This is a genomic window from Devosia sp. 63-57 (assembly GCF_001899045.1).
In the GTDB taxonomy this organism is placed as follows: Bacteria; Pseudomonadota; Alphaproteobacteria; order Rhizobiales; family Devosiaceae; genus Devosia; species Devosia equisanguinis.
The window spans coordinates 675051-1129335 of the sequence record NZ_MKUY01000005.1; the positions used below are offsets into that span (position 1 = coordinate 675051).

Here is a 454285-nt window from a genome sequence, read left to right on the forward strand (position 1 = left end):
CGGTCAGGGTGTTGTCGGCATTGGGGTGGATCATGTCGTAGAGACGGGCCACTTCGCCCTTGGTGTCGGCCAGGAGCGGGAAGTTCAGCGCCGTGCCCTGGGTCTCTTCGATGTCCTTGGCCCAGCCGCCATGATCCTCGAGCTTGTCGACCGACAGGCCCAGCACCTTGACGCCGCGCTTGTCGAATTCCGGCTTCAGCTTGGCGGTAAAGCCGAGTTCGGTGGTGCAGACGGGGGTGAAGTTCTTGGGATGGCTGAACAGAACTGCCCATGAGCCGTCGATATAGTCATGGAAATGAATCGGACCCTCGGTGGACTCGAGGGTGAAATCGGGGGCGGTGTCGCCGATCAGGATCGCCATTGTCGTCTTTCCTTGCCCGCCTGAGCGGGTCCGTTTTCGTCAATATGGAGCATATCGTGCTGCTGCACCCCACTTAAAGCAGCAGGGTACGAAATGCTTTTGCCTTGTTTGGCGCCGCTGCGGCAAGCCTTTGCGGCCTGCCTGCGACAATGAGAATGGGGGCAAGCCTACTCGCCCTGCACCATGACGGAGCCCTGCATCGGCTTGGCGGCCGGCGCGCCATTGGTCCAGGTGACGTCGCTACCGTTGAGCGGTACGACCGAGAGGCTCATCTTGCCCGATCCCTGCTGCAGCTGGCGCGAATGGGCCAGGTAGATCAGGGAATTGTTGGCGGCATCATAGATGCGCGTCACCCGCAGCGACTTCCAGATCAGCGAACGACCCTCCTTGAAGATCTCCTCGCCGCCGGCGCTGGTGCGGATATTGCCCACGGTGATCGGGCCGGTCGCCGAGCAATCGAGCGCCGAATAGGATGGGTCTTCGAACCAGTTGCCCTGGCTCAGTCGGTCGATGAAGGAGCGGTTGAAGAAGGCCAGGTGGCAGACCACGCCCTGCACTTGCGGATCGGCGACCGCCTCGATGGAGATGTCGTTGCCGGTCCAGTCGACCCCCACACTGCCCACCTGTCTATTGTCGCCACATGCCGCCAGGGCAAGCGCGGCTGTTGCGACGACGGCGATACGGGCAAATGGGTGCATGGCGACCTCCAAAATGATGCACCGAACATGGTGCGCCACCATGCGATAAGCAAGAGAGTGGCGATGGCTCGAGCGCTGCTATTGGCGCACGCGGCGGTTGAGTGCCCGCTCAAGCCAGCGGACCAGCAGGGACAGGGAGATGGTCATGGTGAGATAGAGGAAGGCGACCACATTATAGGTTTCGAAAAACAGGAAGCTCGACGAGGCCGAAAGCTTGCCCAATTGGGTGATGTCCTGCACCCCCAGGGCCGAAACCAGGGCGCTGTCCTTGACCATGGAGACGAAGTCATTGCCCAGCGGCGGCAAGATGGTGCGCAGCGCCTGGGGAAAGACGATGAAGCGAAAGCAGTGCCAGCGCGACAGGCCCAGCGAGCGCGCCGCCTCGATCTGGCCGCGCCCCACGGCCTCGATGCCGGCGCGGAAGATTTCAGCGATGAAGGCCGAGTAGCAGATGGTGAGGGCGAAGATCGCCCGCCAGACGAAGTCGAAACCACGCACGCTGGCCGGCGCTAGCCAGCCCCAGTCGATGAACGGCGCCATGGTCCAGTTGAACGCCCAAACCATGGCCGGCGCCGCCACGAAGGCGATATAGAACAGGAAGACCAGGATCGGAATGCCGCGGATGATCTCGATATAGAAGGTCGCAATCTCGCGCAGCACGCGGATATTCGAGGTCCGCGCCAAAGCGATCAGCAGGCCCAGCACGGTCGCGGCAATGAAGGCGACGAACGTCACCCATAGCGTTGTCAGCACCCCACCGGAAAGCGTGGCGAAGATGCCCGAATAGGTCTGGTCCGAGGTGATGGCCCACAGACCCAGCACGAACAGCAACAGGATCGCCAATAGCCAATAGGGCAGGCGGGAAAACAGCGAGGTTCGGCGGGTGCGATGGCTCATAGGCGAGGGGTATGGCGAAAAACCACCGGCTTGAACAGACCGGCAGGCCCCGCGCCTCCCATTCCCTTTGCGGAACGGAAATGGGGGAGGAGGTTCATCGGTGGATCACTGAACCCTCCCCACCCGGCCCTCCCTGAATGGGGAGGGGGCGAAGCGCCTGACCTGCGGATGCGCGGCCTATTTGGCGGCGTAGTCGAAGAACCAGTAGTTGATGCGTTCGTCGAGCCAGCCATCTTCACGCATCTGGTCGAGCGCGGCATCGAAAGGCGCCACGAGATCGGAACCCGGCGTCAGGATGAAGCCCAGGGGATCGGACTTGATGCTCTCGCCCACCTGCTTGAACGCCCCCGGATCGGCGCCAATATAGCCTGTCGCCGCTGCCTGGTCGGCGATGATCGCATCGACATCCCCGGCTTTGACCGCCTGCACGGCAGCGCCGAAACTATCGAAGGTCTTGACCCGCGGATTGGCCTCGTCACCATCGAGCACATCATAGATGGCGGTATAGAAGGACGAGGTACCTGCCTGCGCGCCGAACAACAGATAGGCATGCTCGGCAAAGCTTTCGGGGCCGGTGATCCGTTCTTCATCAGCACGCACCAGGAAATACTGTTCGACCGTGATGAAGGGCTCGGTGAAATCGATCTGCTGGGCGCGTTCCTCGGTGATGGTGATGCCATCGGCGCCAACATCGAACTGGCCAGTCCGCACGCTTTCGATCATCACGTCCCAGGCGGTGAGGTTCCACTTCACCTTGGCATTGAGTCGCTTGGCGATCTCGTTGATGACGTCATATTCGAGCCCGATACCATTCCCATCCGGACCCGCGAAATTGAGCGGATAATAGGCGTTTTCGGTGACGGCATGGATAACGCGACCGTCCAGATCGGGCAGTTCCTGGGCCATTACCGGCATCGCGGCGACCGACAGGGCCACACCGGCCAAAAGCGCAAGCATCTTGTTCATGAGGTCATTGTCTCCCGGCTGTGACATCTGCGGGAGACTAGAGTGTTTCCCGCAAAACTGGCAACGGTTTTGCGGTTCTGAAGCGCAGCGACACACATTCCAGATCAATTGGTCGCATCGGCAAGGCGGCGCGGTGCTGAAAACGCGCGCCGCCATCGCAAGCGCATAGCAGCGCTCAGGCTTCGTCGTGCACGTCGGCGGCCGCACCGCGGGTCTTGAGAGACTCGATGGCGTTCTTGGCGGAAGCCTTGGAGGTATAAGTCTCGGTGCGCACCATGGTTTCGCCATTGCTGGCGACGAAGCGCACGAAATGCTGGCCGTCCTTTGAGGCAACGATCTCGAAACGGTAGCCGCTGCCGGTCTCGTCCTTGGACAGATCGACAGTGATGGCCTCGGGCGCATTCTTTTTCAGCGATTCAATGGCGCTCTTGGCGCTGGCCTTCTGCTTGTAATTCTCCGACCAGAAGATCTTCTCCGAATTGTAGGAAAAGTCGAACTTGAACTGATCGTTCGCTGCAGCGGTGATGTTGAATTTGTGTGCCATGACGCTGGCCTCCCTGAATCCTCTGCGAACACTAGCGCAATGGCGGGAATTGAAAAGCCACTAGTTTTCGAGCGCCACCCGGTCGACATGGCCCAGGTCGCGATCGGGATCGATGCGGTCGCGCACCATCTGCTTGAGCACCCGGCTGTCGGGGAAGCCGCCATCGCGCTTGCGCTCCCAGATAAGCTCGTCATCGAGCCTGATCTCAAAAATCCCACCCGTACCCGGCACCAGCGTTACCGAACCGAGTTCCAGCGAGAAGGTGGACAAGAGTTCCTGCGCCATCCAGGCGGCGCGCAGCATCCAGTTGCATTGGGTGCAATAGGTAATGCTGATCAGAGGCCGACCCGCACTGGGGCTCATTTGCGCTTGTGCCCGGCTTCCTTGGGGTCGACAAGATTGGCCAGGATCTGATCAACCAGGTCGAGGTCCTGTCGCTTGCCGGCCGCTTGCTGCTGTAGGTCGACGAGATAAGAGGTGGTGTAATAGAGTCGCCGCGCCAGCATGATGGCGATGTGCAGCGAAAACTCTGGATGCCCGTCGAGAAAGGTCAGCGCATCGGGGATTTCATAGGCGGTGACGTCGGAGAGTGCCCGCACCGTGGCCGAATGCGGCATGTCGAGCAGTACCGCCATCTCCCCGAAGATCGAGCCAGGCTCGTCGATATGAGTGACCTGAGTACGCTCACGGATCACTTCCACCTGACCCTCGATCAGGATCAGCAGCTTCCCTAGCCGTTCTCCTTCCGGCAACATGGCCTGGCCGGATTTAAAGCGGACCTGCTTGAGATCCTTGCAATAGTCGAGAATGTCGGGCATTGGCCCCCGCCTTTGTCTGCCGCTTGCCCGACAATTTCTAAACCATCGTCCCGAAGCTGCAAAGCGCCGAGATTAAAGCAGCTTTTCGATATCGGCCGTCATGTCCTTGGGCTCGGTGGTCGGCGCATAGCGCTCGGCCACCTTGCCGTCGCGACCGATGAGGAATTTGGTGAAATTCCACTTGATCGCTTCACTGCCCAGAAGACCCGGCGCCTCGGCCTTGAGCCATTTGTAGAGCGGATGAGCCTCCTCGCCATTGACGTCGATACGCTCGAAGACCGGGAATGTGACGTCATAGGTCAGCGAGCAGAACTCGGCGATCTCGGCACTGCTGCCCGGCTCCTGACCGGCGAACTGGTTGCAGGGGAAGCCGAGGATGACGAGGCCGCGGTCCTTGTATTGGCGATAGACCGCTTCCAGCCCCTCATATTGCGGGGTCAGCCCGCATTTGCTGGCCACATTGACCATCACCACGACCTTGCCCTCATAGGCAGAAAGCGGTTGCGGCGTGCCGTCGAGCAGGTTGAGGGTGAAATCGGAAAGGCTGGTCATGAGCGATCCTCGCTTGGGTCTGACCAGGAGGTACGCGTCTGCTACAGCCGATGCAATGCGACGCTTTCGATTTGTCGGGCGGTGGCGAGCAGACGCTCAATACCGCTCCGGCCCCAGATCGGTCATGTCGATGCCGGGATCGGTGCCTGATACGAGGCCAGCAATGGCGCGGCCCGAGCCGCAGGCCATGGTCCAGCCCAGCGTGCCGTGGCCGCTATTGATATAGAGGTTGTCGATTTTCGACCGCCCGATAATGGGGGTGCCATCGGGCGTCATCGGCCGCAATCCGGTCCAGAAATTGGCGCGTGCCGTGTCAGCCGCGCCGGGAAACAGCGAATTGAGGCAATAGGCCAGCGTTTCGCGCCGCCGCTCCGGCAGGTCGTAGCTATAGCCGGAAATTTCGGCCATGCCGCCCACCCGAATGCGATCGCCCAGCCGCGTCACCGCGATCTTGTAGCTTTCGTCGAGCAGAGTGGATTCGGGCGCCCGCTCGACGGCTTCGATCGGTACGGTGATTGAGTAGCCCTTGACCGGATAGATCGGCAGCTTGATGCCGACCTGCCGCGCCAGCCTCGGCGAATAGCTGCCCAGCGCCAGCACAAAGGCATCGGCGTTCACCTTGTCCTGCGCCGTCCTGACACCCACCACCCTGTCGCCCTCGACATCGATGCCTTGAATATCGACGCCATAACGGAAATTGACCCCCAATCCGGTTGCAATTTCAGCAAGGCGCGTGGTGAACATGTGGCAGTCGCCGGTCTCGTCTTCCGGGGTGCGCAGACCCCCCAGGATGTCGGCATCGGAATTGCGCAAGCCGGGCTCCACTGCTTCGCAGCCCGCGCGGTCGAGCATTTCGAACGGCACGCCATAGTCGGCCAGCACCGCCATGTCCTTGGCGGCGCCGTCGATCTGGGCCTGTTTGCGGAACAGTTGCAGCGTACCCTGCTTGCGCCCGTCATAGGTGATGCCGGTTTCCGCCCGCAATTCCGCCAGCGTCTCGCGGCTGAAATCGGAGACACGCACCATGCGCGCCTTGTTGATGGCATAGCGCCCGGCGGTGCAGTTGCGCAGCATCTGCAACAGCCAGGCGATCATATAGGGGTCAGGCTTCGGGCGTAGGATGAGCGGTGCGTGCTGCATCAATAGCCACCGCACCGCCTTGGCTGGAATGCCCGGTCCGGCCCAGGGCGAGGTGTAGCCAAACGAGAGCTCGCCAGCATTGGCGAAGCTGGTTTCAAGCCCCGCACCGCCCTGGCGCTCGATCACCTCGACCTCGTGCCCAGCTTTGGCCAGATAATAGGCCGTCGTGACCCCGATCACGCCGGCGCCGAGAACCACGATCCGCATGCCTGTCCCTCTATGTTTCCGGATGCCTGTTGGAGATCCCTCAACCTCCAGCCATCCTCATTGGCTCAGGATAATGGCGGATCGTTCGAATTTCTCGCCATTCCATGCAATGACGTGCGGCCTTGTGCGGGCTATTGAAATTTTCTGCGCACAGATTGATAGTTTCGCCATGCAGCGCGACGGTATCGACAATCACATCCTGCAATTGCTCCGCCAGGACGGACGCATGAGCAATGCCAACCTCGCCCAGGCGGTGGGGCTGTCGCCATCGGCTTGCCTGCGGCGGTTGCATCTGCTTGAGGCCAATGGTGTCATTCGTGGCTATACTGCGCTCATCGATGATGGCGATGACGACGACCGTGCCACCATCGTGGTGCAGATCACGCTGGAAAAGCAGACCGAAGACTGCATGCGCAAATTCGAGGCGGCGGTGCGCAAATGTCCAGAGGTGCGGGAATGCTTCCTTATGGGCGGGGAAGTCGACTATTGGCTGGTGGTGGAGACGGACGGCATGGGCGGCTATGAGCGCGTCCACGCCGAAACCCTGTCACGCCTGCCGCATGTAGCGCGCATCCGCTCCAATTTTGCCATCCGCCGGGTCATCCGCTGAACGTCTGATCGGTCAGTTCAACTTTGCTTGCTGGCCAGCTGGTTGACATAGCCGCAGGCGCTCGCTGGCACCTCTTCGGCCAGCCAGGCGCGGAACAGCGCCAGCTTTGGGCTGTCGCGCCGACCCCTGGCGGTCGCCAGATAATAGCCGAGCTCGCCTTTGAAAGGATGTGCGAAGGGCCGCAGCAACCGTCCGTCGCTGACAGGGTCGGCGCTCATCATGTCGGCAGCAAGGAACAGGCCCTGGCCGGAAATAGCCGCATCGAACGCCAGCGAAGCATCCGAATAGACCGGGCCGGTGAGCTTTGTCGCCGGATCGCGGCCCATGTCGCTGAGCCAGGCCGGCCAGTCAAGCATGCTGGTGCGATCTTCGATCACCGGCACGCGGCTCAAGTCAGCAAGACTTTTCCAGCGCTGCAGAAATTCCGGTGCGCATACCGGCTGGTAGTCCTGTCCGCCGATCAGGCTGGCATTGATTCCCGACCAATCGCCATCGCCATAGCGAATGGCGCAGTCGATATCGGGCTGGGTGAGGTCGAGCATTTCGGCGGTGACGCGTAACCGCACTTCCAGCCCCGGGTGCCGATCGGAGAATTTGTGCACCCGCCAGATCAGCCAGCGCGAGGCAAAGACGCTGCCAACCGTGACATTGATCACGCCATCCTGGGCGCCGGTCAGCGTGCTCAGTCCACCCTGCAAGGCGGCAAAGCCGGCCGACAGCTGCGGCAGCACCTCTGCCAGGGCCGGCAATGGCCGAAGACCCTGCGGTGTGCGGGCGAATAGCTCCATGCCCAGCCGCTCTTCGGCCCGCCGCAAATGCTGGCTCACGGCACCGACGGTGACACCGAGTTCCTCTGCAGCTGGCGCCAGGGCGCCGCGCCGTGCCACGATTTCGATGGCGCGCAGTGCATTGAGGGGAATGGGGAAGGCCGTACTCATATAGTTTTTCTAAACCCGCGCCAAAACCTTGTCCATTGTCCCCTTGAGTGGATCGGCGCACAACAGCCTCAACATCAACCACTTCCCCGCCTCTGGAGAAAATCATGTCCCCCTTGGCCGCGCTGTGGCGCCGGCTGGGCCTCAACTTTGTTGCCCGGCCTCAGCCCAAAATCCGTGTTACCCATCCCGATTGCATGACGCTGCGCGATTGGGCGGACTTGCCGGTTCACCACCCTGTGACCGACTGTATGCCGCGCTGAAGCCACAAAGGCGGGCTAGAGCGGGGCCAGTCGATTTCCACGGACCCCGCAATTCATGTCCCGCATTACCCTTGCTCTTCTTGTCGGCCTTATGGCTGTAGCCCCCGCCCTAGCCCAGGACGCGCCCCAGCCTGCCTCGCAGGGTGAAGTCACCATCGACCCGCGTGCCAGCCTTACGGTGCAGCCGAAATCGGCGTCGCTATTGATGGGTCTTTATGCCACCCAGGCTACGCTTGATATCTGTGCGGTGCCGCCGGTCGAGCCGGCGAGCACCAATATGTCCGCTCATCGCCGTCAGCTCGAAGCCGGCCTCGGTCTCAACGAGTCTGCGGGTGAAGAGGCCTACCAGGACGTGCGGGCAGATGTCGAAATGGCTGGCGTCGATTGCGCCGATGCCAGCACCGACCGCCAGCAGGCCGATGCCGTGCTGGCGCTCTATTCCGGCCAGCGCTGACGTCGACTTATTCGCAGATTTGCGCCGTACAGGTGCGGCCGTGGCAGCCAAGGTCAAGATGCAGGTGATCCCTGTGCTCGGCATTGGCTTCCGGGCCTAGCACGGTGGTGAACAGTCCGCATGCTGCCCCGTGCGCCTGACGCAGTAGCTTGCCCTCGGCGCCACTGGCCGGAAGCCAGTTGCCGGGGAGGGCAATGTTGCGGCCATCCGCCAGGGTAAAGCCGGTTATATCCACCGCATTGGCAAAGCCGTGTTCGGAGATAAAACGCTCGTCGCCGCCATTGCGGTTGCGGCACACGAAGCTGGTTCCGGTATTGATGCTGTCCAGCCCGCTATCGAGCGCCGCGGTGGCATAGGCATCGACTTGGCTCGCCCAGTCCACCAGTGCGCCGGCCATGGCGCAATTGGTGACGATTGCACTGCTCAGCGCGACCTGCCTGCCATTGAGCACCAGAGCCGTTACCGAAAGTGGCGACCGCTCCCCGCATATGCCGTCGGCAATCGGCTCCATCATCTCTCCGATCACCTTCCCGCTCAAAAGAGCGGGGCAGGCGGTCTGGTAGATGCGCTCGGGCTCGGTCGGCCGCTCCGGCTGAGGCTTTGTCGTGACCGGCTCGATATCGGAGGTCTCGGGAGCCGCTTTCGGCGTAGGCTCGGCCTCCTCGTCTTTAGGGGCTGCCGTTTCCAGCAACGCTTCCCCCTCATTGGTCTCGGAAAAATCTGGCCGGGGGCGCGGCAGCGGTGGTGGCCCCTGTGGTTTGGTCGCGGCCTGAGGCGCCGGCTTGGTCACAGGCGCGGGCTTGGGGGCAGCGCCCTGCGTGAGGCCCTCCACGAAATTCTCGAGCGGCTTCAGAAAATCCTGCGCCTGCCCAGCGGTGATAGGCAAAGAGAGCAGGACGAGACTGGCGGCGATGAGCTGGGTCGTGCGCATGATGTCCACAACGCCACACTTGCATGCTGCGTTGCGTTTAACGCGGTGGAAACCATCTTTCTCGCCTCTTCCGCTTCTGCTATCAGCGCCCCATGACCACGCCGCTCAAGAATATCCGCAATTTTTCCATAGTCGCCCATATCGACCATGGCAAATCCACGCTCGCCGACCGCCTGATCCAGCTGACAGGCGGGCTCGACCTGCGTGAGATGAAGGAACAGGTCCTCGACTCGATGGATATCGAGCGCGAGCGCGGCATTACCATCAAGGCCCAGACCGTTCGGCTCAATTATAAAGCGCAGGACGGCGAGAACTACGTGCTCAACCTCATCGACACGCCCGGTCACGTCGACTTCGCCTATGAAGTCTCCCGCTCCATGGCCGCCGTGGAAGGCTCGCTCCTGGTCGTAGATGCGTCCCAGGGCGTCGAGGCGCAGACCCTCGCCAACGTCTATCACGCGCTGGATGCCAATCACGAGATCGTGCCGGTGCTCAACAAGGTCGACCTGCCGGCTGCCGACATTCCGCGCGTCAAGGCGCAGATCGAGGATGTCATTGGCATCGATGCCTCCGACGCCGTGGAGATCTCCGCCAAGACTGGCTTGGGCATCGACAAGGTGCTTGAGGCAATCGTGACGCGCCTCCCAGCGCCCAAGGGTGATATCGATGCGCCGCTCAAGGCGCTTCTCGTCGACAGCTGGTACGATACCTATCTTGGCGTCGTGGTTCTGGTCCGCATCATCGATGGGGTGATGAAGAAGGGCCAGCGTATCCGCATGATGGCCTCGGGCGCTGTCTATGAGCTCGACCGTGTCGCCGTGCAGACCCCCAAGCTGGTGGAAGTGGGTGAACTCACGCCCGGCGAGCTTGGCGTCTTCACCGCCTCGATCAAGGAAGTCGCCGATACCAATGTCGGCGACACCATCACCGACGATCGAAAGCCTACGGCCCAGCCGCTGCCCGACTTCCGCCCGGCCCAGCCGGTGGTGTTCTGTGGTCTCTTCCCGGTCGATGCCTCGGACTTCGACGAACTGCGCGCGGCCATGGGCAAGCTGCGTCTCAACGATGCCAGCTTCTCGTTCGAAATGGAAACCTCGGCAGCGCTGGGCTTTGGCTTCCGCTGCGGGTTCCTGGGGCTTTTGCACCTCGAGATCATCCAGGAGCGTCTCTCCAGAGAATTCGATCTCGATCTCATCGCCACCGCGCCATCGGTGGTCTACGAGGTCGAATTGACCAATGGCGAAACCCTGATGCTGCACAATCCGGCCGATCTGCCGGACGTAATGAAGATCGAGGAAATCCGCGAGCCCTGGATCAAGGCCACGATCCTGACGCCCGACGAATATCTCGGCGCTATCCTGAAACTCTGTCAGGACCGGCGCGGCATCCAGAACAACCTCTCCTATGTCGGCTCCCGCGCTCTAGTGGAATACGACTTGCCGCTCAATGAAGTCGTGTTCGACTTCTACGACCGCCTGAAGTCGATCTCCAAGGGCTATGCCAGCTTCGACTATAAACTCGACACCCACCGCACTGGCGACCTGGTGAAGCTGACGGTTCTGGTCAATGCCGAGCCCGTCGATGCGCTGGCCATGCTGGTTCACCGTTCGGTGGCTGAATCGCGCGGGCGGCAGATGTGCGAAAAGCTCAAGGAGCTGATCCCGCCGCATCTGTTCGTCATTCCGATTCAGGCCGCCATCGGTGGCAAGATCATTGCCCGCGAAACCGTCCGCGCCATGCGCAAGGACGTGACGGCCAAGTGCTATGGTGGCGACGCCACCCGCAAGCGCAAGCTCTTGGACAAGCAGAAAAAGGGCAAGGCCAAGATGCGCCAGTACGGCAATGTCAACATTCCGCAAGAAGCCTTCATCAAGGCCCTCAAGATGGGCGACGACTGATCCCTGGTCGCTCGTGTTGAGCCGCAGGATAGCCCTCGGGGAGGACCCGAGGGCTTTTGATTTCTGTTCTAGGCGCTGCCGATTAGAATGCCGGCCGCGAAGACCAGTGAGCCGCCCAGCACCACCTGCAGTACCGCCCGCCAGAACGGGGTCTGCATGAAGCGCTGCTGGATGAAGGCGATGGCCCAGAGCTCAATCAGCACGACAATTACCGCCACCGTGGTGGCAATGGTGAAATCGTGGATGAGATAGGGCAGGGCGTGGCCCAGCCCGCCCACGGCCGTCATGATCCCGGCGGCGAAACCCCGCTTGATCGGCGAGCCGCGCCCGGTCAGCTTGCCATCGTCGGAAGCCGCCTCGGTAAAGCCCATGGAAATGCCCGCGCCGATGGCAGCCGCAAGGCCCACAAGAAAAGTCTGGTGCGTGTCGCCGGTCGCAAAGGCGGCGGCAAAGACCGGCGCCAGCGTCGACACCGAGCCGTCCATCAATCCGGCAAGGCCCGGCTGCACATAGGTCAAAACGAACTGGCGGTGCGCCTCGCCCTTTTCGGTCTCCCGCCCGGCCTCACCCAACACCGCCTCATCGATCTGGTCCGCACGCGCCGCATGGCCCTTCTCGGCCATCGCCAGATCGCCCAGGAGCTTGCGAATGCCGGCATCGGTGACCTGCTTGGCTGCCTCGAGATAGAAGCGCCAGGCGCCTTCCTCCATCTCCCACACCTGCTGGCGCGCCTGTTCGAGCGTCAGGGTCTTTTGCAGCCATAATGGCTTGCGGGCGAGAAAACCGCGCACGTGTTCGCGCCGGATTGGCACCAGCCTTGTGCCGAAACGCGCCACATAGAGATCGAGCAGGCGCCGGCGATGCTCGTCCTCTTCGGCGGCCATGCCCTCGAACAAGGCGGCCGAACCGGGATAAGTCTCGCCCAGCCGGGCGGCATATTCCGAATAAATGCGCCCATCCTCTTCTTCAGCCGCAATGGCCAGCGACAGGATCTCGCGTTCGGACAGGGTGGCGAAGTCACGACGGTTGTCGGGCCAGAAGGAAAGCATAGGCGGCTCACAAGATTAGAATGGTTCTAAAAAATGATTAGAACCATTCTAATCTAAGTGCAAGCCCCAGCTGAAACTGATCAGGTCGCCTCCAGCCGCAGGGCGGCAAGCAGTTCCTGCTCCAGCGCGATGCGCCGCCGGCGGCTGTCAAAAAATCCGCGCAGCATATAGCCCAGTGCCTCGGCGGAAACCGGCTGCCGCCGCTGCGCCGCTGCACTCAGCAGCTCCTGCAATTCCTCCGCATGATCAATGTCGAGCTGGCTTTCACGCCGCAGGCGCGCCAGCATGGCATTGAGGTCGAGCAGATGCAGGCCGCCATTGGCTTCCATGGCGGGTTCCAGTTGCTCGCGATAGCTCTTGGCGCTGGCCGCCATCACCGTTTCGAGGCCCTTGGCGGCGTCGATGCACAGCGCCGCATCGACCTCGTCCGGCAGGGCGTCGGCAATCTCTTCGAGCACACGGCAGAGTTCGAGCTCAGCCGCATGGTTCTGGTCAACGGCGCCGAGGCGCGTCCTGGCCAATTTGTCCAGCATAGGAAGTCTCCACCCGCGGCCAGAGGCCGGCATGGTGCAGATTTAGACGCGTTTGGCGAAGCTGGCCTTGACCTAAGTCAAGACCGAGCGGCTGTGCCTACCAGTGAAACTCCGGGCCGTTTGCTCGGGCGCCCATCAGGAACACATCGCTCATCAGCCGCAGCGGGGCGGCATCGACATCACTTTGATGCGCATTGAGCAGGCTGGCGAACCGCTCGTAAATACCGGCATATTCGCGGTCACCATGCTCTAGCACCAGTTCGCCATTGATGCTCAGCTTGCGCCCACCATGCTCGAGCTTGATCTCGTTGCCCTTGTTGGTCTCGAAGCGAATGGTCCAGATTTCTCCGCTTTCTTCCAGCCAGTTGAAGCCGCAGCTCAAATCGGGCTTGTGCGCCTCGGCAGACTTGAAGCGGATATCGACATCCACGGGGGTCTGCTTGTTGGCCGGGAAGGTGAGCGCAGCGCTCTCGACGAAGACCGGGAACGGCATCACCTTGGTGAAGATGGAAAAGGCATTGATCCCCGGATCGCAGACACCGAACCCACCCGGCTCCCACACCCAGTCCTGGCCCGGATGCCATTTGCGCACGCTCTCGCGCCAGTCGATACGGGCCGACTTGACCCCTTCCTCGGCAAGGATCGACTTGGTCCGGTCAACGGCCGCGTTGTACTGACTGTGCCAGGTCTGGAACAGCACCCGACCACGCTTCGCTGCCTCGGCGATCAGATCGTCCAGTTCCGAAATTGTCGTGGTGGGCGGCTTTTCCATCATCACATCCTTGCCTGCGGCTAGCGCTTCGCGGACATAGGCATGGCGCACGCCAGGCGGTGTGCAGATGGAGACGAGTCCGATCTCGGGCATGGCGGCATAGAGCTCGCCCGGCGTCTTGAACACCGGCACGCCGCCATGGCCGACGCCGCGCGTCGACACGGTCGCAGCCAGCTCGAAATCATCAGACGCATCGATCACCGGCAAATGCTGATCCTGGGCAATCTTGCCCACGCCGATTACCGCGATTTTGCGCTTGGCCATGCCGGAACTCCCACGTTTGAGGCGGTGCTATAGAGCAGGTCTTGCCCCACTCTGCCAAGGCCTCAAACGGGGATAAGTATGATTTTTATGCGGCTGCGCCGTTGGCTGCTGGCTGCCACAGCTCGATCTGGTTGCCCTCGGGGTCATGGATGCGTGCGAAGCGGCCTGTTTCGGCGCTGTCCCATTCCTCAGGCCGGGTCTCGACAGCGATGCCGGCAGAACGCAGCTGCGCCATCATGGCGTCGAGATCATCGACACGGAAATTGATCATCCATTGCTTTTCAGCGGGAAAATAGTCGGTGTCTTGCTTGAACGGCGCGAAGACCGTCAGTCCCGCCTCCTGGGTAAAAAGCTCGCTCACGCCCAGATGCGTCTCGTACCAGTCAGCCAGTGCCGCCTTGTCCCGCGCCCGAAAGAAAAAGCCGCCAATCCCCGTCACCGTCGCCATGCCGGCCTCCCGTTGAGGACCGCACTATGACACGATCCGGGCGGGAGCATCGGACAATTCAGCGGATGAGGATCGCCCGGAAGTCGTTGACATTGGTGCCGGTCGGGCCGGTCATCAACAGATCGCCAATCGCCTCGAACGCGCCATAGGCATCGTTGTCGGCCAGCGCGGCCAGCGGGTCGATTCCTGCCTCACGCAGCCGCTGCGCCGAGGTGCCATCGACATAGGCACCAGCATTGTCCTCGGACCCGTCGATGCCATCTGTGTCCCCGGCCAGTGCCGTGACCCCTTCGACGCCGTCCAGAGCGATGGCCAGCGCCAGCAGGAACTCGCCGTTGCGCCCTCCGCGCCCGCTTCCGCGCAACGTCACCGTCGTCTCCCCGCCCGATAGCAGCACCACCGGCCTGGGGAAGGGGCGATTGCGCTGGACGATTTCGCGGGCGATGGCGGCATGCACCTGCGCCACGTCGCGCGCTTCGCCCTCGATTGCGTCGGACAAAATAGCCGCCTCGACCCCATGGGCGCGCGCCATCGCCGCCGCTGCTTCCAGCGACAGCGCCGCCGAGGCAATGGTGGCGACACTGTTGCGGGCGAATACCGGGTCGCTGGCCTCGGGGGGCAAATTCTCTTCGCTGGCCAGGAGCCGCGCAGCAGCCTCGGGCAGCTCAAGCCCGTAGAGCGCGGCAAGGCGGCGAGCCTCAGCGCGCCCACCGCGGAGTGGCAGGGTCGGGCCGGACGCGACCAATGCCGGATCGTCGCCGGGCACATCGGACACCACCAGCGTTACCACCCGCGCCGGCGCCGCCAATGCCGCCAGTCGCCCGCCCTTGATGGTCGAAAACTGGTTGCGAATAAGGTTCATCACCCCGATCGGGGCGCCGGACGCGAGCAGTGCCCGATTGACCGCCTGCTCGTCCTCCAGCGTCAGGCCACGGGCGGGTGCCGGCAGCAGTGACGACCCTCCGCCCGAGATCAGCGCCACCACCAGATCGTCTTCAGTGAGCCCGCTCACCAGCGCCTTGAGCCGTTCAGCCGCTGCACACCCGGCGGCATCAGGCACGGGATGAGCGGCTTCGACCACCTCGATCCGCTGGCAAGCCTCGCCATAGCCATAGCGGGTGACGATCAGGCCTTCGATCGCGCCCGGCCAGGCCTGTTCGAAGGCGCGCGCCATCTGTGCCGAGGCCTTGCCGGCGCCGATGACGATGGTACGGCCCATCGGGGGCTCGGGCAGGTGCCGCTCGACCGCCAGCGCCGGCTGCGCCTTGGCGACGGCCTCAACAAACAGCTTGTGCAGCGGCGCGCGATCCATCATCCGTCTTGCCCTCGGGGAGATTGCGGCGACCCTTTTGGCCACCCCACCTGCATTTGTCCAGCCATTGCGGCTTGTCAAACCCTCGTCACATAAGTCCACTAGCGGCAAGCCAAGGAGTGCCCATGACGCAGAGATTCGCCATCTACTATGCCCCTGATACGACCAGCGGGCTCTGGGACCGGGCGAGCGCCTGGCTGGGCCGCGATTCGGCCAGTGGCGAATTCTTCGAGGGTGCCGTCGCCGGCATCGAGCGCACGCGGTTGCTCAATCTCACCCAGTCGGCCAGCCGTTATGGCTTTCACGCCACCATCAAGCCGCCCATGGCTTTGGCCGATGGCGAAACCGCCGAAGGCCTGCGCACAGCGCTCGCCGATTTCGCCGCTCGACAGTCTGCGTTCTCCATTGGCCGCCTGCGTCTCGCCTCACTACATGGTTTTCTGGCGCTGGTGCCCGAAACCGAAAACGAGACCCTGCAGGATTTTGCCGCCGACGTCGTGGAAACATTCGACCCTTTCCGCGCGCCGCTTTCAGACCGGGACAAGGCTGCCCGTCGCGCCGCTGGCCTCAGCCCACACCAGGAGGAGTTGCTCGAAGCCTATGGCTACCCCTATGTCTTCGACCAATTCCGCTTCCACATGACCCTCACCGACCGGCTCGCCGAGGATGATCACCACGATCTGTCTGCCGCAGCCAATACCTGGTTTGGCCCGCTTCTCGGCGATGCCGTCACCATTGACCGTCTGGTCGTCTACCATGAGCCCGATAGTGGGCGCCCCTTCCGCCGTCTCGACGATTTCCGCCTCGGAGCCTGATTACAAGTGTCGCAAACCATCCTCACCAACGCCCGCATCGTGCTCGCCGACGAGATCGTTGAGGGGAACCTCGTGATCGACAAGGGGCAGATCAGCGCCATCGACTCCGGCGTGTCCCGCACCGGCGAGGATATGGGTGGGGACTATGTCATTCCCGGACTCGTGGAACTGCACACCGACCATCTCGAGAACCACTACCGCCCGCGCCCGGGTGTGTTCTGGGACCCGCTGGCGGCCCTGCATGCTCATGATGCACAAGTGGCCGGCTCCGGCATCACCACGGTCTTCGACGCGGTGCGTATCGGTTCGGACAATGATCTGCCCGACATGCTCGACCATGCCAAAAAGCTCGTTGACGCCATCCGCGCCGGCGTCGCGGGCGGCTGGACCCGTGCGGAGCATTTCATCCATCTCCGCTGCGAATTGCCCAGCCACGACGTCGTCGCCCATTTCGACGCGCTGGCCAACCATCCCTCGACCCGCCTGGCCTCGGTCATGGACCACACGCCCGGACAGCGCCAGTTCCGCTCGCTCGAAGACTACAAGCGCTTCTATGCCAAGCAGATGGGTCGCACCGACGCGGAATTGCAGGCCTATCTCAACGCCCGCCAGGCCGAGCACGATCAGTATTCGAACGCCAATCGCAAGGCCATTGTTGCCCGCGCCCACGAGCTTGGTCTGGCCCTCGCCAGCCATGACGACGCCACCCTCGCTCATGTCGAGGAAGCGGCTGAGGACGGCGTTGCCATTGCCGAATTTCCCACTACGCTCGAAGCGGCCTCGGCCGCCCACGATGCGGGACTCGCCATTCTCATGGGCGCCCCCAATGTGGTGCGTGGGCGGTCGCACTCGGGCAATATCTCGGCCACCGACCTCGTCGCTGCCGGCCTTCTCGATATTCTGAGCTCCGACTACGTCCCCTTTGCGCTACTGCAAGCCGTCTTCCTCATGCCAAAGCGTGTCGAGGGCCTTGACCTGCCGCAGGCCTTGGCTACCGTGACGTCTAATCCGGCGCGCGCCGCCGGCCTGACCGACCGTGGCGAGATCGCCCTGGGCAAGCGGGCCGATCTGGTGCGGGTCTTGGAGCAGGGGCCGCTGCCGGTGGTGCGCGGCGTGTGGCGGGAAGGGCAGCGGGTCAGTTGAGCGAAAGACCGCCGGGGGTTCTGGTTCTGATTGTCGGCCCTTCTGGGGTCGGTAAGGATACGCTGATCACGGGTGCCCGCCACGCGCTCGATGGCGACAAGCGCTTCAGTTTCGTCCGGCGCCTGGTTACCCGGCCGACCGATGTCGACCTTGAGGATCATATCAGCATCGACCCCGTGGAATTTGCCCTCGGCAAGGCCTCGGGTCGTTTCGCGCTGTGCTGGGATGCCCATGGTCTCAATTATGCCCTGCCCATGTCAGTCGATACCGACCTGACCCTGGGCCGGGTGGTAATCGCCAATATTTCCCGCCACGTCATTCCGGCCGCCATCGCGCGCTATCCAATGTGCCGTGTGGTGCAGATTTCGGCCGAGATATCGCTGCGCGCCGAACGCCTGGCGCGGCGTGGGCGCGAAAACCGGGACCAGATTGCCGCCCGCCTCGCCCGCGAAGGCGCCGCAATGCCCGCCGATGTCAGTCCAATCGTCATCGACAATTCCAGCTCCGTCGCTATCGGGGTCACCGCTCTGGTTATGGCCCTGCGCGCCATCGCCCAGGATTGAACCCTTTCGCCGGCCGCGCGTTGGTCATCTCGACCAGCGTCAAACCAGCGTCAGGAGTTTTTATGTCCCGTAACGGTCTTTATGCAGTGATCGCGATCCTGTTGATCGCCATCGTCGGCTTCGGCATTTACAGCTACCAGCAGCAGCAGGCCCGCCCGGGCGTTGAGATCCGTGTCGATGAGCAGGGGGTCTCGATCGATGGAAACGGTTAATCCCAATGACCCCGCCCGCCTCGACATCATTCGCCAGGCACTGAGCGAGGAAATCGATCGCCAGGCGCAGGCGGGTGCGTCCCGGATCGACGTCATGGCCTTGGCAGAAGCCGTCGAAACCACCCTTAGTGCGCCGGTGACGGTCTCGGAGGGCAAGCGGCCGTCTGAACTCAACGCCACCAATGACGACTGATGTGGGTTTGGCCGCGTGGGCATAGCGCCAGACATGGGCCCAAATGGAAACGGGCGGGGTTTCCTCCCCGCCCGCTGGTGTTTTAGGTCCCCTGTCGGGGTTTTTGGCAGCGCTTACTTCAGGCCGTCGGTGACAACAGTGGTATAGGCGCCTTCAGGGTTGGCCTTGATGATGCTCTGGTCCAGCAGGGCCTTCACAGTGCGGTCATAGGTGGCCATGTCGAGTGCAGCATCGTCGGCATCGACGAGCTTGGAGACCTCGCCCACCATATAGCGCTGGTGCGCCAGTTCGGCGGCGCCGGTATCGTCGGCCTCGACCACGATTTCTGCGGCTTCATCGGGGTTTTCGAGCGCATAGGCCCAGCCCTTCATCGAGGCGCGTACGAAACGGGTATAGGCATCGACCTTGGCCGGGTCCTTGAGGCTGTCTTCCATCACATAGAGACCGTCTTCGAGCAGGTCATTGCCCATTTCGGTATAGTTGAAGATGGTGAGATTGTCCGGACCATAGCCCGCGTCGAGTGCCTGGCCATATTCGTTATAGGTCATCACCGAGATACAGTCCGCCTGGCCCTGGATCATCGGCTGGATGTCAAAGCTCTGCTGCAGCACGGTGACGCCGCCTTCCGAGCCATCGGTCTTGAGGCCCAGCTTGTTCATCCAGGCAAAGAACGGATATTCATTGCCGAAGAACCAGACGCCCAGCGTGTGGCCCGGGAAATCGGCTTCCGACTTGATGCCTGTTTCGGTCGGGCAGATCATCATCAGACCCGAGCGCTTGAAGGGCTGGGCGATGTTGACCAGCGGCACGCCGCTTTCGCGGGCTGCCATGCCGGCCGCCATCCAGGTGACGATGATGTCGGCGCCACCGCCGGCGATCACCTGTTCGGGGGCGATATTGGGGCCGCCCGGCAGGATGGTGATGTCGAGGTCTTCCTCATCGTAAAAGCCCTTGGCTTCGGCGACGAGATAGCCGGCGAACTGCGCCTGGGTCACCCATTTGAGCTGCAGCGTCAGCGCATCGGCAGCCAGTGCGCTGGCAGCGCCGCTGAGGAGCAACGTGCCGGCCATCAACCCTGTGATCAGTTTCTTCATTGTCGTTCCCTTTTCCCTTTACGCCCGTCCACCACGGACAGACGGATGCCAGAAGGTGACGCCCCTTTCGATGAGGGCGATCACCCCGTAGAAGGCGGACCCCGCGACCGCCGCAACAGCGATCTCCGCCCAAACCAGGTCGATGGCGAGACGCCCCACCCCGGTCGATATCCGGAAGCCCATTCCCACAACGGGCGTCCCGAAGAATTCCGCTACGATTGCGCCGATCAAGGCCAGAGTCGAGTTGATCTTGAGGGCGTTGAAGATAAACGGCGCGGCAGCGGGCAGACGCAGCTTGAACAACGTCTGCCAATAGGAAGCGGCATAGGTGCGCATCAGGTCGCGCTCCATCACCGAGGCGGCATTGAGCCCGGCCACGGTGTTCACCAGCATGGGGAAAAAGGTCATGGCCACGACGACGGCCGCTTTGGACTGCCAGTCGAAGCCAAACCACATCACCATGATGGGGGCGATGCCGATGATCGGCAGTGCCGACATGAAATTGCCGATCGGCATGATCCCGGCCTTGAGGAAGGGCGAGCGGTCAACGAGAATCGCCGCAACGAGGCCCGCCAGACACCCAATGGCATAGCCAGGCAGCACCGACTTGATGAAAGTCTGGACGAAATCGGCCCACAAAATGCCGGTTTCCGCGGCCAGCCGCGCCCCGATGGCTGATGGCGGCGGCAACAGCACGGCCGGCACATTGGCGCCGCGCGTCACCACTTCCCACATCACCAGCAAGGCAAGTCCGAAGGTGATGGGGATGATGAGACCTATACCAGTCTCGGGCAACTTGCCCTCGCGAATTTGAGCTGAAAGCCGCTCGACGAACAGCCAGGCAAAGCCCCAGGCCGCAATCAGCGCCAGCCAATAATGGACCGGCATGGTGCCAGCGGGCAGCGAGGCGATGAGCGCCCAGGCGCCCAGCGCCGCCATGAAACCATCGAGCCAGAACCGCCAGGGCAGCACGAAGCGCAGAAGCGACAGGGCCGCGAAGGTGAAAAACACTTGCAGCAGCGGTGCACTGCCCAGCGTCGGCAGGGTGGCAAGGACGCCGAAAACGCCGCAGCCACCAGCGACCAATGCCAGATAGAGTTGTAGGGAAGTGAGTTTGTGCCTCATGCCCGCACCCCCATCCGCGCATTCACATAGCGCTCGGCACCGCCGACAATGGCCACCAGCACCGCCGCCAGCCCGGCCGCAATGAACAGTGCCGCCCAGATCTGGATGGTCTGGCCATTATAGGAGCCGGTGAGAAGGCGCACGCCGAGCCCGCCGCCAGAGGCATTGGAAAGCTCGGCCACCACCGCCCCGATCAGCGAAATGGCGATGCCCACCTTCATCGAGGCGAAGAGAAACGGCATGGCTGCCGGCCAGCGCAGCTTCCAGAAGGTTTGCCAGCCATTGGCATCATAGGTGCGCATCAGATCGAGCTGGATGCTTTCGGGCGAGCGCAGGCCCTTGACCATGCCGACAACGACCGGGAAAAAGCTGAGATACATCGAGATCAGCGATTTCGGCACTAGCCCGGTCAGCCCCACCGCGCCCAGTCCCACCACCACCATAGGCGCCACGGCAAGAATGGGAATGGTCTGGCTGGCAATGATCCAGGGCATAAGCGAGCGGTCCGAGGCATCGTTGTGGATGATGGCTACCGCCAACAATACGCCCAGCGCCGTGCCCAGCGCGAAGCCGAGCAGCGTCGCCGACAGCGTGATCCAGCCATGATAGGCCAGTGAGCGCTTGGAATTGATGTCGAGCGCCACCGTGGCATTCCAGATTTCGGAAATCACCTGGTGTGGCGCCGGAAGCACCGGCTTGTCCTGCGACCAGGTCTGCTGCGCAAAGTCAGAGAAGGGGACGTTTTCGAGGCCAGCTCGGGCGTTGAGCGTATTCTGCCAGGGCGCATTCATGTGGATCGCCATGGCATACCAGAAGAGGATAATGGCAGCGAGAACGGTGAGAACGGGGATGATGCGGGTCATGGGTTGAACACCCCCACCCAACCTCCCCCTAGAGAAGGGGGAGGGGTGCATCGAGTATGCCTCGATACCTTCCCGAAAACCGGCAAGCTCCTCCCCCGCCTTCCGGGGGAGGCTGGGTGGGGGCCTTCATGACGAAGTCTCGCCCCCATCACACATGCTCCTCATCATAGCTGTGCCCAGCCCTGAGGCCGTCGCGCACCCGTGCGGCAATTTCGAGAAATTCCGGCGTCTCGCGAATGTCCAGCGGGCGCTCGCGCGGCAAGCTGCTCTCGATGACATCGGTCACCCGGCCAGGGCGCGGCGACATCACCACGATCTTTGTCGAAAGATAGACTGCCTCGGGAATGGAATGTGTCACAAAGCAGATGGTTTTTTGTGTGCGTCCCCAGAGTTTCAGCAATTCGGAATTGAGATGGTCGCGCACGATCTCGTCCAGCGCCCCGAACGGCTCGTCCATCAGCAGCAGGTCGGCGTCGAAGGAGAGGGCGCGGGCAATCGAGGCACGCTGTTGCATGCCGCCCGACAATTGCCAGGGATATTTCTTCTCGAAACCGGCGAGGTTCACCAGGTCCATGGTGCGCTTGACGCGCTCGGCCTGCTGGGCCGCCGAATAGCCCATGATCTCAAGCGGCAGCGCCACGTTCTTCTCAATCGTCCGCCATGGATAGAGCGCGGCGGCCTGGAACACATAGCCATAGGCGCGCGCCTTGCGCGCCTCCTCGGCAGTCATGCCGTTGATGCTGAGCGTGCCAGAGGTCGGCTTTTCCAGATCCGCGATGGTGCGCAGGAAGGTGGTCTTGCCGCAGCCCGAAGGGCCGATGAAGGAAACGAAATCGCCTTTGTTGATGGTGAGATTGACGTCGCTCAGCGCCACCACATCGCCGTCGCCGGCCGGAAAGGTGAGGCCAAGATGTTCGGCGCGGACGACGGGGACGGCCGTCCCTGCCGAGCCTCCCGCTGCAAAATTGGACGACGTTTCGGACAAAAGTTCGACCCCTCTAACTCTTCTGCGGCCAGAAGAGACCGCTGCAAATGCGATCTTTCCCGGTGGACGCGCCGGCGGCGCCCTTTGCATCTTTCAGTGCAAGACCCATGCCGTTCTCCGGAAATGCGGGGGAGATTTCCCTTTTTCTCCCGCGCCCTTCGGCCTGTGCCTTGTTTTTCATCAGCCTGCCGACAACTAGACCCCAGTTGCCGGAATGCCGCTGCGTTCCACCTTGCGCGGCGCCACGATCTCTTTCCACTGGCTGAGGGCCCTGTTCACAGGGTTCTTCGCTTCGCGCGCCACGAACTTGCCATGGCCCGGCTCGGCCTTGATCTCGTCTTCGACGATAGACACCTTGCCGCGGCTCAGCACGTAACGGGGCAGGCCCGTCACCTCGAAGCCTTCGAATACATTGTAGTCGATCACCGATTGCTGGCTCTTGGCGCTGATGGTCTTCTTGCGCTTGGGGTCCCAGACGATGAGGTCGGCATCGGCGCCCACCAGCACCGCACCCTTCTTAGGATACATGTTGAGGATCTTGGCGATATTGGTCGAAGTCACGGCCACGAACTCGTTGGGCGTGAGACGGCCGGTATTGACGCCCGCGGTCCAGAGCACCGGCAATCGGTCTTCGAGCCCGCCCGTGCCGTTCGGAATCTTGGCAAAATTGCCGATACCGTTACGCTTCTGCTCGCTGGTAAAGGCGCAATGGTCGGTGGCGACGCAGGACAGCGAGCCGGACTGTAACCCGGCCCAGAGCGAGTCCTGATGCTGCTTGTTGCGGAAGGGTGGCGACATCACCCGGCGCGCCGCATGGTCCCAGTCGGGATTGAAATATTCGCTCTCGTCCAGCGTCAGATGCTGGATCAGCGGCTCGCCATAAACCCGCATGCCCTTGGCCCGAGCGCGGCGGATGGCTTCATGCGCCTGCTCGCAGGAGGTGTGCACGACATAGAGCGGTACGCCCGCCATATCGGCGATCATGATGGCGCGATTGGTGGCCTCGCCCTCGACCTCGGGCGGGCGCGAATAGGCGTGGCCTTCCGGCCCATTATTGCCTTCGGCGAGGAGCTTGGCGGTCATGGCCGCGACCACATCGCCATTCTCGGCATGGACGAGCGGCAAGGCGCCAAGCGCGGCGCAGCGCTGGAATGACGCGAACATCTCGTCGTCATTGACCATCAGGCTGCCCTTATAGGCCATGAAATGCTTGAAGCTGGTGATCCCCCGATCCACCACTTCGGCCATTTCGTTGAAGACCTGTTCGCCCCACCAGGTGATGGCCATGTGGAAGGAGTAATCGGCGCTGGCCTTGCCGGTCTTGTTGTCCCACATTTTCAGCGCTTCGAGCAGGCTCTGGTCCGGATTGGGCAGGCAGAAATCCACCACCATGGTGGTGCCGCCCGCCAGTCCGGCCCGCGTGCCGCTCTCGAAGTCGTCGGCCGAATAAGTGCCCATGAACGGCATTTCGAGATGGGTATGTGGATCGATCCCACCCGGCATGATGTAGCAGCCCGTGGCGTCCAGCACCTCGTCGCCGGACAGATCCTGCCCGATCTCGACGATCACATCGCCCTCAATTTTGACATCAGCCTTATAGGACAGATCGGCGGTGACGACGGTACCGTTCTTGATGACCTTGCTCATTGTACGTTCCCTGTATTAGAGGCCCCCTCATCCGTCTCGCCCTGCGGGCGAGCCACCTTCTCCCCGAGAGGGAGAAGACCGGATCGTGCCTGATGGAGAAATTTGGCGCCGTCAGCTGCACGGGCGCCTCTTATTCCTCTCCCACTTGGGGAGAGGTCGGGTGAGGGGGAGCCCTCGATCACTTCCATGATCAGCTCGCAGACCGTTTCGCGATGGCTGAGAACCTCATGATTCCAGAAGCGCAACACGGAATAGCCGTCAGCATTGAGGAGCGCAGTTCGCTTCTCGTCCGCGACATTCTCAGCATGCTGATTGCCGTCGAGTTCGACAATCAAGGCGGCCTCCCTGCAGGCGAAGTCCACTATGTAGGGGCCGATTGGCATCTGCCGCACGAATTTCAACCCTTTCAGCCCGCGATTGCGGAGCACATACCAAAGCCGATTTTCGGCGATGGAGGCATTGCGACGCAATTGACGGGGGCGTGTCGTCACGGAGACGCTCCCTCGCCGCAACACCGGTTCCGTTCTTCTCCCTTTCGTGGAAAAGGTGGCGCGCAGCCCCGTGAGAAAGGCATGCATCTCACTCCACGATCTCCGCTGTCTCCAGCACCGCGTGGAACAGCACATCCGCGCCCGCCGCGGCCCAGTCCTTGGAGATTTCCTCGGCTTCGTTGTGGCTGAGGCCGCCGACGCAGGGACACATGATCATCACCGAGGGGGCAATTTTGTTGGTCCAGCAGGCGTCATGGCCGGCCCCAGAGATGATGTCCATATGGCTGTAGCCGAGCTTTTCGGCAGCAGAGCGGACCCGGGCAACGAGGGTGGGGTCGAAGGTGACCGGGTCGAAATGGCCCACTGCCTCGACAGCGCAGCCCACGCCCATCTCGGCGCAGATCTCGGCCGCCCGCTTTTCGATTTCGGCACGCATGCGGTCGAGCTTGTTCTGATCGGGCGTGCGCAGATCGACGGTAAATACAACCGTCCCTGGCAACACGTTGCGTGAATTGGGCGAGAACCTCACCTGTCCGGTGCCCGCCACCGCGCCGGGCTGTTCGGACATGGCGATGGTCTGCACCGCCTCGAAAATGCGCGCCATGGCCAGCCCGGCATTGACGCGCATGGCCATCGGCGTCGAGCCGGTATGGGCCTCCTTGCCGGTCAGCGTGAATTCGAGCCACCACAGGCCCTGACCGTGGGTGACCACGCCGATCTGCTTGTTCTCGGCTTCGAGAATGGGGCCCTGTTCGATGTGATATTCGAGATAGGCATGCATCTTTCGCGCGCCCACTTCTTCATCGCCCAGCCAGCCGATACGCTTGAGTTCCTCGCCATAGCTCAGACCCTCCTGGTCTTTGCGGCCATAGGCGTAGTCGAGGCTATGCACCCCGGCGAAGACGCCGGAGGCCAGCATGGCCGGGGCAAAGCGCGCCCCTTCTTCATTGGCCCAATTGGTGACGACGATGGGGTGCTTGGTCTTGATGTTGAGATCGTTGAGCGAGCGCACCACTTCAAGCCCCGCCAAGACGCCTAGAACGCCGTCATATTTGCCGCCAGTCGGTTGGGTATCGAGATGGCTGCCGACATAAACAGGCAGCGCGTCGGGATCAGTGCCGGGGCGGGTCATGAACATGGTGCCCATCTTGTCGACGCCCATGGTCAGTCCCGCCGCTTCGCACCAGGCCTGGAACAGCTCGCGCCCCTGCTTGTCTGCATCGGTCAGCGTCTGGCGATTATTGCCCCCGGCAATGCCGGGCCCAACCTGGGCCATCTCCATCAGGCTCTCCCAGAGCCGATCGCCATTGATCCGAAGGTTCTCGCCGGGAGAGGTCATGTTGTGTGCTCGTGAGATAGGTCGAAACAAAAAGCCCCGCCATCGCGGTGATGCGCATGGCAGGGCCGGGAGGATGAAAGAGAGAGCGGGCAGAGCCCGCTCCCAAAGGAGTGAGGCAATGGTGTCAGCGATGCATGTTCGACGCTGACCATATTGCCTACTTCACGCTCGGGAAGCTGAATTCGGCGCCGCCCTTGATCCCGGCGGGCCAGCGCGTGGTGACAGTCTTGAGCCGCGTATAAAAGTGGATACCTTCGGGCCCATAAATCGAGTGATCGCCGAACAGCGAGCGCTTCCAGCCGCCGAAGCTATGATAGGCCACCGGCACAGGGATCGGCACGTTGATGCCAACCATGCCCACTTCGATCTTGTCGGCAAATTCGCGGGCGGCGTCGCCGTCGCGGGTGAAAATGGCGGTGCCATTGGCATATTCATGCCCATGGATCAAATCGACCGCGTCCTGGAAGCTGTCGCGGCGCACCACTGACAGCACCGGTCCGAAAATCTCTTCCTTGTAGATTTTCATCTCCGGCTCGACATTGTCGAACAGCGTGCCGCCGACATAATAGCCGTTCTCATAGCCCTGAAGCTTGAAACCACGGCCATCGACGACGAGCTTTGCACCCTGCCCGACCCCGGAATCGATATATCCAACAATCTTGTCGCGATGCATCTTGGTCACGACCGGACCCATTTCGGCATCCTTGTCGGTGGCCGGGCCGATCTTGAGGCTTTCGACGCGTGGCTTGAGTTTTGCGACAAGCGCGTCGGCGGTGTCCTTGCCCACCGGCACGGCCACCGAGATCGCCATGCAGCGCTCGCCGGCCGAACCATAACCCGCGCCCATCAGCGCGTCGGCTGCCTGGTCGAGATCGGCATCGGGCATGATGATCATGTGGTTCTTGGCGCCGCCAAGCGCCTGAACCCGCTTACCGGCCTTGGTGCCGCGCTGGTAGACATATTCGGCAATCGGGGTCGAACCGACAAAGCTGACGGCCTTGATGTCGGGGTGGTCGAGAATGCCGTCGACCATCTCTTTGTCGCCATGGACGACATTGAGAATGCCCTCGGGCAGGCCGGCTTCCATGAACAGGTTCCAGGCCAGCATCGGTGCCGACGGATCGCGCTCGGAGGGCTTCAAAATGAAGGCATTGCCGCAGGCAATAGCGGCCGGATACATCCACATCGGCACCATGGCCGGGAAGTTGAACGGGGTGATGCCAGCAACGACGCCCAGCGGCTGGCGATCGGAATAGGAATCGATGCTCGGCCCGACATTGCGGGAGAACTCGCCCTTGAGCAGATGCGGGATGCCGCAGGCAAAATCGACGCAGTCGATGCCACGGGCCACTTCGCCCAGCGCGTCGTCATGCACCTTGCCATGTTCCTTGGAAATCTCGCGGGCGAGATCGTCGGCATATTGATCGAGCAATGCCTTGAACTTGAACATGACGCGAGCGCGCTTCATCGGCGGGGTATTGCCCCAGGCGATTTGCGCCTTCTTGGCGTTTTCGACGGCCGCGTTCAGCTCATCCAGGGTCGAGAGCGGCAATTCCGCGCTCTGCTCGCCAGTGGCCGGGTTGAACACCGGCACCCGGCGGGTCGAGGACGACACATAGCGCTTGCCGGCAACGGCGTTTTCGATGATCTGCATCAGTCAATGCTCCTCAGGGCCTTGCGCACCGCGTCGATCAGTTCGCCGATCTGGCTCTCCGAAATGATCAAGGGCGGGGAGAGGGCGATGATGTCGCCGGTGGTGCGGATCAGATAGCCCTGCTCGAAGGCGTTGAGGAAAGCCGAAAAGGCGCGCTTGGTCGGCTGTCCGGCAATGGGTTCGAGCTCGATGGCGCCGACAAGGCCGATATTGCGGATGTCGATGACATGCGGCTCGCCCTTGAGCGAATGCAGCGCATCTTCCCACACTTTGGCAAGCTCGGCTCCGCGCGTCAGCAGACCCTCTTCCTTATAGGTTTCAAGCGTGGCGAGGCCTGCCGCCGAGGCAATCGGGTTCCCCGAATAGGTATAGCCGTGGAAAAACTCGATGAGATGCTCCGGCCCGGTCATGAACGCGTCGTGGATCTCGGCCGAGACCAGCACCGCGCCCATGGGAATGACGCCATTGGTCAGACCCTTGGCCGTGACCATGATATCGGGAACGACATCGAAATAGTCGGCGCCGAACGGCGTTCCGAGGCGGCCATATCCGGTGATCACCTCGTCAAAGATCAGCAGGATACCGTGCTTCTTGGTGATTTCACGCAGGCGCTTGAGGTATCCCGGCGGCGGGATCAAGACGCCGGTGGAGCCTGCTACCGGCTCGACGATGACCGCGGCGATGGTAGAGGCGTCATGCAGGGTGACAATGCGCTCGAGTTCGTCCGCCAGTTCCACGCCATTGGCCGGCTCGCCGCGCGAGAAGGCGTTCTTGGAGAGGTTATGGGTATGCGGCAGGTGGTCGACGCCGGTCAGCAGGGTACCGAACATCTTGCGGTTGGAGACGATGCCACCCACCGAGATGCCGCCGAAATTGACGCCGTGATAGCCGCGCTCGCGCCCGATCAGGCGGAAGCGGCTGCCATCGCCCTTGGCGCGGTGATAGGCCAGCGCCACCTTGAGGGCGGTTTCCACGGATTCAGAGCCGGAATTGGTGAACAGCACATGGTCGAGCCCGTCGGGGGCAATATCAACGATGCGATTGGCGAGCTCGAACGCCTTGGGGTGGCCCATCTGGAAAGCGGGTGCGTAGTCGAGCTCTGCGGCCTGCTTGCCGATGGCTTCCACGATCTTGGGCCGCGCGTGACCGGCATTGACGCACCAGAGGCCCGCCGTGCCATCGAGCACCTGGCGGCCGTCGGAGGTGGTGTAATGCATGTCCTTGGCGGCCACGAACATGCGCGGGGATTTTTTGAACTGCCGGTTCGCCGTAAACGGCATCCAGAACGCGCTCAGATCGTTTGGCGCAACGGCGGATGAAGTGGACACGAAACTCTCGCTCCCAATGAAGTGGACCGGTTTTTCTTTTTGGGTCTTGACGGAAGGACCTGAACCCAAGAAATTTTGACCAGTTGGAAAAATGTTAGCATCCCTACACATTCCCGCAAGGCGAAAATGACCTCTAAAAAGCTGAAAGCTGCGGAGCATCCAACACCGGTGTCGAGGCGTCAGCACAAGGCCGATGCGAAAGCCGCCGCACATTCGCCGACCAAGCCGCGGCCGCTGACGCGCATCCAGAAGGAAAAGCAGGACATCATTCTCGAGGCGGCGCTGGAGGTCTTCTCTGTGCACGGCTTTCGCGGCGCGACCATCGACCAGATCGCCGAAGTGGCGGGGATGAGCAAACCCAACCTGCTCTACTATTTTCCCAAAAAGGAAGAGATCCATCGCCGCCTGATCGCCGCCTTGCTCGACACCTGGCTGGCGCCGTTGCGCGAGATGGACGAAAACGGCGATCCCTTCTCCGAAATTCGCTCCTACATTCGCCGCAAGCTAGAAATGGCGCGCGACTTCCCGCGGGAAAGCCGGCTCTTCGCCAATGAGATGCTGCAGGGCGCCCCGCGCATCAGCGAAATGATCGAGGTCGATCTCAAGGGCCTGGTCGATGAAAAGGCAAGGCTTCTTATGGGGTGGATGGACGAAGGCAAGATCGCCCGTACCGATCCCTACCACCTGATCTTTTCCATCTGGGCCACTACCCAGCATTACGCCGATTTCGACGTGCAGGTGCGTGCCGTGCTTGGTCCGGGTCGCAATGGCGAAGGGCGCTTCGAAGATGCCGCTCGCACCCTCGAACAGCTCTATCTCCATGGGCTGACACCGCGCAACCGCTAGGCTGAACGTCTCAGGCGGCGCGTGGCGTATCGAGCGGGCTGCTGGGTGGTGGCCTATTGCTGCCGCTGAAGCGATAGCCACCGCCATCGCCGCGCTTGGCCTCGTAAAGTGCCCTGTCGGCTTGCTTCAGCAGGGTGACCGGCGGCTGGGCCAGGCCATTCTCCACGATACCGATGCTGACACCGACCGAGACATTACGGCCGACCGATTGCAGCGGCATGCCCACATTGGCAATCCAGGCCTCTGCCAGGGCACTGAGATTGTCGCGACGCTGACCGCGCCGCACCACCGCAACGAACTCGTCACCGCCCACACGGGCCAGCATTTCGCCCTCTCGCATGCCGGCCATCAGGCGTTGGCTGACCTCGATCAGCGCCTGATCGCCCATGTGGTGGCCGAACATGTCGTTGATCGGTTTGAAGCGGTCGAGATCCAGTGCGAACAGCGAGAACGGCTCATTGGCCTCCGCCAGGCGCGAGAGTTCGGCATCAAGCGCCACGCGGTTGGGCAGCCGGGTCAGGTGGTCGCTCTTTGCCTGTTCCTCGGCATGAAGGCGCTGTTTCTCGAGCAGCCGCACATGCCGCAACATGGCGAGCAGACATCCCAGGACACCGCCGATGAACAGCAGGATGAGCGGTACGCGGGTGGGCGCATGCGCAGTCAGCAACTGGGTGCCCGGGCTTGCTGCATGCCAGGCGAGGAACATGCCACCTCTTGGGCCACCCAGCAGCGGGATCGACTGCATACGTACGCCATCTGGGGGCGTGGCGACAATGCGCAGGGTATCGAGGCCGGCGACCAGGCCCAACTCAGCCACGGCCTGGTCCATTTCGTCGTCCGGGATATGCGGGAGAATATCGGCTACATGCACCGCGCGATTGCGCTCTTCTTCCATCGATATCGCGTCGGTGGTCGACATGACATGCAATACCGAGGCAAAGAGCACGATGACGGCGAGGATGGCGCTCAGAAAGGCGCCCAGCACCAGAAAGCGTATGGGCGCAAGCGCTCGACCGTCATCGGCATGTATCGCGCTGAAGCGGGGTGTGGGTGTCATTTTCGAGTGGTGGTCCGCGTCCGCCACCACTCTGGCCCGACAATGGTTCGTAACCGGTTAGCGGCCGTCCAGCTTCTCGGTATCGGTCATTCGGCGTGCCGACATCAGCGCCAGGGGTCGACCATCGGGATCGGCGAAAAAGGCCATCCATTCTTCCGTACCGTCCTCGTGCCGGTGCACACGGTGCGGCTCGCGCAGGAAGTCTATGCCATTTTGCACCAGAGCCGCGTGGCTGGCCACGATATCCTCGACCCTGAAATAGAGAATGGATTCTGCCCCGGCCTCGGTGCCCTGCTGCAGATAAAGCCTGATGCCGCCGGCATCGAAAAAGGCCATGCCGTCAAACTTGTACAATAGGGCCAAGCCGAGCCTGTCTCTGTACCATGCAAGCGAGGCCTCGATGTCGCGCACCGTGCGCGCAATCTGTCCGATGGGACCAATTTGAGTGGAAGATGCCATGTTTTGCTCCTCTGCCGGCCAGCCGTGCAGTTGAGCTTACTCTGGTTTCGCGTTCGCCGCCCGCCTTTCGCTACCTGGTCTTAACCCTGCACTGGCCATGGTCGATCCAATCATCGCCAAGGAAAGATCACCGTGCCCGATCAGCATGCTCCCGCCCTCAGGCGCCAGGACTGGCTCTGGCTGCTCGCCATCTGGGCGGTCTCGGTGGCAACCTTGATGCTGCGTGTCTACTCTCGCGGCGAGGGGCCGCTCTTTGCTGACACCGATGATGCCATGCGCATGGTGGTGGTCCGCGATCTGCTCGCGGGCCAGGGCTGGTACGACCTGGTGCAGCACCGCCTCAACATCCCCTATGGCGCCGAAATCCACTGGTCACGGCTGATCGATGTACCGTTGGCGGCCATGGTGGCGTTGTTCTCGCTGATAACCACCCAGGCCAATGCCATGCTGCTGGCGGGCACGATCTGGCCTCTGGCGCTCCTGGCCGTAGTGCTCTGGCTCTCGGCCCGCATCGCGCTTGAAATCGTCGGACGCGACGGCCTGCTGCCGGCCCTGGTGCTGCCGGTGCTGAGCCCGGCCATCCTGGCCGAGTTCAATCCCGGCCGCGTCGACCACCACAATGTCATCATCCTGCTTACACTCGCGGCGCTCTGGACGGTGCTCGTATCCCTGCGCCGGCCGCGATTTGCCATCGGCGCCGGCCTGGTCATCGCCACCGGCATGGGGGTTGCGGTGGAGTCATTGCCGGTGGTGATTGCCGCCGTGTTGGCGATCGGGTTGTTCTACGTCTTCGACCCCGTCCACAAACGCACTTTGGGTCTCTTCGGTGCCGCCTTCGCCGTTGGCATGTGGGCCAATCTCGCCATTGTTCGTCCGCCCAGCCGCTGGCTGGAAGCGGCCTGTGACATGATCTCGCCGGTCTATCTGCTGGCCGGTTTCGCCATCGGCGCCGCCTATATCGTGGTCGCTGCCCTACCTACGCCGCGAGCCGCCTGGCAAAGGCTCGGTCTCCTGGCCGTCCTGGGTCTGGCTGCCGCTTCCATCGTCGCCCTGGTCTATCCGCAATGCCTTGCCGGGCCCTATGGCCAGCTCGACCCCTGGCTACAGACGCATTGGCTCGGTGCCATCAGCGAGGCCAAGACCTGGCACGTGGCGTTGCGCGAAATGCCCGGCTATGCCTTGTCAGTGGGCATTCCTGCCCTGTTGGCGCTGGTTATCGCTGCAATCGCCTTCTGGCGAGAGCCAGGAAAGCGCCAGCAATGGCTGACCCTGCTGGTCTTCCTCCTGCTGCTCAACATTGTCATGCTGGCCCAGATCCGGGGCGCGCGCCTCGCCGTCATCCCGGCCATGCCGGCTGCCGCCTGGCTCATCGTATCGGTGCGCCGCGCCTATCTGGCGCGCCCATCGGTTCTGCCGGCGCTCGGCCTCCTGGGCAGCTGGCTGGCCTTTTCCGGGGTCATCATCGCCATTCTGGTGGTGGTCACGAGCAATGCCTTTCCCGGCGTCGTCGCGGGCATTCCGCAAAACGATGGCAATAAGCGCGCCTGCCTCGCCGCATCGGCTTTCGTCGATCTCGCGCCTTTGCCGCCCGAGCGGATCATGACCCCAATCGATCTGGGCGCCCATATGCTGCTCGAAACCGATCATGCCGTGGTGTCGGCGCCCTATCACCGCAACCAGCAGGGTGTGCTCGACACCTTCGCCTTCTTCAATGGCCCGGTGGATGGCGCCAAGGCGATTGCCGCCGAGCGCGGCCTCGGCTTGCTCGTCACCTGCCCGACCATGCCGGAGATGGCGGGACAGGCAGACCGCGCAAAGCCGGCCCTGGTCGACCTGCTGCGGGACGGCGACCTGCCCGAATGGCTGGTGGATGTGTCGCTCGAGGGCCCGCTCAGGGTTTATGCGATCCTGCCATAAGCGCCTGGTCCAGTCCCAGGGCAGTGCGCAGCTTGCGCGGCAGCTTGGCCGCGATAAGCCCGTGGGCAGCGACAATATAGGCGCGGATTTCGTCCTCGCTCAGCGCACTGTCCGGCCCGATCGCCACCCAGCCGGCGCGGGCGAAATAGGGTGCCGGGCGAATGCCGTCCATCTCGGTCATCAATGCGTAGCTCATCGGCGAGACTTTCAGCCAGATTTCGCCGGGATCGCCATCAAGCAGGCAGAAAATCTTGCCGCCCACCTTGGCCACCGAGTCGTCGCGCCATTGCCGCACCAATGTCGCCGCCGGCAGGCTCAGCACATAGGCTTCGAATGCTGGCCGATGCATGATCGCTGTAAAGTCTGTTGTCACGACGGCCCCCAAATAAAGAACGCCCCGGCCCGAGGCCGGAGCGTTGCGATGATAAACCGTTTCCCTCAGCTACTCGGCGGCGACGCCGAGCCCAATCGGGCAGGACACCCCGGTCCCGGCCAGCCCGCAATAGCCATTGGGGTTCTTATAGAGATATTGCTGGTGATAGGTCTCGGCATAGAAGAACGGACCTGCCGGCGCGATCTCGGTGGTGATATTGGCCAGCCCCCGGGCGCGCAATGCCTCCTGATACGTGGCGCGGCTGCGCGCCACCACCTCGGCCTGCTCCGGCGTCGTGGTATAGATGGCCGAGCGATATTGCGTGCCCACATCATTGCCCTGGCGCATGCCCTGGGTCGGGTCATGCTCTTCCCAGAAGGTCTTGAGCAGCTTGTCGAGCGAGATCACCTTGGGGTCGTAGACCACCTTGACGATTTCCGTATGTCCGGTCTGGCCGGAACACACTTCCTCATAGCTGGGATTGGGCGTCGAGCCGCCCTGATAGCCCACGGCAGTCACGACAACGCCAGGCAATTGCCAGAACAGCCGTTCTGCGCCCCAGAAACAGCCCAGTCCGAAATAAATGGTCTCGGTACCCTCGGGATAGGGGCCTTTGAGCGGGACGCCATTGACCACATGGTTGGCGGCGATCTCGAGCGGCTGCGACCGGCCCGGCAGGGCTTCGGCAGCGGTGGGGATGGTCGAGGATTTGGTGCGGAAGAACATCTGTGTCTCCTTTTCGCAGCATAATATGGGCACGCACCAGCGCCGCCGCAACATGGCTCCTGCGCTTGTGTTCACTGCGATGGCGAGCGGCGGTGCCTGCACCGCGGGCTAGATCTGCTCCTGGCGCAAAAAACGCTCGCTGCGCTTACGGCGCCCGAGCAGCGCCAGCAGGATCCCCGGCACACCGATGACGGCGAAGGCGGGATAGGTCAGAACGCTGTTGAGCGCGGTGTCGAGCAGGTCCGCGAAGAAGCGGCTGTCGAAAAAGGCGCGCACCGCCCCGAGGCTATCGGCATGCACCTGCATCCAGGCCTGGCTCAGCGAGGTGAAGACGATGTGGTTGGCGGCCAGCGACTTGGTGCCGTCCACCACAAGCAGGATAAGCGCCAGGCCAATCAGCCAGGTGCCCAGAATTCTCAAAACCAGCCGCATGCGCCATTCCCGTGCCCACTGAACAAACCGGTCCGCCGCTGGCCGGCTTTTTCTGGAACGCCATCGCCCTTGTTGCACGCTGGCGCCACAGATCACAAGATGGCAGCGACGGGTTAAAACAATCGTGCGCTAGGCGAACTCATCGCTTGCACATGCATCGCCGATGAGTATATTGCGCCTCGCTCGCACCGGCCGAACAGGCCATCCTCTGTCCAGAGTGGAATACGAGCACAGCGGAGAGATGGCCGAGTGGTCGAAGGCGCACGCCTGGAAAGTGTGTAGGCGGGGAACCGTCTCAAGGGTTCGAATCCCTTTCTCTCCGCCAGTCCTCTTAAAGCGCGTATTTTCAACGACTTAGACTCCCGGAGAATCTTCGGGAATTGTACATATGCATCATGCACGTGTCGTTCCGTCTCCGGCCCCTTGGCTCTGGAGTCGGAGACGGTCATGGCGGCTAAGTGCGCGAGGCTGTGTGAGAACTCGGCGCACATGATGGCTCAGCTTGATTGCGATGGCGCAGGTTGGGCTCCGTTCACCCTGTTATTGCCTTGAGGGTTGAGGCCACGCCGGCGACCGCTACGGCGCGCTTGATGTTATAGGCCAGGATCACCAGGCTGGCTTCGGTGGCAACGTTCTTGAGGCCCCTCGTTCGGAAGTGGGTGGCACCCATCCAGCCTTTTATGGTCCCGAAGACATGCTCGACGGTGCAGCGGCGGACCGCCATCGCGTCTGGCATGGCCTCGAACCTGCGCTCCATCTCATCGAGCACCGCCTCATGCTCCCATCGTCGGATGCGCTTTTCCTTGCCGGACGTGCAGAGCGGGCGCGATGGGCAGGCACTGCAGGCCTTCTGGTTGTAATAGACGTTGATGAGCTTGCCAGCCTCAACCGTAGTATGGCGCTTCTGAAGCTGTTCGCCGACAGGGCAACGATAGGCGTCGGCCTCAGGCTGATAAACGAAGGTGGTCTTGCCCCAGAAGCCGTGCGCCTGAGCCGGTGATGTATTGGGCTTGGGCACCATGGGAACGATGCCGGCTTGCGCGCAGGAGCGGATCTGCTCGCCCTCATAGTAGCCGCGATCAGCAAGGGCGATCATTTGGGCAGCGCCGATCTCGGCCTGGGCCGTCTTGGCCATCTCCAGCAGGTGAGAGCGGTCATGACCCCGGTTGGTCACAGCATTGGCCACCACAATATGGTGTTCGGTATCGACGGCCGCCTGCACATTATAGCCGACGACGCCGCGATGGTCGCGGCCGGTTGCCATGGCGCGGGCATCTGGATCGGTGAGCGAGAGCTGTCCGTCTGGAGAGGCTTCCAGCTGCCGGCCAATCGCCTCGAGTTCGCCAAGGCGACCGCGCAGTGATGCCAGTCGCTCGGTCAGGTGCTCGATCCGCGGTGTGGCCGGTCCGGTTTCTGCACTGTCGGCTTGCTCGAGCTCGGCCAGATAGCGCGCGATGCTCTCCTCAACATGAGCCCTGCGCCGCGCCAGCTTGCCCTTGGTGTAGTTTTTCTCGTGCGTGTTCACCGCGCGCAGGCGTGAGCCATCAATCGCAACCATGCCGCCACCGACCAGGCCAAGGGCACGACAGATGGCAACAAAGCGCTGACACGCGATCTGGATCGCACCAGCATTGTCACGGCGGAAGTCGGCAATGGTCTTGAAGTCGGGTACGTCAGCCACGTCAGCTCGATATTGCGACCGGCCTCACGCTTCAGCTTCCGGCTCGAAGTTAGCTGGTGAAGATATCCATAGACATAGAGCTTGAGCATGGTGCCTGGCGCGTAGCCGGGTCGGTCCGTGGCTGCCGGCTGCACACGCGCGAAGCCAAGTTCGGCCAGATCGAGCTCGTCGACAAAGGCATCGATAATGCGGACCGGTTTGTCCGCATCCACATAATCCTCAAGGCGCGCCGGCAAAAAGCTCACCTGATCACGTTCAGCAACTTCAACGAAACGTCCCATCTGGCACCTCCGAAGCAGTGTCAGATCATACCATAATCAGGAGTTTTCACACAGCTTCCACCCCATTGCGGTCATCCGGAGTTGACTCAAGAAGCGTCCAAAGCGGCCGTTCTCAGGTGCTCGAGAAACAGCATCGATGCACATCATACCAGCCGTTTATCCAACCTCAACAAGGTCCAGAGACGGGCACTAGACTTTTTGTCAGTGAAGTTGGCATGGAGGTGACAGGCGACAAGGCCAATATCCAGTAGATGCCTACCTGCGCCATTAGGGTACGTTGCGATCAAGGCACGTCTGCGCCGAGACTCAACTGAAAGTGGCGTGTATCTGCTCGAAAGCAATTAGGCCATCGCCAGCTAAGGCAGCTTCAGCGCGCGAGAGAGATAGTCAAACAGGGGCGGTCCGGCAACGATCGCCTGCCCGCCGTAGTTCTTGAGGTTAAGACGAACGGCTGTGAACTGGACGAAATGACATCCATACTCGGTAGCGGGTTGTCGATATCCAACCCAGGCACTACAGGTGGCACTAAGAGACGTAATTTTTAAAACGCCGTCAGGACAATTTCAGAATATCCATGCGCTTTGGGCGTTGGCGATGAAACTCGATCCATTATTACGCCGACTGTTCGCGCAGTTTGCATGCGCGATTAAAACCTATCACGCCAGTTTATGAATGTTGATGCAGATGCAGTTCCTGCTCCGCGAATGCCCAGTCTAGCCAAGGCATAAGTGCTTTCAGATTATTGGTTTCTACGGTTGGGCCGCACCATATTCTGAGGCTTGGCGGCGCGGTGCGAAAGCCCGAAATGTCAAAGGCGGCCCCCATATTGTCCAGTCGCTGGGCAATTTCGGACGTAAACCTATGCTGTCCGGCTACATCGAGGCCGGCGATTTTTGGGTCGGAAATGCGCAGGCACACCGACGTGCGGGAACGGCAGGGCTCGACCGCTTCAAGGAAGTCCGCCCACGGGCTCGCCGCGACCCAATCGGCGACGACCTGGTAATTGTCGCGCACTCTTTGGTGAAGCGCGCTCAGGCCGCCAATGGAAATAGCCCATTCCATGCTGTCGATGGCGTCTTCAACGCAAAGGAGTGAGACCGTGTTGATGGTATTGCCGGAGAACAGGCCGGGCAGCAGCCCAGCGCTGTCTTTCATGCGGAAAAGTTTTGGCATTGGCCAGGGCGGAGTGTAGCTGAGCAGGCGCTCCACCGCTTTTGGACTTAAGACAAGCACGCCGTGCGCCGCCTCGCCGCCAAGGCATTTTTGCCACGAGAATGCGATGACATCGAGCTTGCTGACGGGAATTGGCTCGCCGAAGATTGCTGAGGTCGCATCGCAGATCGCAAGGCCCTGCCGGTCATACTCGATCCAGTCGGCCCCTGGTACGCAGGTTCCGGTTGCCGTGCCGTTCCAGGTGAACACCACGTCTCGCTGCCAGTCGACCATGGTGAGCCTGTGTCGAATGTCGCCGGCCCCCACGAGCACACGCACATCCTCAAGTCGGAGCTGGTCGACAATATCCTTTATCCAGAGGCCGCCAAAATGCTCCCAGGCCAGGACATCAACACCCCGGGGTCCGAGGAGCGACCACATGGCCATCTCGACAGCGCCAGTATCCGAACCCGGGACAATGGCAATGCGATAATCTGCGGGGATCTCGAGCAAGGTGCGCGTCAATTCGATCGCATGGGCAATTCGACCGCGGGCGAGAGGCGCTCTGTGAGAGCGGCCCAGCGATGGCAGCTCAAGCGATTTTGCCGACCATCCGGGGCGCTTTGCGGCAGGGCCTGAGGAGAACCTGGGGTCGGACGGACGGGTCTTGGGCTCTGCTCTGGACATTACTCAGCTCATCGATGCAATTCGCCTAAGCTTTGCAGATTTGTTTTTAATGATCAACAAATACAAAATTATGTAGACTAAAGCATGATGCGCGTCGAGAATTTGACCTCCCGCATGACCACGGAGGTCGAAAACTGCCGCACGTTGGGATTGTTGAAGAAATGCTCCTGGGTGAACTCATCATAGCCGGCCATATCGCGCACATTGACGATAAGCACGAAGTCGTGGGCGCCGGTGACATAGTAGCATTGGACCACTTCGGGCTGAGCAATCATTGTTTTTTTGAACTGCTCAAGAAGGCTTGCCTGTTCGCGTTCCAGCGACACCTGAACGATCAGTGTTACGCGCGCCCCACCAACTGCAGGGTCCACGATCGCCACATCGGCCTTGATGATGCCTGTCTGGCGCAGGCGGGATAGCCGGCGGAGGCAGGCGGTTGACGACAGCCCGACTCTATCCCCGATTTCAGAAGATGTGAGTTGGTTATTCTCCTGCACCACGTTGAGAATGGCGCGATCGAAGGAGTCCAGATTTGCCCCTTCCGCGCCCGCCGAAACTCGGCTTTTACTGTTGAGATTGCGCATCATTTCCTCGGTCAGCGTGGGCGCTTCGCCCCAAATCATCTCTCGCACTCGGCTAGATTGCCGCCGTAGTGTCAATGGAAATGGAAGGCCGCCATGCCCCGCTATCTGATTGCCGATTCAATGCCGGATCCGATCCCGGTTCAACTCCTGCAAAAGCTGAGAGAGGTCGAAACCGCGACCGCGGGACATCTGCGCGATACGGGCTTCATGGATGGAGGCCTTCGCCCTGTGTGGCCCGGCGGCCCTGTCGTTGGCTGTGCCGTGACAGTGTCGATCAGTGGCACGGATTCTACGCTGTTGCATCACATAACCGGGCTCCTGCGGCCGGGCGATATCGTGGTTGTCGATCGGCTGGGCGACAACCGGTATGCCTGCTGGGGCGGTGGGGTTACCAATGCCGCCAAATGCGCCGGAGCGGTGGGGGCAATCGTTGATGGCCCAGCAACCGATCCGGAAGAGATCGAGAGCTTCGGCCTGCCGGTTTGGTCGCGGGGCATTTCTGCCATCACAACGCGCCTTGCCAATCTGGGGGGCAGTTTCAACAACCCGGTCAGTTGTGGCGGCGTACCCGTACATGCAGGCGATATCATCATTGCCGACCAGTCCGGAATTCTGGTTCTGCCCAGAGACGGAGCTGAAGCCTTCGCCGATCAATGCCTGCGCGCGCAGGAAAAAGGGCTTGACCGCATCCACCGGGTTCGTGACGGGGAAAAACTCGGAGACGTCTCCGGCGCAAGCCGGATGGTTCTGGAAGCCCTTGCGGCTCAATGACAAGGGAGGGGATTTCCCCCTCCCACCATTATTATGCGCCCCTGGGAAGCCGGTCCGCGACAAGAGCCGTATAATAAGCAACGCCGAGCGGGATGATCTCGTCATTGAAATCATAACCGGGATTGTGCAGTGGCGTGGCCCCCGGCGTACCTGGCGCCCCGTTGCCCAGATTAACAAACGTGCCCGGCACCCGCGCCAGCATATGGGCGAAATCCTCTGACCCCATCCGCAGGGGGCAGTCCGCATCAACCGCATCCTCCCCGAGGACCCGACGCGCCACTCTGACTGAGGCCTCGGTCGTTTCGGCTGCGTTGATCGTAGGCACGAATTCGCGGCTATAGGCAACAGTGGCACTAGCGGCATATCCGGCGGCGATTGAATCGGCCAGGCGGCGCATTTCCGTTTCGATGGCGGCACTGACTTCGGGCAGAAAACTGCGGCAATCGCCCTTTATCCGAACCTCGGAGGGAATAACGTTGCGAGTCCCATTGATTATGAATTCGGTGACCGACACGACGCAAGGGCGGGTAGGATCAATGCGGCGTGACACGATTGTCTGGAGACCCATGACAATGGCCGATGCCGCCACGATCGGATCGACGCCCGAGTGAGGCCGGGCGGCATGCACGCCCTTGCCGGTCACGACGATTTCAAAATTATCTTCTGCACCCATGAATGGGCCGGGGCGCGTTGCAAACTGGCCGACGGGAATGCCCGGCATGTTGTGGATGCCGTAAATCTCTTCCATCGGGAAGCGCTCAAAAAGGCCGTCTTCGATCATGCTCAGAGCGCCACGCCCATGCTCTTCGGCAGGCTGAAAGATGAAATGCACCGTACCGCTGAACTCGGGATGTGCGACCAGGTGCTGCGCAGCGCCAAGGAGCATTGTGGTGTGCCCGTCATGCCCACATGCATGCATCTTTCCCGGGTTTTGCGAGCCATGATCACGACCCGGAATTTCCTGAATGGCCAGGGCGTCCATGTCCGCCCTCAACCCAATTGATCTATTGCCAGTGCCAGCGCTAAGCGTGCCGACAAGGCCGGTGCCACCGATGTTGCGCGTCACCGCAATGCCCATTTCTGTCAGCCGCTCGGCAACGAAATCGGAGGTCGTCCGCTCTTCGAAGCCAAGTTCTGGATGGGCGTGCAGGTGACGCCGCCACTGGGTGAGTTGTTCGTGTGTGGATGCGGATAGTTTCATCGGACAGCTCGCAATAGGGGTTGTGAATTAGGGTGTCGGACGCGCTTCGGTGATCAGGACGAGAACGCGGCTATCTTCGGTCAGCGCCAGTTCCTTACGCCGCACAGGGTCGGCCGCTGCTACGGAAAGGGCCGCGAGGCCCGCCGCACCGGAACTGGTCGTGATGATCCCCTGCCTTGTCTCAAGGATCGTTACAGAGTGTGAAAGCTCTGCCTCGGATACGGTCATGCACAGGGCACCGTATTCACGCAGGGTCTTAAGCGCGGGAGCGCTAGCTTCCCCGCAAGAGAGCATGTCTGCCGATGTTTCAAGATCGCCAGCAGCGCGCACCGGACGTCCGGCGGCCATTGCAAGGGCAACGCAGGGTGCTTGATCGGGCTCGACGATCACCACCCGCGCGGGCGCCGCGAGCCATCCCTGCAAGCCGCCTATGATTGCTGCGGCGAGCCCCCCCACGCCGGCCTGCACGAAGACATGGGTTGGCAATTCGTGTTGGGCCTGCGTGAACTGTTGCTTCAATTCGTCAGTGATGACGGCATAACCTGCCATGACGTCGGCAACGACCGGGTCTTCCGGATCAAGGCTGGTATCAGGGATGAGAAGATAGCCGCTTGCAGCGGCCAGCATGCGCGCCATGTCGACCGCGTCGTCATAGGTGCCGCCGGCAATTTTCACCGAAGCGCCCGCGTCTTGAATGCGTTTGACCCTTACCTCCGGCACGCCGCCATGGAGCACGACAGTGCAAGGCACGCCCGCATGCCGCGCTCCGGCGGCCACGGCAAGGCCATGATTGCCATCGCTGGCACAAATCAGGTGAGGTGGCGGATCCGGCATCGCACCTGCATCGCCAATCCATTCTCTCGGTCTGCCGATGGCCCGCGCCACAGCCGAGATAGCCGCGAAGGTGCCGCCTAGTGATTTGAAGCTGCCAAGCGGCCGGGTTGTTTCCACCTTGGCAAACACGGCCCCGATACCGACAGCGCGCGCCATAGGCGTAAGCTGCATGAGGGGGGTTGGCTCTAGGTCGCCAAAGACGTCGGCAAGAACGGTGTGTGCCCTTGGGGCAGGTGCATGATCTGTTTTCATGCGCTGCAGTATCCGGGTCGTCCTGCCCGGATCGCTGCAAAATACTGCGCCACAACGACTGAAATCGCCGAATTACGTGCAGTTTTCGCCGACTTTCGGCGATCTGATCCAGCCGCTGCTAAGAAGGAAATACGAAAAGCAAGCTTTATCAATGACTTGCACCTGCCTCTAAGCGCGCTTCTGTCCGTCAAGCAAGCAGCTTTACATTGTATGGAGTCGACCGTTAATACAAAAATTAAGCGTCAATGAGGTGCCGAAGATGAGCATGGAACGATATTTCCCCTATTATCAGGGCACGCCATTCTTCTCGCTGCAGCAAGACAGCCGGTTTTCCTACTGTCTCTATGTGCCGCCCAGCTATTACCGTGATGAGGTCAAGCAGGTCCGGCTCATCGTTGCCGTCCACGGCACTAAGCGCACGGCCGAAGGCTATCGCGACGCTTTCGCCAGCCTGGCGGAAGAAACCGGATGTGTGGTGATGGCGCCGCTGTTTCCCATGGGGGTCAGCGCGCCCTATGCCGCAGCGCCGGAAGAGCAGCACAATTACAAATATCTTGAATTCAAGGGCATACGCTTCGATCAGTCACTGATTGCCATGGTCGGGCAGGTGCGCGAAGCCCTCGGCAAGATCGCGCCGGAATTCCTGTTGTTCGGCTTTTCGGGCGGCGGACAATTTGTCCATCGCTTCTACTACCTCCACCCCGAACGTCTTTTAGGCGTCTCTGTCGGTGCTCCCGGCTCCGTCACCCGCATCGATCCGGATGTCGAATGGTGGCCGGGCACGGCTGGCGTCGCGGAGCGATTCGGTAAGGCGATCGACATCGCAGCTCTCCGCCGCGTGCCGGTTCATCTGGTCGTTGGCGCACTGGACACAGAGACCTGGAACGTTCGTATCAAACCAGACAGCTGGACATGGAGAGAAGGGGCAAATGACGCGGGCGCCAACCGCGTCGAGCGGCTTGAGGCTTTGCGTCAGAACCTGGAAAGCCATGGGATCGATGTGACACTGGATAGTGTGGCTGGCGTCGCCCATAGCGGCACTCAGGTTCTCAATCCGGTCTTCGACTTTTTCCGTAAATGCCTTGCTCAGAAGGACCGCAAATGACCGCCTTTCCCCTTATCCATATCGAGGGCGGCCCCCGTGATCGCGGCCTGCAATACGGCCGGTCCGCGGGTGAGTATATTCACCGTGCCCTGGCGCTCTACCGTGGAGAGTTCGAGCGCCGCAGTATTTTCTGGCCCGAGGTCGAAAAGGTTTGCGATCAGGTTTCGCAGCACATCGCTCTTTATGATCCTGACACCATGATCGAGATTGCCGCCATAGCGGAAGGCGCCGAGCTGCCGGTGACCGCCATTGTGGCGATCAATGCCCGCACAGAGGTGATCAACGCCCGGAACTACCGTAACCAGCCAGCGCCTGCCGAATGCTCGGGCATTGTGGCTTTGCCGGACGTTACCCGCGACGGCACCGTCCTGCATGGGCAGAACTGGGACTGGTTGGACGCCGCGGCTGAATCAACAATTGTCCTTCACTTCAGGGACGAGCGGGACCACGAAATTCTGGGCCTGGCCGAAGCCGGACAAGTAGCGCGGTGCGGCATGAACAATGCCGGTCTTGCACTAACGGCAAATGGTTTGCACACCGACCGTGAAGGCGAAACCCAGGGCGTCTGTAGCCCGGTCATACGGCGAAACGTGCTGCTCCAGAAAACGCTGGGCGAAGCCATCGGCGTGATCATGAAGTCACCGAGAAACTATTCGCACAATTTCATGTTGAGCCATCGAGATGGCATGGCCATTGATCTCGAAACCACGCCCAGCGATGTGTTCTGGCTCAAGCCACGCGATGGCCTGCTGGTGCATGCCAATCATTTTACCAGTCCGGCGGCCCTGGTGTCCGCAGTCGATGAAGGCGTGCGTCGCTCGCCAGACTCTCTGGTGCGCGAAATGCTGATCGAAGGCACGCTCAATCGTCGCAGCGGACCGGTCGATCGCCAGACCATCATTGACGCATTCATGGATAGCACGGATGCGCCCTATGGCGTGTTGCAGCCGCCCAGGTCTGAAAAGGCCGGCGTGATGGAAGCGACTGTCGCCACGATCATCATGGAACCGGCGAGGGGCCGGATGTGGGTCAGCCGACAGCCTTATCTGGCACAGGACTTTACGGAATACGCGTTTTCATAGCGCGCGGCGCGCCTACGCCGCAAAAATCCGAGCAGGAGGAAACAATGCATATGAGGACTTCAAAGGCACCACTGGCGAAATGGATGGGCACGCTCGGAATGCTGACAGCAACCCTGCTGGCCAGCAGTGCATGGGCCGAGGACGCAATGCCAGTGGCCGGCGGCAGTCTGGCTATTGCGTTGACCACCGATATTCAGGGCATCAATCCCGGCGTCACGCGTGACGGCAACACAGACGCGGTGATCAATCACGTGGCTGAAGGGCTCGTCGCCTATAAGGAAGATGGCAGCGTCGGTCTGCTCGGGGCCAAGTCGCTCTCCGTCTCCGAGGATGGTCTGAGCTACACCTTTACCTTGCGCGACGGCATGACCTTCCATAACGGCGCTCCTGTCACCTCGGCCGAGGTCAAGTGGAGCTGGGACCGCCTGCTCAACGAGCAAACAGGCTGGCGCTGCCGCAGCTGGTTTGTGCCCGGTGGCGATGTGGTCATTCAATCCATAGATACGCCGGATGCGCAGACCATTGTGTTCAATCTGGTCGAGCCCACTGCGATCTTCCTGCCCAAGATGGCGAACCACCAGTGTATCGGCCCGATCCTGCACCCCGACTCGATCGGCGCTGACGGAAAGTTCCTGACGCCCATCGCCACCGGCCCCTACAAGCTGGCTGAATGGAAGCAGGGCGAATATGTAATCCTTGAACGTTTCGAGGGTTATGTCGCCAATACCGATCCCAAGAGTGGCTTTGCCGGCGACCGGACACCCTATATCGACAGCCTCAAATTCATGGTGGTTCCCGATGCCGCCGTCGCCAAGGCGGCACTGCTGGCCGGCGACGTACAATTGTCCCGTGAGTTTACCCCCAACGATCTCACTGAACTCGAAACCAAGGATGGGCTTAAGGTCTATTCCTCGGACTCCTTCAATTGGAAGCTTCTGCTGTTCAATCGCAAGGACGGGCTTTTCACCGACGTGAATCTGCGCCAGGCAATCACGGAGGCCATCGATATCGACGAAGTGGCCCAGATCATGTCCAACGGGCTTGCCAAGGGCAATCCATCGGCTGTCCCGCTGCTCAGCAACTTCCACACCAGTGTGCAGGATCAGCGTCCCGCCTTTGATCCGGCCAACGCCAAGGCTCATGCGGAAGACGCCGACTATACTGGTGAAACGCTAAAGATAATGACCAACCGCCGCTTTCAGGACGACTACGATACGTCCCTTATCGTGCAGGAACAGCTCAAGCGCGCCGGATTCAACGTCGAGCTTGAAGTGGTTGAATGGGCGACGCAGGACGACGCCTACTATGCTGGCGGCTACCAGATGATGGTCTATAGCTATTCCCCGCGCACCGAACCCTATCTCAGTTTCGAGCTGGTCAGTGACACCAAGCCCGACACCGCCAAGGCCCATGAAATCGTCTCGGACGAGTTCACCGCCCTCCTGCGCCAGGCTGCGACCACGCTCGACACCGCGGGGCGCCAGGCAGCCTTCGACGCAATGCACCGCGTGCTGATCGAAGACCTGCCGGGGGCCAGCCTCTATAATCCCGCCGTTGTGTCCGCCAGTACCGACAGGCTCATGGGATATAGCGAGTTCGGCGTGGGGCATCCACGCCTCTGGGGCACCTGGCTCGCCGAATAGGCCAATCACACCGGGACGGGGATCAATATGCTTTACGCATTCAGACGAATTCTCATGGCTATTCCGACATTGCTCGTGGTTGCCGTAATTGTCTTCACTCTCATGCGGCTTATCCCCGGCGATCCTGCACAATTGCTGGTCGGCGACATGGACGATCTGGAAACGATCGCCCGTGTGCGCAAGGAGCTCGGACTGGACCAGCCTTTGCTGGTCCAGTTCGGGATATGGATACTCAATCTGCTGCAGGGCGACTTCGGCAATTCCATGCGCAATGGCGAGCCGATCCTGCCCACGATACTTTATCGTTTTTCTGTGACCGCCGCCTTTGCCGGCACGGCGCTGTTGCTGGCCGCGCTGATCGCTGTGCCAATGGGCGTGGTCGCGGCCTGGCGGGCTCGCACCAGCCTTGACTATGCCCTGCGGCTCACGGCCATGCTGCTCGTGTCTATGCCCACTTTCTGGGTGGGACTCATTCTGATCCTGATTTTCGGAATCTCGCTGCGCTGGCTGCCGGTCGTTGGCTATGTCTCGCTCGGCGACGATTTTGTGCGTGGCGTGCTCTACATGCTTATGCCTGTCGCCGCCCTGGTGGTAGGCGAGCTGGCCTCGATCATGCGCATGGCCCGCTCCAGCGCCATCGAAGTGCTGCAACTCGATTACATCGCCCATGCCCGGGCAAAGGGGCTGAGCGAAAGACGCGTCCTGCTCCGCCATGTGCTGCCCAACTCGCTTGCGCCAACCCTCACCTTGATCGGCATTACGCTAGGCAACAGCCTTGGCGGCGCAGCGGTGACAGAGACGGTGTTTTCCATACCCGGCCTCGGACGCTATCTCGTCGATGCCATCTATGCCCGCGACTATCTGGTGGTTCAGGGCTGTCTGATGTTCGTGTCCTTCATTTTCATCGTGGTGAATTTGCTGGTGGACCTGTGCTACCCGCTGCTCGATCCGAGGGTTAAGCTATGATCCGCCTGTTCCGTTCTCTTGGCTGGATCGGCTTTGGCCCCAGCCTGCTTGTCAGCGTCGTGATATTGGCAATCGTCGGCTTGGTCTGGACGCCCTTCGATCCCAACGCACTTGATTTCGCGCATCGTTACCTGCCGCCGGCTTTGCCTTATGTGACCGGCACCGATCATCTGGGGCGCGACCTGTTCAGCCGCCTGCTGCTGGGCGCTTCAACCAGCGCCGCCGTCAGCGGTTCAGCGGTCATCGGCGCCCTGCTGATCGGCAGCCTGCTTGGAGCCATTTCCGGCTATTTCATGGGATGGCCGGACCGAATTGCCATGTTGGTGATGGATGCCATCCTGGCCATGCCGGGCATTCTGCTGGCCCTGGCCATCATGACGGTTACCGGCCCCAGCGTGGCCGGGCTGATCGGAGCCATGGCGGTTACATTTACGCCCGTTGTCTTCCGGGTGGTGCGTTCGACGGTGCTGTCCTTGCGCGAAAAAGAGTTTATCGAGGCCTCGCGTGCGCTGGGGAACCGGGATTTCTTCACGATCGCCTACCATATCCTGCCCAATTGTGTGGCCCCGTTGACGGTGGTTGGCACCAGCCTTTTCGGCTCTGCGGTGCTCACCGAAAGCGCCTTGAGTTTTCTGGGTCTGGGGGTGCCGCCGCACGTGCCGACATGGGGTGCCATGCTCTCGGATGGACGCAATATTTTCTCGCAGGCGCCGTGGGCCGTCATCTATCCCGGACTTGCCATCTCCTATCTCCTGCTGGGGGTCAACCTGACGGGCGATAGGCTGCGCGACCTGCTCGATCCTCGGGTAAAAGGACACATCTGATGGACCGTTCAAATCAGGATCTGCTGCCCTTGTTCTCGGTGAACAACCTAACAATTGCCTTTCCCGGCATCGGGGAAGTGGTGCGCGATATCAGCTTCGCCATCGGTCGCGGCGAGACTGTCGGCGTTGTTGGCGAGTCCGGCAGTGGCAAAAGCATGCTCGCGCGCGCAGCCATGCGTCTCTTGCCGTCCCAGGCCACTGTCGTTCGTGGTCGCATAATGTTCGAGGGACAATCATTGTTTGATCTGGGCGCACGCCAGATGCGATCGGTGCGTGGCGCCGGGATCGGGATGGTCTTTCAAGAGCCGATGACATCTCTCAATCCCGCTCTCACCATCGGCGCGCAAATCGAAGAAGGTTTGCGAGCCCATGGGCGTATGGACGACCAAGCCGGCGGCCAGCGTATTCTCGACATGCTGGAGCGGGTCCGCATCGCTGATCCCAGGCGCTGCCTTCGCCAATATCCGCATGAGTTCTCGGGCGGCATGCGCCAGCGCATCATGCTGGCGTCGGTACTGCTGATGGAACCGAAACTGTTGATCGCCGATGAGCCGACAACAGCACTTGATGCAGTGATCCAGCGTGAAGTGCTCGAGATAATGGGGGAGATCACACGCGATCTCGGCGTTGCGGTCATGTTGATATCGCACGATCTCGGCGTTGTTGGCGCCTATACTGAGCGTCTTGTGGTTATGCAGAAGGGTGAATTGGTCGAGAAGGGCAACACGCGGGATATTCTGCTCAGACCTCGACACCCCTACACTCAGACCCTGATCGGCTCGCTTCCGAGCCGCCAGAAATCCTCGTCCGGCGCCCAGGCCGGCGCGTTCGCGCCGGGAGCCCCGCTGCTCGAAGTTGAAAATCTGCGCGTGGTTTTCACACGCAAGGGCAGCCTGCCATTTACGCCTGCGACCACCACGGATGCATTAAAGGGTGTGTCCCTTACTATCCGCGCGGGAGAAACCGTGGCGGTGGTGGGGGAATCCGGCTCCGGCAAGACGACGCTGGGGCGCTCAATTTTGCGCCTTGTTGACAGATCCGGCGGCGTAATCCGCATTGCTGGCCAGGATATCCAGTCGCTGTCCGAAAATGCGCTGCGCCATTTGCGCCGTGAGACGCAGATCGTTTTTCAGGACCCTTATTCCTCGCTCGACCCGCGTCGGCGCATTCATGAGATCGTGGCAGAGGGCTTGCGAGGCGATCCAGAAGTGCATCGGCGCGACTACCGGTCCCGCGCTGCAGCGGTTCTTGAAGAGGTCGACCTGCCGGCCTCGTTTCTGGACCGGTTTCCACACCAGCTTTCTGGCGGCCAAAGGCAACGCGTCTGCATCGCCCGCGCCCTTATCATGCGCCCCACATTGGTCATTGCTGATGAGCCGGTTTCGGCGCTCGACATAACCGTTCAGGCAAAAATTCTGGAACTGATGAAGCGGCTGCAACGCCAGCACGGCTTTGCCTATCTCTTTATTTCGCACGATCTCGGCGTGGTGGAGCAGGTCGCCGACCGGGTCTTGGTCATGCAGGCGGGGCGCGTGGTGGAGGAAGGTGTCAGGGATGCGATCTTTGATCACCCCCATCATCCCTACACACGCCTTCTGCTTCAGGCCGTTCCTGACTTGCATGAGGTCGAGCCGGGCGCTTATGAGATTCGGCGTCGGCACTATAACGACGAACCCGCAGCGCCCCCGGGCATGCGATTTGACTGGCAGAACGCTGCCGGGCCGGCCACGTTGATCGACGTCGGCGACCAACATCGGGTATCATGTGTGCCTCTGATGTCCGTCGTCAGCGGGTGAACGACGCGGCAGCGCAAGGCGAAAAGGCAGGAAGATGACCCTAGGAGGGCACGATGGGCATGAGCCTCCGAGAGCTGAGCGGCGTTTTTATGACGCATTGGCCGATCAGATCGTCAGGCTTGCCATAAAGGAAAACTATGCGAGCGGCGCTCATCTGACCGAATTGGGGTTGAGCGAAAAGCTGCGGGTTTCGCGGTCACCGATCCGCCATGCCCTTAAGCGACTGGCTGATCGCGGGATTGTGGAGGCCCGACCCAATCGGGGCTTTTTTCTCACCGAATCCGCAGCCGGCCTTATGGCCTTGCATGTTGCGGGGCGGTCGCGCACCGTCCCGGAGCTTCACGACATAATCCTGCGCGACTATGCCAATGGCGATTTGCCGGACACGGTGGCGGAGAACTCGCTTACGCAGCGCTATGGCGTATCCGCCGGCCAGCTGCGCTCGGCCCTGCAGGCGCTTTCCCAGTTCGGCATCCTCAATCGCAGCCAGGGCAAGGGTTGGCATTTCGAGCCGGGCCTGACCACGCCTGAGGCCTTGGAGCAGAGCTACCGCTTTCGCATTCTCATTGAATGTGGCGGGCTGACGGACGAGAACTTTATGCTCGACCGGGTTGCAGCAAGGCGTGTCCGATCCGAACACGATAATTTTCTGGCTGACCTTGAGGACGGCACCGCTGACGCGTTCTATGCCATCAATGCAGGATTCCACCTGCTTCTGGCCGAGTGCTCAGGCAATATCTTCATCAAGCGGTCCGTCGAAATCCAGAACCGGCTTCGCCGCGTGCACGAATTCGCATCTTTTCCCACCTTGCCGATTGCGCGTATGCAGCAATCCTGCGCTGAGCATTTAGCGATACTCGATGCCGTAGAGGAAGGGGACCGGGATTTCGCCGCCGTTCTCATGCGGCGGCATCTGGAAAGAGCGCCACGCGTGCGAGGCTAGCCCGTCTCGCTGTAGCTTGTCCTAAAGCATCGTCGCAATGCCAGGACCTACTCGTGCGCAAAATGCCTCGGCACATTCCGCAGCGATTGCAGCAACTTTAGGCGCAAAGCGGGATGTGGGGGGTTGCAGACACACCGCGAAATAGTCCGTTGGTGGGAAATTCTGCTCTACTTCAAGCGCCTTGAGCGTCCCAGCGCGCACTTCTGCGCCTATGGTTGCCGCAGGCAGCACCGATAGACCTATGCCGGCACTGACCATACCGATTGTCGTCGCAAGAGAGTTGGAGTAGTGCACGATGGCCTCCTCGAAGCTTGCCTTCAACATATAGTCGCTCAGCCGGCGGTGGTTCTGAGTGCCCACCTGATAGGAGATGATTGGCGAGGCTCGTAGCCTTTCCACGCGCACGAGCGGATCGTCGTCAGACGGATAGTCCTTGCTCGAAACCCATATCATCTGAAAGCGACAAAGAGGCGTAATGCGGTAAAGGGCGTGGTCTGTTCCGGGAAAGCCCAGGATGATGTCGAGTTCGCGATGCTCCAGGTGGTGCAGAATGGTCGGGGATGACTCTGTGCTGATGGATACGCGGATGCGGGGAAATCGCTCGCGCAGCGTGCTTATGATCGAGGGAAGCAGCGTGGAGGCCATGCTGGGAAGCACACCTATTCGGATGTCGCCATCGGGTTCGAGCGCCTGGCTGGTGTCGTCGAGCAGCTGGTCGTAACGCTGCACGATATCTCTCGCGCCCTCGATAAACCGCGCGCCGATGAGCGTCGGCCGGACATCGCGGGAATCCCGCTCAAAAAGACGAAATCCGAGTTCCTGTTCCAGTGCGGCTACGCGGCTGGAAATGGCGGCCGGCGTAATATTCATACGCTCGGCCGTTACCCTGAAACTGCGCAGTTCGGCGAGCCACACCACGGTTTGCAGGAAGCGTATGTTCACAGGTCAGGTTCGCTGAAAATGATGCCTGACCCTATCGCAAAATGCGCCGTTTGCGCAATCAGGGCCCGCTGTCCAAAGCGGATCAAGCCAGGATTTTTTCTTGTCGGAGGGCACCGAGCGTGGCGCTGAGCCCAGCGCGTATAGTCATGGATTGGCTCGCCACGACAAGTAATTCAGCACCCTCTTTTGCCCCGAAAGCCCTTTCTTCGGGTGTCCAGGCCGGCATGACCCATGGCTTCCCGCAGGTTTGAGCAGCACGGGCGCATCGCGTGAGATCAAAAAGGTCTGCCGCGCTGAAGCTGTAGGCGCCCCGGCCGCGCGAGAGCGAAAGATCTGAGGGCCCGGGGAAGATACCGTCCACATTCGGAAGCGCCGCGATCTTTTCGACGTCTTCAAGGCTTTCTGAGGTTTCGATCATGGCGTAGCACTTCGTGCGACGGTTTTCCCGGTCAAAAGCGTCCGCCGCCGGGCGACCATACCCATAGACGCGCCCACCGGTATAAGAGCGAATGCCATGGGGCGGGTATTTTGCAGCCTGCGTGATCTCGCGGACATGATCGACGCCGAGCAGGTGGGGAATCACTACGGCATCGGCGCCAAAATCGAGTGCCTGCTGGATCGCTTCTGTCGTGGGGGCGATCACTTTGGCGAGTGTGCGGACACCCAGGGCTCGCGTCATCGCCAGGAATTGGTCGAGCGTGGCAAGGTCAAAGGTGCCGTGCTCAAGCTCAACGACAATACTGCCGATTCCCATCAGTTTGGCGATCTCCAGAAACCCGAAATGGGGCTGGGATACCCAGAGGCAAATCTTTTCCATGTTTGGTCTCGCGTTTATAAACCGCCGACCATCTATGCCCTGCCTTCGGCCCGATCCAGCAAGAAAAACTAAAGGGATGGATAGAAAAAGCACGTCAGCTACGAGGGCGATACGGGACAAAAACTCCCATTAACACAGGGAACAAAGTCGGCAGGACGCGTGTGAATAGCAGGTTGTTGCTGTGGGATACTCTCGCGACGAGATATCAATGATGTCAATCCGGCATCACATACTGGCGCGACATAGGCTGCAATAGGCGTACACGCGCCAATACCTCAGCTTATTGTTGGCGGTCCCACAGGGTAAATGCGGATCGGCAGTGCTATTAAGGGCGTTCCGCGCTGCAGCTGCATCGGCGTAGCGCATCATGAGGTCGACATAGCCTGCGGCCTTGACGTGGCGTGGTGGCACCGAGCGAATGGTAACAACACCGGTGCCCGCATTGAGGATGATCCTTCCACACCCACCAAAGCCGACCCGCTTTGGAATGGCCGCTGAGCGTTCGAGGAGGAAGGTGGCTACCATGGTGCCAGCCTGGTTGACTACGGTGAGGTCTCGCAAATCTGCCGAATGGATTGGCTGGTCGAGGTATTGGTGCTCAAGCCGGTCGGGGAAGAGGCACAGATAGGGCCTGTTGCTGCGCTGGATCGCTTGCACCCCCAAAAGCAGATGAAGCTGCCGCAAAGTCCGAAGGCGAAGACGACAATGATGGCTTCGCTACCAAAACCAGGCAGCCCGAACAGCGCTGCCCATGCCGCTGCCGCCATCATAGGCAGCGCAATGGCGAACATCAGAGTGGCGATCGGCATGGGGTTTTCAAACAGGTCGAGCGCGCCATCTCCAACGGCAGATGCTGTCGCCTGCAAGGTATCGCGATAGGTGTGGCTTGATTGTCTTGAGGCCACGACTTGCAGCAAGTTCGGCAGTGAAACGACGGCCGGGCGGGGTGCTCTCAGGCTGGATCAGGACGCCAAGCGTACTGTGCGCTTGAAAAGCGACGCAGCCCAGAGGCTGATGAGGATCCCCAGGCTCATCGCCGCCAGAAACACCCAGCCCGATAACGAGCCGGCATGGATGCCCGAGAGCAGCACGCCCACCGTGCAACCCAGCGCCGTCATGGCGCCCCAGCCGAGCAATAGGCCGCCAACAAGGCCCCGCGCCACATCCGTGCCGGTGAGCCGCCGCGGCTTGAACTGGCCCGCAAGCAGCGAGGTGATCCAGCTGGCTGCGATCAGGCCGATGACGAAAAGGCCATTGTTCGAAAGCAGGGCCTCCTTCACGACCGTGGCGCAGCCCCGAAGCCCGTCCAGGCCGAACAGCGAAGAAGGCAGAATGGCCCAGTTGGTGCCGGCCGTGCGGGCAATGCTGCCCAGTTCGGCGGTGACGCCGAGGGGTGCGACGCGAAAATAGGCCAATGTGGCGATGATGCCGACCAGAGTACCGGCCACCACCGGCGGCCAGCGACGGAGGAACAAAAGGCCCATGGCTTCGCGCAAGGTTAGCGGGGCAGGGGCTTCGCCTGCCCTCGGGCGGGACCACCAGATGGCCAGAGCCGCCAGCGCAGCGACCGCGAGCAACGTGGCAGACAGCCCACCGGCATAGCCAAGGTGATGGGGAAGCCAGAAAATGAAAGCGTTTGACGTCATGGCGAGAAAAAGGGGATTCCAGGTAAGAAACCCAATGCCGAACCCGACCAATGCGCCGATGATGGCGAAGGGGGAAATAACCGAGCCTTCTGCCAGCCGATAGAAATGCGCGGACAGGCACGAGCCGGAAATGGCCATGCCAATGCCGAAGGCAAAGGCGGCGATGACCAGCGTAATGCTGACCGGGCCGATATGCGCGGTGGGCGGCAGCCGATCCAGCGCCGGGCTTGGCAGCCAGGCTCCAAAGATCGTCGTGTAGCCGATGGCGCCCACGGCTAATGCGACAAAAATGGCGATCACGCCGCCGGCCTCGCGCTTCTCAATCAGGTCGCGGAAATTGCAGTAAAAGCAGAAGCGGCTGCGCTGCAGAACAGCGCCGAATGCCGCGCCCAGCAGCAGGGATAGAGCTAGTGAGCGTCCTTGTGGCCCCTGCGCGTCCAGAGTGAGAAATCCCCAGCCCAGCGCCAGGGCGATGAGGGTAGGCAGGCCATAGCGAATGGCAGGATTGGTCATTTTTGTCCCCGGGCGAGGCGGGCGCCGTGAAGCGCCCGCCTGATACGAGCCGACTTCGGCTTTGCGTCAGATCTTGCCCCAGACGGTGCCGGACGGGTTGTCGATCGGAACGCCGACTGCGTTGCCATATTCGGTCCAGGAGCCATCGTAGTTGCGCACCTCGTAGCCGAGGATGCGGGAGAGCACGAACCAGGTGTGGCTGGAGCGCTCGCCAATGCGGCAATAGGTGATGATCGGCTTGGTGCCATCAATGCCGATGGCGGCGAAGGCGGCCTTGAGTTCATCGGCGGACTTAAAGGTGCCGTCCTCGTTGACCGCACCGCCCCAGGGGAAGTTTACCGCGCCAGGAATGTGTCCGGCGCGGACCGATAGTTCCTGCACGCCTTCGGGTGCGAAGATTTCGCCGCTATATTCCTTGGGGCCACGGATGTCGACCAGCGAAACGTCCGCCCCACCTTCGACCACTTCAAGCACGTCGACAAGGCGCGCACGCAGTGGCGCGGCATCGTCGGTCAGGTCGATGGAAGACGCGGCATAGTCCGGCGTTGCCGTGTCGAGCGGCAGCCCCTCGGCTTCCCAGAGCTTGCGGCCACCATCGAGCAGCTTCACGTCGTGTATGCCGTGAATATCGAACACCCAGGCGCCCCAGGCGGCAAACCAGTTGTTGTTGTCGCCATAAAGCACGACCGTCGTGTCCTCGGTGACGCCGGCAGCCTGCAGGATGGCTTCGAGCCCCTGGCTCGAAACAATGTCGCGGCGAACGGTATCGACGAGGTCGGTGTGCCAGGCGAGGTTTACCGCCCCTGGAATGTGGCCACGTTCATAAACGCCGGTATCGACGCTGACTTCGAACACGCGGACATCGGGGTTGGTCAGGTTTTCGGCCAGCCAATCGGCAGTCACCAGCGGGCCATCCTCGCCAAGTGCTACGGCTGGCACGGCGGCGATGGCTATGGCGGTGGCCACAGCGGTTATGCGCTTGGTCAGAGCATTCATTCTAAGCCTCGTTCGCTTCCAGTCGCGGCCCTCTGCCGCGCCCCCTAATCATGGCGAAAAGGCGGCGGGGGGATCAAAGCATCAGGGACCAAATACCTGCCGAAGCGAACAAAAAAGCTGCTCCCGGAGCCGGGATGGCGCAGAAATTTTGTCTATCAACTTAGTAGACTATTTCGTCAAGGTCGCCCTTGATCTGATCTGTTGGTCTATTGGATTCGTGGTGTGTCGAGCCGTCTCAGCCAAGGGCAGACTGGGATTTGCGTCCGACAATCACGTAGCGGCTCACGCCTCCGGGACATACCGCTGCGCGTGCTTGATTGAGTTCATGGAAGGCTTCGGCCCGCGCAATGTCAAAACCGGCCGCGGCCAATGCCTCTGCGGCCAAGGTCGCATCCTTGATACCGGCCAGAGGGAAGACCTGTTTTTGGTCGGCGGAGAACCCTGTCCAGAAGCCGTCGACAAGCAGTACCCAGCCGTTCGGGCGAAGCCATTGGTGGAGTTGCTTGAAAACGAGGTCAGGGCGGTTGAGGTGGCACAGCACCTGGCGCGAAACGATCAGATCGAAACCACCGCCGCCTTGCGGGTCCGGGCTCATATCCGTTCCCACAATGAAGTCATTGACGCCGAGCTCAGGATGAAGCCGCAGGCCCTCCGCTACCATGTGATTGGACGGCTCAAGGCCCAGAACGGGGTAGCCGGCGCCTTTAAGGGCTGCCATCAGCGTGCCGGTGCCTGCACCGTAATCCACTATCCGCGCTCCGGTCGGCAGACCCATAGCGTGGATTATTGCAATCCAGGCCTCCGCCTCTTCGCCAGGCAGTGTGTGTTCGGTGTCTTCTTCGTATGTCAGGGCCTGTTCGGCTGTGTAGGCTTGGTCGACCATCAACTACGCCGTCTGCCGTGTCGGGAAGTCGTGCCGGCAGGTCGAGGCGCGCATCCCAGGATGTCCGCCGTAACCCAGCGCCGGGATGAAGGTCGTCACTGCCGCAGGTTTCAAAAGACGATCCAGAATAGGGTTGCAAATGTTCGTAACGTTATTACGTTACTCCCTGTTGATGCAAGACTGGAATCGGCATGGATTGCGAACTAACCCTGACGCTAAACCTGCAAAAGGTATGGAGCTTGTTGCTTCCAGCTACAGAGCGGTCAGCTGGCTCTGAGCGCGGAGTCTCGCAGTTTGGCTTCGGTGTCTCAAAATGAGCGCTGCCATCGGACATTTCGACAATCCGATACCGGTCTACCTGCTGACGGGATTTCTTGGTTCGGGCAAAACGACGCTACTTAACCGCATGCTGCAGGCCGACGGGCCACGTACCGCCGTCATCGTCAACGAGTTCGGGGACGTTGCGATCGACAATGATCTCTTCAAGGTCGACGGAACCGCTTCCGACCTGATCGAGACGTCAAACGGCTGCATCTGCTGTGAGCCAGGCAATGACATCGTCAGTACCCTGGCGCGACTTTCGGCAGCGATCGACAATGGCGATGTCAGCGCCGTCGACCGTGTCTTGATCGAAACGACCGGACTGGCCGATCCGGCCCCGATCATCAACCAAATGCTGATCGCAAGCTCGTATTCAATCGCCGGACGTTTCTTTGCGCTGGCCTCCGTCATCACCACGCTGGACGCGGTGAAAGGCAAAGAAACAGTCGAAGAGAGGATTCTGGCACACAAGCAGCTTGCCTTCGCCGATCGCGTCGCGCTGACCAAGGCAGATATGCTGACACAGGCTCAAGCAGATCGCCGCGAAGCCTTGATGGCCCTTGTGGCCCGGATTAACCCCGCGGCACGGGTCTTCGACATTCAGGATCCCCTGGCACAGCCCGAAAGTCTTCTGGAGCATGGCATCTACGCCCCTGATGGCAGGAGCATGGACGTGATCGGCTGGCTCAAGGCAGAGAGCCCACTGTCAAAGGCCTTTGGGGCAAAGGACGTCTCGCAGTGGCTCCCCGGCAACCGCCACTCAGATGTCTACACCAAAAGCATGGTCCTGGACGGCTCCGTCACCTCAAGGCAGGTGACCAGCTTCCTCGATATCCTCATGCGCGCGGCCGGAAATCGGCTGCTGCGGCTCAAAGGCCTGCTCTCGCTTGCTGATGATCCTGACCGGCCCTACCTCATCCACATCGTGCAAGGTACCTTTCATCCGCCGCAACGACTGGAGCGTTGGCCCAGCGAAGATCGCCGAACCCGCCTTGTCATCATTGCCGACGGGATCGATGAGATGGCGCTCGAAAGCTTCCTGCAGGTGCTCAAGCCGAAGCGCGTGCGTAAGGCCGAAACTGCTGCACCAGACACGAAGAGCGAACACTGAAACAGCATGAGTTCGCGGGTTGAACGCGCGCGTCACGCGAGATCGCACCGCTGACGGATCCCGAGCGAACAAGGTTAAGTACTACTCGCTCAGGATCTCGGCCAGCGAGCTGGTGATCCCTCTGGCATGGGTGGCTATTGGGCGACGCGACGCGTCGGGAACAACTGCCAGCCGGTGCGGGACTGGATGAGCCCCCAGATACCTCCGGGCATGACCAGCGGCACGAGAAAGGCCGTCAGCCCCTGGAAGATCAGGAACAGATCCCCGGCATCGCGGAACAGTTCGCGCAGCCCGAAATAGATGACGACGCCAATAATCGGCCCCTCGATGGTGCCCAATCCGCCCACGATGACGATGAACAGCACGCGAATCTTCCAGTCGATATCAAAGGCACCGCTCGGGTCCACATAGAGCACCGACAGATAATAGATGGCGCCGGCCGCGGCGCAGATCGAGGCCGATATGGGAAAGGCCGCGAGCTGGTTTCGGGCCACCGCAATGCCAACACTGGCGGCGCCCGCTTCATTGTCGCGGATGGCCATGAGGGCCAGTCGGGTCCGGCTGCGCAGCAGCGCAAAGACGCCGAAAATCGTGAGAGTCGCGAGAGCCAGGGCAAGATAGAAAACCATGTCGGCAAAGCTGGTTGGATCAATACTGGCCGGATTGAGCACGATGCCGCGCGAGGAGCCGAGCCATTCCCACTGGCCAAACAGCAGGCGCAGGCTGTCGGCCAGCACCCAGGTGCCAATGGAGAAATAGGGCCCCCTGAGCTTGCGCAGCAAAGCCCACATGGCAAGGCCAACCACCAGCGCCACGAGCGCCGCCGCCAGGATCGCCCAGGCAGGCGAGAGGCCGGTCGTGTTCACCGTCATGAACAGAACATATGCGCCCAGGCCGACAAAGGCGTGGTGGCCAAAGGACAATAGACCCGTATAGCCGCAGAGCAGGTTCCAACCCTGTGCCATGGCCAGCAACAGGAGCACCTCCATGGCCAGGCGCAGGTCAATCGGCAGCAGGATCAAGGCATCGGCTATGGCGGCGAGGCCGAGCGCTGGAAAAGTGAGGCTGGATCGCAGGAAGGAACTCATTTGCGCCCCCAGGCGAGCAAGGAACCGAGGTTGTGCTGGCATCCACCTATAGAGGCCGGCTGGACGAGCGCTTCAGCAAGCCCCAGACTATCCATGACCGCATCGAGGACCTGTTGGCCTTCATCTGGGGCGAGATTGAACGCGCGCCAGGTGAGCAACTGGTGCTTCAGGAAATGACGCTCTACGTGCTGCGGGTGCCGCAGGCTGCCCATCTGGCGGCCGAGAAGGAGCGCGAGATCAGGCAGCTCTACGCCGAATGCCTCTCACGTTCCAGCGATGTATCGGAGGCAGATGCCTCGCGCATCACAGAACTGTCAAACTTCATCTATGCCTGCTTCGTCGGCATCCTCAACCAGTGGCTGGCCACTCGCGACACGCCACTCTTGCTGACGACGACGCGGCAACTCGTTGACGCTGCCCGGGGCATGTGGACCGAGGGTTGAACCCTCAAGACGCCTAATCTTCTGCAAGTCGGTAGCCGACACCGGCTTCATTGGTGATCAAGCCAGCGCCTTCTGTGCCGAGCTTGGCTCGCAGCTGGCCGACCAACACGCGTAGATATTGAGCATCGTCCCTGTGCGCTGGACCCCAGAGCCGCTGCAGAGCGGTCGCATGGGTGACGACGCGGCCGACATTGTCAGCCAGCAGGCAAAGGAGGTCGTATTCCTTTGGTGTAAGGTGAACGAGCTTGTCGTTGCTGGTGACAAGGCGACGGTCCCTGTCCAGCGCAATTGGTCCGAAGTGCTGCAGGGGAGCGATCACTGGCGCGGCCTCCGTCTGCCTCAGTGCCACCCGGATGCGGGCCAGGAGTTCGCCAATGCCGAACGGCTTTTCCATATAGTCATTGGCGCCTGCATCGAGGGCGGCAATTTTCTCGACTTCCTGTTCTCGGGCCGACAGCACGATGATCGGTACGGTGGAAAAGGCACGCACGGTTTCGATGACCTCCTTGCCGTCGCCGTCGGGCAGACCGAGGTCGAGGACGATCAGGGCGGGCGCTCGGGTGGCCGCAAGCCGCTTGGCCATGGCGGCGGTGTCGGCGGTTTCGACTTCGAACTCGGAGGCTTCGAGGGCCGGGCGCAAGAAGCGCTGGATCTGCGGCTCGTCATCGACCACCAGAATGCGCGGCTTCACGGGCGGCCCTCCAACTGCGGCAGGCGGACAATGAAGCGCGTACCGCGGCGGCGCATGGCCGGGCTTTCCGCCCTGATGGTGCCGCCCATGGCGAGGATCAATCCACGCGCGATTGCAAGGCCGAGGCCGGTGCCCGCGGGACGACCGTCGCTCTTGCCTCGCCGGTAGAACTTCTCAAAGATCCGATCAAGGTCCTGTTCAGGAATGCCCTTGCCCTGATCGGTCACGGTAATCCTCACGGCGTTGTCCTCTCTACGCGCAAAGATGCTCACCGGCGCGTCGGCGGCATATTTTGCAGCATTGTCGAGAAGATTGAACAGCACCTGTTCGAGCAGTGCCGGGTCTGCCTCTGCGTGCGGTGTCGGTTCTGCGACGCTGATATCGACGTTGAGCCTTGGATGGAGTCGCATTGCGCGGCCGACGGCAGCCTTGATCGTCACGCCCAGGTCTGTTGGCACGCATTTTGCGCGCAACATGCCGGATTCGATGCGGGTAATCTCGAAAAGATTGGTGACGAAGCGGTTGAGGCGGCCAGCTTCTTCTTCGATTGAAGCGAGAAGATCGTCGCGGGTTTCCGCAGACATGCGATCGCCCAACTGGCGCAGGCTGCTTGCTGCACCGGTAATGCTGGCCAGCGGCGTGCGCAGATCATGCGAAAGCGAAGAGAGGAGTGCAGCCTGTACCTTTTGCCCCTCGCGGGCGACAGAGGCCTGGTTGCTCTCGCGTGTCAGGCGCGCCCGATCCAGGGCAATGGCCGATTGCTCGAGCAAGGCCGCAATTGTCCTTTGATCCTGGTCTGTAGGCAGACCATCCCCGTGATTGAGACGGACCCCGACAACCCCAAGCACGCGCTGGCCAGATCGAACTGGGGAGAAGAGATAAGGCACTAGCGGGAGTGTGGCAGTCTGGAAACCGGCCTGTTCCCTTTTGTCGGCCGCCCAGCGCGCCGCAGTCAGAGCGGTTGTGTCCAGATCCTGATCGGGCGGCCAGAGAGCTCCCAGTTCCAGCTCTCCGGCATCATCAGGAACCAGCACTGCGATTGGGCGAGCAAGCGCCCCGCTGAACTGGCTGGCCATGGTGTCGATCACCTGGTCGCGCCCAAAGGCGCCCGAAAGCTTGCGGGCAAAGTCGAGCAAGGCTTGGGCCTGGTGCGCCTGTTGACGGGAGCGGTCCATGCTCAGTCGCAGGCGCGCCGCCAATTGTCCGGCGGCCAGGGCCACGGCTACGAAAATAGCCAGAGAGAGCAGCTCTTCGGGCCGGGCAACGGTCAGTCGCCCGGTCGGCTCGATGAAGACGATATTATAGGCGACAAAGGAAAACATCGCCGCCAAGAGGGCCGAAAATCTGCCCGCCAGCACAGCCGAGAGCAGAACCGCGGCGAGAAACAGCATGGAGAGATTTTGTAGCGCCACCAAGGCTGACAACCCCAGGCCCAGTGCCGTAGTGGCGCCGACCGAGGCAATGGGCACCCCAATGGTCAGCGCCCATTGCGGCAAGGTTCGGCGTAAAAGCGGACGGCGTCGCGGGCGCTCCGTTGTTCCCGATACGACATGCACTCCGATGTCGCCGACCTGGTGCAACAGGGCATCGGCGAGCGATCTGCGCCACAGCGTCGTGCGGTCGCTGCGACCGACGACGATCTGCGTGATATTCTCGCGCCGCGCCAGGCGCAGGATTGCGGCGACGAAGTCGGACGCAGTTTCGCGACGGATTTCGGCGCCGAAGCGCTCGGCCTGGCGCAAAGTCTGTTCAAGCCGCTCATGGGTTTCTGCAGAGGGCGTCAGACCATGGGGACGGGCCAGGGAAAGGACGATCCAGCGGGCATTGAGCCCGGACGCCAGGCGGCTGGCCTCGCGGATAACCTTTTCCGACATTCCATCAGGTCCGGCACAGACCAGGAGCCGCTCGCCCGTGGCCCACGGCCCCTCAATGGCGCTTTGCTTGAGGAAATCGACCATCTGGTCGTCGACGCGGTCCGCGGCGCGACGCAGGCTGAGTTCGCGGAGCGCCGTCAGGGTTGCGGGCCTGAAGAAGCCTTCAAGGGCGCGGCCGACATTGTCGGGGAGATAGATCTTGCCCGCCCTGAGCCGCTCAATGAGCTCGGCAGGCGGCAGATCTACCAGCACCACTTCATCGGCCTTCTTGAGCACAATGTCGGGTACCGTTTCGCGCACCGGCGTCCCGGCTATGCGGCTCACCAGATCGGAGAGGCTCTCGAGATGCTGGATGTTGAGTGCCGTCCAGACGTCGATGCCCGTATCGATCAGCTCGGCAATGTCCTGATATCGCTTGGGATGGCGCGCCGAAGGTGGATTGCTGTGTGCAAGCTCGTCAACGAGCAACAGTTGCGGGTGGCGCTGGAGCGCAGCGTCGAGATCGAATTCGCCATAGGGTGCGGCGCCCTCGATCCGGGCCAGGGTGTCGAGGCCTTCCGCCAGGGCCGAGGTTTCGCTGCGGCCATGGGTCTCGACGAGGCCGATGACGACATCTGTGCCCCCCGCTGCCAGGGCTTTGGCACGCTCGAGCATGGCATAGGTCTTGCCCACGCCTGGCGCCATGCCCAGAAAAATCGTGAGCTTGCCGCGCTTTTCGCGCGCAGCAAGCTGTAAAAGGGCGGCTGGATCAGGCCTTCGGTGATCGTCCTGGCGGTTCATCCTACCTCGCCGGTTGCGCCAATGCGTCGAGCGCCAAATTGAGCGCGAGAACATTGACGCGAGGTTCGCCGAATATACCAAGTGTCGGCATTTGCGTCATGTCGGTGACGAGCCGGGTGATCGTGGCTTTATCGACCCCGCGCGCCCCGGCAACACGCTCGATCTGAGAGCGGGCATTTTCGGGCGAGATATCGGGATCAAGCCCGGAAGCCGAAGTGGTAACGGCATCTGCCGGTACCGCGCGCCTGCCATCTGCCGCCTCGGCAATGCGCTCCACCAAGCGGGTATCGGTTGCGCCATAGTTCGAGCCGCCCGAAGCTGAGGCATTGTAAGGCGCGCCGCCGGCTGCCGAGGGGCGCGGCCAGAAATAGCCGGCGCTGGTGAAATTTTGGCCAATCAGGGCCGAACCGACGATGACGCCACCCCGCTCGATCCGACTGCCATTGGCCTGGGCCGGAAACATCGCTTGGCCAACCCCGGTCATGGCCAGTGGGTAGGCGATGCCGGTGAGAAGAGAGAAGGCCAGGGTCAGCACGATGGTCGGACGGATTTGGCTGAGCATTTCTGCCTCCTAGATGATGCCGATGGCAGTGATGGCCATGTCGACCAGCTTTATGCCGATAAAGGGTGTGACAAGGCCGCCGAGGCCGTAGATCAGGAGATTGCGCGACAACAGTGCCGCAGCGCCCACCGGTCGGTATTTGACGCCGCGCAGGGCAAGCGGGATCAGGGCAACGATGATCAAGGCGTTGAAAATCACGGCGGAGAGGATCGCCGACTGGGGCGAGGCCAGGCCCATAATGTTGAGCGCGCCAAGACCGGGATAGGTTGCGACGAACAGGGCCGGGATGATGGCAAAGTATTTTGCCACGTCATTGGCCATCGAAAACGTGGTGAGCGCTCCGCGGGTCATGAGGATCTGCTTGCCGATCTCAACGATTTCGATGAGCTTGGTGGGACTGCTGTCGAGGTCGACCATGTTGCCGGCTTCGCGCGCCGCCTGGGTGCCGGACTGCATGGCAACGCCGACATCGGCCTGGGCGAGCGCGGGGGCATCGTTGGTGCCGTCGCCGCACATGGCGACAAGCCGGCCGCCGGTCTGCTCCTTGCGGATATAGTCCAGTTTTTGTTCCGGCGTGGCTTCGGCGATGAAGTCGTCGACGCCGGCTTCGGAGGCAATGGCGGCGGCGGTGACAGGATTGTCGCCGGTGATCATGACCGTGCGGATGCCCATGGCGCGCAGGTCCGCAAAACGCTCCTTGATGCCGGGTTTCACCACGTCCTTGAGATGGATAACGCCCAGCAGCCTGTCAGCGTCGGCCACGGCCAGAGGCGTGCCGCCGGTGCGGGCGATAGCATCCACGGCCTTGTTGAATGCGGCGCCGGCCCCCGATCGATCGAGACCGACGAAGCGCAGCACGGCATCCACGGCGCCTTTGCGGATGCGCCGGCTGCCGACATCGACGCCCGAGAGACGCGTCTGCGCGGAGAAAGCAATGAAGGTGGTCGCGATGGCCGCATGCGCCGGTGCTATGGCGTGATAGTCGTCGCGGGCAAGTGCCACGATGGAGCGGCCTTCGGCGGTTTCGTCGGCAAGGCTGGCGAGCAGCACGGCCTCGACCAGCTCGCGCTCGGTCACGCCGTCCACCGGCACGAATGCGGAAGCCATGCGATTGCCGAATGTGATGGTGCCGGTCTTGTCGAGCAGCAGGGTGTCAACATCGCCAGCGGCTTCTACGGCCCGCCCGGAGGTAGCGATGACGTTGAAGCGGATCAGCCGATCCCTGCCGGCAATGCCGATGGCCGAGAGCAAGCCGCCTATGGTGGTGGGGATCAGCGTCACCAGCAGCGCCGCCAGCACAGCCACCGAAAGCTCGGTGCCCGAATAGAGCGCCAGCCCGTAGAGGGTGACGACAGCAATGAGGAAGATCAGCGTCAGGCCCGAAAGCAGGATCGAAAGAGCGATCTCGTTGGGTGTCTTCTGCCGCTGGGCGCCTTCGATCAGGCCGATCATCCGATCGACAAAGCTTTCCCCGGGGCGAGTGGTGATGCGCACCTTGAGCCAGTCGGAAATAACCTGCGTGCCGCCGGTCACGGCGGAGCGGTCGCCACCGGCTTCCCGGACCACAGGCGCGGACTCGCCGGTAACGGCGCTCTCATTGACCGAGGCCACGCCTTCCACGATCTCCCCGTCGCCGGGGATGATGTCATTGGCTTCGACAATGACGATATCGCCGATCTTGAGGGCCGCAGCCGGAATGACCTCGCTGGCGTGGTCACCGCGCCTGTCGGGGAAGAGCAGCTTCTTGGCGATGAGATCGGTCTTGGAGCGGCGAAGGCTCTCCGCCTGGGCTTTGCCGCGCCCTTCAGCAACGGCTTCGGCGAAGGTCGCGAACAGCACGGTGAACCAGAGCCAGAGCGCGATCTGCAGCGAGAAAGCAATGCCGGTGCCGGTCAGAGCATCCTGGATCGCGATGGCAGTGACCACCACAGCGACGATTTCGGTGACGAAAATCACCGGATTGCGGATCAATTGGCGCGGATCAAGTTTGATGATCGCGTCCTTGAGCGCCGGGACCAGAATAGCCGGGTTGAAGATGGATATGGCAGCGTTGGACATGTGGAAGGTCCTTAAAAGCTCTGGCCGGCGAGCATGGAGAAATGCTCCGCGATGGGCCCGAGAGCCAGGGCTGGGAAGAACTGCAACCCGCCCATTATGAGGATGATGCCGATCAGCAGACCGACAAATAGCGGCCTGTCGGTCGGAAAGCTGCCGGAGGAGGCTTCGGCACGTGGCTTGGAGGCGAGCGAACCCGCAATGGCGAGGACCGGCACGATGTAAGCGAAGCGCCCGAGCAGCATGGCGATCCCCAGGGTCGTATTGTACCAGGGTGTATTGCCGCTGAGCCCGCCAAAGGCCGAGCCATTGTTGCCGGCGGCCGAGGTGAAGGCATAGAGAATTTCGCTCAATCCATGCGGCCCCGGCGTGGTGATGGAACTGATGCCGAATTCGGCGACGGCGGACACCGCAGTGAAGCCCAGGATCGTCAGCGGCAGGATGAGAACAGCCAGCATGGCCAGCTTCATCTCGCGCGCTTCGATCTTCTTGCCGAGGAATTCGGGCGTACGGCCAACCATGAGGCCGGCGACGAACACTGCAAGAATGGCAAAGACGATCATGCCATACAGCCCCGAACCGATACCGCCGGGCAAGACCTCGCCCAACTGAATCAGGAACATCGGCACGAGACCACCGAGAGGGGTCAGCGAGGAATGCATCGCATTGACGCCGCCATTGGAAAGGCCGGTGGTGACCGCGGTGTAGAGCGCGGACATGGCCTGACCGAAGCGAACCTCCTTCCCCTCCATATTGCCCGGGAGCGCATCGACACCTATGGCGTGCAGCATTGGATTGCCGGCGGTTTCGGCCCAGTAGACCACGCCCGCACCAGCTGTCAGCAGCACCAGAGTGACCGCAATCAGCGCCCAACCTTGACGTCGGCTGCCGACGAGTTGGCCGAAGGTGTAGACCAGGGCCAGGGACACCGAGAGCATGGCGATGATGTTGAGATAGTTCGAGAAGGCGCTGGGATTTTCAAATGGGTGTGCCGCGTTGACGTTGAAGAAACCGCCGCCATTGGTGCCCAGCTGCTTGATGGCTTCCTGGCTCGCGACCGGCCCGGTGGCGATGGTCTGCTGCGCGCCTTCGAGCGTGGTGGCGACGACGTTGGCGTCCAGGCTCTGCGGCAAGCCCAGGGCGATAAAGGCCAAGGTGACGAGGATCGCGAGCGGCAGCAGGACGTAAAGCGTGGCCCGGGTCATATCGACCCAGAAATTGCCAAGCTCGGAAACCTTGGAGCGCATAAAGGCGCGGGTGACGGCGATAGCCACCGCCATGCCCGTCGCGGCCGACAGGAAATTTTGAACCGTCAGACCCGCCATCTGGCTGAATTGGCTGAGGGTGGTTTCACCACCATAGTTCTGCCAATTGGTATTGGTGACGAAACTGACCGCCGTGTTGAAAGCGAGGTCGGGCGCCATGGGCCCAAAACCCAGGGGATTGAACGGCAAAACATGCTGCATGCGCAGCATGGCATAGAGTGCAATGAAGCCGGCGAGGCTGAACAGCAGCACCGACACGGCATAGGCAAGCCAGCCCTGTTCTTTGTCTGCGCGAACGCCGGCAAGGGCATAAAAACCGGCCTCGACCGGGCAGAGCACCGGCGAGAGCCAGACAGGTTCGCCAGCGAATACGCGCGCCATGTACAGGCCGAGCGGCTTGGCGAGCAGCAGGACTGCTATCAGCACGAGGGCGATCTGCAGCCATCCGGAAATGGTCATGATTGCCGCTCGCTAAAACAGCTCGGGACGCAGCAGCGTCACCAGCAGGAAGACGGCGAGGCCAAGGGCAACAAGGAATGCCACCAGCAGCATGGTGACCTCACAGCCGATCGAGCGCGAAAGCATAGGCGGCCAGCGCCGCCAGCGTCCCTGCGCCAACAAAAATGAACAACAGATCGAGCATGGCAGATGCCTCCAGTTTGGAGCCCTGCGATGCACCCTCACGCCATCAAGTTTCCATTCGAAATGGGCGTATTCGGCATAAGGATTTCATAAAGCTGGCGCGTCCAGCTGGTGTTGAATGCACGCTGGAAGACTATTCGAACCAGCCTTGACCGACCAGTCTCAGGCGAGGCGTGTGCAGTGGCGCAACGATTGTCTCGACATGATCGGGCAGCGCTGTTTTCCAGGCCTCGCCCTGCAGCATCGCGCAACCGATGACCACCGGCTTTATGCCCGCGCGTTCGAGCAGGTTTAGCGCCGAGGTGATGGATTGGCCCGAACTGATGACATCGTCGATGAGCGCGACACGTCGGTGTTCGAGTAGTGGCAGCATGCGCGGATCGAGAAACAACGTCTTGCCGCCCCCTGGCGTGGTGATGGACTTGAGCGGCACGGAGAGGTCGTCGCGATACCAGAACTTGCGCGATGTCCCGAGCGGCACGATACGCGAATGGCCAAGGCGCCGGGCCACATTGGCCGCCAGCGGCAGCCCAAGTGTCGGTACGCCGACGATGATGTCAGGGACAAAGGGCGCGACCAACTCTGTCAGCGCCGAGGCCAGAGCGTCTTCGACCGCAAAGCTCGCCTGGGTGATGATAAGCGAGGCGACTGCGCTTTGGCCGTCACCGGGCAGCACCCTGATCGGCAGGACGAGCTGGCTGCCGTCCGGCAGCACCGCCGGATAGAAACCGGAATGGCCCGTCGCAGGGCCCCTGTCATGGGTGCCCGGCGCAAGCAAGATCTGCCAGAATTCGTGAGGCTGGTATGTCACGCTGGTCCTTGATCGAAGGGCGCATCGCTGCAAAAGACTGTACGTCTATGACAAGGGGCGCGCGCCGATGCAATGGGGTGACAACGATCCGTTCGAACTGGAAGCCATGGTGGCGCTGCGGCGTGATTTGCATGCCCATCCAGAACTGGGTTTTGAAGAGGTGCGAACCAGCGCTATCGTCGCCGACAAACTGGCGGAGGCCGGCATTGATGTGCATCGTGGCCTGGGCGGCACCGGTATTGTCGGTACGCTGAAAATCGGGGAGGGCACCCGTCGCATCGCCCTGCGCGCAGACATGGACGCGCTGGCCATGCCCGAGCTCGCCGAACGTCCCTATCGCTCGGAAACAGCCAATACCATGCATGCCTGCGGCCATGACGGCCACACCGTGATGCTGCTGGCTGCGGCGCGGCATCTGGCACGTAGCCGCAACTTTTCCGGCACCGTCCACTTCATTTTCCAGCCCGCCGAAGAGGGGCGCGGGGGTGCCAAGGCGATGATCGAGGACGGATTTTTCGATCTCTTTCCGGTCGACGCCGTTTACGGCCTCCACAACATGCCGGGCCTCGCGGTCGATGAAATGGCGGTAGTCGCCGGGCCGCAATTGGCATCGTCCGATAGCTGGACCGTTACCTTTTCCGGTACCGGCACCCATGGAGCCAAGCCGCATCTGGGACGCGATGCCGTCACCGCCGCGGGGCATTTCCTTGCAGCATTGCACACTATCGTGGCGCGGGTCGTCGATCCGCTGCAACCGGCCGTGGTCAGCGCCTGCGCCCTGCAAGCTGGGGACTTCAAGGCACTCAACGTCATTCCCGACCAGGTGCGTATCGGCGGCACGGCGCGCGCCTATTCTCCCATCGTCCGAGACCAGCTCGAAGCCGAAATCGGCGTAATTGCGCAGGGCGTCGCGGCAACCTTCGGCATAGCGGCGCACTACGTATTCGAGCGTCGCATCCCTCCTGTCGTCAATGCGGCCGATGCCACTATGCACGCGCTCCGCGCCGCCAAGGCCGTTTCCGGGAGGCCGGTGGTCGAGAATTTTCCGCCTTCGACCGCTGGCGATGATTTCGCCGAATTCTCTGCGCGTGTGCCGGGAGCCTATGTCTGGCTGGGTAACGGTCCGGCCGTCGACGGCGCGCTCCATCACAATTCGCGCTATGATTTCAACGACGACGCCATCCTGACGGGCGCCCGGTTCTGGACAGCGCTGGTGGAGCAGGAACTGCGCCAATAGCGCTACGGGCGCGAGACAAAGCCGGTTTGCAGCAGCGCCAGCGCCCGTTCCGTATCGACGGTCATGGCAACTTTTGCCGGCCGTCCATGCGCGTCGATGCGAACGGCGCCGGGGTCGACGACGAGATCGACAGCCAGCCGCATCGGTTCCGTCCCGAAAATCTCAGGCGCCAGAGCGTAAAGCATGACGCATGGATCGTGCAGCGGTCGGCTTTCGCGGCCATCATGGAAGTAGGCGCGCAGCAAATGCTCGGCGACAGCACCATGCGGACTGCGGCCCAGGCTTTCGATGTAAGAGGCGTCCACCCGCACCTTGCGCGTGACGTCGAGCGGAATGACCGTCAGGTCGAAGCCCGCGTCGAGGACTACTTGCAGGGCTTCCGGGTCCGAGGCGAAGTTGAATTCCGAATGCGGGCCGACATTGCCCTTTTCGTGGATGGCACCGCCCATGGCGATGATCCGCCCGATCCGGGCGGCAACATCAGGATGCTTCTCGATCAGCGCGGCAAGGTTGGTCAAAGGTCCAAGCGCCAGAATGGCAATGCTGCCCAAGGGGTAATCCTTCAACGTTGCCGCCATCCAGGCAACGGCGTCGGGCAGTGGTGCCTCTTCGGCCTGTGGCAGAACTACGCCGCCCAGGCCGTCACTGCCGTGAATTGCTTCCTCGTTGATCCCTGGACGCCGGAGCGGCTGCGCTGCGCCCCGCGCCACCGGTAGTTTGGCGTTCATCAAGCGAACAAGGCTGGCCGCATTGGCTGTCGTCCGCTCGATCCCGATATTGCCGGCAACGCTGGTCAGCCCCAGCACGTCGAATTGACCGCATCCGAGCGCGAAAAGGATGGCGATGGCGTCATCCAGCCCCGGGTCGGTGTCAATAATGACGCGTCTAATCATAGAACGGTTCCAGGATCATTTCGGGCACTTGAACAAGCCCTTGTCGGTAATAGGCAGTTCCGCAATCACGGCAAGCGGCATCAGGTTGAAGCCAGCCACTCCAGGCTCTGGTCGACTTGGGCATCTGCAAAAGCCAGAGCGGCGTCGAGATCGGTCATGGTACAAGACTATCCAGCCGCGCCATTTCCCCTTTGAACTGGCGGGCAATCTGGTTGGCATCGGACATGATCCGGGCTGGCTCGAGGGTCTGAACCTGACGGTTGCGCATCAGCCAGCGACCGGCCACCATCGTGTGGGTGACGTCCGTGGGCATGGCGGCAAAAACGAGGGCGGAATACGGATCGTACATGGGCTGCATGCGCGAGGACTTGGTGCTGACGCGGATAAGGTCGGCCTGCTTGCCTGGTTCGAGCGAGCCCGTTTTGAGATTGAGGCTCAGCGCTCTTGCGCCCTCGATGGTGGCCATTTGGATCACCTCCACAGCCGGTAGCGGCCTACGCGAACCGGCTAGCAGCTTGGCAAACATCGAGACGGGAGCAAACTGGCTGAACAGGTCGAGCGTATTGCCGCTCATCGCCCCGTCACTGCCAATGCCGCGGGGGAGGCCCGCATTGCGCAGCTTTTCGACCGGAGAAATGCCGCGTCCCGCCTTGCCATTGGAACGCGGATTGGTGACGACGCAGACCTGTTCGACCGACATCATCAGGATGTCATCATCATCCAACTGCAGGCAATGGGCGCAGATGAGATTGGGTTTCAAGAGCCCGGATTCCTGCGTGACGGCCACGCTGGACTTGCCATGGGTTTCCTGCGCCCATTTTACTTCCAGGGTCGACTCCGCCAGGTGAATCTGGACCGGCACGTTGGGGTGTGCATCGGACCATTCGGCGATCCGCGCCATGGTCTTGAGCCCGGTGGAATAGGGCGCATGCGGGGCGATGGATGGCGTGACCAGCGGATGACCGGCAAAGCGATCCACGAGGTCCTCGACCCGGGCAAAGCCTTCGTCGAAATCCCGATGATCGGGCGGACTGAAATCGGCCAGCGTCTGCCCGACAATGGCGCGCAATCCGGCCTCGGCGCAGACATCGCCCACTTCGGTTTCGAAATAGTACATGTCGGCGACGGTGGTGACGCCGCCCTGGATCATTTCGAGCGCCGACAGTGCTGAGCCGGCCCGGACCATTTCGGGCGACACGAAGGTGCGCTCGAGCGGGAGGATATAGCGATAGAGCCGGTCGTCGACATCTTCGCCCAGCCCCCGAAATAGCGACATGGCCATGTGGCAATGGGCATTGACCATGCCCGGCATGACGATATCGTCATCGCAATCGAGAATTTCGGCCCCGGCAATATCAGGGGCAGGCCCGCCGCCCAATGCGGTGATGACCGAGCCATCCACCTGCACCCATCCGCGCTCATGAACGGTGAGATCATCGTCCATGGTGACGACGAGGGCGTTGGTAAAAAGGATTGTCATTCCACCGCCAGAACGGTGCATTGCTCTGGCACCGGCACCAATTTGGCTGCACTGCCGGGCTCAAGCATACGGGTGAGCGGGCCATTGGCGATCAGCGCGCCAGCGGTCGTGTCACACTGATACTGATACGCGCGGCCAAGATAGGTGCGCAGGCCCAATATCGCGGGGATACCTTCCACGGCCATATTGTCTGTCACCGCCAGACCATCGGCGCGGCAGGCCAGAATGAAATTATCCGGGATGGTGCCGAAATGCTCGAGGCCCAGCGTCAGACGGACGCCGCCTGCAGCTTCCGCCGTCACCTTGGCGCCGTCGCGCTCGACGACCTTCATAGTGATGAGGTTTTCAAATCCCACGAAGCGGGCGACGAAGGCATTGGCTGGGCGCTGATACAGGATTTCTGGCGTATCGAGCTGCATGATGCGCCCCGCATGCATGATGGCGACGCGATCCGAGATGGAGAACGCTTCTTCCTGGTCATGCGTGACATAGACCGATGTCGTGCCATTGGCGCGCTGCAGCTGGCGGATTTCCACCCGCATATCGATGCGCAGCTTGGCGTCGAGATTGGATAGCGGCTCATCGAACATCAGGAGTGGCGGCTCGATGACCAGCGCACGGGCCAAAGCGACACGCTGTTTCTGTCCGCCCGACAGGGCAGCCGGCAATCTGTCGGCCAGATGAGCGAGCCCGACGCGCTCGAGCATGGCAGTGATGCGCTTGGTCTTGGCTTCGCCCGAAATTCCGCGCTGCTTGAGCCCGAAGCCAACATTGTCGGCCACCGACAAATGGGGAAAGAGCGCATAGTTTTGAAACACCAGGCCGATGTCGCGCTGGTGTGCAGGCAGTCGTGTCAGGTCCTTGCCGCCCAGGGTGATGCTGCCAGAGCTGGGTTGCAGGAAGCCCGCGACGAGGCGGAGCGTCGTGGTCTTGCCGCAGCCCGAGGCGCCGAGCAGGGACACGAGTTCACCCTCGCCGATATCGAGTGAAAGGTCTTCGAGCACCTTGGTCTGCCCGTAATGGGCGGTGATATTGCGGATGGAAAGCGGCTTGGTCACGGGCGAACTCTATTTGGCAAGGAAGGTGAGGCCCAGGGTGCGCTCGACAATGGCCATGACCGCGACGGTCAGGACCATGAGCAGCACCGAAACCGAGGCCACGGTGGGATCGAAGAATTGCTCCATATGCGCCAGGAGTTGGATTGGCAGGGTGGACAGGCCCGGCCCGGTCAGGAAGATCGAGATCGAGACGTCGTTGATCACGGTGATGAAGGCCAGGATGAAGGCCGCGATCACGCCTGAGCGCACATTGGGCAACAGCACGGTGAAAAAGGTCTTGAGCGGCGGCGAGCCAAGGCTGATGGCGGCTTCTTCGATGGAGAAATCGAAGGAGGCCAGCGAGGCGGAGATCACCCGGATGACATAGGGCAGGATAAGGATCGTATGCCCGATGACCAGCGACAGATAGATCGGCGCGTTGAATTGGAAGGCAAGGTTTTTCAGCAGCGAAAAGCCCAGCACCAGTTCGGGCACCAGTACCGGCAATACGAACAGGGTCGAGAGCCAGGCCGGCAATTGTACCCGGTGGCGGTTGAGGGCATAGGCAGCCGGAATGCCGATCAACAGGGCCAGGAAAGTGGCGATGAACGCCACCTGCAGGCTGGTGAGGATGGTGCGCCGGAAGGCATCGATGGCAAAGATGTTTTCAAACCAGCGGAAGCTGATGCCCTGCGGCGGAAAGGTCAGATAGGTGGTGTCGCTGATGGCTGCGCCGAAGACGATGACCAGCGGCCCTACCAGAAACAGGAATACGAGGACGGTGAAGCCGATCAGGGCGGGATGGATCTTTGTCGGCATCAGACGGCCATTGGGTTGAGACGGCGGGCAATGCGGGTCATGACCAGCACGATGGCGATGGTGATGACAACCATGATGGCGGCGATGGTCGAGGCGCTCACCCAGTCGAAGGTCACCATGGCCTGCTGATACATCAGCGTACCCATCATCATGACCTGTTCACCGCCGAGCAATTGCGGGGTCGCGTAGGAAGTGAAGCTGCCGGTAAAGACCAGAACGGCGCCCACGATCAGTCCGGGGACTGCCAGCGGCAGGATGACCTGGGTGAAGGTCGCGGACGGTTTGGCGCCGAGCGAGGCCGAGGCCTGGATGAGGTCGTCGGGAATGGCTTCGAGCACGCCGACCAGCGTCAGGATCATCAGTGGCACGAACAGATAGACCATGGCCACGATCACCGCGCCCTGGGTGTAGAGCATGGCGAAGGGCTCGCTGATCAGCCCCAGATTGATCAGCGTAGAATTGAGGATGCCATTCTTGCCGAGGATGATCAGCCAGGCAAAGGAACGGACCACAACGCCGGTCAGCAGGGGGAAGACGGCGGCGATGATGAGGATGGACTTGAGCCAGCCGGGGGAGCGCGACACCACATAGGCAGTGATGAAACCGATCACCAGCGCAATCGCTGTGACGATCAGCGACACATTGATGGTGCGCAGCAGGACGGTGCGGCGGAAGCCGCTGGCAAAGAAGGCCTGATAGGGGGCCAGCGGCCCGCCTGGCGTCCCGAAAGTGGTGTAGATGGTGGCTGCCACCGGGGCGATGAGGCCCAAAAGGATCAGCAGCGTGGCTGGCGAGGCCAGCGTCCATCCGGAAAAACGTTTCATTCTGCCAGGCTTTTATTCGAGTGCAGATGGAATGCCGCGCGGATACGAACCCGCGCGGCAAAGGCGATTACATGCCGAAGATCTCGTTCCAGCGATCCACCCAACCGCCCTTGGCGGCATTGAGCTTGGCGTAGTCGAGACGCTGCAGGCCAGCAATCACGTCGGCGCCATAGGTCCAGAGCGCAGCCTGTTCCGGGGTCAGCTCGACAGCGGTGGATACCGGCGCATCAACGCCGTCTTCGGCCAGCTTTTGCTGAATTTCAGGCGATAGGATGAAGTTGATGAACTCATAGGCCAGCTCGGGTTCCGCTGCGCCCACCGGGATGTTCACCGTGTTGAGCGTGGCGATGGAGCCTTCCTTGAGATCGGCCCAGACGACGCTGGGAACCGCAGCCTTGATCTGGCCGAGCGTGAAGTCCTGCGCCACTGCGGCGGTGATTTCGCCGGTCGAGAACAGGTTAATCATCTCCGAGCCGGTATTGTAGTTCTTGACCACGTTGGACTTCAGCGCCTCGATGCCCGTAAAGGCAGCATCGGCGTCCTCGAAGGCATCGACGCCTTCATGGGTGCCGGCCTTGAGCACGACCATGGGGCCAGCCGTGGTGGTGATCCCCGGCAGCGACAGGGAGGCGGCGAGGTCTTCGCGCCACAGATCGTCCCAGGAGGTGATGGGTGCGCTGATCTTGTCCGCGTCATAGACGACGCCGACGCGACCGATGGAATAGGCCGGCCCATAGCCGCCCTGCGGGTCCTTGGCCAGATCGTAGAGGCCCTCCACATTCGGCAGCTTGGAGCGGTCGAGCTTCTGGAACAGGCCCAGATCGATCCCCTGCTGGGAGAAGCTGTCGGAGAAATAGGCGACGTCGACGCCGGCGCCGTTGCGGATCTGGATCTTGTTCAGGCGTTCGCCGTTATTGCCGGTCTCGAACACGATCTCGCAGCCACACTTCTCGCGGAAGGGGGCGAGAATGATCGATTCGAGCTTTTCTCCGTTGAAGCCCCACCAGGAGATGGTCAGCGTCTTGCCCTGCGCGAAGGCGGGGGTAGCGAAAGCCGTGGCAGCGGCCAGGCCGAGTGCCAGTGCGGTCTTAGCAAATGGTGTCATTTCGGGCATTCCCTTGAACCGCTGCTGGGTGCGCAACGGAATTGTTGTTGATGGTCTCCCTGACAGGGGAGCCTATTTTTCGGGCGATATGGGTGCAAGCTCATAATGCGGGCAATAGAAGGCTTTACCGCCTGAATCTGAAGGACAAGGTCGCTGCTGGCTCGACTCCGTTCGTTCAGGTTGCAGGTAAGGGCTCAACTGTAGCCGCGGCGGTCGGCCGGACGCGAACCGGAACGCCATCGATCCACACATTGGCTATATTGGCGCGCGTGGCGCCATAGATGATTTTTTGGAAGATATCCCCCGGGCTTTCACCGCCAAAGAGGCGGATGGCGCCGTCCTCGGCGCTGGTGTCCACTGCCATGGCATCGAAGTGGTAGCCGGGCGCCAGAACCCCGATCGGCAGGTCGAGCGCCACGCCGCCGCCTGCTGTTGCCAGGTGAAAGGCGGTGACCAGATCGATGGCCGAATTGGCCCGGCCACGCTCCGGCGCCGGACGGGCCGGGTCCACCCCATCTTCGAGCAGGCGCGAGGATTGCACGCTGGTAAGACATGCGCTGAACATCGAGGCCGAAGGTCCGCCGGAAATGTCGGTGCCCAGACCGACATGCACGCCTTTTTCCAACGCGTGCCGCAGCGGGAACACCGAATTGGCAAAGTAGATATTGGACAATGCGCAATGGGCCACGCCCGACCCTTGCGCCACCAGACGATCCATATCGGCGTCGGTCAGAAAATTCGAATGGGCTAGGATCGTCTTGCGCGTCAGGAGCCCGAAACCGTCGAGCGCCGCCGCATCGGTGATGCCGAACCGGTCCAGAACGTGATGATGCGCCCAGTCGCTTTCCGAGCAATGGGTCTGGACGTGGCAAACGCATTCCGCTGCCAGTGCACCAAGTCCTGCGAGCGCCGCGTCGGTGCAAGAGGGGATGAAGCGCGGCGTGATCACGGGCAGCACGCGTCCCGAGCGATTGCGTGGGTGATTGCGGATATGCGCGATGACGTCGCGCGTATCGGCGACGGCTTCTTCGGCTGACATGTCGCGATAATCGTCCGGGCAAGCGGCCGGGTCGTCCATCACCACCTTGCCGACCAAAGCGCGCTGGCCCTTATCGATGCAGATATCGGCGAGGAGTTTGCTGGCCTCGCGGTCCTGCGTCGCAAAATAGAGCGCTGTTGTCGTGCCATTGGCGATGAGGTCGTCGACCAAAACCTCGTAACGGCGGCGCGCAAAGTCGAGGTCGGCATATTTGGCTTCCAGCGGGAAGGTGTATTTGCCGAGCCAGACTTCGAGGGGTTCGTCGAGCGCCAATCCGAGCTGGGGATATTGCGGAGCGTGGACATGCAGGTCCACCAGCCCCGGCAAGCCGAATTGGTATGGCGGCAGGCGGTGCAGCCGGTCGGAAAGGCGGATCTCTTCGCGCATGCGATCCGGATGATCCGGGCTGAGCACGGCAGCGATGATGCCATCGTCCCCAACCACGATCAGCACATCGTCCAATACCTCCAACTGCCCCTGCTGCGGGGCATGAAAGAAGGAGCCGACAATGCCTTGGGAACCTTGGCGCATTACCAGACGACCTTATGGGTCTCGCCGGTCTGTACATTGACGAACCCATCGGGCGCCAACGGGGAAGGTGCCACCAGCACCCAGCGCCAGGGGGCGCAGGTCAGCGTGGCAAAAGCCAGCCGTTCGGGAAAACCAGGCCACCAGCGCGGCGAAAAAGTGGGCTCATACATCCACTCGATGGTTTCGCCCTGGCGGTAGAGCTCCGTCATTTCTGCGTCCAGTTCGGGCGCGGGGCGACAGGTCATCAGCCCGCCGACCTCGTAGCGCACGGTGGCCAGCACCTTGCCGTCGCGGACCAGCGCCCAGCCGCCCTGGATGTCGTTAAGCGTGTTGACGGCCAGCGCCATGGCCTCGTCCGACGAACCCACGACCCAGATATTGTGTTTGTCATGCCCCATGGAGCAGGCGAGGGCTGTGTCCGGCGTTTTCGGGCCCGTCCCCAGCCAGAACATTTTTGCGGTTTTGCCCTCGCCGGAAAAGCGGTCGACAATGGCGAATTTCGTGATGTTGCGGCTGGCATCGCGCTGAACCTCGCCATCCACCACAGCCAGGCTCGTCGTTATGAAGGTGTCGTCCCAGTGGAAAGGACGCAGTAGGGCGGCATTGGCCTCCTCTGCCGCACTCTGGGGCGCTGCAATGGCAAAGTCAGCGCCGGTGAGGCGACGGGCAATATTGACGGTTTTGGTTGCCCAGTCGGGCCAGGCGATCTGCGGCACCGGCGCGATGTATTCCCGACCGCCCGACGCCTGGCGCCCATCGGCCCAGACCTCGGCAATGCCAAGCCGCGCCTCGTCGTCCAGCAGCACCAGATCGGCATAACGGCCCGGCGCGATGGCCCCGACCCAAGGCGTCAACCGCATATGGCGCGCCGGATTGATGGTCACCATCTGCACCGCAATTTCGAGCGGCAAGCCTGCATCCATGGCCAGGCGTACATTATGGTCGGTGGCGCCGAGCTTGAGCGTGTCGGAGGCACTGCGATCATCGGTGCAGAGCGCAAAATTGGACCAGTCACCATGCCCGGCGGCAAGAAGCCCGGTGACGATGTCCTTGAGGGAATGCGGCCGCAATTCCATGAACAGCCCGCGCCGCAATTTGTCGGCCACCTCCTGACTGGTCCATGCCTCATGGTCCGAGGCCATGCCGGCGCCGGCAAAGGCGTTGATATCGTCTGTCGCGCGCATGCCCGCGGCATGCCCTTCCACCACGCCGCGGTTGGCAAAGGTCGCCTCGATCATGCCCCAGAGCCGCTCATGCGAGGGATTGTCGGGATTCCACACCGCCGGCCAGTCCATCACCTCGTCGAGACCGGCCACGGCGAGATGATCGCGCAGGAACCCGTCCTGTTCAGCAAACCCATAATGCCCGCCGCCCCATTCATAGGCGGTGGGCGGCACCGCGGAGCCGGGCAGGGGGAATATCTTGGCCAGCGAGCCTGCCCGCCGTGCCGTCATCCAGAATTCGAGATTGCGCGGCCCCTCGACATTGGAAAATTCGTGGCTGGCCTCGCAGGTCCAGGTGCAGCCGTGAGGGATCACCAGCGCCGCTTCCCATTCGGACGTCAGGTGGCTCGATTCGATATGCTTGTGCACTTCACCGAAGCCTGGCACGGCCGAAAGGTGTGAACGGTCGATCCGCTCACCCACTGTGCCGGGATAGGCGCCCGCCGGCCCCACCCAGGCGATGCGGCGGCCGGAAATGACGATCTCCTGATCCTCGTGCCAATTGCGCCCATAGGTGTCGAGCAGGCGACCGACGCGGATGGCGCGATCGGCCGGTTTCTTGCCGAGGGCCACAAGGGCCAGATGCTTTCGGATGGCGACTTCGTCGCTGGCGGAGATGATGAGATCGTCGGGTACCATGGTGGTGGTCCTATCCGATTCGGCCGCCGGCCCAGTCGGCCATTTGCGTCCAGAGTGGACCATATCCAGACCAATCCACAAAAGGCGGCGGTGCCCAATGGGGACCGCAATCGGAAGCAAACGCCACCGCGCGGCCCTGGCCGAACCGACCCGCCACCAGCAGCGGGTCGTCGCCCGCCATGGCAATGACATCGGCGCCAGGCTTGGCGCTCAGCCGATTGTAACCGAGCAGGGCCGGCCATTCGGAATCCAGCCCGGCGACGATGGGGTGGTCCTTGCTGATTTTTGGCACCACGCCCTGTGGGGCTTCCACCCGGTCATCGGCGCGCATCAGCGTCACCGGCAGCGCCTCCTCGGCGGGCGAGCCGGCATATTGCCCCTTGGCGTCGATGCCCTGGAAGGTGAGATAGCCACCCACCATGATGAAGCCTCCGCCCTTGGCCACATAGTCACGAATGGCGGCAAGCCGGTTGGGTAGCATCTTGGAACGGCTGAACGTGTCTGGATGCAACAGCAGCGTGTTGGCGCCGATATCCGAAAGGATCACGCAATCATAGGCGGCCAGCTCCTCGGGCGTGAACGGAAAGTCGCGCGCCGCGACATGGGCGGGCTGATAGGTCACGTCCCAGCCGCCGTCTTCAAGGGCCGCCCGCAGCCAGCGCACCCCTTCGGCATATTCTGTGGTCGTAAAGCTGTCGAAACCCTTCTGGTGAATGGAATGTACCGTCCAGGATTCGCCGGCGATGAGAATGCGTTTGGTCATGGATTATCCTTGGGGGAGCAAAACGCCGAGGAGCGGCGTGAGATGAGATGGGCCAGACGGTCCTGACTGCCATGCATTACCAGACCACCTTGTGTGTCTCTCCGGTCTGCACGTTGACGAAGCCGTTCGGCGCCCGTTCGGAGGGGGCCACCAGCACCCAGCGCCAGGGCGAACAGGTGAGGGTGGCAAAGATCAGGAATTCGGGGAAGCCGGGCTTCCAGCGGTTCATCGCAGCGGGCTGGTACATCCAGGTGACCTCGGCGGCTCTGGCCAGGAATGCCTGGGCCTCAGCGTCAAGCGCTTCAGCCCTTCGCGCCGTCATCAGGCCCGCGACCTCGAGATGGATATGGGCGACGACCTCGCCATGATGTACGAGCACCCAGCCGCCGTTCATCTCCTGGAGCCGGTTGACCGCCTTGGCCATGGCCGCGTCGGACGAGCCAATACACCAGACATTGTGACTGTCATGGGCAACCGAGCAGGCGAGCGCGGTGTCCGGATCTGCTGGTCCGCAGCCGGTCCAGAACATGGCCGAAACCGCGCCATCGCCGCGATAGCGGTCCACCAGCGACCATTTGGTGATCATCTGCGCCGGATCGCGCTGAACGAGGCCATCGACCACCGGCAATTGCAGGGTGAGAAAATCCTCGTTCCAGTGGAAGGGGCGCAGCACGGCGGCGTTCATCGTTTCCCGCCCGGGCTCGGCCCTGATGGCGAAGTCGTCGGCGCTGAGTACGCGGCCTATATTCATGGTGCGAGTGGCCCAGTCGGGCCAGTCTATTGCTGGGATTGGCGCGGTGAAGGCCTTGCCTTTGGAGACTAGCCGGCCATCGGCATAGACATGGGCAATGGAGATGCTCGCGACATCGTCCAATAGCACGATATCGGCATAGCGGCCCGGGGTGATCGAGCCGACCCATTGGTCGATCCGCATATGGCGCGCTGGATTGATGGTGGCGCATTGGATGGCGATCTCGGGCGATAGGCCATGATGGATGGCATGGCGCACATTATGGTCGGTGGCGCCGTCGCGCAGCGTATCGCTGGCGCTGCGGTCGTCGGTCGTAAAGGCGATATTGGACCAGTCCTTGAGACCGCGGGCGATGAGCCCGGGAATGATCGCATCGTAGGAAAAGGGGCGCAGTTCGGTGAACAGGCCACGCATCAGCCGGTCCCAGGCTTCGTCCAGCGCCCACACTTCATGGTCCGAGCTCAGACCTGCCGCCGCAAAGGCGGAGATATCGTGCGGGTCGACCAGCCCCGAGCCATGCCCTTCGACCACGCCGCGCATTTCAAAAGTGGCCCGGATCATGCCCCACATTCTGGCGTAACCGGGATTGTCCGGATCCCAGACCGATGGCCAGTCCATGACTTCGTCGAGCCCGGTCACCGACAAATCGTCGCGCAGAAATTGCTTCTGCTCGTCATAGCCGTAATAGCCGCCGCTCTCCTCCCAGGCGCTTGGCGGCACCGCCGATCCGGGCTGAATGAAGATCTTGAGAGGTGAACCGGCCAAGCGCGCCTTTTGCCAGAATTCGGTGTTTCGGGTGCCGTCCACATTGGCGAATTCGTGGCTGGCCTCGCAGGTCCAGGTATTGCCGCGCGGCAGAACCAGCGCCGCCTCATACTCCGGGGTCAAATGGGTGGATTCGATATGCTTGTGCACTTCGCCGAAGCCCGGCACTGCCGAAAGTTGCGGATAGCTGACCCGTTTTGCCACCGTGCCGCGATAGGAGCCCAGCGGCCCCACATAGGCGATGCGGCGGCCGGAAATGACGATCTCCTGGTTTTCCATCCAGTGATTGGCATGAACCGCGAGCAAGCGTCCCACTTCGATCGCGAGATCGGCCGGCTCGCGGCCCATGGCCACCAGCAGCAAGCGCTGACGGATGGCGACTTCGTCATGGGCGGAGATGATGAGGTCGTCCTCTATCATGGTCACAGAATGTCCTTTGTGGCTGGGTGTGCCACCGATTGGCGGGAGATGAGCTGGACGGGCAGGCGCGTTTCAGCGGGAGCCTCGCCACCCTCGAGCAAAGCCAGCAGGTGCCGAACGGCCAGCCGGCCCATGTCGCCCAAGGGCTGACGTACGGTTGTCAGGGGCGGATCGACCAGTTCGGCAAAGGCCATGTCGTCGAAGCCGACCAGGCTGAGATCGCGCGGAATGATGAGATCGCGCGCTCTTACCGCCTTCATCACCCCAACGGCGATATAGTCGGAGCAGGCAAGAATGGCGCTGGGCCGTGCCGGGCCATCGAGCAGCACAGAAGCTGCGGCCTGGCCATAGGCGCTGGTATAGTCGCCCAGCATGACCCAGCCAGGCGGCACGGGCAGCCCCGCTTCCGCCATTGCGCGTGAAAAGCCCTCGAGCCGCTCACCCACGCTCATCAACCGGTTGGGACCGCCGATCAGGGCGATGTCGCGATGTCCATTTTCGATCAGGTGCCGCGTGGCGCGATAGGCTCCCTCGGCGTTTTCGACGAAAACACGCGGCAGGTTTGCCCCGGCAATGTCCTCGTCGAGCAGGACCACATTGTCGCGGTTCTCCAAGAGGGATGCCAAGGTGCCGTCATCGACGCGGTTGGTCATCATGATCAAGCCGTCGACATGGCCGTCGGCCATGCGGCGGATCGCGTCGGCCTCATTGCCCGCCCCGCTGCTGGTGGAGGAAATATAGACGGCGTAGCCCCGCTCATGCGCCTCCCGCTCCACGGCGGCGGCAAGTTCGGCAAAGAACGGATTCGCGATATCGGGTGTAACGAGGCTGATGGCTTCCGCCTTGCCGGTGGAGAGCCGCCGCGCCATCAGATTGGGGCGGTAGTCGAGCTTGGCGATGGCCGCGTCGATCCGGTCCTTAGTGGCCTGCGGCAGCTCAATCCTGTTGTTGAGATAGCGCGATACCGCGGCTGGCGAGACACCCGCCTCGGCGGCGACGTCACTGAGATTGGCCACGGGCGCCTCCCGTTATGGAGTGTCGCTTGCACCATGCCGCGATGATTATGAGGCTTTCCGCGACAATGCCTCTGAGCAGCGCCTCACCCTTTGCGGCGGTGGCGGGGCGCGGGTCGCCGAAGACGCCGGAGGGGTTGAAGTCGCGCAATTGCATCGGCTCGGTGCCGAACCCCACCGGAAATTGCGGGTAGGAGGGCTCTGCCCGTGCCATGTCGACCCCTTCGGGTGAGACGGCAAGCATGATCGCCGTTTCCACCTCGTCGGCATGATAGAAATGCGGTGCTGCCGGTTCACTGTCGCAGATATCGCCGGCAAGCCGTTCGAGCCCGGGATAATCGAGGTGGCACACCGGCAGTCCTGAGACTGCAAGCGTGCGGGCCGCCAGCACCATTGGCTCCCGATTACCGAAATGTCCATTGACCAGCACCAGGCCCAGTATGCCGGTGCGTTTGAGGTCGTGCCCGATATCTTCGATCAATGCCTGCAAGGTCCGCGGTGAGATCGAGATGGTCCCGGGATAGGAACTGGCGGTGAACGCGTCGCCATAAGCGATGGGCGGCAGCAGTAGCGCCCCGAGTGCCTCGGCCAACCGCCGCGCCGTGCCGTGGGCCATGTCGGTGTCGGTCGTCACAGGCAGATGGGCGCCATGCTGTTCACAGGCGCCCAGCGCCAGAACGGCCAGCGTCCCGCGTTTCACCTGTGCGGCAATATCTGGCCAAGAGGTGCGGGACAGGTCCATGGCGCTCATGGCGTCCATCCCAATGTCGTCAGCTCTGCCTGTGGCGCGATGGCCGCAAGCAATTCGGCGCTCGAACGGCCGTAATCGACCGGGCCCTTGCGGACCGTGCCCAGCATCGCGCCCTTGATCTGGGCATAGGCATAACCGTGGGCGATGAGGTCCACCAAGGCGGCCTGAAGCGGCGAGATCGTGGGGTTGAAGGCCACGCTTTCGATGGCTGCGCCCGTCACTGCTGCGCCATCCTCAAGCATCAGCACCATGGCGCCGGGGCATTTGCTATAGGGGCTGTGGCTCCGGCGCCCCGCTTCCAGCAAAAGATCGGCCGCGGGATGGTCTGTGCTGGTGTCGAAGGCCAGGTCGGGCCACAAAACCCGCCCCGGCACCGCACCGCGCTCACCCAGATAGGCCGGGTCGAACGGCCAGGGATAAAGCTGCGCCAGGGTCAGCGTATGGCCCAGCGGATCGATCAGTTCCAGCGCGTCACTCTGGGCATATTCTGCCAGACATTGCCGGCAATGGGCGCAGGGATGCGCCTCACCGATGGCGATCACCGTAATATTCTGGCCCCTGTTCATGGCCCGGGTAAAAACGAATCCCTCCCCATGCAGCGTGTTGCCGAGATGGGTCCCGGGAAATTCCACATTGCCGCCCAGAATGAGATTGCCCGTCTCGCTCTCGAGACCGACCGCCCCCACATGAAAATCGGAAATCAGCGGCCGGGCGAAAGCCTGTGCCGTATCGAGCAAGAGCAGCATAAGATCGCGGGTCGAAGCCAGATCGAAGCGATCAATCAACGCCCTTGCGTCTGCCGCCTGCAGCACGCCGCCATGCTTGTCCACGAGGCGCGAGCGACCCTCGGTCAACATCTCCTCGGCAGCCTGGCGCACAGCAGACGCGCGCTCCATGCCAAGGCTGGCCAGCCGTTGCGGAACAGCGGAATCGGCGATGAAAGGATTGGAGCTCATCGGCTTTCTGCTGTCTTTGTGGGCAGAAATTCATGGAGGCCACTATATGTGCAGTCACCAGCTGATTGCATTTGACAAGCTCCGCAAAAGTGGCGTTAGATCGCCATGTAAAGCGCTTTACTAGCGATAGGTCAAATGAGTTCTGCACTTCTTCGCGATGCCATCGTCCTGACGGTGGATGCCGAAAACACCATGTTCGCGCCGGGTTGGGTCGCCATGTCTGAAGGGCGGATTGCGGGCGTCGGCCCGATGGATACCTGCCCGGATCGCAGCGACTATGACGAAGTCTTTTCGCTTCCTGGCCATGTCGTCATGCCGGGTCTGGTCAATGCCCATACCCATTCGGCCATGGTGCTTTTTCGCGGTCGCTCGGAAGGCCAGAGCCTTCTGACTATGGAAGGCTGGTACAACTCGATCCGCGAGCCGGAGCTGTCGCTTATTGCCTCCGATATCGGCCCGGCCGTGGCGCTTTCCTGCGCCGAAATGGCGCTGTCGGGCACAACGACCTTCTGCGACCAATATTTCTTCGCCGAGGAAGTTGCAGAGGCGGTGAAGGCGGCCGGCATTCGTGCCGTCATTGCCTATGGCATCGTCCAACTCCGCGACAAGGCGCGCGGCGAGGAAGAACTGGCTCTCGCCACCAACTTCCTTCGTCAGCAGCGTTCAGCCGATGGCCGAGTGGTCCCCTGGTTCGGCCCGCACGCGCCCTATGTTGACAATTCTGAGGACCTGCTTCTGGCCGAGGTTGCTGTCGCCAATGAATTCGGCGTCGGCCTTCACCTGCACATGGCCTGCGGCCCGGAAGACAATGAGGAAACCCAGCGCCGCTACGGCACGACCGCTGCCGTTGCGCTCGAAAAGCTGGGCTTCTTCAATGGCCGCATTCACGCCGCGCACTGCCTCGACCTCAGTCCCGAAGATATCGCTGTTTTCGCCCGCGCCCCGCACGCCTCCATTTCCCACAACGCGACTGCCGGCCTCCGCTCGGGCCGCGAAGGCATCTGCCCTGTCGTCGATCTGAAGGCAGCCGGTGTCACCGTTGCGCTAGGCACCGACAATGTCGCCGCCAATAATGGCTATGACATGATCAATGAAATGCGCGTCGCCGGTCTCGTCGCGTCGCACCGCGAGGGCAGGGCGCAGCCCATTTCCAGCGCCGAACTGGTCCGCATGGCCACCATCGAAGGCGCCAGGGCGCTGGGCCTTGAGAACGAAATCGGCTCGCTCGAAAAGGGCAAGGCGGCCGACATCATTGCCATCGACATTTCCGGTCCCGGCTATTCGGAAACACCAGATGTGGAAACGCTGCTTGTCTATTCAGGCAGCGGCCGCGATGTGCGACATGTCTGGGTGGCGGGCGAACATCTTGTGGCTGACCGCAGTCTCACCCGTCGCGCCTTCAGCGACATCAGGCGGGAATATTCGGCCACCTACACCGATTTCTGGGCGCGGGTTGAAGCCGCGCGAAAGGCAGCATGACTATGACACGTAAGCTTATTCTCGACAGTGACGGCGGCGTCGATGATGCCCAGGCACTTCTCATGCTGATCGCCGCCGGCCGCACGCCTGATGCCATTACTACGGTCTTCGGCAATGTCGGTCTTGATGCGGCCACCCGCAATCTGCTGACCGTTCTCGCCGTCGGCGGCCGGCCCGATGTGCCGGTGCACAAGGGTGCTGCACGTCCGCTCAATCAGCCTGTCATCGACGCCAAATATATTCACGGCGAGGATGGCCTGGGCGGCGCGCCGCGTCCCGAAACTATTCCGCAGACGGCGAGCGATAATGCGGTCGCCTTTCTCATCGACACCTTTCTTGCCGCCGCCTCGGCCGGCGAAAAGGTCGATATCCTGATGATCGGCCCCTTCACCAATCTGGCGCTGGCTTTGCGTCTCGAACCGGCCATCGTCGCGGGCATCGGCCAGCTCACTATCATGGGCGGCACGATCTATGGGCGCGGCAATACCACGCCTGCCGCCGAGTTCAACGTTTATGCCGATCCGGAGGCGGCGCAGATCGTCTTCACCGCCCCGCTCGACATCGTCATTGCCCCGTGGGAGCCCTGCGTTACCCACAATATGACCGGAGCCGAGGTCGATACCCTGTTCGCCGATGTGTCCGACGGGCTGGAGAAGGATTTCTCGCTGGCGCTCGCCGCCCATGCGCGCCAGACCATTGCCGGTTATGGCGGGGGCGACAATTTCCGCTTCGTCGATCCGCTCGCCGCTGCAGCGGTCATTGCCCCCGACATCGTCACCAAATCCACCCGAGCCTCGGTCGATGTGGCCCTGGCGCCCGGCATCACCCGCGGCATGACGGTGGTTGATCCTTCAGGCCGCCTCGGAACACCGATGGTGACCTTGATCGAGGAAGCCCGGCTCGACCAGCTCGTCGCGCTCTACCGGGCATCCATCGCCTTCCGCCCCGCCGCCACACAATGACAAAGCCAACAGGAGCTCCGTCAATGACCTCGTTTAAACTTACGCGCCGTGCCTTTACGGGCCTCGCCGTCGCCGGGCTCATGGCCTCGGTCTCGGCCGGCGCTGTCTTCGCGCAGGAATATACCAAGGAAAATCCGCTCAAGGTGGCGCTCGTCGTTCACGGCAATCTGGGCGACAAGAGCTTTTTCGACAGCGCCGCGGCCGGTCTTGCCAAGGCCGAAGCCGAGCTGCCGGTCGATGTCACCATTATCGAGGCAGGCCTGGATCGTGGCCGCTGGGAGCCGGCTTTGGCCGACGCCACCGATCAGGGTTATGACGTCGTCATCGGCGGCACTTGGGAAATGAACGGCTTCATGCAGGCCCTGGCGCCGGAATATCCCGAGACCAAGTTCATCATTTTCGATGACGCTCCCGATTTCACCGGCGGCGCATTCCCCAATATTCTGGCCATCAACTACCGCGTCTCCACCGCAGGCTATCTCGCCGGTTACGCGGCGGCCAAGATCAGCAAGACCGGCAAGCTCGGTGAAATCCTCGGTGTCGAAGGCACCACCGTGGTGGAATTCGCTCTCGGCTTCGAACAGGGCGCCAAGGCGGCCAATCCCGATGTTCAGGTGACCCGTGCGGTGGCCGGCAGCTTCACCGATCCCGCAAAGGGCAAGGAGCTGGCGCTGGCCCAGTTCGCCCAGGGTGTCGACATCGTCTTCCCCATTGCTGGCGGCACCGGCATCGGCGCGCTGCAGGCAGCACGCGACGAGGGCAAGCTTGCCGTGGGCGTCGACAGCGACCAGGCCGAAATCTTTGCCCCCACCGATCCGGCCCAGGCCGACGTGATCTTCACCTCGGTGGAAAAGAAGGTCGGTGAATCGCTTTATACCGCGTTGGTCCAGACCCTCGATGGCACCGCGCCCTATGGCACCAATCTCATCCTCGGCCTCGCCGACGGTGCAGTGGGCATTGCCAAGAACAGCTATTACGAAAAGCTGGTCCCCGCCGATGTTCGCGCCGAAGTGGACGAACAGGAAGCCAAGATCATTTCCGGCGAGATCGTTGTCGATACCGGCATGAAGTAATGCCTTTGCGGCTCCCGCCTTTTCGGCGGGGGCCGCTTTGTTTCCACGAGGACGACCATGGCAGCGCTGCTCGAAGCCATTTCCATCGGCAAGACCTATCCAGGCGGCACGGTCGCCAATGACGGGGTCAATCTCACCATCAATGCCGGCGAGGTGCATGCCTTGGTGGGTGAAAATGGCGCGGGCAAGTCCACGCTCATGAAGATTCTTTTCGGCATCGAGCAGCCCGACAAGGGCGAGTTGCGGCTCGACGGCAAGCCGGTCTCATTCGCCAATCCGCGCGAGGCCATCGACAACGGCATTGGCATGGTGTTCCAGCATTTCTCGCTTGTGCCCTCCTTCACCGTCTATGAAAACGTCGTGCTTGGTTCCGAGCCGCGCGATGGCATAAGGTTCGACCGCGAACAGGCGATCGAAAAGGTGCGCGCGCTCTCGGAAAAGTTCCGCCTCTTCGTCGATCCCCTTCCGCCTGTCGGCCAACTCCCTGTCGGCCAGCAGCAACGGGTGGAAATCCTCAAGGCGCTCTACCGGGACGCGCGCATCCTTATCCTCGATGAACCCACCGCCGTTCTGGCGCCGCAGGAGGTGGAGGAACTGTTCGTCGCCGTCCGTGCCTTGGTGGCGCAGGGCCGCACCGTCATTTTCATCGCCCACAAGCTGCCCGAAGTGCTCGAGATTTCGGACCGCATCACCGTCATGCGGGGCGGCAAGAGCGTGGGGCAGGTGGAAACCCGCTCGGTCACCGAAGAAAGCCTTGCCACCATGATGGTGGGGCGCGAAGTCACGCTACGCGTCGACCGCGCCAAGGGCAGGGCGGATCTCAGCTGCGAGATCAAGGCGCTCAAGATCGTCAACGACGCCGGCGCAACGATTGCCCATGACCTCAACCTTAAGGTCTATGCCGGAGAAATTCTCGGCCTGGTCGGCGTCGAGGGCAATGGGCAGGCCGAATTGCTCGAAGCCGTCGCCGGATTGCGCGAGATCTCCGATGGCGTGGTCTATCTCAATGGCACGAGCTTGACATCACTGGGCGTGCTGGAACGGCGCGCCCTTGGGCTGGCCAGCATCCCCGAGGACCGGTTGGTGCGCGGGCTGGCAAGTGGCTCGTCCATTGCCGAAAATCTCGTCGCCACGCGGCTGGGCGACAAGCGCTTCGTGCGCCGTGGACTGCTCGATCTCAAGGCCATCAAGGCCAATGCCCTGGCACTCATCGAGCGCTTTTCCATTCGCGCCGGCGGTCCCGGCTCTGCCGTGGGCACGCTCTCGGGCGGCAATATGCAGAAGGTGGTGGTGGCGCGCGAACTGGCCGAGCAACCAAAGCTGCTCTTGGTCAACCAGCCGACGCGAGGCGTCGATCTGGGGGCCACTCAATTCATCTGGAAATCGCTTACCCAGGCCCGTGATGGCGGCGCGGCGGTTCTGCTGAGCTCGGCGGACCTGTCTGAACTGCTCGCCTTGTCGGACAGGCTGGTGGTGTTCTATCGGGGCAAGATCGTCGCCGCCTTTCACAACAGCGATACGCTTACTCCCGAAACGCTGGGCACTTACATGCTCGGCCTCGATCGCCAGGAACCTGAAACCATGTGGGCGGCGCTGCAATGAGCATGATGTCATCACGACGCTGGCAGGCCATCGGGCGCGAAACCGGCCGCGCGCTCACCGCTCTGGTCATTGCCCTTGGCGTAGCGCTTGTTGTCATTCTGGCCACCTCGAGCGATCCAGCCGCCGCCTTCAACACGCTGCTCACTGCGCCGCTTTCGTCCAACCGCACCATCGGCAACTGGATTGACGATGTCGCCAAGCTGACGCTGACCGGCCTGGCCTTCAGCCTCGTCTTCCAGGCGCGGCAGTTTTCCATGGGCGTGCAGGGCCAGGTCTATATGGGTGGGCTGTTTGCCGCGCTCGTTGCCATGTCCCCCATCGGCACGACGGGGTTAGCCATTCCACTTGCAATGCTCGCCGCCATGGCCGCAGGCGCCGTCTATGGTTTCATTCCGGGCTATGCCAAGGCCCGGTTCGGCGCCAGCGAGATCGTCTCCTCGCTCATGCTCAATTACATCGCTATCCTGGTGGTCAATTACCTCATCCGCGCTCACCTCGCGCCGGCTGGCACCGGGCAATTGATGACCGCCAAATTCCCCGACACCGCGATCTTCCCCGCCATCCTGCCCGGTACCCGCTTCGATCTGGGTATCGTCATCGCGCTTGTGGCGACCTTCGTGGTCTGGTTCCTGCTCTACCGCACCAATTGGGGCCTGAAGCTGCGCCTCGTCGGCGACAATCCAAAATTCGCCGAATATGCCGGCATTCGGTCCAGCTTCATCATGGTCTCTGCCATGAGCGTGGCCGGCGCCTTCGGAGGTCTGCTCGGCGCTGTCTTCGTGCAAGGGCGCGCCTTTGGTAATCTGGCGCAGAATTTCGACGGCAATCTTGCCTTCGAGGGTATCCTCATCGCCATTGTCGCCCGCAGCCGGCCGCTCGCCGTGCCCTTCGTGGCGCTGGGCTATGGCTATCTGCGCCAGGGCGCGCAACTCATGGGTCTGCGCACCGATGTGCCCAGCGAAATGATCTCGGTGGTTCAGGCCATCATAATTCTTCTCGTTGCTTCCTCCTTCAGCCTGCCCGGAAGGAAAGTGCTGGCTCGCCTCTTTGGACGACCCTCACCTGCAGCCGCTACAGCGGAGATTGCCAAATGATCGACCTGCTGATCACGATCTTTTCGGCCACCTTCTTCGTCACGGTGGTCCGCACCACGACGCCCCTGTTGTTCGCCACTTTGGGCGGGCTCATCGCCGATCTCTCCGGCGCACTCAACGTGGCGCTCGAAGGCATGATGCTGATCGCCGCACTCACCGCCGTGATCGTCTCGGTCTATGCGCCTTGGTATGTCGCGGTCCTCTCCGGGATCGCTGCCGGCGGCATGCTCGGCGCGCTGATGGCGCTGTTCCACCTGCGATTGAAGGCCGACATCATCCTGGTCGGCTTTGCCGTCAACATTCTCGCCACCGGGGGCACTGTCTTCGCCCTGTCCCGGGCGACGGGCGGCGACAAGGGCACCTCGATCAATTTGCAGTCCAAGGCCGTGCCGGCGGTCAATCTCGGTTTCCTCGATGCAATTCCGGTCGTTGGTCCTACGCTTAGGAGCCTGTTGTCGGGCCATTCCATCCTGTCCTGGCTGGGCGTCCTAATGGTTTTTGCGGTGTGGTATTTCCTCTACCGGACCCCGTGGGGGCTGTGGCTCCGGGGCGTTGGCGAATATCCGGCAGCGCCGGCTGCAGCTGGCATTCCTGTAGGCAAGGTCCGGGCCTGGAGTCTGGTCGCCTCGGGCGCGCTTGCCGGCATTGGCGGCGCCCAACTCGCCATGTTCAACTATATCGGCTTTACCCGCGACATGACGGCGGGCCGTGGTTTCATCGCGCTGGGCGCAGTGCTGCTCGGCGCACGCCATCCGGTCGGGGCCATGCTCGCTGCGCTCTTGTTCGGCGTCTTCGAGGCCCTGGCGGTGGTCATGCCCAATCTTTTCAACTGGATTCCGGGGGAGATGATCCAGACCATTCCCTTCGTCGTCACGGTCCTGGCATTGATCCTGTTCAGCTACCGCGCCCAGCGCGCTCGCCAGCTGCGTGCCGCCATCAAGGCCTGAAGAAAAGTCCTCTCCCGGGTCCATCGCCCCCTTGGCGCCGCCGCCAAGGGCGATGGAGGCCAGGCGCTCAGGTGAGAAAGGCCGATAGCGCAAACGCCAAGGTGACCAGCAGGATCAGCGAGCCAAGGCCGGCGGCCAGGACCCGTCCACTGCCAGCAAGCAGTTCGCCTATATCCACCGACAGTCCGAGTGCTGCCATGGCGATCAGGGTCAGGAGGCGGGAGAGTTGCCAGCTGGGCTCAAGCAGGAAAACCGGAAAAAGGCCAAAAAGGCGCAGCATGATCAGGAGAAGAAAGCCCGCGACGAACCAGGGCACGACCTGCCGGATCGGGGGCCTCACCCTGCCGGCACCGCCACTCAGTACCGCGATGATCAGCAATACCGGGGCTAGCATCAGCACGCGCGTCAGCTTGACCAGGGTGCCGAGCTGAGCGCTAAGGACACTGATGGGGGCCGTTGCAGCCAGCACCTGCGGCACAGCATAGACACTCATGCCGGCGATGATGCCGTAGCGCCTGTCATCCAGGTCCAGTTGGATGGCGGCCATGGGTAGGAGCAGCACCAGCAGCGCCCCCAGGGCCGAGGTAAAGGCAATGGCGCTGGCCATCTGCCGTTCGGTGGCGCCCACCACCGGGGCGCAGGCGAGAATTGCTGATGATCCGCAGATCGCATTGCCGCAGGCGATGAGCGCGGACAATTGTCGGTCGAGGCCGAGACAGCGCGAAAGGGCGTAGCTGAGGCCAAGTGAGGCAACAACCAGCGCCAGAATGGCCACGATGGTCCAGCCACCCAGCGTGACGATTTCCGCCGCGCCGATGGAGGCTCCGAGCAGCACAATTGCTGCCTCCAGAACCGTTTTGCTGGCGAAGCGTATTCCAGGCTGCATCGCTCTGGGCAGTTCGCAGATGGCGCGCGCCCCCATGCCCAGAAGCATGGCCAGGATCAGCGCGTCGAGGCCGGTCGTGCCGAAAACGTGGCTCTGTGCGAACCCGAGCGCTCCGGCCAGCAGGGCGACGACGCCCGCCAGCCCCAGCCCGGGCAGAAGCGGAGCGATGACGTTGATGCGGAACAATCGTGGCTCCGAGGTCACTTCGGGTGGTTCCTTGGCGACCCTACGCCCGTAGTCTGCCGCCTAGCGAAGTCTGGCCCCGTTTAGCGCAAAGACGCGCATATTGGTGACCTCAATCATGCAGTGTACATGCGAGGTTGCGTCAGCGTGATCACGCTTCTCCACCACCACGGTTTCCCCTGCCGGCCCTGTTGCGTAAACGAAACTTGTGGTCCCCAGGTGCTCGATGACGTCCACGGGCAGCGTCAGGCGTGCATCGGCCCTGGCGCTGTCCATGTGCTCGGGGCGAACGCCGAGCAATAGCTCTTCGCGGGGCTGCGGCGGGTTGGCCAGAGCCGGCAGTGGCACCTTTTGCCCATCGGGCAGCGTAGCAACATTTTCGCCATCCGCCGCCATCCGCGCCTTGAAGAAATTCATGCGGGGCGAGCCGAGAAATCCGGCGACGAAGGCATTGTCGGGATTGGTGTAGAGTTCAAGCGGGGCACCGGCCTGTTCGATGACGCCAGCGCGCATGACCACGATCTTGTCGGCCATGGTCATGGCTTCCGTCTGGTCGTGGGTCACATAGATCATGGTCGTGCCCAGGCTCTTGTGCAGCTTGGAGATTTCCACGCGCATCTGAACCCGCAATTCGGCATCAAGATTGGAGAGCGGCTCGTCGAACAGGAATACCTTGGGGTCGCGAACGATGGCGCGGCCGATGGCAACGCGCTGGCGCTGTCCGCCTGAAAGTTGCGCCGGCCTGCGGTCAAGCAATTGGGTGATCTGCAGAATCTCCGCTGCCCGAGTGACGCGGGCGGCAATCTCGGCCTTGGGCGTGCCGCCCATGCGCAGCCCGAAGCCCATATTTTCACGCACATTCATATGCGGATAGAGCGCATAGGACTGGAAAACCATGGCAATGCCGCGGTCGGACGGATCGACATCGTTGACCGCTTTGCGGTCGATCCGCACTTCTCCCGCACTTGCCGTCTCCAGCCCCGCTATGATGCGCAGCAGCGTGGACTTGCCACAGCCCGAGGGTCCCACAAAGACGCAGAAGCTGCCATCCTCGATCTCGAGCTCGGTCTTTCTGATCACCTCGGTCTTGTCGAAGCTCTTGGAGATGCCGGCCAGTTGAATTTGCGCCATTGCGATGTTCCTTTCGCTCAGCGTCCGCCGAAGCTGCCGGCGGTCAAGCCGGAGATGAAGGCCCTGTTGCCGAAGATGAAGATGATGAGCACGGGCGCCACCGCCAGCACACTGCCGGTCATCAGGAGTGGCCAATCGGTGTTGTATTGACCCTGCAAGGTCGACAGGGCCACGGTAACGGTCTGCATTTCAGGACGCGTGGTGGTGATGAGCGGCCAGAGGAAATTGTTCCACTGCGATACAAAGGCGAAAATGGCCAGTGCGCCCAGCGCTGGACGGGCCAGTGGCAGCACGATGAACAGGTAGATTTTCCAATGGCCGCAATTGTCCAGCCGTGCCGCTTCGAGCAATTCGCGCGGGATGGTCTTGAAATATTGCCGCAGCAGGAAGGTGCCGAAGCTGGAAAAGGCAAAGGGCAGGATCAGGCCCTGATAGGTGTCGATCCAGCCCAGCGTCCGCACCAGCATGAAATTGGGGATGATGGTGACCTGTGGCGGGACCATGAGCGCGGCGAGGTAGACCAGGAACACAGCTTCACGCCCTCGGAAACTCATGCAGGCAAAAGCATAGGCAGCCATGGAGCAGATGATCAGTTGCAGCGCGGTGATGGACAGCGTCACGATCACCGAGTTCAGGAAGGCCCGTCCGAACGGAATGGCCGAGAAAATCTCGAAATAGTTTTGCCATTGCGGGTCTGCGGTGAGGACGGTGGGTGGATAGCGGAACACTTCGGGATCGGGCTTGATCGACGTAGAAAGCATCCATGCAAACGGACCCACGGTGATCAGGGCGCCGCCCAGAAGGATGATGAAGATCAGCCAATCCACCGGCTTGTTGCGCGCAGCCTCAGCCATAATGCACCCACCTGCTTTGCAAGGCGTATTGGACAAGGGTCATGATCAGCACGATGACGAACAGGATCATGGCTGCGGCGCTGGCATAGCCCATCTGATAGAACTGAAAGCCGTTCTGGTAGATGTAGTAGACCAGCGTATTGGTGGCATTGGCTGGCCCGGCCTGGGTCATGACGAAGACCAGCTCGAAGATCTGGAAACTGCCGATGATCGAGATGATCAAGACGAAAAAGGTCGTGGGGGACAGGAGGGGCAAGGTGATGAACCACAGGCGCCGCCACCCCCTGGCACCGTCAATGGCGGCTGCATCGTAAAGATCGGCACGGATATTCTGCAGCCCTGCCAGGAACAGCACCATGGCATAGCCCAGATTTTGCCAGATCGAGACGATGATCACTGCGGGCATGGCCCATTGGGTCGAAGCCAGCCAGCGCGGCACATCGGTGATGCCCACAAGGCTCAGCAGCGCATTGATCAGGCCGAAATTGGCATTGAACAGCCAGGCCCATACCAGGGCTGCGGCGATGGTCGAGGTCACCACGGGCAGGAAATAGGCAATGCGGAAAAAGGTCTGGCCGCGAATGCCGCGATTGAGCGCCAGCGCACAGCCCAGCCCGATAAGCATCTGCACCGGTACCGAGAGCAATACGAAATAGGCGGTATTGCCCATCACGCGGGCAAAGATCGGATCGCCGAAAAGCTTGGTATAGTTGTCCAGCCCGATGAACCGGGCCGGATTGAAAAGGTCCCACTGGGTGAAGGAAATCCCCAGCGCGGCTATGACCGGTATGCCTGTAAAGGTCGCGAAGAGCACGAGACTGGGCAGCAGAAAGGCCCAGGCAGTGCGTTCGTCCTTGCGGGCAAAGGCCGGCGTGCTCATGTGTCGTCTTCCACGCCGAACATGCGGGCAGCATTGCGGTAGAAGATCTGATCCTGCTCGTCGGCGGTCAGCCCCATTGTGTCGAAGGCGGCTTTCCAGCGCAGAATATCCGACTTCATGCGGCGATGATCGCTGTCCGAACCGTAGATGAGTTTGCGTGGACTGATTTCTTTGCCGATATAGCCGCCCTCCACGATGTGGTTATGAACAACATCGCCGCCGGAAATGTCGAAATAGACGCGCGGGCGCCAGCGTGCGACGGCCGAGGAGGTGCGATAGTCAGGCCAGCCCATATGCGCGCCGATCACGAAGAGCTCCGGGAAGTAGAAGCCGATTGTATCGAGATAGATCGGCTGCATGCGGGCACTGGAATAGCCGAAGGATTCGCGCTTCATCTGGCGGCTGAGCCGGGTGACGAGCTTTTCTTCATCCTCGGTATTGGCGGCGGGAGGCGCTTTCCACGCGTCTTCCTTGCTGCCTTCCAGATAGTCGACCGGACCACCCAAAATGCCCGTGTGGAAAAGGATGCGCAGCCCGCGGGCAGCGGCCGCCTCGTAGTAGGGAAAATAGGCCGGGTCGTCGTAATTGCGCGACACGCCGGAAATCTTGATGCCATGAAATCCGCGCTGGTAGAATTCCTCGACCAATGACACCGGGTCATGATCGAGTTCTAGCCGGCCCATGGCGACAACCAGATCGGGCCGCGCCTCGAGCGCCTTGGACAATTTGGCATTGCCCAGGCCCGGATTGGCGAGGAGCGCCACCTTGACGATGCCGGCATCTGCGCAGACTTCCGAGAGGGTCTCAAGAAACCCGGTTTCGGCGTCGCGGGTGAACAGCTTCTCCCAGAAGCCATAGTGTACGTGGGCGTCGAAAACGCGCATTGATGATGCTCCCTACCAGTCCAGTTTGAAGGGCGGGCAGCGCAAGGCCACCCGCCCAGACCTGCCTTATTGAGCCAGCCGCGCCTGTACGTCCGAGACGATGGCCGAAATGGCATCCTGAGCCTTGGCCTCACCTGTCCAGACCAGGTCAAGCGCCGGCTGGATGTAAAGATTGGTGATGTCGACATAGCCCGAGAACTGCGGGAACAGCTTGCCGTACTCGCTTTCGGCCAGGAAGATATCGGCGAACGGCGCCTGGAACGCTGCGCGCACTGCGGCATTGCCGACCATGGCCGGCACAGCCGACGCATTGGCCGAGGCGAAGGTGACCTGACCCGGCTCACCGGCGAGATAGGACAGGAAATCCCAGGCCGCTTCCTTGTGCTGGCTGAACGCATTCATGGCAAAGCCGGCACCGCCGAGGCGATTGGCATGGATGCCGGTGCGACCGGTGGGCAGGGGCGCCACCGCCCATTCGAAGCTGGCATCGGCGAAGGTGCCGAGGCGCGCCGCATTGGTCACCACCATGGCAACTTGTCCGCCCAGGAAGAGCTGGCTGGTTCCCCCGCTCTGCTGCAGCTCCTGGAAGCTGGGCATGACGTGATCGGTATTGATCATGTCGCCCAGGAACTGGATGGCCTCTGTAGCCTCCGGCTTATCCATGGTGAAGGTGGTGGGCTTTAGTGGGTTGTCGAAGACATCACCGCCATTCTGGATGATCCAGCGCGGCCAGTCATTCGCCTCGGTGGCAAAGCCGTACATCGACACACGGTTGCCGTCGCGCTGTGTCAAAGCGAGGGCGGCTTCGCGCAGATCGTCCCAATCCCAGTCGGCCTGTGGGTAGTCAATGCCGGCAGCATCGAATGCCGCCTTGTTGAAATATAGCGCATTGGTGTCGTTGTCGCGCGGGATGGAATAGAGTTTGTCGTTCAGCGAGTGGATCGCGAGCGCTTCCTGGTTGTATTCCGCGATTGGGAAGCCGCTGTCCGCGATCCACTGGTTCAGCGGCTCAAGCTGGTTTCGCGCAGCATAGGCCGGCACATTGGTGATGAAGAACACGTCCGGTCCGGCGCCGGCGGCAAGTTGGGCATCGAGACGGGTGAAATAGCCCGACCACGGCGCATGCTGCACCTCGATATCGATATTGGGATTGGCCGCTTCGTAATCGGCCACGATCTTCTGGAAGGGCGGTAGCTCGGCCGGATCGCCCCAATAAGCGAAGACCAGCTTGGTGGTATCCTGAGCCTGAACACCGACACTCAGTGCGAGCACGCTCGCGGCAGTCGCAAAAAGCAATCTCGTCATCTTCGTTCCCTCAATGATTGACGTTTTGATCCGGCTGGCCAGCAGCCAGGGTTTGAGTAAAGGCCTCCAGGGCCTCCGCCGTTGGACATGCCCTCCCTCCGGTCGCTGTCGTGGACAGCGAACCACAGAGAACGCCCAGAGTTACGGCCCTTTCCAGGTCCGTCCCGCGCACAAGCCCGGCAAGCAGGCCCGCGTTGAAACTGTCCCCTGCCCCCACGGTGTCGACCACTTGGACGCAAGGCGAGGGCACCTGGTACATGCCCGTCCCATCGTGCCACTGCGCGCCATCCGCACCGCATTTGACCACCACAACCGGCGCGAGCTCGGACAGCCGCCTCCCCGCCGCCTCCACAGTGCTGGCCCCGGTCAGGCGAAGGGCTTCTTCGGCATTGGGCGAGAAGATATCGGCCAATGCGATCAGCTCGGAGACGCCACGCGTCGTGAGGTCAAAATCGCCACCCCGGCAGTCAAGCAGCACCTTGGCGCCGCGCTGCTTCTGGGTGGCGACGAAGCGGAGCCAATCGGGTTCGAACCGAAAGGTCTGCAACAGCCATTGCGCATCTATGGCCGCGATGCTCGGCTGGGGCGGTGGCTCGACTTCGGGCTGACTGAAGCTGATGAAACCGCGCTCGCCCAAAGCCGAATAGGCCACCGAAACGCGCTGCACCGGCTGATCAAGATGAGTGAAGGCAGAGGCGTCGATGCCATCGGCCGCGGCTGTGTCGCGAACAAAGCGGCTGAAGAGATCGTTGCCGAACGTGTTGGCCCACCGCGTATCGAGACCGAGGCGGGTGAGGGCCAACGCCATGGTATAGGTGCCGCCGGGCATGATAACGAGATCATCAGCCATGTGCTCGGTGCCGAGGCGCGGCGCGCCATCGAGCCCGGCAAAGACCAGATCGCAGAAATACTCGCCTGCCACCAGCACGTCGCACCGGCTCATTGCCGCCTCCAATTGCCCACGAATGCGGCGTGGGCTTCAAGGTAGCGCTCGACCAGCGGCTGGGCTCGGGAGTAGGACTGGACCAGTGGGTGCACCACCAGGGCATCGACGGCCAGCGCTCGGTTCCGCTCGCGGATGGCGGATACGGTCATGCGCTCATAAGTCTTGATCGTCTGCACCAGAGCGCCCTGCATTTGGGGCATCACGCCAACCGGCTGCGGGTGGACGCCGGCAGCATCGATGCGACATGTCACCTCGACCACATCCGCGTCGCGCAGCCCCGAAATGGCGCCATTATTGCGCGTATTAAGGCCCGAGCGGATGGGGGCGCCGCCAGCCAGGGCTGCAATGATCCCCAGAGCCACGCCGGCATAGCCTTCGCCATCATCGGCGGCGGGGTGCGCACTGGCGGCTGCCTGGCTGCCTGATTGGTTGGCCTTTGCCATATAGCCGGCGCTGCGACGATGCTCGTAGTCGAAATAGACGTCGAGTGCCCGCGCCGGATCACGCCCGATCCCTGCCGCATCAAGGTCGGGCAGCAAGCGGTCGTTGAGCGCCTTGATCTCTTCGCCGCGCGTCTGCCCCGATTGCAGCGCCTGCAGGGCTTTTTCGGCATAGTAGAAATAATAGAGGTACTCGTTGAGCCACATGCCTTGGCGCCTCACGACGTCATGAGCGAATACGCGCTGGGCGCTGGTATCGAGAAAGTCATTGTCCGCCAGGGCTTCCGGCAACACGTCGCGACCATTGAGCAGCGCCCGGCGCGTGAACGAGAGGTGGTTTAGCCCAAACAGGTCGGCGTCAATCGCCTGGTCGGCGACGTTGAACCATTTCGCCAATGCCCGCTGGGCACCATTGGCGCTGTCGCAAATGCCGATGACCTTGTCAAAACCCTCGTCATGGAGCGCCTGGGTGACCAATCCGGCAGGGTTGGTGAAATTCATCAGCCAGGCATTGGGGCAGTATTCCGCCATCTGGCGCGCGTAGTCGAGAATAACCGGGATGGATCGCAGGGCCATCGCGAAGCCGCCGGCTCCTGTCGTTTCCTGCCCCAGAACGCCGATGTCGAGTGCAATACGCTCATCGGCTATGCGTCCGTCCACCCCGCCCGGCCGGATCGTGGTGATGACGAAGTCGGCACCGACCAGCGCTTCGCGGCTGTCATTGGTCATGGTGATGCGCGTGCGGCTGTTTTGTTGACGCGCCAACTCGGCAGCCAGGGCGCCGAAGGTGCGCAAGCCGCTTTCGGGAAGATCCATGAGGCAAAGTTCGTCCAGGCCGAGCGCATCCGCGCGCCTCAGCGCAGACTGGACAAACAACGGCGCCCTGACCCCGCCACCTCCAATCAACGCCAGCTTCACCGGTCCACCTCCACCAAATATAACTGGATATAACCAGATATGCGGAGGCTGGTAAAGCGGATAAATTCGCGTATAGGAGGAAGACCTGCAGCCGCGTCGCTGCCTCTCGAGCGAGCCGTCCACTGATGTACAATGCGATCAGCCGCGATAGTCCCTTGCCGCTCTACAAACAGGTCAAGACACGTATCCTCGAGATGTTGTACGGCGGCAAGATCCCGGCCAATGGCAAGGTGCCCTCAGAACGGGAACTGGTGGATGTGCTCGGCGTCAGCCGGATTACCGCTCGCCAGGCGCTCCGCGAATTGGTGGCCGAGGGCCACCTGGTCGCGCAGCCGGGCAAAGGTTTTTACGCCACCGGCGGATCGCAACGCGGCCATGAGCTCGAACTGCTGCGCAGTTTTACCGAGACGGCCCTGGCGCATGATCAAGTGCCGGGCTCCCGCATTCTCGAAGCCAGGAGCAGTGCGGCAGAGGCCGATATCGCGCTTGCGCTCAAACTCGATCCGGGTCAGCACGTGACCTCGCTTCGGCGCCTGCGCCTCTTGGATGGCGAGCCCGTGGCCATCGGCCATGACTGGATACCGCTGGCACTGGCTCCTGATCTTGCCGATCAAGACTGGACCGTCCCCAATAGGTCGCTCTATGCAGAATTGCGAAACCGCTATGGCCTGGTGCCTCATGGCGGTGAGACAGTGCTCAGCGCTACAATCGCCACGCCAGAAGATGCCGCGCTGCTGCAATTGAGCTCTCCGGCGGCCGTACTCAAGGTCGTTCAGGTGGCCTATGACACGATCGGGCGTCCAATCAACCTGACGCGCACCCTGCACCACCCGGAAAAGTACCCGCTTCGGCTTGCACAGGGCACGTGACGCAGCGCAGCGGGGAGTTTTGCGATGCGCAAGCGGCGCACCGATCCCCGCACCGCGGCAATTCGCTATCGCAATGCGCTCACCCTCAGGCGGTGCCATTTTCGACCCTGTCGGGCCGAGCATGATCACCCCCGTGCACGACACGAGGGTGATGGATCGCGATCAGGCCAGTTCAGTCACGAAGTCTTCGGTCGACCGGCGGACCTTCTTGAGCCCGACCAGCCAGTCGCCACTTTCGTCGCGATAGCCCAGCGGCAGGATACAGACCGAGCGCAGGCCCAGGGCGCCGAGGCCCAGGATTTCATCGAACTTGGCCGGCTCGAAGCCTTCCATCGGCGTGGCGTCCACGCCTTCAAAGGCGGCCTGCGCGATAGACATGCCAAAGCCGATATAGGCCTGGCGCGCAGCATGCTCGAAATTGGTCTTGGCATCACGAGGCACATAGGTGGCCTTGAGGCCGTCATAGTAAGCGTCGAGGGCGTCGCTGCTACCACCACGCTCGGCGGCGGTCAGCGCCAGCATGTGGTCGATGCGCTCGGTGGTATAATTGTCCCATGCGGCAAATACCAGGACGGCCGAGCCGTCGGTCAGTTGGGCCTGGTCATATGCGGCAGCGCGCAATTGCGCCCGCACTTTAGGGTTGGTCACGACGATGACCTGGAACGGCTGCAGGCCACTGGATGTCGGGGCCAGGCGCGCGGCTTCCACGATACGCTGTACCTTGTCGGCGGCGACGGTCTTGGAGCTATCCATTTTCTTGGTGGCGTAGCGCCAGTTCAGTTTTTCAAGCAACACGTATGAAACCTTCCTACAATATGCGGCGCCGAAAAAGACCTCGGAGCAAGGCGCCAAGGGGCAACCGCATGCCGCTACTTAGGCAGTGCCGCCGCCACGACAAGAAGGCACCAAAAGCATACCGTTATTGAGCGGGCTCATTTGAGGCTGACCAGGGTTTAGGCGTAAAAGATCAGGGCGGCCGAATGGCCGCCCATAAATCCGTGTCGTGTGCTGACGCGGGTGTAGTTCTGGTCCGCAATTGAGCCGGCCCTTTCAGGCCTTGCTCAGCGCCCGGCGCAGGAAATCGCGCACGGTCTGCTGGAACATCGGCGCTTCCTCGACCTGCGGTGCATGGCCGGAATTCTCGAAGATTACCAGTTCCGAACCTGGAATCAGCCGATGGATGGTTTCCGAGGCCGCCACCGGGGTGATCCAGTCATGGCGGCCCACGGTGATCAGGGTCGGCACCTTGATCTTGGGCAGGTGCGGCTTGAGGTCGTAGTTTTCCTGGTTCACCGCGAAGGCATAGTTATGCGTCGCGTAGTGATAGGGTGTGTTCTCGATCCGCGAACGCACCTTTTCCATATCGAGATCGTGGTCGTAGAGCGGCAGGATATGCGCCCAGGCGGCCTTGAGGTCTTCATTGTCGCGGGTCGTGCCTGCCATGATGCGGTTGAAGAGCTCGAGATCGACCTCGATCCGTGGCGACGCCAGGGCATTGGCGCGAGAGAGCTCGCGATGCGCATTGTCGGCCGAAGTGTCACGCAGCACCATTGCCAGAACGCGGTCGGGATAGCGAATGGCATATTCCATCGATATGAAACCGCCATAGGAGCCGCCGGCCATGATGATCTTGTTGGCGCCGATCCATTCGCGGATGGCATCGACGTCGGCGGCCCATTGCTCGTGGGTAAACGGAGCCTTGTCTTCGGAGGCACCGCTGCCGCGCGCATCGAAGACGACGACGCGATAGTCGTCGGAGAAGGGGCCGAAGGAGCCCTTGGGTTCGGCATGGCTGCCAAGACCCGGCGCGCCATGGTGAACGATCATCACCGGCTTGCTCTTGTCCTCCCCACCCAGCACTTCAATGTTGAGGCGTGCGCCGTTGATGGTGACGTCCATTCCAATCTCCTCTTCAGTCCTAATGTCTAGCGGTCAGGCAATGATGCATTCATCGATAGTGCGCGGATGGCTGGTCAGCCGCTCCGGCCCCGTCTCGGTGATCAGAACGGTGTCCGAAATGCGATAGCCGCCATGGCCGGGGATATAGAGGCCGGGCTCGGACGAAACGATCATGCCGGGCTGCAGCAGGCTGTCGTCGCCATCGGCGATCCAGGGCGGCTCGTGCAGCCAGATGCCGATACCGTGGCCCTGACGGTGGCGCAGATAATGCGCCATGCCCGCCTCGCGAATGACATCGAGACAGATGCGGTTGGCTTCGGAGCAGGGGCGGCCTGATATCAGCGCATCGGTGCCGATGGCTTGGGCCCGGGTGGCGACCTCGAAATAGCGGCGCTGCTCGTCCGTGGGCGTGCCCATGACGAAAGTGCGCTCGCTTTCCGCGAATCGTCCGCCAACCGCGCAGCCCAGCGAGAGAATGAAGGTCTCGCCTGGCTTGACGCGGTCGGCAGACGGCAGCCCATGGGGCAGGGCCGCATTCTTGCCGGTATAGACGAGGCCGCCGGCCAGCATCTGCCCGACCACAACATCCTCGTGCTCGGCATACATGGTTTTGGTCCCGAAGCCGGTGACATGCCGGGCCAGTTCGGCTTCGGTGGGCAGCGGAGCGCCATCGGCCATGGCATCGCGAATGAGCTTGAGGCCCGCTTCGACCATGGCGTCGGAAATGCGCGCCGCCTCGCGGTGCAGCACGATTTCCTCCGGGAACTTGATCAGCCGCGCATCCTCGACGATCTCGGACATGACCCAGCTGGCATTGGGCGCGAACTGTTCGAACTTTTTGACCCGGCCGACCGGCGTGGTCGGCGAATAGGCAATGCGGCCACTGGGATTGAGCTTGGAAAGCAGGATCGAGAAGGCGTCCTCGATGCCGGGATATTCGGGGTAGACGACGAATTCGGCTGCGGTGTTCTGCTTTTCAGCGTGGTCGGCTTCAAGGGCCGGCACCAAAAGGATGCAGTCCTTGGCCGTCAGCCAGATGGCAGCGGGCCGCTCATTGGGGAAGTGGAAAAAGCCGCTGAGATAAGCGACATGATGGTGGTCGTCGACCAGGAGGCCGTCGAAACCTTGGGCGGCCATGCGGGCACGCAACCCATCCTGGATGCGCGCATAGGTGTCGCGCGAAAGACGCTGCTTCACGGCTCAGTTCTCCCGGGTTTTCGGATTGCGGGCGTCGTTATAGGCGATGGATACCAGGGTGGAGGACACCACCAGCAACAGGATGGCCAGCGAGGGGAACAGCGTGCACCACCAGGCGACGGTGAGCGCACCCGAGCGCTGGGCGTTGAACAAGATCTTGCCCCAGGACCAGCTTTCCGGGTCGCCCAGGCCCAGGAAGGAAAGGCCTGCTTCCGACATCACGGCGCGCGAGGCGGTGAGCACCACCGAAACCACAATGATCGGCGCGACGGCCGGCAGCAGATGCCGCGTCATGATCCAGAAATGGCTGCCGCCAATGGTGCGCGCGGCGTCGACATAGGGCAGTCGCGTCACTGACAAGGCCTGCGAGCGAACAATTCGCGTCACTTCCGGCCAGGAAAACAGCGCGATGACCATCACCAGCGTCGTTACCGACGGTCCGACCAGCGCCGCGACCAGGATCATCAGCGGCAGCACCGGCAGAGCCAGCGACACATCGACCAGCATGGAGATCGGCGCGTCGAGCCGTTTGGCATAGGCCGCTAGAATCCCCAGCGCCACGCCGATCAGAATGGCGAGAAAAGACGAGGCAAAGCCGATGATCATGCTGATGCGCGTGCCCCAGATCACCTGCGCCAACACATCGCGGCCGAGATCGTCGGTGCCGAAGGGATGGGCGGGAGACGGCGGCACCAGAATTTCGGTGCCATAGCCGCTGGGAAACGCTGCAAGAAGGGGCGCGAGTATGGCGATCACCACCATGATCAGGATCACCGCGGCCGACCCCATGCCGAGGGGATTGCGTCGGAAGGCGCGCCAGGTGCGCTGGGCGGGCTTGAGATCGGCGGGAGCCAGGCTGGGCGCTGTCGTGGACGTATTGGTCATGGTCATCAGGTGCGCACCCGCGGGTCCAGAAGCCCATAGGCGATGTCGGTGAGGAGATTGGCGATCACCACGGTGGCCGCCAGCAGCACGAAGGCGCCTTGCAGCACGGGGAAATCGAGCTGGCCGACGGCTTCATAGATGGCGCGGCCAACGCCGGGATAGGCGTAGATGGTTTCGGTGAGCACCGCACCACCGACGAGAAAGCCGATCTGCAGGCCGATCAACGTGGTGGTGGGCAGCAGCGCATTGCGCAGTGCATGCTTCCAGATCACCTTGTTTTCGCGCGTGCCCTTGGCACGAGCCAGGTCGCAATATTCTTCCCCCAGCGCCTCGATCAGCGTCGCGCGCAGGGTCAGCACATAGGAGGCGAGCTGCGCGAGAACCAGGGTGAAGCAGGGCAGGACGAGGTGATGCAGTACCGAGAGGTAATATGAAAAGCCCGTCAGCCCGGATTTGACGGCCCCGCCGATGGGGAACCAGCCAAGCATGAGGCCAAGGGTATAAAGCAGCAAAATACCGAGCGAGGGCACGAACAGCGATTGCCCGACCACACCGGTCACCTGGACGACGCGGTCGACCCAGCCGCGAGCCTGGGTTGCCGCCAGCACGCCGAGCGGTACGCCGAGCAGGACCGTGACCAGGAGAGCGGACCCAGTCAGAAGCAGCGTCCAGGGTAGACGCTCCATCAGGATTTGACTCACCGGCTGGCTGCGCAGAAACGAGATGCCCAGATTGCCATGGATCAGCTCGCGCAGATAGGCGAAGTACTGGACCGCCAAGGGGCGGTCCAGTCCGTACAGCTCCAGCTGCGTCTGGCGGATTTCCTCGGTCATGCCGGGGCCGGCTACAGCCAGCACCGGGTCACCCGGCAAGAGCCGGACGAGGAAGAAGGTGACCGTAACGGCGAACCAGAAGGTCACCAATCCACGCGCCAGTCGTTGCAGAAAGTAGCCGGTGAGATGCACGTTATCAGGTCTCTACAAGGTCAGTTCTTGGGCTTGACCGAGGCCAGCGACAGCGGATTGACCAGCGAGAGCAGATCGGACGGCTGCACCACGAAACCGTCCCACTTGTCGCTGTTATAGGCGAACTGGAAAGTCTGGTAGTACAGCACGTTGTCGTAGACCTTTTCCGAGATCAGGCGGGCGGCAGCCTGCACCGGGCCCTTGACGGCTTCCGGCGTGGTGGCAGCCTGAGCTTCATCGATCAGCTTTTCGAGGTCCGGATCGGAGATCGAGGCGTAGTTGATGAAGCCGCCGGTGCGGTAGGCGAGGCCCAGATAGGCCGCCGGCTCTTCCATCACTGCCCAGTTGCCGGCATAGATGTCGAAGTCCTTCTCGCGACCGCGGGCCAGGTAGGTGTTGCGCTCAAGGCCAGTGAGGTTGATCTTGATACCGGCCTTGGCAGCGCCGTCTTTCATGATCTGTGCCCAGTTGGCGATATCGGCAGCGCTCTGTTCGTAGAGCAGGGAGAACTCGATGCCGTCGAAGAAGCCATCACCATTGCCATCAGTATAGCCAGCATCGGTCAGGATCTTCTTGGAAAGCTCCGGATCGAACGCATATTCCTTGGCTTCCGGGTCGGCCCAGTAGCTCAGGACCGGCGAGATGGGCGAGGAATTGGTGGTGTTGGCCAGGCCTTGCATGGCGATGGCGCGGATGGCTTCGTAGTCCACGGCATGCGCCAGGGCCTGACGCACTTCCAGCTTGGCAAGCACTTCGTCGTTCATGTTGTAGAGCACATGCGACCAGCCCAGCGAGGGGGCCTGGGCGATCGTGATGCCCGGCTGATCCTTGAGCGTGCGGGCGATGGGTGCGGGCAGCGCATTGGCGATGAGATCGAGATCGCCGGCGCGCAGCGCCAGGGCCTGGGCGTTCACATCCGGGAAGACGCGGAATTCGACTTCACCGACGCTGGCCTTGCCGGCTTCGACGAGCGGATAATTGTCGACAGCGCTCAGGACATAGTTCTGGCCGGCATTGACTTCCTTGAGGATGAACGGACCGGCGCTGACCCAATCCTTGTCATTGGCGAAGGCTGCGACCTGGCCGACTTCGGGGAAGGCGTGCTTGGGCACGATCGGCATCCAGAAGCCGATATTGGTGAGGAAGGTGGAGTCCGGGCGGCTCAGCGTGAATTCGACGCGGGTCGGCGAAACCGCCTTGGCGCTGACGAAGGAGGGGATGAGGCCCGCGGTGACGCCGATCTTCTCGGTGGTGACGGCGGTGATGGTGAAGACGATGTCATCGGCTGTGAACGGGGTGCCGTCGTTCCAGGTCATGTCGCCGCGGATCTCCATCCAGGCGGTCAGACCATCCTCGGAATAGCCCCATTCGGTGGCGACGTAGGGGTCCTTGGAGCCCTTGTCGGTCATCTGCATCAGGCGCGGATACATGAGGTTGGTGACCCAGGTATCCGAGCGGCTATTGCCGACCAGGGGGTTGAAGTTGACGACATCGGCGGTGGTGCCGATGACGATACGGCTTGCCGCGTCCTGCGCCGAGGCAGAGCCCAGGCTGGCCACCCCCATGGCCATAACGATCCCGCCCATTAGGACGGAACGACGGGTCAAAGCATTCCTAACATTGCGGATCATCGTGGTCTCGCTGTTGAATTGGCACCCAAGTGTTGCGATGCGCTCAAAGCCGTGTCAAGGATTGTCGTACAATTTCTGAACGAGGTAGAGTCACTGATGACGAAACAGGCAGACGAACGCCCGGTGCTTTCGGTGTCAGGGCTCGATGTCAGCTTCCATACGATGCGCGGCGAGGTGAAGGCCGTCAGCGACGTGTCGTTCGACCTCAAGCGCGGCGAAGTGCTTGCCCTTGTTGGCGAATCCGGGTCCGGGAAGTCGGTGTCCACCCGAGCAGTGATGGGCATTGTGCGCGGCAATGCCACCATTAATGCCAAGCGCATGGAGCTTGCGGGGCATGATCTGCTCACCATTGATGACGAGCAGAAGCGCAAGCTGCGCGGCCGGGTCATCAGCCTGGTGTTCCAGGATGCGCTGTCGGCACTCAACCCGGTTCTCTCGATCGGCGACCAGTTGGGCGAGCTCTATCGCACCCATCTCGGCATCTCGAAAAAGGAGGCGCGGGAGCGCTCGATCGAGCTGCTGCGCTCGGTGCATCTGGCCTCGGCCGACAAGCGGATCGATGATTTTCCGCACCAGTTTTCCGGCGGCATGCGCCAGCGCATCCTCATCGCCTCGGCCATTGCCCTGAAACCTGAAGTGCTGATCGCCGACGAGCCGACAACGGCACTGGATGTGACCGTCCAGGCCCAGATTCTCGATCTGCTCGACGAACTTCGGGACGAGCTGGGCATGGCCATCCTGCTCATCACCCATGACCTGGGTGTGGTGGCGCGCATGGCTGAACGCGTGGCCGTCATGTATGCGGGCCGGCTGGTGGAAACCGGCAATGTCGACGATATTTTCCGGGCGCCGGCCCACCCTTACACTGCGGCGCTGATGGCCTCGGCGCCCCGGCTGGAGACCGTGGAAAAACTCGAGCCGATCAAGGGGTCGCCGCCCAATCTCATCGCGCCGCCGCCCGGTTGCGCCTTCAACCCGCGTTGCACCCATCTGGGCGCGCTCTGCACACAGCTGCGCCCAGAACTCGTGCCTGCGGCGCATGGTCGCAGCCATGCCTGTCACTATCCGCTCGTGGAGACTGCCCATGTCGGCTGAGCCCATCCTTGAGGCCCGCGGCCTGTCCAAGACCTTCAGGGCCGGCGGCGCGGTGTTCGGCAAGCCCTTCCAGGCCGTCAAGGATGTGAGCCTGGCCGTTAGGCCGGGCGAAACCCTCGCCGTGGTGGGCGAATCCGGTTGCGGCAAGTCCACGCTGGCCCGCATGCTGGTTGGCCTCGAAACGCCCGATGAGGGAGAAATCCTCTTCAAGGGTGCGCCGATCAGGCGTGATCGGGCTCTGCGTCGGCAGGTGCAGATGGTGTTTCAGGACCCCTATCTCTCGCTCAATCCGCGCCGCACCGTGCTTGATATCGTCGCCGAGCCGCTGGATGTGCATGGCCTCGCCAAAGGCGCGGCACGCACCGCCCGGGTCGAAGGATTGCTGACGGCAGTGGGTCTCGATCCCGCAGCCTCCAGCCGCTTTCCCCATGAATTTTCCGGCGGCCAGCGCCAGCGCATCGGCATTGCCCGGGCTCTGGCTGCCGAACCCTCCATTCTCGTCTGCGACGAGCCGGTATCGGCGCTCGACGTTTCGGTTCAGGCGCAGGTGGTCAACCTGCTGATCGACCTGCAGCAGCGGCTGGGCATTGCCATCATCTTCATTGCCCACGACCTGGCTGTAGTGCGGGCCATTTCGCAGCGTGTCATGGTTATGTATCTTGGCCGCGCGGTCGAAGAGGGCAGTGCCGAACAGGTGCTGGTCACCCCGAGCCATCCCTACACCGTCGCATTGCGTGGTTCGGCGCTGGAGCCCGATCCGGCGCGGGCACGCCTGGCCCGGGGCAAGGCCACACGGGGAGAGCCGCCCAATCCGGTTAACCCCCCGCCAGGGTGCCGCTTCAATCCCCGCTGCCCGCGTGTCACCGAACAGTGCCGCCAGCAAGAGCCTGTCATGCACAAGCACGCCACAGCGAGCGGCATCACCGGCGTCGCCTGCTATCATCCGATGGGCGAGTCCGACAAGATTAGCGCCTGAAATGGCAGCGGCGGCCGGATCCCTCCAGCCGCCGCTCAAAAGTCATGCCTTTGGTTCAGTCAGACGCGGCCGAGCCGGTCGAGCAGCGCCGCGCCGGTGCGGATGCCCTTGAGGAACAGCGCTATTTCCATGTTCTCGTTGGGCGCGTGATTGGCCTCATCGGCATTGGCATAGGGCATGACGAAGGCCGGCACACCCAGCACCTTGGTGAACACATAGTCCGGCAGGCTGCCCCCGGCCGATGGATAGACCAGCGGCTTCTCCTCGCGGGCTTCCACGATCGCCTCCTGGATCAGCTTGCCCCAGGGATCATCCAGCGGCGTGCGCGAGGGCAACATCGAGCCATAGGTGATCACCTCGACCTCGGGCGCGTGCTTGGCCACATGCGCCTTGACGCAGGCATAGACATGTTCCGGCGTCATCGCCTCGACCAGGCGGATATCGCATTTGGCCACCGCCTCGCAGGGTAGCACCGACTTGGTGCCCGGCCCACCATAGCCGCCATGCAGGCCATTGATCGTCAGCGTCGGATGGAACATCAACCGGTCCCAGAAGGGCCGGTCCGCAGGTTCATCGAGGCGCGTTAGCCCCATATCGGCCATGTATGCCGGAAGATCGAGCGGCAGGGCCTTGGTGGCGGCGATATCGGCTTCGGTGGGCGGAATGATCTGGTCGTGCAGACCCTCGATGGTGATGCGCCCATCCGGCGTCTTCATCGTCGCGAGCAGATGCACCAGCGTCCAGATCGCATTGGGCATAACCCCACCATAATTGCCCGAATGGGCATCACGGCTAGCCGTGCGGACGCGCAGCTCGAACGAGGTCATGCCGCGCACGCCATAGGTCAGCGTCGAATTGCCCGATTCGTGCAGCGGCCCATCGGCCGTCACCACGAAATCGGCCTTCAGCTGCTCCTTGTGGTCTCGCACGAAATTGGCGATCTGCGGCGAGCCGATCTCTTCTTCGCCTTCGAGCAGGAAGATCACGTTGCAGGGCAGGGTGCCATGCACCTTCAGATGCGCCTCGATGGCCATGATCTGGGCGAAATGCTGGCCCTTGTTGTCGCCCACGCCGCGCGCATAGATGCGTCCGTTGCGAATGGTCGGCTCGAAAGGCGGGCTTTCCCACAAGTCCAGCGGATCGGGCGGCTGCACGTCATAATGGCCATAGAGCAGCACTGTCGGCTTGGTGGCATCGACGGTGTAGCGCGCCAGGACGAAGGGATGGCCCTTGGTGGGAATCGCCTCCACCTCCATGCCAATTTCGCCCAGCATGTTCACCAGCAGCTCTGAGACTTCCTTTATGCCGATATTGTGGGCGCTGATCGACGGATTGCGCACATAGTCGATGAGGCGAGCGACATAATCGTCGTGCCTGCCGCCGATATAGTCGAAGACCGGGCTGAGTGTCGGGGAGGTCATGCGGCCTCCCTAGTGAGGATAATACCGCCCGAGGGATGTACGGTCCCCTGCCAGCCTGGCGCCACAAAGGTCGTGGAGTCGAGCTGGGTGAGGATGACCGGGCCACTGAAGCTGGCGCCAGCGCCGAGCTTGGCGCGGTCGAGCACCGGCACGTCGACCTGCCTTCCACCAATGCTGACTGACGTATGTTCCTCCGGCGCCGGGGTGGTCCCGGGGGCAAGCTCCACCGCCGGCGGCACCACGGCAATGCCGGTGGCATGGACGCGCAGCGTTACCAGTTCGATCGGTGCGCCGAGATTAAAACCATAAAGCGCCTTGTGGGCGGTCTGGAAATTAGCTTCCACCTGCGCCCTGTCGGCAGCATAGGGAACGGCGATCTCGCCGCCCTGTCCGGCATAGCGCATCAGCGCGACGCGTTCGATGACGCGCGCCTCGGGGGCCACGTCCTCCTCATCGAGCCAGCCCTTGGCCTGAACCTCAAGCTCGGCGACAATGGGCTCGGCCACTTCTGCCTCCATGGCGCCGGGAATGGCCATGGCGCGCGAAAACTCGGATTTGAGATCGGCCGCCAGCAGGCCGTCGGCGCAGAGCACGCCGGGCGCGGGCGTAATCAAGACGCGCTTGATGCCGAGCAGTTCGGCGAGGGCGCAGCCATGCAGCGGCCCGGCACCACCAAAGGGCACGAGCGTGAAATCGCGTGGATCGTGACCGCGTTCGACCGAAACCACGCGCATGGCGCCGACCATGTGATTGTCGGCAATGGCGAGAATGCCGCGTGCCGCAGTTTCGAGGTCGAGCCCCAGCGGTTCGGCAATGGTCATCACCGCCCGCTTGGCCGCCTCGACATCGAGCACCATCTTTCCGCCCAGAAGCCGCGCCGGCAATTGGCCGAGCGCCACATGCGCGTCGGTAACGGTGGGCGCGGTACCGCCATGGCCGTAGCAGGCCGGGCCGGGCCGGGCGCCGGCGCTTTCCGGGCCAACGGTCAGCGCGCCATCCTTGATGCGGGCCAACGACCCCCCGCCCGCTCCGATGGTGATCATGTCCACCATGGGCAGCGCCAAGGGCCACTCGCCGACCGAACCATGCTGGGTGAGGCCGATCTGGCCACCTTTGATCAGGCAGATATCGGCCGAGGTGCCGCCGATATCGTTGGTGATGATATCCTCGATGCCGCAGGCTGCAGCAGCGGCACGGGCGCCGACAACGCCGGCAGCCGGGCCGGAAAGGGCCGTCAGCGCCGGTGCCACGCGGATTTTCGGTGCCCCGGCAACGCCGCCATTGGACTGCATCAGCATCAGCGGTGGAGTCGCCCCCTCGTCTTCCAGCCGCTTTTCGAGATTGCGCACATAGGTGGTGACCCCCGGCATCACCGTGGCATTGAGCACAGTGGTGAGGCTGCGCTCATATTCGCGCACCACCGGCAGCACGTCGCTGGAAACGGTGATCGCCAGCTCCGGCAATTCCTCGCGCAGAATGTCGGCAACGCGCCGCTCATGCTCGGGATTGGCATAGGCGTGGATGAGGCAGACCGCGACGGCGGCGACGTCCATGCCACGGATTTGCGCGGCAGCCGAGCGGACCGAGGCCTCGTCAAGCGTTTCGAGCACCGCGCCACCTGCGGCGATGCGCTCGTTCACTTCTACGATGCGGCTCGAGGGCACCGGCGGCACCGGCTTGATCCAGGTATAGAGATTGGCCTTGCGCGGAATGTCCTGCCTGCCGATGGCCAGCACATGGCGGAAGCCGCGTGTGGTCACCAGCGCCGTGCGGGCGCCCTTGCCCTCGAGGATCATATTGGTGGCAACGGTGGTGCCGTGCAGCACCTGGTCGAGATCGGCGGCGGAAGCCCCGGCCTGTTGCAGCGCCAGGCGAATGCCGTTGAGGAAGGCCTCAGACGGATCGGACGGGATCGAGGGTGTCTTGGCGCGCCAGGAGCGACCGGAGCCATCGACCAGCGCCACGTCGGTGAAAGTGCCGCCGATATCGACGGCGACGGCGAGATTGGTTGGGTTTTCCATGGCGATATCAGGCGAGCTCATCGATATAGGTCTTGCGGTGGAACGGCTTGGTGGCCGGGCGATCGGCGCGCAGTCTAGCCGTGGCCGCTGCGTCGAGCTGATCGTCTGCGATAACAACGCCATAGAAGGCTTTCGCGGCCTCGGCGGTGACGAAGCCGCCACGCACGTCTTCGAGTACGCGTTCGGCCGGGCGATCATAGGGATGCCCCATGCCGCCGCCGCCGCCGGTGCGGATGCGCAGGATGTCACCCTTTTTGAGCGCGGTGCCGTCCGAAAGTGGCGGGATCTGCCGCTCTTCGGGCGTGTCGGGATTGACCACGATGGAGCCACCGCCGCCGGACATGCCGCCGCCATAGCCCCAGGGCGGATTCTTGACGCCATCGATGCGGATGGCGAGCAGCGCCTCGTCGGCGAGGATCTCATATTCGCGAATGATGCCCGTGCCGCCGCGGAACCGGCCAGGACCGCCGCTGTCGGGCACGACGCCATATTGGCGCAGCCGGATGGGATAGCCGCCTTCGAGGAACTCGACGGGGTAGTTTTCCTGGGCCACGAAGTAGACCGCGTCGATGCCATCGGCAAAGTCGCGGGCGCCATAGCCGACGCCGATACCGTCGGCGAGCAGGAACGGCTTTGGCATGCCAGTTTCCTTGCCGAACGTGCCGCGCATGATGGTGACGACATAGGCCGAGTGGGCCGCCGGGGCGCCGCCCTTGCCGCGGTTGACCAGGCCATTGAGCACGGCAAGCATGCGCATCATGGTGAGGCCGCGCATGCCCAGCGGCGCGGGGAAACGAGGCTGCACGATCGAGCCTTCGCGCAGGCGCACCTCGTCAATGGCCAGCGGGCCGCCGGCATTGACCACCTGGCTGGGATCGCCGCCGAGGAAATAGAGCCCCAGCGCCATGCCGGGCACGCCCTTGTTCATGATGAGATTAACCGGGCCCGGCGCCTGGTCGTCGCTCTCCGTGGCGTCGAAAATGAACCGATCTTCGCCATTGGCGCCCTTTTCGCGGGTGATGGCGAAGCGCAGGCTGAACGGACCATTGCCATGGCCGTCGCTGTCGATCTGGTCGGAGAATTTATAGGTGCCGTAGTCGAAGGTTTCGGCGAGACGGCGGCGCACCAGCGTGCGGGTGCGGTCCAGCAGCTGCGCCAGGGCGTCGGACACCACATCGGCCCCATGCCGTGCCACCACTTCGGCGACGCGGGTGACGCCGAGTTTTACCGACGCCATCAGCGCCGACATGTCGCCTTCGCTCTGCGCGGGGAAACGCGAATTGCGGTGGAAGATGGCGAGGGCGGTGTCGTTGACCACGCCTTCATCGACCAGCTTGGTCGGCGGAATGATGATGCCTTCCTGGTAGATCGAGGTGGCGTCAGGGCTGATCGAGCCCGGATGCAGGCCGCCAATATCGGCAAAGTGGGCCCAGCTCATCACAAAGGCGCAGAGTCGGTCACCATGGAATACCGGCGCCAGCAGCACCTGGTCGTTCGAATGCGTCACCGCGCCCTTCGAGCCATAGCAGTCATTATACCAATAGAGATCGCCCGGCTTCATCGTCTCGCGCGGAAAATGCTCGAACACCGGCGAGGTGAGATCGCCGAAAATCGGCACCATCGAGCCCACTGCCATCACGCCGCGTTCGTCGAAGAGGGCGGTGTAGAAATCCTTCTTCTCGCGAATGAAGGCCGATATGGCGGTGCGCTCGATCAGCGCTTCCATCTCGCGCTGAGTGGCCATGATCGCCCCGCGGATGATTTCCAGCGTCACCGGATCACAAAGGGGAGCTGTGTCCGGCGCCAGTGCCGGCATGGCGGATGAGAGCGGTGTCATCAAAAGCCTTCCAGAGAGAAACGAAGAAATAGTGTTTGCCAGGGCGCTGTGGATCAGCCGTCCCGGTCCATATGACGAAGGACCGCCTCGGCCGATCGGCGGACATAGATGCGTGTCGCCCGCTCCGCCGCAGCGATATCGCGCGCAGTAATGCCGGCAATGATGGCGCGCACGCCCTCCATACCCGTTTCGAGCTGTCCCGGCTCGGCCATGGCGTAGATGCGCAGCATGTTTACCCGTGAACGCAGCTGGTCGAGCATTTCCGCCGCGATCTGGTTATCCGCCACATCGGTCATGAAGCGCAGGAACTTCGACATGGTCTCGGCCATGCCGACCTTGTCGCCCTTGGCGCCGGCTTCGAGCATCTTGCGTGCGAATTCCTGGGCCTCGGCGATGTGTTCGTCCGTCGCGCAGGCGAGGAAGCTGCGTACGGTGATGGCTTCGAGCTCGGTACGGATCTCGTAGATCTCGTGGACATGCTTACGGGTCAGCCGCGCGACGCGCAGGCCGCTATGCGGCACAACGCTGACCAGTTTTTCCGCCTCCAGGCGCCGCACCACCTCGCGCACCACGGTGCGGCTGATGTCAAATGCTTCGCAGAGTTCGCGCTCGGTGAGGCGCGTGTCCGGCGCGATGAGCCCTTCCATGATCGCTGTGCGCACCGCGTCGAAGACTTTGTCGCGCACAAGTTGTCGCTGCATCGTCTCATCAGTCGATGCATTTTCCATTTGAGATAGATAGCCCTGAAAGATCTGGCGCAAGTCGCTCATCAGTATCCGTCGTCCCCAAGCGAGATGGGTCGGTCATCCAGCATTTGGCCGCCGCGGTCAAATCGGTGTCACGGCGCTTCGCCGGCGACTGTAGCGAGGCGCTTCCGCAAAGCCTAGCAGAAAATTGTCGTACAATCTGGATTGTCGTACAATTTATTCTGAGGCATCGTGGAGCTCGACATTATGGAGTGAGGGATCAGCATGCTCGACGTCGCCATTAAAAACGCCATCGCCCAGGTCAACGTCGACGCCGCCTGGCCATTGGTGGAAGCCTTCTCCACCATGCCCCGTTGGAAGCCGGAAGATGTCGAAGCCTCAGCCCATGACATCGCGGGGCGCCTTGAGGCGCTTGGCGTGCCGGTCGAGCTTTTGGAGGCTCAGCTTTACCTCTCAATCCCCTATGAGGCCTCCATAGAGGCCAATGGCAAGCTCTATGCGTCCAAGCCGCCGGCCTATTCGCTGAGTTGCCCCGAGGGCATGTCGGGTGTCCTGCATCACGTGCCTGGTGCCCTGGCGGCCAGCGTCGGCAGCTTCTACGAGAAGAACCGCGACGAGGCTGCCGCGGCAGAAGACCGCATTCGCGGCAAGATCGTTTTGACCGACGGCTTTGCCTCGCCCAACAAGGTGCTGGAGTTCCAGGAAAAGGGCGCCATCGGCGTCATCGCCGTCAATCCTGGTATCGACCGCCATTGGGGCATCTGCTCGTCCATTTGGGGCAATCCCGATCTCGATGGTCTGCCGCGCAAGCCGGTGATCCCCGTCGCCGTGGTCAATCATCCGGATGGGCAGGAGTTGATCGCGCTGGCAAAAACCGGCGGCAGCGTCACCATCAGCACCCGGCTTGAGGAGGGCTGGTTCAAGTCGCTCGTGCCGGTGGTCAATATCCCCGGTGCCTTCGAACCGGAAAAATTCGTGCTGCTCGCCGGACACTATGACAGCTGGGATGTTGGGGTCGGCGATAATGCAACAGGCGATGCCGCCATGCTCGAAATCGCCCGTGTGCTCTGGCACAATCGGGCCGACCTCCGACGCTCCGTGCGCATCGCCTGGTGGCCGGGCCATTCCACCGGCCGCTATGCCGGCTCCGCCTGGTACGCCGACGCCTTCGCCCTCGATCTCGACGAAAATTGCGTGGCCCAGGTCAATTGCGACAGCCCCGGCTGCCGCTGGGCCGATGTCTATGAAAATGTCGCGGTGATGAGCGAGGCCAATGTGCTGTGTACCGACATCATCCGCGATGTCGCCGACCTGCCGTTCCATGGCGAGCGTCCGCTGCGCGCCGGCGACTATTCGTTCAACAATATCGGCATTTCCAGCTTCTTCATGTTGTCCTCGACCATGACGGTCGAGAAGCGCAAGGAAATGAACTACTACACCGTCGGTGGCTGCGGCGGGAACATCGCCTGGCACACCGAAAACGACCTGATGGAGATTGCCGACCGCGACATTCTCCTTCGCGACATCAAGGTCTATCTCGCCGGCATCATGGCAGTGGCCAATGCGCCGATCCTGCCCTTCGACTGGCGCGCGACGGCTGCCGAGTTCGCCGCCACCCTGGCCAAGTATCAAAAGGCCGCCGGTGACGATGCGCATCTGCTCGATTCTGTCGAAGCCGAACTCACGCGCCTCACTGCAGCTCTCGATGCCTTCTACGCCGCCATCGCTGCTGGCGCCGTCACTGAAGTCGGCGCCAATACAGTCATCCAGCAACTCGCCCGCATTCTCGTGCCGCTCAACTACACCCGCGGTCCGCGCTTCACCCATGATCCCGCATTGCCTGTGCCGGGTCTTCCCGCATTGTCCGTTGCCGGCGACCTCGGGAGCCACGGCCCCGAAACCCTCGGTTTCGCCCGCATCCAACTCCAACGCGGTGCCAACCGCACGGCATCAGCATTGCGCCAGGCCGCAGGCCTGGTCGCGGCGCATTGAACCAATCTGCCGATGGCCCCGACTGACAAACGGCATGAGCATTGGTCGGCTATTCCGCGCGCCATCGGCGTCGGAAGGGCCGGCTTGCGCGGGCTGAGAAATTCGCTGCCGTGCTAGGCGGGCACGCTGGCGCTCCTGGTTGTGTTCACCCCTGCAAGCGGCGCGCGTTCGGTCTCGATCCGGGCTCCGGACATGCGGTCGAAGAGATGCAGGGACGGAACCGGCAGGGTTAGCCAAACGGTGCGTCCGTCCAGCGGCTCGTCGCCCGCAGGCAGGACGATCGACACTTCGTGGCCGAGAAGGCTGCAATAGGCCACGCGCGAACCGCCCAATTCTTCCACCAGTTCCACGGTTGCCGGCAGGCCCAGGCCTGGCGTGCTGTTGAGCACGAGGTTTTCGGGGCGTATGCCGACGGTCACCAATGTGCCTTCTGCCAGCGCCGTGCGGCAGAGCGCTACTCTATCGGCGGCGATATCGAGCAGGATCTCTCCACCTGTCCCCACCGTCGCCGGCAGGAGGTTCATTGCCGGCGCACCCATGAACCCTGCCACAAAGGCCGAGGCGGGGCGGCCATAGATCTCGCTGGGCGAGCCGATCTGTTCGACCCTGCCGCCATTCATTACGATCAGCGTGTCGGCCAGTGTCATGGCTTCCACCTGGTCATGGGTGACGAAGATCGAGGTCGCCTTGAGACGCTTGTGCAGCCGCTTGATCTCGATGCGCATCTGCACCCGCAGCAGGGCGTCGAGATTGGAGAGCGGTTCGTCGAACAGGAACACCTCCGGCTCTCGCACAATGGCCCTGCCCATGGCGACGCGCTGGCGCTGGCCACCCGAAAGCTGCGCCGGGCGGCGGTCCAGATAATCGGTGAGATTGAGGATCTTGGCTGCGTGCTCGACCCGCGCATTGCGCTCGGCAACCGGCAGGCCTGCCAGCCGCAGCGGATAGGCGATGTTCTGGCGCACGCTCATATGCGGGTAGAGCGCATAGTTCTGGAACACCATGGCACAACCGCGATCGGCCGGCTCGATATCGTTCATGACCGTGCCGCCGATGGCGATGCTGCCCGCGGTGATGTCCTCAAGCCCGGCGATCATGCGCAGAAGAGTCGACTTGCCGCAGCCCGATGGCCCGACGATGACAACGAAATGCCCGTCGGGAATGGCGAGATCGACGCCGTGTAGCACCGCCTTGCCATCATAGGATTTCCTGACATTGGAAAGGACGAGATCGGCCATCAAAAATCTCCCAGGAGGCGATGGCGCAGCTGGGTGATGGTATCCTCGCCCAACCCGATCTGTTCGAGATAAGCGGGCACAGAGCCAAATTCGGTCTCGATGAAGGCCAGGGTCGCGACCATCGTCTCGGGGTCTGAGGCGAGGAGGCGCTTGAACCGCTCGGGATCGGCGCCGCGGGCCACTGCGCCGGCGGTGATATCGGCGACGATGGGGGCGATCAGGGCAGCAGTTTGGGCATAATCGGCGACGATATCCTGGGCTTCGACCCCGACCAGGCTCAACAGCAGTGCCGCGATGATCCCGGTGCGGTCCTTGCCGGCCGTGCAGTGGAACAAGACGGCGCCGCCGGGCGCATCGGCGATGTGGGTCAGGACCGCAGCGATGCTGTCCTGCCGCGATTGCAGCGCCAGGATATACAGCTCGAGCAGCACATCGCCATCGGCCATCAGATCGGGAGCCAGGCCGTCGAACAGCGAGACATTGTGATAGCCGACATGCTCATGACCAGCGAAGGGATTAGGCTGGTGCGCCAACTCATCGTCATGGCGCAGGTCAATGACGGTCGTCACTCCGGAGGCGAGGAGGCTCTCGATGCCGCTCGCGTCGAGCCGGTGCAGTGCGTCGGCGCGCAACAGGCGGCGAAAGCGCGTTGTGCCGACAGCGGTGGCATAGCCGCCGAGATCGCGGATATTGTGGGTGCCGGGAACGGGCAGGTGGCGTGTAGTGTGCATTAGCGGATACCGGATTTCATGAAGGATTGGACGACCTGGCGCTGCAGGACGATGTAGATGAGCAGGACTGGCAGGCTGGCCAGGGTCGAGGCCGCCATCAGCGGACCCCATTGATTGCCTTCGGCGGTCATGAACATCTGGATGCCGATCTGGATCACCGAGTTTTCCGCCGTGCGACTGAGCAGCAGCGGCCAGAAATATTCGTTCCAGGTCGAGATGAAGATGAGGATGGCGAGCGAGGCGATGGTCCCGCGCAGATTGGGCGCCATCACCTCCCAGAGAATGCGCCAATTGCGCGCCCCATCCATGCGGGCGGCCTCGACCACCTCCTTGGGAAAGCCGCGCATGGCCTGCGCCAGCAGCAGGATGGCGAGCGCCGAGGTCAGATTGGGCAGGATCAGCGCCATGACGCTGTCCAGCAGCCCCATCTGGGCGACCAGCAGGTAATTGGGGATCATCACCACCTGAAAGGGCACCAGCCAGGTCAGCGCCACCGCCGTATAGACCAGCCGGGAAAAGCGGAAGGACCAGCGCGCAAAGGCGAAGGCGGCGAGAATGCCGGTGAGCAGCTGGAAAATCGTCGATAGCGCCGAGAAGACCAGCGTGTTGATCAGCATGCGGGCAATCGGGATAGCGTCGATTGCGTGTGTATAGTTGTCCAGCGACATGGTCGTCGGCCACAGGCTGGTCTCGAACATGGCGTTGGCCGGCCGCAACGAGCTGGCCAGCATCCAGTACACCGGAAACAGGCAGAAGATGGACAGCAGCACCATCAACAGATGCCCCGCCGCCGTGTCGAGGCCGGATTTCTCCGAGATACGACGCAGCGGGCGCGCCGGCGCCATGCTGCTTCCCGGGCGAAGCACTTCAGTTGTCATGGAAGGAATACCTGTCGATCAGGCGGAAGAGCACGAAGGCCACTGCGCCGAAGCCGATGAAGAGGATGATCGCCGACGCCGAGCTCCAGCCCACCGACATGGTGGAAAAGCCGAAATCCCAGAGCAGATAATAGATATTGGTGGTCGATCCCAGCGGACCGCCGCCGGTCAGGACATTGATATAGGTAAAGCTCCACTGCGCCCCGAGCAGGATGGTCATCACCACCAGGAACAGCACGGTCGAGCTCAAAAGCGGCAGGCGAATGTCGCGGATGATTGCCCACTTGCTGGCGCCATCCATGCGGGCGGCCTCGATCAGCGAGGGATTGATATTGGCATTGGCGGCCGACAGGATCAGCGTCGAGAAGCCCATCAGTTTCCACCCGGTGATCAGGATCACCGTCCAGATCGCGATATTGGGGTCGGAGAGGAATTTGACCGGGTTGAGGCCCAGTCCCTTGAGCATCTGGTTGAGCAGGCCATAGCCGGGGTCGAGCAGCCAGCGCCACACCGCGGCGGCGACAACCGGCGCGATGATCATCGGCACGAAGATGATAGCACGATAGATATTGCGCGACCGCTGCGGCAGGTCATGGGTATAGATGGCGATGGCCAGGGGGGCGAGGACGGCCAGCGGCAATAGGCCCAGGATATAGATGCCGGTATTGCGCAGCGCCTGCCAGAATTTCGGCAATGCGAAAATACGCACATAGTTCTCCCAGCCGACAAAGGTCTGCGGCGAGGTGGGCAGCATGTTCCACTGATAAAAGCTGAGGCGCAGGGCATCCACCAGCGGCCAATAGATCCAGACCACGAGTGTCAGGAGAGCTGGGGCGAGATAGAGCCAGGGCGCCCAGTGCGACTGGGTCATCCGTCTGAGGCGGGTCGGGGATTGTGAGGCCAGGGCCATGGCACGCTCCGCTTGGGAAACCGAAAGGGGCCCGCCATCGCAGTGATGGCGGGCCGGAAAATTTAGGGCATCAACGCCTGGGCATTGGCCTGCGCATCGGCGAGCGTCGCCTGCACATCGGCCCCGCCGAACACTGCCATGTCGACGGCGTCCATCATGGTTTTGACGATCTGGCGGTAATTCGGGCCCGGCATCGGGTCCCAGGGCTCGAGCCGGTCAAGCTGCTCGAGATTGGGAGCCACCAGCGGGTGCTCGGCGATCCAGCCGGCGAGATAGGCGGGATCGGTGACGATGGCAGGGCGCAGCGGCAGGTAGCCGATTTCCGAGGTGATGACGGTATAGCCATGCTCGGAGGTCAGGAACTTCATCAACTCCCAGGCGGCGCGCTGCTTGAGCGGGTCGGTGGTGTGGATGGTCAGGGCCGAGCCCGAATTGTTGGGGCGGGTCGGCTTGTCGCCGAAGCGCGGCATGGCGGCCGAGCGCAGTTCGAAATTGCCTTCCGCCCCTTTCACCAGACCAGCCTGCAAGGCGCTGGTCTGCAGATACATCGCCAGTTTGCCCGACGCCATGGCGTCGACGGCGCCAAGCCCCTCGTAGATTTCGTAGACGCCGGCATCGTTGAGGTCGCGCAGCATCTGCACGGCCTCGACCGCTTCCGGCTCGGCGAATTTGAGCGTCTTGCGATCGCGCGAGATCACTTCGCCATTGTTGGAGCGCACCACGCCCTGGAACAGCCAGTCGGCTGCGCTCGGGCCGGTGATCCCGGCAGAGAAGCCTTCGGCGTCGGTCTTGTCTTCGATGGCGAGGGCGTCGGCCTTGAGTTCTTCCCAGGTGGCCGGCGGTGCATCGGGGTCGAGCCCGGCATCACGGAACAGGTCGGCATTGTAAAACAGCACCGGGGTCGAGAAGGTATAGGCCAGTCCATAGGTCTTGCCGTCCAGCACGCCCAGCTTGGTGCCATTGGGATGCATGCCGGCCAGATGCGCGCTGATTTCGTCGGCCGGGGCAATGTCCTCCAGCGCCTTGGCGCCGAAATTGTGCACCGAGAAGTCGAGGTCCGAAAACACCGTCTGCACCAGGTCCACCGGCTGGCCGGCGGCGAGGTCGGCCTGAATGCGACTGGAATCGGCGCTGGAATAGCCTATGCCGGTGACCGTGACATTGGGATTGGCCGCCATGAACTCGTTGATGAGCTTCTGTGTGGCGTCCGCGCCGATGCCGGCCGAGGCCAGGTTGTAATTGTAGAAGGTGATGGTTACCGGCTGGTCGATGCTGGGCGCCATGGTCTGAGCCGGCACCGGCAGGGCGGTGGAAAGGGCCAGCAGGCTGGCCAGGAGCGTGGTGCGAAACATGATGGGACTTTCTCTTTCGCCGGGGTTATTCGGCGGCTGCGACGGTGGTGTCGGCTTCGTATTTCTTCAGGATCTCGGCCATGTCGGCGAAGCGGAAGCCGCCGATCTCGCGGCGCGTGGCCGGCTGCGGTGCGAAGGTGATGGAGAGGCCGGAGGGGCGTACCTTGCCGATGGCGAAGGCGGCGCCCTCGAGCATGCGCAGCCCTTCATGCAGCCACAAGACGTCCGTTGCAGCGTGCTGGCCGATGCCCACCACGGTCGGGATGCCATACCAATTGGCGACGCGGTCATAGTGGATATGGCCTGAAAGAATGCCGATGACGCTCTTGCCGGTAACGGCCTGGCGCAGCGCCTCGGTGTCGGCATAGGAGAGCGATTCCCACTCCATCGAGGGGTCATGCGTGTCAAGCGCCGGGGCGTGGTGCATGACCAGCAGCTTGGGCAGGTCGGCATGGCTTCCGAGCTCAGACAGCAGCCAGTCGAGCTGCCCCGGTTCAAAGGCGCCACCGATCTTGTTGGGCACGCTGGTATCCAGCACGATCACATGCAGCCCGCCGATGACGGCCGAATGATCGTAGGGCTGATCGAGCTCCGAGGTGCGTCCCAGCATGGCCGGATAGAAGCCATCGCGGCGGTCGTGATTGCCGAGGGCAAACAGGATGGGCATGTCGAGGCCGGCTTCGGCGATCAGGTCCTTGAGGTGTTCGTAGGAACCGGCATCACCGCGATTGGTCAGATCGCCAGAGGCCACAATGAAATCGGGCTGCGGCGAGAGTTTTTTCACATCGGCCAGGATGGCCCGCAGCGTTGCCGTGGTGTCGGAATGCAGATGGTCGTCCTGCACTGCAGGATTGCCCACATGCAGGTCGGTGAGGTGAACGAAAGTGGTCGGTGCGGACAAGGGCTTTCTCCTGTCGATGGCGTCAAAAGCAGCGTGGATGCGCCGTAACTATTTGTTTTGCCGTTATTTTCGTTGGGGGCTTGCGGAGCGGCGGTGACAGAGTTACCGTCGCCTCATGACAAGTGAATGAAGGTTCATTCAGAAAATGGATGTAATGCCTGACAAGGCGCAGCGCATTCTCGACGCTGCCGCCAGACTGATCGTCCGCAATGGCCTGCAATGCTCGATGGCGGCGATCGCCGAGGAAGCCGGTGTCGCCACTGGCTCGCTTTATAACTACTTCCGCAGCAAGGAAGACCTGGTGCTGGGCGTCTACAACAAGGTCAGCGCTGAAATGGCCGCGGCCCTCAGTTTGACGGACATGCCGGGGCTAGCGGAAGATGCCAGGGTCCGCCTTTATATCGAGCGCTACATGCAGTTCATCTGGGAAGACACCGAGCGGGCGCGGCTGTTCGACTATCTCGACAACAACCCTCTGATCTCAATGGAAGACGCCAAGTCGGTCTTCGGTCCCCTGGTGCAGGACGGCATCGACATGCTTGTCGCTGCCCAGGCGGTGGGCGTCGTTCGGTCGGGTACGCCCACCCTGATCATGAGTTTTGTGCGCGGTTCCATCCGCAACGCCCTCAAGCGCCTGCGCCAAACCGGCAAGGCGCTCTCGGCAGCCGACCGGCAGCTGGTGGCCCACATGTGCTGGGACGCTATCCAAGCCTAGGCTGGTCGGCCTGCTTGCGCCGCCTCAATGGCCCAACATGCGTTCCATGGCGCCGGGCCGATCATGCTCGGCCAGCTTGTCCATGATAGTGGCGCTGGCCTCATTGAGCCCGATGACCTCCACTGCCGCTCCGGCCCGACGGAATTTCAGCACCGCCATGTCGATGGCCTGCACTCCGGTAAGGTCCCACAGATGGGCTTCGGTCAGGTCGATGCGCACTGTCCCCACCGGTTCGGTAAAGTCGAGAGCGGCAAGGAAATCCTCGGCGCTGGCGAAGAACAGCTGGCCCTCGACGCGATAGCTCCGCACGCCGTCGCTGAGCGTTGTGGTGACGCGAAAGATCTGCGCCACCTTCCAGGCAAAGAAGATGCCGGACAGCAACACGCCAACTCCGACGCCCAGCGCCAGGTTGTGTGTACCGACCACCGTGATCACCGTTGCCAGCATGACGATGCTCGAACGGCGCGGGTGATGCGCCAGATCGCGCAGTGAGGACCAACTGAAGGTTCCCACCGACACCATGATCATGATGGCGACCAGCGCCGGCATGGGGATCATCCCCACCCAGTCTCCAAGCACCAGCAGCAGGAACAGCAGAATCGCGCCTGCGGCAAAGGTAGAAAGGCGGGTGCGCCCACCCGATTTCACATTGATCACCGACTGGCCGATCATGGCGCAACCGGCCATGCCGCCAAACAGGCCCGAGGCGATATTGGCGATGCCCTGACCGACGCTTTCCCGGTTCTTGTTGCTGCTGGAATCGGTCATCTGATCAACAATGGAGGCCGTGAGCAGGCTCTCGAGCAGACCAACCGCCGCAACGGCTACCGAAGTGGGCAGGATGATCATCAGGGTCTCCAAATTGAGCGGCACATTGGGCAGCAGCAGCGTCGGCAGCGCATTGGGCAGGGCGCCCAGGTCGGCGACATTGCGCGTGTCGATATTGAACATCAATGCCAGTGCCGTCAGCACCAGGATGCAGACGAGCGGCGACGGGACCACCCGGGTAAGGCGGGGGAACAGATAGATGATGGCCAGGCCCCCTGCGATCATCGCATAGGTCTGCCAGGACACCCCGATCAGCTCGGGCAGTTGCGCCATGAAGATGAGGATGGCCAGCGCATTGACGAAGCCGGTCATCACCGAGCGCGACACGAAGCGCATGACTGCGCCAACGCGCAGCCAGCCAGCCACGATCTGGATCAGCCCGGCCAATATGCTGGCCGCAAGGAGGTAGTCGAGGCCATGCTCGCGCACCAGCGTACCGAACAGTACGGCCGTGGCGGCAGTGGCGGCTGAGATCATGGCCGGACGCCCGCCGGCAAAAGATATGGTGATGGCTATGATCACCGAGGCATAGAGCCCTACCTTGGGATCGACGCCGGCAATGATGGAAAAACCGATGGCTTCGGGGATGAGCGCGAGGGCGACCACCAGTCCCGAGAGGATATCGCCCCGAATATTGGAAAGCCAATCGCGGCGGAAGGATTGTGCAAAGGTCATGAAAGGTCCAGACGGCTGAAGTCGCAGAAAGCGAGAGCGCGTTGTGTGCTAGGAAATAGCATGCTGGATTGTCTGGCGGATCGGCGGCCAGAAGAGCCACCCGGAATTGCACCGGGTCCGAGGACTGTCTTCTCTCTCGCCCAAATGACCCGGAAAAGCAAGCGCGGCTCCACTGCCGCTTCCCATCCGCTTGCATCGTTGGCGCGCTCATGCGATGGATTGCCCGCTTTGGTTCCGCCATGACGCGCGGATTAAAAGGGAACACGGTGCGGACTACCCATCAGGGGCCAACGCCGTGGCTGCCCTCGCAACTGTAAGCGGCGAGCGCTTCGTCACCATGTCACTGGATCGATCGGGTCCGGGAAGACGACGCAGCGCATGATCAGCCGTGAGCCAGGAGACCTGCCCAGGCAACAGACCATGAAGTCGGACGAGGTGTTCCGGCAAGGGGCAGGGCATGAACACGCCACATTCTGGTGCGCGCCGTAAAGCGCTCGCGCTTGTCTTGCCGCCTTTGCGGCTGTTTCGCAATTTCCGCGTGCCAACCGCGCCGGAGGCCGGCTGCGTCGCGCCTTGCTCGCCCGTATTTCGCCCCTGTCAAAAATACTGCAGTTTTGTGCAGGTTTTGCTGCTGCGCCTGTGGAACCATCGCCACAATGAACCCGCCATCACAAAAGCGCGGGGGAGGAGAATTGCGTTCATGACCGGTCTGCGGACCGTGCCGGCTTGCCGGCCGGTTGCTGCTGGCTGCCGTCATGCGCCCAGGGAGGGGACGGCGCGATGAGGGTCGATATTGCCGGATTTACCCGCGGCTCCAAGCGGCTCGACCATCGCCAGGTGCTCGACTTCTGCGCCCGTATGGATGGCCTCGGTTTTGACGGCCTTTGGTTCAACGAATTCCATTTCCAGCAGCCGCCCGATCCCTATCCGTCGACGCTGCTGCTTGCCGCCTCCATCCTGGGAGCGACAAGACGCATTCGCGTCGGCACCTCCATCATGGTGCTGCCGCTCTATCATCCGCTATTGCTTGCCGAGCAGGTGGCGCAATTGCACGGCCAGAGCGGTGGCCGTTTCGATTTCGGCATCGGCCGTGGCACCTTTCCCACCACGCTCGCGGCCCTGGGCATCGACCCGGCAGAAACCGGCAGCCGCTTCTTCGAGGCCTTCGATCTCATCCGCTCCGCCTGGCATCAGCCCACCCTGGTCCCCGCCGACAGCGTCTGGCCGACCTCCAGCTTTGCGGTCGGCCCGCTGCTGCCCGAGGGCGATGACATCCCCGTCTATGTGGCGGGCTCCAGCCCCGATACGGTCGGCTTCGCCCACCGCCATGGCTTGCCGCTGCTGCTCAGTCTCGAACCCTCCGAGCTCCGGCAATTGCAGGTGCACGACACCGTTTCGGGCAGTGCCACCGGCCTCTACCCGGCGGATTTCTCCATTTCCCGCTATCTCACCATTGCCCCCACCCCAGCCGCGGCTTTGGCCTTGGTCGACGCCTTGCTGCCCCGGCTTTACGAGCGCCGCCTGCGCTATGCGCGGCTCAACAATCGCCCCCTCGACGCTGTCAGGCCGGTGGATCGCGACCTCTTCCTCGCCGAGCAGATGATAGCAGGCGATGCCGATGAGTGTGCCGCGCAGCTGCTGGCCCTGCGTGACCGCACCGGCATCGACAGCATCCGCCTCATCTTCAACGGCAATGGCGAAGTGCCCGAGCCCGAGGCCGACGCCATGGCAACCCTGTTCGGACGCGCGGCGCTGCCCGCGCTCCACGCTCTTCCTGCCCTTTCACCCAAGACGGAGATTTCCCGGTGACCTTCCATTTCTCGTCCCGCTTCAACCTGCGCACAGCGCTGGCGCTTGGCGTCTTTGCCCTCGCCGTGCCCGCCATGGCGGCCGATGCCTTCCCCTATGCCGACGACAATTGCGGCGTCGTCACCACCTATGAAGCGGCGCCGGAACGGGCGGTAACGCTCTCCAACAACGCCACCGAGCTGATGCTGGCGCTAGGCCTCGAAGATCACATGGCCGGCACGTCCTATATGGCCAACCTCAAGATCAGCCCGGCCTATGAGGCGGTCTATAAGCAAATCCCGATCATTTCCCCGCTCGTGGCCACCACCGAAGAGCTGCTCGCGGCCGAAGCCGACTTCGTCTATGCCGGCTATCCCGATGGCTTCAGCGAATCCCGCCACACCCGCGACCAGCTGCACGATCTGGGCATGAATACCCGCCTCAATGTCGAAGGCTGCAATCTCGGGCCCTTCGGTTTTGCCCAGCTGTTCGATGAGATCCGTTCCGTCGCCCACATTTTCGGTGTCGCCGAACGTGGCGAAGAGTTGGTCGCGACCCTCCAGGCCCGGCTCGATGCGGTTGCCGCCAAGCTCGATGGTGCCGAGCCGATCAAGGTCTTCATCTATAATGGCGGCGATGCCCCTCCCAATGGCGTTCTCGGCCACACCCTGCTGTCGCAGGCGGTTGCCGCGGCGGGCGGCGAGAACATTTTCGCCGACATTCCCAATCGTTATGGGCAGGTGAGCTGGGAGCAGGTCGCCGAGAGCGCGCCTGACTATATCGTGGTATTCTATTCGGGCACGGCCAGCGGTCAGGTCGTCGCCGATCCCGACACCGAACTGGGTCAGGCCCGCATCGACATGCTGAAATCCATCCCGACCATTGCCGAGGTCCCGGCCATCGTCAACGAGCGCTTCATCCTGGTCAATTCCGTCCAGGGCCAGCCCGGTCCCAGCACGCTCGATGCGGTGGAACGCATGGCCAAGGCCTTCCATCCCGAAGCCTTCGCGGAATAGTCCGGCATGAATCAGCACCGGCCCGATATCGCCAGGGGTGCCGAGCAGGCACGGCTTCTCGCCGTGCTGCGATCCAAATCTCCTGCCGAGCTGCAGGGAGCGACCGCGTCTGCAACCCAGACACGCGCGCCGCTCCTGCCCTATCCGCTGGCCATGGCGGTGGCGGGCCTGGTGCTGGTGACGCTGGCCATTCTCGGGCTGGTCTTCGGCTCGGTATCGGTGCCGGTCACCGACACGCTAGGCATTCTCCTCAATGCTCTGGTCGGCCACGAAATCGTGCCGGTCACCTGGCGCGGCGTCTATGAAACCATCATCATTGATACGAGGCTCCCGCGCGTTATCCTGGCCGGCGCTGTCGGGGCGACGCTGGCGGCCACCGGCATGACCATCCAGGCCATCGTCCGCAATCCTTTGGCCGGCCCCAGCATTCTCGGCGTGTCCAATGGCGCCGCGACCGGGGCGGTGGTGGTCATGCGCTGGGGCCTTATCGGCCTCGGCGCCTATACGCTCTACCTCTCCGCCTTTGCCGGCGCTTTGGTGACGCTGATGGTTGTATTCTGGGTAGCGCGGGCCGGCGGCCAGATCACGCCCACCCGCCTCGTCCTTGCCGGCATCGCCATGAGCGCGGTGCTCAGCGCCCTGACCAGCCTTCTGGTCCTGACCTCACCGGATCCGCAGTTGGCAGCGCGGGTGCTGTTCTGGACACTGGGCGGCTTTGCCTCGGCACAGTGGAAACTCCTGCCGCTTCCGGTCATCACCATGATCATCGGCCTCGGTGTCATGCTGGTGCAGGCGCGTCGGCTCAACCTCCTCATGGCCGGCGACGAAAGCGCCACCGCGCTTGGGCTGGACGTCAACCGTTTCCGCCAGTCCATGTTCATCCTCACCGCCGCGCTGACAGGCGTCATGGTTGCCGTCTCCGGCGTCATCGGCTTTGTCGGGCTCATCGTGCCCCATATCGTGCGCTTCCTGGTCGGCGCCGACCATCGCCGTGCACTGCCCGCCGTGGCGCTGATCGGCGCCAGCTTCACCATCGCCGCTGATCTGGTGGCGCGGGCAGTAATTTCGCCGCTGGAATTGCCGGTGGGCATCATCACCGCTTTGGTCGGCGGTCCGTTCTTCATCTGGCTGTTGCGCCGCGATGCAAAGGGGCAGGGCCGTTCCTCATGAGCCATATCCAGCCCGGCGCCCTGACGCTCGAGCGCGTCAGCTATGCCATCGACGGCAAGCCCCTGATCGAAGACATCTCGCTCAATGTCGCCCCCGGCGAGATGATCGGCCTTCTCGGCCCCAATGGTGCCGGCAAGTCGAGCCTGTTGCGCACCATCTACCGCACCAACCGCCCCAGCAGCGGCCGGGTGCTGGTCAATGGCGAGGATGTCTGGGCCCGCAATGCCCGCTGGACCGCCCGCCATGTCGGCGCGGTCTTGCAGGACATGCCTGCCGATTTTCCGCTGACGGTGGAGGATGTCATCGCCATGGGCCGCGCCTCGCACAAGCGGCTGCTGGAATCCGATAACAGCGACGACCGCGCCCTGATCGATGCGGCCATCGCCCTGCTGGATCTTGATGCCATGCGCGAGCGCCTGTTCCGCTCACTCTCGGGCGGGGAACGCCAGCGTACTCTGGTGGCCCGCGCCCTGGTGCAGCAACCCGCTGTCCTTGTGCTCGACGAGCCGACCAATCACCTCGATATCCACCACCAGATCAACCTGCTGCGTTTCGTGAGAAGTCTGGGCATCACCGTCATCGCCGCCCTGCACGATCTCAACCTCGCCGCCATGTTCTGCGATCGCCTCTGCCTGCTCGATCATGGCCGGCTGGTAACCACCGGCCTGCCGGACGATGTGTTGACCGAAGACAATCTCGCCCGGGTCTATCGCATCGAAGCCAGCCTCACCCGCAATCCACGCACCGGCACGCTCTGGATCATGCCGGCCTAAGGCGACCAGTATGAGGGCCTTTCAACGGACGGTCCGAGGAAGCGAAAATCAAATGTGAGGGCCTATCTGCGCCTCAGCCAACGCCATTGCCGCTTGGCCGAGGTAGCCTACTGGGATCCGGTCTGGCAGCGTTCCGGAATTTGGCCCGATACTGGCGTGGGGTCATGCCGCGCAGAGCCTTGAACTGGCGGTTGAAATTGGCCAGCGATCGGTAACCCACCGCCTCGGCGATAAAGCCGATCGGCGCCGTGCCTGATGAAAGCCGGGCGCTGGCATCCCCGATCCGCAACCCCGTCACATAGTCGATGACGCTGCCTCCAGTATGGCGCACGAACATCCGATGCAGTCCCGAGACGCTGAGCGCGGCGACCTCTGCCAAAGCTTCTAGACCGATATCCTCGACATAGTGCTGGTGCAGAAAGATGAGCGTGCGGTCGAGGCGCGAGCGATTGCCGCTATCCTGCGGCGGCACCGTGCGCGACAGCGGCTTGGCGTCCGTCGCTTCGGCCAGGCGCGCCAGGATCGAAAAGAGGCCGAGGAGCTTTTCGACCGGCGGCAATCCGAATATGGCCTCGAAATCCTGGCGCAAGCCAAGTCCTGTCTCGGGTCTGAACGCCAGTCCCCCAGCCGCGCGGTCGATAAGCGCCTTGACCGGTTGCAATTCCACCGAGCCCGCAATGGCGGCTTCGATCCACTCCCGCCGAAACCAGAACACCAGCGCCACATGCGGGCCATCTTGCGCGATCTTGGCCTGCGAGGCCCAGCTATGGGGCAGGTTTGGTCCCACCAGGACCAGATCGCCATGGGCATAATTGCCCACTGAATCGCCCACAAAACGCTGCCCCACCGAATTGAGCGTCAGCGTCAGCTCGAATTCGGGGTGGTGATGCCATTGGAACGGAATGGCGTCATCGAGCCGCCGGTTCAAGAGGCTCCATGAGGCGTCGTCCGAGACCGGCACATGTTCAAGATAGGGACGCATCGGGCGCCTTCTTCTACATAGACGCCAGAATAGTATCGAAAATTGCCATGCCAGCACAACACCGTGGGCGCCTTGGTTCTAATCTTGCTGCAACGGGTCGCTGAGAGCGGCCGAAAACGGGAGAAGGACATGCAGCAGGCCACCATGAAACGCGACAGCCACCCAACGACGGCTGCCACCGTTCCGCTCAAGGACATAAAGAAAACCCTGCCCTTGCGGGTGCTCTCCGAGGCTGATTGGCAGCACTGGATCACCAAGGGATATGTCATCGTCCGCCAGGCGGTGCCGGCGGACAATGTCGAGCGGCTGGTCGATCTGCTCTGGGCCTTCGATGAAAAGAACCCGGATGATCCCTCCACCTGGTATGCGCCGCAACGACGCGAGCACAAGATGAAGGAGCTCAACAACACCGGGATGCTGGAGATCTACAATCATCAATATCTCTGGGATAACCGCATGCAGCAGCGCATCTACGATGTCTTTGTCGACATCTGGGACCGCCAGGACCTGTGGGTCACCATTGATCGCGCCAATCTCAATCCGCCCAAAAAGGTCAAGGGCAACCCCAATGGCTTCGTGCATTGGGATGTCGATACCTCGCTCCATCCGCTTCCCATCGGCGTGCAGGGCGTGCTCAGCCTCAAGAAGCAGGATGGCGATGTCGGCGGCTTCCAATGCGTGCCTTATCTGTTCGAGCACTTCGACAAATGGGTCAAAACCCAACCGGCGGATCGTGATCCGATGCATCCGGACATGACCGGATTGAGCCTGGTCAATATCGACATGGAGCCCGGCGATCTGATGATCTTCAATTCGCTCCTGGCCCATGGGGTGCGCCCGAACCATTCCGACAATCGCGTCCGCATGGCCCAGTACATCTCCATGCACCCGGCCGAATATGACAACGAAGCCGAGCGCGCCGAGCGTATCCGCCTCTGGCGCGAACTTGACCATCCCAAGCGCGACGCCTTCCCCGGCGATCCGCGCGAATGGGAAAAGCACAATGCCGAGACCGCAAAGCTGACGCCGCTGGGCGAAAAACTCCTCGGTCTCACCCGCTGGTAGTGCCTTCTAAGCCCTCGGAGTGGTCCGGGGGCACCTTCACCTGACGTAGCGGTAGACCAGGTCCACCGGATCGGGTGCAACAGCGTGTTTGTCTTCGACCGCACTCAAGCGCCGGACCACGGCCAGCGACTTCTCGTTGTCCGGCGCAAAGTAACTCACCAGCGTTGGCAGGCCGCGCACATCGAGCGCCCAATCGCGCAGCGCCGCTGCCGCTTCGGTTGCATAGCCGTGCCCCTCAAAGCCATCGAACAGGAACCAGCCTAGCTCCGGCTCCGTAAAAAGTGGTCCGCCATTGATGCTGACCATGCCCATATCCATGCCGGTCGCCTTGCCGACGATCATCAGCGCCCCATAGCCGAACAGCATCCACGACCCCGCGCAGTGGCAGAACATGCCCCACGCCTCCCGGTCGGTCAGCGGACCGCCCATGGGAATGGCGCGGGACGATTGCATGATGGCGGCATAGGCCGGGTAATCGGCCTGGGTGAGCATGCGCAGCCGCAGCCTCGATGTCTCAAGGCAAAAATCGGGGTCGAATTGCAAAGTCGTCATCGTCGTAAACCCGCCTTTGGGCAATCATTTAAAATAGAGCGTGCTGATCTTTCCCGAGGGGGAAAAGCCGATGCCGATTTCGAGCCGCCCCTGCGCGAAATTGGCAATAAAGATGTCCAGGCCCGTATCGGAAACCCGTGTGAAGTCAAGGCTTTGCAGTGAACCTAAACTCGCCAACACTGCCGCCATGTGGTCTCTTTGCTCCTCTGCCAGGCGTTTGAGGGCTGGGGCAAGATTGTCGAAATCCGGATCGGCGGCGCCATGGGTGGCGATCACCCCGCGGATCGCTGCTGCGCTGGCGGCCAGCGGCTGCTGTTCGGCAATGCGTTGCACCAAGGTTGCCTCGGCCAGTTCGGCGCTGGCGCTGTCAATCGGCGCTGCCGTTTCGACACCACCATCCTGGTGATGGTTGAGCCCGACCACCGCCCCTTCCTTGCGGGTAAAGCTCACCTGCACCGGCAGGCCCTTGATGAAGAACCGATCCGGCGCCTCCGCCCAGAGCCTGTAGGCGGGCTGACCCGGCGGGCAGAAGTGCAGCTTTCCTTCCACCAGTTTCGTGCGCACGACGAGCCCGTCGGCAAATTGCCACGCACCCTCGAGATCCGCCATCTGGTTGTGCGAGAGGCTTGTCGCCACCCGCGGCCGCGCTTGTTCATAGCGAGCCCATCCGGTGGCGGCTTCGGTTTCCGGCGCCCCTTCCATGGTGTGGATCAGTCCCAGAAGGTCTTCGGTGCTGATGCTTTCCCCTTTGTCGAACCGCTGGCGCAACACGTCGATGGCGCGCAGCCCCGTCTCGGCCTGTCGCAACCGCGCCTCAAGGGCGTGCCTCTGTGTGTCCAGCGCCCGGCCGAGATCGGTGACCTGCCCCGATAACAGCGCGCCGATATCCTTGAGGCTGAGCCCAAATGCCTTGAGCGCGACGATCTCGTGCAGCCGCTCGATCTCGCTCCGGCCATAGAGCCGCCAATCCTTGGTGGTGCGGCGGGGGCTGATCAGTCCCCGCTGCTCATAAAGCCTAAGGGCACGGATGGAGAGCCCGGTGCGTGTGGCGCATTGCTGCGCGGTCAGCCATTCCTCCGTGTCCTTGCCCATGCCTATTCCCGCTCGGCCCGCTGCGTCACGCCATTCTGGTAAAGCTCCAGCCCCACAACCGCCCCGGCCTCGTCGCGCAGGAACCGCACCAATGCGTCCACTTCGGGCGAACCGAATTCGGTTTCGGACAACGCCCGCACGCGCAGCCGCCCCTGTCCGGTCCCCTGCACATAGAGCCGTCCGTCCATGTGCGTGACGTCGAGAGCAAAATCAGGTGTCAGCCGATAGAGCCCCACATAGTCGGCCAATACGTCCTCTGGCACGGCGAATTCGGGCGGCATGGCCGTGCGTTCCGCATAAGGCTTGTTCGGATCGAGCAGATGCACGCCGAGCGCATCGATGTCACCGGAGGTCACCTGGTTGGAGAGGAGCACGAGCCCCATGCCGGTCTCGGGCCGATAAGCCATCAGGGCGCTGAACCCACCGGTCATGCCATTGTGCCAGACGATCCCGTCGGTATCCAACCAACCCAACCCGATCCTGGCGCCGCCCATGCCGGTGGGGCGGAAGGTTTCGAGCATCAGCGCAAAGGCCGGGTCGAGCGCGCTGGGGGTGGCGCCGCTGGCCGCGGCAATGAACTTGCCCATGTCCCGCGCGGTCGAACGCCAGCCTCCGGCCGGGGTAAACAGACCCAGGTTCCAGTCGCTGGTGGCATCGCCATTGATGTCGTGCCCCTGGGCAAAGTCGCGATCCGCCGGCACGGCGACGAAGGTGCTGTCCATGCCGAGCGGCGTCAAGATGCGCTCCTTGACGAGGCTCTCATAGCTTTGCCCACTTGCCGTCTCCAGCGCCAGACCCAACAGTGTCGTGCCGGTATTGGAATATTCAAAGCTCTGGCCCGGCGCCCGAGGCGGGGTGAAGCCGGCAAGAAAATCCGCCAAGTCTACGCTGGAAAAGCCCGCATAGGGGTCGTCAGCGCTGGCCGCCAGCACAGCCGGGGGCACCGAGGGCAGGCCCGAATGATGGGTGGCGAGATCGAAAATGGTGATCTGCCGCCCATCCTTTTCCGGCAGCATCAGGCCTTCGGGCATATGGTCTTGTGCGGCATCTTCCAGCGCCAGCCGCCCCTCGAGCACCAGGTCCGCCAGCAGCAGATTGGTGAAAATCTTCGAGATCGAGCCGATTTCAAACACTGTGTCGGCGGTCACGGCAGCGGCGTTTGCTGCGCCCGACGTGCCGTAGCCAGCCAGTAGCGTGTCGTGCCCGGGCGCGCTCAGCGCCAGGGCCACGCCCGTCGCCTGTCCCGCCGCGATATGGCGGGGGATCAGCTCTTCCGCGCGTTCAAGCGTCGCGTCGATCTCCTCTGCCCCAGCCTGTGCCACGCCGCAAAGCGGCAGCACTGTTCCCATCACGATCGCCAGCGCCAATCCGATTCTGCTCAATGCCATGGGGTCTTCCTTTCCATTCGACGCCCGGGCGGGCGCCTGCGAAAAGGGGCATTACCCTATGACCTAAGGTCCGGTTCAACCCATAAATGGCGCTGGCGTCACAAAATCATCCCGCCCCTCAGGCGGCACGTGCCCCCGCAAAGGCCGGCAATACGGCGCGTTGCCCGGTTCCCTCGAGCGCAACGAAGCACATCGGCACCCCGTAAAGCCGCTGCAGATGCTCAGGGGTTACCACCTCATCCACCTTGCCCTTCAGCGCCGGGCCGTTCGGAAGCATCAACAGTGCCGTGTCGGCAATGGCCAGCGCGTGGTTGGGGTCATGCGTGGTAAAGACGATGGCCTTGTCGCGGCTTTGCCGCAATCCGTCGAGCAGCGTCAGCAGCCTTTGCTGGTTGGCAAGATCGAGCGCGGCGCCAGGTTCATCGAGCACCAGCACGTCCGAGCCGGTGGCCATTGCCCGCGCCAGGAGAACCAATTGCCGTTCGCCGCCCGAGAGATGGTCGAAGCGCTCGGCTTCGAACCGGGCCGCGCCTACCCGCTCCAGCGCCTGCCGCACCACCGCAAAGTCTTCAGCCTTGGGTTGCCCGAACAGGCCCAGGCCCGCCGCGCGGCCCATCACCACCACGTCGATGACGCGGTAGCTCGCCTGCGACGTCGCCGTTTGCGGCACATAGCCGACGATGTCGGGTGCCCGGCGCTGCCCGGTATCGATCCGCTGAAAGCCCAGCATGGCACGCAGCGCCGTGGTCTTGCCCCGTCCATTGGGGCCCAGAATGGCCATGCATTCGCCCTTGGGCACCGAAAAGCTCAGATTTTCGAATATGGTGCGATCGCCGAACCGTACGCTGGCAGTGTTGAGACCGATCATCAGCGGGCACTCCTTTCACGATAGTGCTGGCGCAGCAGCAGCGCAAAGACCGGCGCGCCCACAATGGCAGTAAGCACGCCCAGCGGAATTTCGGCCGCCGTGAGCGTCCGCGCCAGTGTGTCGACCCCGATGAGATAGGCCGCACCCAGAATGGCCGCGGCCGGCAGCAGCTTGCGGTGGTCATGCCCGACGATCAGCCGGCAGGCATGCGGGATGACCAGCCCGATCCAGCCGACAATCCCCGAGACCGCCACCTGTGCGCCCACCACCAGTGCCACCATGGCAAAGATCAGCCAGCGCTCGAGATCGGGCCGGGCGCCGAGGCTACGCGCCTCCGCTTCTTCCAGCGATAGAACATTGAGTCGGAAGCGCAGCGCCCAGAGCACGACGACACCGACGATTATGCCCGGCGCGGCGATGCCCACCCGCTCCCAGGTCGCCGTGGCAAAGCTCCCCAGCAGCCAATAGACGATGGCCGGCAGCGACGAATTGGGGTCGGCGAAATATTGCAGCAGCGATACGAAAGCCGAGAACAGCGCGCCCACCACCATGCCCGAGAGAATGACGGTGACGATCTGCGTCCGACCATCGATACGGGCAATGGCGCCCACCAGGGCCAAGGCCGACAGCCCGAAGACGAAGACCAGCGCCAAGAGCGGCAAGCCCCAGATCCCCAGTGAAATCGCCAGCGCACCGCCAAAGGCGGCGCCCTGCGAAATTCCCAGCACCTGCGGCGACACCAGCGGATTGCGGAACACGCCCTGCAGTGCCGCGCCGGAAATGGCGAGCCCCGCGCCACACAGCCCCGCCAGGATGACGCGCGGCACCCGCACCAGCCAGACGATACGCTCGTCAATGCCTGCGGGCAGGGCGGTGGGGTCGAACAGGCTCGTCCATATGATCGAAAGTGCCCGGTCCACCGGCACCGCATAGCGGCCCACCGTCACACTGACCAGCAGGCTTACAGCCAGAAGCGCCGCAAAGACGGCGAATTGCATCGCCGTCTTCATCTCGCGCTGGGCGGGCCGGCCGACGGCCAGCCCTTCATGTGCTGAGCTCATGGCTTCAGCGGGCCGCGAACTGGTCGTAGCCGGCGGCATCGCCCTGGAACCCGGTCCAAAGAATACCGTCGATATCGGCGTCGCTCAGTTCGTAGTTGTAAAGCACCTTATAGGCGTCCCGCATTTCGGCCCGCAGGTCGTAGTCGAACAGCTCCGGGTGCAGCAACTCGGCCAGCCATATCCAGGTCAATGGCGATTCCTGGTTGGGCGGATCCCAGCGATAGCCGCCCAGTGGCATTTTGTAGACGCGCTTGTTCTGTGCCGCCTGGGTCAGCGACAGGATCGGGTCGTCATAGACCCAGGACACATCCAGTTCCGGTTCGAAACTGTTGAGCAGGATGACGTCGGGATTCCACTGCGCGATCTGTTCGCGATTGATCGACTGGCTGCCGGTCAGTTCGGCAGCGGCATTCTTGCCGCCGGCAAGGTCGATATACCAGTTATTGTAGCTGTTGGGTGCGCCCGAGGCGGTAATGTCGGAGAGAGAGCGGCCCAGATAGAGCACATTGGGCCGCTCTTCGGCGCTCAGCCCTTCTGTCTTGGCAGCGATCGCCGCCATGACCGTGTCGCGCCAGTCCACCAACTGCTCGATGCGCTCAGGCTTGCCGATGGCAGTGGCCAGATTGCGCATATAAGTCTGGGCATTGTCCTCGTTGCCATAGACGATCAGCATCGCGTTGAGACCGGCATTGAGGATTGGATCGACGATCTCCGGGCCACGACCGCCCCATTGGATGACGAGGTCCGGATTGACCGCTGCAAGCGCCTCCACATTAGGGACGAAATCGGTGCCGGTGACGCCGTCGGTGATGTTGAGCGCGTCGGGGAAGATCCGGCCCAGAATACCCTCCCGCAAGGCGGTCAGGGAGAGCGGGTTCATGCCCACCAGCTTCTCGGCGCCGCCATCAATGGCGATGACTCCAGAGGCCATCGGCATCGGAATGGTGACGATGCGTTCGGCGGGCTTGTCGAGCGTGACGGCGCGACCCTCCTGGTCGGTGATGGAAATGGCTTGCGCAAAGGTCGCCGCCGGTAGCAGGGCGAGCAAAATTGTTGCGGCGCCGGTGAGACGGCGCGCGGTGCAGACGGTCATCTTTTTCTCCTTCGCCGGCGCGAGGCATCGCCGACATGGCAAGGGGTATTAAAAGATGATAGTAAGAGTCAAGATATTTGCGGTGCGACGTTCTGCCTGCCAGCACCCATCAGCTCGCGCCTTGCCCTGCGACGAGAAGAACGCTTGAGCCCGCCCCGATTTGCACTTATTGGCAGATGCAGGGGGACTTCATGACCATCTCGGCCGGCAAAATCGTCAGGGAGATCGGGACCGCGCTTGCGGTTCTGGCGATCTATGTCCTGACCATGCTGGCGCCGCTGCATCAGGCGGCGGGGCTGCAGCGTGACCTTGCAGCGCTGGGTTTTGACGCAATTGGCGTCTGGTCGGTCTGTGCCCCGCTGACCGAAACCGATGGCATCGACGGCAAGGGAACTCTGCAGATCAAGTGCCCGGCTGCGGGCATCGGCAAGAATGATCTCGCCGCTATCCTGCCGACTCCGATCGTGTTCGGCCTCTTGCCGGCATCAGGGCCGGTCGTGTTCGCACTCGATTTTAAAACTGCGCTGATCCGACCGGTCGAGCATCCGCGCCAACCGAGAGCCCCTCCAGCCCAAGCCTGATTGACCATTTCTGGCGGCAACCGCCGCTGCAATCAGACCCTTTTTGACTGGAGATCACAGATGATCCGCACTTTCGCTCGCGCCGCCCTGGCTGCCACCACTCTCGTTGCCCTCGCCGTCCCGGCCTTTGCTCATGTGACCCTGGAGACCCAGGAAGCCACCATCGGCAAGTCGTACAAGGCCGTGGTGCGTGTGCCCCATGGCTGTGGTACCGAAGCCACCCACACCGTTCGCGTTCAGATCCCCGAGGGCTTCTTTGCCGTCAAGCCGATGCCAAAGGCCGGCTGGGAGCTGGAAACCGTCACCGGCCCCTATGAAAACGCCTATGACAATCACGGCACCAAGGTGACCGAAGGCGTCAAGGAAATCGTCTGGTCGGGTGGCAATCTCAAGAACGAGTGGTACGACGAGTTCGTCTTCCGCGGCACCTTTGCCGGTTCGCTTGAAGCGGGCACCTTCTACTTCCCGACCATCCAGGAATGCGCCACCGGCGAGGAAGCCTGGCTCGACACTACCGGTGCCGAGAACGCCGAAATGCCGGCCCCCAGCCTCAAGCTGGTCCCGGCCGAAGGCGGCCACAGCCACTAACGGCATTCCCGGGACGGGGCCAGCGGCCCCGTCCCACCCGCTCCGGCAATCCGAAGGGATTTCACCATGACCAGACTGGCGACCCATTTGGGCGCGCTGATGCTGTGCGCGCTTCTGGCGCTGTGCGGCAGCCTGCCTGCCATGGCGCATGCGCAACTGCTTGCCACCAGCCCCGCCGCCAACACTGTGCTCGATAGCGTTCCGACAACTGCAACGCTTACCTTCAACGAACCAGTGACGGCGCTGGCTATCACCCTTATCGGCGCCGATGGCGATCCGCGCGACCTGCTTGCGGCAACCGAGAGCGGCGAGACGCTTGTCGTCACCCTGCCTGCGGAGATGAGCCAGGGCACCCATGCCCTTAGCTGGCGCGTGGTCTCGGTAGATGCCCATCCCATTGCCGGCACGCTGATTTTCTCCGTCGGTACCGCCAGCGCTGCCCCGCTGGCCGAAACTGCCGCCTCCTCCCGCGCGACCACAATCTCCCTCTGGCTCGGCAAGACCGGGCTGTTTATCGCCCTCGTCATTGGTGTCGGCGGTGCCGTCTTCGCGCTGGCTGCACCGCTGCCGGTTCCGGCTCGCCGCGCCGCGATCGCTGCCAGCGCCGTGGGGCTGGTGCTCGCACCGCTGACCCTTGGCCTGCATGGCGCCGATGCCATGGGGCTTGCACCCGATGCCCTGATTGGCACCACCTCCTGGGCTACCGGTTTCCTGACCAGCTACGGCACCAGCGTGCTCCTGCTCCTGGGCGCCTTCGCTCTGGCGCTTGCGGCACTGTTGCTACCCTCTCTTGGCGTCCTTGCCTGGCTGGCCTGGGCGTTTTCGGCTATTGCCTTGGCAGTAAGTGGGCATGCCGGCGCTGCCCAGCCGCAAATGCTGACCCGTGCCGCCGTCATTTTCCACATCGGCGGCATCCTGTTCTGGACGGGTGCGCTCCTGCCTCTGTGGTTTGCGCTGAGCAGTCGCGGCGAGACTGCAGATCGCGCCCTGATCCGTTTTTCCCGCTTCATTCCCTTCGCCGTTCTGCCGCTGCTGGTCTCGGGCATTGTGCTCGCCGTCATCCAGCTCGGAGCGCCCGGACCGGCCTGGCTGAGGCCCTATGGCTATATTCTGGCCGCCAAGCTGGCGCTGCTTGTCCTGCTCCTGGCGCTGGCCCTGTGGAACCGACTCTCCCTCACTGCCCCGGCGCTGAAGGGAGAGCTCAAGGCACGTCATCGCTTGCGATTCTCCATCCGCCTCGAACTCGTTCTGGTGCTGCTTATTCTGGCCCTGGTCGCCGGCTGGCGGTTCACGCCGCCACCGCGTGCCCTGGCCGAAGTCGAGGCAGCCCAGGCCGCACGGGCGGCGCTGCTCGAGCCTATCCATGCCCATGCCATGGATGACAAGATCATGGCCGGCCTTACCATCACCCCCGGCACGGCCGGTCCGGTGCGCATCGAGATCGAGGTCACCGACATCGACTACGAGCCAATCGAGCCCGTCGCCGTGAATATCACCTTCAGTGCCCCCGAACGCGGCATCGAGCCGTTCAAGGCCAGTGCCATGCTCCTCGATGGTCTCTGGATCATCGAGGGCCAGACCATACCCCTGTCCGGACTCTGGGAGCTCATTCTCGACATCCGTGTCGATCGCTTCACCCTCGCGCGTATGGCGACCGAAATCGACATCCCCTGATCAATGCAAGGAACCACGCTATGAATTCCCTTCCCCGCCTTGCCGCTTTGGCACTTCTTGCCATCCTCGCCCCAGCCCTGCCGAGCCTCGCGCATGACACCACGCCCAAGCCGGCTGGCCACGATGCGCATGCCCATGGCGCAGGCGATGCGCACGCTTCCGGCGATGCCCATGCCGGACACGGCAATGGCCACCATGGCAGCGGCACCGCCGTCGATCAGTCGGGCCTGTCCGATGTCGAGGCAATCACCGCAATCAAGCTCGCCATGTTCGACACGCCCGAAAATCCGTTGCATATCGGCCCCATCATCGTCGTCGGCGACTATGCGGTCAGCGGTTGGGACCAGGGCGGCATGGGCGGCCGTGCTTTGATGCGCAAGACCGCAAAGGGCTGGGCCATCCACCTGTGTGCCGGTGCCGGCCTCAAGGACGCTGCGGCGCTTGCAGAGATTGGCGTGCCCGAACATGAGGCCCTGCAGATGGCAACCGAACTGGCCGCCGCCGAGGCCCAGTTGCCGCCCGAAACGGTTGCCCTCTACGACTCTTTCGACGGCACGGTGATGGTTGACGAGACCCTGTTCTGAGCCACTGGCTCTACCCGGCCCATAACTGTGCCGCCCCGGCAGACAATGCGGGGGCGGTACGACTCTGGAGCCGTTCGGGAACTAGGGCGTGTGCCGCCGGGTAGAGTCCCAAGCCTCCCGCCCCAGCACCAGCTTGGCCCCGGCCTCAAGTCGGGTCTCCTTGACCGCGCCGTTCCAGCGCAACGCGAGGGTCCTTGCGGTCCCCGAGAGCAATGCAACCTCCAACGGTCGCCCAGCCTCCCAGGCGAGATCGAGGGTAACGTTGCCCCGCGCCCGTAGCCCGCTGACGCGCCCTTTCGGCCAGGCCGACGGCAGCGCTGGCAGCAGCGTGATCAGCCCCTCCCGCGATTGCACCAACATTTCCAATATTCCCGCCGCGCCACCGAAATTGCCATCGATCTGGAACGGCGGATGCGCGTCGAACAGATTGCAATAGCTGCGCTCGGGGCTGAGCAGCAGCTTGAGCACGTCATGGGCGCGTTCGGCCTCGCCTAGCCGAGCCCATAGATTGAGCCGCCAGGCAATGGCCCAGCCGGTGGCCTCGTCGCCACGCAGCTCCAGCGACGTCTTTGCCGCTGCCGCCAGCGCCGGCGTCTGATCGGGTGCAATCTGCTGGCTAGGATAGAGTCCATAGAGATGAGAGACATGCCGGTGATCCCGCTCGGGCGCATCGAGGTCCCAGTCCTCCAGCCATTCCTGCAATTGCCCGCCCCGGCCGATGCGGTCAGCCGGCAGACGGGCCCGTGCCGCACGCGCGGAGTCTTGCAGACCACCCGTCGCACCAAGCTGCTGGCTGGCGGCCAGATAGGCGTCGAACAGATCGCGCAATAGCTGGCTATCCATCGCTGGTCCGGCACAGACCGAGCTGCCATGGGGGTGCTGGTTTTCTGGCGATAACGTGGGCACGGTGACGAGAAAGTCTGTGCCGGGCAGGGGCTGCAAGATATCGAGAAAAAACTGCACCGCCCCTTCGAGCAGCGGCAGCAGCTGCCGCGCCAGCGCCTCGGGGCGGCCGGCATAGACCGCATGGTCCCAGGCCTGCACGCAGAGCCAGGCCCCGCCCATCGGCCATAGCCCCCATTGCGACCCATCGACCGGCCCGGTGGCCCGCCAGAGATCGGTATTGTGATGCAGCACCCAGCCGCGCGCGCCATAATGGGCCCGCGCCATCTCTGCCCCGGTTGCCGCCACGCCCTCGATCAGCCCGATGAAGGGCTCGAAACATTCGGCCAGATTGGCCGGGTCGGGCAGCCAGTAATTCATCTCGACATTGATATTGGCGGTATATTTGCTGCCCCAGGGGGGGCGGGTCGAGCGGTTCCATATCCCCTGCAGATTGGCCGGCTGCCCGCCTGGCCGGCTCGATGCCAGCATCAGATAGCGCCCATATTGAACGTAGAGCGCCGCCAGCCCGGCATCGCCCCCTTGGGCGAAACCGGCAATGCGCTCGTCAGTCGGCAATGCATCCTGCCCCGGCCCCAGATCGATCTCCAGGCGGCCGAACCGCGACTGGTGCGATGCAATATGGTCGGCGCGCAGCGCCTCATATGGTTTGCCTGCTATCGCTTCACGCCGCGCCGTCAGGGCCGCCTCCACATCGCCATTGACCTGGTCGAAACGGCGGAATGAGGTGGCGATATCGAGCGTGATCAGGGCGGCATCGGCGCCCCGCACCACCAGCCGCCGCCCGCGCCGTTCTGCCCGGCCGCCCTCGACCCGCAAATCGAGCCCGATGCCCAGGCTCAACGCTCCATCCAAGCCGTGCTCGCCGAAATTGCGCCCGCGATAGTCGAGCCTTGTGTCCTCCCCATCCAGCCAGTCGCCCGGTTGAGGACTGTCAAGCCAGATCTCGAAGCTCAACGCCCCAGGTTTACTGCTGGCGAGCCGCAGCACCAGCAAGTCGTCTGCTGCCGAAACGAAGCATTCTCGCGAAAACACCGCGGCATCGTCGCTGATGCCGGTGCTCAATAGGGCATAGCGTGTGGTGGCGATGGCGGTCTCGAGGTCGAGCGCGCGCCGATAGCTCCCCGGCACCGCCTCATGCTGGAATTCGATGAAGAGATTGCCGGCTGACTGATAGCTCATCTGCGCATGCGGCCGAGCCAACAGCGTCCTATCGGCCAGCGCTTCGGCCTCTTTGTAGCGGCCCTCGAACACCAGCTGTCGCACCGTATCCAGTGCCGGTAGTGCCGCGTCATGGATGGGTTGATAGGGCCCGCCCGACCACAGCGTCGCCTCGTTGAGCTGGATATCCTCGCGCCCCACCCCGCCATGCATCATGGCGCCCAGCCGCCCATTGCCCAGCGGCAGCGTGTCGGTCCATTCCACAGCCGGCCCGCGATACCAGAGGCTGTTTCGGGTCATGACGGGTCTCCTCGCTGCCGGTTCGTTGCGACCGGTTCGGCGCAGTGCACTCTTGTTGATTCCGCACGCCGCGACCAGCCCCGCCGCATGGCGTCGCTGCGCGGCTTTCAATGGTGATATTGACAGTCATGTTAAAGCGGTGCATGTCCCGCCCAGATTTTTTGATAGTTTCAGTCGACTTATTTTCCGGGGGGATGCATCGGTGCACGCTTTCGATCATGGGCAACCAGTCGCCGTCATCGCTCCCTTCGGGCAGCCATTCCTGGCCGGCCTGGAGCGTGAAGCATGAGTCGGCTCGAAACCCTCGGTCTCAGCGCCGGCTATGGCGACGTCACCATTCTCGATGGTGTCGATCTCGTCATTCCCGACGGGCAGGTGACCGTGCTGATCGGCCCCAATGGCTGCGGCAAGTCCACCCTGCTCAAGACCATGGCGCGCATCCTCAAGCCGCAGCGCGGCTATGCCCTGCTCGATGGCAAGTCCATCCACGCGCTCAATACCCGCGCCGTCGCCGCGGCGCTCGGGCTCCTGCCACAGGGCCCGGTGGCACCCGAAGGGCTCACCGTGCGCGAACTGGTGGCGCAGGGGCGCTTTCCGCATCAGTCCTTGCTGCGCCAATGGACCCGCGCCGATGAGGATGCGGTCGATAGGGCGATGGCCATTGCCCGGGTCGCCGATTTCGCCGACCGCGCCGTCGATACTCTCTCCGGAGGCCAGCGCCAGCGCTGCTGGGTGGCCATGGTCCTGGCCCAGGATACCGATCTGATCCTCCTCGACGAGCCCACCACTTTTCTCGACCTCAAGGTGCAGGTCGATCTCATGGACCTCTTTGCCGGCCTCGCCCATGACCATGGCCGCACCCTGGTCATTGTCCTGCACGAGCTCAGCCTCGCCGCCGCCTATGCCGACTATCTGGTGATGATGAAATCCGGCCAGGTCGTCGCCGCTGGCGATCCGCAAGCCATTTTCACCGCCGCGCGGCTCAAGGAAGTCTTCGATCTCGATGCCAGCGTGCTGCGCGATCCGGCCAGTGGCCGCCCGGTCTGCGTGCCCTTCGGCGCCCGCCGCCGCATCGCTGAGGCCGCGCAGTGACCGCCGCCGATGCCGTCACCGTCGAGCGGCATCCGCTGCGCGCCATTTCCGGCGTGCCGCTGCTGCTCCTGGCCCTGGTTGCGGTGTTTCTCCTCCACATCGCTGTCGGCGCCAAGCCGCTGGCCGTGACCACCGTCATCGACGCGCTGATCCATTTCGATCCCACCAATTTCGACCACACTATCGTCCGCAATCTGCGCCTGCCGCGCGCCGTCATCGGCCTCGTCGTCGGTGCCAGCCTGGCTTTGGCCGGCGCTTTGATGCAGGGGGTGACGCGCAATCCGCTGGCCGATCCGGCCTTGCTCGGCCTCACCTCCGGCGCCGCCTTTGCCGTAGTGGTGTTCACCTTCCTCTTCGGCGCCGCAAGCCTCGCGGTCGTTCCCTGGGTGGCCATGGGCGGCGCGCTCGGTGCCGCTACACTGGTCTATGCCATTGCGCGCCTCGTGCCCGGCGGTGCCACCCCGCTCAGCCTCACCCTTTCAGGCGCCGCCATCAGCGCCTTTCTCGGCGCCATCATCTCAATCGTGCACCTGCTCAGCGAAGACACGTTCGACAATCTGCGCGTCTGGCTCACCGGCGGCCTCGCCGGGCGCGACATCAATGTGCTCTTTCAGGTCGGGCCCTTCATGGCGCTGGCCCTGATCGCCGGCGTGGTCCTGGCCTCGCGCGTCACCATTCTCGCCATGGGTGATGAGGTGGCGCAGGCCCTTGGCGTCAAGACCGGCCTGCTCAAGGCCCAATTGCTGGCCGTCATTGTTGTGCTCACCGCCTGCTCGGTGGCGCTGGCCGGTCCGCTCGGCTTTATCGGTCTGGTTATCCCCCATATGGTGCGGCTTTATGTGGGGTCCGATTATCGCTGGATCGTCCCCTATGCCGCCCTGGTGGGCGCCATCTATCTCATCTCCGTCGATATCGCCGCCCGCCTCGTCATCGCCCCGCGCGAAATCTCCACCGGCATCATCACCGCCATGATCGGCGCGCCGCTCTTCGTCCATCTCGTGCGCCAGAGGACCCGCTGATGCCTGCCGTCAGCCCACCCCGCCATCTCATCCTGCGCAGTTCGGGCGAGCGCCTGGCCCTGCGCCTCCCACTGCGCGCCCTTCTGGCGCTCTGCGGCCTCATCATCGTCATCCTCCTGGTCGCCGGCACCAGCCTTGCCACCGGCACCTATGGCGTGGCGCTGGGCGAGGTCTGGGAAACGCTGCGCGGCCTTTCGATTTCGCGCGCGATCGACAATGTTGTCTGGGAGTTCCGCTTCCCTCGTACCCTCGCCGCCATCCTTGCCGGCGCGATGATGGCCCTGTCCGGCGCCACGCTGCAAAACGCTACCCGCAACAGCCTGGCCGATCCTTCCCTGGTCGGGGTCAGCCAGGGCGCGGCGCTTGCCGTGGTGTCCATGACCGTGCTTCTGCCCGGCGAGGCCGTCGCGCTGCGCCCCTGGGCCGCGTTTGCCGGCGCTGTACTCGTGGCGCTGGCCATCCGCTCCCTCTCCCATACTCGCCAGGGCGGCAGCGCCATTCGCTTCATCCTCATGGGCATTGGCTTGTCCGCCTTCATCTCCTCGATCACCTCGGCGCTGATCACCTATGGCAAGATCGACAATGCCATGGCGGCTTTGGCCTGGCTCTCCGGCTCCATCAATGCCGCCACCTGGTCCGATGTATGGACATTGGCGGGCTGGTCTGCGGTTCTCTTTCCCGTGCTGCTGGGCCTTAGCCGCACCATGAGCGCGCTGCGCTTCGGCGATGCCAGCGCCGTCGGCCTCGGCGCCCCGGTGGCGGTGACGCGCAATCTCCAACTCGCCCTCGCCGTCGGCTTTGCCGCCATCGCCACTTCCGTGATCGGCCCGCTGGGTTTTGTCGGCCTCATCGCCCCCCATGCCGCTCGGCGCCTCGCGCCATCCGGCGTTGGGCTGCATCTGCTGCTGACGGCGGGGATTGGCGCCTTGCTGGTGCTCACCGCCGACCTCATCGGCCGCGTCGCCTTCGCGCCCATCCAGATCCCGGCAGGCCTGCTCACTGCCCTCATCGGCGTCCCCGTCTTCGTCGTGCTGCTGATCCGCGGCCGCCCTGCAACCTCCACCTGATCCCACCAGGAGACCATCGTCATGCTGCTCCGCTCCCTTATTGCCCCGACGCTCCTCCTTGCCGCGCTTGCCGGCTCCGCCTTCGCGAAGGAGACCCGCTCCTATACCGCCGCCAACGGCACCTTCGACATTCCCGTCGCCCCGCAGCGCATCGTCGCCCTCAATGACCAGATCGTTGCCCTGCCGCTTTACGAGCTTGGCGCCCATGTGGTCGGCAGCGCCGGTCGCATCGATCCCGAGGGCAAGCCCTTCCTGCGCGGCGGCATGGATACGCTGGGCATTGACTATGCCAATACCGACATCGCCTTTGTCGGCACCTTCGACACTCTCGATGTCGAAGCCATCGCCGCCCTGCAGCCCGATCTCATTATCGGCGGCCCCTATACCGATCCGGCCTTGGCCGAGCAGCTGCAGAAGGTGGCGCCCACCCTCATCGTCAACAACAACGAACTGGGTATTATCGAAACCCTGCGCGCATTCGCCGATATCACCGGCCAGGCCGGCAATTTCGAAGCCCGCCTCAAGCGCTACCAGGATAATGTGGCCCGCACCCGGGCCTATCTCGAACATTCCGAGGACATTTCGGTCACCATGACCTTCGTGTTTCCAGAAGGCGCGCAGATGTGGGTCTATCGCCACAATGGCAATCTGGGCGCGGTGGCGCAGGTAGTGCGCGATCTTGGCTTTAAGGAGACCGCCGCCATGCAGGCGCTGCCCGCCAATGAGGGCACGATCAGCCCCGAACTGATCCAGAGCCTCGATGCCGATTTCATCTTCGGCTTCTATCGTCAGCAGCCCGACGCAACCCCGGCCACCATCCGCGCTGCTTATGAGAAATTCGCGCCCGGCTTCTGCGCGGCGCTGACCGCCTGTCGCAACGGACAGTTCGTGCTGCTGCCGGGCCCCACTTTCGGCCCGACCATGACCGGGTTGGAGCTGACGCTGGAGCTCATCGAAAGCCAGCTTGCCGCGCGGCCGTTCACCCCCTTTGTCGAAGCCGAGTGATGGGCAAGCACGTCTTCTGCACCGATCTCTGCCTGGCACGGGGCGAGCCCCTCGCCGGCACCGGCGATACGCCGGAGCGCGCCCTGCTGCTGGCCTGGCCGCGGGGCAAGTGGCGGGTGCCACGCTGGCAGTCCGCCGACATGTCGCCCGAGCTCAGCGCCGCCATCCATGACGCGGCCATGTCCGGGCTCTATATCGGCCTCATCGACAAGGTAGAGGCGCCCGAAAGCCTGCCGACCCTGCATGCCCAGCCCGAAAACGTCTATGCCAGTTTCGATGATGAAGCCGCGCTGATCGCCGCCATCCGCAATTATGTCGACGGCATCCTGTTCGCCGGCACCAGGGATACGCGCCGCACGATCATCTGCTGCACCGACAGCCGACGCGATGCCTGCTGCGCGCGCTATGGCTTTTCCACCTACAAGGCGCTGGTCGCCGCCGCCGATCCAGCTCTTTTCAACATCGTGCAATGCACCCATATCGGCGGCTGCCGCTTTGCCGCCTCGCTGGTGGTCATGCCGCAGCGCCAGCGTTATGGCCGCATGACCGCCGAGCAGGCCCCCGCCTTCCTGTCCGCCCTGGCGCGCGACGAGCTTTACCTGCCCGCCTACAAGGGCCGCACCGACCGTCACGAGGCCGAACAGGTCGCCGAACTCGCCGCCCTTGCCTGGGCGTCCGAGCGCGGGCAGGTGCTCAAATCCGTAGCGATTACCGGCGCGATTCCAGAGGCCCCAATCGAGGGCGCGGCACTCAACCTGACGGCCCATCTGCCCCAAGCGGCACTCGCCATCAGCCTCACCGCCCGCAGCTTCTACATGCAGGGCAATTGCCAGATCGTCGCTGATAACGAGGGCGAGGACAAGCTGCGCTGGTGCCTCGCCAGCGTCACGCCCCTGCCGTTTTCCCCCCTTTCAGGCCCCACCTGATCCAACTCAAACAAGGGTCGTTTGCGGCCCGCACTGGAGCCTTTCATGCAGTTCATCCTCAAATTAGCCGCGGTGGCGGTTGTGACGGCGCTATCGCTGTCGCCGGTGCTCGCCCAGGAAACGCGCAGCTTTACCGATGATACCGGTCGCGTCGTTGATATTCCCGTCGCTCCCCAGCGCATTGTCAGCCTGCACGACAGCGTGCTCACGGTGCCGCTGCTCGAACTTGGTGTGATCCCTGTCGGCAGCCATGGCCGCACCACCGAGGACGGCAAGCCCTTCATCCGCTCAAGCAATGTGCTGACCGGTATCGACTTCGACAATTCCACCATTCAGTTCGTCGGCAATCTGCCCGCCGATGTCGAGGCGGTGGCCGCGCTCGAACCCGACCTCATCCTCACTACCCCCTGGCAGACCGCCGGCCTCGAGCAGCTCGAGGCCATCGCCCCCACACTGGTGCTGGACTCGGGCAAGCGCGACGCTTTCGGCATGCATTCCGTTCTTGCCGACGTCACCGGTACCCAAGATCGCCTGGCCACTCTCGATGCGCGCTACCAGAGCCAGATCGCGCAGATCAAGCGCCTGATCGACACCAGCTCGATCTCCGTCAGCATCATGCAGGGCGTCAACGGTCAGTTCGCTGTCTGGCACACCTATGGCACGCTGGGCATCGTGCTGCGTGACGCCGGCTTCGTCTTTCCCGACCGGGTCAACGCCATTCCCGAAGGCACCAACGAGCTCTTGAGCGCCGAAGCTCTGCCCGAGCTCGACGCCGATTTTGTCTTCGTCACATATCGCACCGATGCCCTCGAAACTCCGGCCGATGCCATGAAATATCTCGACGAGGTCGTGCCCGGCTTCTGCGATTTCCTCTTTGCCTGCCGCGCCAACCAGATGATCGTCATGCCGCGCGAGGAGGCGTCCTCCGCCTCCTATTACGGCCTCGGCGTCATGGCCTACACGGTCATCTCCCAGATTTCCGGTCGCCGCTTCGAGCATAAGCCGGACTAGGTTCTGCGGTCCGCTCGGATGATTGAACGGGGCGCTGTCCGGCCGGTCAGCGCCGCCTTCTGACCCTCAGGGCCAGATGGGGGCGGCCCGGCAGGCGGACACCGAACGCGGCGTCCGCCTTGCCGCCGCGCACCACGGCGCCATGTCGGGTCGGATGGGGAATTGCGGGCGCGATACGCTGGGCGGGCTCTATGGTCATGGCCCAGGTGTCGATAAGGTCGACATCGTAGTCGCGGTCGTCGAGCGGCAGGCCGGTCGTCCATTGCGCCGGCTGGTGCTCGCCGAAATAGATATAGCGCACGTCGCCATCCTCGGCCGCCGACATGCGGCTCCACGGCCAGGACGTAGTGCCACCGAGCGGCGTCAGGCCGGCCTTGACGTCTTGTTCGAGCAATTCGCGCAGGAACTTGATGCGCTTCCAGGCGTCGCCATGGAGCTCGCCACCCTTGGCCCACCAGATGATGTCTTCGGGGTGTTCGAACGTTTCCCCATGCCCGGCATAGCCGCCGCGCAGAGCCGTGATCCAGAATCGATGCGTCAATTCCTGGGCCGAAATATTGCCCCAGGCGGGGAAAATATTGCCCTCATATTCGGGCTCGTCATTGACCACCGGCTTGCCATAGGCATCGCGCCATTCCGGGGTCTTTTTGACGTCCCAGTTCTGGATGCAGACATGGGTGACCCAGGGCTTGGTGTGATCATAGTTCATCCGCACATCGCCATTATGGATCGAGCGCAGATGGCCATAGGGGTCGTTTTCTCCGAGAATGTGAAAGAAGCGGTCCCATCGCTCCATCGGTTTGGTGTCGAGCAGGAAATCGTATTCGTTGGCCAGCGACCACCACACATTACGATAGGCCGCTAGGCGCGCCGCCAGATACGCGACATAGCGATTGTCCTGCTCCGCGGACATGTCGCAATAGCCCCAACGGTCATAGGGATGGAAGATGATGATATCCGCCTCGATACCAAGATCGCGCAGCTTGCCGATCTGGCTTTCGAAATGGCGGAATGCCACTGGATTGGGTCGGTCGAAATCCCGCTTGCCATCTGCGCCGACGTCGAAAACGTCATGGAGCGGCTCATTGGTGTTGAACGGATAGTCCTTTGGAAAGACGCCCATGCGGATCTTGTTGAAACCCGCCGTGGTCAGCGTATCGAGGGTCTGCGCCTGCAACTCGAGCGGCTGGTGGGTCCAGGCATAGCAGGTGGTGCCGAAGCAGAGGAACGGCTTGCCGTCGGCATGGGCGAAGTGGAACTGGTTGGCGACCCGGACAGGGCCATGCGCCCCCTTGAGCGGCGTGGTCGCGGTGAAACTGCCAACCTTTCCTTCTAGCGCGGCCAGGGAAGACCGGGTTTCGTAGTGCCACTCGCCCTGCGTATCGGGCATGAAGCGCAGCACATATTGACCCTCGCCATCGTAGAAACCCGGAACGCGAATGGAACGGCCGCGCTGCGTGAAATAGGCTTCAAGTGTCACATCGATATAGGGGTTGCCGGTAGCCGGACCCGACAGGCGCAGCTCGAAAATGTCCCAAACGGGCGTGGTGGTCATGGTCATATCCTTGTCGGCCAAGCGTCGATGCGTCCAAGCCATACAGTCTTATGGTGCCTGGGCGCAAAGTGCAGCATGTCGCCATGGATCGCCGTTTGGGCGGCACGGCCCGCTGAAACCTTTCGACATCAGCGAGCCTCGGAGCATGGGTCAATTCCTGGGACGAACGCCGTCATCAACGGTGTCGAGGATCCTAGGCTCCCTGCCCCAAATGCGTTCGCCAAAGGTGGCCGCTTCAATTCAGGCCTGGCACTTGTGGGTGAGGAAGGACCGGAGTTGGTGGAGTTCGGTGGGCCGGGACAGGTTCACACCGCGTCGGAAACGGGAGGTATGCTGTCCGGTGGGTCTTCGGGAAGCGTTTCTTTCCTCATCAACATGGGAGGAATTCACATCCAGGGGGTCAACGATCCGGAGCATATTGCGGATCAAGTTGCGCCGATTTTGGGTAGAAGGCTCAAAAGAGAAATTGATGGCATTCAGGCCGACATTGGTTGGAGTATCGCCTGATGGCAGATCAATTGAAGTTTGAATCTGTGGACGAAGCGCTGCAGTTCATGCTGGACCAAAACGCCGAGCTGCGAGCGCGATTGGATGCGCAAATGGTCGCTTCACTGGCTTTGATCAAAACGCTTTCCCAGCTGTCCTTAAAAGTTAGCCAAGCTGATCTTTTTGAGATGGCCTTGGAGGTCGCTGCTTCGACGGTGAAGAAACTGCAACTCCATCCCTCTGCCATTGCAGAACTGGAACGATACTGCAGCGAGGTCAAAGGTATCCGTAAGGTTAAGTTCGGGATTATCGACAGGGGAAGAGTTGAGTAGCTACTTATCAACACTCTGTGGATCAGTGGCCATTACCGCAATGAACCGGATAGGCGCGTCAGGGTTCCTCAGGTCAGGGGAAAGCTCTCTAAACCCAATGGCCGTTGTCATTGGACGTGCATTGATGGCGTGGATAAGCATCTCCTCCGCGAACGACAAAAGATTATCCAAAGCTACGTCTAGGTCGCGGTACAGGTCTGTCTTGGGCAGAGTGTCGTCGTTCCGAACGCGATACCAAGCAGGCGGGATATATAAGCCTCGGCTTGGGCCTTGAGCGAAGTCCTCGATTTTCAGCGCTCCGGAGTTACCGCCCGGATGCTCGACTGCGTTACGCTTTTTTACTAGCTCGGAGATCCAGTTTGCATCCCCGGAGAGGGATGTGGTGAGGTGATGGTTTAATCCAAATGTCTTCTCCGCCCATTTTTGGGCAGCACTTTTCTCCCCTCTAGAGTTCCAAAAAACGGCCGCCTCTTCGCTTAAGCGTGCGTTCTCAAACAGTACGTTCATTGTTATCGCGACGTCCCGAAGGAAAAGCTTGATCGCGAAGAGCAGGCCTTCGACCTCGGCCTGAAGGTTCATAATCGCGGGAACTGTATACTCCCCGCGCGCCAGGACTTCGTTCGTTTCTTTGAGAGCTTCGGCGCGGGAAGCTATCAGCCGTGCATGGTATTCATGGCATTGCAGAAGCCGGCGCTGAAGCTCCAAGTAGCGACCGAATATCTCCTCTTTTGTCGCTTTATCAACGTCTAGCCACTGCGCCAACTCAATAGTCTGAAGCGCAAGACGCGCCACGATCGGATTGTCCACTCCGTGATTGGAGACCTTTTGCACAATTAAAGGTGGAATGCCTCTTTCTGCCACTTCGTCCCCCTACCCTACTGCCCGTCGGCACCTGACTTGGGTCGTGAATTGCGATAGTCGAGCAAGGTGCCCGGATCTTCACGAAATCCTTGAAACGCGGCTAGACGGCTTCCGACGTGCAAGATCTCGCCCGTCCAATTCCTGAATGCCAGGAGAAAACCTTCTTAGCGGTATAAACTAAACCAGGCATAAGCTTTGCCGCGGGCGGCGGCGGCGTGGCCGCAGGGGCGTATACTTGGACAACATTAGCTGCGACGGATGGACCAAGCAGACCTAACCTATCGATGTTCGCTTGATAGATAGGAACTGCGAAACGAGGTGGGGTGAAGGGGGCGTCCGCATTCTTGTAATCTCGATCCAGTGAAAGGCGTTTCCAGACGACATTTTGCGCTCGGAGTATAGTTTGTTGTTGGTGGACTGCGCTCAAGAGAGCGATGAGCTCTCCATGCAAAGAGGCCGCTAATACCCTATGCTGATAGGTGCGTTCTGCGGCTACTTTCTGCTGATCTAATCTATAGCTGTGCTCCCGGGCCTGTAGTTCGATCTCTGCGCGGTGTGTTTGTCCCTCAACCAGGTTTTTGAAACCTAGGTTTGCCTGCCACGCGACGACGCCAAACCCAGGAATTCCAACCACTATCGTGGCTAGAGGCGCAGAGATCGAGCTGGCTAATGCAGAGATGGACCCTGCCGTTCAAGGCCAGAAGCGCCGCATTTAACGTTAGCATCGCCAAGTGAAAGAGCAGCCGCACCCACTCACTGAAACGCGGTGAGGTGCTGCTAGGGGCTCTACCGGTGACAAGCCGCCAAAGGTGCGATCGCATAGCGGCAAGCTCTCAGAATGGCCCACGGGAGTCGAGTGCCATTTCCCTCGAACTTAACAGATTGAGGCGATCGCCAGACGACGTTCGTGAGCTTTTGGTGAGTTGATCTACAAAGCAAATCATCAACGAAGTGCTAACTTATTGTTTTTATTGGCGCACCCGGCGAGATTCGAACTCACGACCTCTGCCTTCGGAGGGCAGCGCTCTATCCAGCTGAGCTACGGGTGCAGGCCGGAATCGGGGGTTGGCCCGATGGAGTGGGCGCAAACTAGTGCAAGGGCGGGGTTTCTGCAACCGGCGAAATCGCGCGGGTTTGCCACATTTCGGACACAAGCCTGACCGCGATGTGAACGAAATATGAGCGCCGGCGCCCCCGCATGGCAGAGAACTGCTGTCGTCGGAGCGCGATTGCTGCCACGGACTGGCAGGAGGTTGCGGCAAGAGGCGCCGAACGGATATGGCTTGGGGGCAGTGATGACGACGATAGACGGACCGGATGGACGACCGCGCTGCCGCTGGTGTGCCGGCGCGCCCGAATTTGTCCCCTATCACGACAGTGAATGGGGATTTCCCGTCGACGACGACAGGCGCCTGTTCGAAAAGCTGAGCCTTGAGGCGTTCCAGTCCGGATTGAGCTGGCGCACCATCCTCAATAAGCGCGAAGCCTTCCGCGCCGGCTTCGCCAATTTCGACATTGACACCGTGGCCGGTTTCACCCCGCTCGACATCGACCGCCTCCTGGCCGATGCCGGCATCGTGCGGCACCGCGGCAAGATCGAGGCAGTGATCAATAATGCATGCCGGGCGCAGGAATTGATCGCCGAAACCGGCTCGCTGGCGGCCTATGTCTGGCGCTTCGAGAGCAAAGAGGCGGCGACGCCGAAGACGCGATCCACCTCTCCCGAATCCGAGGCCTTGTCGAAGGCACTGAAGAAGCGCGGCTGGCGGTTCGTGGGACCGACCACGGTCTATGCCTTCATGCAGGCCATGGGGCTGATCAACGACCATGCCCAAGGCTGCGTGACGCGGGCCGAGGCGGCGCTGGCGCGGCAGCACTTCGTGGTACCGCGATAGGGTTTTGAGTTTGGAGCGCGCCGGGGATAGGCGGTGCTTCTGACAGTGCGACGAGACTGGCCGCGGGCACGGGGAAACGAAGGGGTTGTGGTGCGGCTAGAACGTTCACGTTCTGGTTGATGCGGCCTCATCGCCCCTGCCCCTTGAGTGGAGGGCAGTGTTTACTTTGGGCTCATCGGGAGGCACTGTAACCGCGGCTCCTGCTCTCCCTCCCCCTTGAGGGGAGGGCCGGGGTGGGGGTGGTTCAGTGATTCACCGATGGACCCCCACCCTCATTCCCTCCCCTCAAGGGGGAGGGAGGCGAAAGCGCACAGAGTCCGCCTCAAGTGGAAATGATCTGGCCGCCCTCGGGTCAAGCCCGAGGGCGGCATGGTGATGGTGGCGGGCGCCGGGCACCCCGGTGGCAGGGCGGCGCTGGCGTTTAGCGCTGCGCACCGAAGGCTGGGCGGTGATTGTGGGGCGCGGCGCGTATGCCTGGGGGAAAGGCGGGGTGCGGGGAGGATGGTCCCCTGCCCCTCAAAACTTCAGTCCTGGCGGGAGATGCGGATGCGCTTGCGGACGTTTTTTTCCTCGACATCGAGCCATTGCACGGCGCGGTCGGGATTGGTCTCATTGAGCAGGGCATCGATGTCGAGGCCCTGACGCTGAAGCTCCTGGAAGGCAGAGCCGGGCAGGAGGCCGGCGACGAATTGCAGCGGGCCGACGGGAATGCGCAGCTCTTCGACGCAAGCGCCTTCGACATATTTTTCGATCAGAATGGTGGTCATGATAGGGCCTTTCGGGGTTGAGCGGTACGGGCCGGGAGGTGGCCGAAGAAGAAGCTGGGGTCGCGGACCACGATCACCACGGTGAGCACCAGCAAGAGGCCGGTCTGGATGATCTTGCTGTCCGGATGGGTCTGGAACAGTTCGTTGAAGACATTGGCCGCGAGGTGGAAGGCGACCGCCACCCAGATATTGCGACCCGAGCGGTAGTAGAGCCAGTTCATCAGCAGCACGAAGGGAATGAGGCTGACGACGAAGTTGAGGGTGTGCAGCGGGCCGCTATCGGCCAGATTGGCTTGGTAATAGCCCTCGATGAAGCCGAGCGGCAGGTGCCAGAGCGCCCAATAGACGCCGAAGACAATCGAGGTCCAGAACAGGTTCATGCTGCGCCGCAGCGCATCGGTGCCATAGCCGTGCCAGCTGATTTCCTCGGCAATGGGCGCGAATAGCAGCGGCACCCAGCCCACCAGAATGCCGGCACTGAACGAGGCATGATTGGCGAGAAGGAACTGTTCGGGACTGTAGCCGAAGGCCAGCGAAATCAGCTGGGCGAGCAGAATGCTGCCGACCATGATGGCAGCACCCAACAGCATGTTACGCCAGGCAAGGCCCTTGACGCTGAGGCGACGCCAGAGATCCTCGCGCAGCACCGGGTCGCGGCGGATCAGCAACCAGGAGACCAGCATGGGCAGGACCAGGCCCAGTCCGGCAAAAAGGCTGACCATGCTGAGGCTGAGCGTGCCGGGTTCGGGCTGGCGGCTGAACCAGGCGGCGATCAGCCAGGCGGTCCAGGGAAAGATGGTGGCGAGGGCAAAGAAGGTCCAGGGCCGGTTGAAGCGGTGGATGATGGCCTGTTCATTGGGCGGCATGGGTAAGATTATCCGAGAGTGGCAAGGCGGGTGAGCAGCGCGCCCTTGGGCGTGCCGAGCGCGCGCTCGATGATGATGAGGGTGGCGCGCAGGCGCGCTGCGTGTTCCTCGGCGGTCCAGCCGAAGCGGCCGCCGCCAAGCAGGGCCGCCTGGCCGGCCAGGAGAAATTCGATGGTGGAGAGGCTGTCCTCGACCTCGAAGGCGCCTTCGGCCCGGCCTGTCTCGACGATTGCGGCCAGCACCGGGGCCAGCCGGCGCACCAGCGCCATATTGACCAGATCGTGCAGGGCAGTGTTTTCGGGATGGTTGAGGGCTTCGACCAGATAGGTTTCGCCGCGATCCACCTGCTGCATGGCCAGCACGGCGGCGGCAAAGCGATCAAGGCTGTCGCCCTGCTGCTGGCCAGCCGCGGCTGCGGCGACCGCCATGTGCTCCACCACGGTTTCGGCGAGACGCGCCAGCAGGTCGTCCTTGGTCTTGAAATAGAGATAGAACGTGCCCTTGGCGATGCCGGCGCCCTGGACGATTTCGTCCACCGAAACGGCCCTCACGCCTTTCTCGCGGAACAGACGCGCGGCGCTGGCAAGGATTTCGCCGGCCCGCTCGGGGGGATTGGCGCGACGGGGTGACATAAGCGTTTCCGTAAATGACTGACGGTCAGTCAGTTATTATGGGGCTATGGTGACGCTGTCAATGGGGGTGTGTTTTGGCGGAGAGGGCGCGAGGGGTAGTGGTGGTGCGAGGGGTGCGGATTGCTGGTGCTACACGGATTGCTGGTGCCAGGACGCGGACCGCTGGCGCGAGGCTGCATTGCCGGTGCGTGGCGAGTGGATTGGCGCTGGATCATTTCAAGCTGACGGACACTCGGGGCGCTTGCGCCTCCCTTCCCCTTGAGGGGAGGGAATGAGGGAGGGGGGCTGAACGGTCCGGGAATCCGTTGGTTTCATGGGAGTTTGCTAAACCTGTAGCACCCCCACCTAACCTCCCCCTGTTGAAGGGGGAGGGAGAGCGGGAGCCGAAGCCGAAGCCGAAGTCTAAGCGCCTTCCAACGCGCTCAAAGCGAACACTTCCCACTTGAGGGGAGGGGCGCTAGCGCCGCTTCAACCAGAACATGGAACGCTCTAGATCATTTCAAGCTGAGGTGGCCTTTGGCCCATTTCGCCTCGCTCAGCCTTGAGGGCAGGGCTATCGCATATGGGTTTGAGCGTGCTCCACACCCCCTCCCAGCCTCCCCCGTCAAGGGGGAGGAGCCGCATCGAGTGCCAGGTGAGATATTGCCAAACACGCAGCCCGAACTCCCTCCCCCTTGCGGGGAGGGCTATCGCATAGGACCGTCATGCCCTCGGAAGGCAGTAGTCGGGTTCTGGCGCGACAGATGAAACGCGTACCACGTCGCCCTCGGGCCTGACCCGAGGGCCTGTCGGCGGGCCGCCAGACAGTACTGGTGCAGGCGGAGATTGGCCCTCGGATCGAGCCCAAGGGCGGAACGGTGGAGGGGAAACGCCGGGACAATACGAGGCGCCAAGTCGAGCTTTCGCTCGTGGAGGACCAGAGCTCAGGACAATATGCGATGGCACTGCTCGCAACGGGGAGGAGACGACAGAACTGAGGGTCCGGCTCAGTTTGAAATGCCCTAATAGGTCGCGCGGCCGCCCGAGAGGTCGAAGACGGAGGCGGTGGTGAAGCTGTTTTCGGGGCTGACCAGCCAGGCGACCATGCTGGCGGCTTCATCGACCTCGAGGAAGCGGCCGCGGGGGATGCGGCTGAGCATATAGTCGATGAATTCGGGCTTGAGCTCGTCGAGAATGCGGGTCTTGGCCGTGGCCGGCGTGATGGCGTTGACGGCGATGTCGTATTTGGCCAGTTCCTTGCCCAGCGCCTTGGTCATGGCGATGACGCCACCCTTGGCCGCGGCATAGGCGGCGGCATTGGGATTGCCCTCCTTGCCGGCAATAGAGGCGATGTTGACGATGCGCCCGTAATTGGCCGCTTTCATGAAGGGCACGACGGCGCGGTTGACATAGAAGGTGCCGTTGAGATCGATGTCGATCACCCGTCGCCACTCGGCGGGGTCATATTCGTCGAGCGGCGCGTTTTTGCCGGCAATGCCGGCCGAATGCACGAGGATGTCGATGCCTCCATGGCTTTGCGCGACTTCGGCGGCGGCCCTGGCCACCGCATCGCCATCGACGATATCGACCACGAGGGTGGAGGCCGCCTCACCCAGGCGGGCGCTCGCCGCAGCCAGCGCTGCCGGATCGATATCCCAGAGGCTGACCCGCGCGCCCGAGGCCACGAGGCGCGCCGCGATGGCGAGGCCGATGCCCTGCGCGCCGCCGGTAATGATGGCCGTCTGATTGTGCAGGTCGTAGGAATTCATCGCTTTGGTCCGCCTCTTGCTCGGCGGATCGTAGAAGCGGGCGGCAGTGTCCGCAAGCCGCCTATGGACCGGTCATTGGCCGGGTCATGCCTGCGCCCGACGGACAAAGCCGGGCAGGGCGCAGGCGGGGAGGATCAATCCTCTTCGACGAACACTTCCTTGCGCTTCCTGCGGATGGAGGGCAGGACCGCGATGATGACGGCAAGCAGGGCCAGGCCCAGCAGCGTGGCCGAGATCGGGCGCTCGAGGAACACCATCGGGTCGCCGCGCGAGATGATCATGGCGCGGCGCAGATGCTCTTCCAGCAGCGGCCCCAGCACGAAGCCGAGCAGCAGCGGTGCCGGTTCGCAGCCGAAGCGGATCAGCACATAGCCCAGGATGCCGAAAAAGCCGATGGCGTAGATATCGAAGATGTTCTGGTTGATCGAGTAGCAGCCGATGCAGGCGAACAGCACGATGGCCGGGAACAGCGCGCGATAGGGGATGGAAAGCAGTTTCACCCACAGCCCGATCAGCGGCAGGTTGAGCAGGACCAGCAGCATATTGCCGATCCACATCGAGGCGATGATGCCCCAGAACAGCGCCGGCTGGTCGTTGATGACATTGGGGCCGGGGGTAATGCCCTGGAGAATGAACGCGCCCACCATCAGCGCCATCACCGGATGGGCGGGAATGCCCAGGGTCATCAGCGGGATGAAGCTGGTTTGCGCGGCGGCATTATTGGCCGATTCCGGTCCCGCCACCCCTTCGATGGCGCCATGGCCGAATTCCTCGGGATGCTTGGACAGGCGCTTTTCAGCCGAGTAGGAGGCAAAGGACGCCAGGATATGCCCGCCACCCGGCAGGATGCCGAGAATGGAGCCGAGCGCAGTGCCGCGCACCACCGGGCCGGCGGAGCGGCGGAAATCCTCCTTGGTCAGCCACAGATTCTTGACCGCCTTGACCATGACCTCGCGCCCCTTTTCGAGCTCGAGATTGCGCAGGATTTCGGCGACGCCGAAAATGCCGACGGCCACCGAGACGAAGTTGAGGCCCGAATAGAGCTCGCGCTGGCCGAAGGTGAAGCGTGGCTGGCCGGTATAGATGTCCTGCCCCACCATGCCGAGCAGGAGGCCCAGAACGATCATGGCCAGGGCCTTGAGGATCGAGCCATGGGCCAGGGCGATGGAGACGAGCAGGCCCAGAACGATCAAAGCGAAATATTCCGGGGCGCCGAAATTGAGCGCGGCGCGGGCCAGGGGCGGAGCGAAGAAGGCCAGGAGCAGCGTGCCGACGGTGCCGGCGAAGAAGGAGCCGAGTGCGGCGGTGGCCAAAGCCGGTCCGGCCCGGCCCTTCTTGGCCATCTGATAGCCGTCGATGGCGGTCACCGCCGAAGAGCTTTCGCCCGGCAGGTTGATGAGGATTGCCGTGGTCGAGCCGCCATATTGGGCGCCGTAATAGATGCCGGCGAGCATGATCAGCGCCGTGGCGGGCGACAGCGAGAAGGTGATCGGCAGGAGCATGGCAATGGTGGCGGTGGGCCCGATCCCGGGCAGCACGCCGACCAGAGTGCCCAGAAGCACGCCGACAAAGCAGTAGAAGATGTTGATGGGGTCCAGGGCGACGGAAAAGCCCAGGCCCAGTGAAGCAATGATATCCATGGGCCGCTCCTATTGACCGAGCCAGGGGCCGAACAAAGCCACCGGAAAACCGAGGCCGACCACGAAGATGAGGGTGCACATGACGGTGAGGCCCACCGCCAGGATGGCGGCGAACAGAGGCGAATTCTGCCGGCTGGCCATGGCGGCGCCGAAGGCCGAGACGAAGACCACGGGGATGAAGCCAAGCCCGCGAATGGTAAGGGCGAAGAAGATGATGGTGCCCAGGATCAACGCGATGGCGCGCCAGGAGGGCGGATCGCGCTCCTCGGTATCGGGCTTGCCCAGGCCGCTGATGGCAACGGCCACCCCGAGGGCACACAGGACGCCGCCAAGCAGCAATGGCATGAAGCCGGGGCCCATGCGGAACGCGGTGCCGATCTCGTAGCTCAGCGATTCCAGCGTGAAATAGGCACCAAAGGCCACGAACAATCCGCCCGAGACCAATTCCTTGGTCGAAGCATTAACGGCCATGCGCCGTCCTCCCCATGATGTTTGGCATGTGCCGGACCATGCGGCCGCCCGCCAATGGGGGCAGGCGGCCGCTGTCAGGACTTAGTCGGCATAGACGCCGGCGGCTTCGATCACCGCGCGCCAGAGTTCGATCTGGCTGGTGAGGGTCTGCGTCAGGGCCTCGGGCGTGGCTTCGGCAGCGGTGACCGGATAGGTGCCCAACTCGGCAAAGCGGGTGGTCACCGATTCATTGGTGAGCGCCTTTTGCAGCGATGCCTCCAGCCGCGCGATGATGGCCGGGTCTGTGCCCGCGGGGGCGTAAAGGCCATGCCAGACACCGATTTCGAGGCTCAGCCCGCCTTCCCTGGTGGTGGGCAGCTCCGGCAGGGTCGGCAGGCGGGTCGAAGAGGTGACGCCATAGGCCTTGACCTCGCCGGCCAGGATCTGGCTGGTCGTATTGGTGGTCTGGTCGCAGATCAGGTCGACCTGCCCGCCGATGATATCGGTCATGGCCGGGCCAGAGCCCTGATAGGGCACGGTGGTCATCGGGGTGTCGACCGCTTCCATGAACAGCATGCCGCATAGCTGGCTGGCCGAGCCGATACCGGCATGGGCATAGGTGATGTTCTCGCCATTGGCTTTCACATAGTCGAGCAGCTCGGCCATGGTATTGGGCTCGAAATCCTTGCGCGCCACCAGCGTCATCGGCACCGAGGTGATCAGCCCGATGGTGGAGAAATCGGTCAGCGGATCATAGGGCAGGCTGCGATAGAGCGTCGGCGCGGTCGACATGCCGATGTGATGCAGCAAAAGCGTGTAGCCGTCATTGGGCGCGGTGGCGACCTGGCCGGCACCGAGCGTGCCGCCGGCACCACCGACATTCTGCACCACCACCTGCTGGCCCAGATCCTGGCTCATCGCCTCGGCGACGAGACGCGCCACCGTGTCGGTGGGGCCGCCGGCCGAGAAGGGCACGACCACGGTGATCGGCTTGGTGGGATAATCCTGCGCCAGGGCGGTGCCCGACAGGGCCATGGTCACCAGCATGCCGGCGGCAAAAATCGACTTCATTGCTTTCCTCCCGAAAACATTCGCTCCGGCTCCTCCGCCGGCTCGCTGTCCATCTTGCAAAGCCCGTGCCAAGTGCGAGTTGCAAGGCTGGCCTGCGTTTTTTGCAAATCACTCTGGCAAGTTTGGCGGAAAATTGCCAGGATATGCGCGATGGATTGGCAATATCTTGCCGGAGGCGCCTTGGGCATTCGCGAAAGGCTGAAGCAGCGCAGCGTGATCCTGTTCGCCCTGGCGCTGGTGGCGGTGCTCGGTACCGGCTGGGCCGTGTTCGAGTTGACGCTGTCGGCGGGCCTGCGCACCGCGGGGCAGCAGGCCGACCGGCGCCTGGCGCTGTTCGACCGCACCCTCGAAGCCATCATCGAGCGCTTTCACTATCTGCCCTCCAGCATTGCGCTGGCCAGCGACACCCGCGCCGTGCTGCTCGATCCGGGCAATGCAGAGACCCGGGAGGCCGCCAATGCCTTTCTCTCCCGCCTCAACGACACGGCCGGGGCAGGGGAAATCTTCGTCATGGCCACCGACGGCCAGGTGGTCGCGGCCTCGAACTGGTGGGCCTATGACAGTTTTGTCGGCGAGAACCTGGCCTATCGGCCCTATTTCGAAGAGGCCATGTATGACGGGGATGCCAAATTCTATGCCGTGGGCACGGTCACCGGCGTGGCGGGCTATTTTCTGGCCCGGCGCATCGATGGCGAGAATGGGCCGCTCGGCGTCGCCGTGGCCAAGATCAATCTCGGCGAGATCGAAGCCAATTGGTGGCGCTCGGGCGAATTGATCGGCATTGTCGATCTCAACAATATCACCATTCTCTCCACCCGCCCCGACTGGCGCTATCGGCCGATCGCCCCGCTGCCGGCGGGCACTTTCGCGATGATCGCACCGCAATTGCGCTATGGGCCCAAGGGCGCACGCGAAACCCCGGTGGCCGTCGACATCTGGCCCTCGCGCGGCGTCGATTTCGCCTATATCGCCGACGAAAGCACCGATACGAGCGGCATATTCGTCGTCGATGAATTGCGCCTGCCCATGCACCAATGGCGCATCATCTCCTTCACCCCGGCCTGGCCGCTGTTTCGCGACGCCTGGATTGCCGCGCTCGCAGCCGCTCTGGCCATATCCGCCCTGTTCCTCATCGCCGCGCTCCTGCTGCAACGGCGCCGTATGCTGGCCCAGCGCCTCGCCGACCATGAACAACTCGAGCAGCGCGTGGCCGAGCGCACCGAGGATCTGCATGTGACCAATGAGGCCCTGCGCAGCGAAATCGCCGAGCGCATCCGCGCCGAAGCGGCAGAGCGGGCGGTGCAGGGGCATCTGGTGCAGGCGGCCAAGCTGGCCAGTCTCGGCCAGGCATTGGCGGGGGTGGCCCATGAAGTCAGCCAGCCGGTCGCCGCGCTCACCACTCATCTGGCCAGCGCCAAATTGCTGGCCGCCCGCCGGCAGGATGCCGATATCACCCAGGTCCTGGGCCATATCGACCGCATCGTCGACCGGCTGGCCGGGCTCACCGGACATCTCAAGACTTTTGCGCGCAAGCAGACCGCGGCGCCCATGCAGGCCGATGCCGGCGCGGTTATCGCCAATGCGCTCGATCTGGTGGATCACAAGCTGCGGGCGCTGGGGATCGAGGTGGAGTATCGCCGGCCCGTCCATCCGATCGGGGTTGCCGGCAATCCCGTCCATATCGAACAGGTGCTCATCAACCTCTTCACCAATGCCGCCGACGCCATGGTCGGCGAAAGCGTACGGGTGCTGTCCATTGCCGTGACCGATGCTGAGGGTGCGGCGCGCTTTTCGGTCAGCGACACCGGAACCGGCATTGCCCCCGACGCCCTGACCAGCATTTTCGACCCCTTCTATTCCACCAAGTCCGCCGGGGAGGGGCTGGGGCTGGGCCTTTCCATTTCTTATGGGCTGGTGCGGGACATGGGCGGGACCATCACCGTCACCAGCCCACCCGGCCATGGCGCCAGCTTCACCCTGACGCTTCCCCTCGCCCACGCCGCCGAAAGAGAACAGATTGACTGAACCCAGCGTGCTCATCGTCGACGACGAGGAAATGATCCGCACCGCGCTCGAGCAATGGCTGCGGCTGTCCGGTTATGCGACCCATGTCGCGCCCGACGCCGCCGCGGCGCTGGCGCGGCTCGACGCCATCAGGCCCCATGTCATCCTGAGCGATGTGCGCATGCCCGGCCTCTCCGGGCTCGACCTCCTGCGCCGGGTGCGCGAGCTCATGGTCCCCGCCGAAGTCATTCTCATCACCGGCCATGGCGACGTGCCCATGGCGGTGGAAGCCATGCGCCAGGGGGCCTTCGACTTCCTGCAAAAGCCCTATGTGCCCGACGAGTTGGTGGCCAGCATCAAGCGGGCAGCCGAACAGGCCAGCCTCAAGCGCGAAATCGCCGATCTGCGCCGGCAACTCGATGGCGGCGATGCCGAACTCGCCCTGCGCCTCGTCGGTAGTTCCGAGGCCGTGGAGCGGCTGCGCCACATGGTGCGCGAACTCGCCCAGATCCCCGCCGATGTCATCATTCTGGGGGAAACCGGCACCGGCAAGGAAGTGGTGGCGCGGTGCCTCCACGATTTCTCCCCGCGCGCCAAGGCGCCCTTCGTCGCCGTCAATTGCGCCGCCATTCCCGCCGAGCTCATCGAAAGCGAACTGTTCGGCCACGAGGCCGGCGCTTTTACCGGCGCGGGCGCGCAGCGGGTGGGCAAATTCGAATATGCCAATGGCGGCACATTGCTGCTCGACGAAATCGAGTCCATGCCGCTTCTAGCCCAGGCCAAGGTCTTGCGCGTCATTCAGGAGCGGGTGGTGGAGCGCGTCGGCTCCAACAAGCAGATCCCGCTCGATGTGCGTATCATTGCGGCCTCGAAGGTCGATCTGGCGGCCGAAAGCATGGCCGGCCGCTTCCGCGCCGATCTCTATTATCGGCTGAACCTGGCCACCCTGACCCTGCCGCCGCTGCGAGCCCGGGGCGATGATTGCGTGTTGTTGTTCCACCATTTCCTCGGCGCGGCGGCCAAGCGCTTCAATCGTCCGGCGCCGAGCCTGCACCCGGCCGACCTCGAGGCCATCAGGCGCCATGGCTGGCCCGGCAATGTGCGCGAACTCAAGGCCGCCGCCGAACGCTTCGCCATCGGGCTCGACGCTTCGGGCCGTTCCCTCGCCGCCATGATCGGCCCGGCCGACGCCTCAATGCCTGAAGCGACGGGGGGCCTCGCCGAACGCGTCGCCGCCTATGAACGACACCTGATCGAAACCGAACTGGCCCGCCACGGCGATTCCATCGCCGCCACCGCCGAGGCCCTGCAGGTGCCAAGACGCACGCTTAGCGAGAAAATGACCCGGCTGGGCGTGAGGCGCTGAGGGGGCGGTCTGGTTGGTGCTCTGCCCGATGCAACCTTCTGCCGGAACGGCGATTTTTCCCGGCGCCAGCCGATTGACGTGCGCCGCGCCGCGCGATCTGCTTGCGCGACAGAGCCAGCCTCCAAGCCGGCCATTCCGGAGATGTTCATGCCGCTTCACCTGATCGCCGTCGCCCTTTGGGCCGTGCTGCATGGCATCGCGGTCATCCGGGTGCTGCTCAATGGCGATATCACGCCCAGCGGCCGCATCGCCTGGCTGATGCTGATCATCATCGCGCCCTTTGTCGGGGTGGCGGCCTATTTCATGTTCGGCGAGCCGTGGATGGCGCGGCGCTTCCGCCGGGCCGCCGATCTCATCGAGCGCCAGCTGGCCAAGGCGGCTCTCACCGAGGACGAAACGGCGGGTCGCAAATCGGTGCCCGAACGGTTTCGCCCCGCCTTCGCCGCCTGCGAGCATCTGAGCGGCTGCGCCACGGCCAGCGGCAACAGCGCCCGGCTGACCATGGATTCCAATGCGGCGATCGACGATATGGTGGCCGATTTCGATGCCGCCCGGGACACCATCCATATCAGCTTCTATATCTGGCTGACCGACACCAATGGGCTCAAGGTGGTGGAAGCGCTCAAGCGCGCGGCGGCGCGCGGCGTCATCTGCCGGGTCGGGGTCGATGCGCTGGGATCGCGCGCTCTGATCGCATCGGACTACTGGCGGGCCATGAAGGATGCAGGCATTCGCCTCTGCATCTCGCTCAAGCCGTCGCTGCCCCTGCTGGTCGGTTCGGCCAATCGGCCCGACCTGCGCAATCACCGCAAGATCGTGGTGGTCGACAATGCCATCACCTATTGCGGCAGCCAGAATTGCGCCGATCCCGAATTCCGCATCAAGCCCAAATTCGCGCCCTGGGTCGATATCCTCATTCGCTATGAGGGGCCGGTGGTGCGCCAGAACCAGCGCGTCTTCGCCAGCACCTGGCTGATCGAATATGGCGAGGATCTTTCCGAACTGCTCGACGACGCGCCGGAAGCGGCTGACGCCCAGGGCTTTCCCGCCATCGCCTTCGGCACCGGGCCGCTGTCGCCGCGCGGGGCCATGTCGGATGTGTTCGTCGCCGTGCTGGGCAGCGCGTTGCACGAGGCGGTGATCTCCACCCCCTATTTCGTGCCCGATCCCTCGCTGCTGGCCTCCATCCTGTCCTGCGCCAGGCGGGGCGTCAAAACCACGCTGATCCTGCCGGCGCGCAACGATTCACGCGCCATCGCCTCGATCAGCAGCGCCTATTTCGAGCAATTGCTGGCCGCAGGGGTGGAACTCCACCTGTTCCAGGGCGGCCTGCTGCATGCCAAGACCCTCGTGGTCGACAAGAGCCTGGCGCTGGTCGGCTCGGCCAATATGGATTTCCGCAGCCTCTATCTCAATTTCGAGAACAATATCCTGCTCTATGCGCCCGACATGGCAGCCCAAGTGCGGGCGCGGCAGGATAGCTATCTGGCGCGCTCCATCCGGGTGTCGCGCGCGGAAGTGGAGGCGCGGCCGGCCATCCGCGTCGCCTATGACAATCTGCTCACCACCATCGGGCCGGTGTTCTGAGCTCTTTGGATCAGCCACGCGCGGCCAGAGCGTTTCCGGCCTGGTCGAACAGCAGGGCGCGGGTGGGATCGACATCGAGCGCCAGACTTTCCCCGCGCGTCAGCGCCTGGTCGCCATCGAGAACCGCCAGCCAGGTCGCGCCCGAGGGCAGTTCCAGGTTGACAATGGTTTCATTGCCCAGCCGCTCGACCATGATGACGCGCCCGACAATGGCGCCGGACGGCGCGACCACCAGATCATGCGGGCGCACGCCCAGGGTCAGGGCCTCGCCCGGCCGCGCATTGGCCGCCCCGATCTTGACCGGTACGCTCACCACGTCCTTGCCGCTGACCGTGATCGTCTCGCCTTCGATCTTGTCGACTGCGACCGGCACGAAATTCATCCGCGGCGAACCGATGAACCCGGCCACGAACAGATTGGCGGGGCGCTGGTAGAGTTCGATGGGCGCCCCCACCTGCTGCACCACGCCGCCATCGAGCACCACGATCTTGTCTGCCAGCGTCATGGCCTCGACCTGGTCGTGCGTCACATAGATCATGGTGGCGCCGAGCTCGGCATGCAGCTTGGCGATCTCCATGCGCATGTCGACGCGCAGCGCCGCATCCAGATTGCTCAGCGGTTCGTCGAAAAGGAAGACTTCGGGCTGGCGCACGATGGCGCGGCCGATGGCGACCCGCTGGCGCTGACCACCGGAGAGCTGGCTCGGCTTGCGATCGAGCAGATGTTCCATCTGCAGGATGCGGGCCGCCTCGCGAATCTTGGCGTCGCGCACATCCTTGGGTGTCTTGGCCAGCATCAGCCCGAAGCCGACATTGTCGTAGACGCTCATATGCGGATAGAGCGCGTAGGACTGGAACACCATGGCGATGCCGCGATCGCGCGGCTCCATGGCATTGACCACCCGCCCGCCAATGGAGAGTTCGCCCCCGGTAATGTCCTCCAGCCCCGCAATCATGCGCAGCAGGGTGGATTTCCCGCAGCCCGAGGGGCCGACGAAAACGACGAATTCGCCATGTTCGATCTCGAGGTCGATGCCCTTGATCACATCGACCGCGCCATAGGATTTCTGAAGGTTCTTGAGTTCGAGCCCGGCCATGGGAGCCTCCTTGGATAGCGCGTGCGATCAGCCTTTGACGGCGCCTGCAGTCATGCCGGCCACGATCTGCCGGTTGAAGAACAGGAAGACGAGCAGCGGCGGAATGGTGATCAGCAGGATGTTGGTGAACAGCAGATTATAGGCGGTGTTGTACTGGCTCTGGAAATTGTAGAGCGTCAGCTGCACCGTGGCATTGGCATTGCCCGGCAGATAATAGAGCGGGTTGGTGAAGTCGTTGAAGATGGCGACCGACTGCACCACGATATTGGTGACGGTCACCGGCCAGAGCAAAGGCAGGATGACGCGGAAGAACACGTCGAGCGGGCGCGCACCATCGATGATCGCCGCCTCGTCCAGTTCGCGCGGAATGGTGGAGATGAAGGCGCGGTAGAGAATGATCGAAAAGGACAGGCCATAGGCCACTTCGATCAGGATCAGCCCGTGCAGCTTGCCGAAAAGGCCAATGCCCTGCAGCAGCCAGATGGTGGGGACCACCGCCGGCGGCATCATCAGGCCAGCCAGGATCAGGAAGTTGATCAGCCCGTTCCACTTGGTCTTGCGGCGTTGCAGCACGAAGCCGACCATGGCCGCAAAGATCACCAGCAGCGTTACGCTCACCACTGTGAGGATGGTGGAATTGACGAAGGCCGTCACCAGCATCCAGTTTCGCGTGGTGATCACCTCGACGATATTGTCCCAGAGGTGAAAGCCCGTCGGCCAGGCGAAGTCCAGCAGCGCCGCCTCCTGCTTGTCCTTGACGGCGGTGAGGATGATGAAGACGAAGGGCACGAGAAAGACCACTGCCGACACCACGACAGCGACGGCGTTGAGCCAGTATTTGCGCAGGAAACTCACTGGTGGCCCTCCCGGCGGTTGAGGAACATGGTCAGCGGAATGACCAATAGGGCGATGAGGATGAACAGCACCACATTGCCGGCAGTCGACAGGCCGTAGAAGCCGGCCTGGTACTGCTTGTAGATGACCGAGGCGATGGTATCGGAAGCAAAGCCGGGCCCGCCGCGCGTCATGGCCCAGATCAGATCGAAGGTGCGCAGCCCGCCGATGAAGGACAGCGTGACCACCGTCGCCGTGGCCGGGCGGCAGAGCGGCAGGGTGACGTAGCGGAAGCTCTGCCAGGGGGTCGAGCCATCGATACGCGCCGCCTCGTAATAGTCCTTGGGGATGGAGACGATGCCGGCGATGTAGATGACGGTCGCCAGGCCCACGCCCTTCCACACATCCACCAATGCCACCGACAAGAGTGCCAGGTTCGGATCGGTGAGCCAGCCCGGCCCCTTGATGCCGATAAGCGCAAGGCCCTCGTTGATCATGCCCTGGGTCGGATGCATGAGCACGGTGAAGGTGATGCCGACCCCGACCGTCGAGACCAGTACGGGAAAGAACACCACCGAGCGCAGCCAGTCGCGCCAGACGCGCGGCGAGGTCAGCAGGATGGCCAGCGCCAGCCCCAGCACCACCTTGAGGCCCGACGTGGTCACCGCAAAGATGACGGTGTTCACGAGGCCCTTGATCAGGAACGGTTCGCGGAAGAACTGGGCAAAATTGTCGAGCCCGATAAAGGTCGAGCTGAAGAGGTTCCAGCGGGTGAGGCTGAACCAGGCGGAACTGAATGTGGGAAAGAGGAACAGGACCGAATAGATCACCGCCGCCGGGGTGATGAACCACATCGGATAGGTCGAGCGGCGCTTGGGCAGGGGTGGGCCGCTGGCCTGGGACAATGTCGTCATCGGTGTGCTTCCTCTAACCATATCCACTGTCGGGATTTCAGGTCGATCGCCACGCTTCCCCTTGCGGGGAGGAATTGGGGGAGAGTGGAGGGGGCAGTGCGATACCACCCCCTCCATACCTTGCCTCAGGACCCTTGGGGGTCAAGCTCCGATACCCTCCCCGCAAGGGGAGGGTGGGAGGGAGCCAAATGGCCGGCTAACGGCTTACCAGCCGGGAAGGCCGAGCTGCTGAGCCTGCTTGCGCACATCTTCGTCATAGAGCGCAGCGCCGTCAGCGGCCGGGCGGATGCCCGAGCCCACTTCGACGGTGATCTGCTCGAGCGCCGGACCCTTGATCGGCGACAGGAATTCCAGCGCCGGGCCGTTCTGTCCACCTTCGGCGAAGTAGGGCAGCATGTCGGAGACGGCAGGCGGAATGTCAGCCGGCAGGGTGCAGCCATTGACGAGATAGGGACCGCTGGCGCCACCGGCGCGCGTCTGGGCCTCGCAGCCCTCGACGCTGGCCACGAAGGCGACGAACTTCTTGGCCGCATCCAGGTTGGCGGTTGTCTGGGGAATATAAATGCCATCGGGCATCCACACGGTCAGACCATTCAGGCTGGCGTCGTCACCAGGCTGGGCGAAGAAGCCGACATCGGCCAGCTTGTCGGGAACGGTCTGCGCGATCGCCGTGGTGGCGAAAGTCAGCATCGGGTAGTGAGCGCCGTCGCCATTGGCGACCATGCGGATGCCGTCGTCATATTTGGCGGCGCCGAAATCTTCGTTGAAGAAGCCCGCATCATGGGCGGCCTGCAGCTTTTCAAAGCCGCGCAGCGCATTGGGATCGGTGGCGAACTTGGCCTCACCCGCCGTATAGCGATTGGCGAAGGACTGGTCTTTGGCCGCGACGTTGTAATAGTCGGCGAGCACGAAGAGCTGGCTGGTCCAGGTATCGCCATAGGTCTGGATGACCGGCACCTTGCCGGCAGCCTTGATCTTTTCGTTATTGGCCATGAACTCGTCCCAGGTCTTGGGCACGGAAAGGCCGAGCTCTTCATAGATCTTCTTGTTGTAGTAGATGCCGCCGCCCATGGCCGCGCCCATCGGTGCGCCGCGGATCGTGCCATCGGGCGCCGTCACCACCTGCTTGAAGGACGGCTGGATATCGGCTTCCCACGGCTCGTTGCTGAGATCGACGAGGAACTGGGCCGGGTTGATGGCCTGGAACAGCGAGCCCGAATTGTAGCGGAAGATGTCGGCCATGGAGCCGGTGGCCAGGCGCGTCTTGACCAGGTTGTCGCCTTCCGAGCCGCCGGGGCGGGTTTCGATCTCGATCTTGATATCGGGGTTCTTGGCTTCGAATGCCTTGACCAGTTCTTCGGCCACGGCCACGCCATCGGCGCCGCTGGGAATGAGATAGCTCAGGGTCACGCTCTGCGCATAGGCGGCGCCCGACAGCGCGGTCAGCGCCATGAGGCCCGCGGCAAGCCCACCCAGCAGGGCTCTGCGATTGGTCTTGGTCATAGATAGTCCTCCCTTATTGGTCCGCCATCCGGACCGTGGTTGTCGCGTCGCCGTTTGATCAGGGCGTGCGCGCGTTGATGTTCGGCCCCGTGGACTTGGTGCGTCGCTGGGGCGAATAACTGAATTCGAGACTATGCCGGCCGGGCGCCAGTCCGGTGACGGTGCCGCTGGCGGCCTGGCCGTCGAGACTGGCATTGCGATAGGCCTCGGCAATGACGAGGCGGCCGGTGCTGCCCTGAGGCACGGTGAACTGGTAGTGGACGGCGTCTCCGTCGACGCTCCATTGCGCTTCGATCCGGCCCTTGGGGCTGTCATGATGCGCCGTCACCGGCGACAGTTCGGGCACGATGACCGGCTCGAACACCACCGTGGCAAATCCCGGGTCATTGGCATCGGGACGGAACCCGGCAATCGCTTCCAGCAGCCACTGGCACACCGCGCCATAGGCATAGTGGTTGTAGGAATTCATCTGCGGATTGTAGATCGTGCCATCGGGCTGGATGGCATCCCAGCGCTCCCAGATGGTGGTGGCGCCCATCTTGACCTGGTAGAGCCAGCCCGGCACCTCTTCCTGAAGAAACACGTCAGCGGCTAGGCTCGGATCGCCGATCTTGACCAGCGCCGGCAACAGGGCCGGCGTGCCGATGAAGCCGGTGCCGATCCGCCCGTCGGTGCGGGCGATGGCGTTGCGGAAATAGTCCTTGGCGGCGTCGCGCTTGTCCTCGGGAATGAGGTCGTTGACGAAAGCCAGGGCGTAGGAGGTCTGGTCGTCATAGGCGAGGCGGCCGGAGGCGGTGATGAATTCCCGCGCAAAGGCGGCCTTGACCTCGGCAGCCATGGCGGCAAGCCGTGTTTGCGTGGCCGTGTCGCCGATAATGCCGGCAATCTCGGCGACCCGACTGGCCGCCATATAGAGATAGATCGTGGCCGAAGCGTCGTCGCCGATCGTGGGCAGGGGCTTGGCGCTCGGCCCTCCCGGCTGCAGCCAATCGCCAAAGGAGAACCCGCGGGCCCCCCAGCTGCGCGGCGGTTTCACGACCGGGCCATTGCTGATCGACCAGACGAAATCGACCCATTTGGTCATCGCCGGCAGCGTTTCCTGCAACAGGGCGGTGTCGCCATAATGCAGATAGACCTGCCAGGGCACCACCCAGATGGCATCACCCCAGCCGGTGGAGCCATAAAAGCCAGGATAGTCCTGCGGCTTGAGACGGGTCGGATCGGGACAGACATGGGGCACGGCCCCGTCTTCGCGCTGGTCCACCATCAGGTCGCGCAGCCATTTGCGGAAAAAGTCCTGCACATCGGCCAGATAGCAGGCGGTGCCGGCAAAGACCTGCGCATCGCCCGTCCAGCCCAGCCGCTCATCGCGCTGCGGGCAGTCCGTCGGCACGTCGATGAAGTTCGAGCGCTGGCTCCACAGCGTGTTGAGGAACAGCCGGTTCACCAGCGGATTGGCTGAGGTAAAGCCTGCCTTGACCTCCGACACCGAAGAAATCGGCACCGAAACGATATCGAGCAGCTGCGCCTCACCCTCGATGGTGACGCGGACATAGCGATAGCCCTGGAAGGTGAAATAGGGGCGATAATGTTCCTGCCCGCCACCGGCCAGGATATAGTCCAGCCGAGCGGCCGCGGTGCGGTAATTGCCGTTGTAGAACTGGCCATCCTGGTCGAGCACTTCGCCATGCTCGACGCTGATCTTGGCGCCGGCCTGGCCTTGCACCGTGATGGCGACATTGCCACCGGCATTCTGGCCGAAATCATAGACGGTGCGACCCTCGGCATCGGTCCAGCTGCGCACCACCGGCAGCGGCTCGAGCTCGCGCGGCGGGGTGGTCTCGTGCGGCACCAGCCTCGCGCTGTCGAAGGCCAGCGCTTCGGTGCCGGCGCTCACCTGCGGGGTAATGCGGGCGTCAAAGACCTCGCCGAAATAGATGCCGGACTTGCGCACCGGCAACTCGCCGCTCTCCCAGCTGTCATCGGTGACCAGCACGGCATCGTCCATGCCCACGGCGCCACGCAGCTCGGCAATGGCCGCGATCTGGTCGCCCCAGGTGTTGAAGATCGGCTGCTGCCCCCACATCATCTGCGAGCGCAGCCAGCCATCGGCGAGCCAGATTTCGATGCGGTTTTCACCCGCCTTGAGCAGCTGCCCGACCGGATAGGACTGGTAGCTGAGCCGGGCATCGTAGGCGGTCCAGCCGGGCGTCAGCAGATCGTTGCCGACGCGCTGGCCGTTGATGAAGGCCCGGTAGAGACCCAGAGCGCTGATATGAAGGATTTCCGTGCCACGGACGCTGTTCAGGGTGAACGACTTGGCCACGAAACTGGCCGGCGTCCCCACGCCCTGATCCGCCTGCGGGCGGATCATCTGCGCGCTCCAGGCAATGGCGGCGGGGCCGCTGTTCTGGATGTGCGAAATCGTTGCGTCGTTCACGCCGTTCCTCCCGGATATCGCCGCCAGCGCGGTCTTGTAGAATGTTCTACGTGTATCGTTCTACGTTTTCTGCCTTTTGGCAATAGCGATTCTTGCGATAGGGTGTCGGCCGGCGCAATTGACCTGGTCCGGACAGCAAACCCGGCTTTGCAATCAGGGTCTTGCGGGGGGGAGAATTTTGGTGACGAGCACGGAAAAGGATAAGGGCAACCGGCGGGTGACCATCCGCGAAGTGGCTGAAGATGCAGGCGTTTCCGTCGCGGCGGTGTCCAAGGTGCTGCGCGATGCCTATGGCGTGTCCGACACGCTGCGCGCCAAAGTCCGCCAGTCCATGGATGCGCTTGGTTATCGGCCGCTGGCCGCCGCCCGGGGCATGCGCGGCCAGACCTACACCATTGGTCTCGTGTTGCCGGACATCCGCAATCCGTTTTTCTCCGACATTATGACCGGGGTGAACAATGCGCTGGAGCGTACGCAATATCGCGCTTTGATCGGCATCAGCCAGTCGTCGGCTACCGGCGAAATGGCCATTGTCGAGGCCATGATCGACCGACAGATGGATGGGATCATCCTGATCGGCGCCACCGAGGATCGCGCCAATCTCGACGCCATCGCCGCGCGCAAGCCCTTGGTGGCGGTGGGTCACCACGAGCCCGATATCACCACTTTCGACACGGTGAACAACAACGACCAGCAGGGCGGGCAGCTGGTGGTCCGGCAGATGGTGGCGGCAGGCTATAAGCGCATCGCCATGATCGGCCTCAAGAGCACGACCTCTACCATTCTGGCTGAGCGCGAGATCGGCTATCGCCGCGGCATGATCGAGGCGGGGCTGGGCAGCGCCATCAATATCGTCCAGGAATCCCAGACATTGCGGGACGTGCAGATCACCGCCCGCCGGATGCTGCAGGCACCCAACCGGCCCGATGCGATTTTCTGCTGGACCGATTTCATTGCTCTCGAAGTGATCAGCGTCGCCACCGAACTGGGATTGCGCATTCCCGAGGATGTGGGCATCGCCGGCTATGACAATACCGTTTACTGCGACTTCGCCCAGAACGGGCTTTCCAGCATCGACCAGTCCGGCGAACTGCTGGGGCTGCAGGCGACGCGGCTGCTGATCGAGCGGATACAGGGGCGCAGCCAGGCCGAGCATTTCGTGGTGCCGCCGCGCCTGGTCATCCGGCGCAGCACCAGTCCGGGCTGACGATTTCGCCACTGGTCGCGATATCGCCGCGAAACGCGGGCACAAACCATCCGACACATTCGGACATTAGGCACACCAAACAATTTCAGGGAGGTTGATATGAACGACATTCATTTGCTGATCGACAACGAGGATCGCCCCGCCAAGACTGGCGCCACCTATGACCGCATCGACCCGGTGACCGACGCGGTGGCGACCCGCGCCCCCGCTGCCAGCACCGAGGATGCCGTTGCCGCGGTCGAAGCCGCCGCCGCCGCCTTTCCGAAATGGAGCGCCACCGGTCCCAATGAACGGCGCAAGCTGCTGCTCAAGGCCGCCGATATCATGGATTCCAAGGCCGGCGAGTTCATGGCCCTGGTGACGGCGGAAACCGGCGCTACCGGCCCCTGGGGCGGGTTCAACACCATGTTCGCCGCCAATATCCTTCGCGAAGCCGCGGCCATGACCACCCAGATTGCGGGTGAAGTCATTCCCTCCGACAAGCCGGGCAATCTCTCCATGGGCATCCGCCAGCCCGCTGGCGTCTGTCTGGGCATCGCCCCCTGGAATGCCCCCATCATTCTGGGCACCCGCGCCATCGCCATGCCGCTGGCCTGCGGCAATACCGTGGTGCTCAAGGCCTCCGAACTGTGTCCGGCCACCCATCGCCTGATCGGTCAGGTGATGCGCGAAGCCGGCTTCCCCAAGGGCGTCGTCAATGTGATTTCCAACGCGCCAGAGGATGCCGCCAAGGTGGTCGAGACCCTGATCGCCCATCCTGCGGTCAAGCGCGTCAACTTCACCGGTTCCACCAAGGTCGGCAAGATCATCGCCAAGCTGGCGGCCGAACATCTCAAGCCGGTGCTGCTCGAACTGGGGGGCAAGGCGCCGCTGCTGGTGCTCGACGATGCCGATCTTGATGCAGCGGTCAACGCCGCCGCCTTCGGCTCCTATATGAATCAGGGTCAGATCTGCATGTCGACCGAGCGCATCATCGTCGATGAAAAGGTGGCCGACGCCTTTGTCGAAAAGCTCGCCGCCAAGGCCAAGGCGCTGCCAGCGGGCGATCCGCGCGGCCAGGTGGTGCTCGGCGCTCTCGTCACCCGCCAGGCCGCCGAGCGCGTCGAGGAAATGATATCGGATGCCGTGGCCAAGGGCGCGGTACTCGCCGCCGGCGGCAAGCGCGACGGCGCCATCATGGAAGCGACGCTGCTCGATCGGGTAACGCCGGAAATGCGCATCTATGCCGAAGAGTCCTTCGGGCCGGCCAAGAGCGTCATCCGCGTCAAGGGCGACGACGAGGCGGTCCGCGTTGCCAATGACACCGAATACGGCCTCTCCTCGGCGGTCTTTTCCAGCGATATTCGCCGCGCCATGGCCGTCGCCCGCCGCATCGAAAGTGGCATCTGCCATATCAATGGCCCGACCGTGCATGACGAGGCGCAAATGCCTTTTGGTGGCGTCAAAGCCTCAGGCTACGGCCGTTTCGGCGGTCGCGCCGCCGTGGCCGAATTCACCGATCTGCGCTGGATCACCGTCGAAGACCCCGACCAGCACTATCCGTTTTAATCACTCAGGCCGCGAAGACCCCGCCGGTCTTTGCGGCCTCGCTTCACCCCGCCAGGAACAGCTTGACCACGAGGCCTATGGCGGTGACGCAGAGCACGCCGGCGATCCACAGCCCGAAAAACCAGAGGTAGCGGTGCCGGGGGACGTCCGGCATCAGTGATAGCCCTCGTCGGGGTCGAGCTTGCCGCGGAAGACCCAATAGGCGTAGCCGGTATAGGCCAGGATCGTCGGCACCAGGATCACCGCGCCCACCAGCAGGAACATCAGCGACGAGTCCGGCGCCGCCGCTTCGGCGATGGTGAGGCTGCCCGGCACGATATAGGGGTAGAAGCTGATCCCCAGACCCACAAAGCTCAAGACGAACAGCCCCAGCGCCGCGAGGAACGGCTGCAGGTGCTTGTCATTGGTCAGGCCATGCCAGAGGAGGAACGCGCAGGCCGCAAGCAGGAGCGGGACAAAGGCGGAAAAGAATGCCGTCGGCCAGCCAAACCAGCGCTCGAAATAGACCGGGTTGATGAAGGGGCTCCAGAGCGAGACGGCGGCGATCAGCACCAGCATGGCAATGCCCAGGCCCTTGGCGAGCTTGCGCGCCTTGTCCTGCACCGCGCCCAGCGTCTTGAGATTGAGCCAGCAGGCGCCCAGAAGCGCATAGCCGACGACCACGGCAAAGCCGGTGAGGATCGAGAACGGCGACAGCCAATCCCACCAGCCCCCGGCATAGGCCCGATCCACTACGGTAATGCCCTGCACCAGTGCGCCCAGCGCAATACCCTGGGTGAAGCCGGCCAGAGTCGAGCCGATCCAGAAGCCATAGTCCCAATAATGCGAGGCGCGCTGCGTGCGCCAGCGGAACTCGAAGGCCACGCCCCGGAAGATCAGCCCCAACAGCATGATGATAATGGGCATGTAGAGCGCCGGCAGCACGGTGGCATAGGCCACCGGAAACACAGCCATGAGGCCGCCGCCGCCCAGCACCAGCCAGGTTTCGTTGCCGTCCCAGACCGGGGCGATCGAATTGGTCATCAGATCGCGCTCGTCCCGCGCCGGAAAGAACGGGAAGAGGATGCCGATGCCCAGATCGAAGCCGTCGAGCACGACATAGGCCAGGACGGCAAAGGCGATGATGCCGGCCCAGACGGTGGGAAGATCAATCGGCATGGCGCAATCCTTCCTTGATCGGGTCTTCCTGGGCCGGGCCGGGGGTGATGCCGGCGGCGCGATGCGGCGCCTTGTCCAGTTCGTGGTCCTCATCGAGGATGGGTGGACGGCGGAACAGGCGGAAGAGGTAGAAGACCCCGGCGCCGAAGACGAGGAAATAGACAACGACGAAGGCGACCAGCGATGCGCCCACTGCCGGCGCGTCCACCGGCGAAAGGCTGTCGGCGGTCCGCATCAGGCCATAGACCGTATAGGGCTGGCGTCCGACTTCGGTCGTGTACCAGCCTGCCAGCACCGCGACGAAGCCCGAGCCGCCCATCACCACCGCCGAGCGGTGCAGCCAGCGATTGGTGTAGAGCGTCTTGCGCCAGCGCGACCAGAGCGACCACATGCCGAGCCCGAGCATCAGAAAGCCAATGCCGACCATGATGCGGAAGGTGAAGAAGGGGATCAGCGCCGGGGGCCGGTCGGCGCGGTCCCATTCCTTGAGGCCCTTGACCTCGCCATCCAGCGAATGGGTGAGAATGAGCGAGCCGAGCTTGGGGATTTCCACTGCGTAATGGGTGGTTTCGGCCTCATCGTCCGGAATGCCGAACAGGATCAGCGGCGCGCCATCCGTGTGGGTTTCGTAATGGCCCTCCATCGCCGCGATCTTGGCGGGCTGGTATTCGAGCGTATTGAGCCCGTGCATGTCGCCCACGAAAATCTGGATCGGCGTGACGATCGCGGCCATCCACATGGCCATGGAGAACATGATGCGCGCCTGCCGGTTTTCGCGATCCTTCAACAGATGCCAGGCGCCGACCGCGCCGACGGCGAAGGCGGTGGTGAGGAAGGCGGCCAGAACGGTATGGGTCAACCGATAGGGGAAGGACGGGTTGAAGATGATCGCCCACCAGTCTTCGGGAATGAAGGCGCCATTCGCGTCTAGGCTGAAGCCGGCGGGTGTGTGCATCCAGGAATTGGCCGAGGTGATCCAGGTGGCCGAAATCAGCGTGCCAATGGCGACCATGGCGACAGCGACCATGTGCAGTCCGTCGCCGACGCGCTTGCGGCCGAACAGGGCAATGCCGAGGAATCCGGCCTCGAGGAAGAAGGCGGTGAGCACTTCATAGCCCATCAGCGGCCCGATGACGGCGCCGGCCTTTTCGGAAAACACCGACCAGTTGGTGCCGAACTGGTAGCTCATCACGATTCCGGACACCACGCCCATGCCGAAGGTCACCGCGAAGATGGTCTTCCAATATTCGAAGAGCTTGAGATAGGCCGGGTCCCGCTTCCACAGCCAAAGCGCATTGAGCACGGCCAGGAAACTGGCTGTGCCGATGGAAAAGGCCGGGAAGATGAAGTGGAAGGAGACCGTGAAGGCGAACTGGATGCGCGCCAGGATCTCTGCAGTCAGTCCGAAGGTCATCGATGCGGCCCTTGCGTTCTGGTTGGCCCCTATGGGCGAGTATGCCGGTTCTGCGTGTCTGCCCTTACGATCCTGCGCCACCCGAGGCGGTGCGCCGATAGGATTTGACCGCAAAGCCCGGCACTGCTCAAGTTCCCAAGCATAGCCACCCAATCACAAAGCGGCCATTCCACTGGCATGCGTGTAAAGGACGCGGTGGCCGCGTCCGACGCCGCACCGGGCCGCTGCACCCCGCTTGCTCTGCACGGAACGGGCAGGTGCCAGCCACTGCATCGGCCTCAAAATCGCTCAAAAACGCCGGAAAACCGGGGTTTTGCGGTCGGCGTCAAAAATTCTGCAGTTTTGTGCAGGTTTTTTGGTTCAAGCTGGTGAACCATTCCTATAATGGACCCGCGTCTTCAGAACAGCGGGCGGAGGAATGCCTCAATGCAGGGTAGCACGACGACCGTGCCGGTTCGCGACCGGGACATGATCTTTGTCGCCTTTTTCGTGGCTTTGCCGGGGGGCCGCGTCCATGCAACCTGATGCCTGCCTCTTCGTCATCTCGGCCTATAATCTCAGCCAGCGCCGCCTCACCGAGCTGCGCCAGGCGACCGAGGCCGAGGCGCCATGCCCCTCTTTACTCATCCGGCTCGAGGGCACCGGCGCCTCGCTGCCGGATGCGCTCGATACGCTCTATGGCGATGGCCACCGCAGCATTCTCATCCAGCCGCTGGGCATGCCCTTCACCGAGAGCCTCTTGGCCTGGCTGCCGGGCGCCACCGCCAGCTGGGTGCAGCAGCGCGGCCTCGACGATGTGTCGCTGCTGATCGGCCAGGACAGCAGCCTTGCGCCCTTGGTGATGACCGAGGCGGTGCAGCAGGCCTTCGCCAATATCGACAAGGCCAGGCCGGTGGCGGGGGTGAAACCCTCGCTCGGCAAGCCGGGCTGGCAGGACCCGCCCGATTTCACCCATCATCTGCTCGTCTGCACTGGTCCGCGCTGCCACTATCGCGACGCGGCCTCGCTGCTGCATGCGCTCAAGGAAGAGACCGCCCGGCAGGGCATTGCCAATGAGTGCCTGACCGCGCGCACCGGCTGCCTCTATCCCTGCAATCAGGGGCCCATGGTGGCGCTCTATCCGCGCGGCGAATGGTATCGCCTGCCCGATGCCGACAGCGTCCGCCGTTTCGTCGGCGATGTGCTGGCCGAGGGCCGCACGCTTCCCGACCTGCTCATCCACACGGCCAAGGCCGCGCGTCATCCTTCCCCGTCCCATGAGGATCAATCCGCATGATCAAATCGTCTCTCGCCGCCCTGTTGGCGCTCGCCCTCACCTCGACCGCCGTCCTGGCCCAGGATGGCCCGGCGCCGTTGCGCATCGTCACCTCCTTCGACATCGAGTCGATGAACCCGTCGGAAGACGGCTTCTGGATGCAGGAATTCGGCGTCGCCGAACTGCTGATGAAGTTCGAGCGCGATGGCACCAACCAGCCCTGGTTGCTCGAAAGCCTCGATGCCGTGGACGACACCACCTGGGTGGCTCGTATCCGTCCCGAAGTGACGTTCCAGAACGGCAAGCCGGTCAATGCCGATACGGTGCTGGCGGCCATCAATCGCGCGCTCGCCACCTCGGATTCGGCCAAGGGCAGTGTTCCGGAAGGGGCGGTGTTCGAAAAAACCGGCGATCACGAGATCACCATCCGCACCGCCGCGCCCTGGCCGGAACTGCCTGGCATTCTGTCCAATGAAAGCGTGTTCCTGATCTATGACGCCGAGGCCGTCGATGCGGTGGGCGAGGATTGGGCGGCACTGGTCGGCGCCGGCATCTATACCGGCCCCTATCAGGTCACCGCGCTCAATGGCGATCAGTTGCAGACCACCCGTTACGACGACTATTGGCGCGGCGAGCCTGCCTTGCCGGGTGTCACTGTCAGCTTTGTCAGCGATCCCAATGCCCGCATTCTGGCGGTGCAGAACAACGAGGCCGATATCGCCCTTTATCCGCCCATCGCCGCGCGCGCCGTGGTCGATGCCACGCCCGGCATCCACTTCAATTCCGGCACGCCCTCCACCGGCGGGTTTCTGGGCTTCATGAACATCAAGGAAGCCCCGTTCGACGATGTGCGCGTGCGTCAGGCGCTGCTCAAGGCGGTGGACTATGACGAGCTGGCCAATACCGTCTTTGGCGGGGCGCTCGAGCAGGCGCGCAGCCTCTACAATGCCAGCTTCCCCTGGGCCGTAGAGAATTACGAGACCGACCCGGCGGCAGCCGCAGCGCTGCTCGATGATGCCGGCTGGGTGCTGGATGGCGATCTGCGCAAGAAGGATGGCGAGCCGCTCACCATCAATCTCATCATCTATCCCCAGCAACCCGATCTGGTGCCGCTGAGCGGGGCGCTGCAGGCGCAATTGCGCAAGCTGGGCATCGTGGTCAATATCCAGTCGGTCGATGACGTCTATGCCGCCCTGGTCGGCGGCGCGCCGGGCTGGGATCTGGGTATTTCCAGCGAAGGCACGGTGAGCTGGGGTGTCACCTCGCCTTTCCTCAACCGCTACCTGACCACTGCCAGCAGCCGCAATTTTGTCGGCTACGACAATCCCGAAGTCCAGGAACTGGTCGCCGAGCTCAAGGTCACGGTGGATACCGCGCGCCGCGATGCCATCCTTGAGCGCATCCAGGCCATTCTCGTGGACGAGGACCCCTATGTCTTCGCCATGACCATCCATAAGGGCCGTATCGTCGTCAACGATCTCTATGCCGGCCAGCAGCCAAGCTTCGCGCTCTACCACGTCTCCTGGGAGACCAAGCCGAGCCCGGCGCAGTAACCATGACGCTGGCGGCAGCAATTCTTCGCCGATTGCTCCAGGCAGTGCTGACGGCCCTGGTCGCCAGCACGCTGGTCTGGGCCCTGCTGCCGCTGGCCCCCGGTGACCCGGTGATGCGCATCCTCGAGGCCAGGCACATCACCGAACCAAACGATCTGCAGATCGCCAATCTGCGGGCGGAAATGGGGCTCGATCAGCCTCTGCCGCTGCAATATCTGCAATGGTTGGGCAAGGTGGCGGGGGGCGACCTCTCCACCTCCTACCGCACCGGCCGTCCGGTGCTGGCCGAAATCGCCGAGCGCCTTCCCGCGACCTTGCTTTTGCTGGGCACGGCGCTCGCCGCCTCGGTGCTGCTCTCGATCATGCTCGCCATCATCGCCGCCGCCTGGCGTGACCGCTGGCCCGATCGGATCATTCTCTTCTACACCCAGATCGGCGCGGCGCTTCCCACCTTCGTCTTCGCGCTGCTGGTGCTGCAATATCTGGTGGTCGGCGCCGGCATCGGCAAAGTCCTGCCGCAGGGCACGCTGGCTCTCGTGCTTATTCCCGCCCTCACCATCGGCATCGACCGTGCCGCGGGCTGGACGCAATTGCTGCGCGCCAGCCTGATCGAGGCCGGCAATGCCAATCATGCCCTCGTCGCCCGCGCCCGCGGTGCCACCCGCTGGCGCGTGCTGCTGCGCCATGCTCTGCCCAATGGCATGCTGCCCTTCCTCACCTCCATCGGCATCAGCATCGGCGCGCTGATTGGCGGCGCCCCGATCATCGAGGAAATCTTCACCTGGCCCGGTGTCGGTCGCTATGTGCTGCAGGCGCTCTCCGCTCGCGACTATCCGGTCATCCAGGGTTTTGTGCTCTTGAGCGGCTTGAGCTATGTCGCCGCCAGCCTGCTCGTCGATATCGTCGCCATGCTGCTCGATCCCCGCCTGCGGAGTCCGGCATGACCCTGCTCGATCGCTTTGCCGCCGTCGCCCGTCCCGCCCCCATCGCCATGACGCCGGGAACATCGCGCCGGCTCTGGCCGCGCCTGCTTGCCCATGGCGGTTTCCGCACCGGGCTGGTGCTGGCGCTGGCGCTGCTGATCCTGGCAGCGCTTGGTCCCTTCATTGCGCCCTATGAGCCAAACTGGCCCGATTATGCCGCGACCCTCAAGCCACCCGGCGCCGCGCACTGGCTGGGCACCGACGCCACCGGCCGCGACGTGCTCTCGCGCCTGCTCGACGGCGCCCATCGTTCCATCGGCGCAGCGGCGCTGGTGCTGGGCACCATCTTTGCGATCGGCCTCGTTGTCGGCACCATAGCGGGTCTGGCCGGCGGGATCGTCGATACCGTGCTCATGCGCCTGGTCGATGTGATGATGACCTTGCCCGGCCTGGTGCTGGCCTTCGCCATTATCGGCATTCTGGGCCCCGGTTTTCTCAACCTGCTGCTGGCTTTGGTCATTGCCGACTGGGCCTATTATGCCCGGCTCTCCCGTGCGCTCACCCTGTCGGCGCGGCAGCGGCCCGATGTGGTGGCGGCGCGCATGGCCGGCATCGGCTGGCCGCGCATTCTTTTCGGCCATATCCTGCCCGGCGTCGCCCTGCAATTGGCAGTCGTCGCCACCCTGGGCATGGGCGGCATGATCGCGGCCATTTCCGGCTTTTCCTTTCTCGGCCTCGGCGTGCAGCCGCCTTATGCCGAATGGGGCGCCATGCTGGCCGAATCCCGGTTCTATTTCCCCATCGCTCCCTGGCTGCTGCTGGCCCCGGCTGTCACCATCTTCGCCTCGGTCATGGCCTCCAACCTCATCGGCAATGGCCTGCGCGACGTGCTCGAACCCAAGGGCCGCTCATGACCCTTTTGTCCCTCACCGATCTCTGTGTCGACTATGGCGATGCACGCCTCGCCCTCAATCGCGTCAACCTCTCCGTCGGGGCAGGGGAGTGCGTGGCTCTGGTCGGCCCCTCCGGCTCCGGCAAATCCACCATGGCTCGCGCCATTCTCGGCCTCCTGCCCAAGGGCGTCGCGGCGCGCGGCGCTGTCGCGTTCGAAGGTCGGGACCTCTTGCAGCTGGATGAGGCGGCCCTCCGCCCCCTGCGCGGTCGACGCATCGGCTATGTCGCGCAGGACCCCTATCAGGCCTGCGATCCGCTGCGCCCGGTGCATGATCATGTCGCCGATGCCTGGCATGCCCATGGTCTCGGTCTGCCCGATGGCGCGGTGGCGAACGGCCTCGAGACCGCGGGGATCACCGAAACCGCCCAGCGCATGTGGCAATATCCGCATCAATGGAGCGGCGGCATGTTGCAGCGCGCCTCCATCGCTGCGGCCACCGCGCACAATCCGTCCCTATTGATCGCCGATGAGCCCACCAGTGCCCTCGACGCCGACCGTGCCGACGCCATTCTCGACATGCTCAAGCAGTCGGGCAGCGGCATCCTGCTGATCAGCCACGATCTCGAGCTGGTGCTGCGCCATGCCGATCGCATTGCCCTGCTCGATGCCGGGCGGATCGTGGAGACCGGTCCCGCCACGGCATTCGACCTTGAAAAGCTGACCGGCCCGCGCGCTCAATCCCGTCCGTCTGCCGCCCGGCGCGCCGCCAATGCCACGCCGCCGCTGCTGACGCTCGCCGGCGTTTCCCGCCGGTTCGGTGCCGGCCGCCACAATCGCACCGTGCTCGACAATCTCGACCTCGCCATTGCTCCGGGTGAGATCATCGGCATTACCGGCCCGTCCGGCTGCGGCAAGTCCACCTTGCTGCGCCTCGCTTCGGGGCTCGATCGACCCGATAGCGGCGCCATTACCCGGCATGCGGCGATCCGCGCGCCCGGCACGGTTATGCCGATCTTTCAGGACCCGGTGGCCGGGCTCAATGCCCGCTGGCCGATCTGGAAGAGCCTGACCGAGCCGCTGACGGCGCCGCATCTGCCGCGCCTCTCGGGCCGTGAGCGCCGTGCCCGAGCCCTATCCGCTCTCGCCCAAGTGGGCCTCGCCACGCTGGACCCTGAAAGCCGGCCGGGCGAACTCTCCTCCGGCCAGTGCCAGCGCATCGCCGTGTCGCGGGCCCTGATTGCTGCCCCGGCATTACTCCTGGCCGACGAGCCCACCAGCGCGCTCGACACCGTTTCGAAATACCAGGTGCTCGATCTGCTGACCGCCGCTTCCGCCTCCGGCACCGCCATTGTCGTGGTCAGCCACGACCGGGCCATGCTCGAAGACATTGCCGACCGCGTACTGTGCTACGCCGATGGCGCATTCCGTCCCCTCGACGCGCGACCCCTGCAATCGCCTAGTGCGTTTCACATTCTGGTTGATGCGGTTCCATCGCCCCCTCCCCCTTGAGGGGAGGGGGCGAACGGCCCTGAGTCCACTTCAGTTTGAAATGATCTAGCCCGCGCGCTGCGCCCGGCGATAGGCAGCGGGGGTGGTCTGGAAGTGACGGCGGAACATGCGCGTCAGGTGCTCCTGATGGGTAAAGCCGCAGTCCAGCGCGATCTCGGCAATCGGCTTGCTCGTTCGAGCCAGCAATTGCTGGGCACGCTTGATGCGGACGCTGATCAGATAGCGATGCGGCGGCATGCCGACTTCGGATGCAAAGACCCGCGCCAGGTGGCTCGGGCTGCGATAGGCGGCGTCGGCAATATCCTGCAGCCCGATCGAGCGGTCGGCATTGGCTTCGATATAGTCGATGGCGCGCACCACTTCCGGCGAAATCACCCGCCCGCTATCCGATGTGCGCCAGACCGGCCTGACGCCCTGATGCACTGCCATGATATGCGAGGCCATGCACCGTGCCAGATGATCGGTGAAGGACGGGTCGGGGTCGGCAGCGTTCATCGCCGTAACGCCGGCCATGCACAGCATTGCCAGCATGGGTTCGGCCTCGAGTAGGCGCGAGTCGAAGGGGACCCTGGAGGGTTCCTTGCCGGTCATGTCCATCGCCACTTCGTTCCAGATTTCCTGGCGGATATAGAGATGGACGGTATCGGCCGGTTCGCATAATTCCGCCTCGAACGGCTCGTCGGGCGCGACGAAGCGGATCGAGCCGGCAGGGGCGTGCACCTGCTTGTCCCGCTTGAGGTCCATATAGCCGATGATCTGCTTCTGGTGGAACACCACCAGCGGGTCACGGGCAGAGAACGAGCCGCGAAAGGGGTTCTCCGTCTGCGACGACATGTAAAGTGAGCGCCAGTTGAGACCATCACTGCTTTTTTGATTTTGCACGCCGGGCAAGGCCAGCATGCCATGCGTCTCCGCCACCCCAAAGGGGCGCTTCGACATCCTCCACTCGGTGACCATTTTTCCGTTGTGTTGTTTGGGGCCAACCCATCAAGAGTAGCTGAGAACGCGGATTGTGCAAGGCAGATGAAAGTATCAGGCGGGCCGTTTCGGCGCGGTCGCGCTGCCTGCCCGCAAGAGCTCGCCTTTACTCGCCTGTGCAAGAAACCAATCGCTTTGGGCAGGCTCGCCTTTGCGCCGACGCCTATCGTCATGGGCAGGAGGATTGCCCATGCATTCTGATATTTCTTCGTCTTCCCAATCGTCCGCGCCCGCTCTCGAGCCAACCGAGTGCAGCCGCCGCGCCTGCCTTACCGCCATTCTGCGGATGGCCGGCATGCGCCCGACCCGGCAGCGGCTCGATCTGGCCGACCGGTTGATCGGGCGGGACCGCCATGTTACCGCCGAGGAGCTCTATGTCGAAACCGCCGCGGCCGGGCACGAATTGTCCCTTGCCACGGTCTATAATACGCTGCGCCAGTTCCAGAGTTCGGGCCTCGTGCGCGAGCTGGCCTTCGAGGGCATGCGCAGCGTCTTTGATACCGATACCTCCCGGCATCACCATTTCTATCTCACCGAAGAGTCGCGCATTATCGATATTCCCGCCCACACTCTGGCGGTGACCGATCTGCCCGGTATTCCTGAAGGCTACGAGGTCAACCGCGTCGAGGTCGTGGTGCGCCTGCGCCGCAAGGAGCATTGAGGCGCCCGCATCTCGGCACCTGCTGGAAAATGAAAACCGCCCGGTTCGCAAGAACCGGGCGTTGCAGTTGACGGCGTCAGGGAGAACGGGTCGCTTCCGGCAAGACAGTGGTGCCGGAAGCGGGGAACAGGGCCTAGAGGGCGGCGAAGGGATCGGCGCCGGCGGCCGGCGTAAAGCCGATCATGCGGCCGAAGACCACGATGGCAGCCCAGAGCAGGATCGAGAGCAGCCCGGCAATGCGCGCCGAATTCGGCGGTGGCTGGGTGGTGTCCCAGCTCTTGACGTCGCGGGCGGTGACGAATTCGAAGACGAACATGTTGAGCCCGGCCAACACCAGGAGCGCCATCTTCACCTGGAAGCTGACATTGATGGCAATACTGGTGGCATTGGGCAGGAACAGCAGGATGCCCGAAGTGACCGCCAGGGCGAAGCCGATCCAGGTCAGATGCAAGAGGTCGTGGGCGACGCGGGTGAAGGGACGGTTGGTGGAGGCGACGCCGAGCAGGCGCAGATCGACGATGAGAATGGTGCCGAACACCATGGCCACCGCCAGCACATGCAGGCTCTCCACCACCGGATAGGTGGCGCCGCCGGTGTTCACCCATTGGGCGAGGTCGGAATATTGCAGGCTTTCGAGCAGTGCAGTGAAGTCCATGTCAAGCACTCCTACGAGCCGGCGTAGATGGAGGCGATCGGGGATGCAGGGCCCCAGATCAGCGGGTCATAGGCGATGAAGCGTCCCATGAAGATGATGATCACCACCATGGCCACCGTCACGATGGCAGTGACGCGCATCTGCGGGGTGCCCCTGGCCTCGGTGTCGGCAAGGCCGGCATTGACACGCACCGTGCGCATGAAGCGGGCCGAGATGACGATGAGGGCCACCAGCAGCGCCATCTTCACCCAGAAGGAGATGGCCATCAGCTCGCGAATGGGCTCGGCCATGATCAGGATGACGCCGGTCAGCGCCAGCAGCGCCAGCGCCGTCCAGGCCCAGGGGGCGAAACGATCCACTGTCTGGCGGATGGAAACGCCGCCCCAGCTGACCCCCACCACGCGCAGCGCGGTGATCAGCACCGAAACGAAGACCACGGCAATGGCCATGATGTGAATGGATTGCATCGTGGGCACGACCCATGGGGACGTGGCCATAGCCAGGCTGAGAGGGGATTGGCTCAGCTCTATAAGAAGTTCAACCATTTAGAGGGCATCCTCCTCTGCCCGGACAGAAAAAACGGGGTCGGAGACATCGGTCTCCGACCCCTGATTGAAAGACGATTACTGGATGCCTTCGCCCTTCTTGGCTTCTTCGAGGGACATGTAGCCCTTCTCGATCCAGGTCGGCCATTCGGCGGCGCGCTGGTTGGCGCGGCAGCCGGCATCGGCCGGATTGTAGACGGTGCCATCGGCAGTGATGAACAGGCCCGAGGCACCGCCATTGCGGCCGTCGCGCAGCGGGCACATCACCACGGTGATCTCATCGCCTTCCTTGAAGGTGTCGCCCTTCATGGAGGGATTGCGGGTGAGAAGGCCCGGAGGGGCGGAGCCCTCGAAGGCCCAGACCTTGCCGTCTTCGGTCTGCAGCATCATGAAGGTGTGCGGGCTGGTGAAGGCCCAGCGGGCGACCTTGCCCTTGAGCACGATTTCGACGTCAGGGTTGAACATCGAGAAGCTGTGGTGGGCGAAGGCGGCCGTGGCGGACGCCGCGCCAATCGCGGCGGCCAGGGCCAGGGCGAGATATTGCTTTTTCATCTGCAGGGGTCCTTTTACTGTGCGGTTCCTTCGGCAGCGCCGAAGAAGTCGTCGAAGTCGGTTTCGCCAGGGGTCTTGGTCTGACCCGACAGGTCGGCCGGCAGATCCGGGTTGCGCATTTCGTGCCAGGTCTTGCCGCTCTCGCCCGGCAGGCGGATGGTGGTTTCGTTGTCATCGGTCTTCTGCTGGACGTTGCCGTCGCAATCCCAGTGGCGCATGCGATAGCCGGCGTCCTCGATGGCTCCGGCCTTGGTCCAGGTATAGACCCCGCTCAGTGGCTTTAGCAGACTGACCGGATCGTAGAAGGTGACCTGGGCGATGAGGCGCTGCATGCCATTGGCTTCGGTGACAAGCTTGTAGACCTCGATGATCTCCATTTCGTTGGAGAACGGCGGGTAGCCGCGGAAGTAGTCTGCCGGCCACATGTCGTTGCTCCAGACCACGAGCGTGTCGTCGATCCAGAAGCCGATGCTATCGCCCGTGGGCGAATGGGCGCCGTCGATGTTCTTGTGCTCCTGGTCGATGTAGACGCGGCGGGTTTCATTGGCCAGATCGTTCAGCCACCAGGACTGGGACGGGGTATTGACCCACTCGCGGACATAGGGCTCGAGCAGCCAGCGCGGAATGCCGGTGGCTTCGCAGGTGGTCAGCCGGTCATAGGGCTGTTCGTTATAGGGGATCATGTGCTCGCGGCGCGCCTTGAAGGCGGCTTCGTATTCGGGCGTCAGGATACCCTCGGCAACCTCACCACCGGCCGAAAGGCCAGGAGGAATTGGCCCGACGAAGAACGGTGACACGCCGCCGCGCAGGGCGATGCTGTTCCAGCTGGCTTCCCAAAGACCTTCCCACTTGGGAACGGATTCATAGGTGTGCTTGGTGCCGCCATTGGCCATGCGCTTCAGGTAATTGAAGTGCTCTTCCGCGGTCTTGAAGGCGCGCGGCGGCGGAACCACGGCGACGGCAAGCGGATTGGGGGCGGGTGCCGCTGCGGGCGCTGCCGGCTGGGTGGTCGTCTGGGCAAAGCTCAGGATCGGCGCGCTGGCCGTCAGCAATAGTCCCAGCGCAAAAGCGCCCAAGACGTGTTTCGTCTTCATGGTATTTCCTCTCCTCGGCCGACTGACTGCTCAGAGGATGGCCAGCCGTTTCCATCCCCCTTTTGCGGCGCCGTATGGGGCGGCGCCTGATTGCGATCTCCCACCCGCAATCCTCGCAGCGCGTCACAGCATCAGAATTATATAACCAAAACTCATATTTTTATTGGTTCGGCTATATAGTGCGTCTGAGTGTCATTCGTGCTGGGGCAGCCCTCGCTTTGCTGCAATCCCATAATTTCAGGGGTTACCGGCATATCCCTGCACGGAGCTTGCTGATCATTTGCATGAAACGATCATGTTTGCGTCAGGACCGGGATATCGCCTTTGGTAATGTCTTGCGCCGAACCAGCGCTGCAATCGTTACAGTCGCCGCCATCCAGGCCAGCAGCATGGCCACCGGGGGAACGCCGAGATAGATCCAGAGATCGAGATTGAGATTGTCCGCCAGCGCCGCCCAGACATCCTGCCCCGTGCGACCGGCCTGAACGCTCACCAGCCAGAGCGGCTGCAGCAATAGCGCAAACAGCGCCGATGCAAGGCCAAGGCCCGCCAGCGCCTTGGGGTCATTGCCCAGGCGCCGCTGCTCCAGCAGCCGCCAGCCCATCAGCCAGACATAGGCGCCGGCCATCAGGAACGGTACGCCCTGCAGCGAGCCGGGCGAGAGGAGGAAATGCAGCACCGCGAGAAACGCCGCTGCATAGACAAGAGTGTGCAGTTTTTTCCAGCGCTGGCCCATGCTCCGGATCACCCCGTCAAAGGAGGTGAGGGCCAGCGCCAGCAGCACGATCATGGAAAGGGTGGCGATCCACAGGCTCAGCCGCCCGGCCAGTTCGCTGCCTAAGGCCGCCCAGTCCCAGAAGCGCAGGCCGAACCAGGCGATGACATGCAGGACGCAGTAACAGAAGCTGGCCACGCCCAGGAGCCGCCGCAACTGCGCCAGCCTGCCGATCCCGGTGATCCGGCGCAGGGGCGTGACGGCAAGGCAGGCGAGCAGCAGATAGGTGGCCCACAGCCCCGAATGGTAGATGAGGTTCACATAGGGTGAGGGAAAATCCCAATTGCCCGAGGCGAACTCGCGCCCCATCCACAAGCCCGGCAGGCAGCAGCCGACAAAGACCACCAGCTTCGGAAACGAAAAGCGTCCCGCCGCATCGCACCAGGGCATGGACTGCCACAGCCGCAGCGCATGATCCGCCATGGTTTCCTCCTCACCATTTGGAGCAAGGTTAGGCTTTTCGCCGCGACGCGGACTGTATGTTCCAATCCCAGCCCTGCACGTTTCGGTGGCGCCATGGTGCGTCTGGTGCAGGCTTTTCCGCCGATTGTGCAGGACGCAACCAGCGTGTGCTTGGTCTTCTTGAGCAAAACCGAGGAGGGTATGCGATGCGTCGCGAAATGCTTTTTGCCGGCCTGGCCGGGGTAATGATGCTGGGCGGAATGGCCCTGCCGCCGGCCCTGGCGCAGAACGCCCCGGGCCCCGCCGAGACCGCGCTGACCAGCCAGCAGGATACCACGCTGGCCCGGCGCCTCCTGATGCACAGCATCGGCGCCAACAATGACATCGTGCACGATATTCTCGACGGCACCCTGCCCATGGATGATCTGGAACTGCGCGGCCGGCTGCAGTCGATCGGCGCCGCGCTCTATGCCATGCCCAATCTGTACCGGGCCGAGGCCAATCCCTATTCGGAGGAAGCCGAAAAGGCCGATGCGCTGCATGTGTCGCTGGCCAATGACAAAGTCTGGGAAGATTTCACCACCTTCCGCGACCTGTCTTACGCCGCCTTCTTCAAAGCCCAGGAGGCCGCGGACGCCACGCCCGACCAGATGCTGGCACGCGTCGAGGAGCTCGAGGTCATGTGCGACAGCTGCCACGAGACCTATCGCACGCCCTTCGAATATTTCGACTTCGACCGCATCGAGGACTTCCTCACGGAATGATCGCAAAGGCTCAGCCGTGCGCGCCCTCTGGGCGGCTGGGCCACCCGGCGCCGACCGCCCCCGCATTGGCTCTCATCGTTCTGGTGCTTTCGGCAATCCCTGCCATTGCCCATGGCGTCGCCGGGGGCGATGCCGCGTTCCTGGAAACCGCGCACGGTGTGCAGTTCTGGCCCTATCTCTATCTGGGCGCCAAGCACATGTTCACCGGCTACGACCACCTGCTGTTCCTGCTCGGGGTCATCTTCTTCCTCTATCGCCTGCGCGACGTGGCCATCTATGTGACCATGTTCTCGATCGGCCACTCCATCACCCTGCTGTTCGGCGTGCTTTCGGGGCTGCGGCTCGACGCCCATATCATCGATGCCATCATCGGCTTTTCGGTGATCTACAAGGCCTTCGACAATCTCGGCGGCTTCCGGAAGCTACTGGGCTATTCGCCCAATCAGAAACTGGTGGTGCTGGTCTTCGGATTGATCCACGGCTTCGGCCTTGCCACCAAGCTGCAGGATCTCAGTCTCTCTGCCGATGGCCTCGTGCCCAATATGATCGCCTTCAATATCGGGGTCGAACTCGGGCAATTGGTGGCGCTGGCCTTCATTCTCACCGTCTTGCAGCTTTGGCGCAGCACGCCCGGCTTCACCCGCCAGGCCGCGGCCATCAATGTGTTGATCATGGCGGCCGGTTTCGCCCTGGTGCAAATGCAATTGGTTGGATTTTGGAGCACGCCATGAGCGCCGACAGCCCCGCCCCCATGCCACATCCGACGACCCGCCAGCTGGCGCTGCAAGTGGCGGGCGCCGCCCTTCTCGGTACGGTCCTCACCCTCACCGTCATCCTGCCCACCGAATATGGCATGGACCCCACCGGCTTTGGCGCACTGACTGGGCTCAATACCCTCTCCGCGCCGCCTGAAGTCGTGGTGGAAACCCGCTTCTCAGCCCCGCCCGAGATTGCACGGCCCGAGCCCCTGCCGTTCCGGCAGGATGTCATCACCGTGCCAATCGGCGCCTTCGGCCGCACCCTGGGCGCCACCGAATACAAGGTGACGCTCGCCGAGGGCCAGACCATGCTCTATTCCTGGAAGGCCTCGGCCCCCATTCTCTTCGAGTTCCACGGCCATACCACGCCCACCGATGGCAGCCCCGCCGAGGTGATGGACTATGGCAAGGGCACGGCACAGGAGGGCAATGGCGCCCTGACTGCCCCGCTCACCGGCATCCATGGCTGGTACTTCGCCAATCCTACCTTCGAGGACGTCACAGTCGAATTGACCCTGGCCGGCTTCTACACCCTAGAACCCGGCCTCATCGGCATTCACTGACGCATCAAGAGGGCGTCGAGCGCCCCGATCAGGGCCGGGCCCAATTCCTCGATGGCGTCGATGCGGCGGGCCGAGCGGTAATATGTGTCGACATCGTGCCGCACGCCGATGGCGGTGAGCTCGATCTGCCCGCTGCGTTCGATCTCCCCGATCACCTCGCGCAGGTGCCGGTCGAGAATGTCCTTGTCGTCATTGGCCTCGATGGTCGCCTGGTCCACCGGCGCGCCGTCCGAAATCACCAGAAGTATGCGGCGCTGTTCCGAGCGCCCCATCAGCCGCCGCGCCGCCCAGGCCAGCGCTTCGCCGTCGATATTTTCCTTGAGCAGGTCGGCCGACATCATGGCGCAAAGATTGAGCCGGGCGCGCCGATAGGGTTCGTCGGCGCCCTTGTAGACGATGTGGAGGAGATCGTTGAGCCGCCCCGGATTGGCCGGCCGGCCGGCGCGCAGCCATTCCTGCGCCGATTGCCCGCCCTTCCAGCCCATGGTGGTAAATCCCAGCACTTCGGTGGTCACCGAGCAGTTCTCCAGCGCCGCGCAGATGAGGTCGGAAGCAATGCAGGCGAGCTCGATGGTCTTGCCGCGCATCGAGCCGGAATTGTCGATCAACAGCGTCACACAGGTGTCGCGAAACCGCGATTCCTCTTCCTGCTTATAGGCGTCGGCAAAGCCGGGATTGACCACCACGCGGTCGAGGCGGGAGGCATCCACCAGCCCTTCCTCGAGATCGAAACTCCAGGAGCGCGTCTGCTTGGCCATCAGCCGCCGCTGCAATTGCGTCACCAGCCGCGCCATGCTGCGCCGATTGGCGCTGCGCCGCTTGTCCAGTGTTTCCTGCGCCTGCCGCATGGTCTGCTGCGGCACCAGGTCTTCGGCGCGCGCCACCTGATCGTGTCGCGTCGTATAGGCCCGATAGGGCAGGGGACGCGCCTGCCGCAGCACCTCCAGCGGCGGCCAGATCGAGGGCGCGTCCTCGTCTGCCGTGAGTGCATCCGGCCCCGGCTCGAAGCTCTCGTCCTCGGTCTGGTTCGAGCCATGTTCGAGATCGCCCTCGTCCGGTCCGCCGCCGGCGCGATTGCTGATTTCGCGCCGCACCGGTCCCTCGCCGCGTCCGTGCAATGCCGTGTAGAGCGCCTCGATAAAGGCGCTGGCCGCTGCGCCATAGGCGCGCTGGTCATCGATATTGGCCTTGAGCGCATCGAGCTGCCGCTGCAGCCGCTCATGCATCCAGCGGTTCCACATCCAGAAGCCGGAGGTGGGAATGGATGGCTCGCTGCGGCCGACCAGCGTATCGCCCACCACCATGCGAATGGCTTCTTCGAGCGGCACCAGCGAGGCCAGATGCGCGCCCAGAAGATCGGATTTGGCAAGCCGCGCCAGATGCGCGGCGGCGAGGTTGTCGCCAATGCCCTTGAGCCGCGCGGCGCCGGCCGCCTCGCAGCGCAAGAGCTCGAGCAGGTTGAACAGCCTCGCATCTCCCGGACGCTCCGGGGTGACTGCAGCATGGATATCGGCGTCGTGATAGCGCAGGAACAGCGCGGCGGAGTCGATGCGGCCGCGCAGCGCCGGCATATTGTCCGGCCGCAATTCGTCGAGCCCAGCCCGCAATCCACCCGCGGGATCCGCCTCTCCGATCTGCACGTCGATATCGTCCCGACCGGCCAGCGAGCGCGCCGCCGCCGAGAGTTGGCCGGCCAGTTCGAGCTGGTGGCGTTCCGTGCTCTGCTTCTCGCGCATCTCGGCGCGCGAGCGCATGGAATCGGGGTCCGACCACAGCGCCAGCCATTCGGCACCATTGCGCACCTGGCCCTTTTCGTCCCGCTTGAGGATGGTCGACCGGATATCTTCGTCTGCCATTTTCTCGTTCCCTGCTGCAGTCCGAAAATAACGCAAAAGAGACTGCAGCGGGCAGTTTACGGGCGCGGAATGCGCAGAAGGATGCCCGCTTTGTGCAGGCCCCCAAGCGCCTCGATTGCCTAGTCTTTCCGGCGAAGGTCCAGCACCGACACAGTTCCAGAGGAGGTTCGCCGTGGGTCAGTACACCACAGATTTCGGCTCCATTCATGCCTATAAGAAGGGTGGCGTCACCGCCATCGACGATGATCCGAAGCGCTATGTCTTCTCCAACATGTTCGAAGTCGCCGCCAAGTCCGCGCCCTATGAGCGCGTCGCCGTCGCCAAGAACTTCGAATATGTGATCGAGAGCGCCAAGGCCGAGGGCGATTCCCCTTGGTACACCGCCGCCCATGACGAGTTTGTCATCTCCATGGATGGCAAGGTGCGCGTCGACTTCATCAAGCTCCCCGATCCCGATGCCCTGGTCGACCCCGAGAGCGAAGGCGCTGTCCAGATCGACGGCAAGCCCGACGGCGCCAATATGGGCTATGTCGTCCTCGGTCGCGGCCATATGGCCATGCTGCCGGTCGGGTCCGCCTACAAGTTCAGCGCGGCCGAGACCTGCACCATCCTCATCCAGTCCATCGACGGCGCCGTGACCCAGCATAAATGGGCGCAGTTCTGCCAGAAGTAATTCCGAGCAAGGAGACACCGCCATGGCTATGAAAGAATCCGCTTTCGCCGGCACCGAAGAAGAGATCAGCAATCCCCGCGGCCTGCCGATCAACAGCAGCTATGCCGTCAACCCGGCCGACAATATCACCGGCTACAAGTCCTTCCAGGCCGGCTCGTTCAAGTTCCACCGCGACGAGTATTTCTGCTACGTCACCACGCCTACCGCCGTGCATACCATGCCGGCCGACGCGTTCTTGCGCGCCCTGATGCGCGACGTCGCCTGGGGCTTTTTCTACGGCACCGTGAACTTCGACCAGGTCTTCGGCACCACCAATTACTATGGTGAAGTCGACATGTTCATGGGCGCCACCAACGAGGCCTATACCTCTGCCGGCCGTGACTTCGTCGAGCGCTTCAAGGCCGACAAGCTCATGGACGTGTTCAAGCAGATGGTCTCGGACTGGACCAATGAGGGCTACGACCCCTTCGCCGCGCCGATGGAAACCGGCGTGCCGTGGGGCATCAAGAATGGTGACAATGACGAGGCCGTGAGCCGCGAACGCGTCACCGCCCGCCGCATGGTCGGCCTGCCCGGCGATACTCCGGTGCGCACCGACACCAATGGCTATCCGGTCAACCGCATGTTCGACGACGTGCCGCAGGACCAGCCGGAAGTGCATGCCGAGCCGGGTTTCGAGCATGAAGTCTCCGCCTATAATCTCTTCGGCTACCTGTCGCGTTCCGACGTGACCTGGAACCCGTCGGTGTGTTCGGTGGTCAAGGACAGCCTCTTCTGCCCCACTTCGGAGGAATACATTCTCCCCGTCGAGCACGGCAATGATCGCTGCGAATGGTTCATCCAGCTGACCGACGAAATCACCTGGAACGTCAAGGATGGCGCCACCGGCCGCCCGCGTGCCGTGATCAACATGAAGGCCGGCGATTGCTGCTGCATGCCCGCCGACATCCGGCACCAGGGTTTCTCGGCCAAGCGCTCCATGCTCCTGGTCTGGGAAAACGGCTCGCCGAAAATCCCCGAACTGATCCGCCAGGGCCTCGCGCCCGACGTCGCGGTCGAGTTCTAGGAACGGGCGGTCGCTCCCACTTCCGCCCTGCGGCCGGTCTCCACCTCGCGTGGAGGCCGGCTGCTTAGGCACTTCAATCCCTTACAAAAGCATCGGTATCAGCTGTGCAGACCAAGCTCTTTATTGGCGGTGAGTTCGTCGATGGCCTCGCCGGGGGCACCATCCCCGTGTTCAATCCCTATTCCGGTGAGATCATCTGCGAGATCGCCGAGGCGCGGGCCGAGGATGTCGATCGCGCCGTCACCGCTGCCAAAGCCGCGCAGTTCGCCTGGGGTCGCGCCGATGCCGCTGACCGGGGCAATCTGCTGCTCAAGCTCGCCGATGCCATCGATGCCCATGCCGACGAGCTGATCGAACTCGAAGCGCTCGATACCGGCCATCCGGTGCGCGATGCGCGCAAGCTCGACGTGCCGCGCACCTCGCGCTGCTTCCGCTATTTCGGCGGCATGGCCGACAAGTTCGAGGGCTTTGTGCCCCCGGTCTATCCTGGCTTCCTCAATTATGTGCAGCGCGAGCCGGTCGGCGTGGTCGGCCAGATCGTGCCGTGGAATTTCCCGCTGATGTTCACCAGCTGGAAAATGGCCCCGGCTCTGGCCGCCGGCAATGCCATCGTCATTAAGCCGAGCGAACTGACCCCGCTCTCGACCCTGCGCATCGCCGAATTGATGCGCGATGTCGGCTTCCCCGCCGGTGTCGTCAATGTGGTGCCCGGCTATGGTCACACTGCCGGCGCCCGCATTGCCGAACACCCCGAAATCTCCAAGGTCGCCTTTACCGGCTCGACCGCCACCGGTCGCCGGATCGTCCAGGCTTCGGCCGGCAATCTCAAGAAGGTGCAGCTCGAGCTGGGCGGCAAGGGCCCCAATATCGTCTTCGGCGATGCCAATGTGCGCGCCGCCATCGGCGGCTCGGCCTTCGCCATCTTCCACAATCAGGGCCAGGCCTGCATTGCCGGCTCGCGCCTCATCCTGCACAAATCCATCGCCGACGAATTCCTCGACGGCTTCACCAAATTCGCCCGCTCCATCAAGCTGGGCGATCCGCTCGATCCGGCCACCGAAATGGGTCCGCTGACCTCCAAGCAGCACCAGGAGCGCGTTTTGCACTTCTCCCAGGTCGCCAAGGACCAGGGCGGGGAAATCCTCACCGGCGGCAAGCAGCCCGACCGCGACGATCTCGCCAAGGGCTATTTCGTCGAGCCCACCATCGTGCGCGCCAAGCCCACCGACCGCGTCAGCCAGGAAGAAGTGTTCGGCCCCTTCGTCACCGTCACCACCTTCGAGGATGACGAGGAAGCCCTCGCCATCGCCAATGGCGTGCAATACGGTCTGGGTTCGGGCCTGTGGACCGCCAATCTCACCCGCGCCCACAAATTTGCCCGCGATATCCGCGCCGGCATGGTCTGGGTCAACTGCTACAAGGTGGTCCATCCGGGCTCGCCCTTCGGCGGCGTCGGCGAGAGCGGCTATGGCCGGGAAATGGGCTTCGAGGTCATGCGCGAATATACCCAGCCCAAATCTGTCTGGATCAACTTTGACTCCAAGATGCCGCCGCACTACGACCGCTAATCACCAGATAGAACCAGTGGTGGACCATGGACTTCGTCTATAATGCCAATCCTTCCCGCGTGATCTTCGGTGCGGGCAGCCGCGCTAAGGTTGCCGAGGAACTCGATCGTCTCGGCATCGAGCGGGCCATCGTCATCTCGACCCCGGATCAGTCGGGGCTCGCCGCCGAAATCGCCAAGGCCATCGGCGGCCGCGCCGGCATCATGTATCCCGGCGCGGTACAACACACCCCGGTCGAGGTCACCGAATCCGCACTGATGGCGGTCAGTTCCGTGCGTGCCGACGGGTGCCTCGCCATTGGCGGCGGCTCCACCACCGGCCTCTCCAAGGCTATCGCCTATCGCACCGACCTGCCGCAGCTGGTGATCCCCACCACCTTTGCTGGCTCGGAAATGACCCCAATCCTCGGCCAGACCGAGGCCGGTCGCAAGACCACCGTCTCCGACCCCAAAATCCTGCCCGAGACCGTCATCTACGATCCGGAGCTGACGGTCACCATGCCCAGCTTCATCTCCGGGCCCTCGGGCATGAATGCCATCGCCCATTCGGTCGAGGCGCTCTATGCCAAGGATCGCAATCCCATCATCTCGATGATGGCCGAAGCCTCGATCCGCGCCCTGGGCGGCGCCCTGCCGACGCTGATGGACGATCCGAGCAATCTGCACGCCCATTCCGAAGCGCTTTATGGCGCCTGGCTGGCCGGGGTCTGCCTCGGCGCCGTCGGCATGGCCATCCACCACAAGATCTGTCACACGCTGGGCGGCACGTTCAACCTGAACCATGCCGACATCCACGCGCTGATGATCCCCTACACCTCGGCCTATAACCGCGACGCCGCGCCCGAGGCCATGGCCAGCATTGCCCGCGCCCTTGGCACGGTTGATGGACCGACCGGCATCTATCAGTTGACCCAGCGTGCCGCCAGCAAGCGCTCGCTGGCCGAGATGGGTCTCACGGAAGCCGATCTCGACACGGCCGCCGATATCGCCCTGCAGAACCCCTATTACAATCCGCGCCCGGTCACCCGCGAGGGCGTGCGCGACATGCTGCAGGCCGCCTTCGAGGGCAGGGCGCCCTGAGGTCGGGATGGCATATTTCTGTGTCCATGCCCTGGATCGACCCGGTCGGCTCGCCGACCGCCAGCGCCTGCGCGAAGGCCATCGGGCCCGCCTCCGGCAGCATGATCATCCGGTCAGCGTCCGCATAGGCGGCCCGCTGCTCGACGGTGCCGGCGCCATGATCGGCACCATGCTGGTGATCGAGGCCGAGAACCGCGCCGCGGTCGAGACCTATCTGGCGGGAGACCCCTATATGCTCGAAAACCTTTTTGAGACCGTCACCATCACCGGCTTTAACTGGGGCCTGGGCCAGCCGGAGCCCGCCGATGGCTGACGCACTTTCCAAGCCCGATCCCACCCTCTGGCGCACCCGCCCGCGCGCGCCCATGCCCGGCACGGTGCTGGCCCCGCTCGAAGAGCTGGCCGATGGCGCCGCCAAGGAGTTCGTCTTCGGTCGCGGCACCACGGTGTTTTCCATGTTCGTGGTACGCCGCGGCCAGGCGGTGTTCGGCTATCTCAATATCTGCCCGCATTATTCCTCGCCCCTCAACCACCGCGCCGGCCATTTCCTCAACGAGGATGGCAGCCGCATCCGCTGCACCATGCATTTCGCCGAATTCCGCATCGAAGACGGTTTTGGCGTGGCCGGCGCGGCGCAGAACTGCTGGCTCGACCCCGTCCCGGTGCATGTCGAGGACGGCAATATCGTGATTTCCCGCCCCGGAGGCCAAGCGTGATCCAGGAACTGTCGCCCGGCGCCCGTCCGGATATTGAGCTCTCCATTCGCGACACCTTCGGCCTCGATGTCGAGGGCACGGTCCCGGCCTTTTCCACCCGCGACGAGCATGTGCCGGCGCTCGATCCCAGCTATCGCTTCGATCCGGCCACCACCATGGCCATCCTTGCCGGCTTCAACGGCAATCTGCGCGTGCTGCTGCAGGGCCGCCACGGCACCGGCAAGTCCAGCCATATCGAGCAGGTGGCCGCCCGCCTCAACTGGCCCTGTCTGCGCCTCAACCTCGACAGCCATGTCAGCCGCATCGATCTCATCGGCAAGGACGCCATCGTGTTGCGCGACGGCAAGCAGGTCACCGAATATCGCGAGGGCCTCTTGCCCTGGTGCTATCAGCGCCCGGTGGCGCTGGTGCTCGACGAATATGATGCGGGCCGGCCCGATGTGATGTTCGTCATCCAGCGTGTGCTCGAGGCCGAGGGCAAGCTGACCATTCTCGATCAGAACAAGGTCATTCCGCCCAATCCGTTCTTCCGCCTGTTCGCCACTGCCAATACGGTGGGCCTGGGCGACGTCACCGGGCTCTATCACGGCACGCAGCAGCTCAATCAGGCTCAGCTCGACCGCTGGAACATCATCGCCCGGCTCGATTATCTCGATGAGGGCGCCGAGGTCGAGGTGGTACTGAGCAAGGTGTCGTTCATGGGCGAGGCTGAACGCGGCGAGATGCTGTTGCAGATGGTGCGCATGGCCAATCTGACCCGCGCCGGCTTCGCCGCTGGCGATGTCTCGGTGGTGATGTCGCCGCGCACCGTCATTTCCTGGGCACAGAATTATCGCGTCTTCGGCGATCTCGACTTCGCCTTCAACACCGCCTTCCTCAACCGCTGCGACGAGGCCGAGCGCCCGCTCTACGGCGAATATTACCAACGCGTCTTCGGCCGCGAACCCGCCAACACCACCCCAGAGAACTGGAAACGCGTCTAGCTCTCTTCCCTCTTTCCTCTCCCTCTCGGGGAGAGATGGCCGCAGCGCAGCGAAGGCCGGGGGGGCTCTTCCGTGCCCCTGCACGTCAGCCCCGCGCTGCCACCTCCGCCGCCGCTTCGCGCACGGCGTCGAGCAAAGCGCTGGTGACCACGCTCAACTGTTCATTGCTGCGCATGGTGATGCCCACCGGCCCATGACTGGCGCTGGTGTCGAGCGCCAGCGCCACCAATTGCCCGATCTCCAGGTCATGGGCGACGACGCTGCGCGAAATGGTCCAGATGGCGTCGTTCTCAAGCGCATAGGCGCGGGCAAAGCCGTTTGACACCGTCTCGATCTCATAGCGGAACCGGCCGGCGCCTCCAGCGATGAACAGCGAATCCACGATCGGCCGGATGATGGCATTGGCCGGTGGCAACAGCATCGGATAAGGCTCAAGCTCGCGATAGCTCAGCGTCGGCTTGCTTGCCAAAGGATGGCTCGGGCGCACCGCAAAGGTCAGCTGTTCGGAATAAAGGTGTTCGAAGATCAATCCGTTCATCACCTCGGGGCTCGCCAGGCGCCCGACGATGAAGTCCAGATTGCCATCGCGCAGCATGGCCAGCATGTGGCCGCTGGGGCCGCTTTCCACATGCACCCGGCAGGCAAACGGGGTGTGCATGAAGCGCTCCACGGCGCGCGGCACCACTTCCACCTCGACGGTCGGCAACGCGCCCAGACGCACCACGGTGTGGCTGGACCGGTTGAGGTCCATGCTCTCGATCCCCTCGCGGATCGCCGCAGCCGCCGCCATGGCATGGCGGGCGAAAATCTCGCCCTGCCGGGTCAGCACCAGCTTGCGACCGGTGCGGTCGAACAGGGCGGTCTGCAGCAGGTCCTCGAGCTCGGCGATGGATTTGGACACCGCCGGCTGGCTGAGCCCCAGCGCCTGACTGGCCGGCACCACGCCGCGCTGCCGGTTGACTTCCAAAAAGCAGCTGATGTGCCGCAACTTGATACGCGGGTCGAGGAGGCTGGCCGCCATCATATCATCCAGAGTTATATATCAGGGCAAAATTATCATTTTACCGCCCAGTTTCAATGGGCAATATACAGCTATTAGTTATGGCAAAAGAAACAAGACGATGAGCAAATTTGTGCCGCTCAGCCAGGCGGTGGGAGAAAATCTGAACAATGGCGATGCGGTGGCCTTTGAAGGCTTCACCCATCTCATCCCCCATGCGGCGGCCCATGAGGCGATCCGCCAAGGCTTCAAGGATCTCACCCTGATCCGCATGACCCCCGACATCATCTATGACCAGATGATCGGCATGGGCATGGCGAAGAAGGTGATCTTCTCCTATGCCGGCAATCCCGGTGTGGGGCTGTTGCGTCGCATGCGCGATGCCATCGAGAACGCCTTTCCGCGCGGCATCGAGACGGTGGAGCATTCCCATTCGGCCATGGCCCAGGCCTATGAGGCCGGTGCCTCCGGCCTGCCGCTGGCCCTGTTCCGTGGATACAAGGGTGCCGATCTGCCCAAGGTCAATCCCAACATCAAGATGATGACCTGCCCCTTTACCGGCGAGCAGCTGGCAGCGGTGCCGGCCCATCATCCCGATGTCACCTTCATCCATGCCCAGAAGGCCAGCGAGAAGGGCGATATCCTGATCGAAGGCATTATTGGCGTACAGAAGGAAGCCGCCCTCGCCGCCAAGCGCGTCGTGGTCACGGTCGAGGAAGTGGTGCCCAGCTTCAAGGGTCTGCATCCCAATCTCTGCATCCTGCCGCATTGGACGGTCGATGCCATCGCCGTGGTGCCGGGTGGGGCGCATCCCTCCTATACCCATGGCTATTACCAGCGCGACAATGCCACCTATCTCGAATGGGACAAGATTTCCTCCGATCGTGAGCTGTTCGCCGGCTGGATCAAGCAGAACGTGCTCGAGGCCACCCCCGAGGCATTTGCCGACCGAGTAAGGGATTTGCGCGTATGACCGACTTCACGCCCAACGAGATGATGACCATCGCGGCAGCGCGCCAGCTGAGCAATGACGATGTCTGCTTTGTCGGCATCGGTGCGCCCTCTGCTGCCTGCAATGTCGCCCGTCTCACCCACGCGCCCGACATCACCCTCATCTATGAAAGCGGCACTATCGGCACCGCGCCCGATGTCCTGCCGCTCTCCATCGGCGATGGCGAATTGTGCGAGACCGCGCTCTGCACCGTTGCCGTGCCGGAAATGTTCCGCTACTGGCTGATGGGCGGCCGCATTTCCATCGGCTTCCTCGGCGCGGCGCAGCTCGACCGTTTCGGCAATATCAACACCACCGTCATCGGCGACTACAACCAGCCCAAGGTGCGTCTGCCCGGCGGCGGCGGTGCGCCCGAGATCGCCACCTCCTGCGGCGAGATCTACATCACCCTCAAGCAGGCCACCCGCTCGATGGTCGACAAGATCGATTTCTATACCTCTTTCGGCCATGGCGAAGGCGGCGACCACCGCCAGCGCCTGGGTCTCAAGACCAAGGGGCCGACGCTGCTGATCACCGATCTGGCCATCTGGCGCCCCGACCACGAGACCAAGGAATTCGTCGTGCGGTCCCTGCATCGCGGCGTCACCCGCGACATGGTGCAGGAAACCTGCGGCTGGAAAGTGCGCTTCGCCGACGATCTCGAAGAAACCCCCGTGCCGACCGCCGAAGAGCTTGGTACGCTGCGCGATCTGCAGGCGCGCACCACTGCCGCCCACAATGGCATCAAGAGGGCCGCATAAATGGCTGAAGCCTTTATCTGCGCCTATAAGCGGACACCCATCGGCCGGTTCGGCGGCAGCCTTTCGGCTGTCCGCCCCGACGATCTCGGCGCCATTCCGCTCAAGGCCCTGATGGCCGAAGCCGCCGGTGTGGACTGGGATGCCGTCGACGACGTCATCTTCGGCAATGCCAATCAGGCCGGCGAGGACAATCGCAATGTCGCCCGCATGAGCCTGTTGCTGGCCGGCCTGCCGGTGGGCGTCACCGGCACCACCATCAATCGTCTCTGCGGCTCCGGCATGGATGCGGTCATCGCTGCCGCGCGCGCCATCAAGGCCGGCGAAGCCGAGCTGGTCATTGCCGGCGGCACCGAATCCATGTCGCGGGCGCCCTTCGTCCTGCCCAAGGCCGACAGCGCCTTTTCGCGCAATGCCGAGATTTACGACACCACCATTGGCTGGCGCTTCGTCAATCCGCAGATGAAGGCGCAATACGGCGTCGATTCCATGCCCGAGACCGGCGAGAACGTCGCCCAGGAGTTTGGCGTTTCGCGCCAGGCCCAGGACGAATTCGCCGTGCGTAGCCAGGACAAGGCCGTCGCCGCCCAGGCCAGCGGGCGTCTGGCCCGCGAAATCGTGCCGGTCACCATCCCCCAGAAAAAGGGCGATGCCGTTATCGTCGACAAGGACGAGCATCCGCGCGCCGGCACCACGGTTGAAACCCTTGCCAAGCTGCGCCCGCTCTTCCCCAATGGAACGGTCACAGCCGGCAATGCCTCCGGCGTCAATGACGGCGCCGCCGCGCTGATCATCGCGTCGGAAGCCGCTGCCAGAAAATACGGGCTGACCCCAATCGCCCGCATTCTCGGCGGCGCCACCGCCGGTGTCCCGCCTCGCATCATGGGTATGGGGCCGGCCCCCGCCACCAAGAAACTCTGCGCCCGTCTCGGTCTCACCCCCAGTGCGTTCGGTGTCATCGAACTCAACGAGGCCTTTGCGAGCCAGGGCATTGCGGTATTGCGCGATCTCGGCCTGGCCGAGGATGCGCCGCAGGTCAACCGCAATGGCGGCGCCATTGCCCTCGGCCATCCGCTTGGCATGAGCGGCGCGCGCATTACCGGGACAGCGGCGCTGGAACTGTCGATCACGGGCGAGCGCTATGGCTTGGCCACCATGTGCATCGGTGTCGGCCAGGGCATCGCTGTCGGTCTGGAGCGAGTTTAGGAGAGTTAATCGGCGGGGATAACCGCCACAACAAAGTCCTCGATCACCGAGGCACGCGCTTTCAAGCGGCCGATAAAGAGCCGGAAAGCGCAAGTGGGAGAGAAGAAATGTATGCTCGACGCCCCTTCGGCATAGACGAAACGCATGGCATGCTGGCGCAACCAAGCGCCAGGATCAAAGCCAATAGTGACGGACGCGACTGGACATCCCTGTTCGCGTCCGTGCAACGGGAGACCCCCTTCCAGGGTGTGTTCCAATCCTCGCGGGACCATCTTCTGGTCCTGCATCGCGATGGCCCCGTGCAGGTGGAAAGCCTGTGCGACCGCCGCATCGGCAAGCGTGTGGTGCCCGCCGGTGGCATCCACATCATCTCGCCGGGTGTCGATTTCGGCATCAACCTCACCGGCTCCATCGAAACGGTGCATGTCTATGTGCGCCGCGCCATCATCGAGGAAGTCGCCCTCGAAATGGTCGATGGCGACCCCGCCAAGCTCGAAATCCCCAGCAGCATCGTAGAGACCGACAAGGCCCTGCATGCCCTGATCGATGCTTCCGCCTATGCGGTGGAAGATGAGAGCATCGGCTCCTCCATGTTCACCGATTATCTCTCGCGCACCATCGCTGCCCAGTTGATCCGCGGCTATTCCAAGGCCAAGCTCAAAGGTGGTGGCCGGGTGTCGGGAGCCGCCAGCCTGTCGCCGACGCTCTCGGACGCGGTGGACTACATGACCGCCAATATCGACGAGGCGATCAACCTTGCCGATATCGCCCAGGCGACCAATCGCAGCCCCAGCCATATCGCGCGCATCTTCCGCACCGAACTGGGCATGCCGCCGCATCGCTATCTCATCAATCTGCGCGTCGACAAGGCCCGCCGCCTGCTGGAAAAGACCAGCATGTCGATTGCCGAGATCGCCTATGAATGCGGCTTTGCCCATCAGGAGCATCTGACCCGCCTGTTCCGTCGTCACTGCGGAACCACGCCTGCAGCCTACCGGCGCTCGAAGCGGAACTGATCGTTTCGTGCAAGATCGGCGCTGCCGCTTGCAGGAATAAGTGCTTCGTCATCCCTAGTCTGACCTTTGCGAAGAAAAACAAAGTGGCCTGTCCCTCCATCGGGGCAGGCCTATCGCAAGGTTCATCGGAGGGAGAAGTAATGTCCAAATCCACCAAGTTTATGCCGGTCAGCCGGCGCATCTTCTTGGGGGCGACCTCGGCGCTGGCCGTACTCGCCATGTCTCCGGCCGTCATGGCGCAGGGCGAAACCATCAAGATCGGTTATGTGACGCCCCAGACCGGCCCGCTCGCCGCCTTTGCCGAAGCCGACGATTTCGTCATCAAGCAGGTCTATGACATTCTTGGTGGCAGCATCGAGACCGCCAATGGCCCGGTCAATGTCGAGATCATCGTTCGCGACAGTCAGTCCAATCCCAACCGCGCCGCCGAAGTGGCCCGCCAGCTGATCGTCGACGACGAAGTGCAGCTGATCGTGGTGGCCTCCACGCCCGAAACGACCAATCCGGTTTCGGCCCAGTGCGAAATCGAAGGCATCCCCTGCATTTCCACCGCCGCGCCGTGGCAGCCCTGGTTCATCGAGCGCCAGGCCAATCCGGGCGATCCGTCCACCTGGGAATCCTTCGACTACACCTACCACTTCTTCTGGGGCCTCGAAGACGTCATTGCCACCTATCAGGGCATGTGGAACCAGCTCGAGACCAACAAGCAGGTCGGTGGCCTGTTCCCGAACGATGCCGACGGCAATGCCTGGGGCAATCCCGATGTCGGCGTTCCCCCGGCTTTGGCCGCCGGTGGTTACACCGTCACCGATCCGGGTCGCTTCCAGAACCTGTCGGACGACTTCACCGCCCAGATCAACGCGTTCAAGGCTGCCAATGCCGAGATCGTCACCGGCGTGGTCATCCCGCCCGATCTGACCACCTTCTGGACCCAGGCCAATCAGCAGGGTTTCAAGCCCAAGGTGGTCACGGTCGCCAAGGCCATCCTGTTTCCGATTGCCGTGGAAGCCCTCGGCCCCATCGGCAACAACCTGTCGAGCGAAGTGTGGTGGTCGGCCTCGCACCCCTACAAGTCCTCGCTCACCGGCCAGAGTGCGGGCGAATTGGCTGAAGGCTTCACCGCCGCCACCGGTCGTCCCTGGACCCAGCCGATCGGCTTCGCCCATGGCCTGTTCGAGGTCGCCATCGACTCCATCAAGCGCGCCGACGATCCCTTCGATCCGGATTCGCTGGCTGAATCCATTGCGGCGATCAACCTCGACACCATCGTCGGCCATGTCCAGTTCGGTCAGGAAGGCCTGCCGCCCGTGGTTGCCGCCAACGTCTCCAAGACCCCGCTGGTCGGTGGCCAGTGGCGCCTGCAGGACGATGGCAGCTTCGAGCTGGTGATCGTCGAAAACGCTGCCCATCCGGAAATTCCGCTGGGCGGCAAGATGGAAGCTATCGAGTAGTCAAATGATCCTGAGACTTGCCGGCGTATCCAAGCGCTTTGGCGCTGTTGTCGTGGCCGATAATATCGACCTCGAAGTGGCCCATGGAGAAGCCCTCGGCATAATCGGCGCCAATGGCGCCGGCAAGTCGAGCCTGTTCAACCTCATTACCGGCGTCATCACCCCCGATGCCGGTACGGTGACCCTGGCTGGAAAGGACGTCACCAATGTGTCGCTGCGCAATCGCTGCGTGGCGGGCATTGGGCGGTCTTTCCAGATCCCGCGACCTTTTGAGAGCCTGACCGTCTTCGAGAACCTTCTGGTCGCCGCCGAATATGGCCGCGAGCATGGCCACCGCGGCGCCAACGAACTCTGCGGCTCCATTCTCGAACGCACGGGCCTTGCGCCGCACGCCAATACCCTGGCTGGCAAGCTCACGCTACTCAACCGCAAGCGTCTGGAAATGGCGCGCGCTTTGGCCACCGAGCCCAATATCGTGCTGCTCGACGAAATCGCCGGCGGCCTCACCGAGGCCGAGTGCCACGAACTCGTCGAGTTCATCAAGCAGGTCAACCAGCAGGGCGTCACCATCGTCTGGATCGAGCACGTCGTGCACGCGCTCATGTCGGTGGTCTCCCGTCTCATGGTCCTGGAATTCGGCCGCAAGATCGCCGACGGCGAGCCCCACGCCGTCATGGCCGATCCCCAGGTCCGCCGGTCCTATCTCGGCATCGATGACGAGGTCGCAGCATGACGGCCTTGCTCGAGACCAAGAACCTGGAAGTCTTTTATGGCGACTTCCAGGCCGTGTTCGGCGTCGATTTTCACGTCAATGAAGGCGAGACCGTCGCCATTATCGGTGCCAATGGCGCCGGCAAGTCGTCTTTCCTCAAGGCGCTTTCCGGCCTGGTCAAAAGCCGGCCCGACGGCATTCTGCTCGATGGCAAGCCGGTTGGCGGCAAGCCCGCCTTCGACATGGTCAAATCCGGCATTGCCCTCGTGCCCGAAGGGCGCCGGCTTTTCCCGTCCATGTCGGTTGGCGACAATCTGCGCATGGGTGAAAACGGCAAGAGCGGCGATCGCGGCTGGAACTATGAGACCATCTGCGATCTCTTCCCGATCCTGCGAGAGCGCGCCGATCAGCTGGCCCCGACCCTTTCGGGCGGGCAGCAGCAGATGGTGGCCATCGGACGGGCGCTGATTTCCAATCCGCGCGTTCTCTTGTGCGACGAGATCAGCCTTGGCCTCTCGCCCGCCGCCGTCAAGGACGTCTATGCCGCCATCGCCGAGATCAAGAAGCGCGGCACCACCATCGTCATCGTCGAGCAGGACCTCAACGCTGCCTTGAGCGCTGCCGACCGCATCTATTGTTTCCTCGAGGGCAAGGTCAGCCTGGCTGGTCGTGCGGATGAATTCGATCGTTCGCAGATCCTCGCGGCCTATTTCGGAAGTTAGGGATGGAATACCTCAACACCATTGTACAAGGCGTCCTGCTGGGCGGGCTCTATGCCCTCTATGCCGCGGGCCTGTCCCTGATCTTCGGCGTCATGCGCCTCATCAACCTGGCCCATGGCGATCTCATCGTCCTGGCCGCCTTCGTGCTTCTGGCCATGGTCACCGCCTTGGGCCTGCCGCTGCCGATCGCGCTGCTCATTCTTTTGCCCTTCGCCTTCGCGCTGGGCTCTGCAGCGTTATCTGCTCAACCGCACCCTGGGCGACGATATCCTCCTGCCGCTCCTGGTCACTTTTGGCCTGCAAATTCTCATTCAGAACGGGCTTCTGGTCGCCTTCAGCGCCGATAGCCGCAAGCTGTCGCTGGGCCCCATAGAAACCCAGTCGGTCAATATTCTGGGTCTTTCGCTTGGCGTGGTTCCGCTGATCACCTTCGCCGTCGCCGTGGTGGTGCTCGGCGTCCTCAGCTACATCTTCTATGGCACCGGACTCGGCCGCCGCCTGCGCGCCACCTCGGACTCGACCGAAGTCGTGCAGCTCATGGGCGTCAATCCGCGCATCGTCTTCGCCATTGCCATGGGCATTTCCTTCGTGGTGCTGACCATTGCCGCCTTCTTCATGGGCATCCGCTCCAATTTCGACCCCAGCGTCGGCCCGGCGCGCCTGCTCTACGCCTTCGAGGCGGTGGTGATCGGTGGCCTCGGCAGCCTCTGGGGCACATTGGCCGGCGGCGTCATCCTCGGCGTGGCCCAGGCCATCGGCGCCCGTATCAATCCTGAATGGCAGATCCTGGCCGGACACCTGGTCTTCCTGGTGTTCATCATCTTCCGCCCGCGTGGCCTGTTCCCGAAGCAGTAGAGACATGTCCCAACCCATCCCTACCGCCGCCCCCGAGCCCGTCGCAGGCCGCTACACCGTCCGCGTCGCCACCCGCACCTCGCGTATCTTTACCGTCATCGCCCTGGCGCTGGTCGCCGTGCTGGTCTTTGCCCCGGCCTTCGCCTCCCGCCCGATGCTGCAGGACCTGATCCTGGTTTTTCTCCTGGCCTCGCTGGCGCTGTGCTGGAACCTCATGGCCGGCTATGCCGGCCTGATCTCGGTCGGCCAGCAGGCCTTTGTGGGTCTGGGTGGTTATGCGCTCTTCGCACTGATTATTGTCGGCGGTTTTGATCCGCTCCTCTCCATCCCCGTCGCGGCCATCATCGTGGCGCTGCTCTCCATTCCGGTGGGCTCACTGGTCTTCCGCATGCAGGGCGCCTATTTCGCCGTGGTCACCTGGGTGGTGGCCGAAGTCTTCCGCCTGTTGCTCGCCCAGTGGCGCGAGCTGGGTGGCGGCACCGGCACCTCGTTGCCGCGCTCGGCCACCGGAGACATGTTCGGCCTCGAATTCGTCAGCGAGCTGTTTGGCGTGCGCAGCGCCGCCGCCCGCGAGATCATCATCTATTGGGCTGCGCTCTTCACCATCGTGCTGGTTGTTGGCGGTTGCTACTACCTGCTGCGCTCGCGTGTCGGCCTGGCTTTGCGCGCCATCAAGGATGGCGAAGTGGCGGCCCAGAGCGTTGGCGTCAGCACCACGCGCATCAAATTCGCCATCTATGTCTTTGCTGCCTTCTGTGCCGGCCTGGTCGGCGCCATCTACTTCCTCCAGACCTCGCGCATCTCGCCCGACGCCGCCTTCTCGCTGCTCGACTGGACCGCTTACATAATTTTCATCGTTGTCATCGGCGGCCTCGCCACCATCGAAGGGCCGATCATCGGCGCCATCCTCTTCGTGCTGCTGCGCAATGCCCTGTCCGGCTACGGCCCCTGGTATCTCATCGTGCTCGGCGCGCTGGGCATCGCGGTGATGCTGCTCGCGCCCAAGGGCATCTGGGGCAATTTCTCCCAATTTACCGGCATCCACCTGTTCCCCACGCGGCGACGCCTGGATATCGGCTCTGCCAAGGAGCAGAACAAATGACCGCCCAAACCCTCAAGAGCGATGCCAATGCGCTGACCGAAGAGGTCGTGGCCAGCTTCGCCAATGCCGAAAATCCGCGCCTGCGCGAAGTGCTGCAATCGTTGGTCCGCCATCTGCATGCCTTCGCCCTCGATGTGAACCTCTCCATGTCCGAATGGGAAACCGCCATCGGCTTCCTCACCCAGACCGGGCATATGTGCGATGACAAGCGGCAGGAATTCATCCTGCTCTCCGACACGCTGGGCTTTTCCATGCTGGTCGATGCCATCAACCACCGCAGCATGGAGGGCACCACCGAGACCACCGTGCTCGGGCCCTTCTATGTCCCGCCGCTCAAGGAACGGCCGCATGGCAGCGATATTGCCGGCGCCAGCCAAGGCACGCCGCTGCACGTGAGTGCCCAGGTGCTGACCCCCGACGGCAAGCCGATTGCCGATGCCTGGGTCGATGTCTGGCAGTCCGATGACGACGGCTATTACGATGTGCAAAAGCCCGGGCAGGAGGAAAACCTGCGCGCCCGCTTCCGCACCGATGCCGAAGGCCGGCTGTCCTTCTGGTCGATCGTCCCCACCTTCTACCCCATCCCCCATGACGGTCCGGTCGGCAAGATGCTCGAGGCGGTGGGTCGCCATCCCTATCGCCCCGCCCATATCCATTTCATGATCGGCAAGGATGGCTACGACACGCTTGTCACTCATCTCTTCATTGCCGGCGACGACTATCTGCACAGCGATGCCGTCTTCGGCGTCAAGGATCAGCTGATCGTCAACCTCACCGACGAAGAAGCTGGATGGAATGCGTCCGGCGAGCGTATCGGCGCCCATAAGTCGCTCGATCATACCTTCGGCCTGCGTCCCGCCGCAGCCGCGTCCTGAGCCTCAAACACCGGCGGATCGCTTTTGGCATGGCTGGCTGTCGTCACGACCGCCAGCCATGCGGCGTTTTGTTCATACTTCGTTCATAATGCGGTCACCTAGAGACATTTTGTGGACCGATAAAACCTGCAACGATTAGCAGGTTTATGTTAAAACCTGCTCGATTGGTGCAGGTTTTGATAAGGGGGCGGGCCCATAGTAATCCTCAGGAAAGCACAGCTTTCCGCTCCCATTCTCTCTCCTCGGGAGTTCTACCGGTGGCAGGGGCCACAAGAATAAGCCGGCGATGTTGGGGCATCGCCGGCTCTTTTCATGTGCTAGAGGATGCAGCCCTCAGGCCGGCATCAATGCGGTCCGTGCTCGGCTGCAGGCCGTTTCGACGCCAGTCCGGCGCCGCTGCCAGAGCCCCAGCCCTGCATCGATTTTCCGAAGGATTTGAAGCCGTTAGCCATGGTCTGGCCCGGCACCAGTCGCGCCGAATTGAGAATGAAGGCCAGTTCCGATCCGGTATGGATCATCGCCGCTTCCACCGGGCCGATCCAGCCGGCCATCGCCGCGGCAATGCCCAGAATGTCGACGATCACGGTGCCGGCGAAGTTGAACCAGATGATCTTGCGGGTCCGGCGTGCCAGATGCACCGTGTCGGCAAAGCGCATGAGATCATTGCCCAAAAGCACGATATCGGCCTTTTCGCGGGCGACTTCGGTGCCAGAACCCATGGCGATGCCGACCGAGGCGGTCGCCAGCGCCGGTGCATCGTTGACCCCATCGCCCACCATGGCCACAGTGCGGCCGCTCGCCTTTATAGCCTTGATTCGCTGAAGTTTTTCGGTAGGCAACAGTCCCGCTTCGACTGCGGTGATGCCGAGATCTTTAGCGACCCGCCGGGCCACCTGTGCGGTGTCACCGGTCAGCAGCTGCACATCGATATTCATGGCGCGCAGCTTTTCCACCGCCTGGCGGGCCTCGGGCCGGACCGTGTCTTCGACGACGACATGGCCAAGCAGGCGCCCCTCGCGGGCGATAAACACTCGCGTGCCGACAAAGGCGCCTTCCTCTGGCACGGCGCCCACGCCATTGGCCAGCATCCAGCCAGCATTGCCGACATAGATAGCGCCCTCTGCATCGCTCGCCTTGATGCCGCGCCCGGGTTCATAGCTGAAGCCGCTGACCGGCAGGGGCGTGACGCCATGGCTGGCGGCCTCGGCGATGATGGCCTTGCCCAGCGGGTGCTCGGACAATGCCTCGGCGGTGGCGGCGGCCCGCAGCAACTCATCGGCGGTAATGCCCTCGGCCGGAAGGACATGGCTGACTTCAGGGCGCCCGAAGGTCAGCGTGCCGGTCTTGTCGAGCACCACCGTATCGACCTTGCCCAGGGTTTCGAGATGCACCCCGCCCTTGATGATCGCACCCATCTGCGCGGCCCTGCCAATGCCACCCAGAATGGCCAGCGGCGTACCGGCGGCGACGCCACAGGCACCGGCGACGACGATGACGGCGATGGTCGAGTTCACGTCGCCGCCGGTGATCCAGTATTCGAAGGCGGCAAAGCCCAAGGCCACATAGACGATATAGCCCGCCAGCCGATCCGCCAGACGCTGCACCGGCGCGCGCGATCGCTCTGCTTCTTCCACCGTTTCGAGAATTTGTCCGTAGCTGGTGGCGCGGCCGACGCGTTCGGCGCGGATTTCGATGGCGCCGGACTGGTTGACGGTGCCGGCATAGGCGTAGCTGCCGGCGATCTTCTCGACCGGCATGGATTCCCCGGTAATGCGGGATTCATCGACGAACGAATTGCCCGAAACCACGGGCCCGTCCACTGGCACGCGTGCCCCCGGCGCTACGACGACAAGCGTGCCCGGTGTGACCTCGCCAATGCCTGCGGTAACCACCTGGCCATCGCGGCGCAACTGCACCTCGCTGGGCAAGAGGGCCATCAGGTCGCGAATGGCGCGGCGCCCGCGTTCCAGCGTCATGCCCTCGAGCACTTCGGCGATCAGGACGAAGAAGGTGATGATCAAGGCGACGAAGAAGTAACCCGTATAGGCGGCCGCCAGCACCGCAATGCCCATTGATAATTCCATGGTCATGCGGCGCTTGCGGATGCTTTCCCAGGCCTCTTCGAACAGGGGCCAGCCGCCGATGACCAAGCCGATCAGCGCGTACCAGGAGAAGTTGAGATAGAATTGGTCGGCAAAGCTTATGTAGGAATGATCGGGAAATCCCAGCCACACGGCCAGGGCGCAAAGGCCGGTCAGGGCAATGCGAAACACCTCGGTCGGGCCGAAAGCGTGGCTGTGGTGGTGCCCATGATCGTCGTCGTCATGAGCGTGGTCATGACCATGCTCGTGGTGATGGTGATGATCGTGATCATGTCCGTGGTGGTCATGATCGTCATGGTGGTGGCCATGGGCATGGCCAGCATGCGTGTGGGTACTCATTGATCTCCTCCCCGGACACAGGCTTGGGCATGCCTGATCTCTTATCAGGGAGGATGGGCGGCAAAAGCACCCAAATCCTGCACGTTCCTTGCAGGATTACCGCAGATTTGCGCAGGTGCGCCAGCCGCAAGCGATCAGTTGAAGGCGGCGAACGGATCGAAGACCACATAACTCTCGTGGCAGGACGAGCACGATTGCGCCACCTTGTCCCATTCGGCCTGGAAGCCCGCGAGATCAGCGGCTTCCGAGGCAGCGCGGGCATGCGCAGCGGTATCGCGCAGCAGCTGCCGGAAAGCCGGAAGGTCGTCCCAGATCGCGGCCGCGGCCGTGGTATCGACGCCCTCGATGGCAGGCGCGCCACCCAAAAGATTGCTCTGCGGCGGCAGGAGGACGGCGAAGGCATCGAACGAGGCCGCAGCGGCCTGGCCGAGATCGTAGAGTTCGGGGGAATAGTTGCCACTGCCCACCCGCGCATCGACCAGCGTCTGCAGCGTGGCCAGCTGGTTCATCAAGCCGCGGCGCGCGGCGATGGTGTCGCCCATCGCATTGTCTGGTGCCTCCGCCAGCACAAGGCCAGTGCCAAGGCAAATAACCACGAGAGCTGACACTATTGCGGGCCTCAACATCCCTGCCTCCGATGTCCCGATGCGTTGCGCTCAGCAGATACCGTCGGCCTGGATAAATCCTGCACAAATGCAGCCAGTTTTTGCCACTGCGATTCGGGATGGCCGGTCTCAGCTCTCCGAGCGGGGGATGGCGGGCTTGGGCGTCCAGCCGGGATTGGAGGCGCGGGGGGCGACCTTGTGCAGGCCGAGCGCCGTCGCCACGCCTTCGGTATCGGCCACCAGATCGGCAATGGTATAGCCTTCGAGCACCTTGGCGAAGGCGCGCATGGCTTCGCCCAGCGCCGTTTCGTAGATGCAGGTGCTGCCGAGCGGGCAGTGGGCGCATTTTTCGCGGCCGCATTCGGTGAGATCGAAATCTTCTTCGGTGACGCGCAAGACGTCCATGATGCTGATCTGATCGGCCGGCGCACCCAGCCGCACACCGCCATTGCGTCCGCGAATGGTTTCGAGCAGGCCGCTGCGGCCGACGGGGACGAGGATCTTGAACAGGAACATTTCGGACACGCCAAAGGCGTCGCCGATATCGCGTATGCGGCTAAGGCCAGTGCGGTTGGCCGCACAATACATCAGCGCCCGCACTGCATAATTGCTTTGCTTGGTCAGGCGCATACGACACAGCCCCTCCTGACATCCACACCTATACGATAGGCAGGAGGCTCGCAACGCCGGCCTGGTAGAGTGCCGTCAGTCCCACCCCGGCCAGGACACCCCCAAACACCCGCGCATTGGCATAGAGCCGATCGCCGCGCCAGAACCAATAGGCGGCCAGCATCGCCGTCCAGGCGACCATGGTCTGTATGATGGCAAAGCCCAGCAGATAACCCTGCAAGGAATTGTTCTCGCTGCCGATAATCGCCTGAGAATAGGCAAGGCCATGCAGGGCGCCCGCGACGAGGAACAGCCATTTGTGCCAGCGGCCATCGGCATCGTCTCTGCCCCAGGCCAGATAGCCGCCAATCAGCAGGGCGCTGAGTGGCACCATCCATTCGGCGGGTTGCAATTGCAGACTGCCTGCATTGAGCAGGCAACCGAATACGGTACCACCCACGAACCACACCGGCAGCCAGAAGCCGCCCTGGGCGACGGCGGTGAGGACACCCACGGCCAGGACGAAGGCCAGATGGTCGACTTCGATGACCGGATGCGCCAGGCCCGAAAGCAGGCCCTCGCCGAAGCCGATCGGCAACTTGCCACCCAAGGCATGATGCGCATGGGCCTGCGTGGTGAGCAGCAGAAAGGCCATGGGCAGGCCAAGTCCCAGCGATATCTTGCGCATGTTCCGCTCCCTTGCACGCAGTCGGCCTTTGGGCCCGGCCTTGTTTGCCATTGTGCCGCATGTGTCGTCTAGCCTGCCCAAGCGGGGCAAGGCGCGCCTGCACTTCCGTGCCAGGAGACTGCATGTTTCTGTCTATTAGCGCCGGTTTGGTCGCCAAAGACGGAAAAGCCCGACTGCCGGGCCGGGCTTTTCTGCGGTCTGGGGTTCAGCGCGTGGCGTTGAACCGCGGTTTATGCCCATTGCCGAGATCGGTCAGCATGGTTTCCAGCATGGCGATTTCAGGCGGCGACACCTCGTGCCCACGGCCGGGGAAGAGGTCGGTCCGCAGCTGCAGCTTCTGGCGCCCGAGCTCCAGCATCGCCTCGGCAGACGCGGTGACCGGAATCCATGGGTCGGCGTCGCTGCCGCTCAAATAGACCGGTAGGTCGGCCGGCGCTGCCAGCGGGCGATCGCAGCTGGTGGTCCCCACCCGGCAGCCCGTCAGAGCAGCCAGTGCGTCAGGCGCGTCTTGGCCGCGACAGACATATTCGAGCGAAAGACAGGCGCCTTGAGAAAAGCCCGCCAACAGGAGCGGCAGCCCCGGATAATCTGCCCGCAAGGCGGCGATTTCGTCGCCGATCAGGCCCAGCGCCTCCTCGAGCTGAGCCCGTGTCGTGCTGCTGATGGGATCCACCGCCTTGGCATCGTACCAGGCGCCACGTGGTGCCCGGGGCAGGGCGAAGGCCACATTCGTCGCCCAGAGGCGCTTGAGAACGTGGCTTTCCATTTCCTCGGGCGACTGGCCGCGACCATGGACGAAGACGCACAGCGCCTTGACCGCGGAACCACTGGCTCCGCGCCGGAGGCCGGTCGCTGCTGCCATTAGACGAAGTCCGCCTGTTCGAGGCCCTCGCGCAGCTCGTCTTCGCGGTCTTTGAACCAGGGCGGGAACACCAGCGTCTTGCCGATCGAGCCGGCCGGCTCGTCCTTGGTCCAGCCTTCCGGCGTGGTCCAGGCCAGTTCGAACAGCGCGCCGCCGGGCGAGCGGACATAGCAGGACTTGAAGTAGTTGCGGTCCTTCTGTTCGGAAATATCGGTGAAGCCGAGGCCCTCGATATGGGCGCGCAGTTTCAGCTGGCTTTCCTCGTCGCCGGTATTGAGCGCCAGGTGGTGAATGGTGCCGCCGGACAGCGTCCAGGTGCCCTGCGGGCTCTGGCGGTCGGTGATCACCTCGACGCGCTGGATCACGCCCGAGGAATCGGGAACGCGATAGACATCGCCGTCATCGGTGCTGGCTTCCAGCTCCAGCGGCAGGGCGATGGTGAGGAAGTCGTTCATGGCGGTCTTGTCGGTCACCGCGACGACGCTGCCGTAGATGCCCTTGATGCCGTGATCCTTGCCGATGCCCTGGCTGGCATTGGTGATCGGCTCGCGCTTGTCGCTGTCGCTTTCCACGAGCTCGTGCGGAATGCCGCAGGGATGGGCGAAGATCACGCGCTCGGTGCCGAAGCGGGTCACCTTCTTGGCTTCGATGCCGCGGCCGTTGAGGCGATCCACCCAGAAATCGGCGGCGCCCATGGGAATGGCCTGCAGGATGGCGCGCGACTGGTTGGTGCCGCGCCGGCCATAAACGCCGGGCTTGCGGAAGGGGAAGGTGGTGATGATGGTGGAGGCATCGCCATTGGGCGAGCCATAATAGAGGTGATAGACCGGGATCACGCCGTCGAACAGCACGGTGCGCTTGACCGAATGCAGGCCCAGCGTCTTGGTGTAGAAGTCGAAATCCTCCTGTGCGCCGTCGGTGGACAGCGTCAGGTGGTGATAACCACTGATCTTGCTCATTGTTGAATGCTCCTTCCTTGATGTGGTGGCGTGCTGCCCTCCTCCGGGCAGAGCACGAGCGTGAAGTCGAGCGCATGGCCCGCGCGCCCATTCTCGGGGGCGACGGCGCGGAACTCGGCCAATAGTTCGGGTTTGACCCCGAAGATTGCATCCCGACCGATGGCAGGGTCAGCCCGGTCGAAGATGTGGGTGGTCAGCGTCCTGTAGCCCCTGGCCGTGACGCGGAAACTTATATGGGCCGGGCGATCGAGCGAGAGGCCCAGGCGGGTGAGAAGCGCGGCCACCGGCCCGCCCTTGGGAATGCGGTAGCCGCCCGGCTTGATGGTGGCAAATCGGAACCGCCCCTGGCCATCGGCCAGCATGCGGCCGCGCAGGTTGAACTCGGGCTGCCGGTCCGGCTCCTGGTTTTCGTAGAGCCCATCGTGATTGGCATGCCAGATTTCGATAGCGGCGCCGCCAACCGCGCGGCCATCGAGGCCCAGGACTTGCCCGGAGACGGCGAGGGGAGCCCCCTTGCCATCGCGCGACAGCGTACCATCCATCGCGATCAGCGGCGCGTCGGGCCGATAGAACGGGCCGGTCCGGGCATTGGGCGTGGCCCCAGGCGGAAGGGCGAGGTGGATATCGTCCACCGCACTCGATAGTCCCAGCACATCGGCCAGCAACAGGAATTCATGGCGGCGGCTATCGGTGTAGTGGCCGACCTCGGCGAGGAAATCGAGTACTAGCCGCAATTCGGACTGGGTCGGGCGGATTGTGGCAACCAGCTCATGCAGGCGCGCGCCGATGACCGCGATCATGTCGGCCAGCCGGGACGGATCGGCCTGAGCCAGCCGCGCCAGCAAGGCGTCGGCAGGCGCCGTATCGCGCGCAGCCAGCATGTCGCCCTGGCCAGAATCCATCGACGGGACCTCCCTTTCCCGAGGCATAATCTGGCATGTCCCGACCGCCGGATTGATGAGTTATGGTATTCATAATATAGCACTTTGCTATGAAGCTGAACGAACGCCATCTCATGCAGCTGGCCGCTGTCATTGATGCCGGAGGTGTCTCGGAAGGGGCGGCGCTGCTGGGCATGACCCAATCCGCCGTCAGCCGCTCGCTGTCCATGCTCGAGGCACGGGTGGGCGAGGCGCTGTTCGTGTCCGGGCGCCGGCCTCTTCAGCCGACGGCGTTGGGCAATCAGCTGGCCATTCATGGCCGCGCCATTCTCACCGCTTCCCGCCGCGCCACCGATGCGGTGCAGGGCCATCTCAAGGGCACGAGCGGCGTGGTGCGGGTGGGCGGGGTGCCCTTTTTCATGGATGCGCTGGTCAGCCAGATGATCGCCGAGTTCCATCGCGAAGAGCCCGAGGTCACCGTGCACCAGAGCTATGGCAACCTGCCCGAACTGGTATCGGCGCTCGATGCGCACCTGATCGATCTCGGTATTGTGCCCATCGGCTCCACCCATCCCGGCTCGCACTATGACTTCACCGAACTGCTGCCGGGCCGCAATGTGGTGGCCTGCCGGGTGGGGCATCCGCTCCTGCGGCGGCGCGTGCCAAAGGCCAATGATCTGGCCGCCTATCCCTGGATCGCGCCGCTGCCGGGATCGCCGCTGATGTCGGATCTGCAGATGATCCTGATGAGCATCGGCGTTTCCGATCTCAATATCCGCTATGCCGGCGGCTCGCTGATGAGCGTGGTCAATTTCCTCGCCGAGTCGGACGCTCTGGCCGTGCTGCCCTTTTCAGTGCTGTTCGCGTTGCGCAAGGAGAACCGGGTGACGCTGGTGCCCTATGCCATCCCGCAGCCGGATCGATCGCTGGGCATATTGCGCCGCGTCGATACCCAGCGCGTCCCGGCTGCCGACCGGTTCGCCTTGCATCTCATCACCGTGTTCGAGAATTTGCGCCACGTCATCAAGCGCCATGAAAGCGCGGTGGTCTGGGGTGGGTGAGGGCTAGATCTGCACCAGCGTGACGCCGGCAAGCGCATCGGCCTGGTCGAAATGCTCGTGCGGCGTGCCATTGGTGATCAGCACGTCGACTTTTGACATTTCCGTCACCAGGTGTGGCGCCTTCTTTTCGAACTTGCCTTCATGGGCCAGCAGGATGACCTGACGGCTCTGCGTCAGGATCTCGCGTGTCAGCTCGACTTCGAGCGGGTCGAATTCGAGCACGGCGCCGTCCCGGTCAATGGCGCTGGCGCCGATTAGAGCAATGTCAAACTTGAACTGCTGACGGGCCGCACCGCTGATGGTGAGGATGGAGGTGTCCTTGTTCCGCACATAGCCGCCATAGGCATAGACCGTCGCATCGGTATGCAGGGCGCAATTGTAGATGACTTCGAGATTGGGGCTGGCCACCAATACGCCCGGAAATTCGGCCAGGACCGTGTGCAGCGTATGGAAAGTGGTGCCCAGACCCACGAAAATGGTGGCGCCGTTGAAGAGGAAAGGACGCAGGGCTTCGATCAGCTGCCGCTTGATTTCGACTTCGGTGTTGTGGCGTTCGCTATAGGTGTAGCGGGCGACACCCGGCGCGGCGAAGGCGCCACCAAAACCCTTGACCAACAGGCCCCGGTCACCCAGCACCTTGAGATCGCGGCGAATGGTCTGGGTGGTGACCGAGAACTGAGCGGCCAGTTCGGAAACGGCAGCGGCGCCATTGGCGCGCACTGCTTCCAGGATCTGGGCCTGGCGCTGGTTCAAGTCAGCAGGACTGGAACCAGCCAGATCAGGCGCGGAACGGGGTAGGTCCATCCGCGCATGGCCGCTCATTTCAGGCGCACGCCCATATAGGTGCGGTCGTCGGTCAAGGCGATATCGGTGGTGCCCTTGGTGCTCATATAGCGGCCGATCTTGTGCAAATCCTCGGCTTCGACATCGCGGAACCCCTGTTCCCAGGCCGCGACGCCAAAGCCTTCCCCCAGCTTGAAATAGCCATCGGAGAATAGCTCGATTGTATCGATATCGGCCAGAGCGTAGGAGCGGGTCTCCACATATCGTTCCGGCACGGCAAATCCGTCGAGACCGCCATAACCGAGCACCTTGTCAGTGACGTTCTGGAAGTCGCCTTGTCCGTAGCAGATGCCGCCATGCACCAGCGTCTCGATCTCGGCGACGGGCACATTCGGTAGATGCGCCTTGCAGGCGGCGAGCGAGCGGCTTTCGATTTCGGCAATAACACCGGCGTCAGCTGTTTCCGCGCCTGACGGTTGGTGGCGCGTGCCCTGCCAGGTGATGAGGGCGGAGAGGCGGTCGCAATCGGCGGTGCTGCGGCCAAGGGCTTCGAAATAGCGCCAGGTTTCCCGCCGCATGATGGCGGTCACGTCGTCCAGCGGCTTGAGCACCTGCAGCACGTCGTTACCATTGATGCGCAACCCGCTATCGCCCACAGCGACCACTTCCAGCCGGTCGCCGATGATCAGGGTGGCCATGACGGTGCAGCCGCCACGCAATTTCCAGTCGGCTGTAACGGCGTCGAGCACGCCATTGGCCACATAGCGGGCGCGGATGGCGCGGCCGAGATAGTCGACGAAATGCTGGCCGCCGGCGAATTGCAATTCGGGCTGGCTGGCATCGCCCTGCGCCAGGATGAATTTTTCGATGGCGCCCTGCACGACGCGGGAGGCGAACTGCCCCGACAGCATGCCGTCATAACTGGTGCCATTGCGGTCGGTTACGCCATCGATGACGGCGTAACCACGATTGGGCATGATGACGAGACTGTCCTCATTGGCTCCTGGAGCGCTGAACTTCTTGCCCAGCGAGAAGGCTTCCATGTGCTGCATTCAGAATAGTCCCGTCATCACGTGCTTAATTTTGTTCTTATTCGCCGATGGCGGTGCGCCACTCGGCCAGGACGGCCTCGGCTCCGCCAAGCTCGCTCAGCGGCTTGATCTTGAGCACATTGGCGTCGGCCAGGTTCGGCGTGCCCGGAGGCGGTGCGACGTCGAGGCGAACCGAGCGGCGGCCGATATCATTGGCCAGCAATTCCTGGGTCGACTTGGAGAGAGCCCAATCGATGAAGGCCTTGCCGCCATCGGGATTGGGTCCGCCCTTGACCAGGCCAATACCGTCCGGCGTGGCCACGGTGCCGTCGCTGAGCAGGATCACCCCGATCGGGGCGCCGCCCTGCACATATTCGAGCGCATTGTCTTCGAGGGTGAGGCCCATGGAGGTCTCGCCGTCGGCGACGAAGCGCGGCACGGCGCCGGAGCTGTCGGTGAACACGAAGTTCTTGGCGATCTCCGCATACTCTTCCCAGCCCTTGTCACCGAACAGGGTGAGCACGGCCTGCAGTTGCTGCATGGCCGAACCGGAACCATCGGCGCGGGCCGAAGCGATCTGGCCCTGCCACTTGGGATCGGCCAGGTCGGACCAGCTCTTGGGGGCGTCTTCGAGCGAGAGCAGGTCGGTGTTGACCGCCAGCACATAGACGACGGCGGTATAGGGGGTCCAGGCGTCATTGGCGACGAACTGGGGATCGATCTGGTCGAATTCGGGCGGGCTATAGGGCTCGAGAATGTCGGCCAGTTCGGTCAGCTGGCTACCGGAGATCGACCAGATCACGTCGGCGGCCGGGGCGTTGGCTTCGGCGCGGGCGCGGCGGGCGACATCGCCCGAACCAAGCTGCACGACTTCGGCCTTGAGTCCGGTTTCCTGTTCGAAGACCGGCAGCAGGCGATCGACGATCGAGGACTTGTGGGCGGTGTAGATGACCACGGACGCGTCCTGGGCCAGGATCGCCGGGCTCAGGGCCGTCGTGGCGGCAAGTGCGAGAGCCATGCCGATGAATGTTCGTTTTGCAACACGCATAATTTCCTCCTGTACTCCCATGATCAGTTTTTGATCGGTTGCGATCATGAAACGACATTTCACTTGTTGCAAGACGAAAATCGTGTTTACGTTTCAGAAAATCGACCTAAGGGCTAGGGAGGGCTCGTATGGCCTATCTGACTGTTAATGACGGTGTGAAGCAGTTCGCGACGTTCCGGGCGCTGAACGGGGTGTCCATTGCGGTGGAACGCGGCGAGTTCTTTACGCTTCTGGGGCCGTCGGGCTGCGGCAAGACCACGCTTTTACGCGCCATTGCCGGCTTCAACGACCTCAGCTCCGGCAGCATCATGCTGGACGGCAAGGATTTGCGCGCCATCCCGCCGCACAAGCGCGATATCGGCATGGTCTTCCAGGACTATGCCGTGTTTCCCCATCTCAGCGTCTTCGACAACGTCGCTTTCGGCCTCAAGCCACGCAAGGTGCCGGCCGAACAGATCAAGACCCGCGTCGCCGAGGCGCTGTCGGCCGTGCATCTGCAAGCCCTGGCCGAGCGTCTCCCCGCCGCCATGTCCGGCGGACAACAACAGCGTATCGGTTTGGCGCGCGCCATGGTCATCAATCCGCAATTGCTGTTGATGGACGAGCCGCTCTCCAATCTCGACGCCAAGCTGCGCATCGAATTGCGCGAGGAAATTCGCGACATCCAGAAGCGGGTCGATATTGCCACCATCTATGTGACGCATGATCAGGAAGAGGCGCTGGCCATTTCCGACCGCATCTGCGTGATGAGCGCCGGCCATATCGAGCAGATCGGCACCCCGCAGCAGATCTATGGCGATCCCCAGACCCTGTTCGTCGCCAATTTCGTGGGCACGCTCAATACGCTGGTTGCAGGGGAGGGTCTCTCCCGCCTGCTCGCCGATCTTGGCCTTGGCCGTACCGCCGCGCACTGGACGGTGCGCCCCGAGCGCCTGTCGCTGGTCGAAAGCGGCGCAACGGCTCCTGCCGGTGCCGTGGTGGTGCCGGGCACGGTCAGCAAGTTCACCTATCTGGGTCGCGAGGCCCATGTCCTCATCGATACTGCCGCCGGCCCGGTGGTGGTTCAGGTTGCCAATCCTGCCCTTGGCGCGGTGCGCAATCCTGGCGACACGGTCTCGGTTCTCTTCGAGCGCAACGCCTTGATGGCATTCGATGCCGACGGCAAGCGCCTCTCCCTGGAGGGCTAGTCGATGTTGCGCAAATTCGATTTCTGGACGCTGGTGATGCTGGGAACCTGGGGCATTCTGCTCCTGCTCCTCTTCATCCCCGTCGGCTCGGTTCTGCTCTCGAGCTTTTTCGACACGGCCGGCAATGCGACCGTCGAAAACTATCTGCGGTTCTTCGGCGAGCCGCGATTCCAGCGCGCCTTTTTCAATACGCTTGTCGTCGGCTTTGGCGGCCTGTTCGGCGCATTGCTGCTCGGCTCGATCATGGCCTTCTGCATTTCGCGCTTCCAGATCAAGGGCAGCCGCTTCGTCTCGCTCCTCGCCATCCTGGCCCTGGTGTCGCCGCCCTTTATCGGCGCCTATTCCTGGATCGTGCTGTTCGGCGCCGGCGGCGTCGTTCGTGCCTGGCTGCGCGATTTCGGCATCACCATGCCCCCGATCTATGGCGTTGGCGGCATCCTCATCGTCTTCGCGCTCAAATTCTATCCCTTCGTCTATCTGATGGTTTCGGGCGCACTGTCCAACGTCAACCGCTCGCTCGAGGAAGCGGCCGAAGGGCTTGGGCTGACGCCGCTGCAGCGTACCTTCAAGATCTCGTTCCCGATGGTGTTTCCCGCCCTGACGGCCGGGGGTCTCCTGGCACTGATCCAGTCCATCGCCGATTTCGGCACGCCCCGTCTGCTCGGACGCGGCTATAATGTGCTGGCGACCGAAGCCTATACCCTCTACTCGGCCGAAGTGGGCTCCAACATGTCGATGGCGACCACGATCAGCGTGGTGCTCATCGTCGTATCCATGGTCTTCGTGATGATGCAGCGCTTCATGTCGCGCCGGAACGTCTACCACGGCAACATGATCAACAAGCCCACCAAGATCCAGCTCAAGGGCTGGCGCAATGTGCTGGCGCATTTCGCCGTCTATTTCATCGGGTTATGCGGCGCCATGCCGGTGATCATCTCCGTCATCTACTCGCTGCGTCGCACCAATGGGCCGGTATTCCAGGATGGTTTCGCCCTGCAGAGCTATGAGCGCATCCTGTTCAACTTGGGCGATGTGGTGCGCAATTCGCTGACCTTCTCGGCCAGCGCCGTGGTGATGATCGTCATCGTCGGCACCATTGTCGGCGTGCTGGTCGCCCGGCGTACCACGCTCAACACCTCGCTGCTCGATGGCGCATTCATGATCCCCTATGTCATGCCGGGCATCGTCATCGGTATCGCCTATATCGCGGCCTTCAATACCGGCCCGCTGGTGCTGACCGGCACGGCCTCGATCATCGTGTTGTCGATCTTTATCCGCCGCCTGCCCTATACGGTGCGCACCACCTCATCGGCCTTGCGGCAGATATCCCCCAGTCTGGAGGAGGCTGCGGTTTCCCTTGGCTACAGCCCCTTCCAGGCCTTCCTGCGGATCACCGTGCCGCTCATCGTTCCGGGCATTATCGCCGGCGGCATGCTGAGCTTCGTCACGGCGATCAACGAGCTGTCCTCCTCGCTGGTGCTCTATGTCGGCTCGACCATCACCATGCCGGTCCGCATCTACCTGCTGATCCTCGACGGTGATTTCGGCACGGCCGCGGCCATGTCCACCATCCTTCTGGTGCTGAGCGGCATCGCCGTCTACATCGCCTTCCGGCTGATGGGACGCAACGAGCAGGCTTTGCTCTAGGCCAAACGAAAGAGGGCGGGAACCCAAGGGTCCCGCCCTTTCTGTTTTTGGGATCAGGCGACACCCTTGCCACCGGTCACCCCGAACACTTCCCCGGTAATATAGCTGCTCTCCTGGGAGGCGAGCAGCACGTAGATTGGCGCCAGTTCCACCGGCTGCCCCGGCCGCCCGAAGGCACTATTCCCTCCGAACGTCTCGACCTTTTCCGGAAATTGTCCGCCGCTGGGCTGCAGCACCGTCCAGAACGGGCCGGGCGCCACGGCGTTGACGCGAATGCCGCGCTCGATCATCTGCTCCGCCAGGGCCTTGGTATAGGCGACGATCCCCGCCTTGGTGGTGGCATAGTCGAGCAGATGCGCCGAGGGTTCATAGGCCTGGATCGAGGCGGTGGTGATGATCGACGCGCCGGGCGGCAAATGCGGCACGGCGGCCTGCGTCATCCAATGCAGCGCGTAGAGATTGGTTTTCATGGTGCGGTCGAAGTCCTCGCTCGAGACCTCTTCGACCGATTCCCGCGCCTGCTGCCGCGCAGCATTGATCACGAGAATGTCGAGCCCACCCAGCTGCTTGATGGCTTGCTCGACAATAGAGCGGCAAGTCTTTTCCTCGGATATATCACCGGACAAGGCATAGCCCCTGGTTCCGGCCTTTTCGATATAGCCGATCACCTCATTGGCGTCGTCGATCTCGTCAGGCAGGAAGTTGATGGCGACATCAGCGCCTTCGCGCGCAAAGGCAATGGCGGCAGCGCGGCCAATGCCGGAATCGCCGCCGGTGATCAACGCCTTGCGGCCGAGAAGGCGGCCGAAACCGGCATAGCTTTCTTCGCCGTGGTCCGGCGGCGGCGTCATCTTGCCGACAATGCCCGGCGGGGATTGCGGCTGGCGGGGAAAGGGCGGCGCCGGATATTGATGGCGCGGGTCCTGCATGGTGAAGCGGTCGGTCAATTGGTCCTCCGTGGTTGGGAGGCCAATGTCCGGCAGGGCGGTGAGTTCCCCTCGGCGCGGTCACGCTTTGCCCGCGGCGCGAAATGCCTGGCTATGCCGAGGCCCGCAGGTCCTGTGCTTGAGGCAGGCGCAGGGCCGTCACCAGCGAGCGATATTCGTGGCGGGCGTTGACATGCGACATGGTCGGTGCGCCGCCGAGCAGGTCGGCCTCCAGCGGGTCGAACACGGTCATGCCGGTGAGGAAAAGCGAGCGGAAGATCACGCGGTCGGCAATGCCGTCGGCAACCCGGCAGCCCAATCCTTCGGCGAGGCGCTCTACCGTCTCCTGCACGCGGCTGGCATTGTGCGAGCCGAGATTGGAAATGCGATTGCGCACCAGCACCCAGTCGATGGCGCCCCCGTTCTCGGCCTGACGCTCGGCGCGCGCCTTCTGCACATTGCGCGAATAGGGGCTGGCCTCGAGCGGCGCACCGGTCTTGGGATCGATGCGGGCCAGCACGTCGAGATCGATCATGCTGTCATTGATGGGGGTGACCAGTGTATCGGCCGCGCCATGGGCAAGCCTGGCGAGGTTGCCGTCAAAGCCGGGCGTGTCGATGACGACGAAATCCACCTGGCCGCGCAGGCCATCCATGGCGCGCGTGAAGATTCCCAACTCGACCTGCTGGTTTTCGCGGATGGAGTCGCCCCAGGCGGTCGGCAGGTGCACATGCTTGGGCATCAACACATCGCGACCGCTGGCCTCGGCCGAGGCGCGGCGATTGCGGACGTAGCGGGTCAGGGTCTGCTGACGGCTATCGACGTCAATGGTGGCGACCCTGTGCCCCAGATGCAGCAGATAGACCGCCAGATGCAGCGCGGTGGTGGATTTGCCCGAGCCACCTTTTTCGTTGCCGACCACAATGACATGCGTGCCGCCCTGGGCCATTTCGAACTCCAAATCAGCAGAGATCCCGTGCTGCCCATCAGCTGCCGTCATGGTTAACAATACGCTAACAAGACGGAGCGGCGGGGCGAAATGCACCGATTGACGAACCCCGCCTGCCCATAGCGCGCGGGGTTGATGGAGGCCGGACAGGTCTTGCCTCTGCCGCTAGTGCGCAGCGGGCAGGGAGCCGCGGATGAGCGTGGGCATGGGCACCAGCTGTGGCTTGGCCTTCTGACCGGCAAAGAGCAGGTTCACCGCGCGGCGCCCCATTTCCTGGTGGGGCAGGCCGATCGTGGTCAGGCCCGGCCGGAGATAGGAGGCGAGCTCGTCATTGTCGAACGAGACCAGCGCCACGTCGTCGGGAATGGCGAGCCCGGCTTCCGTCAGGGCCTGATAGGCACCAAAGGCGAGCCGGTCATTGAGGCAGAGCAGGCCGCGCGGTGTGCCTTTCTGCAACTGCGCCTTGGTGAGAGCGTAGCCCTGGTCCGGCTCCCAGTTCCAGCAACTGAGTTCGGCGTCGAACCGCAGGCCACGCGCCCCCATTTCGTCGCGAATGCCGGCAAAGCGCCGGGAAATGCTTTCCGAGCGAAACAGCCCTGCCTCTTCTTCCGCATTGTGGCCCAGAAGCACAACGCTCTCGCTCACCCCTGCCTCGACCAGAAGTCTAACCGCTGTGCGGCCGCCTTCATATTCGTCCGGCAGCACCGACAGGGGAAAACGCGCGCTGGTGCTGTTGAGCATCACCGTCGGCACGTTGATGGCGATATCGGGCACAAACACTTCGCGCGCTCGCATGGCGGCGAAGATCAGCCCGTCGACCTGCCGATCGAGCGCCGCTTCCACCGCCTGAATCTCGCGCGCCGGCTCGCCGCCAGTTTCGAGCACCAGCATGACATGCTTGGCGTCCTCGGCACCGGCCAGCGCGCCGCGAATAAGGCCGCTGGCGAAACGCGTTGTCGCCACATAGTCGGAAATGAAAGCGATGGAGCGCGATTTATCGGTGCGCAGCGCGCGGGCGGCAACATTGGGACGATAGCCGAGCGTGGTCGCGGCTTGGTGTACCTTGGCATGGGCGTCGGCCGATAGGCGCGTATCCGGCCTGCCCGTCAGGATCATCGATGCCGCTGTGGTCGAAAGCCCGGCAAGCCGGGCCACATCGGCCAATGTCACACGCTTTTTCGGCAAGCCCTATGCCCCTGTTGATGCCGGCGAAATCAGCGCCATGCATTTTCGACTGGATAGCCATGCAGCGGACGCTTGACAACTCTCCCGCCGCGTAGCATTTGCTAAATGGTTTTAGCAGGGGCCTTGCATGTCTTTCAACCTCCCGGATCACTGGGTTTGGGATTTCTGGTTCGCCGACGATGGCGCCCAGTTTCACCTATTCTACCTGCATGCCCCGCGCGCGCTCGGCAATCCCGACCTGCGCCATCGCAATGCCCGTATCGGCCATGCGACCTCGAGCGATCTTATATCCTGGACCGATCATGGCCGGGTCTTCGACGCCGGCCCCGAAGGCAGCTTCGATGGCAGCGCCACCTGGACCGGCTCGATCGTGCGGGACGATGTCGGCCTCTGGCGCATGTTCTATACCGGCTCGCGCTTCCTCTCGCCCGACAGCTTTGCCAATGTCGAAACCGTTGGCCTGGCGACTTCGCCTGATCTGTTCGCCTGGACCAAGCAGCCCGGCCCGGTCGTCGTCGCTGACCCCTCGCTCTACGAAACGCTGGGGACATCGAGCTGGCCGGAAGAGGCCTGGCGCGACCCATGGGTGTTCCGCGATGCGGCAGGGCTCTGGCACATGCTGGTGACCGCCCGCGGCAAGGATGGTCTCGAGCCCGATCGCGGCGTCATGGCTCATGTGACCTCATCCGATCTCGACAATTGGACAGTGCAGCCGGCGCTCAGCGCAGCCGGTTCCGGCTTTGCTCATCTCGAAGTGTTCCAACTGATCGCCATCGCCGGGCAGAACCACATCGTCTTTTGCTGCGACACGGCAAAACTCTGTGGCCCGCGCGCCGGGCAGACCGGCGGTGTCTGGACCCTGCCGGTGGGCGAGATGCCCGGTCAGGTCGATTTCTCCAAGGCGCGGCTTCTGGTCGACGAGCGGCTCTATGCCGGTCGTGTCGCCCTGGATCGTGCGGGCAAGCCGCATCTGCTGGCGTTCAACAATGTCACTGAGAACGGCGACTTCCGCGGCGGCATTTCCGATCCGCTGCCCCTGGTCGTCAGAGCTGACAATTATCTGGTCGTGGAGGCTTAGGGCATGAGCGTGGATATCAACGGTTCGGTCGAACCCGGTTTCGAACCCCTGGCCGACGCCTTCGCGCTTGGCTTTGCCGATCGTCCGCAAATGGGCGCAGGGCTGCATATCCGCGTGGACGGCAAGACCGTCGTCGACCTCTGGGGTGGGGTTGCCGATGCGCGCAGCGGGCGTGTCTGGACCAAGGACACGCCCACCACGGTCTTTTCCTGCACCAAGGGTCTGGTTTCGGTTCTGGCGGCGCGCCTGGTTCAGGATGGTCGGCTTGACTACGACGCCCCGGTCAGCCAGTACTGGCCCGAATTCGCCGTGGCTGGCAAGGACAAGGTCACCGTGGGCCAGGCCTTGGCGCATCAGGCGGGGCTGTCCGCGCCGCGCGCCGATCTCAGCGAAGACGATATCGTCGATTGGGATCGCATCACCGCCATTCTGGCTGCGCAGGAACCGCTCTGGCCGCTGGGCACGGGCTATCAATATCATGCCCTGACCCATGGCTGGCTCGCCGGCGAAATCATCCGCCGCGTCACCGGCATGTCCGTGGGCCAGTATTTCAGTGAACTGATCACTGCCCCTCTGGGCGCCGACGCCTGGATCGGCCTTCCCGATGCGCTGGCCGATCGGCCCGCCCATATCCGCGTCAGCCAGCCGCTGATCGATCTTTGGGCCGAGGAAAGCAAGAAGCCGCAGCCGAACTGGCCATACAAGGCCATGACGCTGGGGCACGCCTTGCCCGTCGACCTCGTCAGCGAGACCGGCGGCTTCAACAAGCACCGTATTCGTGCCGCCGAAATCCCGGGCGCCGGCGGCATTGCCTCGGCCGAGGCTCTCGCCACCATCTGGTCGGCTGTCGTAACGCCCACAGAAGGTGTCCGGCTGCTCGACGATGCGGTCATCGCCGAGGCGACGCGTCCGCAAAGCCAGGGCGAGCCGGTGTTCGGCGGGGAGCCTCCATTTTCTCGCTGGGGCTACGGCTTCCAGCTCGATTCCGAAGCGCGGCGCTATCTCGGCGACGGCTGCTTCGGGCATGACGGCGCAGGTGGACAGGTCGGCTTTGCCGATCCCCGGCGCCGGATCGGTTTCGGCTTCGTCACCAACTGGATGATGGGGCCGGAAGACCGGCGCGCAACGGCCGTCATCGAGGCGTTGCGCAAGCTGGTATAGTCGCCGCATACGGGCCGGAGGGACGTATTGACTCTCCTCCGGCTCCATGCGCTAAATCCATTTAGCAGATGGAAATATCCACTGCCTTTACCCTGGAGGAGGTCGTCTTGAGAAATCAGTCCCGCCACGCACTTCGTATCGCAGCCCTGACCCTGTCGGTGGCCGCAACGGCCGGCACCGCAATGGCCGCGCCCACCTGCGGCACCGACCCGGTCGTGCTCAATTCCTATTTCGAAACCGGCTTCCCGCTGCCCACGCGCCTGGCCGAAGAGTTCACCAAGCAGTTCCCCAATGTCACCTTCGACATCAAGGAAGACCAGTTCGCCAATATGATGGAGAACTCCCCGCGCATTCTGTCGGAAGACAATGCGCCGGACCTGATCCGCGTGCCCTCGATCACCGATCTCGTCGCCAACAACCTGCTGCGCAATCTCGACGACGATTTCACCGCGCTGGGCTGGGACCAGTTCCCCGCCGGCCAGCTGGTGCAGCTGCGCGTTGAAGAGGGCGGCCGGCCGCGTGGTACCGGCTCGCTCTACGGCATGGGCCTCAACTACTCGATGACCGGCGTGTTCTATAACAAGGAACTGGCCGCCAAGATCGGCATGACCGAGCCGCCGAAGTCGCTGGCCGAACTTGACGCCGCCATGGCCAAGGCCAAGGAAGCCGGTATTCTGCCCGTCATGCAGTGGAACAAGGGCACGGCAGGCCTCGCCTTCCCGCTGCAGAACCTGATGGGTGCCTACGGCGCGCCCGAGCCGATCAACGACTGGATCTTCCAGAAGGACGGCGCCACCATCAATACGGCCGACAATCTCAAGGCCGCCGAGCATCTGGAAGGCTGGATCAAGGCGGGCTATTTCCCCTCCGACGCCAATGCCATCGAATATTTCCAGATGATGAGCCGCTATATCGGCGGCGAAGGTCTGTTCATGTTCAACGGCGATTGGGAGTCGGGCAATCTCGACACCAATGCCAAGGACAAGTTCGGCTTCTTCATCATGCCGAGCTTGGAAGATGGCGGTCGCCACGCCTCCATGTCCTCGCCCCTGACCTATGGCATCGGGGCCAAGGCCGCCAATCCCGAATGCGCCGCCTTCTTCCTTGATTGGGTGGCTCGCAACGAACAGGCTCGCGCCATCAATGTGGAGGTCGGCGGTTCCAACCCCGGCGGCCCGGCCGATCTGCCGCTGCCCGCCGTTGAGCCGGGTTCGGTGACCGAGCAGTCGCTCGCTGCCGGCGCGACCCTGGCCAAGGACAATGGCGCCATGGACTTTATCGCCAACGCCACCGGCGCCATTTTTGCCGCTGGCTGGACCCCCGAACTGCAGAAGATGGTTGGCGGTCAGCAGAACGCCACCGGCCTGCTCGAAGCCGTGCAGCGCGAATACGAAACCCAGTTGTCCCGCTGAGGATTTCGAGCCGCTGCCGACCCGGATCAGGTCACTCTCCCAGGGAGTGGCCTGATCCAGTTCTTGCTATGACAGAGGCCCTAGGGGCACTCGAGCCACAGCGATGGTGAAAGACATATGACATCGACACCGGCCGCGCAGCGGCAAGACACAAAGCGGCGGGCGCCCTCCAAGGGCAATCGCAAGGCCGTCATGACGGCCTGGCTGTTCATCGCGCCCGCCGCCATCGCCTATGCTGCCTTCGTGCTCGTGCCTCTGGCCATGAGCTTCTACTATTCGTTCCTGCGCTGGGACGGCATCGGGGAAGCGCGCTTCCACGGGCTGACCAATTACATCACCGTCCTGACCGACCCCAAGCTGTTGCAGATCATCGGCAACGCCTTCCAGCTGGTGGGCTATTTCACCATCATACCGGTTGTATTGGGTCTTGCCGTCGCCTCGGTCATTCGTGGCCACATGGCAGGCGCCTTCGGCACTGCCACACGCACCATTCTGTTCCTGCCCCAGGTCATTCCGCTGGTTGCCGCCGGCATCGCCTGGAGCTGGATGTTTGCCTCGACCGGCGTCGTCAATCAGGGCCTGCGCGCGATTGGCCTGTCCGACTGGGCGCGCGGCTGGCTGGGCGATTTCGTCTGGGCACTGCCCGCTGTCGGCATGATCGGCGCCTGGGTGCTGCTCGGGCTTTGCACCATGCTGCTGGTCACCGGCATTACCAAGATCGACCCGAGCCTTTACGAGGCCGCCCGTCTCGACGGCGCGCGGCCATGGCATGAATTCCGTTACATCACCCTGCCGGGCCTGCGCCAGGAAATCGCCGTCTGCGTGACGCTGACCGTCATCTCGGCGCTGGCGAGCTTCGACATCGTCTATATCTCCACCCTGGGCGGGCCGGGCATCACCACCACCGTGCCGGGGCTCGAAATCTACAGACTTGCCTTCGCCCACCGCCAGGTCGGCCTCGCTTCGGCTTTGGCCATCGTGCTCATGGTGCTGGTGCTGATCTCGATTACGCCGATCCAGTGGTTTGCCCGGGAAAAGAAATGAAGACCACGCTTTCCAATACGCTGGTGGCGCGCGGGCTGATCGTCCTGTTGATGGTCATCACCCTGCTGCCCTTCCTCGCCATGCTCTCTGCCGCTTTGGCGCCGCAGGGGACTTATCCCAATGGCTTGCAATGGCCCGCCGATCCGCAATGGGGCAATTTCGTTCGCGCCTTCGAAGTCTCCAAGATGGACCAGCTGCTGCTCTCCAGCGTGCTGATCGTGCTGGGCGTGGTGCCGATCTCGGTGCTGATCGCCACCATGGCGGGCTATGGCCTGGCCAAGCTCACCACCAATAAATACAAGTGGCTCTACCTGCTCTTTGTCTTCGGGCTGACGTTGCCCTTCGAGGCTGTGATCACACCCCTCTATTACGAAGTGCGGGCGCTGGGCCTGCTCAATACGCGCTTCGCGATCATCCTGCCGCTGATCGGGCTCTATATGCCCTTCGGTGTCTACTGGATGCGCGCCCACTTCCTCAACGTGCCGCATGACCTGACCGAGGCCGCGCAGCTCGACGGCGCCACCCGCTGGAAGGAATTCTGGATGGTGCAGGTGCCACTGGCGCGTCCCGCCATCATGTCGCTGACCATTCTCCTCTTCCTGTGGACCTGGAACCAGTTCCTGCTGCCCGTCGTCTTGGTGCAGGACCCGATGCAACGCACTATGGCCGGTGCCCTCGGCGCCTTCCAGGGGCAGTGGGGCACTGACATTCCGCTGCTCTGCGCCGGCGCGCTGCTGATCCTCGCGCCTACCATCGCACTCTTCCTTCTCTTCCAACGCCAATTCGTCGCCGCCCTGATGCAGGGCGCGGTGAAGGGCTAACAGGAGTTTCCGAAATGGCAGGGCTGACCCTCCGTTCCGTTCACAAGAATTATGGCGAAGTGCCCGTGATCAAGGGCGTCGATCTCGACATTGCCCATGGCGAGTTCGTGGTTTTCGTCGGGCCCTCGGGCTGCGGCAAGTCCACCTTGCTGCGCATGATCGCGGGCCTTGAGGACATCACCGATGGCGAAATCACCATTGGCGACCGCGTGGTCAACGATGTGGAGCCGCGCGATCGCGGTGTCGCCATGGTATTCCAGTCCTATGCGCTCTATCCGCACATGACCGTCTACGACAATGTCGGTTTCGGACTGAAGTTGGCCGGCACGCCCAAGGATGTGCGCGACAGGAAGATCCGTGACGCCGCCAAGATCTTGCAGATGGAGCATCTGCTTGATCGTCGCCCGGCCCAGTTATCCGGTGGTCAGCGTCAGCGCGTTGCCATCGGACGGGCCATTGTGCGCCAGCCCGACGTGTTCCTCTTCGACGAGCCTCTGAGCAATCTCGATGCAGCGCTGCGCGGCGACATGCGCATGGAGCTGGCGCGCCTGCACAATGATCTCGACGCCACCATGATCTATGTGACCCATGATCAGGTCGAGGCCATGACCCTGGCCGACAAGATCGTGGTGCTCGATGGCGGTGTGGTGCAGCAGGTGGGCAGCCCGCTCGATCTCTACAACAAGCCGGCCAATCTCTTCGTCGCCGGCTTTATCGGCTCGCCCAAGATGAACCTGTTGCCGGCCAAAATCGTCAGTGCCGATGGCGGCGCCCTGCGGCTCGCGACGGCCGGTACCGAAGTGCAGGTCCCCGGTCGTAGCGATGCCAAGGCCGGTGACAGTGTCACCCTTGGCCTGCGCCCCCATGCGCTGCATCTTGATCCTTCGGGTCCCTTTAAGGGCACGGTGCAATTGGTCGAGCGGCTGGGCAATGAGACGGTCATTCGCGCGCGGTTGGGCGATGGCCAGGAAATCACCGCCGCCCTGCTTGGGCAAAGCGCGCTGGAGGTCGGCGGCACGGTAACCCTCGGCTTTGCGACCGACGAGGTGCATCTGTTTAGCGCCGACGGGCAACGCCTAAACTGACGGACTTATCCCGTCAGCTGAAAATGAAGTGGCCGTGGCATGGGAAAATCCCAGGCCACGGCCGTTGTGTTTCTCCGCGCTTTAGAGCGGCAGTGTCAGCGCGCTCTTGCGGGTGATCTGCTGCTGCAATGGCAGGTCGGTCGAGCACAGGCCGACATGGATGGTGAACGCCCCCGCCTCGACCAGCCAGACTTTGGCATGGGTGTCGAAGAACGCGAAGCTGCGGGCATCGAGCGCCAGCGAGACAGTTGTGGAGGCGCCGGCCTCCAGCTTGACCTTCGCGAAAGCCTTGAGCTCCTTGGCCGGACGTGGCGCTGAGGCCTCTGCATCGCTGACGTAAAGCTGCACCACGCTTGAGCCCTCGCGCGCACCGGTATTGGTCAGTGTGACCGCAACATTGACCACGCCGTCGCTCTCGAAGTCACTGTCATCGACCACGAGATCCGACAGGGCGAATTGGGTGTAGCCGAGGCCGAAGCCGAAGGGGTAGAGCGGGGTCAGACCCAGCTTGTCATAATGGCGATAGCCGACAAAAATCCCTTCTTCGTAGCGCACCTTGCCCTCGAGGCCCGGATAGACCTCGCGGTCCTGGCTATGGGCGGGATTGTCGGCCCAGCGCACCGGAAAGGTCTGTGGCAGGCGACCGCTGGGCTCTGCCGCGCCGGTCAGCACGTCCGCGATGGCATTGCCGGCCTCCTGGCCGGGATACCAGGCTTCGAGCACGGCGGCCACTGAGCCAATCCAGGGCATTTCCACCGGCCCACCAGTCTGCAGCACGACGATGGTGCGGGGATTGGCCTTGGCGACGGCCGCCACCAGCTCATCCTGCCGCCCGGGCAAGCCAATCGACTGCAGGTCGCTGCCCTCGGTGTCCCATTCGCCATTGCGGCCGACAAAGAGGATGGCGACTTCAGCACCGCTGGCGGCCTCTACTGCTTCGGCAATCGCCGCATCGCCCAGCGGATAGCCGATGCCACAGGCCAATGCGGCGAGGCCAAGGGTCGAAAAATCCTTGGTGGCGAATTCGATCACCACCTCATGGGCACGACCGGCCTCCAGGATCACCGACCCGACCACCTCATCGCAGCCTTCCTCGAAGAAGGTGCGGCCCTTGCTCCAGTTGGTCCAGGCATCGGCGATGAGCTTGCCGTCCACATAGGCCTTGGCAAAGCCGGCAGCATAAATGCCCAGATTGTGCGCGCCGCTGTGCTCGGGCGTGAAGTGGCCGGTCAATCGGACCGAGAAGTGCAGCGGGTCTACCTTGCCCTCGGCGACCCGGCCGATCCAGAAGGTCTGCGCGTCTTCCTGTGTGCCGACATAAACAGGCGTGCCGCTGAGCGTCTCATTGTCGAAATACTCGGCATCAAATTGACCGCGCAGCACTGGCTGGAACCGATCATTGGTGCAGCCAGGCGCGTAACGCAGGCGGGCTTCGCCGACCGCCGAGACGAGGCCCTGCCAGGGCGAAATGCGGTAATGGGCATTGAGCTGGGCGCTACCGCCGCCCATGATCTGCGCGCTCTTGGCATTGGGACCGATCACCGCGATCGTGCCGGTGCCGGAGAGAGGCAGTACGCCCTCGTTCTTGAGGAGTACGGCGGCCTCGGCACCGGCGCGGCGGATTAGCGCCCGCGTCTCCGGCCGGTCGTCGGCGCGTTCGGCATGGGGACGATGATCGTCCAGCGAGCCGACGCGGTCCATCAGGCGCAGCATGGCCAGCACACGCCGATCGAGAATTTCCTGGCTGACCGTGCCGACCTTGACGGCATCGACCAGCTTCTGCCCGCGGTCACGCGTTGGCCCCGGCATTTCAAGGTCGAGTCCGGCAATGACGGTTTCAGCGGTCGAGTGGCTGCCAAACCAGTCCGACATGACGATGCCGTCATAGCCCCATTCGTCGCGCAGCACAGTGCCGAGGAGCCAGTTGTGCTCAGAGGTAAAGGTGCCGTTGAGCCGGTTATAGGAGCTCATCACGCCCCAGGTGCCGGCTTTCTTGACGGCGGCCTCGAAGGGCAAGAGGTAGATTTCGCGCAGCGCCCGTTCGTCGACCTCGCTCGAGATGGTGGTGCGCTCGATCTCGCTCTCATTGCCGACAAAGTGCTTGATGGTGGCGCCGATGCCCTGGCCCTGGAGGCCCTTGATATAGCCCACGGCCAGTTCGGCGGTGAGGAAGGGGTCTTCCGAATAGCATTCGAAATTGCGCCCATTGGTCACCGAGCGGTGGATGTTGACAGTGGGCGCCAAAAGCATATGAGCGTTCTTGGATTTGACTTCCTCGGCCAGTGCGGCGCCGATCTCTTCGAGCAGCGCCACATTCCAGGTCGATCCCAGCGCGATGCCAACCGGGAAGCTAGCGGACTTCACCCCGCCAACCAGGGAGCCGCCGCCGCGCGCCCCATTGGGGCCGTCGGTCACCCGCAGCTTGCCGATACCCAATCGCTCGACGGCAGGCACGCTCCAGAAATCTTCGCCCGAGAGGATGGACACCTTCTCCTCCAGCGTCATGCTGGCCAGAAGCTGTTCGATGCGTTCAGATTTGCTCATGATTGTCCTCCCGATGCCTTAGCTGGCCGGTGTTTGATAGAGGGTTTTGAAGGTCTGGCGAAGCACGTTCTTCAGCCTTTTGCCCATGGTTTCGCGCACGCTTTCGGCTCCGTACCACGCGGCAAGTGCAGCGTCCGGCCAACACAAGGCTCTATGGCGGCGCGCTGACCGCGACAGAGCCTAGTATGGGCCATGACTGTCGATGGGGTTGAAAGCTCCGCCAGGCAGAGGCTGGCGCTATTCGTGCTCGAGATTGAACCAGAGCGCGCGTGTTTCAACATCGCCTGGGTTCCAGATCCTGTGCATCCGGCGCGCCTGATAGGCAATGAGGTCGCCGGGGCCCAGGTCGTGAACGGCGCCATCCACTTCGACGGATAGAACGCCGTCGAGCACGTAACCATATTCAAAACCGTCATGCGACGCTGGCGACTCGTTGCCGCCGCCGCGTGCGGCAAAATGGGTCAGCGACACCGAAACGCCGCTGGCACGGTCCTGCTTGAGCAATTGCGTGACCATATGCTCGGGCGTCTCGACATGGCGGCCTTTGCCGGCGCGTGTGACAATGGTTTCCTCGCCGTTCGGGTCGGCCACCAGCAGGTCCGGCACGGTCAGTTCGAGCGCGCTGGCGATCACCATCAGCGAGGCAATGGAGGGGGACGCACGGCCGCGTTCGACGAGGCTGAGCATGGAGGTGCTGAGGCCCGATGCCGCCGAAAGCGCCTGCAGGGTCAGCTTGCGCGTCCGCCGCGCCGCACGAATACGCATGCCGATGGCATTCAGCATATCGGCTGTCGCCTTCTCAAGGTCCGGCGATAGGGTGACTTCGATGGCCATTTCAGGTCCTCGTCACGACCCTGCACGCCCAAATGCGATGAGACAGAAATGGGACGGCGTTACGCAGTTCAGGGGAGGCCAGGCCATGAGGATCGGCTGCTTTGTGCAAATTGAGAATCGAATGTTGCATCGTTTGTGCGCAAATCAATTCGTTTTGTCGACATATCCTTTGCTTGTCGTGAACTGCGTCGTCAGCGGCGATTTTGTCCGCTATACGTACTTATCCTGATACGGCGCAAAAATATCTTGCTGTTTGACCCAATGATTTTGAGTGTAGTTCAAAAATGCGCCTGGTTGGTGCCGTGATCAGGCGCTCGGGTGCAGCGCCTTAACGCGCTGTCTGGCGGGCCCAGTTCACAATGTCGGTGCTCGACATGGCGCCGGAGACGCGGCCCGCTTCCTTGCCGTTCTTGAACAGGATCATGGTCGGGATGCCCCGAATACCAAGCTGACCTGCAAGCGCCTGATTGTCGTCGGAATTGAGCTTGACGAAGCGCATCTCCGGCTCTGCCGCACGCGCTGCCGCTTCGAATTGCGGTCCCATGACACGGCATGGTCCGCACCAGGGCGCCCAGACGTCGACCAGCACTGGAATGTCGGATTTGGCGATTTGCTTTTCGAGAATGGCGGCTGGCACGTCGGCCGGAGTGCCCGAGAACAGCGCCTTGCCGCAGCGCCCGCATTTGCCGCGCGCCATCGCTTTGTCAACGCCAATGCGGTTGGTGGCCCCACAGGCCGAGCAGACGATATTGGTCATGCCGCTTCCCCTTCTTCACCTGTTGTACGCAGGCGGTGCGCGGCAATCGCTTGCATGGCCTGATGCTGGCTGAGATGAACCCCGGCAAGATGGGCGATAAAGTCCGTGCGCTCCAGCTTATCCATCACCGGCCCCTTCACTTCCGAGAGGTGCAGTGCAATGCCGATGTCGTGCAGCCGATGCGCGATGGCCTCGAGGCTTTCGAGTGCCGACATGTCGATAGTGTTCACCGCCGAGCACATCAGCACAATGTCGGTGATGCCGGGGTGGTCCGCAACCTGTTGCAGCACCAGATCCTCCAGATAGCGGGCATTGGCGAAGTAGAGGCTTTCGTCGACGCGAATGGAAATGACGCCTGGGACAGTGTCCACCTTGTGGCGCTTGACGTTGCGATAGTGCTCGGTTCCCGGCACCTGCCCGACAATGGCGGCATGCGGCACCGAGGAACGATAAAGAAACACCAGGATTGAGGCGCCGACGCCCAGTGCGATACCGGTTTCCACGCCCAGCAGCAGTGTTCCGACCATGGTGATGGCAACAGCGGCAAAGTCCGCGCGCGAATAGGTCCAGGCGCGCTTGAGGATAGAGAAATCCACGAGCGTCAAAACTGCAATGACGATGGTTGCGGCGAGGGTCGCCTTGGGCAGGATGGCGAGGAACGGCGTCAACAGCAGGGTGGCCAAGGCAATGCCGATGGCGGTGAAGGCGCCGGCGGCCGGCGTCGCGGCGCCGGCGTCGAAATTGACCACCGAGCGCGCGAAGCCGCCGGTCACCGGATAGCCGCCACCAAGTGCTGCGGCGATATTGGAGGCGCCGAGGCCGATCAGTTCCTGATTGGGCGCTATGCGCTCCCGCCGCTTGGCGGCGAGCGTCTGCGCCACGGAGATGGATTCGACAAAGCCGACGATGGAAATGATGAGTGCGGGCAGCGCGAGCTGGTTGATCACGCCGAGATCAAGGCTGGGCATGCTCAGCATCGGCAGACCCTGCGGGACATCGCCCACCAGCGCTACGCCCTTTGCGCCCAGATCCATGCCAACCGACCAGGCCATGGTGAGAAAAACCACCAGGACTGGCCCGGCGCGCACCAGGACGGTCGCGACACTTTTGGAAATGCCCAGGCGAGCCAGCCAGTTCTTGAGATCGAGCCGGATCCATAGCAGCAGTGCCAGCGCCACGGCACCCACGGCCAGGGTCCAGAGATTGATCGCGCCCAGATTGGTCCAGATCGAGATGGCAAGCTCGGGGAGGGTGTGGCCCTCAGTCTTGATACCGAAGAGGCCTCCTATCTGGCTGGTGGCGATGATGATGCCCGATGCGGTGATGAAGCCGGAGATCACCGGATGGGATAGAAAATTGGCGACAAAGCCGAGCCTGAACAGGCCCATCAGGGTCAGCATGACCCCAGAGAGCAGGGCCAGCATGATGGCGGCGCTGGGATAATCCACGCTGCCTTCTGCGGCGATGCGGCCGACCGCGCTGGCGGTCATCAGCGATACCACCGCCACCGGACCCACTGCGAGTGCCGAGGAGGTGCCGAAAACCGCATAGGCCAGCAGCGGCAGGATCGAGGCGTATAGACCCACTTCCGGCGGCAGGCCGGCAAGCAGCGCATAGGCCAGCGATTGCGGGATCAGCATGATGGTGACGATCACCGCCGCGATGAGATCGCTGGTCAGTGTCTGCCTGTTATAGCTGCGGCCCCAGGTGAGGATGGGGAAATAAGACTGCAAGCGCACCGCTCGATACTCTGTCTGTGCACCACAATGGGCCTGTGGGCGGGCGTGGGGCTATTTGTTCAGCGTGGCATAGAGGCTGCCGGCCCGGGCACCGGAGCGGCAATAGCCCAGCATCGGCTTGGGCATGCTCGCCCAGGCATCATGGAAGCGGATGATCTGGCCTTCGCCCAGCATGCCCGAGACCGGGATGTGCACGATGGCGATCCCTTGTTCCTCAGCCGCCTTAGCGACATCGGCAAAACTGGGCTGGCCGGGTTCTTCGTCATCAGGGCGGGCACAGAGGATGGATTTGAAGCCAGCTTCGGCCGCGGCCTTGACCTGGTCGGGCGTGATCTGGCCGGTGGCCGAGAAGTCGTCGCTGATCTTGCGGATAGTCATCGATTTACTCTTGGGCTTGAAGAAGGAGAACATGGTTTGGGCGGTCGAGTGCTAGAGGCCGTTGACCGGCACCTTGAGGAAGGTCTTGCCATCCTTGTCCTTGGGCGGCAGCTGACCGGCGCGCATATTGACCTGCAGTGACGGGATGATCAGCTTGGGCATGGCCAGGGTCGCGTCGCGCGCTTCGCGCATGCTGACGAAGCTGTCCTCGCTGGTGCCTTTGCCGACATGGATATTGTGGTCGATTTCGTCGCCGACCGTGGTTTCCCACTGGATATCACGGCCGTTCGGACCGTAGTCGTGGCACATGAAGAGCCGCATCTGCCGCGGCAGTTGCAGGACCCGTTGGATGGAGCGGTAAAGCGTGCGCGCATCCCCACCGGGAAAGTCGGCGCGGGCCGAGCCGCCATCGGGCATGAACAGCGTATCCCCAACAAAGGCGGCGTCACCGATGACATGGGTCATGCAGGCCGGGGTATGGCCAGGCGTGTGCATGGTATGGGCGGTCAGTGAGCCAATCTGGTAGCTGTCGCCATCCTTGAGCAGGCGGTCGAATTGCGAGCCATCGCGCTGGAATTCGGTGCCTTCGTTGAAGATCTTGCCAAACGTGTCCTGGACGATGGTGATGTTCTCCCCGATCGCCAGCTTGCCGCCGGTCTTGGACTGGATATAGGGCGCGCCCGAAAGGTGATCGGCATGCACATGCGTCTCGATCAGCCATTCCACCTTGAGCCCGTTGTCACGAATGAAGGCGATGATCCGGTCGGCGCCGTCATAGGTGATACGCCCGGCGGCATAGTCGATATCCATCACCGAATCGATCACCGCGCAGGCCTCGGAGTTCGGGTCCTTGACCACATAGGAAATGGTGTTGGTTGGCGCGTCGAAGAAGGCGGTCACTTCCGGCTTCACCGAAAGGTCGGGGGTGAAAGCAAGACTGGCCATGAAAAGCTCCTTTGGTAAGGGTCAGGCGGATTGCGTGGCGCGCTGGGCAAGCGATTGGCGCAGGGTGCGAGCGGCGAAGATGCCGGCCATCATCGCGCCCACAAAGGCCCAGGCCGTTACTTCCCCCAGGCCGAGGGCTGGAATGGCGCCACCCGGGCAGAACCCGGATATGCCCCAGCCGATCCCGAACACGGCCGCGCCGGCGATCAATGGCATGTCGATCCGGCGGTTTGTGGGCAGGTGGAACCTGGCTTCGAGCACCGGCTTGGGCCGCCTCAGCACGAAACGATAGCCGATGGACGTGACCAGGAGGGCCGAGGCCATGACCAGCAGCAGCGACGGGTCCCAAGTGCCGGCCACGTCGAAGAAATTAAGCACCTTGGCCGGGTTGGACATGCCGGAAACGGCAATGCCGGTACCGAAGACGATGCCGATCAGGCCCGCAAGAATGGTGCGCTGCATCAGAAGCCTCCCAGCACGTGACGAATGACGAAGACGGTCAGCATGGCAACGCCGAGGAAAACCGCGGTGGCCACGATGGAGCGTGGGGAAAGCCGCGCGATGCCGCACACCCCATGACCCGAGGTGCAGCCCGAGCCGAAATACACCCCGACCCCGACGGCGAGTCCGCTGGCAATGATCCACGGCATCGGCACCGGGCTGGAATAATCGACGGTGAAGCCGGACACGGCCATGACCAGCAGCGGGGCGACGATGGCGCCGGCGATGAAGGCTGCGCGCCAGGCCCAATCGCTCGAGAGTGGCGGCAAGAGCCCTGACAGAATTCCCGTCATGCCGGCAATGCGGCCATGAAACGCCATGAGCAACACGGCCGACAGGCCAATCAGCGCGCCGCCAAGCAGCGACGCCACGGGCGTAAATTCAGTCATGGGTTGGAAACCTTAGAGGTGGAGAGGCCGATAAGCCGATAAAGGGCGCAAAAACGGAAAGCCGCGGTAGCGATCATGATCACGCCCGCGACCAGGCTGATCCAGAACAGGGCGGGGTGCGGCAACAGGCCGGTGAGCGCCAGCGCAACCAGCACGACGCCGGCGATGAGGCGGATCAGACGATCGGCAGGGCCGACATTGACGGACATCTCCAAACTCCTTGAAAACCGCTTCCGAAACGGCGATAGTGAACTAACGATTATTCTCATATACGAGATTTCTAATATGATCAATATGGAACTGGAGAAAATGGAGCAGAATGCCGAAAAGGCTTCCGAGCTCCTGACGGCCATGGCCAACCCAAAGCGCCTGTTGATCCTGTGCAATCTGCTCGACCAGGAGCTCAATGTCGGTCAACTCGCGGAGCGTGTCGAGCTGGGACAATCACCGCTGTCCCAGCATCTGTCGAAGCTGCGCGCCTGGGGACTGGTAAAGACTCGTCGCGACGGTCAGCAGATCAACTACTCGCTGGCCTCGAGCGAAGTGCGGCAAGTGCTCTCCACTCTCTACAATATCTACTGCGCCTGTTGAGGTGCTTGGTCAGCTCTTGCGGCCAGCCTGCCAGACCAGCGGCACCAGCACCAATGCCACCGCCGGAAAAACCAGCCAGTTGATAGTCTGCCAGCCCGAGGCATGCAGCAATGCGCCGGCGAAGAACGAGGCGATGGCGACGGTGCCGAACACCAGGAAATCGTTGGCGCCCTGGGCCATGCCGCGCTCTTCGGGCGTATGGCAATCGGTAACCATGGCGGTGGCGCCAATAAAGCCGAAATTCCAGCCGATCCCCAGCAGGATCAGTGACACCCAGAAATTGAACAGCTCCAGACCCGCCAAGGCAAAGCCGGCCGAAATACCGATGAGCAGGAGGCCGACGGCCGTCACGCGTTCCTTGCCGAACCAGGCCATCAGCCTGCCGGTGAAAAAGCTCGGTGCGAACATGGCCAGCACGTGCCATTGAATGCCGAGCGCTGCATGGTCCACCGAGTGACCGTGCCCAACCATGGCGATAGGCGCGGCAGTCATGACGAAGACCATGAGCCCGTAGGACACGGTCCCTGCGGCTACGGCCAGCATGTAGCGCGGCATCAGGATGATCTGCATGAGTGTGCGGGTGGGCGCGCCACTGCTCTGGGCCTTGGTGGTGGCAGGCTTGGCCACGAGCAGCAGCAGCACCGGAATGGCCAGCAGCGCCAGGACGGCCTGGCTGAGGAAGCTGCCGACAAAAGGCGTGCCGGGAAACAGGTCGCGCGTCCAGATGACCAGTTGCGGGCCGATGATCGCAGCCACGAGGCCACCAATCATCACCCAGGAAATGGCCCTGGCCTTGTCCGGCCCTTCGACGGCGTCCGCCGCAGCAAAGCGATAGCTCTGTACATAGGCCGCATAGAAGCCCGCGATCAGTGTGCCGGCGCAAAAAACAGCAAACGATGCCAGATAGATACCGAAAGCCGCCACGATGCCGGCAACGACACCGATGCTTGCACCGAACACATAACCCCGCCGCCGCCCAAAGCGGCGCGTGACATAGGCCGATGGCAGCGTGCCCAGGGCCAGCCCCAAATTCAGCATGCTGACCGGCAGCGTCACCAGAGCCGGATCGGATGAGAGCTGCTGCCCCACCAGGCCGCCCAGCGCGATCACGATCGGCGGGCTGGCACCGCCCAATGCCTGCGCCGCGGTCAGCACCATGACATTCTTGTTGCGCGTGATCGGCTGGCTCATATCGGAGTCCGGGAATGGGGAGATGTCGAGGTCACAAGACCGCGACTGTCCTGCCACCAAACCGGACATATTACAATGAGCGAATATAAATCCCGCTTTCGGCCGTTTTCGGCAGGACAAGGCCGCCCTAGGCGGAAAAATTGTCGATAGAGACCCGGTTTCGCCCCTCGTTTTTGGAGCGGTAGAGCAAGGTGTCGGCCTGGGCGAGCAATTGCGTCGTGGTCAGTCCCTGCAACTGGGTGACAATAACGCCGCCGCCGCTGAGCGTCAGGACGGCTGATGTCGGCGAGCGTGCATGGGCGATGCTCCGCGCGACGATGGCCTGGCGCAACTCCTCGGCAATATCGGCGAAATTGCTCGCCTGGGGCATCAGCAGCACAAATTCTTCGCCGCCATAGCGTGCGGCCACATCGCCCGGTCTGCGGGTGAAGTGGCTGAACACCGCCGCGACCTGACGCAGCGCCTCATCGCCGGCGCCGTGGCCGTAAAAGTCGTTGTACTGCTTGAAGTGGTCGACATCGAAAATGGCCACGCCCAGGGCTTCGCCTTGCCGGGCGGCGCGTCGCAGGCAGCGCTCGAAGGCGTCGTCGAAATAGCGGCGATTGGCGATGCCGGTCAGCCCGTCCTGAAGGGACAGCCGCTCCAATTCCCGGCGTTGCGCCGCGAGCTTGAGATGGACCTTGACCCGCGCCTTGACGATAGCCGGGCGGATCGGCTTTTGCACATAATCGGCCGCGCCCAGCATCAAACCCTTTTCCTCGTCCTCTTCCTCGGCCATGCCGGTGATGAAGATGACGCCGATATCGGCAGTCTCGGGATTGGCGCGCAGGCGGCGCATGACCTCGTAGCCATCCATGCCGGGCATGGACACGTCCAGCAGGATGAGGCTCACATCCTCGCGCTGGGCGATGTCGAGGCCCGACAAACCGTCCTTGGCCAGCAGCAGTCGGCAATCGTCCTTGAGCAATTCGGCCAATAGCGCGCGGTTGAGCCGGTCATCATCAACGATCAGGACCGTGGGTTGCGGGCTCATCGGGCTGCCTCCCTTTCCGGCGCCGATTCTGCAAGCTGCGCGCGCAATGCGCGCAAGGCCGATACCGCCGCCTCGATTTCGAGCTCGTCGAACAGGTCCTGGATATGGACGCTGTCGGCCTGAAGAGCGTTGGCACTCAAAGTGCGGCTAAGCTGTTCGAGCAAGGCGTTGGCGGCGAATTCGCCCTTCTGCACCAGCGGCAGGGCCCGCTCGACCAGATCCAGCGCCGCAAGGCTGTCAAACGCCGTGCCGGGCGTTGCGGTGGGCGTCGCGACTGCGGCAAGGGCGTTTTCGAGCGCGGCGAGACTTTTGCGCAGGTTGGCGATGAATGGGGCCGCCAGCGGCAAAACGCTCGCCATGTCATGGCGCCGTGCCGCGCGCTCCAGCGCTTCGGCACTGTCGACCAGCCCCGCGGAGGCGACATAGCCTGCCCCACCCTTGATCTGGTGCACGAGCTCAGCGAGGCCCTCCCAATCTTGGGTTGCCAGCAGGCTCTCCAGCTGCGTCGGCGCGGCCGAAAAGTCGCGCAGGAAACCGCGCATCACCCGCTCGGTGCGCTTGTCATCGCCGCCAAACCGGCTGCGAATGGCCACGAGGTCGACCTCCTCATTCGAATTATCCGGTGCGGCCTCGTGGCCAGCACCATCAGCCCCTGAAAGGCCGAGCACCTCCATCAAGGTGCCATAAAGCGCCTTTTCGTCGATCGGCTTGGTCAGATGGGCCGTCATGCCGGCTTCGATACTGGCGCGATGGTCCTCGACCCGCGCCTGGGCCGTCAGCGCGACGACCGGAAGGTTGGCCCATTCGGGGCGCTTGCGAATTTCGCGTACCGCATCGAGCCCATTCATCACCGGCATGTGCATGTCCATCAGCACCACGTCGAAACGCTGCGCCGCGATCTTGGCGAGAGCATCGGCGCCGTTGACGGCCGTCTCCACCTTGACGCCAACCAGTTCGAGGAAATCGGTAGCCACTTCGCGGTTGAGCGCATTGTCATCCACCACCAGCACCCGCCGTCCGGCCAGCGCCGCCAGGTCCGACCCGCTATTGGCCGGCGTCCGCGATCGGGCAGCCCCATCCTCGAGCGTGCCTTTGGCCGGCGCCAGAGCGCCCAGAATAGTGTTGAACATCAGCGACTGAGTCACCGGCTTCAGCAATACCCCCTGCAGCCCGATTTCATCGACCGCCTGCATCACCACTTCATGACCATAAGCGGTGACCATCAGCACCGCCGGCATATCGGGGAGGCCCTGGTCGGCGCGAATGAGACGTGCGGTTTCAAGACCGTCCTGCTCCGGCATGCGCCAATCCAGCAACACGATGTCGAAAGGGGTGCCCAAGGCGGCCTGCTCGCGCAACAGGGCGATCGCCTTCTTGCCGGAGGCCACCGTCTCCACCGACATGCCAAAGCCGCCCACCATTTCGGCCAAGGCTTCGCGCGCGCTCTGATTGTCATCGACGATCAGCGCCCGCCTTCCGCGAATCTGGCCCGAGGTCTTGATGGCCACCGCCGGGATTTCGGCATCGCGCACCCGCTCGAAGCGCGCGTTGAAGCTAAACGTGCTGCCGAGGCCCGGCTCGCTCTGAACACCGATTTCCCCATCCATCATTTCGACCAGGCGGCGGCAGATGGCCAGCCCCAGCCCGGTGCCGCCATAGCGGCGCGAGGTGTCGCTGGCCGCCTGGGTAAACGGACGGAAAAGTCCGGCCATTTCGTGCTCGGTCAGTCCGATGCCGGTGTCCTTGACCGAAAATTCCAGTCGGATGGCGTCGCCTGTCATTATGCCGGCAGGGCGCACGGAGACGACGATTTCGCCCTGGTCGGTGAACTTGACCGCATTGCTGACCAGATTGGTCAGCACCTGGCCGAGTCTTAGCGCATCCCCCTGCAGGTGTGAGGGTATGGACGGGTCGACGGCGAAAGCCAGCTCCAGCCCCTTCTCCTCGGCGCGCAAGGCGGTCACGGCCGAAACGCCTTCGAGCACCGATTCCAGTGAAAACACTGCGCCTTCCAGTGTCATCCCGCCCGCTTCGATCTTCGAGAAGTCCAGAATGTCGTTGATGATCCCGAGCAGCGCCGTGGCCGAGCCGTTGATTTTCTCGAGATAGTTGCGTTGCCGGGCGTCGAGGTCGGTCTGCAGCGCCAGTCGCGTCATGCCGATTACCGTGTTCATCGGCGTGCGGATTTCATGGCTCATGGTGGCGAGGAAATCGCTCTTGGCACTCTCTGCGGCTTCCGCAGCGTCCTTGGCCGCACGCAGCGCATCGGCGACTTCACGCTCGCTGGTGATGTCCCGAGCGATACCGTCCCAGACGAAGCTGCCATTGGCCTGCAGGCGCAGCGCGGCGCGAATATGCATCCAGATGGTGCCGCGTGGGCCGGTGTTGACGCGTACGGCGTGATCGAACACCTGGCCAGGCTGCAGGCTGGAGTCGAACAGCGTGTCGAGGCCCGGCTGGTCCTCCGGATCGACCAGGGCCACGAAGCGCGCGAGATCGTCCACTATTTCAGCAGGAGACAGGCCAACCAGATCTTCGATGCCGGCACTCACATAGCTGGCGTGCATCGCGGTGCCGCTGCCGCCCTCGAGCCGGAAGATGACGCCGCTGGGCAGGTTGTCGGCCAGGGCCGCCAATCGCTTGCGCTCCTCGTTGCGTTCACTGACGTCCTGCACCGTGCCGCTCAGCTTGATGGCCTTGCCATGCTCATCGCAAATGCGCTGCCCTTGGATGAACGCCTGGAAGTGGCGCCCGTCCTTGCGCAAGTGCTCCACCTCGATGCCATAGGGTTCGCCCGTGGCAATGCAGCGATCCATGGCGCGCTGCATGTCGCGCAGGCTGTCGCGCGTCATGAACCCCTGGAGATCGGCCACCGTAAGAGGGGGACCATCGGGATCGGCACCATTGAGCTCATAGAGCATGTCCGAGCAGACGAATTCGTGGGTCGCCAGATCAAGCGTCCAGCTGCCGATACGAGCCAGTCGCTCGGCTTCACGCATTGCCTGGGCACTCTGCAGGGCAGCGTGTTCGGCGGCGCGACTTTCATCAAGGCTGCGATGCAACACCGCATCGGCGTGATCGAGGCTGGTGCGCAAGGTCTCGAATTCGCTGACGAAAGAAGGTGGCACGGCAATGTCGGGCCGTCCGGGATTGGCGGAGTCGTCGGCCACGATGGCCTGGGCGCGTTTGACGAGGCCACTGATGGGGCGCAGCACCTGACGCGCCAGCAGGATCGCCATGACGATTGCCAGGAGCACGGTAATGGCCGAGGCGATGACCATGGTCATGATCGGGCCCTGCCAGCGGGCATCGAAGCTGGCGGCCGGTTCCCCCACCACCGCCATCCAGCCCGGCGTGCCGGGAATTGCGCTGAAGGCGAAGACGATCTGATTGCCCTCGATGGTCGTTGCCCGGAACCAGCCCCTGTCGGTGTCCAGGGCGCGCAGCGTTTCCCAGTCCGGCACCGGCCGGCCGACGAACCGCTCGCCATCCACCGACCGACCGATGATCCGGCCGCTGCCATCGGTAATGGCCAGTATTGCATTGCCACTCGTATGGGCGGTCCGGGCCAGAGACCTGATCAATTCGGCGGGCGACGCCACCAATACGGCAATCTCCTCGCGGCCTTCGCCGGAGCTGTGCGGCACGGCAAGCACCAAATGGGGACCTTCGTCGCCATCAAGCCCCTGCGCGATGATGTTGGAAAGGCTGGGTTGACCGCTTCGCGCCGCTTCCAGCGCAATAGTGCCAATCTCACCTGGACCTGCGGCGACAGCCTGACCCTCTTGCACGGTGACGAGCGCGAAACTGCCACCAAGCAGGGCCGCGCCGTCGCCAGCGGTCTGGTTCTGCGCGATCTCGAGGCGGCGCAGTTCGGCAACGCCGTGCATCAGCCGCGCCGTGGCATCGAGTTCGCTGTCCACCGCCTGCGAGACCACTTGCGCGGTTTCCAGCAATTGCTGGGTCGACGCCTCGCGGTATGACGCTGCGGCATTGAGGATCGCCATGCCAATGACGCCCAAAATGGGTAGAAACACGCTGATGATGATCAGTATAAGCGCGGTCTGGATTGAGATTTTTCTGCCAAACATCGCTTTTCTCGCCTCTTCTGAGAGTTTGCGACCTCATTTTCGCAGCGAGATCGGCAGTTTTCGGCGCTGAGATCGTGTTAAAGCTGGGCGCGCCTCGCTCAAATCTGGGTTGGACTTGTTTATGGGAAGTTGACACGCCCGCATGACCGGCCGGCTTCGTCAATATTGGGTTACTATCCTGACCCAGGATTGCTTGCGCTTTGCAGCAATTGGTTCGCGTCGTCCGCAATCGATTGCCTGTCTTGGTCCGCCGCACCTTTGCTTTGGCGGGATTTCAATGCTCAATAGCTTTGACGCGTCGCCAATTTCAGGAGCCTGGGCTATGGCCGAGCATCTCTACGACATCCGTGACCCCCGTTTTCTCGATTGCGTGGTCACATCGGCGGGCCTTGAGGAAATCGCTGACAATTGTCGCTGGACCGAAGGGCCCGTCTGGTTCGCCGAACATAATCTCCTGCTTTTTTCCGACATCCCCAACGAGCGCATCCTGCGCTGGGTCCCGGGGCAGGGGGTCAGTGCCTTCCGCGAGCCCTCGAATTTCGCCAATGGTCATACGAGGGATCGGCAGGGTCGGCTGGTATCCTGCGAACATGGCACGCGCCGCGTGACCCGCACCGAGCCGGACGGGTCGGTCACCGTCTTGGCCGACAGCTTCGAGGGCAAAAGCCTCAATTCCCCCAATGACGTCGTGGTCAAATCCGATGGCTCGGTGTGGTTCTCCGACCCCACCTACGGGATTCTGTCGGACTATGAGGGTTTTCGTGCCGAGCCGGAGCAAGCGGCGCGCAATGTGTTCCGCCTTGATCCGCAGAGCGGCCAGTTAAGCGCCGTGATCAGTGACTTCACCCAGCCGAATGGTCTGTGTTTTTCGCCCGATGAAAGCCGTCTCTATGTCGCCGAGAGCGGCGGCAGTCATGACGCCACGGTGCCTTCCGTGATCCGCGTCTTCGATGTCCATGGCGACACGGTCTCGGGCGGCAGCGTCTTCTGCACCCTCGACAGCGGCATCCCGGACGGCATTCGTTGCGACACCAATGGCAATGTCTGGTCGAGCGCCGGAGATGGCGTGCATGTATTTTCGCCGCAGGGCGAATTGCTCGGCAAGATCAGGGTTCCGCAGCGCGTCTCAAACCTCACCTTTGGCGGCCCGCGTCGGAACCGGCTGTTCATCACGGCCACCAGCTCGGTCTATCTTGTCTATGTCGCTGCCACAGGCTGCCGATAGCACTCACCAAAAGGTGCCTCCTTACCAATAGTGAGCGGCGCGATTATGTGTCGTGACATCTCGCCAACTGGACAGGAGAACGACATGGCAAAGATTACCGTATTTGGTGGCACCGGCTACGCTGGGGCCGCTATCGCCCGCCAGGCCCAGTCGCGCGGCCATGAAGTGACCGTGGTCAGCCGCAACAAGCCCGCAGCCCCCATTGAGGGGGTCCGCTATGTTTCCGCCCCCGCCGATCAGGCTGCCAACGCCATCAAGGTCGCCGACGTGGTGGTCGCAACGCTGTCGCCGCGCGGTGACAGTGCTGGCACGCTCGGGCCGATCTACCTGCAGCTGGCCGATCAGTCTGCTGCTGCCGGCGCACGCTTTATCGCCGTGGGCGGCTTCAGCTCCACGCGCCCGGCGCCGGACGCGCCCCGCTTTGCTGAAGGCGATGGCATTCCGGAAGCCTATGCCGCCGAGGCCAAGGAAATGAATGCGATTCTCGAACAGCTCGAGGCCGGTGCCACGACGGCCGACTGGCTGTTCGTCAGCCCGGGTGGCGAATTCGGCGCCTATGCTCCCGGCGAAGCGCTCGGCACCTATCGCGTCGGCAAGGATGTCGCTTTGTTCGACTCCGCTGGCAAGTCGGCCATCAGCGGTGAAGATTTCGCGCTGGCGATCGTCGATGAAATCGAAAAGCCCAGCCTGAGCAAGAGCCAGGTTCACTACGCCTATTGATCCATCCAGCGGGCGGGCCAGTGCATCTGGCCTGCCCGCCGCCCCAATGGGGGCGGCACGACCGCGAAAGCAAAAGCCTGAAAAAGCAAAAGCGGCCCGAAGGACCGCTTTTCTGCTTTTCCCTTCCGGGAAATTGGAGCGGGCGATGGGATTCGAACCCACGACCCTAACCTTGGCAAGGTTATGCTCTACCCCTGAGCTACACCCGCGCTCCGTGTCGCCGGCGCCTTGCAGCGCGTCGACGAGCGCCTATATGCCCAATGACATGACCGATTGCAACCCACTATTTTGCAGTTCGATGAACTTGTGCGTAGCCTGTGGGAAACGGGACTTGCCACAAGGGTCCCGGCCTGTGCAAAAAGGCCGGGAACGCTGCTGTATCGCTGAGCCAAAGAGCTGAAATCCATGACCCTTTCTTTTGATGGTGCCCCCACTGCTGCGCCGGCCACCGCTGATCTTGTTCGCGAATCGAGCGATGCAGCGTTCAAGGCCGACGTCATCGATGCCTCTCGCGAGGTGCCGGTTCTGGTCGATTTCTGGGCGCCCTGGTGCGGCCCTTGCCGGCAGCTGACTCCTGCGCTCGAAAAGGTGATCGCCGAGAAGGCCGGCAAGATCCGCCTGGTGAAAATCAATATCGACGAGCACCCGATGGTGGCCGGGCAGCTCGGCGTGCAATCCATCCCCGCAGTGTTCGCCTTTGCCGGCGGGCGGCCGATCGACGGCTTCATGGGGGCCATGCCTGAGGGCGAAGTGCGCCGCTTTGCCGAGCGCGTCATCGCCGCCGGTCCGGAATCGGGTCCGGCTCCCGATTCGCTCGAAGCCCAGATCTCGGCCGCCCTTGAAGCGGCCAAAGCTGCGGTTGCCGCTGGTGATCTTGGGCAGGGCGCGCAGATATTTGGCATGATTCTCCAGCATGCCCCCGACAATGCCGAAGCCCTGATCGGTCTTGCCGGCATCTATCTGTCTGCCGATGAAGTCGAGCAGGCCAAGGCGACGCTCGACATGCTGGCCGAAGACCAGCGCAACGGCGAAGACTATAGCGCACTCATCAATTCGATCCGCCTGCGCGAAGAAGCCTCGGGCCTCTCCGAAGCGGCAACACTCGAGGCGGCCATATCCGCCGATCCCGACAATCTGCAGGCGCGTTTCGATCTTGCCGTGGTGCTCAATGCAGAGGGCAAGCGTCTGGAGGCGGCCGAGGCTTTGATTGCCATTTTCAAGCGCGATCGGACCTGGAACGAGGATGGTGCCCGCAAAAAGCTCCTCGAATTCTTCGAGGCCTGGGGTCCGAAGGAACCGGCAACGCTCAAGGGGCGCCGGCTTTTGTCCGCAGCTCTGTTTTCCTGAGGCGGCGCCTATGCCCAAGCGTCCTGCCGCGCCTGCAGATCTGCCCGGTGCTGTCCCGGTCTTTCCCTTGAGCGGGGCCTTGTTGCTGCCCTTCTCACATCGCCCGCTCAATGTCTTTGAGCAGCGCTACATAGATATGGTGGACGATGCCCTGCGGGCGGACCGGTTGATCGGGCTGATTCAGCCCGAAGACCCGAGCGAGGAAAGCCCCAAGGGGCAGGCGCCGCTGCAGAGGGTGGGTTGCCTGGGCCGCATCACCCATTTCGAGGAAAACGGCGATGGCCGCTACTTCATCATTCTCGAGGGTGTGTGCCGGTTCCGCGCGCTGCGCGAGGTGACGACCGAGCGGCCCTATCGCATGTTCGAGATCTCCGGCGACGGCTTTGCCGCCGATTTCGAGCGCAGCCATGGCGAGGATCAGGTGGATCGTGTGCGCTTCGTGCGGATGATGCGCGACTATGCCGAGTTCGCCAATGTCGATCTCAACTGGGAAGAAATCGAGCGCACCGGCACGGCCGATCTCGTCAATTTCTGCTGCATGGTTTCACCCTATGGTGCGGCCGAGAAGCAGGTGCTGCTTGAAGCCCAGACGCTCAATGAGCGCGCCGAAACCCTGATCGCCATGACCGAGTACGAAATGGCCAAGGGCGGCGGCACCGCCGCGCCGCTCAACTGATGGTCGAGCCGGACACCAACCCGCGGCACCGGCTCGATCCCAAGGCGCTGGAAATGCTGGTCTGCCCGCTGACCAAGACGCGGCTGGTGCTGTCGGCGGATCGGGGCGAGCTCATTTCCATGGCGGCGCGCCTCGCCTTTCCGATCACGCGGGGCGTGCCCCTGCTCAGCCTTGAAGAGGCCCGCAATGTCGAGCCGGAGGAGCTGCAAGCGATGCGGCACCATCCAGACCTCGACTGATCATTTCCCTAAAGGGGCAGCCCGCTCAGCAGCTTGGGGCCGGTATTGCCGAGCCCCGAAGCGGCCCGGATCAGAGCCGACTTGACCGGTGCGGCCCGATCCACCAGACCCAGGCCGAAGTCGCGCAGCGCCCGGATCGGGGCGACGTCGTTGGAAAACAGCCGGTTCATGCCATCGGTAACCAGCGCCATCGAGGCGGTGTCGAGCCGTCGCCAGGCCTGGTAACGCCCCAGCACGTCCTCGCCGCCATGATCGAGCCCCAGCCGCATGGCGTCCACCACCACCTCGGCCAGCGCCGCCACGTCCTTGAGGCCGAGATTGAGCCCTTGGCCGGCAATCGGGTGCACCACATGGGCGGCGTCGCCGACAAGTGCCAGTCGCGGGCCGATGAAGCTGTGAGCCAGTTGCAGACGCAGCGGGAAGCCCATGAGCTTGTCCTCGACGCTGACGAGCCCGAGCGTCGAGCCCATCGCCGCTTCGATTTCCAGTGCCAGCGCCTCATTGGCGAGCGCCAGAAGGCGCGTGGCCTCCTCCGGGCTTTCCGTCCAAACCAGGGACGAGCGATTGCCGGGCAAGGGCAGGCTGGCAAAAGGACCGGCGGGCCGGAAGTGCTCATAGGCGACGCCGTCATGGGGCAGTTCGTGAGCAATGGTCGCCACCAGCCCAGTCTGGCGATAGTCGTGCTGGATGACGCCGATGCCGGCACGCTGCCGCAGCGCTGACTGCGCGCCGTCGGCGGCGACGATCAGCGGTGCGCGCAAAATGCGGCCGTCGGCCAATGTCAGTTGTGCATGGACGCTGTTCGCGGACCAGTCGGCAATCTCCGTAGGGGCGATGATCGTGATCTGTTCGGCCACCCGCATCAGTGCAGCGGCGCTCGCCTGATTGGGCACCATATGGGCAAAGGCTTCGCCCGGAGCGACATCGCCTTCGAAGTTGAGAAAGACTGGCCTCGCAATGTCGCCAGTCCCCGAATCGGTGATGCGCATGGCGGTCATGGCCTGCGACTGGCTGGCCATGTCGTCCCATACCCCCAATGCCTCGAAAATCCGGCGCACTCCGGCGGCGATGGCCGAAGCTCGATTGTCGCGCGGCACGCTGAGCGGGCGCCGATCCACCAGCGCCAGCCGAATGCCTGGAGCCGATTGCGCCAGCGCCAGGCCCAGCGTCAGCCCCACCGGCCCACCACCCACGATGATGATGTCGAATTGATGCTGAATGTGCTCGTTCATGGCCGGCTCCTTGGGTCTCTATTGTCTGCCTCGCCAATCCCGACTGCAAGTGTCGGCAATGCCGCGGCCCTTATGATCAATCGGTGGGCATGTGCGAAAATCTGCACATCTATTGCACAATTCTTGTGAAGCCACGAACTTGCCACAATGCGTTCTTGTCCCGTGCTCGCCGGAAAAGCCGTTAGTTTTCAGCAATTTTTGTGCTGCCAAGCCAGTTTGGCACGCCTCTTGAGTCCTTGGTGGCTGTTGAAAGCGCAAGGAACAGAAAGGGGCATCCATGAAATTGGTGGTTGCAATCATCAAGCCATCACGGCTCGAAGAGGTGAGGCAGGCTCTCAACTCACTCGACGTGCACGGCATGACCGTCACTGAAGTGAAGGGCTATGGCCGCCAGAAGGGCCATTCCGAAATCTATCGCGGCACCGAATATGCGGTGCATTTCCTGCCCAAGTTGAAAGTCGAAATTGCCGTGGACGATGCGCTCGCCGACGCGGTGGGCACGGCCATTCGCGATGCTGCCCAGACCGGCCGCATCGGAGACGGCAAGATTTTCATCCTCGACCTGCTCGCCGTCACCCGCATCCGCACCGGCGAAACCGGCGCTTCCGCGCTCTGACGCCCCCGACATCAGGAGACACAACACAATGACAGGGTTCAACACTCCCCTAAAGATCGCCGGCGGCATCGCGCTGACCTCGCTGCTTCTGGCGCTGCCTGCCGTGGGTCAGGATGCGCCGGTCGAAGCCGTCGTCGAGGTCACGGCGGGCGGCGAAGCCTCGGTTCAGACCCAATATATCCTCAACTCCTTCCTGATGCTGTTCGGCGGCATTTTGGTGTTCTGGATGGCGGCGGGCTTCGCCATGCTCGAAGCCGGCTTCGTTCGGACCAAGAATGTCTCCATGCAGCTGCTCAAGAATATCACCATGTATTCGCTGGCCTGCTTTGCCTACTATCTGATCGGCTACATGATCATGTATCCCGGTGATGGCTGGCTGATCGATGGTGTGTTCGGGGCTATCGGCATTGCCGTTCTCGAGCCGGTGGGTCTTGCGGCCGAAGCCGCTGACCTCACCTATGCCACGGTCAGCTCGGACTTCTTCTTCCAGGTGATGTTCTGCGCCACTGCCGCCTCAATCGTCTCGGGCACCGTGGCCGAACGCATCAAGCTGCTGCCGTTCCTGATCTTCGTGGCGGTGCTAACTGCGCTCGTCTACCCCATCCAGGCATCATGGAAGTGGGGCGGTGGCTTCCTCGACCAGATGGGCTTCCTCGACTTTGCCGGCTCCACCGTCGTTCACTCGGTCGGCGGCTGGGCGGCTCTGGCTGGCGCCCTCGTCCTGGGCGCACGCAAGGGCAAGTACAATCCGGATGGCACTGTCCGCGCCATTCCCGGCTCCAACATGCCGCTGGCAGTGCTCGGCATGTTCATCCTCTGGATGGGCTGGTACGGCTTTAACGGCGCCTCACAGTTGGCCATGGGCACGGTGGGCGACATCGCCGATGTCGGCCGTGTCATGGCCAATACCAATGCCGGCGCCATTGGCGGCGCTCTTGCCGCGGCGGTGCTGACTGCCGTGATGTACAAGAAGGTCGACTTGACCTTCGTGATCAATGGCGCCCTGGCCGGACTGGTCTCGGTCACCGCCGAGCCGTTGACGCCGGGGCTGGGCATGGCCTCGCTGATCGGTGCCGTCGGCGGCGCCATCGTGGTCTTCTCCGTGCCGCTGCTCGACCGCTTCAAGATCGATGATGTGGTGGGTGCCATTCCTGTGCACCTGCTCGCCGGCATCTGGGGCACTATCGCCGTGGTCCTCTCCAATCCCGACGCCAATATCGGCGTGCAGCTTCTCGCCATCTTTGCCGTTGGCGTCTTCGTCTTCGTCATCAGCCTGGTGGTGTGGCTCATCCTCAAGGCCACAATGGGCCTTCGCCCGAGCGAGGAAGACGAGGATCTGGGGCTCGACGTGGTGGAAGTCGGCGTCGAGGCCTATCCAGAGTTCAAGTGACACAACGGATGGTCGCGCTTCGGCGCGGCCATCCTTCGCCTGCCGCTCTCCAGGGCAAGTCACAGCCCACGCTGCGCGAAAATCGCGCAGAATGCTCGCCCGCAACAGTGCTGATTAATTTTTAGCCACGAACGGCCCTGCCTGCACAGAAAATGCGCTCAATTTTGTGTCATCGCGAGGCGGGTTTTGCACTGTCTTTCTAACATGCTGAAAATAAAGAGTATTTTACTGGGTATGCATTTGGCACGCGGCTTGAGTCTAGGAGGGCAGTCCAGCACGCGCCAGGTCGGCGCCAAGGGGGTCACATGAAACTGGTGGTTGCCATCATCAAGCCGTCCCGGCTCGAAGAAGTCCGGCAGGCGCTCAATTCGCTCGACGTGCACGGCATGACCGTCACCGAAGTGAAGGGGTATGGCCGGCAGAAGGGCCATTCCGAGATTTATCGCGGCACCGAATATGCGGTGCATTTCCTGCCCAAGCTCAAGGTGGAGATCGCTGTCGATGACGCGCTCGCCGACGCCGTGAGCACCGCCATTCGCGACGCCGCCCAGACTGGCCGCATCGGCGATGGCAAGATCTTCGTGCTCGATCTTCTGGCCGTCACCCGCATCCGCACCGGCGAAACCGGCGCTTCCGCCCTCTAAGAACCCGTTCTGTTCGGAGCTCACTCATGTCAAGCAAGACATCAAAGATATTGGGAAGTGCCGCCCTGGCCTCCCTGTTGCTGGCCCTGCCGGCTCTCGGTCAGGACGCGGTGCCGGCCGAAGCGGTTGAGGTTGCAACCATCGATACCGGCGACACCGCCTGGATGATCGTTTCGACCATCCTCGTCATCCTCATGACTATTCCGGGCCTGGCCCTGTTCTATGGTGGCCTCGTCCGCTCCAAGAATATCCTGTCGGTGCTGACCCAGGTCTTCGCCGGTTTCGCCCTTATCGCGCTGCTCTGGGTAACTTATGGCTACTCGCTGGCCTTTGCCGGCCCAACCGAAGGTGGCCTCTCGGCCTTTATTGGCGACTTCTCCAATTTCATGCTCGGCGCCACGACGCCCGACTCGGTCTCCGGCAGCATTCCGGAACTCGTCTTCGTGGTGTTCCAGCTGACCTTCGCCTGCATCACCGCCACCCTCATCGTCGGCGGTATCGCTGAGCGCATGAAGTTCGGCGCTGTGATGGCGTTCCTGGCCATCTGGTTCACCTTCTCCTACCTGCCGATCGCCCACATGGTCTGGTCGGGTGCGGGCCTGTTCTTCAACATGGGCGCTCTCGACTTTGCCGGCGGCACCGTCGTGCACATCAATTCGGGTGTTGCCGCTCTCGTCGCCGCAATCGTACTCGGGCCGCGCCTTGGCTACATGAAGGAGCCGATTGCGCCGCATAACCTGGTCTTCGTCTTCATCGGCGCCTCCCTGCTCTGGGTTGGTTGGTTCGGCTTTAACGCTGGTTCTGCCCTTGCCGCCAACGGCGTCGCTGCGCAGGCCTTTCTCAATACCATCACTGCTCCCGCTGCCGCGGCTCTGGCCTGGGCCCTGGGCGAAAAGATCACCCGTGGCCATGCCTCGGCCCTGGGTGCCTTCTCCGGCGCCGTCGCCGGCCTCGTTGCCATCACCCCGGCTGCAGGTTTTGCGGGTACGTTCGGTGCCATCGTGCTCGGTGCCGTAGCAAGCCTGGTCTGTCTCTGGGCCGTGGTCAGCCTCAAGCCGATGCTGAAATATGACGACAGCCTCGACGTGTTCGGCATTCATGGCATTGGCGGCATTGTCGGCGCCATCGGCACCGCCATCGTCGCCGATCCGGCCCTGGGCGGCTTCGGTGCCGAGGGTTACGCCATGGGCGGCCAGCTGGTCACCCAGATCCTTGCCGTCGTCGTTGCCATCGTCTGGTCGGCAGTCGTGACCTTCGTGGCGCTGTTGATCGTCAAGGCCCTGTTCGGTGGCCTGCGCGTGTCGGAAGCCGGCGAAAGCGACGGCCTCGACCTCTCCTCGCATGGCGAGCGTGCCTATAACTGATGCAATCCTGGAAGTGGCGCTTCGGCGCCGCTTCCCCGTTGTCCGCGGCGTGCGGCCCATGTCCTCTTGGCCCGCCACAGAGGCTTCCCACTCGCAAATCGCATGGGCCGCACACCCCGGACAACTGCCGGTAAACTGGCAAATGAACCGCAAATGGAATTGGTTAGCCTGCGATTAACCACAGGCAATTAGCATGGCGGCACATCGGGTCCGCTCCTCCTGGACCCGGCAACGAGTATGCGTGCCCATGCCCAGCCATCCCGTTCCGACGCTAGACGATGTCCGCCCCGTGCCCCCGCGTGCCCGGGCTCCGAGCAGCAAAGCCAGTGCGCCAACGCCCCCACCGGCGATCGCCATTCGCATCCCGTTGCGCGTTGCGGGACTGATTTTGCTGGGCTTTTCGGCGATTTTGCTGGCGGCCATGGCCTCGTGGTCGGTGGATGATCCGTCGTTGTCCTTTGCCACCGACAAGGTTGCGGCCAACTGGCTGGGCTATCCCGGCGCGGTAATTGCCGACCTGGTTTTCCAGTTCCTGGGGCTGGCGGGGCTGGTCATGGTGGTGCCGATGGCGCTTTGGGGCTGGGCCATGGTGCGGCGTTATCAGCCGACACGCATGCCGCTGCGCGCGCTGGCCTGGATCGGCGCAAGTCTTTTGTTTTGCGGGGTTTTTTCGTTTATCCCCATGCCCGAAACCTGGCCCTTGCCGACCGGTTTGGGGGGAATCGTCGGCATGGGATTCGTGACTTTGGCGAACATGATCGTCGGGGCCGATCCGCAGCCGGTGACCGCGACACTGTTCGCCGTCATTCTGGCCGCGCCGGCGCTGGCGCTGTTCTGGATCGCCATGGGCCTGGGTACTGCCGTGCGGGCCGTGCCGAAAAAGGCCAATGGCCGCAAGGGCGTAGCCGAAGAGGCCGCCGACGAGCGCGAGCCCAATCCGCTGGTGGAAGTGGCTATCGGCGCGGTGGTGCATATGGGCTATTCGCTGCGCACCGCCTTCCGCCGCGCCCGCGCCGAGTATCAGACCCGCCGCGAGGCCGAGGCGCCCGAACCCCAGTTCGGCGCCGAGTCTGACCGCGATATGAACGAAACCTTAACGCCCGAAGTGTCCATTCCGCGCGAGCCGATCATGGCGGCGCCGCAGCGGCGCATTCACGCTCCGGTCGAGCCGGCGATCGAACCGAGCTTCGAACCCAGTTTCGAACCATCCGCGCGCATCCTGGCGCAGCCCAATTACGACGACACCGAAATCGACTATCCCGACGAGCCCGAGGACGATATCCCCTTCGTGCCCGACATGCCTGCGCCGCCCCAGACAATGCGTGGCGATTCGCGCTTCCATCCGGTCGATCATTCGGCGCCGCGTGTCGCCGTGGCCGCACCTGCTCCGCGTCCGGTCCAGGGCCAGCGCGTGTTCCGCGAAGCCCAGGGCTCGCTGCTGGATGAACCGCATGGTTTCGAGCTGCCGGCGCTCAGCCTCCTGGCCGAACCCAAGCACAAGGGTCCCTCGCCCGAGCACGCGCCAGAGCGTCTCGAAGCCATGGCGCGTCGCCTCGAGGAGGTGCTGGGCGATTTCGGCGTCAAGGGCGACATCATCAATGTGCGTCCCGGCCCGGTGGTCACCCTGTTCGAACTCGAACCGGCCCCCGGCATCAAGTCGTCCAGGGTCATTTCGCTGGCCGACGATATCGCCCGCTCGATGAGCGCCATCTCCGCCCGCGTCGCCGTGGTGCCGGGCCGCAATGCCATCGGTATCGAATTGCCCAACCAGGTGCGCGAGACCGTGTTCTTCCGCGAAATGCTGGCCAGCTCCGACTTCGAGAAGATGAAGGGCAAGCTGCCGATCTGCCTGGGCAAGACCATTGGCGGCGAGCCGGTGATTGCCGATCTGGCGCGCATGCCGCACCTGCTCATCGCCGGCACCACCGGCTCGGGCAAGTCAGTCGGTATCAATACCTTCATCCTCAGCCTGCTCTACCAGATGACGCCCGAGCAGTGCCGGATGATCATGATCGATCCCAAAATGCTGGAATTGTCGATCTATGACGGCATCCCGCATCTGCTCACCCCCGTGGTCACCGACCCCAACAAGGCGGTGGTGGCGCTCAAATGGGCGGTGCGCGAGATGGAAGACCGCTATCGCAAGATGAGCAAGATCGGTGTGCGCAACATCGACGGCTTCAACCAGCGCGTGTCCGAAGCTGCGGCCGAGGGCAAGACCATTACCCGCACGGTGCAGACCGGCTTCGACCGCGAAACCGGCGAGGCGATCTTTGAAAGCGAAGAGTTCGATCTCGAGCCCTTGCCCTATATCGTCATCATCGTCGACGAAATGGCCGACCTGATGATGGTGGCCGGCAAGGACATCGAAGGCGCCATCCAGCGCCTCGCCCAGATGGCCCGTGCCGCCGGCATCCATATGGTCACCGCAACGCAGCGCCCGTCTGTCGACGTGATCACAGGTACCATCAAGGCCAACTTCCCGACCCGCATCTCCTTCATGGTGACCTCGAAAATCGACTCGCGCACCATTCTGGGCGAGCAGGGCGCCGAGCAGCTCCTCGGCAATGGCGACATGCTCTACATGGCCTCGGGCGGCCGCACCAAACGCCTGCATGGCGCTTTCGTCTCCGACAACGAAGTCGAGTCGGTCGTGGCCCACCTCAAGAGCCAGGGCTCTCCGGACTATCTCGACAATATCACCGAGGAAGACGAAGAGGGCGGCGAGATGGGCGGCGATGCCGGCGGCGACAGCTATGCTGGCTCGGGGGATGAGCTTTACGACAAGGCGGTCCATATCGTCATGACCGACAAGAAGGCTTCAACCTCCTATGTGCAGCGGCGCCTGGCCATTGGCTACAACAAGGCCGCGACACTGATCGAGCGCATGGAACGCGAAGGGGTCATCAGCGGCCCCAACCACGCCGGCAAGCGCGAGATTCTGGTCGGCAACAATGCCGACGGCTACTGAGCGGCGATAGATGCCCTGATGTGAAAGAGCCCCGGCCATGTGCCGGGGTTTTTGTTTTGGGGCGGGTGGCGGGTGGCCCTCGGGTCGGGCCCGAGGGCGGAACTGTGCGGGGAAATATTCTTCTCTACCGGCCGTCACCCTCGGGCGAAGACCCGAGGGTCCTTTGGCTGGCGCGGTGCGGGAAAGTGTAGGGCCCTCGGCTCAAGGCCGAGGGTGACGGCCGGTGGGTGTTGGTACACTGAGGGGGCAACCCATACTGGGCGGCCGTCGGCTCAAGGCCGAGGGTGACGAGCGGTGGGTGTGGGTGCACTGAGGGGGCAACCCATACGGGACTGCCATCGGGTTGGGCCCCAGGGCGGAACTATGCGGGGCAATACTCTTCTCCTCCGGCCGTCACCCTCGGGCGAAGACCCAAGGGGTTTTTGGCTGGCGCGGTGCGGGAAAGTGTAGGGCCCTCGGCTCAAGGCCGAGGGTGACGACCAGTGGGTGTGGGTACACTGAAGGGGCAACCCATATTGGGCGGCCCTCGGGCGGAGGCCCGAGGGTGGCGACCGGTGGGTGTGGGTGCACTTAGGGGGCGGGCGCCTTATTCGTCGAAGGACTGCGTTTCCACCGGCGTGACCGGGGTCGGCACGGGCGGCGGCGTTGGCGCGGCGCCGAGGGTGGAGAGCTTGTCTTGCAGGCTTTGCATGAGGGCGAGTTTTTCGGCGTCGCTGAGCGATTGCAGGCGCTGGCTGAGGCGGATGGTGAAGTCGGAAAAGGCATTGTGCCAGTCCGAGGGGAGTTGTCTGAGATCGACGCGACGTGTTTCGGGAGCGCGGGCCGCCTGGATGCCGGTAACGGTGAGTTCGAAATAGTCGTCAAGTTGGGGCAGGATGACCTGATCGCCGCCGAGTTCGCGGGTGGCAAGGATGGCATCGCGCAGGGCGTGGCGTTCCTCGTCCTCGCCATGGGTGAGGAAGAGCGCGCCATGAGCCGGCAGACGCTTTTCGATCCAGTCCATCAATTCGGAATGGTCGGCATGGGCCGAGTAATTGCCCATGGCGCGAATGGTGGCGCGCACCGGCACCAGGGTGCCGTGAATGCGCACTTCCCTGGCGCCGGACAGGATGATCTGCCCCAGCGTGCCCGGCGCCTGATAGCCCACGAAAAGGACGGTGGCATTGGCGCGGATGAGATTGTTGCGTAAATGGTGTTTGATGCGGCCGGCATCGGCCATGCCGGAGGCCGACATGATGATGGCGCCGCCCTTGATGGCATTGAGGGCCTTGGATTCTTCGACATCCTCGATGATGCGGAAGCGCGGATCGTTGAACAGCTCGTCGGCGCTGAGCTCGGTATCCTCGAACATTTTTGCATATTTGCGATAGACGCCGGTGACCTTGCTGGCCAGGGGACTGTCGAGTACGACGAGACGTGGATCGATCTCGCCATTGCGGATCAACACGCCGATATCGTGCAGCAGTTCCTGGCTGCGCTCGACTGCGAATGCGGGGATGATGAGATTGCCGCCACGCGCCATGGCCAGGTTGATTTCGGTCTTCAGCGCCTCGCGGCGCTCGATCAGCGTGTAATCGGCGCGTTCGCGCCCGCCATAGGTGGATTCACACAGGATATAATCGAAATCCGAAGGCCCTTCGGGCTGGGCATAGAACACCTTCTCGTCCGGGCCGATATCGCCCGAGAACATCAACCGCACCGGCTTGCCCCCGCCATTGCTGACCTCGACCTCGATGGAGGCCGAACCGATGATGTGGCCGGCATTCCAGAAGCGCGCGCGCACGCCCGGGCCGGGCTCGATCCACGCGCCATAGTCCGTGGTGTGGCGGTGCTGCAGCGTCTCTTCGGCGTCTTCCATGGTGTAGAGCGGCCTGGCAGGCAGATCGCCACGCCGGTTGCGCTTCTTGGTCTCGCGCTCGGCCTCGCTTTCCTGGATGCCCGCTGAATCGGGCAGCAGATATTCGAGCAGGCCGGAGGTCGGTTCGGTCATCCACATCGGTCCGCGCCAGCCTTCGGCATAGAGCTTTGGCAAGAGACCCGCGTGATCGATATGGGCGTGAGTCAGCAGCAGGAAGTCGATCTGTTTGGGATCGAAGGGCGTGGGCTTCAGATTGAGGTCGCGCACGCTCTTATTGCCCTGGAACAGGCCGCAATCGACCAGGAATTGTCCCTGTGGATGCACCACGCGATAGCAGGAGCCCGTGACTGTGCCGGCCGCGCCATGGAAATATAGTGTGACGGTCATCGGCGGCCTCCTTATTTTGTCCTTGGGTGTCGAGACTAGCGCTTCCCATCCGTCGAAGTCGAGGCGGGCGCTTGCAGACGGGTGCCCGGCCGAACGTTCGATCAGCCAGATGAGGAGACCAAGATGACCTATGTCGAAGGTTTTGTAGCGGCGGTGCCGCGCGCGAACAAACAGCTCTATATCGACCATGCGCGCCCCGGCGCAGAACTGTTCCTCCAGTGGGGCGCCACCCGCGTGGTCGAAAACTGGGGGGATGACGTTCCACCGGGCGAGCAGACCGACTTTCAGCGGGCGGTGCAGGCCAAGGACGATGAGGTGATCGTCTTTTCCTGGATCGAATATCCCGACAAAGCAACCCGCGACGCGGTGAAAGCGCGCATGATGGAGGATCCGGCCATGGACACTATCCCGGACATGCCCTTTGACGGCGCGCGGATGATCTTCGGCGGCTTCGCGACGCTGTTTTCGGTGTAGCGCTGTGGGCGGTTCACACTTTTTCTGGAAGGGCCCTATTTGAACCCTTCGTCAGATTTATGTCGTCTCAATCAGCTGTGACCCCGGCGAAGGCCGGGGTCCATTCTGAGATCTGGAGATGGATCCCGGCCTTCGCCGGGATGACATGGGTTTTGGCGTTGGTTCGGTTCAAAACTGCAGTACCCTAGCGGTAGCCGGCGGCTTGCAGGTCGAAGAGTTCGGCATAGCGGCCGTATTGGGCCAGCAATTGCTCATGCGTGCCGGCTTCGAGAATGGCGCCATTGTCGAGCACGAGGATGCGGTCGGCCATGCGCACGGTGGAGAAGCGGTGGGAGATGATCACCGCGCTCTTGCCCTGGGCCAGGCCCTTGAAGCGGGCAAAGACCTCGGCTTCGGCCTTGGCGTCGAGGGCAGCGGTGGGTTCGTCGAGAATGATCAGCTCGGCGTCGCGCATATAGGCGCGCGCAATGGCCACCTTTTGCCACTCGCCGCCCGAGAGGTCGCGGCCCTGCTTGAACAGGCGCCCCAATTGCTGGTCATAGCCCTTGGGCAGCTTGGCGATGACGCCATCGGCCAGGCTCTGCTCGGCGGCGCCTTCGATGCGCGCCTGATCCTCGCGCGCGGCGATGCGGCCGACCCCGATATTGTCGCGGGCCGAAAAGCTGTAGCGGATGAAATCCTGGAAGATCACCCCGATATGGGCGTGGATTTCGGCCGGCGCCATGTCGCGCAGGTCGACGCCATCGACGGTGATGCGGCCTTCGCTCGGGTCGTAGAGACGGGTCAGAAGTTTGACGATGGTGGTCTTGCCGGCCCCGTTCTCGCCCACCAGCGCCAGGGTTTCCCCAGCCGGCAGGGTGAAGGAGAGATTGCGGACCACCCAGTTTTCGGTCTCGGGATAGCGGAAGCCGACGCCCTCGAAGACGATGCCCTGCCGGATCGGGGTGGGGAAGGGCTTGGGATTGGTCGGCGGCAGGACGGTGGGCTCGATCTCGAAGAAGGAGAAGAGATCGTCGAGATACATCGACTGGCCGGCGATCTGGGTGAAGCCGAGAAGGATCTTCTGGAACAGCCCGTTGAGGCGGAGGAAGGAGCCGGAGAGGAAGGCGAGATCGCCCAGGGTGAAGGCGCCGGTGACGGTGCGCCAGACGATATAGGCATAGGCCGAATAATAGGCGAGGCTGGCAATGGCCGAGAACAAAGCGCCCCAGCTGGCGCGCAGGACGGCCACGCGCCGGTTTTCGAGGAAGATATCATGCGCCAGCCGGCGGAAGCGGCTGATGAGGTAATCTCCGAGGCCGAAGAGCTTGACCTCCTTGGCGGTTTCGGCGCTGGCCCCGATATGGCGCAGATATTCGAGCTCGCGCCGCTCCGGCGTGCGCCAGCGGCTGAGCATATAGGCCAGGGTATTGAAGCGGGTCTCGCCCCAGATCGAGGGGATGAAGCTCAGCGGCAGCAGCAGGATGAGCCAGGGCGCATAGACGAAAAGGCCGGCGGCGAGGGTGAGGACGGTAAGAATGTCCTGCGCCTGGCCGAACATCTGGCTCAATAGCGCATTGCGGCCGGCGGCCTGGCGGCGAGCGCGCTCCAGCCGGTCCTGATATTCGGCGCTTTCGAAATGCATGAGATCGAGCCGGGCGGCATGGGCCATGAGCTCGACGCTGACCTGGTTGGAATGCAGTTCCGAGAGGATGGAATCGACGAGACCCGTGGCGCGGGCAATGATGTCATTGGCCAGCACCAGGCCGAATTCGAGCAATAGGAGCAGGAGGATCGGCTCCAGCAGGCCGGCATTCCACCAGTCGAGAATGCCGGGGCCGGGCGGGGTAATGGCGGTGAGGCGCACGACTTCGTCGACGATGAGCTTGGCCGCATAGAGCACGGCCACCGGCTGCAAAGCGGCGATGAGACGCAGGCCGATGCTGGCGGCGGTCAACGGGCGGCTGGTGCGCCAGATCTGCGCGACCAGGCGCCCGAGATGCGCCAGGTTCTTGAGGCGCTCGCGCAGGGATGGGGTGTCGTCGGAAAGCGGTGGGGGGCGGCGCCCGGGGAGGTCGGTCATGATCGCCAATGTAAGGGCTCGCCCCTATTGCTGGAATAGGGGCGAGAACCGATTTGATCGGATCAGTGGCCGTTGGCGATGCGCTTTTCGCCGGCCTCAATGCGGATGGGCAGCACGTTTTCGGCCGGCGGCATCGGGCAGACGGCAAAATCGGTGAAGGCACAGGGCGGGTTGATCGCCTTGTTGAAGTCGAGAACGATGGAGGTCTCGGTCACGTCTTCGCCGAAGACGAAGCGGCAGGCGGCATAGGTTGCGTCCTTGGCCGTCTGGTCGCGGATGACGAATTGCGGGCTTTGCGGCGTGCCATGGGTGGCGAGCAGCTCATAGGTGACGCCGTCGCGGGTGAAGACCGCCTTGTGCGAGGCCTCGACCGAAGTCTCGATGGCCTTGGACGTGGTGATGGTCAGGCCCTTGGGCCTATCGAGCTTGATCCAGTCGGCCACGATGCGCCAGCTGGCATCGAGCGGGAAATAGTCGAGCGGCGGCAGGGCGTCGGGAGCCGTGGAAGCGGTATCGCGCACGCGCAGCGCGTTCTCGCCATTGAGCGTCGTCACTTCCAGCAGCAGGTTTTCGGCGGTGAAGCGCGGGGGATTGTACTTGCTGAGCACCAGCTTGATCGGGCTGTCGCCATTGGCGGGTGCATAGGTGACATTGCCCGCGGCGTCCTGGGTCAGCGTACCGACATGAGCGGGGCCGGTGGGCAGGATGATGTCGTTATCGTCGGCACTGCCGACCGAGACCGTGCCTTCGGAGAGCCAGTCGCGGGCGATGATGTTGAGCCAGCCATCGGGCGCCTTGAGGGCGGCGAGGCGGCGGGCCTGCCATTGGGCATAGTCGGTGGCGTAGTCGGTCATGGTCATCAGTCCTTGAAGGAAAGGCGGGGAACGCTGGCGAGGAGGCGCTGCGTATAGGGATGCTGGGGCGCGGCAAGCACGGCGGCAGAGTCGCCCTGCTCGACGATGCGGCCCTTTTCGAGAATGACGATGCGCTTGCAGAGCGCGGCGACGACGCCGATGTCGTGCGAGACGAAGAGGAGGCTCATGGAGGTGCTGAGCTGAGCCAGAAGGTCGACGATGCGCACCTTGGTGGTGAGATCGAGCGCACTCACCGCCTCGTCGGCGAGCAGCAGGCGCGGGCCCGGCACGATGGCGCGGGCAATGGCGATGCGCTGGCGCTGGCCGCCGGAGAACTGATGCGGATAGCGGTCCGCCGCGTCAGGAGAAAGGCCCACGGCGTCGAGCGCCTTGGCGACCATTTCCTGGTGATCGCCATCGATGCGCAGTGAGCGCAGGGGTTCGGCGATGATGGAAAAAACCTTCTGGCGCGGATCGAGCGAGGAATAGGGGTCCTGAAACACCACCTGCGCCTGACGCCTGAAATCCCGCATGAAGGCGCGATTGCCCGGATCGAGCAGGGCGCCATCGAAACGGACTTCACCGCTATCGGGCCGGGCAAGGCCGAGCAGCAGGCGCAGGAGCGTGGTCTTGCCGGAGCCGGATTCGCCCACCAGCCCGACACTGTCGCCGGGCGCGATGGCAAGACTGACGCGATCAAGGATCGGCCGCTCGGCTGTATAGGCGAAGCTGACATGTTCGACGCTGACGAGGCTCATGGGCGCGCTCCCATGGCGTCGTCGAAACTGCGCGCTGCAGCGAGGAGGCTTTTGGTATAGTCGTGCTGCGGCTGGGCGAAGACCTCGGAGACCGGGCCGGCTTCGACCGCTACGCCCTGGCGCAGAACGACGACACGCTCGACGGCATTGGCGACCACCGGGAGGTCGTGGCTGATGAACAGAAGCGCCATATCGCGCTCGCGCGCCAGCCGGTCGATCAGCATGAGAATTTCGGCCTGGGTGGTGACATCGAGGGCAGTGGTCGGTTCATCGGCGATCAGCAGGTCGGGACGGCAGGCCAGCGCCATGGCGATGGCCACGCGCTGGCGCTGGCCGCCTGACATTTCGTGGGGATAGGCTCGCGCCAGCCGTGCCGGATCGGGCAGGGCCACGTCTTCGAGCAAGGCGATGACCGCCCTCTCGAGCGCGGCGCCGCTTAGCGGGGCGCCATCGCGCCTGGCGCGGCGGGCCAGGGGTTCGGCAACCTGCCGGCCGGCGCGCATGAGGGGATCGAGCGCTGTCAGCGGCTCCTGAAAGACCACGGCCACGGCCTTGCCGCGCAACTGGTTGAGCGTGTTTTCCGGAGCGCCGATCACCTGCTGCCCGGCAAGCATGACCGAGCCGCTGGCGGAAAGGCCGGGTGCGAGGAGGCCGGTTGCGGCGAGGGCCGACAGCGACTTGCCCGAGCCCGACTCCCCGATCAGCCCCAGACGCTCGCCGCGACCGAGACTGAACGACAGGTCTGTGACCAGCGGCTTCTCGCCGGCATGGACGCTGAGGCCTTTGATGTCGAGCAGCGCGCTCATCGGCCAGACCTCGTGGGATCGATGCGTTCGCGCAGGCCATCGGCCAGCAGATTGACGCCGATGGCCAGCGACACCAGCGCCAGACCGGGCGCGATGGCGCCGAGCGGGGCGGTATAGACCGTGCCCTGCGCTTCCTGCAACATGCGGCCCCAGGAGGCATTGGGCGGCGGCGCGCCGAGCCCGAGATAAGAGAGCGAGGCTTCGGCAATGACGGCGAGGCCGAATTGCAGGGCGAAATTGACCGAGAGCGTCGGCCAGATATTGGGCAGGACGTGGATGAAAACGATCTTCGGCCAGGACGAGCCGGAAGTGCGCGCGGCGGTAATATAGTCCATCACCAGCACGCGCTTGGCGAGGATGCGGGTCAGCCGCGCCACGATGGCCGAGAGCGCGATACCCAGCGCCAGAATGGCCGACCAGAGGCTGGCGGTGTCGCTGGCGGCGACCACCAGCATGGCAATGAGCAGGGTGGGGAAGGCGATGAGAATATCGAGCGTGGCGGCCAGCGCATCGTCGAGCCATTTGCTGGCAAAGGCGGCGAGAATGCCCAGCGTCACCCCGATAGTAGCGCCGATGGCGACCGCGCCGATGCCGACGGTCAGCGCAATGCGGCTGCCGATCATCAGCTGGGTGAAGAGATCGCGGCCCAGCCGGTCGGTGCCGACCCAATGGGCAAGGCTGGCGCCTTCGAGCCGCCCGCCGGTAAAGGCGTTTGGATCATAGGGCAGCCAGACCAGACTCAATAGACCGGTGACGACATGGAGGCCCACAAGCAGCACGCCGAGCCAGAGAAGCCAGCCGGTGGCGCGCTTGCGGCGGGGGGCGGCGGTGACAGCTATCGTGCTCATGCCTCGGCCCCCGAACGGCCGCGCAGGCGCGGGTCGATGAGGCGCTGGGCGAGATCGGCGGCAAAGCCGATCAGCAGTACCAAAAGGGTGGAGACGAAGAGCACGCCCTGCACATTGGGATAGTCGCGCTGCTGGATGGCCAGCAGCAGCATGGAACCCAGGCCCGGCAGGGAAAACACCCGCTCGATGACCACGGCGCCGAGAAAGGTGGTAGCCAGCTCGATGCCGAGAATGGAGACGACCGGCACCGCCCCATTGCGCAGGCCATGCTTGAACAGGGCCTCGGGAAAACTGGCGCCCAGCGCCCGGGCGGTGCGCAGATAGTCGCTGCCCAACACGTCGAGCGTCGCGGCGCGCACATAGCGCAACAGTGAGGCCCCCATGACGAGGCCAATGGTGAGGGCCGGCAAGATCATGCCGGTAGCTGCCTCGGAAAAATTGCTCCAGCCGCGCAAGGGAAAGCCGCCCGAGGGCAGCCAGCGCAGATTGATGGCGAAGAGGGTGACCAGCAGAATGCCGACCCAGAACACGGGAATGGCAATGCCCAGTTGCGAAATCACCGAAATGGCGGCGCCATACCAGCGATCGCCGCGCACGGCAGCGACGATGCCCAGCGGCACGGCCAAGACGATGGCGAGGAGAAAGCCGAGAAAGGCCAGCGGCAGGGTGACCGACATGCGGTTGCCGATTTCGTCCAGCACCGAGGCGCGGCTGACAAAGGAGGTGCCCAGATCGAGCCGGGCGAGATTGCCGATAAAGCTGACGAACTGCACGGCAAGCGGCTGGTCGGACCCAACCTGGGCCCGCGCCGCTTCGATCTGCTGGGTGGTGGCGCCGACGCCGAGCAGGGCATTGGCGGGGTCGCCGGGCAGAAGGCGCAACAGCACGAACAGCACCACGGCCGCCATGAACAGCGAGACGATGAGGATCAGCGTGCGGCGAAGCGTATAGGCGAGAATGGTCGTGGTTCCTTGCGCGGGGACGGGCGCACCATAGCGGGACGACAAGGGCAATGCCACCGGCTGATGGGCCGGTGACGCCTGTGGCGGCTTGCCGCTACTTGCGCTTGAACGCCTCGCTCAGCGCCGCGCCGAACGACCCCTGGCTCGAGCGCGGTTCTTCCCTGGACTTCGGCAAGCGCACTGGCTTGTCGGCGGGGCGGCGATTGGCGCCGGCTTCGGCGCGGGCGCTGCTCATGCCATCCCGACGCATGGTCAGCCCGATGCGCTTGCGCGGCACGTCGACCTCGACCACGGTGACCTTGACCACGTCGCCGGCCTTGACCACTTCATGGGGGTCCTTGACGAATTTGTCGGCGAGTTGGGAGACGTGCACGAGCCCGTCCTGATGCACGCCAATATCGACGAAGGCGCCGAAGGCGGCGACATTGGTCACCGTGCCTTCGAGCTGCATGCCGGGGCGCAGGTCCTTGATGTCCTCGATGCCCTCGGCAAAGGTCGCGGTCTTGAAGGCGGGGCGCGGATCGCGGCCGGGCTTTTCCAGTTCGCTGATGATGTCACGCACGGTGGGCAGGCCGAAGCGCTCGTCGACGAAGACGCGCGGATCGAGCGCCTTGAGCGCCGAGCTATCGGCCATCAGCGTCCGCACGTCGCGCCCACAGGCCGACACGATCTTGCGCGCCACCCCATAGGCTTCCGGGTGCACCGAGGAGGCATCGAGCGGTTCGGACCCGTCGCGAATGCGCAGGAAGCCGGCGCTCTGCTCGAAGGTGCGCTGGCCCAGCCGCGCCACGTCAAGCAGCTGCTTGCGGCTCTGGAACGGGCCATTGGCATCGCGATGGGCCAAGATGGCTTCGGCCAGCGAGGCGCCGAGGCCGGAGACACGGGCGAGAAGCGGGGCGGAGGCGGTGTTGAGATCGACGCCCACCGCGTTCACCGCATCCTCAACCACGGCATCGAGCGCCTTGGCCAGCCGGTACTGGTCGACATCGTGCTGATATTGGCCGACCCCGATGCTCTTGGGCTCGATCTTGACCAGTTCGGCCAACGGGTCCTGCAGGCGCCGGGCGATGGAAACCGCGCCGCGCAGCGACACGTCGAGCCCGGGGAACTCGGCGGCAGCGGCCTCGGAGGCCGAATAGACCGAGGCGCCGGCTTCCGAGACGATGACCTTGAGCGGCTTGGGTGGGGGCATATGGCCGAGCATGTCGGCTACCAGCTTTTCGGTTTCGCGCGAGCCGGTGCCATTGCCGATGGCGATCAGCTCGACCCCATGGGCACGGATGAGCTTGGCCAGCTCCGCCTGGCTGCCGCTGACGTCATTGCGCGGCGGGAAGGGATAGACCGTGGTAGTGGCCACGAGCTTGCCGGTGCCGTCGACCACGGCGACCTTGACGCCGGTGCGGATCCCGGGATCGAGCCCCATAGTGGCGCGGGTGCCGGCGGGCGCGGCCAGCAGCAGGTCCTTGAGATTGCGCGCGAAGACGGCAATAGCCTCCTCGTCGGCGCGTTCGCGCAGGTCGCGCATCAGGTCGAGCGAGAGATGCAGCGACAGCTTGATGCGCCAGGTCCAGCCGGCGACCTCGAGCAGCCAGAGATCGCCCGGTAGCTTGCCGCCGACATCATAGGCCGAGGCCACCATGCGCACCGCCGGCTTGATGGCGGAACTGTCGTCGGCATCCACTTCGAGTTCGAGGCTCAAAATCTCTTCATTGCGGCCGCGCAGCATGGCGAGGGCGCGGTGGCTGGGGGTGGTGGCCCATTTCTCGAAATGGTCGAAATAGTCGGAGAATTTGGCACCGGCCTCCTGCTTGCCCTCGACGACGCGCGAGCGCAGCACCGCACGGTCCTTCATATAGGCACGCAGCCGGCCCACCAGTTCGGCATTTTCCGAAATACGCTCGGCGATGATGTCGCGCGCGCCTTCAAGCGCCGCCTTCACATCTGCGACCTCTTCGGTGAGATAGGCGGCGGCGAGATCTGCCGGCACGGCGGCGCGATCGGCGAGAATGGCTTCGGCCAAGGGGCCCAGGCCGCGCTCGCGGGCGATCTCGGCCTTCGTGCGGCGCTTGGGCTTATAGGGCAGGTAGATGTCTTCGAGCTCGGCCTTGGTGGGCGCGACGGCGATGCCAGCCTCGAGCTCGGGGGTCAATTTGCCCTGTTCGCCGATGGATTTGAGAATGGCCTCGCGCCGGCTCTCAAGCTCGCGCAGATAGCCCAGCCGCTCGGCCAGGAGACGCAATTGCGTATCGTCGAGCCCGCCGGTGACTTCCTTGCGGTAGCGCGCGATGAACGGCACCGTCGCGCCCTCGTCGAGCAGCGCAATGGCGGCGACGGCCTGCTGCGGGCGGGCGCCGATGTCCTGGGCAATCAGAACCGCGATATCGGGCTTGGGGGCTTTCATGAGGTCCTCGCGGAATCGGTGGTCTCGATAGAGGCGACATAAACAGAAGGAGAACGCAAAGGGCAATTGCCACGTGGCATTTGCCCCAAGGCAATCGGTCACCGTGCCGATTATGTAGTTTTATTACGATTGACTTGACGTATCGTAGTTTTGCCACATAGCTTAACGTGCTCCAAGGGAGCCTTACGGGAGATAAGGTATGGCAAGGGTTCACTCACTCATTCTGGCTGCCGGCGCGGTGCTGGCTCTGTCCTCGGGCGTCAGCGCGCAGAGCCTGACGGTCTATTGTCCGATGTCCGAAGACGATTGCGCTTCGGTGCTCAAGGCCTTCGAGGCCGATAGCGGCATCAGCTCGAGTTTCGTGCGCATGGGCGCCGGCGAGGTTCTGGCCCGCATTCGCGCCGAGGCCGCCAATCCGCAGGCCGGTCTCTGGCTCGCCGGCACGGCGGATCTGTTCATCCAGGGCGGCAGCGAGGGGCTGCTCGAGCCCTATGCGGCAAAGGGTGTAGAGCGCGTCGCGCCCAAATATAGCAGTGCCGACAATGCCTGGACCCCGATCGCGATCTCGGCGATCGCCTTCTTCTATAATCCCGACTATCTCGCCGAACTCGGCGCCGAGCCGCCGACCAGCTGGGAAGATTTCGCCGACCCGGTGTTCAAGGATGCAGTGGTGCTGACCCATCCGGCCTCGTCCGGCACCGCATCGGTGGTGCTCGCCACCATGGTGCAGATCTATGGCGAGGACCGCGCCTTTGAAATCCTCAAGGCGACCGATCCCAATGTGCTGCAATATTCGCGCTCGGCCGGCGCGCTGACCCAGATGGTCGCCTCGGGCGAAGTGGCCATTTCCCAGTCCTTTACCCATGGGCTGGAAGTGGCGCTGGAGCAGGGCTATCCGATTGCCGTGTCGTTCCCCGAAGAAGGCACCGGCTATGAGCTGAATTCGGCGGCTGTCATCGCCAATGGCCCGGAAGAGCAGCGCGAGGCCGCCAAGGCCTTCCTCGACTGGGTGCTGACCGATGCCGGGCAGACGGCGCTGGGCGCGACCCATCGCGAGTCGGTCATCCCCGGCTTTGAAAACCCCAACCTCCAGATCAAGACCTCCGAGGTCAAGCTGATCGACTATGACGCCAAATGGGCAGGCGAAAACCGCGGACGCCTGCTGCAACGCTATGAGGCCGAAGTGCGCGACGCCTCCGCCGCGCAGTAACCCTAGCGAGGGCGAGGGGCAATGAAACCCTCGCCTCTTCTCCTGCTGCGAGGCCGGCATGCAATCCGTCGCGAAGCGTTCCCCGTTGACCGCGGGGCTGAAGAAAATTGTTACCGATCCCTGGCTGTTCGGACTGTTCATCGTCCTGACCCTATCGGTCCTGATCTTCGCCATCCTGCCGATCGCCAGCGTCTTGCGGCTGGCAGCATCAGGTGGGGAAGGCAATGGCTTTGCCGCCGTTGTCGACCGGCTGACCTCGCCGCTGGTGGTGCGGGCTTTTCTCAACACCATACAATTGGGCGTCGCCTCGGCGGTGCTGGCCACCCTGATCGGGTTCCTGCTCGCCTTCTCGCTGACCCGCACCAATATGTGGGGCAAGAAGGGCGTGCATCTGATCGCGCTGCTGCCGGTCATTTCGCCGCCCTTCGTCATTGCCCTCGCCATCATCCTGTTGTTCGGGCGTTCGGGCCTGGTGACGCGCGAATTGCTGGGCATCCGCAACAGCAATATCTATGGCTTCCAGAGCCTAGTATTCATCCAGGCGCTGGCCTTCACCCCCATCGCCTATCTCAATATTCGCGGCATGCTGCAGGCCATGGACAGCGCGCTCGAAGATGCCGCCGCCACCTTGCGCGCCTCGCAATGGACAACGTTCCGCCGCGTGACGCTGCCCCTCACCATGCCGGCGCTGCTCAGCTCCATGCTGCTGGTCTTCGTCAAATCCATCGAGGATTTCGGCAATCCGCTTGTCATCGGCGGCAATTACAACACGCTCGCCGTCGAAGCCTATTCCCAGCTGATCGGCTATTTCAATCTCGAAGCCGGCGCCATGCTGGCGAGCCTATTGCTGCTGCCCTCTCTGGTCGCCTTCATGGTGCACCGCCATTGGGTGTCCAAGCGTAGCTATGTGACTGTGACGGGCAAGCCCGCCAACCAGACCATCCGCATCGTGCATCCGGCCATCGTCTGGCCGCTGGCGGCGTGCTGCTATGCGCTGGTGGCGATCATCGTGCTGCTCTATGGCACGGTCATCTGGGTGAGTTTCACCAAGATTCCTGGTATCGACTGGACGCTGACCACCGAGCACTATGCGCGCGCCTTCACCACGGGGCTGCAGCCATTGTGGAATTCGCTGCTGCTCGCCGCCATTGCGACGCCCATCATCACCATTATGGGTATTCTCATCGCCTATATCCTGGCGCGCCGCGCTTATCCGGGCAGTTTCATATTGCGCTTCGGCACGCTCCTGGCCTTTGCCGCGCCGGGCACCATTATCGGCATCGGCTATGTCAGCGTGTTCAACACGCCGCCGCTGCTGCTGACTGGCACCGCCTTCGTCATCGTTGCTGCCATGGTGGTGAAGACGCTGCAGGTGGGTATCGAGGCCGGCACCAACCAGATCCGCCAGATCGACCCGGCAATCGAAGAGGCGGCCGCCGTGCTCGGCGCCTCGAACACCCGCATCTTCTCGCGGGTGACGCTGCCTTTGCTCAAGCCGGCACTGTTTGCCTCGCTGGCCTATGGCTTTACCCGCTCGCTCACCACGCTCAGCGCCATCATCTTCCTGGTTTCGGCCAATTGGACGCTGATCACCGTCACCATTCTCAACCAGGTCGAGACCATGCGCATGGGCCTTGCCGCTGCCTATAGCGTGATGCTCATCGCCATCGTGCTGGCCGTCCTGGGGCTCATGCAAGTGCTGCTTGGCCGCAGCCACCACCAGAGGTAGCGCCATGTCCCGCGTGACATTCAAAGCCATCAACAAGCTGTTTCCGGGGCGCAATGGCCGTCCCGACGCCCATGCGGTGCGCGATCTCGACCTCGTCATCGAAGACGGTGCGCTGGTGACCTTGCTGGGGCCCTCCGGCTGCGGCAAAACCACGACGCTGCGCATGCTGGCCGGGTTCGAGACCCCCAGCTCGGGCAGTATCTCGATCGACGACCGCGACATCACCACCACCCCGGTGAACAAGCGCGATATCGGCATGGTGTTCCAGTCCTATGCGCTGTTTCCGCATATGTCGGTGCGGGAGAACGTCGCCTTCGGCCTCAAGGTCTTGAAACTCTCATCCAGCGCGATCAATCGCCGGGTCGAGGATATTCTGAAGATGATGGCTTTGTCGCAACTGGCCGACCGGCAGCCTTCGCAATTGTCGGGTGGCCAGCAGCAGCGCGTGGCGCTGGCCCGCACGGTGGTCGCCGAACCGCGGGTGCTGCTGTTCGACGAGCCGCTGTCCAATCTCGACGCGCAATTGCGCGAACGCATGCGCGACGAGCTGCGCCAGTTGCAGCAGCGCCTCGGCATTACCAGCCTCTACGTGACCCATGACCAGAGCGAGGCCATGGCCATATCGGACCGCGTGGTGGTGATGCGCGATGGCGTGGTCGAGCAGAACGGGGCGCCGCAGGACATTTATGCCAGGCCCGCCACCGCCTTCGTCGCCGAATTCATGGGCAAGGCTAATATTGTGCGCGTCAAGGTCGAGAGCGTGTCGGACACCAGCGTCAGGGCGAAACTGGGCGGTGCATCGGTCGACCTGCCGCGCCATGTGCTGGCGATCAAGCCGGGCGAGGTGATCGACTATGTCATCCGCCCCGAACAGATGTTGATTTCGGAAACCGGCGATATCGCCGCCGTGGTGGAGCGCGCCGTCTATCAGGGCGGGTTCGTGGAATATCACGTCACCATCGACGGCGCCGCCTGCACGCTGGTCGATCATCTCTACCATAGGCATCGCCTCCACCGGGCGGGCGAAACCATCCGCGTGGATATCGGCACCGCCGTGCCCTGGCCGCTGGCGGCCTCGATTGCAGGAGTTTCGGCATGACCATGACGTCTGCTGCCGATATCGCCCGCCTGGCTGAGCATGCCGCCCGCCAGGCAGGCATGGTGATCCGCGAGGCCTTTCTCGCCGCCGCCGCCGGAGAGGCGCTGGGGGTGGAGGAAAAGCATGGCCATGCCGATATCGTCACCGCGCTCGACCGACAGTCCGAACGGCTGATCCGCGACATCATCCATGCGCAGCTCCCACAGTCCCGCATTCTGGGCGAGGAGAGCGGCTGGGATGGGACCGGCGATATCATCTGGTATGTCGACCCGATTGACGGCACCAGCAACTTCGCCTCGGGCCTGCCCTTCTTCTGCGTCTCGATTGCTGCTGTGCGCGCCGACAATACGCCCATTGCCGGTGTCATCTACGATCCAATGGCCGACGAGATGTTCTCCACCCACGGCGGAAAACTCTGGCTCAACGGCGCCGAGATCAGGCCGGCCAGTCGTGCCCATCGCGACCAGGACGCCGAACTGCTGACCAATCTGCCGCGCGAGGGCAAGCCCCCGTCGCCCGGCGAAATGGAGCGTTTTGGCACGCTGGTGACCCATTTCCGCGCAGTCCGGCGGCTGGGTTCGGCAGCTTTGCAGCTGGCCTATGTGGCGGTGGGGCGGGCGGCGGTCAATTACGACGAGAACTGCCATCCCTGGGATATTGCCGCCGGCCTGCAATTGGTGGCCGCCTCGGGTGGGCGCGTGCTGTGCTGGCGGCCGGACCGCGACCTGCCGGTGGCCGACCCCATGGCGGAACTGGCCGAACTCGATCGCATCCTCGTCACCACCCCGGGCTATGACGTGGAGAACAGCGTGGTTCTTTCCGGCTGGGCTTCTCTTTCGAAGGGGGCCGCGCTAGGCCTGAACTAGGGACGGGCGCGGGAGAACGACGATGCTGGCACGGATCAGGTCATCACTCAACGATATGGCCCCTTCCGAGCGCAAGGTGGCCGAAACCGTTCTGGCCAATCCGCAGGCCGCCATTGCCTGGTCCATGGCCGATATTGCGCGCTTTTCCGGGGTCAGCGAGCCCTCGATCATGCGCTTTTGCCGCAAGCTCGGTTTCGAGGGCTATTCGGATTTCCGCATCAAGTTCGCCCAGGCTGTGGCGCTGCTGGAAAAAGCCGAACGCCCCATCGAAGACGGCGGCGACGACCCCATCCGCTCGCGCATCATCGCCAATTGCAACAAGGCCACGGCGGCGATCAACGACCTGATCATGGATGTGGACAGCGCTGTGATCGCGCGCGCGGCCGAACGACTGGCCACATCGCGGCGCATCGACGTCTATGGCCATGGTGGCTCCGGCTTTCTGGCCGGCGAGGCGCAGTATCGCTTCGCCTATCTCGGCCTCGCCAGCGTCGCCTATTCCGACCCGTCGCTGCAGATGTTTTCCGCCGTGGCCCTGGGGCCGGAGGATAGCGTGCTGGCCTTTTCCTTTTCCGGCATCACCACTCATATGCTGCCCAATCTGGAGATCGCGCGCGGGGCGGGGGCGCAGATTATTACGCTCGCCCCGACCGGCTCCGCCATTGCCAGGGCCGCCGACCTCAACATCGCCATCAACGCCTACCGGCAGAAGAAATCCCCGGTCTTCCTGCCCAATGAACGCCTGACCATGTATGTCATGCTCGACGCCCTGGTCGAACTGGTGGGCGAAAAGCTGTCGGGTGCGGTGGGAACTGATAGGGTGCGAAGCTGATCGATCGGAGCTTATTGAGGTTGCCGCTGGATCGTGGTTTTGAACTGCTAAGCTCAAGCAGCAGCAACAGGAATTCGACCAGCGTGTTGCCGCTGGACCGCGATTTCTGAACTGCTAAGCTCATCGCGTTCCACGCGATAGCGGGCGTTTTGTTGCCGCTGGACCGCGATTTCTGAACTGCTAAGCTCGATCCTGTCCGATCTTCTTGTTTTTAAACAGAAAATCGGCGGGATCGGTGCAGGCAAAATGCGTGGCGGGGCTAGAAAAGGGCGAGCTGGCCCGGGTTTTTCTGCGGGGTGCGGCGGCCCTGGTCGGAGAATCGGACAATGTTTTCATATTGCCGGTCGGTGAACGGAAAAATGTAGACATTGCCCATGCTGGGCAGATGGGTTTCGATTTTCCGGACATAGGCCTCGAACTGCTCCTTGCCTTTGCAAAAACGAAGATAGTTGGAAAACTGGCTCATCTCAAAGCCTAAATCCAACAGGGCCAGTCGGAATTTGGTCGCTGCCGCGCGCTGCTGCTTGGTCTCGACCGGCAGGTCGAAGGTCACGAGCATCCACATGAGCTGATATCCGCTGAGATGGGTGGCGCCGGAATTGGCCTTTTGGGCGCGCTTGTTGCTGGGGTTCTTAGGCGTCGACATCGGCAGTCGCGGGGGCTGAAACGAGAAGCGGCGGTTGCGGCAGCTCGAGACGGGCTTTGCCGGTCTCGAAACTCTGGGCCACGGAGTGGACGAAGCGCTGCGCCTGCACCGAAAGCGGCGAGACGCCCAAGAGGGAGGGCAGGTCCAGCGTGGTAATGCGCGTCAGCACCAGTTTGGTCTCGGGGTTCACCTCGCTCATCCCCTCGTCCACCAGGGCGCGCACCATCTGATCGACCAGCGGGCGATAGGGCTCCATCAGGTCGTCGGCCAGGGCAAAGGCATTGGCGCGATTGGCGTGGAAAATGCCGAGCGTTGGATGCAGGCCCGAAGCGCAGATGGCGCGGGCGAGGATAGCACGCAGCACGGTATAGCCGTAGTTGAGCAGGCCGTTGATATCGCCACCGTCCTGGTCGCGGGTGAAGTGCCGCCCGAACAGCAGCTTCCAATACCGCCGCGCCGCCTGGGCCTCGACATTGTCGGGATCGCCCGAACGCACCGAGCGGGCGAGGAGGTCGAAGGCGCCGGCCTCGTGACCGTTGCGCAGGAGGATTTCGCCCTGCATGCGGATTTTGGCCTGGACGATCTCCTTCCACATCTGCTTGCCCAGGGGGCGGGGCGCCGCGAGCTGGGCCCGCATGCGGGCGCCTTGCAGATGATGGCCGTGCAGCGGCCAGACGATTGATTGCGGGGCATGGTTGCTGCCGCAGATCACCACCGGGACGCCGCGATCGCCCAGCCGCGTGAACACGGTCGTGGACCAGGTGACGCCATGGGCATGCACGATGAGCGCCCCGATGTCATCGAGCGCGATGCGGCCGCGTTCCTCGCCCTGGTCGCTAACCGTAAGGAAACCGCGCTGCACGGCAAGATACAGATTGTCCGTTGCTATGTCGACCACGCGCTCCATGCAGAAGAGCCTAGGGCAAGACTGTAAAATCCGCCAAGGCCTGCATGTTTTTAGCGTTAATCGGTGGATTTTTTCTTGCGTGCGTTTCGGGCTTCCTTGTCCCGCGGGCCGGGGTCGAAGACGCGACCGATTTCGTCGACCCGCACCTGGCGCAGCCCGATGTCCTTCATCGCGCTGCCCGATTTGTAGAAATATCGGAAGCGATCCTCGGGGTCTGCATCACGCGCCTTCAGGGCGCCGGCCTCCTTATGCGGCGCAAATGTCATCTGGCCACTCTGGCTGAATTTCACCACGCGGCCGATTGTTGGTCCGTCCTGGGGGTGGTCATAGGCCACCATGTCGTTCTGCTTGAGGCTGAGGACCCGCCGAGCTGCGGGGTGATGGATATGAACGGCCGATGTCCAGCTCCGGTCATGCGCATCGAACATGGACACAACCTCATGCATCCATTTGCCGTTCGGCAATTCCCACACATCGTAGCGATAGTTGGCGTCGCCCTTATAGGCCTTGTAGGCCCGGCCAGTGCCGTCGCGAATGGGGATGACATTGAGCGGCTCGACCACGCGGACATGGCGGATGCTCTTGTAGTCATCGCGGTCGCGAAACTGTTCGAGCGCCGCCTGCAACTCCTTGCCGCTGCGGCCGGCAATGGCGCTCCCGAGCGCCTGGGCGAGCTGGCGGTCGCGGATGCTGGGAAGGTCCTTTTCAGTGAGGCTCGTGAACGGCTTGCGGCGCACGACGATGGGCGTGCCGCGGCTGTCGGTCTCCCCCGTCAGGCCATAGGCGGTGTCATTGTGCAACTGGCCGGCGGTCTGCCCGCCTTGTCCGGGCTTTGGCAGCGTGCCGTGATCGGGTTTGTGGCTGACCACGATGCGCTTGATCACCGCCTGCAACTCGTCGCGGAAACCGGGCCAGGGCGGCTCGATCTTGCCGATGGTTTCTTCGAGCGCCTGGGCCTCGCGCCCACCGGCCACAGTGGCGATGCGCTGCAGCAGGGCGCGGGTGGTGACGCCAACCACCGCTGCGTCGATGGCATGGTGGCGATGGTCGTTTCGGTTTTTCTGGTTGTGGTCGGCGAGGAGCGAATTGAGCCCCCATTGCCGGCGCAGCATTTCGGTCATCCGGCCGGTGATGACACGCACATGGTTCTTGCGCGCTAGCACGCCCTGCGCATCAGGCTCCTCGTCGGGATAGAGCGCCGCCATATAGGCATGTGCAAGGCGGGAGAGATATTGCGTATCGGTCAATTGCCGGGCGAGGAAGGTTTCCTCGTCGGCGAATTTCTTCATCGCGTCGCGGCCGAAGCGCCAGCGCTTGTTGAGCGGCAAGGTGTTGGCGCGGGCGAGAATGTCGTCATAGCGCCCCTGCCATTGCGGCACCTCAGCGGGCGCATAATTGGCCTTTTGCCGGTTGCAGGCGACGTGGCAGACGAGGCGATTGGCCTGGCTGTCATCCAGCGTTTTTGACCAGGGCAGGATGTGGTCGATATCGACCGCGCTGGAAAACAGCGTCTCGATATTGATCGGCTCGCCGCAATAGATGCAGACGCGGTTCTCCGGCGCCCTGAGATTGAGCTCTTCCCAGAGTTTGAGCAGCACGCGATTATAGCCGGTATCGGGCACGCCCAGCTCCACCAGCTTGGCCGAGCGCTGTTCGGCGGCCCGGGTGTTGCGGGCAATCTCGATGTTCTTTTCGCGCTTCTGCTCGTCGTTGAGTTTCAGCTCCCGCGCCAGTTCGATGGCGATCTGCTCCGGCTTGCCATAGCGGCGGATGAGGGCATTGAGCACTTTCTGCAGCTGGTTGAGCCCGATATGAACGGTTGGATTGGTGATCCGGCCCTTTTCCACATCATAGGGGTCATCCGGATTTCCGGTGCCCGGAGGAATGCGCCGCGCGATGACCTCCTGGTATTTCGGCAGCGCCTCAAGGCCAGCGCCACGCTGCAGCAACGCATGGTCATAGCCGGCGCGTCTGGCGGCCTCGGCCTCGGAAATGACAGCGGCCTTGAGCTCGACCAGGATTTCGGTCAGCGCCGTTTCGCCCAGCCGGCCATAGCCTTCGGGCAGGCGGGCGGCCAGAATGGCGTCGATATGCTCGCCATCCAGCCCGTAATGCTGTTCCAGCCAGGCGGTCAGCTCCAGCGGGTCCTCGACGCGGCGCAGGGTGTCGACAATGATCCAGCGCTCTTCGAGCGGCATGGAAATCCAGGCCTGGCCGAACCGGGTCTTGGCCGAGAGTTCGGCGGCGACCTCGTCGCCCTTCATCTTGGTGCGGCTCTCGGTTTCCTTGTTGAAGCGCGTGCCCAGCGGGGCGCGCGCCGTCTTGCGCAGGGCGCTATAGGCGGCTTCGCGCTGGGTCTTGAGTTGGGCGATGAGTGCGTCGCGTTGATCGAGAGAGAGTTTATGGTGGTCCTGATTGCGATCGACCAGTTCGAGCTCATTGACCTCCTTATAGAGGCGGAATTCCTGGAACAGCGGATGGGCGCGTGGCAGGCGCTCTTCCCCGGGATTAAAGCTACATTTGCCCACCTGCACCGGCTTCAGCGGTCTTTGGAAGAAGATGATGGTTTCCAGATGCGTCCGGCGCTCCTCGGTCAAGACGTCGGGATAGTGCGCGGCCTGGGCGGTCCAGATGGCGTTGAACTCGTCCTGCAGCAAGGCGCGCTCGGGATAAAAGCCGTAGCCGTCTTCTTCCTTGTCATCCTTGCCGGGAACGCGGGAGGGGCGCACGCGCACCCAATTGCCGGCCTGGTGGCGGTGATTGAGATATTCACCCAGCGTGCGCATGCCTTCTGAGGCCAGCTTGTCGCGCAGCCGCGAAATGCCGCTGGCGATCTTGCCCTGGTCATTGTCGCGCTTGTCGGTCTTGCGATTGGATTTGAAACCGCGGCGCTGATTGATATGGAACAGCGCCCGACCGATATGGTGCAGCGGCAGTTTGTCGTCGAGGGCGCGGGCGCGTAGGGCATAGACATCGCTGGCGATTTTGCCGGGCGCCTTGTCATTGGTTTCGGCCACCAGCGCGCGGCGAGCCGCCGGATCATCGGGCATCAGCCCATATTCGATCAGTGTGCGGATGACCGCCTTGCGCCGTCGCTTGTAGCGATCGCGGCGACGCGACATGCCGCGGGCCAGGCGGCGCCCCTCGGCAAGGGAAGTTCCCGATTTCGGCTCCCGGCCATCGGAAAAGATGCGCACGCCGGCATCGAGGATGCGGTAGGGCAAATTGGCGTTGTCGAGCGCCAGAACGCACCAGCCAATGGAATTGGTGCCGATATCGAAGGCAAATGAAGTTTTCATGACGCTTTCCCCCAAAAGCATCTCGCGGAGCGCCGGCGAGGAGGCCGGGCCTGGCGATGTTGCATCCACATATAAAGGCAAGGTCTATCGTCCGGGGGTATTTGTCCGCACCGGTAATAATCCCGTCGATAGATACCTAGAGGTGCTGGATTGCTTCCTGCCGTCAAAAATGCAAAATGAGAAAACTGCCTAGCAGTTCAGAAATCGCGGTCTGGCTGTTAACAAGCTTCGACAGCACCAAATAAGGCGCAGCCTCCGGGCTGCGCTTTTTATTTGTGCTAGGTGTCGGCAAGTGTGGACGCGCTGGTGTCCTCGCCGGCCCAGGGCGTGGCCTGGTCGGGGATATCGAGGGACAGAAGGTCGATGGCGCGGGCGGCGAGGTGGTGGGTGATGTCGGCTATGGTTCTGGGGCGCTGGTAGAAGGCGGGGACCGGCGGCAGGAGGATGGCGCCCATTTCGGTTGCCGCCACCATATTGCGCAGATGCCCGAGATGCAGCGGGGTCTCCCGCGGCATGAGCACGAGGCGACGGCGCTCCTTGAGATGGACATCGGCAGCGCGGACAATGAGATTGTCTGAGAGGCCCATGGCAATGGCGGCGAGGGTGCGCATCGAGCAGGGGGCGACGATCATGCCCGCGGTGCGGAAGGAGCCGCTGGCAATGGTGGCGCCGATATCGGCGGCGTCATGCGTGTGGTCGGCGGCGGCGGCGACGCGATCGGGACCATCCGGCCCGACCTCGTGAACCAAGGTGCGGATGGCGGAATTGGAAACCACCGCATGGGTTTCGATGGTGGCAAAGGGCGCCAGCCGTTCGAGAATGGTGAGGCCCAGCGCCGCGCCCGAGGCGCCGGTAATGGCGACGACCACCCGCTGAACCCGGCTCATCGATCCAATCCCAGTTCCGACCAGATGGCGTCGACGCCGGCCATGGTGGCGGCGTCCATGTCCAGCTTGCGGCCCCATTGCCGGCTGGTTTCGGCGCCGATCTTGTTGGTGGCATCGAGGCCGAGCTTGCCGCCCAGGCCCGGTTGGGCCGAGGCGAAGTCGAGATAGTCGATAGGCGTGTCGGGCACGACGACGAGATCGCGCGGCGCATCGAACCGGGTGGTGAGCGCCCAGATGACATCGCTCCAGTTGCGCACGTCGATATCGGGATCCACGGTGATGATCAGCTTGGTCATGCTGAACTGGGCCAGCATCGACCACAGGCCCATCATGACGCGGCGGGCCTGGCCGGGATAGCGCTTGTCGATGGACACCACCATGGCGCGATAGGAGCAGGCCTCGGGCGGCAGCCACAGATCGACGATCTCTGGAATCTGGCGCCTGGCCAGCGGCACGAAGAGCGGCGTCATCGCTTCGCCCAGCCGCGAGGGCTCGTCGGGTGGGCGGCCGGTATAGGTGGAGAGATAGATGGGATCGCGGCGCGACGTGATGGCCGAGACCTGCATGACCGGGAAATTCTCGACCGAGTTGTAGTAGCCGGTATGGTCGCCATAAGGGCCTTCGGGGGCGGTTTCATGGGCCGAGACGCGGCCCTCGATGATGATCTCGGCATTGGCGGGGACGGGCAAGTCGACGCTGACCGCCTGCGCCACCTGGCCCGGCTTGCGGCGCAGGATCCCGGCAAAGGCGAGTTCGCTGAGCCCGTCGGGCAGCGGCATGACGGCAGCGAGAATGGTGGCGGGATCGGCGCCGATGGCTACGGCCACCGGCATGTCCTCGCCCCGGGCCTGCCACAGGCGGTGGTGCCGGGCGCCGCCGCGACCGGGCAGCCAGCGCATGATGGTGCGATCCGGGCCCAGGACCTGCATGCGGTAAATGCCGACATTGACGTCGTCGGGATCGTCGGGCGCGCGGGTGATGACCAGGGGCCAGGTGATGAGCGGGGCTGGCTCGCCCGGCCAGCACCACTGGATCGGCAAGGCGCCGAGGTCGATGTCGCGGCCCCTGTGCACCACCGCCTGGCAGGGTGGGCGGGCGACGCTCTTGGTGCGCATGGCAAGCGCCGCGCTCAGCAGGTCGCGCTGTCCCCAGGCATCGCTGAGGCTGCGCGGCGGGCGCGGGGCGCGCATATCGGCCATGGCCTCGCCCAATTGCGGCAGATCGGCGGGGTCGAGGCCCATGCCCAAAGCGACGCGTTCCAGCGCCTCGCTCCTGCCCCGGTTCGACCTGCCGCGAGACCTCTCCGGCCTTGCCGGGCCCCTGGCCAATCCAGTGCGGCGAGCCGCCGAATTCGTGCGGGATCGCGCTCTGGCAGGGCAGGGTTGAGTCATGGAACTGATCTGCCCCGCCGGCACCCCGGCTGCCTATCGCGAAGCCGTCGAGGCCGGCGCTGACGCGGTCTATTGCGGCTTCCGCAACGAAACCAATGCCCGCAATTTTCCCGGGCTCAATTTCAGCCGCGCCGAGATGGCAGAGGCGGTAGCCTTCGGCAAATCGCGTGGCGTAGAGACCTATGTCGCGCTCAATACGTTCATGCGCGCCGGCAATGAGGCGCTGTGGTACGGCGCCGCCGATGACGCCGTTGCGGCGGGAGCGGATGCACTGATCCTCGCCGACATGGCGCTGATGGATTATGTGGCGACGCGCTATCCTGAACAGCGCCTGCATGTCTCGGTGCAGGCCTCGGCCTCCAATGCCGATGCCATCAATTTTCTGGTCGAGAGCTTTGGCGCCAAGCGCCTGGTGCTGCCGCGGGTACTGACCGTGGCCGAGATCGCCGCCATCGCCAGCCAGGTCGATTGCGAGCTCGAGGTCTTTGCCTTTGGCGGGCTCTGCGTCATGGCCGAGGGGCGCTGCTCGCTCTCCTCCTACATCACTGGCCGGTCACCCAATATGCAGGGTGTCTGTTCGCCTGCCAGCCATGTGCATTACCGCAAGGACGGCACCGACATGGTGTCGGAGCTGGGCGAATTCACCATCAACCGGTTCGCCGAGCACGAACCGGCGGGCTATCCCACGCTCTGCAAGGGGCGCTTCCATATTGCCGACAGCGAGGCCTATGCCTTCGAGGACCCGGTGAGCCTGGATGTGATGGATCATCTCGATGCCCTGCAAAAGGCCGGGGTGACGGCGCTCAAGATCGAGGGGCGGCAGCGCGGCAAGGCCTATGTCGCCGAAGTCGTCTCGAGCCTGCGCAAGGCATTGTCGGGGGTGCCGGAGGCGCGCGCTGCCCATCTCTCGCAATTGCGCCGGTTGAGCGAGGGCCAACGCACCACCTCTGGTGCCTATGAAAAGAAGTGGCGCTGAACATGGGCGACACAAAGCAACTCAAGATCACGCTGGGGCCGGTTCCCTATCTTTGGGACGGCGAGAAGTGGCGTGATTTCTATTATCGCATCGCGGAGTCGGGGCATGTCGATGCGGTAACGCTGGGTGAAGTGGTCTGTTCCAAGCGTGACCATTTCACCCAGCCCTTCCTTCCTCAGGTGGTCGAGCGCCTGGAGATGGCTGGCAAATCCGTCGCCCTCGCCAGCCTGGCGCTGGTGACGCAGGAGCGTGAGATCAAGGCGACGCGCAAGCGCGCCGAGAGCGGTGCGCTGATCGAAGCCAATGACCTGTCGAGCCTGCGCCTCCTGTCAGGGCGGCCGCATCTCGTCGGCCCCTTCGTCAATGTCTATAACGGCGCGACGGCGCGGCTTCTGGCCCGCAAGGGGGCCACCCGCATCTGCCTCGGGCCGGAATTGCCGGCCGCCTCCATCGCCGCCATTACCGCCGATGCGCCTGATATCGACTATGAAATCATCGCCTTTGGCCGCATGCCCCTGGCGATCTCGGCGCGCTGCGCCCATGCCCGCGCCAAGGGACACAGCAAGGACAATTGCCAGTTCGTATGCCGCGAGGAACCGGACGGGCTCGATGTCGATACGCTTGATGGCCAGGCATTCCTCACCATCAATGGCGTGCAGACCATGTCGCGCCATTGCCAGGTGCTGCTGGGCGCGCTGCCGCGGCTTGCTGAAATCGGCATTACCCATCTGCGCCTGTCGCCGCAGGATTGCGACATGGCCGCCGTGGCAGCGCTCTATGCGCAGGTGCGCGACGGGTTGATGGACGCTGACGAGGGCGTCGCCAAATTGCGCGAGATTTATTCCGGCGCCGTGTTCGCCAATGGCTTCATGCATGGCCAGCCGGGCATGAACTGGATTGCTGCATGAACACGTCTTCGCCCAAGCGCCAGCCTCTGAGCCCGCTCAAGCGCCATATGCTCACCGCCCTTGGCATAGTCATGCTGGGGCTGGGCGCGCTGGGAGCGGTGCTGCCGCTCTTGCCGACAACGCCGTTTCTGCTCGCCGCCGCCGCCTGCTTTTCCCGGTCGTTTCCGCGGCTCGAGCGCTGGCTGCTCAATCACAAGCGCCTGGGTCCACCGCTGCGCGCCTGGCGGCAGTCGGGCGCCATTTCGCGGCGGGCCAAGGCCATGGCGGTTGGCGCCATGCTGGTGAGCTATGCAATCTTCCTCGTGACCACCGATGTGTCCCTTGCCTTGCAGGCCTTGGTGGCAGTGGTGATGAGTTGCTGCTCGACCTTTATCCTCAGCCGGCCCAATGCCGATGCGATCGGCCCATAGGCGCTGCCGCAGAGCCGCTGAACCACAATCGATTGTCGCCCTTGCCGGTTCGGGCTAGAGATTTTGCGCGCCTGGCGCAGAGGAAACCATCGCTTGGACCAGAAAACCCCGCCATCGCCCGAAAAGACTCTGTTGGGGACCGGCCTCGGGCATTTGCGCGTGGTGCTGTCGGACACGGCCTATATCGGGCCGGGGCGGGCCGACCTTCTCGATGGCATCACCCGCACCGGGTCGATCGCGGCGGCGGGCAAGGCCATGGGCATGAGCTATAAGCGCGCCTGGAGCCTCGTGCAGGCGCTCAATGACGGTTTTGGCGCGCCGCTGGTGCTGTCGAGCCGGGGTGGCGCAACGCAAGGCGGGGCGGTGCTGACCCCGCTGGGACAGGCAGTGCTCGCGCATTATCGCGCCATGCAGGCGAAAACCGAAGCAGCCATTGCCGAGGACGTGGCGGCGCTGCGCGCTCTGCTCGTTCGATAGGTTTTTTCGAACATATCGCTTGCGCTGCGGCGTGAAGTTGGCCATCGATATGCACGTAAAAACATATCGGGGGCTGCCTTGTCGCGTCTGTTGCTTTCCCTTGCCGTGCTTGCGGCCACCGCTGTGCCCAGCTGGGCCGAAACGGTGCATGTCGCCGTTGCAGCCAATTTCACCGCCGTCGCCGAGGACCTGTCGGCCAAGTTCGAGGCCGAGACCGGGCACGATGTGGAACTGAGTTTCGGCGCCACCGGCCAGCTCTATACCCAGATCACCCAGGCCGCGCCCTTCGGCGTTTTCCTTGCCGCCGATACGGCACGGCCGCAAAAGGCCATCGATGAAGGCTTTGGCGTCGAGGGCAGCTTCTTCGTCTATGCCGAAGGTCGGCTGGTGCTCTATGGTCCGGGGCGCGACATGAGCGATGGCGAGGCCGCGCTCAAGGCCGACTTCAACAAGATCGCCATTGCCGATCCGGCCGCCGCACCCTATGGCAAGGCCGCTGTCGAAACGCTGACCGCGCTGGGGCTCTATGAGACGCTGCAGCCAAAAATCGTGCAGGGTGAGAACATTTCCCAGACGCTGCAATTCGTCGAAACCGGCAATGCCGAACTCGGCTTCGTCGCCGCCAGCCAGGTGCTGGGCAAGGCCGACCAGTGGCTGGTTCCGGCCGAGATGCACACGCCCATCGCCCAGGGCGCGGTATTGCTGAAGTCCGAGGCCGAAAACCCGGCGGCGCTGGCCTTTATCGCCTATCTGCGCTCCGATGCAGCCGTGGCCGTGATCGAAGCGGCGGGCTATTCGGTGCCATGATTGATCTGACGGGCATATGGTCGCCGATCGCGCTTACCCTGTCGCTTGCCGCAGTGGTGACCTTCATGCTCGTCCTTATCGGCAGCCCCATCGCCTGGTGGCTGGCGCGCGGCGATGGGCGCGGCAAGGCGGTGGTGGGGGCGCTGGTGACCCTGCCCATGGTGCTGCCGCCCACCGTGCTCGGCTTTTACCTGTTGCTGGCGCTCGGTCCCAACGGACCGGGCGGCGCGCTGGCCGGGCTCTGGGGCGCACGCACCCTGGCCTTTTCCTTCACCGGTCTGGTGATCGGCTCGGTCATCGCCTCATTGCCCTTCATGGTGCAGCCGCTGCGCAATGCCTTTGCCGCCATTCCCGAGGAGGTGCTGGAGGCCGCCGCTTCCCTCGGCGCCAAGACGCCGCAAACCTTTGCTCGCATCGTGCTGCCGCTGGCCATGCCCGGCTATCTGGTCGGCGCCATCATGGCCTTTGCCCATACGGTGGGCGAATTCGGCGTGGTGCTGATGATCGGCGGCAATATTCCGGGCCAGACCAAGGTGCTCTCCATCGCCATCTACGACTTTGTCGAGCGGCTGGAATGGGAGAAGGCGCATATGCTGGCCGGCGGCATGGTGCTGTTCGCTTTCCTCGTGATCTTCACCACCCTGGCGGTCAACCGCCGCGCCCTGTCGCGGGCCGGCTAAGCCACTGACATTGAAAATCTTTCTTCAATGATGTCGAGCGCGAACAATCATGCTCACGCTATGGTAAGAGACGCAAAGGAAACCCCAGCGGCGCAGTGGAGATTCTGCGGCCATGGGGCTATCGTCACGCCAGCCCTCATTCACAAGAGATCACCCCATGACCATCAAGCATCTCACCTTCGCGGCCGCCCTGCTGGCCGGTGCCAGCCTCTCCTCGCTTGCCCTGGCGCAGAGCGTCAATCCCGACGCCACCATCCGCATCGGCTCGCTCTACGAGCCGCAGAACCTCGACAACACCGCCGGCGCCGGCCAGGGCATCAACGAAGCCTTCAACGGCAATGTCTATGAAGCCCTGTTCCAGCTGACCGATGCCGGCTCGGTCGAGCCCAAGCTGGTGGAGAGCTACGAAGCAAGCGAAGACGGGCTGACCTATACGTTCAAGCTCAAGCCCGGCGTCACCTTCCATTCCGGCGATCCGCTGACCGCAGCCGATGTGAAATATTCCATCGAGCGCGTCACTGCCGAAGCCTCCAAGAGCTCGCGCAAGAAGAGCCTCTCGACCATTACCGGCATCGAGACCCCCGACGACCAGACGGTGGTGATCACGCTGTCGACCCGCTCGATCTCGCTGCCCTATAACCTCTCCTATGTGTGGATCGTCAACGACGCGGCGGCCGATATCACCGCCACCGAAGACGGCACCGGTCCCTATACGCTGGAAGAATGGCGCCGCGGTTCGGCGCTGGCCCTGTCGCGTTTCGATGGCTATTGGGGTGATGCTGCCAGCAATGGCGAAGTGGTCTACACCTATTTCACCGACGCCACCGCGCTCAACAATGCGCTGCTGACCAATGCGGTCGATATCATCACCTCGGTGCAGAGCCCGGATTCCCTGGCCCAGTTTGCCGATAATCCGGCCTACACGGTGACCGAAGGCGCCTCGACCACCAAGGAATTGCTGGCCTATAATGACCGCGTCGCCCCCTTCGACAATGTCAAGGTGCGCAAGGCCCTGGCGCGCGCCACCGACAAGGCGCGCCTGCTGAACTCCATCTGGGGCGACTATGGCACCCTGATCGGCTCCTTCGTGCCGCCGACCGATCCCTGGTATGTCGATCTGACCGGCGTCGATGCCTATGACGTCGAGAGCGCCAAGGCCCTGCTCGCCGAAGCCGGCTATCCCGATGGCTTCGAATTCACCCTCGATACGCCCGACTACGATCCGCATCCGATCGTCGCGCAGTTCCTGCAGACCGAATATGCCAAGATTGGCGTCACGGTGAATATCAACATCATCACCGCCAATGAGTGGTATACCAAGATCTACCAGGAGAAGAATTTCGAGGCGACGCTGCAGGAGCACGTCAACCACCGCGATATCGTCTTCTACGGCAATCCCGACTTCTACTGGGGCTATAACAATCCCGACGTGGTCAAACTGATCGCCGACGCGGAAGCCGCTTCGAGCGAAGCCGAGCAGACCGAAAAGCTCACCGAAGCCAACAAGATCATCGCCGAAGACGCGGCCGGCAACTGGCTCTATCTCTTCCCGCAGATCGTGGTCTCGGCCGCCAATGTCACCGGCTACCCGGTCAATGGCCTCAACGCCCAATTCTTCGCCTACGACATCGAAAAGGCTGAGTAATCGCGAGGCGATGATGAGCCCTCTCTCGGGATCGGGGGAGGGGGCTCCATCGCCTCCCTCCCCCTTGAGGGGAGGGAATGAGGGTGGAGGTCCATCGGTGGATCACAAAACGACCCCCACCCCAGCTCTGCTAGGCCTTTGGGCCAAGCGACGCTACCCTCCCCTCAAGGGGAGGGAGAGCGGGAGCCGCGAGTTCCGCTAGGTTACAAATGACCTAAATCGGCAATACCCGCGAAAACTTGACGGCCCCTAGCGAAAAACTGCTTTCGATGGAGGCGACGCCCTCGAGTTGCGTCAGTTTCTCACGCAGGAAATGCTCATAGGCTTCGAGATCGGCGCAGACGACGCGCAAGAGGAAGTCGTATTGCCCGGTCATCAGATAGCACTCCATCACCTCCGGCCAACGGGCAATGGCGGCGCCGAAGGCGTCGAGATTATCGGCGCGCTGGCGTTCGAGCTTGATGGAAATGAAGACCGAAACCGGCAGGCCCACCGCTTTCTGCTCGATATTGGCGCTATAGCCCGAGAGCACCCCGGCGCGTTCCAACTGCCTTAAGCGGCGCAGGCAGGGCGAAGGCGACAGGCCCACCTTGTCGGCCAGCGCCTGGATGGTGAGCCGCCCATCTTCCTGCAGTGCCCGCAGAATCCGGCGATCCACTGCGTCAATGCCATTTGGGGTGGTTTCTGCCAATTTGCTGCCAATACCTTATCAAATCATGCGCCAAATTGGGCGGATTCAACCAAAATAGACAAGAAATTTGTCGCCGCAAGGTGCAGTCTCGGCTCGTTGTGAGGAGGATTGTATGGGTTCGGAAACGATTGGGCGCGTCGAGGCCATTGAGGCGCTGACCAAAAAATCGCTGTGGCTGGCCAGCTGGATGATCCATCACGCCAACCATATCCGGCCCAATGTGGATGGCGTGAAGGTGGGTGGGCACCAGGCCAGTTCCGCCTCCATGGCCGCCTTGCTTTCAACGCTTTATTTCGGCGTGCTGAAGCCCGAGGACCGGGTGGCGGTGAAGCCGCATGCCGCGCCTGTATTCCACGCCATCCAATATCTGATGGGCCGGCAGAGCCGCGAAAAGCTCATCGATTTCCGTGCCTTTGGCGGCGCGCAATCCTATCCCTCGCGCACCAAGGACACCGACGACGTCGACTTCTCCACCGGCTCGGTGGGGCTGGGCGTGGCCTTTTCCGCCTTTGCCTCGATGATCCAGGACTATGTCCGGGCCAAGGACTGGGCCCGCAAGGATGTCGCCGAAGGCCGGATGATTGCGCTGGCCGGCGATGCCGAGCTCGACGAGGGCAATATCTACGAATGCCTGCTCGAAGGCTGGAAGCACGGGCTGCGCAATTGCTGGTGGATCATCGACTATAACCGGCAGAGCCTCGACGGGGTGGTGCGCGAAGGGCTTTACGAGCGGATCGAGGCCATTTTCAGCGCTTTCGGCTGGACGGTGGTGACGCTCAAATATGGGGCGTTGCAACGCGCCGCCTTTGCCGAACCCGGCGGCGAGCAGCTCAAGGCCTGGATCAATGCCTGCCCCAATGCGCTCTATTCGGCGCTGATGTTCCGCGGTGGCGCCGCCTGGCGCGAGCGGCTCAGCGACGAAATCGGCGATCAGGGGCCGGTCTCGGCGCTATTGGCGCGGCGCACTGACGAGGAATTGGCGGCGCTGATGGCCAATCTCGGCGGGCACTGTGTCGAAAGCCTGCTCGAACAGTTCGAGGCGGCGGGCAGCGACCAGCCGACCGTGTTCATCGCCTATACCGTCAAGGGCTGGGGGACCCCGCTGGCCGGTCACAAGGACAACCATGCCGGGCAGATGACTGCGGCGCAGATGGCGCAATTGCAGGCCGCCCACAAGGTGCGGGCCGGCCATGAATGGGAAAAGCTGGAAGGGCTGGAAAAAGCCACGGCGCTCGAGGCGTTTCTGGCAACAGTGCCGTTCAACAGCGAAAAATCGCGCCGCCTGACCTCGCCGGCCGTGCCCACGATCGGGCCGCAATTCATCGGCACCGGCGCGACGTCGACGCAGGCGGCCTTCGGCAAAATTCTCGATGCCATCGCCAGGACCGACAGTCCGCTGGCGCAGCGCATCGTCACCACCTCGCCCGACGTAACCGTCTCGACCAATCTCGGCGCCTGGGTGAACCGGCGCAATCTCTTCGCCTCGGACGAAATGGCGGACCTGTTCCAGAAGGAAGCCATTCCCTCCACGCAGAAGTGGCGCTTCGGCCCCGATGGCCAGCATATGGAGCTGGGCATTGCCGAGATGAACCTGTTCCTGATGCTCGGGGCGGCCGGGCTTAGCCATTCCCTGTTCGGGGAGCGCCTGCTGCCCATCGGCACGCTCTATGATCCGTTCATCGCCCGCGGCCTCGATGCGCTCAATTATGCCTGCTACCAGGATGCGCGCTTCCTGTTGGTGGCGACGCCATCGGGCGTGTCGCTGGCCGGTGAGGGCGGTGCGCATCAGTCGATTTCCTCGCCGCTGATCGGCATGGCCCAGGATGGATTGGCCAGCTTCGAGCCGGCCTTTGCCGACGAGCTGGCGGTGATCATGGATTGGGCTTTCGACTATATGCAGCGCTCTGGCGATGCCCGCCCGGACCTGGCGGATTGGCCGCGCGATGTCACCGGCGGCTCCGTCTATTTGCGCCTCTCCACCCGCGCCCTGGAGCAGGTGCCGCGCCAGGTCGATGCCGATCTCTCGCGGAACATCATTCGTGGCGCTTATTGGCTGAAGCCACCGACGCCCGAATGCACCACTGTTATCGCCTATCAGGGCGTGCTGGCCAGCGAGGCCATTGCCGCCGCGGCCGAAATCGGTGGTGACCGGCGCAATGTGGCCGTGCTGGCCGTGACGTCGGCCGATCGTCTCAATGCCGGTTGGCAGGCGGCGCAGCGCGGCCGGTTGCATGGCGAAAGCCCCGAGCCCAGCCATATCGAGGCCCTGTTGGCCGAGGTGCCGCAGGCGGCCGGTATCGTCACCGCCATCGACGCGCATCCGGCAACCTTGGGGTGGCTAGGCAGCGTGCTCGGTCATCGCACCATGGCGCTGGGGGTGGAGCATTTCGGCCAGACCGGCACGGTCAATGACCTCTATCGCCATTTCGACATCGATGCCCGCGCCATCGTACAGGCGGCCCGCGCGGCGACCGGGCGGCGATAGGCCTCGCAGGCGGTTGCGCAAACTACTCCGCGTCGTCCTTGACCGCTTCCATGGAGACATGGGTGGAGGTGTGGGCGACGTGGGGCAGGGCGGAGATCTTTTCGCCCAGCACTTCGCGATAGGCGGCAATGTCCTTGGTGCGCACCTTGAGCAGGTAATCGAAGCTCGAAGCGATCATATGCGCCTGTTCGACTTCGGGCAGGGCCCGCACGGCCTTGTTGAAGGCTTCGAGTGCCGCCTTGCGGGTGTCGCTGAGCCGCACCTCCACAAAGGCCACATGCGGCAGGCCCAGCCGGGTCGGGTCGATGACAGCGCGATAGCCGAGGATGAATCCATCCTGTTCCAGCCGGTGAATGCGCGCCTGGCATGGGGTTTTGGAGAGGTTGACGCGCCGGCTGAGCTCGGCAACGCTGATCCGGCCATTTTGCGCCAGTTCTGCAAGGATTTTGCGGTCGGTCTGGTCCAAAGGCCTGTCGGTGGCGGAGTTCATGGGCGAAAGTCCTGCTGGAAACGCAATTTCAGTAGCATAGTTCCTCGACTGGCCACCAGATCAGGCGAAAAGCCTCTGAAAGGTCTGGCAGATTAGCCGGACAGCCACCGAGCCCCCGCCATGAGCCATCCCGTCGATCGCGCCGCCCTTCATGCCCGTCTCCATGCCGATGAGACGGCCCTGGTCAAAACTCTGATCGCGGAGACCGGGCTCGACACCGCCCAGCGCCAGAGCATTTCCCATAATGCGGCGCAATTGGTGGAGGCGGTTCGCAAGGGGCGCAAGCTGGGGCTGATGGAGAGTTTCCTCGCCGAATATGGCCTCGACAGCGAAGAGGGTGTGGCGCTGATGTCGCTGGCCGAGGCGCTGCTGCGCGTGCCCGACAGCGAAACGGTGGATGCGCTGATTCATGACAAGGTCGGCGGTGCCGACTGGGCCCGCCATTTCGGCGGCTCACCGAGCCCCTTGGTGAACTTCTCGTCCTGGGCGCTCAACCTCACCGCCGATGTGCTGGGCGATCCCGAAGTGGGGCCGAAAAGCGCTTTGCATCGGGCCGTGGCGCGGCTCGGCGAGCCGGTGATCCGCGCGGCGGTGAGCCAGGCCATGCGGCTGATGGGCAGCCAGTTCGTCTTCGGGCGCACCATTGACGAGGCCATCGTCCATGCCAGGAAGCCCGAGGCGGAGGGCTATCGCTATTCTTATGACATGCTGGGCGAAGCCGCCCGCACCGGCGAAGATGCCCGGCGTTATTTCGACGCCTATATGCGCGCCATTACCGCCTTGGCGCCCCATTGCGTTCATGGCGCGGTGCGCGACAATCCCGGCATTTCCGTCAAGCTCAGCGCCCTGCATCCGCGCTACGAAATCGGCCAGCGCGACAGGGTGATGACCGAACTGGTGGCGATGACGCGCGAACTGGCCATTGTCGCGGCGCGCGCCAATATGGGGTTCAATATCGACGCCGAAGAGGCCGACCGGCTGGACCTGTCGCTCGATGTCATCGAGGCTGTGCTGGCCACGCCAGAACTGGCGGGCTGGACCGGCTTCGGCGTGGTGGTGCAGGCCTATGGCATGCGGGTGCTGCCGCTGATCGACTGGCTCGACCAGACAGCGGCGCGGCTCGACCGGCGCATCATGGTTCGGCTGGTCAAAGGCGCCTATTGGGATGCCGAGGTCAAGCGCGCGCAGGTGCTGGGCCTGCCGGGCTATCCGGTGTTCACCCGCAAGGCGTCCACCGATGTCAGCTATATTGCGGCGGCGCGAAAGCTGTTTGCGGCGCAAAATATCTATCCGCAATTTGCCAGCCACAATGCCCATACGGCGGCGGCGGTGCTGCATCTGGCGGCCGAGGCCGGGCGCTTCAATGACAGCTACGAATTCCAGCGCCTGCATGGCATGGGCGAGCAGCTGCACGAGGTGCTTCGCACCAATCACGGCACAACCACCCGCATCTATGCGCCGGTAGGACCGCACAAGGATCTCTTGGCCTATCTGGTGCGCCGCCTGCTCGAAAACGGCGCCAATGGCTCCTTCGTCTATCAGATCGCCGATGCCGATATCCCGGCGGCGCAGGTCGCCGAAGACCCGATCGGCAAGCTGCTGGCGCTCGGCCATGCCATTGCCAATCCGGCCATTCCGGCGCCCAGCGCCATTTTTGCGCCCCGGCAGAATTCGCGTGGGCTCGATCTCGCCGACCCGTTGGAGTTCGGCGCCACGGACAAGGCACGCGACGCATTCCGGGTACAGCAGTGGCAGGCGGAGCCGCTCATGGCTAGCCCGCATCTGGGCACGGCAAGCCCGGAGCCGCTGCGCAATCCGGCCGATCATGACGAACTTGTCGGCACGGTGCGCCCTGCCAGTGCCGAGGATGTCGCTGCGGCCATCATAGCGGCTGGGGCGTCCAACTGGGCCTCGACGCCGGTGTCAGAGCGGGCGGCCATGTTGCGCCGCGCCGCTGATATCTACGAGGCCCATGCCGCCGAGTTCTTTGCTCTGCTGGCGCGAGAGGCCGGCAAGAGCTGGGCCGATGCGGTGGCGGAAGTTCGAGAGGCGGTGGATTTCCTCCGCTATTATGCCCAGGAGGCGGCGATGCTGTCAGGCGCGCCGCGCGGCCCCTTTGCCTGCATTTCGCCGTGGAATTTCCCGCTCGCCATCTTCACCGGCCAGATCGCGGCGGCGCTGGTGGCCGGTAATCCGGTTCTGGCCAAGCCGGCCCCGCAGACCCCGCTGATCGCCTTCCGCGCCGTGCAATTGCTCCGCGAGGCCGGTATTCCTGTCGATGCCATCCAGCTCCTGCCCGGTGGCCCGGAGGTGGGTGCGGCATTGACCTCGAATCCCGCCATTGCCGGCGTCGCCTTTACCGGCTCGCTGCCCACGGCGCGGCGGATCGAACAGGCCATGGCCAGCCATCTCGACCCGCAGGCGCCGCTCATCGCCGAAACCGGCGGGCTCAATGCCATGATCGTCGACAGCACCGCGCTGACCGAACAGGCGGTGCGCGATATCCTGGCCTCGGCCTTCCAGTCGGCGGGTCAGCGCTGCTCGGCGCTGCGCATCGTCTATGTGCAGGAGGACGTGGCCGAGCGCACCGTGCATATGCTCAAGGGTGCCATGGACGAGCTGGTGCTGGGCAATCCCTGGCACCTTGCAGCGGATATCGGCCCCATCATCGACAGCGCCGCCCGCGACAAGATCGCTGCCTATATCGCGGCCCGACAAAGCCAGGTGCTGCATGCGCTCTCCGCGCCGGACACGGGCACCTTCATCGCCCCGACGCTGATCGCGGTGGAGGGCATCAAGGCGCTGCCGGAGGAAATCTTCGGGCCGGTGGTGCATGTGGCGACCTTCAAGGGGGATGGCCTCCCCCAGGTCATCGCCGATATCAATGGCTCCGGCTATGGGCTGACCTTTGGCCTGCACACCCGCATTTCCTCCCGCGTGAAGCATCTGGCCGACACGGTTCATGCCGGCAATATCTACGTCAACCGCAACCAGATCGGGGCCGTGGTGGGCAGCCAGCCCTTTGGTGGGGAGGGTCTCTCCGGCACCGGACCCAAGGCCGGCGGCCCGCATTACCTGCCGCGCTTTACGCGCGATGCCCATATCGGGCTGCAGAGCACCGCCTTCGATCTTCCCGGCCCAACCGGGGAGAGCAATCGCCTGCATGCGCTGGGGCGTGGCACGCTCTTGTGCCTGGGGCCAACACCGACGGATCGCGCCGCCCAACAGGTGATGGCCGAGACCGCCGGATGCCGGGCGATAGAAGGTGAACTCGACACGGTCGATCTGACGGCCGGGAACGGCTTTGCCGCCGTGGCCTTCTTTGGCGACAGCGCTGGTCAGCGTGCCGTCCGCCAGGGGCTGAGCCTGCGCACGGGGCCGCTGCTGCCGCTTCTGACCGGGCCCGGCGATCTCCCGCGCCTGCAGATCGAGCGCCATGTCTGCATCGACACCACGGCGGCCGGCGGCAATGCCACGCTGATGGCGGCGGCGCTCTGATGGATGGTGGGGGCCGCGACATGACTGCCGCTAACGGCTTCGTGAATGGCGCGGCGCTGCCCATCCTCTATTACCCCAACACCTGCCGGGCGCGCGTGTGCGATGCGCCGGGCACAGAGTTGGCGATGGTCCTGTCCCTCGGACCCTCGCTTGCGGAGCCGGGCACCTCCTCCTCCCGCCCGGCTCCGCCTCGTTTCCCGCACCATTGCCGAGCACGGCCCGCTATGGGCAGTCTCGTCACTGCGCCCAGGCGCTGATTCCGCTCCCCTTGTCGAACCTGCAAAGGCCAGTCCAGTCATGACCCCAACGCTCTCCACACGCCTCAAAAAGCTGCGGACCCGCATGGCTGCAACCGGCACTGACCTCGTGGTCATCGGCCCCTCGAGCCACATGGTCTATCTGGCCGACCTGTCGCCGCATGGCGATGAGCGCCCGGTTCTCCTGATGGTGAGCCAGGGTTTTGCCGGTTTCCTGATGCCGGCGCTCAATGTCGACAGCGCCCGCCAGCATACCGACCTGCCGTTTTTTCCCTGGGCCGATGCCGAGGGGCCCAATGCGGCGCTCGACGCCCTGATCGCGGCGACTGGGATCGACCGCAATGGCGCATCCATTGTGCTCGACGAAACCATGCGCGCCGATTTTGCGCTGCTGGTGCTCGACGCGCTGCCGGGCGCCAAGCGCCGTTTTACCGCCGACACCGTGGGCTATCTTCGCTCGCGCAAGGATGCCGATGAATATCAGCGGCTCAAGGCTTCGGCGCTGCTCAACGATGCGGCGATGACGGCAGGCTTTGCGGCCTTGCGCGCCGGCGTCACCGAGTTCGAAATCGCCCAGGTGATCGCCGATTTCTACATGGCCAATGGCGCGACCACCGAATTCTGCTCGGTCTGTTTCGGCCCCAATGGCGCTTTCCCGCATCACCATACCGGTGACACCCAGCTCAAGGCGGGCGATGCTGTCCTGATCGACACCGGCTGCCGCGTCGGCGGCTATCCCTCCGACATGACCCGTGTCGGCACCTTTGGCGGCGTGCCCGATGGCTTTGACGCGGTCCATGCCATTCTCGACCGCGCGGTCGAGGCGGCGATCGCGGCAGCCGTGCCAGGTGCAAAGGCGGCCGCCGTCGACAAGGCGGCGCGCGATGTCATCACTGCGGCCGGCTATGGCCCCAACTTCCTGCACCGCACCGGCCATGGTCTCGGCATCGACGTGCACGAGGCGCCCTATATTACCGGCACCAGCGATACCGTGCTGGACGAGGGCATGGTGTTCTCGATCGAACCCGGCATCTATCTCGCCGGCCGCTTCGGGCTTCGGCTCGAGGAGATCGTCATCATCCGCAATGGCGTGGCCGAGATCTTTTCGGAATTGCCACGCGCCAGCGTTACGGCGGGCTAGGCGCCGCTGCCGGTCTCGATCAGTTGCGTGCCGGCTTCGGCGCAGAGGTCGCGGATGGACTTGAGCGGACAGGCATCGGTGATGAAGCTGTGGGCCTGGCTGAGATGGCCGATGCGCACCGGCGCGGTGCGGGTGAATTTGGTGCTGTCCGACACCACGATGACATGGCGCGCATTGGCGATGATCGCCTGCGCCACCTTGACCTCGCGATAATCGAAATCGAGCAATGAGCCGTCGGGATCGATGGCCGAGACGCCGATCACGGCGAAATCGACCTTGAACTGGCGAATGAAATCCACCGCCGCTTCGCCGACGATACCGCCATCGCTGGCGCGCACCACGCCGCCGGCGATCACCACTTCCACCGTCGGCACCATGCGCAAATGATTTGCGACATTGATATTGTTGGTGATCACCATCAACCCGCGATGCTGGCTCAGCGCCTGCGCCACCGCTTCGGTGGTGGTGCCGATATTGATGAACAGCGAGGCATTGTCGGGGATCAGCGCCGCAGCGGCGCGGCCGATGGCGCGTTTTTCAGCCGGGGCAATCTGGCGGCGCGCTTCATATTCGACATTCTCGACGCCCGAGGGATGCATCGCCCCGCCATGGGTGCGCTTGAGCGCACCGCGATCGCACAGGGTGTTGAGATCCTTGCGGATGGTTTGCGGCGTCACCGCAAAGGTTTCGACCAAATGCTCAACCGTCACCTCGCCCATCTGGCGGGCGAGTTCGACGATCTGGGCCTGTCGCATCGATGGTGTGGTCACGCGTCACCTGCTTTCGTTCCGTGCATAAACGAAAGCAGGTGGGAGGAAAAGATTGGCTTATTCCCCGGCTAAGTCGCGCTTATGCCCGGGCCGAGCGCTTCGCCACCGGGGCGAAGGCAAAATCCTTGTCGAAGGGATAGCTCGGGCGCGGCGTGTGGCGGCGCATGGTGCGCTCGACGAACTGGTCGACCACGCCGGGCGACAGCGCCATGATGCCGGGATTGGCGATGGGACCGAGTTCTGGCGAGAGATAGCCGGATTTGACCGCGATGATTTTTGCCTCGCGCGGATCGAGCCCCAGACGGGTGAAATCGATGAGGTTGTGGAAGGGGCGGCGCCTGGCGGTCAGCACTAGGTCGATGCCGCCGATGCGCACCACCGCTTCGCGCAGGCGCTGCTCATCGGTTTCGAGCAGGAAGACCACCTCGGCCTCGGCATCGACCGCAGTGCTGGAGGGATCAAGGCTGGCCCCGATATGGAGAGCGATCCGCGCGCCGATACCAGCCGCATAGGCCTTATCGGTGGCATCAGCGTCGGTGATGCCGGCGAAGATGACGCCCTGGGCGCCACGGGCGATCAGTTCGGCCAGCACTTCGGCGCGGTCTCCCACGCCGCCGCCGGTGGGATTATCACCTGACTCGGCCAGCACCACCGGATGGCTGGGGCTGGCGATGGCGCGGGCGACGCATTCGGCGATCGAGCCGGTTTCCATGCCGAAAACGAAGGTTTCGCGCAGATCCCAATAGTTCTGGGCGAGGCGCAACGCTGCCTGTTCCATCGCTGCCATATCGGTGCCGGTGATCACGGCGCAGGCGGTGGCGCGGGGCTCGTCAGCCCAGACATAGCCGACCTGGAACGAGGCATCCCAGATGCCGGTCGGCTCTTCGACTTCGTGCAACTGGGTGTAGAAGCTGCGGGCCGGCTCGTCCTGGGTGGAGGTGCGTTCGCCCGGCAGCAGCACCGGCACCGGTGCCCAGACCAGTTTCGGCCTGATACCAGTGCGCAGCGCGCGCACCAGCATGGTGACGGCACGGCGCATGGTGTCGGGCACGTCGATATGGGGCGCGGTGCGATAGGTGGAGAAAATGTCGAGATTGTCGATGATGGTCTGGCTGACATTGCCATGCAGGTCATAGCTGGCCGCGATCAGCATGTCGGGTCCGACCAGCGCCCGCACCGCCGAGATGAAATCGCCTTCGGCATCGAACAGGCCCTCGACGAACATGGCGCCATGCATGGCGAGATAGACCCCATCCACCGGCAGTGCCGCCTGGATGCCCGCCAACGCCTCGGCCTTGAGGGCTTCATAGGTGGCGCGGGCCACCGGGCCGCCGGGCAGCGCGCGGCCATGCAGCACGGTGACGAACTCGGCGGGGAAATGGGTGAGGAAGTTGAAATAGCCATCGGCCAGCATGGCGGGCCCACGCAGCACGCGGAAGTCGGCATCGCCGGACAGGACGGGATTATAGGTGCTGCATTCGGTGTGCAGACCGGCAACGGCGATACGCATGAAAGGACTCCAAGGCTAAGGCTTTAAGGATTTTGGCGTGTGGGCAGGGCCTGCTGCCTCATGCGCAGGCTGAGCCTGCTGCCTGAGGCGCCCGGTGAGCAACAGGCTCAGCACCAGCATGGGGATGACGCAGGCTACGCCCACCCGGATGTCGCTGTGCTCGGCGACGAAACCGATCAGCGGCGGGCCGATGAGAAAGCCGGTGAGGGCCACGAAGGACAGGACTGCCACATTGGCGGAGGCCGGACGATCGCCGAGCCCCGCAGCGGCAGTAACGGCGAGCGGAAAGCCGACCGATACGCCCACCCCGATAATGCCGAAGCCGACCAGGGCGATTTCGACCGATGGCGCGGCGAACAGCACCAGCCCGCCCACGATGGCGAGACTGCCGCAGAGCCGGGCCGTGCCCACGGCGCCGAAGCGGCGCTTGAGCCAGTCCCCGCCGAAACGGCCTGCCGCGACCATGAAGGCAAAAACCGAATAGCCAAGCCCCACAAGGCCCGTGCCCGCGGTGAGCGCGTCGCGCAGGAAGATCGCCGACCAGTCGGCCATGGCGCCCTCGGTCATGGTAATGCCGAAAACGAAAAGGCAGATGCCCAGAAGCGCCGGGCTGGGCAGCGACCAGGCCGAGCGTTGTTCCGCACCCTGGTGCGGCGTGTCGCGCAGGCTGGGCAGCGACAGGCCCACGGCAAGCGCGATGGGCAGGACGATGAACGCCATCAGCGGCAGGGCGATGCCGGGGGCGACGCCGAGGCCCGCCATGGCCGAGCCGATGAGACTGCCGGCCATGATCCCCAGCGACCAGCAGCCATGCGAAGTGTTCATGATCAGCTTGCCGCTGGCCTTTTCGACAAGGTCGGCTTCGACATTCATGCCCAGCTCGACAAAGGAAATCGAGGAGCCCGCCAGCATCAGAGCGACGAAGAGCATTATGGGGTCTGGCGCCAGCACCGGCAGGCAGACGGCGATGGAATAGAAGACGAAACCGATAAGGATGGCGGTGCGGGCGCCGATGCGGCCTACCAAGGGCCCGGCAATCGGCAGCGTCAGCAGGGTGCCCACCGGCATGCCCAGCAGCGCCACGGCAAGCGCCGCGGGCCCCAGCCCCAGCGCCGACTGCACTTCGGGAATGCGCGGCAACCACGAGCCGAACGCCACGGGCTGCAGGAAGAAGACCAGCATGACGAGGCGTTGTGGCGTGAGCAGGGACATGACGTGGACTCGGTGACCGCTATGGGTTCGACATTCGATTTGGTGCGGAGCCATCCCCGGACGGTTCAGACGCCCACCGCGCCTCGAGTGGCCCTCGGATTACGTCCGAGGGCGGCGCGGTGGCTGGGAGGCTATTGAGCGCCGCCATTGCGCTGGCAGCTTTTATCTTTCCGTCTGGAGGCGCCTCCGATGCCATGCGCCCTAGCGGGACGACGGCAAGCCCATCGGATAGGGCAGGTAGCCGATAAAGCCGGTCAGCTTCCAGGCGCCGTCGATCTTGCGGCAGAGATAGAGCGTCTGCCAGTTGAGCCGGTCGACGCCGCCATCGGCCAGTTTGATCTCGCCATCGAATTTCTTGCGGGCAAGGGCGCGCTCGCCTGTGATCTCGATCTCGGTGAGGCTGGTCGCGCGATGAATGCCGGCTTCCTGGTCCTCGGCGAACTCCACCTTCTGGCTTTCATGCGCCTGGCGCAGCCATTCGTCACGATAGCTGGCAAGAGTCGGAAAGCTGATGCTCCAGCCATCGGGATTGTCGCTTCTATTGCCGTGAATGCCCATGAAGTCATCGGCGGCAAAATCGTCTTCGACCATCGACCAGTCGGCCTCCACAAAGGCCTTGATGTCGCGCGGAACCAGCATGGTCCAGATGGCGCTGCGGTCGGCATCGCCGGGGAAGGGGTTTGTTGAAAGGCTCATATGTCTAGCGCTCGCGGCTGATGGGGGACAGTGAGGCACGTGCCGCTTTTCTGTACCAAATTTTCACAAGTGATATCCATTCTCTCTTTGGCATATGAGGCCACAAAGATACCAATTGCGGCATGCTGCGACAGAGGGGCGCTTTTGTCCACTGCGAAATGCAGCAAATTGGCGCGCAAATGGCCGTAAAATTCGGCACAATGCCGGAGGATTGGGCAGATTTTACGGGTGGCTTAAATTGGTATTGTGTTGCGCCAGAATCTGTGTTGACATTGTGTCGTCAAGCTGACTAGTCTTGAAAACCGTTTACATAACGGCACCAGCCCACCAAGAGGCTGGCGGTCTAATAAGGCAGGGAACATCGTCGCTATGCGTGTGGGCATTATCGGCCTCGGCTTTCGTTTGGGTTATCTGGCGCGCGTCTTTTCGCAGGCTCGCGACGATTTCGAGATTGTCGGCTATGTCGACCCCGCTCCGGCTGGATTGCAGCGCGTCCATGACGCTGGCCTGTCAGCAGGCAAGCAATATGATACGCTCGAAGCGCTGATCGACGAAGGCAAGCTCGACCTGCTCATGGTCGGCTCGCCCAATCACCTGCATCTCGACCACATCCGCATCGGTCTCGAACGCGGCATGAAGATTTTTGCCGAAAAGCCGGTCGTGACCACGGTGGAAGACACCATGGCTCTGGCCGAGTTGATCGGTCAGTATGGATCCGACCGGGTCATGGTCGGCCTGGTGCTGCGTTACGCCCCCCTTTATGTCGATCTGCGCAAGGCGCAGGCCGAGGGCCGGCTGGGTCCGGTCGCCTCCATCGAGGCCTCCGAGCACATTCCGCCCTATCACGGCGCCTTCTTCATGCGCGACTGGCGTCGCTACGAGAAATATGCCGGTAGTTTCATGCTGGAAAAATGCTGCCACGACCTCGACCTCTATAATGGGGTCATGGGCTGCCGGCCGCGTTTCGTCGCAAGCTTCGGCGGTCGTCGTTCCTTCACGCCGGAAAATGCTCCCCAGGGTGGCGGCGCCAACGATCTCGAGGTCTATCACCGTAAGCCCTCGGGCTGGCAGGGCTCCGAAAAGGTCTTCGACAGCGATGGCGACATCATCGATTTCCAGACCGCTATCGTGCAGTACGAGAACGGCGCAGCGCTGACCTTCCACACCAATATCAATGTGCCCGACGACTTCCGTCGCTTCGCCGTCATCGGCGCCAAGGGCATGGCGGAAGGCGATTTCGTCCGCAACTACTTCAAGGTCACCGACAGCCGCACCTCCGAGCGCATCGAGGACAAGACCTACCAGGCCAGTCCCCTGTCCGACCATTACGGCGCCGATGAGCAGATGGCCGCCGATATCCTCAAGCACCTGACCGAGGGCGCGCCGCTGCCGGTCTCGGTGACCGACGCGCTGGAGGCGGGCCTGTTGGCGCTCTCCATGGACGAGGCCATGCACAATAAGTCCGTGGTCGACATGGCCCCGATCTGGCAGCGCTTCGACGCTGCCCTTGGCCGAGGCAAGTAAGGGAGACGAGCCGATGACCAGCACCAGAAGCGCCACCCTTTTTGCTCTCGCTTTGCTCGCCCCGGCTCTGATCTATATCCTGACCATCGTGGCCTACCCGCTGGTGGACACGATCATCTTGTCCTTCACCAATGCCTCGCTGCGGGCCGACTATGATTTCGTCGGCTGGGCCAATTATCAGCGCATCTTCACTGCCGGCAATTTCACCGAGGTGATCATCCGCACCTTCGTGTGGACCTTCTTCTCGGTCAGCCTCAAGATGATCATCGGCATGTGCGGCGCCGTGCTGCTCAATGCCGCCGTGCCCGGCCAGGTGCTGTTCCGCATCCTCACCATGCCGCCCTGGATCGTCCCCATGGCCATCGGCATCTTCATGTGGGGCTGGATGTATAACGGCCAGTTCGGCATGATCTCGGGCCTGCTCGAAAATGTCGGGCTGACCAAGGGTCCGATCGCCTTCCTCGCCTATGGCAATACGGCCTTCTGGGCCACCATCGTCACCGATGTGTGGATCGGCGTGCCCATGGTCACCATCTATTTCCTGGCCGCCATGCAGTCGATCCCCAAGGATCTCTACGAGGCTGCCTGGACCGATGGGGCAGGGCGTCTCTACCGCTTCCGCCGCATCACCGTGCCGCTGATGATCCCGGCCATCGTCACCATGAGCCTGCTCTCGCTTATCGCCACCTTCAATTCCTTCGACATCATCTGGATCCTGACCCAGGGCGGTCCGTCCGGCTCGACCACCACGATGATCATCGACACCTACAAGACCGCCATGGGCTCGCGCAAATATGGCGAAGGCGCCGCCCGCGCCGTGGTGATCTCCATCTTCGTCACCATCTTCTGCATCACCTATTTCCGCGCCGTCCGTAAGCTGCAGCAGGGAGAAGCCAAATGAGCGTCGAAACCTCCAAGGCCAGCCTTCCCGCCGCCGAAGCCACGGCCACCGCCCCCAAGGCAAAGATCCGCGTCGCCAGTGCCAAGCCGATGATCGATCGCTACAAGTGGTACGAAGTCGCGGCGATCTATGCCGGCATCGCGGTATTCCTGTTCTTCGTGCTGGCCCCCTTCATCGAAGGGTTCCTCGTGTCGCTGAAGCCGCTGTCGCAGCTGTTCTCGCGCCCTTACAACTTCATCCCCAAGGTCTGGTCGTTCGACGCCTATTTCACCATGTGGCAGTCGGTTCCCGCGCTGGGCCTGCATATCTTCAACTCGTTCTTCATCTCGAGCGTGGTGACGCTGATCGTCGTCGTCATCGTCGTGCCGGCCGCCTATGCCTTTGCCCGCTTCAACTTCAGTGGGTCGGGACTGATGCTGGCCGGGTTCCTGGCGGTCAACATGTTTTCGGGCGCCGTGCTGCTCATCCCGCTGTTCCGCCTGATGCGGTCGATGGGCCTGCTCAACACCTATTGGGCCATGATCGTGCCGGGCGCCGCCTTCCTCATCCCATCGTCCATCTGGCTGTTGCGCACCTATATGCTGCGCATTCCCCGCGAGCTGGACGAAGCCGCCTGGGTCGACGGCGCCAGCCGCCTCTATACCCTGCGCCGGGTCATCCTGCCGCTGGCCATGCCGGGTATCGTCGTGGTCGCCATCATGACCTTCATCGGCGCCTATGCCCAGCAGTTCATCTTCGCGCTGACCTTCAACTCCAAGACCGAATTCATGCCGCTGCCGATCGGGCTCTTCGCCTTCTTCGGCAAGCAGGAGGTGATCTGGAACGAGCTGATGGCGGCGTCTTTCGTCGGAATCCTGCCGGTCATGATCGTGATCGTGTTCCTGCAGCGCTACCTCGTCGCCGGTCTGACCGCAGGCGCCGTGAAGCAGTAGGCAAGCGCGGCCGCCCCAGGCCTCGTGCCCAGGGCGACGCGCTGAAAACAAGGTTTGGAGCCGTTCGGTTCGCAAGGCGGAACGGCACCGGAAAGGGCCCGAGGGGGCCCGCATCAAGGGAGACTACCATGCAAAAGACTATTGGTCTGGTTGCCGTGTCCATGCTGACACTCGCCATCGCGACCCCGGCGGCGTTCGCGCAGGACAAGGAAATCAGCTTCATCAATTGCGGCGACAGCCTGACCGAAGGCTATGCCGAGAGCTTCGCCGAGTGGGAAGCGGCCAATCCCGGCTTCAAGGTGGTTCCCGAGATCGTCGGCTGGGGCCAGTGCCAGGATAAGGTGACCACGCTCGCTGCCGCCGGCACCCCGGTTGCCCTGGCCTATGTCGGTTCGCGCACCCTCAAGCAGTTTGCCCAGAACGACCTGATCGTTCCGGTGCCGATGACCGATGAGGAAAAGGCCGCCTATTACAACTACGTGCCCGAAACCGTCACCTTCGACGGCACCCAGTGGGGCGTTCCGGTGGCTTTCTCCACCAAGGCCCTGTTCTGGAACAAGGACCTGTTCGAAGCCGCTGGCCTCGATCCGGAAACCCCGCCCAAGACCTGGGAAGAAAAGATCGCTTTTGCCAAGCAGATCACCGAAAAGACCGATGCCGCCGGCTATGGCCTCGTCGCCAAGACCTTCGACAACACCATGCACCAGTTCCTGCATTGGGTTTACACCAATGACGGTCTGGTCATCGATGCCGATGGCAACATCACCCTGAATTCGCCGCAGGTCCTGGCCGCTCTGACCGCGCTCAAGGACATTGTGCCCTATTCCGAAGAAGGCCCGACCGCCTACGAACAGAACGAAGTGCGCGCCATCTGGCTCGATGGCGGCGTTGCCATGATCGAAGCCTCTCCGGGTGCTGCCATCCGCGCCGAAGAAGCCGGCATGAACTGGGGCGTTGCCAACCTGCCGCTCGGCCCCGATGCCAAGGGTCCCGGCACGCTGCTGATCACCGACGCGCTCGCTGTCTTCAAGGGCACCGGCGTCGAAGACCAGGCCATCAGCCTTGCCAAGTTCCTCACCGACGGCCAGCGCCAGTGGGATGCCGAAATGGCCCAGGGCCTCACCCCGCTGCGTCCGCTTGAGCCGCAGACTGGTGAACTTCTGGCTGAGAAGCCCTATTGGAAGCCCTTCCTCGACGGTATCGAATTCGGTGGCCCCGAGCCGCTGTTCACCGACTATATCGGTCTGCAGAACACCATGATCGAAATGGTTCAGTCGGTCGTGACCGGCGCTGCCGAGCCTCAAGCTGCCCTCGAAAAGGCTGCCGCCGAACTCGAGCAGTACAAGTAAGGTCCTCCCCTGACCGGGTTGCCGTCTCCTTCCGGAGGCGGCAACCACCCCGACCCCATCTCGCCGGAGACGCGAACCATGTCGCAATTGAGCCTCAAGCGCCTCGAAAAGTCTTTCAACGAAGCCCGCATCATCAAGGGCATCGACCTTGAAGTGTCCGAAGGCGAATTCGTTGTCTTTGTCGGACCCTCCGGCTGCGGCAAGTCCACCCTGTTGCGCATGATTGCCGGGCTCGAGGATGTCTCGTCCGGCCAGATCGAAATCGGCGGCAAGGCTGTCAACGACCTGCCCCCGGTGCAGCGCGGCATTGCCATGGTGTTCCAGTCCTATGCGCTCTACCCGCATATGAGCGTCTACGAGAACATCGCCTTCCCGCTGCGCGTCGAAAAACTGCCCCAGGCCGAGGTCGACAAGCGCGTTTCCGCCGCCGCCAAGGTGCTCCAGCTGGAAAGCCGTTTGCAGCACCGCCCCGGCCAATTGTCCGGCGGCCAGCGCCAGCGTGTCGCCATTGGCCGCGCCATCGTGCGCCAGCCCAAGATCTTTTTGTTCGATGAACCCTTGTCGAACCTCGACGCCGCCCTGCGCTCGGAAATGCGCATCGAGCTGATGGAGCTGCACAAGCGGCTCGGTTCGACCATGATCTATGTGACCCACGACCAGGTTGAAGCCATGACCATGGCCGACAAGATCGTGGTGCTCGATGCCGGCACCATCGCCCAGGTGGGCTCGCCCCTCGACCTCTATCACAAGCCCGACAATCTCTTCGTCGCCGGCTTTATCGGCTCGCCCAAGATGAACTTCATCTCCGGCAAGGTGCGCAGTGCCGACGGGACGCGGGCGGTGGTCGATCTGGGCTCGCTCGGCACCATCGAATTGCCGCGCAGCAGCACCGCCATTGCTGGTGAGGATGTGACGCTGGGCATTCGTCCCGAGCATCTGACGCTCGGTGAGGGTGATTTCGCGCTCGAAACCACGCCCAACATTGTCGAACAGCTGGGTATTCACACCATCACCTATTCCACGCTGCCGGGCGGCGAGCATTTTACCGCGCTGTTCGAGGGCAATCCTGATCTGGTGGAAGGCAAGCCGGTGCGCATGAGCTTTGCCAAGAGCCGGGTGCACCTGTTCGACGCCAAGGGTCTCGCCGTGTATTAACGCGCCATTGGCGCGCGAGGGGACACGCAATGCTCGATCTGGTTGGACTGCTGCAATCTGAAAAAGAGGCGTTCACCCGCTCCGAGCGGGCCTTGACGGAGATCGTGCTGGCCGACGTGGACAGCGTGCTGAAAATGTCGATCGTCGACCTCGCCTCGCAGGCCGATGTGTCGCCGCCCACGGTCACGCGGTTCTGTCGGCGCCTTGGCTGCGACAGTTACGCCGATTTCAAGGTGCGCCTGGCCCAGTCGCGCTTCGTGGGGCAACGTTACTTGGCGCCCACCACTGGCCCTTCCAGCGTGCGCGAGATTGCCCAGGGCGTGGTCAACGGCATCCAGTCCACCATTTACGAGACCTTCGAACGGCTGGATCTCGACGCCATCGAGCGCGCCGCCGATGCATTGGGCCATGCCAGTTTCGTGCTGACCTTCGGTTCGGGCGGGTCGTCGTCGATGATGGCGACCGAAGCCGAAGCGCGCCTGTTCCGGCTCGGCCTCAAGGTCTCTTCCTCCACCGATCATCAGGTGCAGATGATGCGCGCCGCCGCCGCCCCCGTCGGCAGCGTGGTCATGGCCTTTTCGCTCTCGGGCAATAATCTGCCTATGGCCAAGGCGCTGGATGTGGCGGGCGAATATGGCATTACCCGTATCGTCGTCACCCGTCCCGGCTCGCTGCTGGCCGAACAGGCCGATATTCTTTTGCCTATCCACTGGCGCGAAAACCAGGACATCCTTCGGCCCACGCCGGGCCGCTACGCCTTTCTCGCCACGCTCGACATTCTCTCGCAAACCATCGCCACCCGCCTTGGCGCCAGCGCCATCACCAGCATGCGGCGCATCAAGCACCAGCTTGTCGTCAATCGCGACGGCGAAGACGGCCAGCCGCTGGGGGATTAGTTTGGCATTTGGTCGGCATCCACCACTCCTTCGTCATCACCCGGCTTGACCGGGTGATCCATGCGGTGGCGCGGCGTGTGCTGGGCCATGGATTGCCCGGTCAAGCCGGGCAATGACGATGAACAAGAAATCCGTTTCACTGGGACCCCTGTAATGTCTTTTACCCTCGTCACCACCTGGACGCCCGCAACGGACGGCGAACCGCTCGGTTATGGCATCGAGCTGACCAATACCGGCGACAAGCCGGTCAGCAATTTCCAGCTGGGCTTTTCGGGGCCGGCGCGTATCGATCCGCATGCAACGCTCGAAAACGGCAGACTGCTGAAGCGCCTCTCCAACCACACGCTGATCGCGCCGCCCGAGGGCTTTGTGCTCGAACCCGGCCAGACCTGGACGGCAACGGCGCGCGGCCTTTCCTATGGCCTGCGCCATTGGAGCGACGGCGCCAATTCGGCTTATGTTGTGCTCGATGATGGTAGCCTGGTTGCCATTCCGACGGCCCCGACCAAGGGCAAGGGGCATAATGCTCCGCTGCTCAAGGGCGCGGCGCGCTTCCCGGTTCCCGCCAAAGCGCCGGTCAGCCATTCGATCATCCCCTGGCCCAAACATGTCGACACCAGCGGCAACCGCATTGCCCCGGTGGGTTTCGACCTCCAGCCGGAAGGCGATCTGGCGATCCGCGCTGCCGACGCCTTTGCCGATCTCACCGCCGAATTGTTCCCGGTCGAAGCCATTGTCCGCCCGGCCGCCGAGGGCGGCATGACCGTCTATGTCACCGAGAAGGCCGGGCTGGGCGGCGAGGCCTACGAAATCGCCTTCAGCGACAATAGCGCCGGAGTCTCCGCCTCCACCCATGCCGGGCTGTTTTATGGCCTCGTGACCCTCGGCCACATGCTGCGCGGCGCACGGCACTATCCGGCGACCTTCACCTGGCCGACCGGCGGCACCATCAATGATGAACCCGGCTTTGCCTTTCGCGGCACCCATCTCGACGTGGCGCGCCAGTTCTATACCGGGGCGGAAGTCAGCCGCCTGATCCGCATCATGGCCTGGAACAAGCTGAACAAGTTCCATTGGCATCTCACCGAGGACGAAGCCTGGCGGCTCGAGATCGACGCCTATCCCGCGCTGACCGAAATCGCCGCCTGGCGCGGCCACGGCAAGGCGCTGCCGCCGCTGCTCGGCTCGGGCCCGCAGCCGACTGGCGGCTATTATTCCAAGGCCGTGGTGCGCGACATCGTGGCCCTGGCCGATGACCTGGCCATTGCCGTCATCCCCGAAATCGACATGCCCGGCCACTTCTACGCGGCGCTGCAGGCGCTGCCGGAACTGCGCGATCCCAATGAGACTGGCGAATATCAGTCGGTGCAGGGCTTTCCCAATAACAGCCTCAATCCAGCGCATGAGCCGGTCTATAAATTCGTCGAGACGGTGATCGACGAGACCCTGGACCTGTTCCCCGCCGGCATTTTCCACCTGGGTGCCGACGAAGTGCCGCTGGCCGCCTGGTCCGGCTCGCCGCTGGCGCTCGACATGATCGAGACCATGGCCGGTCCGGCGATGCGCAAGAAGCACGAGGCGCAGTATAACCAGCTCGGCAATCACCACGGCGCCGACGAAATCGAAGGCTCGCCCACCGCGATCCTGCAGGCCGAGTTCATCAAGCGCGTGCATGCCTATATCACCTCCAAGGGCGCCATAACCGGCGGCTGGGAAGAGGCGGCGCATGGCGATGCCGTTGATAAGGACAAGTCCTATGTCATCGGCTGGCGCAATGTGGAGATCAATGCCGCCCTGGCCGAACGCGGCTTCGACATCGTGGTGTCGCCGGGCCAGCGCTATTATCTCGACATGGCCAATTCTGTCTCCTGGGCCGAGCCGGGCGCCGGCTGGGCCGGCTGGTCAGGCCCGCAGGAAACCTATGAATTCGAGGCGAGGGCGGGTTTCTCCGAGGAAGGGCTGAAGCACCTGATCGGCGTCCAGTCCTGTATCTGGTCCGAAAGCATGACCGATCGCGCCATCTTCGACCGTCTGGTCTTCCCGCGTCTCTCGGCCGTGGCCGAAGCCGGTTGGACCCTGCCCGAGCGCAAGAGCTGGGAGCGCTTCAAGGCGCTCGTTGGCCTCATGCCGATCATGTATGGGAACTTCGAGCAGGCTATCTGAGGGTAACTGAGGCACCCCCACCTAACCTCCCCCTGAAAAAGGGGGAGGGACCGATCCGGCGCACCCGAGCCCTCAGCGATACCCTTCTTCTCCTCCCCCTTCTTCAGGGGGAGGCCGGGTGGTGGTGACTTCGATCTGGCTCAGAGCCAGGGCTTCTCCACCATGGGCCAGATATCCTTGCGGGCCTTGCGGTAATTGGTTTCCGCCGGGCGGTTGGGATAGGGCTTTCCCGCCGAGCAATAGACGATCTCCGAGGCGATCTTGGAGAACGAATCGTAGAAATGGTTGGTCGACTTGATCAGCAGCACCTTGCGGCTGGTCGGATCAATGCCCAGGGCCGAGAACAGGCTGGGGTCGAAACTCTGCGCCCGGGTGGAGTTGAGGATCACGTCGATGCCGTCGAAATGAATCCAGGCCGCATCGCCGAACGGGGCGAAGCTGGCGCCGAATTTCATCTCGGCGTTCTTTTTCAGCGCCTTGATGGTGACGATCTTGTCGATTGGGTTGCCGGTGTCAGGTGCCGACTTGGCACCGAAGCGCAGTGGGATCTGTGCGCCGACGCCGGCGGCGAAACAGATCTGTACCGCGATGGGGTCCCAGATGGTGCCGACTGCCACGTCGGTGGCACCGCGCGCGATCAGTTCGGCGAGAATGACGGTGGCGTCGCCCGCCGTGCCGCCGCCGGGATTGTCCCAGACATCGGCGATGACGACCGGGCCTTTGGTCGCGGCTAGGGCGACATCGACGGCGGTTCTTTCGTCCACCTGGCTGACCATGAAGGTGCCGCGCATGGCATAGAGTTCACGGCCCAGCCGCTCGGCCAGGGCAGCACCCTTGGCGGCGCGGTCATTGGTGACGGCGACCAGCTTGGTGCCCATTTCGGGCACGTCACCAGCCATGAAGCCGTGCACCACCGACAGCGACAAGACGTCGGGCTCACTGGCCTCGAGCGCCATCAACTGGTCGACGAAACCGCGCATCGGCTGCTTGGAGGTGGGAAACACATCGATCATGCGGCAATCGAAAATGCTCATTACCGGCTTGACCTCGCCCTTGAGCGTGCGCACCGCAATATCCCAGAGATCGTATGCCCGATCAACGAAATCGGTATGCGGGAATTCCTTGAAATAGACGAAGAAATTGGCCGCCGCAGCCCGCTTGGCGGTCAGATGGCTGTGGGGGTCGAGCTCGGCACAGACCAGGATGTCCGGTCCGACAATATCGCGTATCCGGGTCAGCAGGTCCCCCTCGGGATCGTCATAACCCTGCGCCACCATGGCACCGTGCAGCCCCATCACCACCGCATCCACGGGCAGCGCCTGGCGCAACTGGCCGAGAATTTCATCGCGCAGCTCTTCATAGGTCGCCTTGGCAACAAGGCCCGCCGGATCGGCCCAACTGGCGCTGCCCTCGATCAGCGTCCAGCCTTCGCGCGCGCATACCGCGCGTCCCACCGTGATCGGCGCCGTGCACAGCGTCGGGGTCGCCGGGTGTTCGCCGGGGCGCGCATAGAGGGAGGCCTCAAATGCCTGCCTGTCGATGGCAATGGGCGAAAAGGTGTTGGTTTCGGTGGCGAGGGCGGCAGTGAAGATGCGCACGGCAGGATTTCCGGAGCTCAAGGCAAGGGTGGACGCCAAGCGGGGCGCCGACACCACGCTAGCAAAACTCCAAGGCGCATTCACGTAAGAAATTTACATTGTGACGCGCAGATTTCGCCCAATTCACCCTGAAATAAGCTATTCTTGCGGTGATTTAAGAAACTGACTTTCAAAATATCAGGAGTGAGCCCATGCCGATCAAGCGTTACGGAGCCGAAAAGTCGGGAGCCGGTGGCCAGAACCTGCCTTTCGCCCGCGCCGTGGAAGCTGGTGGCTGGCTCTATGTTTCCGGCCAGGTGGCGATGAAGGATGGCGAGATCGTCAAGGGCAGCATCGTTGATGAGACGCATCTGACGATTAAGAACGTGCTCGCCATTCTCGAAGAGGCTGGTTACGGGCTCGAACATGTGGTGCGTGTCGGCGTCTGGCTCGACGATCCCCGCGATTTCTGGAGCTTTAATGGCATTTATAAGAGCTATTTCGGCGAGCATCCGCCGGCCCGCGCCTGCGTGCAGAGCCGCATGATGGTCGATTGCAAGGTCGAGATCGACCTTGTGGCCTATAAGGGGCCGTAAGGCCGAGACAAGCAGCGAGACCGCGCAATGAGCCAGGGTTCCCCTTTTCGCCTCGATGGCAAGACCGTGCTGATCACCGGCGCCGGGGGTGGCATCGGCCGCTCACTGGTCGCCGCCTTCCAGGCCGCCGGCGCGGCCGTGGTTGGTGCCGACCGGAAAGCGTCCATGCTCGAGCGGTTGTCGCTGGTCCGGCAGGTGCTGTTCGATCAGGCCGATAGCGCGGCGACACGCGCTGCCATTGCCGCCGATATCGCCGCCCATGGCGTAGTCGATGCGGTGGTCTCCAATGCCGGCTTCACCCGCGCCGAGCATTTTGGCCAGGTCGATGATGCGGTCTGGGCCTCGGAGATGGCCATCAATCTCAACGGCGCCTATGCGCTGACCGACCCGATCGTCAACGCCATGGCGGCGCGCGGGCGGGGCAGCGTGGTGTTCATTTCCTCGGTCAATGCGCTGCAGCATTTCGGCAATCCCGCCTATGCGGCGGCCAAGGCCGGGCTCGTTGCCTATGCCAAGGCGATCGCGGTCGAGCGGGGCGGCGAGGGCGTGCGTGCCAATGTGGTGGCGCCCGGTTCGGTGCGCACTCCGGCCTGGGATCATCGCCTGGCGGCCGATCCCAGCCTTCTCGACAACGTGCTGCCGCACTATCCGCTGGGGCGCATGGTGACGCCTGTTGAAGTAGCCAATGCGGCTCTGTTCCTGTGCTCGGATGCCGCCTCTGGTATTACCGGCACGGTGCTGCCGGTCGATGCCGGGCTCACCGCCGGCAATCTGCGCTTCGTCGATGACGTCCTGAGGGGAAAATGACCGCTATCGCCGATCTCCAAACGCCCTGCGTGCTCATCGATCTCGACCGGGTCGAGGCCAATCTCAAAAAGGCGCAGGCCTTTGCCGACGCTGCCGGGCTGAAACTGCGGCCCCATATCAAGACCCACAAGCTGCCGCGCTTCGCCAAGTGGCAGCTGGAGCTGGGCGCGGTGGGGATTACCGTACAGAAGCTGGGCGAGGCCGAGGTGATGGCCGATGCCGGCATTGACGATATTCTCCTCACCTTCAACATTATCGGCGCTGCAAAGCTGGCGCGCCTCAAGGCGTTGCATCAGCGGGTGACCATCCGCGTCGTCGCCGATAGTGCTGCTTCCGTCGATGGGCTTGCCGCTGCTTTCACCGACCCATCCCATCCGCTCGGCGTGTTCATCGAATGCGACACCGGCATGGGGCGCTGTGGCGTGCAATCGCCCGAGGGTGCGCTGGACCTGGCACGCCGGGTGCTGGCCGCGCCGGGCCTGAAGCTGGCCGGGCTGATGACCTATCCGGCTGCCGGAAAATATCGCGAATCCGCCAAATGGCTGGCCGACGCCAAGGCGCTGTTCGACCGCGAGGGCATCGTTCTGCCCGAGATCACCACCGGCGGCACGCCCGATATCTGGCACGCAGACGAAGCCGGGGTCGCGACCGAATATCGGCCCGGTACCTATATCTATATGGACCGCTCGCAGGTCGCCGCCGGGGCCGCCAGCTATGATGATTGTGCGCTCACCGTGCTGGCGACCGTTGTTTCCCGCCCCACGGAAAACCGCATCATCATCGATGCAGGCTCCAAGACACTGACCAGCGACCTGCTGGGGCTGACCGGCCACGGCTATGTGCTCGGCTATCCCGAGGCGCGCATTGTCGGCCTCAGCGAGGAACACGGCACGCTCGATTTCTCGGCCTCGGCGAGCAAGCCCAATATCGGCGACACAATCCGCATCATCCCCAACCATTGCTGCCCGGTCAGCAATCTCTTCGATGTCGTCAATCTGGTGCGCGGCACGGAACTGGTCGAAACCGTGCCGGTGGCGGCGCGGGGACGGGTGGATTAGCTCCGCTCGAAGCCGCGTTTGAGTTCCCAGTCGGTGACGCGGCGGTCATATTCGAATTGTTCCCAGTCGGCGGTGTGGGCGTAGTGGTTGACTACGTCCTGCCCAAAGGCTTCGGCCAGCATGGTGCTGGATTTGAGCGCCGCGGTGGCATCGCGCAGGGTCTTGTGCACTTCGCGAAGTTTCTCGCCCGAATAGGCATCGCCGGCAAAGGCCGGTTCGAGCGTCAGCTTGTCCTCGATGCCCTTGATCCCGGCGGCAAGCAGCGCGGCAAAGGCGAGATAGGGATTGAGGTCGGCGCCGCCGATACGGCATTCGACGCGGATGCCCTTGGTATTTTCCCCGCAAAGGCGGAAGCCGGCCGTGCGGTTGTCGCGGCTCCAGATCGCCTTGGTCGGCGCGAAAGTCCCGACCTGGAAGCGTTTGTAGGAATTGATGTAGGGCGCGAGGAAATAGGTGATGTCGCCGGCATAGGTCAGCAGGCCCGCCATGAACTGTTTCATCAGCTCGGACATGCCGAATTCATCGCTCTCGTCGATGAACTGGTTCTTGCCGTCCCTGGCCAGCGACATATGGATATGGCTCGATGAACCGGCCAGGTCATAGGCCCATTTGGACATGAAGGTCACCGCCTTGCCATGGGCGAAGGCGATTTCCTTGGTGGCGTTTTTCAGCACCACATGCCGGTCGGCCATGACCAGGCTCTCGGCATAGCGCACATTGATCTCTTCCTGCCCCGGACCCCATTCGCCCTTGGAATTCTCGATCGGAATGCCGGAGGCGTGCAGCTTGTTGCGCAGGTCGCGCATCACATCCTCTTCCTTGGTGGTCTGGAAGATGTGGTAATCCTCGATATAGTAGCCAGCGGTCTTGAGGTCGCGATAGCCTTTGTCGAAGGCGGTGCGGAAGCTGTCGTCGAACAGATAGAATTCGAGCTCGCTCGCCATATTGGCGCTGAGCCCCATGGCCTCGAGCCGCGCGAGCTGTTTTTTCAGCACATTGCGCGGGGCATGCGGAATGGGGGCATGGTCGTGATGGTCGAGCAGATCGGCGATGACCAGCGCCGTGCCCTCGAGCCAGGTGCATTGCATCAGCGTGGAGAGGTCTGGCTTCATGACGAAATCGCCATAGCCCTTGCCCCAATTGGCGGCTTCATAACCGGGCACCGGCTCCATGTCGATATCGTCGGCGAGCAGATAGTTGCAGCCATGGGTTTCTTCCAGCGCGCCCTCAAGGAAGAATTGCGCCAGGAACCGTTTGCCGATCAGGCGCCCCTGCATGTCGGGGAACGCCACCAGAACGGTGTCGATCCGCCCGGCCTCAACATCCTCCCGCAATTTTTCCAGCGAATAGGCGCCCATCGATCAGTCCACTTCTTCTTGTGTCTTTTAGTCCTGCTGTGCCCGGTCGCGCGCACGCGGCCGGGCAGTTCGGGGAGGAGGATCAGTAGCGATAGGGCGCGCCGGCCTTTTCCATGTCGGCATTATATTGCTTGATGATTTCGACCACGCGCGCGCTGCGTTCGGACTGGGCGGCGATTTCGTCCCAGAAACCCAGCGCATCGGTTTCGACCTGCTTCCACTCCGCTGCCGGGATGGTGGTCAATTCGAGATTGCCATTGATGCGGTAGCTGGCTTCACCGGCCCAGTACCAGTGCTGGCGGTAATAGTGGGAGCTGTCGATCATCATGCGGTAGAGCTGCTGCAGATGCGGCGGCAGCGCATTCCACTTGTCGGAATTGACGAAATAGGACCCGGCCCAGGCGCCCGAGAGCGGATTGGTGAGATAGTATTTGAGCACATTGGCCCAGCCCACGGTGTGCAATTCGGTAATGCCGCACCAGCAAATGCCGTCGAGTTCACCGGTCTGCAGCGCCGGCTCCACGTCTTCATAGGGCAGCGACACCGGAATGACGCCATAACGCGACAGGAACTGCCCGGCGGTTGGGAAGGTATAGACGCGCAATCCGCGCAGATCGGCCAGCGAATTGATGGGCTTGGTGGTGCCGAAATTGCACGGGTCCCAGGCGCCGGTCGACAGCCAGGTGACGCCGGGGATTTCGGCATAGGCCTCTTCCCAGATTTCCTTGAGGCCACGCCAGTGCCAGAGCGCCGGCACATCGAGCGAATAGCGCGAGGCGAGCGGGAAATAGGCACCGAACACTTTGACGTCCACCGGCGCGGCGGCTGAGTCGTCGTCCGACTGGGCGGCGTCGATAGTGCCCTGCTGGACGGCGCGGAACAGCTCACCATGCGGCACCAGCTGGTCGGCGGTATAGAGTTCGATTTCCATCTCGCCATTGGCGGCGGTGTTGAACCATTCGATGGCATTGGCCACCACATGCTCGGCCAGCGCCGGTCCGGCATAGGTCTGCAGGCGCCAGCGAATGGGCGCCTGGGCCCGCACATGCGGCATGGCCAGGGTGGTGGCGCCGACGGCGCCGGCGGTGGCAAGGCCGGCCCGCTTGAAGAATTCGCGTTTGTTGATCTTGGTGGTATCGCTCATTTCAGTCGTTCCCTTTCATTGAAATGTGCCGGACGGCGCCCCTCAGCGACCGTGTCCCTCCCGGCGGTGTACCCACTCGCAATAGGTGGTCAGCTCCTTTGCTGTCTGTCTCAGCGGCCCGTCACCAAGCGGGGCAACCAGAGCGCGATTTCGGGGAAGATCATGACGATGATCATCGAGAGCACCATCAGAAGAAAGAAGGGCCAGATCGAGCGATAGATATCCATCAGGCTGATCTCGGGCGGCGCCATGGCGCGCATCAGGAACAGGTTATAGCCGAAGGGCGGGGTGATATAGGCGATCTGGCAGGTGATCGTATAAAGGATGCCGAACCAGATGGGGTTGAACCCCAGCGAGATCACCAGCGGAATATAGAGCGGCGCGACGATAACAAGCATGGCGGTGTCGTCGAGGAAAATGCCCAGCACGACGAAGCTCAGGAGCATGACGATCAGGATGCCCCAGGGATCGAGCTCCCAGGTGTTGAGTAGGAGATTGCTGATCGCCTTGATCGCTCCCAGCCCGTCATAGACCGAGGAAAAGCACAGCGCCGCCATGATGATCCAGAGGAACATGCACGACACCAGAAGCGTGTTGCGCGTCGCCGATTCCAGGATTTTCCAGTTGAGCCTACGGGTGAACAGCGCCGCCAGCGTCGCGAGCAAGGCGCCAACCGCCGAGCTTTCGACCAGGCTGGTAATGCCGGTGAGGAACAGGCCCATCATGGCGCCGAAAATGCCGACCGGCAGCAGGCCCTCGCGCAACAGCACCAGCTTTTCCGACGTGGACAGGGCCCGGCGTTCTTCTTCGGGCAAAGCAGGGGCGAGCTCGGGCTGAATGCGGCACCGAATATAGATGTAAAGCGCGAACAGCGCCGCCATCATCAGGCCGGGCAGAATGCCGGCCAGCCAGAGCTGCATCACCGGCTGGCGCGCGATCATCGCATAAAGCACCAGCACCACGCTGGGCGGAATAAGAATGCCGAGCGACGAGCCGGCCTGGATGACGCCTGTTACCATCACCTTGTCATAGCCGCGGCGCAAGAGCTCGGGCAGGGCGACGGTGGCACCGATGGCCATGCCGGCGACCGAAAGCCCGTTCATGCAGGAAATCATCACCATCAGCCCCACCGTGCCGATGGCGAGACCGCCCCGCATCGGCCCGAACCAGACGTGGAACATGCGGTAGAGATTGGAGGCGATGCCGGTTTCCGACAGCATATAGCCCATGAAGACGAAGAAGGGCACGGTGATCAGCGGGAACCAGTTCATCACCTGGATGGCGGCGTTGAACGGCATTTCCGCTGCGCCATTGCCCCAGAGCCAGAGCGCTGCGGCCGAGCCGACAAAGCCGATGACCCCGAACACCCGCTGCCCCGTCATCATCAGCAGCAGCATCGAGGCGAACATGAAGATCGTGATCAGTTCCGAGCTCATGCGATCGGCTTCCCGCGGGCGATAGCGATGTCTTTGAAGAGATTGGAGATAGCCTGCAGCAGCATCAGGAAGATGCCGATGGTCATCAACAGCTTCACCGGCCACATGGGCGGCGACCAGGACGAATAGTTCTTCTGATTATAGGTGATGGCGTATTCGGTGCTCGACCAGCCGCCGCGCACCATCACCACGAGATAGAAGATGACGAACAGGATGGTGATGACATCAACCATGGCCTGCCGCTGCGGCCGCAGCTGGCCATAGAGCAGGTCCATGCGCACATGGGCGTTTTCCTGCATGGAATAGGCGGCGCCGATGAGGAAATAGGTGGCCAGGAGAAACTGCGTCATCTCCAGTGCCCAATTGACCGGCATCCCGGTCAGCAGGCGCGAAAAGGTGGAATAGAGCTGGATGCCGCCCATGACGAACAGCAGATACATGGCGACGCGGCCGATGGCCCGGTTCACCCGATCGACCAAGTGCACATAGAGCCGGATCACTTTCGGCATGGGCTACGTCCTTGTCGCGGGCTTATGGTCATTGCGCCTCTATCCCTGCCTGAGGGCCTGCCGGGCCCGAGCGAGGCAGCGGCCGAGCCGTTCGGCCCATTGCGCCACCCCATCGGGGGTCTGGATTTCGTCATTGCGCAGCTCGATCATGGTGGCGTCGAGCCCCCTGATATCACCGTGTTTTTCAAGGGTGAGCGTCACCCCGTTGAGTGCCGCATAGGGCTCGTTCCAGCCCACATTCATCTCCGGCGCTTCGCCTTTGAGCGCCTCGAACAGGGCGCGGGTGAAGCGCTGATCGGTGCCGTGGATCAGCCCGATCGGCCAGGGGCGGGCCTTGCCGAGATAGACCGGGGTGAAGGAATGAACGCAGACCAGGATCGTTTCGCGACCAGCCCGCTGGCGCTCGGTCAGCACCGCGTCGATGGCGGCGTGATAGGGCTGGTGGTAGTTCGCAATGCGAAACTGCCGCTCGGATGCAGAGAGATTTTCATTGGCGGCGATGCGGGTGGCTTCCGATAGCGTCCAGATCAGGTCGGGCGCGTCGTGATCGCGATTGGCGTCGATGATCAGGCGCGACACGGTCGATTCCACCAGGGGCGCATCGAGTAGATCGCGCAATGCCTGGCTGAGCGGCAGGGCGCCGGGGTCCCAGGCGATGTGGCTTGCCCGTTCGGCATCGGTGAGGCCGAGATCGCCATATTGGGGCGGGATACGGTTGGAGGCGTGATCGCAGACCAGCACGAAGGGCGAGGTGCCCTCCCTGTTGCTGACGATCACTGCCGGCTCCCCTGCCGCGTCCATTTGCCGTTGGCCTCCAGGCGTTAACTTCTGTAACAGTAGTTGCATAAGCGCGAAATCTGTCAATGCTGAAACGAAACATTCAGGAGCCGCGATGGACGGCAAGAGCGTTGCAGGCCGCATTCACGATCTCAACGACCAGTTGACGGCATCAGGCCGCAAGGCGGCGCGGGGGCTGTTGGGGAACTATCCACTGCTCGGGCTGGCGCCGGTCGCCGAGTTCGCCGAGGCGGCAGGCGTGAGCGCCGCCAGCATTGTGCGCTTCGTGGCGCAACTGGGCTTCAAGTCTTACCCCGAATTCCAGCGCGCTTTGCGCGACGAATTGGAGCAGCGGTCGAAATCACCACTGCAGCGCGGCGCGGCGCCCGATGGCGAGCCCAGCGATGGGGCATTTCTTGCGCGCTATCTGCATCAGGCGCAGACCCGGCTGGCCGATACGCTCCGCCATATTCCCGAATCCGAATTCGAGGCGGTGGCCATGCGTCTCGCGAGCGGCAAGGGTGCCTGCTACATGATGGGTGGGCGGTTTACCGATTTTCTCGCCGGCTATTTCGAGGCCCATATGCGGGTCATCCGCCCCGGCCTGCGCCGCTTCGATGGCCGCCCCGCCACCCGTGCCGATCAATTACTCGATGTGCGCGCTGGGGATATGGCGATACTGTTCGACGTGCGCCGCTATGATCCGGTGGTGGCCGATGTGGCGGCGGTGCTGGCGCGCCACCGCGTCGATATCGTGCTGATCACCGATGAATGGCTGAGCCCCGCCGCCCGCCATGCGCGCTATGTGCTGCCCTGCCACACCCAGACCGGTCGCGCCTGGGATGCCAACGGGGCTTTGTTCAGCGTGGTCGAGGCGCTGATCGCCCGGGTGACGGAACAGTCCTGGTCCACCGCGAGCAAACGCATGCGCGCGGTGGAAGATCTCTAGGCCTCAGAACACGCGGCCTTCCTGCTCCGGCATATAGGCAATTTCCTCCGGCGTACTGTCGCGACCCAAAGCGGCATTGCGGAAGGGGAAGCGGCCGAAGCGGGCAATGGTGTCGCGATGGGCGATCATGAACTCCAGCGATTTCTCGTCGCCGTGCAGCTCGAACAGCCGTACGCCCTCGTTCTGGATCACCAGCGATTCCGCATGCATGTAGGGCATGTAGAAGAAGGTCGCCCAATCGCGCTCCACCGCGTCATCGGCGCCCATCGCCGCCGCTTCCTGCGCCAGTGCCAGCGCCATCTTGTCCTGGGCGAAGGCGACGGGGCTGTTGCGATGCAATTGCCGCGACAGCTGGTCGAGCACGACGATTTCGGCGAGGCGACCTTCGGGCGTGGCGCGCCATTCCCAGGCTTCGCCGCGCGCCACCTGGGCATGCAGTTCGCCGAAGCGCTCGGCACATTTGGCGTCGAAGGCGGGCTCGCCGCCGAACCAGTCTTCATAGCCGTGATCGACAAACCAGAATGCGATGAAGTTTTCCGGTCCCTGCATGACGCTCTCCGCTGACAGTAAAATCGGCGCCACCTTGGAGGCGGCAGCCCGAGCTGTAAAGCGCCGGGGACAGTCTTTGTTCCCCATCTTCCCGCTTGCGCGCGGCGGAAGGACGCCCCTATTCGGCGCAGCGATTTCGTGATTTGCTGGCGCCTGCAAACGAGGAGACTCTGTGATGCTCAGGGGTTTTGTTCTGACGCTGGCGCTGCTCGCCGGTACCGGCGCTGCCATGGCCAATTGCTATGAGGGCCTGGGCTGCGACGACAGCGCCTATTTCTCCAAGCCGCAGCTGCGCCAGCTCTCCTGCCAGTCGCTGTGGGAAGTGCGCAACATGATCTACCAGCAGAACGGCTATTGCTTCCAAAGCGACCGGGCCCGCAAGGTGTTCAGCAATGCCGGCTGCTGGATCAACGACCAGGGCGCGGTCAAGCTCAATGTCTATGAGCGCAAGAACGTGGCCACCATTGCCGAGGTCGAAAAGTCGCGCGGCTGCAACTAGAGCCCCAGCCGCGCCACGAGAGCAGGCCATTCGGCCAGGAGAGCGTCGCGGGCGCGCAGGCCTCCGCCGCGCTCGTGCCGGGCCTCGTCCTGGGCCAGCCGCGCAAAGACCAGGCGCTTGCCATCCTTTTCGGCCCAGCCGACATACCAGCCCCAGCCCTTGGCATAATCGAAACTGCGGTCGGCGCGGCGCGGATAGGCCGAGCCGGTCTTGCCCCACAGCGCCCAGCCCTCTGTGGTCCCCGCGCTTTCAACCAGACTGATCGCGCCGCTCATCGCGGCCGCTGATACCGGCAATTGCCCCTCGATCAGCGCGGCGGTGAACCCCGCCTGTTCCAGCGGTGAAATCTTGAGCGAGGAGGAAATCCAGGCGCGTTCGAGGCCATTGTCGAAGCCGGGATCGCCGGAGACATCGGCATTGCCGAAGCCCAGCGCGCTCAAATAGTCGCTGAGCCGTTCCGCCCCGAGCTGCCGCGTCAGCCGCTGCGAATACCAGACCACCGAATGGCGCATCCAGCCGGCGGGATCGACATCGCCCTTCCACGGCGCGCCGCCCCAATCTGGCTCGCCAGGCTTGAAGGTCATCACCGGTTCGCTGCGAGAGAGCAGCAGGCCTGCGTCGAACCCTATCACCGCCAGCGGAATCTTGAATGTCGAGGCCGGCGTGACCCGGCTCTCGCAATCGCCATCGGCGAGCAGCACATTGCGGCTGACCGGATCGGCCACCAGCGTGCAGATATCCCGCGCCAGCGCCGGTCCCGCGCCCAGCGCCAGGATGAGCGCGGCCACGACAGTCGTCAGTTTTGGCAAGGCCATGGGCTATACACGCCCCTCCAGCGCCCGGTCGAAGATGTCGAGTGCGCGCGCCTTGGTGAGTTCGATGGGATTGCCGCCTGCTGTCGGATCGACAATGGCCATGTCGCCGATCTTGTCGCGCTTGCTGTCGTCGACCTTGAAGTCGCGCAAAGTATGCGGAACCTCGAGCCGCAAACGCAGCCCGATCACCGCATGCAGGAAGGCGTCGAAATTGGGCGCCAAGCCGAGATAGGCCGCAAGCCGGGCGATCCGCCCTTCGATGGCGGACTGATTGACCACCAGCACATAGGGCATGAACACCGCATTGGTCATGCCGTGATGGGTGTCGTAGAGCGCGCCCACCGGGTGGCTGAGTGCGTGAATGGCCCCGAGCCCCTTCTGGAACGCCGTCGCGCCCATGGCCGCCGCGCTCATCATATGGCCGCGCGCCTCCACGTCATTGGGATTGGCCGCCACCTTGGGCAGGTTTTCGAAAACGAGGCGAATGCCTTCGACTGCGATGCCGTCGGCCATGGGGTGATAGCCGGGCGCGCAATAGGCCTCGAGGCAATGGGCCAGCGCATCCATGCCGGTGCCCACGGTGATGAAGCGCGGCATGCCCACGGTCAGTTCAGGATCGGCGATGACGATCTTGGGCATCATCAGCGGATGAAAGATGACCTTCTTGGTATGGGTGGTCTCGTCGGTGATCACCCCGGCGCGGCCCACTTCGGACCCGGTGCCGGCGGTCGTGGGTACGGCAATGATGGGTAAGATGCCCTTGGGATCGGCACGGGTCCACCAGTCCCCGATATCCTCGAAATCCCACATTGGCCGCGTCTGCCCGGCCATGAAGGCGATGACCTTGGCGGTGTCGAGACCGGAGCCGCCGCCAAAGGCGATGACCCCATCATAGCCGCCCTCGCGCAATACCTTGATGCCGGCTTCGACATTGGCCGAAATCGGGTTCGGCTTGACCTCGGCAAAGAGGCCGACATCGACGCCGGCATTGCGCAGCAGTGCCAGAGTGTTCTGCGTCACCGGCAGATTGGCCAGCCCCGCATCGGTGACCAGGAGCGGCTTGCTGATCCCGGCAGACTTCAGCGCCTCGGGCAATTCGGCGATGCGGCCGGGGCCGAACTTGACGGCGGTTGGGTAATTCCAGTTGGCTTTTGTCATTTTGTGCCGTCTCTCATTGAGCCTTGAGGTGAAAGCTTTTGGGCTGGGTCAAATTGGCATAGCCGATTTCGCTCAGCGCCCCGCCCTTGCCGGTGTCCTTGACCCCGGTCCAGACCAGCGCGGGGTCGAGATAATCGCAACGATTGGCAAAGACCGTGCCGGTCTCGATTTCGGTGCCGAGGCGGGCCGCAGCATCGAGATCGGCGGTCCAGACCGAGGCGGTGAGGCCATAGGGGCTGTCATTCATCAAGGTCACGGCCTCGGCGTCGTCGGCCACCTTCATGATGCCGACCACCGGTCCGAAACTCTCCTCGCGCATGACGCTCATCTGGTGGTTGACCCCGGTCAGCACTTCCGGCGCCAGCCAGGGCGAGCCGGCCTGGTCTTTGGCGTGCCGCGTGTTGAGGTGCCGTGTGGCGCCGCCGCGCACGGCCTCCTCGGTCTGCTGGCGCACCAGATCGGCGAAATTGCCGCGCGCCATCGGCCCGACAATGGTGTCGGGATCGAGCGGATCACCCAGCGTCCAGCCTTTGGCCTGGGCAATGAAGCGCTCGACGAAGCCGTCATAGGCGTCCTCATGCACATAGATGCGCTCGACCCCGCAGCAGGACTGCCCGGAATTGAAGAAGCTGCCATCGACGAGGTTTTCCGCCGCCATCTCGAGATCGGCATCGGCGCGCACATAGGCGGGGTCCTTGCCGCCCAGTTCCAGCCCCAGCGTGGCAAAGGTGCCGGCGGCGGCCTTTTCGATGCGCCGCCCGCCTTCCACCGAACCGGTGAAGTTGATGTGGTCGATCTGGCCCGAGCCAATCAGTTTTTCGGTATCGGCATGGCCGAGCACCAGGTTCTGGAAGAGGCCTGCAGGTAGCCCCGCAGCCGCGGCGGCCTGGGCAAAGCGCTCCCCGGCGAGCAGGGTCTGGCTGGCATGTTTCAGCACCACCGCATTGCCGGCGACCAGCCCCGGCACGATGGAATTGGCGGCGGTGAGGAACGGGTAGTTCCAGGGCGCGATTACCATGACGACGCCCATCGGCTCGCGGCTGATATAGCGGGTAAAGCCCGGCTTGTCGGGGCGCATCGAAGGCGCCAGCGAGGCCTCGGCGATAGCCAGCATGTGGCGCGAGCGTTCTTCCACCCCGCGCTTTTCGCCGCCGAAGCGCACCGGGCGACCCATCTGCCAGGCCAGTTCGGGCACGATCTCGTCATTCATGGCCAAAAGCGCATCGACCATGCGGCCGACGGCGGCGACACGCTCGGCGACAGGCACGGCGCGCCAGGCGCGTTGTGCCGAGCGGGCCCGGGTCATGGCGCTGTCGATTTCGGGTGGGGTGACCAGCTGGCGCGTGGCATAGACCCGGCCATCGACGGGGGAAATGATCTCGACGCTATCGGACATGCAGAACTCCCTGATGCGCCAATTACTATCGATCCAACGCCGCCGCGCAAGCTGGGCCGAATGTGATAATGCATGAGCGTGCCGCCCGCCTTTATGATGCCGCCCGACCCATTGGAGCCGATATCGTAGTGTCCTTGCCCCGTTCCCATTTCGATCGCCCGGTGACCGATATCGCGCGCGAACTGATCGGCGCCGGTCTTTTCGTCGCCGGCGTGGGCGGGCGGATCGTGGAAGTGGAAGCCTATGACGCTACCGATCCCGCCTCGCACAGTTTTCGCGGCCCAACCCCGCGCAATGCCGCCATGTTCGGTCCGGCGGGGCATGCCTATGTCTACAAGATCTACGGTATCCATTTCTGCCTCAACATCGTCTGCCAAAAGGGCAGCGCGGTGTTGATCCGGGCCATCGAGCCCAGCGAGGGTGTCGGGACGATGGTGGAGCGGCGCGGGCTGATGGGCGACAAGCAATTGTGCTCCGGGCCCGGAAAGCTCGCGCAGGCGCTGGGCATCGGTCTCGGTCATAACGGAATGCCGCTCGACGCCTTTCCCTTCGAAATCCGGGCAGCGGAGCAGGAACACGCTATCGGGGTGGGCGCGCGCATCGGCATCACCAAGGGCGCCGAGACGCCCTGGCGCTTCGTGCTTCAGGGATCGCCGTTCCTCAGTCGCCCCTTGCGTTGAAGGCGCTGGAAATTAAGATCAGGCGAAGGCCAGACCGGCGCGCTGTCCCTGCTGCCACACGACGCGGCAGGGCTCCATCGAGTGGCCGAACAGCACATAGAACTGGCTGGGCAGATGGCCGCCATTCCATTCCACCATCGCGCCCGAACGGGTCAGATTGGTAATGGTCAGCGGCATGCGCTCCAGCCCACTATCCGAGACAGCGGTAGCGGCGATGCGGACGATTTCGCGGTTTTGACGACGGCGTTCCATGGCTCAAGAAATAGGCGGGATCGGTTAGCTGAAAAGTGCCGATACCAAGGCGATTTGATGCAATTTGTAACAATCGTCACAGGGGCGCCCGGTTGCCACACTCGCCCCACCATGATTCAACAGGCGCGTGGAAGCCATTGAGTCTCTAGATCTGTTCTCGCCCCATCGCCACGAACGGCCCTCGCCGCTCATGGTGCTGCGCGATATCTTTGGCCATCGCAGCTTTCGCGGCCAGCAGGCCGATGTCGTCGATCACCTGGTCGGCGGCGGCGACGCGGTCGTGCTGTTTCCCACCGGCGCCGGCAAGTCCATGTGCTTCCAGATCCCGGCCATCTGTCGGCCTGGCGTTGGTATCGTGGTGTCGCCGCTGATTGCGCTGATGCGCGACCAGGTCGAGGCGCTGAAACAGGCGGGCGTGGCGGCCGCTGCGCTCAATTCTTCGTTGTCGCCGCAGGAATCCGCCGAGGTGCGCCGGCAATTGCGCAATGGCGAACTCGACCTGCTCTATGTGGCGCCGGAACGGGTGGCGACCCCCGGCTTTGCCAATATGCTTTCGGGCATCGAGATCGCGCTCTTTGCCATCGACGAGGCCCATTGCGTGAGCCAGTGGGGCCATGATTTCCGCCCTGAATATCGCGAGCTCATCCATCTGGTCGAGCTCTATCCCGGCGTGCCGCGTGTCGCCCTCACCGCTACTGCCGATCCCACGACGCGCGAAGACATTATCGAACGTCTGGGGCTCGAACAGGCGCGGGTCTTCACCACCAGCTTCGACCGTCCCAATATTTCCTATTCCATCGTCGAGCGCGACAAGCCGCGCGAGCAACTGCTGGATTTCCTGGCCGGCCACAAGGGCGATAGCGGCATCGTCTATTGCCTTTCCCGCGCCAAGGTCGAGGATATTGCCGACTGGCTCAGTGGCAAGGGTATTCGGGCGCTGCCCTACCATGCGGGCATGTCCGCGGAATTGCGCAGCGCCAACCAGGATGCCTTTCTCAAGGAAGAAGGGCTTTGCCTCGTTGCCACCGTGGCCTTCGGCATGGGCATCGACAAGCCCGATGTGCGCTATGTCGCCCATATGGACCTGCCCTCCTCGATCGAGGCCTACTACCAGGAGACCGGTCGCGCCGGCCGCGATGGCCAGCCCGCCGATGCCTGGATGAGCTATGGCATGGCCGATGTGGTGCAGCGCCGCCGCATGATCGACGAGGGCAATGCCCCCGACGAGATCAAGCGGCTCGAACACGGCAAGCTCAATGCGCTGCTGGGCGTCTGCGAGACGGCCTCCTGCCGTCGCCAGGCTATTTTGGCTCATTTCGGCGAGGTCTATCCCCGGCCTTGCGGCAATTGCGACACCTGCCGCTCGCCGGTGGAAAGCTGGGACGGCACCGAGGCGGCAATCAAGGCATTGGCCGCGATCTACCGCACCGGCATGCGCTTCGGCGCGGCCCATGTCATCGACGTGCTGGTGGGCAAGGAAACAGAAAAGGTGCTGCGCTTTGGCCATCAGCACCAGAAGGTCTTTGGCGAAGGTCGCGATCTCGATGCCAAGGCCTGGCAGTCGGTGGTGCGGCAATTGACGGCCATGGGGCTGATCGTGGTCGATCACGCCAATCATGGCGCGCTCACGCTCGGCGAAGGCGCCCGCGCGGTGTTCAAGAATGAGCGCCGGGTGACCCTGCGCAAGGATCGGCCGAAGAAGTCCATCGAGATCAGGCGGGCCCTGGCGCGCTCGGTCGATGTGCCCGAGCATGCACGGCCACTGTTCGAGGCTTTGCGTGTCGAGCGCACGCGTCTGGCCAAGGCGCAGGGCGTGCCGCCCTATGTCATCTTTCATGACAATACGCTCAAGGCCATGGCGCTGGCCCGGCCCACCCATCCGCACGACATGCTGAACCTGCCGGGCGTGGGGCAGGGCAAGCTCGACCGCTATGGCGACGATTTCCTCACCGTCGTGCGCAATTTCGAAGGCTGAACATGTCCGGCATGGCCCCTGAAATGACAGAACAGCGGGCCAGGCGCCCGCGCATGCCGGTGATCGATATCGTCCGGGGCGTCGCCATCATCGCCATGATGGCCTATCACCTGTGCTGGGACCTTTGGTATTTCGGCTTCATCACTGCCGATGTGGGCTTTGATCCGCGCTGGGTGTTCTTCGCCCGCTCCATCCTCTTCGCCTTCATTTTCCTTGCCGGCGTCGGGCTCGTGCTCGGCCATGGCGAAGGCATACGCTGGCGGCCCTTCTGGCGGCGCTGGTTGCTGGTCGCGAGCGGGGCGGTGCTGATTACCATCGGCACCTATGTCACCTTCCCGGACAGCTTCGTCTATTTCGGCGTGCTGCATGCCATCGCGCTGTTCAGCCTGCTCGGCCTGCCCTTTCTGTTCACGCCGCTCTGGGCGACGGGGCTCGCTGCACTGGCGCTGATCCTGCCGCCGTTATTTTTCGTTCATAGTGCGTTCAACCAGAAGGCACTGTCCTGGCTCGGCTTCTGGGACGTGCCGCCGCCGGCCAATGATCTGGTGCCGGTCTTTCCCTGGTTCGGCGTGGCGCTGCTGGGGATTCTGGCCGCTCGTCTGGCCAGGAAAATGGGCCTGTTCGAGCGCCTTGCCACCATACAGCCGCACAATCTGCCGGCCAGAATCCTCGGCTTTATGGGCCGTTGGAGCCTGGTTATCTACCTGGTGCATCAGCCGATTTTGCTCGGGATCATCGCGCCGCTGGCCGGGGTGACCGGGGTGCAGCAGCAAAGCCAGGAGGTACAATTCCTCTCCTCCTGCCAGGCCACCTGCGAAGCCACCGACACCACCGCAGCGCTCTGCGCCAACTATTGCCAGTGCGGGCTAGAGGGGATCAAGCGCGACGATCTGTGGGAGCCGGTCTTTACCGGCCTCATCTCCGCCGGCGACCAGGCCAAGCTCGAAGCCAATAATCGTCAATGCTCGGCGCTGATCCATCCCGAGCTTGACACCCCAAATCCGCAGTGAAAATCTTAGTTTCTAGAGGAGTTTAGCATGGCCGAGTCTGAAGAACGCATCGCCGTATCCACCTGGTCGTTGCACCGCCTGCTGGGCTCGACCTATCCGCACGATCTCACCACCGATGCGGTGGGCGAGATGGTCGAGACCTATGGCGAAGGCAGCGAATCGCTGCTCGGCCTGCCTTCGGTGCTGGCCAATCACGGCTATAAGCGGCTCGAAATCGTCTCCTTCCACCTGCGCAGTCGCGACCCGATCTATCTGGGCGAATTGCGCAACCAGCTCGACGTCGCGGGGGTGAACCTGCAGACGCTACTGATCGATGCCGGCGACATCACCGATCCCGTCAACGGCGCGCGCGACACGCGCTGGATTGCCGGCTGGATCGAGGTCGCCAATGCGCTGGGCGCTCAAAATGCCCGCATCATTGCCGGCCAGCAGGCGCCGACCCCGGAGACCATTGCCCGTTCCGCCACCGCGCTGCGCCAGCTTGCCGCTGGGAATGCCGGCTCTCCGGTGCGTCTCGTCACCGAGAACTGGGGTAAGCTCTTGATCAATCCCGAGGCGGTGCATGCCCTGCTCGACCAGACCGAGGGTCAGATCGGGCTACTGGCCGATTTCGGCAACTGGTCCGGCGAAGACAAATATGAGGCGCTGCGCTCGATCTTCCCGCGGGCTTCGCTCTGCCATGCCAAGGCCAATTTCGCCGATGGCCAGCTTGATGAACTCGACTATGGCCTGTGCGTGCAGGCGGCCGAAGAGGCCGGTTATAAGGGCCCCTATACGCTGATCTTCGACGCCGAGCATCCGCATGAATGGACCGGCCTCGAACTCGAGCGCGAATTCATCGAGACGCGGATCGGCTGATCCCAGGCTGCCCTTCGCTCAGGCGGAGGGCAGATAGGTCTCGTCGCAGAGCTGGATGAAACTCTTCATCGCCGCTGATAGGGGGCTCGACTTGCGTCGCGCCACCAGCAGCTGGCGCATGGCCCAGGTCTCGGCCAGGGGTGCGCAGACGAGGTCAGTACCGGCGAGGAGATGGAGGCTCGTCGAGCGCAGGAAGCCGATGCCGAAGCCGGCTTCCACCATGCGCACCAGCGCCGGAAAACTCTCGACCCGCAGGGCTTCGTCGAGCGGGCGCCCCGCCTTGGCCGCCGCTTCGGCCAGCAGGCGGTCGAGCGAGCCGCTGTGATGCACGCCGACAATGGCGTGGGGCGTGACCGCATCAAACGACAGCGACTTGCGTGGCTCGATCTGGGCGGCGAGCGGGTGGTCAGGCGGGGCCAGCACCCAGATGCGCTCATCCTCAAAGGGACGGATGTCGAAGCGGGTGAAGTCGTAATTGTCCGAGACGATAGCGACATCGGCACGGCCTTCGTCGAGCGCCAGCAATGCCTTGGCCGCGCCCATTTCGGCGATGGCGATATCGATGCCCGGATATTTGCCGGCATAGCGGGCTAGCAGCTCCGGCAGGCGGCCGGTGAGAGCCGAACCGGTGCAGGCCAGGCGCAGGCTGCCGCGATGGCCCGAGCCGAAATCGGCCATGACGGCATCGAGATCGGCAATGGCGCGCAGCACGGTGCGGCAACCCTCGGCATAGGCTTCGCCCGCCAGTGTCAGTTTGACGCCATGGGCGGAGCGGTCGAACAGGACCACGCCCAGCCGGGCCTCGAGATCGGATACCCGCCGGCTCACCGCCGATGAAGCAATGCCTTCGCGCTCGGCGGCGCGACCGATCGAGCCGGTCTCGGCCAAAAGCAGAATGAGGCGTGCAGTTACGCTGTCGAAAGGTGCCATGTCGTCTCCCACCGGCACCATAGCGATCACCAGCCCAGGAGCAAGGACAAGCCGCGCAGGAGATAAAAAATGCCGATGGCGGTGACCACCCAGCGCGTCCAGCGGCGGAAATTGTCGTCGGTCATGCGCTGGAGAATATGGTAGCCGAGATTGGTGCCGGCGATGGCGAAGGGCGCGGCGATCAGCACCAGCATCCAGTCGCCCGCGACCATGGCCGAGGCGGTGGAGCCGTAAAACACCACCTTGGATGCGTGTGAGACCACCTGGGTGGCGGCCTTGGTGGCGATCACCTTACGGCGGTCCATCTGGGTGCGGATGAAGAAGATGTCGACGGTGGGGCCGGAGACGCCGACCGCGAGGTTGAGTCCGCCGCCGAAGAAGCCGCAGAGCAGGGCATGCAGCGGCTTGCTGGCATCGAGCGCCAGCCAATGCTTGGGAATCCACACCAGGATCGGCATGAGGCCAATGGCGATACACACCGTGGCCAGGTCGGGAATATAGCGCACGAGATAGAGAAGGACGGCTGCGCCCAAAAGGCCGATGCAGATCATGCCGAGAATGCGCCAATCGATGAATTCGCGCGAGAACCAGGCCCGCGAGCCGTTGGCGACGATCTGGATCGCACCCTGCACCGCGATGGCTGTTGCCACCGGAAGCAGGGTCAGCAATACCGCCAGCAGCACCAGGCCGCCCGCCATGCCGAATACGCCCGAAAGGGTCGATGTCAGCAGGACGGCTATAGCAACTGTGATGCCCAGTCCAAGACTTGTCATGGCGATGCCTCCATGTCTCTGGATGGGCCAAACGGCGTCTCCGAGCCAGCGCCGCTTCGGCATGGGCCCATGCCTGGAGGCCGGGCGTCATATCTGCGTTTTTCTACAGATTGCGTCTTGAATGGTAGGTGAAATGCGCATTTTATAGGCGGCGTAGGTTTAATTTGCCCGATTCCCGGTCGCCGGTTTCCGCGCCCCTTCGGGTCCCACTTATTGACGTCTGGATACTCCCTTGGTTTCCCTCAAGGCTGGCCGCGATCGTGCACGCGGCGATGCTCGGGCTCACGTGGCCGCCGCGCATGCGGGCAAAGGTTTCGGCCCGATCATGCGCATCACGCTTTATTCCCTCCGCCATTCCTGGCAGGCCGGTTTCGCCATAGGCGCGACCATCATCGCCTCGGTGCTGCAATTGTCGATCCCGCGCCTATTGGGTCATGCAGTGGACCAGGCGCAGAATGTGCTCAGCGTCGCAGACGAGGGGGCCGAACAGGCGCTGTTCTGGACCGCGATGACACTGCTCGCCGTGTCGGTGGCGCGCGGCTTCTTCACGCTGGTGCAGAACTACTTTTCGGAATCGGTGGGCCATCATGTGGGCTACGAGCTGCGGCTGGCCTTTTACGACAAGGTGCAGCGGCTCTCCTATTCCTATCACGACCGCATGCATTCGGGCGATCTGATCACTGTCGGCCTGCTCGATCTCGATGGCGTCCGCATGTTCTTTGCCACCGGCCTGATCCGTGTGGTGCTTCTGTCGGTGCTGATCGGCGTCGGCGCCTATTTGCTGTTCACCACCGATGCGCTGCTGGCATTCCTCGCCTTGAGCTTCGTGCCCTTCGTCGCCTGGCGCTCCTCCACCGCGCAACTGGCGCTGCGGGCTACCTGGCTGGTTTTGCAGAACAAGCTCTCCATTCTCACCAGGGTGATGGAGGAAAATCTCGGCGGTATTCGCGTGGTGCGCGCCTTTTCGGGCCAGAAATTCGAGCTCGGCAAGTTCGAAGGCGCCTCCCAGGATGCGTTGAAACTCGCCCATGAGCGCGTCGGCATTCGCGTGCGCGCCACCTCGATGATGACCTTCTCGTTCTTCGCCGCCATGGGGCTGGTGCTCTGGGTCGGGGGCAATAAGGTGATCGCCGGGGAAATGAGCGTTGGCACGCTCGCCTCTTTCCTCACCTTCATGACTATCCTGCAGATGCCGGTGCGCCAGCTCGGCCTGATGGTCAATTCCTTCGCGCGTGCCTCCACCTGCGGGGAACGCTTCTATGCCTTTATCGACGAACCCGTCGAGATCGAGGACAGGCCCGGCGCGGTGCCGCTCAAGCTGACAGACGGCGTGATGCGCTTTGAAAATGTCGGCTTCACCTATCCCGGCGCCACCCATCCCACCCTTGATGGCATCAGCTTCGAAGGCCGGGCGGGCGAAACCATCGGCATTGTCGGCGCGCCCGGCAGCGGCAAGTCGACCATCGCCCATTTGCTCCCGCGTTTTTACGACGTGACATCCGGGCGGATTACGCTCGATGGACAGGATATTCACGATGTGACGTTGCAGTCGCTGCGGCGGGCGGTGGCCGTGGTGCAGCAGGACGGGTTTCTCTTCACCACCACCATCGAGAACAACATCGCCTATGGCGATCCATGGGCCAAGGAAACCAAGATCGAGAAGGCCGCAGAAAGCGCCCAATTGCACAATTACATCATGGGCCTGCCGTCAGATTACGACACGGTTGTGGGTGAACGCGGCGTGTCGCTATCCGGCGGGCAGCGCCAGCGCCTCTCCATCGCTCGCAGCCTGGTACTGAAGCCGGCGGTCATGGTGTTCGACGACTCGACGGCCGCCATCGATGCCGGCACCGAGCACCGCATCCGCAGTGCCATCCGCCGCTACGCAAGGGATCGGGTGACCATCGTCATCGCCCATAGGCTGTCTTCGCTGATGGATGCCGACAAAATCCTGTTCCTCGAGGATGGGCATATCGTGGAAAGCGGCAGCCATGAGGAGCTGCTGGCGCTGGGTGGGCGCTATGCCGCGCTCTATCATCTCCAGACCCGGCCGACTGACGAAACCGATATCGAAAGGGCCGCGCAATGAGCGTCATGGACGACGAGGAACGCGACAGCGCCGCCTTTCCGGGACAGCGTCCGCCACGCGCCTCGGTGGGGAGCCACAGGGTCGAGGAAGAGGTGTTCGGCAAGGCCTATGACCCGCAGACCGTGCGGCGCATCTGGGCCTATGTGCACCCCTATCGGCACAAAATCTATCTCTCGGTGGTCGCCGTTCTGGTGTTCACCGCCACGCAGCTGGCCATTCCGCTGATCATCGGCTGGGCCATCGACCAAGGCATGGCTGCCGGCGGCAATCTGACCAATCTCACCTGGGCGATACTCGCCTTTGCGGTGGCGGTGCTGTTCAATTTCGGCGCCTCCTATGTGCAGGAAACGCAAGTGGGCGAGGTGGCCGAAAATGTGCTGTTCGACATGCGGCGCGCCATGTTCGCCCAATTGCAGCGCGTCTCGCTGAGTTTCATGGACAAGACCGAAGTCGGCCGGCTGATGAGCCGGCTGCAAGGCGACGTCAATTCCATGCAGGAATTCCTCGAGACCTCGGTGATCTCGGTGGGCGATATCGTGCTGCTGTTCGGCATCGTCATCGTCTTGCTGACGCTCGACCCATGGCTGGGCGTGCTGACGCTATTGACCATGCCGGTGCTGTTCATCGTCCGCATTTTCTGGCTGCCCCCGGCCAAGCGGGCATTCTGGGCGGCGCATGAAAGCAATTCGGTGACCAATGGCGCCATGGCCGAAGGTATCAATGGCGTGCGCACGGTGCAGAATCTCGATCGCCAGAAGGTCAATTTCGACCTCTATGACGACAAGGCCTACCACAATCTGCGTACCCAGCTCACCGGCTCGAAATATGCCCAGGTCATGGTCCCGATCGTCGATAGTCTGACCGGTATTGCCATGGCCACGGTGGTGCTGGTGGGTGGCTCGCTGGTGCTCAATGGTTCGCTGCAGGTCGGTGTCATCGTCGCCTTCCTGTTCTACATCCAGCGCTTCTTCGACCCCATCCGCTCGCTGACCATGCAATATTCGATCATGCAGCGGGCCATGACCTCGGGCCGCCGCATCACCGAGGTGCTGGACCTGCCGGTGACCATTACCGACAAGCCCAATGCTGTGACGCTGACCAGCGACATGGATGGCTCGGTGGCCTTTCACGACGTGGTCTTCGGCTATGATCCCAACCGGCCGGTGCTCAAGAATGTCTCGTTCCGCGTCAATCCCGGCGAGACCGTGGCTCTGGTGGGGCCCACCGGCTCGGGCAAGACCAGCGCCATGGCCCTGGTGCATCGCTTTTACGAAGTGCAGGGCGGCGCCGTTTTGGTGGGTGGGCACGATGTGCGCAACGTCACCCAGGAGAGCCTGGGTGAACAGGTGGCCATGGTGCTGCAGGAACCGTTCCTGTTCACCGGCTCGGTGTTCGACAATATCCGCTACAACAAGGCGTCCGCCACCCGCGAGGATGTCATCGCCGCTGCCAAGGCGGTGGGCGCGCATGAATTCATCGAGCGGCTGCCGCAGGGTTATGACAGCCAGCTCGAACAGCGCGGTTCGAACCTGTCGCTGGGCCAGCGGCAATTGCTGAGCTTCGCCCGGGCGCTAGTGGCCGACGCCAAGATTCTGGTGCTGGACGAGGCCACGGCCAATATCGACAGCTATACCGAACGGCAGATCCAGAAGGCGCTCGAAATCCTGCTCGAGGGCCGCACCGGTCTGGTTATTGCCCACCGGCTCGCCACCATTCGCGGGGCCGACCGCATCATCGTTCTGCAGAACGGCGAGAAGATCGAAGAGGGCAACCATGACCAGTTGATGGCGCTGGGCGGGCTCTATTCCAAGCTCTACAACATGAACTATGCCAGCTTCGACGACATTCCCGACGAGCTGGTCGCCAAGGCCAATGCCAAGGCGTCGAGTACCTGAGAAGGACTGTATCTAAAGAAAAACCTCCGGACTTGCGTCCGGAGGTTTTTGCTTTTTAGGCCACCAGCCCCTTGGTCAGTTCGAGCGCCTGGCGTTCGAACAGGCGCCGGTAGATGCCGCCGCTGAGCCGGATCAGGGCGTCGTGATCGCCTTCCTCGACGATCTTGCCCTTGTCGAACACCAGGAGCCGGTCGAGCGCCCGCACGGTGGAAAGACGATGGGCGATGACCAGCGTGGTGCGCCCTTCCATCAGCCGCTCCATGGCTTCCTGGATCATCACCTCGCTCTCGCTGTCGAGGCTCGAGGTTGCCTCGTCGAGAATGAGGATTGGTGCGTCGGCCAGGAAGGCCCGGGCGATGGCCACGCGCTGGCGTTCACCACCCGAAAGCTTGACGCCGCGTTCGCCCACCAGCGTTTCGTAGCCCTTGGGCAGAGCTACGATGAAATCATGCGCATTGGCCTGCTTGGCCGCCTCGATGATTTCGGCACGGCTGGCGCCGGGCCTTGCATAGGCGATGTTCTCCGCCAGCGTACGGTGGAACAGAATGGGCTCCTGCTGCACGATGGCGAGCTGGTTGCGCAGCGAGGATTGCTGCACATCGGCAATGTTCTGCCCATCAATGGTGATCGCTCCGCCATTGATGTCATAGAGGCGCTGGATCAGCTTGACGAAGGTGGTCTTGCCTGAGCCGGAGTGCCCTACAAGGCCAATGCGTTCACCCGGCTTGATGGTCACGGAGAAATCCCGATAGAGCGGGATCAGGTGCGATCCGTACTGGAAGGTCACATTGTCGAACCGGATGCCGCCATCGCTGATCGCGATCGGTTGAGCCCCCTTCTTGTCCTCGATGCCGAGGGGCTGGGCATGCAGACCCACCAGCTCTTCCATGTCGTTGACCGACTTCTGCAGGTTGCGGATGTGTTGACCCACATCGCGCAGGTGCCCTTGCAGCAGGAAGAACATGGTGAGCACGAAAGTGATGTCGCCGGCCGTGGCCGCCCCGCTCTGCCACAGCAGCAATGCCGTGCCCAGAATAGCGGTCTGCATGGCCACCATCATCACGCCCTGCACGCCACCATTGAAGGTACCGCGCCGCCAGGTCCGACGCGTGCGCTTGCGCCACTTGCCCACCACTTTGGCGATCAGCCCGTCTTCGCGCGCTTCGGCGCCAAAGGCCTTGACCACGCTGTTGCAGCTCACCGCATCGGCCAGTGCCCCGCCCACCTTGGTGTCCCAGGCATTGGAGAGGGTTGCGGCCGGCGCCACGAAGCCGACCGACAGCCAGACGGTAACGGAGATATAGATGAGCGAGCCCAGGCCCACCACCAGTCCCATCACCGGCCAGGACGAACCCAGGATCAGCGTGGCGCCAAGCAGCATCACCACCGAGGGGAACAGTGCCAATAGCAGAGTGTCGTTGAGCAGGTCGAGCGCCCACATACCGCGCGTGATCTTGCGCACGGTGGAGCCGGCGAAGCTATTGGCATGCCAGTCGGTGGAAAAGCGTTGCACGCGGTGGAAACCGTCTGCCGCGATATCGCTCATCATCTTGAGGGTCAGAGGAATGATGTTGAGAAACACCAGTTGCCGCAAGGTCACCGAAGCCAGATAGAGCGCTGACATCAGCCAGAATGCGGCAATGGCAGCGTCCCAGCTGGCGGTGCCGGTGGCCACGGCGTCAACCAGCCGGCCGGCGAAAATAGGACTGGCGGCTTCGGCGAGGGTAGCGCCGAGCACCAGCAGAGCGATGGCGACGATGCGGACGGGTTGCTTCTGCCAGTGGCGGAAGGTGAAGCCGAGCACATTGCGGAAGGCATCGGCACGAAAATCGAGCTTTTTGCGACTCATAAGACTGACCGGCGCCGTTCTCCGGCGTCCGGTTCCTTGAAAAGGACTAAAGGGGAGGCAGCACGGGAGGACTAAGGGGCCCTCGACGAAAGCGTACCTGCCTGGGAAACGGAAAACCGCTGGTGGCGGGTCCACGGGTCCTGCCCGGGAGGGCCACGGGGGCAAGCGCGTTAAGGTCGCGGCTTGTCCATGTGGGGGACGTCTATAAATGCTGTCATGCAACGCCTCCCTGTGTCTCGAAAATGAAGCGACGGACGGTTTGTAGCCAAACCGTCCGTCTTTGCCAATGGCGGAAATGCGCCGATGGCGGTCAATGATGCAGTTGGGTCACAGGCGCCCGGACACAGAATGCCCGGTGCGTCTCACGCCATCAGTCTGGCTTGCGGCCGCCCGGCGCCACAATCCCATGCGCGACGATCTGCGCATAGGCGAGGGCGGCGCCGAAGGTGCCGAAGATGAAGAGGATGAGGGCAAGGATGAATGTCGTGGACATGAAAGCCTCCAGAATTGCTGGCTTTTCTGTCCCACCTGCCGCGTCGGGAAGCTTTGACCTAGGTCAACCGTTTTTGCGAATTGGCCGGGTGGCATAGTGCGAAAGGGAACGATAGGCTCCGCCGCAGCGATTCAAGAACAAGAAGGCATTGCCCCATGAGCAATTCCCCCATCGATCCGGTCAAGCTCGATAAACTCGGCGAAGTCGCCATCAAGGTCGGCCTGCAGCTGGCCGAGGGCCAGGACCTGATCATCACCGCGCCGATGACCGCGGCACCGCTGGTGCGCCGTATCACCGAGCATGCCTATAAGGCCGGCGCGGGTCTCGTCAGCACGATTTATTCGGATGAGGAAGCCACCCTCGCGCGCTTCCGTTATGCCAAGGATGCCAGTTTTGACCGGGCTGCCGGCTGGCTTCATGCCGGCATGGCCGAGGCCTTCAAGAACAATGCCGCTCGCCTGGCCATCTCCGGCGACAACCCGATGATGCTGGCCAATGAAGATCCGGATAAGGTCTCGCGCGCCAACCGCGCCAATTCCGCCGCCTATCGTCCGGCGCTGGAGCTGATCACCGGTTTCGATATCAACTGGAACATCGTCTCCTATCCGACCCCGAACTGGGCCAAGCTGGTCTTCCCCAACGATCCCGAAGATGTCGCCATCGCCAAGCTGGCCGACGCCATCTTCAAGGCCTCGCGCGTCGATCAGGACGATCCGATCGCCGCCTGGAAGGCGCACAATGCCAATCTCAAGGCCCGCTGGACCTGGCTCAACGGCAAGAAATTCGCCGCGCTCAAATATAAGGGGCCCGGCACCGACCTCACCATCGGTCTGGCTGATGGCCACCGCTGGAAGGGTGGCGCGTCCGAGGCCAAGAACGGCATCACCTGCAATCCCAATATTCCCACCGAGGAAGTGTTCACCACCCCGCACCGCCTGCGCGTCGAAGGCACCGTGGCCGCTACCAAGCCGCTCAGCCACAACGGCACGCTGATCGAGAATATCCAGGCGCGCTTCGAAGAGGGACGGCTGGTCGAACTCAAGGCCACCAAGGGCGAGAACGTCTTCAACAAGGTGCTCGACACCGATGAAGGCGCCCGCCGTCTGGGTGAAGTGGCACTGGTGCCGCACTCCTCGCCGATTTCGGCCTCGGGCATCCTGTTCTACAATACGCTCTACGACGAGAACGCTTCCTGCCACATCGCCATGGGCCAGTGCTATGCCGACTGTTTCGAGAACGGCAAGACGCTGACCCCCGACCAGATTTTTGCCCAGGGCGGCAATAAGAGCCTCATCCATATCGACTGGATGATCGGCTCCGACCAGGTCGACATCGACGGCATCCACGCCGACGGCACGACCGAGCCGGTCATGCGCCGGGGCGAATGGGCGTTTTGATGCTTACCATGAGGGACCACGCGCAGCTGGCCCCTTATGATCGTCATTGCCCGGCTTGACCGGGCAATCCATTCGTGACGGCATCAATGGACCACCCGGTCAAGCCGGGTGGTGACGGGCAGGTGGAGGCAGATGCGGCGCCAGAGCTAGCCGCCTCTACTCCCCGTCAATCTTCATAAATTCGTCGGCACTGAGGACGATCTTGTGGTCGATTTCGCCCAGTTCGTCGGCGTTCTTGCCTTCATAGTCCAGGGCGTGCAGGACGGTGCGGATGGCGTTGAGGCGGAGACGGTTCTTGTCATTGGCGCGCAGCACGGTCCAGGGGGCGTGCTTGCTGTCGGTGCGCTCCAGCATGCGGTCGCGCGCCGCCGAATAGTCGTCCCATTTGTTAAGCGCCTCAAGGTCGATGGGCGACAGTTTCCAGGTCTTGAGCGGATCGTGGCGCCGATCGTGGAAGCGCTTGAGCTGCATCTCGCGCCCGATGGACAGCCACAGCTTGAAGATACGAATGCCGTCATTGGTCAGGCGCTTTTCGAATTCCGGCGCCTCATCGAGGAACAGTTCGGTCTGCTCCGGCGTGCAAAACCCCATGACCGGTTCGACGCCGGCGCGATTGTACCAGGAGCGGTCGAACAGCACCATTTCGCCGGCGGCCGGCAGCCAGTCGATATAGCGCTGGAAATACCATTGTGTGCGCTCGCGATCATTGGGCTTTGGCAGCGCCGCGATCATGTTGTAGCGCGGGTTGAGATTTTCGAGGAAGCGCTTGATGGTGCCGCCCTTGCCGGCGGCGTCGCGGCCTTCGAAGATGATGACAACGCGCGTGCCTGCCTTGGCCATATGGGCCTGGTGGGCGACAAGCTGCTTTTGCAAGCCATACATCTGCGTGTCATAATCGTCGTCGTCGAGCTTTTCCGCATAGGGGAACTCACCCGAACCCAGCGCCGCCTTGCGGATGGCTTTGGGCAGGTCCGGATTGTCTATGTCGAAGCCATCAATGGGGTCGGTCACGCTGTCTCTCCGCTGTCATAATGAGCGTGCTATGAAGTCGCCTCCCGCGCAAGAGGCGGGGTAACCGGTTGAGTCGGCAGCCAGAAATGGACGATGCACACGCCCACCCTGCATTGACGCGCTCTCAGGCAATATTGGGGCGGCTGGTTGCCTATGCCCCGCTTTTGGCCGGGCTTGTCGGGGTTGTCATCGGCTTCGTGCTGCTGGGCGGTTTGCGCTTGGATCTGGCCATTCTCGGCTTCATCCTCATTTGCGGCTTCGTGCTCGCTTTGCCGCTGCCGACGGTGACGATCGCGGCTCCGCCGCCCGCGCCCCTGCCCATTGCGCCGCAAGCGACCTCGGATGACGATATCGGCACTTTCGTCGAGGCCCTGGCCGACCCTAGCCTGGTTCTCGATCGGCGCGGCGTGGTGATCTATCGCAATGCTGCTGCGCTTCGGGATTTCCCCAATCTGGCGGTGGGCAAGGTGCTGACCATGGCGCTGCGTAACCCGGAAATGATTGCTTCGGTGGAAACGGCCCTGCGTACCGGCGAAGGGCGCAGCTTCGAGTTGCACGAAACGCTGCCCTCGGAAACCTGGAACCGGGTGGCGGTGTCTCCTTTGCGTCGCTCGTGCCGCGACTGGGCCGATGACGAGGATCGCAACCTGCTGGTGACCGTCCAGAGCCTCACCGAGCTCAAGCGCGTCGATGCGCTGCGATCCGATTTTATCGCCAATGCCAGCCATGAGCTGCGCACACCCCTGGCTTCGCTCATGGGCTTTATCGATACCTTGCTGGGTCCGGCGGCCAAGGATGCGGCGGCGCGCGAAAAATTCCTCGGCATCATGCGGGGCCAGGCCGAGCGCATGAGCCGGCTGATCGATGACATGCTGAGCCTATCGCGGATCGAGATGCACCAGCATGTCCGGCCCACCGGCTCCGTGGATCTTTCGGGGCTCCTGCGGGAAGTGCGGGAAAGCCTGCAGAGCCTGGCCAAGGCGGCCGAGCTCGAGATCGTTCTCGACCTGCCGGCCAAGCCGGCGGTGGTGACAGGCGATCGAGGGCAGCTTTACGAGGTGGCCGAAAACCTTATCGAAAACGCCATAAAATATGGCGCCACCGGCAAAAGCGTCGATGTGAGCCTGGTGGAGATCGACCGCTCCGGACTGCACTATCAGTTGAGCGTCGTCGATCACGGGCCCGGCGTCGAGCCCGAACACGTGCCTCGCATGACCGAGCGCTTTTATCGCATCGATGCGGAGACCAGCCGCAAGAAGAAGGGCACGGGCCTGGGCCTGGCCATCGTCAAGCACATCGTCCAGCGCCATCGCGGCCAGATCGTCATCAAGTCGCGGGCCCGGGCCGGCGAAGGCCTGCGGGTGGAAGTGCTGCTGCCATAAGGCTTGGGCAAGCGCGTCAGTCCGCCTGCCGCTCGCTGGCCTCGCGGTGCCGGGCTTCGAGGTGGGCGCGCAGCATGCTCACCGGGGTGGCGACGATCAATGCCGCCACGATCCCCCAGGTGACCTCGCCGAAGCGGGAGGCCAGCATCGTCAGGTCACTTGTCTTGTGCGGCACCAGCATGATGATGGTGACGGTGATGCCGGCCAGCCGCGCTGCCGAAGGGACATTTGTAAGCCAGGCCAGCACCAGCGCAATAAAGGCAGCCAGCGCAAAGACCGGCAGGCTATGGCCGAGCATATAGGCGAATGCAGCGCCCACTGCGCCGCCAATAGCAGCACCCAGAAACTGGTCACGCGCGGTCGAATGGGTTGCCGACAACTCCGCCTGGGTGACCGCAAGGGCGGTGATGGCGGCCCAGAAACCTTCCTGTAGCCCCAGCGAACTCGGCGGAATATAGGCGACGACCGCCGCAGTAACGCTGAGCAGAGCATGCATGCTGCCCGACTTGAGACGCTCGAGAATATGCTCGCGCGAGGCCGCCTGTTCGGCCAGGGCCGTCAGGCGTCTCAATCTGGATGGTCTGCCATCGCGTGCCGACATCGCCTGGTCCGGGCTCAAGGTCAAAAACGAAAAAGGGCGCCGTGGACGCCCTCTTTACATCAAAGTCGCCAACCCCTAGCGGCGCTTTTTGTCGAGCTGGTGATAGGCCTTACGCGAATGGAATTCGCAATAGGGACCGGATTCCAGGCTGTGCTGACCGCAGAAATAAAAATCCTTGGTCAGCGGGTCGCCGATCGGCCACTTGCAGGTATGTTCGTTGAGCTGCAGGAGGCTGAGGCGCTTGTCCTCGGGAATGAACAGCTCGGAGGTCGCGGGCGCCACGTAAAGCTCGGCCTGCATGTCCGGGGTCATGGCGAGCGCCGTTGCGCCCATCACCTGCGGCCGCGGGATGGACGGCCGTGGCTTGTTGATGGAGGCGCTGGCGCTCATGCTGGGCGCAGGGCCGGCGACACGGCGCGGGGCCGCGGGACGCGGCGCTGCCGGTCGGGCGCGCGGCGTGGTGTTGGTCGGCTTGGCGCGGGCAGACAGCTTGAGCCGATGCACCTTGCCGATCACCGCGTTACGGGTCACCCCTTCGCCGAGCTCGCCCGCGATCTGGCTGGCGCTCAGGCCTTCCATCCAAAGCTTCTTTAGAAGGTCGACGCGCTCGTCAGTCCAGCCCGCCGGTTGTGCTCCTGAAACCATCGTCAAAACAGAATCCTTCATTGCGCCGCCAAAATGGCCTGGCAGCCTTTCGACTCTACAGCTCGTATGTTGAGCGGGTCCGCCGCACGAGATATCGTGTCCCCAACGCCTCGCAGATTACGCCATCGCGGGAATCGGGATCAAGAGTCGGTCGGGATTTTCCCCGTTTATTCATTGGTTAAGATTGTCCTAACAAACCTTGAGTCAAATCAGGGGCTTGGCCGGAGAACATTGACTTGGCGCGCATTTTTCGACTAATTCTCGTGGCCAAACGCGCTGCCGACCCGGCGCGTTTTTGGTTTTTGTGGCAGCTTTGCCACGCCCCGCCGCCACATTGAATTTTTGACCCCGACACCAGAAGGATGTCCACCATGTCTGCGCTCTATGGCACCTATGCCCGGTCTGATCTCGCTTTCGAGCGGGGCGAGGGCATGCGCCTATACGACCAGCATGGCCGAGATTATCTCGACTTCCATTCCGGCGTTGCGGTGAATGCGCTGGGTCATGGCGACCCGCACCTCGTCGGAGCCCTCAAGGCGGCCGCCGAAAAGGTCTGGCACACCGCCAATACCTTCACCATTCCCGAGCAGGAACGGCTGGGCCAGCGGCTGGTCGACGCCACTTTTGCCGACAGCGTCTTCTTCACCAATTCGGGCGCCGAGGCGCTTGAATGCGCCATCAAGACGGCGCGGCACTATTTCTGGGCCAAGGGTCAGCAAGATCGCTATGAGGTGATCGCCTTCACCGGTTCTTTCCACGGCCGGACGCTGGGGACGATCGCCGCCGGCGGCAATCCCGACTATCTGCAGGGTTTTGGGCCGGCGACGCCCGGTTTCAAGCATGCCAAGCCCGGCGACCTCGACAGCGTCAAGGCGCTGATCTCCCCGCAGACATGCGCCATCCTCATCGAGCCGGTGCAGGGCGAGGGCGGGGTAACGGCCATGAGCAACGAGTTCATGCAGGGGCTGCGCGCGCTCTGTGACGAGCATGACATGCTGCTCATTCTCGACGAAGTGCAGTGCGGTTTCGGCCGGACCGGGCGCTTTTTCGCTTATGAGTGGTCGGGGATCACGCCCGATATCGTCGCGGTGGCCAAGGCCATCGGTGGCGGTTTCCCGCTGGGCGCTTGCCTGGCCAAGGGCGATGTCGCGGCCTCGATGGTGCCTGGCACCCACGGCTCGACCTATGGCGGCAATCCGCTGGCAACGGCCGTCGGCAATGCCGTGCTCGACCGCGTCCTGGCGCCCGGCTTCCTCGATCAGGTCAATGCCATGGGCCAGAAGCTGGCCTGGAACCTGCAGCAGCTGGCGCAGAAATATCCCGACCACGTGCTCGAACTGCGCGGCAAGGGCCTGCTCTCCGGCATCAAGATCGCGACGCCGGTGCGCGACATGGTCACGCGGCTGCGTGACGATCATCAGATCCTCACCATGAGCGCCGGCGACAACGTCTTGCGCCTGTTGCCGCCGCTGATCGTGTCGGAAGCCGATATCGAAGAGGCCATGGCCAAGATTGCCGCCGCTTTCGACGCCATCGATGCCGAGGCGGCAACGCCGGCTGCGGGGTCCTGATGTATCTGACTTTTTATCACTTCGGCCGGCGGCGAGGACGCTGACATGGTTTGTTAGCCGTCATCAGTCATGGTGACGGCGCGTTCTCCATTCAATGCAGCGTCAATAAAAGGAGCCCGGCCAATGACGACCGGCACCGCAAGGCATTTTCTTTCCATCGATGATTTCTCCTACGCCGAACTGCGTGGCATGCTCAATCAGGCAGGTGCGCTCAAGCAGCGCCTGAAGGACGGCGATCGCCCGCAACTGCTCAAGGACAAGGTCCTGGCGATGATCTTCGAGCGCCAGTCCACCCGCACCCGTGTTTCCTTCGATGTCGGCATGCGCCAGCTTGGCGGCGAGACCATCATGCTCTCCGGCCAGGAAATGCAGCTGTCGCGCGAAGAGACCCTGGCCGACACGGCCCAGGTGATGAGCCGTTATGTCGACGCCATCATGATCCGCATTCTCAGCCATGCCGACCTGCTCGACCTGGCGGAAAATGCGACGGTGCCGGTGATCAACGGGCTGACCCGTCGCGCCCATCCGTGCCAGATCATGGCCGACCTCATGACTTTTGAAGAGCATCGGGGCGACATCCGCGGCGCCAAGGTCGCCTGGGTGGGCGATAGCAACAATGTGCTGCATTCCTGGGTCAACGCCGCCGAGCTCTTCGAATGCGAACTGACCATTGCGGTGCCGGACGAATATAGCCCGGAAAAGGACCTGATGCAGGACATCACCCGCGCCGGGAAGTACGCCAAGCTGATCGAGGACCCGCGCGAAGCCGTCGAGGGTGCCGATCTCGTCATTACCGACACCTGGGTGTCGATGGGCGACGTCGATGCCGCCGAGCGCCGCCGGGTCTTGAAACCCTACCAAGTGAACACCAATCTAATGGCCTTGGCGAACAAAGACGCCCTGTTCATGCACTGCCTGCCCGCCCATCGCGGCGACGAGGTGACCGACGAGGTGATCGACGGTCCCCAGTCGGTGGTGTTCGACGAGGCCGAAAACCGCCTCCACGCCCAGAAAGCCGTTCTGTGCTGGGCCTTTGGGGTCGATACGAACTAAGAGCCTGTTCCATCGCGATCGGGTCATGCCCGCAACAGCCCTTCCTCGCCGCAGTCGAGGCAGGGATTGCTGCGGGAGTGACGCCGTGGATGGGCGGGCTGTGGCGCGTTTCATTCCGAGGGTTTAGCCTAAGGAAAGACCAAGATATGACCACGGAACCGACAATGACCGAGAACCTGCTCTCCTCCATGGGCCTTGATCGCCCCGAGACCGGTGATGACGCCGTGGTGCCGTTCACGCTCGAAAAGCTGGACAGCCGCGGGCGGGTCGTCCGGCTGGGCCATGCGCTCGACACCATTCTCAGCCGCCACGATTACCCCGTGCCGGTGGCGCGGCTCTTGGGCGAGGCCGTGGTGCTGGCTGCCCTGATCGGGTCCTCGCTCAAATTCGATGGCCGCTTCATTCTGCAGACCCAGACCGACGGGCCGGTGAACCTCATCGTCGTCGACTTCGACGCGCCCGATGGCATGCGCGGCTATGCTCGTTTCGACCAGGATGCCCTGGTCAAGGCGGCCGAGGCCGGCAAGACCAGCTCTGCTGATCTGCTTGGCAATGGCCATCTGGCCATGACCATTGACCAGGGGCCGCATACCGAACGCTATCAGGGCATCGTGGCACTGGACGGCAAGTCGCTGGAAATGGTGGCCCTCACCTATTTCCAGCAGTCCGAGCAGATTCCCACCCAGGTTCGCCTGGCGGTGGCGCAGATGAGCACCAAGGGTGACCATCGCCCGCGTTGGCGCGCCGGCGGCATGCTGATCCAGCATCTGCCTGCCCATGGCGGCGCGGCTATGGCTGACCTGCCGGGCAATGGCGATTTCGACGATCCGCGCATGAGCGATCCCGACTTCGTGGAGGCCGATGGCTGGACCGAGGCCAAGGTCATGCTGGGCACGGTGGAAGATCTCGAACTGGTTGATCCCGATGTCTCGCCGGAACGCCTGCTGTTCCGCCTGTTCCACGAGACAGGCGTCCGCGTTTTCCCGCCCAAGGCCCTGGTGGAGCGTTGCACCTGTTCGGCCGAGCGCATCGAGGACATGCTGGCCAACAGCTTCTCCGATGAAGATCGCCAGGAAATGGCAGTGAATGGTGAAATCGAGGTCGTCTGCGAATTCTGCTCGACCGCCTACCGTTTCAACCCCAACCACTTTCACCAATAGTCACTTTGCCCCGGCCGATTTAGCCTCGGCCGGGGCGCTTCGCGGCCAAGTCAGGTCGCCGAATTTTTCTTGATTTCCAACATCATCGGGCCGGGCTTTCGCTTGGCTATTGTGAATTTTACGAATTCCCTTACACCATAGGCTTATGCCTAATGCGGCATGAATACCGACGCCTGTGGGGAGGCAATACGATGATGATCGACATCGTCCGCCTTGCCGCGGGCAGGGCAGCCTTTGGGCCGCCCTCACCTTTTGGCCTCGGTAGCTCCAGCAAATTCACCGGGCATGCCGCTTTGCGTGGCCAGGGCCTGGCTTTCCGGAACTTGCTGCAGACAAAACATGACGGCTCCGTGCATGGAGCAATCCCCACTGGCAACTCGCTTGGGGCCGATCGGATACGCTTTTATGCGTGGACCAATCGACGCGACTGCCAGCGGAGCACAGCCGTGTCTGCAGCCTTTTTCTTCTCGGGCAGGGGCGCCGGCGCGCTGCGGCTTGCACGCCGTGGCGCTCTCCAGCCGTCCTCCGTCAGAACAGTTCGGCCAACATCGCGGCGGGCCGCCGGGGTGAGCCTCGTGCTCGCCCCGGACATTTGCCATCGCCAGTTGCGCCAGGGAGACCGCCTGCCCGTGCAATAAGCTGACGAGGTCGATATGTCCGATGCTTTGGCGTTAATGCAGGCTCTGGTGGGGCAGGGACCCGATCGCGCCGAGGTGGCAGCAATGCTGGCGCAAGCGCTGGACGCCAATGTGGATCCCATGCGCTGGTGCGCAGTGCATCTGGCTCTGTCGGAAGTCGAAATCATGCAGCGCGCCGCCGATTGGGCGGAACTGGCCTATCTCGATGTGGTACCGCGCAACTCACGTCTCGATGCTGCTTCCATCCAGGTTGCGCGGCTGGGCAGCGTGCAGGTGATCACGCTCGGTGTGCTCGATATTCGCGTCGCCTTCGCCGCTCCTGATTTTTTCGGCGTGCTTCGCCTCCGCCGGGCGAGAATGGGCCCGGATGGGCTCAGCCGAAAACTCTGCCTTGTGCCCTATAGTGCCTTGCGCAGTTTTCTGGCCAGCGTCGCGGCGCCCAATCTTATCGCCCATGCGCGCCAGGAATTGTCGCGGCGCTGGCCCTATGCGGTGGCGCAACTGGAGCTGACGGGGCTTGTGCGCTGGGCCTTTGCATTTGGCGTCCTGGCGCTGCTGGCCCTGTTGCTGATAGCGCCCATACTGGGCCAGGCCTGGCTTTTCCCGCTCTGGGCCGTGCTTGTGCTTGCGCCCGCCGCGCTGCGGGTCTTTGCCCTGGCAATGCCGGAGCGACCGCCTTCCGCCCAAGCGGCCGTCGAAGAGGCCGCGCTACCGACCTATTCGATCCTTTTGCCGCTGCGCGACGAGGCCAATATGGTCGATCAACTGGCCAACGCCCTGTCCCGGCTCGACTATCCGGCTGAAAAGCTCGATATCCTTTTTGTAGTTGAGGCCGCTTCGCCCGAAACTGTCGCCGCGGTGGAGCGGCGACTTGGCGATCCGCGCTTTGGCCTTCTGGTCGTCCCCGACGCCTTGCCACGCACCAAGCCCAAGGCGCTGGATTTTGCGCTGCCGCTTTGCCGCGGCGAATTTGTCGTCGTCTACGATGCCGAGGACCGGCCGCATCCCCGCCAACTCAAGGATATCGTCGCCCAATTCCGCCGCGAGCCGATGGTCGAATGCATACAGGCCCGGCTGGTCATCGCCAATGGCCGGCGCGGCTGGCTTCCGGCGGTGTTTGCGGGCGAATATGCCGGGCTGTTTTCCGTCATCCTGCCCGCCCTGGCGCGCTGGGGGCTGTTCATGCCCTTGGGAGGCACCTCCAACCATTTTCGCCTGTCCACCCTGCGACAGCTCGGCGGCTGGGATGCGTTCAACGTGACTGAAGATGCCGATCTCGGCGCGCGCCTGGCACGGCGCGGGCTGCGCAGCGCCGTCAATACCAGCTTCACGCTCGAGGACGCGCCGGTGGCGCTGAAGTCGTGGATGGGGCAGCGCACGCGCTGGATGAAGGGCTGGATGCAGACCTATCTGGTGCATAACCGAAGGCCGCGGCACCTGCTGGCGGATCTGGGCTGGCGGCAAACCCTGATGTTTCAGGTGATCCTGCTGGGCATGATCCTGGCGCCCCTGCTGCATGGCGGTTTTCTGCTTGGGCTGGCCCTGCTCTACGGCACCGGCCTGCTCGACTGGCCACGCATGGATGCCTGGGCGATCCTCTGCATCACCACGCTGCTGATCGGGCAAACCGCTGCTATTGCCACCAATATTGTCGGCCTGCACCGTATCGGCCAGAAGTCGCTCTGGGTCACCCAGCTGAGCGTGCCGATCTACTGGTTGCTGATCGCCTGGGCGACGTTGCGCGCGCTGTTCGAGCTGGCAATATGGCCATATTACTGGTTCAAGACCCCGCACAGCATCGTGGAACGCCCGGCATTGCCGGATGTGCTGGCAGCGCGAAGTGGCGCCCGCAAGGTAGCCTAGCGGTCCGCCGCCCAAACGCGCCTATTGCTGCTGTTGTTGCTGGGCCGCTCGTTGGGTAGGCCCCAATGCGGGCGTTTTGGCACAGATGCCGAACAGCGCTTTGCCGGTGTCGGAAGCGGGGTCGCCCAGATCGAGCGCCACGCTCATATGATTGCCGCCGGCAATGCTGGTGACGCCGCTGCCCACCCGTTGCGCGAGGCGGGCCGCCTGCTCCCGGAACGGGGCGGTTTCGTGCTCACCAACCAGAATTCGGATGGTGCCGGAGGGCGCAGGCGGGTGGGTCAGGGGGGAAAAATGCTGCACTTCCGTGTCGGTGAGACCGATCTGGGACTGTAGGAACGAGGTCTGCAGCGGAGCGAGATCGTAGATGCCGCTGAGGAGCAAACTGTCGCTGAACAGACCCGGCTGGCGGGCAAGCAGCAGGGCGCCAAGATGGGCACCGGCCGAATGTCCCGAGACCGAGAGGCGCAGGCGATCCCCACCGAACTCTCTGGCATTGCTGGAAAGCCATAATGCCGCGCGCTCGACCTGGCCGACAAGTGTCTCCATCCGCACGGCCGGCATCAGCGAATAGTCCATCACCGCTGCAATAGCGCCCGCAGCCGTAACCGTGTCGGCGATGAAGGAAAAATCCGATTTCGCGAACATGCGCCAGTAGCCGCCATGGATGAACAGGTGCACCGCGCCCGACGGCGCATCGGGGAAGAACAAGTCGAGCTTTTCATCTGCGCCCGGCCCGTAGGCAAGGTCCAGCTGTGAACGCAGCCGTGCGCGTGAGGCGGTACTGCGCTCGGCATAGAGCGCTACATAGCGATCAAAATCAGCTACGTGATCGCGGGTGCGGAAGGGATCGTCCATCAGAAGCTGGCCGCGATATATTTGGGTTCCATGAACTCGGCGATGCCATGCACGCCCCCCTCGCGGCCGAGGCCGCTCTGTTTGACGCCGCCGAAGGGCGCTGCGGGATCGGAGACCAGCCCCCGATTGAGCGCCACCATTCCGGCTTCCAGACGACCAGCCACCGCAAGGCCGCGCTTGAGGTCAGTGGTGAAGACATAGGCGGCCAGGCCATATTCGGTGTCGTTCGCGAGGCGAACCGCCTCGTCCTCTGTGCTGAACCGGTATAGCGGTGCCACCGGGCCGAAGATCTCGTCCCTGGCCATGGCGGCATCGGGAGAAACGTCGGCGAGGACGGTCGGTGGATAGAAAAAGCCCTTGCCCTCCAGCCGCGTGCCACCCACCAGAACCCTGGCGCCCCTCTTCGTGGCGTCGGTCACGAGGGTTTCGATCTTGTCGACAGCCTTCCTGGTGATCATCGGGCCGCAGGCTGTTGCCGGATCGGTGCCGGGGCCGACGCTTAACGCCGCCATGCGCTTGGCCAAAGCTTCGGAGAAACGCTCATAGATGCCGTCCTGCACCAAGAAGCGATTGGCGGCCGTGCAGGCCTCGCCGGCATTGCGCATCTTGGCGACCATGGCGCCGTCCAGAGCCGCGTCAAGGTCGGCATCGTCGAAGACGATGAAGGGTGCATTGCCCCCCAGCTCCATCGAGCAGCTGAGCACGGTTTTCGCCGCTTCGGCCAGCAATGTGCGACCGACACCCGTCGAACCGGTGAAGGAGAGTTTGCGCACCCGCGCATCGTTGAGCATGGCCGCGGTGACCGGGCCGGGGCGGGTTGTGGTAATGACATTGACCACGCCTGTCGGCACACCGGCTTCGGCATAGAGATCGGCGAGCGCATAGGCGGTAAGCGGAGTTTCGCTGGCGGGTTTCAACACCACGGTGCAGCCTGCGGCGAGGGCGGGGGCAATCTTGCGGGTGGCCATGGCGGCGGGGAAATTCCACGGCGTGATCAGCACGGCAATGCCGATCGGCTGCATGTCGACCAGGATGCGATTGCTGCCCGAGGGCGCCATCCGGTACTCGCCGGCAATCCGGACCGCCTCTTCGGCATACCAGCGGAAAAACTCGGCCGCATAAGTGATCTCGCCCCGCGCGTCAGTGAGCGCCTTGCCATTTTCGAGCGAAATGAGGGTCGCGAGCTCATCGAGCCGCTCGAGCATCAGTGTGTGGCAGCGCAGCAGGATTTCGGCGCGCTGACGCGGCGGCGTGCTGCGCCAGCCGGGTGCGGCGGCGTCGGCGGCGTCCACTGCGGCGCGGGCAGCGGCCTCATCGGCATCGGCAACCTCGGCGAGCACGGTCTCGGTCGAGGGATCGACCACTTGAATGCCGGAGCCGGCGATCCACTTGCCGCCGATATAGAGCCCCTTGGCATAGCGGCTGCAATCGAGGCCGGACTTTTCGAGGGGCAGGACGTTGGCTTGGCTCATTTTCGGTTCCTTCTCGGTCAGGACGCGTTCTGCAGATTGCCGCTATGGGCGGCGCTGACCAGGCGTTTCATGGCGGCGGCGTCGAGCGGACGCGGATTGTTGTCGATGAGGCGGGCAATGGTCATGGCCTGCTCGCAGGTCCAGTCCAGCTTGTCCGCCTCCAGCCCGAGCGCGTCGAGCGTGACGGGAATGCCTATCGTTTTGAACAACGCCTGCACCTTGGCAATCGCTGCATCGGCAAGCGCGGCGTCATCGGCTGCCTCGGCGCCCATGGCCCGACCGATAGCGGCAAATTCGGCCATGGCATGGGAGCGATTATAGGTCATCACATAGGGCAACATGCAGGCAACCCCCAAACCATGGGCGGTATGGGTCAGCGTGCCGATGGGGTATTGAATGGCATGGGCGGCGGCGGTACCGGCGGTGCCAAAAGCCATGCCGGCACTGAGCGCCCCCATCATAACATCGGCGCGCGCCTTGAGATCGCTGCCGTTTCGGTAGGCGCGTTCGAGACTGCGCCCAAGCATTTCGATGGCGAGCAGGGCAAAATGATCGGTCAGGGCGCTCTTGCCGACAAAGACCCGTTCCTGCGCCAGCATCGGGGCAGGTTGACGACGAGTGGCCGTAAACGCCTCGATGGCATGGGTGAGTGCATCGGCCCCGGCAATGGCGGTGAGGCTCGCGGGGCAGGTTAGCGTGAGCTCGGGATCGCAGATGGCGGCCGCGGGAATGAGGTGAGCGCTCGAAATTCCCACCTTCATGGCGCGATCGGGGTCCGACAGAACGGCCACCGGCGTCACCTCCGAACCGGTCCCGGCGGTGGTCGGTACCGCGATCACGGGGAGGATCGGGCCAGGCACCTTGCCCTCCCCATAATAGTGCTCTGGCGAGCCACCATGAGAAAGGAGCAATGACACGGTCTTAGCCAGATCGAGGCAAGACCCGCCGCCAATGCCGATGACCAGGTCCGGCGTAAAATCGCTCGCGGCCAAGGCGACGCGGTTGCAGGAGGCGCGAGGCACATCGGGCTCGACGCTGGCATCGATCAGAATCGTCAGTCCCGCATCCCTGAGCAGGGTCATCATGTCGGCGAAGACGGGTTCGCCCGCCAGTCGGGCATCGGTGCAGACCAGGGCGCGACTGCCGAGGCCGGCAGCGACCTTGCCCAGAGCATGTCGTTGTCCTGCGCCGAAGAGCACCTCGCGCGGCAATCTGAGGGCGGCGAATAGGCTCATGTTTGAAGTTCCTGAATGGACGTCGCTGTTTTTGAAGACGTGGCCAGCCGGTCGTTAAGGGCGGACCACAAGCCGGGATTGATGTCAAAGCCGTCGCGCTCCGCAGCTCGCGCGCGGGCCCGCCCCCTGTCACCCGGAATCGAAACGGGATGCGCCGGGTCGGCCGGCGGGCTGGATCTGAGGCTGTCGAGATAGGGCGTGATGCCGGAGGCGGTGCTGGGTGTTTGTGAGGGATCAATGACGATAAAGAGGTCGCCCTTATTGGCAACATGCTCGGCGTCCAGCGTGCCGCGCACTTGGGGCGCAAGGGCAGAACCGACGAGGCTCGCGACCAGCAATTCGAAGGCCAGACCCAGCCCATAGCCTTTGGCCTCGCCGAAAGGAGCGATCGATCCAGACTTGGCGCGCTCGGCGTCGAGCGTGGGCAGTCCGTCCGCGTCCAGGGCCCAACCTGGTTGCAGCGGCGCGCCGCGCAAGGCGTGGTCGTGAATTTTGCCCATGGAGACGAGGCTCGTTGCCAGATCGAGGACGAAAGGCTCCCTGCCCGTGGGCAGGCCGATGGCAATGGGATTGGTACCCAGCATTGCTTTGGTGCCGCCAAAGGGATGGACCAGCGCCTCGCTGGTGGAAAGGGCAATGCCGATCTTTCCGGCCCGGGCGATTGCATCGACATAGCCTGCCAGCATGCCCAGATGATTGGTATTGCGGATTGCAGCGAAGGCAATTCCTGTGTCGCCGACGCGCTCGAGCAGGGCATCTATGGCGGCAAAAGCCACCACTGGCCCGAGGCCACGCTGTCCATCGACGCGCAATTCGCCCGACCGGTTCCAGAAGCTCTGACCCTGCGAGCGCGGATCGACGAGGCCGCGCGCTATGCGATCGAGCAAGCGCGGCAGGCGCAACAGGCCATGCGAAGGGTGACCGCGCAGTTCTGCGTCCAGCAGGTGCGTGGCCTGGGTCCTGGCATTGGGCAAGGGAGCGCCCGTCGCCAGAAGCAGCGCCTGCGCAATCTCCATCGCCTCCTTGAGCAAAACCCTCATCAGAAATCCTATAGGATATCGTATTGCATCTGTCGCAACATCGTGTTAGCGATTGGTCATTGTCAAGGGGGAAAGATGGCCAAAGAGCTTCCGGCAGCCCAAAGCGCCAGCGCCGCACCGGCGTCCGCCATCCAGCGCCATAGCCTCGCCACCGAGGTTTATGAGACCGTGTTCTCGCAGCTCATGGCGCTCAAGATCGCGCCGGGCTCGCGCATCACCGTCGATAACTTGGCGCGGGAATTGCGGGTCTCCCAGACTCCTATTCGCGAGGCTCTGAGTCGTCTTGAGGCGGAGGGGCTGGTCAACAAGACCCATCTGGTGGGCTATAGTGCGTCCCCGCAGATCACGGCCAAGCAGTTTGCCGATCTCTATGAATTGCGTCTTCTGCTCGAGCCGGACGCGGCGCGGCGTGCGGTGGCCAGGCTGACCGCTGAATCTGTTGCCGAACTCACCGAGGCTGCGGGCGTCATGGGACGCCGCGCCAAAAGCGGTGACGAGCGCGCCCGCTATTCCCAGTTCGCCCGCCAGGACGCTGTCTTCCACGACATGATCATGCAGGTGGCGGGCAATGAACTGGTGCGCGACACACTCAACCACCAGCATGTGCACTTCCACATCTTCCGCCTGATGTTCCACTCGCGGGTGACCGAGGAGGCGCTGGCCGAGCACGAGGCGATCATCGCAGCCTTCGAAGCCCGCGATGCCGACGGCGCCGAAAAAGCGATGCGCGCCCATATCGAGCGGTCCCGCGACCGCCTGCTGCCGGTATTCGACGAATGAGCGCGGCGGAGATGATTGTCGAGACTGACGTGCCGCCGCTTGCTGCGCCCTTGATGCAGCTGTTCGGGCTAGGCAAGGCCTATGGTCCGGTGCGCGTGCTCTCCGACGTCAATCTCGATATCCGGCCGGGCGAAATCCACGCCATTATCGGCGAAAACGGGGCCGGAAAATCGACGCTGATGCGCCTGATCTCCGGCCATGTGAAGCCCACCGAAGGCGCCATGCAGTTTGCCGGCGCGCCGATAGAGTTTCCCAATCCCGCAGCCGCCGAGCATGCCGGCATTGCCTTGGTGCACCAGGAAATCCTGCTGGCCGATGGGCTGACCGTGGTCGAGAACCTGTTTCTCGGCCGGGAAATGACCCGCAACGGTATCGTCGATGATCGGGCCATGGAGCGGATCGCGGCCGAGCGGCTGGCCGATCTGGGATGCACCGCTTCGCCGCGCGCCCTGGTGCGCAGCCTGCCCATCGCTCAGCGGCAATTGGTGCAGATCGCCCGCGCTTTGCTCGAAGAGCATCGGTTGGTAATTTTCGACGAGCCCACTGCCGTTCTGACCACCACCGAGGTCGACACCCTCCTCGGCATCGTCCGCGGTTTGCGCGACAAGGGCGTGGCGGTTCTCTATATCTCACACCGCCTCAACGAGGTGGAGGCATTGGCCGACCGCATCACCGTCCTGCGCGACGGCAAGATGATCGGCACCTTCGATGCCGATCGGGTGAGCCAGGAGGACATGGCCCGCCTGATGGTGGGGCGTGAGCTCTCCATGCTCTATCCCGCCAAGCGCGGCACCTCCTCTCAGCAGCCGGTGCTCGAGATCGACCATCTCAACGTGCCCGGATTTGTCGAAGATGCCTCGCTGGTCGCGCGTCCCGGCGAAGTGCTGGGCCTGGGCGGCATGATCGGGGCGGGGCGCACTGAATTGTTCGAGGGCCTTCTGGGCCTCCGTCCCGCAAAGGTCGGGCAGATACGGGTCGAGGGCAAGTCGGTCAAGATCGGCTCGGTCGCCGATGGCGTCGATGCCGGGATCGGCTACCTGACAGAGGATCGCAAGGGCAAGGGTCTGCTGTTGCGCGAACGCCTTGCGCCTAACCTGGTGTTGACGGCGCTCTCCCGCCTCTATCGCAAGCCCTATATCGAGCAGTCGCTGGAACAGCGCGAACTCGACCGCGCGGTGGACGAATACGATATTCGCGTTCGCTCCAAGCGCCTCGAGGCCGGGCAATTGTCCGGCGGTAATCAGCAGAAGCTGCTGCTCGCCAAGATCATGATGCTCAACCCCAAGGTCGTCATCATCGACGAGCCGACCCGCGGCATCGATATCGGCAACAAGAGCCAGATCTACGCTTTCATCGACGCCCTGATCCGTGCCGGCAAGGCCTGCATCGTCATCTCCTCGGAACTGCAGGAACTGGTGGGCCTTTGCGACCGCATCCTGGTGATGCGGGCCGGACGGATCGTCGCCGAATTTGCCGATGAGGCGATCACTGAAGAAGCCGTCGTGCTGGCGGCCACAAGCGGCGGAACACACGCCGCGCCAGGAGGACATCCCCAATGAGCGATATCACGGCGACGCCGACGCGCGAGCCTTTGCTGGCTCGCATCAACTGGGTCGACATCGGCCCCTTCATCGCCCTCGCCATCCTGGCCATCGTGGGTGTGCTGATCAATCCCGACTTCCTGTCGGCGACCAATGTCACCAATGTGGTCACGCGCTCGGCCTTCATCGCCATCATCGCCGTGGGGGCAACCTTCGTCATTTCCTCGGGGGGACTCGACCTGTCGGTCGGCTCAATGACTGCCTTCGTCACCGGCATCATGATCATGTTCATGAATGCCATGGTGCCCAGCCTGGGCGGCAATGCGATCATCGCCGGCATGGCGCTGGTGCTTTGTGTGGGGGCGCTGTGCGGCCTGTTCAACGGGCTCATCGTCACCATCGGCAAGATCGAGCCGTTCATCGTCACCCTGGGCACGATGGGCATCTTTCGCGCGCTGATCACCTTCATGTCCGATGGCGGCAACATTCCTCTCGACCGCAGTCTGCGCGAGCCCTTCCGCCCGGTCTATTATGGCAGTTTCGTCGGCATCCCGATCCCGATCCTCGTCTCCATTGCCGTGGCTTTGGTCGGTGCCTTCATTCTCTACAAGACCAAGTTCGGCCGTCGCTGCGCCGCGGTGGGCGCCAATGAGGAAGTGGCGCGGTTCTCCGGCATCTCGGTTGGTCGCATCCGCACCATGGCCTTCGTCATCCAGGGCATATGCGTCGCCATCGCCGCTATCTGTTACGTGCCGCGCCTCGGTGCCGCCACCCCGACCACCGGTCAGCTGTGGGAATTGCAGGTAATTACCGCCGTGGTGATCGGTGGCACCGCCCTGCGCGGTGGCAAGGGCCGCATCTGGGGCACCGTTGCCGGCGCCGTCATCCTCGAGATGATCGCCAACCTCATGGTGCTCTCCAATTTCATCTCCGAATACCTCGTCGCTGCGGTGCAGGGCGTCATCATCATCATCGCCATGCTCGTACAGAGGTTCTCAAAGCAGCCGTGACCGGACCCCACGTCTGCACAATGCCGTAGGTCCATATATTTCTGGGAGGAAACCACATTGAAACATCATCTGTTTGCCGCGACCGCACTGGCGGGCCTGCTTCTGGCCGTTCCCGCTCTCGCTCAGGAAACCCGGACGATTGCCGTCTCGGTTCCCGCAGCCACCCATGGCTGGACCGGCGGCGTCGTCTATCATGCCCAGAAGGCCGCTGAAGAAATCCAGGCTGCCTTCCCCAACATCCAGGTCGTCGTCAAGACTTCGCCTTCGGCTGCGGCCCAGGTCAGCGCGCTCGAGGACCTGACCGCTACCGGCGATCTCGATGCACTTGTCATCCTGCCATTCTCCTCCGACGAACTGACTGGTCCGGTTCAGGCAGTTGCGGATAGAGGTACGTTCATCACCGTCGTCGACCGTGGCCTGACCGATCCTGAAATTCAGGATCTCTATGTCGCCGGCGATAATATCGCAGTGGGTTCGACCACGGCCAAGTTCCTGGTCGATGCTCTCGGCGGCAAGGGTGACGTGGTGGTGCTGCGCGGCATTCCCACCGTCATCGACGACGAGCGTATCCAGGGCTTCCAGGAAGGTCTGGAAGGCAGCGACATCAAGATCCTCGACATCCAGTATGCCAACTGGAACAGCGACGAGGCCTTCAGCCTGATGCAGGACTATCTGGCCAAGTATCCGCATATCGACGCGGTCTGGGCCAATGACGACGACATGCTGCTCGGCGTGCTCGAAGCCATCCAGCAGTCCGGCCGTACCGAGATCAAATATGCGCTCGGCGGCAATGGCATGAAGGAAATCATCGAGAAGGTGATGGCGGGCGACCCCATGACCCCGATCGAGACGCCTTATCCGCCGTCCATGATCAAGACGGCCATCTACATGACCGCCGCTCAGTTCAATGGGCAGGCCCCGGTCCGCGGTAACGTCAAGCTCGACGCACCGCTGATCACCAAGGACAATGCGGAAGAGTATTACTTCCCAGATTCCCCGTTCTGATTGCACAATGGACCGCGCCCCGGCGCGGTCCAACCCTCATCTGTCGTTTGGAGACCCGAAAATGCCTGGCAAAAAAATCCTCATGCTGTGCGGTGAGTTCACCGAGGAATACGAAATCTACGTCTATCAGCAGGCCATGGAAGCGGTGGGCCACACGGTCCACGTCGTCTGCCCGGACAAGAAGGCGGGCGATCTGATCGCCACCTCGCTGCACGATTTCGAAGGTCACCAGACCTATACCGAAAAGATGGGCCACTACGCCCTGATCAACAAAACCTTCAGCGAAGTGCGCCTGGAAGAGTATGACGCGGTTTACGCCGCCGGCGGCCGCGGCCCCGAATATATCCGCACCGACAAGCGCGTGCAGGCCATGGTCCGTCACTTCCACGAGACCAAAAAGCCCATCTTCACCATCTGCCACGGCGTACAGATCCTCGTCGCCGTCGATGGCGTGGTGCGCGGCAAGAAGGTCGCGGCACTTGGCGCCTGCGAGCCGGAAGTGACCCTGGCCGGCGGCACCTATATCGACCTCTCGCCCACCGATGCCTATGTCGACGGTACCATGGTCTCGGCCAAGGGCTGGACGGCGCTGGCCGCCTTCATTCGCGAATGCCTTAAGGTGCTGGGCACCGAAATCCGCCACAGCGGCGACGTCAACGAAAAAGCTGCTTGATCGAGCAGAGCAACATTGTGAAAGCGGCCGGCTCTAAGTGGAGCCGGCCGCTTGCGTTTGGGCTTTCACGCTTGGCTGCAGGGTCTAACCCTCGCGACGCTGTTGGGAGCCGAGCAGGACCAAAACATCGGACATGGCGCCATCGATGAGGCGGGCCATGGCGATCATGGCGCCGGAGGCATCGCGAAGCGTGATCTTGTCGAGCAGGCTGGCATAGTCGCCGGCCCGGTCACGCGCCATGCTGTGCCGACCCGCGGCTGTGGCGAGGGCGACGCTCCAGCTGACGACCACCTGTATGGAGGGCCAGGTGGCGGCGAGGATTTCGTTATCGCTGCCCTGCAGCATCAGTTCGTGGAAGCGCACCACCCCCTCGCCCCAGGCGCTGTCGTCGGGCGTGCCTTCGGTGATGGCCAGCACGGCCTCGGCAAGTGCCGCGCGTAGCGCAGCCGTGGAGCGGGTGGCGGTCAGGGCTGCGGCGCTGGGTTCGACGACCTTGCGGAACTCGAAGGCCTCGCGCAATACGTGCTCGTCGAGGCCGCCTTCGAACAGCCAGGCCAAGACATCGGGGTCGAGCAGGCGCCAGGACGCACGCGGGGCCACGCGGGTGCCCGCACGCGGCGCGGCAGTGATCAGCCCCTTGGCCGCAAGGGTTCGCATGGCTTCACGATATGAGCCGCGTGACACCGAAAGGTCCTCACCGTCGCCTTGCTCCGGATCGAGCAAGGTGCCCGGCGGGTATTTGCCAGCGACGATATCGCGTCCGATGCTATGGGCAAGGGTGCCGTGCCGTCTGGTGCGCGAGGTCAGGTGTGGGGTTTCGATGCGGTGAAGGCCATGGAAATTGCCCATGAGCATGGGCAATTGCACCAACTCGTCCACGGCAATGGCTTCGATGTCTCGGCCGCCGCCCATATGCTCGAAACTGCCGGGAATGCGCGAGCGGATATATTGGACGATTGACTGGGCCGCGGCAGTGACGCTGTCGACAAAGCCGACGAAATGCAGTGCACCATGGTTGATGCCCGCCCATAGCGACAGGGTCACATCCCGGCCGGCGCGGGCGAGACCTGAGTAAAGAGCCAGCGTATCGTCGAGCAGCGGGTCGCATTCGGCGCCGATGCAGAGGGTCGGCGGGAAGTCGGCGAGATCCAGCGCCAGCGGGGTGAGGCTGTCGCGCTCTTCGACCGACAGATGCGGGGCGTAGAGGTTCCAGGCCCAGGACATCTGCTTTCTCGACAGCCCGAAGCGTCCATCGCCGAACAAGATGTGCGACGACAGGTTCATGCGCGGCGAATAGGCACCGTAAATGGAAATGAAACCTGCAATCCGCGCCCGCAGGGCAGGGTCGAGACGCAAAAGGGCCAGGCTCATGATCTGCGCGCCGGCGCTGTCACCGGCGGTGAATACGGGCAGGCCGGTGTCTGCGAGCAACTCTTCGATGACCCCTGCCACCTGTTCTATCGCATAGGGTGCCGGCCTCTCGGGGGCGAGGGCATAGTCCACCGATATCACCCTGATGCCGCAATGCTGGGCCAGCCAGCGGCAGATATGGTCGTGGGTTTCCACATTGCCCATCAACCAGGCGCCACCATGGGCAAAGACCATGATGGCCCCAACCGAAGCCGGCTCGTAGACGCGAACGGCGACCCGCGCTTTGGCACTGCCGGCTTCCCGGTCTTCGGTCCGCATTGCGGGCCGGGCCGAAGCTGGAACGATGAGCGCAGCATACTCATCGAACCAGGCGCGATAGTCCGGCACGCTCATCACGGTGTCGTCAATGACATGCGTGACCGCCAGGTTGACTCGGTCCAGTGCCGCGGCGAGGTCGTTGGTCACCCGGGCGTCGGTGCCGCCCAGGCTGGTCCTGCTGATTAATAGTGCCATGGCAGGCCCGGTCCCCCTTCTAACGCCGCGCGAATCGGCGCTTGCGCTGTACCTGGTCAAAGGCCACCGCGACCACCAGGATGACCCCGATGAAGATGTTCTGGTAGAGCGGATTGACGTTGACCACAGCCAGGCCGTTGTTGAGCACGGCAAACAGAAGCGTGCCAAGCGCCGTTCCGATAATAGAACCGGTGCCGCCGAAGAGGCTGGTACCGCCGATGATGATGGCGGTGATCACCTGGAAGGTGAGGGCCGAACCGCCAGCTGCCGGCGAGGCTGTACTGGTGCGCGCCATGAACATGATGCCAGCCAGAGCCGCGGTGGCGCCCGAAAGCGCATAAAGCTGCAGATCGAGCAGTTTCACCCGCACGCCATTGGCCGATGCGGCCAGCCGGTTGCCGCCGGTAATCCGGGTTTCGTAGCCGAACACGGTGTGTTCCAGCAGGACGTGGAACACGATGCCGAAGATGACGGCATAGTAGACGAGGAAGGGAATGCCGAAGAGGCGACCTTGGCCCAGCACGTTGAAAGCGTCCGGAAAGCCGAAGAGATTGGTGCCGCCCGTATAGACGGTGATGGCGCCGCCAATGGCAAAGAACGACCCCAAGGTGGCGATCAGCGGCGGCACTTCGAACCGGGTAATCACCAGCGCATTGATGGCGCCGGCAAGCGCCCCCGCTCCGACCCCGAGCAGCAGAGCCAGCGGCCAGGGGAGCCCGGCCAGCATCAGCCCGCCGGCAACAATGCCCCCGAGCGGAAAGACGGCGCCCGCGGAAAAGTCGAGCCCGCCGCCGACCAGAACCAGGGTGGCGCCACAGGCAACGATGAAATAGAGCGCGCCCGAGCGGAAAATCTCGATGATATTGCCCTGGCTCAGGAACACCGGGTTGAGAATCTGAAAGATGATGGCGATGAGGATGATGACGGCAAAGAGGCCGCCATTCTGCATCAGCCCGGTGAGACGGCCACGCGCAGTGGTTTCCGAATCCAGCGAAGCGGTCGCTGCGACAGCGTCGGCATTACTTGCCATCGGAAGCTCCGGTGATGAGAGAAATGACTTCATTTCGATCGGTCTGGCTGATGCTGCGCACACCAGCCACGCGGCCAAGACGCATGACCTGCACGCGGTCGGCCACATCGAACACAAAGCCCATGTCATGGCTGATGCAGATGACGGCGCAGCCCCGGTCCCGCAGCGAGCGAATGAGATTGGCGGCGTGGGCGGTTTCCCTGACGCCGAGAGCTGCCGTGGGCTCATCGAGCAAGATGACATTGGCGCCGGTACGCATGGCGCGCGCGATGGCAACGATCTGGCGTTGTCCGCCCGACAGCATGCCGATCGGCGTGCGAACCGACTTTACGGTGACCTTGAGCTCGTTGAGGAAAGAACGCGTCTCGCGCTCCATGCGGCCGCGGTCGACGAACCAGCCGCGACGCGGCAATTGGCCGATATACATATTGGTGGCAACATCCAGAACCTCGACCAGAGCGAGGTCCTGGAACACGGTGGCGATACCGGCCTGGCGGGCATCGGCGGGCGAACGAAACTGGCGGGCTTCACCATTGACCACGATGGTTCCGGTATCGGGACGGTGCACGCCGCTGATGGTCTTGATCAGCGTCGACTTGCCGGCGCCATTGTCGCCGACCACCGCCAGGATTTCGCCCGGGGCCACTTCGAGGTCGACATCGGTCAGGGCCTGGACCTGACCGAAGGATTTGGAAATACCCGAGAGCGAAAGGCCCCCGGCATTGCTGCCGGTGGCCTGATGGTGGGGGACCGCTTCAGCGATCACTGTTCTGCCTCGAGGTTTTCGGAGGTGACGAAGGTGATGCCGGTGTCGATGTTCTTCGGCACGCTCTCGCCCTTGGACAGCTTGACGATGGCATCGACGGCACCTGAGGCCATGCCGCAGAAATTCTGCTTGCTGGTGCCGTAGATCGTGCCTTCCTTGATGCCGGCCACGACTTCGGGGGTGATGTCGTTGACCACGGCGACGACCTTGCCAACCAGGTCCTTTTCCTTGATGGCCGTGGTGATGCCGGAGACGATATTGCCTTCCCAGGACAGCACGACATTGGCTTCCGGATGGGCGGTCAGAGCGCGGGAAACCACGTCGACGGTCTGGGCCGGATCGCCCTGGTCATAGGCCTCGACCACCAGCTTGACGTTCGGATAGGCCTCGGCGCCCTTGAGGAAGCCGTCCACGAAAACGCGGTGCACGCCGGTGGGCTGATTGCCCACGATGATGACGTTCTGCTCGCCCTCGCGCTTGGCCAGGTTCTCGGCGACCAGTGCACCCTGATTGGCGTAGTCGGTGCCCAGTTGCACATCCTGGGTAGAGGTGGTGTCGCCCGTGTTCAGGGTGACCACCCACATGCCCTTTTCCTTGGCTTCCTTCATCAGCGGCTCATACATCGGCCCGTCGATCGGCACGACGATCAGGGCATTCGAGCCGGTGGCGATATATTGCGAGATGCGGTCGAGCACGAACTGGTTGTCGACCTGCAGGCCGGTCGGGCCCGAAGTTTGCCCCTTGATGCCGGCAGCGGCAATGGCGTCGTTGAAGCATTTGTCCGCCTCGGCCCAGACCGGATAGGCGGGCAGCGGATTGGCAAAGCCAATGCTCAGCTGATCCTGCGCCAAGCTCGTGCCGCACAGGCATGCGGATGCAATCAGGGCGGACAGCGCCCAGCGACCAAATTTCATGATTTCCTCCCTTGGCGAAACCGCCGGGAGCAAACTAATTACAATTTTTTGACACGCGCAAGCCAAAAAAGCAGACTAATTAGCCGATGAGTGCCGATGTGATCTCCAACGGTGTCAAATTAGTTGGACTAATTGACCGTAGGCGACGTCTCAGTGCGTGGCGTGTGGTGCAAAAACAAAAAAGGGGCACCCGAAGGCGCCCCTTGGTCCTCGTTGGGAAGGACTTACTGGCTGCCGCCCCAGGCCTGGGGGTAGTTCGGCATGTCTTCGCAGCCGCACATGGCATAGTGCAGGGGCGGCATTTTTTCGTTGATGTATTGGTCCAGCACGTCCTGGGTGATCACCGGCTGGGGCAGGACCCATTCCGGACCGGGGACCTGTTCGCCCTTGAGCGTGTTCACAGCAGCGATGATGGCCGTGCGCCACTGATAGGTCGGGTAGGTCGGGGCGACGCCCTTGAAGCCGACATCGCGCCACTTCTGCAGGTAATCCTGCTGGTCTTCGCCGGTGACCACCGGGACATCGAAGCCCTGGTCTTCGAAAGCCTCGACAGCGGCAACGGCGGTGGCGCCGGCATCCATCCACACCGCGTCGATGGCGCCGCGCTGCAGATAGTCTTCCACGATCGATTTGGTCTTGGCGTTGTCGCCGCCGGTGAACTCTTCGCCCAGAATGGTGAGGCCGGCTTCCTTGAACATGTTGCGGGCGCCCGAAGCGCGGGTTTCCAGCACGTCGACGCCGGGCGAGATGCGCAGCATCAACACCTTGCCGCCCGAGGCGACATTGGCGATGACGTGATCGGCTGCCTGGATGCCGAAGCCGTAGCCGCCCACCGGATGCACGAAGGTCACCGGGCAATTGGTGGTGACACCGCGGTCGAAGACGATAACAGGCAGGCCGGACGCACAGGCCTTTTCGACCGCGGGAGTCAGCGCTGCAGTGGAGTTCGGCGAGACGATCAGCACATCGCAATTGCCGCCCGCCAAGAGATCGTCGATATCGGCGATCTGCTTGTCGTCGGAACCTTCGGCGTCGACATGGGTGAAGGTGCCGATCTCGGGATGCAGCTTCACTTCCTCGGTCATGTCGGTATAGCCGACCACGCGCCAGGGATTGTTGACCCCGGCATTGGAGAAGCAGACGGTCCAGGGCGCATCCTTCTTGAAGCCGGAGGTGTCGACCATCGCCTCGCCCGCATATTGCAGGTAGGGCTTGTCGGCCGGGCCGTTGAAGGCGCCCGTCAGCTGTTCGCGCTGCTTGGCGAACTCGGCCGGGTCATCGAAATTCGGCGCCTGGGCAAAGCTGGCGCCGGTCAGCATGCCCAGAACGGCAGCTGCCAGGATGGTTTTCTTCACGGTATCCTCCCTCGTGAGATTGTCAGACCTTGTTGTGACGGGCAGCCCGGGGGCCGCGCGCCTGCGCTCATCGGCCGCCGCGTCGCCGCTGATAGGTGGCGAAAGCCACGGCACCGATGAGAATGAGTCCCTGCACCACCAACCGGACCGGCTGCGCCAGTCCCAGGAGGTTGAGCAGGGTGAAGATGGCTTCGAGCGCCAGGGCGCCAGCGATGGTGGCGGGCACCGAGCCGCGCCCACCGAGCAATTGTGCGCCCCCGATCACCGCGGCCGTGATGGCCTGCAATTCGAAACCCGAGCCGATATTGACCGAAACGCCGGCCCGGCCGCCGAGGATCACACCCGCCAAAACTGCGGTGAGCGAAGAGACGACGAAGGCGGAGATGCGAATGCGTTCCACCGGAACGCCGGCAAGGCGCGCCGCCTGCTGGTTGTCGCCCACCGCATGCAGCAGGCGCCCGAAATTGGTGCGATGTAGGCCCCACCACAGGATGGCGCCGAAGACCACGAGGCAGATGACAGCGATGGGCAGGATGCTGATAACCGGCAGGTCGGCAATGTTGTAGCGGCCGAAGAAGCGGAAGGTGTCGGGCAGATAGCCCCGCGGTGCGCCGCCGGACCACATGAAGGCAACGCCATTGAGCGAGATCATCATGCCCAGCGTCGCGATCAGCGAGGGCACTTTCAAATAGCTGACCACCAGGCCGTTGATGACCCCGATCACCACGCCAATGCCCAGCATCAGCGGAATGATCCAATAGGTGGAATTGGGATCGTTGCTGGCGAGCATGGAGGAGCCGATGACAGTCAGCGTCATGGTCGAGCCGACGCTGAGATCAAAGCCACCCGAGATGATGACATAGAGCGCGCCACCCGAGAGAATGGCGAGCGCAGCCACGCGCTTGAGATAATTCATGTAACCGGTGGGCTCGCCAAAGGCCGGGTTCATCACCACGATGGCCAGGATAAGCACCACGACGAGTATGTAGACCGGGTTGATCTGCGGCAGGCGACGGCGCGGCTCGGCGCCCTGGGAAAGAACGTCCTGGGTCATGCCACCGGCCTCCTTGAACGGGCGGCATAGAAGGCAACGGCCACCACGATGATGATGCCGCGCAGCACCTGTTTGACGAAGGCATCGACACCGAGGACGTTGAAGATGGAGTCGATCAGCGAGAAGATGATGACGCCGGCCATGGTGCCCCAGATGCCGCCGCGTCCACCGGCCAGCACGGTGCCGCCGATGACGACGACAGCGATGGATTCGAGGTCGTAAACCCCCTCTGCACCGATCCAGGGTGCGCCGGAGCGCAGGCGCGAGGCCAGGTAGATGCCGGCAATCGCGGCGCAGAGCGAGCACAGCACATGGGCGCCGATGACGACGCGCGCCGTGTTGATGCCGGCCAGGCGGGCGGCGTCCTGATTGCCGCCCACGGCATAGATATTGGAACCGAAGCGGGTGAAGCGCAGTACGAACCAGGCGAGGCCGGCGAGCACGAACATGAAGATAAGCGAATAGGGCACGATCCCCACCGCGCCATAGGCGAAGATCTGGAACTCGGCGGGCACATTGCCGGCGAAATTGTTGTAGTAATAGGAGAGCACGCCCTGGATGATCAGCGACATGCCGAGCGTCGCGATCAGCGGATTGACCTCGAGCTTGCTGATGACCAGCCCGTTGATGAGCCCCACAATCGCCCCCAGCGCCAGAACTGCTGATATGGCCGGGAACATCATGGCCGGATCGCCATTCATCACCACTGATGTCACCACGGCCGACGCCGAGATCAGGCTGGCGACGGAGAGGTCGATGGAGGCAACGAGAATGGCAAAAGTCTGCCCGATCGCGGTAATGCCCAGGGTGATCGAGCGTCCGAGGATGGCCACGAGATTGTCGAGCGTCAGGAACCGGGTCTGTCCCAGGGCGACGATCAGCACAATATAGAGCAGGCTCGCGGCCACCAGCAGAATGGCCGAGGCGTGGCGGTCGAAGCGCAGGCGGCGTGGCCTGCTGGAAGACTGGCTGATCTCGCTCATGCCGCAACCCCTTGGGCCTGGCCGGTGGCGGCCAGCATCAACTCGGCCTCGGTGGCGGTGCGGTCAAAGGTGCCGGCGATGCGGCCTTCACGCATGACCACAATGCGATCCGAGGCGCCCAGAATTTCGGGCAGGTCGGACGACACCATCATGATGGCCGTGCCGGCTCGCGCCATATCGCGCATCAGGTGATAGATGCTGGCCTTGGCGTCGACATCGATGCCGCGCGTCGGCTCGATGAAGATCAGCACCTTGGGCTTGAGCGCCAGCCAGCGGGCCACAAGCGCCTTTTGTTGGTTGCCGCCGGAGAGAAAGCGCATTTCCTGCTCATAGGAAGGCGCGCGCACCTTCATGCTGTCGAGCAGCGCATCCATACCCTTAAGATCGGTGAAGCGATTGGCATCGCGTCTGCCCAGCAGTGCAGCAAAGCTGCGGGCGCTGAGCATGGCGTTGTCGCGCACCGATTGCATCAGCACCAGCGCCTCGCCCTTGCGGTCGCCGGGCAACAGACCGATCCCGGCGCGTATGGCGTCGCGCGGCGAGCCGAAGCGCACCTCTTGGCCGTGGAGGCTGATGCTGCCGGTGGTGAGCGGGTTGGCTCCGAACAGCGCCATGGCCAGGGCACTGCGCCCGGCGCCTTGCAGGCCGGCAAAGCCGACGATTTCGCCTGCGCGCAACTGCAGGTCGATGTTGTGCAGCGCAGAATTGCCGCCATTGCTGACGCTGAGCACAGTCTCGCCAATGTCCGCTGCGGCAGCTGGTTCCGGATAATAGGCGGCGATGTCGCGGCCTACCATGGCGCGTACGATGGCGTCGGGAGTGGGCATGTGGTCGAAACTGGCCGCGACGGTGCCGTCCTTGATGACGGTGACGCGGTCAGCCAGTCGCGTCACTTCGCGCATGCGGTGGGTGATGTAGATGACGGCCGTGCCGGAGGCGCGCAGCCGCTCGACCAGAGCGAACAGCACTTCGCATTCCGCCTCATTCAAGGCGGCGGTTGGCTCGTCCATGACGATGACCTTGGCATTGAGCGAAAGCGCCTTGGCGATCTCGACCATCTGCTGGCTGGCGACGTCGAGATCGGCCACCAGCGTATCAGGGGTAATGCCATGACGAATGCCGAAAAGGCCAAGCACACGGCGCGTCTCTGCATCCATTGCCCGCGCATCGATCAGCCCGTGACGCCGGGGCTCACGCCCCAAAAACAGGTTCTGCGCCACCGTGCGTTCGCGCAGCAGCGAGAACTCCTGATAGATAACCGATATGCCCGCCTCGAGTGCGGCCAATGGATGGCGGAACTGTTGCGGCTGGCCCTCGATCAGCACCTCACCCGCATCAGGTCGATAGACGCCCGACAGGATCTTGATCAGCGTCGACTTGCCGGCGCCGTTTTCCCCGCAGAGCGCATGGACCTCGCCGCGACGACAGGTGAACGAGACCCCGCTCAATGCCTTGACGGCGGGGAAGGATTTGGAGATGCCGCGCATCTCGATAACGGGCGCCTCGCTCATGCTGTGCGCTCCGCGCCAGCTTCATCCCAGGTGCGGCGGATATAGGCCGCGCTTTCGGAAAACAGGGTTTCGTAATCGGGGAACAGGGGGCGCCAGACGCGGGTGGCCGCGGCAATCGCGGGCAGGCCAGCTCCAAAGGCCTCCAGCGTAACCCAGCCATCATAGCCGGAGCGGCGCACCGCTCCGAGGATGGCGGGAAAATCGATATGGCCACGCCCGGGAATGCCGCGATCATTTTCCGACACATGCACGATGCCCACATGCGGCGCCACGGTCTCATAGGCCTGGACCTGGTCGCGGTCTTCGATATTGGCGTGGAAGGTGTCGTACATGATCCGGCAGGCCGGGTGATCAACGCGGCGCGCATAGTCGCGGCATTGCTTGGTGGTGTTGAGAAAATAGGTCTCGAAACGGTTGAGGTGTTCGAGGCTGAGATAGATGCCATTGGCCTGTGCCCGCTCGGCAAGGGCGCGGTGAGCCTCGGCACCAAAGGCGAGCTCGTTCTCGGTCGGACCGGCACCGGTGAAATGGCCGATCGGGGCATGGATGGGCCCGCCGACGCTCTGCGCCCCGAGGGCGATGGCGCAATCGAGCGCCCAGTCGAGATGGTGGCGGCCCCGTTCACGCGTCTCCGCATCGTTCGAAATCGGGCTGACATCGGGGCTGGGGATAATGGAGGTCGTGCAACGCTCGAGCCCCATGGCGTCGAGCGCGCGTCCAAGCCAGGCATAGTGATCCGGATCGCCTGACAGCACCGGCACTTCCACGCCGTCATAGCCTTCCGCCTTGATCTTTTCGATCATCGGCAGATGCGCTTCCGTCACCAGATCGGTCAAGCACAGCAGATTGATGCCGAGCTTCATGCTTCCCCCTCGCGCCTGTCGTCATTGCCAGTGCGTGCAACATCATGGGTTGCATATCGCTTTGGCAAAAAACGAACGTCGCCTTGTGCGGCGTTGCGCTCATGTCCTCCAATAGCCATCACCCATGGCGCAGCTTGATCTGCCGCATTTTCGGGTGTCTGGCGGTTCCAAACCCACCTTGCGGTTGGCTGCGGAACATGTGCATCATGGCGCAAGCAAAATGGCGATGCGTTCGAAAACGCACACTGGTAAAAATTATACGGGGGAGATCAGGCATGAATGCAGAGGCGAAGGCGCGAGCCCTGTTGCGGCCGGCGGTGTTCACCGAGCCGGGTGCGCTCATGTATGCGGGCAATTGTTCGGATCTGTATGAGGCCTCGCTGGCTGGCAAGGTGGTGCTCAGCGCCTGGACGCGGCGCAAATATCCCGGACGGCCCCTGGGTGATGCACTGCCGCAGGTGCTTTCCGTCGGCGGCTGGGACGCGGCGCGCATGCAGGACTGGGGCCTCAAGGAGCACTGCAATGAGGGGGTCAAGATCGCCTATATGGCGCGCGGCAGCATGATCCTCAAAATCGACGGCCAGCGCCACGAGGTCAGCGAAGGCCAGATGTTCGTGGTCCGCCCCTGGCAATTGCACCAGTTCGGCGATCCGCATGTCGGTGCCAGCCAGATCGTTTGGGTGTTGTTCGACGTCGGCGTGCGCCGCCCGCACGAAAACTGGCTGTGGCCCGACTGGATGGCCTGGTCGGAGCGCGACATCGACCGGCTCACCACGCTGCTGTCGCGCAACGAGCAGCATGTATTGACGGCCAGCCGCGAGGTCGCGCGCACCTTCCACGACATCGCCCAGATTGTTGCCGGCAACGATGTGGTGGGCAGCGAAACCCGGATGCGGCTCTCGATCTCGACACTGTTGTTGCAGTTCATGGAACAGCTGGAAAGCCAGTCGCCCCAGCTCGATGCCGATCTCGCCAGCTCCAAGCGTACGGTACAGATATTCCTCGATCGCCTGTCGCATGCCTTGGACGAGGATTGGACACTGGAAAACATGGCGGCTGAATGCAGCCTGTCACGCACCCAGTTTTCCCAGCATTGCCAGGCGATCACCAATATGACGCCGGTGCGCTATCTGCAGATGATCCGCCTCGAAGCGGCCAAGCGCTGGCTGAGCGAACGCGCCAATGTCTCGGTGACCGAAATTGCTTTGGAGGCGGGCTTCACGTCCAGCCAGTATTTCGCCACCTGCTACAAGCGCCGCTTCGGCCTGACGCCGCAGGAGAGCCGGCGCTGAAGTCATCGCCCGCCTAGCGCCAAGGCACCAGGCGGGCGATGGCGTTTGCTAGGCCAGAGCCAGGATCAGGCATTCATGGCCAGGCAGGGTGGCCACTTCGCCGGTGCGGAACGCTGCCCCGACCAGGCCTCACCCGCGGGCAGATTGGCAACGCTGCGTGCTTCGTGCGAGAGATTGAGCACGAAGAGCAGCTGGCGCCCATCGGCCTCGCGCAAGGTCACTTCGATATCTGCGGGCTTGTCGGCCAGCAAAGGCGTTACACCGGCCCTTTCGAATTCGCCCGCGATGAGCGTGTCGATGAGGGCAGGAGTGAGATAGGTGCCGGCATAGACGATGCGGCCCTTGCCAACCGTGCGGCAGGTGATCGCTGCCTGGCCTTCCAGGAAGCGATTGGACCAGCTGGCGATCACCTCGGTGCCGTCGTTGACATTGAGCAGTTCGTACATGTGAGCGGCGGCAACGTCCTGGTTGCCGACCTTCAGCGCGTATGTCCGCTGCGCCGACTCCGCGGGAAAACGCTGGCGCACCGCATTGGCACCGTAGCGACCACCGAGTTCGAACAGGCCGTCGCCATCGGGCGGAGCCAGCCGCCCGAATTCTTCCACCGTCACCCCGGCAAGCGTGGCAAGCGACCGGCCCGGTGCGGCATCACGAATAATGTGATTGTTCTCGTCTCGCGTGCCGGTGCGCGCGGTAAGGATCACCGTGCCACCGCCCTCGGCAAAGGCGCGGATGCGATCGGTCCAATCATGCTTCCAGATCAGCCAATGGGGCACATGCAGCACCTTGAGGCGGCTCAGGTCATCTTCAGGGTGATAGGTCAGCCAGCGCGGCGGCGTCGCGGTGGGCGTGCACATGATCGTCTTGATGCCATGTTTGGCCAGCACCGTGATGGCACGATCGAAAAGATCGAAGTCGAAGCTGTTCTCGCGCGGCTCGAAGATGTGCCAGGCAAACTCGCCAAGGCGGACATTGTTGAAGCCGGCGGCAGCTATACGCTCGACATCGCGCTCCCAATAGCTTTCATCCACATGCTCTGGATAATGCGGGGCGCCCAGCAGGAAGGTGTCGATATTGATCGGACGCCATACAGAAAGAGGCGCAGCCAGGGTCTTTTTGGTCGCGAATAGTCTCCAGTCAAATCGTCAGGCCTTGGGCAGGCTGATGGTGCGGCGGTCGGCGCCGGCGAAGAGGTGGCCGACGCTGGATCGAAGCCGAGGTGAACGGCATCGCCGGCAGCAATCGCGGCAATGTCGGGAAGCTGGACGGTGATGTTGCTGGTGCCGGTGTCCGAGCCCACGCAAACACGCGGGGAGGCATCGGCGTAAAGGATGCTCTCGCGTCCAAGATGCTCGACCAGTCGCACGGTCGCGGCGAAACGCCCCTGAGGTCCCACTTCGACGTCTTCCGGCCGCAGGCCCACGGTCACCGTTTCACCCGGTGACACGCTGGCGCCGGGCCGCAGGGCTATGGAAAAGCTTCCTGCACCCGGATTTGTCAGCACGGCTGCGCCGGCTTCCAGCCGTTCTACTTTGGCCTCGAAGAAATTCATCCGCGGCGCACCAAGGAAGCCGGCGACGAAAAAATTGTCCGGGTTGCGATAGAGGTCGAGCGGCGAGCCGACCTGCTCGATCTGCCCCTGGTTGAGCACCACGATGCGGCTGGCCATGGTCATGGCCTCCACCTGGTCATGGGTGACATAAACCATGGTGGCGCCGAGCTGGGCATGCAGAGTGGAGAGCTCCACCCGCATCTGCGTGCGCAGCGCCGCATCGAGATTGGAAAGCGGTTCGTCGAAGAGAAACACTTCCGGCGAGCGGGTGATGGCCCGACCGATGGCAACGCGCTGGCGCTGGCCGCCGGAAAGCTGCTTTGGCAGCTTGTCGAGCTGATCGGTCAGCCGCAGGATTTTGGCGGCGCGCTGCACGCCGGCCTCGATCTCCGCCTTCGGACGGCGTGCCATGCGCAGGCCAAAGCCCATATTTTCGGCGACCGTCATATGCGGATAGAGCGCATAGGACTGCAAAACCATGGCAATGCCACGGTCACCCGGGTCGGCGTGGGTCACGTCCCGGCCATTGATGATCATCTGTCCGCCGTCGATCGACTCGAGACCGGCGATGGATTTGAGGAGGGTGGACTTGCCGCAACCGGAGGGCCCGACCATGACGATAACCTCGCCGGGTTCCACGGTCAGGTTGATGCCGCGCAAAGCATGGTAGGCGCCATAGCGCTTTTCGATGTTGCGGAGTTCGAGACTGGACATGATTGCTCGCTTTCTCGCCTTAGCCCTTCACCGCGCCCATGGTGAGGCCGGCGATGAAGTGACGTTGCATGAGGAAGAACATGATGACCGGCGGTACCGCGACGATAACCGTGGCTGCCGAAATGGTGTTCCAGGCGGACACATACTGCCCGCGCAGATTGGCCAGGTCCGCCGTCACCGGCTTGACGCTGTCGCTGATGGTCAGCACCACCGCCCAGAAATAGTCGTTCCAGATGCAGGTGAAGAGCAGGATGGCCAAGGCCGCCAGTGCGGGCCGGACCAGGGGCAGCACCACATGCATCAGGATCTGTGCCGGTGAGGCGCCTTCCGCACGTGCCGCATCAAAGAGTTCCTTGGGCAGCGCCGCGATGAAGTTGCGCATGAACAGGGTGGCGAACCCGGTCTGAAACGCGGTGTGGAAGATGATCAGCGCCCAGGTGGTGTCGTAGAGCCCCAGCTTCACCATCAGGTCGCGCACCGGGATCATCATGATCTGCGCCGGCAGGAAGTTACCGCCGATGAAGATGGCGAAAAGCACCATGCTGCCGCGGAAGGTGAATTTCGACAGCACAAACCCGGCAAGGGTCGAGAGCGCCAGCACGAATACCACGGATGGTACGGTGATCAGCAGGGAGTTGACGAAGAACCGCGCCATCGGTGTCTGGGTGAACACGCCGACATAATTGTCGACGAGGCCGAATGCCGTGGGCCAACCCCACAGATTGCCGGTGGCGATATCGCTGGCGGCACGCACCGAGGTCAGCATGATGGCAAACAGGGGCGCCAGCCAAAGCAGCAGGATGGCAACCACCAGCGTCATATAGGCGGCGCGCAGGCCACGTGCGGTCTTGGGAATGGGACGTGGATACATCATGCGCTCCGATCTTCGGCCTGCATGATCCGGCCCAGATACCACAGGATGAACACCAGCATGATGGCGAACAGAACCGTGGCGATGGCCGCGCCATAACCGAAGCGATAGGAAAAGATGGATTGCTCGTACATCTGGTAGGCGAGCACCTGCGACGAGCCGAACGGGCCGCCCGGCGAACCGCCCTCTCCAGTCGTCAGGGAGGGAAAGGGATCAAGCGCCGAAGATGCGTTTGCGCGTATCTTCCAGCCGGGTCAGGATCTGCTCGCGGCGATCGGGACGCGCCATGAACTCCTGGAACCCATTGAGGCCGGCCTGCGCCATGTCCGGATCGGTGTCACGGTCGTAATACTGGGCCGTGCCGGTGACGGTCTTGAGACTTTCCACCGCTGCGTTGACGAGCGGATCGTCGCTGGGCGGCATGTCGTTGCGCGGCGGCACATTGCCGGCCGGAGCCAGGAAGGCGTGCAGGTTTTCCGGCTCGTAGAAGAAGGCCAGGAACTGGCGCGCCAGTTCTTTGTTCTTGGCATTGGCCGGGATATGCACGGAGTCGGTGGAAAAATCCTCGAAGCGCGGAATATCGGCAATCTTGGGGAAGGGCACGAAGGTCAGGTGCGGCAGGTCCGCTTCGGGAATGACGTATTTGATGAAGTTGCCGAGATTCATCATGCCGGCTTTGCGCTGGCTGAGCAGCGCGCCCGCTTCCTGCCAGCCAAAGGAGGTATGGTTCTCGGTGAAGACGCCCGCCTTGATCAGCTCTTCCCAGTGGTTGAAAACCGGCTGCAGCATGGGGTCGAGATAGCTCAGATGGCCATCCATGAGCGCGATATGGTTGTCGAGCCCGTTGATGCGCAGGTTGAGCACGTCGAAGAAGCCTGCGCAGGGCCAGAGTTCCTTGCTGCCGAAGGCCATCGGCGACATGCCTGCTGACTTGGCGGCTTCCGAATAGGTCAGCAACTCGTCCCAGGTGGTGGGCGCGACGAGTCCTTTTTCCTCGAAGACGTTCTTGATATAGAAATTGCCCCAGAGCGTGCCGGCAAGCGGCAGGCCATAGACTTTTCCGCCCACAGTGGTGGCGCTCAGCGTACCGCCAAGAACGGAACCATAGTCTTCCTGGTTGATCAGGTCGGTAATATCTTCGAACAGGCCGCGCTCGACGAAGGCCTTGAACCGGCGCCTGATCCTGAACCTGCTGCGAGAGCGCGGGGCTCTCAGTCGCGCCGAAATCGCCGCGGCGGTAGGGTTGAGCGGAGCGACCGTGACTTTCGCGGTGGGCGATCTCATCGAGGAGGGCCTGCTGGTCGAAGGGCAGCCCAGCAAGGGCGCCACCGGTCGCCGACCGATCCCGGTCGAGATCAACTATTCCGGCCTGCTTGCGGTGGGCCTCAAGGTCATGGTCGGTAGCGTGGAATGCGTCCTGACCGACCTCTCGACCACCCCGCTCCTGACCCGGACCTTTTCTCTTCCCGACCAGGCGCCGGAGGTCTGGGCGCCAGCCGTGATGCGGCTGACGCCTTTGCTTGCCTACCGATCACGCCGGTTTGCGATAGCTCGCCAAAAGGAAATAGACGGCGATCGCAAGCACGGCAATCACGCTCGCTGCAACACTCAGTAAGGTGACGTGAGCGCCGCTGAAGGCCGCCTTCCCTGCAGCAATCAGGGCCGCCGCCTGTTCGGCAGGGAGTTGGCTCGCCACCAGATAGGTATCGCCGATCGAGCGGCTCGCCTGCTGCGCCAAGTGCTGCGTCAGGTCCGGTGGCACCTGCAATGCCTGGCTGAAGACGCTCGCCATGAACACGCCGAAAAGCGTGATGCCGAGGCCGGTGCCAAGTTCGTAGCCCGTGCCTTCCAGCGCCCCTGCGGCACTGCCCTTTTCGGGCTCAACCGAGCCCATGATGGCAATGGACGACGCGGTCAGGCCGATGCTGAGCGTCAGGCCGACAACAGCCAGAGCGAGCGGAACCAACAGGCCTGGGTCATGAAAATCCGCCCTGCCGAGAAATGCCAGCGCCGCTGCCCCAACCAACAGTGAAGCGGTGGCCACCAGGCGCAGGCCGAACATGTTGGAGAGGAAGCCCGCGATCGGCCCCCCGATACCCGCGGCGACCATGATCGGGATCATGAACAGGCCGGCATCGAGCGGCGTCTTGCCGATGACATATTGCAGTTCCTGAGCCAGGGTCAGTTCCACACCGGCAAGGGCGCCGGTGGCCACCAGGGCCATGACCATGCCGGCGACGATTGCCGGATGGGAGAACAGGGAGAGATCGAGCATCGGATTGTCCGAACGAAGCTGCTTTCTGGCGAAGAGCCAGAGCATGGCTAGGCCGAACGCCACGATCGGCAGCAGGATGACCATAGGCTGGCTACCGCTAAAACCTGCTTTCACGGCATAGACGAGCGAGATCATTCCGGCGATGAGCAGCAGAGCCTGGCCAAGCGCCCACTTCCCGCTCGATGTCGGCTCATGGCGCGACAGGAGCATGTAGCATGTGGGGGCGACCAGCAGCATGACCGGGACATTGATGAGGAAGACCGAGCCCCACCAGAAGTGCTCGAGGAGGCCGCCACCGACCAACGGGCCTACGGCGGCTCCTGCCGAGCCGACCGTGCCCCACATGCCCAATGCGATTGCGCGCTCGCTATCATCCTCGAAGGTGCGCCTGATGGTCCCCAGTACACAGGGCACGATCATGGAGCCGCCGAGCGCCAGCAGCACACGCGCCGCGATCAGCATCGAAGCGCTTTGTGAAAATGCAGCGATAACCGAGGCCGTGCCAAAGATGGTGAGACCGGTCAGCAACACCTTGCGGTTGCCGATCCGATCGGCGAGCGTTCCCATCGGAACCAGCAGGCCCGCCATCAGCAGCGGATAAATGTCGATGATCCAGAGCATTTCCGTGCTGGATGCGCCCAATGACTGTGTCAGAGTGGGCACGGCAACATGAAGGACGGTCATATCGATGACGACCGGAAGAAACGCCAACATGACAGCGATGAGGACCAGCCAGCGCTTGGGGTCGCGGTAATGGGCAGACATTGAATCACCAGATTGAAAAACCAGAGCGCTCCATATAAATACATACGTATGGAATGCAATCGTGCCGAACGACGCTCTCAAGGGAAAAATGCATGGGCAGAAAACCGACAATCAGCCGGGACGGCCTGCTGACGATTGCCGAGGAAATCGTCAATGCCGACGGGCCTCAAACGCTGACGATCGACGCTCTGGCCAAGGCAGCGGGCATCTCCAAGGGTGGGGTTCAGTACGCCTTCGCCTCGAAGGATGATCTGATCCGGGCGCTTGTCGATCGGTGGACCACGCAATTTGACGCACTGATTCCAGACGTTCAGACGGTCGGGCCGATCGGGTTCGTACGCGCCTACATTGCCGCAATGCGCTCTTCGCAGGCTGTCATTGGCGCAAAGATGGCGGGCCTGATGATCGCTTACATGCAGAACCCCAAGAACCGCTTGTCCACGGTGCAATGGTATAGTGCGATCCTCGAAAAGATGGGGGACACGCAGGAGGCCCGAACCGCCAAGGCGGCTTTCCTCGCGGTCGAGGGCCTCTTTGCCTTGCGCATCTGGGGCGTCGAAAGCAATCTGGACTGGCAGTCTCAGCTGGATGACATCGAAGCCATTTTCCTCGACCACACGTTCGGCAAGGACCAGCAATCGCCCCAGCCAGATCGATGATCGGCGGGGCATACGATCGTCCCCGCCGTGTCGCCTTCATGATGCGCTCGCCTCAATCTCCGCTGATGCCGCAGTTGCCATAACCTTGCGACGTTCCCACTGCAGCAGCATGGAGAATGCCGCCGGCAGCAGGGTCAGCGTCAGGAAGGTGGCTATCGCCAGCCCGCCGATGATGGCGAAGGCCATGGGTCCGAAAAACACGCTGGTGGCGATTGGAATCATACCCAACACCGCTGCGCAGGCAGTCAGCACGATCGGGCGTGCCCGATGCAGCGACGCCGCCCGGATCGCCGCATCAGGCTCCATTCCGTTGGCAATATTGGTGTCGACCTCCTCGATGAGGATCACAGCATTGCGGATGATCATCCCGGCCAGCGCGATAATGCCGAGCTGGGCCACGAAACCCATGGCCACCCCGGTGGCCAGCAAGGCAATGACCACGCCGATCAGCCCGAAAGGCGCCATGAAGATGGCGAGGGCCATGCGCGCCAGACTGCGCAGTTGGATCATCAGCAGCGTCATCATGATCAGCAGGGTCGCGGGCAGCATGGCGAAGACTGACTCGCTGCCCTTGGCGGATTCCTCCACCACCCCGCCAATGTCCACAGCATAGCCGGTGGGCAGTCCGGCCTGGAAGTCGGCGATGGCGGGCCGCATCTGCTCGACGACCGTGGCTGCCTTCATGTCCGGCGCCACATCGGCCTGGACAACGATCATTGCCTGGCGGTTTCGACGCCAGATAATGGGGTCTTCGACGCCGTGACTCACCGTGGCAATGGACCGGAGCGGCACCGAACGGTTGTTGGGAGCGGAGATCTGGAGATTGTCGATGGTGGCGAGGTCCGAACGGTCGGTAGTGTCGCCGCGCACGATCACTTCGATCTGCTGGTCGCCTTCGCGCAACTGGGTGAGAGGCGCGCCGGTATAGACGGTGGCCGTCAGCGAGGCGATGTCCTTGGAGGAGATGCCCAAGGCGCGGGCGCGAACCTGGTCGATCTCGATGTCCACGCTGCGCTGGGGTTCGCCGGCGGTCAGGTTGATGCCGCGCGTCGAAGGGTTTTCTGCCAGCAGATTGGCGAACTGCATCGATAGATCACGCACCATGGCATGGTCGGGCCCGGTGATGCGGAACTTCAGCGGCCAGCCCACCGGCGGTCCGAGTTCGAGTGGCGATGCGCGCGAAATCGCTTCGGGAAATTCGCTCTCGAGATAGTTCGCGAGCCGCGCCTGCAGCCGGTCTCGCGCCTCCAGGCCTTTGGCGACGACGACAAATTCGGTGACGTTGTCATTGGTGAGCAGGAGGTCCATCGGTAGATAGAAGCGGATGGCGCCCGAACCGATATAGGTGGAGAAATGGTCCACATCGGCGTCGTCCAAAAGGAATGCTTCGAGCTTTTTGGCATCCGCGTCGGTGGCCGCATAGGAGGCGTTCTGCGGCAAGGTCAGGCTCACCATCAGCTCCGGGCGGTCGGCTGTTGGGAAAAACTGCTCCTCGATCTGGGTAAAGCCGACCAGCGAGGCGCCGAAGGCCAGTACGGCAAGCGACAAGGTCGCCAGCCTGTGCTTGAGAGCGAGGTCCAGGATACGCGCATAGCCGCGCATGATCCTGCCGCCGCCTTCCTTGTGTGGCTTGACGGTCTTGGGCAGGATCCAAACGCCCAGAAGCGGTGCGAACACCACTGCGACGATCCATGAGGTGCTGAGGGCAATCAGCACCACCATGAAGAGGGAATAGCAATATTCCCCCGCGCTGGAGGCGGCAAAGCCCACCGGAACGAAGCCGGCGATCATCACCAGCGTGCCGGTGAGCATCGGAAAGGCGGTGGTTTCATAGGCATAGGTTGCGGCGCGGGCCTTTTCCCAGCCATGTTCGAGCCGTCCCACCATCGCCTCGACGGTAATCATGGCGTCGTCGACAAGCAGCCCCAGCGCGATGATCAGCGCGCCGAGCGAAATGCGTTGCAGCCCGATGCCCGCCAGTTCCATCCCCACGAAGGTCATGGCCAGCACCAGTGGGATCGACACCGTGACGACCAGGCCGGCCCGGGTGCCCAGCGAGAGGAAGGACACGGCCAGCACGATGGCGATGGCTTCCAGCAGCACCTTGATGAAATGCTCGATGGCATGGTCCACCACTTCAGTCTGGTCGGCGACCTTCACGACGTCGATGCCATAAGGCAGTTCAGGTGTGATCTCCGCCATCAGCGCATCGATCTGCCGCCCAAACTTGAGCACGTCTGCGCCCTCGGCGACCGAGATGGCGAGGCCGATGGCCGGTTTGCCGTTGACGCGATAGCCGGGCGACGGTGGATCGATTGGCCCACGCGAAACCTCGGCAATGTCGGTGAGCGGCACGAAGCGGTTGTCGACACGCAGCACCACCTTGCGGATGCTGTCTTCGCTGGTGAAGGCCCCATCGACTGTGACAGCGATTTTTTCCGATGCGGTTTCGATGGTGCCGGCCGGCGCCACGGCATTCTGTTCCTGCAGGCTGGCGATCACTGCATCGATATTGAGGTTGAGCGCGGCGAGCTTGCGGGTCTGGAAGGCAATGGTGATCTGTTCGGGCTGCACGCCGATCAGTTCGATCTTGCCGACATCGGGCACCGCCATCAGGCGTGTCCGCACGTTATCGACGCGCTGGCGGATGTCTCCGGCGCTGAACCCTTCGTACTGGAAACCGTAGATGATGCCAAAAGTGTCGGCGAACTCATCATTGAGGAACGGGCCGCGCACGCCCTCGGGCAGGCTCGGCGCGAGATCGTCCATCTTCTTGCGCACCTGATACCAGGCATCCGTCACCTGGGCCGGCTTGGTGTCGTCGCGCAGATAGACGAAAACCACAGCTTCTCCCGGCCGCGAATAACTTTGTACGTGATCGAGGTTCGGGGTCTCCTCCAGCTTTTTCTCGATGAGATTGGTGAGGAGGCTCGCGGTATCCTGCATGGTCGCGCCCGGCCAGGCTGCCGACACCACCATGGTCTTGATGGTGAACGGCGGATCTTCACCGCGGGACAGGTTGAGGAAGCTGAACGTGCCAGCCAGCACCGTCAGCAGCATGAGGAAGACAACGAAGGACTGGTTGTTAAGCGCCCAGCTTGAAAGATTGAAGCCCTGCTTGGGCTTTTGTGGCTGGCTCATCACTTCTGGCCGTCCTCGAGCCGCACGCTTTGGCCGGGCCGCAATTTGCTGACCCCGGCAGTGACCACCAGGTCTCCCTGGTCGAGGCCATCTCCGACAATGATTTGCGCGCTGGTCTGCTGCGCCAGCGCCACAGGCTTGCGCTCGAGCGTCAGCGTCTCGGGGTCGACCACGAACACTGCCGGTCTGCCGTCCTGGCTGGTGATGGCGCTGGACGGCAGGCGGAAAACATCGCCACCGCCGAGGTCGATGGTGCCAGTCACGGCGGCGCCCAGGAACATCTGCTCCGGTGCTCCCGTCAGCTCCACCAGGACTCGGTAGGTTCGGGTGGTCGGGTCGGCAATCGGGCTCACTTCGCGGATATGGGAGGAGAAGCGGATGTCTGGATAGGACAACAACGCCACCTCCACGGCGGCCGCGGAGAATTTGGGCTCAAGCAATTGCTCGGGAATGTCGAAGGCCGCGTCGCGCCGATCGTTAGAGGCGATCATCACCACCGGCTGGCCCGCGGCAACCACCTGCCCGACATTGCCGTCGATCTGGATCACGACGCCGGCGGCAGTGGCCTTGAGTTCGGTCTGCTTGAGGTTTTCCCGCACCGTGTCGAGCGCCGCTTCGGCATTGGTCACCCGTGCCTTGGCGGCATTGAATTCGAGCTCGACCGCCTCGAACTGAGCCCGGGTGATCACGCCGCTGCCGAACAGGGTCTGCTGCCGGATGAATGCGGCTTCAGCGGTATCGCGACCCGCCAGAGCGCTGACCAGGTCGGCCTCGCTGCTGCGCAACTGGTTTTCGATATCGATCGGGTCGAGTCGGGCGAGCACATCGCCGGGCGCCACTGTGCTGCCGACATCCACCAGCCGCTCGATCAGCCTGCCGCCCATCTTGAAGCCGAAGCCGGTTTGCGTGCGTGGCAGAACTTCGCCGGTATAGACGAGGTTTGCGGTAGCCGCCGAGCGGGTTGCAACCACTATGCGCACCGGCCGCACGTGCTCGGCCACTGCATCGCTGTGCTCATCGGACTGCGCGGAACACCCCGCCAGCGCCAGGCTCAGCGCGGCAAGGCAGACAAAACCGATCTTCTTCATGTGTTGATGCTCTCAGAACGCAGTCCGCGCAGGACCGTCGAAATGCCCATTTCAAAGAAGGCCTGGCTGTCGCCGATCTCGATCTCGGTGATCGTGCTCCAGAGGCTCACCAGACCATGCGCACAGGCCCACAAGACCAAGGTGGCCGAGCGTGCCGACGATGCCTGGAAGTCGCCACTGTCGAGGCACAATTGCACCTGGCTCTCGGCAAGCGCGAAGGCCTGTTGCACGCTGGGCGCGGGAGAGTGCGTGCTGCAGCGAGCCGCCTCTTCTGCCTCATGGGAAAATAGCACGCGGAAGCGATCGGGGTCTTCGGCGCAAAAGCGGCAATATTCGAGCAGCATGGCGCGTGCGGCCTGTGCCGGTGCCAGGTCTGCATCGGCAATCGACCGCAATCGTGCCGTCATTTCCCCGACTGCATCAGAAGCATGCGCGGCCAGAACCTCCTTCTTGCTGGCGAAATAACGATAGAGGGCGCCAGGCGACAGCCCGACTTCCAGCGCCAGCGTGCGCATCGATAGAGCGCTATAGCCGCGGGCCGCGATAATGCGCGCGGCTTGCAGCAGGATAGTGCTGCGCATCGCGCGCTCTTCCGCATCGGTCAGTGCTGGCCTGGCCATTCATCCGCCTCTTGTTTAACTGAACGCGTTTAATATACGCGTTCAGTTAAATGTCAAGCGGCACTGCCTGCAGTGTGGGAAGCCGTTTAATGGGAGCGTAGGCGCCGGCCCTCTGCGTCGAAAAGCAGGACATTGGCGGGGTCGAAGGCGCATCGCAGCGCCTCGCCCGCTTTGGTCCGGACTGCGCCGCGCTGTTCGACCAGTATGATCTGGCCGTCGGGCAGGGCGCAGTGGACAATGGACGTCCCGCCGAGATTTTCGACCACCTGCGCCGTCACGGTAAAACCATGGGGCGCGGTAACAGGCGCATCGAACTGTTCAGGTCGGATGCCGACGGTGACACTGCCGGATGGAAGCGCCAGGCCGGCAAAGTCGAGGGTGATGCCGCCAGCCGAAACAGTCCTGCCATCGCTGCTGGCATTGATGAGGTTCATCTTGGGCGAGCCAATAAAGCCGGCAACGAAGATGTTGTCGGGGTCGGCATAAAGCTGCGCCGGGGTGCCGATCTGCTCGATGCGCCCTGAACGCAGCACCACGATCTTGTCGGCCAGGGTCATGGCTTCGACCTGATCGTGGGTGACATAGATCATGGTGGCGCCAAGATCCTGATGCAGCTTGGCAATCTCGACCCGCATCTGCACCCGCAATTCGGCGTCGAGATTGCTGAGCGGCTCATCGAACAGAAAGGCGCGGGGTTGACGGACGATGGCGCGGCCGATGGCGACGCGCTGGCGCTGGCCGCCTGACAACTGCGCCGGCTTGCGGCGCATCAACTGGTCGAGTTGCAGGATGCGGGCGGCCTCGGCAACGCGCTTTTTGGTTTCGCCCTTCGACGTGCCGGTCATGCGCAGGCCGAAGCTCATATTCTGCTCAACACTCATATGCGGGTAGAGCGCGTAGGATTGAAACACCATGGCCAGCTTGCGTGATGCAGGTTCGATATTGTTGACCACGCTGCCATCGATCAAGACGTCACCGGCCGAGACGTCTTCAAGCCCGGCGATCATGCGCAGCAAGGTGGACTTGCCGCAGCCCGAGGGGCCGACAAACACCACGAACTCCCCGTTTTCGATCGCAAGGTCGACACCGTGGATGATGGCGACCCCACCAAAGTTTTTTCGGACATCGCGCAGCTCGATAGCGGTCATTGGGTGATCCTTTCGAACCAGGTTTGAACGGCGTCTGGGGTAAGCTGCGGGGCGGCAGCGGGGTGCTGCAGATAGGTTGCGAGCGCTGTGCGCATGGCCCGCGCCACCGGTCGACTCTCGAGCGCACCTGAAAGGTCGATAGCCGAGATGATCAGTCGGCCTCTGCCGACCTGCGCCTCGCCGAGCAGCAGCAGGTCGCGGTTCTCGTTCCAGTCGTCGACGACGCGAACGATGGCGCGGAAGGCCGTGCCGGCGATATCGAGTGCCCGGCGGCGGAAGCTGAGCTCAAACCAGTGCCAGTCGGTGTGGGTCGCCGAGGGGAAATTCCGGAACAGCGGATGGCTGGTATCGTTCAGCAGCCCCAGCGTGTGCGGTGCCTGCCCATCGGTCCAGAGCGTATTCCAGAAGGCGGCGGTATGGCCGAGAATGGCATTGGGTTTTAGCGCCTCGGGAGGAGGCGTCAACACCAGGGTTTCGCCCGCAGCAAGCCTGGCGAGAGCGTCAGCGTCCAGCGCCGAAATGATCGGCAGGGGGAGAGCCTCTCCGGGCGCAGGCATGGTCCAGAGTGCCCAGCGATTGCGGTAGTCGGTGCCCGGCAAGTCGATCACCACCTCATATCGCGCCGGGGCATGCAATCCGGCGGTGTCAATCTCGATGGTTCCGAGATCGTGCAGGGCACCGCTGGTGAGACCATGATGAGCAAGGGTGCCTTCACGTGCAGCAACACCATTCGCATCGACGAGGCGCCAGCGCAGCTGTCCGGCCGGTAACGGGACCGCATCGAATTGGGCGAGTTGTACCTTTGCGGCAAAACACTGGCCCTCACTGAGCACGAAGCGCTCGGCGCGGAGAAGGGGCACGATCGGCGCACAGAATTCGCGGAACTGGTCCGGAGTCACATAGGGTTTTTCGTCCCAGAAGGCGTCCACCACGCCCACCAGCGCCGTGCCCTGGCCAGGAAAGTCCTGCAGGCCGAGAAGCTGAACTCCGGCCATGTCCGGTGTGCGCAGCGCCGCCTCCATCTCTTCCTTGTAGAGTTGGCTTTGCAGCGCGCCGCTTGCCATCATCAAGGCGTGCGCGAGATGTGCCAGCCCCTTGGCCTCGAGATCGGCCTTCACCATCTCGAAATTGCGGGCTTCGAGCACGCCCGTATATTTGGCGATTTCTTCAAGATCGGGATAGACGCACCACTGGCCGATTTCATGGCTGACCAGCGGCATGGGCACGGCATCCACCCACTCACTCCAGTCGGTCATGGTTTCCAGGGGCCGGGCATTCAGCCGGCCATCTAGGCCCTCGCCCCAGCGCTGATTACGCGGCTCGGGTTTGGAAATGTAGTCGGCGCGCTTGACCGTGGGCCAGCCCGACCCGCCAGTATAGAGGCGTCGCGCATCCTGGGCCTGCCACTTGTCGATAAAGCGTTCGAGAAAGCTGTGGGTCCCTGAGCCGTTCACTTCATTGCCAACGCAGAGCATGACGAAGCTGGGGTGGTTTCCATAGTCTCGCACGATGCGCTCGGCCTCGGCATGGATGTAGCGATCAAGCGCTGGATCGGCGCCGAGAACCGGCCAGACGGGGGTTTCGACATGCAGCAAGATCCCCATTCGGTCTGCCACCTCGAAGGCCGCCTTGGGCGGACACCAGGAGTGGTAGCGAATGTGGTTGAGCCCATAGGCCCTGGCCGTGCCGAACACCTTTTCCCAGCCTGCTTGATCGGTTGGTGGGTAACCGGTGAGCGGAAAAATGGCGCAGTCGAGCGTGCCGCGCAGGAACACGCGTCGCCCATTGAGCACGAGGTGCCGACCGTCCCTCGTAAAATCGCGGATGCCGAAGGCGGTCTCGTACCGATCCTGCAATTGTCCGTCACGATACCATTCGACGCGCAGCGCATGCACGACCGGATCGAATTCGTCCCATAGCCGCGCGCGTTCGGGAAGGTCGACCTCGAGGGAGAGCTTGGTGAAACCGCTATCGACGGCGATCGGCTGACGGACTTCCAGCGGCGTGTCCTCACCCGCGAAAGTGAAGGTCAGCACCAGTTCATTGTCGTGCTCGCCCTGCCACCAGGTGGGCCAGCGATTGTCGGCGTCGAAGACGTCGAGTTCGATATCGATTTTCGCCTTATGGCTGCGGGCATCGACATCGATGCGGGCGATCTGCTGCCTTGCCGCCTCGACACGCAAATATCCGACAACACCGTTCCAATTGGTCTGGGTGTGATCGGTCTTGGAATGGGCGACGTCGCCCATCAGGCCATGGTCGCGAATGATGGCTTCGCCAACTGCCTCGAAGCGGGAATTGTCGATCATCATCACCAGCGAATGTGACCCGGCGGAGAGCTTGCCGGCGAGCATGCGCACAGCGGTCGACAGGCTCTCGTCGCGGCCGAGCTTATAGCCATCGAGCCAGATATTGACCTCGCCATGCGGACGCTCGAGAGCGATGTGGAAGAAATGATCTTCCAGCCCCTCCGGCACGTCGAACCGGCGCGCATACCAGGCTTTGCCGATATAGGGGTGGCGCCGGCTGAGATGGGCCATGGTCCGGAAGCGCGAAAGTGGCGTCTTTTTCGCCTCGTCGACGCTGCCGGGCAGGGAAATGGTGTCCCCGAGGTCACGCTGGAACCATTGCTCGGCTTCGCCCCGATTGTCGGGGTCCAAGGCAAAGGCCCATTCGCCTTCAAGCGGGATGGAGGTAAGCATGGTCGATCTCGGGGCTGGTCCGGTGGTGGATAGGGCGGGGTGGAGCGGGCCGTAGCCCGCCCCCGTCGCCTTACATCTGGGCTTCGACTTCGGCCTTGATGGCGGCCAGGGCATCATCAACCGACTGAACGCCGCGTGCCACATTGTTGATGGCCGTGCCGAGTGCCGTATAGACGTTGTTGTCCAGGGCGTTGAGCGTGAAGGGCGTCATCTCGGCCTGCACCGGGGCGAAAATGGTGTTGACGTTTTCGCCGGCATAATATGGATCTTCGAAGTTGATCCAGTCGGCGGTGCCGGCAGGCGTATAGGCCGGGTAGAGGTCGTCGTTCTGGTACTGCTGCTTGAGGCTTTCGTCGTTGGTGACGAGCCATTTCACAAAGGCCCAGGCCGCTTCCTTGTTCTGCGAGCCTTCCAGGATGCCGATATAGTCGCCGCCCGAGTTGAACGAGCGCTTGCCATCGACGCCAGGGGCCTGGGTCACGGCCCATTTGCCGGATTGGTCGGTGGCATAGGCGCGCTTGAGCAGGCCGCCAAACCAGTTGCCATAGAGCACGGTGGCCAGCTGGCCGCGCTGGAAGGCACCCTGCCATTCCGGACTCCAGGCGGTGAAGGGCGAAATCAGACCAGCTTCGCCGGCGGTCTTGACCAGTTCGAGCGCTTCGCGGAAGGCGGGATCGTCGAGTTGCAACTGGCCATCGGCGTTGAAATAGGACACGCCCTTCTGCGCGATATAGGCACGCACGATTTCTTCGCCATTGCCGATGAGCCAGCGCTCATTGGGCACAGCCAGCTTCTTGCCTTCCTCGAGGAACGTATTCCAGTCGGCAAACAGCGCGCTGACTTCGGTCGGATCGGTCGGCAGCCCCGCTTCGCCGAAGATATCGGAGCGATAGAACATGCCACCCGGACCGGTATGCTTAGGGAGGGCCGAAATCTTGCCATCGGGCAGGGTGACATTGGCGACCGTGAAGCCGGCGAAGTCGTTGATGAACTCACCCGCATTATACGGCGCCTGGGCCAGGTCGACCCATTGCGGCTTGTCGCGCAGCAGTGCCATCATGCCGATCTCGATCATGGCGACATCGGTGCCGCCGCCCGCGAGCATGGCGCGCTGAACGGCGTTGAGATAGGCATTGTTGGCCTGTGGAATGCCCTGGATGTTGACCGTGATATTGGGATAGGCCGCGTTGAAAGCGGGCAGCAGCGCCTGGAACGTGCGATCGTTGTTGGGCCAGGTCAGCACGTTGATCGTGCCGGAAATCGATGCGTCTGGCGCGTCCTGGGCCAGGGCGGGCAGGCTGATAGCGCCCGCGAGCGCCATGGCAGCGAGCCCCTTGAGAACGGTCTTCATAGCAAATCCTCCATTTGCATAGGCGTCATTTGACGGAACCGGCGGTCAGGCCGGCGATGAACTGGCGGCTTAGCAGCGCGAACAGGATAAAGACGGGGACGAGACCCATCAGCGTTGCCAGCATCACCGCCGGCATGTCGGAATAGTGGGTGGTGGAGAGCGTGGTCAGTGCCAGCGGAACGGTGAATTTGGTGCCGTCGCTGATGACGACGAGCGGGATCTGGAAGTCGTTCCAGGTGCTGATCAGTGTCCAGACCGCGAGTGCGGCAAGGCCCGGGCGGATGATGGGTAGAACCACGAAGACGAAGGTCGCCAGGCCCTTGGCACCGTCCATTTCCGAGGCCTCGTACAGCTCCTTGGGCACCGTGGAGCCGATATAGGTGTACATCCAGACCACGCCGAAGCCCGATGCCAGGGCGGGCAGGATCAACGGCCAATAGGTATTGAGCCAGCCGATGGCGTTCATCTGCAGGAAGAACGGGATCAGCGCCAGAGATGGCGGGAAGAACAGCGTCGCGAAGGTGACGACCAGCACGGTTTTGTGCCCCGGCGCGCGGGTATAGCGGGAGAGTCCATAGCCGGCGAGGGCGCTGACCAGTACCAGGCCCACAGTCTTGGGAATGGCGACGATCAGCGAATTGATGATCGGACGAAACGGGGGAAACACCGCCTCGATATTCTTGTAGTTCTGCACCAGGTTATCGCCGAACCATAGCGGTGGCGGAAACTGGAACACCTCGCCGATGGTGCGGGTCGCAAAAACGGCAGTCCAATAGATCGGCAAGATGAACACGATGCTGAGCAAGACGAGCGCCAGGGTGACGACAAGATTGAAACGCTTCTCGCGATTGATGAGGGAGCGGATCATGCCGAGGCTCCCCGCAGGCGTTTCAGGCCAGCCTGGTAAAGCAGGGTGAGAATGACAACCGCAGCAAAAATGTACCAGGAAACAGCGGAGCCGACGCCGAAATTGAGGCGGGTGAACGCGGTGGCGAAGAGATACATGCCCAAGGTCGTTGCCGAATTGTTGGTGCCACCCAGCCCCTGCGTCAGCACATAGGGCTCGTCGAACATCTGCAATCCGCCCAGTGTTGCGGTAATTGCCGCGAAGGCGACGGAGGGCAGCAGCAGCGGCAGGGTAATGCGGCTGAAAATGGCCCAGCGGCCAACGCCATCCATTCGCGCAGCCTCATAGATGTCGCGGGGGATGGACTGCAGCGCAGCCATGAAGATGATGATGTACCAGCCGGTCCAGCGCCACACGACAAGCAGAACGACCAGCGGCTTGATGAAGGCCTCGGAGCCGAGCCAGTCGAAATAGCTCGGCGTGCCAGTCATCGCGCCCGAGAGCAGGTTGACGATGCCGCCATTGGCCGAAAAGAACACCCGAAGCACGATGGCTGCGATCGCCGGCGCCACCAGCAGCGGCAGCAGGAACACCATGCGGAAGTAGCTTTTGCCGAAGGCGACATAGTCGTTGATCAGCACCGAAATGCCCAGCGCCAGGCCGATGGTGACCACGCTGGACCAGAACCACAGATAGATTGTGTTGCCGATGGCCTTCTGGAACACCGGATCGCGCAGCGCCCGGCCATAATTCTCGAGCCCGACCCATTGCGGATCGGTGAAGCCGTCCCAGCGATTGAAGCCGAGATAGAGCGAGAACAGCACCGGAAAAACGGAAAAGACCAGGAAGATCAAAAGGAACGGCGCCACCGACCAGTAAAAGGCGGTGTCGCGTCGCATACGATGCAGGGTCTTGCCAGCGCGGCCAGTGGCCATGCTTATCCTCCGTTTTATAAATTTAATAATCTGATGTTTAATGGCGCTGTCAAGGTAAATTCGGCGACTTGACCGTGTCGACAGGTGCATCTAGCATTTAATAATCTGATTTATGGGTGACGCGTGAAAATCACAGCCATCACGACCCGCGTGGTCAATGCCGAAATGCGGAACTGGGTTTTCGTCAAGGTTGAAACCGACGAGCCCGGTCTTTTCGGCTGGGGCGAGGCAACGCTCGAATGGAAGACGCGCGCCGTTGTCGGCGCAGTCGACGACCTTACGCCGCTTCTGCTGGGCCGGGACCCGCGCGACATCGAGCAGGCGGTGCGCGTCATGACCAAGCAAAGCTTCTGGCGTCTCGGTGCAGTGGGCATGAGCGCGGTGTCAGGCATTGAGCTGGCGCTGTGGGATATCCTGGGCAAGCACCTTGATGTCCCGGTCTGGCGACTGCTCGGCGGCAAAGTCCGCGACAAGGTGGGCGTCTACACCCATCTCGGCATGGGCGACATGCGGGCCGTCTACGAGACCGATTCCATCGACCCGATCGTTGAGCGCGCTCGCGAGGTGGTTGAAAATGGCTATCGCGCCTTCAAGGCGGTGTTTGTCCCCTATACCCACTATCACGCACCGCTGCCGCAGGTGGACAAGGTCGCCCGCATGATGGAAGCAATGCGCGCGGCCGTGGGCGATGAGATCGAGATCATGGTGGATTTCCATGGTCGCCCGGCCTCTGCCGGAGCCGCACTGGCCTATATCGAGGCCTTGGCGCCAGCGCGTCCGATGTTCGTCGAAGAACCGGTCCCACCCGCCGATTTCGAAAGCCTCAAGCGCCTCGCCGGGCGGACCAGCGTGCCGCTGGCAACCGGTGAGCGACTGATCGACCGTACCGATTTCGAAGTGCTGTTCGCGACGGGAGCCATCGATATCGTGCAGCCCGATATCTGCCATTGTGGCGGTCTGCTCGAGGCCAAGAAAGTCGCCGCCCGTGCCGAAACGCTGGGCATCGGTGTGGCGCCGCATAACCCGCTCGGTCCCATTGCTGGCGTCGCCGCGCTGCACTTTGCCGTTTCGACCCCGAACCATGTCATCCAGGAAGAAATGGTGGGGGCAGTGCCGTGGTACTTCGATGTCGTCCAGGGCCCGATCCGCATGGTCGACGGCTTCTGGCAGGTGCCGGATGCGCCCGGTCTCGGCATCGTTGTTGACGAGACCGAATGTGCCAAGCACCCTTTCGCCCAGGAAGTCCTGCACACCCAGAACGCCGTCATGCCCGACGGCACCATCGTGGATTGGTAATATGCGTCTCAGCGGCAAGATCGCCATCATCACCGGAGCGGGCAGAGGCATCGGCGCCGCCATAGCCGAGGCCTTCATGCGCGAAGGTGCCGCGGTCATCATTGCCGAACTGGATGAGACAAGCGGCAAGGCGACTGCGGCGCGGCTTGGGGGCGCTGCCTGGTTCATCCGCACCGATGTCACTCTCAATCAGTCGGTATCCGATTGTGTGAGCCAGGTGCTCGAGCGGTATGGCCGCATCGATATTCTGGTCAACAATGCCGGCATCAATGTCTTCCACGAGCCCCTGGAAACCTCAGATGCAGAATGGCAGCGCTGCATGGCCGTCGACCTTGAAGGCGTCTGGCGCATGTGTCGGGCAGTGCTACCTGGCATGGTGGCGCAGCAAGCCGGCAGCATCGTCAATATCGCGTCCTCCCACAGCAGCACGATCATCCCCCATACCTTCCCCTATCCGGTCGCCAAGCATGGGCTTCTGGGGCTGACGCGGGCGCTCGGGATTGAATATGCTGGCGCCAATATTCGGGTGAACGCCATTGCGCCGGGCTATATCGAAACCGATCTTGCGGTGGATTACTGGAACACCTTTGCCAATCCGGCGGCGGAGCGGCAGCGCACCTATGATCTGCATCCGCCCAAGCGCATCGGCAAGCCGATGGAAGTGGCGATGACGGCGGTATTTCTCGCCAGTGACGAGGCGCCGTTCATCAATGCCACGTCGATTGCCATCGACGGCGGCCGCTCTGTTCTCTACCACGAATAGCTGTGCCGCCCTGCCTGCCGAGAAAGGTCGTCTGATGATCGAGGAAACCGTCAAGCCATTGCTGAAGCCACGCGTGCATCGACACGTGGTCAAGACGCTGGCGCAACGGATCCTGGGCAATGAGATCGCGCCCGGAGCAGTCATGCCGCCCGAGCCCGATCTCTGCCTCGATTTCAATATCAGCCGCAGTGCGGTGCGCGAGGCCATCAAGGTGCTGGGCTCCAAGGGCCTGGTGACCACGCGCCCGCGCGTCGGCACGGTGGTGCAGCCACGCGAGGCCTGGAATCTGCTCGATCCCGATCTCCTCGGCTGGTCGATGGAACTGCAGCCCAGCGCCGAGCTCGTGCTCAGCCTCATCGAAGCCCGGCAGGTGATCGAACCCGCCGCCGCGCGCTTCGCTGCCCTGAGGGCCACGGCGACCGATATTGCACCCCTAGAAGATGCTTTCGCCCGCATGAGCCGGTTCAAGGCGAACCAGGATTTCGAGGCGTTCAACAAGGCCGATATCGATTTTCACACGGCGCTGCTGCGCGCCAGCGGCAATATCGTCTTCCAGCAATTGTCCAATACTATCGGTGCGGCGCTGGCCTATTCCTTCCGCCTGACCATTTCGCGGGCGCGCGAGCCAGGCGCCTCGCTGCCCAATCATGGCGAGGTCATCGACCGTATCCGCATGCGCGACAGCGAGGGTGCCTATAATTCCATGGCTCGGCTGCTCAATATCGCCATCATCGACCTTGGCATCGGCCAGACGGCGCCGCGGCCTGCACTCGGAGACGCATATGGGCCATCTGTTTGAAGCCAAGACCGCCGTCGTCACCGGCGCGGCATCCGGGATTGGTCTTGCCACCAGCAAGGCTCTGTTGGCCGAGGGCGCCCGGGTCGTGCTTGTCGATCGCAACGAGGGCGCCATGCGCGATCTGGCCGCCGAACTCGGTCCCAACTGCCTTTTTCAGGTCACGGATCTGCTCGATCCGGCAAGCTGTGCGCGCATGGTGCCCGAGATCCTTGCCGCGGTTGGCCAGATCGATATCTTGCACTGCAATGCCGGCACCTATATCGGCGGCGATCTGTCCGAGACGACACCTGAAGCCATCGACCGCATGCTCAATCTCAACGTCAATGCGGTGATGAAGAACGTGCATGCGGCCGTTCCACACATGATCGAACGCGGCGTCGGCGACATCGTGGTCACCTGTTCGGTCGCTGGCCATTTCCCGACCTATTGGGAGCCAGTCTATTCGGGATCAAAGTGGGCCATTACCAGCTTCGTCCAGGGTATGCGCCGACAATTGCTGCCGCATGGCATCAGGGTTGCCCAAATATCGCCTGGTCCGGTGGTCTCGGCTCTGCTCGCCGATTGGCCCGCCGAAAACCTGCGCAAGGCCCGAGAAGCGGGTGGTCTCATCGAACCAGAGGATGTTGCCGAAGCCATCGTCTTCATGCTGAGCCGCAGGCGCGCCGTGACGATCCGGGACATGATTATCCTGCCGAGCAACTTCGATCGCGTCTGATGAGGCGGTTGGGGCGCCCTGACCATGGTCATCGCCTCATCCAGTTGAATGAGGCGACAGGCCAAAAATCGGTCTAGCATCACGCCGCGGCGATGTTCGACCAGGCGCTCGCGCGTCTTTCGTGCCAATAGTGGTGTGCGCGCGCAGTGGGCTGCCAGCCTATGGTCCGGACGGCGGAGATTTTGATGAACAAGCATTTTGTCTCCATGGTCACGGCCATCATGCTGCTGATCGGCAGCATGATGGCGCTTCCCGCTTGGGCGCAGGACCACATTGCGGAGGCGGCTGAGGTATTCGTCGCGGCCGAGGATTTCGAGGTGATGCCCCTAGAGCATATCGAGGGCGCACTGGGCGATCTGCTCGGTGGCGATCCCAATGCGATGGTGCCGCTCGATGCCGATATTTCGCCGTTTGAGAAGGCCCTGTTGCTGACCGATCTGCAGGAAGAACCGCTGCCGCGTCTGCGCTACCTGCTGCGCTACAATCAGCAGACCGTCGATGGCGTCGTGCTCTCGCTGATCAGCGTCGAACGCTTCAATCTCGGTCCGGCCATTCGCGTGGAAACGGCCTTGGCCTATGGCGAGTAGAACACCGCGCCCCCCGAGGCCTTTGGTGTGGGCCCCAGCGTCATCTGGCGTTTCGTCACCCAGCCGACCGCCAAGTCTGCGGCATTGTTGCTGGCGGCGAGCCGGCGGGAGCTGACCGAGAAGTCGGCGACGCGGCGCAATTGTCTGATCCGCGCCTGCCTTTCGCTCGATACGATCGACGCGCTTGCCGACTGGCGTGAATGGCAGCCGCTCGACGCCGCACTGCCTGAGGTCGCTTATCCGCCGCTGACACCGTCGACCTTCTCGGAAGGCGAAGAGGAGTTGCGCCCGGCGGTTCTGGCGCTGCAAGTCGCCCTGGCCGCCGGCCTCGCCAGCCAAGACGCCGAAGGCATTGTGTGGAACATGCCCGAGCGCCAGGGTGGCGAGAACGAGACGCCGCTCATCGCGCTGCTGATCGATCGCAATCTCGGTCAGGATATCATGACCGACGCAGCGCTTGGTGTCGGCAAAATGGGCCTCGACAGCGAGGAATATTGGACGCGCATCGCCGGGGGCTATTTCGGCGGTCAGGCCCAGTGGCAGATCACCACCGCGCAGGGCCCGTTGCGATAGTCTCGCCTAGGGTTCGCTGCTTCTCAAATATTCCTGCAGATCGACGAGCGCATAGCTCATGGTGGCGATAAAGAGCATCAGGCTCAGCCAGATGAGTTGCAGGAGCAAGCCTTGCAGCGGCCAGCGTTGCCAGCGGCAAATGCCCCAGGCGATGATGAGCAACTGATAGCTGGCCGGATAGAGAAACAGCGCCACCACGCCAACATTATAGCCCCGCGCGCCGGCGTCACCCTGGATCGCCGAAGCCCCCATGATCCAAGGCAGCAGCAGCAACCCGGCGCCGATGGCGACAATAAGCGGAATGCCGTGAACGATGGCGCCGCGCCCCATGAATCTCATCCTTTGCTGTCGTTTCGCCGCCTGGCCCTCGCGGCCAAGTCGCGGTCTGCCGAGATAGGACGCCTGGCATCCTCAAAACCTTGGTCGGTTTTTGCACCAAGGTTTGGCTTACCCGATGCGTCTCATCTGAAACCGATGGGTTTGATGTGATGCAGAGGAATTCTTGATGACCATGCATTTTATGCCCCTGCAGCGCCGGTTGGTCGCTTTCGTCTTTCCCCTGCTGGTGGTGATCATGGCTGGCGCCTCGACGCCGGGATTTGTCGAAGCCGGTCTGCCTTTGTGGCCGCTATTCATCTTCGCGCTGCCGGCTCTGCTGTCCCTCATCATCTGCAGCGACTACTGGAATGCCGCCATAGGTTTCAGTCAGGGGCATATGCATTTCCGGTCCGTAGGCTATGACATTGTCGCGCCAATGCAGAAGGTGACCGAGCGGCAAAGCGCCGGCAAGGTGGTGCTCTCTGTCAGCGATTGCGAACCGCGCTATTCGTGGTGGCTGGCGCCCATGCAGGCGGTGCTTGGGGTGTTGATGCCGGGTCGTTCCCGCTATGCACACGGGCTGATGGCGACCGTGCCACTTTACAGCTTCTCGACAGCGCCGAACGATGCGGTGATGAAGGCCTATCGCCAGGCAGCCGACCTCTCGGCCGGGGCACTGAGTCACGCCCCACCAGAACCACGCCATGATCCCTCTATCTAACCGCAACGCGTTGCGCGGCATTGCATTGGCGTTCGTGATCTCGCCAGCACTTTTGACCACGCCAGCCATGACCAAGGAAGATACGGCCATGTTCAAGCGACTTTTCCCAGGCCTCGGCAAGGCCGAATCTGTGCCTGACCTCGTAGCCCTGCAAGCTTCGGCCGTAAAAGCCGTCGCTGCCGACGTCACCGATCTGCAGGATGGCACTTGGGAGGATCGCGACTGGGTCTATCTTGCGGTCAATCACGAGGTGCTGGTCGGGGATGGGCGCCGCTCCAGCACCCAGGCTTCGGTCCTCGCGCGCAAGCAAGGCGCTCCCCTGGAAGATCTCGACTTTCGCCTCAGCATGAGCAGTAAGTCCCATCTGCTTGCCCTGCGGGATGCCATGGCCGCGACAGATGGTCGAACCTGGACAGTACTGGACCTGACGGTTGAACGTAGCGGACGGTATGATTTCGCCTTCAGCTATGATCCGCCACCGCGTCTCGGCGGCAATCTGCTACATTCGCCCCTCACCGGACTTCTGGACCGTTATCTCAGGGAACACGCGAAGTGAGCCAGCCAACAGCGGCACCACTGGCCAGCGGCGTCGAGCGCGGTACGGTCGACGCCATTTTGACCGCAGCCGAGCCTCGCCGCCTGCACACTCTTTCATCCATCCTCAACCTGTCCTTGGCTACGTTTTTGACCCTGGGAGCGGGCCCGGCGCTTGATGGCAGCCTGGTCTGGCCCATCGCGGCAGCCATGGTGGCTGTTGCGCTCTGGCAGCTTTCGCAAAGGCTCTGGCGCGATCTCGCCATTGCGGTACTTGCACCTGCAATTGGAGGACGCTGGGGCCAGGCCGATTTTGCCGCGGGCTGGGGCGCGGTGGACGTCGAGCGGTGGTTCGCAGATCTGTTCAGCCCTGAAGGGGCCCGCTTCACCGCCTGGCGCAGCCAAGGGCGGTACCACGACGTCGACTATCGGCTGAGTGAGATGACAATCTGGCGCAAGCGTGTGAGCAACCGGCCGCGCCAGCTCGACTACGTGATGGCGGTAGAGGTGGCAGTGCCACAGGCCTTTTCTGGTCGTGTGGACCTGGTGCCACGTTCAGGTTTTGCCGGCAGAATTGACGATCTGATACGACAGGTCTCGGGCAACACCGCGCAGCGCCTTGAGGTCGATCCTGTCTTTGACCGCGTCTTCGACACCATTGCCAACCAGTCGGCTTCCGCCGAAACCCTGCTGACGCCCGCATTTCGACAGGCCATGCTGACCCTGGCCGCTCGCCATCCCGGCCTCTATCTGACGGCGCGTTTCGAGCATGGCTGGTTCAGCCTGCGCCTGCCCATTCCGCACCTGGTCTTTGCGAGGGCGAGCCTTCTGCGCCCGCTAACCGAAATGGCCGAGGATGCCGATGCTCTGTGGTGGGATCTCACCGTGCCGCACCGGCTTATCGAGGCGCTTATGGGCGAGCGCGATGGTCCGCTGCGCTAGCGGCAAGCCAGCGGGGTCAGGGCGCCGCGAGGCGCCTGTTCACCTCGGCTTTGTCGGGCGCGTTCGAAACCAGCTTTGAACGCTCCGGGTCGCGCGCGAATGTCCCGTCGAGCTTGCTGTATAGACGCCAGAAGCGCACATCGTTGACCCGGAACTGCACGGCGATGAGAGCGCCATCCGGCGTGGCGAAGGCCGACAGGATTTCTACGGTTTCGCCCGGCATCACACTCTGGACGTCGATGGTCTGCTCGCCTGAGATTTCAGGCAGGTAGATTTCGAGGGCAGTGGCATCGAGCCGCGTGCCGATGACGATGCCATCGCCCTGGAAAGATGACACCACTTGCGGCGACGGCGCTCCGGGCGTCGGCATGGCCCAGGGCGTCGGCTGTGCGCCCATGCGGGTGCCGCCGTCTTGCGGTACGGTCTCGGTAACCGGGTCTCGTCCGCGCGATAGGGTTGGCGCGCTGGGCTGGGGCTCCTGCGAAACATCGGCCACCATATCGTGGCCTTCGGTGGCAGTGCGGCTGAAATTGGGTGCCACCACGATGACCGCGGCAATCGAAGCCGCCAAGGCCCCCGCAGCAATCACCCAGGTGGTCGAGCGCCTGAGCCAGCGCGACAGCGAAAATCCATCAACGGCCCGGGCGCGGCCATGCCGATTGGCAAAAGCCTCCCGGCTCTGGGCGATAACGGCATGCATCACCACTGGATCGGGTTCCGGATCGATAAAGCCGGGGAGCAGTTCCAGGGGGTCACGATCTGTGCTCATAGCAAGTCCTTCAGCGACTTGCGTGCATTGTGGATGTGCCAGGAAACTGTCACTTCCTTGCATCCCATGATCACGGCTGCTTCCGCCTGCGAGAGTTGTTCGCCATAGACCAGCAGGACGGCGTCCCGCTGTTTCTCCGGCAATTGCCGCACTATACGCCAGATATCGTTGACGCGCAGTCGGTCTTCCTGGTTAGCGTCGATTTCCTCGCGGGTCACGACCGACACAGCGGCGATCTGCTTGCCCTGTCGCTGGTGGCTGCGTTGCAGGTCGCGGACGGCGTTGAGGGTGACACTATAAAGCCAGCTGGTGAATTTCGAGCGCCCGTCAAACCGCTGCATGGCGTCGGCAAGTCGGAGGCAAACCGACTGCGTGACGTCTTCGGCATCACTCTTATGGCCCAGCCAGCGAAATGCCGTCTTGTAGATGAAGCGATAGTGCTCCGAGATCAACCGCTCGAATGCCCTCGTGTCGCCCGCCCTGACCCGTTCGATAAGCTGTTCGGTCGTGTCGGACGGTTCGGAATTGTCCCCGTCAACAAGTCGCACCCTGCCCAAAACTCCCCGCTGGCCCATAGCGATAATGCCAGTGAAGCAAAATGGTTGTGGCGAAAGTGAGTTTTTTGTCGTTCTGCCCAGCCATTTAGCCCATTTCGCCCTCATGGCGGGGCGCATGGGGTCCGAAGAACTTTGGGATAGCGCGCCTGCGAGCAGGGTCATTACTCGTCCTGCTTCAGCCAGTGCACCTGGCCATTGATGAGGATTTCGTCGGGGCGGCCGGCATCCTGTCCATCGATCAACGCAAAGAAGTGCCGTTCCTGCCTTTCGGGTCCGTCGACCAGCAAGGTGAATCCATCAAAATCATAGGCTGCGGTGGAAATGTCCTCATCTCCTCCGGCTACGATGATGTAGGACGTTCCAAAGGCGCCGGCCACGAAGCCGCTGCGTGAATACTGCACCTGGCCGTCTGCTGCGAAGACATATTCCCGATCGCTGCGGCCGCCACCCATGCCAATGTTGAGATAGTAGTAGGTGGCCTCGAGCCTCAGTCCTTTGGGAGCCGGCGTCAGCCGCCGGGCGTCAGACACATCGATCTCGGCGCCCTGGTCCGGCCCGCCGCTCTGGATCAGCGTGACCTCGCCACGACGATCCTGCCAGGTGAACCAGCGTTCGGGCTCGCGCAGACGGGACAGGTCGAGATTGAGATCGGTGAAAGCAAAGTTCCACTTGTGGCGATAGGCAGTCCCATCGCGCAACAGCACATAGATGTCCTCGTCACGCTGCGTGTAGCCATTGCCGAAGCCATCGAGACGATTGGTGAAATCAGCGTCATAAAGCACCCGGTCCACTGCATCAGGCGCAATGCCTTGCCCAGGTCCGGCAAACGCCTCGTCATAGTCCAGCGGCCGCAGCATCAAACCGGCACTGTCGTCAGCCGGCCCCAACAATTCCAAGCTGTCGCCGGCATCCGCAAGGACCCGGCAATCGTCCAGGCTGAGTTCGCCACCTTGCCGCAGGTCCCGGACCCAGCGGATATCGCCGACAACAACGCGGTTCTCGCCGAGATCGCGCGCCATTGCGGACTCCTGATCGTCACTGGCAAATGACCGGCAGGTGAGGAGGAACGACGACTGCTGGTCGCCTCGCCATTCGCGCAAGCCATTGTCTGTAACGATGCGACCAAGGACCGCCAGGGTTGGGCGTTGCTTGAGCCACGCCTCGGCATGCTCTTCGCGCGCGCTGCGCAGATTGCGATCCTCCTGGGCCCCGGATTTGGACCCGATCTCGTCCATCTTGTCCTCAAGTTGGGCAGAGAGGGCGATCAGCGGGACCACCGCCTCGTCCTGGTTCGCCGACGCAGCAGGGGCTTCAGGAACCACGACGCCGAAGTCTTCGGCATTGCGCAGCAAATAACGGATTGGAGGAGCGATATCGAACATGGCATTGCCCTCGAGCGTGGCGCGCAGATCGCTGCACACGGCGGGGTTTTCCGCGACATCGGCATCGACCAGCGCCTGAGCCCGGGCGCGATTGTCCTCGAGCTCCGCTTCGAGCGTATTTATCACCGCATAGGCGGCGTCGAGAAACCGCTCATAGCCCGCAAGGTTTACCCGATGGCTCCAACCGGCAAGGGCGTCCCTGCGGCCCTGTTGACCATCTGGGGCATGCTTGTCGCAGGCCTCGATATAGGCCCGGGCAACGATGGCCCCCGTCGCCGCCTGGCCCAACGCATCGGTGAAATCGGAGATGTCGTCGGCAAGTGCCGATGGGGCCAGAACTGCACAGAGGGCGAGAGCGAGGGCGAGTCGCTGCGTCATGGGCACTCACCCACGATCGCGTCGATCCGCAATTGGCTATCGATCAGCGCGCCGTCAACCAACAGGCACCCGTCGGCGTCCCAGGCCGTCCTGATCGCATCGGCATCGTCGGCGCGCGCGATCAACGGTGGCAGCTGTTGTCGCGACCACAGCAGGTCTGCTAGCCCGTGTCTGTCGGCATCTGCAGGCGCGATGCCGCGCCAGGGACAAGGCGCCTTGACGCAGAATATATTGGTCTTGCCGACGCTGAGGCGTTGGATTTCTGCGGCCTCTATGGGTGCGGCAAGGGCCAGCATCGCGGCTACCAGCGCAAGTGCGTGAAGGCGCATGGGACCAGCCTCACCGATTTTCGAGGCCGTTTGCCTCGCGTTCCTTGGGAATGCTGTCGCGATTGCTTTCCACATCGGCCATCAAGCGTTTGAGCCCGTCGCGAACCTGGGTGAGCGCGTCGGCATGATCGGTCTTGGAGGTGATAGTGTTGTCGTTGGCCGCATCCCAATCGAGTGCCCATTGCATGGCGGCGAGCCACTCGTCGACATCGCCGGCAATATACTCGTTGACGGGCCGGCCCACCTGTTCGCTGAGCGCGCTAAACAGCACCTCCTCCTTGCGCGCGGCCTCGCCGCCGGCCGTGATCAGGAAGCGATAGCGCAGTTGACCGGCATACATCCAATTGGCCGCGTCCTGGCCTTCGCCGGCCGACAAGAGGCGAGCCGACAGTATATAGAGGGCGGAGGGATGCAGATCGGCGGCTTGCGCAACGATTTCCGCATTGCTGAGCTGTTCGGGATTCGGCGCTTCTTGCGCGGGAGCGGCGACGGACAGGGCGCTCGCCATGAGGAGAGAAAGCAGCACACGTTTCATGATCCAGGTCCTTCCTTTGTTGCTGATAGGACGTGTGGTGTCGATCCGACCTTGGTGCCGCTGGTGAAAAACCTGCAAAAAGCGCGAACCCGGACCAAGGTGAGCCGTCGCTGGCGCGTCTGACCTACAGAACCAATGTATGAAGGAGACATCCATGCGCCGGAGCGCCATCGCCGCCAGCCTGTTGCTCGCAACCTCGATCCCCGCACTCGCAGGCAGCCTTGATGCCTTGCGCGACAGTCTCGACCACCTGCCGGCTACGCTGATGTTCGAGGATAGAGGCGATCTCGCCTATTTCATCGATATTCGGGCGGTTTTGGCGCTGTCGCCAGGCGAGGGCGAGGCGCCGCCGTACATGCGTCTCATGCATGGCGCTCAGATTCCGGCACTGGAGAGCCTGCAATACTCCGCCCCGGCCGAATGGGAAGCCAAGGCTGGCACGACGCTGGACCAAGTGCGCTATTTCACCGGCTATGGCCGCCCACCCGACGTCTATAGCTTCTGGGGGCTCGCTGACGAAGCGGCTGCAACCGAAATGATCGTGGCGCTAGAGGGGCTCGGCTTCGAGAGCGCGGCCGCGGGCGTTGTCGGCAATGGTGAGCCATTGCGAATGGACCCGGCGAAGCGCAACCCTGCCGATCCCTGGCGTACCGGGATCGGTGCGGCGCAGTTCGCCGCGGCCAAGGGGAGCAACATCGTCCAGACCGGCACGCCGCAAACGGCCATGCTCGCCGCTGCGCAGCAGCCCGGACTAAGTGAGAACGCAATCATCGAAACGGCTCTGGCCGGGCTCGACCAGTCGGTCGGTGACAACACTGTGGTTCAGGCTCTGGTGATTTCCCCGCTCTTCGGCATGGCGGGGATTGATCATGGGGCCCTGCTGTCCGGTTCTCCAGATATCGAGGCGACCAAAAAACCTATCGAGGAGCAGATGGCGGCGCTGGACCAAGGCATTCCGCCTTATCTCGGCGGCATCGCTGCCGATGTGCAGGGCGAACAGCCGGGCGTCGATATCGCCCTGACCTATCCCGACTGCGACAGTGCCGAGGATGCCGTCGGCAAGATCGCAGCGCGGTGGGCTGATATGGCCGGTGACACGGCGCAGGGCAATGTTTCTACGACAACGGTTGAAGGCGTGGACGGGCTTTGCGCCGCGACATTTTCCGTCACCATCAATAGCGACGGTGTCGACCAAAACCCCGCCTATCGCGCTCTGATCGAGCCGATGTTCCGCGGCCAGGCCGGCGTCCTGCAGATCGGAGCCAGCTAGGCGACTTTGGCTCCGGGGCGCTGAACACCCCCGGAGCCTTGCTTTAGTGAGATCCCCAGGTGAGATTGCAGATGCCGATATCGACCGAATTGGTCAGCCGGACGACGTTGACCCCATCGTCCCAATTATAAATGGCCGTCGAGCCGAACCCGCTCGGCTCGGTCGACCCGTGGATGGCAGTAAGCTCTTGGGCCAGAGCATCGCATTGGGTCAAGTCCGCCGGGCTGAACGCCACGAACTGCAATGCCTTGTCGCTGTCGAAAAGCAATGCGGCATTGCCGGCAATGCCGCCGATGCTGTGCTCCGTTATGACCAGCGGATCGTATTTGGCGCCGTCAAACTCGAATATTTCAGATGCAGCCGGTTGATGCGCCTGCGCACCCTCCATCACGGACAGCGCAGCCTCAGGCGACATGCCCCATTCTGTGCCTTCCCAATCCGCGTGCGTCGAAACGACGGAGGCCGCAAGGAACACCAAAGCGAGTGCGGGGTGAATGGTGGGCGTCATCGTCATCTCTAGGTGTTGAAAAGTCACTTGAACTCTGGGAGGTGGGCGCTGGTCAGTTCCACCAGCCGCTGCGCCTTGAAGTCACGCAGATTTTTGAGGAATTGCTCGGAGGCCACATTGCCATAAGCGCGCTCGCTGACCGCAAACAGCAACGCACCTTGCTGCCCCTCGAACTCACCTGCGGCATAGCGATAGCCGTTCCATTCGAGAATGAATTCGCCCTTCTCGTCCTTGGCGGAGAGCAGGAAATCCAGCAGGATTTCGTCATTGTCCGGATTGTTGAAGATGGCCATGTTGGCAACCGGATCGGTCGCCTTGCGCTGCTCGATCATCGACGCCTGGGCCGAGACGACATCGGTCAGCGGCATGTCGGTGCTCAGGAATTCGACGATGACCATGCTTTTGTAACTTTCGGGCGCACTGCCCTCTGGCAGGTATTCCTGCTTGAAATAGCCTGGCTGCGGATTGGACGACCAGGCCAGCTCATAGCGCGTTTCGCCGACTGTGATCGGGCCGGGAATGCCGAGATAGTCCGTTACAGGCTGGGCATGGGCCGGCGCGATGGACATCAGCCCCAGCAATGCGGTAGCGGCGATGGTTTGGCGAAACATGGGTCAACTCCTGCGTCAGGCAAAAGGCCTTGCTGTTGATGAGACGATGCCGGCCGCCCCGACCTTGGTCGCAGGCGAGACTTTTCGGCAGCGCACAGGCATGGCTGCCATGGGCCAAGATTTCAGCGAGATGAGGCGTCCCATCATCGAGATAGATGAAGAGGTGGGACCATGTTCGGGCCAACTTGCACACGAAACCCAGGACGCTGGAACAAGCTCGCAACGCCGCGCGTCATGATCGCACTGCTCGGCGCGATAGCAATGCCGGCTTTTGCCGACGAGCCGTTTGTGCGCGAGCTCGATGCCTATTGCGTCACTGCAGACGGCACCCGTACTGGCGTTGCTGCCAGCCAGGATGGCGCCACCAATATCTATGTCTGGCAGCCGGGTGCGGAACCGATAATCACACGCAGCGTCCATAGCCGCAGAACGGTGTCCCAATGGCATTGCCTGCTGGACGAAGCCAAGCTCGACGCCATGCCAACTTCAGAGGTGTCGGCACCGTACTGCGCCATCGAGCGCACCGAGCGGGGCCGATTGCACAGTGTCAGATGGGAACTAGGCGCAGGCCCCCAGTCACTGGCACCAATCTTCGGCGCCATCCCAGCTGCAAAGCTCTAGAAATAGGGAAATGGAGCGGGTGAAGGGAATCGAACCCTCGTCATCAGCTTGGGAAGCTGCTTCTCTACCATTGAGATACACCCGCAACGGCGCGATAGATGCGGCAAATTGGGCGGGGCGTCAAGCCGTTGTGATGACGCCTCAGCCGAAGGGCTTGAAGTGCTTGGAGAGCTTGAGCGTCTGCGCCTGATAGTTGGAGCCGAGATCGGTGCCATAGAGGCGGTCCGGTTTTTCGGCGAGCTCTTCATAGATCAGCCGGCCAATGATCTGCCCATGCCCGAGCAGGAACGGCACTTCGCGGCTGCGCACCTCAAGTACGGCGCGGCTGCCGGTACCACCGGCGGCGGAATGACCAAAGCCGGGGTCGAAAAAGCCCGCATAATGCACGCGGAACTCGCCGACCAGCGGGTCGAAAGGCACCATTTCGGCGGCATGGGTGGGCGGAACGTGCACGGCCTCGAGGCTGACGAGGATATAGAATTCATCGGGGTCGAGGATCAGCTCGCTGCGGCCGCGCGCATAAAGCGGCTCCCAGAAATCGAGCACGTCCAGCGCCGCCTTCTTGTCGACATCGATGACGGCGGTGTGGCGCTTTGAGCGGAAGCCGATGAGCCCATCGCGGCCCTGGCCCAGGAGGTCGATGGACAGCGCGACGCCGTGGTCGACCGGCTGGTCGCCACCGATCACCAGGGTGTCGCTGGCATGCAGCGCCTGGTGTTCGGCCACCGACAGGCGACTATCGCCGGTCCGGAAGCGCATCTGGCTGAGACGCGAGCCGGTACGGACCAGGATCGGGAAGGTGCGCGGGCTGATTTCGAGATAAAGCGGACCCGTGTAGCCGTGCGGCAATTGATCGAAGCCCCGCGCCCGATCGCCGATGACGCGGGTAAAGACATCGAGGCGACCGGTCGAGCTCTTGGGATTGGCCGAGGCGCTGACGCCCGCTGGCAGGGCGAGGCTTTCCTCTAGGGGAACGAGATAGACGCAGCCGCGCTCCAGCACGGCGCCCTTGGAAAGGTCGATTTCATGCAGCTTGAGCGCTTCGATGCGTTCGGCCACCGAATGGGAGGGGCCGGGCAAAAAGCTCGAGCGCACGCGGAAGGCGGTCTTGCCCAGTCGAAGGTCAAGGCTGGCGGGTTGCACCTGGTCGTGGTCGAACGGGCGCACCGAGCTTATGGCGCCCTCCTGATGCAGCTGTTCGATCATTCTTGCCGGAAAGACGCCCTTGGGCCAAGCCTGGCTCATGCAACTTACTCACGATGCTCGTCGGCTTTCCCTAGCAAACCATCACGATTGACGCCATGGCCCCTATGTCGTTAAATCCGTTCGTCCAGTGGTGATTTGGCCGGTCGCTTGCAGCCACTTAAAAGAAATAGCTAAAGACCGTTTGGGAACCGGCCGCCTTTCGCGTGCCGGTTTTTTGTTTTGAAAGCGTGACCCATGTCCAAGACCAACAATCCCCTGCACGACCCGCAAAAGCTCTCTCCGGCAACGCAGATGGTCCATGGCGGCGGCATGCGGACACCCTTCAACGAAACCAGCGAAGCGCTGTTCCTCAATTCCGGCTATACCTATCCCAGTTCCGAACATGCCGAACTCCTGTTCCAGAACAAGATTCCGGGCGGGCATAACTATTCGCGCTTTGCCAATCCCACCGTCGACATGTTCGAAGACCGCATGGCGCTGCTCGAAGGCGCCGAGGCCGGAAAGGCCTTTGCCTCCGGCATGGCGGCGGTAACCAATGCGGTCATGAGCCAGCTGCGGGCAGGAGACCACATCGTCGCGGCCCAGGCGCTGTTTGGCGGCTGTCGTTATGTGGTGGAAGATTATGCGCCGCGCTTCGGCGTGCAATCGACGCTGGTCGATGGCCGGGACCCTGAGAATTTCGCGCGCGCCATGCGCCCCAACACCAAGGTAGTCTTCATCGAGACGCCGACCAATCCGACGCTGGGGCTGGTCGATATCAGGGCGGTGGCCGAGATCGCCCATGCGCATGGCGCCAAGCTCATCGTCGACAATGTCTTTTCCACCGCGCTCTATCAGAAGCCGCTGGAGCTCGGCGCCGATCTCGTTACCTATTCGGCGACCAAGCATATCGACGGGCAGGGCAGGGTGCTTGGCGGCATCGTTCTGGGCTCCAAGGAACTGATCGAAGGCGATGTGCACACCTTCCTGCGCCAGACGGGCGCGACGCTCAGTGCCTTCAATGCCTGGGTGCTGCTCAAGGGGCTGGAAAGCTATGCCCTGCGCGTCGAACGCATGACCGACAGCGCGGAAAAGGTGGCGGCGGCGCTGGCCGGCCATCCCAAGGTGGAGCGGGTCATCTATCCGCACCACCCCTCCCATCCGCAATATGAATTGGCCAAGCGGCAGATGAAGCGGGGGTCGACCCTGCTCGCCATTGACGTCAAGAACGGGCAGCAGGGCGCTTTTACGCTCTCCGATAACCTGGCGGTGATCCTGATTTCCAACAATCTGGGCGATGCCAAATCGCTGATCACCCATCCGCGCACCACCACCCATGCGCGGCTCAGCGAGGAGGTGCGTTTGGAAACCGGCGTCACCCCGGGCCTGTTGCGGCTCTCGGTGGGCCTCGAAGATCCGGACGATCTGATCGCCGATCTGATGTATGGCCTGGATCAGGTCTGATGAAAGGCGTGGCCACCAAGGTGCATGCAATGCGCTGGCCGTCACCCTCGGGCTTGACCCGAGGGCTTTTCACTTTGCTTGCTCTCGCTAAGAACAGTCCGCTCGGGTCAGGCCCGAGGGTGACGCGCGGCGAAAGCGTCAAGCGTTTTGCCAAGTGGTGGCGAGCGCTTGCAGCTACGGCCACGGCACTCCTCCTCGCCGCGCCCGCCTTCGCGCAGCCCATTCCCTATCATGCCGATCCCGATGCCCGGGAAATCCTGCCCAATCTGCAGCCGGTTCCCGCGATCCGCTTCCTGACCACCACGGATTTCCCCCCCTTCAACTTCAGCGATGCCAGCGGGGAGCTTGTCGGCTTCAATGTCGATCTGGCGCGGCGCATCTGTGTCGAAGTCAATGTGGCCTGTACGCTCCAGGCCTGGCCCTGGGACCAGGCCGCCAACGCTTTGTCCGACCGGCAGGGCGATGCGTTGATTGCGGGGCTCGCGATTACCCCGGAAAATGGTGCGCTGTTCGACTTCTCGTCCACCTATCTGGCGCTGCCGGGGCGTTTCGTTACGCGGGCGGTGGATATTCCGAGTTTTTCGGCCACCGCTCTGGCCAACAAGACCGTGGCGGTGCGCGCCGGCAGTGCCCATGCCCAGTTCATGGCGAAATATCTGCCACAGGCGGAGGTGACGACATTTGCCAGTGAAATCGAGGCTCTGGATGCGGTTCGCACTGGCCGCGTCGATGCCTTTTTCGGCGATGCCATGCGGGCGGCTTTCTGGCTCAATGATAATGTCGCCTGCTGCGGTTTTGCCGGAGACCCCTATTTCCGGCCCGACCTGTTCGGGGAGGGTCTGACCATCGCCGTGCCGGCGGGCAATGACGCCATCCGTCATGCCATCGATTGGGCGCTGGTGCGCCTCAAGAACAATGGCACGCTCGACGAGCTTTACCTGCGGTGGTTCCCGGTGGGGTTCTACTAGGCCGGAAGCTTGCGATGCCGGGCGCGGGCAGCCACTTCGATGGCGGCGGTGGTGAGGCGGTCTAGGCTCAGCCGATCGCGCAGCATTTCGAGGAAACGCAGTTCTTCCTGCTCGAGGAAGAGATCGACCGCCGTGACCTCAACAGCGAGGGCATAGGCGGTGTCCTGCAGCTTGACGGGAATTGCGGCGACGGCGTCGTCCAGCACCAGGTCCAGCCCGTCCAGACCATTGAGCTTGTCGGCGCAGCGATTGGCGACCTCTTCCAGCCGGCTCTTGTCAAAGCCTTCGAACACCGGCAAGCGGCCGATCAGGGCTTCGATGCGGGTCAATTCCTTCTCGGTGATGGCGCTGTCGGATGTGGCGGCAACGATCATGATGTCGATCAGGGCGTCTTGTGCGGCAGAGGTCATCGGTCGGTCCGGTTTGCGAGCGCTATCTATGAGAACTAGGCGCTGACCGCCGCTGGCGCAACCACCTGCGACATTGACGCCGCACATCAGAACGTGCACTTACCCGTGCTCATCTTTCCCTTCCGTCCCGAAAGGCTGCTCTGCCAGTGTCTTCTGCCGCTTTGCCCGCCCTTGATCCGTCGTTTTTCGAGCCCGCGCAGACCGCGCGCGCCTGGCCATTCGAGGAAGCGCGCAAGATCGTCAAACGGCTGGAGAAGTCGGGCAAGGGTGAGGCCCTGTTCGAAACCGGCTATGGCCCATCGGGTCTGCCCCATATCGGCACCTTCGGCGAAGTCGCCCGGACCACCATGGTGCGCACGGCCTTTCGCCTGCTGACACGCGACCAGATCCCGACCCGGCTTCTGTGCTTTTCCGACGATCTCGACGGCATGCGCAAGATCCCCGACACCGTTCCTTCCAAGGAGGCGATGGAGCCGCATCTGCAAAAGCCGCTGACCGCGGTGCCCGACCCCTGGACCAATGAATATCCGAGCTTCGGCGCCCACAACAATGCCATGCTCCGCCGCTTCCTCGATACGTTCGGGTTCGACTACGAATTCGCCAGCGCCACCGAGTATTATCGCTCCGGCAAGTTCGACACCGTGCTCCGCCGCGCCGCCGAGCGCTATGACGACATCATGGGCGTCATGCTGCCCACGCTGGGCGCCGAGCGTCAGGCTACCTATTCGCCCTTCCTGCCGATTTCTCCGATTTCGGGCCGGGTCCTCTACGTGCCGATGAAGGAAGTCAACGCCAAGGACGGCACGGTGACCTTCACCGACGAAGATGGCCGCGATACCACCGTTCCGGTCACCGGCGGCCATGTGAAGCTGCAGTGGAAGCCGGATTTCGGCATGCGGTGGGCTGCACTCGGCGTCGATTTCGAAATGTTCGGCAAGGACCACCAGACCAACCAGAATATTTACGACCGCATTTGCGCCATCCTCGGCGGCACCCCGCCCGCGCATTACGTCTATGAGCTGTTCCTCGACAGCGAAGGCCAGAAGATTTCGAAGTCCAAGGGCAATGGCCTGACGATCGATGAATGGCTGACCTATGCGCCGACCGAAAGCCTGGGGCTCTACATGTTCCAGAAGCCGCGCGTCGCCAAGCGCCTGCATTTCGATGTCATCCCGCGCGCGGTGGACGAGTATTTCGCGCATGTGGCTGCCTATGAAAAGCAGGATGCGGCCGCGCGCCTCGAGAACCCGGCTTTCCACGTTCACTACGGCAATGTGCCCAAGGTGGACATGCCGGTCACCTTCGCGCTGCTGCTCAATCTTGCCACAGCATCCAACCCGGAAACGCCCGAGGTCATGTGGGGCTATATCTCCGCCTATGCGCCAGGCATTTCTGCCAAGACCCATCCGCATCTCGATGCGCTGGTCGGCTACGCCATGCGCTATTTCCGCGACTTCGTGAAGAAGACCTATCGCGCCCCCGACGATGTCGAACGCGCTGCGCTCGAGGGGCTGTCGGCCGCCTTCGCCAGACTGCCTGCCGATGCCGATAACGAAACCATCCAAGCTGCTGCGCTGGATGTGGCGCGTGAGATCGAGCGTTATCAGGACCACACCAAGAAGAGCCCGACGGGCGGCCCTGGCGTCTCCGGCGAGTTCTTCCAGATGCTGTATCAGGTCCTGATCGGCCAGGAGCGCGGTCCGCGCTTCGGCTCCTTCGCCGCGCTTTACGGCATTGACAATACCCGCCGCCTGATCGCCGATGCGCTGGCGGGCAAGATGCTGGCCAAATGAGTGAAGAAGCGCATCGCGGGCACTGCCTCTGCGGCGCAGTACGCTTCGAAGTCTCCGGCACCATGCCGGAGGCATCCGCCTGCCATTGTTCGATCTGTCGACGCACCACCGGGCACTACGAAGCCGGCGTCGATGTCGGCAGGGACCAGCTGACGATCAGCGGCGAAGAGGCGGTGCGCTGGTATCGCTCCTCGCCCGAGGTTCGCCGCGGCTTCTGCGGCACCTGCGGATCGCCGCTGTTCTTCGATCGTGACGGTGCCGACTGGATCGGCATCAATCTCGGCGCCTTCGACACGCCCACCGGTACCCGTCTCGCCCAGCATATTTTCGTCGGCGACAAAGGCGACTATTACGAGATCGCCGACGGTCTGCCGCAATACCGGACTGTGCCCGGTGCGGATTAGCGCTCGTCCTCGAATACGAGGATGTCGCCAGGTTGGCAGTTGAGGTAGCGACACACCGCCTCGAGCGTGTCGAAGCGGATACCCTTGACCTTGCCCTGCTTGAGCAGACTGAGATTGGCTTCAGTGATGCCGATATATTCGGCGAGGTCTTTCGACTTCACATTCTGCTGCGCCAGGACCACGGCCAAGTTTACCTTGATCCCCATCTTTAGATGAACTGCCGATTTTCTTCGGCGATGGCAGCAGCCTTTTCCAGGGCCCAGGCGAGCGCAGCTATGGTGCCGGCGAACAAAGCCAATAACATGGTGTTGCTGTCCAATTGTATGGATACCTGCTTGTGGCCGGGTGCGGCTGTCCAGGTAAGGACCAGGCTCATCGCCGTCTGGCCGATTGCCTGGGCAAGCGCAGCGATAAGGCCGCCCAGGGCGAAATCGCGCAGGCCGGCAATCCCTTCGGAAGCAAATGGGCGTCCGGCGGCAAAGCTCACAAGGCAAGTCCGTAGCCGCGCCATGCCCCAGGCCAGCGGAAGAACCGACAACAAGGCCACCAGCGCCGCCGCCAGTCTTTGCGGCAGGGTGATATCAGGCAGCAATTCCGGTCCTAGCGCCGTCATCTTGCGCACCGAATCCGGATCAATCAGCAGCCAGTAGCAAACTGTGGTGATCGGCAGCAGAGCCGCCAGCGCTACGGCGGCCACACCCAGTCCATTGAACAGCAGCGCCATGCGCGGTTCCACTGGCACCTGGCCGGTTTCCTGAAATGCCGGATATGTCATCTGCTGAGTCTCGCCTTTATCGATGCTGCACTTATAGTGGCGCAAAAATTATCGTTTGACAATAAGAAAATTTTGAATGAGGTGTAGAAATTATCGCAAAACAATAAGGAATGTTCAATGCGTATCGGAACTGCTCTAGCCCTTTCCGCCCTGATGGTCTTGCCCGTTCATGCGGCGCCGACCACCAGCACCGGACGCATTTCGGTGACCCAGGTCATGGAAATGGTCGACCTGGCCCGCACCGACGCCAAGGCTCGCAACACCATCATCGCCTATCTCGCCGGCATTGGCGAAACCGCGGGACTGATGGTGTCTGAGGCGGTGGCGCGTGGCGCCCGGCCCGTCAACTGCACCAAAAGCTTCAATCTCTCGGAAGATGTGGCGGTGGCCGCACTCAAGGCGGGAGCGCCGGATGGCGCCAACTGGAACGAAACCCCTGCGACGCCGCTAATCCTGGCCGATCTGTTCGCCCGCGCGGGGTGCAACTAGCTCCATATTAGCCTTGCGGTGGCGCATCGGTGCCGCCGCGAGGCTAGGCCAGCGTCTTCCTGAAAAACACCACGCGTTGCGTTTCGACAAAACCGAGCGCTGTGTGCATGGCGTGGCTGGACGTGTTGGCGATACCCGCGTCGGAAGCGAATTCGGTGCATCCCTGGTCGCGCCCCCAGGCCGCCACCGCGTCGACCAGCCGTCGCGCTACGCCTTGGCCGCGTGCGTCCGGATGGACGAAAATGCCTTCGAGGAAAAGCACCGGCGAGGTCTTGCAGCCATTGACATAGTCGTGCCGCAGCGCCGCCTCTGCAAAACCAAGGGCTCGCCCGTCCTGGTCGCGCGCGATCAGGTTGATGGTAGTGCCAGCATCGACCAGAAGCTCTGCGATTTCGGCGGCGTGCTCGCCATTGGCACCGCTCGGCCAAAGCGCGGATCGCATGGCACACCAGTCCGCTTCGTCGCTTTTTTGCGCGGGCGCGATCCTCACTGGCTGGCCCAGATGATGCGCGCCACCCATTCCACATCGGCCAGATCGAGCACACGCGGTTCATAGGCGGGATTGATCGAATGCAATTCCATCTGCCGGGCGGTCTGGCGGTGGAGGATTTTCGCCATCACTTCACCCTCTCGCGTTCTGACCACCACACGGTCGCCGCGGCGCACCTGCTCGGTGGGGGAGACAACGATGCGATCGCCCTCACGATAGAGCGGCTCCATGCTGTCGCCGGTTACCTCAAGCGCATAGATGCCATTATCCGCCGGCGTCGGCAGCACGATTTCGTCCCAGCCCTGACCGACCGGAAAACCGGCGCTGTCGAAGAAACCACCGGCCCCGGCCTGGGCAAGCCCCAAAAGCGGCACCGTCCGCTGCGCCGGCTCGGCAAAGCCCGAGGTTTGCATATAGGCGCCGGTGCCGGACAGAAAGGTGTCAAAACCTTCCCCGGTCGCTTCCAAAATCTTGGCGATGCTTTCGGTGGACGGCCAGCGCTCCCGACCGTCCTTGCTGACGCGTTTGGACACGTTGAACGCCGTAGCGTCGAGGCCAGCCAGCCGCGCTAACGCCGAAACCGAATGGCCGTGCCGACGCGCCATGGCGTCGATGCCGTCCCAAATGGCCCTATGTGACAACATGAAAGGATCCCCGAAAGGAAATGAGTCTCGAACAAGGAATGATGTCCTACCGTATTCATCCCCATGGATCTTGTAAAGCTATCCTTTACCTTTGGCTCTGCGCTTATCCGGTTGTCTTTCCGGGCAAAGCCGATCAAAACCGCTGCGCGTATTCCCGTTCACCCACAGGGCCGCCCGATGTCGACAGCCTCCACCCAGCCGGAATTCATCTACAAGATCGCCACTGCCAGCGCTTATGCGCCGGCGCGCCAGTCCGGCAGTTTCTCCGGCATGCCCATCGATGCGACGGATGGCTACATGCACTTTTCGACGGCGGCACAACTGGCAGAGACACTGCGCCTGCATTTTAAGGGGCAGTCGGACCTGGTGCTTCTGGCGGTGCGTATCGCTGATCTGGGCACTGGTCTGGTCTGGGAGCCCTCGCGCGGCGGGCAGATGTTTCCCCATCTCTATGGTGGTCCGCTCAAGCTGAGCAGCATTGCCTGGGAGCGACCCATCAGCGTCTCGGCGGACGGGGATTGTGTACTGCCGGAGGACGTAAAGTGATCTTTTCGGCCCTCTCTCCGCTGCTGCGTCTACCGGGCCTGCAGACCCTGACCCGCGATACCCTGCTGCGCATGGATGCCGAAACCGCCCATGGCGCGACCATCGCTGCGCTGCGCCTGGGGCTGGCGCCCCAGCAGGAGCACCAGGATCCGCCTGAGCTGGCAACCCAGCTTTGCGGGCTCGACCTGGCCAACCCCGTGGGTATGGCAGCCGGCTTCGACAAGAATGCCGAAGTCCCCCGCCAACTGGCCTTGATGGGTTTCGGCATGACCGAAATCGGCACGGTGACGCCGCGCCCGCAATCGGGCAATGACAAGCCGCGCCTGTTCCGCATTCCTGCGGCCGAAGGCGTCATCAATCGCATGGGCTTTAACAATGAGGGCCATGATGCCGCTTTCGAGCGGCTCAAGGGGCTGCGCGTTCCTGCGGCCCTTGGTGTCAATATCGGAGCCAACAAGGACAGCGACGACTTCGTCGCCGACTATGTGCTTGGTGTCAGCCGCTTTGCCGATCTCGCCGACTATCTCACCGTCAATGTCTCATCGCCCAATACGCCGGGCCTGAGAAACCTCCAGGCCGATGAAGCGCTGCGCCGACTGCTGGGCGAAGTCCTTTCGGCCCGCGCCAAGGCGAAAACCCGCGTTCCCGTCCTGCTCAAGATCGCGCCTGATCTCGACGAAGCCGGCATGGACGCCATCGCCCGCGTGATCCTTGCTACCGACCTCGATGGACTTATTGTCTCCAACACCACCATCGGCCGCGATGCGGTGGCTGGGATGGAGAATGCCGGAGAAACTGGCGGGCTCTCGGGCAAGCCGCTTTTTGCACTCTCAACCCAGCGCCTGGCGCAGATGCGTCAGCGCGTCGGCGCCCTGCCGCTGATCGGGGTTGGGGGCATCCACTCGCCGCAGACCGCGCTGGCCAAATTCGAGGCCGGCGCCAACGCCATCCAGCTCTATTCGGCCCTGGTGTTCGGTGGGCTCGACCTGCTGGATCGGATCAAACGGGGCCTGGTATCGGGCGTGCGTGCCGCCGGCAAGACCAATATTTCCGAATTGGTCGGCACCAAGGTCGAAGAGTGGGCATCAGGCCGGGTCGAATAAACCGGCCGTCTTGCGCTCCAGCGCCCAGAAATAGATGAGGCCGCGCGCCACGAACCAGCAATGGAGCGCGCCCCACAATCCCCAATTGCCGAAAGCGGGTTGTAGCACCGCAGCGACAGCGAGGAACACCACCAGCGAGGCGATCATGCCATTGCGCATGACGACGTTCTGCGTCGTGCCGATGAGGATGCCGTCATAGACAAACGCCGGCATGAAGGTGAAGGCGCAGAGCGCCGCGATGGGCAGATAGGCCAAGGCGTAGCTGCGCACCTCCTCATTGGTGGTCATGAAGCCGATGATCCACGGTCCGGACACGTACCAGACCAGGCCTAGACCCAGCGCAATCACCAGGCCCCACAGCATGGAGAGCCGATAGGCCCGATCGAATGCGGAGCGCCAATTTGCCCCGACGGCCTTCCCCGTCAGCTGCTCGGCCGCCTGGGCAATGCCGTCGAGGAAATAGCCTACGACCATCAACAGGTTGAGCAGCACTGCATTGGCTGCCAATGGCACCTCGCCCATGCGCGAGCCCTGGGCGGCGAACCAGGCATAGGCGCCCATCAGCGCCATGGAGCGGATCATCAAGTCGCGGCTGAGCCCGAACATGCGGCGGATCGCTGTGGCATCGCGCAATTCGCCCGGCGCGATCCGGGCCATGATGGCGCCAACGCCACCATAATGGCGTGCTACGAGCGAGAGGCCGACCCCAGCCGCCACCGCTTGACCGATCACCGTGCCAAAGGCTGCACCCGGTACGCCCCAGCCCAGACCGTGCACGAACCAGATGGAGAGCGTGATGTCGAACAGATGCAGCAGCAATTGCAGCATCATGCCGGTTTTGGCGGCCGCCCGGCCATAGAACCAGCCGAGCAGGGCATAGTTGATCAGCGAAAATGGCGCCGACCAGATGCGCCAGTAGAAATAGTCGGATAGCGCGGTTTCGACGCGGGCCTCAGGCGCGAGCAAATGCACCGCCAGCCATAGGGTGGGGATTGCCAGGGCGATCATCAGCAGCCCGATGCCGACCCCAAGGATCAACGCACGGCTGAGATGCAGGAGCCCGTCGCGCGGGTCACGGGCGCCCACGGACTGCGCCACGAGGCCGGCAGTGCCGATACGCAGGAAAAACGCCAGCGAAAACAAGACGTCGAATACCAAAGCGCCCAGCACCAGCCCGCCGAGCATGCCGGCATCGCCCAATCTGCCGATGACGGTAATATCGACCAGCCCCACCATGGGTTCGGTGATGAAGGCGATGGAGGCGGGGAGGGCGATTTTCCAGATGTCAGCGGAGCGGACATCAAAGGGATGCTGTGGACGGGAGGACATCGGGAGACTCGGACGGACAATCGGAGACAGCTTTGCCCTGTCACGCGGCAAGTCTCAATCTCCTCATGTCATGCAGCACGTGCCATTCGTGTGACAGTACGGCTTCGATGCGGCGCTTAGCGCTCGACGTCCATTTCGAAGATCACGTCGGCCCGGTCGCGTGAGGTTTCAACCAGATCGTAATTGGGCAAATCATTGCGCTCGATATGGGCGCGGTTACGTTCCTCGGTGAAAAGCCCTTCCTCGCCGTGGCGCTTCAGCAGCCGCGCCTGAACGATGTCCCGCGGCACATGCACGAACACCGCATAGTCGAGCAGAGCCTTGACGCCGGCCCAGGGCCCTTCGGTCAGCAACAGGTAATTGCCTTCGACCACCAGTACTCGCACATCAGCCGGCACGGTAAAGGCATCATCGACCGTATCTTCGATCTTGCGGCTATAACCCGGGCCGCTGACCGGGCTATTGGCATGCTTGAGCTGATGCAGGAAGCTGACAAAGGCCGCCCCCTCGAAGGTGTGCGGCGCGCCCTTGCGGTCCGTAGCGCCCATGGCCTCGATCTTGGCATGCTTCATGTGGAAGCCGTCCATGGGCACCAGTGCCGCGCTGCCGGGGCGCACGGCATTGAGCATGGTCACCAGCTCCGCCGCCAGCGTCGACTTGCCCGTGCCCGGGCCGCCTGCCATGCCGATAGCGATGCGGCGCCCATCAGCCTGACTTTCCATTTCGAGAATATACGGCACAAGTCGCGCCAAAGCCGCCTGCGGCGTCAGGCGAATGGTCTGTGCAGTCATTTCAGCGGGCCTTCGTCAGACGCATGATCAGCCAGATCGGCACGACGACGGCAGCGCCGGTCAGGATATAGCCGCCCATGCCGCGGAACATGCCGAACCCATCGCGCAAAGCGTCGCGGAACACTCTTATGCCGGTGCGAACCAGATCGCCGACATTGAGGTCGAAGAACGACATGATGAAGCCGACGACAAGGGAAAGCAGGAGCAGCCTGATGATCACGGCCACCGGGCTGCCGCCCATAAAGCGCACCAGCGGGGAACGCTGTTCGGGGCGATAGTCTTCTGTCATCGGTCCACTCCATTTGGCAGGCGCAAGCCCATCATATAGGTTTGTTGGTGATTTGTATTAGGTGCTCCTTGGCAAGTTTATCGCCATCCCTTTCAGCCCGACCGAGTGCGCAAGCGCGCTTTCGGTGTGCCGCAGGCCACCGTCTGGACGAGACCAAGGCGCATCGGGAAGTGCCCGGCATGACGTCACCTGTTGTCGGCCGAGACGGGTAAGGGCAAGCATGTCTCAAGCGCCAACCCTCCCGCCCATCATCGCCGACTGGTTTGCCTCTCGAGGCTGGGCGCCGCGCGAACACCAATTGGCCGTGCTCGGCTCCTACCAATGCGGCGCCAATCAGCTTCTCATCGCCCCCACCGGCGCCGGAAAAACCTTGGCTGGCTTCCTGCCCACACTGGCTGATCTCGTCGATGGTGACTTCGAGGGCCTGCACACCCTCTACATTTCGCCGCTCAAGGCGCTGGCGGTTGACGTGCAGCGCAATCTTTCGACCCCCATTGCCGAAATGGGCCTGCCGATCCGGGTCGAGGCGCGCACCGGTGATACCTCTGCCGCCAAGCGGGCGCGCCAGCGCGTCAAGCCACCGCAGATCCTGCTAACCACGCCCGAGCAACTGGCGCTGCTCATTTCCCACCCGCATGCGGAACTGATGTTCGGGACGCTGCGCCGTGTCGTGCTGGACGAGCTCCATGCCCTGGTGACCAGCAAGCGTGGCGACCTTCTGGCGCTGGGAATAGCGCGGCTGGCCAAGCTGGCGCCGGATATGCGCATCACCGCGCTTTCCGCCACCGTTGCTCGCCCCGATCTCCTGCGCGACTGGATCGCTCAGCCCCTGCCGCAGCGGCAGACAGAATTGCTGCGCATGATCGGCGGCGCCCCGCCGGAATTGGCCATTCTCCAAACCGAGGAGCGGCTGCCCTGGGCCGGGCATTCGGCCAATTACGCGCATCGCGAACTCTACGAGGTGATCAAGCGGCACAAGACGACACTGCTTTTCGTCAATACCCGCAGCCAGGCGGAAATGCTGTTCCAGGGCCTTTGGGACATCAATGAGGACATGCTGCCCATTGCCCTCCATCATGGCTCGCTTTCGGTCGAACAGCGGCGAAAGGTCGAGGCGGCCATGGCGGCCGGTAGACTCAAGGCCGTGGTCTGCACCTCGACGCTCGATCTGGGCATCGACTGGGGCGATGTCGATCTCGTGGTGCAGGTGGGGGCGCCCAAGGGCTCCTCGCGCATGTTGCAGCGCATCGGCCGCGCCAATCATAGGCTCGATGATCCATCCCAAGCGCTGTTGGTGCCGTCCAACCGCTTCGAGGTGCTGGAATGCGAGGCCGCTGTGGAGGCGGTGGCCGAAGGCCACCAGGATAGCGAAGACCCTCTGCCCGGCGGTTATGACGTCCTGGCTCAGCACGTGCTCGGCATGGCTTGCGCCGACGCTTTTTCCGCCGACGATCTCTATGCCGAAGTCACCCATGCCTGGCCCTATCGTGACCTGCCGCGCAGCCAGTTCGACCGGGTGCTCGATTTCGTCGCTACTGGTGGCTATGCCCTGCGCGCTTATGAGCGCTATGCGCGGCTCAAGCAAACGTCCGACGGCACCTGGCGCATTGCCAATCCGCAGGTGGCCCAGCAATACCGGCTCAATATCGGCACAATCATCGAAGAGCCGATGGTGCGGGTACGCCTTGTACGCAGCAAGGAGCAGAAGACAGGACGCACCACCGGTCCTATCGGGGCAGGGGGGCGCGTGCTTGGGGAAATGGAAGAGTATTTCTTCGGCACGCTGTCCTTGGGTGATACCTTCATGTTCGGCGGCGAGATCGTCGCTTTCGAAGGCATGAAGGATAACGAGGCCTTCGTGTCGCGGGCCTTTTCGAAAGACCCCAAGATTCCGTCCTATATGGGCGGCAAATTCCCGCTCTCCACCTATCTGGCCGAGCGGGTGCGCCGCATCATGGACAGCCCCGGCGAGTGGCCCAAACTGCCTGATCAGGTCTCCGACTGGCTGCGCCTGCAGCAGCAGATTTCCGTGTTGCCCAAACGCGACAGCCTTCTGGTCGAAACCTTTCCGCGTGGCACGCAGAACTATCTCGTTTGCTATCCCTTCGAGGGTCGGTTGGCGCATCAGACGCTGGGCATGCTGCTGACCCGACGCCTCGAGCGCATGCGAGCGCGGCCGCTGGGGTTCGTCGCCTCCGAATATGCCTTGGCGGTCTGGGGGCTGGGCGATCTATCGGCTCTGATCCGCACCGGGCGGCTTTCGCTCGATGAGCTGTTTTCCGAGGATATGCTGGGCGATGACCTCGAGGCCTGGCTCGATGAATCGGCGCTGATGAAACGCACCTTCCGCAACTGCGCCATTATTGCCGGCCTCATTGAACGGCGTCACCCCGGCAAGGAGAAGACCGGGCGGCAGATCACCATGAGTTCGGACCTGATCTATGACGTGCTCTACCAGCACGAGCCTGACCATATTCTGATCCAGGCCACGAGGCGCGACGCTGCGCGTGGTCTGCTCGATATCGAGCGACTGGGCCAGATGCTGGCGCGCGTGCGCTCACATATCGTCCATAAACCCCTGGCGCAGATTTCACCGCTGGCCGTGCCGGTAATGCTCGATATCGGCAAGGAACCGATTTTTGGCGAGGGACGAGAATCCGCGATGGAAGACGCCGCCGAGGAATTGCTGCGCGAATCCCTCGGCACGCGCGCGTGAGACAGTCTCTTCCTAAGCGCGCAACTGCTTCCTGATCGCCTCAGCCGCCCGCAGGCTGAGTGCAGCGATGGTGAGCGTGGGGTTGGCGGTGGCCGATGTCGGAAACACGGACGAGCCGGCGATGAACAGATTGTCGTGGTCGTGGGCACGCAGTTCAGCGTCGACAACCGACTTGGCCGGGTCATTGCCCATGCGGCAGGTGCCGATAATGTGCCCTGAGCCGTTGAATGCCTCGGCGTGGTGCACTTCGCTGGTGCCAAGCGCGGCGAAGATGTCGTCATGTGCGGCAGCCGCAGCCTCGAGGCCTGCCTGCACATAGGTGTCGACGGAATAGTGGATCTGCGGCAGCGGGACGCCGTATCGGTCCTTCTCGCTTGGATGCAAGGTGATGCGGTTTTCCGGGTCGGGCAATTGCTCCACCAGCGCCGCCAGTCGGACATGGCGCGACGTGTCGTGACGCAGGCGCGCATCGAGTTCGCTGCCGCGCAATCCCTCGGCAGCGAGTTTGGCCGCTGTGCTGAGCGGCGCTCCGGTAGGCCAGCTGTGCCCGTCATTGCCAATCTCGATGCGAAACGCTCCCCGGTCGGCGCGGAAGGCTCCGGTGCTCAGGTTCTCAATGCCCGAGGTCGACAGCGGGCCGCGATAGGGCCAGACCGGGTCGGTGGTCACTGCCCAGCTGAGCTGGCTGGGGTGATCCATCAGATTGCGTCCCACCTGGTCCGAGCTGTTGGCCACACCCTGCGGGGCATGCTCACCAGCCGAGGCCAGCAACAGGCGCGGTGTCTCCATGGCATGGGCGGCCAGCACATAGAGCCTGCCCGCGGCCGTGCCGGTCGTGCCATCGCGGCGGCAAAACTGGATGCTACTGACCCGACCGTCAGCGCCGATTTCCACGCGGGTCACCGTGATCGCCGCGTGCAGTTCGGCGCCCTTGCTCACGGCGCGGTCGACGTGCACGGTGGCATCATATTTGGCCTGCACCGGGCAGACGGGAATGCAGCTGCCGCTGCCACAGCAGCCGGGTCGATCGTCACGGTCGATGGAGTTGCGCGCCTGCGGCGTGGGGGTGACGATATACTCGGTTCCCGCCAGCCTTTCGGCAAACACCTTGTCGAGATAGGTCTGCGGAATGGGAGGCATCGGAAAGCCGGCCGAGCGATGGGCAGTCGGCGGCGAGCCCTCAGTGCCCGAAACGCCAAGCTCTTCCTCGGCGCGGACATAGTAGGGTTCGAGATCGTCGTAACTCAGGGGCCAGTCCTCACCCCGGCCATGCAGGCTCTTGAGTTCAAAATCCTCGGGCGACATGCGGATGGCGGTACCCAGCCAATGCCAGGTCGTGCCGCCCACCACCTTCACATAGGTGCTCTTGAATTTATCCGGACCGGTCTGGCGATAGTAATAGTCGGGATTCCAGGCCAGCGGATGGTCGACATCCGGCCCCACAGGATAGGCAGATTCAGGGGTCTTGATGGCGGCGGCGTGGAATGTGTCCACCGCTTCGGCTCGGTCGACCGGATCACCCGCTTCCAGAATTGCAACGCTGACGCCCGCTGCGGCCAGCTGGTCGGCAATCAAGGCGCCGGCGACACCGGACCCTACGATGATAACATCCGCCATAATGTCGGCCATGGCTCAAGCCTCCCCTTCGGGCGCATCGGCCCAATAGCCCGTTTCCCCGCCGCACCAGCCCATGGGCTTGGTATAGTCGAGTGCCTCCCACATCAGCGCATCGGTATAGGTGACGACGGTGTCGTCCGCGGCAAGGCCGGTGTACCACTGGCCAATGATGCGGCTTTCGAGCGTGCTGTCGCTGCCACCTTTCGCGAGTGCGGCGAGGTCGGCCCCAAGTCCCTCGTCCAGCAGGTGTTGGAGATAATCGGCACCATACTGATCCGATGGGCTTGCGCCGCCGCCCAGCAGGCGCTCGGACAAGGCCATGAAGTCATCCAGGCTCACCTCTTCGGCAGCGAACCCGCCCTGTGCCATGACGAGACCGAGGGCGGTGCCACTGCCCCAGGCCAGAACTTGCCGCCGCGTGAGGCTGCCGGCGCGATGATGGCGTATCATGCTGTCGTCTCCCTTTTGGCCAAGGCTATGCGCTTGTCCGCCTCGAATTGGTAAAGATGATTGCGGCAATGCGCACCTCGTTTGAGAACATAAGGCGAATCTGCTAGATGCGGGAAAGGCTCGGGGCCACAGTGATTTGCGCAGGCGCGGTTGAACTACTCCTATTCCATAGCCGAACAGACGGAGACCGCCTTGCTGCGCTTTGCCGGGCAGAACTTTGAGCCGCTGCCCTCGGGCGGGCTGTTCTGGCACGCCCAATCCACTCTCCTTGTCGCCGACCTTCATTTCGAGAAAATGGCCAGCTTTGCCCGCCGCGGGCAGATGCTGCCGCCCTATGATACCGGCATGACCCTGAGCCGGCTCGAGGCCGACATGCGACGCACTGGCGCCCGACGCCTGGTGTCGCTGGGAGACACGTTCCATCGCGCCGATTCCAGCGCCTTGTTGACCCAGGCCGACCGGCTGCGGCTTGATACGCTGGTAGAGACCGCCGAGTGCATCTGGCTGTCGGGCAATCATGATCCGGCGCCGCACGCCATCGGCGGCACCTGCCTGCCGGAGCTGACGCTTTCCGGCCTCACCTTCGTGCACGAGCCGCGCAAGGGCCAGACGGGAGTCATTTCAGGCCATCTGCACCCCGCCGCGCGTATCGCCGTTGAGGGACGCTCGACGCGAAAGCCATGCTTCGTACATGACAACAGGCTGATGATCCTGCCCGCTTACGGCGCTTCGACCGGGGCAATCAACATCATGTCGCATCCCTTTGTCGGGCTCTTTCACTGGCCGGCGCTTGAAGTGACCATGCTGGGTCGAGACCGCACCTATCCGGTGCCGATCAAGCGCCTGGTACCGGGATAAGCGCAGGTCTCAGCGCTTGAAGATGACGCCACCGAGCCAGCCGGTAAACAGCGCAAGCGCCACGCAGGCGAGGCCGTAAAGCAACGGAAACTGCGTCGCCGATTGCGCGAGGAAACGCTCGAAGCCGATCTTGCGCACGGCAAAGCCCTCCGACTTGCGGGCAATGATCTCGCCATTCTTGAACACATAGGTCTGGGCGATATAGGGCCCGGGCGGCGCATTGCTGGGCAGGGTCAGCTGGGCGGAATAGAAGGTGTCGGACAGAAAGTTCACGCCGCTTTCCTGCACGCCGAAGAGCTGTTCCTGCGTCATCAGGCGAATGAGCTCGCGACCGAAGGTCAGGGTTTTGACCAGTCCGGATGCGTTCGGCGCCATGGCGTAGGATTCGGGCAGGATCAGATTGTCAGTCAGCGTGGTGAGCGTCGTGATATCGCCCAGGCGGGTGCTGGAAAGAACGTGGAAATAGCTTGGAAACCGGCGGAACGTCACCTGGTCGGTGTTGAGCCAGATGCCAAAATTGTGGGTCTTTTCGCGCGCCACCCTGTCCTGTGTCGGTCCGAGAATGACCACGACCACATGAAACGGGCCTTCGACGTAACGCTGTTCGGCTCCCGCGTCGGGCGCGATATTGCCGAAAAACGTCATGCGCTCGCCATCGAAGCTGGAGGTGATTTCGACGGTTTCGTTGGACAGCGTCGAGACGAGCCGCGCCGCGGTGGCGGGCAAGCTGAGACAAAGGCCGAAAAGCAGGACCAGCAGCGCTCTCATCGCGCCCCTCCGATCACCGCCATGCTGAACACATCGCTTGGCGTCAGCGTCAGCGACAGGCCGAAGCGAATAGCGACGGCCAGAACCAGCAGCGCCAAGAGTCCGCGCAATTGCTCGCCGCGCAGATGCTTGCCGGCAGCGGCGCCGAACTGCGCGCCGGCCGTGCCCCCCACCATCAGGCAGAAGGCGAGCAGAATATCGACGCTCTGGCTCTGCACGGCATGAAGCACGGTGGTTACCGCCATCATCGCCACGACTTGGGCCAGCGAGGTGCCAATCACCACATTGCCCGGTACGCGCAGCAGATAGACCAGTGCCGGCACCATGATGAAGCCGCCGCCAATGCCCAGCAATGCGCCGACAAAGCCGATGAAGACGCCGATAACCAATACCGGCAGCACGCTGATATAGAGCCGGCTCTTCTTGAAACGCACGCGCCATGGCAGGCCATGGATCCAGCTGTGCTGGTTGGGCAGGCGCTCGCGCACGACGATGCCCTTGCGCTGCTTGATCAGCGAGCGCACCGATTCCTGCAGCATCAGCACGCCGACGAAGCCGAGCAGGATGAGGAAGCCCAGAGAAATGAACAGGTCGAGCTGGCCGGCACTGCTCAAGAGCGAGAAGGCGGCTACGCCCCCGAAGGCTCCCAGAATACTGGACAGGATCAGATACATTGCCAGATGCAGGTCGATGCCGCCGCGTCGATAATGGCTCAGCGCACCCGAGGAGGAGGCCGCCACCACCTGGCCGGTCACCGAGGCGACGGCCACCGAAGTCGGCACACCCGAAAAGATCAGCAGTGGGGTTAACAGGAATCCGCCACCGACGCCAAACAGGCCCGACAGGAAGCCGACCGCCCCTCCAATCCCCACGAGAAAGAAGAGGTTCACGGAAAGCTCGGCGATTGGCAGATAGATCTGCAAACCCTTGGGTCCCGTCAAAATGCGTTACGGAGGCCATCTTAGGAGATGGTCCGTCAACAAGAGGTCAAGGCCCCGGCGAATATAAGAAAAATGACCCGAACCGAGGTTCGGGTCACGGTCGGCTCATGTTAGATCGGTTCGTATGGACACCGCAACCGTCCGGGCGCTTAAAACGCGTCGAAACAAGGATTTAACGTATTTCTGTCGCCATTGCCGACGACAGGAAAGCGCCTTTCCCGCTTACACCGGCTGACTGCCGAGAACGGCCAGAAGGCGCGGATTGACCTTGCCGCTTTCGCTCATGCCGGTACCGCGCTCGAAGTCGCGGATGGCCTGCATCGTCTTGGGGCCTGGAAGGCCATCGGGCGAGCCAACATCAAAACCGAGGCGGTTCAGCGCCTGCTGAACGCGCAGTACCACGTCCTTGTTGGCAATGGCTTCGCCCGGATCAAACGTGCTCATCCAGGTGCCGATGGGTGCGAAGTTGGCCGCTAGCTCTATGGATTGCGGACTCCAGGCCTTGACCGTGTCGTTGACCCGGCCAACGGCCTCGGCGGTCAGTGACTTGGCGATATCGTCGCGGGCCTGCGCGGCATCCTTGTCGCCGCTGCGGGCGGCCAGCGAGAACCACTTGTAGGACTGCTCGAAATCCTGCTCCACGCCCAAACCGCGCGCATAGAGCATGCCCAGGTTGAACTGGCTGTCGGTCATGCCCCGGTTTGCGGCCTGGGTAAACCACTCGGCGGCGGACTCGAACTGCTGGTCACCCAGTTGCCCGCCGGCATAGAGCGCCGCCAGATTGTGCATGGCCATGCGGTTGCCCGCTTCCGCCGCACGCTGGTACCAGAGACGGGCCTGCTCGACATCCTTCTCGACGCCCGTACCGGCCTCGTAAAGATTGCCCAGCCGATATTGCGCGGGCACGAAACCCTGCGCGGCGGAGCGCTCATACCATTTGGCGGCCTCGCCATAATTCTGCTCGACCGCGCGGCCCTCCGTGTAGATGGCAGCGATCTCGAACTGGGCGCGGGCGTCGCCATCAGCAGCGGCCTGGCGCAGCGGTTCGGGTCCAAGCGCCTCCGGCGGCAGCTCGAAGGTTTCGGGCGCCGTGTTGGCAGCGGCGCCAGGCGGAACCGTGGGGTCACTGCTCTCGGCCGCAGACGATGCATCAATCAGCAGGGAAGGTGGCATTGGCGGGGTGGTCGCAGCGCGCGAGAAGGTCATCGGCGCGCCGGGATTGATCGATCCGACAGCGGTCGTGTCGATCATGTCGATCACCCGCGGCGGCACGGACGACTGATCGTCTGACGCGGGCGGATTGCTCGAGGCCTCGGGAGCCGTGCTGCTCTGGCTGGCCAGGGCGGCGGGTGCCGAATTGGTGCTCATGCGCTGCATGACCAAGTTGAGGGCGAGCATTGAGACAGCGACCAGCGTCGCGGCCAGCAGCAGCGGGCGGCGATGGCGCGTCAGGAAGCTCTCGCTTGCCTCACCACTGTCTGCATCGATTGGCGCCTGCTTGACCTTGGGCGCCTTTGGCTCCTTCGGGGGTTTGGGCGGCTTGGGTTCGCGCCTGGGCTTGGCAACGGGTGCGGTAACAGCCTCAACCGGAGGTGCGGCCGCCGCGGACATTGCGACTGCGGCATCCGTCTCGGCCCCGGCATCCTTTTTCGGCATCACGCGGGCAAGGGCACGGCCGAACAGGGAATTCGTCTCGACCGGGGCGGCGGTCTGCTCCTGCCGGGCGCGCTGGGCGCGGCGCGCGGCTGCGACGAACGTGCTGGTGCTCGACGCTGGCACGACGGGCTCGGCATTGCCCATGAGCGGAGCGGCTGAAGAGGCCGGAGGCGCAAATGGGTCGCGTTCGGTCGAGGCAAAGCTCGACTGCGGACGGGGCGGGCGTTCAACCTGGTTTGGATCAAAGCGCGGCGCAGCCGGTTGCGAAACGGAAGCGGGCACTTCAGCGGCCGGACGCGGCCGGGCAGCGGCCTTGGCGGCAAGAGCCGAACGCACTGGCGCCGTATCCTTGAAGCCGGGATCGACCAGCGGTTTGTCCTCTGCAGGATTGTTCGGCATGGAGTCGCTGCGGTCGCGCGACAGGTTGGCCAGCATGCTGTCGAGGGCATTTTTCTGCTCTTCGGCACGCAACTCGCTATCGAGCGCCTCGTCGGTCTCGAAGGCAGCGACCCGGGCGGGCTGTTGCTTGGCCGGACGCGGTGGTGTGGCTGTGCCCTCGATCCGGCCGCTGAGCACCGCTTCCAGACGTGCCAGGCGTTCAGAGGTGTCCTTGCCGGTGGTGTTGAGCAAGGCGGTCATGCGCTGTTCGAGCGCATCGATCTGGGTGTCACTGCCCTGGCGCTGTGCCGGCGGGGCCGAGCGCGCCACGGCCTCGGAGGTTCTGGTGGCCACGAGATCGGCAAGCGCTTCGTAGTCGGGCGTCTTGCCGGCCGAGCGGATCAAGCCGCTCAATCGGTCCTCAATGCTCTTGAGGCTTTCGGGGCCGAACATGGCGACCGGAGCCGGAACCTTGCGGGCCATGGCTTCGCTGGTGCGCTCGGCAACGAGCGAGGCCAGCGATTCAAAATCGGGACGGTCCTCGACCGCGGAGTAAAGCCGCGCGAGCCCGTCCAACTGGGCGCCGGCATCATCCATGCGCGTCATCAGCGACTTGAGTTGGTTCTCGACCATGCTGGTGTCAACAGGTGAGAGCTTGTCGCTCAGCGCCTCGATCTGACTCTCGAGCCGCAGGAAACGCGGCTCCATGGTCTGCATGATGGCACCGCGCAGCGCGGCGATGTCGCCCTTGAGCGCGTGCACTTCGCCATCGGAACTGTCGATCCCCTCCAGCCGCTCGGCCAGCGATTCGATGCGGTTCATCAGCGTCGAGGGCGCCGCACCATTGTCTTTCATCGCCTGAGTAAAGGCAGCCATTTCGCTGGTCAGCCGCTCGAAGTCGCCGCTCGACAGCGCCACGTTGCGCTCGATGGCGTCGATGCGATCATAGACGTTGCGGACGCTTTCTTCGATCGAATGCATGGCCGGGGCCAGCTTGTCGGCCGCGTCCGTCCTGGGCTGGCTGGCGCGCAGCGTCTCGCGATCGATCTCGCGTTCCATTTGCTGGGCCTGCAGTTCGGCCAGCTTGGCAACGGTGGTCGAAACGTCGTCGAGACGCGCATTGACCGCGCCGAGATCGATCTTAGGGGCATCTTCGATCATGGCGCCGAGCGCCGCGATCTGGTTCTCGAGGCGCTTGACCTGGCCGGTTTCGCCGACGGCGCCGGCCAAAAGCTCCACCACATGAGTCAACTGTTCGACCTGGCTTGCCACCTCGCGCACATGCCCCCCATTGGAGCGTTGTGTCTTGAGTTCCCCCTCGAGGCGCTCGAGCCTTTGGCTCATGCCGCCGATAAGGCCGCCCAGTTCGCGGAAATCGGGGACGATATCGGAAGCACGCCTTCCGTTGGCGGCAAGGGTCATCGGCCCTTGGCGGCTGCGGATTTCGGCGATGGCAGCGGTCAGGTCGTCCTGCGGCTCAGCCAGGGGGCCGGCATCGCGTTCGTTGAACCGGTCCACCGCGCGCTTGACCGAACGAAGCGCATCGCGTCGCCGCGAGCTCGATTCGGGACTGCCGCCGACCTGATCGCGCAGATGTCGTACCCGCTGCGCCAGGCCGCTCATCGCCGGTTCAGGGGCCTCAACCTGGCCATATCGGCTCTCGACCTGGTCGAGCAACGCGACCAGTTCACCACGCAGCGCATGCCACTCCCCGGCGCTGGGGTCGTGGGCCGTGTCGGCATAGTCCGGATTCGGATAGGCGCGGGCCATGGTAAGTCCCTGTCAGCAAAAGACGGTTCCCCCGCGATTCAACACGAAGGTCTAACGGCTACTCTTGAGAAAACATGGTAAAGAAGCCGTTAAGCATTGCTGCAATATGCAAGAGCCACGGGCTGGATTCGTTAATTTTCCGGTTTAATAGAATATCGCAGGGGAGTTGGGGCCTATATGACGCGCCGCCGTATCATCATTGTCGACGATCATCCGCTGTTTCGGGCCGCGCTGCGGCAGACGCTTGCGGGCGGTGATGCCACGGTCAGTGTCGAGGAAGCTGGCGATCTCAACAGCCTGAGCGCCGCGCTCGATGCCGACCGCGATTGCGACCTGGTGCTGCTCGATCTCAATATGCCGGGCGTGCGCGGCTTTTCGGGCCTGCTGCTGCTGCGTGCGCAATATCCCGATATTCCGGTGATGATCATCTCGGCGGTGGAGGACTCCACCGTGGTGCGCCGCGCCTTCGAGCTGGGCGCTGCCGGCTATCTGCACAAATCCGAAGGCCCCACCGAAATCCGTCGCGCCATCGAGACTGTGCTCTCCGGTGAGGTTTTCGTTCCGGCGGGGACCACGCTGGGTGGCGAGGACGATCACACGGCGCTGATGAAGCGGCTGGCGACGCTGACGCCACAACAGGTGCGCGTCCTGATGATGTTGAGCGATGGCCTCATGAACAAGCAGATCGCCTATGAGCTCACCATTTCCGAGGCGACGGTGAAGGCCCACGTCTCCGCCATCCTGCAAAAGCTCGATGTCGACAGTCGCACCCAGGCGGTGATCGCCGCCGCCCGCATCGAGGAAGGCCAGTTCGAGGCGCTGTTCTCGACCAGCGGCGACAAGAGCTGACGCAAGCCCCGATTGCCGTTGAAAACGCCTTCGGGTCGGGGCAGTGCCTGCCTTGGCTGTGCTAGCGTCTTTTCAGGATTTCAGGAGACGCGGACATGAAGCCGGAAATTTCCATCATCACCATCGGTGTGGACGATCTCGAACGCGCCTTCGGCTTCTACCGCACGCTGTTCGATATCGGTGACGACCAGATCGGGGCGGGGGAGGACCATGTCGCCTTCTTCTTCGACGACAAATTCTCCTTCGTGCTGTTCCCGCGCGAGCAGATCGCCCAGACTGCGGGAAAGCCGGAAGCCATTGTCGGCACGCCGGGTTTCGTCTTGAGCCATCGCGCCGAAAGTGCCGAGGCTGTTGATGCCATCCTGGATCGCGTTCTGCTGGCTGGTGGCGCCGTCCTGACCCCCGGCACGCAGTCCGAATGGGGATATTCTGCCTATTTCGAGGACAGCGAAGGCAATGTCTGGGAGCTGATGGCAACGCCGCCGGTCAACTGATCAGTCCTCATCGTCCAGCAACAGCCAACCCGGCGCTGCCGCCAAGGCACCTGCGCGCGTTCACAACAGCCTAAAAGCCGCCGCCGGTCTTGAAGCCGGAATGCTTGCGCGTACCGCTCGAGCCGGTGCGGGGACGCGAAAAGCCGCCACCACCACTGCTGCTGCCTGAACTGCCACCGCCCCAGCCACCGCCGAAACCGCCCCCCCTGGGCTTGTTCTTGCCACCCGAGGGGCCGCTGCCAAAGCTGCTGTCGGGCCATTGGAAGGTGCTGCCACCGCCCTGCGGCCAAGGGGAATTGTCGCGCTGTTGACGGGTGGGCTTGTAACCGGCACCCCATTCGCTGCCCTGGGCCCAGTTCTGGCTTTTGCGCCAATGGTCCCAGTAGGTGGCCGCGGTGATGCCGCCGCGCAGGAAGTCGTTGAGCAGGTCACCCACCAGCTTGTCCTCGCGGAAGCTCGAACGGGGATCGTCGAACCGCTGCTTCTTGAATTCCCACTGAATGTCTTCGAGCTCGCGCCGGCGCGCCGCCAGCGTCTTGAGGCGCTCGCGCTGTTCGCGGCTCTCTTCGTCTTCTTCGCGGATGCGGGCGCGCGCCTCATCGATCTGGGCGACAATAGTGTCGTCCTGGCCGGTGCGGGTGAGGCGTGCCTGGGCCAGAAGCGTCTGGATATCCTCGCGGCCAAGCGCTTCGGCCAAAGTACTGGCCGCATTTTCAAAGGCAGGATCGCGCCCCTCGGCCAGGTCCTGAAGGGTCTTGGCCGCTGTGTCGCGCTTGTCCTCGCATTCGACGATCTGTGCGTCGATTTTTTCGATTTCGGCCTGGGCGGCAGCGAGCGCCGCGCGGATGGGCTTGCCGCCGGCCGCATCGACGGCCGCCAATTGCAGGGCCTCGAGTTCGGCTTCGGCCGCCTGGGCATTCGCCTCTTGCCGCTCGGCGTGCTCGCGCAGCCGCATCGGAATTTCATTGAGCATGGCGAAGTTCGGCCGCGCTTTCTGGAAACCGACCAGACTGGCCACCATGCCATCAAAATAGCGAATCAGATTGTTGGCGCGGTAATTGGAGGTGCCGTAGCCAGCTTCCCACAAATACATGAACAGCGGATCGTCGCGATAAGGCCGCCCCTTCTCCTCGCGGTCGGTCTCGGCCTGTTCGGTCTTGCGCATCGACTGTTCGGCGACGCGATCGAGTTCCTCGGCCTCGCTACGCTTGGCCTGGAAAGCGGCGTCATCGGCCAATGCGGCAACCTGCCGGTCATTGAGAGCCTTCAGTTGACCCTGCAGATCCTCGAAGCGCTCATTGGCCGCCTTGCGCTGTTCGACCAGCGCAGCGCGCGCCACATCGACATCCTTGATCGTCTGCTCGGCGGTCTCCACGTCGCGCGCATGGCTCTTGAGCATGGCGCGCGCCTTGGTTTCGGCCGTCGAAATGCGGCCATCCAGCTCGCCCTGGATCGCAGGATCGAGTCGCAATTGCGCCAGCTGACGAAAGAGCTCGGCTTCGCTTTCCTTGATCTTGCCGATCTTCTCGGCCGTGCGCGCCAGGCGGCGGGAGATTTCGTCCTCCTCGCGCCGGATGTCGCGCATCGCCTCTTCCAGGCTCGCCAGGGCTTCGGGTCCACGGATGCTCATGTCCTCACCACCGCGTCACTGCGCCGCCAAGCACGGGCATGAGATATTCGACTTCCAGGAACCCATCCGATTTCCGGCCCACTTCATTGGCCTGAATGATGCCGTCGTCGCGCTTGTCGGCAGCCACGGCGTTATAGACACTCTCGGGCACGCGCACGCCCCACATGGACACCGTCTCGGTTTCCCCGTTTTCCTCGTTGAGAATTGGTAGCGATAGCGTGTGGCCATCGGCATCTATGGCCTCGACCACGAGATAGTAGTTGGTGGCGTCGGTGTTGATTTCCGGGAAGGTCCAGAAGGCCGACTGCACGTCCGAGCGGTTGACGACGCGCAAGGTATAGTCCTGACGCAACTGGTCACGCAGCCCGGTGAGACGCGCCACGATATCTTCGGCGCCGGTGCGGTTACCCTCGGCGGCATAGGCCTTGCCACGCGCCATCAACGCATCGGCCTGCACAACGGCCTGCTGCACCTTGGTTTCTTCATAGATGGTCTGGTAGAGCGCATCCATCTGCGCCGGCAGTCCCTGGCTCAGCTCGATGCGGGCCTGTTCGGCCTGCCCGTTCTGATAGGGCTGCCAAACGCCGAAATAGCCGATCCCCAGCACGACGAGTGCCAGGAACCCGGCGATAACCGGCTTGCCCCATGTCTTGCGGCCCACATAGAGCCGCGCCAATGTCGTGCCCAGGCCTGGGGCTGGAGGCTCGTAGACGAAACGGCTCTCCGCCAGTGCCGACACACCTTCCTTCAGAATGTGGTCGGGCACGTCGATGCCCTGCTGCTGATAGATGGCGCGCAGGCGCTCGATCAGTTGCGCCTCTCGGGAGGCGCCGCTGAGTTCGCGGGTTACCAGGTCCTGCCGGTGACGGAGCGTATCGACCACGTCCATCGCCAGCATGACTTCATCCAGGGGGGCAGCCGTCTTGGCTGTGGCCTCACTCATGCGATGCCGTAACCTGTCCTAACCTCGGCCTCAGTTCCGCGTTTCCAGCAGCAGTGCATTGCCTTCGGCGGCCAGAGTGGCCAGCCGGCGCTTGCCATCTTCAACGGCGTCTCGGATTTCAGCGGAGTTCTTGGTGGAGGCAACGCGCATCTCATTGATGATGGTGCGGCTCTTCTCCTGGAAGTTGACTACCGAGTCGACGAGCTTCTTGACCGCATCGGCGCGAACCGTCGGACCATAACCGGCCTTGATGGCTTCTTCCTGCACCTTGTCGCCGATTTCGCTGAGCGTCTCGAGCGACTTGGACATGCCTTCCTTCATCGCGTTCAGCGTTTCAGTCGATTCATGCAGACCGAACATGCCGGTGAACGAGGCGGAAAGAGCAGTCAGCACCGTTTCGTTGGTCGAGAAGAACGAGATCGACTGCTGATAGACACGCTCCTTGGCGTTGGTCGTCTGCATCAGGCGAGCCATCACCACTTCCGACGTATTGTAGGAAATGGTCAGATTGTCCGAGAGGTCCTTGGCGATCTGGTAGCGCTTTTCCTCGTTCTGCATTTCACGCAGACGCTCGTCGCGCGCCATTTCGAGACGGGCTTTGTCGGCCGGCACGTCGCCGGCATAGGCCGCCAGTTCATCGGCGGATTTCTGCAGGACGTTCTTCTTCTCGCCCAACCGCTGCTCGGCGGTGTGCAGCACTTCGAGTGCCATTACTTCGGCCTGCTTGAGCGCACCGCGGAAGTCGCGATAGGCCTCGAGAATGATCTGCTCGCGGTCGATCTGGTCCTTGGTGTCCTTGGTGACGTCGAGATAGGTGTCACGGATCTTGTTGAAACGCGTGGCGATATCGCCGCGGCTCACCTTCATCCAGACGTTCTGGACGCGCTCGACCAGGTCGATCTTGTTGTCCTGCAACTGGTCGACCATCATCTTGGCGTCGTCGCGAATGCTGTCGAAGCCCTTGGTGATGTCTTCGTAGCGCTCGCCGATCTTCATGGCGGCGACCTGCTCGCGGACCACCTCGTTGAAAGCGCTCGCCTGGCTGAGCGTGCGGCCAATCAGGATGACGCGGGTTTCGTCCAGCTCGGTGATCTGGCTGAGGAGACCGGTGATGGGCTGTTCGCCCTGCTGTTCGGGCCAGATGCCCAGGTCGCGGATGGCGTTGACGGCCTTGTCGAGATACTGCAGCGGCTTTTCGGCAATGGCCGGCATGGCCGTTGCGGTGGCAGGTGTCGCGGTATTCACTTGGTCGGTCATCTTGGCTCCCCGATCATAGGCCTTATGGGCGCAGGACGCCCTCGCGCCCTAGATTGCGTGCGCGGGCCCCGCTGACAATTGCAACATGCAGACCCGGCCACTATTTACTTCATATTGGTGCGAAAAAGCCTCACGTAAAGAGCGGACGGATCGGAATGAAATTGTCGCTACGCTACTGGAATGCGGTTGCGAATTCTCTGTGCCCACACCACGGAAACAATCGCTGATGGAGTTCTGTGGACGCTACATCATCGCCGCGTCGCGACAGCAAGTCTGGCTCGCCCTCAACGACCCCAATGTGCTCAAGGCCACCATCCCCGGATGCAGCATGATCGCCTGGTCGGGCGAGCGCACACTTGATCTCGAAATCAGGGTCAATCTCGGCGTCATGCATCCCACCTTCAAGGGGGAGTTGGAGCTCTCCAACATCGATGCAGCGCGCAGCTATACGCTCGCCGGGCGCGGCAAGGGTGGACTGCTGGGGCTTGCCGAAGGATCGGCCGATATCAGCCTCGCCGATGAGGGTGAGGACACGCTGCTCGAATTCGTTGCCAATGGCGGTGGCTCCGGTCAGCTGATGAAGCTGGGCAGGGCCGTTATCGGCAATTCGGCGCAGAAGATCATCGATGGCTTTTTCGAGCGGTTCGGTGATGCCATCGGCGCTGTGGTGACCCCGCTGGACCCTGGTGTCGAGCCTGTGGGCTGAGGCTGAATTTAGCCTTTGTTTACCATGGCTTGCATGGTCTCGGCATGGCCACAATCTGGCCGCGGGCCATGCGGTAGAGACAGGGCGTGTTCCGTCCATTTTGTTTCAAATGCCATCATGACCACCCGTACTCGCGACAGCCTCGCCCTTTATGTCATCGCCGCCCTGGCTGTGATGGTTACGCTCTATGCCGATGCTGATCTCGGCGAATTGTTCTTTGCGATTCTGGCGCGCTGGTAAATCCTTCATTGCGCAAGACTTGGGCAAAGGCCTGCCTTAGTTGCATGCGGGGCGTCCGAATTTTGACCATTCGGAAAAATTTCCTGCTTTCCCTCTTGCGGGCGCGATCATTGCACGATTTTATCCTCTGTTAGCGCAGCGAGCTTGTCGGCCGGAACGTGGTCCAGGCGCTCGGTGCGAGACAGGGAGACTGACAACAATGAAAATCTCGACCTTCACCAAGGCCATTGCCGGCGGCGTTGCTCTCAGCGCGGTGTTGACCGGTGCGGCTCTGGCCGATCCGGCGGTCATCTATGACCTGGGCGGCAAGTTCGACAAGTCGTTCAACGAGGCGGCCTTTAATGGTGCCGAGGCCTGGAAGGCCGCGACCGGCGGCAATTTCATGGATCTCGAGCTGCAGAACGATGCCCAGCGCGAGCAGGCCCTGCGCCGCTTCGCCGGTCAGGGTGCGAACCCGATCGTGATGGCCGGTTTCATGTGGACCGCCGCCCTCGATAACGTTGCCAAGGAATTCCCCGATACCAATTTCGTCGTGATCGACACCGTCGTCGACCAGCCGAACGTGCAGTCGATCCTGTTCGACGAGCATACCGGCTCCTATCTGGTCGGCGTTCTCGCTGCTGAAAAGTCCGCGACCGGCACCGTCGGCTTCGTTGGTGGCATGGACGTGCCGCTGATCCACAAGTTCTATTGCGGCTACGCTCAGGGCGCCAAGGCCGTCAATCCCGACATCAAGCTGATCGAAAGCTATACCGGCACCACGCCTGCCGCCTGGAATGACCCGGTCACCGCCGGTGAACTCGCAAAGGCCGCCATGGACCAGGGGGCTGACGTGGTCTTTGCCGCTGCCGGTGGTTCGGGCCTCGGCGTGCTGCAGGCGATGGCCGATGCCGGCAAGTACTCGATCGGCGTCGATAGCAACCAGAACTACCTGCATCCGGGTTCGGTGCTGACCTCGATGCTCAAGCGCGTCGACGTCGCCGTTCAGAACGCCATGACCGAAGCTGCCGACGACGCCACCTTCAAGCCGGGTCTCACCGTGCTGGGTCTGGCCCAGGACGGCGTTGGCTATGCGCTTGACGACAACAACAAGGACCTGATCACCGCCGAAATGCAGGCCTCTGCAGACGACTACAAGGCCAAGATCATCGCCGGCGAGATCTCGGTCCACGACTATACCACCGACTCGAACTGCCCGCTCTAAAGCACTCAGCCCATGAGCGGCAGCGATAACAGCAATCTGCAGCGGCCGGAAACGGCCGCTGTATCCGCACCGGCAAACGGCTGGGCCATCGAGCTTGAGAAGATCAACAAGCGCTTTGGTGCCGTCCATGCCAACAAGGACATCGATCTCAAGGTCGCGCGCGGCACGATCCACGGCATCGTGGGGGAAAACGGCGCCGGCAAGTCGACGCTGATGTCCATTCTCTATGGATTTTATACCGCCGACAGCGGCACTATCCGCGTCAATGGGCGCGAGGCCAATATCACCGACAGCCGCCAGGCTTTGGCGCTGGGTATCGGCATGGTGCACCAGCACTTCATGCTGGTCGACAATTTTTCCGTCCTCGAAAACGTCGTGCTCGGCGCCGAGGATTCCGGCTTCATCAAGCCCAGTCTCGATCGCGCTCGCCGGGAACTCGACCGGCTCGAGCACGAATATCAGTTGGAAGTGGACCCGGACGCCACCATCGAGGATATCTCGGTGGGCCAGCAGCAGCGCGTCGAAATCCTAAAGGCGCTATATCGCGGCGCCGAAACCCTGATTCTGGACGAACCCACCGGCGTCTTGACGCCCAAGGAAGCGGACGACCTGTTTCGCGTGCTCGAGACGTTGCGCGAACAAGGCAAGACCGTCATCCTCATCACGCACAAGCTACGCGAGATCATGGCCATTACCGACAGCGTGTCGGTGATGCGTCAGGGCGAAATGGTGGCGACGGTCAAGACCGCCGAAACCAATCCCGAACAGCTCGCCGAATTGATGGTGGGCCGCCGGGTGCTGTTGCGCGTCGAAAAGGGCGAGGCCAAGCCGGGCAAGACCATGCTCGAGGTCAAGAACCTCACCGTCGCCGACGACATGGGCGTGGTGCGCGTCAAGGATGTGAGCTTCTCAGTCCGTGCCGGCGAAATCGTCGGCATCGCCGGCGTGTCCGGCAACGGCCAGTCCGAACTGCTCGAGGCCATTACCGGCATGCGCGACCAGAAGTCGGGCGTGGTGCTGCTCAACGGCGCTGAAATGCAGTTGAAAGGTGATGACGGCGCCGCGCGGGCTCGTGCTGCAGGCCTGGCGCATGTGCCCGAGGATCGCCAGCGCATGGGGCTCGTCACCCAATTCGCCGAATGGGAAAACTCCATTCTCGGCTATCAGGACCAGCCCGAATATGGTGCCGGCATGTTCCTCGATATTGCCGCGGTGAAGCAGGAAGCGGCCGAACGGATCAAGACCTTCGACGTCCGTCCCGCCAATATCAATCTCAAATCCTCGCTGTTTTCCGGCGGCAACCAGCAGAAGATCGTCTTGGCCCGAGAAATGGAGCGCAATCCCGACGTGCTCGTCGTCGGCCAGCCGACACGCGGCGTCGATATCGGCGCTATCGAGTTCATCCATAATCAGATCATCAAGATGCGCGATGCGGGCAAGGCCATTCTTCTCGTTTCCGTCGAGCTGGACGAAGTCCGCTCGCTCTCGGACCGCATCCTCGTCATGTTCGACGGCGTCATCGTCGGCGAGGCCGATCCGGCCACCGCCACAGAAGGCGAGCTCGGACTGATGATGGCCGGTATCGGCAACAAGGAGGCGGCAGAATGAGCGCGCTGAAACCGCTGCCGCGCTGGGCCGATGTGGTCCTGCTGCCGCTGCTCAATCTGGCGTTGGCCTTCCTGGTGTCCGGCCTTGTCGTGCTGATGATCGGCCAGAATCCGCTGGTGGCCATTGAAGCCATTGTCGTCGGTGCCTTCGGCAGCGGCTTCAACATCGGTTATACGCTTTATTACGCCACCAATTTCGTTTTTACCGGTCTGGCGGTGGCGCTTGCAGCCCATGCCGGGCTGTTCAATATCGGTGGCAATGGCCAAGCCTATATCGCCGGCCTCGGGGTCGCCACGGTTGCCCTGGCACTCGATCAGACCCATTGGCTGATCGTGGCGCCGCTGGCCTTCCTCGCCGCAGCCTTCATGGGCGGCCTCTGGGCCTTCATCCCCGGATGGTTGCAGGCCAAGCGCGGCAGCCATGTGGTCATCACCACCATCATGTTCAATTTCATCGCCTCGGCGGTGATGGTCTACATGCTCAATCGCGTGTTCAAGCCGGCCAATGTGATGGGCCCGGAATCGCGCACTTTTGCCGAAGGCGGACGCCTGCCCAAGCTTGGCGAGTTCATTCCTGCTTTCCAGCATACCCCGGTCAATCTTTCGATCGTGGTGGCGCTGGTGGCGCTGGTGGCGGTCTATATCCTCATCTGGCACACCAAGTTCGGCTATGCGCTGCGCACGCTGGGGTACAATCCCACGGCCTCGCGCTATGCCGGCATGTCCAATAGCCGCATCATCATGATCGTCATGACCCTTTCCGGCGCGCTGGCCGGCATGGTGGCGTTCAACGAAGTGATGGGGGTGCAGAACCGTCTGGTGCTCGACTTCGTCGCCGATGCCGGTTTCGTTGGTATCGCCGTGGCCCTGATGGGCCGCAATCACCCCATTGGCATTGCACTGGCGGCCCTGCTGTTCGGCGCGCTCTATCAGGGCGGTAACGAGCTGCAATATGTGGTGCCGGGGCTGACTCGCGAAATGGTGGTGGTCATCCAGGCTCTGGTGATCCTGTTTACAGGCGCCATGGAGGGGTTGTTCCGCCCCGGCCTGCAACGCACCCTGATGCTGTTTTCTCCCGAGCAGAAGGCTGAAGCCGTTGCCCGCGAAACCGTGAAGTCGGAGAGCTGAGCCATGGACATGCAGATGCTCCTCTCTTTGCTCGACGCCACCATTCGCCTGTCGACGCCGCTGCTGCTGGCATGTCTCGCCGGCATGTATTCGGAACGCTCCGGCGTGTTCGATATCGGCCTGGAGGGCAAGATGCTGGCGGCGGCTTTCGCTGCCGGCGCCATTGCCGCTGTCACCGGTTCGGCCTGGCTCGGCCTGCTCGCTGCGCTTGCGGTTTCGATCATGACGGCCCTGCTGCAGGGCGCTGCCGCCATCTCACTCAAGGGCAACCAACTGATCGCCGGCGTCGCCATCAATATGCTGGCGGCGGGGCTCACCACCTTCCTCGGCCAGCAATGGTTCCGCCAGGGCGGCCGTACGCCGCAATTGTCCGGTGATGGCCGTTTCGGCACCATCAACCTGCCTTTCGCGCAGGAAGCCGCGGGCGTGCCCATTATCGGCCCCATCTATTCCGAGCTGATCTCCGGGCACTATATCCTGGTCTATGTGGCCTTCCTCGCCGTGCCGATCACCGCCTATGTCCTCTATCGCACGCGGTTCGGGCTGCGCCTGCGCGCCGTGGGTGAAAACCCCAAGGCCGTTGACACAGCCGGCATTTCGGTGGTGAAGCTGCGCTACCAGGCTGTCCTGATCACCGGCCTGCTCTGCGGCTTTGCTGGGGCCTATTTCTCCATCGCCCAGGGTTCTGGCTTCGGCAACAACATGACCGCCGGCAAGGGTTTCATCGCCCTGGCAGCGCTGATTTTTGCCAAGTGGAAGCCGGTTCCGGCCATGTTCACCTGCCTGCTGTTCGGCTTCCTCGATGCGCTGCAGATCCGCCTCCAGGGTGCATCTTTTGGTGGCATAGAAATTCCGGTGCAGGCCATCCAGGCGCTGCCCTATGTGCTGACCGTGGTGCTGCTCGCCGGCTTCATCGGCAAGGCCGTCGGGCCCAAGGCCGGCGGCGTGCCCTATACCAAGGAGCGGTGACGGCAACGTCGCCGCCAGAGCAATGAGCAATATAGAATTGGACAAGGCCCTGTTTGAGGCCGCTGAAACCGTTCGCGTCAACGCCTATGCGCCCTACTCGAACTTTCAGGTGGGCGCCGCCATTCTTGCCGATGACGGCAAGATCTATGCCGGCTGCAATGTCGAGAACGCTGCCTATCCCGTCGGCAACTGCGCCGAGCCCAGCGCAATCGCCGCCATGCTGGCCGGTGGTGGCAAGCGCATCAAGCGTGTCTACGTCACTGGACCCGGCAGCACGCCGGTGACCCCCTGTGGCGGCTGTCGGCAGCGCATCCGCGAATTTGCCGACCTTGACGTCGAAATCATCTCGCACGCCGTCAACGGTGCGCCACTGGTGCAGACCCTCGGGCAGTTGCTGCCCCATTCTTTCGGACCGGAGTTTTTGGGAAAGTGACCAAGGCAGCCAAGACTATTCAGAAGATAGCCGGCAAGCACCCCATCTCGGCCGCAATCGTGCTCGGCTCGGGACTTTCGGCCGTCGGCGACCTGCTCGAAGACAAGGTCACCATTCCCTATTCTGAACTCAAGGGTTTTCCCGGCGGTGGCGTGTCCGGCCACGGCCGTGATCTCCTGATCGGGCAGATGGGGGGCAAGCGCATCGCCATCCTCACCGGCCGCGAGCACTATTACGAACACGGCAACGCCGCCGCAATGCGCCCGGCGCTCGAGGCCATGGCCGAATTGGGGGCCGAAACCCTACTGCTGACCAATTCGGCGGGCTCGCTTGACGAGCGCTACCGGCCCGGCGATCTGATGCTGATCTCCGACCACATCAACTACGCCGGCATGAACCCGCTGATCGGTGAACCCACCGACCGCCGTTTTGTGAACATGGTCGATTGCTACAACCCCGACCTGCGCGACAAGGCCAAGGCCATTGGCGAACGTCTCGGTTTTGCGGTCGGGGAGGGGATTTACCTGTGGTATTCCGGCCCGAGCTTCGAGACCATCGCCGAAATCCAGATGGCCATTCGCCTTGGCGCCAATGCCGTGGGCATGTCCACGGCACCCGAAGTCATCCTCGGGCGTTTTCTGGGCATGAAGGTCTGGGCCTGTTCCTCGATCACCAATATGGGTGCGGGCCTGTCGAACGAAAAAATCAGCCATGAACACACTAAAACCATGGCGGTACAGGGGGCGGAAAAGCTCAAGCGGCTCATTCCCGCCCTGGTGGAGGAGCTATGAGTCTCAAGGTCGTCGATACCAAATCTTCCGAACCGCTTCATAAGCGCAATCCCGGCTATCCGCTCGATCTCGATTGGGTGGAACGCATCCGCATGAACCGTTCGGCGCTTGAGCGCCGTGCCGGCTCCATCGGCGCGCGCCGCACAGTCAAGAAGGACTATCAGTTGGCCTGGCTGCTCAAGGCGATCACCATGATCGACCTGACGACGCTCAATGCCGACGACACGCCGGCCCGCGTCGAACGCCTTTGCGCCAAGGCACGCAATCCATTACGCGCCGAAATCCGCGAGAAGCTGGGCATTGGCGATCTGCGTGTGCTGCCAGGCGCGGTCTGCGTCTACCACACCTTCGTCAAGACGGCGGTGGATGCGCTTGAGGGCACCGGCATTCCAGTTGCCGCCGTGTCGACTGCCTTCCCCCATGGCCTGGCTCCGGTCGAAACCAAGATTGCCGAGATCGAGGCGTCGGTGAAAGACGGTGCCAAGGAAATCGATATCGTCATCGAGCGCGGCATGGTGCTGCGCGGTGACTGGCAGGCGCTTTACGACCAGGTCAAATCCTTCCGCAAGGCGTGCGGCGAGGCGCACATCAAGACCATTTTGGGTACTGGCGAACTCGCCACCCAGACCAACATCGCCAAGGCGAGCCTGGTCTGCATGCTGGCCGGCGCCGATTTCATCAAGACCTCGACCGGCAAGGAAAAGGTCAACGCCAATCTCGTCACCTCGCTGACTATGATCCGCATGATCCGCTGGTTCGCCGAAGAGACCGGCATCGAGATCGGGTACAAGCCAGCCGGCGGTATCGCGACGGCGGGCGACGCGCTCAAATATATGGCGCTGATGAAGGAAGAACTGGGCAACCAGTGGCTGCAGCCGCATCTTTTCCGCTTCGGCGCATCGAGCCTGCTCACCGATATCGAGCGGCAGCTTGAGCATGGCCTGACCGGCCATTACGCGGCAGATTATCGCCAGCCGATGGTGTGATGAACTGAATTCGAAGGGAATTGCACTTCCCTTTAAGTCGCCATTGCCGGGCTCGACCCAGCAATCCAGACCCTGCCTCCGCTAGTTGGATTGCCCGGTCGAGCCGGGCAATGACGGCGGGAGAAGGGTCGGAGAAGGACCGAGGAGCCTTCAAACATGAACAAGATCGCGCAAATCTTTGACAGCCTCGATTATGGCCCGGCGCCCGAGGCGCCAGATCAGGCCATTGCCTGGCTGGACAGCAAGGCTCGCAAGTTCGGCCATTTCATCGATGGCCAGTGGACCAGGCCCGGCAAGACTTTTGCCGCCGACAATCCGGCCACCGGCGCCTCGCTTGCTGAAATTACCGATGGCACCGCCGAGGATGTGGACGCAGCGGTCAAGGCGGCTCGCGCCGCGTTCAAGGGCTGGAGTGCGCTGTCCGGTTATGAGCGCGGCAAATACCTCTATGCCATCGCCCGCATGATCCAGAAGCACGCTCGCCTCTTTGCGGTGCTCGAGACCATGGACAATGGCAAGCCGATCCGGGAAAGCCGGGACGCTGATATCCCGCTCGCTGCCCGCCATTTCTACCATCACGCCGGCTGGGCTACCCATCTCGCCTCCGAATTCCCCGGCATGGTGCCCTATGGCGTCTGCGGGCAGATCATTCCGTGGAATTTCCCGCTCTTGATGCTGGCGTGGAAAATTGCCCCTGCCTTGGCTGCCGGCAATACCGTGGTGCTCAAGCCCGCCGAATTTACCTCGCTCACCGCCTTGCTGTTCGCCGAGATCTGCGAACGGGTCGGCCTGCCCAAGGGCGTGGTCAATATCGTCACCGGCGAGGGTGATACCGGCGCGGCCATCGTCAATCATCCCGGCATCGACAAGATCGCCTTCACCGGCTCGACCGAAGTCGGCAAGATTATTCGCGATGCCACTGCAGGCTCAGGCAAAGGCCTGTCGCTAGAGCTGGGCGGCAAGTCGCCCTATATCGTCTTCGAGGACGCCGACCTCGACAGCGCCGTCGAAGGCTTGGTGGAAGCCATCTGGTTCAACCAGGGTCAGGTGTGTTGCGCCGGATCGCGCCTTTTGGTGCAGGAGAGCATCGAGGAGCGCTTCATCGCCAAGGTCAAGAAGCGCATGGCCAATCTGCGCGTCGGCGATCCGCTCGACAAATCCGTCGATATCGGCGCGCTGGTCGCTCCGGTCCAGGTCGAGCGCATCAGGGACCTGATGAAGCGCGGCGTCGCCGAGGGCGCGGTTGTCTATGAGCCCGATGGCACGCTGCCGGCCAAGGGTTGCTTCCTCAAGCCGGCGCTCGTCACCAATGTCTCCCCCGCCAATACGCTGGTGGAAGAGGAAATCTTCGGGCCGGTGCTGGTCGCCATGAGCTTCCGCACGCCTGAAGAGGCGGTGGCTCTGGCCAACAATACCCGTTATGGGCTCGCCGCCACCATCTGGAGCGAGAATATCAATCTGGCGCTCGACATTGCCCCCAAGATCAAGGCCGGCGTGGTCTGGATAAACGGCACCAATAATTTCGACGCCGCTGTCGGTTTCGGGGGCTACAAGGAAAGCGGCTTTGGCCGCGAGGGCGGCCGCGAAGGCATGGCCTCCTACCTCAAGCCGGTCTGGGAAAAGGAACTCAAGCCTGCTCCCGTGCCGAAGCCGGTCACTGCAAAGCCTGCCAACCCTTTGGATGCAGGTCATCTCGACCAGACCGCCAAGATGTATATCGGCGGCAAGCAGGCCCGCCCCGACAGTGCCTACAATCGCGCGGTCCTGGGGCCCAGCGGCGCGCTGATCGGCGAAGTCGGCGAAGGCAATCGCAAGGATATTCGCAATGCCGTCGAGGCCGCCCGCGCGGCCTTGGCTTGGGGCACCACCGCGGCGCATTCTCGCGCGCAGATCCTCTATTTTCTCGCGGAGAACCTCGACTATCGCCGCGACGAGTTCGCGGCCCGCATCAAGTCACAGACCGGCGAGGATGGTGGCAAAGAAGTCGATCTCGCCGTCGAGCGCCTGTTCGGCTTTGCCGGCTGGGCCGATAAATTTGATGGCGCCATCCATAACCCACCCCAGCGTATGGTGGCCGCTGCCATGGTCGAGCCGCTCGGCGTGCTCGGCATCGTCGCACCGGTAGCAAAGCCGCTGCTCGGCTCGGTGGCGCTGATTGCTCCAGCCATCGCCATGGGCAATACCGTGGTGCTTGTCCCCTCGGAGCGCAGCCCGCTCTCCATGACCGATTTCTATCAGGTGCTCGAAACCTCTGACATGCCTTCGGGCGTCGTCAACATCGTCACCGGCGACAGCCTGACACTTGCCAAGACTATGGCCGAGCATGATGGCGTTGACGGCATGTGGTTCATGGGCTCAGCCGAAGCCTCAGCAATGGTCGAGAAGGCATCCACCGGCAATCTCAAGCAGACCTGGACCACTCGCGGCCTTGCCTACGATCTCGCCGATCCGCGCTTTGCCGGCGACTATCTCCTGGGCAAGGCGACACAAGTCAAGAACGTCTGGATCCCCTACGGGGCTTAGGCCCCTTCAACCGGCGCCGCCCCACCTTCCCCCGAGAGGGGGAAGAAAAGGCTCCACCCTGACCACGCATTCGAGCCATTTCTCTCCCCTCGGGGAGAGGGTGCCCGAAGAGCGGGTGAGGGGGCCGCAACCAGCGAGATCTCATGGTCTTCCTACCCCAAGAAGTCATCATCAAGAAGCGCGACGGCAAGGCTCTCGCTGATGTCGATATTGCCCAGTTCATCGCCGGCTTCGCCGCGGGCACCGTGTCCCACGCGCAGGCTGCCGCCTTTGCCATGGCGGTCTATTTCAACGACATGAGCATGGATGAGCGCGTGGCACTGACCAAGGCGATGCGCGATAGCGGTACAGTGCTCGACTGGTCCGATCTGGACGGGCCGGTGGCCGACAAACATTCGACGGGGGGTGTCGGCGATAATGTCAGCCTGATGCTGGCGCCGATCCTCGCCGCCATGGGCATTTACGTGCCGATGATCTCCGGTCGCGGTCTCGGGCATACCGGGGGCACGCTCGACAAGTTCGACGCCATTCCCGGCTACCAAACCAGCCCGGACAATGATCTGTTCCGTCAGGTGGTGCGCAGTGCCGGCTGCGCCATTATCGGCCAGACCGCCGACCTAGCACCCGCCGACAAAACGCTCTACGCCATCCGCGACGTGACGGGCACGGTCGAATCCATCTCGCTCATTACTGCTTCTATCCTGTCCAAGAAGCTGGCCGCCGGTCTCGATGCGCTCATTCTCGATGTGAAAACCGGCTCAGGCGCCTTCATGCCGACGCTGGAAAAGTCCCAAAACCTCGCCGAGAGCCTGGTAACGGTGGCCAATGGCGCCGGCCTCAACACTGGCGCCCTCATCACCGACATGAATGAACCGCTTGCCAGTGCCGCCGGCAATGGGCTTGAAGTGCGCAATGCGGTGGATTTTCTCACCGGCGCGCATCAGGATTTTCGCGTGCGCGAAGTTGTCCTGGCGCTCTGTGCCGAACTGGCGGTCATGACCGGCAAGGCACTCACGCAGGATGCCGGCAAACTGCTGGCCGTCTCGGCACTGGACAGCGGCCGGGCGACGCAGCGTTTCTCCATCATGGTGCATGCCCTAGGCGGACCGGCCGATTTCGTCGAGCGCATGAACGATTATCTCGCCCCGGCACCCATTGTCCGCGATGTCTTCGCCAAGGGGCAGGGCAGGATTTCCGCCATCGACACGCGTGGCGTGGGCATGGCTGTGGTGGCGCTGGGGGGCGGCCGCGCCACGCCGACCGACAGCATCGATCATCGCGTCGGTTTCGACCGGCTGGCCGGCCTGGGCGCCATGGTCGACCCGAGGACGCCAATAGCGCGCATCCACGCCGCTGACGAAAGCAGCGCCGCCGACGCTGAAAAACGGCTTCAGGCTGCTTATGTCTTGGGTGGCGATCTGCCAGCCCATCCGCTGATCGCCGGGCGGGTAGAGCCCAAGCGCTGAACCCGAATTGGTGCCGCTCCCGCGCTGTGCGGAGACGGCTTCGCCGAATATCAGAGGACGCGCTAAGCTGTCCCCCGCTCAAGGAGTGAAATCATGCCCCGCGCCATAGTCTGCCTGCTCGATAGCGTTGGTATCGGCGGCGCGCCCGATGCCGAGAGCTATGGCGATGTGGGCTCCAACACTGTCGGCCATATCGCCGAATGGGCCGCAGCAGGCAAGGCTGACCGCGCCGGCTTGCGCGCCGGTGCCCTGCATGTGCCCAATCTGGATGCCCTGGGCCTGGGCGCCGCCATAAAGCTCTCCACCGGCCTATTGCCACCAGGCCTCTCGGACGCGCCGAAAGGCGGCCGCTTCGGCGTAGGGCGCGAGGTCAGCAAGGGCAAGGACACGCCATCAGGCCACTGGGAAATCGCCGGAGTGCCGGTGCCGTTCGAATGGGGCTATTTTCCCCAGACCGTGCCCTCCTTCCCGGCCGAGCTGGTCGAGGAATTCATCCGCCGCGCCGATCTCCCCGGCATTCTCGGTGACAAGCACGCTTCAGGCACCGACATCATCGCTGAGCTGGGCGAGGAGCATATTCGCACCGGCAAGCCCATCTGCTACACCTCGGTGGATTCGGTGTTCCAGATCGCCGCGCACGAGACCCATTTTGGGCTCGACCGGCTGTATGAGATCTGCAAGGTCGCCTTCGAGCTGACTGCGCCGCTGAATATCGGTCGCGTCATCGCCCGGCCTTTTGTCGGCGAAACGCCTGAGACCTTCAAGCGCACGGGAAATCGCCGCGACTTCGCCATTGCCCCGCCGGAGCCGACCCTGCTCGATCGCAATGCGGCAGCGGGCAATTCCGTCTTCGCCATCGGCAAGATTTCCGACATCTATGCTGGCTCCGGCGTCACCCACAAGATCAAGGGCACGGGCATTCCGCAGCTGTTCGACAAGACGCTGGAGGCCATGGAAATGGCCGGCGACCGCGCCTTTATCATGACCAATTTCGTCGATTTCGACAGCGAATACGGCCATCGCCGCGATGTTCCCGGCTACGCGGCGGCGCTGGAGCTCTTCGATTCTCGCCTGCCCGAACTCATCGCCAAAATGCGCCACGACGATCTTTTGGTGCTGACGGCCGACCATGGCAACGATCCGACCTGGCCGGGCACCGATCACACGCGCGAACAAGTGCCGATCCTGGTCTTTTCCCCAGCCCTCGCGCAGGGAGAGATTGGCATTCGCTCAACCTTCGCAGATATTGGCGAAAGCATTGCCGCCTGGCTGGGCCTGGCCCCCGGCCGCCACGGCAAGTCCTTCCTTTGAAAACTCCTGTGCCGAGGTGATCGAGATGAGCGAAATTGCGGGTAATGTCACGGTTCTCGATCATCCGCTGATCCAGCATAAGCTGACCATCATGCGCAACAAGGAGACCTCGATTGCGGGGTTCCGCCGCCTGTTGCGCGAGATTGCGCACCTGATGTGTTATGAGGTGACGCGCGACCTCAAGCTGGAGCTGATCGACATCGAAACTCCGATGGCGCCGATGAAGTCGCCGGCGATCAAGGGCAAGAAACTGGTCTTCGCCTCGATCTTGCGCGCCGGTAACGGCCTGCTTGATGGCATGCTCGATCTCGTTCCCGCCGCCCGTGTCGCCCATATCGGCATGTATCGCGACCACGAAACACTGGAGCCGGTGGAATATTACTTCAAGGCGCCGTCGAGCCTCGAGGATCGCCTGATCATCGTCGTCGACCCCATGCTGGCTACCGCCAATTCTGCCACTGTCGCGGTGGAAAAGCTCAAGCAGGTCGGGGCCACCGATATACGCTTCCTCTGCCTTCTGGCCGCTCCGGAAGGGGTGAAACACTTCACCGAAGTGCACCCTGATGTGCCTGTCTTCACTGCGGCCATCGATAGCCATCTCAACGAAAGCGGCTACATCATTCCTGGTCTCGGCGATGCCGGCGACCGCATGTACGGCACCAAGTAGCCGTCCAGTTGCAGGGAAAGCCCATGGCCAAGCTCGTCCACAGCATGATCCGTGTCCTCGACGAGGCGCGTTCGGTTCGCTTCTACGAAAGGGCCTTCGGCCTCACGGTCAAAGATCGCCTGGATTTCGAGACCTTCACCTTGATCTACATGGCCGGCGAAGAGGTTGGGTTCGAACTGGAGCTGACCATCAACAAGGGCCGCGCCGCCCCCTATGAGCTGGGCGACGGCTATGGCCATCTGGCCGTAGTGGTCGACGATGTTGATGCGGAACATGCCCGCTTCACCGCCGAAGGCCTGACCGCCGGCAAGCTGGTGGATTTCAAGAATGGCGAGGTGTCGGTGGCCAGATTTTTCTTCGCCACCGATCCAGATGGCTACAAGATCGAAGTGATCCAGAAGGGTGGCCGGTTCCGGTAAGTGCTGGTTGAAGCGCCCTCGGGTCAAACCCGAGGGTGACGATGTGTGGCAAAGGCCACAGGGCGCCCGAGCGGTCTTACTTCGCCTTGAGCGGCAGGCCCAGCGCGATGAGGTCGGCGCGAAGATGCACCGGGTCCTTGAAGTGGATGCCATGCATGCCGAACTTGCGGGCTGCCACGATATTGGGTTCGCTGTCGTCGATGAAGACGCAGCTCTCCGGCGCCATGCCATAACGCTCGCAGAAGACGCGATAGATGCGCGGATCGGGTTTCACCAGGCCTTCAAGGCCGGAGACGATGACGCCATCGAACTTTTCCAGGAACGGCCATTCGCCCAGCCGCGTCATCCACTTCTCCCAGGAGAAATTGGTGATGGCGAAGGTGGGGATGTCCTGCTCGATCAGTTCGTTATGGATGTCGATCGTGCCCTGGATGAACGGGCCGAATGTCTCGGTCCAGCGCTCATCGAACGCCTTGATTTCGCGCCAGTATTTGGGAAAGCGGGTAACGAGCTTGGCAACGCCTTCGGCATAAATCTCGCCGGCGTCGAATTCAAGGTTCCAGTCGCCGGTGCAAATGTTCTGGTGGAACCAGAGCGCCTCTTCCTCGGTCTCGAACAGCTTGCGGAACAGATAGAGCGGGTTCCAATCGACGAAGACGCCGCCAAGGTCGAAGACTGGGATGATGGTATCGTGCATGGTCTCTATCACGCCGGAGGAAGGATGATCGGCTTGTGCCATGCCAAGTCCCATGGAGCAAGCATGGCGCTCAGATACGGCGCAGGTGGTTGTCCCAAGCCGCGCCGCCCGACACCACTGCACGTTGATCGTCCGGCGTAGCGACGACGAGCTCGCCCCGCCCGCTCGACACCAGCAATTCTCCTGCAGAATAGGGAGCCACCCCGCAGCCATCGGGCAAATCCAGCGTGCCCATGCACCGTCCGGTGGCGCTGTCCCAGAACACCACTACGCCGCCATGCGGCGCCGAGGTCGCAACGATATCGCCTGCCGGGTCGATGGCGACGGAGCCCACATAATTGCGCATGGCGCGGTGGATAGTGCTGGGCGCGGTGAAAAGCTCAATGGCGCTGCCACGTCGATGCCGCCCGACTAGGGGCGGAGCCATAGCCGGGTCGCCTTCAAACTGGCAGCCGAACCAGACATCGCCGCGCGCATCCAGCACCATGTGACGAATGGAGAGCTGATGCAGCGCCTGCGGCAGGCTCGCTTCCTCGATCAGTTCGCCCGAGGCAATGTCGAGATAGACGATGGAGGGTGCCATCGTACCCAGATTGAGCTTGATGCGGTCATAATCGGGATGGGTCAGAATGCCGCCATTGGCGATGATGGCAGTCCGCCCGTCGGCGGCCATCAGGATTTCGTGCGGGCCGATGCCGCCGGTCGGCAGTTCCCCAATGCGGCGATAGCTGTCGCTGGCATCGTATAGTCCGGTGACGCCGCGTTCGCCCTCATAGTCGTTCTCGGTGGCCAAGAGCAATCGGCCGCCATCGGCATAAATGCCATGGCCGAAAAAGTGCCGGTCAGGGCTGGCGGCGATTGCCACCGGCGCAGTTTTGCCATCGACATCGAAGGCCATGGCGAAGCGGCCGGGCGCGCGCGCGAAGGCCACGGCGCGGCGCGCGGTGGGATCGAGCGCGAACGAATGCCCGCGCGCTTCGAGCGGCAGCACCAGCCGGTCACGCCCGCGCTCATCGATTACTGCGGCCTCGAAGCGCCCGTCTTGCCCGCGCGCGCCAAGAAATAGCGGTTCGTCTTCACCGGCTCTCAGACCGGGCGCGATCAGGCTTGCCCCGGCCAGTGCCAGGAAGGTGCGGCGATCAATCCCCGTCAAGCGCATTGAAGCCCATCGCCAGACCGAGAGATGCTGTCATGTCTTCGCCGATCGCTGTGCTGGAATAGCCCAGCTGCAGCGCCACGAAATCGAGCCGCTTGCGGCTCTCCACCTCGCCAAAGGCTGCCTCTGCCGGTTGGGTAATGCCATCCATGGCCCTGCTCGCCTGCTCGAGGTTGAACAGCACATTGCGCACCGGCGACACATTGGCGTCAGGCAGGCTCTCATTGAGGCTGGTGGCCTCGAGCAGGTCATGAAGGCCGGTGAGCTGCGCCCGCACCAGTGCGAAGGTCAGATCGCTGCGCCAGAGTGGCGCCCGCTTGCCGCGGGCGTCAGCAATCGTTTCGCCCAGCGCAGGCAGAAGTTCGGCAGAGCGGACGAAATCGACACCCGTCAGCAGCGCCTTGACCAGCTCTCCCATGACTTCGGTCTGGCTGCGGAAATATCCGTCCTCGCCAGGATCGCGGAAACTCCCGCCGATTGGCGCGTCCTCCGACCATCCGGCGGCGATAGCATGCGCCTGGCGGGACAGCATGACCGCAACGGCCCGAGCATAGGCACAGCGGTGCGCATCGCCCGTCGCCAGCGTCGCGGCATCGGTGCCATCGAGCAGATAGTCCAGCGCGAAAAGGTTTTGCAGCGCCACGGACTTGCCGGCCAGGGTTTCGGGATCGGTAACGCTCGGGTCCTGCTCCAAGAGGGCGGCCTGCACCTGTTTGAGTGTCACCCCGCGCGGGTCGGGCCAGAAGAACACGGTTTCGAAGCGGTTGTCCGACACCAGTGGCCCGAACCGCAACACCGACAGCCGCCCCCAGCTTTCGACCACCTCGCCAAATGCCGCTCGCGTGGTTGCCAGATGCTCCACCGACGGGACTGCGCAAAGCGCGTCGCTCGTCGTGACCAACGCCTCGGTTGCGGCGCTGAATCCCGTAACGGTCGACGCCACGAAGCGCTCCACGACACGTTCACCCAGATCGGCGGGTAGCAGCGTTTCGTCGGCC

The 454285-nt window shown here is 63.0% G+C and carries 423 protein-coding genes, 4 tRNA genes, 5 pseudogenes, 2 riboswitches and 1 other annotated feature (2 of these 435 only partly in view); of the genes and pseudogenes, 191 read left to right on the forward strand and 241 right to left on the reverse strand.

Annotation, left to right across the window (positions count from 1 at the left end; all coding sequences use genetic code 11):
* The 9 genes from BGO80_RS11535 to BGO80_RS11580 form a co-directional block, all read right to left on the reverse strand.
* Positions 1-361, reverse strand: partial view of a peroxiredoxin gene (locus BGO80_RS11535; RefSeq protein ID WP_286721595.1) — the 5' portion only. Its footprint begins 275 nt before the window's first position; only the first 361 of its 636 coding nucleotides appear in the window; the start codon lies at positions 359-361; its stop codon lies beyond the left edge, outside the window.
* A gap of 167 nt (positions 362-528) precedes the next feature.
* Positions 529-1059, reverse strand: a complete 531-nt coding sequence (locus tag BGO80_RS11540) for a CreA family protein (protein ID WP_126148771.1) — start codon at positions 1057-1059, stop codon at positions 529-531.
* 78 nt (positions 1060-1137) lie between these two features.
* On the reverse strand, positions 1138-1956 hold the full coding sequence (locus tag BGO80_RS11545; RefSeq protein WP_286721596.1) for an amino acid ABC transporter permease: 819 nt from the start codon (positions 1954-1956) through the stop codon (positions 1138-1140).
* Between the two features lie 177 nt (positions 1957-2133).
* Positions 2134-2922 carry a substrate-binding periplasmic protein gene (locus tag BGO80_RS11550; RefSeq protein ID WP_286721597.1) on the reverse strand — a complete coding sequence of 263 codons (789 nt, stop codon included), beginning with the start codon at positions 2920-2922 and terminating at the stop codon, positions 2134-2136.
* 175 nt (positions 2923-3097) lie between these two features.
* Positions 3098-3466, reverse strand: coding sequence for a YegP family protein (locus tag BGO80_RS19460; RefSeq protein ID WP_126148774.1), 369 nt, complete (start codon positions 3464-3466; stop codon positions 3098-3100).
* Between the two features lie 60 nt (positions 3467-3526).
* Entirely contained in the window at positions 3527-3829 is a 303-nt protein-coding gene (locus tag BGO80_RS11565) for an Rdx family protein (RefSeq protein ID WP_126148775.1), read from the reverse strand.
* Positions 3826-4284, reverse strand: coding sequence for a Crp/Fnr family transcriptional regulator (locus BGO80_RS11570; protein ID WP_286721598.1), 459 nt, complete (start codon positions 4282-4284; stop codon positions 3826-3828). Before BGO80_RS11570 ends, BGO80_RS11565 begins: the two co-directional genes overlap by 4 nt.
* A gap of 72 nt (positions 4285-4356) precedes the next feature.
* The gene (locus tag BGO80_RS11575; protein ID WP_126148777.1) at positions 4357-4836 is read right to left on the reverse strand and encodes a glutathione peroxidase; all 480 of its coding nucleotides are present in this window, start codon (positions 4834-4836) and stop codon (positions 4357-4359) included.
* Positions 4837-4932: 96 nt separating this feature from the next.
* Entirely contained in the window at positions 4933-6183 is a 1251-nt protein-coding gene (locus BGO80_RS11580) for a D-amino acid dehydrogenase (protein WP_286721599.1), read from the reverse strand.
* 169 nt (positions 6184-6352) lie between these two features.
* On the opposite strand from BGO80_RS11580, the gene BGO80_RS11585 reads away from it, so the two are divergent.
* Complete coding sequence (locus tag BGO80_RS11585; RefSeq protein WP_286723009.1) at positions 6353-6793, forward strand: Lrp/AsnC family transcriptional regulator; 441 nt, start codon at positions 6353-6355, stop codon at positions 6791-6793.
* 17 nt (positions 6794-6810) lie between these two features.
* On the opposite strand, the gene BGO80_RS11590 is transcribed toward BGO80_RS11585, so the two are convergent.
* Positions 6811-7731, reverse strand: coding sequence for a LysR substrate-binding domain-containing protein (locus BGO80_RS11590; protein WP_286721600.1), 921 nt, complete (start codon positions 7729-7731; stop codon positions 6811-6813).
* 315 nt (positions 7732-8046) lie between these two features.
* On the opposite strand from BGO80_RS11590, the gene BGO80_RS11595 reads away from it, so the two are divergent.
* On the forward strand, positions 8047-8445 hold the full coding sequence (locus tag BGO80_RS11595; RefSeq protein WP_286721601.1) for a hypothetical protein: 399 nt from the start codon (positions 8047-8049) through the stop codon (positions 8443-8445).
* Between the two features lie 7 nt (positions 8446-8452).
* On the opposite strand, the gene BGO80_RS11600 is transcribed toward BGO80_RS11595, so the two are convergent.
* Positions 8453-9376: an extensin-like domain-containing protein gene (locus BGO80_RS11600; protein WP_286721602.1), complete on the reverse strand. Its 924-nt coding sequence runs from the start codon at positions 9374-9376 to the stop codon at positions 8453-8455.
* Positions 9377-9468: 92 nt separating this feature from the next.
* Here BGO80_RS11600 and lepA point away from each other — a divergent pair, with 92 nt between their 5' ends.
* Positions 9469-11274 (forward strand): translation elongation factor 4, encoded by a 1806-nt coding sequence (gene lepA, locus BGO80_RS11605; protein WP_126148782.1) that lies wholly within the window; start codon positions 9469-9471, stop codon positions 11272-11274.
* 68 nt (positions 11275-11342) lie between these two features.
* Here the strand turns inward: lepA and mbfA are convergent, their stop codons facing one another.
* From mbfA to BGO80_RS11630, 5 genes are all read right to left on the reverse strand, one after another.
* Complete coding sequence (mbfA, locus tag BGO80_RS11610; RefSeq protein ID WP_286721603.1) at positions 11343-12323, reverse strand: iron exporter MbfA; 981 nt, start codon at positions 12321-12323, stop codon at positions 11343-11345.
* Between the two features lie 80 nt (positions 12324-12403).
* A complete protein-coding gene (locus BGO80_RS11615; RefSeq protein ID WP_126148784.1) occupies positions 12404-12856 on the reverse strand; it encodes a hemerythrin domain-containing protein in 453 nt (150 codons plus the stop codon).
* A 97-nt stretch (positions 12857-12953) separates the two neighbouring features.
* Positions 12954-13892, reverse strand: a complete 939-nt coding sequence (locus BGO80_RS11620) for a Gfo/Idh/MocA family protein (protein ID WP_286721604.1) — start codon at positions 13890-13892, stop codon at positions 12954-12956.
* 85 nt (positions 13893-13977) lie between these two features.
* Entirely contained in the window at positions 13978-14340 is a 363-nt protein-coding gene (locus tag BGO80_RS11625; protein ID WP_286721605.1) for a VOC family protein, read from the reverse strand.
* 58 nt (positions 14341-14398) lie between these two features.
* Positions 14399-15655, reverse strand: coding sequence for a glycerate kinase type-2 family protein (locus BGO80_RS11630; protein ID WP_286721606.1), 1257 nt, complete (start codon positions 15653-15655; stop codon positions 14399-14401).
* Between the two features lie 122 nt (positions 15656-15777).
* On the opposite strand from BGO80_RS11630, the gene BGO80_RS11635 reads away from it, so the two are divergent.
* The 5 genes from BGO80_RS11635 to BGO80_RS11655 all read left to right on the forward strand — a co-directional run bounded on the left by BGO80_RS11635 (position 15778) and on the right by BGO80_RS11655 (position 18578).
* Entirely contained in the window at positions 15778-16467 is a 690-nt protein-coding gene (locus BGO80_RS11635; RefSeq protein WP_286721607.1) for a DUF1045 domain-containing protein, read from the forward strand.
* 6 nt (positions 16468-16473) lie between these two features.
* Positions 16474-17610 carry an alpha-D-ribose 1-methylphosphonate 5-triphosphate diphosphatase gene (locus BGO80_RS11640; protein WP_286721608.1) on the forward strand — a complete coding sequence of 379 codons (1137 nt, stop codon included), beginning with the start codon at positions 16474-16476 and terminating at the stop codon, positions 17608-17610.
* Positions 17607-18173 (forward strand): phosphonate metabolism protein/1,5-bisphosphokinase (PRPP-forming) PhnN, encoded by a 567-nt coding sequence (gene phnN / locus BGO80_RS11645; protein WP_164550194.1) that lies wholly within the window; start codon positions 17607-17609, stop codon positions 18171-18173. Before BGO80_RS11640 ends, phnN begins: the two co-directional genes overlap by 4 nt.
* A gap of 62 nt (positions 18174-18235) precedes the next feature.
* Positions 18236-18385: a hypothetical protein gene (locus BGO80_RS11650; RefSeq protein WP_164550195.1), complete on the forward strand. Its 150-nt coding sequence runs from the start codon at positions 18236-18238 to the stop codon at positions 18383-18385.
* Positions 18372-18578 (forward strand): hypothetical protein, encoded by a 207-nt coding sequence (locus BGO80_RS11655; RefSeq protein ID WP_126148791.1) that lies wholly within the window; start codon positions 18372-18374, stop codon positions 18576-18578. Before BGO80_RS11650 ends, BGO80_RS11655 begins: the two co-directional genes overlap by 14 nt.
* A 113-nt stretch (positions 18579-18691) precedes the next feature.
* Here BGO80_RS11655 and BGO80_RS11660 read toward each other — a convergent pair whose 3' ends face one another.
* The 9 genes from BGO80_RS11660 to aptA form a co-directional block, all read right to left on the reverse strand.
* A complete protein-coding gene (locus tag BGO80_RS11660; RefSeq protein WP_126148792.1) occupies positions 18692-19672 on the reverse strand; it encodes an ABC transporter substrate-binding protein in 981 nt (326 codons plus the stop codon).
* Positions 19673-19690: 18 nt separating this feature from the next.
* Positions 19691-20797, reverse strand: a complete 1107-nt coding sequence (locus BGO80_RS11665) for an ABC transporter permease (RefSeq protein WP_286721609.1) — start codon at positions 20795-20797, stop codon at positions 19691-19693.
* Positions 20794-21660 carry an ABC transporter permease gene (locus tag BGO80_RS11670; RefSeq protein WP_286721610.1) on the reverse strand — a complete coding sequence of 289 codons (867 nt, stop codon included), beginning with the start codon at positions 21658-21660 and terminating at the stop codon, positions 20794-20796. The genes BGO80_RS11665 and BGO80_RS11670 overlap by 4 nt, the downstream gene beginning before the upstream one ends.
* A 148-nt stretch (positions 21661-21808) precedes the next feature.
* Complete coding sequence (locus tag BGO80_RS11675; RefSeq protein ID WP_223214065.1) at positions 21809-22645, reverse strand: ABC transporter ATP-binding protein; 837 nt, start codon at positions 22643-22645, stop codon at positions 21809-21811.
* A gap of 195 nt (positions 22646-22840) precedes the next feature.
* The gene (gene hydA / locus BGO80_RS11680) at positions 22841-24292 is read right to left on the reverse strand and encodes a dihydropyrimidinase (protein ID WP_286721611.1); all 1452 of its coding nucleotides are present in this window, start codon (positions 24290-24292) and stop codon (positions 22841-22843) included.
* Positions 24289-24783 (reverse strand): endonuclease domain-containing protein, encoded by a 495-nt coding sequence (locus BGO80_RS11685; protein ID WP_286721612.1) that lies wholly within the window; start codon positions 24781-24783, stop codon positions 24289-24291. The genes hydA and BGO80_RS11685 overlap by 4 nt, the downstream gene beginning before the upstream one ends.
* Before the next feature lie 88 nt (positions 24784-24871).
* On the reverse strand, positions 24872-26122 hold the full coding sequence (locus tag BGO80_RS11690; protein WP_286721613.1) for a Zn-dependent hydrolase: 1251 nt from the start codon (positions 26120-26122) through the stop codon (positions 24872-24874).
* A 157-nt stretch (positions 26123-26279) separates the two neighbouring features.
* Positions 26280-27776: a CoA-acylating methylmalonate-semialdehyde dehydrogenase gene (locus BGO80_RS11695; protein WP_286721614.1), complete on the reverse strand. Its 1497-nt coding sequence runs from the start codon at positions 27774-27776 to the stop codon at positions 26280-26282.
* Positions 27776-29104 (reverse strand): omega-aminotransferase AptA, encoded by a 1329-nt coding sequence (aptA, locus tag BGO80_RS11700; protein WP_502686557.1) that lies wholly within the window; start codon positions 29102-29104, stop codon positions 27776-27778. Before aptA ends, BGO80_RS11695 begins: the two co-directional genes overlap by 1 nt.
* A 126-nt stretch (positions 29105-29230) precedes the next feature.
* Between aptA and BGO80_RS11705 the strand changes: the two genes are divergently transcribed.
* The gene (locus BGO80_RS11705) at positions 29231-29950 is read left to right on the forward strand and encodes a TetR family transcriptional regulator C-terminal domain-containing protein (RefSeq protein WP_286721615.1); all 720 of its coding nucleotides are present in this window, start codon (positions 29231-29233) and stop codon (positions 29948-29950) included.
* A gap of 10 nt (positions 29951-29960) precedes the next feature.
* Here BGO80_RS11705 and BGO80_RS11710 read toward each other — a convergent pair whose 3' ends face one another.
* Together BGO80_RS11710 and BGO80_RS11715 are read right to left on the reverse strand one after the other, a co-directional pair.
* A complete protein-coding gene (locus BGO80_RS11710) occupies positions 29961-31007 on the reverse strand; it encodes a GGDEF domain-containing protein (RefSeq protein ID WP_286721616.1) in 1047 nt (348 codons plus the stop codon).
* A gap of 57 nt (positions 31008-31064) precedes the next feature.
* Complete coding sequence (locus BGO80_RS11715) at positions 31065-31466, reverse strand: VOC family protein (RefSeq protein WP_286721617.1); 402 nt, start codon at positions 31464-31466, stop codon at positions 31065-31067.
* A 132-nt stretch (positions 31467-31598) separates the two neighbouring features.
* Here BGO80_RS11715 and BGO80_RS11720 point away from each other — a divergent pair, with 132 nt between their 5' ends.
* On the forward strand, positions 31599-33383 hold the full coding sequence (locus BGO80_RS11720; protein WP_286721618.1) for a hypothetical protein: 1785 nt from the start codon (positions 31599-31601) through the stop codon (positions 33381-33383).
* On the opposite strand, the gene BGO80_RS11725 is transcribed toward BGO80_RS11720, so the two are convergent.
* From BGO80_RS11725 to BGO80_RS11735, 3 genes are all read right to left on the reverse strand, one after another.
* Complete coding sequence (locus BGO80_RS11725; RefSeq protein ID WP_286721619.1) at positions 33358-33756, reverse strand: MmcQ/YjbR family DNA-binding protein; 399 nt, start codon at positions 33754-33756, stop codon at positions 33358-33360. The two genes, BGO80_RS11720 and BGO80_RS11725, sit on opposite strands and share 26 nt — an antisense overlap.
* A gap of 69 nt (positions 33757-33825) precedes the next feature.
* Positions 33826-34482 carry a peptide-methionine (S)-S-oxide reductase MsrA gene (gene msrA, locus BGO80_RS11730; protein WP_286721620.1) on the reverse strand — a complete coding sequence of 219 codons (657 nt, stop codon included), beginning with the start codon at positions 34480-34482 and terminating at the stop codon, positions 33826-33828.
* A gap of 108 nt (positions 34483-34590) precedes the next feature.
* Complete coding sequence (locus BGO80_RS11735) at positions 34591-34914, reverse strand: hypothetical protein (RefSeq protein ID WP_286721621.1); 324 nt, start codon at positions 34912-34914, stop codon at positions 34591-34593.
* Positions 34915-35149: 235 nt separating this feature from the next.
* Here BGO80_RS11735 and BGO80_RS11740 point away from each other — a divergent pair.
* A tRNA-Ser gene (locus BGO80_RS11740) sits at positions 35150-35239 on the forward strand.
* 207 nt (positions 35240-35446) lie between these two features.
* Here the strand turns inward: BGO80_RS11740 and BGO80_RS11745 are convergent.
* The 3 genes and pseudogenes from BGO80_RS11745 to BGO80_RS11755 all read right to left on the reverse strand — a co-directional run bounded on the left by BGO80_RS11745 (position 35447) and on the right by BGO80_RS11755 (position 39338).
* Positions 35447-36876, reverse strand: a pseudogene (locus BGO80_RS11745) (IS1182 family transposase).
* 666 nt (positions 36877-37542) lie between these two features.
* A complete protein-coding gene (locus BGO80_RS11750) occupies positions 37543-38715 on the reverse strand; it encodes a phosphoserine transaminase (RefSeq protein WP_126148806.1) in 1173 nt (390 codons plus the stop codon).
* Positions 38716-38792: 77 nt separating this feature from the next.
* On the reverse strand, positions 38793-39338 hold the full coding sequence (locus BGO80_RS11755) for an Lrp/AsnC family transcriptional regulator (RefSeq protein ID WP_223214068.1): 546 nt from the start codon (positions 39336-39338) through the stop codon (positions 38793-38795).
* A 54-nt stretch (positions 39339-39392) separates the two neighbouring features.
* On the opposite strand from BGO80_RS11755, the gene BGO80_RS11760 reads away from it, so the two are divergent.
* Complete coding sequence (locus tag BGO80_RS11760) at positions 39393-40070, forward strand: RraA family protein (RefSeq protein WP_126148807.1); 678 nt, start codon at positions 39393-39395, stop codon at positions 40068-40070.
* Positions 40071-40101: 31 nt separating this feature from the next.
* Here the strand turns inward: BGO80_RS11760 and BGO80_RS11765 are convergent, their stop codons facing one another.
* Both BGO80_RS11765 and BGO80_RS11770 read right to left on the reverse strand, forming a co-directional pair.
* Positions 40102-41271 (reverse strand): M20 aminoacylase family protein, encoded by a 1170-nt coding sequence (locus tag BGO80_RS11765; RefSeq protein ID WP_286721622.1) that lies wholly within the window; start codon positions 41269-41271, stop codon positions 40102-40104.
* 27 nt (positions 41272-41298) lie between these two features.
* Entirely contained in the window at positions 41299-42357 is a 1059-nt protein-coding gene (locus BGO80_RS11770; RefSeq protein ID WP_286721623.1) for a pyridoxal-phosphate dependent enzyme, read from the reverse strand.
* On the opposite strand from BGO80_RS11770, the gene BGO80_RS11775 reads away from it, so the two are divergent.
* From BGO80_RS11775 to BGO80_RS11810, 8 genes are read left to right on the forward strand one after another with little or no spacing between them, the layout of a single operon-like run.
* The gene (locus BGO80_RS11775; RefSeq protein ID WP_286723103.1) at positions 42343-42606 is read left to right on the forward strand and encodes a hypothetical protein; all 264 of its coding nucleotides are present in this window, start codon (positions 42343-42345) and stop codon (positions 42604-42606) included. The genes BGO80_RS11770 and BGO80_RS11775 overlap by 15 nt on opposite strands.
* A gap of 1 nt (position 42607) precedes the next feature.
* Positions 42608-43462, forward strand: a complete 855-nt coding sequence (locus tag BGO80_RS11780) for an alpha/beta hydrolase (RefSeq protein WP_286721624.1) — start codon at positions 42608-42610, stop codon at positions 43460-43462.
* Positions 43459-44544, forward strand: a complete 1086-nt coding sequence (locus tag BGO80_RS11785; RefSeq protein ID WP_164550196.1) for a C45 family autoproteolytic acyltransferase/hydrolase — start codon at positions 43459-43461, stop codon at positions 44542-44544. The genes BGO80_RS11780 and BGO80_RS11785 overlap by 4 nt, the downstream gene beginning before the upstream one ends.
* A gap of 44 nt (positions 44545-44588) precedes the next feature.
* Positions 44589-46187: an ABC transporter substrate-binding protein gene (locus BGO80_RS11790; protein ID WP_286721625.1), complete on the forward strand. Its 1599-nt coding sequence runs from the start codon at positions 44589-44591 to the stop codon at positions 46185-46187.
* Positions 46188-46214: 27 nt separating this feature from the next.
* A complete protein-coding gene (locus BGO80_RS11795; protein ID WP_286721626.1) occupies positions 46215-47153 on the forward strand; it encodes an ABC transporter permease in 939 nt (312 codons plus the stop codon).
* Complete coding sequence (locus tag BGO80_RS11800) at positions 47150-47977, forward strand: ABC transporter permease (protein WP_126148815.1); 828 nt, start codon at positions 47150-47152, stop codon at positions 47975-47977. Before BGO80_RS11795 ends, BGO80_RS11800 begins: the two co-directional genes overlap by 4 nt.
* Positions 47977-49773, forward strand: coding sequence for an ABC transporter ATP-binding protein (locus tag BGO80_RS11805; RefSeq protein WP_126148816.1), 1797 nt, complete (start codon positions 47977-47979; stop codon positions 49771-49773). Before BGO80_RS11800 ends, BGO80_RS11805 begins: the two co-directional genes overlap by 1 nt.
* A gap of 34 nt (positions 49774-49807) precedes the next feature.
* Entirely contained in the window at positions 49808-50716 is a 909-nt protein-coding gene (locus BGO80_RS11810; RefSeq protein ID WP_126148817.1) for a GntR family transcriptional regulator, read from the forward strand.
* A 21-nt stretch (positions 50717-50737) separates the two neighbouring features.
* Here the strand turns inward: BGO80_RS11810 and BGO80_RS11815 are convergent, their stop codons facing one another.
* From BGO80_RS11815 to BGO80_RS11840, 6 genes are all read right to left on the reverse strand, one after another.
* On the reverse strand, positions 50738-51658 hold the full coding sequence (locus tag BGO80_RS11815) for a LysR family transcriptional regulator (protein ID WP_286721627.1): 921 nt from the start codon (positions 51656-51658) through the stop codon (positions 50738-50740).
* Positions 51659-51740: 82 nt separating this feature from the next.
* Positions 51741-52475: an HpcH/HpaI aldolase family protein gene (locus BGO80_RS11820; protein ID WP_286721628.1), complete on the reverse strand. Its 735-nt coding sequence runs from the start codon at positions 52473-52475 to the stop codon at positions 51741-51743.
* A gap of 542 nt (positions 52476-53017) precedes the next feature.
* Positions 53018-53392, reverse strand: coding sequence for a hypothetical protein (locus BGO80_RS11825; protein WP_286721629.1), 375 nt, complete (start codon positions 53390-53392; stop codon positions 53018-53020).
* Between the two features lie 45 nt (positions 53393-53437).
* Positions 53438-54634 carry a YeeE/YedE family protein gene (locus tag BGO80_RS11830; RefSeq protein ID WP_286721630.1) on the reverse strand — a complete coding sequence of 399 codons (1197 nt, stop codon included), beginning with the start codon at positions 54632-54634 and terminating at the stop codon, positions 53438-53440.
* A 66-nt stretch (positions 54635-54700) separates the two neighbouring features.
* The gene (locus BGO80_RS11835) at positions 54701-55630 is read right to left on the reverse strand and encodes a sulfurtransferase (RefSeq protein WP_286721631.1); all 930 of its coding nucleotides are present in this window, start codon (positions 55628-55630) and stop codon (positions 54701-54703) included.
* Between the two features lie 235 nt (positions 55631-55865).
* Positions 55866-56513: a class I SAM-dependent methyltransferase gene (locus BGO80_RS11840; RefSeq protein ID WP_286721632.1), complete on the reverse strand. Its 648-nt coding sequence runs from the start codon at positions 56511-56513 to the stop codon at positions 55866-55868.
* Positions 56514-56826: 313 nt separating this feature from the next.
* On the opposite strand from BGO80_RS11840, the gene BGO80_RS11845 reads away from it, so the two are divergent.
* Complete coding sequence (locus BGO80_RS11845) at positions 56827-57945, forward strand: CobW family GTP-binding protein (protein ID WP_286721633.1); 1119 nt, start codon at positions 56827-56829, stop codon at positions 57943-57945.
* A gap of 134 nt (positions 57946-58079) precedes the next feature.
* On the opposite strand, the gene BGO80_RS11850 is transcribed toward BGO80_RS11845, so the two are convergent.
* Positions 58080-59033, reverse strand: a complete 954-nt coding sequence (locus BGO80_RS11850) for a branched-chain amino acid ABC transporter permease (protein ID WP_164550199.1) — start codon at positions 59031-59033, stop codon at positions 58080-58082.
* A gap of 32 nt (positions 59034-59065) precedes the next feature.
* Between BGO80_RS11850 and BGO80_RS11855 the strand changes: the two genes are divergently transcribed.
* Positions 59066-59476 carry a hypothetical protein gene (locus BGO80_RS11855; RefSeq protein WP_126148826.1) on the forward strand — a complete coding sequence of 137 codons (411 nt, stop codon included), beginning with the start codon at positions 59066-59068 and terminating at the stop codon, positions 59474-59476.
* A 13-nt stretch (positions 59477-59489) separates the two neighbouring features.
* On the opposite strand, the gene BGO80_RS11860 is transcribed toward BGO80_RS11855, so the two are convergent.
* The 7 genes from BGO80_RS11860 to BGO80_RS11890 form a co-directional block, all read right to left on the reverse strand.
* A complete protein-coding gene (locus BGO80_RS11860) occupies positions 59490-60167 on the reverse strand; it encodes a response regulator (protein ID WP_126148827.1) in 678 nt (225 codons plus the stop codon).
* A complete protein-coding gene (locus BGO80_RS11865) occupies positions 60164-62875 on the reverse strand; it encodes an ATP-binding protein (protein ID WP_502686558.1) in 2712 nt (903 codons plus the stop codon). Before BGO80_RS11865 ends, BGO80_RS11860 begins: the two co-directional genes overlap by 4 nt.
* On the reverse strand, positions 62823-63383 hold the full coding sequence (gene kdpC, locus BGO80_RS11870) for a potassium-transporting ATPase subunit KdpC (RefSeq protein ID WP_286721635.1): 561 nt from the start codon (positions 63381-63383) through the stop codon (positions 62823-62825). The genes BGO80_RS11865 and kdpC overlap by 53 nt, the downstream gene beginning before the upstream one ends.
* 9 nt (positions 63384-63392) lie before the next feature.
* A complete protein-coding gene (kdpB, locus tag BGO80_RS11875; protein ID WP_286721636.1) occupies positions 63393-65441 on the reverse strand; it encodes a potassium-transporting ATPase subunit KdpB in 2049 nt (682 codons plus the stop codon).
* Positions 65442-65452: 11 nt separating this feature from the next.
* Positions 65453-67162, reverse strand: a complete 1710-nt coding sequence (gene kdpA, locus BGO80_RS11880; RefSeq protein ID WP_286721637.1) for a potassium-transporting ATPase subunit KdpA — start codon at positions 67160-67162, stop codon at positions 65453-65455.
* Between the two features lie 12 nt (positions 67163-67174).
* The gene (locus BGO80_RS11885) at positions 67175-67288 is read right to left on the reverse strand and encodes a potassium-transporting ATPase subunit F (protein ID WP_126148832.1); all 114 of its coding nucleotides are present in this window, start codon (positions 67286-67288) and stop codon (positions 67175-67177) included.
* A gap of 190 nt (positions 67289-67478) precedes the next feature.
* A complete protein-coding gene (locus BGO80_RS11890) occupies positions 67479-68156 on the reverse strand; it encodes a phosphoribosyltransferase (RefSeq protein ID WP_286721638.1) in 678 nt (225 codons plus the stop codon).
* A gap of 67 nt (positions 68157-68223) precedes the next feature.
* On the opposite strand from BGO80_RS11890, the gene BGO80_RS11895 reads away from it, so the two are divergent.
* A complete protein-coding gene (locus BGO80_RS11895; RefSeq protein WP_286721639.1) occupies positions 68224-69393 on the forward strand; it encodes a M20 aminoacylase family protein in 1170 nt (389 codons plus the stop codon).
* A 2-nt stretch (positions 69394-69395) separates the two neighbouring features.
* On the opposite strand, the gene BGO80_RS11900 is transcribed toward BGO80_RS11895, so the two are convergent.
* From BGO80_RS11900 to BGO80_RS11960, 13 genes are all read right to left on the reverse strand, one after another.
* Entirely contained in the window at positions 69396-70286 is an 891-nt protein-coding gene (locus tag BGO80_RS11900; RefSeq protein WP_286721640.1) for a nucleoside hydrolase, read from the reverse strand.
* Positions 70287-70440: 154 nt separating this feature from the next.
* Positions 70441-71766, reverse strand: coding sequence for an amidohydrolase family protein (locus BGO80_RS11905; RefSeq protein ID WP_286721641.1), 1326 nt, complete (start codon positions 71764-71766; stop codon positions 70441-70443).
* Positions 71763-72824: an ABC transporter ATP-binding protein gene (locus tag BGO80_RS11910; protein ID WP_126148837.1), complete on the reverse strand. Its 1062-nt coding sequence runs from the start codon at positions 72822-72824 to the stop codon at positions 71763-71765. The genes BGO80_RS11905 and BGO80_RS11910 overlap by 4 nt, the downstream gene beginning before the upstream one ends.
* 9 nt (positions 72825-72833) lie before the next feature.
* A complete protein-coding gene (locus tag BGO80_RS11915) occupies positions 72834-73625 on the reverse strand; it encodes an ABC transporter permease (protein ID WP_286723012.1) in 792 nt (263 codons plus the stop codon).
* Positions 73622-74446: an ABC transporter permease gene (locus tag BGO80_RS11920; protein WP_126148839.1), complete on the reverse strand. Its 825-nt coding sequence runs from the start codon at positions 74444-74446 to the stop codon at positions 73622-73624. Before BGO80_RS11920 ends, BGO80_RS11915 begins: the two co-directional genes overlap by 4 nt.
* Before the next feature lie 67 nt (positions 74447-74513).
* Positions 74514-75551 (reverse strand): ABC transporter substrate-binding protein, encoded by a 1038-nt coding sequence (locus BGO80_RS11925; RefSeq protein WP_286721642.1) that lies wholly within the window; start codon positions 75549-75551, stop codon positions 74514-74516.
* Between the two features lie 175 nt (positions 75552-75726).
* Complete coding sequence (guaD, locus tag BGO80_RS11930; protein ID WP_286721643.1) at positions 75727-77121, reverse strand: guanine deaminase; 1395 nt, start codon at positions 77119-77121, stop codon at positions 75727-75729.
* Entirely contained in the window at positions 77121-78983 is a 1863-nt protein-coding gene (locus tag BGO80_RS11935; protein ID WP_286721644.1) for an adenine deaminase, read from the reverse strand. The genes guaD and BGO80_RS11935 overlap by 1 nt, the downstream gene beginning before the upstream one ends.
* Before the next feature lie 10 nt (positions 78984-78993).
* Complete coding sequence (locus BGO80_RS11940; protein WP_286721645.1) at positions 78994-79746, reverse strand: glutamine amidotransferase; 753 nt, start codon at positions 79744-79746, stop codon at positions 78994-78996.
* Between the two features lie 76 nt (positions 79747-79822).
* Positions 79823-81682: an adenine deaminase gene (locus BGO80_RS11945; RefSeq protein ID WP_286723014.1), complete on the reverse strand. Its 1860-nt coding sequence runs from the start codon at positions 81680-81682 to the stop codon at positions 79823-79825.
* A gap of 2 nt (positions 81683-81684) precedes the next feature.
* Positions 81685-82698, reverse strand: a complete 1014-nt coding sequence (locus BGO80_RS11950; protein ID WP_286721646.1) for a LacI family DNA-binding transcriptional regulator — start codon at positions 82696-82698, stop codon at positions 81685-81687.
* Positions 82682-83446, reverse strand: coding sequence for a creatininase family protein (locus BGO80_RS11955; RefSeq protein WP_286721647.1), 765 nt, complete (start codon positions 83444-83446; stop codon positions 82682-82684). The genes BGO80_RS11950 and BGO80_RS11955 overlap by 17 nt, the downstream gene beginning before the upstream one ends.
* Positions 83443-84402, reverse strand: a complete 960-nt coding sequence (locus tag BGO80_RS11960; protein WP_286721648.1) for a hypothetical protein — start codon at positions 84400-84402, stop codon at positions 83443-83445. The genes BGO80_RS11955 and BGO80_RS11960 overlap by 4 nt, the downstream gene beginning before the upstream one ends.
* Positions 84403-84537: 135 nt before the next feature.
* Here BGO80_RS11960 and BGO80_RS11965 point away from each other — a divergent pair, with 135 nt between their 5' ends.
* From BGO80_RS11965 to BGO80_RS11990, 6 genes are read left to right on the forward strand one after another with little or no spacing between them, the layout of a single operon-like run.
* Complete coding sequence (locus BGO80_RS11965; protein ID WP_286721649.1) at positions 84538-85881, forward strand: amidohydrolase family protein; 1344 nt, start codon at positions 84538-84540, stop codon at positions 85879-85881.
* Positions 85878-86843 (forward strand): nucleoside hydrolase, encoded by a 966-nt coding sequence (locus BGO80_RS11970; RefSeq protein ID WP_286721650.1) that lies wholly within the window; start codon positions 85878-85880, stop codon positions 86841-86843. The genes BGO80_RS11965 and BGO80_RS11970 overlap by 4 nt, the downstream gene beginning before the upstream one ends.
* A gap of 23 nt (positions 86844-86866) precedes the next feature.
* A complete protein-coding gene (locus BGO80_RS11975; protein ID WP_126148848.1) occupies positions 86867-87916 on the forward strand; it encodes a BMP family lipoprotein in 1050 nt (349 codons plus the stop codon).
* A 57-nt stretch (positions 87917-87973) separates the two neighbouring features.
* Entirely contained in the window at positions 87974-89518 is a 1545-nt protein-coding gene (locus tag BGO80_RS11980; RefSeq protein WP_286721651.1) for an ABC transporter ATP-binding protein, read from the forward strand.
* Complete coding sequence (locus BGO80_RS11985) at positions 89515-90612, forward strand: ABC transporter permease (protein ID WP_286721652.1); 1098 nt, start codon at positions 89515-89517, stop codon at positions 90610-90612. Before BGO80_RS11980 ends, BGO80_RS11985 begins: the two co-directional genes overlap by 4 nt.
* Complete coding sequence (locus BGO80_RS11990) at positions 90609-91559, forward strand: ABC transporter permease (protein ID WP_126148850.1); 951 nt, start codon at positions 90609-90611, stop codon at positions 91557-91559. The genes BGO80_RS11985 and BGO80_RS11990 overlap by 4 nt, the downstream gene beginning before the upstream one ends.
* 67 nt (positions 91560-91626) lie before the next feature.
* Here BGO80_RS11990 and BGO80_RS11995 read toward each other — a convergent pair whose 3' ends face one another.
* From BGO80_RS11995 to BGO80_RS12030, 8 genes are all read right to left on the reverse strand, one after another.
* Entirely contained in the window at positions 91627-92631 is a 1005-nt protein-coding gene (locus tag BGO80_RS11995) for a YeiH family protein (protein ID WP_286721653.1), read from the reverse strand.
* Between the two features lie 60 nt (positions 92632-92691).
* On the reverse strand, positions 92692-93759 hold the full coding sequence (locus BGO80_RS12000; protein WP_286721654.1) for an ABC transporter ATP-binding protein: 1068 nt from the start codon (positions 93757-93759) through the stop codon (positions 92692-92694).
* Positions 93760-93776: 17 nt separating this feature from the next.
* Positions 93777-94613, reverse strand: coding sequence for a carbohydrate ABC transporter permease (locus BGO80_RS12005; protein WP_126148852.1), 837 nt, complete (start codon positions 94611-94613; stop codon positions 93777-93779).
* Positions 94606-95493, reverse strand: coding sequence for a carbohydrate ABC transporter permease (locus tag BGO80_RS12010; protein ID WP_126148853.1), 888 nt, complete (start codon positions 95491-95493; stop codon positions 94606-94608). The genes BGO80_RS12005 and BGO80_RS12010 overlap by 8 nt, the downstream gene beginning before the upstream one ends.
* Positions 95490-96377, reverse strand: a complete 888-nt coding sequence (locus tag BGO80_RS12015) for an amidohydrolase family protein (protein WP_286721655.1) — start codon at positions 96375-96377, stop codon at positions 95490-95492. Before BGO80_RS12015 ends, BGO80_RS12010 begins: the two co-directional genes overlap by 4 nt.
* A gap of 66 nt (positions 96378-96443) precedes the next feature.
* On the reverse strand, positions 96444-97682 hold the full coding sequence (locus BGO80_RS12020; RefSeq protein ID WP_286721656.1) for an ABC transporter substrate-binding protein: 1239 nt from the start codon (positions 97680-97682) through the stop codon (positions 96444-96446).
* A gap of 10 nt (positions 97683-97692) precedes the next feature.
* Positions 97693-98625 carry a carbohydrate kinase family protein gene (locus BGO80_RS12025; protein WP_286721657.1) on the reverse strand — a complete coding sequence of 311 codons (933 nt, stop codon included), beginning with the start codon at positions 98623-98625 and terminating at the stop codon, positions 97693-97695.
* Positions 98622-99986 (reverse strand): family 4 glycosyl hydrolase, encoded by a 1365-nt coding sequence (locus BGO80_RS12030; RefSeq protein WP_286721658.1) that lies wholly within the window; start codon positions 99984-99986, stop codon positions 98622-98624. The genes BGO80_RS12025 and BGO80_RS12030 overlap by 4 nt, the downstream gene beginning before the upstream one ends.
* Before the next feature lie 125 nt (positions 99987-100111).
* On the opposite strand from BGO80_RS12030, the gene BGO80_RS12035 reads away from it, so the two are divergent.
* The gene (locus BGO80_RS12035) at positions 100112-100855 is read left to right on the forward strand and encodes a GntR family transcriptional regulator (RefSeq protein ID WP_286721659.1); all 744 of its coding nucleotides are present in this window, start codon (positions 100112-100114) and stop codon (positions 100853-100855) included.
* Positions 100856-101017: 162 nt separating this feature from the next.
* On the opposite strand, the gene BGO80_RS12040 is transcribed toward BGO80_RS12035, so the two are convergent.
* From BGO80_RS12040 to BGO80_RS12065, 6 genes are all read right to left on the reverse strand, one after another.
* Positions 101018-101650: a nitroreductase family protein gene (locus tag BGO80_RS12040; RefSeq protein ID WP_286721660.1), complete on the reverse strand. Its 633-nt coding sequence runs from the start codon at positions 101648-101650 to the stop codon at positions 101018-101020.
* Between the two features lie 255 nt (positions 101651-101905).
* Positions 101906-102754, reverse strand: a complete 849-nt coding sequence (locus tag BGO80_RS12045; RefSeq protein WP_286721661.1) for an alpha/beta fold hydrolase — start codon at positions 102752-102754, stop codon at positions 101906-101908.
* 33 nt (positions 102755-102787) lie between these two features.
* Positions 102788-103951 (reverse strand): M24 family metallopeptidase, encoded by a 1164-nt coding sequence (locus tag BGO80_RS12050; protein ID WP_286721662.1) that lies wholly within the window; start codon positions 103949-103951, stop codon positions 102788-102790.
* A 3-nt stretch (positions 103952-103954) separates the two neighbouring features.
* Complete coding sequence (locus BGO80_RS12055; RefSeq protein WP_164550200.1) at positions 103955-104842, reverse strand: ABC transporter permease; 888 nt, start codon at positions 104840-104842, stop codon at positions 103955-103957.
* Positions 104842-105801: an ABC transporter permease gene (locus BGO80_RS12060; protein ID WP_286721663.1), complete on the reverse strand. Its 960-nt coding sequence runs from the start codon at positions 105799-105801 to the stop codon at positions 104842-104844. Before BGO80_RS12060 ends, BGO80_RS12055 begins: the two co-directional genes overlap by 1 nt.
* Positions 105802-105821: 20 nt before the next feature.
* Positions 105822-107432: an ABC transporter substrate-binding protein gene (locus BGO80_RS12065; RefSeq protein ID WP_286721664.1), complete on the reverse strand. Its 1611-nt coding sequence runs from the start codon at positions 107430-107432 to the stop codon at positions 105822-105824.
* 96 nt (positions 107433-107528) lie between these two features.
* Between BGO80_RS12065 and BGO80_RS12070 the strand changes: the two genes are divergently transcribed.
* On the forward strand, positions 107529-108527 hold the full coding sequence (locus BGO80_RS12070) for an ABC transporter ATP-binding protein (RefSeq protein ID WP_286721665.1): 999 nt from the start codon (positions 107529-107531) through the stop codon (positions 108525-108527).
* Positions 108517-109503: an ABC transporter ATP-binding protein gene (locus BGO80_RS12075; protein WP_286721666.1), complete on the forward strand. Its 987-nt coding sequence runs from the start codon at positions 108517-108519 to the stop codon at positions 109501-109503. Before BGO80_RS12070 ends, BGO80_RS12075 begins: the two co-directional genes overlap by 11 nt.
* A 59-nt stretch (positions 109504-109562) precedes the next feature.
* Here the strand turns inward: BGO80_RS12075 and BGO80_RS12080 are convergent, their stop codons facing one another.
* From BGO80_RS12080 to BGO80_RS12095, 4 genes are read right to left on the reverse strand one after another with little or no spacing between them, the layout of a single operon-like run.
* Positions 109563-110924, reverse strand: a complete 1362-nt coding sequence (locus BGO80_RS12080; RefSeq protein ID WP_286721667.1) for a M20/M25/M40 family metallo-hydrolase — start codon at positions 110922-110924, stop codon at positions 109563-109565.
* The gene (locus tag BGO80_RS12085) at positions 110921-112966 is read right to left on the reverse strand and encodes a hydantoinase/oxoprolinase family protein (RefSeq protein ID WP_286721668.1); all 2046 of its coding nucleotides are present in this window, start codon (positions 112964-112966) and stop codon (positions 110921-110923) included. The genes BGO80_RS12080 and BGO80_RS12085 overlap by 4 nt, the downstream gene beginning before the upstream one ends.
* Positions 112953-114782 (reverse strand): hydantoinase B/oxoprolinase family protein, encoded by a 1830-nt coding sequence (locus BGO80_RS12090; protein WP_286721669.1) that lies wholly within the window; start codon positions 114780-114782, stop codon positions 112953-112955. Before BGO80_RS12090 ends, BGO80_RS12085 begins: the two co-directional genes overlap by 14 nt.
* A gap of 53 nt (positions 114783-114835) precedes the next feature.
* The gene (locus BGO80_RS12095; protein ID WP_164550201.1) at positions 114836-115483 is read right to left on the reverse strand and encodes a GntR family transcriptional regulator; all 648 of its coding nucleotides are present in this window, start codon (positions 115481-115483) and stop codon (positions 114836-114838) included.
* A 270-nt stretch (positions 115484-115753) separates the two neighbouring features.
* Here BGO80_RS12095 and BGO80_RS12100 point away from each other — a divergent pair, with 270 nt between their 5' ends.
* Complete coding sequence (locus BGO80_RS12100; RefSeq protein ID WP_286721670.1) at positions 115754-117481, forward strand: M28 family peptidase; 1728 nt, start codon at positions 115754-115756, stop codon at positions 117479-117481.
* Between the two features lie 113 nt (positions 117482-117594).
* On the opposite strand, the gene ugpC is transcribed toward BGO80_RS12100, so the two are convergent.
* From ugpC to BGO80_RS12130, 6 genes are all read right to left on the reverse strand, one after another.
* Entirely contained in the window at positions 117595-118719 is a 1125-nt protein-coding gene (gene ugpC / locus BGO80_RS12105) for a sn-glycerol-3-phosphate ABC transporter ATP-binding protein UgpC (RefSeq protein WP_286721671.1), read from the reverse strand.
* Positions 118719-119450 (reverse strand): tyrosine-protein phosphatase, encoded by a 732-nt coding sequence (locus tag BGO80_RS12110; protein WP_286721672.1) that lies wholly within the window; start codon positions 119448-119450, stop codon positions 118719-118721. Before BGO80_RS12110 ends, ugpC begins: the two co-directional genes overlap by 1 nt.
* Positions 119450-120295 carry a carbohydrate ABC transporter permease gene (locus tag BGO80_RS12115; protein ID WP_286721673.1) on the reverse strand — a complete coding sequence of 282 codons (846 nt, stop codon included), beginning with the start codon at positions 120293-120295 and terminating at the stop codon, positions 119450-119452. Before BGO80_RS12115 ends, BGO80_RS12110 begins: the two co-directional genes overlap by 1 nt.
* Before the next feature lie 22 nt (positions 120296-120317).
* The gene (locus BGO80_RS12120; RefSeq protein ID WP_286721674.1) at positions 120318-121238 is read right to left on the reverse strand and encodes a carbohydrate ABC transporter permease; all 921 of its coding nucleotides are present in this window, start codon (positions 121236-121238) and stop codon (positions 120318-120320) included.
* A gap of 62 nt (positions 121239-121300) precedes the next feature.
* Positions 121301-122590, reverse strand: a complete 1290-nt coding sequence (locus tag BGO80_RS12125) for an ABC transporter substrate-binding protein (protein WP_286721675.1) — start codon at positions 122588-122590, stop codon at positions 121301-121303.
* 25 nt (positions 122591-122615) lie between these two features.
* Complete coding sequence (locus tag BGO80_RS12130; RefSeq protein WP_126148874.1) at positions 122616-123491, reverse strand: metallophosphoesterase; 876 nt, start codon at positions 123489-123491, stop codon at positions 122616-122618.
* 154 nt (positions 123492-123645) lie between these two features.
* Between BGO80_RS12130 and BGO80_RS12135 the strand changes: the two genes are divergently transcribed.
* Positions 123646-124206, forward strand: coding sequence for a TetR/AcrR family transcriptional regulator (locus tag BGO80_RS12135; RefSeq protein WP_286721676.1), 561 nt, complete (start codon positions 123646-123648; stop codon positions 124204-124206).
* 24 nt (positions 124207-124230) lie between these two features.
* Here BGO80_RS12135 and BGO80_RS12140 read toward each other — a convergent pair whose 3' ends face one another.
* Positions 124231-125709: a SulP family inorganic anion transporter gene (locus tag BGO80_RS12140; RefSeq protein WP_286721677.1), complete on the reverse strand. Its 1479-nt coding sequence runs from the start codon at positions 125707-125709 to the stop codon at positions 124231-124233.
* A 66-nt stretch (positions 125710-125775) separates the two neighbouring features.
* Positions 125776-125831: a sequence feature (sul1 is cis-regulatory element that is thought to sense ions involved in sulfur or methionine metabolism; They are found in Alphaproteobacteria), on the reverse strand.
* A gap of 90 nt (positions 125832-125921) precedes the next feature.
* Positions 125922-126133: riboswitch (cobalamin riboswitch) on the forward strand.
* Between the two features lie 33 nt (positions 126134-126166).
* On the opposite strand from BGO80_RS12140, the gene BGO80_RS12145 reads away from it, so the two are divergent.
* The 5 genes from BGO80_RS12145 to BGO80_RS12165 are packed head-to-tail and all read left to right on the forward strand — an operon-like array spanning position 126167 to position 130456.
* Positions 126167-126493 (forward strand): hypothetical protein, encoded by a 327-nt coding sequence (locus BGO80_RS12145; RefSeq protein WP_286721678.1) that lies wholly within the window; start codon positions 126167-126169, stop codon positions 126491-126493.
* A complete protein-coding gene (locus BGO80_RS12150) occupies positions 126490-127518 on the forward strand; it encodes an LLM class flavin-dependent oxidoreductase (RefSeq protein WP_286721679.1) in 1029 nt (342 codons plus the stop codon). The genes BGO80_RS12145 and BGO80_RS12150 overlap by 4 nt, the downstream gene beginning before the upstream one ends.
* Positions 127515-128513, forward strand: coding sequence for an ABC transporter substrate-binding protein (locus BGO80_RS12155; protein ID WP_286721680.1), 999 nt, complete (start codon positions 127515-127517; stop codon positions 128511-128513). The genes BGO80_RS12150 and BGO80_RS12155 overlap by 4 nt, the downstream gene beginning before the upstream one ends.
* Positions 128514-128519: 6 nt before the next feature.
* Positions 128520-129683: a FecCD family ABC transporter permease gene (locus BGO80_RS12160; RefSeq protein WP_286721681.1), complete on the forward strand. Its 1164-nt coding sequence runs from the start codon at positions 128520-128522 to the stop codon at positions 129681-129683.
* Positions 129680-130456, forward strand: a complete 777-nt coding sequence (locus BGO80_RS12165; RefSeq protein ID WP_286721682.1) for an ABC transporter ATP-binding protein — start codon at positions 129680-129682, stop codon at positions 130454-130456. Before BGO80_RS12160 ends, BGO80_RS12165 begins: the two co-directional genes overlap by 4 nt.
* Before the next feature lie 73 nt (positions 130457-130529).
* Here BGO80_RS12165 and BGO80_RS12170 read toward each other — a convergent pair whose 3' ends face one another.
* A complete protein-coding gene (locus BGO80_RS12170) occupies positions 130530-131438 on the reverse strand; it encodes a helix-turn-helix domain-containing protein (RefSeq protein ID WP_286721683.1) in 909 nt (302 codons plus the stop codon).
* Between the two features lie 129 nt (positions 131439-131567).
* Between BGO80_RS12170 and BGO80_RS12175 the strand changes: the two genes are divergently transcribed.
* Positions 131568-132503 (forward strand): phytanoyl-CoA dioxygenase family protein, encoded by a 936-nt coding sequence (locus tag BGO80_RS12175; protein WP_286721684.1) that lies wholly within the window; start codon positions 131568-131570, stop codon positions 132501-132503.
* Between the two features lie 36 nt (positions 132504-132539).
* Here the strand turns inward: BGO80_RS12175 and BGO80_RS12180 are convergent, their stop codons facing one another.
* The 6 genes from BGO80_RS12180 to BGO80_RS12205 form a co-directional block, all read right to left on the reverse strand.
* Positions 132540-133055: a GNAT family N-acetyltransferase gene (locus BGO80_RS12180; protein ID WP_286721685.1), complete on the reverse strand. Its 516-nt coding sequence runs from the start codon at positions 133053-133055 to the stop codon at positions 132540-132542.
* A 24-nt stretch (positions 133056-133079) separates the two neighbouring features.
* Positions 133080-134147, reverse strand: a complete 1068-nt coding sequence (locus BGO80_RS12185; protein WP_286721686.1) for a MerR family transcriptional regulator — start codon at positions 134145-134147, stop codon at positions 133080-133082.
* 2 nt (positions 134148-134149) lie between these two features.
* Positions 134150-135535: a serine hydrolase gene (locus BGO80_RS12190; protein ID WP_286721687.1), complete on the reverse strand. Its 1386-nt coding sequence runs from the start codon at positions 135533-135535 to the stop codon at positions 134150-134152.
* 118 nt (positions 135536-135653) lie between these two features.
* Positions 135654-136403: an ABC transporter ATP-binding protein gene (locus BGO80_RS12195; RefSeq protein ID WP_286721688.1), complete on the reverse strand. Its 750-nt coding sequence runs from the start codon at positions 136401-136403 to the stop codon at positions 135654-135656.
* The gene (locus tag BGO80_RS12200) at positions 136403-137464 is read right to left on the reverse strand and encodes a FecCD family ABC transporter permease (protein WP_502686559.1); all 1062 of its coding nucleotides are present in this window, start codon (positions 137462-137464) and stop codon (positions 136403-136405) included. Before BGO80_RS12200 ends, BGO80_RS12195 begins: the two co-directional genes overlap by 1 nt.
* 4 nt (positions 137465-137468) lie before the next feature.
* Complete coding sequence (locus BGO80_RS12205; RefSeq protein ID WP_286721689.1) at positions 137469-138557, reverse strand: ABC transporter substrate-binding protein; 1089 nt, start codon at positions 138555-138557, stop codon at positions 137469-137471.
* Between the two features lie 191 nt (positions 138558-138748).
* On the opposite strand from BGO80_RS12205, the gene BGO80_RS12210 reads away from it, so the two are divergent.
* The 4 genes from BGO80_RS12210 to BGO80_RS12225 all read left to right on the forward strand — a co-directional run bounded on the left by BGO80_RS12210 (position 138749) and on the right by BGO80_RS12225 (position 141984).
* Entirely contained in the window at positions 138749-139138 is a 390-nt protein-coding gene (locus BGO80_RS12210) for a hypothetical protein (RefSeq protein ID WP_286721690.1), read from the forward strand.
* 60 nt (positions 139139-139198) lie between these two features.
* Positions 139199-139726, forward strand: a complete 528-nt coding sequence (locus BGO80_RS12215; protein ID WP_126148889.1) for a YcnI family copper-binding membrane protein — start codon at positions 139199-139201, stop codon at positions 139724-139726.
* Positions 139727-139792: 66 nt separating this feature from the next.
* Positions 139793-141400 carry a copper resistance CopC/CopD family protein gene (locus tag BGO80_RS12220; protein ID WP_286721691.1) on the forward strand — a complete coding sequence of 536 codons (1608 nt, stop codon included), beginning with the start codon at positions 139793-139795 and terminating at the stop codon, positions 141398-141400.
* Positions 141401-141420: 20 nt separating this feature from the next.
* Positions 141421-141984, forward strand: coding sequence for a copper uptake system-associated protein (locus BGO80_RS12225; RefSeq protein ID WP_286721692.1), 564 nt, complete (start codon positions 141421-141423; stop codon positions 141982-141984).
* A gap of 81 nt (positions 141985-142065) precedes the next feature.
* Here BGO80_RS12225 and BGO80_RS12230 read toward each other — a convergent pair whose 3' ends face one another.
* Positions 142066-144348: a glycoside hydrolase family 95 protein gene (locus tag BGO80_RS12230; protein ID WP_286721693.1), complete on the reverse strand. Its 2283-nt coding sequence runs from the start codon at positions 144346-144348 to the stop codon at positions 142066-142068.
* 285 nt (positions 144349-144633) lie between these two features.
* On the opposite strand from BGO80_RS12230, the gene BGO80_RS12235 reads away from it, so the two are divergent.
* From BGO80_RS12235 to BGO80_RS12260, 6 genes are read left to right on the forward strand one after another with little or no spacing between them, the layout of a single operon-like run.
* The gene (locus BGO80_RS12235; protein ID WP_286721694.1) at positions 144634-145440 is read left to right on the forward strand and encodes an ABC transporter ATP-binding protein; all 807 of its coding nucleotides are present in this window, start codon (positions 144634-144636) and stop codon (positions 145438-145440) included.
* Positions 145437-146459, forward strand: a complete 1023-nt coding sequence (locus tag BGO80_RS12240) for a FecCD family ABC transporter permease (protein ID WP_286721695.1) — start codon at positions 145437-145439, stop codon at positions 146457-146459. Before BGO80_RS12235 ends, BGO80_RS12240 begins: the two co-directional genes overlap by 4 nt.
* A complete protein-coding gene (locus BGO80_RS12245) occupies positions 146459-147526 on the forward strand; it encodes a FecCD family ABC transporter permease (protein ID WP_286721696.1) in 1068 nt (355 codons plus the stop codon). Before BGO80_RS12240 ends, BGO80_RS12245 begins: the two co-directional genes overlap by 1 nt.
* Positions 147527-147547: 21 nt before the next feature.
* A complete protein-coding gene (locus BGO80_RS12250; RefSeq protein WP_286721697.1) occupies positions 147548-148531 on the forward strand; it encodes an ABC transporter substrate-binding protein in 984 nt (327 codons plus the stop codon).
* Entirely contained in the window at positions 148531-149457 is a 927-nt protein-coding gene (locus BGO80_RS12255) for a sucrase ferredoxin (RefSeq protein ID WP_286721698.1), read from the forward strand. The genes BGO80_RS12250 and BGO80_RS12255 overlap by 1 nt, the downstream gene beginning before the upstream one ends.
* Before the next feature lie 45 nt (positions 149458-149502).
* Complete coding sequence (locus BGO80_RS12260) at positions 149503-150468, forward strand: ABC transporter substrate-binding protein (protein WP_286721699.1); 966 nt, start codon at positions 149503-149505, stop codon at positions 150466-150468.
* A 46-nt stretch (positions 150469-150514) separates the two neighbouring features.
* On the opposite strand, the gene BGO80_RS12265 is transcribed toward BGO80_RS12260, so the two are convergent.
* Positions 150515-152029, reverse strand: a complete 1515-nt coding sequence (locus BGO80_RS12265; RefSeq protein ID WP_286723018.1) for a DUF5060 domain-containing protein — start codon at positions 152027-152029, stop codon at positions 150515-150517.
* A gap of 69 nt (positions 152030-152098) precedes the next feature.
* Here BGO80_RS12265 and BGO80_RS12270 point away from each other — a divergent pair, with 69 nt between their 5' ends.
* Both BGO80_RS12270 and BGO80_RS12275 read left to right on the forward strand, forming a co-directional pair.
* Positions 152099-152530, forward strand: a complete 432-nt coding sequence (locus BGO80_RS12270) for a hypothetical protein (protein WP_286721700.1) — start codon at positions 152099-152101, stop codon at positions 152528-152530.
* Positions 152530-152841, forward strand: coding sequence for a hypothetical protein (locus tag BGO80_RS12275; RefSeq protein ID WP_286721701.1), 312 nt, complete (start codon positions 152530-152532; stop codon positions 152839-152841). The genes BGO80_RS12270 and BGO80_RS12275 overlap by 1 nt, the downstream gene beginning before the upstream one ends.
* Here BGO80_RS12275 and BGO80_RS12280 read toward each other — a convergent pair whose 3' ends face one another.
* Positions 152842-153702: a hypothetical protein gene (locus BGO80_RS12280; RefSeq protein WP_286721702.1), complete on the reverse strand. Its 861-nt coding sequence runs from the start codon at positions 153700-153702 to the stop codon at positions 152842-152844.
* A gap of 972 nt (positions 153703-154674) precedes the next feature.
* A tRNA-Arg gene (locus BGO80_RS12285) sits at positions 154675-154751 on the reverse strand.
* A 243-nt stretch (positions 154752-154994) separates the two neighbouring features.
* Here BGO80_RS12285 and BGO80_RS12290 point away from each other — a divergent pair.
* Positions 154995-155597: a DNA-3-methyladenine glycosylase I gene (locus tag BGO80_RS12290; protein ID WP_286721703.1), complete on the forward strand. Its 603-nt coding sequence runs from the start codon at positions 154995-154997 to the stop codon at positions 155595-155597.
* 524 nt (positions 155598-156121) lie between these two features.
* Here BGO80_RS12290 and BGO80_RS12295 read toward each other — a convergent pair.
* The 7 genes from BGO80_RS12295 to BGO80_RS12325 form a co-directional block, all read right to left on the reverse strand.
* Complete coding sequence (locus BGO80_RS12295) at positions 156122-156364, reverse strand: hypothetical protein (RefSeq protein WP_126148956.1); 243 nt, start codon at positions 156362-156364, stop codon at positions 156122-156124.
* On the reverse strand, positions 156361-157230 hold the full coding sequence (locus BGO80_RS12300) for a CPBP family intramembrane glutamic endopeptidase (protein WP_286721704.1): 870 nt from the start codon (positions 157228-157230) through the stop codon (positions 156361-156363). Before BGO80_RS12300 ends, BGO80_RS12295 begins: the two co-directional genes overlap by 4 nt.
* An 8-nt stretch (positions 157231-157238) precedes the next feature.
* Positions 157239-157862, reverse strand: coding sequence for a TetR/AcrR family transcriptional regulator (locus BGO80_RS12305; protein WP_286721705.1), 624 nt, complete (start codon positions 157860-157862; stop codon positions 157239-157241).
* A 1001-nt stretch (positions 157863-158863) separates the two neighbouring features.
* Positions 158864-159610, reverse strand: coding sequence for an SDR family NAD(P)-dependent oxidoreductase (locus BGO80_RS12310; RefSeq protein WP_286721706.1), 747 nt, complete (start codon positions 159608-159610; stop codon positions 158864-158866).
* Positions 159611-159744: 134 nt separating this feature from the next.
* Entirely contained in the window at positions 159745-161250 is a 1506-nt protein-coding gene (locus BGO80_RS12315; RefSeq protein ID WP_286721707.1) for a tripartite tricarboxylate transporter permease, read from the reverse strand.
* A 9-nt stretch (positions 161251-161259) separates the two neighbouring features.
* Positions 161260-161721 carry a tripartite tricarboxylate transporter TctB family protein gene (locus BGO80_RS12320; RefSeq protein ID WP_286721708.1) on the reverse strand — a complete coding sequence of 154 codons (462 nt, stop codon included), beginning with the start codon at positions 161719-161721 and terminating at the stop codon, positions 161260-161262.
* 81 nt (positions 161722-161802) lie between these two features.
* The gene (locus BGO80_RS12325) at positions 161803-162771 is read right to left on the reverse strand and encodes a tripartite tricarboxylate transporter substrate-binding protein (protein WP_126149451.1); all 969 of its coding nucleotides are present in this window, start codon (positions 162769-162771) and stop codon (positions 161803-161805) included.
* A gap of 150 nt (positions 162772-162921) precedes the next feature.
* Here BGO80_RS12325 and BGO80_RS12330 point away from each other — a divergent pair, with 150 nt between their 5' ends.
* From BGO80_RS12330 to cls, 3 genes are all read left to right on the forward strand, one after another.
* Positions 162922-164796 (forward strand): sensor histidine kinase, encoded by a 1875-nt coding sequence (locus BGO80_RS12330; RefSeq protein WP_286721709.1) that lies wholly within the window; start codon positions 162922-162924, stop codon positions 164794-164796.
* On the forward strand, positions 164789-166141 hold the full coding sequence (locus BGO80_RS12335) for a sigma-54-dependent transcriptional regulator (protein ID WP_286721710.1): 1353 nt from the start codon (positions 164789-164791) through the stop codon (positions 166139-166141). Before BGO80_RS12330 ends, BGO80_RS12335 begins: the two co-directional genes overlap by 8 nt.
* A gap of 147 nt (positions 166142-166288) precedes the next feature.
* Entirely contained in the window at positions 166289-167728 is a 1440-nt protein-coding gene (cls, locus tag BGO80_RS12340) for a cardiolipin synthase (protein ID WP_286721711.1), read from the forward strand.
* Positions 167729-167738: 10 nt separating this feature from the next.
* On the opposite strand, the gene BGO80_RS12345 is transcribed toward cls, so the two are convergent.
* The 5 genes from BGO80_RS12345 to BGO80_RS12365 form a co-directional block, all read right to left on the reverse strand.
* A complete protein-coding gene (locus BGO80_RS12345; RefSeq protein WP_286721712.1) occupies positions 167739-168824 on the reverse strand; it encodes an ABC transporter ATP-binding protein in 1086 nt (361 codons plus the stop codon).
* 27 nt (positions 168825-168851) lie between these two features.
* Complete coding sequence (locus BGO80_RS12350; protein WP_286721713.1) at positions 168852-169679, reverse strand: carbohydrate ABC transporter permease; 828 nt, start codon at positions 169677-169679, stop codon at positions 168852-168854.
* Positions 169676-170572 (reverse strand): carbohydrate ABC transporter permease, encoded by an 897-nt coding sequence (locus tag BGO80_RS12355; protein WP_286721714.1) that lies wholly within the window; start codon positions 170570-170572, stop codon positions 169676-169678. Before BGO80_RS12355 ends, BGO80_RS12350 begins: the two co-directional genes overlap by 4 nt.
* Positions 170573-170776: 204 nt before the next feature.
* The gene (locus tag BGO80_RS12360; protein WP_286721715.1) at positions 170777-172075 is read right to left on the reverse strand and encodes an ABC transporter substrate-binding protein; all 1299 of its coding nucleotides are present in this window, start codon (positions 172073-172075) and stop codon (positions 170777-170779) included.
* 58 nt (positions 172076-172133) lie between these two features.
* Positions 172134-174449: an alpha-L-rhamnosidase gene (locus tag BGO80_RS12365; protein WP_286723020.1), complete on the reverse strand. Its 2316-nt coding sequence runs from the start codon at positions 174447-174449 to the stop codon at positions 172134-172136.
* A 247-nt stretch (positions 174450-174696) separates the two neighbouring features.
* Here BGO80_RS12365 and BGO80_RS12370 point away from each other — a divergent pair, with 247 nt between their 5' ends.
* A complete protein-coding gene (locus BGO80_RS12370; RefSeq protein ID WP_286721716.1) occupies positions 174697-175722 on the forward strand; it encodes a LacI family DNA-binding transcriptional regulator in 1026 nt (341 codons plus the stop codon).
* A 99-nt stretch (positions 175723-175821) separates the two neighbouring features.
* Positions 175822-177270: an aldehyde dehydrogenase gene (locus BGO80_RS12375; RefSeq protein ID WP_286721717.1), complete on the forward strand. Its 1449-nt coding sequence runs from the start codon at positions 175822-175824 to the stop codon at positions 177268-177270.
* A 153-nt stretch (positions 177271-177423) separates the two neighbouring features.
* Here BGO80_RS12375 and cydB read toward each other — a convergent pair whose 3' ends face one another.
* A complete protein-coding gene (gene cydB / locus BGO80_RS12380) occupies positions 177424-178428 on the reverse strand; it encodes a cytochrome d ubiquinol oxidase subunit II (protein WP_286721718.1) in 1005 nt (334 codons plus the stop codon).
* Entirely contained in the window at positions 178418-179842 is a 1425-nt protein-coding gene (locus BGO80_RS12385; RefSeq protein WP_286721719.1) for a cytochrome ubiquinol oxidase subunit I, read from the reverse strand. Before BGO80_RS12385 ends, cydB begins: the two co-directional genes overlap by 11 nt.
* A gap of 514 nt (positions 179843-180356) precedes the next feature.
* Between BGO80_RS12385 and BGO80_RS12390 the strand changes: the two genes are divergently transcribed.
* The 5 genes from BGO80_RS12390 to BGO80_RS12410 are packed head-to-tail and all read left to right on the forward strand — an operon-like array spanning position 180357 to position 185977.
* Positions 180357-181118 carry a (2Fe-2S) ferredoxin domain-containing protein gene (locus BGO80_RS12390; RefSeq protein ID WP_286721720.1) on the forward strand — a complete coding sequence of 254 codons (762 nt, stop codon included), beginning with the start codon at positions 180357-180359 and terminating at the stop codon, positions 181116-181118.
* Positions 181115-182650, forward strand: a complete 1536-nt coding sequence (locus BGO80_RS12395; RefSeq protein ID WP_286721721.1) for an ABC transporter substrate-binding protein — start codon at positions 181115-181117, stop codon at positions 182648-182650. Before BGO80_RS12390 ends, BGO80_RS12395 begins: the two co-directional genes overlap by 4 nt.
* Before the next feature lie 2 nt (positions 182651-182652).
* Positions 182653-183594, forward strand: a complete 942-nt coding sequence (locus BGO80_RS12400; RefSeq protein ID WP_206437786.1) for an ABC transporter permease — start codon at positions 182653-182655, stop codon at positions 183592-183594.
* Positions 183591-184487, forward strand: coding sequence for an ABC transporter permease (locus BGO80_RS12405; RefSeq protein WP_286721722.1), 897 nt, complete (start codon positions 183591-183593; stop codon positions 184485-184487). Before BGO80_RS12400 ends, BGO80_RS12405 begins: the two co-directional genes overlap by 4 nt.
* Positions 184484-185977 carry an ABC transporter ATP-binding protein gene (locus BGO80_RS12410; RefSeq protein ID WP_286721723.1) on the forward strand — a complete coding sequence of 498 codons (1494 nt, stop codon included), beginning with the start codon at positions 184484-184486 and terminating at the stop codon, positions 185975-185977. Before BGO80_RS12405 ends, BGO80_RS12410 begins: the two co-directional genes overlap by 4 nt.
* 45 nt (positions 185978-186022) lie before the next feature.
* Here the strand turns inward: BGO80_RS12410 and BGO80_RS12415 are convergent, their stop codons facing one another.
* Positions 186023-186811 carry a helix-turn-helix domain-containing protein gene (locus BGO80_RS12415; RefSeq protein ID WP_286721724.1) on the reverse strand — a complete coding sequence of 263 codons (789 nt, stop codon included), beginning with the start codon at positions 186809-186811 and terminating at the stop codon, positions 186023-186025.
* Between the two features lie 334 nt (positions 186812-187145).
* Between BGO80_RS12415 and irrA the strand changes: the two genes are divergently transcribed.
* On the forward strand, positions 187146-187616 hold the full coding sequence (irrA, locus tag BGO80_RS12420) for an iron response transcriptional regulator IrrA (RefSeq protein ID WP_126149435.1): 471 nt from the start codon (positions 187146-187148) through the stop codon (positions 187614-187616).
* Between the two features lie 133 nt (positions 187617-187749).
* Here the strand turns inward: irrA and BGO80_RS12425 are convergent, their stop codons facing one another.
* The 5 genes from BGO80_RS12425 to BGO80_RS12445 form a co-directional block, all read right to left on the reverse strand.
* On the reverse strand, positions 187750-188271 hold the full coding sequence (locus BGO80_RS12425; protein WP_126149434.1) for a DUF6644 family protein: 522 nt from the start codon (positions 188269-188271) through the stop codon (positions 187750-187752).
* 11 nt (positions 188272-188282) lie between these two features.
* Complete coding sequence (locus tag BGO80_RS12430) at positions 188283-188816, reverse strand: DUF6644 family protein (RefSeq protein WP_286721725.1); 534 nt, start codon at positions 188814-188816, stop codon at positions 188283-188285.
* Positions 188817-188894: 78 nt separating this feature from the next.
* A complete protein-coding gene (locus BGO80_RS12435) occupies positions 188895-189368 on the reverse strand; it encodes a DUF6152 family protein (protein WP_126149432.1) in 474 nt (157 codons plus the stop codon).
* 14 nt (positions 189369-189382) lie between these two features.
* Positions 189383-190462, reverse strand: a complete 1080-nt coding sequence (locus BGO80_RS12440; RefSeq protein WP_286721726.1) for an alpha-amylase family protein — start codon at positions 190460-190462, stop codon at positions 189383-189385.
* A gap of 304 nt (positions 190463-190766) precedes the next feature.
* Positions 190767-191660, reverse strand: coding sequence for a protein-methionine-sulfoxide reductase heme-binding subunit MsrQ (locus BGO80_RS12445; RefSeq protein WP_286721727.1), 894 nt, complete (start codon positions 191658-191660; stop codon positions 190767-190769).
* A gap of 185 nt (positions 191661-191845) precedes the next feature.
* Between BGO80_RS12445 and BGO80_RS12450 the strand changes: the two genes are divergently transcribed.
* From BGO80_RS12450 to BGO80_RS12460, 3 genes are all read left to right on the forward strand, one after another.
* Positions 191846-192403, forward strand: a complete 558-nt coding sequence (locus BGO80_RS12450; protein ID WP_286721728.1) for a cytochrome c — start codon at positions 191846-191848, stop codon at positions 192401-192403.
* Positions 192404-192468: 65 nt separating this feature from the next.
* On the forward strand, positions 192469-193134 hold the full coding sequence (locus BGO80_RS12455; protein ID WP_286721729.1) for a HupE/UreJ family protein: 666 nt from the start codon (positions 192469-192471) through the stop codon (positions 193132-193134).
* The gene (locus BGO80_RS12460; RefSeq protein WP_286721730.1) at positions 193131-193724 is read left to right on the forward strand and encodes a hypothetical protein; all 594 of its coding nucleotides are present in this window, start codon (positions 193131-193133) and stop codon (positions 193722-193724) included. Before BGO80_RS12455 ends, BGO80_RS12460 begins: the two co-directional genes overlap by 4 nt.
* Here the strand turns inward: BGO80_RS12460 and BGO80_RS12465 are convergent.
* Positions 193718-195580, reverse strand: coding sequence for a cobaltochelatase CobT-related protein (locus BGO80_RS12465; RefSeq protein WP_286721731.1), 1863 nt, complete (start codon positions 195578-195580; stop codon positions 193718-193720). The genes BGO80_RS12460 and BGO80_RS12465 overlap by 7 nt on opposite strands.
* Positions 195581-195752: 172 nt before the next feature.
* On the opposite strand from BGO80_RS12465, the gene BGO80_RS12470 reads away from it, so the two are divergent.
* The 7 genes from BGO80_RS12470 (at position 195753) to BGO80_RS12500 (ending at position 201665) form a co-directional block, all read left to right on the forward strand.
* Entirely contained in the window at positions 195753-196253 is a 501-nt protein-coding gene (locus BGO80_RS12470) for a cupin domain-containing protein (protein ID WP_286721732.1), read from the forward strand.
* Between the two features lie 22 nt (positions 196254-196275).
* Positions 196276-197319, forward strand: coding sequence for a hypothetical protein (locus BGO80_RS12475; protein WP_286721733.1), 1044 nt, complete (start codon positions 196276-196278; stop codon positions 197317-197319).
* A gap of 104 nt (positions 197320-197423) precedes the next feature.
* Positions 197424-198887, forward strand: coding sequence for an aldehyde dehydrogenase family protein (locus tag BGO80_RS12480; RefSeq protein ID WP_286721734.1), 1464 nt, complete (start codon positions 197424-197426; stop codon positions 198885-198887).
* Between the two features lie 26 nt (positions 198888-198913).
* Positions 198914-199966, forward strand: a complete 1053-nt coding sequence (locus BGO80_RS12485; protein ID WP_286721735.1) for a maleylacetate reductase — start codon at positions 198914-198916, stop codon at positions 199964-199966.
* Positions 199967-199973: 7 nt separating this feature from the next.
* On the forward strand, positions 199974-200279 hold the full coding sequence (locus tag BGO80_RS12490) for a YciI family protein (protein ID WP_286721736.1): 306 nt from the start codon (positions 199974-199976) through the stop codon (positions 200277-200279).
* Complete coding sequence (locus tag BGO80_RS12495) at positions 200272-200682, forward strand: Rieske (2Fe-2S) protein (protein ID WP_286721737.1); 411 nt, start codon at positions 200272-200274, stop codon at positions 200680-200682. The genes BGO80_RS12490 and BGO80_RS12495 overlap by 8 nt, the downstream gene beginning before the upstream one ends.
* On the forward strand, positions 200679-201665 hold the full coding sequence (locus tag BGO80_RS12500; protein WP_286721738.1) for an AAA family ATPase: 987 nt from the start codon (positions 200679-200681) through the stop codon (positions 201663-201665). The genes BGO80_RS12495 and BGO80_RS12500 overlap by 4 nt, the downstream gene beginning before the upstream one ends.
* 85 nt (positions 201666-201750) lie before the next feature.
* Here the strand turns inward: BGO80_RS12500 and pcaQ are convergent, their stop codons facing one another.
* Positions 201751-202686 carry a pca operon transcription factor PcaQ gene (pcaQ, locus tag BGO80_RS12505; protein WP_286721739.1) on the reverse strand — a complete coding sequence of 312 codons (936 nt, stop codon included), beginning with the start codon at positions 202684-202686 and terminating at the stop codon, positions 201751-201753.
* 100 nt (positions 202687-202786) lie between these two features.
* Between pcaQ and BGO80_RS12510 the strand changes: the two genes are divergently transcribed.
* From BGO80_RS12510 to BGO80_RS12555, 10 genes and pseudogenes are all read left to right on the forward strand, one after another.
* Positions 202787-203638, forward strand: a complete 852-nt coding sequence (locus BGO80_RS12510; RefSeq protein WP_126149418.1) for a CoA transferase subunit A — start codon at positions 202787-202789, stop codon at positions 203636-203638.
* Complete coding sequence (locus BGO80_RS12515) at positions 203635-204417, forward strand: CoA-transferase subunit beta (RefSeq protein WP_286721740.1); 783 nt, start codon at positions 203635-203637, stop codon at positions 204415-204417. The genes BGO80_RS12510 and BGO80_RS12515 overlap by 4 nt, the downstream gene beginning before the upstream one ends.
* A complete protein-coding gene (gene pcaF / locus BGO80_RS12520) occupies positions 204418-205620 on the forward strand; it encodes a 3-oxoadipyl-CoA thiolase (RefSeq protein ID WP_286721741.1) in 1203 nt (400 codons plus the stop codon).
* Positions 205621-205727: 107 nt separating this feature from the next.
* Positions 205728-206636, forward strand: a complete 909-nt coding sequence (locus BGO80_RS12525) for a helix-turn-helix domain-containing protein (RefSeq protein ID WP_286721742.1) — start codon at positions 205728-205730, stop codon at positions 206634-206636.
* A gap of 140 nt (positions 206637-206776) precedes the next feature.
* Positions 206777-208087 carry an ABC transporter substrate-binding protein gene (locus BGO80_RS12530; RefSeq protein WP_502686560.1) on the forward strand — a complete coding sequence of 437 codons (1311 nt, stop codon included), beginning with the start codon at positions 206777-206779 and terminating at the stop codon, positions 208085-208087.
* A 4-nt stretch (positions 208088-208091) separates the two neighbouring features.
* Complete coding sequence (locus BGO80_RS12535; protein ID WP_126149413.1) at positions 208092-208820, forward strand: ABC transporter ATP-binding protein; 729 nt, start codon at positions 208092-208094, stop codon at positions 208818-208820.
* A complete protein-coding gene (locus BGO80_RS12540; protein ID WP_286721743.1) occupies positions 208817-209521 on the forward strand; it encodes an ABC transporter ATP-binding protein in 705 nt (234 codons plus the stop codon). Before BGO80_RS12535 ends, BGO80_RS12540 begins: the two co-directional genes overlap by 4 nt.
* Before the next feature lie 80 nt (positions 209522-209601).
* A pseudogene (locus BGO80_RS12545) lies at positions 209602-210376 on the forward strand (branched-chain amino acid ABC transporter permease).
* A 4-nt stretch (positions 210377-210380) separates the two neighbouring features.
* Positions 210381-211478, forward strand: coding sequence for a branched-chain amino acid ABC transporter permease (locus tag BGO80_RS12550; protein WP_286721744.1), 1098 nt, complete (start codon positions 210381-210383; stop codon positions 211476-211478).
* Positions 211475-212353 carry an intradiol ring-cleavage dioxygenase gene (locus BGO80_RS12555; protein WP_286721745.1) on the forward strand — a complete coding sequence of 293 codons (879 nt, stop codon included), beginning with the start codon at positions 211475-211477 and terminating at the stop codon, positions 212351-212353. Before BGO80_RS12550 ends, BGO80_RS12555 begins: the two co-directional genes overlap by 4 nt.
* A gap of 344 nt (positions 212354-212697) precedes the next feature.
* Here BGO80_RS12555 and BGO80_RS12560 read toward each other — a convergent pair whose 3' ends face one another.
* Positions 212698-214626, reverse strand: a complete 1929-nt coding sequence (locus BGO80_RS12560) for a heavy metal translocating P-type ATPase (protein ID WP_286721746.1) — start codon at positions 214624-214626, stop codon at positions 212698-212700.
* Between the two features lie 36 nt (positions 214627-214662).
* Here BGO80_RS12560 and BGO80_RS12565 point away from each other — a divergent pair, with 36 nt between their 5' ends.
* The gene (locus BGO80_RS12565) at positions 214663-214797 is read left to right on the forward strand and encodes a hypothetical protein (protein WP_286721747.1); all 135 of its coding nucleotides are present in this window, start codon (positions 214663-214665) and stop codon (positions 214795-214797) included.
* Between the two features lie 131 nt (positions 214798-214928).
* Here BGO80_RS12565 and BGO80_RS12570 read toward each other — a convergent pair whose 3' ends face one another.
* The 6 genes from BGO80_RS12570 to BGO80_RS12595 all read right to left on the reverse strand — a co-directional run bounded on the left by BGO80_RS12570 (position 214929) and on the right by BGO80_RS12595 (position 219419).
* Positions 214929-215402 carry a cytochrome c gene (locus BGO80_RS12570; RefSeq protein WP_286721748.1) on the reverse strand — a complete coding sequence of 158 codons (474 nt, stop codon included), beginning with the start codon at positions 215400-215402 and terminating at the stop codon, positions 214929-214931.
* A gap of 126 nt (positions 215403-215528) precedes the next feature.
* Positions 215529-216029 (reverse strand): Rrf2 family transcriptional regulator, encoded by a 501-nt coding sequence (locus BGO80_RS12575; RefSeq protein WP_286721749.1) that lies wholly within the window; start codon positions 216027-216029, stop codon positions 215529-215531.
* A gap of 28 nt (positions 216030-216057) precedes the next feature.
* Positions 216058-216696: a HupE/UreJ family protein gene (locus BGO80_RS12580; RefSeq protein WP_164550245.1), complete on the reverse strand. Its 639-nt coding sequence runs from the start codon at positions 216694-216696 to the stop codon at positions 216058-216060.
* A 205-nt stretch (positions 216697-216901) separates the two neighbouring features.
* A complete protein-coding gene (locus tag BGO80_RS12585) occupies positions 216902-217558 on the reverse strand; it encodes an alpha/beta hydrolase (RefSeq protein ID WP_286721750.1) in 657 nt (218 codons plus the stop codon).
* The gene (locus BGO80_RS12590) at positions 217558-218517 is read right to left on the reverse strand and encodes a VOC family protein (RefSeq protein WP_286721751.1); all 960 of its coding nucleotides are present in this window, start codon (positions 218515-218517) and stop codon (positions 217558-217560) included. Before BGO80_RS12590 ends, BGO80_RS12585 begins: the two co-directional genes overlap by 1 nt.
* Entirely contained in the window at positions 218514-219419 is a 906-nt protein-coding gene (locus BGO80_RS12595) for a dioxygenase family protein (RefSeq protein WP_286721752.1), read from the reverse strand. The genes BGO80_RS12590 and BGO80_RS12595 overlap by 4 nt, the downstream gene beginning before the upstream one ends.
* A gap of 89 nt (positions 219420-219508) precedes the next feature.
* Between BGO80_RS12595 and BGO80_RS12600 the strand changes: the two genes are divergently transcribed.
* Positions 219509-220459, forward strand: coding sequence for a LysR family transcriptional regulator (locus BGO80_RS12600; RefSeq protein ID WP_126149402.1), 951 nt, complete (start codon positions 219509-219511; stop codon positions 220457-220459).
* A 3-nt stretch (positions 220460-220462) separates the two neighbouring features.
* On the opposite strand, the gene BGO80_RS12605 is transcribed toward BGO80_RS12600, so the two are convergent.
* The 3 genes from BGO80_RS12605 to BGO80_RS12615 all read right to left on the reverse strand — a co-directional run bounded on the left by BGO80_RS12605 (position 220463) and on the right by BGO80_RS12615 (position 223321).
* On the reverse strand, positions 220463-221212 hold the full coding sequence (locus tag BGO80_RS12605) for a DeoR/GlpR family DNA-binding transcription regulator (protein ID WP_164550244.1): 750 nt from the start codon (positions 221210-221212) through the stop codon (positions 220463-220465).
* Positions 221213-221277: 65 nt separating this feature from the next.
* Entirely contained in the window at positions 221278-222294 is a 1017-nt protein-coding gene (locus tag BGO80_RS12610) for a hypothetical protein (protein ID WP_286721753.1), read from the reverse strand.
* A gap of 37 nt (positions 222295-222331) precedes the next feature.
* Positions 222332-223321, reverse strand: coding sequence for an extracellular solute-binding protein (locus tag BGO80_RS12615; RefSeq protein WP_286721754.1), 990 nt, complete (start codon positions 223319-223321; stop codon positions 222332-222334).
* Positions 223322-223449: 128 nt separating this feature from the next.
* Between BGO80_RS12615 and BGO80_RS12620 the strand changes: the two genes are divergently transcribed.
* Both BGO80_RS12620 and BGO80_RS12625 read left to right on the forward strand, forming a co-directional pair.
* The gene (locus BGO80_RS12620) at positions 223450-224508 is read left to right on the forward strand and encodes an ABC transporter ATP-binding protein (protein ID WP_286721755.1); all 1059 of its coding nucleotides are present in this window, start codon (positions 223450-223452) and stop codon (positions 224506-224508) included.
* Between the two features lie 3 nt (positions 224509-224511).
* Positions 224512-226155: an ABC transporter permease gene (locus BGO80_RS12625; protein ID WP_126149397.1), complete on the forward strand. Its 1644-nt coding sequence runs from the start codon at positions 224512-224514 to the stop codon at positions 226153-226155.
* 53 nt (positions 226156-226208) lie between these two features.
* Here the strand turns inward: BGO80_RS12625 and BGO80_RS12630 are convergent, their stop codons facing one another.
* From BGO80_RS12630 to BGO80_RS12640, 3 genes are all read right to left on the reverse strand, one after another.
* Entirely contained in the window at positions 226209-227102 is an 894-nt protein-coding gene (locus BGO80_RS12630) for an SDR family oxidoreductase (protein WP_286721756.1), read from the reverse strand.
* 91 nt (positions 227103-227193) lie between these two features.
* A complete protein-coding gene (locus BGO80_RS12635; protein ID WP_286721757.1) occupies positions 227194-228030 on the reverse strand; it encodes a division plane positioning ATPase MipZ in 837 nt (278 codons plus the stop codon).
* 165 nt (positions 228031-228195) lie between these two features.
* Positions 228196-229215 (reverse strand): LacI family DNA-binding transcriptional regulator, encoded by a 1020-nt coding sequence (locus BGO80_RS12640; RefSeq protein WP_286721758.1) that lies wholly within the window; start codon positions 229213-229215, stop codon positions 228196-228198.
* Between the two features lie 127 nt (positions 229216-229342).
* Between BGO80_RS12640 and BGO80_RS12645 the strand changes: the two genes are divergently transcribed.
* From BGO80_RS12645 to BGO80_RS12670, 6 genes are all read left to right on the forward strand, one after another.
* A complete protein-coding gene (locus tag BGO80_RS12645) occupies positions 229343-230293 on the forward strand; it encodes a glycoside hydrolase family protein (RefSeq protein ID WP_286721759.1) in 951 nt (316 codons plus the stop codon).
* A 3-nt stretch (positions 230294-230296) separates the two neighbouring features.
* Positions 230297-231454 (forward strand): serine hydrolase domain-containing protein, encoded by a 1158-nt coding sequence (locus tag BGO80_RS12650; protein WP_286721760.1) that lies wholly within the window; start codon positions 230297-230299, stop codon positions 231452-231454.
* A 107-nt stretch (positions 231455-231561) separates the two neighbouring features.
* Positions 231562-232866: an ABC transporter substrate-binding protein gene (locus tag BGO80_RS12655; RefSeq protein WP_286721761.1), complete on the forward strand. Its 1305-nt coding sequence runs from the start codon at positions 231562-231564 to the stop codon at positions 232864-232866.
* Between the two features lie 117 nt (positions 232867-232983).
* A complete protein-coding gene (locus tag BGO80_RS12660; protein WP_286721762.1) occupies positions 232984-233910 on the forward strand; it encodes a carbohydrate ABC transporter permease in 927 nt (308 codons plus the stop codon).
* The gene (locus BGO80_RS12665; protein ID WP_286721763.1) at positions 233907-234731 is read left to right on the forward strand and encodes a carbohydrate ABC transporter permease; all 825 of its coding nucleotides are present in this window, start codon (positions 233907-233909) and stop codon (positions 234729-234731) included. Before BGO80_RS12660 ends, BGO80_RS12665 begins: the two co-directional genes overlap by 4 nt.
* Positions 234732-234745: 14 nt before the next feature.
* Entirely contained in the window at positions 234746-235816 is a 1071-nt protein-coding gene (locus BGO80_RS12670) for an ABC transporter ATP-binding protein (RefSeq protein ID WP_286721764.1), read from the forward strand.
* 81 nt (positions 235817-235897) lie between these two features.
* Here BGO80_RS12670 and BGO80_RS12675 read toward each other — a convergent pair whose 3' ends face one another.
* From BGO80_RS12675 to BGO80_RS12715, 9 genes are all read right to left on the reverse strand, one after another.
* Positions 235898-238360 carry a beta-glucosidase gene (locus tag BGO80_RS12675; RefSeq protein WP_286721765.1) on the reverse strand — a complete coding sequence of 821 codons (2463 nt, stop codon included), beginning with the start codon at positions 238358-238360 and terminating at the stop codon, positions 235898-235900.
* 237 nt (positions 238361-238597) lie between these two features.
* Complete coding sequence (locus tag BGO80_RS12680; RefSeq protein WP_286721766.1) at positions 238598-239194, reverse strand: helix-turn-helix domain-containing protein; 597 nt, start codon at positions 239192-239194, stop codon at positions 238598-238600.
* A gap of 328 nt (positions 239195-239522) precedes the next feature.
* Positions 239523-239951 carry a thioredoxin TrxC gene (gene trxC, locus BGO80_RS12685; RefSeq protein ID WP_286721767.1) on the reverse strand — a complete coding sequence of 143 codons (429 nt, stop codon included), beginning with the start codon at positions 239949-239951 and terminating at the stop codon, positions 239523-239525.
* Positions 239948-241690, reverse strand: coding sequence for a SulP family inorganic anion transporter (locus BGO80_RS12690; protein ID WP_286721768.1), 1743 nt, complete (start codon positions 241688-241690; stop codon positions 239948-239950). The genes trxC and BGO80_RS12690 overlap by 4 nt, the downstream gene beginning before the upstream one ends.
* Before the next feature lie 51 nt (positions 241691-241741).
* Positions 241742-242068 carry a protein tyrosine phosphatase family protein gene (locus tag BGO80_RS12695; RefSeq protein WP_286721769.1) on the reverse strand — a complete coding sequence of 109 codons (327 nt, stop codon included), beginning with the start codon at positions 242066-242068 and terminating at the stop codon, positions 241742-241744.
* Between the two features lie 51 nt (positions 242069-242119).
* The gene (locus BGO80_RS12700; RefSeq protein WP_126149384.1) at positions 242120-243013 is read right to left on the reverse strand and encodes an MBL fold metallo-hydrolase; all 894 of its coding nucleotides are present in this window, start codon (positions 243011-243013) and stop codon (positions 242120-242122) included.
* A gap of 21 nt (positions 243014-243034) precedes the next feature.
* Positions 243035-243475, reverse strand: coding sequence for a DUF6691 family protein (locus tag BGO80_RS12705; RefSeq protein WP_286721770.1), 441 nt, complete (start codon positions 243473-243475; stop codon positions 243035-243037).
* Entirely contained in the window at positions 243475-243903 is a 429-nt protein-coding gene (locus BGO80_RS12710; RefSeq protein ID WP_286721771.1) for a YeeE/YedE family protein, read from the reverse strand. The genes BGO80_RS12705 and BGO80_RS12710 overlap by 1 nt, the downstream gene beginning before the upstream one ends.
* Positions 243900-244112: a YgaP family membrane protein gene (locus tag BGO80_RS12715; RefSeq protein WP_286721772.1), complete on the reverse strand. Its 213-nt coding sequence runs from the start codon at positions 244110-244112 to the stop codon at positions 243900-243902. Before BGO80_RS12715 ends, BGO80_RS12710 begins: the two co-directional genes overlap by 4 nt.
* A gap of 76 nt (positions 244113-244188) precedes the next feature.
* Between BGO80_RS12715 and BGO80_RS12720 the strand changes: the two genes are divergently transcribed.
* Positions 244189-244494 (forward strand): ArsR/SmtB family transcription factor, encoded by a 306-nt coding sequence (locus BGO80_RS12720; RefSeq protein WP_286721773.1) that lies wholly within the window; start codon positions 244189-244191, stop codon positions 244492-244494.
* A gap of 9 nt (positions 244495-244503) precedes the next feature.
* Here BGO80_RS12720 and BGO80_RS12725 read toward each other — a convergent pair whose 3' ends face one another.
* The 3 genes from BGO80_RS12725 to BGO80_RS12735 all read right to left on the reverse strand — a co-directional run bounded on the left by BGO80_RS12725 (position 244504) and on the right by BGO80_RS12735 (position 250809).
* On the reverse strand, positions 244504-245685 hold the full coding sequence (locus BGO80_RS12725) for an MFS transporter (protein WP_286721774.1): 1182 nt from the start codon (positions 245683-245685) through the stop codon (positions 244504-244506).
* Positions 245686-245812: 127 nt separating this feature from the next.
* Positions 245813-246718, reverse strand: a complete 906-nt coding sequence (locus BGO80_RS12730) for a diguanylate cyclase domain-containing protein (RefSeq protein ID WP_286721775.1) — start codon at positions 246716-246718, stop codon at positions 245813-245815.
* Positions 246715-250809, reverse strand: coding sequence for a response regulator (locus BGO80_RS12735; protein WP_286721776.1), 4095 nt, complete (start codon positions 250807-250809; stop codon positions 246715-246717). Before BGO80_RS12735 ends, BGO80_RS12730 begins: the two co-directional genes overlap by 4 nt.
* A gap of 322 nt (positions 250810-251131) precedes the next feature.
* On the opposite strand from BGO80_RS12735, the gene BGO80_RS12740 reads away from it, so the two are divergent.
* Positions 251132-252034 carry an SMP-30/gluconolactonase/LRE family protein gene (locus BGO80_RS12740; protein WP_286721777.1) on the forward strand — a complete coding sequence of 301 codons (903 nt, stop codon included), beginning with the start codon at positions 251132-251134 and terminating at the stop codon, positions 252032-252034.
* A gap of 84 nt (positions 252035-252118) precedes the next feature.
* Positions 252119-252754, forward strand: a complete 636-nt coding sequence (locus BGO80_RS12745) for an NAD(P)-dependent oxidoreductase (RefSeq protein ID WP_286721778.1) — start codon at positions 252119-252121, stop codon at positions 252752-252754.
* 134 nt (positions 252755-252888) lie between these two features.
* Here the strand turns inward: BGO80_RS12745 and BGO80_RS12750 are convergent.
* Positions 252889-252963: transfer RNA gene (locus BGO80_RS12750), tRNA-Gly, on the reverse strand.
* Between the two features lie 196 nt (positions 252964-253159).
* Between BGO80_RS12750 and BGO80_RS12755 the strand changes: the two genes are divergently transcribed.
* From BGO80_RS12755 to BGO80_RS12765, 3 genes are read left to right on the forward strand one after another with little or no spacing between them, the layout of a single operon-like run.
* Positions 253160-254101, forward strand: coding sequence for a thioredoxin family protein (locus BGO80_RS12755; protein ID WP_286721779.1), 942 nt, complete (start codon positions 253160-253162; stop codon positions 254099-254101).
* A gap of 10 nt (positions 254102-254111) precedes the next feature.
* Positions 254112-254777 (forward strand): LON peptidase substrate-binding domain-containing protein, encoded by a 666-nt coding sequence (locus BGO80_RS12760; RefSeq protein ID WP_286721780.1) that lies wholly within the window; start codon positions 254112-254114, stop codon positions 254775-254777.
* Positions 254777-255016 carry a Trm112 family protein gene (locus BGO80_RS12765; RefSeq protein ID WP_126149372.1) on the forward strand — a complete coding sequence of 80 codons (240 nt, stop codon included), beginning with the start codon at positions 254777-254779 and terminating at the stop codon, positions 255014-255016. Before BGO80_RS12760 ends, BGO80_RS12765 begins: the two co-directional genes overlap by 1 nt.
* Positions 255017-255024: 8 nt before the next feature.
* Here the strand turns inward: BGO80_RS12765 and BGO80_RS12770 are convergent, their stop codons facing one another.
* Positions 255025-256248 (reverse strand): FAD-dependent monooxygenase, encoded by a 1224-nt coding sequence (locus tag BGO80_RS12770; RefSeq protein WP_286721781.1) that lies wholly within the window; start codon positions 256246-256248, stop codon positions 255025-255027.
* Positions 256249-256525: 277 nt separating this feature from the next.
* Here BGO80_RS12770 and BGO80_RS12775 point away from each other — a divergent pair, with 277 nt between their 5' ends.
* From BGO80_RS12775 to BGO80_RS12795, 5 genes are all read left to right on the forward strand, one after another.
* Entirely contained in the window at positions 256526-256864 is a 339-nt protein-coding gene (locus tag BGO80_RS12775; RefSeq protein WP_126149370.1) for a P-II family nitrogen regulator, read from the forward strand.
* Positions 256865-256892: 28 nt separating this feature from the next.
* A complete protein-coding gene (locus BGO80_RS12780) occupies positions 256893-258254 on the forward strand; it encodes an ammonium transporter AmtB (RefSeq protein ID WP_286721782.1) in 1362 nt (453 codons plus the stop codon).
* 305 nt (positions 258255-258559) lie between these two features.
* Positions 258560-258898, forward strand: a complete 339-nt coding sequence (locus BGO80_RS12785; protein ID WP_126149368.1) for a P-II family nitrogen regulator — start codon at positions 258560-258562, stop codon at positions 258896-258898.
* Between the two features lie 26 nt (positions 258899-258924).
* A complete protein-coding gene (locus BGO80_RS12790) occupies positions 258925-260262 on the forward strand; it encodes an ammonium transporter (RefSeq protein ID WP_286721783.1) in 1338 nt (445 codons plus the stop codon).
* 247 nt (positions 260263-260509) lie between these two features.
* A complete protein-coding gene (locus BGO80_RS12795; protein WP_286721784.1) occupies positions 260510-263233 on the forward strand; it encodes a DNA translocase FtsK in 2724 nt (907 codons plus the stop codon).
* A gap of 586 nt (positions 263234-263819) precedes the next feature.
* Here BGO80_RS12795 and BGO80_RS12800 read toward each other — a convergent pair.
* The gene (locus BGO80_RS12800; RefSeq protein ID WP_286721785.1) at positions 263820-265478 is read right to left on the reverse strand and encodes an MBL fold metallo-hydrolase RNA specificity domain-containing protein; all 1659 of its coding nucleotides are present in this window, start codon (positions 265476-265478) and stop codon (positions 263820-263822) included.
* Between the two features lie 123 nt (positions 265479-265601).
* On the opposite strand from BGO80_RS12800, the gene BGO80_RS12805 reads away from it, so the two are divergent.
* On the forward strand, positions 265602-265952 hold the full coding sequence (locus tag BGO80_RS12805) for a DUF1428 domain-containing protein (protein ID WP_126149773.1): 351 nt from the start codon (positions 265602-265604) through the stop codon (positions 265950-265952).
* Positions 265953-266136: 184 nt separating this feature from the next.
* Here BGO80_RS12805 and BGO80_RS12810 read toward each other — a convergent pair whose 3' ends face one another.
* From BGO80_RS12810 to BGO80_RS12840, 7 genes are all read right to left on the reverse strand, one after another.
* The gene (locus BGO80_RS12810; protein ID WP_286721786.1) at positions 266137-268014 is read right to left on the reverse strand and encodes an ABC transporter ATP-binding protein; all 1878 of its coding nucleotides are present in this window, start codon (positions 268012-268014) and stop codon (positions 266137-266139) included.
* Positions 268015-268076: 62 nt separating this feature from the next.
* Entirely contained in the window at positions 268077-268868 is a 792-nt protein-coding gene (locus BGO80_RS12815) for a DUF1684 domain-containing protein (protein WP_286721787.1), read from the reverse strand.
* Positions 268869-268873: 5 nt separating this feature from the next.
* Positions 268874-269626, reverse strand: coding sequence for an ABC transporter ATP-binding protein (locus tag BGO80_RS12820; protein ID WP_286721788.1), 753 nt, complete (start codon positions 269624-269626; stop codon positions 268874-268876).
* Positions 269623-270432, reverse strand: a complete 810-nt coding sequence (locus tag BGO80_RS12825) for an ATP-binding cassette domain-containing protein (protein WP_286721789.1) — start codon at positions 270430-270432, stop codon at positions 269623-269625. The genes BGO80_RS12820 and BGO80_RS12825 overlap by 4 nt, the downstream gene beginning before the upstream one ends.
* Positions 270429-271280 carry an ABC transporter permease gene (locus BGO80_RS12830; protein WP_126149768.1) on the reverse strand — a complete coding sequence of 284 codons (852 nt, stop codon included), beginning with the start codon at positions 271278-271280 and terminating at the stop codon, positions 270429-270431. Before BGO80_RS12830 ends, BGO80_RS12825 begins: the two co-directional genes overlap by 4 nt.
* Positions 271277-272239: an ABC transporter permease gene (locus BGO80_RS12835; RefSeq protein WP_286723023.1), complete on the reverse strand. Its 963-nt coding sequence runs from the start codon at positions 272237-272239 to the stop codon at positions 271277-271279. Before BGO80_RS12835 ends, BGO80_RS12830 begins: the two co-directional genes overlap by 4 nt.
* A gap of 97 nt (positions 272240-272336) precedes the next feature.
* Positions 272337-274643: a Tex family protein gene (locus tag BGO80_RS12840; protein WP_286721790.1), complete on the reverse strand. Its 2307-nt coding sequence runs from the start codon at positions 274641-274643 to the stop codon at positions 272337-272339.
* Between the two features lie 199 nt (positions 274644-274842).
* Here BGO80_RS12840 and BGO80_RS12845 point away from each other — a divergent pair, with 199 nt between their 5' ends.
* From BGO80_RS12845 to BGO80_RS12865, 5 genes are read left to right on the forward strand one after another with little or no spacing between them, the layout of a single operon-like run.
* A complete protein-coding gene (locus tag BGO80_RS12845) occupies positions 274843-275853 on the forward strand; it encodes an ABC transporter substrate-binding protein (protein ID WP_286721791.1) in 1011 nt (336 codons plus the stop codon).
* A 58-nt stretch (positions 275854-275911) separates the two neighbouring features.
* A complete protein-coding gene (locus BGO80_RS12850; RefSeq protein WP_286721792.1) occupies positions 275912-277582 on the forward strand; it encodes an ABC transporter permease in 1671 nt (556 codons plus the stop codon).
* A gap of 4 nt (positions 277583-277586) precedes the next feature.
* The gene (locus BGO80_RS12855; protein ID WP_286721793.1) at positions 277587-278681 is read left to right on the forward strand and encodes an ABC transporter ATP-binding protein; all 1095 of its coding nucleotides are present in this window, start codon (positions 277587-277589) and stop codon (positions 278679-278681) included.
* Positions 278678-279547, forward strand: coding sequence for an inositol monophosphatase family protein (locus tag BGO80_RS12860; protein WP_286721794.1), 870 nt, complete (start codon positions 278678-278680; stop codon positions 279545-279547). The genes BGO80_RS12855 and BGO80_RS12860 overlap by 4 nt, the downstream gene beginning before the upstream one ends.
* 22 nt (positions 279548-279569) lie before the next feature.
* Positions 279570-280379: a MurR/RpiR family transcriptional regulator gene (locus tag BGO80_RS12865; RefSeq protein ID WP_286721795.1), complete on the forward strand. Its 810-nt coding sequence runs from the start codon at positions 279570-279572 to the stop codon at positions 280377-280379.
* A 259-nt stretch (positions 280380-280638) separates the two neighbouring features.
* On the opposite strand, the gene cas2 is transcribed toward BGO80_RS12865, so the two are convergent.
* Genes cas2 through cas9 form a run of 3 tightly spaced genes read right to left on the reverse strand, consistent with a single transcriptional unit; the run spans position 280639 to position 285231 of the window.
* Positions 280639-281025: a CRISPR-associated endonuclease Cas2 gene (cas2, locus tag BGO80_RS12870; protein WP_286721796.1), complete on the reverse strand. Its 387-nt coding sequence runs from the start codon at positions 281023-281025 to the stop codon at positions 280639-280641.
* A complete protein-coding gene (cas1, locus tag BGO80_RS12875; protein ID WP_286721797.1) occupies positions 281012-281932 on the reverse strand; it encodes a type II CRISPR-associated endonuclease Cas1 in 921 nt (306 codons plus the stop codon). The genes cas2 and cas1 overlap by 14 nt, the downstream gene beginning before the upstream one ends.
* A gap of 56 nt (positions 281933-281988) precedes the next feature.
* A complete protein-coding gene (cas9, locus tag BGO80_RS12880) occupies positions 281989-285231 on the reverse strand; it encodes a type II CRISPR RNA-guided endonuclease Cas9 (protein ID WP_286721798.1) in 3243 nt (1080 codons plus the stop codon).
* On the opposite strand from cas9, the gene BGO80_RS12885 reads away from it, so the two are divergent.
* Positions 285230-285424 (forward strand): hypothetical protein, encoded by a 195-nt coding sequence (locus BGO80_RS12885; protein ID WP_126149759.1) that lies wholly within the window; start codon positions 285230-285232, stop codon positions 285422-285424. The genes cas9 and BGO80_RS12885 overlap by 2 nt on opposite strands.
* Positions 285425-285509: 85 nt before the next feature.
* Here BGO80_RS12885 and BGO80_RS12890 read toward each other — a convergent pair whose 3' ends face one another.
* Both BGO80_RS12890 and BGO80_RS12895 read right to left on the reverse strand, forming a co-directional pair.
* Positions 285510-286118 (reverse strand): UbiX family flavin prenyltransferase, encoded by a 609-nt coding sequence (locus BGO80_RS12890; protein ID WP_286721799.1) that lies wholly within the window; start codon positions 286116-286118, stop codon positions 285510-285512.
* Positions 286115-287374 (reverse strand): annotated as a pseudogene (locus BGO80_RS12895) (UbiD family decarboxylase); the annotation flags it as partial. The gene BGO80_RS12890 and the pseudogene BGO80_RS12895, both read right to left, overlap by 4 nt.
* Between BGO80_RS12895 and BGO80_RS12900 the strand changes: the two are divergent.
* The 8 genes from BGO80_RS12900 (at position 287358) to BGO80_RS12935 (ending at position 293412) form a co-directional block, all read left to right on the forward strand.
* Entirely contained in the window at positions 287358-287504 is a 147-nt protein-coding gene (locus BGO80_RS12900; protein ID WP_286723105.1) for a hypothetical protein, read from the forward strand. The pseudogene BGO80_RS12895 and the gene BGO80_RS12900 sit on opposite strands and share 17 nt — an antisense overlap.
* A gap of 3 nt (positions 287505-287507) precedes the next feature.
* Complete coding sequence (ubiU, locus tag BGO80_RS12905; protein WP_286721800.1) at positions 287508-288485, forward strand: ubiquinone anaerobic biosynthesis protein UbiU; 978 nt, start codon at positions 287508-287510, stop codon at positions 288483-288485.
* A 2-nt stretch (positions 288486-288487) separates the two neighbouring features.
* Positions 288488-289393, forward strand: coding sequence for a ubiquinone anaerobic biosynthesis protein UbiV (gene ubiV / locus BGO80_RS12910; RefSeq protein ID WP_286721801.1), 906 nt, complete (start codon positions 288488-288490; stop codon positions 289391-289393).
* Positions 289390-289803, forward strand: a complete 414-nt coding sequence (locus tag BGO80_RS12915; protein WP_353744206.1) for a YbaN family protein — start codon at positions 289390-289392, stop codon at positions 289801-289803. The genes ubiV and BGO80_RS12915 overlap by 4 nt, the downstream gene beginning before the upstream one ends.
* A 93-nt stretch (positions 289804-289896) precedes the next feature.
* Complete coding sequence (locus tag BGO80_RS12920; RefSeq protein WP_353744207.1) at positions 289897-290280, forward strand: winged helix-turn-helix domain-containing protein; 384 nt, start codon at positions 289897-289899, stop codon at positions 290278-290280.
* Between the two features lie 78 nt (positions 290281-290358).
* Positions 290359-291087, forward strand: a complete 729-nt coding sequence (modA, locus tag BGO80_RS12925; RefSeq protein ID WP_286721802.1) for a molybdate ABC transporter substrate-binding protein — start codon at positions 290359-290361, stop codon at positions 291085-291087.
* The gene (modB, locus tag BGO80_RS12930; RefSeq protein ID WP_126149750.1) at positions 291084-291767 is read left to right on the forward strand and encodes a molybdate ABC transporter permease subunit; all 684 of its coding nucleotides are present in this window, start codon (positions 291084-291086) and stop codon (positions 291765-291767) included. Before modA ends, modB begins: the two co-directional genes overlap by 4 nt.
* 157 nt (positions 291768-291924) lie before the next feature.
* On the forward strand, positions 291925-293412 hold the full coding sequence (locus tag BGO80_RS12935) for an ABC transporter substrate-binding protein (RefSeq protein ID WP_286721803.1): 1488 nt from the start codon (positions 291925-291927) through the stop codon (positions 293410-293412).
* Positions 293413-293626: 214 nt separating this feature from the next.
* Here the strand turns inward: BGO80_RS12935 and BGO80_RS12940 are convergent, their stop codons facing one another.
* The gene (locus tag BGO80_RS12940; protein WP_286723026.1) at positions 293627-294079 is read right to left on the reverse strand and encodes an Lrp/AsnC family transcriptional regulator; all 453 of its coding nucleotides are present in this window, start codon (positions 294077-294079) and stop codon (positions 293627-293629) included.
* Between the two features lie 136 nt (positions 294080-294215).
* Between BGO80_RS12940 and BGO80_RS12945 the strand changes: the two genes are divergently transcribed.
* Positions 294216-296588 carry a thiamine pyrophosphate-binding protein gene (locus BGO80_RS12945; RefSeq protein ID WP_286721804.1) on the forward strand — a complete coding sequence of 791 codons (2373 nt, stop codon included), beginning with the start codon at positions 294216-294218 and terminating at the stop codon, positions 296586-296588.
* Between the two features lie 22 nt (positions 296589-296610).
* Here BGO80_RS12945 and BGO80_RS12950 read toward each other — a convergent pair whose 3' ends face one another.
* Entirely contained in the window at positions 296611-297078 is a 468-nt protein-coding gene (locus tag BGO80_RS12950; RefSeq protein ID WP_286721805.1) for an Lrp/AsnC family transcriptional regulator, read from the reverse strand.
* Positions 297079-297198: 120 nt separating this feature from the next.
* Here BGO80_RS12950 and putA point away from each other — a divergent pair, with 120 nt between their 5' ends.
* Entirely contained in the window at positions 297199-300576 is a 3378-nt protein-coding gene (putA, locus tag BGO80_RS12955; RefSeq protein WP_286721806.1) for a bifunctional proline dehydrogenase/L-glutamate gamma-semialdehyde dehydrogenase PutA, read from the forward strand.
* Between the two features lie 297 nt (positions 300577-300873).
* Entirely contained in the window at positions 300874-301974 is a 1101-nt protein-coding gene (locus BGO80_RS12960; protein ID WP_286721807.1) for a M24 family metallopeptidase, read from the forward strand.
* Here the strand turns inward: BGO80_RS12960 and BGO80_RS12965 are convergent.
* The 4 genes from BGO80_RS12965 to BGO80_RS12980 all read right to left on the reverse strand — a co-directional run bounded on the left by BGO80_RS12965 (position 301971) and on the right by BGO80_RS12980 (position 306162).
* Positions 301971-302729 (reverse strand): DeoR/GlpR family DNA-binding transcription regulator, encoded by a 759-nt coding sequence (locus BGO80_RS12965; RefSeq protein ID WP_286723028.1) that lies wholly within the window; start codon positions 302727-302729, stop codon positions 301971-301973. The genes BGO80_RS12960 and BGO80_RS12965 overlap by 4 nt on opposite strands.
* A gap of 94 nt (positions 302730-302823) precedes the next feature.
* Positions 302824-304254, reverse strand: coding sequence for a M81 family metallopeptidase (locus BGO80_RS12970; RefSeq protein ID WP_286721808.1), 1431 nt, complete (start codon positions 304252-304254; stop codon positions 302824-302826).
* A 15-nt stretch (positions 304255-304269) separates the two neighbouring features.
* Positions 304270-305466: an MFS transporter gene (locus tag BGO80_RS12975; protein ID WP_286721809.1), complete on the reverse strand. Its 1197-nt coding sequence runs from the start codon at positions 305464-305466 to the stop codon at positions 304270-304272.
* 201 nt (positions 305467-305667) lie between these two features.
* Positions 305668-306162 (reverse strand): hypothetical protein, encoded by a 495-nt coding sequence (locus BGO80_RS12980; RefSeq protein ID WP_286721810.1) that lies wholly within the window; start codon positions 306160-306162, stop codon positions 305668-305670.
* A 369-nt stretch (positions 306163-306531) separates the two neighbouring features.
* On the opposite strand from BGO80_RS12980, the gene BGO80_RS12985 reads away from it, so the two are divergent.
* From BGO80_RS12985 to BGO80_RS13015, 7 genes are all read left to right on the forward strand, one after another.
* A complete protein-coding gene (locus BGO80_RS12985; RefSeq protein ID WP_286721811.1) occupies positions 306532-307686 on the forward strand; it encodes a Gfo/Idh/MocA family protein in 1155 nt (384 codons plus the stop codon).
* 13 nt (positions 307687-307699) lie between these two features.
* Positions 307700-308587 carry a carbohydrate ABC transporter permease gene (locus BGO80_RS12990; RefSeq protein ID WP_126149054.1) on the forward strand — a complete coding sequence of 296 codons (888 nt, stop codon included), beginning with the start codon at positions 307700-307702 and terminating at the stop codon, positions 308585-308587.
* A gap of 89 nt (positions 308588-308676) precedes the next feature.
* Positions 308677-309519, forward strand: coding sequence for a carbohydrate ABC transporter permease (locus BGO80_RS12995; RefSeq protein WP_126149198.1), 843 nt, complete (start codon positions 308677-308679; stop codon positions 309517-309519).
* A 128-nt stretch (positions 309520-309647) separates the two neighbouring features.
* Complete coding sequence (locus BGO80_RS13000) at positions 309648-310868, forward strand: ABC transporter substrate-binding protein (protein WP_286721812.1); 1221 nt, start codon at positions 309648-309650, stop codon at positions 310866-310868.
* Positions 310869-310946: 78 nt separating this feature from the next.
* The gene (locus BGO80_RS13005) at positions 310947-312023 is read left to right on the forward strand and encodes an ABC transporter ATP-binding protein (RefSeq protein WP_286721813.1); all 1077 of its coding nucleotides are present in this window, start codon (positions 310947-310949) and stop codon (positions 312021-312023) included.
* A gap of 29 nt (positions 312024-312052) precedes the next feature.
* Positions 312053-312919, forward strand: a complete 867-nt coding sequence (locus tag BGO80_RS13010; protein WP_126149057.1) for a MurR/RpiR family transcriptional regulator — start codon at positions 312053-312055, stop codon at positions 312917-312919.
* A 153-nt stretch (positions 312920-313072) separates the two neighbouring features.
* Complete coding sequence (locus BGO80_RS13015; RefSeq protein WP_286721814.1) at positions 313073-315082, forward strand: beta-N-acetylhexosaminidase; 2010 nt, start codon at positions 313073-313075, stop codon at positions 315080-315082.
* A 140-nt stretch (positions 315083-315222) separates the two neighbouring features.
* Here BGO80_RS13015 and BGO80_RS13020 read toward each other — a convergent pair whose 3' ends face one another.
* Positions 315223-316680: a M81 family metallopeptidase gene (locus tag BGO80_RS13020; protein ID WP_286721815.1), complete on the reverse strand. Its 1458-nt coding sequence runs from the start codon at positions 316678-316680 to the stop codon at positions 315223-315225.
* 191 nt (positions 316681-316871) lie between these two features.
* Here BGO80_RS13020 and BGO80_RS13025 point away from each other — a divergent pair, with 191 nt between their 5' ends.
* Genes BGO80_RS13025 through BGO80_RS13035 form a run of 3 tightly spaced genes read left to right on the forward strand, consistent with a single transcriptional unit; the run spans position 316872 to position 319120 of the window.
* Positions 316872-317255 carry a RidA family protein gene (locus BGO80_RS13025; RefSeq protein WP_286721816.1) on the forward strand — a complete coding sequence of 128 codons (384 nt, stop codon included), beginning with the start codon at positions 316872-316874 and terminating at the stop codon, positions 317253-317255.
* A 27-nt stretch (positions 317256-317282) separates the two neighbouring features.
* Positions 317283-318062, forward strand: a complete 780-nt coding sequence (locus BGO80_RS13030) for an SDR family oxidoreductase (RefSeq protein ID WP_286721818.1) — start codon at positions 317283-317285, stop codon at positions 318060-318062.
* Positions 318059-319120, forward strand: a complete 1062-nt coding sequence (locus BGO80_RS13035; protein WP_286721819.1) for a D-TA family PLP-dependent enzyme — start codon at positions 318059-318061, stop codon at positions 319118-319120. The genes BGO80_RS13030 and BGO80_RS13035 overlap by 4 nt, the downstream gene beginning before the upstream one ends.
* Here BGO80_RS13035 and BGO80_RS13040 read toward each other — a convergent pair.
* The 5 genes from BGO80_RS13040 to BGO80_RS13060 all read right to left on the reverse strand — a co-directional run bounded on the left by BGO80_RS13040 (position 319117) and on the right by BGO80_RS13060 (position 324344).
* Positions 319117-320478, reverse strand: a complete 1362-nt coding sequence (locus BGO80_RS13040) for a glutamine synthetase family protein (RefSeq protein WP_286721820.1) — start codon at positions 320476-320478, stop codon at positions 319117-319119. The genes BGO80_RS13035 and BGO80_RS13040 overlap by 4 nt on opposite strands.
* A gap of 82 nt (positions 320479-320560) precedes the next feature.
* Positions 320561-321622, reverse strand: coding sequence for a TRAP transporter substrate-binding protein (locus BGO80_RS13045; protein WP_286721821.1), 1062 nt, complete (start codon positions 321620-321622; stop codon positions 320561-320563).
* A gap of 110 nt (positions 321623-321732) precedes the next feature.
* A complete protein-coding gene (locus BGO80_RS13050; RefSeq protein ID WP_286721822.1) occupies positions 321733-323058 on the reverse strand; it encodes a TRAP transporter large permease in 1326 nt (441 codons plus the stop codon).
* Positions 323055-323567, reverse strand: coding sequence for a TRAP transporter small permease subunit (locus BGO80_RS13055; RefSeq protein WP_126149066.1), 513 nt, complete (start codon positions 323565-323567; stop codon positions 323055-323057). The genes BGO80_RS13050 and BGO80_RS13055 overlap by 4 nt, the downstream gene beginning before the upstream one ends.
* 39 nt (positions 323568-323606) lie before the next feature.
* A complete protein-coding gene (locus tag BGO80_RS13060; protein WP_286721823.1) occupies positions 323607-324344 on the reverse strand; it encodes an N-formylglutamate amidohydrolase in 738 nt (245 codons plus the stop codon).
* 115 nt (positions 324345-324459) lie between these two features.
* On the opposite strand from BGO80_RS13060, the gene BGO80_RS13065 reads away from it, so the two are divergent.
* On the forward strand, positions 324460-325293 hold the full coding sequence (locus BGO80_RS13065) for a MurR/RpiR family transcriptional regulator (RefSeq protein WP_286721824.1): 834 nt from the start codon (positions 324460-324462) through the stop codon (positions 325291-325293).
* 3 nt (positions 325294-325296) lie between these two features.
* Here BGO80_RS13065 and BGO80_RS13070 read toward each other — a convergent pair whose 3' ends face one another.
* Positions 325297-325842 (reverse strand): DUF924 family protein, encoded by a 546-nt coding sequence (locus tag BGO80_RS13070; protein ID WP_286721825.1) that lies wholly within the window; start codon positions 325840-325842, stop codon positions 325297-325299.
* Between the two features lie 175 nt (positions 325843-326017).
* Between BGO80_RS13070 and BGO80_RS13075 the strand changes: the two genes are divergently transcribed.
* Positions 326018-326341 (forward strand): YARHG domain-containing protein, encoded by a 324-nt coding sequence (locus BGO80_RS13075; RefSeq protein ID WP_126149070.1) that lies wholly within the window; start codon positions 326018-326020, stop codon positions 326339-326341.
* Here the strand turns inward: BGO80_RS13075 and blaOXA are convergent.
* From blaOXA to BGO80_RS13090, 3 genes are read right to left on the reverse strand one after another with little or no spacing between them, the layout of a single operon-like run.
* Positions 326338-327156 (reverse strand): class D beta-lactamase, encoded by an 819-nt coding sequence (gene blaOXA / locus BGO80_RS13080; RefSeq protein ID WP_286721826.1) that lies wholly within the window; start codon positions 327154-327156, stop codon positions 326338-326340. The two genes, BGO80_RS13075 and blaOXA, sit on opposite strands and share 4 nt — an antisense overlap.
* A gap of 3 nt (positions 327157-327159) precedes the next feature.
* Positions 327160-328314 (reverse strand): iron-containing alcohol dehydrogenase, encoded by a 1155-nt coding sequence (locus BGO80_RS13085; RefSeq protein WP_126149072.1) that lies wholly within the window; start codon positions 328312-328314, stop codon positions 327160-327162.
* Positions 328315-328327: 13 nt separating this feature from the next.
* On the reverse strand, positions 328328-329710 hold the full coding sequence (locus tag BGO80_RS13090) for an aldehyde dehydrogenase family protein (protein ID WP_286721827.1): 1383 nt from the start codon (positions 329708-329710) through the stop codon (positions 328328-328330).
* 134 nt (positions 329711-329844) lie between these two features.
* Between BGO80_RS13090 and BGO80_RS13095 the strand changes: the two genes are divergently transcribed.
* Positions 329845-330390 (forward strand): DNA-3-methyladenine glycosylase, encoded by a 546-nt coding sequence (locus BGO80_RS13095; RefSeq protein WP_286723030.1) that lies wholly within the window; start codon positions 329845-329847, stop codon positions 330388-330390.
* A gap of 18 nt (positions 330391-330408) precedes the next feature.
* On the opposite strand, the gene BGO80_RS13100 is transcribed toward BGO80_RS13095, so the two are convergent.
* Positions 330409-330642, reverse strand: coding sequence for a hypothetical protein (locus BGO80_RS13100; protein ID WP_126149075.1), 234 nt, complete (start codon positions 330640-330642; stop codon positions 330409-330411).
* 190 nt (positions 330643-330832) lie between these two features.
* Here BGO80_RS13100 and recQ point away from each other — a divergent pair, with 190 nt between their 5' ends.
* From recQ to BGO80_RS13115, 3 genes are read left to right on the forward strand one after another with little or no spacing between them, the layout of a single operon-like run.
* Positions 330833-332617 (forward strand): DNA helicase RecQ, encoded by a 1785-nt coding sequence (recQ, locus tag BGO80_RS13105; protein WP_286723032.1) that lies wholly within the window; start codon positions 330833-330835, stop codon positions 332615-332617.
* Between the two features lie 2 nt (positions 332618-332619).
* The gene (locus tag BGO80_RS13110) at positions 332620-333627 is read left to right on the forward strand and encodes a heparan-alpha-glucosaminide N-acetyltransferase (RefSeq protein ID WP_286721828.1); all 1008 of its coding nucleotides are present in this window, start codon (positions 332620-332622) and stop codon (positions 333625-333627) included.
* 27 nt (positions 333628-333654) lie between these two features.
* Positions 333655-334485 (forward strand): sugar phosphate isomerase/epimerase family protein, encoded by an 831-nt coding sequence (locus tag BGO80_RS13115; protein WP_286721829.1) that lies wholly within the window; start codon positions 333655-333657, stop codon positions 334483-334485.
* An 18-nt stretch (positions 334486-334503) separates the two neighbouring features.
* On the opposite strand, the gene BGO80_RS13120 is transcribed toward BGO80_RS13115, so the two are convergent.
* Positions 334504-335415, reverse strand: a complete 912-nt coding sequence (locus tag BGO80_RS13120) for a LysR family transcriptional regulator (RefSeq protein ID WP_286721830.1) — start codon at positions 335413-335415, stop codon at positions 334504-334506.
* Between the two features lie 26 nt (positions 335416-335441).
* Positions 335442-336188 (reverse strand): sulfite exporter TauE/SafE family protein, encoded by a 747-nt coding sequence (locus BGO80_RS13125; protein ID WP_286721831.1) that lies wholly within the window; start codon positions 336186-336188, stop codon positions 335442-335444.
* 232 nt (positions 336189-336420) lie between these two features.
* On the opposite strand from BGO80_RS13125, the gene BGO80_RS13130 reads away from it, so the two are divergent.
* The gene (locus tag BGO80_RS13130) at positions 336421-338277 is read left to right on the forward strand and encodes an ABC transporter ATP-binding protein (RefSeq protein ID WP_286721832.1); all 1857 of its coding nucleotides are present in this window, start codon (positions 336421-336423) and stop codon (positions 338275-338277) included.
* The gene (locus BGO80_RS13135; protein WP_286721833.1) at positions 338274-340172 is read left to right on the forward strand and encodes an ABC transporter ATP-binding protein; all 1899 of its coding nucleotides are present in this window, start codon (positions 338274-338276) and stop codon (positions 340170-340172) included. Before BGO80_RS13130 ends, BGO80_RS13135 begins: the two co-directional genes overlap by 4 nt.
* A gap of 55 nt (positions 340173-340227) precedes the next feature.
* On the opposite strand, the gene BGO80_RS13140 is transcribed toward BGO80_RS13135, so the two are convergent.
* Together BGO80_RS13140 and BGO80_RS13145 are read right to left on the reverse strand one after the other, a co-directional pair.
* The gene (locus tag BGO80_RS13140; RefSeq protein ID WP_286721834.1) at positions 340228-342021 is read right to left on the reverse strand and encodes an ABC transporter ATP-binding protein; all 1794 of its coding nucleotides are present in this window, start codon (positions 342019-342021) and stop codon (positions 340228-340230) included.
* A gap of 370 nt (positions 342022-342391) precedes the next feature.
* Positions 342392-342514: a hypothetical protein gene (locus BGO80_RS13145; protein ID WP_268907370.1), complete on the reverse strand. Its 123-nt coding sequence runs from the start codon at positions 342512-342514 to the stop codon at positions 342392-342394.
* Between the two features lie 155 nt (positions 342515-342669).
* Between BGO80_RS13145 and BGO80_RS13150 the strand changes: the two genes are divergently transcribed.
* Positions 342670-343911 carry an aminopeptidase gene (locus BGO80_RS13150; protein WP_126149081.1) on the forward strand — a complete coding sequence of 414 codons (1242 nt, stop codon included), beginning with the start codon at positions 342670-342672 and terminating at the stop codon, positions 343909-343911.
* A gap of 156 nt (positions 343912-344067) precedes the next feature.
* On the opposite strand, the gene ppk2 is transcribed toward BGO80_RS13150, so the two are convergent.
* The gene (gene ppk2, locus BGO80_RS13155) at positions 344068-344922 is read right to left on the reverse strand and encodes a polyphosphate kinase 2 (RefSeq protein WP_286721835.1); all 855 of its coding nucleotides are present in this window, start codon (positions 344920-344922) and stop codon (positions 344068-344070) included.
* 86 nt (positions 344923-345008) lie between these two features.
* Between ppk2 and BGO80_RS13160 the strand changes: the two genes are divergently transcribed.
* Positions 345009-346304 (forward strand): sensor histidine kinase, encoded by a 1296-nt coding sequence (locus BGO80_RS13160; protein ID WP_286721836.1) that lies wholly within the window; start codon positions 345009-345011, stop codon positions 346302-346304.
* Positions 346305-346320: 16 nt separating this feature from the next.
* Here BGO80_RS13160 and BGO80_RS13165 read toward each other — a convergent pair whose 3' ends face one another.
* Both BGO80_RS13165 and BGO80_RS13170 read right to left on the reverse strand, forming a co-directional pair.
* Positions 346321-346875: an FUSC family protein gene (locus BGO80_RS13165; protein ID WP_286721837.1), complete on the reverse strand. Its 555-nt coding sequence runs from the start codon at positions 346873-346875 to the stop codon at positions 346321-346323.
* A gap of 105 nt (positions 346876-346980) precedes the next feature.
* Positions 346981-347550, reverse strand: coding sequence for a GcrA family cell cycle regulator (locus BGO80_RS13170; protein ID WP_286723034.1), 570 nt, complete (start codon positions 347548-347550; stop codon positions 346981-346983).
* A gap of 362 nt (positions 347551-347912) precedes the next feature.
* Here BGO80_RS13170 and BGO80_RS13175 point away from each other — a divergent pair, with 362 nt between their 5' ends.
* The 4 genes from BGO80_RS13175 (at position 347913) to BGO80_RS13190 (ending at position 353835) form a co-directional block, all read left to right on the forward strand.
* Positions 347913-349121: an aspartate aminotransferase family protein gene (locus BGO80_RS13175; RefSeq protein WP_286721838.1), complete on the forward strand. Its 1209-nt coding sequence runs from the start codon at positions 347913-347915 to the stop codon at positions 349119-349121.
* A 123-nt stretch (positions 349122-349244) separates the two neighbouring features.
* Positions 349245-350174, forward strand: coding sequence for an ornithine carbamoyltransferase (gene argF / locus BGO80_RS13180; RefSeq protein WP_286721839.1), 930 nt, complete (start codon positions 349245-349247; stop codon positions 350172-350174).
* A 164-nt stretch (positions 350175-350338) separates the two neighbouring features.
* The gene (locus BGO80_RS13185) at positions 350339-351334 is read left to right on the forward strand and encodes an Hsp33 family molecular chaperone (protein WP_286723036.1); all 996 of its coding nucleotides are present in this window, start codon (positions 350339-350341) and stop codon (positions 351332-351334) included.
* Positions 351335-351987: 653 nt separating this feature from the next.
* The gene (locus BGO80_RS13190; RefSeq protein WP_286721840.1) at positions 351988-353835 is read left to right on the forward strand and encodes a glycosyltransferase family 2 protein; all 1848 of its coding nucleotides are present in this window, start codon (positions 351988-351990) and stop codon (positions 353833-353835) included.
* Between the two features lie 21 nt (positions 353836-353856).
* On the opposite strand, the gene BGO80_RS13195 is transcribed toward BGO80_RS13190, so the two are convergent.
* Genes BGO80_RS13195 through BGO80_RS13210 form a run of 4 tightly spaced genes read right to left on the reverse strand, consistent with a single transcriptional unit; the run spans position 353857 to position 358440 of the window.
* Positions 353857-354693 (reverse strand): alpha/beta hydrolase, encoded by an 837-nt coding sequence (locus tag BGO80_RS13195; protein WP_286721841.1) that lies wholly within the window; start codon positions 354691-354693, stop codon positions 353857-353859.
* Positions 354693-356165, reverse strand: a complete 1473-nt coding sequence (locus BGO80_RS13200) for an NAD-dependent succinate-semialdehyde dehydrogenase (RefSeq protein WP_286721842.1) — start codon at positions 356163-356165, stop codon at positions 354693-354695. The genes BGO80_RS13195 and BGO80_RS13200 overlap by 1 nt, the downstream gene beginning before the upstream one ends.
* A 17-nt stretch (positions 356166-356182) precedes the next feature.
* A complete protein-coding gene (locus tag BGO80_RS13205) occupies positions 356183-357400 on the reverse strand; it encodes an iron-containing alcohol dehydrogenase (protein WP_126149090.1) in 1218 nt (405 codons plus the stop codon).
* On the reverse strand, positions 357397-358440 hold the full coding sequence (locus BGO80_RS13210) for an Ldh family oxidoreductase (protein WP_126149091.1): 1044 nt from the start codon (positions 358438-358440) through the stop codon (positions 357397-357399). The genes BGO80_RS13205 and BGO80_RS13210 overlap by 4 nt, the downstream gene beginning before the upstream one ends.
* A 75-nt stretch (positions 358441-358515) precedes the next feature.
* Between BGO80_RS13210 and BGO80_RS13215 the strand changes: the two genes are divergently transcribed.
* The 5 genes from BGO80_RS13215 to BGO80_RS13235 all read left to right on the forward strand — a co-directional run bounded on the left by BGO80_RS13215 (position 358516) and on the right by BGO80_RS13235 (position 363449).
* Positions 358516-359220, forward strand: a complete 705-nt coding sequence (locus BGO80_RS13215) for a GntR family transcriptional regulator (protein WP_126149092.1) — start codon at positions 358516-358518, stop codon at positions 359218-359220.
* Positions 359221-359231: 11 nt separating this feature from the next.
* Positions 359232-360779: a sugar ABC transporter ATP-binding protein gene (locus tag BGO80_RS13220; protein ID WP_286721843.1), complete on the forward strand. Its 1548-nt coding sequence runs from the start codon at positions 359232-359234 to the stop codon at positions 360777-360779.
* Positions 360776-361771 (forward strand): ABC transporter permease, encoded by a 996-nt coding sequence (locus BGO80_RS13225; RefSeq protein WP_286721844.1) that lies wholly within the window; start codon positions 360776-360778, stop codon positions 361769-361771. The genes BGO80_RS13220 and BGO80_RS13225 overlap by 4 nt, the downstream gene beginning before the upstream one ends.
* Positions 361772-361828: 57 nt before the next feature.
* Entirely contained in the window at positions 361829-362776 is a 948-nt protein-coding gene (locus BGO80_RS13230) for a substrate-binding domain-containing protein (RefSeq protein WP_223214081.1), read from the forward strand.
* A gap of 61 nt (positions 362777-362837) precedes the next feature.
* Entirely contained in the window at positions 362838-363449 is a 612-nt protein-coding gene (locus BGO80_RS13235; protein WP_286721845.1) for a DJ-1/PfpI family protein, read from the forward strand.
* A gap of 84 nt (positions 363450-363533) precedes the next feature.
* On the opposite strand, the gene BGO80_RS13240 is transcribed toward BGO80_RS13235, so the two are convergent.
* The 9 genes from BGO80_RS13240 to BGO80_RS13280 all read right to left on the reverse strand — a co-directional run bounded on the left by BGO80_RS13240 (position 363534) and on the right by BGO80_RS13280 (position 373809).
* Entirely contained in the window at positions 363534-365333 is a 1800-nt protein-coding gene (locus BGO80_RS13240; protein WP_286721846.1) for an alpha/beta hydrolase fold domain-containing protein, read from the reverse strand.
* 19 nt (positions 365334-365352) lie between these two features.
* Positions 365353-366363: an ABC transporter permease gene (locus BGO80_RS13245; RefSeq protein WP_286721847.1), complete on the reverse strand. Its 1011-nt coding sequence runs from the start codon at positions 366361-366363 to the stop codon at positions 365353-365355.
* Positions 366353-367129 carry an ATP-binding cassette domain-containing protein gene (locus BGO80_RS13250; protein ID WP_286721848.1) on the reverse strand — a complete coding sequence of 259 codons (777 nt, stop codon included), beginning with the start codon at positions 367127-367129 and terminating at the stop codon, positions 366353-366355. Before BGO80_RS13250 ends, BGO80_RS13245 begins: the two co-directional genes overlap by 11 nt.
* Complete coding sequence (locus BGO80_RS13255) at positions 367126-368043, reverse strand: sugar ABC transporter substrate-binding protein (protein ID WP_126149098.1); 918 nt, start codon at positions 368041-368043, stop codon at positions 367126-367128. The genes BGO80_RS13250 and BGO80_RS13255 overlap by 4 nt, the downstream gene beginning before the upstream one ends.
* A 224-nt stretch (positions 368044-368267) precedes the next feature.
* Positions 368268-369398, reverse strand: a complete 1131-nt coding sequence (locus BGO80_RS13260; protein WP_286721849.1) for a substrate-binding domain-containing protein — start codon at positions 369396-369398, stop codon at positions 368268-368270.
* Between the two features lie 67 nt (positions 369399-369465).
* Positions 369466-370452 (reverse strand): ABC transporter permease, encoded by a 987-nt coding sequence (locus BGO80_RS13265; RefSeq protein ID WP_126149099.1) that lies wholly within the window; start codon positions 370450-370452, stop codon positions 369466-369468.
* A complete protein-coding gene (locus tag BGO80_RS13270; protein ID WP_286721850.1) occupies positions 370449-371435 on the reverse strand; it encodes an ABC transporter permease in 987 nt (328 codons plus the stop codon). Before BGO80_RS13270 ends, BGO80_RS13265 begins: the two co-directional genes overlap by 4 nt.
* A complete protein-coding gene (locus BGO80_RS13275) occupies positions 371432-372946 on the reverse strand; it encodes a sugar ABC transporter ATP-binding protein (protein ID WP_286721851.1) in 1515 nt (504 codons plus the stop codon). The genes BGO80_RS13270 and BGO80_RS13275 overlap by 4 nt, the downstream gene beginning before the upstream one ends.
* Positions 372943-373809 carry a sugar phosphate isomerase/epimerase family protein gene (locus BGO80_RS13280; RefSeq protein WP_286721852.1) on the reverse strand — a complete coding sequence of 289 codons (867 nt, stop codon included), beginning with the start codon at positions 373807-373809 and terminating at the stop codon, positions 372943-372945. The genes BGO80_RS13275 and BGO80_RS13280 overlap by 4 nt, the downstream gene beginning before the upstream one ends.
* Positions 373810-374084: 275 nt before the next feature.
* Here BGO80_RS13280 and BGO80_RS13285 point away from each other — a divergent pair, with 275 nt between their 5' ends.
* Positions 374085-375101, forward strand: coding sequence for an AraC family transcriptional regulator (locus BGO80_RS13285; RefSeq protein ID WP_286721853.1), 1017 nt, complete (start codon positions 374085-374087; stop codon positions 375099-375101).
* Positions 375102-375166: 65 nt separating this feature from the next.
* Here BGO80_RS13285 and BGO80_RS13290 read toward each other — a convergent pair whose 3' ends face one another.
* From BGO80_RS13290 to BGO80_RS13310, 6 genes and pseudogenes are all read right to left on the reverse strand, one after another.
* Positions 375167-375886, reverse strand: a complete 720-nt coding sequence (locus BGO80_RS13290) for a beta-galactosidase trimerization domain-containing protein (RefSeq protein ID WP_502686571.1) — start codon at positions 375884-375886, stop codon at positions 375167-375169.
* Between the two features lie 21 nt (positions 375887-375907).
* A pseudogene (locus BGO80_RS19465) lies at positions 375908-376210 on the reverse strand (beta-galactosidase); the annotation flags it as partial.
* Positions 376093-377367 carry an ABC transporter ATP-binding protein gene (locus tag BGO80_RS13295; RefSeq protein ID WP_286721855.1) on the reverse strand — a complete coding sequence of 425 codons (1275 nt, stop codon included), beginning with the start codon at positions 377365-377367 and terminating at the stop codon, positions 376093-376095. The pseudogene BGO80_RS19465 and the gene BGO80_RS13295, both read right to left, overlap by 118 nt.
* A 19-nt stretch (positions 377368-377386) precedes the next feature.
* Positions 377387-378238: a carbohydrate ABC transporter permease gene (locus BGO80_RS13300; protein ID WP_286723038.1), complete on the reverse strand. Its 852-nt coding sequence runs from the start codon at positions 378236-378238 to the stop codon at positions 377387-377389.
* Positions 378238-378411: pseudogene (locus BGO80_RS13305) on the reverse strand (sugar ABC transporter permease); the annotation flags it as partial. The pseudogene BGO80_RS13305 and the gene BGO80_RS13300, both read right to left, overlap by 1 nt.
* A gap of 40 nt (positions 378412-378451) precedes the next feature.
* A complete protein-coding gene (locus tag BGO80_RS13310) occupies positions 378452-379465 on the reverse strand; it encodes an ABC transporter substrate-binding protein (RefSeq protein ID WP_502686572.1) in 1014 nt (337 codons plus the stop codon).
* Between the two features lie 31 nt (positions 379466-379496).
* On the opposite strand from BGO80_RS13310, the gene BGO80_RS19470 reads away from it, so the two are divergent.
* Positions 379497-379853 (forward strand): hypothetical protein, encoded by a 357-nt coding sequence (locus BGO80_RS19470; protein ID WP_502686575.1) that lies wholly within the window; start codon positions 379497-379499, stop codon positions 379851-379853.
* Here BGO80_RS19470 and BGO80_RS13320 read toward each other — a convergent pair.
* A complete protein-coding gene (locus tag BGO80_RS13320) occupies positions 379770-381389 on the reverse strand; it encodes an MFS transporter (protein WP_286721857.1) in 1620 nt (539 codons plus the stop codon). The genes BGO80_RS19470 and BGO80_RS13320 overlap by 84 nt on opposite strands.
* Here BGO80_RS13320 and BGO80_RS13325 point away from each other — a divergent pair.
* Positions 381371-381937 carry a TetR/AcrR family transcriptional regulator gene (locus BGO80_RS13325; protein WP_126149105.1) on the forward strand — a complete coding sequence of 189 codons (567 nt, stop codon included), beginning with the start codon at positions 381371-381373 and terminating at the stop codon, positions 381935-381937. The genes BGO80_RS13320 and BGO80_RS13325 overlap by 19 nt on opposite strands.
* Positions 381938-381973: 36 nt before the next feature.
* Here the strand turns inward: BGO80_RS13325 and BGO80_RS13330 are convergent, their stop codons facing one another.
* The 8 genes from BGO80_RS13330 to BGO80_RS13365 all read right to left on the reverse strand — a co-directional run bounded on the left by BGO80_RS13330 (position 381974) and on the right by BGO80_RS13365 (position 393769).
* A complete protein-coding gene (locus BGO80_RS13330) occupies positions 381974-385078 on the reverse strand; it encodes an efflux RND transporter permease subunit (RefSeq protein WP_286721858.1) in 3105 nt (1034 codons plus the stop codon).
* Entirely contained in the window at positions 385078-386166 is a 1089-nt protein-coding gene (locus tag BGO80_RS13335) for an efflux RND transporter periplasmic adaptor subunit (protein ID WP_286721859.1), read from the reverse strand. Before BGO80_RS13335 ends, BGO80_RS13330 begins: the two co-directional genes overlap by 1 nt.
* On the reverse strand, positions 386163-386786 hold the full coding sequence (locus BGO80_RS13340) for a TetR/AcrR family transcriptional regulator (protein ID WP_286721860.1): 624 nt from the start codon (positions 386784-386786) through the stop codon (positions 386163-386165). Before BGO80_RS13340 ends, BGO80_RS13335 begins: the two co-directional genes overlap by 4 nt.
* Positions 386787-386872: 86 nt before the next feature.
* Positions 386873-387934, reverse strand: a complete 1062-nt coding sequence (locus BGO80_RS13345) for an ABC transporter ATP-binding protein (protein ID WP_286721861.1) — start codon at positions 387932-387934, stop codon at positions 386873-386875.
* The gene (locus tag BGO80_RS13350; RefSeq protein WP_286721862.1) at positions 387931-390636 is read right to left on the reverse strand and encodes a DUF8487 domain-containing protein; all 2706 of its coding nucleotides are present in this window, start codon (positions 390634-390636) and stop codon (positions 387931-387933) included. Before BGO80_RS13350 ends, BGO80_RS13345 begins: the two co-directional genes overlap by 4 nt.
* A 70-nt stretch (positions 390637-390706) precedes the next feature.
* The gene (locus BGO80_RS13355) at positions 390707-391987 is read right to left on the reverse strand and encodes an ABC transporter substrate-binding protein (RefSeq protein WP_286721863.1); all 1281 of its coding nucleotides are present in this window, start codon (positions 391985-391987) and stop codon (positions 390707-390709) included.
* Between the two features lie 25 nt (positions 391988-392012).
* Positions 392013-392855, reverse strand: coding sequence for a carbohydrate ABC transporter permease (locus BGO80_RS13360; RefSeq protein ID WP_286721864.1), 843 nt, complete (start codon positions 392853-392855; stop codon positions 392013-392015).
* Positions 392852-393769: a carbohydrate ABC transporter permease gene (locus BGO80_RS13365; protein WP_126149113.1), complete on the reverse strand. Its 918-nt coding sequence runs from the start codon at positions 393767-393769 to the stop codon at positions 392852-392854. Before BGO80_RS13365 ends, BGO80_RS13360 begins: the two co-directional genes overlap by 4 nt.
* Positions 393770-393892: 123 nt before the next feature.
* Between BGO80_RS13365 and dgoD the strand changes: the two genes are divergently transcribed.
* The 6 genes from dgoD to BGO80_RS13395 all read left to right on the forward strand — a co-directional run bounded on the left by dgoD (position 393893) and on the right by BGO80_RS13395 (position 398502).
* Positions 393893-395065 (forward strand): galactonate dehydratase, encoded by a 1173-nt coding sequence (gene dgoD / locus BGO80_RS13370; protein ID WP_286721865.1) that lies wholly within the window; start codon positions 393893-393895, stop codon positions 395063-395065.
* A 1-nt stretch (position 395066) separates the two neighbouring features.
* Positions 395067-395828, forward strand: coding sequence for an SDR family oxidoreductase (locus BGO80_RS13375; RefSeq protein WP_286721866.1), 762 nt, complete (start codon positions 395067-395069; stop codon positions 395826-395828).
* A gap of 34 nt (positions 395829-395862) precedes the next feature.
* Positions 395863-396627 carry a FadR/GntR family transcriptional regulator gene (locus tag BGO80_RS13380; RefSeq protein WP_286721867.1) on the forward strand — a complete coding sequence of 255 codons (765 nt, stop codon included), beginning with the start codon at positions 395863-395865 and terminating at the stop codon, positions 396625-396627.
* Positions 396611-397342 carry an SDR family oxidoreductase gene (locus BGO80_RS13385; protein ID WP_286721868.1) on the forward strand — a complete coding sequence of 244 codons (732 nt, stop codon included), beginning with the start codon at positions 396611-396613 and terminating at the stop codon, positions 397340-397342. Before BGO80_RS13380 ends, BGO80_RS13385 begins: the two co-directional genes overlap by 17 nt.
* Positions 397343-397527: 185 nt before the next feature.
* Positions 397528-397929, forward strand: a complete 402-nt coding sequence (locus BGO80_RS13390; RefSeq protein ID WP_286721869.1) for a hypothetical protein — start codon at positions 397528-397530, stop codon at positions 397927-397929.
* A gap of 27 nt (positions 397930-397956) precedes the next feature.
* Complete coding sequence (locus tag BGO80_RS13395) at positions 397957-398502, forward strand: hypothetical protein (RefSeq protein WP_286721870.1); 546 nt, start codon at positions 397957-397959, stop codon at positions 398500-398502.
* A 6-nt stretch (positions 398503-398508) separates the two neighbouring features.
* On the opposite strand, the gene BGO80_RS13400 is transcribed toward BGO80_RS13395, so the two are convergent.
* Entirely contained in the window at positions 398509-398832 is a 324-nt protein-coding gene (locus tag BGO80_RS13400; RefSeq protein ID WP_286721871.1) for a hypothetical protein, read from the reverse strand.
* A 175-nt stretch (positions 398833-399007) separates the two neighbouring features.
* Between BGO80_RS13400 and BGO80_RS13405 the strand changes: the two genes are divergently transcribed.
* From BGO80_RS13405 to BGO80_RS13415, 3 genes are read left to right on the forward strand one after another with little or no spacing between them, the layout of a single operon-like run.
* Complete coding sequence (locus BGO80_RS13405; RefSeq protein ID WP_286721872.1) at positions 399008-399541, forward strand: hypothetical protein; 534 nt, start codon at positions 399008-399010, stop codon at positions 399539-399541.
* On the forward strand, positions 399525-400097 hold the full coding sequence (locus tag BGO80_RS13410; protein ID WP_286721873.1) for a hypothetical protein: 573 nt from the start codon (positions 399525-399527) through the stop codon (positions 400095-400097). The genes BGO80_RS13405 and BGO80_RS13410 overlap by 17 nt, the downstream gene beginning before the upstream one ends.
* Positions 400094-401017, forward strand: a complete 924-nt coding sequence (locus BGO80_RS13415; RefSeq protein ID WP_286721874.1) for a DUF3137 domain-containing protein — start codon at positions 400094-400096, stop codon at positions 401015-401017. The genes BGO80_RS13410 and BGO80_RS13415 overlap by 4 nt, the downstream gene beginning before the upstream one ends.
* Positions 401018-401033: 16 nt before the next feature.
* Here the strand turns inward: BGO80_RS13415 and BGO80_RS13420 are convergent, their stop codons facing one another.
* The 5 genes from BGO80_RS13420 to BGO80_RS13440 form a co-directional block, all read right to left on the reverse strand.
* A complete protein-coding gene (locus BGO80_RS13420) occupies positions 401034-401786 on the reverse strand; it encodes a hypothetical protein (protein ID WP_286721875.1) in 753 nt (250 codons plus the stop codon).
* Positions 401783-402334, reverse strand: a complete 552-nt coding sequence (locus BGO80_RS13425; RefSeq protein ID WP_286721876.1) for an RNA polymerase sigma factor — start codon at positions 402332-402334, stop codon at positions 401783-401785. Before BGO80_RS13425 ends, BGO80_RS13420 begins: the two co-directional genes overlap by 4 nt.
* 170 nt (positions 402335-402504) lie before the next feature.
* On the reverse strand, positions 402505-404103 hold the full coding sequence (locus BGO80_RS13430; RefSeq protein ID WP_286721877.1) for a hypothetical protein: 1599 nt from the start codon (positions 404101-404103) through the stop codon (positions 402505-402507).
* Positions 404100-404432: a hypothetical protein gene (locus BGO80_RS13435; RefSeq protein WP_286721878.1), complete on the reverse strand. Its 333-nt coding sequence runs from the start codon at positions 404430-404432 to the stop codon at positions 404100-404102. The genes BGO80_RS13430 and BGO80_RS13435 overlap by 4 nt, the downstream gene beginning before the upstream one ends.
* Positions 404433-404442: 10 nt before the next feature.
* The gene (locus BGO80_RS13440) at positions 404443-404967 is read right to left on the reverse strand and encodes a hypothetical protein (RefSeq protein ID WP_286721879.1); all 525 of its coding nucleotides are present in this window, start codon (positions 404965-404967) and stop codon (positions 404443-404445) included.
* Positions 404968-405121: 154 nt separating this feature from the next.
* Here BGO80_RS13440 and BGO80_RS13445 point away from each other — a divergent pair, with 154 nt between their 5' ends.
* Positions 405122-406237, forward strand: coding sequence for a hypothetical protein (locus BGO80_RS13445; protein ID WP_286721880.1), 1116 nt, complete (start codon positions 405122-405124; stop codon positions 406235-406237).
* 43 nt (positions 406238-406280) lie between these two features.
* On the opposite strand, the gene BGO80_RS13450 is transcribed toward BGO80_RS13445, so the two are convergent.
* Together BGO80_RS13450 and BGO80_RS13455 are read right to left on the reverse strand one after the other, a co-directional pair.
* Entirely contained in the window at positions 406281-406745 is a 465-nt protein-coding gene (locus tag BGO80_RS13450; protein WP_286721881.1) for a hypothetical protein, read from the reverse strand.
* Positions 406746-406768: 23 nt separating this feature from the next.
* Complete coding sequence (locus BGO80_RS13455) at positions 406769-407356, reverse strand: HI_0983 family protein (RefSeq protein ID WP_286721882.1); 588 nt, start codon at positions 407354-407356, stop codon at positions 406769-406771.
* Between the two features lie 171 nt (positions 407357-407527).
* On the opposite strand from BGO80_RS13455, the gene BGO80_RS13460 reads away from it, so the two are divergent.
* The gene (locus BGO80_RS13460) at positions 407528-407977 is read left to right on the forward strand and encodes a hypothetical protein (protein WP_286721883.1); all 450 of its coding nucleotides are present in this window, start codon (positions 407528-407530) and stop codon (positions 407975-407977) included.
* Positions 407978-407988: 11 nt separating this feature from the next.
* Here the strand turns inward: BGO80_RS13460 and BGO80_RS13465 are convergent.
* Both BGO80_RS13465 and BGO80_RS13470 read right to left on the reverse strand, forming a co-directional pair.
* Positions 407989-408062: transfer RNA gene (locus tag BGO80_RS13465), tRNA-Gly, on the reverse strand.
* 56 nt (positions 408063-408118) lie between these two features.
* Positions 408119-409222, reverse strand: a complete 1104-nt coding sequence (locus BGO80_RS13470) for a 2'-deoxycytidine 5'-triphosphate deaminase (protein ID WP_286721884.1) — start codon at positions 409220-409222, stop codon at positions 408119-408121.
* A 78-nt stretch (positions 409223-409300) separates the two neighbouring features.
* Positions 409301-409376, forward strand: a riboswitch (SAM riboswitch).
* Positions 409377-409417: 41 nt separating this feature from the next.
* Between BGO80_RS13470 and metZ the strand changes: the two genes are divergently transcribed.
* Together metZ and BGO80_RS13480 are read left to right on the forward strand one after the other, a co-directional pair.
* Complete coding sequence (metZ, locus tag BGO80_RS13475) at positions 409418-410626, forward strand: O-succinylhomoserine sulfhydrylase (RefSeq protein WP_286721885.1); 1209 nt, start codon at positions 409418-409420, stop codon at positions 410624-410626.
* Positions 410627-410745: 119 nt separating this feature from the next.
* Positions 410746-411594: a transporter substrate-binding domain-containing protein gene (locus BGO80_RS13480; protein ID WP_286721886.1), complete on the forward strand. Its 849-nt coding sequence runs from the start codon at positions 410746-410748 to the stop codon at positions 411592-411594.
* Here BGO80_RS13480 and BGO80_RS13485 read toward each other — a convergent pair.
* Positions 411591-412004 (reverse strand): tellurite resistance TerB family protein, encoded by a 414-nt coding sequence (locus tag BGO80_RS13485; protein ID WP_126149135.1) that lies wholly within the window; start codon positions 412002-412004, stop codon positions 411591-411593. The genes BGO80_RS13480 and BGO80_RS13485 overlap by 4 nt on opposite strands.
* A gap of 146 nt (positions 412005-412150) precedes the next feature.
* Between BGO80_RS13485 and BGO80_RS13490 the strand changes: the two genes are divergently transcribed.
* Both BGO80_RS13490 and BGO80_RS13495 read left to right on the forward strand, forming a co-directional pair.
* Positions 412151-413797 (forward strand): lysine--tRNA ligase, encoded by a 1647-nt coding sequence (locus tag BGO80_RS13490; RefSeq protein ID WP_286721887.1) that lies wholly within the window; start codon positions 412151-412153, stop codon positions 413795-413797.
* The gene (locus BGO80_RS13495; RefSeq protein WP_286721888.1) at positions 413794-414201 is read left to right on the forward strand and encodes a GFA family protein; all 408 of its coding nucleotides are present in this window, start codon (positions 413794-413796) and stop codon (positions 414199-414201) included. The genes BGO80_RS13490 and BGO80_RS13495 overlap by 4 nt, the downstream gene beginning before the upstream one ends.
* On the opposite strand, the gene BGO80_RS13500 is transcribed toward BGO80_RS13495, so the two are convergent.
* Both BGO80_RS13500 and BGO80_RS13505 read right to left on the reverse strand, forming a co-directional pair.
* Complete coding sequence (locus BGO80_RS13500; protein WP_126149138.1) at positions 414198-414407, reverse strand: helix-turn-helix domain-containing protein; 210 nt, start codon at positions 414405-414407, stop codon at positions 414198-414200. The genes BGO80_RS13495 and BGO80_RS13500 overlap by 4 nt on opposite strands.
* Before the next feature lie 2 nt (positions 414408-414409).
* Positions 414410-414976, reverse strand: a complete 567-nt coding sequence (locus BGO80_RS13505; RefSeq protein ID WP_286721889.1) for a hypothetical protein — start codon at positions 414974-414976, stop codon at positions 414410-414412.
* A gap of 117 nt (positions 414977-415093) precedes the next feature.
* On the opposite strand from BGO80_RS13505, the gene BGO80_RS13510 reads away from it, so the two are divergent.
* Positions 415094-415465 (forward strand): chlorophyllide reductase, encoded by a 372-nt coding sequence (locus BGO80_RS13510; RefSeq protein ID WP_286721890.1) that lies wholly within the window; start codon positions 415094-415096, stop codon positions 415463-415465.
* A gap of 43 nt (positions 415466-415508) precedes the next feature.
* On the opposite strand, the gene aac(6') is transcribed toward BGO80_RS13510, so the two are convergent.
* Positions 415509-415985 (reverse strand): aminoglycoside 6'-N-acetyltransferase, encoded by a 477-nt coding sequence (gene aac(6') / locus BGO80_RS13515; RefSeq protein WP_353744208.1) that lies wholly within the window; start codon positions 415983-415985, stop codon positions 415509-415511.
* A complete protein-coding gene (locus tag BGO80_RS13520) occupies positions 415952-416599 on the reverse strand; it encodes a S24 family peptidase (RefSeq protein WP_126149142.1) in 648 nt (215 codons plus the stop codon). The genes aac(6') and BGO80_RS13520 overlap by 34 nt, the downstream gene beginning before the upstream one ends.
* 177 nt (positions 416600-416776) lie before the next feature.
* On the opposite strand from BGO80_RS13520, the gene BGO80_RS13525 reads away from it, so the two are divergent.
* Both BGO80_RS13525 and BGO80_RS13530 read left to right on the forward strand, forming a co-directional pair.
* Complete coding sequence (locus BGO80_RS13525) at positions 416777-417145, forward strand: DUF952 domain-containing protein (RefSeq protein ID WP_126149143.1); 369 nt, start codon at positions 416777-416779, stop codon at positions 417143-417145.
* A gap of 38 nt (positions 417146-417183) precedes the next feature.
* A complete protein-coding gene (locus tag BGO80_RS13530; RefSeq protein ID WP_286723039.1) occupies positions 417184-418248 on the forward strand; it encodes a quinone-dependent dihydroorotate dehydrogenase in 1065 nt (354 codons plus the stop codon).
* Here the strand turns inward: BGO80_RS13530 and BGO80_RS13535 are convergent.
* The 3 genes from BGO80_RS13535 to BGO80_RS13545 all read right to left on the reverse strand — a co-directional run bounded on the left by BGO80_RS13535 (position 418231) and on the right by BGO80_RS13545 (position 420657).
* Positions 418231-419577 (reverse strand): MATE family efflux transporter, encoded by a 1347-nt coding sequence (locus BGO80_RS13535; RefSeq protein WP_126149144.1) that lies wholly within the window; start codon positions 419575-419577, stop codon positions 418231-418233. The two genes, BGO80_RS13530 and BGO80_RS13535, sit on opposite strands and share 18 nt — an antisense overlap.
* Before the next feature lie 116 nt (positions 419578-419693).
* Positions 419694-420368, reverse strand: coding sequence for a nucleoside/nucleotide kinase family protein (locus BGO80_RS13540; protein WP_286721892.1), 675 nt, complete (start codon positions 420366-420368; stop codon positions 419694-419696).
* A 1-nt stretch (position 420369) separates the two neighbouring features.
* Positions 420370-420657, reverse strand: a complete 288-nt coding sequence (locus BGO80_RS13545) for a DUF6460 domain-containing protein (protein WP_286721893.1) — start codon at positions 420655-420657, stop codon at positions 420370-420372.
* 220 nt (positions 420658-420877) lie between these two features.
* Here BGO80_RS13545 and BGO80_RS13550 point away from each other — a divergent pair, with 220 nt between their 5' ends.
* On the forward strand, positions 420878-423373 hold the full coding sequence (locus tag BGO80_RS13550; protein ID WP_286721894.1) for a ligase-associated DNA damage response DEXH box helicase: 2496 nt from the start codon (positions 420878-420880) through the stop codon (positions 423371-423373).
* Between the two features lie 12 nt (positions 423374-423385).
* On the opposite strand, the gene BGO80_RS13555 is transcribed toward BGO80_RS13550, so the two are convergent.
* Positions 423386-425002 carry a GMC family oxidoreductase gene (locus BGO80_RS13555; protein ID WP_286721895.1) on the reverse strand — a complete coding sequence of 539 codons (1617 nt, stop codon included), beginning with the start codon at positions 425000-425002 and terminating at the stop codon, positions 423386-423388.
* A 3-nt stretch (positions 425003-425005) separates the two neighbouring features.
* On the reverse strand, positions 425006-425440 hold the full coding sequence (locus BGO80_RS13560; RefSeq protein ID WP_286721896.1) for a sugar dehydrogenase complex small subunit: 435 nt from the start codon (positions 425438-425440) through the stop codon (positions 425006-425008).
* 150 nt (positions 425441-425590) lie between these two features.
* Between BGO80_RS13560 and pdeM the strand changes: the two genes are divergently transcribed.
* Entirely contained in the window at positions 425591-426298 is a 708-nt protein-coding gene (gene pdeM / locus BGO80_RS13565) for a ligase-associated DNA damage response endonuclease PdeM (protein WP_286721897.1), read from the forward strand.
* Between the two features lie 9 nt (positions 426299-426307).
* Here pdeM and BGO80_RS13570 read toward each other — a convergent pair whose 3' ends face one another.
* From BGO80_RS13570 to BGO80_RS13580, 3 genes are all read right to left on the reverse strand, one after another.
* The gene (locus BGO80_RS13570) at positions 426308-427066 is read right to left on the reverse strand and encodes a TIGR02186 family protein (protein WP_286721898.1); all 759 of its coding nucleotides are present in this window, start codon (positions 427064-427066) and stop codon (positions 426308-426310) included.
* The gene (locus BGO80_RS13575) at positions 427063-427989 is read right to left on the reverse strand and encodes a sulfite exporter TauE/SafE family protein (protein WP_126149152.1); all 927 of its coding nucleotides are present in this window, start codon (positions 427987-427989) and stop codon (positions 427063-427065) included. The genes BGO80_RS13570 and BGO80_RS13575 overlap by 4 nt, the downstream gene beginning before the upstream one ends.
* A 240-nt stretch (positions 427990-428229) precedes the next feature.
* The gene (locus tag BGO80_RS13580) at positions 428230-431811 is read right to left on the reverse strand and encodes a peptidoglycan-binding protein (RefSeq protein ID WP_286721899.1); all 3582 of its coding nucleotides are present in this window, start codon (positions 431809-431811) and stop codon (positions 428230-428232) included.
* A gap of 177 nt (positions 431812-431988) precedes the next feature.
* Here BGO80_RS13580 and BGO80_RS13585 point away from each other — a divergent pair, with 177 nt between their 5' ends.
* Complete coding sequence (locus BGO80_RS13585; RefSeq protein WP_126149154.1) at positions 431989-432660, forward strand: response regulator; 672 nt, start codon at positions 431989-431991, stop codon at positions 432658-432660.
* Between the two features lie 95 nt (positions 432661-432755).
* Complete coding sequence (locus BGO80_RS13590; protein WP_286721900.1) at positions 432756-433154, forward strand: VOC family protein; 399 nt, start codon at positions 432756-432758, stop codon at positions 433152-433154.
* Between the two features lie 70 nt (positions 433155-433224).
* On the opposite strand, the gene BGO80_RS13595 is transcribed toward BGO80_RS13590, so the two are convergent.
* The 3 genes from BGO80_RS13595 to BGO80_RS13605 are packed head-to-tail and all read right to left on the reverse strand — an operon-like array spanning position 433225 to position 436984.
* Positions 433225-434784 (reverse strand): hypothetical protein, encoded by a 1560-nt coding sequence (locus BGO80_RS13595; RefSeq protein ID WP_286721901.1) that lies wholly within the window; start codon positions 434782-434784, stop codon positions 433225-433227.
* 4 nt (positions 434785-434788) lie between these two features.
* Entirely contained in the window at positions 434789-435727 is a 939-nt protein-coding gene (locus BGO80_RS13600) for a DUF6384 family protein (protein WP_286721902.1), read from the reverse strand.
* Between the two features lie 30 nt (positions 435728-435757).
* Positions 435758-436984: a cell surface protein gene (locus BGO80_RS13605; protein WP_286721903.1), complete on the reverse strand. Its 1227-nt coding sequence runs from the start codon at positions 436982-436984 to the stop codon at positions 435758-435760.
* A 226-nt stretch (positions 436985-437210) separates the two neighbouring features.
* On the opposite strand from BGO80_RS13605, the gene BGO80_RS13610 reads away from it, so the two are divergent.
* The 14 genes from BGO80_RS13610 to BGO80_RS13675 all read left to right on the forward strand — a co-directional run bounded on the left by BGO80_RS13610 (position 437211) and on the right by BGO80_RS13675 (position 451434).
* Positions 437211-437690 (forward strand): SRPBCC family protein, encoded by a 480-nt coding sequence (locus tag BGO80_RS13610; RefSeq protein WP_286721904.1) that lies wholly within the window; start codon positions 437211-437213, stop codon positions 437688-437690.
* Positions 437691-437807: 117 nt separating this feature from the next.
* Positions 437808-437930, forward strand: coding sequence for a hypothetical protein (locus BGO80_RS13615; protein WP_286721905.1), 123 nt, complete (start codon positions 437808-437810; stop codon positions 437928-437930).
* Between the two features lie 199 nt (positions 437931-438129).
* Positions 438130-439134, forward strand: a complete 1005-nt coding sequence (locus tag BGO80_RS13620; RefSeq protein WP_206437779.1) for a BMP family lipoprotein — start codon at positions 438130-438132, stop codon at positions 439132-439134.
* A gap of 12 nt (positions 439135-439146) precedes the next feature.
* Positions 439147-440742, forward strand: a complete 1596-nt coding sequence (locus BGO80_RS13625; RefSeq protein ID WP_126149159.1) for an ABC transporter ATP-binding protein — start codon at positions 439147-439149, stop codon at positions 440740-440742.
* Positions 440739-441869, forward strand: a complete 1131-nt coding sequence (locus BGO80_RS13630) for an ABC transporter permease (protein ID WP_286721906.1) — start codon at positions 440739-440741, stop codon at positions 441867-441869. The genes BGO80_RS13625 and BGO80_RS13630 overlap by 4 nt, the downstream gene beginning before the upstream one ends.
* A 9-nt stretch (positions 441870-441878) precedes the next feature.
* Positions 441879-442838, forward strand: coding sequence for an ABC transporter permease (locus tag BGO80_RS13635; RefSeq protein ID WP_386849544.1), 960 nt, complete (start codon positions 441879-441881; stop codon positions 442836-442838).
* Between the two features lie 22 nt (positions 442839-442860).
* Positions 442861-443271: a cytidine deaminase gene (locus BGO80_RS13640; protein WP_286721907.1), complete on the forward strand. Its 411-nt coding sequence runs from the start codon at positions 442861-442863 to the stop codon at positions 443269-443271.
* Entirely contained in the window at positions 443268-444062 is a 795-nt protein-coding gene (locus BGO80_RS13645) for a purine-nucleoside phosphorylase (protein ID WP_286721908.1), read from the forward strand. Before BGO80_RS13640 ends, BGO80_RS13645 begins: the two co-directional genes overlap by 4 nt.
* Positions 444059-445048 (forward strand): deoxyribose-phosphate aldolase, encoded by a 990-nt coding sequence (gene deoC, locus BGO80_RS13650; protein ID WP_286721909.1) that lies wholly within the window; start codon positions 444059-444061, stop codon positions 445046-445048. The genes BGO80_RS13645 and deoC overlap by 4 nt, the downstream gene beginning before the upstream one ends.
* 156 nt (positions 445049-445204) lie before the next feature.
* The gene (locus tag BGO80_RS13655; protein WP_286721910.1) at positions 445205-447571 is read left to right on the forward strand and encodes an aldehyde dehydrogenase family protein; all 2367 of its coding nucleotides are present in this window, start codon (positions 445205-445207) and stop codon (positions 447569-447571) included.
* A 143-nt stretch (positions 447572-447714) separates the two neighbouring features.
* Positions 447715-449037, forward strand: coding sequence for a thymidine phosphorylase (gene deoA / locus BGO80_RS13660; protein ID WP_286721911.1), 1323 nt, complete (start codon positions 447715-447717; stop codon positions 449035-449037).
* A 93-nt stretch (positions 449038-449130) separates the two neighbouring features.
* A complete protein-coding gene (locus BGO80_RS13665) occupies positions 449131-450348 on the forward strand; it encodes a phosphopentomutase (RefSeq protein ID WP_286721912.1) in 1218 nt (405 codons plus the stop codon).
* Positions 450349-450373: 25 nt separating this feature from the next.
* Positions 450374-451015 (forward strand): uracil phosphoribosyltransferase, encoded by a 642-nt coding sequence (gene upp, locus BGO80_RS13670; RefSeq protein WP_126149168.1) that lies wholly within the window; start codon positions 450374-450376, stop codon positions 451013-451015.
* Positions 451016-451038: 23 nt separating this feature from the next.
* Positions 451039-451434, forward strand: a complete 396-nt coding sequence (locus BGO80_RS13675; RefSeq protein ID WP_286721913.1) for a VOC family protein — start codon at positions 451039-451041, stop codon at positions 451432-451434.
* A 76-nt stretch (positions 451435-451510) separates the two neighbouring features.
* Here the strand turns inward: BGO80_RS13675 and BGO80_RS13680 are convergent, their stop codons facing one another.
* The 3 genes in view from BGO80_RS13680 to BGO80_RS13690 are tightly spaced (at most 28 nt apart) and all read right to left on the reverse strand, a layout consistent with a single transcriptional unit that may run on beyond the window.
* Complete coding sequence (locus BGO80_RS13680) at positions 451511-452173, reverse strand: HAD family hydrolase (RefSeq protein WP_164550220.1); 663 nt, start codon at positions 452171-452173, stop codon at positions 451511-451513.
* Positions 452174-452201: 28 nt separating this feature from the next.
* Positions 452202-453290, reverse strand: a complete 1089-nt coding sequence (locus tag BGO80_RS13685) for a DUF1513 domain-containing protein (RefSeq protein ID WP_286721914.1) — start codon at positions 453288-453290, stop codon at positions 452202-452204.
* Positions 453271-454285: the 3' portion of an imelysin family protein gene (locus BGO80_RS13690; protein WP_286721915.1), read on the reverse strand. The gene runs 50 nt beyond the window's last position; the window shows 1015 of its 1065 coding nt (coding positions 51-1065); its start codon lies beyond the right edge, outside the window; it ends in the stop codon at positions 453271-453273. Before BGO80_RS13690 ends, BGO80_RS13685 begins: the two co-directional genes overlap by 20 nt.

What these genes read in the sequence shown, in the direction of transcription:
- BGO80_RS13075 (WP_126149070.1), top strand. Translation starts at nt 326,018, where the DNA reads ATGCTCAGGGGTTTTGTTCTGACGCTGGCGCTGCTCGCCGGTACCGGC.
- BGO80_RS13040 (WP_286721820.1), bottom strand. Translation starts at nt 320,478, where the DNA reads ATGGGCGCCTATTCGCTGGAAAAATTGCGGGAGGATGTTGAGGCCGGG.
- BGO80_RS13590 (WP_286721900.1), top strand. Translation starts at nt 432,756, where the DNA reads ATGAAGCCGGAAATTTCCATCATCACCATCGGTGTGGACGATCTCGAA.
- BGO80_RS12255 (WP_286721698.1), top strand. Translation starts at nt 148,531, where the DNA reads ATGGGCAAGCACGTCTTCTGCACCGATCTCTGCCTGGCACGGGGCGAG.
- BGO80_RS12260 (WP_286721699.1), top strand. Translation starts at nt 149,503, where the DNA reads ATGCAGTTCATCCTCAAATTAGCCGCGGTGGCGGTTGTGACGGCGCTA.
- BGO80_RS11965 (WP_286721649.1), top strand. Translation starts at nt 84,538, where the DNA reads ATGAGTTCTGCACTTCTTCGCGATGCCATCGTCCTGACGGTGGATGCC.
- BGO80_RS13035 (WP_286721819.1), top strand. Translation starts at nt 318,059, where the DNA reads ATGACCGCTATCGCCGATCTCCAAACGCCCTGCGTGCTCATCGATCTC.
- BGO80_RS12710 (WP_286721771.1), bottom strand. Translation starts at nt 243,903, where the DNA reads ATGACTGAATTTACGCCCGTGGCGTCGCTGCTTGGCGGCGCGCTGATT.
- BGO80_RS13380 (WP_286721867.1), top strand. Translation starts at nt 395,863, where the DNA reads ATGATCGAGGAAACCGTCAAGCCATTGCTGAAGCCACGCGTGCATCGA.
- BGO80_RS11935 (WP_286721644.1), bottom strand. Translation starts at nt 78,983, where the DNA reads ATGGTACCCGACGATCTCATCATCTCCGCCAGCGACGAAGTCGCCATC.
- BGO80_RS13560 (WP_286721896.1), bottom strand. Translation starts at nt 425,440, where the DNA reads ATGATACGCCATCATCGCGCCGGCAGCCTCACGCGGCGGCAAGTTCTG.
- BGO80_RS12970 (WP_286721808.1), bottom strand. Translation starts at nt 304,254, where the DNA reads ATGCGTATCGCCGTTGCCGGTCTGCACACCGAATGCAGCACCTATAAT.
- BGO80_RS12680 (WP_286721766.1), bottom strand. Translation starts at nt 239,194, where the DNA reads ATGGCCATCGAAGTCACCCTATCGCCGGACCTTGAGAAGGCGACAGCC.
- BGO80_RS12165 (WP_286721682.1), top strand. Translation starts at nt 129,680, where the DNA reads ATGAGCCATATCCAGCCCGGCGCCCTGACGCTCGAGCGCGTCAGCTAT.
- BGO80_RS13010 (WP_126149057.1), top strand. Translation starts at nt 312,053, where the DNA reads ATGCTCGATCTGGTTGGACTGCTGCAATCTGAAAAAGAGGCGTTCACC.
- BGO80_RS11900 (WP_286721640.1), bottom strand. Translation starts at nt 70,286, where the DNA reads ATGATTAGACGCGTCATTATTGACACCGACCCGGGGCTGGATGACGCC.
- hydA (WP_286721611.1), bottom strand. Translation starts at nt 24,292, where the DNA reads ATGAGCAAGGTCATCAAGAACGGTACCGTCGTCACCGCCGATCTGTCC.
- BGO80_RS12080 (WP_286721667.1), bottom strand. Translation starts at nt 110,924, where the DNA reads ATGACCTCCCCGACACTCAGCCCGGTCTTCGACTATATCGGCGGCAGG.
- BGO80_RS13685 (WP_286721914.1), bottom strand. Translation starts at nt 453,290, where the DNA reads ATGCGCTTGACGGGGATTGATCGCCGCACCTTCCTGGCACTGGCCGGG.
- BGO80_RS12565 (WP_286721747.1), top strand. Translation starts at nt 214,663, where the DNA reads ATGATCGTCGTCGTCATGAGCGTGGTCATGACCATGCTCGTGGTGATG.
- BGO80_RS12590 (WP_286721751.1), bottom strand. Translation starts at nt 218,517, where the DNA reads ATGAGCAAGATCAGTGGTTATCACCACCTGACGCTGTCCACCGACGGC.
- BGO80_RS12845 (WP_286721791.1), top strand. Translation starts at nt 274,843, where the DNA reads ATGGCAAGGGTTCACTCACTCATTCTGGCTGCCGGCGCGGTGCTGGCT.
- BGO80_RS12960 (WP_286721807.1), top strand. Translation starts at nt 300,874, where the DNA reads ATGACCCCAACGCTCTCCACACGCCTCAAAAAGCTGCGGACCCGCATG.
- BGO80_RS12850 (WP_286721792.1), top strand. Translation starts at nt 275,912, where the DNA reads ATGCAATCCGTCGCGAAGCGTTCCCCGTTGACCGCGGGGCTGAAGAAA.
- BGO80_RS12840 (WP_286721790.1), bottom strand. Translation starts at nt 274,643, where the DNA reads ATGAAAGCCCCCAAGCCCGATATCGCGGTTCTGATTGCCCAGGACATC.
- BGO80_RS12540 (WP_286721743.1), top strand. Translation starts at nt 208,817, where the DNA reads ATGACGGCCTTGCTCGAGACCAAGAACCTGGAAGTCTTTTATGGCGAC.
- BGO80_RS12025 (WP_286721657.1), bottom strand. Translation starts at nt 98,625, where the DNA reads ATGAGCCGGTGCGACGTGCTGGTGGCAGGCGAGTATTTCTGCGATCTG.
- BGO80_RS12770 (WP_286721781.1), bottom strand. Translation starts at nt 256,248, where the DNA reads ATGAACGAGCACATTCAGCATCAATTCGACATCATCATCGTGGGTGGT.
- BGO80_RS13280 (WP_286721852.1), bottom strand. Translation starts at nt 373,809, where the DNA reads ATGAAGCTCGGCATCAATCTGCTGTGCTTGACCGATCTGGTGACGGAA.
- BGO80_RS13270 (WP_286721850.1), bottom strand. Translation starts at nt 371,435, where the DNA reads ATGAGCGAGATCAGCCAGTCTTCCAGCAGGCCACGCCGCCTGCGCTTC.
- BGO80_RS11955 (WP_286721647.1), bottom strand. Translation starts at nt 83,446, where the DNA reads ATGAGCGCCATGGACCTGTCCCGCACCTCTTGGCCAGATATTGCCGCA.
- BGO80_RS12765 (WP_126149372.1), top strand. Translation starts at nt 254,777, where the DNA reads ATGGTCGAGCCGGACACCAACCCGCGGCACCGGCTCGATCCCAAGGCG.
- cydB (WP_286721718.1), bottom strand. Translation starts at nt 178,428, where the DNA reads ATGCCGATTGATCTTCCCACCGTCTGGGCCGGCATCATCGCCTTTGCC.
- BGO80_RS12990 (WP_126149054.1), top strand. Translation starts at nt 307,700, where the DNA reads ATGACCAGCACCAGAAGCGCCACCCTTTTTGCTCTCGCTTTGCTCGCC.
- BGO80_RS11595 (WP_286721601.1), top strand. Translation starts at nt 8,047, where the DNA reads ATGTCCCGCATTACCCTTGCTCTTCTTGTCGGCCTTATGGCTGTAGCC.
- BGO80_RS11575 (WP_126148777.1), bottom strand. Translation starts at nt 4,836, where the DNA reads ATGACCAGCCTTTCCGATTTCACCCTCAACCTGCTCGACGGCACGCCG.
- BGO80_RS13055 (WP_126149066.1), bottom strand. Translation starts at nt 323,567, where the DNA reads ATGCCGAAAGTGATCCGGCTCTATGTGCACTTGGTCGATCGGGTGAAC.
- BGO80_RS11765 (WP_286721622.1), bottom strand. Translation starts at nt 41,271, where the DNA reads ATGAAACTATCCGCATCCACACACGAACAACTCACCCAGTGGCGGCGT.
- BGO80_RS13210 (WP_126149091.1), bottom strand. Translation starts at nt 358,440, where the DNA reads ATGAGGGTTTTGCTCAAGGAGGCGATGGAGATTGCGCAGGCGCTGCTT.
- BGO80_RS13450 (WP_286721881.1), bottom strand. Translation starts at nt 406,745, where the DNA reads ATGACGCCCACCATTCACCCCGCACTCGCTTTGGTGTTCCTTGCGGCC.
- BGO80_RS13500 (WP_126149138.1), bottom strand. Translation starts at nt 414,407, where the DNA reads ATGGGGATCAAGGTAAACTTGGCCGTGGTCCTGGCGCAGCAGAATGTG.
- BGO80_RS13090 (WP_286721827.1), bottom strand. Translation starts at nt 329,710, where the DNA reads ATGTCCGATAGCGTCGAGATCATTTCCCCCGTCGATGGCCGGGTCTAT.
- BGO80_RS13455 (WP_286721882.1), bottom strand. Translation starts at nt 407,356, where the DNA reads ATGTTTCGCCAAACCATCGCCGCTACCGCATTGCTGGGGCTGATGTCC.
- BGO80_RS11665 (WP_286721609.1), bottom strand. Translation starts at nt 20,797, where the DNA reads ATGAGGCACAAACTCACTTCCCTACAACTCTATCTGGCATTGGTCGCT.
- BGO80_RS13360 (WP_286721864.1), bottom strand. Translation starts at nt 392,855, where the DNA reads ATGATCCGCTCCCTCATCAATCGCGAGAAGCGTTTCAATCTTGTCGTC.
- BGO80_RS12145 (WP_286721678.1), top strand. Translation starts at nt 126,167, where the DNA reads ATGAACACGCCACATTCTGGTGCGCGCCGTAAAGCGCTCGCGCTTGTC.
- BGO80_RS12740 (WP_286721777.1), top strand. Translation starts at nt 251,132, where the DNA reads ATGGCCGAGCATCTCTACGACATCCGTGACCCCCGTTTTCTCGATTGC.
- putA (WP_286721806.1), top strand. Translation starts at nt 297,199, where the DNA reads ATGAGCCATCCCGTCGATCGCGCCGCCCTTCATGCCCGTCTCCATGCC.
- BGO80_RS11960 (WP_286721648.1), bottom strand. Translation starts at nt 84,402, where the DNA reads ATGAGCTCCAATCCTTTCATCGCCGATTCCGCTGTTCCGCAACGGCTG.
- BGO80_RS13195 (WP_286721841.1), bottom strand. Translation starts at nt 354,693, where the DNA reads ATGGACGATCCCTTCCGCACCCGCGATCACGTAGCTGATTTTGATCGC.
- BGO80_RS11985 (WP_286721652.1), top strand. Translation starts at nt 89,515, where the DNA reads ATGAGCATGATGTCATCACGACGCTGGCAGGCCATCGGGCGCGAAACC.
- BGO80_RS11580 (WP_286721599.1), bottom strand. Translation starts at nt 6,183, where the DNA reads ATGCGGATCGTGGTTCTCGGCGCCGGCGTGATCGGGGTCACGACGGCC.
- BGO80_RS12670 (WP_286721764.1), top strand. Translation starts at nt 234,746, where the DNA reads ATGGCAGGGCTGACCCTCCGTTCCGTTCACAAGAATTATGGCGAAGTG.
- BGO80_RS13430 (WP_286721877.1), bottom strand. Translation starts at nt 404,103, where the DNA reads ATGACGCAGCGACTCGCCCTCGCTCTCGCCCTCTGTGCAGTTCTGGCC.
- BGO80_RS11710 (WP_286721616.1), bottom strand. Translation starts at nt 31,007, where the DNA reads ATGACACCCACACCCCGCTTCAGCGCGATACATGCCGATGACGGTCGA.
- guaD (WP_286721643.1), bottom strand. Translation starts at nt 77,121, where the DNA reads ATGCGCCAAGGTTCCCAAGGCATTGTCGGCTCCTTCTTTCATGCCCCG.
- BGO80_RS13405 (WP_286721872.1), top strand. Translation starts at nt 399,008, where the DNA reads ATGACCATGCATTTTATGCCCCTGCAGCGCCGGTTGGTCGCTTTCGTC.
- BGO80_RS13655 (WP_286721910.1), top strand. Translation starts at nt 445,205, where the DNA reads ATGAACAAGATCGCGCAAATCTTTGACAGCCTCGATTATGGCCCGGCG.
- BGO80_RS13615 (WP_286721905.1), top strand. Translation starts at nt 437,808, where the DNA reads ATGACCACCCGTACTCGCGACAGCCTCGCCCTTTATGTCATCGCCGCC.
- BGO80_RS12760 (WP_286721780.1), top strand. Translation starts at nt 254,112, where the DNA reads ATGCCCAAGCGTCCTGCCGCGCCTGCAGATCTGCCCGGTGCTGTCCCG.
- BGO80_RS12305 (WP_286721705.1), bottom strand. Translation starts at nt 157,862, where the DNA reads ATGTCACCCCGTCGCGCCAATCCCCCCGAGCGGGCCGGCGAAATCCTT.
- BGO80_RS13000 (WP_286721812.1), top strand. Translation starts at nt 309,648, where the DNA reads ATGCAAAAGACTATTGGTCTGGTTGCCGTGTCCATGCTGACACTCGCC.
- BGO80_RS12485 (WP_286721735.1), top strand. Translation starts at nt 198,914, where the DNA reads ATGGACTTCGTCTATAATGCCAATCCTTCCCGCGTGATCTTCGGTGCG.
- ugpC (WP_286721671.1), bottom strand. Translation starts at nt 118,719, where the DNA reads ATGGCCGATCTCGTCCTTTCCAATGTCAGGAAATCCTATGATGGCAAG.
- BGO80_RS11655 (WP_126148791.1), top strand. Translation starts at nt 18,372, where the DNA reads ATGGAAACGGTTAATCCCAATGACCCCGCCCGCCTCGACATCATTCGC.
- BGO80_RS12715 (WP_286721772.1), bottom strand. Translation starts at nt 244,112, where the DNA reads ATGTCCGTCAATGTCGGCCCTGCCGATCGTCTGATCCGCCTCATCGCC.
- BGO80_RS12495 (WP_286721737.1), top strand. Translation starts at nt 200,272, where the DNA reads ATGGCTGACGCACTTTCCAAGCCCGATCCCACCCTCTGGCGCACCCGC.
- BGO80_RS12310 (WP_286721706.1), bottom strand. Translation starts at nt 159,610, where the DNA reads ATGAATTCCTACGACCTGCACAATCAGACGGCCATCATTACCGGCGGC.
- BGO80_RS11705 (WP_286721615.1), top strand. Translation starts at nt 29,231, where the DNA reads ATGACCTCTAAAAAGCTGAAAGCTGCGGAGCATCCAACACCGGTGTCG.
- BGO80_RS12705 (WP_286721770.1), bottom strand. Translation starts at nt 243,475, where the DNA reads ATGCAGCGCACCATTCTTGCGGGCCTGATCGGCATCGTCTTCGGTACC.
- lepA (WP_126148782.1), top strand. Translation starts at nt 9,469, where the DNA reads ATGACCACGCCGCTCAAGAATATCCGCAATTTTTCCATAGTCGCCCAT.
- BGO80_RS12180 (WP_286721685.1), bottom strand. Translation starts at nt 133,055, where the DNA reads ATGACGACTTTGCAATTCGACCCCGATTTTTGCCTTGAGACATCGAGG.
- BGO80_RS11790 (WP_286721625.1), top strand. Translation starts at nt 44,589, where the DNA reads ATGCATATGAGGACTTCAAAGGCACCACTGGCGAAATGGATGGGCACG.
- BGO80_RS13240 (WP_286721846.1), bottom strand. Translation starts at nt 365,333, where the DNA reads ATGGCACTATTAATCAGCAGGACCAGCCTGGGCGGCACCGACGCCCGG.
- BGO80_RS12225 (WP_286721692.1), top strand. Translation starts at nt 141,421, where the DNA reads ATGAATTCCCTTCCCCGCCTTGCCGCTTTGGCACTTCTTGCCATCCTC.
- BGO80_RS12730 (WP_286721775.1), bottom strand. Translation starts at nt 246,718, where the DNA reads ATGAGCCCGCAACCCACGGTCCTGATCGTTGATGATGACCGGCTCAAC.
- BGO80_RS13525 (WP_126149143.1), top strand. Translation starts at nt 416,777, where the DNA reads ATGTCGACAGCCTCCACCCAGCCGGAATTCATCTACAAGATCGCCACT.
- BGO80_RS13050 (WP_286721822.1), bottom strand. Translation starts at nt 323,058, where the DNA reads ATGAGCTCGGAACTGATCACGATCTTCATGTTCGCCTCGATGCTGCTG.
- BGO80_RS11590 (WP_286721600.1), bottom strand. Translation starts at nt 7,731, where the DNA reads ATGAGTACGGCCTTCCCCATTCCCCTCAATGCACTGCGCGCCATCGAA.
- argF (WP_286721839.1), top strand. Translation starts at nt 349,245, where the DNA reads ATGACGACCGGCACCGCAAGGCATTTTCTTTCCATCGATGATTTCTCC.
- BGO80_RS13625 (WP_126149159.1), top strand. Translation starts at nt 439,147, where the DNA reads ATGAGCGGCAGCGATAACAGCAATCTGCAGCGGCCGGAAACGGCCGCT.
- BGO80_RS12700 (WP_126149384.1), bottom strand. Translation starts at nt 243,013, where the DNA reads ATGGCCAGTCTTGCTTTCACCCCCGACCTTTCGGTGAAGCCGGAAGTG.
- BGO80_RS13150 (WP_126149081.1), top strand. Translation starts at nt 342,670, where the DNA reads ATGAGCAATTCCCCCATCGATCCGGTCAAGCTCGATAAACTCGGCGAA.
- BGO80_RS13225 (WP_286721844.1), top strand. Translation starts at nt 360,776, where the DNA reads ATGAGCGATATCACGGCGACGCCGACGCGCGAGCCTTTGCTGGCTCGC.
- BGO80_RS13605 (WP_286721903.1), bottom strand. Translation starts at nt 436,984, where the DNA reads ATGACCGACCAAGTGAATACCGCGACACCTGCCACCGCAACGGCCATG.
- BGO80_RS13385 (WP_286721868.1), top strand. Translation starts at nt 396,611, where the DNA reads ATGGGCCATCTGTTTGAAGCCAAGACCGCCGTCGTCACCGGCGCGGCA.
- pcaQ (WP_286721739.1), bottom strand. Translation starts at nt 202,686, where the DNA reads ATGGCGGCCAGCCTCCTCGACCCGCGTATCAAGTTGCGGCACATCAGC.
- BGO80_RS11865 (WP_502686558.1), bottom strand. Translation starts at nt 62,875, where the DNA reads ATGTTCTCGCGCTCAATTTGGCGCTCGACGCATTGGCGCAACCGGCGA.
- BGO80_RS11750 (WP_126148806.1), bottom strand. Translation starts at nt 38,715, where the DNA reads ATGTCCAGAGCAGAGCCCAAGACCCGTCCGTCCGACCCCAGGTTCTCC.
- BGO80_RS12365 (WP_286723020.1), bottom strand. Translation starts at nt 174,449, where the DNA reads ATGATCCGCCCGCAGGCGGATCAGGGCGTGGGGACGCCGGCCAGTTTC.
- BGO80_RS11775 (WP_286723103.1), top strand. Translation starts at nt 42,343, where the DNA reads ATGATCTGTTTTCATGCGCTGCAGTATCCGGGTCGTCCTGCCCGGATC.
- BGO80_RS11585 (WP_286723009.1), top strand. Translation starts at nt 6,353, where the DNA reads ATGCAGCGCGACGGTATCGACAATCACATCCTGCAATTGCTCCGCCAG.
- BGO80_RS12900 (WP_286723105.1), top strand. Translation starts at nt 287,358, where the DNA reads ATGCCCAAAGCGACGCGTTCCAGCGCCTCGCTCCTGCCCCGGTTCGAC.
- BGO80_RS11770 (WP_286721623.1), bottom strand. Translation starts at nt 42,357, where the DNA reads ATGAAAACAGATCATGCACCTGCCCCAAGGGCACACACCGTTCTTGCC.
- deoA (WP_286721911.1), top strand. Translation starts at nt 447,715, where the DNA reads ATGGTCTTCCTACCCCAAGAAGTCATCATCAAGAAGCGCGACGGCAAG.
- BGO80_RS13160 (WP_286721836.1), top strand. Translation starts at nt 345,009, where the DNA reads ATGGACGATGCACACGCCCACCCTGCATTGACGCGCTCTCAGGCAATA.
- BGO80_RS11615 (WP_126148784.1), bottom strand. Translation starts at nt 12,856, where the DNA reads ATGCTGGACAAATTGGCCAGGACGCGCCTCGGCGCCGTTGACCAGAAC.
- BGO80_RS12600 (WP_126149402.1), top strand. Translation starts at nt 219,509, where the DNA reads ATGAAGCTGAACGAACGCCATCTCATGCAGCTGGCCGCTGTCATTGAT.
- BGO80_RS11695 (WP_286721614.1), bottom strand. Translation starts at nt 27,776, where the DNA reads ATGCAGATCATCGAAAACGCCGTTGCCGGCAAGCGCTATGTGTCGTCC.
- BGO80_RS11990 (WP_126148850.1), top strand. Translation starts at nt 90,609, where the DNA reads ATGATCGACCTGCTGATCACGATCTTTTCGGCCACCTTCTTCGTCACG.
- BGO80_RS12535 (WP_126149413.1), top strand. Translation starts at nt 208,092, where the DNA reads ATGATCCTGAGACTTGCCGGCGTATCCAAGCGCTTTGGCGCTGTTGTC.
- BGO80_RS13505 (WP_286721889.1), bottom strand. Translation starts at nt 414,976, where the DNA reads ATGACATATCCGGCATTTCAGGAAACCGGCCAGGTGCCAGTGGAACCG.
- BGO80_RS12390 (WP_286721720.1), top strand. Translation starts at nt 180,357, where the DNA reads ATGCAACCTGATGCCTGCCTCTTCGTCATCTCGGCCTATAATCTCAGC.
- BGO80_RS12585 (WP_286721750.1), bottom strand. Translation starts at nt 217,558, where the DNA reads ATGGCAGCAGCGACCGGCCTCCGGCGCGGAGCCAGTGGTTCCGCGGTC.
- BGO80_RS12915 (WP_353744206.1), top strand. Translation starts at nt 289,390, where the DNA reads ATGAACACGTCTTCGCCCAAGCGCCAGCCTCTGAGCCCGCTCAAGCGC.
- BGO80_RS13595 (WP_286721901.1), bottom strand. Translation starts at nt 434,784, where the DNA reads ATGAGCATCCGTGGACCCGAAGCCCTGGCGAGCCTGGAAGAGGCGATG.
- BGO80_RS11545 (WP_286721596.1), bottom strand. Translation starts at nt 1,956, where the DNA reads ATGAGCCATCGCACCCGCCGAACCTCGCTGTTTTCCCGCCTGCCCTAT.
- BGO80_RS12245 (WP_286721696.1), top strand. Translation starts at nt 146,459, where the DNA reads ATGCCTGCCGTCAGCCCACCCCGCCATCTCATCCTGCGCAGTTCGGGC.
- BGO80_RS13265 (WP_126149099.1), bottom strand. Translation starts at nt 370,452, where the DNA reads ATGACCCAGGACGTTCTTTCCCAGGGCGCCGAGCCGCGCCGTCGCCTG.
- BGO80_RS11565 (WP_126148775.1), bottom strand. Translation starts at nt 3,829, where the DNA reads ATGAGCCCCAGTGCGGGTCGGCCTCTGATCAGCATTACCTATTGCACC.
- BGO80_RS11660 (WP_126148792.1), bottom strand. Translation starts at nt 19,672, where the DNA reads ATGAAGAAACTGATCACAGGGTTGATGGCCGGCACGTTGCTCCTCAGC.
- BGO80_RS13255 (WP_126149098.1), bottom strand. Translation starts at nt 368,043, where the DNA reads ATGAAATTTGGTCGCTGGGCGCTGTCCGCCCTGATTGCATCCGCATGC.
- BGO80_RS12065 (WP_286721664.1), bottom strand. Translation starts at nt 107,432, where the DNA reads ATGATCCGCAATGTTAGGAATGCTTTGACCCGTCGTTCCGTCCTAATG.
- BGO80_RS12490 (WP_286721736.1), top strand. Translation starts at nt 199,974, where the DNA reads ATGGCATATTTCTGTGTCCATGCCCTGGATCGACCCGGTCGGCTCGCC.
- BGO80_RS13680 (WP_164550220.1), bottom strand. Translation starts at nt 452,173, where the DNA reads ATGGCACAAGCCGATCATCCTTCCTCCGGCGTGATAGAGACCATGCAC.
- BGO80_RS12120 (WP_286721674.1), bottom strand. Translation starts at nt 121,238, where the DNA reads ATGGCCCTGGCCTCACAATCCCCGACCCGCCTCAGACGGATGACCCAG.
- BGO80_RS12745 (WP_286721778.1), top strand. Translation starts at nt 252,119, where the DNA reads ATGGCAAAGATTACCGTATTTGGTGGCACCGGCTACGCTGGGGCCGCT.
- BGO80_RS13435 (WP_286721878.1), bottom strand. Translation starts at nt 404,432, where the DNA reads ATGCGCCTTCACGCACTTGCGCTGGTAGCCGCGATGCTGGCCCTTGCC.
- BGO80_RS11650 (WP_164550195.1), top strand. Translation starts at nt 18,236, where the DNA reads ATGTCCCGTAACGGTCTTTATGCAGTGATCGCGATCCTGTTGATCGCC.
- cas2 (WP_286721796.1), bottom strand. Translation starts at nt 281,025, where the DNA reads ATGTCGACGCCTAAGAACCCCAGCAACAAGCGCGCCCAAAAGGCCAAT.
- BGO80_RS12200 (WP_502686559.1), bottom strand. Translation starts at nt 137,464, where the DNA reads ATGAGCTCAGCACATGAAGGGCTGGCCGTCGGCCGGCCCGCCCAGCGC.
- BGO80_RS13485 (WP_126149135.1), bottom strand. Translation starts at nt 412,004, where the DNA reads ATGACCTCTGCCGCACAAGACGCCCTGATCGACATCATGATCGTTGCC.
- BGO80_RS12865 (WP_286721795.1), top strand. Translation starts at nt 279,570, where the DNA reads ATGCTGGCACGGATCAGGTCATCACTCAACGATATGGCCCCTTCCGAG.
- BGO80_RS12725 (WP_286721774.1), bottom strand. Translation starts at nt 245,685, where the DNA reads ATGAGCCAGCCGATCACGCGCAACAAGAATGTCATGGTGCTGACCGCG.
- BGO80_RS13375 (WP_286721866.1), top strand. Translation starts at nt 395,067, where the DNA reads ATGCGTCTCAGCGGCAAGATCGCCATCATCACCGGAGCGGGCAGAGGC.
- BGO80_RS12675 (WP_286721765.1), bottom strand. Translation starts at nt 238,360, where the DNA reads ATGAGCAAATCTGAACGCATCGAACAGCTTCTGGCCAGCATGACGCTG.
- BGO80_RS11800 (WP_126148815.1), top strand. Translation starts at nt 47,150, where the DNA reads ATGATCCGCCTGTTCCGTTCTCTTGGCTGGATCGGCTTTGGCCCCAGC.
- cls (WP_286721711.1), top strand. Translation starts at nt 166,289, where the DNA reads ATGCCGCTTCACCTGATCGCCGTCGCCCTTTGGGCCGTGCTGCATGGC.
- BGO80_RS13120 (WP_286721830.1), bottom strand. Translation starts at nt 335,415, where the DNA reads ATGGCACCTTTCGACAGCGTAACTGCACGCCTCATTCTGCTTTTGGCC.
- BGO80_RS11755 (WP_223214068.1), bottom strand. Translation starts at nt 39,338, where the DNA reads ATGATTTGGGGCGAAGCGCCCACGCTGACCGAGGAAATGATGCGCAAT.
- BGO80_RS13300 (WP_286723038.1), bottom strand. Translation starts at nt 378,238, where the DNA reads ATGTATCCACGTCCCATTCCCAAGACCGCACGTGGCCTGCGCGCCGCC.
- BGO80_RS12230 (WP_286721693.1), bottom strand. Translation starts at nt 144,348, where the DNA reads ATGACCCGAAACAGCCTCTGGTATCGCGGGCCGGCTGTGGAATGGACC.
- BGO80_RS12395 (WP_286721721.1), top strand. Translation starts at nt 181,115, where the DNA reads ATGATCAAATCGTCTCTCGCCGCCCTGTTGGCGCTCGCCCTCACCTCG.
- BGO80_RS12815 (WP_286721787.1), bottom strand. Translation starts at nt 268,868, where the DNA reads ATGACCGACTACGCCACCGACTATGCCCAATGGCAGGCCCGCCGCCTC.
- BGO80_RS12185 (WP_286721686.1), bottom strand. Translation starts at nt 134,147, where the DNA reads ATGGGCAAGGACACGGAGGAATGGCTGACCGCGCAGCAATGCGCCACA.
- BGO80_RS12580 (WP_164550245.1), bottom strand. Translation starts at nt 216,696, where the DNA reads ATGCGCAAGATATCGCTGGGACTTGGCCTGCCCATGGCCTTTCTGCTG.
- BGO80_RS12425 (WP_126149434.1), bottom strand. Translation starts at nt 188,271, where the DNA reads ATGGACTTCACTGCACTGCTCGAAAGCCTGCAATATTCCGACCTCGCC.
- BGO80_RS13325 (WP_126149105.1), top strand. Translation starts at nt 381,371, where the DNA reads ATGGGCAGAAAACCGACAATCAGCCGGGACGGCCTGCTGACGATTGCC.
- BGO80_RS12855 (WP_286721793.1), top strand. Translation starts at nt 277,587, where the DNA reads ATGTCCCGCGTGACATTCAAAGCCATCAACAAGCTGTTTCCGGGGCGC.
- BGO80_RS13100 (WP_126149075.1), bottom strand. Translation starts at nt 330,642, where the DNA reads ATGGAACGCCGTCGTCAAAACCGCGAAATCGTCCGCATCGCCGCTACC.
- BGO80_RS12965 (WP_286723028.1), bottom strand. Translation starts at nt 302,729, where the DNA reads ATGCGACAGGCCCAGATCGTCGAACTCGCCCGCCAGATGGGCGAGGTG.
- BGO80_RS12465 (WP_286721731.1), bottom strand. Translation starts at nt 195,580, where the DNA reads ATGGCAGACGAAGATATCCGGTCGACCATCCTCAAGCGGGACGAAAAG.
- blaOXA (WP_286721826.1), bottom strand. Translation starts at nt 327,156, where the DNA reads ATGGCCTTGCCAAAACTGACGACTGTCGTGGCCGCGCTCATCCTGGCG.
- BGO80_RS13045 (WP_286721821.1), bottom strand. Translation starts at nt 321,622, where the DNA reads ATGAGCGATACCACCAAGATCAACAAACGCGAATTCTTCAAGCGGGCC.
- BGO80_RS11630 (WP_286721606.1), bottom strand. Translation starts at nt 15,655, where the DNA reads ATGATGGATCGCGCGCCGCTGCACAAGCTGTTTGTTGAGGCCGTCGCC.
- BGO80_RS11540 (WP_126148771.1), bottom strand. Translation starts at nt 1,059, where the DNA reads ATGCACCCATTTGCCCGTATCGCCGTCGTCGCAACAGCCGCGCTTGCC.
- BGO80_RS12275 (WP_286721701.1), top strand. Translation starts at nt 152,530, where the DNA reads ATGGCAGATCAATTGAAGTTTGAATCTGTGGACGAAGCGCTGCAGTTC.
- kdpA (WP_286721637.1), bottom strand. Translation starts at nt 67,162, where the DNA reads ATGACCATTTCCGGATGGCTGCAGATCGCCCTCGTGCTGATAGCAGTC.
- BGO80_RS12075 (WP_286721666.1), top strand. Translation starts at nt 108,517, where the DNA reads ATGTCGGCTGAGCCCATCCTTGAGGCCCGCGGCCTGTCCAAGACCTTC.
- BGO80_RS12295 (WP_126148956.1), bottom strand. Translation starts at nt 156,364, where the DNA reads ATGACCACCATTCTGATCGAAAAATATGTCGAAGGCGCTTGCGTCGAA.
- BGO80_RS13015 (WP_286721814.1), top strand. Translation starts at nt 313,073, where the DNA reads ATGTCTTTTACCCTCGTCACCACCTGGACGCCCGCAACGGACGGCGAA.
- BGO80_RS13550 (WP_286721894.1), top strand. Translation starts at nt 420,878, where the DNA reads ATGTCTCAAGCGCCAACCCTCCCGCCCATCATCGCCGACTGGTTTGCC.
- BGO80_RS12330 (WP_286721709.1), top strand. Translation starts at nt 162,922, where the DNA reads ATGGATTGGCAATATCTTGCCGGAGGCGCCTTGGGCATTCGCGAAAGG.
- BGO80_RS13220 (WP_286721843.1), top strand. Translation starts at nt 359,232, where the DNA reads ATGATTGTCGAGACTGACGTGCCGCCGCTTGCTGCGCCCTTGATGCAG.
- BGO80_RS13200 (WP_286721842.1), bottom strand. Translation starts at nt 356,165, where the DNA reads ATGAGCCAAGCCAACGTCCTGCCCCTCGAAAAGTCCGGCCTCGATTGC.
- BGO80_RS13410 (WP_286721873.1), top strand. Translation starts at nt 399,525, where the DNA reads ATGATCCCTCTATCTAACCGCAACGCGTTGCGCGGCATTGCATTGGCG.
- BGO80_RS11920 (WP_126148839.1), bottom strand. Translation starts at nt 74,446, where the DNA reads ATGAAACGTTTTTCCGGATGGACGCTGGCCTCGCCAGCCACGCTGCTG.
- BGO80_RS12095 (WP_164550201.1), bottom strand. Translation starts at nt 115,483, where the DNA reads ATGCAGCGACAACTTGTGCGCGACAAAGTCTTCGACGCGGTGCGCACA.
- BGO80_RS12555 (WP_286721745.1), top strand. Translation starts at nt 211,475, where the DNA reads ATGACCGCCCAAACCCTCAAGAGCGATGCCAATGCGCTGACCGAAGAG.
- BGO80_RS13340 (WP_286721860.1), bottom strand. Translation starts at nt 386,786, where the DNA reads ATGGCCAGGCCAGCACTGACCGATGCGGAAGAGCGCGCGATGCGCAGC.
- BGO80_RS11810 (WP_126148817.1), top strand. Translation starts at nt 49,808, where the DNA reads ATGACCCTAGGAGGGCACGATGGGCATGAGCCTCCGAGAGCTGAGCGG.
- BGO80_RS12825 (WP_286721789.1), bottom strand. Translation starts at nt 270,432, where the DNA reads ATGAGCGCGCTGCTCGACATCAAAGGCCTCAGCGTCCATGCCGGCGAG.
- BGO80_RS13085 (WP_126149072.1), bottom strand. Translation starts at nt 328,314, where the DNA reads ATGACAAAAGCCAACTGGAATTACCCAACCGCCGTCAAGTTCGGCCCC.
- BGO80_RS12315 (WP_286721707.1), bottom strand. Translation starts at nt 161,250, where the DNA reads ATGGATATCATTGCTTCACTGGGCCTGGGCTTTTCCGTCGCCCTGGAC.
- BGO80_RS13185 (WP_286723036.1), top strand. Translation starts at nt 350,339, where the DNA reads ATGACCGAGAACCTGCTCTCCTCCATGGGCCTTGATCGCCCCGAGACC.
- ubiU (WP_286721800.1), top strand. Translation starts at nt 287,508, where the DNA reads ATGGAACTGATCTGCCCCGCCGGCACCCCGGCTGCCTATCGCGAAGCC.
- BGO80_RS12055 (WP_164550200.1), bottom strand. Translation starts at nt 104,842, where the DNA reads ATGACCATGACCAATACGTCCACGACAGCGCCCAGCCTGGCTCCCGCC.
- BGO80_RS11975 (WP_126148848.1), top strand. Translation starts at nt 86,867, where the DNA reads ATGACCTCGTTTAAACTTACGCGCCGTGCCTTTACGGGCCTCGCCGTC.
- BGO80_RS12615 (WP_286721754.1), bottom strand. Translation starts at nt 223,321, where the DNA reads ATGCGTGTTGCAAAACGAACATTCATCGGCATGGCTCTCGCACTTGCC.
- BGO80_RS11760 (WP_126148807.1), top strand. Translation starts at nt 39,393, where the DNA reads ATGCCCCGCTATCTGATTGCCGATTCAATGCCGGATCCGATCCCGGTT.
- BGO80_RS12860 (WP_286721794.1), top strand. Translation starts at nt 278,678, where the DNA reads ATGACCATGACGTCTGCTGCCGATATCGCCCGCCTGGCTGAGCATGCC.
- trxC (WP_286721767.1), bottom strand. Translation starts at nt 239,951, where the DNA reads ATGACCAATATCGTCTGCTCGGCCTGTGGGGCCACCAACCGCATTGGC.
- BGO80_RS12620 (WP_286721755.1), top strand. Translation starts at nt 223,450, where the DNA reads ATGGCCTATCTGACTGTTAATGACGGTGTGAAGCAGTTCGCGACGTTC.
- BGO80_RS12015 (WP_286721655.1), bottom strand. Translation starts at nt 96,377, where the DNA reads ATGCGCGTTTTCGACGCCCACGTACACTATGGCTTCTGGGAGAAGCTG.
- BGO80_RS12610 (WP_286721753.1), bottom strand. Translation starts at nt 222,294, where the DNA reads ATGCAGCACATGGAAGCCTTCTCGCTGGGCAAGAAGTTCAGCGCTCCA.
- BGO80_RS12950 (WP_286721805.1), bottom strand. Translation starts at nt 297,078, where the DNA reads ATGAACTCCGCCACCGACAGGCCTTTGGACCAGACCGACCGCAAAATC.
- BGO80_RS12135 (WP_286721676.1), top strand. Translation starts at nt 123,646, where the DNA reads ATGCCTGACAAGGCGCAGCGCATTCTCGACGCTGCCGCCAGACTGATC.
- BGO80_RS13215 (WP_126149092.1), top strand. Translation starts at nt 358,516, where the DNA reads ATGGCCAAAGAGCTTCCGGCAGCCCAAAGCGCCAGCGCCGCACCGGCG.
- BGO80_RS12550 (WP_286721744.1), top strand. Translation starts at nt 210,381, where the DNA reads ATGTCCCAACCCATCCCTACCGCCGCCCCCGAGCCCGTCGCAGGCCGC.
- BGO80_RS13350 (WP_286721862.1), bottom strand. Translation starts at nt 390,636, where the DNA reads ATGCTTACCTCCATCCCGCTTGAAGGCGAATGGGCCTTTGCCTTGGAC.
- BGO80_RS12995 (WP_126149198.1), top strand. Translation starts at nt 308,677, where the DNA reads ATGATCGATCGCTACAAGTGGTACGAAGTCGCGGCGATCTATGCCGGC.
- BGO80_RS12980 (WP_286721810.1), bottom strand. Translation starts at nt 306,162, where the DNA reads ATGAGCCTTTCAACAAACCCCTTCCCCGGCGATGCCGACCGCAGCGCC.
- BGO80_RS13390 (WP_286721869.1), top strand. Translation starts at nt 397,528, where the DNA reads ATGAACAAGCATTTTGTCTCCATGGTCACGGCCATCATGCTGCTGATC.
- BGO80_RS12665 (WP_286721763.1), top strand. Translation starts at nt 233,907, where the DNA reads ATGAAGACCACGCTTTCCAATACGCTGGTGGCGCGCGGGCTGATCGTC.
- BGO80_RS11550 (WP_286721597.1), bottom strand. Translation starts at nt 2,922, where the DNA reads ATGAACAAGATGCTTGCGCTTTTGGCCGGTGTGGCCCTGTCGGTCGCC.
- cas9 (WP_286721798.1), bottom strand. Translation starts at nt 285,231, where the DNA reads ATGAAAACTTCATTTGCCTTCGATATCGGCACCAATTCCATTGGCTGG.
- BGO80_RS12375 (WP_286721717.1), top strand. Translation starts at nt 175,822, where the DNA reads ATGAACGACATTCATTTGCTGATCGACAACGAGGATCGCCCCGCCAAG.
- BGO80_RS11940 (WP_286721645.1), bottom strand. Translation starts at nt 79,746, where the DNA reads ATGACCAAACGCATTCTCATCGCCGGCGAATCCTGGACGGTACATTCC.
- BGO80_RS12220 (WP_286721691.1), top strand. Translation starts at nt 139,793, where the DNA reads ATGACCAGACTGGCGACCCATTTGGGCGCGCTGATGCTGTGCGCGCTT.
- BGO80_RS13110 (WP_286721828.1), top strand. Translation starts at nt 332,620, where the DNA reads ATGTCCGGCATGGCCCCTGAAATGACAGAACAGCGGGCCAGGCGCCCG.
- BGO80_RS13580 (WP_286721899.1), bottom strand. Translation starts at nt 431,811, where the DNA reads ATGGCCCGCGCCTATCCGAATCCGGACTATGCCGACACGGCCCACGAC.
- BGO80_RS13355 (WP_286721863.1), bottom strand. Translation starts at nt 391,987, where the DNA reads ATGAAGACCGTTCTCAAGGGGCTCGCTGCCATGGCGCTCGCGGGCGCT.
- BGO80_RS13330 (WP_286721858.1), bottom strand. Translation starts at nt 385,078, where the DNA reads ATGAGCCAGCCACAAAAGCCCAAGCAGGGCTTCAATCTTTCAAGCTGG.
- BGO80_RS12885 (WP_126149759.1), top strand. Translation starts at nt 285,230, where the DNA reads ATGACGCTTTCCCCCAAAAGCATCTCGCGGAGCGCCGGCGAGGAGGCC.
- BGO80_RS13235 (WP_286721845.1), top strand. Translation starts at nt 362,838, where the DNA reads ATGCCTGGCAAAAAAATCCTCATGCTGTGCGGTGAGTTCACCGAGGAA.
- BGO80_RS11850 (WP_164550199.1), bottom strand. Translation starts at nt 59,033, where the DNA reads ATGAGTTCCTTCCTGCGATCCAGCCTCACTTTTCCAGCGCTCGGCCTC.
- BGO80_RS13635 (WP_386849544.1), top strand. Translation starts at nt 441,879, where the DNA reads ATGCAGATGCTCCTCTCTTTGCTCGACGCCACCATTCGCCTGTCGACG.
- ubiV (WP_286721801.1), top strand. Translation starts at nt 288,488, where the DNA reads ATGGGCGACACAAAGCAACTCAAGATCACGCTGGGGCCGGTTCCCTAT.
- BGO80_RS13540 (WP_286721892.1), bottom strand. Translation starts at nt 420,368, where the DNA reads ATGACTGCACAGACCATTCGCCTGACGCCGCAGGCGGCTTTGGCGCGA.
- recQ (WP_286723032.1), top strand. Translation starts at nt 330,833, where the DNA reads ATGGTGCTGCGCGATATCTTTGGCCATCGCAGCTTTCGCGGCCAGCAG.
- BGO80_RS12575 (WP_286721749.1), bottom strand. Translation starts at nt 216,029, where the DNA reads ATGCGCCTGACCAAGCAAAGCAATTATGCAGTGCGGGCGCTGATGTAT.
- BGO80_RS11905 (WP_286721641.1), bottom strand. Translation starts at nt 71,766, where the DNA reads ATGACAATCCTTTTTACCAACGCCCTCGTCGTCACCATGGACGATGAT.
- BGO80_RS12410 (WP_286721723.1), top strand. Translation starts at nt 184,484, where the DNA reads ATGACCCTTTTGTCCCTCACCGATCTCTGTGTCGACTATGGCGATGCA.
- BGO80_RS12660 (WP_286721762.1), top strand. Translation starts at nt 232,984, where the DNA reads ATGACATCGACACCGGCCGCGCAGCGGCAAGACACAAAGCGGCGGGCG.
- msrA (WP_286721620.1), bottom strand. Translation starts at nt 34,482, where the DNA reads ATGTTCTTCCGCACCAAATCCTCGACCATCCCCACCGCTGCCGAAGCC.
- irrA (WP_126149435.1), top strand. Translation starts at nt 187,146, where the DNA reads ATGCATTCTGATATTTCTTCGTCTTCCCAATCGTCCGCGCCCGCTCTC.
- BGO80_RS12140 (WP_286721677.1), bottom strand. Translation starts at nt 125,709, where the DNA reads ATGACCTTTGCACAATCCTTCCGCCGCGATTGGCTTTCCAATATTCGG.
- BGO80_RS12440 (WP_286721726.1), bottom strand. Translation starts at nt 190,462, where the DNA reads ATGAAGACGAAACACGTCTTGGGCGCTTTTGCGCTGGGACTATTGCTG.
- BGO80_RS13535 (WP_126149144.1), bottom strand. Translation starts at nt 419,577, where the DNA reads ATGTCCTCCCGTCCACAGCATCCCTTTGATGTCCGCTCCGCTGACATC.
- BGO80_RS13135 (WP_286721833.1), top strand. Translation starts at nt 338,274, where the DNA reads ATGAGCGTCATGGACGACGAGGAACGCGACAGCGCCGCCTTTCCGGGA.
- BGO80_RS13585 (WP_126149154.1), top strand. Translation starts at nt 431,989, where the DNA reads ATGACGCGCCGCCGTATCATCATTGTCGACGATCATCCGCTGTTTCGG.
- BGO80_RS12400 (WP_206437786.1), top strand. Translation starts at nt 182,653, where the DNA reads ATGACGCTGGCGGCAGCAATTCTTCGCCGATTGCTCCAGGCAGTGCTG.
- BGO80_RS12810 (WP_286721786.1), bottom strand. Translation starts at nt 268,014, where the DNA reads ATGACCGACCTCCCCGGGCGCCGCCCCCCACCGCTTTCCGACGACACC.
- BGO80_RS13275 (WP_286721851.1), bottom strand. Translation starts at nt 372,946, where the DNA reads ATGAGCGAGGCGCCCGTTATCGAGATGCGCGGCATCTCCAAATCCTTC.
- BGO80_RS13005 (WP_286721813.1), top strand. Translation starts at nt 310,947, where the DNA reads ATGTCGCAATTGAGCCTCAAGCGCCTCGAAAAGTCTTTCAACGAAGCC.
- BGO80_RS12790 (WP_286721783.1), top strand. Translation starts at nt 258,925, where the DNA reads ATGTCAAGCAAGACATCAAAGATATTGGGAAGTGCCGCCCTGGCCTCC.
- BGO80_RS12110 (WP_286721672.1), bottom strand. Translation starts at nt 119,450, where the DNA reads ATGCACACTACACGCCACCTGCCCGTTCCCGGCACCCACAATATCCGC.
- BGO80_RS12320 (WP_286721708.1), bottom strand. Translation starts at nt 161,721, where the DNA reads ATGGCCGTTAATGCTTCGACCAAGGAATTGGTCTCGGGCGGATTGTTC.
- BGO80_RS12525 (WP_286721742.1), top strand. Translation starts at nt 205,728, where the DNA reads ATGTATGCTCGACGCCCCTTCGGCATAGACGAAACGCATGGCATGCTG.
- BGO80_RS12720 (WP_286721773.1), top strand. Translation starts at nt 244,189, where the DNA reads ATGATCAATATGGAACTGGAGAAAATGGAGCAGAATGCCGAAAAGGCT.
- pcaF (WP_286721741.1), top strand. Translation starts at nt 204,418, where the DNA reads ATGGCTGAAGCCTTTATCTGCGCCTATAAGCGGACACCCATCGGCCGG.
- BGO80_RS12215 (WP_126148889.1), top strand. Translation starts at nt 139,199, where the DNA reads ATGATCCGCACTTTCGCTCGCGCCGCCCTGGCTGCCACCACTCTCGTT.
- BGO80_RS12430 (WP_286721725.1), bottom strand. Translation starts at nt 188,816, where the DNA reads ATGGTTGAACTTCTTATAGAGCTGAGCCAATCCCCTCTCAGCCTGGCT.
- BGO80_RS11885 (WP_126148832.1), bottom strand. Translation starts at nt 67,288, where the DNA reads ATGCTTTCGCGCTCGATCGGCTGTGAGGTCACCATGCTGCTGGTGGCA.
- BGO80_RS12935 (WP_286721803.1), top strand. Translation starts at nt 291,925, where the DNA reads ATGACCATCAAGCATCTCACCTTCGCGGCCGCCCTGCTGGCCGGTGCC.
- BGO80_RS12010 (WP_126148853.1), bottom strand. Translation starts at nt 95,493, where the DNA reads ATGAGCACGCCGGCCTTTGCCCGCAAGGACGAACGCACTGCCTGGGCC.
- BGO80_RS12805 (WP_126149773.1), top strand. Translation starts at nt 265,602, where the DNA reads ATGACCTATGTCGAAGGTTTTGTAGCGGCGGTGCCGCGCGCGAACAAA.
- BGO80_RS12475 (WP_286721733.1), top strand. Translation starts at nt 196,276, where the DNA reads ATGGCTATGAAAGAATCCGCTTTCGCCGGCACCGAAGAAGAGATCAGC.
- BGO80_RS12800 (WP_286721785.1), bottom strand. Translation starts at nt 265,478, where the DNA reads ATGACCGTCACACTATATTTCCATGGCGCGGCCGGCACAGTCACGGGC.
- BGO80_RS12890 (WP_286721799.1), bottom strand. Translation starts at nt 286,118, where the DNA reads ATGAGCCGGGTTCAGCGGGTGGTCGTCGCCATTACCGGCGCCTCGGGC.
- BGO80_RS12020 (WP_286721656.1), bottom strand. Translation starts at nt 97,682, where the DNA reads ATGACGAGATTGCTTTTTGCGACTGCCGCGAGCGTGCTCGCACTGAGT.
- BGO80_RS11670 (WP_286721610.1), bottom strand. Translation starts at nt 21,660, where the DNA reads ATGACCCGCATCATCCCCGTTCTCACCGTTCTCGCTGCCATTATCCTC.
- BGO80_RS13440 (WP_286721879.1), bottom strand. Translation starts at nt 404,967, where the DNA reads ATGAAACGTGTGCTGCTTTCTCTCCTCATGGCGAGCGCCCTGTCCGTC.
- BGO80_RS13295 (WP_286721855.1), bottom strand. Translation starts at nt 377,367, where the DNA reads ATGTCCAGTCTCGAACTCCGCAACATCGAAAAGCGCTATGGCGCCTAC.
- BGO80_RS12755 (WP_286721779.1), top strand. Translation starts at nt 253,160, where the DNA reads ATGACCCTTTCTTTTGATGGTGCCCCCACTGCTGCGCCGGCCACCGCT.
- BGO80_RS13470 (WP_286721884.1), bottom strand. Translation starts at nt 409,222, where the DNA reads ATGAGCCAGGCTTGGCCCAAGGGCGTCTTTCCGGCAAGAATGATCGAA.
- BGO80_RS11830 (WP_286721630.1), bottom strand. Translation starts at nt 54,634, where the DNA reads ATGACCAATCCTGCCATTCGCTATGGCCTGCCTACCCTCATCGCCCTG.
- BGO80_RS12005 (WP_126148852.1), bottom strand. Translation starts at nt 94,613, where the DNA reads ATGGCTGAGGCTGCGCGCAACAAGCCGGTGGATTGGCTGATCTTCATC.
- BGO80_RS19460 (WP_126148774.1), bottom strand. Translation starts at nt 3,466, where the DNA reads ATGGCACACAAATTCAACATCACCGCTGCAGCGAACGATCAGTTCAAG.
- BGO80_RS13140 (WP_286721834.1), bottom strand. Translation starts at nt 342,021, where the DNA reads ATGAGTCGCAAAAAGCTCGATTTTCGTGCCGATGCCTTCCGCAATGTG.
- BGO80_RS12830 (WP_126149768.1), bottom strand. Translation starts at nt 271,280, where the DNA reads ATGAGCACGATAGCTGTCACCGCCGCCCCCCGCCGCAAGCGCGCCACC.
- kdpC (WP_286721635.1), bottom strand. Translation starts at nt 63,383, where the DNA reads ATGCTCAGCCAAATCCGTCCGACCATCGTGCTGACCCTGGCCTTCTCT.
- BGO80_RS12645 (WP_286721759.1), top strand. Translation starts at nt 229,343, where the DNA reads ATGTCTTTCAACCTCCCGGATCACTGGGTTTGGGATTTCTGGTTCGCC.
- BGO80_RS12210 (WP_286721690.1), top strand. Translation starts at nt 138,749, where the DNA reads ATGACCATCTCGGCCGGCAAAATCGTCAGGGAGATCGGGACCGCGCTT.
- BGO80_RS11570 (WP_286721598.1), bottom strand. Translation starts at nt 4,284, where the DNA reads ATGCCCGACATTCTCGACTATTGCAAGGATCTCAAGCAGGTCCGCTTT.
- BGO80_RS12735 (WP_286721776.1), bottom strand. Translation starts at nt 250,809, where the DNA reads ATGTTTGGCAGAAAAATCTCAATCCAGACCGCGCTTATACTGATCATC.
- BGO80_RS12635 (WP_286721757.1), bottom strand. Translation starts at nt 228,030, where the DNA reads ATGGCCCAGGGCGGCACGCATGTCATTGTGGTCGGCAACGAAAAAGGT.
- BGO80_RS12625 (WP_126149397.1), top strand. Translation starts at nt 224,512, where the DNA reads ATGTTGCGCAAATTCGATTTCTGGACGCTGGTGATGCTGGGAACCTGG.
- BGO80_RS13420 (WP_286721875.1), bottom strand. Translation starts at nt 401,786, where the DNA reads ATGAGCACAGATCGTGACCCCCTGGAACTGCTCCCCGGCTTTATCGAT.
- BGO80_RS12100 (WP_286721670.1), top strand. Translation starts at nt 115,754, where the DNA reads ATGCTCGACGTCGCCATTAAAAACGCCATCGCCCAGGTCAACGTCGAC.
- BGO80_RS12205 (WP_286721689.1), bottom strand. Translation starts at nt 138,557, where the DNA reads ATGACCGTCTGCACCGCGCGCCGTCTCACCGGCGCCGCAACAATTTTG.
- BGO80_RS13520 (WP_126149142.1), bottom strand. Translation starts at nt 416,599, where the DNA reads ATGTTGTCACATAGGGCCATTTGGGACGGCATCGACGCCATGGCGCGT.
- BGO80_RS11980 (WP_286721651.1), top strand. Translation starts at nt 87,974, where the DNA reads ATGGCAGCGCTGCTCGAAGCCATTTCCATCGGCAAGACCTATCCAGGC.
- BGO80_RS13365 (WP_126149113.1), bottom strand. Translation starts at nt 393,769, where the DNA reads ATGGCCACTGGCCGCGCTGGCAAGACCCTGCATCGTATGCGACGCGAC.
- mbfA (WP_286721603.1), bottom strand. Translation starts at nt 12,323, where the DNA reads ATGCTTTCCTTCTGGCCCGACAACCGTCGTGACTTCGCCACCCTGTCC.
- BGO80_RS13345 (WP_286721861.1), bottom strand. Translation starts at nt 387,934, where the DNA reads ATGACCGCTATCGAGCTGCGCGATGTCCGAAAAAACTTTGGTGGGGTC.
- BGO80_RS11845 (WP_286721633.1), top strand. Translation starts at nt 56,827, where the DNA reads ATGAGCGCTGCCATCGGACATTTCGACAATCCGATACCGGTCTACCTG.
- BGO80_RS11895 (WP_286721639.1), top strand. Translation starts at nt 68,224, where the DNA reads ATGCAATGGGGTGACAACGATCCGTTCGAACTGGAAGCCATGGTGGCG.
- BGO80_RS13170 (WP_286723034.1), bottom strand. Translation starts at nt 347,550, where the DNA reads ATGGTTTCAGGAGCACAACCGGCGGGCTGGACTGACGAGCGCGTCGAC.
- BGO80_RS11620 (WP_286721604.1), bottom strand. Translation starts at nt 13,892, where the DNA reads ATGGCCAAGCGCAAAATCGCGGTAATCGGCGTGGGCAAGATTGCCCAG.
- BGO80_RS12115 (WP_286721673.1), bottom strand. Translation starts at nt 120,295, where the DNA reads ATGGCGCCGGCGCGCCCGCTGCGTCGTATCTCGGAGAAATCCGGCCTC.
- BGO80_RS12035 (WP_286721659.1), top strand. Translation starts at nt 100,112, where the DNA reads ATGTACAATGCGATCAGCCGCGATAGTCCCTTGCCGCTCTACAAACAG.
- BGO80_RS12250 (WP_286721697.1), top strand. Translation starts at nt 147,548, where the DNA reads ATGCTGCTCCGCTCCCTTATTGCCCCGACGCTCCTCCTTGCCGCGCTT.
- BGO80_RS12650 (WP_286721760.1), top strand. Translation starts at nt 230,297, where the DNA reads ATGAGCGTGGATATCAACGGTTCGGTCGAACCCGGTTTCGAACCCCTG.
- BGO80_RS13030 (WP_286721818.1), top strand. Translation starts at nt 317,283, where the DNA reads ATGAGCCAGGGTTCCCCTTTTCGCCTCGATGGCAAGACCGTGCTGATC.
- BGO80_RS13640 (WP_286721907.1), top strand. Translation starts at nt 442,861, where the DNA reads ATGAGCAATATAGAATTGGACAAGGCCCTGTTTGAGGCCGCTGAAACC.
- BGO80_RS12090 (WP_286721669.1), bottom strand. Translation starts at nt 114,782, where the DNA reads ATGACACCGCTCTCATCCGCCATGCCGGCACTGGCGCCGGACACAGCT.
- BGO80_RS12530 (WP_502686560.1), top strand. Translation starts at nt 206,777, where the DNA reads ATGTCCAAATCCACCAAGTTTATGCCGGTCAGCCGGCGCATCTTCTTG.
- BGO80_RS12975 (WP_286721809.1), bottom strand. Translation starts at nt 305,466, where the DNA reads ATGTCCCTGCTCACGCCACAACGCCTCGTCATGCTGGTCTTCTTCCTG.
- BGO80_RS12270 (WP_286721700.1), top strand. Translation starts at nt 152,099, where the DNA reads ATGTCGCCATGGATCGCCGTTTGGGCGGCACGGCCCGCTGAAACCTTT.
- BGO80_RS11795 (WP_286721626.1), top strand. Translation starts at nt 46,215, where the DNA reads ATGCTTTACGCATTCAGACGAATTCTCATGGCTATTCCGACATTGCTC.
- BGO80_RS11715 (WP_286721617.1), bottom strand. Translation starts at nt 31,466, where the DNA reads ATGGCATCTTCCACTCAAATTGGTCCCATCGGACAGATTGCGCGCACG.
- BGO80_RS12450 (WP_286721728.1), top strand. Translation starts at nt 191,846, where the DNA reads ATGCGTCGCGAAATGCTTTTTGCCGGCCTGGCCGGGGTAATGATGCTG.
- cas1 (WP_286721797.1), bottom strand. Translation starts at nt 281,932, where the DNA reads ATGGAGCGCGTGGTCGACATAGCAACGGACAATCTGTATCTTGCCGTG.
- BGO80_RS11735 (WP_286721621.1), bottom strand. Translation starts at nt 34,914, where the DNA reads ATGCGGCTGGTTTTGAGAATTCTGGGCACCTGGCTGATTGGCCTGGCG.
- BGO80_RS11835 (WP_286721631.1), bottom strand. Translation starts at nt 55,630, where the DNA reads ATGAATGCTCTGACCAAGCGCATAACCGCTGTGGCCACCGCCATAGCC.
- BGO80_RS13620 (WP_206437779.1), top strand. Translation starts at nt 438,130, where the DNA reads ATGAAAATCTCGACCTTCACCAAGGCCATTGCCGGCGGCGTTGCTCTC.
- BGO80_RS12300 (WP_286721704.1), bottom strand. Translation starts at nt 157,230, where the DNA reads ATGCCGCCCAATGAACAGGCCATCATCCACCGCTTCAACCGGCCCTGG.
- BGO80_RS12510 (WP_126149418.1), top strand. Translation starts at nt 202,787, where the DNA reads ATGAGCAAATTTGTGCCGCTCAGCCAGGCGGTGGGAGAAAATCTGAAC.
- BGO80_RS11600 (WP_286721602.1), bottom strand. Translation starts at nt 9,376, where the DNA reads ATGCGCACGACCCAGCTCATCGCCGCCAGTCTCGTCCTGCTCTCTTTG.
- BGO80_RS12435 (WP_126149432.1), bottom strand. Translation starts at nt 189,368, where the DNA reads ATGAAAAAGCAATATCTCGCCCTGGCCCTGGCCGCCGCGATTGGCGCG.
- BGO80_RS12235 (WP_286721694.1), top strand. Translation starts at nt 144,634, where the DNA reads ATGAGTCGGCTCGAAACCCTCGGTCTCAGCGCCGGCTATGGCGACGTC.
- BGO80_RS13610 (WP_286721904.1), top strand. Translation starts at nt 437,211, where the DNA reads ATGGAGTTCTGTGGACGCTACATCATCGCCGCGTCGCGACAGCAAGTC.
- BGO80_RS12595 (WP_286721752.1), bottom strand. Translation starts at nt 219,419, where the DNA reads ATGGATTCTGGCCAGGGCGACATGCTGGCTGCGCGCGATACGGCGCCT.
- BGO80_RS11840 (WP_286721632.1), bottom strand. Translation starts at nt 56,513, where the DNA reads ATGGTCGACCAAGCCTACACAGCCGAACAGGCCCTGACATACGAAGAA.
- BGO80_RS12170 (WP_286721683.1), bottom strand. Translation starts at nt 131,438, where the DNA reads ATGCGTCCCTATCTTGAACATGTGCCGGTCTCGGACGACGCCTCATGG.
- BGO80_RS12085 (WP_286721668.1), bottom strand. Translation starts at nt 112,966, where the DNA reads ATGAGCTCGCCTGATATCGCCATGGAAAACCCAACCAATCTCGCCGTC.
- BGO80_RS12415 (WP_286721724.1), bottom strand. Translation starts at nt 186,811, where the DNA reads ATGTCGTCGCAGACGGAGAACCCCTTTCGCGGCTCGTTCTCTGCCCGT.
- BGO80_RS12695 (WP_286721769.1), bottom strand. Translation starts at nt 242,068, where the DNA reads ATGACTATCCGCAAGATCAGCGACGACTTCTCGGCCACCGGCCAGATC.
- BGO80_RS12345 (WP_286721712.1), bottom strand. Translation starts at nt 168,824, where the DNA reads ATGGCCGGGCTCGAACTCAAGAACCTTCAGAAATCCTATGGCGCGGTC.
- BGO80_RS12000 (WP_286721654.1), bottom strand. Translation starts at nt 93,759, where the DNA reads ATGGCGCAAATTCAACTGGCCGGCATCTCCAAGAGCTTCGACAAGACC.
- BGO80_RS11805 (WP_126148816.1), top strand. Translation starts at nt 47,977, where the DNA reads ATGGACCGTTCAAATCAGGATCTGCTGCCCTTGTTCTCGGTGAACAAC.
- BGO80_RS13495 (WP_286721888.1), top strand. Translation starts at nt 413,794, where the DNA reads ATGAGTGAAGAAGCGCATCGCGGGCACTGCCTCTGCGGCGCAGTACGC.
- BGO80_RS13675 (WP_286721913.1), top strand. Translation starts at nt 451,039, where the DNA reads ATGGCCAAGCTCGTCCACAGCATGATCCGTGTCCTCGACGAGGCGCGT.
- BGO80_RS12150 (WP_286721679.1), top strand. Translation starts at nt 126,490, where the DNA reads ATGAGGGTCGATATTGCCGGATTTACCCGCGGCTCCAAGCGGCTCGAC.
- BGO80_RS11625 (WP_286721605.1), bottom strand. Translation starts at nt 14,340, where the DNA reads ATGGCGACGGTGACGGGGATTGGCGGCTTTTTCTTTCGGGCGCGGGAC.
- BGO80_RS11690 (WP_286721613.1), bottom strand. Translation starts at nt 26,122, where the DNA reads ATGACCTCTCCCGGCGAGAACCTTCGGATCAATGGCGATCGGCTCTGG.
- BGO80_RS13070 (WP_286721825.1), bottom strand. Translation starts at nt 325,842, where the DNA reads ATGCAGGGACCGGAAAACTTCATCGCATTCTGGTTTGTCGATCACGGC.
- BGO80_RS12775 (WP_126149370.1), top strand. Translation starts at nt 256,526, where the DNA reads ATGAAATTGGTGGTTGCAATCATCAAGCCATCACGGCTCGAAGAGGTG.
- BGO80_RS13510 (WP_286721890.1), top strand. Translation starts at nt 415,094, where the DNA reads ATGCGTATCGGAACTGCTCTAGCCCTTTCCGCCCTGATGGTCTTGCCC.
- BGO80_RS12445 (WP_286721727.1), bottom strand. Translation starts at nt 191,660, where the DNA reads ATGGCGGATCATGCGCTGCGGCTGTGGCAGTCCATGCCCTGGTGCGAT.
- upp (WP_126149168.1), top strand. Translation starts at nt 450,374, where the DNA reads ATGAGCGAAATTGCGGGTAATGTCACGGTTCTCGATCATCCGCTGATC.
- BGO80_RS13400 (WP_286721871.1), bottom strand. Translation starts at nt 398,832, where the DNA reads ATGGGGCGCGGCGCCATCGTTCACGGCATTCCGCTTATTGTCGCCATC.
- BGO80_RS12125 (WP_286721675.1), bottom strand. Translation starts at nt 122,590, where the DNA reads ATGTTTCGCACCACGCTCCTGGCCAGCCTGCTGGCCCTTTCCACCGCC.
- BGO80_RS12160 (WP_286721681.1), top strand. Translation starts at nt 128,520, where the DNA reads ATGAATCAGCACCGGCCCGATATCGCCAGGGGTGCCGAGCAGGCACGG.
- BGO80_RS13145 (WP_268907370.1), bottom strand. Translation starts at nt 342,514, where the DNA reads ATGTCCACGACATTCATCCTTGCCCTCATCCTCTTCATCTTCGGCACC.
- BGO80_RS11925 (WP_286721642.1), bottom strand. Translation starts at nt 75,551, where the DNA reads ATGACACCATTTGCTAAGACCGCACTGGCACTCGGCCTGGCCGCTGCC.
- BGO80_RS13630 (WP_286721906.1), top strand. Translation starts at nt 440,739, where the DNA reads ATGAGCGCGCTGAAACCGCTGCCGCGCTGGGCCGATGTGGTCCTGCTG.
- BGO80_RS12325 (WP_126149451.1), bottom strand. Translation starts at nt 162,771, where the DNA reads ATGAAGTCGATTTTTGCCGCCGGCATGCTGGTGACCATGGCCCTGTCG.
- BGO80_RS13545 (WP_286721893.1), bottom strand. Translation starts at nt 420,657, where the DNA reads ATGACAGAAGACTATCGCCCCGAACAGCGTTCCCCGCTGGTGCGCTTT.
- BGO80_RS12265 (WP_286723018.1), bottom strand. Translation starts at nt 152,029, where the DNA reads ATGACCATGACCACCACGCCCGTTTGGGACATTTTCGAGCTGCGCCTG.
- BGO80_RS11945 (WP_286723014.1), bottom strand. Translation starts at nt 81,682, where the DNA reads ATGATAGAGGACGACCTCATCATCTCCGCCCATGACGAAGTCGCCATC.
- BGO80_RS12190 (WP_286721687.1), bottom strand. Translation starts at nt 135,535, where the DNA reads ATGGCATTGAGCAGAATCGGATTGGCGCTGGCGATCGTGATGGGAACA.
- BGO80_RS12355 (WP_286721714.1), bottom strand. Translation starts at nt 170,572, where the DNA reads ATGACGACATTGTCCCAGGCCAGCGGCCCACCCCTGCCCAAGCGCCGC.
- BGO80_RS13460 (WP_286721883.1), top strand. Translation starts at nt 407,528, where the DNA reads ATGTTCGGGCCAACTTGCACACGAAACCCAGGACGCTGGAACAAGCTC.
- BGO80_RS13285 (WP_286721853.1), top strand. Translation starts at nt 374,085, where the DNA reads ATGAATGCAGAGGCGAAGGCGCGAGCCCTGTTGCGGCCGGCGGTGTTC.
- BGO80_RS12070 (WP_286721665.1), top strand. Translation starts at nt 107,529, where the DNA reads ATGACGAAACAGGCAGACGAACGCCCGGTGCTTTCGGTGTCAGGGCTC.
- BGO80_RS13570 (WP_286721898.1), bottom strand. Translation starts at nt 427,066, where the DNA reads ATGAGAGCGCTGCTGGTCCTGCTTTTCGGCCTTTGTCTCAGCTTGCCC.
- BGO80_RS12405 (WP_286721722.1), top strand. Translation starts at nt 183,591, where the DNA reads ATGACCCTGCTCGATCGCTTTGCCGCCGTCGCCCGTCCCGCCCCCATC.
- BGO80_RS13125 (WP_286721831.1), bottom strand. Translation starts at nt 336,188, where the DNA reads ATGACAAGTCTTGGACTGGGCATCACAGTTGCTATAGCCGTCCTGCTG.
- BGO80_RS13205 (WP_126149090.1), bottom strand. Translation starts at nt 357,400, where the DNA reads ATGAGCCTATTCGCCGCCCTCAGATTGCCGCGCGAGGTGCTCTTCGGC.
- BGO80_RS13600 (WP_286721902.1), bottom strand. Translation starts at nt 435,727, where the DNA reads ATGAGTGAGGCCACAGCCAAGACGGCTGCCCCCCTGGATGAAGTCATG.
- BGO80_RS12795 (WP_286721784.1), top strand. Translation starts at nt 260,510, where the DNA reads ATGCCCAGCCATCCCGTTCCGACGCTAGACGATGTCCGCCCCGTGCCC.
- BGO80_RS13175 (WP_286721838.1), top strand. Translation starts at nt 347,913, where the DNA reads ATGTCCACCATGTCTGCGCTCTATGGCACCTATGCCCGGTCTGATCTC.
- BGO80_RS13335 (WP_286721859.1), bottom strand. Translation starts at nt 386,166, where the DNA reads ATGAAGAAGATCGGTTTTGTCTGCCTTGCCGCGCTGAGCCTGGCGCTG.
- BGO80_RS12045 (WP_286721661.1), bottom strand. Translation starts at nt 102,754, where the DNA reads ATGGACGTCACCATCAACGGCGCACGCCTCAACATTGAAGTGCTGGGT.
- BGO80_RS11970 (WP_286721650.1), top strand. Translation starts at nt 85,878, where the DNA reads ATGACTATGACACGTAAGCTTATTCTCGACAGTGACGGCGGCGTCGAT.
- BGO80_RS12195 (WP_286721688.1), bottom strand. Translation starts at nt 136,403, where the DNA reads ATGATCGGTCTCAACACTGCCAGCGTACGGTTCGGCGATCGCACCATA.
- BGO80_RS12515 (WP_286721740.1), top strand. Translation starts at nt 203,635, where the DNA reads ATGACCGACTTCACGCCCAACGAGATGATGACCATCGCGGCAGCGCGC.
- BGO80_RS12385 (WP_286721719.1), bottom strand. Translation starts at nt 179,842, where the DNA reads ATGACCTTCGGACTGACTGCAGAGATCCTGGCGCGCATCCAGTTCGCC.
- BGO80_RS12945 (WP_286721804.1), top strand. Translation starts at nt 294,216, where the DNA reads ATGGGTTCGGAAACGATTGGGCGCGTCGAGGCCATTGAGGCGCTGACC.
- BGO80_RS13665 (WP_286721912.1), top strand. Translation starts at nt 449,131, where the DNA reads ATGCCCCGCGCCATAGTCTGCCTGCTCGATAGCGTTGGTATCGGCGGC.
- BGO80_RS12780 (WP_286721782.1), top strand. Translation starts at nt 256,893, where the DNA reads ATGACAGGGTTCAACACTCCCCTAAAGATCGCCGGCGGCATCGCGCTG.
- BGO80_RS12820 (WP_286721788.1), bottom strand. Translation starts at nt 269,626, where the DNA reads ATGAGCCTCGTCAGCGTCGAACATGTCAGCTTCGCCTATACAGCCGAG.
- BGO80_RS11820 (WP_286721628.1), bottom strand. Translation starts at nt 52,475, where the DNA reads ATGGAAAAGATTTGCCTCTGGGTATCCCAGCCCCATTTCGGGTTTCTG.
- BGO80_RS13115 (WP_286721829.1), top strand. Translation starts at nt 333,655, where the DNA reads ATGGCCGAGTCTGAAGAACGCATCGCCGTATCCACCTGGTCGTTGCAC.
- kdpB (WP_286721636.1), bottom strand. Translation starts at nt 65,441, where the DNA reads ATGTCCAACGCTGCCATATCCATCTTCAACCCGGCTATTCTGGTCCCG.
- BGO80_RS12175 (WP_286721684.1), top strand. Translation starts at nt 131,568, where the DNA reads ATGCAGCAGGCCACCATGAAACGCGACAGCCACCCAACGACGGCTGCC.
- BGO80_RS13065 (WP_286721824.1), top strand. Translation starts at nt 324,460, where the DNA reads ATGGACGGCAAGAGCGTTGCAGGCCGCATTCACGATCTCAACGACCAG.
- BGO80_RS12460 (WP_286721730.1), top strand. Translation starts at nt 193,131, where the DNA reads ATGAGCGCCGACAGCCCCGCCCCCATGCCACATCCGACGACCCGCCAG.
- BGO80_RS12785 (WP_126149368.1), top strand. Translation starts at nt 258,560, where the DNA reads ATGAAACTGGTGGTTGCCATCATCAAGCCGTCCCGGCTCGAAGAAGTC.
- BGO80_RS11635 (WP_286721607.1), top strand. Translation starts at nt 15,778, where the DNA reads ATGACGCAGAGATTCGCCATCTACTATGCCCCTGATACGACCAGCGGG.
- BGO80_RS11785 (WP_164550196.1), top strand. Translation starts at nt 43,459, where the DNA reads ATGACCGCCTTTCCCCTTATCCATATCGAGGGCGGCCCCCGTGATCGC.
- BGO80_RS13555 (WP_286721895.1), bottom strand. Translation starts at nt 425,002, where the DNA reads ATGGCCGACATTATGGCGGATGTTATCATCGTAGGGTCCGGTGTCGCC.
- BGO80_RS13025 (WP_286721816.1), top strand. Translation starts at nt 316,872, where the DNA reads ATGCCGATCAAGCGTTACGGAGCCGAAAAGTCGGGAGCCGGTGGCCAG.
- modB (WP_126149750.1), top strand. Translation starts at nt 291,084, where the DNA reads ATGATTGATCTGACGGGCATATGGTCGCCGATCGCGCTTACCCTGTCG.
- BGO80_RS13190 (WP_286721840.1), top strand. Translation starts at nt 351,988, where the DNA reads ATGTCCGATGCTTTGGCGTTAATGCAGGCTCTGGTGGGGCAGGGACCC.
- BGO80_RS12360 (WP_286721715.1), bottom strand. Translation starts at nt 172,075, where the DNA reads ATGACCAAGACCAATCGCAGAGCCCTGCTGGGTGGGCTTGCCGCGGGC.
- BGO80_RS13245 (WP_286721847.1), bottom strand. Translation starts at nt 366,363, where the DNA reads ATGGCAAGTAATGCCGACGCTGTCGCAGCGACCGCTTCGCTGGATTCG.
- deoC (WP_286721909.1), top strand. Translation starts at nt 444,059, where the DNA reads ATGAGTCTCAAGGTCGTCGATACCAAATCTTCCGAACCGCTTCATAAG.
- BGO80_RS12985 (WP_286721811.1), top strand. Translation starts at nt 306,532, where the DNA reads ATGCGTGTGGGCATTATCGGCCTCGGCTTTCGTTTGGGTTATCTGGCG.
- BGO80_RS13445 (WP_286721880.1), top strand. Translation starts at nt 405,122, where the DNA reads ATGCGCCGGAGCGCCATCGCCGCCAGCCTGTTGCTCGCAACCTCGATC.
- metZ (WP_286721885.1), top strand. Translation starts at nt 409,418, where the DNA reads ATGTCCAAGACCAACAATCCCCTGCACGACCCGCAAAAGCTCTCTCCG.